At 71.2% G+C, this 455,906-nt stretch carries 412 protein-coding genes, 6 tRNA genes, 1 other RNA gene, 2 pseudogenes and 3 riboswitches (2 of these 424 only partly in view); of the genes and pseudogenes, 224 read left to right on the top strand and 197 right to left on the bottom strand.

Annotation, left to right across the window (positions count from 1 at the left end; genetic code table 11):
* Positions 1-1,442, bottom strand: partial view of a xylulokinase gene (locus tag LQF12_RS00270; RefSeq protein ID WP_231054013.1) — the 5' portion only. The gene continues 34 nt to the left of window position 1, outside the view; 1,442 of the gene's 1,476 nt are visible here — the first part of the coding sequence; it begins with the start codon at positions 1,440-1,442; the stop codon falls past the left edge of the window.
* A 99-nt stretch (positions 1,443-1,541) separates the two neighbouring features.
* Positions 1,542-2,417 carry a hypothetical protein gene (locus tag LQF12_RS00275; RefSeq protein WP_231054014.1) on the bottom strand — a complete coding sequence of 292 codons (876 nt, stop codon included), beginning with the start codon at positions 2,415-2,417 and terminating at the stop codon, positions 1,542-1,544.
* A 188-nt stretch (positions 2,418-2,605) separates the two neighbouring features.
* On the opposite strand from LQF12_RS00275, the gene LQF12_RS00280 reads away from it, so the two are divergent.
* The 10 genes from LQF12_RS00280 (at position 2,606) to LQF12_RS00325 (ending at position 17,085) form a co-directional block, all read left to right on the top strand.
* Positions 2,606-3,130, top strand: a complete 525-nt coding sequence (locus LQF12_RS00280) for a peptidylprolyl isomerase (RefSeq protein WP_231054015.1) — start codon at positions 2,606-2,608, stop codon at positions 3,128-3,130.
* Positions 3,131-3,392: 262 nt separating this feature from the next.
* The gene (locus LQF12_RS00285; protein WP_354004687.1) at positions 3,393-3,989 is read left to right on the top strand and encodes a rhomboid family intramembrane serine protease; all 597 of its coding nucleotides are present in this window, start codon (positions 3,393-3,395) and stop codon (positions 3,987-3,989) included.
* 415 nt (positions 3,990-4,404) lie between these two features.
* The gene (locus LQF12_RS00290) at positions 4,405-5,868 is read left to right on the top strand and encodes a sulfatase-like hydrolase/transferase (protein ID WP_231054017.1); all 1,464 of its coding nucleotides are present in this window, start codon (positions 4,405-4,407) and stop codon (positions 5,866-5,868) included.
* Positions 5,869-5,884: 16 nt separating this feature from the next.
* Positions 5,885-7,369: a sulfatase-like hydrolase/transferase gene (locus LQF12_RS00295; RefSeq protein WP_231054018.1), complete on the top strand. Its 1,485-nt coding sequence runs from the start codon at positions 5,885-5,887 to the stop codon at positions 7,367-7,369.
* A 31-nt stretch (positions 7,370-7,400) separates the two neighbouring features.
* Positions 7,401-8,903, top strand: coding sequence for an ABC transporter substrate-binding protein (locus LQF12_RS00300; protein ID WP_231054019.1), 1,503 nt, complete (start codon positions 7,401-7,403; stop codon positions 8,901-8,903).
* A 30-nt stretch (positions 8,904-8,933) separates the two neighbouring features.
* Entirely contained in the window at positions 8,934-9,899 is a 966-nt protein-coding gene (locus tag LQF12_RS00305) for a carbohydrate ABC transporter permease (RefSeq protein WP_231054020.1), read from the top strand.
* The gene (locus tag LQF12_RS00310) at positions 9,896-10,795 is read left to right on the top strand and encodes a carbohydrate ABC transporter permease (protein ID WP_231054021.1); all 900 of its coding nucleotides are present in this window, start codon (positions 9,896-9,898) and stop codon (positions 10,793-10,795) included. The genes LQF12_RS00305 and LQF12_RS00310 overlap by 4 nt, the downstream gene beginning before the upstream one ends.
* Before the next feature lie 18 nt (positions 10,796-10,813).
* On the top strand, positions 10,814-14,866 hold the full coding sequence (locus LQF12_RS00315) for a glycoside hydrolase family 2 TIM barrel-domain containing protein (RefSeq protein WP_231054022.1): 4,053 nt from the start codon (positions 10,814-10,816) through the stop codon (positions 14,864-14,866).
* Positions 14,867-14,916: 50 nt separating this feature from the next.
* A complete protein-coding gene (locus LQF12_RS00320) occupies positions 14,917-16,002 on the top strand; it encodes an enolase C-terminal domain-like protein (RefSeq protein ID WP_231054023.1) in 1,086 nt (361 codons plus the stop codon).
* Between the two features lie 36 nt (positions 16,003-16,038).
* On the top strand, positions 16,039-17,085 hold the full coding sequence (locus LQF12_RS00325) for a LacI family DNA-binding transcriptional regulator (RefSeq protein WP_231054024.1): 1,047 nt from the start codon (positions 16,039-16,041) through the stop codon (positions 17,083-17,085).
* 319 nt (positions 17,086-17,404) lie between these two features.
* Here LQF12_RS00325 and LQF12_RS00330 read toward each other — a convergent pair whose 3' ends face one another.
* Genes LQF12_RS00330 through LQF12_RS00345 form a run of 4 tightly spaced genes read right to left on the bottom strand, consistent with a single transcriptional unit; the run spans position 17,405 to position 21,183 of the window.
* Positions 17,405-17,815, bottom strand: a complete 411-nt coding sequence (locus LQF12_RS00330) for a TIGR03618 family F420-dependent PPOX class oxidoreductase (protein ID WP_231054025.1) — start codon at positions 17,813-17,815, stop codon at positions 17,405-17,407.
* 1 nt (position 17,816) lies between these two features.
* Positions 17,817-18,062, bottom strand: coding sequence for a cell division protein CrgA (locus tag LQF12_RS00335; protein WP_231054026.1), 246 nt, complete (start codon positions 18,060-18,062; stop codon positions 17,817-17,819).
* Between the two features lie 31 nt (positions 18,063-18,093).
* Positions 18,094-20,508, bottom strand: a complete 2,415-nt coding sequence (locus LQF12_RS00340; protein ID WP_231054027.1) for a hypothetical protein — start codon at positions 20,506-20,508, stop codon at positions 18,094-18,096.
* 3 nt (positions 20,509-20,511) lie between these two features.
* A complete protein-coding gene (locus tag LQF12_RS00345) occupies positions 20,512-21,183 on the bottom strand; it encodes an O-methyltransferase (RefSeq protein WP_231054028.1) in 672 nt (223 codons plus the stop codon).
* Positions 21,184-21,269: 86 nt separating this feature from the next.
* Between LQF12_RS00345 and LQF12_RS00350 the strand changes: the two genes are divergently transcribed.
* The 4 genes from LQF12_RS00350 to LQF12_RS00365 are packed head-to-tail and all read left to right on the top strand — an operon-like array spanning position 21,270 to position 23,648.
* Positions 21,270-22,067 carry a DUF881 domain-containing protein gene (locus LQF12_RS00350; protein ID WP_231054029.1) on the top strand — a complete coding sequence of 266 codons (798 nt, stop codon included), beginning with the start codon at positions 21,270-21,272 and terminating at the stop codon, positions 22,065-22,067.
* Positions 22,064-22,855: a class E sortase gene (locus LQF12_RS00355; RefSeq protein ID WP_231054030.1), complete on the top strand. Its 792-nt coding sequence runs from the start codon at positions 22,064-22,066 to the stop codon at positions 22,853-22,855. The genes LQF12_RS00350 and LQF12_RS00355 overlap by 4 nt, the downstream gene beginning before the upstream one ends.
* Entirely contained in the window at positions 22,855-23,016 is a 162-nt protein-coding gene (locus LQF12_RS00360) for a hypothetical protein (RefSeq protein ID WP_231054031.1), read from the top strand. Before LQF12_RS00355 ends, LQF12_RS00360 begins: the two co-directional genes overlap by 1 nt.
* Positions 23,016-23,648, top strand: a complete 633-nt coding sequence (locus tag LQF12_RS00365) for an aminodeoxychorismate/anthranilate synthase component II (protein WP_231054032.1) — start codon at positions 23,016-23,018, stop codon at positions 23,646-23,648. The genes LQF12_RS00360 and LQF12_RS00365 overlap by 1 nt, the downstream gene beginning before the upstream one ends.
* A 19-nt stretch (positions 23,649-23,667) precedes the next feature.
* Here LQF12_RS00365 and pknB read toward each other — a convergent pair whose 3' ends face one another.
* The 7 genes from pknB to LQF12_RS00400 are packed head-to-tail and all read right to left on the bottom strand — an operon-like array spanning position 23,668 to position 32,692.
* Entirely contained in the window at positions 23,668-25,629 is a 1,962-nt protein-coding gene (gene pknB / locus LQF12_RS00370; protein WP_231054033.1) for a Stk1 family PASTA domain-containing Ser/Thr kinase, read from the bottom strand.
* Entirely contained in the window at positions 25,630-27,165 is a 1,536-nt protein-coding gene (locus tag LQF12_RS00375; protein ID WP_231054034.1) for a serine/threonine-protein kinase, read from the bottom strand.
* The gene (locus LQF12_RS00380; RefSeq protein WP_231054035.1) at positions 27,162-28,619 is read right to left on the bottom strand and encodes a peptidoglycan D,D-transpeptidase FtsI family protein; all 1,458 of its coding nucleotides are present in this window, start codon (positions 28,617-28,619) and stop codon (positions 27,162-27,164) included. The genes LQF12_RS00375 and LQF12_RS00380 overlap by 4 nt, the downstream gene beginning before the upstream one ends.
* Positions 28,616-30,115 carry an FtsW/RodA/SpoVE family cell cycle protein gene (locus tag LQF12_RS00385; protein WP_231054036.1) on the bottom strand — a complete coding sequence of 500 codons (1,500 nt, stop codon included), beginning with the start codon at positions 30,113-30,115 and terminating at the stop codon, positions 28,616-28,618. The genes LQF12_RS00380 and LQF12_RS00385 overlap by 4 nt, the downstream gene beginning before the upstream one ends.
* Positions 30,115-31,497, bottom strand: coding sequence for a PP2C family protein-serine/threonine phosphatase (locus LQF12_RS00390; RefSeq protein WP_231054037.1), 1,383 nt, complete (start codon positions 31,495-31,497; stop codon positions 30,115-30,117). Before LQF12_RS00390 ends, LQF12_RS00385 begins: the two co-directional genes overlap by 1 nt.
* Positions 31,498-31,505: 8 nt before the next feature.
* A complete protein-coding gene (locus LQF12_RS00395; RefSeq protein ID WP_231054038.1) occupies positions 31,506-31,985 on the bottom strand; it encodes an FHA domain-containing protein FhaB/FipA in 480 nt (159 codons plus the stop codon).
* Positions 31,982-32,692 carry an FHA domain-containing protein gene (locus LQF12_RS00400; protein WP_231054039.1) on the bottom strand — a complete coding sequence of 237 codons (711 nt, stop codon included), beginning with the start codon at positions 32,690-32,692 and terminating at the stop codon, positions 31,982-31,984. Before LQF12_RS00400 ends, LQF12_RS00395 begins: the two co-directional genes overlap by 4 nt.
* A gap of 344 nt (positions 32,693-33,036) precedes the next feature.
* Between LQF12_RS00400 and LQF12_RS00405 the strand changes: the two genes are divergently transcribed.
* Positions 33,037-33,120, top strand: a tRNA-Leu gene (locus LQF12_RS00405).
* A gap of 58 nt (positions 33,121-33,178) precedes the next feature.
* Here the strand turns inward: LQF12_RS00405 and LQF12_RS00410 are convergent.
* Positions 33,179-35,554 carry a hypothetical protein gene (locus LQF12_RS00410; protein WP_231054040.1) on the bottom strand — a complete coding sequence of 792 codons (2,376 nt, stop codon included), beginning with the start codon at positions 35,552-35,554 and terminating at the stop codon, positions 33,179-33,181.
* A 397-nt stretch (positions 35,555-35,951) separates the two neighbouring features.
* On the opposite strand from LQF12_RS00410, the gene LQF12_RS00415 reads away from it, so the two are divergent.
* From LQF12_RS00415 to LQF12_RS00435, 5 genes are read left to right on the top strand one after another with little or no spacing between them, the layout of a single operon-like run.
* Entirely contained in the window at positions 35,952-36,998 is a 1,047-nt protein-coding gene (locus LQF12_RS00415) for a phosphate/phosphite/phosphonate ABC transporter substrate-binding protein (RefSeq protein WP_231054041.1), read from the top strand.
* Between the two features lie 14 nt (positions 36,999-37,012).
* A complete protein-coding gene (gene phnC / locus LQF12_RS00420; protein WP_231054042.1) occupies positions 37,013-37,834 on the top strand; it encodes a phosphonate ABC transporter ATP-binding protein in 822 nt (273 codons plus the stop codon).
* A gap of 2 nt (positions 37,835-37,836) precedes the next feature.
* Positions 37,837-38,670: a phosphonate ABC transporter, permease protein PhnE gene (gene phnE / locus LQF12_RS00425; protein ID WP_231054043.1), complete on the top strand. Its 834-nt coding sequence runs from the start codon at positions 37,837-37,839 to the stop codon at positions 38,668-38,670.
* A complete protein-coding gene (gene phnE / locus LQF12_RS00430) occupies positions 38,667-39,551 on the top strand; it encodes a phosphonate ABC transporter, permease protein PhnE (protein ID WP_231054044.1) in 885 nt (294 codons plus the stop codon). The genes phnE (LQF12_RS00425) and phnE (LQF12_RS00430) overlap by 4 nt, the downstream gene beginning before the upstream one ends.
* Positions 39,552-39,558: 7 nt before the next feature.
* Entirely contained in the window at positions 39,559-40,386 is an 828-nt protein-coding gene (locus LQF12_RS00435) for a MurR/RpiR family transcriptional regulator (RefSeq protein ID WP_231054045.1), read from the top strand.
* 9 nt (positions 40,387-40,395) lie between these two features.
* Here LQF12_RS00435 and rlmC read toward each other — a convergent pair whose 3' ends face one another.
* Positions 40,396-41,508, bottom strand: coding sequence for a 23S rRNA (uracil(747)-C(5))-methyltransferase RlmC (gene rlmC / locus LQF12_RS00440; RefSeq protein WP_231054046.1), 1,113 nt, complete (start codon positions 41,506-41,508; stop codon positions 40,396-40,398).
* A 209-nt stretch (positions 41,509-41,717) separates the two neighbouring features.
* Between rlmC and LQF12_RS00445 the strand changes: the two genes are divergently transcribed.
* The 15 genes from LQF12_RS00445 to LQF12_RS00515 all read left to right on the top strand — a co-directional run bounded on the left by LQF12_RS00445 (position 41,718) and on the right by LQF12_RS00515 (position 62,736).
* Positions 41,718-42,740, top strand: a complete 1,023-nt coding sequence (locus tag LQF12_RS00445) for an ABC transporter permease (protein WP_231054047.1) — start codon at positions 41,718-41,720, stop codon at positions 42,738-42,740.
* 19 nt (positions 42,741-42,759) lie between these two features.
* Positions 42,760-43,638: a carbohydrate ABC transporter permease gene (locus LQF12_RS00450; protein WP_231054048.1), complete on the top strand. Its 879-nt coding sequence runs from the start codon at positions 42,760-42,762 to the stop codon at positions 43,636-43,638.
* A 26-nt stretch (positions 43,639-43,664) separates the two neighbouring features.
* Positions 43,665-45,290, top strand: coding sequence for a substrate-binding domain-containing protein (locus LQF12_RS00455; protein WP_231054049.1), 1,626 nt, complete (start codon positions 43,665-43,667; stop codon positions 45,288-45,290).
* 125 nt (positions 45,291-45,415) lie between these two features.
* Positions 45,416-48,043, top strand: coding sequence for a right-handed parallel beta-helix repeat-containing protein (locus LQF12_RS00460; RefSeq protein ID WP_231054050.1), 2,628 nt, complete (start codon positions 45,416-45,418; stop codon positions 48,041-48,043).
* A 56-nt stretch (positions 48,044-48,099) separates the two neighbouring features.
* Positions 48,100-49,137 carry a LacI family DNA-binding transcriptional regulator gene (locus LQF12_RS00465; protein ID WP_231054051.1) on the top strand — a complete coding sequence of 346 codons (1,038 nt, stop codon included), beginning with the start codon at positions 48,100-48,102 and terminating at the stop codon, positions 49,135-49,137.
* A gap of 169 nt (positions 49,138-49,306) precedes the next feature.
* The gene (locus LQF12_RS00470; protein ID WP_231054052.1) at positions 49,307-51,178 is read left to right on the top strand and encodes a DUF8769 domain-containing protein; all 1,872 of its coding nucleotides are present in this window, start codon (positions 49,307-49,309) and stop codon (positions 51,176-51,178) included.
* Positions 51,179-51,388: 210 nt separating this feature from the next.
* Complete coding sequence (locus LQF12_RS00475; protein WP_231054053.1) at positions 51,389-52,348, top strand: LacI family DNA-binding transcriptional regulator; 960 nt, start codon at positions 51,389-51,391, stop codon at positions 52,346-52,348.
* Entirely contained in the window at positions 52,345-53,361 is a 1,017-nt protein-coding gene (locus LQF12_RS00480) for a LacI family DNA-binding transcriptional regulator (protein WP_231054054.1), read from the top strand. The genes LQF12_RS00475 and LQF12_RS00480 overlap by 4 nt, the downstream gene beginning before the upstream one ends.
* Before the next feature lie 174 nt (positions 53,362-53,535).
* A complete protein-coding gene (locus LQF12_RS00485; protein ID WP_231054055.1) occupies positions 53,536-55,437 on the top strand; it encodes a glycoside hydrolase family 127 protein in 1,902 nt (633 codons plus the stop codon).
* Positions 55,438-55,480: 43 nt separating this feature from the next.
* Positions 55,481-57,109 (top strand): extracellular solute-binding protein, encoded by a 1,629-nt coding sequence (locus LQF12_RS00490; protein ID WP_231054056.1) that lies wholly within the window; start codon positions 55,481-55,483, stop codon positions 57,107-57,109.
* 64 nt (positions 57,110-57,173) lie between these two features.
* Positions 57,174-58,160: an ABC transporter permease gene (locus LQF12_RS00495; RefSeq protein ID WP_231054057.1), complete on the top strand. Its 987-nt coding sequence runs from the start codon at positions 57,174-57,176 to the stop codon at positions 58,158-58,160.
* 5 nt (positions 58,161-58,165) lie between these two features.
* Positions 58,166-59,074 carry a carbohydrate ABC transporter permease gene (locus LQF12_RS00500; RefSeq protein WP_231054058.1) on the top strand — a complete coding sequence of 303 codons (909 nt, stop codon included), beginning with the start codon at positions 58,166-58,168 and terminating at the stop codon, positions 59,072-59,074.
* Positions 59,074-59,784 (top strand): YesL family protein, encoded by a 711-nt coding sequence (locus tag LQF12_RS00505; protein ID WP_231054059.1) that lies wholly within the window; start codon positions 59,074-59,076, stop codon positions 59,782-59,784. Before LQF12_RS00500 ends, LQF12_RS00505 begins: the two co-directional genes overlap by 1 nt.
* A 10-nt stretch (positions 59,785-59,794) precedes the next feature.
* Positions 59,795-61,588 carry a beta-L-arabinofuranosidase domain-containing protein gene (locus LQF12_RS00510; protein ID WP_231054060.1) on the top strand — a complete coding sequence of 598 codons (1,794 nt, stop codon included), beginning with the start codon at positions 59,795-59,797 and terminating at the stop codon, positions 61,586-61,588.
* An 8-nt stretch (positions 61,589-61,596) separates the two neighbouring features.
* Positions 61,597-62,736, top strand: coding sequence for a glycoside hydrolase family protein (locus tag LQF12_RS00515; RefSeq protein ID WP_231054061.1), 1,140 nt, complete (start codon positions 61,597-61,599; stop codon positions 62,734-62,736).
* A 6-nt stretch (positions 62,737-62,742) separates the two neighbouring features.
* Here the strand turns inward: LQF12_RS00515 and LQF12_RS00520 are convergent, their stop codons facing one another.
* A complete protein-coding gene (locus LQF12_RS00520; RefSeq protein ID WP_231054062.1) occupies positions 62,743-63,705 on the bottom strand; it encodes a hypothetical protein in 963 nt (320 codons plus the stop codon).
* 134 nt (positions 63,706-63,839) lie between these two features.
* Here LQF12_RS00520 and LQF12_RS00525 point away from each other — a divergent pair, with 134 nt between their 5' ends.
* Positions 63,840-65,447: a threonine/serine exporter family protein gene (locus tag LQF12_RS00525; protein ID WP_231054063.1), complete on the top strand. Its 1,608-nt coding sequence runs from the start codon at positions 63,840-63,842 to the stop codon at positions 65,445-65,447.
* On the opposite strand, the gene LQF12_RS00530 is transcribed toward LQF12_RS00525, so the two are convergent.
* From LQF12_RS00530 to LQF12_RS00580, 11 genes are all read right to left on the bottom strand, one after another.
* Positions 65,436-65,957, bottom strand: coding sequence for a DUF3995 domain-containing protein (locus LQF12_RS00530; protein ID WP_231054064.1), 522 nt, complete (start codon positions 65,955-65,957; stop codon positions 65,436-65,438). The genes LQF12_RS00525 and LQF12_RS00530 overlap by 12 nt on opposite strands.
* Positions 65,958-65,998: 41 nt before the next feature.
* On the bottom strand, positions 65,999-66,925 hold the full coding sequence (locus LQF12_RS00535) for an aminoglycoside phosphotransferase family protein (RefSeq protein ID WP_231054065.1): 927 nt from the start codon (positions 66,923-66,925) through the stop codon (positions 65,999-66,001).
* A complete protein-coding gene (locus LQF12_RS00540) occupies positions 66,925-67,956 on the bottom strand; it encodes a DUF1731 domain-containing protein (protein WP_231054066.1) in 1,032 nt (343 codons plus the stop codon). Before LQF12_RS00540 ends, LQF12_RS00535 begins: the two co-directional genes overlap by 1 nt.
* On the bottom strand, positions 67,893-68,408 hold the full coding sequence (locus tag LQF12_RS00545) for a phosphoribosyltransferase (RefSeq protein WP_231054067.1): 516 nt from the start codon (positions 68,406-68,408) through the stop codon (positions 67,893-67,895). Before LQF12_RS00545 ends, LQF12_RS00540 begins: the two co-directional genes overlap by 64 nt.
* A 100-nt stretch (positions 68,409-68,508) precedes the next feature.
* Positions 68,509-68,685, bottom strand: a complete 177-nt coding sequence (locus LQF12_RS00550) for a CsbD family protein (protein ID WP_231054068.1) — start codon at positions 68,683-68,685, stop codon at positions 68,509-68,511.
* 80 nt (positions 68,686-68,765) lie between these two features.
* The gene (locus tag LQF12_RS00555) at positions 68,766-69,371 is read right to left on the bottom strand and encodes a hypothetical protein (RefSeq protein WP_231054069.1); all 606 of its coding nucleotides are present in this window, start codon (positions 69,369-69,371) and stop codon (positions 68,766-68,768) included.
* Entirely contained in the window at positions 69,368-69,934 is a 567-nt protein-coding gene (locus tag LQF12_RS00560) for a DUF6286 domain-containing protein (protein ID WP_231054070.1), read from the bottom strand. Before LQF12_RS00560 ends, LQF12_RS00555 begins: the two co-directional genes overlap by 4 nt.
* Complete coding sequence (locus LQF12_RS00565; protein ID WP_231054071.1) at positions 69,931-70,254, bottom strand: hypothetical protein; 324 nt, start codon at positions 70,252-70,254, stop codon at positions 69,931-69,933. Before LQF12_RS00565 ends, LQF12_RS00560 begins: the two co-directional genes overlap by 4 nt.
* Complete coding sequence (locus tag LQF12_RS00570; RefSeq protein ID WP_231054072.1) at positions 70,247-70,423, bottom strand: DUF2273 domain-containing protein; 177 nt, start codon at positions 70,421-70,423, stop codon at positions 70,247-70,249. The genes LQF12_RS00565 and LQF12_RS00570 overlap by 8 nt, the downstream gene beginning before the upstream one ends.
* Positions 70,420-70,749, bottom strand: a complete 330-nt coding sequence (locus LQF12_RS00575; protein WP_231054073.1) for a hypothetical protein — start codon at positions 70,747-70,749, stop codon at positions 70,420-70,422. The genes LQF12_RS00570 and LQF12_RS00575 overlap by 4 nt, the downstream gene beginning before the upstream one ends.
* On the bottom strand, positions 70,739-71,203 hold the full coding sequence (locus tag LQF12_RS00580) for an Asp23/Gls24 family envelope stress response protein (protein ID WP_231054074.1): 465 nt from the start codon (positions 71,201-71,203) through the stop codon (positions 70,739-70,741). Before LQF12_RS00580 ends, LQF12_RS00575 begins: the two co-directional genes overlap by 11 nt.
* A gap of 108 nt (positions 71,204-71,311) precedes the next feature.
* Between LQF12_RS00580 and LQF12_RS00585 the strand changes: the two genes are divergently transcribed.
* The 18 genes from LQF12_RS00585 to nrdF all read left to right on the top strand — a co-directional run bounded on the left by LQF12_RS00585 (position 71,312) and on the right by nrdF (position 89,463).
* Positions 71,312-71,854: an RNA polymerase sigma factor gene (locus tag LQF12_RS00585; RefSeq protein WP_231055643.1), complete on the top strand. Its 543-nt coding sequence runs from the start codon at positions 71,312-71,314 to the stop codon at positions 71,852-71,854.
* On the top strand, positions 71,845-72,327 hold the full coding sequence (locus LQF12_RS00590) for a hypothetical protein (RefSeq protein WP_231054075.1): 483 nt from the start codon (positions 71,845-71,847) through the stop codon (positions 72,325-72,327). The genes LQF12_RS00585 and LQF12_RS00590 overlap by 10 nt, the downstream gene beginning before the upstream one ends.
* Positions 72,317-73,387 carry a PHP domain-containing protein gene (locus tag LQF12_RS00595; protein WP_231054076.1) on the top strand — a complete coding sequence of 357 codons (1,071 nt, stop codon included), beginning with the start codon at positions 72,317-72,319 and terminating at the stop codon, positions 73,385-73,387. The genes LQF12_RS00590 and LQF12_RS00595 overlap by 11 nt, the downstream gene beginning before the upstream one ends.
* 80 nt (positions 73,388-73,467) lie before the next feature.
* The gene (locus tag LQF12_RS00600) at positions 73,468-73,734 is read left to right on the top strand and encodes an HPr family phosphocarrier protein (RefSeq protein ID WP_231054077.1); all 267 of its coding nucleotides are present in this window, start codon (positions 73,468-73,470) and stop codon (positions 73,732-73,734) included.
* A gap of 5 nt (positions 73,735-73,739) precedes the next feature.
* A complete protein-coding gene (locus LQF12_RS00605) occupies positions 73,740-74,291 on the top strand; it encodes a TetR-like C-terminal domain-containing protein (protein WP_231054078.1) in 552 nt (183 codons plus the stop codon).
* Positions 74,292-74,434: 143 nt separating this feature from the next.
* Positions 74,435-75,229 carry a ferritin family protein gene (locus tag LQF12_RS00610; RefSeq protein WP_231054079.1) on the top strand — a complete coding sequence of 265 codons (795 nt, stop codon included), beginning with the start codon at positions 74,435-74,437 and terminating at the stop codon, positions 75,227-75,229.
* A gap of 16 nt (positions 75,230-75,245) precedes the next feature.
* Positions 75,246-76,076: a hypothetical protein gene (locus LQF12_RS00615; RefSeq protein ID WP_231054080.1), complete on the top strand. Its 831-nt coding sequence runs from the start codon at positions 75,246-75,248 to the stop codon at positions 76,074-76,076.
* A gap of 5 nt (positions 76,077-76,081) precedes the next feature.
* Positions 76,082-78,373 (top strand): HAD-IB family hydrolase, encoded by a 2,292-nt coding sequence (locus LQF12_RS00620; RefSeq protein WP_231054081.1) that lies wholly within the window; start codon positions 76,082-76,084, stop codon positions 78,371-78,373.
* A complete protein-coding gene (locus LQF12_RS00625) occupies positions 78,370-79,173 on the top strand; it encodes an SDR family NAD(P)-dependent oxidoreductase (protein WP_231054082.1) in 804 nt (267 codons plus the stop codon). The genes LQF12_RS00620 and LQF12_RS00625 overlap by 4 nt, the downstream gene beginning before the upstream one ends.
* A complete protein-coding gene (locus LQF12_RS00630; RefSeq protein WP_231054083.1) occupies positions 79,170-79,931 on the top strand; it encodes a lysophospholipid acyltransferase family protein in 762 nt (253 codons plus the stop codon). The genes LQF12_RS00625 and LQF12_RS00630 overlap by 4 nt, the downstream gene beginning before the upstream one ends.
* The gene (locus LQF12_RS00635) at positions 79,928-81,610 is read left to right on the top strand and encodes an FAD-binding oxidoreductase (RefSeq protein WP_231054084.1); all 1,683 of its coding nucleotides are present in this window, start codon (positions 79,928-79,930) and stop codon (positions 81,608-81,610) included. Before LQF12_RS00630 ends, LQF12_RS00635 begins: the two co-directional genes overlap by 4 nt.
* A gap of 96 nt (positions 81,611-81,706) precedes the next feature.
* Complete coding sequence (locus tag LQF12_RS00640; protein ID WP_231054085.1) at positions 81,707-83,029, top strand: MFS transporter; 1,323 nt, start codon at positions 81,707-81,709, stop codon at positions 83,027-83,029.
* Entirely contained in the window at positions 83,026-83,841 is an 816-nt protein-coding gene (locus LQF12_RS00645; RefSeq protein ID WP_231054086.1) for a ChbG/HpnK family deacetylase, read from the top strand. The genes LQF12_RS00640 and LQF12_RS00645 overlap by 4 nt, the downstream gene beginning before the upstream one ends.
* Before the next feature lie 2 nt (positions 83,842-83,843).
* Positions 83,844-85,073, top strand: coding sequence for a CehA/McbA family metallohydrolase (locus LQF12_RS00650; RefSeq protein ID WP_231054087.1), 1,230 nt, complete (start codon positions 83,844-83,846; stop codon positions 85,071-85,073).
* 463 nt (positions 85,074-85,536) lie between these two features.
* Positions 85,537-85,794 (top strand): glutaredoxin-like protein NrdH, encoded by a 258-nt coding sequence (gene nrdH / locus LQF12_RS00655; protein WP_231054088.1) that lies wholly within the window; start codon positions 85,537-85,539, stop codon positions 85,792-85,794.
* 57 nt (positions 85,795-85,851) lie between these two features.
* Positions 85,852-86,253, top strand: a complete 402-nt coding sequence (gene nrdI, locus LQF12_RS00660; protein ID WP_231054089.1) for a class Ib ribonucleoside-diphosphate reductase assembly flavoprotein NrdI — start codon at positions 85,852-85,854, stop codon at positions 86,251-86,253.
* Positions 86,254-86,294: 41 nt separating this feature from the next.
* On the top strand, positions 86,295-88,400 hold the full coding sequence (gene nrdE, locus LQF12_RS00665) for a class 1b ribonucleoside-diphosphate reductase subunit alpha (protein WP_231055644.1): 2,106 nt from the start codon (positions 86,295-86,297) through the stop codon (positions 88,398-88,400).
* 88 nt (positions 88,401-88,488) lie between these two features.
* Complete coding sequence (gene nrdF, locus LQF12_RS00670; protein WP_231055645.1) at positions 88,489-89,463, top strand: class 1b ribonucleoside-diphosphate reductase subunit beta; 975 nt, start codon at positions 88,489-88,491, stop codon at positions 89,461-89,463.
* A gap of 29 nt (positions 89,464-89,492) precedes the next feature.
* Here the strand turns inward: nrdF and LQF12_RS00675 are convergent, their stop codons facing one another.
* Positions 89,493-90,920, bottom strand: a complete 1,428-nt coding sequence (locus tag LQF12_RS00675) for a class I SAM-dependent methyltransferase (RefSeq protein WP_354004688.1) — start codon at positions 90,918-90,920, stop codon at positions 89,493-89,495.
* A 38-nt stretch (positions 90,921-90,958) separates the two neighbouring features.
* Between LQF12_RS00675 and LQF12_RS00680 the strand changes: the two genes are divergently transcribed.
* Complete coding sequence (locus LQF12_RS00680) at positions 90,959-91,291, top strand: VOC family protein (RefSeq protein WP_231054090.1); 333 nt, start codon at positions 90,959-90,961, stop codon at positions 91,289-91,291.
* A gap of 6 nt (positions 91,292-91,297) precedes the next feature.
* On the opposite strand, the gene LQF12_RS00685 is transcribed toward LQF12_RS00680, so the two are convergent.
* The 5 genes from LQF12_RS00685 to LQF12_RS00705 all read right to left on the bottom strand — a co-directional run bounded on the left by LQF12_RS00685 (position 91,298) and on the right by LQF12_RS00705 (position 96,974).
* Positions 91,298-92,170 carry a carbohydrate ABC transporter permease gene (locus LQF12_RS00685; protein ID WP_231054091.1) on the bottom strand — a complete coding sequence of 291 codons (873 nt, stop codon included), beginning with the start codon at positions 92,168-92,170 and terminating at the stop codon, positions 91,298-91,300.
* Entirely contained in the window at positions 92,163-93,119 is a 957-nt protein-coding gene (locus LQF12_RS00690) for a carbohydrate ABC transporter permease (protein ID WP_231054092.1), read from the bottom strand. Before LQF12_RS00690 ends, LQF12_RS00685 begins: the two co-directional genes overlap by 8 nt.
* Positions 93,119-94,378: an ABC transporter substrate-binding protein gene (locus LQF12_RS00695; RefSeq protein WP_231054093.1), complete on the bottom strand. Its 1,260-nt coding sequence runs from the start codon at positions 94,376-94,378 to the stop codon at positions 93,119-93,121. The genes LQF12_RS00690 and LQF12_RS00695 overlap by 1 nt, the downstream gene beginning before the upstream one ends.
* Before the next feature lie 157 nt (positions 94,379-94,535).
* On the bottom strand, positions 94,536-95,945 hold the full coding sequence (locus LQF12_RS00700; RefSeq protein WP_231054094.1) for an MFS transporter: 1,410 nt from the start codon (positions 95,943-95,945) through the stop codon (positions 94,536-94,538).
* An 18-nt stretch (positions 95,946-95,963) separates the two neighbouring features.
* Positions 95,964-96,974, bottom strand: a complete 1,011-nt coding sequence (locus LQF12_RS00705) for a LacI family DNA-binding transcriptional regulator (RefSeq protein WP_231054095.1) — start codon at positions 96,972-96,974, stop codon at positions 95,964-95,966.
* Positions 96,975-97,165: 191 nt separating this feature from the next.
* On the opposite strand from LQF12_RS00705, the gene LQF12_RS00710 reads away from it, so the two are divergent.
* The 5 genes from LQF12_RS00710 to LQF12_RS00730 are packed head-to-tail and all read left to right on the top strand — an operon-like array spanning position 97,166 to position 101,981.
* Entirely contained in the window at positions 97,166-97,987 is an 822-nt protein-coding gene (locus LQF12_RS00710; RefSeq protein WP_231054096.1) for an ABC transporter permease, read from the top strand.
* Positions 97,984-98,781 (top strand): ABC transporter permease, encoded by a 798-nt coding sequence (locus LQF12_RS00715; RefSeq protein ID WP_231054097.1) that lies wholly within the window; start codon positions 97,984-97,986, stop codon positions 98,779-98,781. Before LQF12_RS00710 ends, LQF12_RS00715 begins: the two co-directional genes overlap by 4 nt.
* Positions 98,778-99,776, top strand: coding sequence for an ABC transporter ATP-binding protein (locus LQF12_RS00720; RefSeq protein ID WP_231054098.1), 999 nt, complete (start codon positions 98,778-98,780; stop codon positions 99,774-99,776). The genes LQF12_RS00715 and LQF12_RS00720 overlap by 4 nt, the downstream gene beginning before the upstream one ends.
* Before the next feature lie 22 nt (positions 99,777-99,798).
* Positions 99,799-100,872 (top strand): ABC transporter substrate-binding protein, encoded by a 1,074-nt coding sequence (locus tag LQF12_RS00725; protein ID WP_231054099.1) that lies wholly within the window; start codon positions 99,799-99,801, stop codon positions 100,870-100,872.
* Entirely contained in the window at positions 100,872-101,981 is a 1,110-nt protein-coding gene (locus tag LQF12_RS00730; protein WP_231054100.1) for an adenosine deaminase family protein, read from the top strand. Before LQF12_RS00725 ends, LQF12_RS00730 begins: the two co-directional genes overlap by 1 nt.
* Positions 101,982-101,991: 10 nt before the next feature.
* On the opposite strand, the gene LQF12_RS00735 is transcribed toward LQF12_RS00730, so the two are convergent.
* Together LQF12_RS00735 and LQF12_RS00740 are read right to left on the bottom strand one after the other, a co-directional pair.
* The gene (locus LQF12_RS00735; RefSeq protein ID WP_231054101.1) at positions 101,992-103,020 is read right to left on the bottom strand and encodes an LLM class F420-dependent oxidoreductase; all 1,029 of its coding nucleotides are present in this window, start codon (positions 103,018-103,020) and stop codon (positions 101,992-101,994) included.
* Between the two features lie 75 nt (positions 103,021-103,095).
* The gene (locus LQF12_RS00740) at positions 103,096-104,493 is read right to left on the bottom strand and encodes an HNH endonuclease (RefSeq protein WP_231054102.1); all 1,398 of its coding nucleotides are present in this window, start codon (positions 104,491-104,493) and stop codon (positions 103,096-103,098) included.
* 299 nt (positions 104,494-104,792) lie between these two features.
* Here LQF12_RS00740 and LQF12_RS00745 point away from each other — a divergent pair, with 299 nt between their 5' ends.
* From LQF12_RS00745 to LQF12_RS00760, 4 genes are read left to right on the top strand one after another with little or no spacing between them, the layout of a single operon-like run.
* Positions 104,793-105,728: a dihydrodipicolinate synthase family protein gene (locus LQF12_RS00745; protein WP_231054103.1), complete on the top strand. Its 936-nt coding sequence runs from the start codon at positions 104,793-104,795 to the stop codon at positions 105,726-105,728.
* A gap of 7 nt (positions 105,729-105,735) precedes the next feature.
* Positions 105,736-106,938 carry an NAD(P)/FAD-dependent oxidoreductase gene (locus tag LQF12_RS00750; RefSeq protein WP_231054104.1) on the top strand — a complete coding sequence of 401 codons (1,203 nt, stop codon included), beginning with the start codon at positions 105,736-105,738 and terminating at the stop codon, positions 106,936-106,938.
* Positions 106,935-107,225: a (2Fe-2S)-binding protein gene (locus tag LQF12_RS00755; protein ID WP_231054105.1), complete on the top strand. Its 291-nt coding sequence runs from the start codon at positions 106,935-106,937 to the stop codon at positions 107,223-107,225. The genes LQF12_RS00750 and LQF12_RS00755 overlap by 4 nt, the downstream gene beginning before the upstream one ends.
* The gene (locus LQF12_RS00760; protein WP_231054106.1) at positions 107,222-108,733 is read left to right on the top strand and encodes an FAD/NAD(P)-dependent oxidoreductase; all 1,512 of its coding nucleotides are present in this window, start codon (positions 107,222-107,224) and stop codon (positions 108,731-108,733) included. The genes LQF12_RS00755 and LQF12_RS00760 overlap by 4 nt, the downstream gene beginning before the upstream one ends.
* Before the next feature lie 17 nt (positions 108,734-108,750).
* On the opposite strand, the gene LQF12_RS00765 is transcribed toward LQF12_RS00760, so the two are convergent.
* On the bottom strand, positions 108,751-109,287 hold the full coding sequence (locus LQF12_RS00765) for a helix-turn-helix domain-containing protein (RefSeq protein WP_231054107.1): 537 nt from the start codon (positions 109,285-109,287) through the stop codon (positions 108,751-108,753).
* A gap of 179 nt (positions 109,288-109,466) precedes the next feature.
* Between LQF12_RS00765 and LQF12_RS00770 the strand changes: the two genes are divergently transcribed.
* The 10 genes from LQF12_RS00770 to LQF12_RS00815 are packed head-to-tail and all read left to right on the top strand — an operon-like array spanning position 109,467 to position 119,798.
* Positions 109,467-111,101, top strand: coding sequence for an ABC transporter substrate-binding protein (locus LQF12_RS00770; protein WP_231054108.1), 1,635 nt, complete (start codon positions 109,467-109,469; stop codon positions 111,099-111,101).
* Positions 111,098-112,171 (top strand): ABC transporter permease, encoded by a 1,074-nt coding sequence (locus LQF12_RS00775; protein WP_231054109.1) that lies wholly within the window; start codon positions 111,098-111,100, stop codon positions 112,169-112,171. The genes LQF12_RS00770 and LQF12_RS00775 overlap by 4 nt, the downstream gene beginning before the upstream one ends.
* A complete protein-coding gene (locus tag LQF12_RS00780; protein WP_231054110.1) occupies positions 112,168-113,094 on the top strand; it encodes an ABC transporter permease in 927 nt (308 codons plus the stop codon). The genes LQF12_RS00775 and LQF12_RS00780 overlap by 4 nt, the downstream gene beginning before the upstream one ends.
* A complete protein-coding gene (locus tag LQF12_RS00785) occupies positions 113,091-114,155 on the top strand; it encodes an ABC transporter ATP-binding protein (RefSeq protein ID WP_231054111.1) in 1,065 nt (354 codons plus the stop codon). The genes LQF12_RS00780 and LQF12_RS00785 overlap by 4 nt, the downstream gene beginning before the upstream one ends.
* Positions 114,152-115,120, top strand: a complete 969-nt coding sequence (locus LQF12_RS00790) for an ABC transporter ATP-binding protein (RefSeq protein WP_231054112.1) — start codon at positions 114,152-114,154, stop codon at positions 115,118-115,120. Before LQF12_RS00785 ends, LQF12_RS00790 begins: the two co-directional genes overlap by 4 nt.
* Entirely contained in the window at positions 115,117-116,364 is a 1,248-nt protein-coding gene (locus tag LQF12_RS00795; protein ID WP_231054113.1) for an amidohydrolase family protein, read from the top strand. The genes LQF12_RS00790 and LQF12_RS00795 overlap by 4 nt, the downstream gene beginning before the upstream one ends.
* Positions 116,364-116,684 carry a TIGR04076 family protein gene (locus LQF12_RS00800; RefSeq protein WP_231054114.1) on the top strand — a complete coding sequence of 107 codons (321 nt, stop codon included), beginning with the start codon at positions 116,364-116,366 and terminating at the stop codon, positions 116,682-116,684. Before LQF12_RS00795 ends, LQF12_RS00800 begins: the two co-directional genes overlap by 1 nt.
* Positions 116,681-117,688 (top strand): LLM class flavin-dependent oxidoreductase, encoded by a 1,008-nt coding sequence (locus LQF12_RS00805; RefSeq protein ID WP_231054115.1) that lies wholly within the window; start codon positions 116,681-116,683, stop codon positions 117,686-117,688. Before LQF12_RS00800 ends, LQF12_RS00805 begins: the two co-directional genes overlap by 4 nt.
* A gap of 11 nt (positions 117,689-117,699) precedes the next feature.
* A complete protein-coding gene (locus LQF12_RS00810; protein ID WP_231054116.1) occupies positions 117,700-119,394 on the top strand; it encodes a DUF885 domain-containing protein in 1,695 nt (564 codons plus the stop codon).
* Positions 119,391-119,798 carry a YybH family protein gene (locus tag LQF12_RS00815; RefSeq protein ID WP_231054117.1) on the top strand — a complete coding sequence of 136 codons (408 nt, stop codon included), beginning with the start codon at positions 119,391-119,393 and terminating at the stop codon, positions 119,796-119,798. The genes LQF12_RS00810 and LQF12_RS00815 overlap by 4 nt, the downstream gene beginning before the upstream one ends.
* Positions 119,799-119,818: 20 nt before the next feature.
* Here LQF12_RS00815 and LQF12_RS00820 read toward each other — a convergent pair whose 3' ends face one another.
* Complete coding sequence (locus LQF12_RS00820; protein WP_231054118.1) at positions 119,819-120,736, bottom strand: LLM class F420-dependent oxidoreductase; 918 nt, start codon at positions 120,734-120,736, stop codon at positions 119,819-119,821.
* A 50-nt stretch (positions 120,737-120,786) separates the two neighbouring features.
* Here LQF12_RS00820 and LQF12_RS00825 point away from each other — a divergent pair, with 50 nt between their 5' ends.
* Positions 120,787-121,080 carry a hypothetical protein gene (locus LQF12_RS00825; RefSeq protein ID WP_231054119.1) on the top strand — a complete coding sequence of 98 codons (294 nt, stop codon included), beginning with the start codon at positions 120,787-120,789 and terminating at the stop codon, positions 121,078-121,080.
* 237 nt (positions 121,081-121,317) lie between these two features.
* On the opposite strand, the gene LQF12_RS00830 is transcribed toward LQF12_RS00825, so the two are convergent.
* Entirely contained in the window at positions 121,318-121,812 is a 495-nt protein-coding gene (locus LQF12_RS00830) for a hypothetical protein (protein ID WP_231054120.1), read from the bottom strand.
* Positions 121,813-121,924: 112 nt separating this feature from the next.
* Here LQF12_RS00830 and LQF12_RS00835 point away from each other — a divergent pair, with 112 nt between their 5' ends.
* The 3 genes from LQF12_RS00835 (at position 121,925) to LQF12_RS00845 (ending at position 124,633) form a co-directional block, all read left to right on the top strand.
* Positions 121,925-122,719: a deoxyribonuclease IV gene (locus tag LQF12_RS00835; RefSeq protein ID WP_231054121.1), complete on the top strand. Its 795-nt coding sequence runs from the start codon at positions 121,925-121,927 to the stop codon at positions 122,717-122,719.
* Positions 122,712-124,052, top strand: coding sequence for a hypothetical protein (locus tag LQF12_RS00840; RefSeq protein ID WP_231054122.1), 1,341 nt, complete (start codon positions 122,712-122,714; stop codon positions 124,050-124,052). The genes LQF12_RS00835 and LQF12_RS00840 overlap by 8 nt, the downstream gene beginning before the upstream one ends.
* 122 nt (positions 124,053-124,174) lie before the next feature.
* Positions 124,175-124,633: a hypothetical protein gene (locus tag LQF12_RS00845; RefSeq protein ID WP_231054123.1), complete on the top strand. Its 459-nt coding sequence runs from the start codon at positions 124,175-124,177 to the stop codon at positions 124,631-124,633.
* Between the two features lie 19 nt (positions 124,634-124,652).
* Here LQF12_RS00845 and LQF12_RS00850 read toward each other — a convergent pair whose 3' ends face one another.
* The 4 genes from LQF12_RS00850 to LQF12_RS00865 form a co-directional block, all read right to left on the bottom strand.
* On the bottom strand, positions 124,653-125,258 hold the full coding sequence (locus LQF12_RS00850) for a 2-dehydro-3-deoxy-6-phosphogalactonate aldolase (protein ID WP_231054124.1): 606 nt from the start codon (positions 125,256-125,258) through the stop codon (positions 124,653-124,655).
* Complete coding sequence (locus LQF12_RS00855; protein WP_231054125.1) at positions 125,255-126,181, bottom strand: 2-dehydro-3-deoxygalactonokinase; 927 nt, start codon at positions 126,179-126,181, stop codon at positions 125,255-125,257. The genes LQF12_RS00850 and LQF12_RS00855 overlap by 4 nt, the downstream gene beginning before the upstream one ends.
* Before the next feature lie 123 nt (positions 126,182-126,304).
* Positions 126,305-127,630, bottom strand: a complete 1,326-nt coding sequence (locus LQF12_RS00860) for an ABC transporter substrate-binding protein (RefSeq protein WP_231054126.1) — start codon at positions 127,628-127,630, stop codon at positions 126,305-126,307.
* Between the two features lie 122 nt (positions 127,631-127,752).
* On the bottom strand, positions 127,753-128,925 hold the full coding sequence (locus LQF12_RS00865; RefSeq protein ID WP_231054127.1) for an MFS transporter: 1,173 nt from the start codon (positions 128,923-128,925) through the stop codon (positions 127,753-127,755).
* A 109-nt stretch (positions 128,926-129,034) separates the two neighbouring features.
* On the opposite strand from LQF12_RS00865, the gene LQF12_RS00870 reads away from it, so the two are divergent.
* Both LQF12_RS00870 and LQF12_RS00875 read left to right on the top strand, forming a co-directional pair.
* Positions 129,035-130,774, top strand: coding sequence for a gamma-glutamyltransferase family protein (locus tag LQF12_RS00870; RefSeq protein WP_231055647.1), 1,740 nt, complete (start codon positions 129,035-129,037; stop codon positions 130,772-130,774).
* A 78-nt stretch (positions 130,775-130,852) separates the two neighbouring features.
* On the top strand, positions 130,853-131,362 hold the full coding sequence (locus LQF12_RS00875; RefSeq protein WP_231054128.1) for a gluconokinase: 510 nt from the start codon (positions 130,853-130,855) through the stop codon (positions 131,360-131,362).
* 50 nt (positions 131,363-131,412) lie between these two features.
* On the opposite strand, the gene LQF12_RS00880 is transcribed toward LQF12_RS00875, so the two are convergent.
* Complete coding sequence (locus tag LQF12_RS00880) at positions 131,413-132,360, bottom strand: NAD(P)/FAD-dependent oxidoreductase (protein ID WP_231054129.1); 948 nt, start codon at positions 132,358-132,360, stop codon at positions 131,413-131,415.
* A gap of 80 nt (positions 132,361-132,440) precedes the next feature.
* Between LQF12_RS00880 and LQF12_RS00885 the strand changes: the two genes are divergently transcribed.
* The 4 genes from LQF12_RS00885 (at position 132,441) to LQF12_RS00900 (ending at position 136,031) form a co-directional block, all read left to right on the top strand.
* Complete coding sequence (locus LQF12_RS00885) at positions 132,441-133,028, top strand: helix-turn-helix domain-containing protein (RefSeq protein ID WP_231054130.1); 588 nt, start codon at positions 132,441-132,443, stop codon at positions 133,026-133,028.
* Between the two features lie 171 nt (positions 133,029-133,199).
* Positions 133,200-133,682: a hypothetical protein gene (locus LQF12_RS00890; protein ID WP_231054131.1), complete on the top strand. Its 483-nt coding sequence runs from the start codon at positions 133,200-133,202 to the stop codon at positions 133,680-133,682.
* A gap of 87 nt (positions 133,683-133,769) precedes the next feature.
* Positions 133,770-134,246, top strand: a complete 477-nt coding sequence (locus LQF12_RS00895; RefSeq protein WP_231054132.1) for a DUF8738 domain-containing protein — start codon at positions 133,770-133,772, stop codon at positions 134,244-134,246.
* Positions 134,247-134,444: 198 nt separating this feature from the next.
* Positions 134,445-136,031: a peptide chain release factor 3 gene (locus LQF12_RS00900; protein ID WP_231054133.1), complete on the top strand. Its 1,587-nt coding sequence runs from the start codon at positions 134,445-134,447 to the stop codon at positions 136,029-136,031.
* An 87-nt stretch (positions 136,032-136,118) separates the two neighbouring features.
* Here the strand turns inward: LQF12_RS00900 and LQF12_RS00905 are convergent, their stop codons facing one another.
* From LQF12_RS00905 to LQF12_RS00930, 6 genes are all read right to left on the bottom strand, one after another.
* Positions 136,119-136,838 carry a DUF624 domain-containing protein gene (locus tag LQF12_RS00905; protein WP_231054134.1) on the bottom strand — a complete coding sequence of 240 codons (720 nt, stop codon included), beginning with the start codon at positions 136,836-136,838 and terminating at the stop codon, positions 136,119-136,121.
* An 11-nt stretch (positions 136,839-136,849) separates the two neighbouring features.
* Positions 136,850-137,740: a carbohydrate ABC transporter permease gene (locus tag LQF12_RS00910; RefSeq protein WP_354004689.1), complete on the bottom strand. Its 891-nt coding sequence runs from the start codon at positions 137,738-137,740 to the stop codon at positions 136,850-136,852.
* The gene (locus tag LQF12_RS00915; RefSeq protein ID WP_231054135.1) at positions 137,740-138,666 is read right to left on the bottom strand and encodes a carbohydrate ABC transporter permease; all 927 of its coding nucleotides are present in this window, start codon (positions 138,664-138,666) and stop codon (positions 137,740-137,742) included. Before LQF12_RS00915 ends, LQF12_RS00910 begins: the two co-directional genes overlap by 1 nt.
* A 68-nt stretch (positions 138,667-138,734) precedes the next feature.
* On the bottom strand, positions 138,735-140,033 hold the full coding sequence (locus LQF12_RS00920) for an ABC transporter substrate-binding protein (protein ID WP_231054136.1): 1,299 nt from the start codon (positions 140,031-140,033) through the stop codon (positions 138,735-138,737).
* Positions 140,030-142,030, bottom strand: coding sequence for a DUF2264 domain-containing protein (locus LQF12_RS00925; protein ID WP_231054137.1), 2,001 nt, complete (start codon positions 142,028-142,030; stop codon positions 140,030-140,032). The genes LQF12_RS00920 and LQF12_RS00925 overlap by 4 nt, the downstream gene beginning before the upstream one ends.
* On the bottom strand, positions 142,027-143,040 hold the full coding sequence (locus LQF12_RS00930; protein WP_231054138.1) for a hydroxyacid dehydrogenase: 1,014 nt from the start codon (positions 143,038-143,040) through the stop codon (positions 142,027-142,029). Before LQF12_RS00930 ends, LQF12_RS00925 begins: the two co-directional genes overlap by 4 nt.
* 189 nt (positions 143,041-143,229) lie before the next feature.
* On the opposite strand from LQF12_RS00930, the gene LQF12_RS00935 reads away from it, so the two are divergent.
* On the top strand, positions 143,230-144,327 hold the full coding sequence (locus tag LQF12_RS00935; protein ID WP_231054139.1) for a LacI family DNA-binding transcriptional regulator: 1,098 nt from the start codon (positions 143,230-143,232) through the stop codon (positions 144,325-144,327).
* Between the two features lie 111 nt (positions 144,328-144,438).
* Here the strand turns inward: LQF12_RS00935 and LQF12_RS00940 are convergent, their stop codons facing one another.
* Positions 144,439-144,927, bottom strand: coding sequence for an AMIN-like domain-containing (lipo)protein (locus LQF12_RS00940; RefSeq protein ID WP_231054140.1), 489 nt, complete (start codon positions 144,925-144,927; stop codon positions 144,439-144,441).
* Positions 144,928-145,279: 352 nt separating this feature from the next.
* Here LQF12_RS00940 and LQF12_RS00945 point away from each other — a divergent pair, with 352 nt between their 5' ends.
* Positions 145,280-145,549 carry a hypothetical protein gene (locus LQF12_RS00945; RefSeq protein ID WP_231054141.1) on the top strand — a complete coding sequence of 90 codons (270 nt, stop codon included), beginning with the start codon at positions 145,280-145,282 and terminating at the stop codon, positions 145,547-145,549.
* Entirely contained in the window at positions 145,546-145,974 is a 429-nt protein-coding gene (locus tag LQF12_RS00950; protein WP_231054142.1) for a type II toxin-antitoxin system VapC family toxin, read from the top strand. The genes LQF12_RS00945 and LQF12_RS00950 overlap by 4 nt, the downstream gene beginning before the upstream one ends.
* Before the next feature lie 198 nt (positions 145,975-146,172).
* Here the strand turns inward: LQF12_RS00950 and LQF12_RS00955 are convergent, their stop codons facing one another.
* Entirely contained in the window at positions 146,173-147,447 is a 1,275-nt protein-coding gene (locus LQF12_RS00955; protein WP_231054143.1) for an alpha-L-fucosidase, read from the bottom strand.
* A gap of 23 nt (positions 147,448-147,470) precedes the next feature.
* Between LQF12_RS00955 and LQF12_RS00960 the strand changes: the two genes are divergently transcribed.
* Positions 147,471-148,625: a serine hydrolase domain-containing protein gene (locus LQF12_RS00960; protein WP_231054144.1), complete on the top strand. Its 1,155-nt coding sequence runs from the start codon at positions 147,471-147,473 to the stop codon at positions 148,623-148,625.
* A gap of 7 nt (positions 148,626-148,632) precedes the next feature.
* Here LQF12_RS00960 and LQF12_RS00965 read toward each other — a convergent pair whose 3' ends face one another.
* On the bottom strand, positions 148,633-149,598 hold the full coding sequence (locus LQF12_RS00965; RefSeq protein WP_231054145.1) for a helix-turn-helix transcriptional regulator: 966 nt from the start codon (positions 149,596-149,598) through the stop codon (positions 148,633-148,635).
* Positions 149,599-149,708: 110 nt separating this feature from the next.
* On the opposite strand from LQF12_RS00965, the gene LQF12_RS00970 reads away from it, so the two are divergent.
* Positions 149,709-150,260, top strand: coding sequence for a DinB family protein (locus LQF12_RS00970; protein ID WP_231054146.1), 552 nt, complete (start codon positions 149,709-149,711; stop codon positions 150,258-150,260).
* Between the two features lie 12 nt (positions 150,261-150,272).
* Here the strand turns inward: LQF12_RS00970 and LQF12_RS00975 are convergent, their stop codons facing one another.
* The 7 genes from LQF12_RS00975 to LQF12_RS01005 form a co-directional block, all read right to left on the bottom strand.
* Positions 150,273-151,163: a carbohydrate ABC transporter permease gene (locus LQF12_RS00975; RefSeq protein ID WP_231054147.1), complete on the bottom strand. Its 891-nt coding sequence runs from the start codon at positions 151,161-151,163 to the stop codon at positions 150,273-150,275.
* Positions 151,160-152,032, bottom strand: a complete 873-nt coding sequence (locus LQF12_RS00980) for a carbohydrate ABC transporter permease (protein ID WP_231054148.1) — start codon at positions 152,030-152,032, stop codon at positions 151,160-151,162. Before LQF12_RS00980 ends, LQF12_RS00975 begins: the two co-directional genes overlap by 4 nt.
* A gap of 323 nt (positions 152,033-152,355) precedes the next feature.
* Complete coding sequence (gene gcvP / locus LQF12_RS00985) at positions 152,356-155,226, bottom strand: aminomethyl-transferring glycine dehydrogenase (RefSeq protein ID WP_231055649.1); 2,871 nt, start codon at positions 155,224-155,226, stop codon at positions 152,356-152,358.
* A gap of 68 nt (positions 155,227-155,294) precedes the next feature.
* Positions 155,295-155,675 (bottom strand): glycine cleavage system protein GcvH, encoded by a 381-nt coding sequence (gcvH, locus tag LQF12_RS00990; protein WP_231054149.1) that lies wholly within the window; start codon positions 155,673-155,675, stop codon positions 155,295-155,297.
* Positions 155,672-157,060, bottom strand: a complete 1,389-nt coding sequence (locus LQF12_RS00995) for a glycine cleavage system aminomethyltransferase GcvT (RefSeq protein WP_231054150.1) — start codon at positions 157,058-157,060, stop codon at positions 155,672-155,674. Before LQF12_RS00995 ends, gcvH begins: the two co-directional genes overlap by 4 nt.
* 2 nt (positions 157,061-157,062) lie before the next feature.
* Entirely contained in the window at positions 157,063-158,484 is a 1,422-nt protein-coding gene (locus LQF12_RS01000; RefSeq protein ID WP_231054151.1) for an L-serine ammonia-lyase, read from the bottom strand.
* 41 nt (positions 158,485-158,525) lie between these two features.
* Positions 158,526-158,628, bottom strand: a riboswitch (glycine riboswitch).
* A riboswitch (glycine riboswitch) is annotated at positions 158,629-158,719 on the bottom strand.
* 46 nt (positions 158,720-158,765) lie between these two features.
* A complete protein-coding gene (locus LQF12_RS01005; RefSeq protein WP_231054152.1) occupies positions 158,766-159,182 on the bottom strand; it encodes a hypothetical protein in 417 nt (138 codons plus the stop codon).
* A gap of 189 nt (positions 159,183-159,371) precedes the next feature.
* On the opposite strand from LQF12_RS01005, the gene LQF12_RS01010 reads away from it, so the two are divergent.
* Positions 159,372-162,857 (top strand): hypothetical protein, encoded by a 3,486-nt coding sequence (locus LQF12_RS01010; RefSeq protein ID WP_231054153.1) that lies wholly within the window; start codon positions 159,372-159,374, stop codon positions 162,855-162,857.
* A gap of 143 nt (positions 162,858-163,000) precedes the next feature.
* Positions 163,001-166,225, top strand: a complete 3,225-nt coding sequence (locus LQF12_RS01015; protein WP_231054154.1) for a hypothetical protein — start codon at positions 163,001-163,003, stop codon at positions 166,223-166,225.
* Positions 166,226-166,279: 54 nt separating this feature from the next.
* Here LQF12_RS01015 and LQF12_RS01020 read toward each other — a convergent pair whose 3' ends face one another.
* The 4 genes from LQF12_RS01020 to LQF12_RS01035 are packed head-to-tail and all read right to left on the bottom strand — an operon-like array spanning position 166,280 to position 171,646.
* Entirely contained in the window at positions 166,280-167,251 is a 972-nt protein-coding gene (locus tag LQF12_RS01020) for an acetylxylan esterase (protein ID WP_231054155.1), read from the bottom strand.
* Positions 167,252-167,256: 5 nt separating this feature from the next.
* The gene (locus LQF12_RS01025) at positions 167,257-169,617 is read right to left on the bottom strand and encodes a glycoside hydrolase family 38 N-terminal domain-containing protein (RefSeq protein WP_231054156.1); all 2,361 of its coding nucleotides are present in this window, start codon (positions 169,615-169,617) and stop codon (positions 167,257-167,259) included.
* 20 nt (positions 169,618-169,637) lie between these two features.
* Positions 169,638-170,807: a Gfo/Idh/MocA family protein gene (locus LQF12_RS01030; protein WP_231054157.1), complete on the bottom strand. Its 1,170-nt coding sequence runs from the start codon at positions 170,805-170,807 to the stop codon at positions 169,638-169,640.
* Positions 170,804-171,646 carry a class I fructose-bisphosphate aldolase gene (locus LQF12_RS01035; protein WP_231054158.1) on the bottom strand — a complete coding sequence of 281 codons (843 nt, stop codon included), beginning with the start codon at positions 171,644-171,646 and terminating at the stop codon, positions 170,804-170,806. The genes LQF12_RS01030 and LQF12_RS01035 overlap by 4 nt, the downstream gene beginning before the upstream one ends.
* A 129-nt stretch (positions 171,647-171,775) precedes the next feature.
* Here LQF12_RS01035 and LQF12_RS01040 point away from each other — a divergent pair, with 129 nt between their 5' ends.
* The 9 genes from LQF12_RS01040 to LQF12_RS01080 all read left to right on the top strand — a co-directional run bounded on the left by LQF12_RS01040 (position 171,776) and on the right by LQF12_RS01080 (position 187,338).
* Positions 171,776-173,767 (top strand): PfkB family carbohydrate kinase, encoded by a 1,992-nt coding sequence (locus tag LQF12_RS01040; RefSeq protein WP_231054159.1) that lies wholly within the window; start codon positions 171,776-171,778, stop codon positions 173,765-173,767.
* Positions 173,768-173,880: 113 nt separating this feature from the next.
* On the top strand, positions 173,881-174,879 hold the full coding sequence (locus LQF12_RS01045; protein ID WP_231054160.1) for a LacI family DNA-binding transcriptional regulator: 999 nt from the start codon (positions 173,881-173,883) through the stop codon (positions 174,877-174,879).
* Positions 174,880-175,079: 200 nt separating this feature from the next.
* Positions 175,080-175,949: an ABC transporter permease gene (locus LQF12_RS01050; RefSeq protein ID WP_231054161.1), complete on the top strand. Its 870-nt coding sequence runs from the start codon at positions 175,080-175,082 to the stop codon at positions 175,947-175,949.
* Between the two features lies 1 nt (position 175,950).
* The gene (locus LQF12_RS01055; RefSeq protein WP_231054162.1) at positions 175,951-176,901 is read left to right on the top strand and encodes a carbohydrate ABC transporter permease; all 951 of its coding nucleotides are present in this window, start codon (positions 175,951-175,953) and stop codon (positions 176,899-176,901) included.
* Between the two features lie 67 nt (positions 176,902-176,968).
* Complete coding sequence (locus LQF12_RS01060; RefSeq protein WP_231054163.1) at positions 176,969-178,471, top strand: ABC transporter substrate-binding protein; 1,503 nt, start codon at positions 176,969-176,971, stop codon at positions 178,469-178,471.
* A 42-nt stretch (positions 178,472-178,513) separates the two neighbouring features.
* Entirely contained in the window at positions 178,514-180,460 is a 1,947-nt protein-coding gene (locus LQF12_RS01065) for a glycosyl hydrolase 2 galactose-binding domain-containing protein (RefSeq protein ID WP_231054164.1), read from the top strand.
* Between the two features lie 60 nt (positions 180,461-180,520).
* Complete coding sequence (locus tag LQF12_RS01070; RefSeq protein ID WP_231054165.1) at positions 180,521-182,956, top strand: hypothetical protein; 2,436 nt, start codon at positions 180,521-180,523, stop codon at positions 182,954-182,956.
* A gap of 12 nt (positions 182,957-182,968) precedes the next feature.
* Positions 182,969-184,417, top strand: coding sequence for a glucosidase family protein (locus LQF12_RS01075; RefSeq protein ID WP_231054166.1), 1,449 nt, complete (start codon positions 182,969-182,971; stop codon positions 184,415-184,417).
* 50 nt (positions 184,418-184,467) lie between these two features.
* Complete coding sequence (locus tag LQF12_RS01080) at positions 184,468-187,338, top strand: FAD-binding and (Fe-S)-binding domain-containing protein (RefSeq protein ID WP_231054167.1); 2,871 nt, start codon at positions 184,468-184,470, stop codon at positions 187,336-187,338.
* A 10-nt stretch (positions 187,339-187,348) separates the two neighbouring features.
* Here LQF12_RS01080 and LQF12_RS01085 read toward each other — a convergent pair whose 3' ends face one another.
* Entirely contained in the window at positions 187,349-188,071 is a 723-nt protein-coding gene (locus LQF12_RS01085) for an ABC transporter permease (RefSeq protein WP_231054168.1), read from the bottom strand.
* Positions 188,072-188,091: 20 nt separating this feature from the next.
* On the bottom strand, positions 188,092-188,979 hold the full coding sequence (locus tag LQF12_RS01090; protein ID WP_231054169.1) for an ABC transporter ATP-binding protein: 888 nt from the start codon (positions 188,977-188,979) through the stop codon (positions 188,092-188,094).
* A 155-nt stretch (positions 188,980-189,134) separates the two neighbouring features.
* Here LQF12_RS01090 and LQF12_RS01095 point away from each other — a divergent pair, with 155 nt between their 5' ends.
* On the top strand, positions 189,135-190,346 hold the full coding sequence (locus LQF12_RS01095; RefSeq protein WP_231054170.1) for a sensor histidine kinase: 1,212 nt from the start codon (positions 189,135-189,137) through the stop codon (positions 190,344-190,346).
* Complete coding sequence (locus LQF12_RS01100; protein WP_231054171.1) at positions 190,343-190,945, top strand: response regulator transcription factor; 603 nt, start codon at positions 190,343-190,345, stop codon at positions 190,943-190,945. Before LQF12_RS01095 ends, LQF12_RS01100 begins: the two co-directional genes overlap by 4 nt.
* Before the next feature lie 39 nt (positions 190,946-190,984).
* Here the strand turns inward: LQF12_RS01100 and LQF12_RS01105 are convergent, their stop codons facing one another.
* Both LQF12_RS01105 and LQF12_RS01110 read right to left on the bottom strand, forming a co-directional pair.
* The gene (locus tag LQF12_RS01105; protein ID WP_231054172.1) at positions 190,985-191,614 is read right to left on the bottom strand and encodes a DUF4064 domain-containing protein; all 630 of its coding nucleotides are present in this window, start codon (positions 191,612-191,614) and stop codon (positions 190,985-190,987) included.
* Positions 191,615-191,726: 112 nt separating this feature from the next.
* Complete coding sequence (locus LQF12_RS01110; RefSeq protein WP_231054173.1) at positions 191,727-192,341, bottom strand: protein-L-isoaspartate O-methyltransferase family protein; 615 nt, start codon at positions 192,339-192,341, stop codon at positions 191,727-191,729.
* 289 nt (positions 192,342-192,630) lie between these two features.
* Here LQF12_RS01110 and LQF12_RS01115 point away from each other — a divergent pair, with 289 nt between their 5' ends.
* On the top strand, positions 192,631-194,127 hold the full coding sequence (locus tag LQF12_RS01115; protein WP_231054174.1) for an Ig-like domain-containing protein: 1,497 nt from the start codon (positions 192,631-192,633) through the stop codon (positions 194,125-194,127).
* 14 nt (positions 194,128-194,141) lie between these two features.
* Positions 194,142-196,712 (top strand): LamG-like jellyroll fold domain-containing protein, encoded by a 2,571-nt coding sequence (locus LQF12_RS01120; protein ID WP_231054175.1) that lies wholly within the window; start codon positions 194,142-194,144, stop codon positions 196,710-196,712.
* A gap of 82 nt (positions 196,713-196,794) precedes the next feature.
* On the opposite strand, the gene LQF12_RS01125 is transcribed toward LQF12_RS01120, so the two are convergent.
* The 3 genes from LQF12_RS01125 to LQF12_RS01135 all read right to left on the bottom strand — a co-directional run bounded on the left by LQF12_RS01125 (position 196,795) and on the right by LQF12_RS01135 (position 202,786).
* Positions 196,795-197,301 (bottom strand): SprT-like domain-containing protein, encoded by a 507-nt coding sequence (locus LQF12_RS01125; RefSeq protein WP_231054176.1) that lies wholly within the window; start codon positions 197,299-197,301, stop codon positions 196,795-196,797.
* Positions 197,302-197,371: 70 nt separating this feature from the next.
* On the bottom strand, positions 197,372-201,589 hold the full coding sequence (gene hrpA / locus LQF12_RS01130) for an ATP-dependent RNA helicase HrpA (RefSeq protein ID WP_231054177.1): 4,218 nt from the start codon (positions 201,587-201,589) through the stop codon (positions 197,372-197,374).
* Positions 201,590-201,664: 75 nt separating this feature from the next.
* Complete coding sequence (locus tag LQF12_RS01135) at positions 201,665-202,786, bottom strand: calcium/sodium antiporter (protein ID WP_231054178.1); 1,122 nt, start codon at positions 202,784-202,786, stop codon at positions 201,665-201,667.
* A gap of 139 nt (positions 202,787-202,925) precedes the next feature.
* Here LQF12_RS01135 and LQF12_RS01140 point away from each other — a divergent pair, with 139 nt between their 5' ends.
* Positions 202,926-204,233, top strand: coding sequence for a multidrug effflux MFS transporter (locus tag LQF12_RS01140; RefSeq protein WP_231054179.1), 1,308 nt, complete (start codon positions 202,926-202,928; stop codon positions 204,231-204,233).
* Between the two features lie 9 nt (positions 204,234-204,242).
* Here the strand turns inward: LQF12_RS01140 and LQF12_RS01145 are convergent, their stop codons facing one another.
* From LQF12_RS01145 to LQF12_RS01180, 8 genes are all read right to left on the bottom strand, one after another.
* On the bottom strand, positions 204,243-205,706 hold the full coding sequence (locus LQF12_RS01145; RefSeq protein ID WP_231054180.1) for a sulfatase family protein: 1,464 nt from the start codon (positions 205,704-205,706) through the stop codon (positions 204,243-204,245).
* A gap of 32 nt (positions 205,707-205,738) precedes the next feature.
* Positions 205,739-206,908 (bottom strand): glycoside hydrolase family 1 protein, encoded by a 1,170-nt coding sequence (locus tag LQF12_RS01150; protein ID WP_231054181.1) that lies wholly within the window; start codon positions 206,906-206,908, stop codon positions 205,739-205,741.
* Positions 206,909-206,946: 38 nt separating this feature from the next.
* Positions 206,947-208,653, bottom strand: a complete 1,707-nt coding sequence (locus LQF12_RS01155; RefSeq protein ID WP_231054182.1) for an ABC transporter ATP-binding protein — start codon at positions 208,651-208,653, stop codon at positions 206,947-206,949.
* Positions 208,650-209,591 carry an ABC transporter permease gene (locus LQF12_RS01160; RefSeq protein ID WP_231054183.1) on the bottom strand — a complete coding sequence of 314 codons (942 nt, stop codon included), beginning with the start codon at positions 209,589-209,591 and terminating at the stop codon, positions 208,650-208,652. The genes LQF12_RS01155 and LQF12_RS01160 overlap by 4 nt, the downstream gene beginning before the upstream one ends.
* Positions 209,588-210,568, bottom strand: coding sequence for an ABC transporter permease (locus tag LQF12_RS01165; protein ID WP_231054184.1), 981 nt, complete (start codon positions 210,566-210,568; stop codon positions 209,588-209,590). The genes LQF12_RS01160 and LQF12_RS01165 overlap by 4 nt, the downstream gene beginning before the upstream one ends.
* Positions 210,565-212,280, bottom strand: coding sequence for an ABC transporter substrate-binding protein (locus LQF12_RS01170; RefSeq protein WP_231054185.1), 1,716 nt, complete (start codon positions 212,278-212,280; stop codon positions 210,565-210,567). Before LQF12_RS01170 ends, LQF12_RS01165 begins: the two co-directional genes overlap by 4 nt.
* A 129-nt stretch (positions 212,281-212,409) precedes the next feature.
* On the bottom strand, positions 212,410-213,489 hold the full coding sequence (locus tag LQF12_RS01175) for a LacI family DNA-binding transcriptional regulator (protein WP_231055477.1): 1,080 nt from the start codon (positions 213,487-213,489) through the stop codon (positions 212,410-212,412).
* Positions 213,490-213,545: 56 nt separating this feature from the next.
* A complete protein-coding gene (locus LQF12_RS01180) occupies positions 213,546-215,150 on the bottom strand; it encodes an FAD-dependent oxidoreductase (protein WP_231054186.1) in 1,605 nt (534 codons plus the stop codon).
* A 192-nt stretch (positions 215,151-215,342) separates the two neighbouring features.
* On the opposite strand from LQF12_RS01180, the gene LQF12_RS01185 reads away from it, so the two are divergent.
* The 6 genes from LQF12_RS01185 to LQF12_RS01210 all read left to right on the top strand — a co-directional run bounded on the left by LQF12_RS01185 (position 215,343) and on the right by LQF12_RS01210 (position 223,259).
* Complete coding sequence (locus LQF12_RS01185; RefSeq protein WP_231054187.1) at positions 215,343-216,365, top strand: LacI family DNA-binding transcriptional regulator; 1,023 nt, start codon at positions 215,343-215,345, stop codon at positions 216,363-216,365.
* A gap of 168 nt (positions 216,366-216,533) precedes the next feature.
* Positions 216,534-217,787, top strand: coding sequence for an ABC transporter substrate-binding protein (locus tag LQF12_RS01190; RefSeq protein WP_231054188.1), 1,254 nt, complete (start codon positions 216,534-216,536; stop codon positions 217,785-217,787).
* Between the two features lie 74 nt (positions 217,788-217,861).
* Complete coding sequence (locus LQF12_RS01195; RefSeq protein WP_231055478.1) at positions 217,862-218,716, top strand: carbohydrate ABC transporter permease; 855 nt, start codon at positions 217,862-217,864, stop codon at positions 218,714-218,716.
* An 88-nt stretch (positions 218,717-218,804) separates the two neighbouring features.
* Positions 218,805-219,617, top strand: a complete 813-nt coding sequence (locus tag LQF12_RS01200; protein WP_231054189.1) for a carbohydrate ABC transporter permease — start codon at positions 218,805-218,807, stop codon at positions 219,615-219,617.
* A gap of 64 nt (positions 219,618-219,681) precedes the next feature.
* A complete protein-coding gene (locus LQF12_RS01205; RefSeq protein ID WP_231054190.1) occupies positions 219,682-221,937 on the top strand; it encodes a hypothetical protein in 2,256 nt (751 codons plus the stop codon).
* A 47-nt stretch (positions 221,938-221,984) separates the two neighbouring features.
* Positions 221,985-223,259, top strand: a complete 1,275-nt coding sequence (locus tag LQF12_RS01210; protein ID WP_231054191.1) for a polysaccharide pyruvyl transferase family protein — start codon at positions 221,985-221,987, stop codon at positions 223,257-223,259.
* A gap of 31 nt (positions 223,260-223,290) precedes the next feature.
* Here LQF12_RS01210 and LQF12_RS01215 read toward each other — a convergent pair whose 3' ends face one another.
* Positions 223,291-224,301 carry a J domain-containing protein gene (locus tag LQF12_RS01215; RefSeq protein ID WP_231054192.1) on the bottom strand — a complete coding sequence of 337 codons (1,011 nt, stop codon included), beginning with the start codon at positions 224,299-224,301 and terminating at the stop codon, positions 223,291-223,293.
* Positions 224,302-224,367: 66 nt separating this feature from the next.
* The gene (locus LQF12_RS01220) at positions 224,368-225,252 is read right to left on the bottom strand and encodes a sugar phosphate isomerase/epimerase family protein (RefSeq protein ID WP_231054193.1); all 885 of its coding nucleotides are present in this window, start codon (positions 225,250-225,252) and stop codon (positions 224,368-224,370) included.
* 195 nt (positions 225,253-225,447) lie between these two features.
* On the opposite strand from LQF12_RS01220, the gene LQF12_RS01225 reads away from it, so the two are divergent.
* The 4 genes from LQF12_RS01225 to LQF12_RS01240 are packed head-to-tail and all read left to right on the top strand — an operon-like array spanning position 225,448 to position 230,574.
* Positions 225,448-227,595 carry an HtaA domain-containing protein gene (locus LQF12_RS01225; RefSeq protein WP_231054194.1) on the top strand — a complete coding sequence of 716 codons (2,148 nt, stop codon included), beginning with the start codon at positions 225,448-225,450 and terminating at the stop codon, positions 227,593-227,595.
* A complete protein-coding gene (locus tag LQF12_RS01230) occupies positions 227,592-228,695 on the top strand; it encodes a heme/hemin ABC transporter substrate-binding protein (protein WP_231054195.1) in 1,104 nt (367 codons plus the stop codon). The genes LQF12_RS01225 and LQF12_RS01230 overlap by 4 nt, the downstream gene beginning before the upstream one ends.
* Positions 228,692-229,789, top strand: a complete 1,098-nt coding sequence (locus LQF12_RS01235) for a FecCD family ABC transporter permease (RefSeq protein ID WP_231054196.1) — start codon at positions 228,692-228,694, stop codon at positions 229,787-229,789. Before LQF12_RS01230 ends, LQF12_RS01235 begins: the two co-directional genes overlap by 4 nt.
* Positions 229,786-230,574 carry an ABC transporter ATP-binding protein gene (locus LQF12_RS01240; RefSeq protein WP_231054197.1) on the top strand — a complete coding sequence of 263 codons (789 nt, stop codon included), beginning with the start codon at positions 229,786-229,788 and terminating at the stop codon, positions 230,572-230,574. The genes LQF12_RS01235 and LQF12_RS01240 overlap by 4 nt, the downstream gene beginning before the upstream one ends.
* Before the next feature lie 48 nt (positions 230,575-230,622).
* Here the strand turns inward: LQF12_RS01240 and LQF12_RS01245 are convergent, their stop codons facing one another.
* Positions 230,623-232,104, bottom strand: coding sequence for an HNH endonuclease signature motif containing protein (locus LQF12_RS01245; RefSeq protein ID WP_231054198.1), 1,482 nt, complete (start codon positions 232,102-232,104; stop codon positions 230,623-230,625).
* 221 nt (positions 232,105-232,325) lie between these two features.
* Positions 232,326-233,420: an MFS transporter gene (locus LQF12_RS01250; RefSeq protein WP_231054199.1), complete on the bottom strand. Its 1,095-nt coding sequence runs from the start codon at positions 233,418-233,420 to the stop codon at positions 232,326-232,328.
* Positions 233,421-233,550: 130 nt separating this feature from the next.
* Between LQF12_RS01250 and LQF12_RS01255 the strand changes: the two genes are divergently transcribed.
* A complete protein-coding gene (locus tag LQF12_RS01255) occupies positions 233,551-233,880 on the top strand; it encodes an L-rhamnose mutarotase (protein WP_231054200.1) in 330 nt (109 codons plus the stop codon).
* Between the two features lie 6 nt (positions 233,881-233,886).
* Here LQF12_RS01255 and LQF12_RS01260 read toward each other — a convergent pair whose 3' ends face one another.
* Complete coding sequence (locus LQF12_RS01260) at positions 233,887-234,945, bottom strand: enoyl-CoA hydratase/isomerase family protein (protein ID WP_231054201.1); 1,059 nt, start codon at positions 234,943-234,945, stop codon at positions 233,887-233,889.
* Between the two features lie 148 nt (positions 234,946-235,093).
* Positions 235,094-235,196, top strand: a riboswitch (SAM riboswitch).
* A gap of 45 nt (positions 235,197-235,241) precedes the next feature.
* Here LQF12_RS01260 and LQF12_RS01265 point away from each other — a divergent pair.
* From LQF12_RS01265 to LQF12_RS01275, 3 genes are all read left to right on the top strand, one after another.
* Complete coding sequence (locus LQF12_RS01265) at positions 235,242-236,156, top strand: methylenetetrahydrofolate reductase (protein WP_231054202.1); 915 nt, start codon at positions 235,242-235,244, stop codon at positions 236,154-236,156.
* 99 nt (positions 236,157-236,255) lie between these two features.
* Positions 236,256-238,580 carry a 5-methyltetrahydropteroyltriglutamate--homocysteine S-methyltransferase gene (metE, locus tag LQF12_RS01270; protein WP_231054203.1) on the top strand — a complete coding sequence of 775 codons (2,325 nt, stop codon included), beginning with the start codon at positions 236,256-236,258 and terminating at the stop codon, positions 238,578-238,580.
* A gap of 58 nt (positions 238,581-238,638) precedes the next feature.
* Entirely contained in the window at positions 238,639-238,986 is a 348-nt protein-coding gene (locus LQF12_RS01275) for a YtxH domain-containing protein (protein ID WP_231054204.1), read from the top strand.
* 12 nt (positions 238,987-238,998) lie between these two features.
* On the opposite strand, the gene LQF12_RS01280 is transcribed toward LQF12_RS01275, so the two are convergent.
* Together LQF12_RS01280 and LQF12_RS01285 are read right to left on the bottom strand one after the other, a co-directional pair.
* Entirely contained in the window at positions 238,999-241,137 is a 2,139-nt protein-coding gene (locus LQF12_RS01280) for a TM0106 family RecB-like putative nuclease (RefSeq protein WP_231055479.1), read from the bottom strand.
* Positions 241,046-242,026, bottom strand: coding sequence for an HNH endonuclease family protein (locus tag LQF12_RS01285; RefSeq protein WP_231054205.1), 981 nt, complete (start codon positions 242,024-242,026; stop codon positions 241,046-241,048). The genes LQF12_RS01280 and LQF12_RS01285 overlap by 92 nt, the downstream gene beginning before the upstream one ends.
* 334 nt (positions 242,027-242,360) lie before the next feature.
* On the opposite strand from LQF12_RS01285, the pseudogene LQF12_RS16525 reads away from it, so the two are divergent.
* Together LQF12_RS16525 and LQF12_RS16530 are read left to right on the top strand one after the other, a co-directional pair.
* Positions 242,361-242,471: pseudogene (locus LQF12_RS16525) on the top strand (VIT1/CCC1 transporter family protein); the annotation flags it as partial.
* A 111-nt stretch (positions 242,472-242,582) separates the two neighbouring features.
* Complete coding sequence (locus LQF12_RS16530; RefSeq protein ID WP_435531231.1) at positions 242,583-243,251, top strand: VIT1/CCC1 transporter family protein; 669 nt, start codon at positions 242,583-242,585, stop codon at positions 243,249-243,251.
* A 24-nt stretch (positions 243,252-243,275) separates the two neighbouring features.
* On the opposite strand, the gene LQF12_RS01295 is transcribed toward LQF12_RS16530, so the two are convergent.
* On the bottom strand, positions 243,276-244,322 hold the full coding sequence (locus tag LQF12_RS01295) for an App1 family protein phosphatidate phosphatase (protein ID WP_231054207.1): 1,047 nt from the start codon (positions 244,320-244,322) through the stop codon (positions 243,276-243,278).
* A 133-nt stretch (positions 244,323-244,455) separates the two neighbouring features.
* Between LQF12_RS01295 and LQF12_RS01300 the strand changes: the two genes are divergently transcribed.
* The 3 genes from LQF12_RS01300 (at position 244,456) to LQF12_RS01310 (ending at position 250,085) form a co-directional block, all read left to right on the top strand.
* The gene (locus LQF12_RS01300; protein WP_231054208.1) at positions 244,456-249,231 is read left to right on the top strand and encodes an NAD-glutamate dehydrogenase; all 4,776 of its coding nucleotides are present in this window, start codon (positions 244,456-244,458) and stop codon (positions 249,229-249,231) included.
* Between the two features lie 64 nt (positions 249,232-249,295).
* The gene (locus LQF12_RS01305; RefSeq protein WP_231054209.1) at positions 249,296-249,751 is read left to right on the top strand and encodes a hypothetical protein; all 456 of its coding nucleotides are present in this window, start codon (positions 249,296-249,298) and stop codon (positions 249,749-249,751) included.
* Between the two features lie 94 nt (positions 249,752-249,845).
* Positions 249,846-250,085: a DUF6458 family protein gene (locus LQF12_RS01310; RefSeq protein WP_231054210.1), complete on the top strand. Its 240-nt coding sequence runs from the start codon at positions 249,846-249,848 to the stop codon at positions 250,083-250,085.
* A 16-nt stretch (positions 250,086-250,101) separates the two neighbouring features.
* On the opposite strand, the gene LQF12_RS01315 is transcribed toward LQF12_RS01310, so the two are convergent.
* Genes LQF12_RS01315 through idi form a run of 7 tightly spaced genes read right to left on the bottom strand, consistent with a single transcriptional unit; the run spans position 250,102 to position 255,669 of the window.
* The gene (locus LQF12_RS01315; RefSeq protein WP_231054211.1) at positions 250,102-250,989 is read right to left on the bottom strand and encodes a prenyltransferase; all 888 of its coding nucleotides are present in this window, start codon (positions 250,987-250,989) and stop codon (positions 250,102-250,104) included.
* Complete coding sequence (locus LQF12_RS01320; RefSeq protein WP_231054212.1) at positions 250,986-251,309, bottom strand: lycopene cyclase domain-containing protein; 324 nt, start codon at positions 251,307-251,309, stop codon at positions 250,986-250,988. Before LQF12_RS01320 ends, LQF12_RS01315 begins: the two co-directional genes overlap by 4 nt.
* Entirely contained in the window at positions 251,306-251,632 is a 327-nt protein-coding gene (locus LQF12_RS01325) for a lycopene cyclase domain-containing protein (RefSeq protein WP_231054213.1), read from the bottom strand. Before LQF12_RS01325 ends, LQF12_RS01320 begins: the two co-directional genes overlap by 4 nt.
* Positions 251,629-253,245, bottom strand: coding sequence for a phytoene desaturase family protein (gene crtI, locus LQF12_RS01330; protein WP_231054214.1), 1,617 nt, complete (start codon positions 253,243-253,245; stop codon positions 251,629-251,631). Before crtI ends, LQF12_RS01325 begins: the two co-directional genes overlap by 4 nt.
* Positions 253,242-254,102, bottom strand: a complete 861-nt coding sequence (locus LQF12_RS01335; protein ID WP_354004690.1) for a phytoene/squalene synthase family protein — start codon at positions 254,100-254,102, stop codon at positions 253,242-253,244. The genes crtI and LQF12_RS01335 overlap by 4 nt, the downstream gene beginning before the upstream one ends.
* Complete coding sequence (locus LQF12_RS01340; protein ID WP_231054215.1) at positions 254,099-255,142, bottom strand: polyprenyl synthetase family protein; 1,044 nt, start codon at positions 255,140-255,142, stop codon at positions 254,099-254,101. The genes LQF12_RS01335 and LQF12_RS01340 overlap by 4 nt, the downstream gene beginning before the upstream one ends.
* Positions 255,139-255,669 carry an isopentenyl-diphosphate Delta-isomerase gene (gene idi, locus LQF12_RS01345; protein WP_231054216.1) on the bottom strand — a complete coding sequence of 177 codons (531 nt, stop codon included), beginning with the start codon at positions 255,667-255,669 and terminating at the stop codon, positions 255,139-255,141. Before idi ends, LQF12_RS01340 begins: the two co-directional genes overlap by 4 nt.
* A 73-nt stretch (positions 255,670-255,742) precedes the next feature.
* Here idi and LQF12_RS01350 point away from each other — a divergent pair, with 73 nt between their 5' ends.
* Positions 255,743-256,270: a MarR family winged helix-turn-helix transcriptional regulator gene (locus LQF12_RS01350; RefSeq protein ID WP_231054217.1), complete on the top strand. Its 528-nt coding sequence runs from the start codon at positions 255,743-255,745 to the stop codon at positions 256,268-256,270.
* Between the two features lie 2 nt (positions 256,271-256,272).
* On the opposite strand, the gene LQF12_RS01355 is transcribed toward LQF12_RS01350, so the two are convergent.
* Complete coding sequence (locus LQF12_RS01355; RefSeq protein ID WP_231054218.1) at positions 256,273-257,007, bottom strand: GAP family protein; 735 nt, start codon at positions 257,005-257,007, stop codon at positions 256,273-256,275.
* Between the two features lie 112 nt (positions 257,008-257,119).
* Between LQF12_RS01355 and LQF12_RS01360 the strand changes: the two genes are divergently transcribed.
* On the top strand, positions 257,120-258,295 hold the full coding sequence (locus tag LQF12_RS01360; protein ID WP_231054219.1) for a sensor histidine kinase: 1,176 nt from the start codon (positions 257,120-257,122) through the stop codon (positions 258,293-258,295).
* Entirely contained in the window at positions 258,292-258,951 is a 660-nt protein-coding gene (locus tag LQF12_RS01365) for a response regulator (RefSeq protein WP_231054220.1), read from the top strand. Before LQF12_RS01360 ends, LQF12_RS01365 begins: the two co-directional genes overlap by 4 nt.
* 12 nt (positions 258,952-258,963) lie before the next feature.
* Here the strand turns inward: LQF12_RS01365 and LQF12_RS01370 are convergent, their stop codons facing one another.
* Complete coding sequence (locus LQF12_RS01370) at positions 258,964-261,114, bottom strand: beta-galactosidase (RefSeq protein ID WP_231054221.1); 2,151 nt, start codon at positions 261,112-261,114, stop codon at positions 258,964-258,966.
* 826 nt (positions 261,115-261,940) lie between these two features.
* On the opposite strand from LQF12_RS01370, the gene LQF12_RS01375 reads away from it, so the two are divergent.
* From LQF12_RS01375 to LQF12_RS01400, 6 genes are all read left to right on the top strand, one after another.
* Positions 261,941-264,160: a vWA domain-containing protein gene (locus tag LQF12_RS01375; protein ID WP_231054222.1), complete on the top strand. Its 2,220-nt coding sequence runs from the start codon at positions 261,941-261,943 to the stop codon at positions 264,158-264,160.
* 84 nt (positions 264,161-264,244) lie between these two features.
* Positions 264,245-264,880 carry an alternate-type signal peptide domain-containing protein gene (locus LQF12_RS01380; RefSeq protein WP_231054223.1) on the top strand — a complete coding sequence of 212 codons (636 nt, stop codon included), beginning with the start codon at positions 264,245-264,247 and terminating at the stop codon, positions 264,878-264,880.
* A 134-nt stretch (positions 264,881-265,014) separates the two neighbouring features.
* Entirely contained in the window at positions 265,015-265,593 is a 579-nt protein-coding gene (locus tag LQF12_RS01385; protein ID WP_231054224.1) for a signal peptidase I, read from the top strand.
* Positions 265,590-266,189, top strand: coding sequence for a hypothetical protein (locus tag LQF12_RS01390; RefSeq protein ID WP_231054225.1), 600 nt, complete (start codon positions 265,590-265,592; stop codon positions 266,187-266,189). The genes LQF12_RS01385 and LQF12_RS01390 overlap by 4 nt, the downstream gene beginning before the upstream one ends.
* Positions 266,186-266,893, top strand: a complete 708-nt coding sequence (locus LQF12_RS01395) for a hypothetical protein (RefSeq protein WP_231054226.1) — start codon at positions 266,186-266,188, stop codon at positions 266,891-266,893. The genes LQF12_RS01390 and LQF12_RS01395 overlap by 4 nt, the downstream gene beginning before the upstream one ends.
* Positions 266,890-267,615 (top strand): hypothetical protein, encoded by a 726-nt coding sequence (locus LQF12_RS01400; RefSeq protein WP_231054227.1) that lies wholly within the window; start codon positions 266,890-266,892, stop codon positions 267,613-267,615. Before LQF12_RS01395 ends, LQF12_RS01400 begins: the two co-directional genes overlap by 4 nt.
* Here the strand turns inward: LQF12_RS01400 and LQF12_RS01405 are convergent.
* Genes LQF12_RS01405 through LQF12_RS01415 form a run of 3 tightly spaced genes read right to left on the bottom strand, consistent with a single transcriptional unit; the run spans position 267,578 to position 270,161 of the window.
* Positions 267,578-268,525: an aldo/keto reductase gene (locus LQF12_RS01405; RefSeq protein ID WP_231054228.1), complete on the bottom strand. Its 948-nt coding sequence runs from the start codon at positions 268,523-268,525 to the stop codon at positions 267,578-267,580. The two genes, LQF12_RS01400 and LQF12_RS01405, sit on opposite strands and share 38 nt — an antisense overlap.
* Before the next feature lie 11 nt (positions 268,526-268,536).
* The gene (locus LQF12_RS01410; RefSeq protein WP_231054229.1) at positions 268,537-269,310 is read right to left on the bottom strand and encodes an SDR family NAD(P)-dependent oxidoreductase; all 774 of its coding nucleotides are present in this window, start codon (positions 269,308-269,310) and stop codon (positions 268,537-268,539) included.
* Complete coding sequence (locus LQF12_RS01415) at positions 269,307-270,161, bottom strand: fumarylacetoacetate hydrolase family protein (protein WP_231054230.1); 855 nt, start codon at positions 270,159-270,161, stop codon at positions 269,307-269,309. The genes LQF12_RS01410 and LQF12_RS01415 overlap by 4 nt, the downstream gene beginning before the upstream one ends.
* An 82-nt stretch (positions 270,162-270,243) precedes the next feature.
* Between LQF12_RS01415 and LQF12_RS01420 the strand changes: the two genes are divergently transcribed.
* Both LQF12_RS01420 and LQF12_RS01425 read left to right on the top strand, forming a co-directional pair.
* Complete coding sequence (locus tag LQF12_RS01420) at positions 270,244-271,533, top strand: enolase C-terminal domain-like protein (RefSeq protein WP_231054231.1); 1,290 nt, start codon at positions 270,244-270,246, stop codon at positions 271,531-271,533.
* A 34-nt stretch (positions 271,534-271,567) separates the two neighbouring features.
* Entirely contained in the window at positions 271,568-272,269 is a 702-nt protein-coding gene (locus LQF12_RS01425) for a FadR/GntR family transcriptional regulator (protein WP_231054232.1), read from the top strand.
* Here the strand turns inward: LQF12_RS01425 and LQF12_RS01430 are convergent, their stop codons facing one another.
* Positions 272,270-273,958, bottom strand: coding sequence for a glycerol-3-phosphate dehydrogenase/oxidase (locus LQF12_RS01430; protein ID WP_231055481.1), 1,689 nt, complete (start codon positions 273,956-273,958; stop codon positions 272,270-272,272). It abuts the gene before it with no gap.
* A 327-nt stretch (positions 273,959-274,285) separates the two neighbouring features.
* Between LQF12_RS01430 and LQF12_RS01435 the strand changes: the two genes are divergently transcribed.
* From LQF12_RS01435 to LQF12_RS01460, 6 genes are all read left to right on the top strand, one after another.
* Entirely contained in the window at positions 274,286-275,116 is an 831-nt protein-coding gene (locus LQF12_RS01435; protein WP_231054233.1) for a DeoR/GlpR family DNA-binding transcription regulator, read from the top strand.
* Between the two features lie 91 nt (positions 275,117-275,207).
* On the top strand, positions 275,208-275,666 hold the full coding sequence (locus LQF12_RS01440; protein ID WP_231054234.1) for a ribose-5-phosphate isomerase: 459 nt from the start codon (positions 275,208-275,210) through the stop codon (positions 275,664-275,666).
* Positions 275,667-275,668: 2 nt separating this feature from the next.
* Positions 275,669-276,505, top strand: coding sequence for an HAD-IIA family hydrolase (locus LQF12_RS01445; protein WP_231054235.1), 837 nt, complete (start codon positions 275,669-275,671; stop codon positions 276,503-276,505).
* 4 nt (positions 276,506-276,509) lie between these two features.
* A complete protein-coding gene (locus LQF12_RS01450) occupies positions 276,510-278,060 on the top strand; it encodes an FGGY-family carbohydrate kinase (RefSeq protein WP_231054236.1) in 1,551 nt (516 codons plus the stop codon).
* The gene (locus LQF12_RS01455; RefSeq protein WP_231054237.1) at positions 278,057-279,406 is read left to right on the top strand and encodes a sn-glycerol-1-phosphate dehydrogenase; all 1,350 of its coding nucleotides are present in this window, start codon (positions 278,057-278,059) and stop codon (positions 279,404-279,406) included. Before LQF12_RS01450 ends, LQF12_RS01455 begins: the two co-directional genes overlap by 4 nt.
* 83 nt (positions 279,407-279,489) lie before the next feature.
* Positions 279,490-280,467 carry an LLM class flavin-dependent oxidoreductase gene (locus LQF12_RS01460; RefSeq protein WP_231054238.1) on the top strand — a complete coding sequence of 326 codons (978 nt, stop codon included), beginning with the start codon at positions 279,490-279,492 and terminating at the stop codon, positions 280,465-280,467.
* 13 nt (positions 280,468-280,480) lie between these two features.
* Here the strand turns inward: LQF12_RS01460 and LQF12_RS01465 are convergent, their stop codons facing one another.
* Complete coding sequence (locus tag LQF12_RS01465) at positions 280,481-281,284, bottom strand: CPBP family intramembrane glutamic endopeptidase (RefSeq protein ID WP_231054239.1); 804 nt, start codon at positions 281,282-281,284, stop codon at positions 280,481-280,483.
* A gap of 120 nt (positions 281,285-281,404) precedes the next feature.
* On the opposite strand from LQF12_RS01465, the gene LQF12_RS01470 reads away from it, so the two are divergent.
* On the top strand, positions 281,405-282,133 hold the full coding sequence (locus tag LQF12_RS01470; protein ID WP_231054240.1) for a GOLPH3/VPS74 family protein: 729 nt from the start codon (positions 281,405-281,407) through the stop codon (positions 282,131-282,133).
* A 4-nt stretch (positions 282,134-282,137) separates the two neighbouring features.
* Here LQF12_RS01470 and LQF12_RS01475 read toward each other — a convergent pair whose 3' ends face one another.
* Positions 282,138-282,851: a YceI family protein gene (locus LQF12_RS01475; RefSeq protein ID WP_231054241.1), complete on the bottom strand. Its 714-nt coding sequence runs from the start codon at positions 282,849-282,851 to the stop codon at positions 282,138-282,140.
* A gap of 80 nt (positions 282,852-282,931) precedes the next feature.
* Here LQF12_RS01475 and LQF12_RS01480 point away from each other — a divergent pair, with 80 nt between their 5' ends.
* The 3 genes from LQF12_RS01480 (at position 282,932) to LQF12_RS01490 (ending at position 285,457) form a co-directional block, all read left to right on the top strand.
* Entirely contained in the window at positions 282,932-283,780 is an 849-nt protein-coding gene (locus LQF12_RS01480) for a CPBP family intramembrane glutamic endopeptidase (protein WP_435531203.1), read from the top strand.
* A 20-nt stretch (positions 283,781-283,800) separates the two neighbouring features.
* Positions 283,801-284,262 carry a hypothetical protein gene (locus tag LQF12_RS01485; RefSeq protein WP_231054242.1) on the top strand — a complete coding sequence of 154 codons (462 nt, stop codon included), beginning with the start codon at positions 283,801-283,803 and terminating at the stop codon, positions 284,260-284,262.
* A 103-nt stretch (positions 284,263-284,365) separates the two neighbouring features.
* Positions 284,366-285,457: a glycoside hydrolase family 172 protein gene (locus LQF12_RS01490; RefSeq protein ID WP_231054243.1), complete on the top strand. Its 1,092-nt coding sequence runs from the start codon at positions 284,366-284,368 to the stop codon at positions 285,455-285,457.
* A gap of 10 nt (positions 285,458-285,467) precedes the next feature.
* On the opposite strand, the gene LQF12_RS01495 is transcribed toward LQF12_RS01490, so the two are convergent.
* On the bottom strand, positions 285,468-285,935 hold the full coding sequence (locus tag LQF12_RS01495; RefSeq protein WP_231054244.1) for a type II toxin-antitoxin system RatA family toxin: 468 nt from the start codon (positions 285,933-285,935) through the stop codon (positions 285,468-285,470).
* Between the two features lie 122 nt (positions 285,936-286,057).
* On the opposite strand from LQF12_RS01495, the gene LQF12_RS01500 reads away from it, so the two are divergent.
* The 5 genes from LQF12_RS01500 to LQF12_RS01520 all read left to right on the top strand — a co-directional run bounded on the left by LQF12_RS01500 (position 286,058) and on the right by LQF12_RS01520 (position 295,560).
* Positions 286,058-287,581 carry an amidohydrolase gene (locus tag LQF12_RS01500; protein ID WP_231054245.1) on the top strand — a complete coding sequence of 508 codons (1,524 nt, stop codon included), beginning with the start codon at positions 286,058-286,060 and terminating at the stop codon, positions 287,579-287,581.
* 51 nt (positions 287,582-287,632) lie between these two features.
* On the top strand, positions 287,633-288,175 hold the full coding sequence (locus tag LQF12_RS01505) for a DUF421 domain-containing protein (RefSeq protein ID WP_231054246.1): 543 nt from the start codon (positions 287,633-287,635) through the stop codon (positions 288,173-288,175).
* A 168-nt stretch (positions 288,176-288,343) separates the two neighbouring features.
* On the top strand, positions 288,344-293,911 hold the full coding sequence (locus tag LQF12_RS01510) for a GH92 family glycosyl hydrolase (protein ID WP_231054247.1): 5,568 nt from the start codon (positions 288,344-288,346) through the stop codon (positions 293,909-293,911).
* 61 nt (positions 293,912-293,972) lie between these two features.
* Entirely contained in the window at positions 293,973-294,794 is an 822-nt protein-coding gene (locus LQF12_RS01515) for a hypothetical protein (RefSeq protein ID WP_231054248.1), read from the top strand.
* Between the two features lie 97 nt (positions 294,795-294,891).
* A complete protein-coding gene (locus LQF12_RS01520) occupies positions 294,892-295,560 on the top strand; it encodes a hypothetical protein (protein ID WP_231054249.1) in 669 nt (222 codons plus the stop codon).
* Here LQF12_RS01520 and LQF12_RS01525 read toward each other — a convergent pair.
* Complete coding sequence (locus tag LQF12_RS01525; RefSeq protein WP_231054250.1) at positions 295,547-296,905, bottom strand: cryptochrome/photolyase family protein; 1,359 nt, start codon at positions 296,903-296,905, stop codon at positions 295,547-295,549. The genes LQF12_RS01520 and LQF12_RS01525 overlap by 14 nt on opposite strands.
* Before the next feature lie 96 nt (positions 296,906-297,001).
* On the opposite strand from LQF12_RS01525, the gene LQF12_RS01530 reads away from it, so the two are divergent.
* Positions 297,002-297,805: a hypothetical protein gene (locus tag LQF12_RS01530; RefSeq protein ID WP_231054251.1), complete on the top strand. Its 804-nt coding sequence runs from the start codon at positions 297,002-297,004 to the stop codon at positions 297,803-297,805.
* Positions 297,806-297,847: 42 nt separating this feature from the next.
* A complete protein-coding gene (locus LQF12_RS01535; protein WP_231054252.1) occupies positions 297,848-298,306 on the top strand; it encodes a nitroreductase family deazaflavin-dependent oxidoreductase in 459 nt (152 codons plus the stop codon).
* A 15-nt stretch (positions 298,307-298,321) separates the two neighbouring features.
* Here LQF12_RS01535 and LQF12_RS01540 read toward each other — a convergent pair whose 3' ends face one another.
* From LQF12_RS01540 to LQF12_RS01560, 5 genes are all read right to left on the bottom strand, one after another.
* Positions 298,322-300,007, bottom strand: coding sequence for a dihydroxyacetone kinase family protein (locus tag LQF12_RS01540; protein ID WP_231054253.1), 1,686 nt, complete (start codon positions 300,005-300,007; stop codon positions 298,322-298,324).
* Positions 300,008-300,207: 200 nt separating this feature from the next.
* Positions 300,208-300,657, bottom strand: coding sequence for a hypothetical protein (locus LQF12_RS01545; RefSeq protein ID WP_231054254.1), 450 nt, complete (start codon positions 300,655-300,657; stop codon positions 300,208-300,210).
* Positions 300,658-300,718: 61 nt separating this feature from the next.
* Entirely contained in the window at positions 300,719-303,142 is a 2,424-nt protein-coding gene (locus tag LQF12_RS01550) for a glycoside hydrolase family 65 protein (RefSeq protein WP_231054255.1), read from the bottom strand.
* The gene (locus LQF12_RS01555; protein ID WP_231054256.1) at positions 303,139-303,948 is read right to left on the bottom strand and encodes an HAD family hydrolase; all 810 of its coding nucleotides are present in this window, start codon (positions 303,946-303,948) and stop codon (positions 303,139-303,141) included. The genes LQF12_RS01550 and LQF12_RS01555 overlap by 4 nt, the downstream gene beginning before the upstream one ends.
* Before the next feature lie 216 nt (positions 303,949-304,164).
* Complete coding sequence (locus LQF12_RS01560; RefSeq protein ID WP_231054257.1) at positions 304,165-305,808, bottom strand: BCCT family transporter; 1,644 nt, start codon at positions 305,806-305,808, stop codon at positions 304,165-304,167.
* 231 nt (positions 305,809-306,039) lie between these two features.
* Between LQF12_RS01560 and LQF12_RS01565 the strand changes: the two genes are divergently transcribed.
* From LQF12_RS01565 to LQF12_RS16390, 4 genes are all read left to right on the top strand, one after another.
* Complete coding sequence (locus LQF12_RS01565) at positions 306,040-309,519, top strand: early set domain-containing protein (protein WP_231054258.1); 3,480 nt, start codon at positions 306,040-306,042, stop codon at positions 309,517-309,519.
* A gap of 31 nt (positions 309,520-309,550) precedes the next feature.
* A complete protein-coding gene (locus LQF12_RS01570; RefSeq protein WP_231054259.1) occupies positions 309,551-310,612 on the top strand; it encodes a substrate-binding domain-containing protein in 1,062 nt (353 codons plus the stop codon).
* A gap of 136 nt (positions 310,613-310,748) precedes the next feature.
* On the top strand, positions 310,749-312,188 hold the full coding sequence (locus LQF12_RS01575; RefSeq protein ID WP_231054260.1) for an HNH endonuclease: 1,440 nt from the start codon (positions 310,749-310,751) through the stop codon (positions 312,186-312,188).
* Positions 312,189-312,274: 86 nt separating this feature from the next.
* Complete coding sequence (locus LQF12_RS16390) at positions 312,275-312,403, top strand: hypothetical protein (RefSeq protein WP_290370715.1); 129 nt, start codon at positions 312,275-312,277, stop codon at positions 312,401-312,403.
* A 7-nt stretch (positions 312,404-312,410) separates the two neighbouring features.
* Here LQF12_RS16390 and LQF12_RS01580 read toward each other — a convergent pair whose 3' ends face one another.
* Together LQF12_RS01580 and LQF12_RS01585 are read right to left on the bottom strand one after the other, a co-directional pair.
* Positions 312,411-313,544: an RNA polymerase sigma factor gene (locus LQF12_RS01580; RefSeq protein WP_231054261.1), complete on the bottom strand. Its 1,134-nt coding sequence runs from the start codon at positions 313,542-313,544 to the stop codon at positions 312,411-312,413.
* Positions 313,544-313,954, bottom strand: a complete 411-nt coding sequence (locus LQF12_RS01585) for a YciI family protein (protein ID WP_231054262.1) — start codon at positions 313,952-313,954, stop codon at positions 313,544-313,546. Before LQF12_RS01585 ends, LQF12_RS01580 begins: the two co-directional genes overlap by 1 nt.
* A gap of 247 nt (positions 313,955-314,201) precedes the next feature.
* Between LQF12_RS01585 and ald the strand changes: the two genes are divergently transcribed.
* Positions 314,202-315,302, top strand: coding sequence for an alanine dehydrogenase (gene ald, locus LQF12_RS01590; protein WP_231054263.1), 1,101 nt, complete (start codon positions 314,202-314,204; stop codon positions 315,300-315,302).
* Positions 315,303-315,310: 8 nt separating this feature from the next.
* Here ald and LQF12_RS01595 read toward each other — a convergent pair whose 3' ends face one another.
* On the bottom strand, positions 315,311-316,204 hold the full coding sequence (locus LQF12_RS01595) for a cation diffusion facilitator family transporter (protein WP_231054264.1): 894 nt from the start codon (positions 316,202-316,204) through the stop codon (positions 315,311-315,313).
* Between the two features lie 149 nt (positions 316,205-316,353).
* Between LQF12_RS01595 and LQF12_RS01600 the strand changes: the two genes are divergently transcribed.
* Positions 316,354-318,639 (top strand): heavy metal translocating P-type ATPase, encoded by a 2,286-nt coding sequence (locus LQF12_RS01600; RefSeq protein ID WP_435531232.1) that lies wholly within the window; start codon positions 316,354-316,356, stop codon positions 318,637-318,639.
* Positions 318,640-318,642: 3 nt separating this feature from the next.
* On the opposite strand, the gene LQF12_RS01605 is transcribed toward LQF12_RS01600, so the two are convergent.
* Positions 318,643-319,611, bottom strand: coding sequence for a diacylglycerol/lipid kinase family protein (locus LQF12_RS01605; RefSeq protein ID WP_231054266.1), 969 nt, complete (start codon positions 319,609-319,611; stop codon positions 318,643-318,645).
* Positions 319,612-319,708: 97 nt separating this feature from the next.
* On the opposite strand from LQF12_RS01605, the gene LQF12_RS01610 reads away from it, so the two are divergent.
* Positions 319,709-320,605, top strand: coding sequence for a ribokinase (locus tag LQF12_RS01610; RefSeq protein WP_231054267.1), 897 nt, complete (start codon positions 319,709-319,711; stop codon positions 320,603-320,605).
* 11 nt (positions 320,606-320,616) lie between these two features.
* Here the strand turns inward: LQF12_RS01610 and LQF12_RS01615 are convergent, their stop codons facing one another.
* The gene (locus LQF12_RS01615; RefSeq protein ID WP_231054268.1) at positions 320,617-322,173 is read right to left on the bottom strand and encodes a patatin-like phospholipase family protein; all 1,557 of its coding nucleotides are present in this window, start codon (positions 322,171-322,173) and stop codon (positions 320,617-320,619) included.
* 228 nt (positions 322,174-322,401) lie between these two features.
* Between LQF12_RS01615 and LQF12_RS01620 the strand changes: the two genes are divergently transcribed.
* The gene (locus tag LQF12_RS01620; RefSeq protein WP_231054269.1) at positions 322,402-322,683 is read left to right on the top strand and encodes a HesB/IscA family protein; all 282 of its coding nucleotides are present in this window, start codon (positions 322,402-322,404) and stop codon (positions 322,681-322,683) included.
* 63 nt (positions 322,684-322,746) lie between these two features.
* On the opposite strand, the gene LQF12_RS01625 is transcribed toward LQF12_RS01620, so the two are convergent.
* The 3 genes from LQF12_RS01625 to pgm all read right to left on the bottom strand — a co-directional run bounded on the left by LQF12_RS01625 (position 322,747) and on the right by pgm (position 327,515).
* Positions 322,747-324,723 carry a thioredoxin domain-containing protein gene (locus LQF12_RS01625; RefSeq protein WP_231054270.1) on the bottom strand — a complete coding sequence of 659 codons (1,977 nt, stop codon included), beginning with the start codon at positions 324,721-324,723 and terminating at the stop codon, positions 322,747-322,749.
* 69 nt (positions 324,724-324,792) lie between these two features.
* On the bottom strand, positions 324,793-325,701 hold the full coding sequence (locus LQF12_RS01630) for a class I SAM-dependent methyltransferase (RefSeq protein WP_231054271.1): 909 nt from the start codon (positions 325,699-325,701) through the stop codon (positions 324,793-324,795).
* Positions 325,702-325,835: 134 nt separating this feature from the next.
* Positions 325,836-327,515: a phosphoglucomutase (alpha-D-glucose-1,6-bisphosphate-dependent) gene (gene pgm, locus LQF12_RS01635; protein WP_231054272.1), complete on the bottom strand. Its 1,680-nt coding sequence runs from the start codon at positions 327,513-327,515 to the stop codon at positions 325,836-325,838.
* Between the two features lie 89 nt (positions 327,516-327,604).
* Here pgm and LQF12_RS01640 point away from each other — a divergent pair, with 89 nt between their 5' ends.
* On the top strand, positions 327,605-328,504 hold the full coding sequence (locus tag LQF12_RS01640; protein WP_290370716.1) for a DUF5926 family protein: 900 nt from the start codon (positions 327,605-327,607) through the stop codon (positions 328,502-328,504).
* Between the two features lie 19 nt (positions 328,505-328,523).
* On the top strand, positions 328,524-329,531 hold the full coding sequence (locus tag LQF12_RS01645; RefSeq protein WP_435531204.1) for a glycosyltransferase family 2 protein: 1,008 nt from the start codon (positions 328,524-328,526) through the stop codon (positions 329,529-329,531).
* Here the strand turns inward: LQF12_RS01645 and LQF12_RS01650 are convergent.
* Positions 329,482-331,842 (bottom strand): hypothetical protein, encoded by a 2,361-nt coding sequence (locus tag LQF12_RS01650; RefSeq protein WP_231054273.1) that lies wholly within the window; start codon positions 331,840-331,842, stop codon positions 329,482-329,484. The genes LQF12_RS01645 and LQF12_RS01650 overlap by 50 nt on opposite strands.
* A gap of 79 nt (positions 331,843-331,921) precedes the next feature.
* On the bottom strand, positions 331,922-333,034 hold the full coding sequence (locus LQF12_RS01655) for a diacylglycerol/lipid kinase family protein (RefSeq protein WP_231054274.1): 1,113 nt from the start codon (positions 333,032-333,034) through the stop codon (positions 331,922-331,924).
* A gap of 49 nt (positions 333,035-333,083) precedes the next feature.
* Between LQF12_RS01655 and serS the strand changes: the two genes are divergently transcribed.
* Entirely contained in the window at positions 333,084-334,358 is a 1,275-nt protein-coding gene (gene serS, locus LQF12_RS01660; protein WP_231054275.1) for a serine--tRNA ligase, read from the top strand.
* Positions 334,355-335,230, top strand: coding sequence for an HAD family hydrolase (locus tag LQF12_RS01665; protein WP_231054276.1), 876 nt, complete (start codon positions 334,355-334,357; stop codon positions 335,228-335,230). The genes serS and LQF12_RS01665 overlap by 4 nt, the downstream gene beginning before the upstream one ends.
* Positions 335,231-335,338: 108 nt before the next feature.
* Here LQF12_RS01665 and LQF12_RS01670 read toward each other — a convergent pair whose 3' ends face one another.
* Positions 335,339-335,941 carry a bacterial proteasome activator family protein gene (locus LQF12_RS01670; protein ID WP_231054277.1) on the bottom strand — a complete coding sequence of 201 codons (603 nt, stop codon included), beginning with the start codon at positions 335,939-335,941 and terminating at the stop codon, positions 335,339-335,341.
* A 171-nt stretch (positions 335,942-336,112) separates the two neighbouring features.
* Here LQF12_RS01670 and LQF12_RS01675 point away from each other — a divergent pair, with 171 nt between their 5' ends.
* On the top strand, positions 336,113-337,348 hold the full coding sequence (locus LQF12_RS01675; protein ID WP_231054278.1) for an AGE family epimerase/isomerase: 1,236 nt from the start codon (positions 336,113-336,115) through the stop codon (positions 337,346-337,348).
* A 13-nt stretch (positions 337,349-337,361) separates the two neighbouring features.
* Here LQF12_RS01675 and LQF12_RS01680 read toward each other — a convergent pair whose 3' ends face one another.
* On the bottom strand, positions 337,362-338,372 hold the full coding sequence (locus tag LQF12_RS01680; protein WP_231054279.1) for an NAD(P)H-quinone oxidoreductase: 1,011 nt from the start codon (positions 338,370-338,372) through the stop codon (positions 337,362-337,364).
* Between the two features lie 106 nt (positions 338,373-338,478).
* Here LQF12_RS01680 and LQF12_RS01685 point away from each other — a divergent pair.
* Positions 338,479-338,564 (top strand) — tRNA-Ser (locus tag LQF12_RS01685).
* A 14-nt stretch (positions 338,565-338,578) separates the two neighbouring features.
* Here LQF12_RS01685 and LQF12_RS01690 read toward each other — a convergent pair.
* Together LQF12_RS01690 and LQF12_RS01695 are read right to left on the bottom strand one after the other, a co-directional pair.
* On the bottom strand, positions 338,579-339,283 hold the full coding sequence (locus LQF12_RS01690) for an esterase/lipase family protein (protein WP_231054280.1): 705 nt from the start codon (positions 339,281-339,283) through the stop codon (positions 338,579-338,581).
* Positions 339,280-340,092 carry an alpha/beta fold hydrolase gene (locus LQF12_RS01695; RefSeq protein ID WP_231054281.1) on the bottom strand — a complete coding sequence of 271 codons (813 nt, stop codon included), beginning with the start codon at positions 340,090-340,092 and terminating at the stop codon, positions 339,280-339,282. Before LQF12_RS01695 ends, LQF12_RS01690 begins: the two co-directional genes overlap by 4 nt.
* 124 nt (positions 340,093-340,216) lie before the next feature.
* Here LQF12_RS01695 and LQF12_RS01700 point away from each other — a divergent pair, with 124 nt between their 5' ends.
* Together LQF12_RS01700 and LQF12_RS01705 are read left to right on the top strand one after the other, a co-directional pair.
* Positions 340,217-340,366 (top strand): hypothetical protein, encoded by a 150-nt coding sequence (locus LQF12_RS01700; RefSeq protein WP_231054282.1) that lies wholly within the window; start codon positions 340,217-340,219, stop codon positions 340,364-340,366.
* 73 nt (positions 340,367-340,439) lie between these two features.
* Positions 340,440-340,528: transfer RNA gene (locus LQF12_RS01705), tRNA-Ser, on the top strand.
* A gap of 57 nt (positions 340,529-340,585) precedes the next feature.
* On the opposite strand, the gene LQF12_RS01710 is transcribed toward LQF12_RS01705, so the two are convergent.
* The 4 genes from LQF12_RS01710 to LQF12_RS01725 form a co-directional block, all read right to left on the bottom strand.
* Positions 340,586-341,797 carry an IS481 family transposase gene (locus tag LQF12_RS01710; RefSeq protein ID WP_231054283.1) on the bottom strand — a complete coding sequence of 404 codons (1,212 nt, stop codon included), beginning with the start codon at positions 341,795-341,797 and terminating at the stop codon, positions 340,586-340,588.
* A 244-nt stretch (positions 341,798-342,041) separates the two neighbouring features.
* The gene (locus tag LQF12_RS01715; RefSeq protein WP_231054284.1) at positions 342,042-342,815 is read right to left on the bottom strand and encodes an SDR family oxidoreductase; all 774 of its coding nucleotides are present in this window, start codon (positions 342,813-342,815) and stop codon (positions 342,042-342,044) included.
* A 159-nt stretch (positions 342,816-342,974) separates the two neighbouring features.
* Entirely contained in the window at positions 342,975-344,321 is a 1,347-nt protein-coding gene (locus LQF12_RS01720) for a sensor histidine kinase (protein ID WP_231054285.1), read from the bottom strand.
* Entirely contained in the window at positions 344,314-344,976 is a 663-nt protein-coding gene (locus LQF12_RS01725) for a response regulator transcription factor (RefSeq protein WP_231054286.1), read from the bottom strand. Before LQF12_RS01725 ends, LQF12_RS01720 begins: the two co-directional genes overlap by 8 nt.
* Before the next feature lie 79 nt (positions 344,977-345,055).
* On the opposite strand from LQF12_RS01725, the gene LQF12_RS01730 reads away from it, so the two are divergent.
* The 3 genes from LQF12_RS01730 to LQF12_RS01740 all read left to right on the top strand — a co-directional run bounded on the left by LQF12_RS01730 (position 345,056) and on the right by LQF12_RS01740 (position 348,226).
* Positions 345,056-346,279: a LolA family protein gene (locus LQF12_RS01730; RefSeq protein ID WP_231054287.1), complete on the top strand. Its 1,224-nt coding sequence runs from the start codon at positions 345,056-345,058 to the stop codon at positions 346,277-346,279.
* Between the two features lie 101 nt (positions 346,280-346,380).
* Positions 346,381-347,367 (top strand): ABC transporter ATP-binding protein, encoded by a 987-nt coding sequence (locus LQF12_RS01735; protein ID WP_231054288.1) that lies wholly within the window; start codon positions 346,381-346,383, stop codon positions 347,365-347,367.
* Positions 347,354-348,226 carry an ABC transporter permease gene (locus LQF12_RS01740; protein WP_231054289.1) on the top strand — a complete coding sequence of 291 codons (873 nt, stop codon included), beginning with the start codon at positions 347,354-347,356 and terminating at the stop codon, positions 348,224-348,226. The genes LQF12_RS01735 and LQF12_RS01740 overlap by 14 nt, the downstream gene beginning before the upstream one ends.
* Positions 348,227-348,232: 6 nt before the next feature.
* Here LQF12_RS01740 and LQF12_RS01745 read toward each other — a convergent pair whose 3' ends face one another.
* A complete protein-coding gene (locus LQF12_RS01745) occupies positions 348,233-349,096 on the bottom strand; it encodes a spermidine synthase (protein WP_231054290.1) in 864 nt (287 codons plus the stop codon).
* Positions 349,097-349,172: 76 nt separating this feature from the next.
* On the opposite strand from LQF12_RS01745, the gene LQF12_RS01750 reads away from it, so the two are divergent.
* The 10 genes from LQF12_RS01750 (at position 349,173) to LQF12_RS01795 (ending at position 361,985) form a co-directional block, all read left to right on the top strand.
* Positions 349,173-350,672 carry an RDD family protein gene (locus tag LQF12_RS01750; RefSeq protein ID WP_231054291.1) on the top strand — a complete coding sequence of 500 codons (1,500 nt, stop codon included), beginning with the start codon at positions 349,173-349,175 and terminating at the stop codon, positions 350,670-350,672.
* 37 nt (positions 350,673-350,709) lie between these two features.
* Complete coding sequence (locus LQF12_RS01755; protein ID WP_231054292.1) at positions 350,710-355,257, top strand: type VII secretion EssC family protein; 4,548 nt, start codon at positions 350,710-350,712, stop codon at positions 355,255-355,257.
* 107 nt (positions 355,258-355,364) lie between these two features.
* On the top strand, positions 355,365-355,652 hold the full coding sequence (locus tag LQF12_RS01760) for a WXG100 family type VII secretion target (protein WP_231054293.1): 288 nt from the start codon (positions 355,365-355,367) through the stop codon (positions 355,650-355,652).
* A 137-nt stretch (positions 355,653-355,789) separates the two neighbouring features.
* Positions 355,790-356,089, top strand: coding sequence for a hypothetical protein (locus tag LQF12_RS01765; RefSeq protein ID WP_231054294.1), 300 nt, complete (start codon positions 355,790-355,792; stop codon positions 356,087-356,089).
* 34 nt (positions 356,090-356,123) lie between these two features.
* A complete protein-coding gene (locus tag LQF12_RS01770) occupies positions 356,124-357,350 on the top strand; it encodes a hypothetical protein (RefSeq protein ID WP_231054295.1) in 1,227 nt (408 codons plus the stop codon).
* Between the two features lie 14 nt (positions 357,351-357,364).
* On the top strand, positions 357,365-358,021 hold the full coding sequence (locus LQF12_RS01775) for a hypothetical protein (RefSeq protein WP_231054296.1): 657 nt from the start codon (positions 357,365-357,367) through the stop codon (positions 358,019-358,021).
* Positions 358,018-358,641 (top strand): hypothetical protein, encoded by a 624-nt coding sequence (locus tag LQF12_RS01780; protein WP_231054297.1) that lies wholly within the window; start codon positions 358,018-358,020, stop codon positions 358,639-358,641. Before LQF12_RS01775 ends, LQF12_RS01780 begins: the two co-directional genes overlap by 4 nt.
* 31 nt (positions 358,642-358,672) lie before the next feature.
* Positions 358,673-359,416: a hypothetical protein gene (locus LQF12_RS01785; protein WP_231054298.1), complete on the top strand. Its 744-nt coding sequence runs from the start codon at positions 358,673-358,675 to the stop codon at positions 359,414-359,416.
* Positions 359,417-359,454: 38 nt separating this feature from the next.
* On the top strand, positions 359,455-361,206 hold the full coding sequence (locus tag LQF12_RS01790) for an ABC transporter substrate-binding protein (protein WP_231054299.1): 1,752 nt from the start codon (positions 359,455-359,457) through the stop codon (positions 361,204-361,206).
* Positions 361,207-361,322: 116 nt separating this feature from the next.
* Entirely contained in the window at positions 361,323-361,985 is a 663-nt protein-coding gene (locus LQF12_RS01795) for a TetR/AcrR family transcriptional regulator (RefSeq protein ID WP_231054300.1), read from the top strand.
* 21 nt (positions 361,986-362,006) lie between these two features.
* On the opposite strand, the gene LQF12_RS01800 is transcribed toward LQF12_RS01795, so the two are convergent.
* The 4 genes from LQF12_RS01800 to LQF12_RS01815 form a co-directional block, all read right to left on the bottom strand.
* A complete protein-coding gene (locus LQF12_RS01800) occupies positions 362,007-362,336 on the bottom strand; it encodes a DUF4190 domain-containing protein (protein ID WP_231054301.1) in 330 nt (109 codons plus the stop codon).
* Positions 362,337-362,338: 2 nt separating this feature from the next.
* Positions 362,339-362,953, bottom strand: coding sequence for a LytR C-terminal domain-containing protein (locus tag LQF12_RS01805; RefSeq protein WP_231054302.1), 615 nt, complete (start codon positions 362,951-362,953; stop codon positions 362,339-362,341).
* A gap of 57 nt (positions 362,954-363,010) precedes the next feature.
* Positions 363,011-363,304, bottom strand: a complete 294-nt coding sequence (locus LQF12_RS01810) for a type II toxin-antitoxin system VapB family antitoxin (protein ID WP_231054303.1) — start codon at positions 363,302-363,304, stop codon at positions 363,011-363,013.
* Between the two features lie 442 nt (positions 363,305-363,746).
* Positions 363,747-363,834 (bottom strand) — tRNA-Ser (locus LQF12_RS01815).
* A 147-nt stretch (positions 363,835-363,981) separates the two neighbouring features.
* Between LQF12_RS01815 and ffs the strand changes: the two genes are divergently transcribed.
* The 7 genes from ffs to LQF12_RS01850 all read left to right on the top strand — a co-directional run bounded on the left by ffs (position 363,982) and on the right by LQF12_RS01850 (position 371,106).
* Positions 363,982-364,078: signal recognition particle sRNA small type (gene ffs / locus LQF12_RS01820), an RNA gene on the top strand.
* A gap of 56 nt (positions 364,079-364,134) precedes the next feature.
* Positions 364,135-366,594 (top strand): DNA polymerase III subunit gamma and tau, encoded by a 2,460-nt coding sequence (locus LQF12_RS01825; RefSeq protein ID WP_231054304.1) that lies wholly within the window; start codon positions 364,135-364,137, stop codon positions 366,592-366,594.
* A complete protein-coding gene (gene recR / locus LQF12_RS01830) occupies positions 366,591-367,196 on the top strand; it encodes a recombination mediator RecR (protein WP_231054305.1) in 606 nt (201 codons plus the stop codon). Before LQF12_RS01825 ends, recR begins: the two co-directional genes overlap by 4 nt.
* On the top strand, positions 367,189-367,800 hold the full coding sequence (locus LQF12_RS01835) for a DUF5063 domain-containing protein (RefSeq protein ID WP_231054306.1): 612 nt from the start codon (positions 367,189-367,191) through the stop codon (positions 367,798-367,800). Before recR ends, LQF12_RS01835 begins: the two co-directional genes overlap by 8 nt.
* Positions 367,801-367,821: 21 nt before the next feature.
* The gene (locus LQF12_RS01840; protein WP_231054307.1) at positions 367,822-368,652 is read left to right on the top strand and encodes a TSUP family transporter; all 831 of its coding nucleotides are present in this window, start codon (positions 367,822-367,824) and stop codon (positions 368,650-368,652) included.
* A gap of 139 nt (positions 368,653-368,791) precedes the next feature.
* The gene (locus LQF12_RS01845; RefSeq protein ID WP_231054308.1) at positions 368,792-370,057 is read left to right on the top strand and encodes an aspartate kinase; all 1,266 of its coding nucleotides are present in this window, start codon (positions 368,792-368,794) and stop codon (positions 370,055-370,057) included.
* Positions 370,057-371,106 carry an aspartate-semialdehyde dehydrogenase gene (locus tag LQF12_RS01850; protein ID WP_231054309.1) on the top strand — a complete coding sequence of 350 codons (1,050 nt, stop codon included), beginning with the start codon at positions 370,057-370,059 and terminating at the stop codon, positions 371,104-371,106. The genes LQF12_RS01845 and LQF12_RS01850 overlap by 1 nt, the downstream gene beginning before the upstream one ends.
* Positions 371,107-371,196: 90 nt before the next feature.
* Here LQF12_RS01850 and LQF12_RS01855 read toward each other — a convergent pair whose 3' ends face one another.
* Positions 371,197-371,826 carry a TetR/AcrR family transcriptional regulator gene (locus tag LQF12_RS01855; protein ID WP_231054310.1) on the bottom strand — a complete coding sequence of 210 codons (630 nt, stop codon included), beginning with the start codon at positions 371,824-371,826 and terminating at the stop codon, positions 371,197-371,199.
* A gap of 61 nt (positions 371,827-371,887) precedes the next feature.
* On the opposite strand from LQF12_RS01855, the gene LQF12_RS01860 reads away from it, so the two are divergent.
* The gene (locus LQF12_RS01860; protein WP_231054311.1) at positions 371,888-372,898 is read left to right on the top strand and encodes an ABC transporter ATP-binding protein; all 1,011 of its coding nucleotides are present in this window, start codon (positions 371,888-371,890) and stop codon (positions 372,896-372,898) included.
* Between the two features lie 31 nt (positions 372,899-372,929).
* Positions 372,930-373,697 carry an ABC transporter permease gene (locus LQF12_RS01865; protein ID WP_231054312.1) on the top strand — a complete coding sequence of 256 codons (768 nt, stop codon included), beginning with the start codon at positions 372,930-372,932 and terminating at the stop codon, positions 373,695-373,697.
* Between the two features lie 17 nt (positions 373,698-373,714).
* Here the strand turns inward: LQF12_RS01865 and LQF12_RS01870 are convergent, their stop codons facing one another.
* On the bottom strand, positions 373,715-374,929 hold the full coding sequence (locus LQF12_RS01870; protein WP_231054313.1) for an ROK family protein: 1,215 nt from the start codon (positions 374,927-374,929) through the stop codon (positions 373,715-373,717).
* A 130-nt stretch (positions 374,930-375,059) separates the two neighbouring features.
* On the opposite strand from LQF12_RS01870, the gene LQF12_RS01875 reads away from it, so the two are divergent.
* On the top strand, positions 375,060-376,730 hold the full coding sequence (locus LQF12_RS01875; protein WP_231054314.1) for a glycoside hydrolase family 13 protein: 1,671 nt from the start codon (positions 375,060-375,062) through the stop codon (positions 376,728-376,730).
* A gap of 14 nt (positions 376,731-376,744) precedes the next feature.
* Here LQF12_RS01875 and LQF12_RS01880 read toward each other — a convergent pair whose 3' ends face one another.
* Both LQF12_RS01880 and LQF12_RS01885 read right to left on the bottom strand, forming a co-directional pair.
* Complete coding sequence (locus LQF12_RS01880) at positions 376,745-378,565, bottom strand: S9 family peptidase (RefSeq protein WP_231054315.1); 1,821 nt, start codon at positions 378,563-378,565, stop codon at positions 376,745-376,747.
* A 2-nt stretch (positions 378,566-378,567) separates the two neighbouring features.
* Positions 378,568-379,251, bottom strand: coding sequence for a copper resistance protein CopC (locus LQF12_RS01885; RefSeq protein WP_231054316.1), 684 nt, complete (start codon positions 379,249-379,251; stop codon positions 378,568-378,570).
* 131 nt (positions 379,252-379,382) lie between these two features.
* On the opposite strand from LQF12_RS01885, the gene LQF12_RS01890 reads away from it, so the two are divergent.
* The 4 genes from LQF12_RS01890 to LQF12_RS01905 all read left to right on the top strand — a co-directional run bounded on the left by LQF12_RS01890 (position 379,383) and on the right by LQF12_RS01905 (position 384,224).
* Positions 379,383-380,900 (top strand): MmgE/PrpD family protein, encoded by a 1,518-nt coding sequence (locus tag LQF12_RS01890; protein WP_231054317.1) that lies wholly within the window; start codon positions 379,383-379,385, stop codon positions 380,898-380,900.
* Positions 380,901-381,791: a methylisocitrate lyase gene (prpB, locus tag LQF12_RS01895; protein WP_231054318.1), complete on the top strand. Its 891-nt coding sequence runs from the start codon at positions 380,901-380,903 to the stop codon at positions 381,789-381,791.
* A 22-nt stretch (positions 381,792-381,813) separates the two neighbouring features.
* Positions 381,814-382,938: a bifunctional 2-methylcitrate synthase/citrate synthase gene (locus LQF12_RS01900; RefSeq protein WP_231054319.1), complete on the top strand. Its 1,125-nt coding sequence runs from the start codon at positions 381,814-381,816 to the stop codon at positions 382,936-382,938.
* Between the two features lie 203 nt (positions 382,939-383,141).
* Positions 383,142-384,224 (top strand): 3-deoxy-7-phosphoheptulonate synthase, encoded by a 1,083-nt coding sequence (locus LQF12_RS01905; protein ID WP_290370717.1) that lies wholly within the window; start codon positions 383,142-383,144, stop codon positions 384,222-384,224.
* On the opposite strand, the gene LQF12_RS01910 is transcribed toward LQF12_RS01905, so the two are convergent.
* Positions 384,214-384,693: an NUDIX hydrolase gene (locus tag LQF12_RS01910; RefSeq protein WP_231054320.1), complete on the bottom strand. Its 480-nt coding sequence runs from the start codon at positions 384,691-384,693 to the stop codon at positions 384,214-384,216. The genes LQF12_RS01905 and LQF12_RS01910 overlap by 11 nt on opposite strands.
* A 103-nt stretch (positions 384,694-384,796) precedes the next feature.
* Between LQF12_RS01910 and LQF12_RS01915 the strand changes: the two genes are divergently transcribed.
* Positions 384,797-386,089: a uracil-xanthine permease family protein gene (locus tag LQF12_RS01915; RefSeq protein ID WP_231054321.1), complete on the top strand. Its 1,293-nt coding sequence runs from the start codon at positions 384,797-384,799 to the stop codon at positions 386,087-386,089.
* A 68-nt stretch (positions 386,090-386,157) separates the two neighbouring features.
* Here the strand turns inward: LQF12_RS01915 and LQF12_RS01920 are convergent.
* The 3 genes from LQF12_RS01920 to LQF12_RS01930 all read right to left on the bottom strand — a co-directional run bounded on the left by LQF12_RS01920 (position 386,158) and on the right by LQF12_RS01930 (position 389,727).
* Positions 386,158-386,231: transfer RNA gene (locus LQF12_RS01920), tRNA-Pro, on the bottom strand.
* 85 nt (positions 386,232-386,316) lie between these two features.
* Positions 386,317-387,267 (bottom strand): metallophosphoesterase, encoded by a 951-nt coding sequence (locus tag LQF12_RS01925; RefSeq protein WP_231055485.1) that lies wholly within the window; start codon positions 387,265-387,267, stop codon positions 386,317-386,319.
* A 9-nt stretch (positions 387,268-387,276) separates the two neighbouring features.
* Positions 387,277-389,727 carry a penicillin-binding protein gene (locus LQF12_RS01930; RefSeq protein WP_231054322.1) on the bottom strand — a complete coding sequence of 817 codons (2,451 nt, stop codon included), beginning with the start codon at positions 389,725-389,727 and terminating at the stop codon, positions 387,277-387,279.
* 258 nt (positions 389,728-389,985) lie between these two features.
* Between LQF12_RS01930 and LQF12_RS01935 the strand changes: the two genes are divergently transcribed.
* Genes LQF12_RS01935 through LQF12_RS01945 form a run of 3 tightly spaced genes read left to right on the top strand, consistent with a single transcriptional unit; the run spans position 389,986 to position 390,997 of the window.
* Positions 389,986-390,327, top strand: a complete 342-nt coding sequence (locus LQF12_RS01935; RefSeq protein ID WP_231054323.1) for a WhiB family transcriptional regulator — start codon at positions 389,986-389,988, stop codon at positions 390,325-390,327.
* Between the two features lie 50 nt (positions 390,328-390,377).
* Entirely contained in the window at positions 390,378-390,530 is a 153-nt protein-coding gene (sp36, locus tag LQF12_RS01940; protein WP_231054324.1) for a Sp36 family protein, read from the top strand.
* On the top strand, positions 390,527-390,997 hold the full coding sequence (locus LQF12_RS01945; RefSeq protein ID WP_231054325.1) for a RidA family protein: 471 nt from the start codon (positions 390,527-390,529) through the stop codon (positions 390,995-390,997). Before sp36 ends, LQF12_RS01945 begins: the two co-directional genes overlap by 4 nt.
* A gap of 9 nt (positions 390,998-391,006) precedes the next feature.
* Here LQF12_RS01945 and LQF12_RS01950 read toward each other — a convergent pair whose 3' ends face one another.
* From LQF12_RS01950 to LQF12_RS01965, 4 genes are all read right to left on the bottom strand, one after another.
* Positions 391,007-391,684: a Crp/Fnr family transcriptional regulator gene (locus LQF12_RS01950; RefSeq protein ID WP_231054326.1), complete on the bottom strand. Its 678-nt coding sequence runs from the start codon at positions 391,682-391,684 to the stop codon at positions 391,007-391,009.
* Positions 391,685-391,793: 109 nt separating this feature from the next.
* A complete protein-coding gene (locus LQF12_RS01955; protein WP_231054327.1) occupies positions 391,794-392,702 on the bottom strand; it encodes an alpha/beta fold hydrolase in 909 nt (302 codons plus the stop codon).
* Between the two features lie 102 nt (positions 392,703-392,804).
* A complete protein-coding gene (gene acs / locus LQF12_RS01960) occupies positions 392,805-394,793 on the bottom strand; it encodes an acetate--CoA ligase (RefSeq protein WP_231054328.1) in 1,989 nt (662 codons plus the stop codon).
* 160 nt (positions 394,794-394,953) lie between these two features.
* Entirely contained in the window at positions 394,954-395,925 is a 972-nt protein-coding gene (locus LQF12_RS01965; protein WP_231054329.1) for a hypothetical protein, read from the bottom strand.
* A 200-nt stretch (positions 395,926-396,125) separates the two neighbouring features.
* On the opposite strand from LQF12_RS01965, the gene ssd reads away from it, so the two are divergent.
* The 10 genes from ssd to LQF12_RS02015 all read left to right on the top strand — a co-directional run bounded on the left by ssd (position 396,126) and on the right by LQF12_RS02015 (position 406,624).
* A complete protein-coding gene (ssd, locus tag LQF12_RS01970; RefSeq protein WP_231054330.1) occupies positions 396,126-397,127 on the top strand; it encodes a septum site-determining protein Ssd in 1,002 nt (333 codons plus the stop codon).
* Positions 397,127-398,299, top strand: a complete 1,173-nt coding sequence (locus LQF12_RS01975; protein ID WP_231054331.1) for a TadA family conjugal transfer-associated ATPase — start codon at positions 397,127-397,129, stop codon at positions 398,297-398,299. Before ssd ends, LQF12_RS01975 begins: the two co-directional genes overlap by 1 nt.
* Positions 398,296-398,991, top strand: coding sequence for a type II secretion system F family protein (locus tag LQF12_RS01980; protein WP_231054332.1), 696 nt, complete (start codon positions 398,296-398,298; stop codon positions 398,989-398,991). The genes LQF12_RS01975 and LQF12_RS01980 overlap by 4 nt, the downstream gene beginning before the upstream one ends.
* A 4-nt stretch (positions 398,992-398,995) precedes the next feature.
* A complete protein-coding gene (locus tag LQF12_RS01985; RefSeq protein ID WP_231054333.1) occupies positions 398,996-399,568 on the top strand; it encodes a type II secretion system F family protein in 573 nt (190 codons plus the stop codon).
* Between the two features lie 161 nt (positions 399,569-399,729).
* Entirely contained in the window at positions 399,730-399,987 is a 258-nt protein-coding gene (locus LQF12_RS01990; protein WP_231054334.1) for a DUF4244 domain-containing protein, read from the top strand.
* A 1-nt stretch (position 399,988) separates the two neighbouring features.
* Positions 399,989-400,360: a TadE family type IV pilus minor pilin gene (locus LQF12_RS01995; protein ID WP_231054335.1), complete on the top strand. Its 372-nt coding sequence runs from the start codon at positions 399,989-399,991 to the stop codon at positions 400,358-400,360.
* On the top strand, positions 400,357-400,728 hold the full coding sequence (locus LQF12_RS02000; protein WP_231054336.1) for an Rv3654c family TadE-like protein: 372 nt from the start codon (positions 400,357-400,359) through the stop codon (positions 400,726-400,728). The genes LQF12_RS01995 and LQF12_RS02000 overlap by 4 nt, the downstream gene beginning before the upstream one ends.
* 48 nt (positions 400,729-400,776) lie before the next feature.
* Positions 400,777-403,269 (top strand): DEAD/DEAH box helicase, encoded by a 2,493-nt coding sequence (locus LQF12_RS02005; protein WP_435531205.1) that lies wholly within the window; start codon positions 400,777-400,779, stop codon positions 403,267-403,269.
* A 113-nt stretch (positions 403,270-403,382) separates the two neighbouring features.
* Positions 403,383-405,692 carry a sodium-translocating pyrophosphatase gene (locus LQF12_RS02010; protein WP_231054337.1) on the top strand — a complete coding sequence of 770 codons (2,310 nt, stop codon included), beginning with the start codon at positions 403,383-403,385 and terminating at the stop codon, positions 405,690-405,692.
* Between the two features lie 107 nt (positions 405,693-405,799).
* A complete protein-coding gene (locus tag LQF12_RS02015; RefSeq protein WP_231054338.1) occupies positions 405,800-406,624 on the top strand; it encodes an SDR family oxidoreductase in 825 nt (274 codons plus the stop codon).
* On the opposite strand, the gene LQF12_RS02020 is transcribed toward LQF12_RS02015, so the two are convergent.
* Entirely contained in the window at positions 406,596-407,981 is a 1,386-nt protein-coding gene (locus LQF12_RS02020; protein ID WP_231054339.1) for an MFS transporter, read from the bottom strand. The two genes, LQF12_RS02015 and LQF12_RS02020, sit on opposite strands and share 29 nt — an antisense overlap.
* 88 nt (positions 407,982-408,069) lie before the next feature.
* On the opposite strand from LQF12_RS02020, the gene LQF12_RS02025 reads away from it, so the two are divergent.
* The 10 genes from LQF12_RS02025 (at position 408,070) to LQF12_RS02070 (ending at position 419,456) form a co-directional block, all read left to right on the top strand.
* On the top strand, positions 408,070-409,587 hold the full coding sequence (locus LQF12_RS02025; protein WP_231054340.1) for a DUF7059 domain-containing protein: 1,518 nt from the start codon (positions 408,070-408,072) through the stop codon (positions 409,585-409,587).
* A 57-nt stretch (positions 409,588-409,644) separates the two neighbouring features.
* Positions 409,645-410,565: a phosphatase PAP2 family protein gene (locus tag LQF12_RS02030; protein ID WP_231054341.1), complete on the top strand. Its 921-nt coding sequence runs from the start codon at positions 409,645-409,647 to the stop codon at positions 410,563-410,565.
* Positions 410,566-410,689: 124 nt separating this feature from the next.
* Positions 410,690-413,413, top strand: coding sequence for a type I DNA topoisomerase (gene topA, locus LQF12_RS02035; RefSeq protein ID WP_231054342.1), 2,724 nt, complete (start codon positions 410,690-410,692; stop codon positions 413,411-413,413).
* Positions 413,414-413,416: 3 nt separating this feature from the next.
* Positions 413,417-414,244 carry a DNA-formamidopyrimidine glycosylase family protein gene (locus tag LQF12_RS02040; protein ID WP_231054343.1) on the top strand — a complete coding sequence of 276 codons (828 nt, stop codon included), beginning with the start codon at positions 413,417-413,419 and terminating at the stop codon, positions 414,242-414,244.
* A gap of 41 nt (positions 414,245-414,285) precedes the next feature.
* Positions 414,286-415,308: a Gfo/Idh/MocA family protein gene (locus LQF12_RS02045; RefSeq protein ID WP_231054344.1), complete on the top strand. Its 1,023-nt coding sequence runs from the start codon at positions 414,286-414,288 to the stop codon at positions 415,306-415,308.
* A gap of 117 nt (positions 415,309-415,425) precedes the next feature.
* Positions 415,426-416,049, top strand: a complete 624-nt coding sequence (tmk, locus tag LQF12_RS02050; protein ID WP_231054345.1) for a dTMP kinase — start codon at positions 415,426-415,428, stop codon at positions 416,047-416,049.
* Positions 416,046-417,182: a DNA polymerase III subunit delta' gene (locus LQF12_RS02055; protein ID WP_231054346.1), complete on the top strand. Its 1,137-nt coding sequence runs from the start codon at positions 416,046-416,048 to the stop codon at positions 417,180-417,182. The genes tmk and LQF12_RS02055 overlap by 4 nt, the downstream gene beginning before the upstream one ends.
* A gap of 41 nt (positions 417,183-417,223) precedes the next feature.
* A complete protein-coding gene (locus LQF12_RS02060; RefSeq protein WP_231054347.1) occupies positions 417,224-418,732 on the top strand; it encodes an alpha/beta hydrolase in 1,509 nt (502 codons plus the stop codon).
* A gap of 87 nt (positions 418,733-418,819) precedes the next feature.
* Positions 418,820-418,895 (top strand) — tRNA-Thr (locus LQF12_RS02065).
* A 159-nt stretch (positions 418,896-419,054) separates the two neighbouring features.
* Entirely contained in the window at positions 419,055-419,456 is a 402-nt protein-coding gene (locus LQF12_RS02070) for a hypothetical protein (RefSeq protein ID WP_231054348.1), read from the top strand.
* Here the strand turns inward: LQF12_RS02070 and LQF12_RS02075 are convergent.
* Positions 419,392-419,694 (bottom strand): hypothetical protein, encoded by a 303-nt coding sequence (locus LQF12_RS02075; protein WP_231054349.1) that lies wholly within the window; start codon positions 419,692-419,694, stop codon positions 419,392-419,394. The two genes, LQF12_RS02070 and LQF12_RS02075, sit on opposite strands and share 65 nt — an antisense overlap.
* Before the next feature lie 191 nt (positions 419,695-419,885).
* Here LQF12_RS02075 and LQF12_RS02080 point away from each other — a divergent pair, with 191 nt between their 5' ends.
* Complete coding sequence (locus tag LQF12_RS02080; protein ID WP_231054350.1) at positions 419,886-420,692, top strand: GAF domain-containing protein; 807 nt, start codon at positions 419,886-419,888, stop codon at positions 420,690-420,692.
* Positions 420,676-421,131 carry a Panacea domain-containing protein gene (locus LQF12_RS02085; protein ID WP_231054351.1) on the top strand — a complete coding sequence of 152 codons (456 nt, stop codon included), beginning with the start codon at positions 420,676-420,678 and terminating at the stop codon, positions 421,129-421,131. The genes LQF12_RS02080 and LQF12_RS02085 overlap by 17 nt, the downstream gene beginning before the upstream one ends.
* A gap of 79 nt (positions 421,132-421,210) precedes the next feature.
* Here LQF12_RS02085 and LQF12_RS02090 read toward each other — a convergent pair whose 3' ends face one another.
* From LQF12_RS02090 to LQF12_RS02170, 17 genes are all read right to left on the bottom strand, one after another.
* Positions 421,211-421,498 carry a hypothetical protein gene (locus LQF12_RS02090; RefSeq protein WP_231054352.1) on the bottom strand — a complete coding sequence of 96 codons (288 nt, stop codon included), beginning with the start codon at positions 421,496-421,498 and terminating at the stop codon, positions 421,211-421,213.
* A gap of 232 nt (positions 421,499-421,730) precedes the next feature.
* The gene (locus LQF12_RS02095; RefSeq protein ID WP_231054353.1) at positions 421,731-421,943 is read right to left on the bottom strand and encodes a hypothetical protein; all 213 of its coding nucleotides are present in this window, start codon (positions 421,941-421,943) and stop codon (positions 421,731-421,733) included.
* Positions 421,944-421,945: 2 nt separating this feature from the next.
* Complete coding sequence (locus tag LQF12_RS02100) at positions 421,946-422,980, bottom strand: hypothetical protein (protein WP_231054354.1); 1,035 nt, start codon at positions 422,978-422,980, stop codon at positions 421,946-421,948.
* Positions 422,980-423,141: a hypothetical protein gene (locus LQF12_RS02105; RefSeq protein ID WP_231054355.1), complete on the bottom strand. Its 162-nt coding sequence runs from the start codon at positions 423,139-423,141 to the stop codon at positions 422,980-422,982. The genes LQF12_RS02100 and LQF12_RS02105 overlap by 1 nt, the downstream gene beginning before the upstream one ends.
* Positions 423,142-423,200: 59 nt before the next feature.
* Positions 423,201-423,488, bottom strand: coding sequence for a hypothetical protein (locus LQF12_RS02110; protein ID WP_231054356.1), 288 nt, complete (start codon positions 423,486-423,488; stop codon positions 423,201-423,203).
* Positions 423,489-423,935 (bottom strand): hypothetical protein, encoded by a 447-nt coding sequence (locus LQF12_RS02115; protein WP_231054357.1) that lies wholly within the window; start codon positions 423,933-423,935, stop codon positions 423,489-423,491. It lies immediately after the preceding gene.
* 34 nt (positions 423,936-423,969) lie between these two features.
* Positions 423,970-424,683, bottom strand: coding sequence for a hypothetical protein (locus LQF12_RS02120; protein ID WP_231054358.1), 714 nt, complete (start codon positions 424,681-424,683; stop codon positions 423,970-423,972).
* 133 nt (positions 424,684-424,816) lie between these two features.
* Positions 424,817-425,536 carry a hypothetical protein gene (locus LQF12_RS02125; protein WP_231054359.1) on the bottom strand — a complete coding sequence of 240 codons (720 nt, stop codon included), beginning with the start codon at positions 425,534-425,536 and terminating at the stop codon, positions 424,817-424,819.
* A gap of 128 nt (positions 425,537-425,664) precedes the next feature.
* Positions 425,665-426,804, bottom strand: a complete 1,140-nt coding sequence (locus LQF12_RS02130; RefSeq protein ID WP_231054360.1) for a DUF5047 domain-containing protein — start codon at positions 426,802-426,804, stop codon at positions 425,665-425,667.
* Positions 426,804-427,595, bottom strand: a complete 792-nt coding sequence (locus LQF12_RS02135; protein WP_231054361.1) for a hypothetical protein — start codon at positions 427,593-427,595, stop codon at positions 426,804-426,806. Before LQF12_RS02135 ends, LQF12_RS02130 begins: the two co-directional genes overlap by 1 nt.
* Complete coding sequence (locus LQF12_RS02140; RefSeq protein ID WP_231054362.1) at positions 427,595-430,453, bottom strand: phage tail tape measure protein; 2,859 nt, start codon at positions 430,451-430,453, stop codon at positions 427,595-427,597. The genes LQF12_RS02135 and LQF12_RS02140 overlap by 1 nt, the downstream gene beginning before the upstream one ends.
* 2 nt (positions 430,454-430,455) lie before the next feature.
* Positions 430,456-430,650, bottom strand: a complete 195-nt coding sequence (locus LQF12_RS02145) for a hypothetical protein (protein ID WP_231054363.1) — start codon at positions 430,648-430,650, stop codon at positions 430,456-430,458.
* 131 nt (positions 430,651-430,781) lie between these two features.
* On the bottom strand, positions 430,782-431,183 hold the full coding sequence (locus tag LQF12_RS02150; protein WP_231054364.1) for a DUF7426 family protein: 402 nt from the start codon (positions 431,181-431,183) through the stop codon (positions 430,782-430,784).
* Positions 431,184-431,186: 3 nt separating this feature from the next.
* Positions 431,187-431,939 carry a phage tail tube protein gene (locus LQF12_RS02155; protein WP_231054365.1) on the bottom strand — a complete coding sequence of 251 codons (753 nt, stop codon included), beginning with the start codon at positions 431,937-431,939 and terminating at the stop codon, positions 431,187-431,189.
* Complete coding sequence (locus LQF12_RS02160; RefSeq protein WP_231054366.1) at positions 431,936-432,190, bottom strand: hypothetical protein; 255 nt, start codon at positions 432,188-432,190, stop codon at positions 431,936-431,938. Before LQF12_RS02160 ends, LQF12_RS02155 begins: the two co-directional genes overlap by 4 nt.
* Entirely contained in the window at positions 432,187-432,600 is a 414-nt protein-coding gene (locus tag LQF12_RS02165; RefSeq protein ID WP_231054367.1) for a minor capsid protein, read from the bottom strand. The genes LQF12_RS02160 and LQF12_RS02165 overlap by 4 nt, the downstream gene beginning before the upstream one ends.
* Positions 432,593-432,916, bottom strand: coding sequence for an HK97 gp10 family phage protein (locus LQF12_RS02170; protein ID WP_231054368.1), 324 nt, complete (start codon positions 432,914-432,916; stop codon positions 432,593-432,595). Before LQF12_RS02170 ends, LQF12_RS02165 begins: the two co-directional genes overlap by 8 nt.
* Before the next feature lie 24 nt (positions 432,917-432,940).
* On the opposite strand from LQF12_RS02170, the gene LQF12_RS02175 reads away from it, so the two are divergent.
* Positions 432,941-433,570, top strand: a complete 630-nt coding sequence (locus LQF12_RS02175) for a PASTA domain-containing protein (RefSeq protein ID WP_231054369.1) — start codon at positions 432,941-432,943, stop codon at positions 433,568-433,570.
* 1 nt (position 433,571) lies between these two features.
* Here the strand turns inward: LQF12_RS02175 and LQF12_RS02180 are convergent, their stop codons facing one another.
* From LQF12_RS02180 to LQF12_RS02320, 30 genes and pseudogenes are all read right to left on the bottom strand, one after another.
* A complete protein-coding gene (locus LQF12_RS02180; RefSeq protein WP_231054370.1) occupies positions 433,572-433,895 on the bottom strand; it encodes a hypothetical protein in 324 nt (107 codons plus the stop codon).
* Positions 433,892-434,254 (bottom strand): hypothetical protein, encoded by a 363-nt coding sequence (locus LQF12_RS02185; RefSeq protein WP_231054371.1) that lies wholly within the window; start codon positions 434,252-434,254, stop codon positions 433,892-433,894. Before LQF12_RS02185 ends, LQF12_RS02180 begins: the two co-directional genes overlap by 4 nt.
* A gap of 16 nt (positions 434,255-434,270) precedes the next feature.
* Complete coding sequence (locus LQF12_RS02190) at positions 434,271-434,618, bottom strand: hypothetical protein (RefSeq protein ID WP_231054372.1); 348 nt, start codon at positions 434,616-434,618, stop codon at positions 434,271-434,273.
* A 2-nt stretch (positions 434,619-434,620) separates the two neighbouring features.
* Positions 434,621-435,532 carry a phage major capsid protein gene (locus LQF12_RS02195; protein ID WP_231054373.1) on the bottom strand — a complete coding sequence of 304 codons (912 nt, stop codon included), beginning with the start codon at positions 435,530-435,532 and terminating at the stop codon, positions 434,621-434,623.
* Between the two features lie 13 nt (positions 435,533-435,545).
* Positions 435,546-435,905 (bottom strand): capsid cement protein, encoded by a 360-nt coding sequence (locus LQF12_RS02200; protein ID WP_231054374.1) that lies wholly within the window; start codon positions 435,903-435,905, stop codon positions 435,546-435,548.
* Between the two features lie 2 nt (positions 435,906-435,907).
* Complete coding sequence (locus LQF12_RS02205) at positions 435,908-437,152, bottom strand: head maturation protease, ClpP-related (protein ID WP_231054375.1); 1,245 nt, start codon at positions 437,150-437,152, stop codon at positions 435,908-435,910.
* Complete coding sequence (locus tag LQF12_RS02210; protein ID WP_231054376.1) at positions 437,149-437,658, bottom strand: hypothetical protein; 510 nt, start codon at positions 437,656-437,658, stop codon at positions 437,149-437,151. The genes LQF12_RS02205 and LQF12_RS02210 overlap by 4 nt, the downstream gene beginning before the upstream one ends.
* The gene (locus LQF12_RS02215) at positions 437,655-439,115 is read right to left on the bottom strand and encodes a phage portal protein family protein (RefSeq protein ID WP_231054377.1); all 1,461 of its coding nucleotides are present in this window, start codon (positions 439,113-439,115) and stop codon (positions 437,655-437,657) included. The genes LQF12_RS02210 and LQF12_RS02215 overlap by 4 nt, the downstream gene beginning before the upstream one ends.
* An 11-nt stretch (positions 439,116-439,126) precedes the next feature.
* The gene (locus tag LQF12_RS02220; RefSeq protein ID WP_231054378.1) at positions 439,127-439,351 is read right to left on the bottom strand and encodes a hypothetical protein; all 225 of its coding nucleotides are present in this window, start codon (positions 439,349-439,351) and stop codon (positions 439,127-439,129) included.
* Between the two features lie 6 nt (positions 439,352-439,357).
* Positions 439,358-439,681, bottom strand: a pseudogene (locus LQF12_RS16475) (NUMOD4 motif-containing HNH endonuclease); the annotation flags it as partial.
* Between the two features lie 11 nt (positions 439,682-439,692).
* Positions 439,693-441,168 (bottom strand): terminase large subunit domain-containing protein, encoded by a 1,476-nt coding sequence (locus tag LQF12_RS02225; protein ID WP_231054379.1) that lies wholly within the window; start codon positions 441,166-441,168, stop codon positions 439,693-439,695.
* 150 nt (positions 441,169-441,318) lie between these two features.
* Positions 441,319-441,681 carry a terminase small subunit gene (locus LQF12_RS02230; RefSeq protein ID WP_231054380.1) on the bottom strand — a complete coding sequence of 121 codons (363 nt, stop codon included), beginning with the start codon at positions 441,679-441,681 and terminating at the stop codon, positions 441,319-441,321.
* A gap of 109 nt (positions 441,682-441,790) precedes the next feature.
* The gene (locus LQF12_RS02235) at positions 441,791-442,105 is read right to left on the bottom strand and encodes a hypothetical protein (protein ID WP_231054381.1); all 315 of its coding nucleotides are present in this window, start codon (positions 442,103-442,105) and stop codon (positions 441,791-441,793) included.
* A 343-nt stretch (positions 442,106-442,448) separates the two neighbouring features.
* Positions 442,449-443,342 carry a hypothetical protein gene (locus LQF12_RS02240; RefSeq protein WP_231054382.1) on the bottom strand — a complete coding sequence of 298 codons (894 nt, stop codon included), beginning with the start codon at positions 443,340-443,342 and terminating at the stop codon, positions 442,449-442,451.
* Between the two features lie 331 nt (positions 443,343-443,673).
* On the bottom strand, positions 443,674-444,075 hold the full coding sequence (locus LQF12_RS02245; protein ID WP_231054383.1) for a hypothetical protein: 402 nt from the start codon (positions 444,073-444,075) through the stop codon (positions 443,674-443,676).
* Positions 444,072-444,386 carry a hypothetical protein gene (locus LQF12_RS02250; RefSeq protein WP_231054384.1) on the bottom strand — a complete coding sequence of 105 codons (315 nt, stop codon included), beginning with the start codon at positions 444,384-444,386 and terminating at the stop codon, positions 444,072-444,074. The genes LQF12_RS02245 and LQF12_RS02250 overlap by 4 nt, the downstream gene beginning before the upstream one ends.
* Complete coding sequence (locus tag LQF12_RS02255; protein ID WP_231054385.1) at positions 444,379-444,564, bottom strand: hypothetical protein; 186 nt, start codon at positions 444,562-444,564, stop codon at positions 444,379-444,381. Before LQF12_RS02255 ends, LQF12_RS02250 begins: the two co-directional genes overlap by 8 nt.
* Before the next feature lies 1 nt (position 444,565).
* Positions 444,566-444,997, bottom strand: a complete 432-nt coding sequence (locus LQF12_RS02260) for a hypothetical protein (RefSeq protein ID WP_231054386.1) — start codon at positions 444,995-444,997, stop codon at positions 444,566-444,568.
* Positions 444,998-445,200: 203 nt separating this feature from the next.
* Positions 445,201-445,566: a hypothetical protein gene (locus LQF12_RS02265; RefSeq protein ID WP_231054387.1), complete on the bottom strand. Its 366-nt coding sequence runs from the start codon at positions 445,564-445,566 to the stop codon at positions 445,201-445,203.
* Positions 445,566-445,856, bottom strand: a complete 291-nt coding sequence (locus LQF12_RS02270) for a hypothetical protein (RefSeq protein WP_231054388.1) — start codon at positions 445,854-445,856, stop codon at positions 445,566-445,568. Before LQF12_RS02270 ends, LQF12_RS02265 begins: the two co-directional genes overlap by 1 nt.
* A 566-nt stretch (positions 445,857-446,422) precedes the next feature.
* Positions 446,423-448,054: a DNA cytosine methyltransferase gene (locus tag LQF12_RS02275; RefSeq protein WP_231054389.1), complete on the bottom strand. Its 1,632-nt coding sequence runs from the start codon at positions 448,052-448,054 to the stop codon at positions 446,423-446,425.
* A gap of 22 nt (positions 448,055-448,076) precedes the next feature.
* Positions 448,077-448,544 carry a hypothetical protein gene (locus LQF12_RS02280; protein ID WP_231054390.1) on the bottom strand — a complete coding sequence of 156 codons (468 nt, stop codon included), beginning with the start codon at positions 448,542-448,544 and terminating at the stop codon, positions 448,077-448,079.
* Complete coding sequence (locus tag LQF12_RS02285; RefSeq protein ID WP_231054391.1) at positions 448,541-449,341, bottom strand: recombinase RecT; 801 nt, start codon at positions 449,339-449,341, stop codon at positions 448,541-448,543. The genes LQF12_RS02280 and LQF12_RS02285 overlap by 4 nt, the downstream gene beginning before the upstream one ends.
* The gene (locus LQF12_RS02290; RefSeq protein ID WP_231054392.1) at positions 449,338-450,195 is read right to left on the bottom strand and encodes a PD-(D/E)XK nuclease-like domain-containing protein; all 858 of its coding nucleotides are present in this window, start codon (positions 450,193-450,195) and stop codon (positions 449,338-449,340) included. Before LQF12_RS02290 ends, LQF12_RS02285 begins: the two co-directional genes overlap by 4 nt.
* Positions 450,196-450,437: 242 nt before the next feature.
* Complete coding sequence (locus LQF12_RS02295) at positions 450,438-450,797, bottom strand: hypothetical protein (RefSeq protein ID WP_231054393.1); 360 nt, start codon at positions 450,795-450,797, stop codon at positions 450,438-450,440.
* The gene (locus LQF12_RS02300) at positions 450,797-450,982 is read right to left on the bottom strand and encodes a hypothetical protein (RefSeq protein WP_231054394.1); all 186 of its coding nucleotides are present in this window, start codon (positions 450,980-450,982) and stop codon (positions 450,797-450,799) included. Before LQF12_RS02300 ends, LQF12_RS02295 begins: the two co-directional genes overlap by 1 nt.
* Positions 450,975-451,361, bottom strand: a complete 387-nt coding sequence (locus LQF12_RS02305; protein ID WP_231054395.1) for a hypothetical protein — start codon at positions 451,359-451,361, stop codon at positions 450,975-450,977. Before LQF12_RS02305 ends, LQF12_RS02300 begins: the two co-directional genes overlap by 8 nt.
* A 171-nt stretch (positions 451,362-451,532) precedes the next feature.
* Positions 451,533-451,928, bottom strand: a complete 396-nt coding sequence (locus tag LQF12_RS02310; protein WP_231054396.1) for a DUF4326 domain-containing protein — start codon at positions 451,926-451,928, stop codon at positions 451,533-451,535.
* A 226-nt stretch (positions 451,929-452,154) separates the two neighbouring features.
* Positions 452,155-452,784 (bottom strand): CHASE3 domain-containing protein, encoded by a 630-nt coding sequence (locus LQF12_RS02315; protein ID WP_231054397.1) that lies wholly within the window; start codon positions 452,782-452,784, stop codon positions 452,155-452,157.
* The gene (locus LQF12_RS02320) at positions 452,781-452,981 is read right to left on the bottom strand and encodes a hypothetical protein (RefSeq protein WP_231054398.1); all 201 of its coding nucleotides are present in this window, start codon (positions 452,979-452,981) and stop codon (positions 452,781-452,783) included. Before LQF12_RS02320 ends, LQF12_RS02315 begins: the two co-directional genes overlap by 4 nt.
* A gap of 33 nt (positions 452,982-453,014) precedes the next feature.
* On the opposite strand from LQF12_RS02320, the gene LQF12_RS02325 reads away from it, so the two are divergent.
* The gene (locus tag LQF12_RS02325; protein ID WP_231054399.1) at positions 453,015-453,632 is read left to right on the top strand and encodes a hypothetical protein; all 618 of its coding nucleotides are present in this window, start codon (positions 453,015-453,017) and stop codon (positions 453,630-453,632) included.
* On the opposite strand, the gene LQF12_RS02330 is transcribed toward LQF12_RS02325, so the two are convergent.
* From LQF12_RS02330 to LQF12_RS02350, 5 genes are all read right to left on the bottom strand, one after another.
* Positions 453,624-453,842 carry a hypothetical protein gene (locus tag LQF12_RS02330; RefSeq protein WP_231054400.1) on the bottom strand — a complete coding sequence of 73 codons (219 nt, stop codon included), beginning with the start codon at positions 453,840-453,842 and terminating at the stop codon, positions 453,624-453,626. The two genes, LQF12_RS02325 and LQF12_RS02330, sit on opposite strands and share 9 nt — an antisense overlap.
* Positions 453,842-454,141: a hypothetical protein gene (locus LQF12_RS02335; RefSeq protein ID WP_231054401.1), complete on the bottom strand. Its 300-nt coding sequence runs from the start codon at positions 454,139-454,141 to the stop codon at positions 453,842-453,844. The genes LQF12_RS02330 and LQF12_RS02335 overlap by 1 nt, the downstream gene beginning before the upstream one ends.
* Positions 454,138-454,944, bottom strand: coding sequence for a phage antirepressor KilAC domain-containing protein (locus LQF12_RS02340; protein ID WP_231054402.1), 807 nt, complete (start codon positions 454,942-454,944; stop codon positions 454,138-454,140). Before LQF12_RS02340 ends, LQF12_RS02335 begins: the two co-directional genes overlap by 4 nt.
* A complete protein-coding gene (locus tag LQF12_RS02345; RefSeq protein ID WP_231054403.1) occupies positions 454,941-455,162 on the bottom strand; it encodes a hypothetical protein in 222 nt (73 codons plus the stop codon). Before LQF12_RS02345 ends, LQF12_RS02340 begins: the two co-directional genes overlap by 4 nt.
* 79 nt (positions 455,163-455,241) lie before the next feature.
* Positions 455,242-455,499: a helix-turn-helix domain-containing protein gene (locus LQF12_RS02350; protein WP_231054404.1), complete on the bottom strand. Its 258-nt coding sequence runs from the start codon at positions 455,497-455,499 to the stop codon at positions 455,242-455,244.
* Between the two features lie 273 nt (positions 455,500-455,772).
* Between LQF12_RS02350 and LQF12_RS02355 the strand changes: the two genes are divergently transcribed.
* Positions 455,773-455,906, top strand: the 5' portion of a protein-coding gene (locus LQF12_RS02355) for a helix-turn-helix domain-containing protein (RefSeq protein WP_231054405.1). It continues 487 nt past the right edge of the window; 134 of the gene's 621 nt are visible here — the first part of the coding sequence; it begins with the start codon at positions 455,773-455,775; the stop codon falls past the right edge of the window.

Consider the following 455,906-nt stretch of genomic DNA (forward strand, 5'->3'; position numbering starts at 1 on the left):
AGCTGGGCGTAGGACGCCGACGCCGGCCCGTAGACCTCCATCAGGGCCGGGTCCGGCTGGATCCGGCGCTCCACCCCCACCATCGCCTCGGCGGCTGCGGCCACACCCCCGGGGACGAGGCCCACGGCGCTCGCGGCCAGGATCGCGGCGCCCAGCGCCGTCGCCTCGGTGGTGACACCGATGGCCAGCTGCCGGCCGAGGACGCCGGCGATGATCGAGAGCCAGGTGTCGGAGGCCGAGCCGCCGCCGATCACGGTGATCTCCTCGATCCGCCCCGCCGGCACCTCCAGCCGGTCCAGCAGCACCTTGGCCTCCAGCGCCAGGCCCTCCAGCACGGCCCGGTAGAACTCGCCGGCGCCGTGGCTCTCGGTGAAGCCGATGAACGTCCCGCGGGCGCGCTCGTCCCAGTACGGCGTGGTCGACCCGCTCAGGTAAGGCAGGTAGCGCAGCCCGCCCGCGCCCGGGGCGGTCGAGTCCAGGAGCTGTTCCAGCTCGGCGGGATCCTCCGGGATCGCGCCGGCGAATGCCTTCCGGAACCAGGCCACCGAGAGGGCGCCGGAGTTGATGTAGCCCTCCACCGTCATCCCGGTGCCGAGCGGGCTGCCGAGGAGGCGGTAGTCCCAGGAGTGCGGGGCGCCGTCGGGAGCGTGAGCACCGAGCGTGACGGAGGTGCCGAGGCTGAGGTAGGCCCGGCCCTGGCGCGAGACGCCGGAGCCGAGCCCACCGCACTGGCCGTCCCCCGCGCCGGCGACCACGGGCAGTCCTGCCGGTAGCCCGGTGCGGGCGGCGACCTCCGGGAGCAGGCCCCCGATCTGCGTGCCGGGCTCGGTCAGGGCCGGGAGCCGGTCGCGATCGAGGCCGACCCGTGCCAGCAACTCGTCGGCCCAGTCCCCGGTGGCCATGTCCACCAGGCCCATCGGGTCGGCGCATGCGCTCGAGGTGACCAGACTCCCGGTGAGCCGGTGGCTCAGGAAGCCGTGCACGTCGGCGACGTAGCGCGCGGCCTGCATCGTGGCGGGTTCATGCTCGGCCAGCCAGGCCAGCTTGTAGAAGCTCGGCGTGGTCGAGGGTGGCTTGCCGGAGATGCGGTGGACGTCCTCGTCACCGAACCGTTCGACCTGCGCACCCGCCCGGGCGTCCAGCCACAGCATCGCCGGCCGGATGGGCCGCACGGCGTCATCGAGGCAGACGAACGACTCCCGCTGGGCAGTCAGCCCGAGCCCGCGCACCGTGTGCCCGGCCGCCTCGAGCTCGGCGGCGGCGCCGGTGAGCACCTCGAGAGTGGAATCCCACCACTCCTGCGCGTCCTGCTCGTGCCAGGTGGGCTCGGGGGAGCGACGCGCGATCGAGGTCCGCGTGATCGCGTGCACCGTGCCGTCAGGACCGAACGCGACGGCCTTGGTCCCGGTGGTGGAGGCGTCGACGCCGATCACCACATCCATGTCTGAGCGCTCCCTCGTCGCAGCCGATCGCCTGCCCCAACGACAGATCCCTCGCCGGTCTGGCGGACCAGACCGGCGAGGGATCTCTCGGTGGTGGTGTCAGGACTTGTTGCCGTGATCCTCCGCGGCGTCCTTGGCCTCGTCAGCCGCGTCCTTGACCTCGTCCGCAGCGTCCTGCGCCGCGTCCTTGGACTCCTTCGCGGCCTCCTGGGCGGCGCCCTTGGCCTCGTCGGCGGCGTCCTTGGCGTCCTCGGAGACGTCGCGCGCGGCGCCGGTGGCGGAGTCCTTGACCTCGCCGGCCTTCTGCGCGACCTTCTCGGCGGCCGCGGTGGCGGACTCCTTGATGGAGGCTGCTGCACCCGAGGCGGCGGCACCGGCCTGGCCGGCGGCGTGCTTGGCCTTCTCGGTCGGCGCGGGAGCGTCGTCCCAGTACTCCTCGGCCCACGGGTCCTCGGTGGGCTGCGTGCGCTTCCAGACCAGTACGCCGGCGCCGACCACGGCGGCGCCCACGAGTACCCATCCCACGGTCTTGCCGACCTTGCTGCGGCCCTTGGCCTTCTTCTCCTGCTTCGCGACGGCGTCACTGGCGGCGTCGATCACCGAGTTCGCCCTGCTCTGCAGGTCGTCCGCACTGGTCCCGGCGGCCTTGGCCGCGTCCTCCATGGCCTGGACCACGCGCGGGAGGATCCGGTCGACCAGGGTGTCGTGCGCGACGTCGACCGCGCCCCTGCTCTTCTCGGCGGCGTCCGCGATCCGGGGAGCGGCGGCCGTGACCCCGGCCTTCCAGGCCTTCTCCACGCGCGGGCTGGCCCACTCGACGGCGGAGTCCACGCGGGGGGAGGCCCATTCCTTGGCCTTGTCCACCTGCGGCCCGGCCCAGTCCTTGCTCTGGTCGGCGAGCTGCCGCGCGACCTTGCCAGCTTCCTCGGCCTGGTTCCGGAGCTGCTTGGTGTTGACCTTCTGCTTGCGCGACATATGACTCCCTAGCTCACGTCCCGCGGGCGCCCACGGATTCTCGGATGTGGTTCGGATGGTCCACCCCTATCGTGCCACCCGCTCGTATGATCTGCACATGTCTGGCCCCGGTGGGCCCCGGCAGACCGTCGGGAGGTGGAGTGCCCGGCTTCTTCGGCGGCGCCGGAAAGAGTGCGAAGATGGCAGGTATGGACGCGATTCTGCACACCTCCGCCGGCGACATCACCGTCGAGCTCTTCCCCTTCCACGCCCCGAAGACGGTGAAGAACTTCACCGAGCTCGCCACCGGCGAGCGGACCTGGACCCACCCCGAGACCGGGGCCGAGAGCAACGACCCCCTCTACAACGGGACGATCTTCCACCGGGTGATCCCGAACTTCATGATCCAGGGCGGGGACCCGCTGGGCACCGGGACCGGCGGCCCCGGCTACCGTTTCGACGACGAGATCCACCCGGAGCTGACGTTCGCCGAGCCGCACGTGCTCGCCATGGCCAACGCCGGTATCCAGATGGGCCGGGGCACCAACGGCTCGCAGTTCTTCATCACCACCGCCCCCACCCCGTGGCTGCGTGGGAAGCACACCATCTTCGGCAAGGTGAAGGACCAGGCCTCGGCCGCCGTCGTGGACCAGATCAACGCGGTCTCCACCGACCCCCGCAACGACCGCCCGGTGGAGGACATCGTGATCACCTCCATCGAGATCATCGACTGACACCCGCATGACCAGTTACCCCGCGGCGCCGGCCCCGGGTGGCGGCGGACAGGCCGGTCCGCCGGTCTGCCCGCGCCATCCGGACCGGGTCTCGTACGTCACCTGCCAACGCTGCTCGCGGCCGACCTGCCCCGAGTGTCAGCGGCCGGCGGCCGTCGGGGTGCACTGTGTCGACTGCGTCCGCGAGGCGCAGCAGTCCGCCCGCCCGACGCGGACCGTGCTGGGCGGACGAGTCAGTCGCAGCGGCCGGCCGGTGGTGACGATGACGCTCATCGGCCTGTGCGTGCTGGCGTTCCTCGCCTCGTATCTCGTGCCCGGGCTGCGCTCGGACTTCTGGCTGGTGCCGGCGTTCGCCTCGGAGGAGCCGTGGCGCCTGATCACCTCGGCGTTCCTGCACGCCGGCTGGCTGCACCTGTTGTTCAACATGTACGCGCTGTGGATCGTCGGGCCCTTCCTCGAGCAGATGCTCGGACGGTGGCGATTCGCAGCGCTCTATCTCGTCAGCGCTCTCGGCGGCTCGGTGGCCGTGGTGCTGCTGACCTCACCCGAGAACGCGGGCATCCCGACCGTCGGCGCCTCCGGTGCGGTGTTCGGGCTCTTCGCCGCGATCGCGGTGGTGCTTCGCCGTACCGGCCGGGATGCGCGTCAGATCCTCGTGGTGATCGCGATCAACGTCGTGCTGACCTTCACCATCGCCGCGATCTCCTGGCAGGCGCACCTGGGTGGGCTGGTCATCGGTGCGGCCCTGGGAACGCTGTTCGCCTATCTGCCCAAGGAGCGCCGGTCGGTCGGCGCCGTGCTGGGCGTGGCCGGGATGACGCTGCTGCTCGGCGTGCTCACCGTCGCGCTGCTGGCGTAGCCGGATTCGCTCCCCAGGTCTGGCCCGCCCGTGACTCGGGGCGAATGACACGGGTGTAGTTCTCCACAGGGTTACCCCCAGCTGGGGAAATCACAAGCCTGTAGTTCTCCACAGGTAGGTGCACAGCCTGTGGGCATCCGCGCGCCCGGAGAGTGCCGTCGGATCTCGCGTGCCGGCCGGCGGCCGGTGACCGGATCGACACGCCTGCGTCGATCTGCGGCAGCATGTGCCCGCACTCCACGCCGCTGTGTCGCTGCGGTCGAGGGACCGTGCCGAGCCCCGGTCGCGATCCGCGGAATCCCGCCGAGGTAAGCGCTGGAAATCGCTGTCGCGAAACGCTGGACATCCGCTTCTACAGCGCTGTAAAGTCTGGATCCGACACCGCAGTCACCTCTGGAAGGGCCGAGCAGCGCTCATGGCATCGAGCACACCCCCGAACATCGTCGTCCTGATGACCGATCAGCAGCGTGCCGGCTGCACGGCTGCCGAGGGCGGCCCGGACACGATGCCTCGGCTCGATGCGCAGCTGGCCGGCGGCGTCCGCTTCGAGCGGGCCTACACCAGCGCCCCCGCCTGCGTGCCGGCGCGCACCAGCCTGCTCACCGGCCGGTTCCCCTCCGCGCACCGGGTCCGCCAGAACAGCACCGCCGAGCACGCCTACTACAGCCAGGACCTGTTGCAGATGCTCAGAGCGGCCGGCTACTCACTGCACTTCAGCGGCAAGCCCCACATGCACCCCGGCCCCGAGGACTTCGACACCTTCCACGGCCCCTTCCTGCACGACGGCGGACCGGACCGGAGCGGAGAGCACGCCGCCTTCGATACCTGGTTGCGCGAGCTCGACCATGCGGTGGCCGCCGAGCCCACCCCCTTCGGTGTGCAGTCCCAGCTGCCGTCGCGGATCGTCGACGGCGCGATCGAGGCGATCGAGGCGAAGCAGCCCGACCCGTACTTCCTCTGGGTCTCCATCCCCGAGCCGCACAATCCCTACCAGGTGCCCGAGCCCTACTTCTCGCTCTTCGACGAAGCCGACGTGCCGGAGCGCCTGGTCGGGCCCGAGGTGCTGGACCGGATGGGATGGCGGTTCCGGTGGCTGCACCGCCTCATCGAGGACAAGCGCCCCGGCTTCGACGACCAGTGGCGCCGCTACCGCGCCAACTACCTGGGCATGCTGCGACTGATCGACGATCAGATCGGCCGGCTCCTGGACCACCTCGAGCAACGCCCGGGCGGGCTCGAGAACACCATCGTGATCTTCCTGTCCGATCACGGTGATTTCACCGGCGACTACGGGCTGCAGCGCAAGGGGGCCGGCGTGCCCGAGGCACTGATGCGGATCCCGCTGGCGATCGCGGGACCGGACGTGCAGGCCCAGCACCGCAGCGAGCTGGTCTCCATCGTGGACCTGCTGCCCACCCTCGCCGAGTGGATCGGCGCCCCCCTCCCCGCCGGCGTGCAGGGGCGCTCGCTGACACCGCTGCTGCGGGGGGAGGAGGCGCCGCCGTCGGAGTTCGCCACCATGTACGGCGAGCACGGCTACGGCGGGGTGTCCTACGGCGAGGACGATCGCCCGCCGCTGCACTTCTCCTACGACGGCGCCACCTTCGACGAGCTCAACAGCGTCACCCAGAGCGGGGAGATGCGGATGGTGGTGGACGGTCGCTACAAGCTCGTCACCGATGACACCGGCGAGGTGGCGCTGTACGACCTGAGCGACGACCCGGCCGAGACCCACGACCTGAGCACCGATCCCGGGCACCGCGAGGTCCGTGAACGTCTGCTCCTCCAGCTCGTGCAGTGGATGCTGCGCGTGGCCGACGACCTGCCCGAGGGCGACTACCGGCCGAGAACCCGTGCCCACAACTGGCGCTGGGCCTGAGCCGGAGGAGGTGACCATGACGCGCGCCACGCCGGAACAGCCGCCGCACATCCTGCTGATCATGACCGACCAGCAGCGCGCCGGGTACACCCGCGGCTCCGGGTTCGCGCTGGACACGATGCCGTTCTGTGACGCCCTGGCGGCCGAGGGCTGCGTCTTCCCCGGCGCCTACACGACGGCGCCTGCGTGCGTGCCGGCGCGCGAGAGCCTGCTCACCGGCCGGTGGCCCTCCGCACACCGGGTGACCCAGAACAGCAACGCCGCGCACGCCTGGTACGACACGGACCTGCTCGAGGTGCTGAGAGAGGCCGGCTATCGGCTCAGCTTCACCGGCAAGCCCCACATGCATCCCGGCGCAAACGACTTCGACCACTTCGCCGGGCCGTACTTCCATGCCGGCGGTCCGGTGCGCGATCGCGCGCACGGCGACTTCGATGCGTGGCTCGACGAGCTCGACTTCGGGGTGGCGACCGAGGCGACGCCCTTCCCGCTCGAGAGCCAGCTGCCGTACCGGATCGTCAGCGATGCGATCGCCGACCTGGATGCGGCCGCTGAGCGCGAGGGCCCGCAGTTCCTCTGGGCCTCGTTCCCGGAGCCCCACAACCCGTTCCAGGTGCCCGAGCCCTATTTCAGCCTGTTCGCCGAGGAGGAGATCCCCCCGCGTGCGCACGGTCCGGAGGCGGCCCGCGCCAAGGGTGGTCACTGGCGGTGGCTGCAGGAGCTCTTCGAGGAGAAGCGACCCGGTTACGACGGGCAGTGGCGGCGCTACCGCGCGAACTACTGCGGGATGCTCCGGCTGCTCGATGACCAGATCCGGCGTCTCGTCGAGCACGCTCGCGCGCGGCTCGACGGGGAGGTGCTGGTGATCGTCGTCAGCGACCACGGCGACTACACCGGTGACTTCGGCCTGCAGCGCAAGGGGGCGGGGCTGCCGGAGTGCCTGGTGCGGGTGCCGCTGTTCTTCTCCGGAGCCGGGGTCGCGCCCGGTCAGGTGCGCGAGGAGCTGGTCTCCATCGCCGACCTGATGCCCACCCTGTGCGCACTGGTGGCCGCGAGCCTTCCCGACGGCGTCCAAGGCCGCGACCTGCTGCCCCTCCTTCGGGGCGGGCCCGCCCCGAAGGAGGAGTTCGACTCCATATACGCCGAGAGCGGCTTCGGAGGGCTGATGTATGAGTCCTCCGAACGGCCGCCCCTGCACTTCCCGTACGAGGGGCCGACCATCGACTCGCTGAACTCGGTGACCCAGAGCGGTCGCTCACGGATGCTCCGGCGAGGCGATCACAAGCTCGTCCTGCACAGCAACAACACCGGTGAGCTGTACGACCTGGCCGCCGATCCCGGCGAGGTGGTCAATCTGATCGACGATCCTGCCTACGCAGAGTTCCGCCACGAGCTGCTGTGGCGATTGGCGCAATGGATGCTCCGTCTCCAGGACGAGCTCCCGCGCGGCATCTACACACCCAAGACGGTCCCCCACAACTGGACGATGAGCCCGAGCTGAGGCTCGCGCACACATGACGAAGGAGTCTGCCATGAGCACAACACGAATCACCGGCCGCGCCACCTCAGGGCGGATGCCGCTGGGCCGCCGTCAGTTCCTCGGGGCCTCGGGCGCCGGAGCCCTGGCCACTGTTCTCGCCAGCTGCACGGGCGGTGGTCAGAGTTCCCAGGAGGAGACCGGCGGGGGCGGTGACGGCACCCTGCAGTGGTGGGACCAGTTCCGTCCGCTGACCCAGATGCTCGAACAGGATCTCTTCGATCCCTACACGCAGGACAACCCCGACATCACGATCGAGCGGCGCGAGCTGGCCGCGGCCGACCTGGGGCAGGCGCTGCAGGTGGCGCGCCGGAGCAATCAGCTGCCGGATGTGCACTCGCTGGCGGGGCTGGACGCGGCGCCGGCGGCGCTGGTGAGCGAGGGCTGGTTCCAGCCGATCAGCGACTTCGCCGATTTCGCCTCCAGTCCGGTGGCCGATCAGATCTTCGACGGCCTGCACCGCTTCAACGGCGACGTCTATGCGGTGCCGCTGTTCTCCTCCCGCCAGCACGCCACGATTCCCTGGTACAACGCCGAGCTGCTCGAACAGGCCGGGGTCGACCCGGAGGACGAGCCGGTGACCTGGGACGACCTGCGCGCGGTCGCACGGCAGGTCCGGGACAACACCGATGCCCACGGCATCTTCCTGCCCGCCCAGAATCCGAACTACCTCAATGCGATCGTGGTTCAGCTGGCGATGACGGCCGGAGCGCCGGGCGAGATCGACTGGCGCACGGGGGAGTACGTGCAGGACTCCGACCCGTTCGTGCAGGCGTTCGAGTTCCTCCTCTCGCTGCAGCAGGACGAGCTCATCCACCCGTCGTCGCCGGCGATGATCCCGCGCGACGCCACCGCCCGGTGGGCCGCCGGTGAGGGGGCCATCTACCCGTGGGGCCCGTGGTTCATCGGCGACCTCGCCTCCGAGTCACCCGACGTGGTCGAGCGCGGCCTCGGATGCTGGTCGATCCCGCGCCCGGACTCGCAGATGCGCTCGGTCCGCTCCGGCCCGGCCGGCGGGGTCTTCTGGGTCTCGACCGACTCCGCCCAACCCGAGGCAGCGGCGGAACTGCTGCTGCGGATGACGCAGGAGGACTTCCAGGCCGCGCTCGCCACCGCGATGGACCAGCCGCCCGCCCTGCTGGATGCCGTGGAGACGGCGGATGTGCACCCGGCCTACCGCGACATGGTGGCCCGATTCGCCGAGGATGTCCGCATCGCACCGGCACCCGAGATCGGCCATCCGGAGGCCTGGCGGGTCCTGGCGGAGATGCGGCCGGTCGAACCCGGCATCGGCACGATCCTGCAGTCGGCGCTCAGCGGTGAGGACCTCGACGTCGCGGCCGAGCTGCGCACCTACCGGGAGGCGATGAGCGCCGAGCGTGAGCGCGCCCTCGAGGTGGTGCAGGGCGAGGGTGCGGAGGTGGACCAGGAGGCGTGGGTCTTCTCCAACTGGGATCCCGAGACGGACTACGCGATTGAGGACTATGACGCTCGCTGAGCATGTCGTGGCGACAGTGAGGGGCGTGTGATGGTGGCCGCTCTGGAAGAACGCCGGGAACTGCGGTCCACGCCCCGTCCGGCCAAGCTCGGCGTGTGGCGTCGGTTGCGTCGGGATTGGTGGATCTACCTGTTTCTGCTGCCGACGGTGGCCGGGTACGGGGCGTACACGGTCTACCCGTTGGTGGCCTCGTGGTGGTTCGCGTTCCTGGACTGGCCGGGGTTTGCTGATGCGGGCACGTTCATCGGGATCGAGAACTTCGAGCGGCTTGCTGCTGACGATCTGTTCTGGAACGCGTTCAAGAACTCGTTCCTCTTCCTGATATTGGCGGTCCCGGCCCGAGTGGGATTGGCGTTGCTCCTGGCGATCCTGCTGAACCGGAAGCGGACCCCGTTCAAGGGGCTGCTGCGCACGCTGTTCTTCCTGCCGGTGGTGACCACCGGGGCGATCATCGGGGTGGTGTTCACCCTGCTGCTCGATGCCGGTGGCCCGATCAGTGTGGCGATGGTGGGGATGGGGTTGCTGGACTCCCCGGCCAACTTCGTCGCCAGCACCGACACCTCGCTGCTGGCAGGGGTGGCGGTGTGGGTGTGGAAGTGGTTGGGGATCACGATGATCTACTGGCTGGCCGCGTTGCAGACCATCCCGCAGGAGGTCCACGAGGCGGCGATGATCGATGGCGCCCGCCCGGTCCAGGAGTTCACCCGGATCACGTTGCCGCTGCTGATCCCGTTCCTGGTGATCATCACCCTCATCGACACCGTCGGTGCGCTGAACGTCTTCGACCTGATGTACACGATGACGGGCGGTGGACCCTCGTTCTCCTCGGAAGTGATCGAGATCTTCATCTTCCGCACCGCCTTCGGGGCCACCGTGCCCCAGCTGGGGTATGCCTCAGCCGCAGCAGTGCTGTTCGGGCTATTGACCATGGGCATCGCCGTCGCCCAGGCAGTAGGCCTGCGGTGGGCCCGCCGAGCCACAGGAGCCATGAAATGACCACCACGCCCGTGTCCACCTCCAAGCTGCGGGGGCTACGTCCCGATCGCCCCGACAGTCTGCGGGTGTTGATCCGCCGGCCCGGGAGCCTGATGGTCTTCGCCGGGTTGGTAGTGCTGGCGTTGATCTGGATCTACCCCTTCATCTGGCTGGTCTCGGCCTCGTTGAAGACCCAACCGGAGATCTTCGGCTCCGGGCTGGGCCTGATCCCCGAGACTCCAGTCTGGGAGAACTATTCCCGCGCCTGGACCGTGGTCGGGTTCGACAGGTATTTCCTGAACTCGGTCATCATCACCGGCGGGACCGTGGCCTTGATCGTGGTCCGCTCGGCATTGGCGGGGTATGTGCTGGGCCGGTATGACTTCATCGGCAAGAAGCTGCTGATCGGGATCTTCCTGATCACGTTCTTCCTGCCCGAGGGCTACACCATCATCCCCGTGGTCCAGCTCACCGACCAGATCGGGCTGCTCAACACCCATCTCGGCGTCATCCTCGGCCTGGGCGCGGGCGGGCAGGTCGCCGCCACCCTCCTCTACGCCGGCTATTTTCGTGGGCTGCCCAAAGAGCTCGAGGAATGCGCCCGCCTGGACGGGGCCGGACATATCCGCATCTTCGCCCAGATCATGCTCCCCCTGGCCTGGCCCATCACCGCCACGGTGATCATCTTGACGTTCCTGTTCGCGTGGAACGTCTACCTGCTGCCCCTGGTATTCACCCTCTCCGAACCGGCCCTGCGCACCCTCGCGGTCGGGATGAGCGCCTTCATCGGCGAATACTCCACCGACTGGTCGGGCCTGGCCGCCGCCGCCATGATCTCCCTGGTCCCGGTCATGGCCATCTTCATCGCTTTGCAACGCAAATTTGTCGACTCCATCGCCGGAGCAGTCAAACAATGACCCGAACGGAGCGCCACCATGCCTGACCGACCCCGCATGCGGATCGGAGCAACGATGCTCACCGCCTGCGCCCTGCTCGTGCCGATGTCGATCGCCACCGCCGTCCCGCACGGCGGGTCCGCGGAGGAGGATCCCATGACCACCACGACGACGACGGTCCGTGGACAGATCGTGGACGCCGACAGTGGCGAGCCCATCGAGTCCGCCTCCGTGCACGCCTCGCGCACGGAGGCCGTCACCAGCTCCGACGCCGACGGCACCTTCGTCCTGCAGGACGTGCCGGCCGACGCGGCCCTGGTGATCGCAGCCAAGGAGGGCTATACGTTCGCCTCCACGACCGTCGGGTCCTCGGTCCGGCTCGAGCTGGCGCGCGAGACCGACCCGGCCCGGGCCGAGTACCCGCGCCCGGATGCCGACCGGCGCCCCTTCACCGAGGACGCGTGGCTCACCCTGAACGGCACCTGGTCCTTCGCGTTCGACCCCGACGACGTGGGGGAGTCCGAGGGCTGGTTCGACCCCGACCACGAGCTGGACCGGGCGATCCGGGTGCCGTTCGCCTACCAGTCCCTGGCCGCCTGGGGCGAGGAGGAGCTCGCCACCAGTGAGACCTTCCTCAGCGCCCACGCCGCCTACCAGGGCACCGTCTGGTACCAGCGCTCCTTCACCGTGCCGGAGGACTTCCCGAACGACGGTGCGGTCAGGCTGCGCATCGGCGCCGCCGACTACGGCGCCGCGGTCTGGCTCGACGGCGAGGCCGTGCTGCCGTACTCCGGCGACGGCTTCACCGAGATCAGCGCCGATCTGGGCAGGCTTCGCCCGGGCTCGACCCACACCCTGGCCATCCGGGTCGAGGCGCCCTCCATCGAGCGCGAGACCCCCTACCCCCAGGGCAAGCAGACCGGCGACCCGCCGATCGAGGGAGCCGGCGAGGGGTGGTTCAGCGACGCCGGCGGCATCTGGCAGTCCGTCTGGATCGAGCCCTACCGCGGAGCACGCCTGACGCAGACGCATGTGACGCCCGAACTGACCTTCGAGGGAGACTCGAGGTCGCCGTCGGAAGCCTTCGTCACGATCGACGTGACCGCCGAGGCCGTCCGTGGGCGCCCACCGGTGATCGTGACCATCACCGATCCGGATGGTGATGTCGTCCTCAACCGGGCGCGCGTGCACCTCGAGGACGGTCGAGGCAGCGTCCGGGTGCCGATCGAGGACCCGCACCTGTGGGACACCGACGATCCCGCGCTCTACACCGCCGACTTCCGGCTGCTGAACCAGGACGGGGTCCGCACCTCCTTCGGGATGCGCAGCATCGAACGCGACTGGGCGCCCGGCCAGGACGGCGAGTACCAGTACATCTACCTCAACAACCGCCCGCTCTACATCCGCGGCGTGCTGGACCAGGGGTACAACCCGTGGGGCCTGTACACCTACACCGGTGAGACGGCCGGCCCGGACCTGCAGACCGGCACCGAGGCCGAACCCGGCCGAGGGTCGATGCTCACGGACCTGCGCAACGCCCGCGATCTCGGGTTCAACGTGGTGCGCCATCACCTCAAGGTCAACGAGCCCGCGTACTACCACTGGGCCGACAGGACCGGCATGCTGATCTGGTACGACATGCCCAACGCCGGCTGGGGCTCCCAGGGCGATCCTCGCTCCGAGGAGCTCTTCGAGGAACTGCTGCGGAATACGCTCAACCGCGATCACAACCACCCCTCGATCGTGATCTGGACGGCGTTCAACGAGTCCTGGGGGCTGAACGAGCAGCCGTTCCAGCAGCCGATCGCCCCGGATGCCGTCGGCTACGTCCGCCGGATGGTCGACCTCACCCGCGAGCTCGACCCCTCCCGGCTCGTGGTCGACAACTCACCGTGCTGCCAGAACGGGCACCTGGAGGGCTCGACCGACCTCAACGACTTCCACTTCTACCTGGACACCTACGACGCGTGGAAGAACCTGCTCGACGGCATAGTCGGCCAGATCGAACCGGGCTCGAGCTGGAACTTCAACGACGGCGTCCAGGAGGGCCAGCCCTGGCTGAACTCCGAGTTCGCCGTCAAGAGCGGGCAGTTCCAGCACAATGCCAGCCTGTTCCGCAGCTATCCCGAGCTGACGGGCTACGTCGGCGTGCAGATCGCCGAGACCGAGCAGGAGGTGCAGAGCCCGTTCCGGTATGACCGGCAGCCGAACTCTCCCGAGTTCCTCGACCACGAGGGCCGGGCCCGCACGATCGGGATGTTCCAGCGCGATGACGCCGTGGCCCTGATGATGCCGACCGCCCGGACCCTCGAGCGCGGCGCCACGGTGGACGTGCCGGTCCGGATCAGCCACTTCAGCGATCTGGACCTCGACGGCGCCCAGCTGCGCTGGCGGGTCGGGGGCTATCGCGACGACGGCACATGGGTGGGTGAGGCCGCGAGCGGGTCGCAGACGATCGACCCCGAGCGGTACACGGTCACCGACGCCGGCACCGTCTCGGTGACCACCCCGCCGGAGCTGCGCGCGGGCTACCTGTGGTTCTGGATCGAGGCCGACGGCGAGACCGCGGCCGAGCAGTACCTCACCTTCGACACCCCGGTGGGCGCCGGCGAGCCGGGATTCTCCCCCTCGCAGGTGCTGGATCAGCAGTGGAGCGGCGGTGCGGCCACCCACGGGAACTCGGACTGGGTGAGCGGCTACGGCCGTGGGTACTTCGAGTACGAGGTGGACGTGCCCGAGGAGGTCCGCACCGGGCAGGCCACGGAGGCGACCCTGGTGATGGAGGTGGCTTCCGCGCAACCGGCCGGACGCTTCGATCGCAACCACATCACCAGTGCCCGCCGCTACCCGGCGACTCTGACCGTCTCGATCGACGGCCAGGAACTGCCGGCGACCCTGCTTCCCGACGATCCGAACGGCCCGCTGGCGCTGGCCGGACGTTCGCGTGGTACGCCGGCCGGTGATTTCGGCAACCGGTACGGCTACCGGATCGCCGTCCCCGTCACCGCCGATCAGCTCGGCGACGGCGACAGCGCCACGATCCGGCTCGCGAGTGACGGCGGGGGCCTGTCGGTCTTCGGCGCCAGGTCCGGCCGGCACGGCCAGCCGCCGAGGCTGGTCAGCGGGGACGTCGGGGTGACCGACGAGCGGCCCGCCCACGAGCCGGTCGACACCCGGCTCTCGGTCTACCAGGCACCTGCGCAGATCTCGCCGGAGACCGGGACCGGGACGGCGATGGTCTCCGTGGTCAACGACACGGCGGAGACGATCGCGAACGTGAGCGTGGAGCTGGCAGCGCCTGCGGGGTGGACCACCGGCGCTGAGGCTGCGGACACCATCGACTCCCTGGCACCGGGGGAAGCGCAGCACCTCGCGTTCACCGTGACGAGCGGGACTGCGTTCTCCCCGGGGGAGTCGGTCGCGCTCACCGCGACAGCGAGCTGGGGCGACCGCGCGATCCAGGACGTCTCGGACTCGATTGTCGCCTTCGACCCGGCGGCCTACCCCGAGGTGGGGGTCAGCGACGACTTCGGCGCCGACACCAGCGCGGAGTACACGCCCTTCCAGCCTGTGGCGAACCGGGGGTTGCCGGAGGTGACCATCGGTTCCGGAGCGCTCCGGACGGAGGCCGACAGCCCGTACTTCGGGCTGCTCGCGCACGAGTCCGGGCCGGTGAGTGACCAGCTGGTGGTCGCCGTCGAGCACGGGCGGTTCGGCGCCAACGGCATCACGCCGGACTCGCAGTTCCTCGGGCTCGTCAAGGACGAGGACAACTACGTGATGGCGTGGACCGGCATCGGTGGCCAGCACGGCGTGGACGTGGTGATCGACGGGGAGCTGACGAACGCCTGCTGCACGCCGGGCCTGCTCTCGTCGGGCGACTCGTGGGCCTTCACCCTGGACGGCAACGCGATCGCCGTCTGGGTCGACCGCGGCTTCGGGTGGACGCGCCTGCTGACCACCACCACCCAGGGCCGGATCGACTTCACCGAGCCCGGCGCGCTCGACGGGTGGCACTACGGTGTCGGCCTACGCAGTGGCGGAGTTCAGGAGCTCGGTCACCTGGAGGGCCGCAGCAGGGTCACCGACTGACAGTCCGTGGGGCCGGGACCCTCCCGGCCCCACGGGAGCGAGGAGCACAGATGCACAGCGACCAGCGGCTGACCGCCGTGGAGATCATCGACATCGAGGTCCGGTACCCGCGCACCATCGGACGCAACGCCCGGCTGGGTAGCCACGGGTCGGGGTTCGGCGCCCGTGCGGTGCGGCTGACCGCCGATGCCGGCGGGAGCGGCTGGGGCGTGGTGGAAGGCAGTGCCCGGGACCTGGAGCAGTGGGCCGGACACCGCCTGGACGAGCTCTTCGACCCGGCGATCGGGTTGCTGGAACCCGCGGCGAAGCCCCTGGACCTCGCGCTGCACGATCTGGCGGCGCGCACTGCCGGTGTGCCGGTCTTCGAGCTGCTGGGCGGCCACGGGGAGCGATCCGTGCCCTGCTACTCCGGGGCGATCTATTTCGACGATCTCGATCCCGAGGAGGTGCCGCGCGGTATCGGCGCGGTGCTGGAGAACTGTGCCGCCGACTGGGCCGCGGGGTTCCGCGCCTTCAAGCTCAAGATCGGCCGGGGCGCGCGCTGGATGGAGCGCGAGGCAGGTTTTGCCCGGGACGTGGAGGTCACGCGGGCGGTGCGCGAGCACTATCCGGGCGCCCGCCTCCTGGTCGACGTGAACAACGGGTACACACCGGCCGAGACGGTCTCCTTCCTGCGCGCGGTCGCCGACTGCAACCTGTACTGGATCGAGGAACCCTTCCACGAGGAAGCTGAGGGGTTGAGCCTGGTGCGCGAGCACCTGCTGACCACGGACTCGCCGGTGCTGATCGCCGACGGCGAGTTCGAGCCGGACGAGGAGCACATGGTCGAGCTCGCCCGGTCCGGGCTGGTGGACGTGATGCTCATGGACGTCCTCTCCTACGGCCTGACGCCATGGCGCCGGCTGATGCCGCTGCTGGCCGAGCTCGGGGTGGCGGCGTCGCCGCACGCCTGGGGCCAGCCGCTGAAGACCGCCTATGCCGCGCAGCTGGCCGCGGGGCTGGGCAATGTGGCCGTGGTCGAGGGCGTTCCCGGGGCCACCACCGGTGTCGATGCCGGGGCCTACCGGATGGAGTCGGGGCGGATCGTCGTCCCCGACCTCCCGGGCTTCGGGTTGGATCTGGTGCCGGTGGCGTGACGGCGGCCTGACCCACGGAGCAAGTAACGTGACGCCATGACCGCGGACCCGAAGGCGCCCAGGCCGCGGCTGACGGACGTCGCCGAGATCGCCGGGGTCTCGATGAAGACGGTCTCGAACGTCATCAACGGCTACGTCCACGTCACCGAGGCCACCCGCACCCGGGTGCAGGCGGCCATCGAGGAGGTCGGCTACCGGCCCAACCTCTCGGCGCGGAATCTGGCGCGGGGTAGGGCCGGGGTGATCGCCCTCGTCGTGCCGCGGCTGGAGATGCCGTACTTCGCCTCGCTGGCGGGCCGGGTGATCGAGAAGGCGGAGGCACGCGGATGGTTCGTCCTCATCCATGAGACCGGCGGTGACCTCGCCGCGGAGCGCGCCGCACTGGAGGGGCACTTCCCGCAGCGCATCGACGGCCTGATCGTCAGCGCCCAGCACCTGACGCCGGCTGACGTGCGGGCGCGCGGCGACCGCACCCCGCTGGTGCTGCTGGGCGAGCAGGACTACGGCCACGTGGCCGATCACGTCGCGATCGACAACGTCGCCGCGGCCCGGACCGCGACGGAGCATCTGCTCGAGCAGGGATGCCGCCGGATCGCGATGATCGGAGCGCGCCCTGGCGAGATCGAGGACCCGCGCGCCGAGGGATACCAGCAGGCGCTGCAGGCCGCGGACATCCCGGTGCTGCCGGAGCTGATGCGCCCGATCCACGGCAACCTGGGTGAGGAGGGTGAACGCGCCACCCAGGCCATGCTGGACGAGGTCGGCGAGCCGCCCGACGGGTTGTTCGCCGTGACCGACTGGGTGGCGCTGGGTGCGATCCGGGCACTGCAGCTGCGGGGACTGCACGTGCCGGAGGACGTCGCCGTGGTCGGCTTCGACGACATCCCCTACGCGCGTGCCGTCACACCCTCCCTGACCACGGTCGCCCCGGACCGCTCGGCCATCGCCGAAATCGCCCTGCGGATGCTGGAGGCGCAGTCGGCCTCGGGGGAGACCGAACCGGTGGACGAGAGCGTGCCCTTCGAACTTCTCGTGCGGGAGTCGAGCGCCCGCCGCACGGGCTCGGGCAGGTCTTCTGCCTGACGGCAACTCGGACCCGCGCTCAGCACGGGTGACGAAAGTCAGGTCCGTGTGGAGGCTTGCTGCGAGATGGCGAAACCACCGGGTCTACTTCCTGGCCTTCTTCGTTGCCGAACCGGAGGGAATCCTTACCGCCAGGTCGGCCACCCCGCTCCGGAGATTAGCAGGGCCCGTCCCGCTCCAGGGCACTGGCCCGACGCGTGCGGAGGCTCTCACTTCTCGGCAACATGCTCAGATGTCGTCGAACACTGCCTCTGCACCCAACTCACAAGCGTTGCCCTCAGAGCCGATGACAAGCCGCGGCAATACGAAGGAAAATGCCTCAGTCGGCCTGCGCCGCGCCCCACCCGTGCCAGCGGTCCAGCTCGACGCGCACGCTCACCCGGGCGCGATCACGCACCGGGTAGGGCTTGCCGCCGTAGAGCATCGAGAGCCGGTCGATGTCCACCAGGCCCTCGTCGTCGCTGATCTCCACCACGCGGCCCTGCACACTGACGTGGGTGTACCAGCTCTCCTCGGACATCGCCGTCAGGGAGACGTGCGGGTTGTCGCGCAGGTGCTTCAGGCGCGCCCGCCCGGCGTCCAGGTTCAGCAGCAGCCGCCCGTCCTCCTCGATGAGGTACCAGGTGGCCACCGAGACGGGGTAACCGTCGGGGTGCACCGTCGCCATCACGGCCGGGTTGGGCCGGCGCAGCAACTCGGCAGCCTTCTCGCTCAGCGGCGTGCGGGGCATGTCAGCGCCAGCGCATGGTCATCACGAACCCGACCATCATCAGCGCGAAGCCGATGGCCAGGTTCCACGAACCGATCCCGGGGATCGGCCCGCCGGACTGCCAGATGTAGGTGACCACCACCCACACCAGCCCGGCGATCATCAGCGTGAGCATCGTGGGCGCCCACCAACTCGGGTTCGCCTTCGGCGCCGCAGGCTCGGGCGGCGGCGTGTAAGCGGTCTTCTTGCGGGACTTCGACTCGGGCATGCTCGATCTCCTCGTGACGTCTGCGGACATCCTACGGGCAGTGCAGGCGCACCGGGCCGAGCAGCCCCGAACGCAGGTGCGCGCCCCGGTAGTACACGTCGGCCGCGTTGCTCACGCGCACCGTCAGCTGGTTGCTTCCCGCGCGTAACAGGCCGGCCGGCACCGTGCACCGGTAGGGGGCCCACCCCAGGGTCGCCACCGGCGTGCCGTTGACCGAGACCGCCGCCACCTCGCCCACCTCGCCGAGGTCCAGCACCGCGCTGCCGGCGGCCTCACCCAGGTCGATCTCGGTGGTGTAGTCCACGGTCCCGACAAATCGGCGCATACCCGCCCGGGTGCACCAGTCCACGCCCTCGGGCAGGCCGTCCACGCCCGGGAGCCCGTGCCCGTGCGGGGCCTGCGACGGCGTCCCCCGCCATCCCCTGACCTCGAGGGTGCGCCCCGCCCCGGCCTCGCCCGGCCAGCGGTCGAGCTCTACCGCGTCACTGTCCGGCCCCAGCCACACGCTCTGCCGGCGTTGCAGGAGCAGGGGAGCTGCGCCGTCGCCGGTCACGGGGACACGGGCGTCCTCGAACGGGAACCACCACGACCAGCCGGGCCCCACGCCGTCGGGCAGGGCCACGGTGGTGCGGAACTCCTGCTCACCCTCGTTGACCAGCAGCCAGCCCCCGGCGGCCTGGGCCACCCGCAGGTCCGGCTGCGGCTCGGCGGTGCGCAGCAGCGCCGCACCGGCCTCCTCGAGCAGACCGGCTACGCGGTCGGCCCAGTCCCGCTCGCCGGCGCTGACCACCGGCACGTCCAGCTCCGGCATGTTCTGCCCAGCAGGCCCGGGGCGGGCGTCCACCACGACGGCGTAGCGCTGCCCGCCGAGAATGAGCCGCCCCTGCTCTGTGGCCCCCTGTCTGCGGGCCGTGGCGAGCTGGCCGACGGTGACGTAGTGCAGATCGATCTGGCGCTGCAGCAGCGTCGCGGCCACGGCGTCGGGGGCGTGGACGTCGTCGGCGAGCACGGCGACCGGGGCCTGCGCAGGCGCGGCGGTGAGCAGGTCCGCCATCCGCGCCAGGTAGCCCACGACGGCGGGCAGGTGCGGCCACCACGGGTGGTGGCGGCCCAGATCGGGTTCGCTCTCGAAGGCGCGGTTGCCGCGCACGGAATCGAAGAAGGCGTGCAGCACGAGGGTGGCGACCCCGCGAGCGAGGTACCAGTCGAGCAGCCACTTCGCCTCGTCCATCGTCAGCTGCCAGCCGTAGGCGCCGAGCACCTCGGCCACCGCCGTGGGCGCACCGGTGGTGGCGGCGGCGCTGCCGGCGACCTTCGCCGCGGTGCTCTCGGGGCCGAGCAGGGCAGTCGGGCCCGGCAGCACCCACCGCCAGACGGTGTCCTGCCCGGGCCAGTCCAGCAGCGTGGTCGTGCCCAGATCGTCGCCCTCGGCGGCGTGACCGGTCAGGGCGATCCCGTGGGCGGCGCACCAGGCCGACTGCGCCCCGTAGTACACCTCGTGCAGCCGCGCGCGGACGGTGGCCTCCCACTGCCGGCGGAACGGAGCGCCGTCCGCAGGGTCCTCACTGTCCTCCCACAGGGCCGGCAGCCCGCGCAGCACGTCGGCCACGTCGGCGCCGGTGCGCTCTGCCACCAGCCGCTCCAGCCCCGGGGTGTACGGCACGGCACCCGGGCGGTGCCCGCGTCCGAGCAACGAGGGCTCGTCGGTGAACATCGCCACCACCGTCGAGCCCACGTGATCGCCGAGCGCGGCGGCGTAGGCGTCGTGCGTCACCTCCAGGAAGGTGGCCACCGCGCGGGGGTTGAGCAGGTCCGCGGCCGGCGGTGCCAGCGCCGAGCCGTCGTCCTGATCGGCGTGCGCACCGCGGATCGTGCCGCCGGAGGGCCCGGCCACGACGGCATGCACCCGCCAGGTGCCCGGCGCCAGATCGAGCTCCACCAGGCCCGGGGGCTGGAGCTCCAGCGTCCTCGCCTCGGCGAGCACGGCCCGCCCCTCGCGCACGGGGGTGGCCACCACCGCCAGCACGACGGCGTCCGGTGCGCGCCCCAGGTCCGGTCGCCAGAACTCCACCTCACCCGAGGCGGCCACGGTGACGTCGGTGCTGAGCCGCACCAGGCACTGCGCCGCGAACGCCGGGTCACGCGCCACCACGGCGCCGTTCGCCGAACCGGAGGGGTAGGACGCCTCGTCATAGAGCATCACCGACAACCCGTGGGCGGCGCACTCCTCGACGCACAGGCGCACCAGGCGCAGGTAGTCCGCCGTCAGGTAGCCGACCTCCCGGCTCAGGCCGATCCGGGCGCTGAGCGTGAGGCCCCGGAAGCCGGCCGCCGCCAGCTCGGCCACCTGGGTGCGGATCCCGGCCTCGGTGAGCTCGTCATTCCAGAAGACGAAGGCGTAGGGGCCGTAGGGGCTGGGTGGCATCACGGCGCCGGTGGGGACCACGGCTCAGGCGATGCGGCGCAGGAGGGCGAAGCCGTCCCAGCCCTTGGAGCCGACCGTCTGCAGGGCGGTCCCGTCCAGACGCGGGTCACGGCCGGCCAGCGCGAGCGCCTCGTGCACGCCGCGCACGTCCGGGTCGTCACCGGCCTCCGGGCCCACCACCCGGCCGCTGCGCACCACGTTGTCGAGCACGATCACACTGCCCGGGCGGGTGAGCTCCAGCGCTGCGCGCAGGTAGGTGGCGTTGCTGGGCTTGTCGGCGTCGATGAACACGAGGTCGAAGGGCTCCTGGCCGGTGTCGATCAGCCGCTGGGCACTCTCGGCCGCCGGCCCGAGCATGAGGTCGACGACGTCCCCCACCCCGGCGTGATCGAGGTTGCGCCGCGCGACCGCGGCGTTCTGCTCCGAGACCTCGAGCGTGACCACCCGCCCCCCGGCCTTGAGAGCGCGAGCGAGCCAGATGGTGCTGTACCCGGCCAGCGTGCCGATCTCCAGCACCCGGCGGGCGCCGACCATCGTGGCGAGCAGCGCGAGCAGCTTGCCCTGGTTGGGGGCGACGGCGGCGCCAGGCATCGTGGTCTCGGTGGCGGACTCCCGCGCGGCGAGAAGCGCCTCGTCCTCGGTCACGAGGGCGCCCACCAGATAGTCGTCGACGGCGATCTGTGCCTCGGTGCTCATGGGCCCATCGTGGCATGCGGGCGCCGGGCCCGCCCGAGTGGACGGCAGGCGTAGGCCGCGGCCACCGCGCAACCTATGCTGGGACCATGAGCGGGCGCAGCACGGACGCTCACCGGACCGGCATGTCGCTGGGGGTGGGCGTCGTCGGCGTGCTCGCGGGCCTGCTGTTCGCCACCAACGCCTCGCTGTTCGCCGGCGAGGACAACCGTCAGCCGGTGGACCTGGAGGATCTGGTCCGCTCCGAGGCCGCCCGACTGGACGAGACGAACGCCCGCTACCAATCCCTCGAGGATGAGGTGAACGAGCTGCTCGCCCGGGATGCCTCCGTCGGCACCGGCGACCCGCTGACGCCGGCCACCGAGATGGCGGCCGGGCGCACCGCCGTCAGCGGCCCGGGGGTCACGGTGTCGTTGTCGGACTCCCCGCTCATCCACGACGCGCCCGAGGGCGTCAGCGCGGACTCCCTGCTCGTCCACCAGCAGGACCTGGAGGGCGTGATCAACGCGCTCTGGTCCGGTGGCGCCGAGGCGATCACCGTGCAGGGGCACCGGCTGGGGCCGCTCACCGACATCCGCTGCGTCGGGAACGTGCTGCTGGTGGACGGCAACGTCTACTCCCCTCCCTACATCATCTCCGGCATCGGCGAGGTGGACGCCCTCCGCGCCGGGCTCGACCAGTCCCCCGCCGTGCGCACGTACCGCGAGTACGTGGACAGGGTGAGCCTGGGATACTCGGTCGAGGACGAGGAGCGGCTCGAGATGCCGCGGATCGAGGGGGGCCTGTCGATGGAGTACGCACGACTGCCGGGCGAGGAGCCCATCAGCTGGCAGCCGGCCGCGGGGCCTGGTCTCGCCGACCTTGACGACCTGGGAGACATCGGATGAGCCGCCTGGACGAGATCGCGCAGGACCAGCGGGACGAGGAGGAGGCGGCGTCCCGCCGGCGTGTCCAGCGGCCGCGGCGCGCGAGCGTCGGAGCCAGCCTCGTCGGGGGGTTCGGCGAACTGCTGATCACCGCCGGCCTGCTGCTGGGCCTGTTCGTGGTGTGGCAGCTGTGGTGGACCGACGTGGAAGGCGCGCGGGAGGCTGACCAGGCCGTCTCGCAGTTCACCGAGGGTCTCGAGGTGGAGATCCCCGAGGTCGCCGGGCAGGAGCGCACCGAGGAGCCCCCGGCCGAACCGGAGCCGGTCGACCTCTCCGGCGAGACGTTCGCCGCGCTGTGGGTCCCCGACTGGGGCACTGACTACCGGTGGCCCGTGGCCGAAGGCGTCTCGCGGCCCGACGTGCTCGACGCCGGGATGGTCGGCCACTACCCCGACACTGCCATGCCCGGGCAGGTCGGCAACTTCTCCGTAGCCGGTCACCGCCAGACCTACGGCCGCCCGTTCTACGACATCGACACCCTCGCCGCCGGCGACTCGGTCATCGTGCAGACCCACACCGCCTGGTACGTCTACAAGGTCACCGACCACCGCATCGTGCTGCCCACCGAGATCGACGTCATCGCACCGGTGCCCGGCGAGCCCGGCGTGGAGGCGAGCGAGGCGATGCTCACCCTGACCACCTGTCACCCGCTGTGGTCCACCGCGGAGCGCTACATCGTGCACGCGCAGCTGGACCACTGGATCCCGCTCGAGGACGGGATGCCCGCCGAGCTGTTGGAGGCTTCCTGATGTATGCCGCGATCTGGCGGATCCTTCCCGGCCCCGCAGCCGTGAAGGCACTGCTGTCCCTGATCCTGCTCGCCGCGGTCGTCGCCGTGCTGTTCACGTGGGTGTTCCCGGCGATCGCCCCCTACATGCCGTTCAACGACCAGACGGTCGGAGGGTCCTGATGGCGCGGGTGCTCGTGGTCGACAACTACGACAGCTTCGTCTACACGATCGTCGGCTACCTGCAGCAGCTGGCGGCCGAGACGGTGGTCCTGCGCAACGACGACCCCGCGCTCGCCGAGCCGGAGGTGCTCGAGGGCTACGACGGCGTGCTCGTCTCGCCCGGGCCTGGCACTCCCAAGGAGGCGGGCGAGTCGCTGCGCATCATCGAACGCTGCGCCGAGGCCGGCCTGCCGATGCTCGGGGTGTGCCTGGGACACCAGGCGCTCGGCGAACTCTTCGGCGGTGTGGTCACCCACTCCCCGGAACTGATGCACGGCAAGACCTCGCAGGTCTCCCACGAGGGAGCCGGCGTCTTCGAGGGGCTGCCCTCCCCGTTCACCGCCACCCGCTACCACTCCCTCGCGGTGACGGCCGAGACGGTGCCGGCCGAGCTCGAGGTCACGGCCACCACCGCGAACGGCATCGTGATGGGGCTGGAGCACCACTCGCTGCCGCTGCACGGGGTGCAGTTCCACCCCGAGTCGGTCCTCACCGAGGGCGGGCACCGGCTGCTCGCGAACTGGCTGGCGGTGACCGGTGACTCCGGCGCCGTGGCCCGCTCGTCCGGGATGGCGCCGCTCGTCACCCGCTGACGCGACTGATCGAGGGCGGTCAGCCGTTCCCGCTGTTGTCACTGTTGGGATTGCCACCACTGTTCGGGTTGCCGCCGCCGTTCCCGCCGTCCGCACCGTCGTCGGTGTCCGCGCCGTCGTTGCCGCCGTCGGCTCCGTCATCATCGGCGCCCTCGTCGGCGGAGTCGCCCGTCGGTTCCTCGGTGGGCTCCTCGGTCGGTTCCTCGGTGGGCTCCGGCGCGGGCACGGAGACCTCCAGATCGACAGTGCTGCCGATCGGGATCACGCCTTCGCGGCTCTGGCTCAGCACCACGCCGATGTCGCCCTCGCTGACCTCGCGCTCGGTGATCGCGACGTTGAGGTTGAGCTCATCGAGGATGTTGCGCACCTCCTCGAGGTCCCGCCCGGTGATGTCCTCGAGCTCGACGTTGCCGGTCCCGAGCACCACCTGGATCTGCTCATCCGGCGCGACCGAGCTCCCGGCCTCCGGATCGGTGCGGATGGCCTCGTCGGCGTCGTACTCGGGGTTGTTCTCGGTGGAGGTGCTGATCCCGGCGGCGTCGAAGCCGGTATCGATGAGCACCTGACGGGCCCGGTCCTGCGAGAGCCCCTCCACGTCAGGGATCTCGATCGCGTCCGGACCGGTCGAGAACCAGACCGTGACCGGGCTCTCCGGCTCCACGGCCGTCTCGGGGCCGGGATCGGATCGGATGGCCTGATCGGCCGGGACCTCGGGATCGGCCTCGGACTCGACCACGAGCTCCAGGCCCTCGTACCCCTCGATCGGGGCGCCGTCCTCATCGAGCGGGATCACCTCGGCCAGCGCGGTGCGTGCCTCGTCCTGGGTCATGCCGGCCACGTCGGGCACGGTGACCTGCGGCGGCTCCTCGGGCTCGCCGGCCGGCCGGTTGAGCAGCAGCAGCACGATGGCGACGGCGGCGATCACCCCGACGGTGGCCAGGATCCAGATGAGTGCCTTGTTCGAGCGCGGCTCGTCCTCCTCGACGGCCTCGGCGCGGGTCTCCCGGCGGCTCGGCGGCGGCTCGGAGCCCATGCCGCCCAGCACCTGGGTGGCACCGGCCGCCGCTCCGGCGGCGCCCGCGGCACCGGCGAGCGCGCCGACGGCGGGCGCCCGGACCACGCCGTCGGAGATCGCGGCGTCCAGGTCGGAGCGGAACTCCGCGGCGGTGGAGTAACGCTGGTCGCGATCCTTGGCGAGGGCCTTCATCACGATCCGGTCCAGCGCCTCGGGCACGTCGGAGGCGCGCGAGCTCGGCGGCTGCGCCTGCTCGCTGACGTGCTGGTAGGCCACCGAGACGGCGGAGTCACCGGTGAACGGCGGCTGCCCGGTGAGCAGTTCGTAGAGCAGGCAGCCGGTGGAGTAGAGGTCGGACCGGGTGTCCACGACCTCCCCGCGGGCCTGCTCGGGGCTGAGGTACTGAGCCGTTCCGACCACGGCCTGGGTCTGGGTCATCGTGGCCGCCGAGTCGGCCATGGCGCGGGCGATGCCGAAGTCCATCACCTTCACCGCGCCGGTGGGGGTGAGCATCACGTTCGCGGGCTTGATGTCGCGGTGCACGATGCCGGCGTGGTGGGAGTACTCCAGCGCGGAGAGCACACCCTGGGTGATCTCGACCGCCTCGTCCAGGGGTAGCGCCGAGCCGTCGCGCAGGAGGTCGCGGACCGTGTGACCCTCGACGTACTCCATCACGATGAAGGGGATCATCGTCTCCGACCCGTCGGGGCCGGTCACGGCCTGCTCGCCGGTGTCGTACACCGAGACGATCGCCGGGTGGTTCAGCGACGCCGCCGATTGCGCCTCGCGCTGGAAGCGGGTGTGGAAACTCGGGTCCCGGGCGAGGTCGGAGCGCAGCACCTTGATGGCCACGGACCGGCCGAGCCGGTTGTCCTTGCCGATGAACACCTCGGCCATACCGCCGCGACCGATCAGCTCACCGATCTCGTAGCGGCCCGCGAGCACCCGGGGAACGTCGTTGGCCACTTAGCGTTCCTTCACTGTCTCGGGGAGGGGCTCAGACCACCGGCCGGGCCGGACCAGGAGGGTCAGGACTGCCACCGACGGCGATGCTGCAGCGCCCAGCCTACTGAACAACGCCACCAGGAGTGTCGTCAGCGCCACGGCGGCGACCGCCAGCACGATCCAGCGGCCCGTCCGGCCGAGCCGCTCCAGCAGGCCGATCGGGCCGTGCCGCGGACCGGTCCGGTCGGCACTGCGGTCGCCACCGCGGGCCCCGGGGCGCAGATCCCGGCGCGTCAGCGGCCCGGGGGAGGGGTCCGAACCGGAGGTGGGGCGGGGGCGCCGCGTCTGTGTGGGGGCCTGGCGTGTCTCAGGTGGCGGCTCAGGGAGCGGCACGCGGTACCGGTGGGCGTGCCCCTCGACCGGTCGCCAGCGCGGTGCCAGGGCGTCCTCGGGCGCGGGGACCGGGGCGTCGCGGTCATCCTCGGCACGGTCGGCATCACCATCGCCGGCCCGGTGGTCCCCGGCCGGCCGTGATGCTCGGGCCGCCACCATCGGGTTGCGCCGCGCCGCCTCGGCCAGGGTGCGCCGATGCCCACCGGCGGGTGACTCCGGGACCGTCGGAGCGGCAGAACTGGCGCCGCGAGCCGGCTCCGGCACGGGGGCCGGCGCGCGGGTGGGTGGCGGCGCCGGTGCGGCGACCGCCGTGGCCGGTGGCTCGTCGACCTCGATCGGCACCCGCAGCGCCTCGGTCAGCGCCTCCAGCGTGCGGGCCAGCGATGCCGCCGAGCGTGGCCGCTGCTCGGGATCCTTGGCCAGCATGTGCCGCACGATCTCCTGCACGCGCTCGTCGACGTCCTCCGGCAGGGCAGGCACCTGCTGGTTCACGTGCGCGAAGGCGATGTCCACCTGGGAGGTGCCGGTGAAGGGGCGCCGCCCGGCGAGCGCCTCATAGGCGACCACCCCGAGTGCGTAGATGTCCCCGGCGCCGGTGGCCGCCCGGCCCATCGCCTGCTCCGGCGGCAGGTACTGGGCAGTCCCCATCACCATCCCGGCGGCGGTCATCGGCGCCTGGTTGGCGCCGAGCGAGATCCCGAAATCGGTGATCTTCACGTACCCGTCCCGGGTGAGCAGGATGTTGGACGGCTTGACGTCGCGGTGGACCACCCCGGCCATGTGCGCGGTGTGCAGGGCGCGCGCGGTCTGGGCCAGGATCGGCAGCACCTGCGCCGGCTCCAAGGTCCGCTCACGGCGCAGCAGGTCCTCCAGCGACTCGCCCAGGACGAGCTCCATGATCAGGTAGCCCGAGCCGCGCTGCTCGCCGTAGTCGTACATGGCGGCGATGTTCTGGTGGGACAGCGCGGCGGAGTTGCGGGCCTCGGCGCGCAGGCGCTCCAGGAAAAGGGTGTCCCCGGCGAACTCCGCGCGCAGCACCTTGGCCGCCACGTGGCGGCGCAGGTGCAGGTCGGTCGCGACCCAGATCTCCCCCATGCCCCCGGTGGCGAGCCGCTCGGTGAGCTCGTACCGTCCCCCGAGCAGTAACCCTGCTGTCGGCGTCATTCGGCGAGCACCGCCTGGATGATCTGGCGCGCGACCGGCGCGGCCACGGAGGCCCCGGTGCCCTCGTCCCCGAAGGCGCCGCCGTCCTCGACCACGACGGCGACGGCGATCTGCGGGTCGTCGGCCGGGGCGAAGGCGGTGAACCACGCGTCGGGGGCGATGTCGTCGTCCAGGCCGGTCTCCGCCGTCCCGGTCTTGCCCGCCACCTGGACGCCGGAGATCTGCCCAGGGGACCCGGTGCCGTTGTCGACCACGTTGACCATCAGGTCCCGCATCGTCGCGGCGGTGCTCGCCGAGATCGGCTCGGCGAACACCTCCGGCTCGGTGCGGGAAGTCACCTGGAGGTCGGGCCCACGCTCGGTGGCGATGAGGTAGGGGCGCATCAGGTCGCCGTCGTTGGCCACGGCCGCCGAGACCATCGCCATCTGCAACGGCGTGACGCGCACGTCGAACTGGCCGATGGCGCTCATCGCGGTCTGGGCCGGGTCCGGGTCGGCCGGGAACTGGCTCGGTGTCACCGACATCGGCACGTCCAGCGACTCCCCGAAGCCGAAGGCCTGGGCCTGCTCGCGCAGGGCGTCGTCGCCGAACTCGACGGCGAGGCTCGCGAACGGCGTATTGCACGAGACCTGCAAGGCGTACTCCAGCGTCACCGTGTCCCCGCCGCAGGTACCGCCGCCGGGGTTGCGTAGCATCGTGTCCTGCGTGCCGGGCAGCAGGTACTCGGTCGGGGCCTCGATCTCGGTGTCGGGCTGGTACTCACCGGACTCGAGCAGCATCGCCAGGTCGATGAGCTTGAAGGTCGAGCCCGGTGCGTACAGGTTGCCGCCGATGGTGCGGTTGAACAGGGGGTCACCCTCGTCCTCGACGAGCTCGGCGTAGGCGGTGTTGACGTCAGCGGTGGAGTGCGCGGCGAGCACGTTCGGGTCGTAGCTCGGGCGCGAGACCATCGCCAGGATGGCGCCGGTGGCGGGGTCGAGGGCCACGGCGGCGCCGGTGCGCCCGTCGAGGGCGTCCCAGGCCGCCTGCTGGGCGGCGGGGTCGATCGTCAGCTCCACCGAGCCGCCGCCCTGCTCTGCGCCGGTGAACAGGGTGCGCACCCGGGAGAGCAGCAGCGAATCGTCGGTGCCGTTGAGCACGGTGTTGGCGGCGCGTTCCATCCCGGTGGCCCGGTACAGGCCGTACCAGCCGGTCACCGGTGCATAGAGCGGACCGTCGGCGTACATGCGCTGGTACCCGAACGGGTCATCGACCGGCTCGGAGGAGGCGACCGGCTCCCCGGCCACCACGATCGGCCCACGGTCCTGACCGTGGTCGCGGTAGAGGGTGCGCACGTTCCGGGAGTCCGCATTCAGGGAGGACGCCTGGAAGTACTGCACGTAGGTGGCCGACCCCATGAGGGCCACGAACATGACGATGACCAGCACCGAGAGGCGCCGTAGCGGAGTGTTCATGGGTGTGGCACCACCTCGGTGTGCTGATCGCCGCCGTCATCCTCGCCTCGCCGGCCCTGGGAGGGGTGGCTGGGCTCGCGGGTGGCGGCGGCCGCCTCGGTCCGGGAACCGAGGGCGATCAGGGCGGTCTCGTTGCCCACGATCTGGCCCCCGCCCTCCGAGGCCGGACGGCGGGAGGAGTCGGAGATGCGCAGCAGCAGGCCGATGATGATCCAGTTCGACACCAGCGAGGACCCGCCGGCGGCCATGAAGGGCATGGTCAGACCGGTCAGCGGGATCAGGCGCGTGACTCCTCCGACCACGACGAAGCACTGGAAGGCGATCGTGAAGGCGAGTCCGGAGGCGAGCAGCTTGCCGAAGCCGTCCCGGACGCCGATCGCCATCCGCAGGCCGCGCTGGGCCAGCACGAGGTAGATGAGCAGGATCGCGACCAGGCCGGTCAGGCCCAGCTCCTCACCGAGGGCGGAGATGATGAAGTCGGAGTTGGCGTGGGTGGTCAGGTGCGGGAACCCCTCGCCCCAGCCGGCGCCCATCAGCCCGCCCAGGGCGAGTCCGAACAACCCGCGGACCAGCTGACCCGAACCGCCGAACTCGCGGTTGTAGATCTCGGGGTCGAGGGCGTTGAGCCAGATGTCGAACCGGTCGGCCACGTGCGGGAACAGGCTGACCGCGAGCAGGGCACCGGCGGCGAACATCAGCAGCCCGATGAGGATCCAGCTGACGCGTTCGGTGGCCACGTAGAGCATCGCCACGAACAGACCGAAGAAGAGCAGCGAGGTGCCCAGGTCCCGCTCGACCACGAGCACGCCGATCGCCACAGCCCACGCCAGCAGCAGCGGGCCGAGATCCCGCAGGCGGGGCAGCTGCAGACCGAGGATCTTCGGCCCGGCGAGCGTCAGCACGTCCCGGTTGGTGACCAGGTACCCGGCGAAGAAGACGGCCAGCAGGATCTTCGCGATCTCGGCCGGCTGGAAGGAGAGCGGGCCCAGCTCGATCCACAGCTGGGCGCCGTTACGGCTCACGCCCAGCCCGGGGGTCATCGGCAGTATCAGCAGCACCAGGCCCGCGACCATCGCGGTGAAGGTGTAGCGGCGCAACGTGCGGTGGTCGCGCAGCGCGATGATCACCGCGGTGGCGAGAACCGCGCCGAGGGCTGTCCACATCAGCTGCCGGGGGCCGGCGGCGAAGGGGATGCCTCGGGCGGTCATGCCGATGTCGATGCGGTGGATCATCGCCAGCCCGATCCCGTTCAGGGCCAGCACCAAGGGCACGAGCAACGGGTCGGCGTAGCGGGCGCGCCAACGCACCGCCAGGTGCAGCACCACGGCGACGGCGACCAGCACCAGGACGTAGGTGAGGAAGCCCTCCGGCAGGGTGCCGCCGGTGTTGAGCCCGACGAGGGCGTAGCCGCCCACGCCCAGGGCGACGGCGAGCAGCAGCAGCCACACCTCGATCGCGCGGCCCGTGCGGATCCTGCTCGGTGCGACGGTGGCCATCAGGTGAGCACCGCCGTCGGGACGTTCGTGGGCCGGCCGTGGGCCGTGCTCGTCGCGGTCGGATCGGGCTCGGGAGTGTCGGTCGGATCGGACGGCTCGGTCGGCTCCGGTGTCGCCGGCTCCTCGGGCGGGAGCTGCTCGCGCAGACCGGCGACGATCTCCTGCGCGTCCGCCAGGCTGGTCGCTGCGATGTGACCGTGCACCCGGCCGCGCGCGAACGTGGGCAACTGGTCGAGCTCGATGTCGGTGACCTCGTGCACGTCCGAGAGGGCGAGCGGACCGAGGCTCTGCGGGATGCCCTGGTAGACCACGACGTGCTCGCCGTCGGTTCCGACGTAGTACTGCGTCTGCGACCAGCGGTAGCCGATCGTGGCGGCGCCTGCCAGCAGCGCCAGGAGGACGACCGCCGTGATCGTCCATCGCAGCACCTTCCGGCCCCTCGGCTCGGGCGGGTCGAGCTCGGCGAGCGCCTCCCGTTCGGTGCGTCCGACGTCGTCGGTGCCGTCCTCGGCCGGGGTGCCCGCCCGGTCACCACCGGCAGCCTGGCGGGCCAGCGCGGCGGCCCGTGCGGCCGCCCCGGTGCCGCCGCGGGTGGGGCGCTCGCGGTCGACGGCGGCCGCTCCGACGATCTGCGGTGCCATCTCGGGCAGGTCGGTGGCGTCGACGACGTCGGCGAGGACGACGGTCACGTTGTCGGGGGCGCCGGCGCGCAGTGCCAGGTCCACGAGATCGTCGGCGCAGCGGCCCGGGTCGGTCTGCGCGCGCAGGGTCTCGGAGATGGTGTCGGTGGAGACGTAGGAGGACAGGCCGTCGGAGCACAGCAGCCAGCGGTCCCCGATGCGGGCTTCGCGCACCGATTCGTCCAGCGTCGGGGAGGTGGGGTCGTCGCCGAGCACGCGCAGCAGCACCGAGCGCTGCGGGTGGTGCTCGGCCTCCTCCTCGGTGAGCTGGCCGGTGCTGACCAGGTGGTGGACGAGGGTGTGGTCCTCGGTGATCTGCGTGAGCTCGTCCTCGCGCAGCAGGTAGGCGCGCGAGTCGCCCACGTGGACCATCGCGAGCTTGCGGCCCGAGCGCAGCAGGGCGATGACGGTCGTTCCGAGGCCGTGGAGCTCTGGCCGGTCGCTGGTGTAGTCCACCAGGTCGGAGTGGGCGGAGGAGATGGCGCGGCGCAGCTGGTCGAGCAGGTCGTCACCGCCGTGGGCCTCGCCGTCGAGGGCAGCCAGGTGGGCCACCGCCACCGAGGAGGCGATGTCGCCACCGGCGGGGCCCCCCATGCCGTCGGCGAGGACGAGCAGCTGCGGGCCGGCGTAGCCGGAGTCCTGGTTGACGGTGCGGACCAGCCCCACGTCGGAGCGGGCCGCGTACCTGAGCGCGACGGACACGGCGGGGCCTACCGTTGCAGCTCGATGATCGTCTGTCCGATCCGCACCGGGGTGCCCATCTCCACCGGCACCGGTTCGTGCACCCGTGTCGACCCCAGGTAGGTGCCGTTGCGTGAGCCGAGATCCTCGACCCACCAGCGCCCCTGGTCAGGGAAGATGCGCGCGTGCCGGGCCGAGCAGTAGTCGTCCTCGAGCACCAGGGTCGAGCCCGGGGCGCGACCGATCAGGATGGCGGAGCTGCTGAGCTGCAGCGTGGTGCCGTTCAGCGGACCGGCCGTGACCCGCAGGCGGGTCGGGGTCTCCCGGCCGCGCGGGCCGGTGGAGCGCTGCTGGGCGCTGGGACGGCGGTTGCCGGTGAGGACCGAGCCGCGTGCGAGCACCCTGGTGCCGAAGACGTCCCGGCGCAGCACGGCGATCGCGGAGAGCACGAGCAGCCAGATCAGCGCCAGGTAGCCCAACCGCAGGAGGGTGACGATCAGTTCGCTCACGCCGTGGCACCGGTGTCCTCGGTGCCGGACCAGTACATGATCCGGGTGCGTCCGATGGTGAGGGTGTTGCCGTCGACGAGGGTGGCGGCGTCGACGTGGTGGCCCTCGACGTAGGTGCCGTTGGTGGACCCGAGATCGGAGGCCACGACGCCCTCGGAGGTGATCCTGATCTCCAGGTGCCGCCGGGAGACGCCGGTGTCATCGACGATGATGTCGGCCTCCGAGCCGCGGCCGACCACGGTGACCGGTCCGGTGAGCAGGTAGCGCTGGCCGTCGATGTCCAGGATCGGGTGGCGGGGACTGGGGCGTTCGGTGGTGGCGGGGGCGGCCGCGCCTCGTCGCGAGGAGGAGCGCACGCGGAACCGGCCGGGTTCGAGGTCCTCGGCCTGGTCGAACTGCACGTCGACCGGACCCACGAAGACGTAGCGCTGGCTGGTGGCGTGATCGGTGGCCGCAGCGATCATCTCCTCGGCCATCGCGTCCTCACCCCAGTCGAGGACCTGGTCGTAGTCCTTGCGGGCGAGCTCGACCGTGAACGTGTTCGGCACCACGGTGCGGCCACGGGAGAGCGCGGCGGTGCGCTCGTCCATGTCCCGCCGGATGGCGCTGGCGATCTCGACGGGCTTGAGGTCGGAGCGGAACGCCTTCGCGAAGGCGTTGTTCACCACGCGCTCGACCCCCTTCTCGAACCGGTCGAGGACTCCCATAGCGCACCTCCCAAGGACCTCGTCGCGTCGGATTCGCCGTAGTCGCCGTGTGGGCCCTCCGGGTCCCACGACGCGCCACGGACGTCGTTCTCCCTGGGAATCGTATGCTCTCGCGCGCGCCGGCGGGGAAACGGCGTGCCGGGGTGGGGTGCTTTGGTGCCTCGGCCGGACCTGTCCTCCCGGTGCCGACCGAGGTTCCCGGCGCAGAAGGAGGTACCAGGCCCGGTCCTCGCCCGGAGGGTGGGTCGGTGCTGGTGGGGTGCCGGCGGGTGGCTGGCGCCGTCGGCGATCGTGTACTCTTGCCCTCGGTGTTCGCGCCGCTCCGGCGGCCGATCCACCGGCTCGCGCGAGTGGCGGAATAGGCAGACGCGCACGGTTCAGGTCCGTGTGCCCGAAAGGGCGTGGGGGTTCAACTCCCCCCTCGCGCACAGCGAGCGTTCCGGCCCCCGACCCTGGTGACACCAGTGGTCAAGGGCCGTTCGTCTGTCAGTGCCGTGGCGGGCGGTCCGGCTGCTGCAGCCGCTCCCGCCAGGAGAGCACCGTCAGCCCGAGCGCGATGAGCAGGGCAGCGGCCGCCGTCAGGCGCCAGCCGGTCGCCGGACCCAGCATCGACCCCGTCTCGGCGAGCTCGGGCACCGTCGCCGTCGCAGGCGCCGCCACAGGTTGTGGCTCGGCCGGCTGCTCGGGCTGCGGTGGGGTGGCCGGTGGGGCGGTGACCACGGTCGTCTCGTTGGGCACGCCGCAGATCCCCTCACCGACGACCTCGCGGCGCTCCTCGTTCTCCCGCACGAGTCGCTCCACCCAGAACACGTGCCCGGGCGTCTCCAGGTCCACCGGCTCGGACTCGACCTGGCCCGCCCCCTCGATCGGTGCCGTCGAGACGGCGATCGGATCGGCCTCGCAGACTGCCGCGACCTCCGCGCGCTCGGCGACGACCTCGCCACCGGCGTCGAGCTCCAACGGTTCCACGTCACCGGCGGCGTAGGCGGCGAACTCGACCGACCAGTCCCAGCCGTCCTCGGCCCCGATCACCCCGTCGGGGTCACTGATGCTCGCGACGTCCACGAACGGCTCCCCAGGGCCCGCCGTCTCCTGAGCCCGCGTGGTGACCGTCGGTGCCCGCGCCACCTGCAGCATCTCCGACTCGTCGTAGGGGGAGGTCCGCCACGGGGCCACCCGGGCGTCGCCGTCGAAGCTGGAGACGATCACGTAGTGACCGGGCGCCGACGGCGCAGCCTCGCCCTCGAACAGCACGCTCACCTCGCCGTTCACGGCGGGGCTGTCCACCTGCGCCGCGACGGGTGCGGTGTCCAGGTCCACCGGGTGGCTCTCCTCGTGCGGGCGTTGCTCGAAGGGCCCGTACAGGCGATGCGTCACCACCGGCGTGTCCGCGGTCCACGACCCGTCCAACCCGGCGAACTCCGGGTGGTCGTGCGGGAACCCGGCGACCGTGACCGTGTCGCGCACGCTGTCCCCGGGCAGGATCAGCCGGTCCGCGGCGTCCACCTGGGACGTGGCCCCACCCGGGTGCCGCACGGTGGTCGTCTCGGGTCGTTCGAAGAACGGGGTGATCACGTCGCCGAGCAGGTAGGGCTGGACCTCGGTGTCCTGGGCCTCCCGCCGCATCTGCCACACCCACGTGTAGAACCCCGGCTCGGTCGCCACGAATGCCTCCGAGGGGTAGGTCCCCGGTGCCGTCACCGTCAGTGACGTCGTCCCCGCCGCGGGCTGGCCCTCGGGCACGCTCGGCTGCTCGGCTCGTGGCTGGGCGTAGGGACCGTAGAGGGTGCCCTCGAAGGTCACCGGGACGCCATCTGCCTCCCGTCCCTCATCAGCCCCGACGGCGGCCCACCCCTGACCGGTCACGGTCACCTCGTCGATGAGTTCGGCCCCGACGGCGAGCACCTCGTCGGCCACGGTGGTGGAGATCCCGGGCTGGAAGGGCACCACGGCCTGCGCCGCCGCGGCGGCCGTGACGCGCTGGGTGCGCCCGGCGGGGAACAGCCGCTGGGAGGAGGCGTCGCCGTCGAGGGGGTCCATCCGGTGCAGGGCGCCGGGCAGGCCGGTCACGCTCAGCTCCACGCTCACCTCGCCGTTGCCGGTGACCGTCAGCGGCTGCGCGAGCGGGCCCGCCTGCGTGGTGCCGGCGGCGTTCCTGGAACCGTCTTCCCATGTGGCCGGGCCGCGCAGGCTCGCCCGCCACTGGTAGCCGGGCACCCAGTCGCCGCCGGCGTCGCGGGCGCCGATCCCTGCCAGCTCGCCCTCCGTGAGGTCCAGCGTCAGCTCGCCGGCGCGGTAGGGCCCGGCGTGCTCGCGAGCCTCGGCGATCATCACGTCCGCCCGGGCGCTCGCTCCCGCGGCGATCCGGTCGGCCTCGTGGGCCTGCCAGGCGAGTTCGGCGCCGGCCAGCCGGATGGTGGCGAGGTCGGCGGCGACGGCCTCGCGCACCTCGCCGGTGTCGGCGAAGGTGGCCATCACGTAGCCGAGTTCGTGCACGACCCGTCCGCTGATCCGCGGAGCGAAGCTCCCGTCGTAGCGCTGTGGTCGCAGCGAGGTGACCGGCTGCGGATCGCTGTAGACCGAGGCGGTCTCACCGTCGGCGTCGGGGTGGCCGGGACCGAACTTGGCGCCGTCGAGCGCGCAGATGGCTCGCTCGCCGCCGGCGGCGGTGAAGGTGCCGAAGTACGAGCCGCCCGGGGTCCACCCGCCGGCGTCACGCTGCCAGCCGGTGCTCTCGGCCAGGGCCGGGACAGCTGCGGCGAGCAGGGTGGAGAGCGCGCAGATCGTGACGGCCACCGTGGCGAGCGCGCGTCGGATTCGGTCCTGGGTGTCTCGGCGGAGGCCGGGGGCTGAGGAGGTCATGTCCGGGATCGTCGCTGCTCGAGGTACTCGCGTTCCCGGAGCCCACCGGGGGCTGTGGACGGGCTGTCGACGGGCGGGAGCTGTGGATGTTCCCGCGGACGTGGTCTGGTCCACAGTGCGGGCGCCGCGGGTCGGGCTCAGGACACTCTCGCTCGCCCAGATCCCCGGCTCGCGCCATCGAACCGGACTCCCGGCACGGAACGAAGATCCCGCCTCGGCCGGTCCCCAAGACCGGCGTCGACGGGAGTGCCCGATGGTGGAGCGGGCCGAGGGGGTAGGGGAGTTCGCCTCCCTTTCGATCGCTGTTCACCTGGGTGTGGGCGATCCGTCCATAGAGCATCTCTAGCGTGGCCGCTACGTCCAGACGGGCGCACCTCTCACCCGAAAGGCATCGGCCATGCGTCAGAACCTGCGTCAGCCCACGCGTCAGACCACGCTCGTCACCGCCCTCGCCGCGGCGAGCGCTCTCGCCCTCGCCGGGTGCAGCGCCGAGGCGTCCGGCTCGGACTCCGGCGGCGGCAGCGACTCGGAGGCAACCGAGTGGCCTGAGGAGATCACCCTCTCCCTGGTCCCCTCCGTCGAGGGCGAGGACCTGGCCGAGGCACTCGACCCTCTCACCGCCTACCTCTCCGACGGGCTCGGGATCTCCGTCGAGGGCGTCGTGGCGACGGACTACGCCGCCACCGTGGAGGCGCTCGGTGCCGACCAGGCGCAGGTGCTCATCACCGACGCGGGCTCCCTCTACACGGCGATGGAGCAGTACGACGCCGAACTGATCCTGCGTGACGTCCGCTTCGGCGCCACCTCGTACGCCTCGATCGCCATGACCAACAACCCCGGCGCCTACTGCACCGACGAGGTCGTCACCGCGACCTATGGCGCCACCGGCGACGAGCTCTCCTACTGCAACGGCACCGAGACCGGGCCCGAAGCCGCCGGCCAGGGCCCCGCCGGGCTGGAGGCGCTCGCGGGCCTCGCCGAAGGCACCCCGGTCGCGCTGCAGGCGGCCACCTCCCCGGCCGGCTACCAGTACCCGGTGGTGGCGATGCGTGAGCAGGGCATCGACACCGACACCGGCATCCAGCAGATCCCGGTCGAGGGCAACAACAACGCCGTGCTGGCCGTCGCGAACGGTGATGCCGAGGTCGGCTTCGCCTACTGGGACGCACGATCCACCGTGACCGAGGAAGTGCCCACGGTCGGTGAGGACGTCGTGGTGTTCGCCTACACCGAGATGATCCCCAACGGCGGCGTGGCGGCCGCCCCGAGCCTGCCCGAGGATCTCGTCACCGAGCTCACCACGTTGATGGATGAGTACGCCGACTCCTCCGAGGAGGCCGCCGCCGTCATGTTCGACCTGGTCGGTCTCTCGGACTGGAGCGCCGACACCGCCGAGGACGAGATCACGCGCTACGGCGAGATCCTCGCCCAGTTCAGTCAGTGAACGCAGCTCAGCCAGTGACGACCCAGCCCACGGCCCAGGGCACGACGGCTTCGGCCGCTGCGCCCTGGGCGTTGTCCCTGACCGATGTCTCGGTGACCTACCCGAACGGGACCCGGGCGCTGAAGAACGTCAGCGTGCAGGTCGAGCCCGGTGAGATCGTCTCGATCGTGGGCCTGTCGGGCTCGGGGAAGTCGACTCTGATCCGCACGATCAACGGCCTGGTTCCGGTCACCTCCGGCACGGTGATCGCCGGCGGCCACGACGTCACCCGCACCCACGGGCGGGCGCTGCGCGAGTTGCGCGGACACATCGGCATGATCTTCCAGGGTTTCAACCTGGCCGACCGGGTCAGCGTGCTCGACAACGTGCTCGTGGGGCGGTTCGCGCACACCTCCAGCGTCCGCACCGTGCTCGGGCTGACCCGTTCCGCCGACCGCGAGCTGGCGCTGCGTGCGCTGGACTCGGTGGGCATGCTGGAGAAGGTCTGGACCCGGGCGGGATCGCTCTCGGGCGGGCAGAAGCAGCGCGTGGCAATCGCCCGGGCCCTCTCGCAGGAACCCTCGGTGATGCTCGCCGACGAGCCGGTGGCCAGCCTTGACCCGCCGACGGCGCACGCCGTCATGCGCGACCTCGCCCGCACGAGTAGCGAACGCGGCCTGACGGTCCTGATCAACATCCACCTCATGGACCTAGCCCGCCAGTACACCCAGCGGATGATCGGGCTGCGCGACGGGGAACTGGTCTTCGACGGCCCCGCGGCGCAGGCCCGCGACGCCGACTTCGAGGCGATCTACGGTCGCCCCGTGCGGGGCCGGGACCGGCTCGGGAACGAGTGAGCGTGCCGGCCACCACCCCGACGGCGAACGCCGGGTCACCGCCCCCGCCGGCCCTCCCGCCACGCCCGCGCAGCACCACCCAACGCGTGCTGATCGTGGCGGCCCTGTGCGCCTTCACGGCGCTCACCTGCTGGCCCGCCATCGGCGGGATCGAGATCGATCTGGCAAGCCTCGCGCGGAACTGGTCCAACGGCGCCGACAAGATCGCCCAGCTGGTGCGCCCCGACCTGACATTCCTGCCACGCACGATCGCGCCGATGCTGGAGACCCTCGCGATGGCCCTCGCCGGTGCAGCGTTCGCCGCGGTCGTCTCCATTCCGCTCACGCTCGCCGCTGCGCGGCCCAGCAACCCCGACCCCCTCACGCGCCAGCTGGTGCGGCTGTGCATCAACGTCAACCGGGCCGTCCCGGACCTGGTCTTCGCCACGGTGCTGGTCGCCATGGTCGGGGTGGGCACCCTGCCCGGGTTCCTCACGCTGTTCCTGTTCGACCTCGGCGTGGTGGTCAAGCTCGTCTCCGAGGCCGTCGACTCCGCCGATCACCCCTACCTGGAGGCCGGCAGAGCCGCAGGCGGCACGCACGCGCAGATCAACCGGGTCACCGTCCTCCCGCAGTCGTGGCCGTTGTTCGCGAACCAGTGGCTGTACTCGTTGGAGCTGAACGTGCGGATCTCGGCGATCCTCGGCATCGTGGGCGCCGGCGGGATCGGCCGGTTGCTGGACGAGCGCCGGGGCTTCTTCGCCTACGACGACGTCTCGGTGATCATCCTGGAGATCCTGGTGGTGGTCGTCCTCATCGAGATCGCCTCCAACGCGCTACGCAGGAGACTGCGATGAGCCGGCGAGAGGTAATGCTCCGCCCCGGTGCGGTGGAGCAGTCCACGGTGACGCCGCTACCACAGAGCACCCCGACCCTCCCGCCCACGCCCTCCCGCGTGACGGCGACCCTCACCGCCGTGGCGACGGGCGCCGTCGTGCTGGCCGCGACGGCCGGGCTGAACATCAGCTGGACCGAACTCGGCGACGTCCCCGGCCGGGTGGTGGAGTACCTGCGGCTGATGTTCGCCGCCCCGAACTGGGAGAAGCTGCCACGGGCGCTGTTCGAGACCTGGCGATCGATCTCGATGGCGTGGCTCGGCGCGATCGGATGCGTCGTCGTCTCCATCCCGCTGGGGATGCTCGCGGCGAGCGGGATGGGGCCAGCCTGGCTGCGCGTGGTCCTGCGGGCGATCTTCGCCGTCGTGCGCGCTGTGCCCGAGGTGATCATTGCGCTGGTGCTGCTGACCGTGACAGGGCTGACGCCGTTCACCGGCGCGCTGGCCCTCGGCATCGCCGGTATCGGGACACAGGCCAAGTGGGTGTACGAGGCGGTCGAGTCGGCCCCGACCGGAGCCACCGAGGCGGTCCGCGCCGCCGGGGGGTCCACCGCCGAGATCGCACGCTGGGCGATCTGGCCCACGGTCGCGCCCGTGCTGATGTCCCTCGCCCTGTACCGGTGTGAGATCAACATCCGCACCTCGGCTGTGCTCGGGCTGGTCGGTGCCGGCGGGATCGGCTCGATGCTGTCCAACTACACCAACTATCGCCAGTGGGACACGGTCGGCATGTTGCTCATCGTGGTCGTGGTGATCACCATGGTCTTCGACCTGATCTCCGGGTCGATCCGCCGGCGCATCATGGAGGGAGCGCGTGGCCGTGACCTGGACCGGACCCGCTGAGGCTCCGGTGTCCGCGCGGATCGCCGCGCTGGCGCCCTCGCTGCAGCCGAGCGAACGGCGCGTGGTCGATGCCATCGCCGCCGACCTCGCCGCTGCGGTGGAGTGCACCGCGCAGGAGATCGCGGACCGGGTCGGGGTGGGCCGGGCCTCGGTCATCCGTACCGCGCAGAGCCTCGGATACGACGGCTACCCCCAGCTCCGGGTGGCGCTGGCTCGCGAGGTGGCCCTCGCCCCGGCCCCCGAGCCCCCCGACGACTCCCCGATGGGGAGTCTGCGCGCCGCGGTCGACCGCTTCGCCCGCACACTGCCCCAGCTGACGGCGGCCCTCACCCCCGCGGACGTGGAACGGTTCGTCGAGGCTGTCGACGAGGCTCCCCGGGCGGTGCTCGTGGCCGCCGGGCTCTCCGCGCCGCTGGGGCTGAGCATGGCGATGCGGCTCAGCGCCGCCGGCCGGCCGGCCGAGTACCTGCCGGACACGCTCTCCCAGCTGATCGCCGCCCGCAGCCTGGAACCAGGCTCGGTGTGTCTGGTGATCTCCGGGTCCGGAGCGAACCAGCCGAGCCTCGATGCCGCCGCTGCCGCGCACGAGGCCGGGGCGCAGGTGCTCGTGCTGACGTCCTTCGCGCGGGCACCGATCGTCGAGCACGCAGACATCGCCCTGGTGATCCCCGCCGTCAGTGAATCCTTCTCCGACGAGCTCGTGCACACCTCCCGTGCCGCGCTCGCGCTCGTGATCGAGGCGCTGGTGGAGCAGGTGGTGACACGGCGGGGCACCCGTGGCCGGGAGGCGCGAGATGCGGCTCTGCGGCTGATCGGTGGACGGCTGCGGGAGTAGGGCCGGCGCTCAGCGTTCGGCCAGCACCAGCGTCTCGAAGTGCTCGGTGTGGGGGAACATGTCCAGCACCTGGGCGCGTACCGGGCGCAGCGAGGGCATCGCCGCCAGGTCTCCGGCGAGGGAGTCGACGTTGCAGCTGGAGTAGAGGACGTGCCGGACTCCGGACGCTTCCAGCCAGCGGGTCAGATCACCGATCCCGCGGCGGGGCGGGTTGACCACGACGAGGTCGGGCGCCTGGGCGGCGTCGCGCGCGAACGCGCCCGCGTCCGCCGTCTCGAACCGCACGTGGGCCAGCCTGGACCGGGCGGCGCTCGCGGTGGCGGCCGCCACCGCCTCAGCGCTGGCTTCGACCCCGATGACGTCCGTTCCCGGCCGGGCCAGGTGCATGGCGAAGCCACCCACCCCGCAGTACAGGTCCCACGCGCTGCGGTAGTCCAGGTCCGCAGTCCACGCGGCTGCGGTCCGGTACAGCGCTGCGGCGATCCCGGTGCTGGTCTGGAAGAAGCCCTGCGGCCGCAGTCCGAGCTCGACCGGCCCGATCCGCATCGGCAGGAACGCCTGGTCGGTGAGCAGGATCTCCTCGGCGCCCTCCACCACGGCGCTGTGGGTGGGGTGGAGGTTGACCGAGGCCACGCGCAGCCCGGGCAGCCGCGCGGTCAACCAGCCCAGGTGCTTGCGGATCCGGGGCACGGACTCGGTCGAGCGCAGCACGAACCGCACCAGCAGTTCGCCGTCCGGGGAGACCGTGGCCAGCACATACTTCAGCTCACCACGGCGGGTGGTGACGTCGTAGGGCACGAGCCGGGCGCGGGTGGCGAACTCTGCGAGCACCGGCAGCGAGGCCTCGAGCGCGGGCTCGTGCAGCGGGCACTCGCGCAGGTCCTGGACCCCGCCGCCGGGCACGAGGATCCCCAGGCGCGGGTCCTCGACCGTCCCGCCGGCCACCATCTTGGCCTTGTTCCGGAACCCGGACTCCGCCGAGGCGAGCGGGGCCTCCCACGCCGGCCCCTCGCCCAGTGCTGCCCGGGCGCGCTCGTGCTTGGCCGCGAGCTGGGCCCGGTACGGAGTCCGGATGATCGTGCAGGAGCGGCATCGCCCGGCGTCGAAGTAGTCGCACTGCACCTCAGTGAGGATACGGGGCCAGAGTCACGCGCCCCGGCGCGGGGTTCCGCGCCGACGCCAGGCAGGGGTTGACCGTGCCCTACGGCTGCCGTACGTTGGCCGGAACACGTTTTCCAGGGCAAGGTAGCTCGCTCCTCATCGGAGTCGGACGTCGAACTATCGGCGCCGAACAATTGCTGCAAAGCCGCAGATCGCGAGGATTGGGACAGATGGGACTTCCGACGATGGCACGGGCGGGCAAACGCAATCCTGCCCGTTCGCCTCACCGGACGCGTCGTCCGAGCTCGGGCACGTCGCCCCGACGCCGGCTGGCGCGTCGGGAGCGGATCGCTGTGGCCGTCCGGCGCGACTGGATGCTCTGGCTCTTCGCGTTGCCCGGCATGACGCTCATCCTGCTGTTCCAGTACATGCCACTGGCGAACAACGTGATCGCCTTCCAGGACTACCTTCCCTTCCTAGGGATCGCCGGTTCACCGTGGGTAGCTTTCGACAACTTCTCGGTGATCACCTCAGGGGACCCGGCGTTCGTGAACGCTCTCACGAACACCCTCCTGATCACCCTGGTGCAGACGGTCTTCGTCTTCCCGGCGCCGATCGCGATGGCCCTGCTGCTCAACTCACTGGTCTCCGAGCGGATCAAACGGTCGATCCAGTCGGTGCTCTACCTGCCGCACTTCCTTTCCTGGGTGATTGTGGTCTCGGTGTTCCAGCAGGTCCTCGGCGGCTCCGGGATGATCAACAACTTCCTGCGTTCGCGGGGCTTCGACGCCCTCGACATCATCGGTAACCCGGACGCCTTCCTAGCGCTGATCACCTCGCAGGTGATCTGGAAGGACACCGGGTGGGCGACGATCCTCTTCCTCGCGGTGCTGGCCGGTATCCCGTCCGAGCTCTATGAGGCATCCTCGCTCGACGGTGCCGGCCGGATGCGGCAGATGTGGCACGTCACGTTGCCCGGTCTGCGAGCGATCATCATCCTGCTGCTGATCCTGCGCCTGGGTGACGCCCTCACGGTGGGATTCGAGCAGATCATCCTGCTGCAGCCGGCCGTGGGCCGGGACGTCTCCGAGGTGCTTGACACCTACGTCTACAACTACGGCGTTCTCGGCGGGAACTGGGGCGTCTCAGCCGCCGTCGGGCTGGTCAAGGGTGTTGTCGGGGTCGTCCTGGTGCTCGGCGCCAACAAGCTCGCCCATATCTTCGGCGAGGAAGGGGTGTACCGCCGTGGCTAGAACCGCTACGCGAGCACGTATGGTCGATGGCCAGTACCGCCCGCACCCCGGCATCCGTGCCCTCAAGGCCGTCGTCCTGACCATCGCCTGTGCCCTCGTCATCGCACCCTTCGTGGCCATCGTCGCCACCTCGTTGGCGGATCAGCAGCAGATCGCCCGCGCCGGCGGGATGGTGCTCTGGCCGGAGACGGCCTCGGTGAGCGCCTACACCGCGATCCTGTCCGGCGGCGTCATCACACGGGCCGCGATGGTCTCGGTCGGTGTGACCGTGGTGGGGACGTCGCTGTCACTGTTCGTGAGCACCCTGCTGGCCTACGCGCTCTCGCGGCCGTACATGGCAGGCCGCGGCGTCATGCTCTGGCTGCTGCTGGCCTCACTGCTGTTCACCCCGGGGATGATCCCGACCTATCTGACCGTCAAACAGCTCGGGCTGATCGACTCCTGGTGGGCGCTGATCCTGCCGATGGCGGTCTCGGCGTTCAACGTCATCGTGATCCGTGCGTTCTTCCAGAACGTGCCGGGCGAATTGATCGACTCCGCCCGGATCGACGGCGCCAACGAATGGATGGTCTTCAGCAAGATCTGCATCCCGCTGTCCAAGGCCGTGCTCGCGGTGGTCGGGCTGTTCTACGCGGTCGGCTACTGGAACAACTTCTTCAACGCGTTGCTCTATCTCAACGACTCCTCGATGTGGCCGCTGCAGCTCGTGCTGCGCACCTACGTCATCAACGGGTCAGCGCTCTCGAGCGACGAGCTCGGCTCTCCGACGGAGATGCCGCCGGGAGATGCCATCCAGATGGCGATCCTCGTCATCTCGATCGTCCCCATCCTCTGCGTCTACCCCTTCCTGCAGAAGCACTTCGCCAAAGGCGTGCTCACCGGCGCGGTCAAAGGCTGACCGCACCACCCCATTGGAGGATCCACATGAACCTGTCCCGTCGAAACCTGTTGCGCTTCGGTGCGCTCACGGGTGCTGCCGTGGCCGCCCCATCGCTTGCCGGCTGCCGCACCCAGGGAACTGCCGGACCCGCCGACCCGGGCGCTGCTGCGGCCGACGTGCTGCCCACCTTTCAGCAGTACACCGGGGTCACCGCGGACGTCCCTGGCGAGCCCGGGCGCTACAGCGACCTGTTCTACCGTTACCCCGAGCCGGTCAAGGCCATCAGTGAGGTCCCGGGGGACGGCGGCGACGTCACCTGTCTCACGGTGGCCTCGGTGGCTCCGCCGCCGCTGGAGTCCAACCCGTTCTGGCAGGCGTTCAACGAGCGACTGGGCATCAACTACGTCCCCACCCTGACGCCCTCGCCGGACTATCCCTCGAAGTTCGCCACCATGACCGCCGGCGACGAGCTGCCGGACCTGTTCACCATCGTCGTGGACCAGACCGCAGCCCTCGATCAACTGCTCGCAGCGAAGGCTGCCGACCTCACCGACCACCTCGCCGGTGACGCGATCCTCGACTACCCCTTCCTCGCGAACCTGCCCACCATCTCCTGGCAGGAGACGATCTTCGGCGGCCGCATCCGGGCGATCCCGATCGTCCGCGGGTACATGACCTCGTTGATGATGTACTCCCGCAAGGATCTTCTGGCCGAGCAGGGCATCACCGAGGAGCCGGGATCGTTCGAGGAGTGGTACGCCGCGCTGGAGGAGATGAATGCTCCCTCGGCCAACACCTGGGCCCTGGCCTCCATCCCGACCGACTTCGTGCGCCAGATGCTGCGACTGCCGAACAAGTGGTACCTGGACGGTGACCGGATCGTCACCGCCTATGCCGCCGAGGGCCAGGAGGAGGCACTGGAGTCGATGCGCCGCATCGTCGAGGCCGGCATGGTCAACCCCGACGCCGCCACGGCCAGCGAGAGCGATCAGCGGGCGTGGTTCCAGAACGGCTCCGCCTCCTACGGGTGGTGGACGATGAGTTCCTATCCGGCGCTGGCCGTGGACCCCACGGGCGAGCAGGACGCCTACATCGGTGACGGCGTCCCCGTTCCCGGCTACGAATCGGGCACCGGGACGCCATTCCTCGGGGAACCGAACGTCACCCTCACCGGCTTCAACGCCGCCTCGGCGGAGCGGATCGAGACGCTGCTGTCCATCGCCAACTATCTCGCTGCGCCGTACGGCACCGAGGAGTACCTCTTCCGCAAGTACGGCCTCGAGGGTGAGCACTTCACGATGACCGACGGCGAGATCACCCAGGACCAGGACCGCGGTGGCGAACGCGGGATCGGTCATAACTACATCTGCGACAGCCCCTGGGTCATCGCCGCCACACCCGAGACCCGGGATGCGATGCAGCGGTGGCAGGACTTCGAGAAGGTCTTCACCGAGGAGTTCGCGCTCGATCCGACCACTGGTCTGTATTCCTCCACGGCTTCGCGGAGCCTCGCCTCGCTCAATCAGACGATGAGGGCGCTCGAGCTCGACATCGTGCTCGGGCGGCAGCCCGTCTCCGCCTGGGCCGAGGGCGTGGAGAAGTTCCGCGCCGACGGCGGCACCCTGATCGAGGACGAGCTCACCCAGTCCTACGCCGAGGCGAACGCCTAGCGAACGCCGGCCCCCGCTGCGGGAGCGGGCGGGGGCCGTGCCGGCCGGCAACAGCCGCCTTCCACCGCCGCACACCGCGGCACCCGCCCCGTCGAAGACCCGGTGACATCAACGAGGAGACACCCATGCCCATCGACTCACGCCTACTGAGCACGCTCACCCGCCGCCACCTCCTGACCGGGATGGCCGCCGTCGGCCTGGGGGTCGGCGCAGGAGTGGCAGCCCCACCCGCCACGGCGACTGCCTCCCCCCTGCGCCGGCCGGAGTTCGGCCGCGACATCTTCGTCGACCCCGTGCGGGGCGACGACAGCTGGTCGGGAACACATCCGCAGCGCCGCGGTCGCAGCCACAACGGTCCGGTCGCGACGCTCGCCGAGGCGTTGAGGCTCGTTCGCACGCGTGACCATGCCGGAGCCGACGCTCTCGTGTGGCTGCGCGGTGGCGAGCACAGGCTCGAGGCGACTCTCGATGTCGACGCGGGCGCCGCCGTCGGGACTCTCACCCTCGCCTCCTACCCGGGCGAGCGGGCCACGATCACCGGATCTCGCGTGCTCTCGGGGTGGGAGGAGGTGCAGCACGAAGGCCGGCGTGCCTGGCGGACCCAGGTGCCGGAGGTCGACGGCGAGCCCTGGTACTTCCGTCAACTCTACGTCGATGGTGCGCGCCGCCGCCGCCCGCGGCTTCCCAAGGCGGTCAACGCGGTGGTCGAGGACCACGAGGCGGTCTCGGATCTGGACACGCAGTTCTACCACTTCGACCCGGCCACCGAGGCGGGCACGGGAGCGCGGACCTTCGTCTATCGCGAGGGCGACATCGACCCGGCGTGGTCGCGTCAGCAGGACATCGACGTCGTCTGCATGCGTGAGTGGTTCGACGAACGCGCACCGCTGGAGTCCGTCGACGGCGCCGCGCGGGAGGCGACGGTGGAGTTCCGGCCGTATCACACCAAGACCTGGCAGGGACGCATCTACTACCTTGAGAACGTCTTCGAGGCACTGACCGAACCCGGGGAGTGGTACCTGGACCGGGGCACCGGCACCGTGACCTACCTGCCCCACGAGCACGAGGAGCTCGCCGAGGTCGAGATCTCGGCACCGTCGGTGCGGCAACTGCTCCGGATCGCCGGTGCGCCGGACGCGCAGATCTCCGGTGTCCGCCTGCGCGACCTCGAGCTGCGACACACCGATTGGGACTACTGGCGGATGACCTCGTGGATGAGCGGCCAGTCGGGTTGTCACACGGTGGGTGCGGTGGATGTGATCCACGCCCGTGACATCGAGATCACCGGCTGCACGGTCAGCACGGTCGGGGAGTTCGGCATCACCATCGGGGAGGACTGCCAGGACGTGACCGTCGCGGGCAACCGTGTCACCGAGACCGGATCCGGGGGCATCAAGATCGCCAGTTGGCTCAGCAGGCCCGAGATCGACGAGCTGGCCACCGGTGGCAACCGCATCGTCGACAACGAGATCGACCACACCGGCAAGGTGTTCCACCTCGGCGCCGGCATCCTCGCGATGGACGTCTTCGACACCGAGATCGCCCACAACCACGTGCACGACACCTTCTACACGGCCGTCTCGGTCGGCTGGCGATGGAGCTTCACCGAGTCCGGTATCGGGGGAAACCTCGTGCAGTACAACTACATCCACGACATCGCCAAGGGCATGCTCTCCGACCTGGCCGGGATCTACACGCTCGGCCGCCAGCCCGGCTCGATGGTGCGCAACAACCTGATCCACGACGTGCGCGCCAAGAGCTACCCGTCCTCGGGGATCTACGCGGACGAGGGCAGTAGCCTGATCACCTACGAGCACAACCTCGTCCACGGCTGCGGCACCGGCTTCTGTGCTCCCAACCAGAGCGCCGGCAACACGGTCCGCAACAACATCTTCGCCGACTACTACCAGTTCGGCGTCGGCGGTGGTTTGAACGAGACCGCGGGCCTGTCCGACGTCACGATCGACGTCAGTCGGAACATCGTGGCCTCCGCCGGTGTACCGGTCTTCTTCGGCGGGCGTGGCTTCGACCCTGACGCCACCAAGGTCCGGAGCGAGAACAACCTGATCTGGGACTACACCACCGATCTCGAGGACACCGGCGTGGCCACCCCGGGCGGCGACGCGGTCTCGATCATCGACGCCGAGGGCGTGCCGGTGCCCGGCGCGCGGGCATGGGTGACCTTGACCGATGTCGAGCCCGACGCCTATGCCTTCAGCTCGCTGGAGCAGCCCGTCACCCTGGCCGCCGAGAGCGTCTACCACCTGGTCATGCACGTGACCTCGCTCGGCAACTACTGGCACAACCCCTCGCCGGTGACCACCACCGACGCCGCCACTGTGCTCGGGGACGTCTACCGGTCGAATGCGGACGGGTCGTATCGCACCGGTGCCACCCCGGGCAGCTTCGGCCCCGTCACGCTGCGCTATCTCAGCAATGGCGTGGAGACCGACCTCGTGACGGCGGCTGAGACCAGCGGGTCGCTGCTGCGCAACGACTATTCCGGCCAGCTGGGAATGACGATTCGCACCGGCCAGGAGCCGATGACCGTCACCGCGCTGGGCCGATGGCGCGCCGGGAAGAACTGGTGGGGCCTGTGGCAGGACGCCGAGCTCGACACCGACTCGGTGATCGCCGATCCGCTCTTCACCGACCGGGCCACGGCCGACTACCGTCTGAGCGCCCAGTCGCCGGCATGGTCCGCTCCGGTGTCGTTCGAGCCGATTGACGTCTCCGGTGTGGGTCCGCGGTGAGAGTCGGACGCACGCGCGCCCTCCGCTGCTGTTGCGAGCCGTCGTAATGTGGGCGCATGACAGGGGTATCGCGGCAGGCTCGGCTCAAGGACGTCGCGCGCGAGGCGGGCGTCTCGGCGGCCACCGCCTCCCGCGTCCTGAACGGGAGCGATCGCGCAGTCGCGGAGGACTTCCGGGCCCGGGTGCTGGCGGCGGCCGAGAAGGTCGGGTATCTACCGAACCTGGCGGCCCAGGCCACGGTGCGTGGGCACTACCCGGCGATCGGGCTGGTGGTCGGCGATCTGCGGGACCAGTACTTCGCGCGTGTCGCCCACGGCGTCATCCTCGAGGCGACGCGGCACGATCTGGTGGTCAATATCCAGTCCACCGAGGGCGACGCGGGCCGGGAGCACAGCCTGATCCGCGACCTGCGGCGCCAACGTCCGCAGTATCTGGTGCTGGTCCGCAAGCGGGACGAGGAGCAGGCGCGTGCGGAGCTGCTGACCGAGCTGCGCCAGTTCGAGGTCGAGGGTGGGCGCGTCGTGGTCGTCGGGGAGTCGACCGACCGGGTGCCGGCAGTGCGGCCGCCGGACTTCGACGGGGGCAAGGCGCTGGCGATCGCCCTGGTCGGGCTGGGCTATCGCTCGTTCGCCGCGATCTGCTCGACCGACAAGGCGTCGTGGCGCGAGCGGCTCGACGGCTTCCGGACGGGACTCTCCGCGGCCGGAATCGCGCTGCCGGACTCCGCGATCGCCACCACCGAGCACTCGTTGCCCGGCGGCGTGGCGGCGATGTCGGATCTGCTGGCGCGCCTGGACCCCCTGCCCGAGCTGATCTTCGCGATCGAGGATGCGATCGCGCTCGGGGCGGTGGCGGAGCTGCGCCGCAACGGGGTGGAGGTCCCGCGCGACATCGCGGTGTCGGGATACGGCGACCGCGAACTCGGGCTGGTCGACCCCACCTCCATCACCCTCTCGACCGTGCGGACCCCGCTGGAGGAGATGGGCGCGGTCGGGGTGCGCAGCTGCGTGGAGCCATGGGCCCCCACCCGGCCCCTCATCCCACAGGTCATCCTGCGCGGGACGACCCCGCGACGGCGTACCCGCGCCGTCTGAGCCCCGGCGCTCCTGCCGACCCTGCCGGCCCCGCGTGGCCAGCGGTGGCACGCGCCGTCGTAGGAATACGTATTCCCACCGAGGCCGTCCGTGCCGGATGGAGCGCGTCTGGCATGCGAGGCCTCGGTAGCGCGCTCATAGCAGTGTCTCGCCGAAGTGATTGGACGTCATGAACACCGTTGTTGCACCCACGGCCGGCAAACGGCATCCCTCAGGCGAGGAGTTCGATCAGCTGCTGATCTCGCTCGCGCGCCAGGCGGGCGACCATACGTTCGACGCTGAGGCCACGCTGATCGTCGAACCAGGCGCCTACAACCCGATTCACACCCGGATGTGGACCGGTGAGCGTCATCCCTACCGGGAGAGCCTCGAATACGCCCTGGCGCTGCTGGAGACCGGACAGGTCGGTCTCGCCGAGGAGGTGCTGCTGCGGGTGGTGGCCGACCAGGACGTCGACGAGACCTCGCCGACCTACGGCATCTGGAGCTACTTCGCCGAGGAGCCGCTCGAGCAGATGGTCCCGCCCGATTGGAACTGGGCCGACTTCCTCGGGATCTCGCTCGCCCTCGTGCTGCTCCGCCACGAGGATGTGCTGCGGCCGGCCGTCGCCGCCGCCGTGCGAGAGGCCCTGCGGCACGCGTCTGAGTCGATCCGCCGCCGGAATGTGTCCATGGCGTACACGAACATCGCGGCCAAAGGGAGTTTTGTCACTCTGACGGCCGGGATCCTGCTCCAGGACGACGAGCTGTTCTCCTACGCGCGGGAGCGGGTGCGGCGCTTGCGGGACCAGATCCGCACCGACGGCAGCTTCGCCGAGTACAACAGCCCGGGCTACTGGGCGATCACTACCGAGGCCATCACGCTGATCACCCAGTACGTGGACGATCCGCAGGTGCATGCCGACGCGCGGGAGATCCTCACCGAGCTCTGGTCCCACCTGATCCAGCGATGGTGGAGCCCGGGCGCGCAGCTGTCCGGTCCGATGGCGCGCGCCTACCGGGACAACCAGGGCGAGAACGCTCCGGTGATGGCCCTGCTGGCCAAGGCGGCGGGGCTGGCGACACCGTTCGACCCGCCACCGCTGCCTACGTGTGCCCCCTACGCAGGTGGCCTCGGGCTCGTGGTCCCCGCGATCGTGCAGGTCGAGGTTCCGCTGTGGGTCACGCAGGGCCTCCTCAACGGGTCGCTGGGCACCGTGCGAGAACGGTTCAGCGTGACGGCGTGGCCGAGCGAGGTCCCGGCCGCTGTGGTCGGCACCACCTGGCGAGGTCAGACCGCGACGCTCGGCTCGGCGAACTGCGGTGACTTCTGGCTCCAGCGCCGCCCGCTGCTGGGCTACTGGCGCGAGCCCGGAGACCGACTCTGGCAGGACGTCCATGTCCTGCGTCTGCGTGGGCTGAAGAACGGTCGCGACTTCGCCTCCGCGCAGTTCCACTCCGTGCAGGACGAGGGCGACGTCGCGTGGATCGCCGGGTGGTGCTCGCCCGGAGGCGACGAGCACATCATCCTCAATCCGATCGAGGACGGGCAGGCGATCCCGGTCGATAGCCTGCAGGTGCGGCTCGACCTCGTCGGCGCGCAGCGGCTGGCGATATACGTCAACGGCGCCGAGGTGACCGCGGATGAGGTCCCCCTCGGCTTCGGGGACCTCATCACGGCCGAGGTGAACGGCTTCAGCCTGGCGGTGCGGATCAAGGCCGCGGCGTTCGGCGACCACACCCCGCGGCTCCGGCTGGTGCGTACCGAGGACGGCTGGCACGTGGTCTGCGACATGATCGGCGATCAGACCCACGTCGTGCTCCGTGACGTGCACCGAGCCTACGTCTGCGGCACGGTGAGCGTCTCGGGAACGGCACGCAACGCCAATGGGGTGATGAGCACGGTGAGCTTCGACGGCGAGTCGGTCTCGCTGACCTGGCCCAGCCGCACCGGCAAGCGCCTGCTCGTCGCCGCACCGCTCGGGGTGGTCACCCACGAGCGTCACCTACAGCTGCACCGCTCCGATATCGACGGCCGCAGTCTCGCCGACGTCCACGCGTGAGTGCCGTGGTCACTGCCGGTCAGCGGTGCCGCGACGAACCCGGCTGCGGCGACGTGGTGGCGCTGTGTCCCTCCATCCCAGCCGCCGGCGTCGGCGGCCACCAGTGCCATGGCGCAGCTCATCTCGTGACGGACCGCATCACGATCCATGACACGGTGTCACTGCCCACGCTCGCGGGTCGCGACCCTCCCCACGTCTAGGCTGCTCCCCATGCGAGTCACGATGCGGGACGTCGCCGAGCGCGCCGGCGTCTCGGTCAAGACCGTCTCGCGCGTGGTCAACGGCGAGCCCCACATCCGGCCCGAGACCCAGGCCCAGGTGCGGGAGGCGATCGCCGCCCTGAGCTGGCGGCCCAACGCCTCGGCCCGCACCCTGCGGACCGGCCGGACCGGCGTCGTGGGGATCATGGTGGCCGAGCTGCGCCGGCCGTTGCTGGCGGCCATGGTGGAAGCGCTCGTGACGGAGGTGGACCGGCACGGGTTGCAGTCCGCCGTCGAACCCATTCACGACGACGCCGCTCGCCTGCGCGAGGTCCTCGCCTCGCGTGGGCGCACCGTCGACGCGCTGATCGTCGTCGACGCCCCCGAACTGCCTGCGACCACCGACGACGACGGCCCGCTCGTGCGGGTCGACCTCACCGCCGCGGTGGCCGGTCAGCTCGGCGATCGCGTCGGCATCGACCGGGAGCAGGCGGCGGACCTGCTCCTGCGCCATCTGCGGTTGATGGGCCGCCACGACATCCTCCGGCTCGGCCCGGGGCCGTTGGACAGCCGGTCGGAGAGCCCAGCGATCCCCCTGCTGGACCTCGACGGCGCGGACCGGCGGGCCGGGTACCGCGCGGCGCAACGGGCGATCGCGGATCAGCCACGGGTGGACGCACTGGTCTGCGGCACGGACGAGATCGCCCTCGGGGCGCTCGCCGGCCTCTACGCCGCGGGGGTGAACGTGCCCGGGCGCATCGCCGTGACCGGCTTCGGCGACCTGGAGGACAGCCGGTTCGCGACGCCGTCGCTGACCACGCTCGACCCGGATCCGGCGGCCGTGGCCCGTGCCGCCGTCGACATGGTGCGCGGCCGGTGGCGCGAGCCCGGGGGCCGCGACGCACGCGAGGTGGAGCTACCGGTCGCCCTGGTCCGGCGCGAGTCGACGATGGGGGCGAGTCCGCGATGACCGATCAGCCCACCCTGGACGATGTGGCCGCCGTCGCCGGGGTCTCGGCGAAGACCGTCTCGAACGTGCTGCTCGAGCGCCCGCATGTCGCGGCCGCCACGCGGGAGCGGGTCCGGGCCGCTGTGGAGTCGGTGGGCTACCGGGTGAACCGGGCCGGGCGCGGGCTGGCCTCGGGGCGAAGCGGCCGGATCGCGGTGGTCGTGCCCAAGCTCTACCAGCCCTACTTCGCCGAGATCGCCGAGCGGTTGATCGTGGCGCTCGGCGCTGCCGGGTTCAGCTGCACCCTGCGCATCGCCCCCGATGCCGCGGCCGAGCGCGACGCCGTGCTGGGGATCACCACGGCGGATGCCGACGGGGTGGTGATCTGCCCCCACGGGCTCAGCGCGGCGTTGCTCCAGGGCCGCCGGCCCGAACGACCGGTCGTCCAGATCGGCGGAGGGCCCACCGGCCTGGTCGACGTGGTGGTGATGGGCGAGCGGGACGGGTTCGAGGCCGTGACGCGACACCTGCTGGACTCCGGGCGCCGGCGTCTGGCGCTGGTGTGGAACTCCACCGGCAGCGGCAGGCCCGAGGGGGCGCGGTACGAGGCGTTCCTCGCGGCGCACCGAGCGCGCGGGCTCGAGCCCGATCCGGCGCTGATGGCCGCCGGTTCGGACTGGGACCGGCGCGTCTCCGGGTACGAGGCGACGACCGGCCTGCTGCGCTCGGGTGCAGTCTTCGACGCGGTGGTCGCGATCAACGACGCGCTCGCGGTCGGGGCGATGCGGGCGCTGCGCAGCCACGGCGTGCGGGTGCCCGAGGACGTGGCGGTCACCGGTTTCGACGACACCGATGAGGCCGGGTTCACGATCCCGCCGCTGACGTCGGTGAGCCCGGAGCAGGAGGAGATGGTCGCCACCGCGGTCCGGATGCTGATCGAGCGGCTGGACGGGCTCGAGGCCCCGGCGCGCGAGCACCTCACCGGGGCCCACCTGGTCCCGCGTGCGTCCTCGGGGGCCCGGCCGCTCGTCTGACCCTCGCCAGTTGCCCCGATCTGTCGCCTGACGGTGCCGGGAGTCGACGGATCGGGGCAACTCGGCGGTGGTCCGGGCCGTCGCGCCTCCTCGCCAGGTCGTCGATGTCTCACTGTTGACAACGCTGAATGCTCGGCCGTACTGTCAACGCAGATCACCCGCGAAGGAGCAGATGTGACGCAGCAGCAGGTGGCATCGACGCCGCCCTCCCAGGCCTCCGGCCGCCCCGTCAAGGTGGCACCGGCCATTCCGCGGGCCACCGCGGCCCCGCACCGTCCGCTCGACCTGCGCGACGTCCGACTCAGCCCGGACGGGCCGCTCGGTGCGTGGCAGCAGCGCAACGCCGAGGCCACCATCGGTCACTGCATCGCGAACCTCGAGACCTCCGGGGTGATCGACAACTTCCGCCGGGTGATCGGGGAGTCCGGCGCCTCCTACCGCGGGTTCGTCTTCGCCGACTCCGACCTGTACAAGACCATCGAGGCCGTCGCCTGGGAGATCGCCCGCACCGGCACCACCGAGTGGGACGCCTGGCTGGACGAGGTCATCGCTCTCGTCGCCCGCGTGCAGGAGCGCACGGGGTTCGTGATGACGTGGATCCAGGGCGTGCACCCGGAGAAGAAGTTCGCCGAGCTCGAGTGGACGCACGAGATGTACGTCGCCGGGCACATGATCCAGGCGGCCGTCGCCCTCTCCCGCGGGGCCGGGCGCGATGACCTGCTGGCCCTGGCGCGGCGGTTCGCCGATCTGCTCGACCGCCGCTTCGGTCCCGGCCGGGACGCCGGCATCTGCGGTCACCCCGAGATCGAGACCGCCCTGGTCGAGCTGTACCGCCACACCGGTGAGCGCCGCTACCTGAGCCTCGCCGAGCGGATGATCGACCTGCGTGGCACCGGCCTGCTCACGGCCGGCGGACTCGGCGCCACCTACTTCCAGGATCACGCTCCTGTGCGCCAGACGCGGGACGCCGTCGGGCACGCCGTGCGCCAGCTGTACCTGAACGCCGGTGCCACCGACGTGCATCTGGAGAGCGGCGAGCAGGCGCTGCTGGAGGCGATGCGCACGCAGTGGGAGAGCGCCCACCACCGCAAGATGTACCTGACCGGCGCGTTCGGCTCGCGCCACCGCGACGAAGCCTTCGGCGACGACTACGAGCTGCCCTCCGACCGTGCCTACGCCGAGACCTGCGCCTCCATCGCCGACGTGCACTGGACCTGGCGGATGATGCTCGCGAGCGCCCAGCTCGTGGCCGAGTACCCCGAGACGATCGAGCGTGAGCTGCACAACGCCCTCGCCGCGGCCGTGGACTCGACCGGCACCCGGTTCTTCTACGCCAACCCGCTGCAGCTGCGGCCGGACCGCTTCAGCGAGGAGAACGCCCCGCGGGATCGCCAGCACTGGTACCGGTGCGCCTGCTGCCCACCGAACCTGGCCCGCCTGGTGGCCCAGCTCAGCTCCTACGTGGCCACTCAGAGCGAGAACGAGCTCGCGCTGCACCTGCTTGCCGCGGCCGAGATCACCGTGCCCGCGCAGCTCGGTGGTGGCACGCTGCGCGTGCGCACCTCCTACCCCGACGACGGCGACCTCACCCTGACCCTGCAGGGTTCACCCGGACTGCGCCTCGCCGTCCGGATCCCGAGCTGGTCGACCCGCGCACTGCTCGACGGCACCGCGGTCACCCCGGACGTGGACGGCTATCTGCGGCTGCACCTGACCGAGCCCGTCGCGCTCTCGCTGGACGTGCGCCCACGCTGGACCCGGGCGCACCACCGCGCCGACGCCCTGCGGGGGGCACGCGCGCTGGAGATGGGCCCGCGGGTCTACTGCGTCGAGCAGGTGGACCTGCCCGCGGGGGTGGCGCTCGACGACGTCCGCGTCGACACCACCGCCGATCCCTCGCCGGTGGAAGGCGGGCTCCACCTGCGCGGCCGGGTGGTGAGCGCCGTCGACGGCCTCTACCCCCCGGCCGAGCACGAGCCCACCCCGCAGCACGAGATCGACCTCACCGCCGTCCCGTTCTCGACCTGGGGCAACCGAGGCGCCACCGCCATGCGCGTGTGGCTGCCGACCATCTGAAACTGACACGACCGAGGGGTCGTGCTGGACTCGAGGAGGAGTCATGAGAAGGAACCGACCGATGCGGCGCACCGCGCCGGCCGTCGCCGCAGTGGCGGCGGGAGCCCTGATGCTGACTGCCTGCAGCGGGGGTGGCGACGGCGATGGCGGCGATGGCGGCGGAGACGGTGCCATCCAGATCCTCGTGCTCAAGCACCCCCTCACCGGGGCGATGGCCGACATGGGCTGGGTGGCCGACATGGAGGAGATGGCCGGCGTCACCATCGAGTGGGAGGAGGTCTCGGCCGACTGGGACCAGAAGAAGTCCACCATGCTCGCCGCCGGTGACATCCCGGACCTGGTGGTGGGCACCAATGCGATCACCAACGCCGACCTGGCCACCTTCACCGGCCTGTTCGAGGACCTCAGCGATGACATGGACGCGCTGCCGAACGTCGCGGCGATGTTCGATGCCGTCCCGGTCACCGAGCAGATGGCGACCATGCCCGACGGCGCCGTCTTCTCCCTGCCGAGCTACCGCCGCTTCTGGCCCGAGACGGGCTCACGGCAGTTCATCAACCAGCAGTGGCTGGACAACCTCGGGCTGGAGCAGCCCACCACCTGGGACGAGCTGCACGAGGTGCTGCTGGCGTTCAAGGAGGAGGACGCCAACGGCAACGGTGACCCCAGCGACGAGATCCCGATGGACTGGGCACCGGCCGGTGACACCGGCTTCGGGCTCTTCCAGCCCACGGTGCTGCTGGGCAGCCTCGGCCTGCCGATCGCCGATGGTGGCGGGCAGGGGTACTTCGTCGAGGACGGGCAGGTCGGCAACTTCCTGGTCGACGAGCGCTACCGCGACCTGATCGCCTTCCTGCACGAGCTCTATGCCGACGGACTGATCAGTCAGGACGTCATGACGCAGGACTACTCGGCCTACCAGTCGGTGGCCCGCGGCGACGGCGACGACGCCCGCGTCGGTTTCACCTGGGGCTGGACCGGTTCGGACCGCGTGGGCGCCCAGCTGGTGGAGCAGTACGCACCACTGGCCCCGCTGCAGGCCGACGCCTCGATCAGCCAGGACGACGTGAGCTGGTCCTTCGACTCCTACCTGCTCAACTACGGCGTCAACTCCATCACGATGTCGGCACAGTCGGACAACCGCGAGGGAGCTCTCGCCGTCATCGACGCCTTCTACGACCAGGACATCTCGATCCAGGCGCTGTGGGGCGGGCTGGGTGAGAACCTCGAGTCCTCCGGTGAGGGCTCCTACGAGGTGCTCCCACCCGCGGACGGCGAGTCCGACCCCTCCACCTGGAAGTGGACCACCACGCTGGCCGACAACAGCCCCGGATGGATCCGCGAGGACATCGAGGTGGTGCTGCCCAGCGACCTGCAGGAGGCTGCGGAGCAGTCGGAGCCGCTGACCGAGGCGATCGAGAACGTGGACCCGGCCACCGACATCTTCCCCTCCCAGCTGATCCGGATGACCGAGGAGGACCTCAACACCCTCTCGCTGAACAACACGGCCGTCTTCGCGATCGCCATGCAGCGGTGGGCCACCTGGATCACCGAGGGGGGCGTGGAGTCCGAGTGGGACGGCTACGTCTCCGAGATCGAGGGCGCCGGCCTGGCGCAGAACGTCGAGATCCACCAGGGCTACTACGACGACTTCGAGGCCCCGCAGGGCTGAGGCCGCAGACCAGGGTGGTGCGGCCGGGAGTCCCCGGCCGCACCACCGATCGAAGGAGATCACCGTGACCGCGACCCTCAGGGGGACCACGCCCGCCCGCGGAGCCGAGCCCCCACGACCACCCACCCGCAGCCGCCCGCGCGGTACGGCGGCGCTGCGCCGGCACGTGCACCGCTACTGGCAGCTGTGGGTGATGGCGCTGCCGGCCATCGGCTTCGTGGCCCTGTTCGCCTACGTGCCGATGTACGGGCTGCAGCTCGCCTTCCGCGAGTTCGACTTCACCGCCGGCCTCACCGGCGGGGAGTGGGTGGGGCTGAAGTACTTCGAGCAGTTCTTCGACAGTCCGCAGTTCTGGACGCTGATGCGCAACACCGTGGTCATCAGCCTCACCACGCTGGTGGTCGGCTTCGTCGCCCCCATCGCGCTCGCGCTGCTGGTCAACCAGGTGGTCGGCCGCCGCCGCAAGCGGTTCATGCAGACGGCCACCTACCTGCCCCACTTCATCTCCATCGTGGTGATCGTGGGCATGCTGCAGGTGTTCCTCTCACCCTCCTCGGGCCTGATCACCCGGGTGGCCGAGATGATCGGCTTCAGCGGCACCAACCTGCTCGGCGACACCAGCGCCTTCGTGCCGGTCTACGTGATCTCCGAGGTCTGGCAGCACGCCGGCTGGAACAGCATCATCTACCTCGCCGCGCTGGCCAGCGTGGACCCCCAGCTCTACGAGGCGGCGCGCATCGACGGGGCCGGCCGGTTCACGATCATCCGGCACATCGACCTTCCGGCCCTGGTGCCCACCATGATCATCCTGTTCATCCTCAACATGGGCACCGTGCTCAGCACCGGCTTCGAGAAGATCTTCCTCATGCAGAACCCCCTGAACCTGGGGGTCTCGGAGGTGCTGGCCACCTACGTCTACAAGATCGGCATCCTGTCGAACCAGTTCAGCTACGGCACGGCGATCGGTCTGTTCAACACCCTGATCAACTTCACGTTCCTGGTGGTCGCCAACCAGATCGCCAAGCGTGTCTCCAACACGAGTCTGTGGTGAGCCGCATGAGACTGTCAGCCCTCAAGCACCGCACCGGCGGGGACATCGCGTTCACCATCGGGCTGGTCGTGACCTGCGTCGTGGTGCTGTTCGTGACCCTGTACCCGATCTACTTCGTGATCATCGCCTCGGTCAGCGACCCGACGATGGTCGCCACCGGGCGGGTGTGGTTCATCCCGCAGGGGATCTCCTGGTTCGGCTACGAGCAGATCCTCGCCGACCAGCGCATCTGGACCGGGTACCGCAACACCATCCTCTACACCGTGGTCGGCACGGCGGTGAACCTGCTCGTCACCCTGCCCGCCGCCTACGCGCTCTCGCGCAAGGAGTTCAGCCCCCGCAAGGTGCTGATGTTCTTCTTCGCCTTCACGATGTTCTTCAACGGCGGGCTCATCCCGATGTACCTGCTGCTGCGCGACCTCAACCTGCTCGACAACTGGCTGGTGTTCATCCTGCCGACGGCCGTCAACGTCTACAACCTGATCATCGCCCGGGCGTTCTTCGAGCACTCCCTGCCCGAGGAGCTGTTCGAGGCGGCCACCATCGACGGATCGAACTACTTCCAGTTCTTCCTCAAGATGGCCGTGCCGCTGTCGATGGCAATCATCTCGGTAATCGGGCTCTACTACCTGGTCCAGCACTGGAACGACTTCTTCACCGGCCTGGTCTTCGTGCGCGACTACGACAAGCAACCGCTGCAGATCGTGCTGCGTGACATCCTCATCTCCAACCAGGCCTTCTCCGGCGGCGCCGGCGGATCCGGTGGATCCGGTGGCGGCAGCTACGCCCAGCAGTACGCCGACCAGATCAAGTACGGCGTGATCGTGGTCTCCACACTGCCGGTGATCGTGCTCTACCCCTTCCTGCAGCGCTACTTCGAGAAGGGCGTGCTGATCGGGTCGGTGAAGGGCTGATGCGGCGCGTGCTGGAGTGGCACCAGCGGCTCGGCCGGCTCGGCCTGCGGCTGCTCGTGCTCCACCTGCTCTGGATCGGATGGACGCTGCGCGGCGCCGTCGTGGCCGGGATCTTCCCCGCCACGGCCGCCCTGCACGGGGCGCTGCGCGACGACATCCGGCACGCCCTGCAGTATCCCGAGGACCCGCTCGCACTGGACCGCGCCGGGCGCCGGGCGCTGCGCACCCGGTTCGCCGAGCTGTGGCGCGCCGAGCGCGGGCCGGCGAACCGGCTGGGCGCCGTGCTCACCGTGGCCTGGGCGCTGGTGATCGTGGACCGGATGGTGGTGGCCGTCCTCGACCTGGGTGGCCTCGGCCCGGTGCTGGCCGGCGGCCTGACCGTCGCCGGCGTCGTCCTCGGCCTGCTGACGGTACTCGTGTGGCCGTTGCAGGCCCACTTCGACGAGGGCGCCTTCGCCCTGCTGCGCCGCAGCGCCGTGCTCGCCGGTGGCCGCCCGGCCGCGGCGGCACTCACCGGGCTCGGCGCCGGGCTGATCCTGTGCGCGTACTACCTGATCCCCGGGCTGATCCCGGTGCTCGGCGTGGCGGCCCCGGCCGCAGTGGCCACCACGTGCCTGTGGCGCACCGGCGTGCTGGCGGCACCACCACCGATGGCCGTGCCTCCCCCCGCACCGGCCGACGACCCCCACCCCGCCCTGCAGCACACCTGAGAGGACACCGATGTCCAGCACCACTGCGGTGGGCAGAGCCGCCGTCCAGCCCGTGCTCGACTCCCTCGGCTACGCCGGGCGCGTTCACCTGACCGGGGCCCTGGGCGAGCGGATCGCCGACGCCGCGCAGACCTACCTCGGCATGGCGCCCGAGGACGTCCTGCACGGGTTCCGGCAGCAGGCCGGCCTGCCGGCACCGGGCCGGCCGATGACCGGCTGGTCGCGCACCACCACCCAGCCCACCTTCGGCCAATGGGTCTCCGGCCTGGCGCGGCTCGGCGCCAGTGCCGGCATCCCCGAGGCGAGCGCGCGGGCGATCGAGCTGGTCGAGGGCTATGCCGAGACCGTCGGACCCGACGGCGACACCCGGATGTCGCTCTACGGCTACGAGAAGCTCGTCTGCGGACTGGTCGACACCGCCCTGTACGCCGGCCACGGCCCGGCGCTGGAGCTGCTCGAGCGCACGGTCGGCTGGGCCGCCCGGACCCTGGAGCGCGACCGCCCGCCCGCCCACGCCGCGAACTTCGCCGGCGGCGCCATCACCCCCACCTCCCACGCCCGCACGATCGAGTGGTACACCCTCGCCGAGAACCTGCACCGCGGCTACCTCGCCGGCGCGGACACCGCCGTGCGCGACTTCGCCGAGGTGTGGCACTACGACTCCTACTGGGACGCCGTCGCCACCCCGCCCGAGCCCGGGCGCGCCTGGGACGTGCCGGTGTGGCTGCACGCCTACTCCCACGTGAACACCTTCGCCTCGGCCGCGGCCGCCTACGAGGTCACCGGCGAGGCGCACTACCTGGACATCCTGCGCGGAGCCCACGAATACGTCACCTCCACCCAGACGTATGCCACCGGCGGGTACGGCCCGAGCGAGTTCACCCTGCCCGAGGACGGGTCACTCGGGCGCAGCCTGGAGTGGCGCACCGACACCGCCGAGATCGTCTGCGGCTCCTGGGCGGCATTCAAACTGAGCACCGCGTTGCTGCGCCACACCGGCGAGGCCCGCTACGCCGACTGGATCGAACAGCTCGTCTTCTCCGGCATCGGCGCCGTCACACCGGTCCGCCCCGGCGGCCGCTCGCCCTACTACCAGGACTACCGCCTCGGCATCGCCACCAAGCTGCCGCACTGGGACGACTGGCCCTGCTGCTCGGGCACCTACCTGCAGTGCGTCTCCCACCTGCCCGACCTGGTCTACCACGGGCGCGAGGACGGGGTCTCGGTGGCCCTGTACGTCCCCTCCACCCTCACCTGGACCCAGGACGGGCGCGAGCTCACCCTCGACCAGCGCACCGACTTCCCGGTCGGCGACGAGACCACACTCACCCTGGCTGTGCCCAGCGGCCCCGCGACCTTCACCCTGCGCCTGCGGGTGCCGCCGTGGAGCGAGCGATTCACGGTGACCGTCAACGGCGAGGCGACCTCCGCCGTCGTGGGGGAGGGGGGCTGGCGGGAGGTGCGCCGGGAGTGGCACGACGGCGACCAGGTGCGGATCCGGCTCGGCGCCGGGCTGCGGGTGCTGCCGGTGGACCGGTGGCACCCGAACCGGGTGGCGTTCGCGCACGGGCCGGTGGTCCTCGCGCAGAATGCCGACTGGACCATGCCGGTCTCCCTGCCCACCCCGTGGCAGATGGTCGACCCGGACGCCGCCTTCACGCGGGAGACCGAAGGCCTCGGCTACCGCCCGGCCGGCGTGGGCACCGCACGGCTCCCGCTGGGCCGGATGGGCCCGCTCGCCGACGTGCCCGACCGCATCCCGTACCGGATCTACCACGACCTCGACGCCCCCCGGATCATCTAGGAGCACGCGTGAACTCACCGGCCACCACCACCATCCATCGCGGCGCCGTCGGGGAGGCGGGCTCGCTGTACACCCGCCTCCTGGCGACCGACCCGCAGGGCCCGAACGCCGGGGCGATGCTGCTCACCTGGGAGCTGCGGCTGCACGTCGCCGACGACGGCGGCCCCTCCTTCCCGATCTGGCGCAGCCTGGACGGGGGCCACAGCTGGGAGCACCTGAGCGACGTCGCCGATGCCCTCGGCCGGGGCAACCGGTACCAGCCGATGATGATCGAGCTGACCGAGGACCTGGCGCACCTACGCCGCGGGGACCTGCTGCTCGCCGGCAACTCCATCCCCACCGACGGCTCCTCCACCACCCTGGCCCTGTACTCCTCCCGCGACGGCGGAGCCTCCTGGGCCTACGAGTCGACCATCGATCAGGGCGGGCCGGCGATCTACTCCCCGCGCAGCGACGCCACCACCACCGCGGTGTGGGAACCGGACCTGCACGTCCTGGACGGGGTGCTGCACTGCTATCTGGCCGATGAGCGGGACAAGGCCGCGGGCATGTTGCAGACCATCACCCGGCGCTCGAGCAGCGACCTGCGCACATGGTCGGAGAAGGACCTGGTCTGCGGGATCGGCGACCGCAAGCACCGGCCGGGCATGTTCGTGGGGACCGGGGCGATGCCCGACGGCCTCCACCGTGCCGTGATCGAGATCGTCGGTCCGCCCGAGGTGCCGGTTCACCTGCTCACCAGCACCGACGGTGTGGACTGGGGCGATCCGGCCGAGATCGGGCTCCCGCTCGTGGCGACCGACGGCACCGCCGTCTCGGGTACTCCGACCATCGCCTGGCGGAGGGTGGACGGCGACCCCGAGAACTCCGAGAACTCTGAGAATGTGGAGATGATCGTCACCGGCCGCCACAGCCTGCGCGACGGTGTCGCCGGGAACCGGGCGCTGCGCAGCCGGGATCTGGGCGCGACGTGGACGTCCTTCGAGCTGCCCACCCCCGCCGTGCGCTCGCTCGTAGGGGACGGGTCCGGGTACAGCCAGTCGGTGCGGTGGAACGCCGCCGGCCAGCTCGTGCACGCCACCACGGTGGCCTCACCGACCGGGGGCCACGACGTGGTGGTCACCGTGGCGGAGTCCGTGCCGTCCTGACGCCGGTCAGCCTGCCTCGCCCATGAGCGCCGGGATGCCGCGGGCGTGCAGGACCCGATGGATGGTGTCCGGCGCCGGCGGGTCCGTGAACCGCACCTGTACCCAGTCGCCGGACTCCTCCACCTCACCGTCCCCCAGGATCTCCTGCCAGGTCTGCATCGAGCGAGGGTCGGTTCCGGAGGCCAGCTGCTCCCGGACGCTCTCGGCCACGGCCGCCGGGTCCCCGGCGCGCAGGCACAGGGTGGCGACGGCCTCCTCGGCCGTTCCGCCGAAGCCGACGGCCAGCGAGGTGGCCGGGGCAGCGGCCTCGCCGGTGTGCAGCTCCGCGGCCACGACGTCACCGACACAGTCGATGACACCGGCGTAGACCTCGGACTCGGCGGCGCTCTCGCCGGTGCCCTCCGCCAGATCGACGACCATCGCCTGCTGGGAGGACCCGATGAACGTCCCCTCTCCGAACCACACGGTGTTCATCTGGTTGATCACCGGCGGCGGCACCAGCTCGTCCTCGAGGTTGGTCTCGCCGTCGCCGCGCCGGACCAGCAGTGTGCCCTCCGCGCGATCGCTGCGCTCGCCGTCGGCCTCGGCGAAGAACTCCTCGACCGCACCGGCGTCGACACCGTCGAACCGGAACGCCACGTGCGGTGGCCGGCCCGTCCACAGGGCGGCCGCGTCGTCGGATCCGGTGGCGGGCAGCAGGGCCGGGTCGAGCACCTCCCGCACGGACGCGAAGGCGCCGTATCCCAGCATGCCCGCCGTGTTGAAGGGGTGCGGGACGGTGTCGTAGCCGCCCAGCTCGGAGACGGCCGAGACGTCCGTCCAGGCAATCATGGCCAGGTTCTCCTCGGTCGCCGGCACCGAGGCCAGCGCCCCGTCGAGGCCGTCGGTGGGGGCGCCGGCCGTGCACGCGGTCAGTGCCGTGGAGGCGAGCGCGGCGAGTCCGGTCGCGAGCAGAAGTCGGGTACGCATGAGGCATCCTCCTCAGTGGACCTCCCCGAGGGCAAGCGGGCGGCGTGGGGCGTCCTCCCCATGGCGTGGCTCGAGCAGCGCCGACCACCCGCCATGGTCGGACGCTGTCAGCCTCAGCCTCTAGGCTCTGCATCGTGAACGAACGCTCCGCCCCTGGCCGCCGGCCACGCCCGGGTCGGCGACCGGTGAACCGCCCCCGGAAGGGGGCCCCGCCCGAGATCACCGTCGACACCGACGGCGTGCCGGAGGTGGCGCCGGTCCCGGCGCTACGCCCCGCCGTCCCGCGCCGCTCACGCGAGCAGACGGGCCCGGTGCCCACGGCCCGGCCGTGGTCGTTGCGCGAGCAGGCCCGGCGGATGGTGGCGGGCCACGGTCCCCCCACGCTTCCCTTCCCCGGCTCCCGGGTGCTGTCCGAGCTGAGCGCCGAGGACGAGCGGTCGGTGCTGGACCTCGTGCTGCGGGCGGGGGAGGCGATGGTCGCCACCGGCGCGCCCGTGGGGGACGCGACCGCCGAGATGTTGCGCATGGCCGATGGGCTCGGGGTGAAGAACCTCAGCGTGGACATCACCTTCATCTCCGTGACGGCGACCATCGACCGCGAGGACGATCCGGTCACCAAGGTGCGCGTCATCAGCACCCGCACCTCCGACTACAGCCGGCTCACCGACATCAGCCGTCTCATCGGCGACATCACCAACCGCAAGCTGACCATCCCCGAGGCGCATGATCGCCTCACGAGGATCCTGACGGCGCCCCACCCCTACCGCCGTGCCGTGGTCACCGGCGCGCTCGGCATGATGGCCGCCTCCGTGGCCCTGCTGCTCGGTGGCACCTGGGCGGTGGCGCTGATCGCTGCCGCGACCACCATGGTGATCGACCGGGTGCTGCGGTTCCTGCGCCACCGCGGCCTGCCCTACCTCTTCCAGCAGGTGGTCGGATCGGGTATCGCCACGATCGTCGCCGTGGTGCTGCTCTGGGGCCAGAACACCTGGGGCTGGGACCGGGCGATGCTTCCCCCCTCCCTCGTGGTGGCCTCCGGCATCGTGGTGCTGCTGGCCGGGCTCGCGCTGGTCGGCTCCGCCGAGGACGCCATCGCGGGTTTCCCGCTCACCGCGGCCGCGCGCACCTTCGAGGTGGCACTGAGCACCGTGGGCATCGTCGCCGGCATCGGTATCGTGCTCGAGCTGGGCCGTCAGCTGGGCGTGCCGCTGAGCATCGGGGAGGTCGGCGAAGGGGTCGCCGTGCATCCGGTGGTGTTCATCGGGGCGGGCGCGGCGATCGCGGCCGCCTGGTCCGTGGCCAGCTACACGCGGCCCCGCACCGTGGTGCTGGTGGCGCTCGTGGCCGCGGCGGCCTCCGGCGCGTACGTGGTGGTCACCGCACTGGGGGTGAGCCCCTCCGGCAACCAGTTCGGGGCCGGCGCGGCGGCGTTCAGCGCGGCCCTGGTGATCGGCCTGCTGGCCGGGGTGCTCAGCGAGCGGGTGCGCGTGCCCACGATGGTGCTCTCGGTGTGCGGCGTGACGCCCTTCCTGCCGGGTCTGTCGATCTACCGGGCGATGTACAACATCGTCGACACCGGGTTCATCCTCGAGGGGCTGGACCTGCTGGTGCGTGCGGGGTCGATCGGGCTGGCTCTCGCCGCAGGGGTCACGCTCGGGGAGTTTCTCGCCACCCCGCTGACGTCCGAGGCGGACAAGTGGCAGCGGCGGATGATGGCTCGCGCCCGCGGCTCACGCATCTGACCGGCCGTCCCGGTCACCGGCGAGCCGGGCTCGCCGTCCGCGGCGCTCACGCGTGAGCCACAAGAACGTGAGCAGTCCTCCGCCCCAGAGCGCGAACAGCGGGTCCCACAACAACACGTGACCCATCAGCGCCTCGCGGTCGCAGCCCCCCGGGCTGGCGAGGAGACCGGCGAGCACCGCCCCGCTGACGACGACGTTGAGGAGGCCGTAGCCCAGCAGCAGCGCTCCGCCGACCCAGCTCAGGGCGCGCCACAGCCCTGGTCGTGGCAGCCGACCGGAATCGTTCAGCACCGGGACGGCGGCCGCGATCGCCTTGACCACGGCGATCAGGCCCAGCCCGAGCCCGGTCCGCAGTGGGTCCTCGGCGGCCATCTGCACCGCCCAGGTCCCGACGGTGGCCAGCAGCCACTGTCCGCCCAGGGCCCAGTAGGCGCTGAATGCCGCGTGGACCAGCCCCGCCGAGGAGGCGATCCACAGCGGTACGCGTCCGGCCGCGGGGCGACGATCCACAGCAGGATCGTATCGACAGCGGCGCACGGCGCTCGAGCGGCTCAGCGCACGTCGGGCGCATCCAGCAGCTGAGCACTCGCGTGCTCGGCGATCGCTGCCATCCGTGGATCGTCGTCGGCGTGCGCGGCGAAGACCGCGGCGAAGTTCGCCGCCCAGGCGCGGGCGCGTGACCACAGCGCGTCGTCGGTGCCGAATCCCTCCGGTAGGCCGGCGCCGGCCCGGTCCGCGCGGGCGTAGGCCACCACGAATGCGGCGCGCCCGCGTGCGGTGAACGTCAGCCACGCCGTCGCCAGATCGGTGGCCGGGTCACCGGCGGTGACATCGCCGAAGTCCAGCACCGCCGTCAGCCGATGGCGATGGGTGAGCAGGTTCAACGGGTGCGGGTCCCCGTGCAGCCAGACCGGCGGGCCGTCGTAGGCGGGCACGGCGGCATGGCCCTCGAAGACGGCCGCCAACTCGGCCCCGCGCCCCAGGGTGGGGTCGGCCAAGCGTGCCCGGATCGCCTCGGCTCGCTGCGCCAGCGGTACCCCGCGCACCGGATTCACCGGCGCGTCCGCGTCGGCGGGCCGGTGCAGCGCGGCGAAGAACTTCCCGAGCTGGGCGGCCCAGGCGTCGCGCGCGCCGGCGGGATCGAGGACCGTCGGGCGGCCCTCGATCCAGCGCAGGACCGACCATGACCACGGGTAGTACGCGGTCGGACGCCCCGCCCGGATCAGAGCGGGCACGGGCACCGGCAGTCGCGGCGCCAGGCGCGGCAGCACCAGCTGTTCGTGCTCGACCAGCCGGGCGGCGGCCTCCCGCCGGGGCAGCCGCACCAGCAGGGTCGAACCCAACCGGACCATGACGTTGTCCCACCCGTGCGCAATGACGCTCAGCGGCCGGGCGGCGAGCTCCGGGTGCTGATCGGTGAGGAGGCGCCGCACCAGGTCCTCGTCGATGTGCACGTCGGCAGCCGGGGTCCCGGCCATCAGTGATGTCCAGCGGGCCTAGCGGGCCCGGCCGGCTCGTGCAGGGCGGCCAACGCGCCGTCCAGGTGCGGGTGGCGGAAGGTGAAGCCGGTCCCCTCGAGCCGCTCGGACGTCGCGTGCCGGCCGGTGCTCGCCAGCGCGGGATCGGTGCGCAGCACGACGGCCGCGGCCCGCAGCAGCGGCGCCGGGGTGGGAGGAGCCCAGGCCGGTCGGCGCAGCGCTCGCCGCATCCCGGCCATCAGCTCCGCATTCGTCACCGGGTGCGGGGCGGCAGCCACCAGGACGCCGTCGGGCAGGGTGACGGTCTCCTCGAGCCCGAGGGCGGCGCAGGCCATCGTGAGCCAGTCGGCGAGATGGATCCAGGAGAACCACTGCCGGCCGCCGGCGATCGGCCCGCCCAGCCCGAGCCGGACCGGCAGCATGAGCCGGCTGAGCACCGGGGAGTGGCCTCCCAGCACGATCGAGGTGCGCAGGATCCGCAGGTGCTCGGCGTGGGCACCGGTGACGGCCGCCTCCCACGGGGCGGCCACACCCGTCATCTGCGGCAGCCCGGGCGGGACGTCCGGCACGGGGGAGGACTCGGTGAGGCGAGCGTGGCCGCCGTCGGACCAGATCGCCGTCGTGGACGCCTGCAGCCAGTGGCGCACGGGCCGGCTCGCCTGCCGGGAGGCGGCCACGAGGGCGGACGTGGCCTCGACCCGGGACGAGCGCAGCTCGGCGATGTTGGCCGCGGTCGGGCGGCAGTCGACCAGCCGCCCGGCGAGGTTGGCCACCCGGACGTCCTCGCCCTCGAGCTCGGCGGTCCAGGGCCCCGGGCTGCGCCCGTCCCAGCCGACCTGCCGGTGAGCGGCGCCCGGGCGGGGTGAGCGGGTGAGCACGACCACCTCGGCCCCCCGTGCCCGGGCCGCGGACGCGAGCGCGCGCCCGAGATAGCCGGAGCCACCGGCGATGACGACGCGCACGGCCATCAGGCCCCGTCCGTGGCGGTGGCTGTCACGGGCGGCAGGGCCGACCACGGGAACGAGATCCATCGCTCCGTGCGGTGCCACGTGTAGTCGGGCTCGATGACCGAGCGCGGCTTGGTGTAGAGCACGGCGCTGCGCGCCTGCGCCGGCGGGCGCTCGCCGGCCCGCAGCCGCTGCATCACGAGCTCCAGCGTGCGGCCCGAATCGGCGACGTCATCGACCACGAGCACCCGCGCACCGGCCAGCGCGGAGGTGTCCAGCAGCGGCGGGAGCACCAGCGGTTCGCCCAGCGTCTGGTCCACGCCGGTGTAGAACTCGACGTTCATCGTGCCCATCGCCTTGACGTCGAGGGCGTAGGCGACCGCCCCGGCGGGCACCAGCCCGCCCCGGGCCACGGCGATGACCAGGTCCGGCATCCAGCCGCTGTCGGCGACGGTCCGCGCCAGCTCGCGGGCAGCCTCCCCGAAGCGGCTCCAGGGCAGCACTTCGCGGGGTGGGGGCGGGGTGGGGCTACTCATGACCCGACTCTAGCGACGACGTTGCCCCGGGTCAGCGGTGGAGCCGCTGGGCCCCTCCCCTCGCGGCCCGGGGTGGGCCGCGAGGGGAGGCGCCTTGGCCTCACTTGTCGGTGAAGGCGTCCTTGACGTTCTCGCCGGCCTGCTTGAGGTTGGCCGCCGACTGGTCCTTGCGGCCCTCGGTGGCGAGCCGCTCGTTGTCGGTCGCCTCGCCCACGGCCTCCTTGGCCTTGCCGGCGGTCTCCTGCGCTGTGTTGCGGATCTTGTCGCCGATTCCCATGGTTCTTCCTTTCGTCGCCCGCTGTCAGCGGGTGGGGCACAGCGCCCCGTGGTGGGTGGCCTCGCCACCCAGTCGTGGGCTCATCCGATCCGGCGAGAGGCCTCGCCGCGGACGAGCGTGATCCGGATGTGGCCGACCGCGTGGGGTGCGCCGAGCAGGTCCCGTGCCTGGCGGGCCACGTGGTCGATGTGAGTGGACACCCGGGCCAGGTCGGCCGTGGCTGCCAGGGTGACGGTGCCCTCCAGGGCGATGGCGCGCCGTCGCCGGACGAGCTGTAGCCGTGCGCGCAGCACCTGGGTGTCGGCGGTGCAGGCGCGGGCGGCGGCGTCGGCGACCGCCTGCGGGAGGACCTCGACGCGGGTCCCTGCGGAGTCGGCCACGGGGTGCGGCGCCCGCCGGGCGAGGCGGACTCGCCGGACCAGCACGCCGAGCAGGATCCCCAGCAGCACGACGGCGATCACCGCTGACAGTGCCGGCGCGAGCGGCGAGTCCAGGGCGGTGAGCAGCGTCGCCGGCAGATCGAGGAGTGGCTCGGGGAGTGCGGGTGGCGCGGTGAGGAGGGGCAGCGTCGTCTCGGGCCAGGACCGCAGGGCCGCCGGAGCGAGGAGCGTGAGGCCGGTCAGGCACAGGGCCAGACCGGTCAGCATGAGAATGGAGCGTGCCGCGACGGTGGCCGGGCGCCTCATGATGCCCCTCCCCGTCCACCCGGGGTGCGCACGTGCGGGCGGACCCGGAACGACCCGTCGAGCAGCGCCAGGGCGGCGCGGACCGCGGACAGGACGTCCTCGGCGACCCGGTCGGTGCCCGTGGCGGTGATCCGGATGTCCACGCGACGCCCGGAGACGGTGGTGGTGGCCGAGAGGACGCCGTCCACGCGGCGGGCAGTGGTGGAGGCGAGCCGGGCGACGTCCACGGGGTGCAGGTGGAGCGCCGGGGCGCTCCGCAGCCGGTGCACGCGCTGACGGCGGGGCCAGGCCGCCGCCATGATCACGAGACCGAGGAGAACCGCGGCGCCGGCCCCGATCAGGGCGCTCGGGTCGTCGCCGGCGACGAACTCGGCACCCGATCGGAGCCAGGAGGTCCCCGCCATCCGCCCCCAGTCCACCAGCGCGTGCTGCCCGAGCAGAGCGGCGATCGCGGCGAGCAGCACGGCGACGACCACGGTGGCCACCCGCAGGCCGGTGCGACCGGTGCGGGCGCGGGCAGCCGCCAGTGCCGACTCTGCCGGAGCCGCGGGGGTGGCGGTCATCGCACCGTCCTCGGCGCGGCCGGTGGCGTGAGCACGGCGACGATCGTGACCTCGACGTGGTCGGCACGGACCCGGGCCAACCGGTCCAGCTCGCTCCGGACGCTGGTGGCGATCCGGTCCCCGGCGGTCGCGACCGGTTCGGGCCAGAAGGTCGAGGTCTCGACCTGCAAGCGGGCACGACGGCCAGCCACCTGCGCCTGGACCCGGGCACGGGGACGGTCCACCACGCGCCCGTGCCGCGCAGCATCCGCTGCCGCACGTTCAGCCAGCCGGACGATCACCCGGTCGGCGATGGTGACGGTGCCAGGCACCTCAGCCACGGCGCCGCCCGAACAGCGCGCGCAGGTCCAGCGTGCCGGCGAGCTGGGCACCGAGGACGGCGCCGAGCGTCCCGAGCACGAGGGCCAGCAGGAATCCGGTGAATCCGCCGGTGATGGCCGCCAGTGCGAGGAGCAGGCCGGCGACGAGTCCGATGGCTGGTGCGTTCATGGGGTGCTCCTCAAGGGGTTGTCGGAGGTGGTCACGTCGTCGACATGGACCACGACGGGCCGTCCGGTCGCTGCCGCGACGGCGTCGTGGACCTCTCCGGCGACGAGGGGTAGGTCGCTGCCGGGCAGGAGGACCGTATGCACGTGCACGGCCCCGGCTTCGACGCGCACACCCGGCACGGTGCTACCGGCCAGGTAGGTGCGGATCTCGGCGAACCGTCCCGAGTGGAGATCGGCCACGCCGGCCACCTGCAGCGCCGCCCGGCGGGCCCGGGTGGCCGCGCGCGCGGTGCTGTCGGCCGGTTCGTGGCCCGGATCAGTGGACACGGGCTTCGGCGGGTTCGGTGGCCGGCTCCTCGTCCTGCTCGCCCTGCAGGTGGACGTCGGTGACTGCCACGTTGACCTCGACGACGTGCAGGCCGGTCATGCGCTGGATCGAGGAGGCGATGTTCTGGCGCACCGCCTCGGCGACATCGGCGATCGCGGCCCCGTACTCGGCGATGAACTCGACGTCCACGGCGCACTCGACCGATCCGACCTCGACCTGCACTCCCTGGCTGTAGTTCGTGGAACCGCCCGGAATGCGCTCCCGGATCGCGCCGAACGCGCGGGCCGCGCCGCCCCCGATCGCATGCACACCGTTGACCTCCCGGGTGGCGATCCCGGCGATCTTGCTCACGACCTGATCGGCGATGGTGGTCGACCCCAGGTCGGAGGCCAGCGGACCCGGGGCGCGCTCGACGTCGGTGGAGACGGATGGGTGAGCGGACTTCTCTGCCATGGGTGGACCTTTCCTCGCTCGGGTGGTGTCGTCCAATGAGACCCGAGAGCACCCGCAACCTCACGGTGGCCCGTATGTGATGTGAGTCACACGTAGACTGGGCGAGTGATGGACCCCTCCGACGCCGAGCTCGTACGGAGAGCGCGCAACGGTGAGAAGGAGGCATTCGAGGGGATCGTGCGCCGTCACGGACCGGCGATGTACCGGTTCGGTCTGCGGATGCTGCGCGATGAGCACGCCGTGCGTGACTGCGTGCAAGACGCGTTCGTCTCCGCGTGGCAGGCGATCGAGGGGTTCCGGGGCGAGTCAGCGGTGAAGACCTGGTTGTTCTCGATCCTGGCGAACAAGATCCGCCGCCACCTGCGCACGCAGGGGCGGACCGTGGCGACCGAGCTCGAGGAGTCCGAGCTGCGCAGCCCGGCCCAGCACGAGCCCGAGCGCCGGGCCCTCGCAGGCACGATGATGGCCGAGCTGGAGCAGGCCCTGGCAGAACTGCCGCTGGCGCAGCGGGCGTGCTGGATCCTCTACGAGGTCGAGGGCCTCAGCTACCGACGGATCGCCGATATCGAGGGCATGACGGTGGACGCCGTGCGCGGAGCGATCTACCGTGCCCGACAAGGCCTGGAACGGAGGCTCGACGCATGGAGATGAGCCCGGAGCGTGATCTCGCTCCGCCGTCGGAGTTGCTCGCCCGCGCCGCGGGAGAGCTGCGCCAGCTCACCGACGACGGCTGGGTGCGCGCCGAGGCGAGCGTCCTGGACCGGGTCTCGCGCGCCCTGCGCACCGTCCGCCCGGTGCGCGGCCGCCACCGCAGCGGCGTCTTCTTCCTCTCCTCGATCGTGCTCAGCGCTCGCGTGGGTGCGCGAGTGGATGTCATCGCGGGAGTCCGGGCTTCCTCGGTACGGATCCTCACCGACGACGCCGACAACCTCGACGCCGTCACACTCACCGTGGGCGTCGCCTACGGACGTGCGATCGCCGAGGTCAGCGCGAGCGCCAGGCGCGCGGCTGCGAGCGCCGCCTCGGAGGCGCTCGGGGTGCGCGTGAGTACCGACCAGATCGCCGTCGACGTGGTCGTCGACGACGTCTACCTGGAGGAGCCGGCCGAAGGTGATGGGGACTGAATCGGCCGGGGAAGGCATTCGGGCTGGCGCCGATGAGGGTGCCGCTCGTGCCGTCGGCGCGCTCGAGCGGGTGGCGTTCCTGCTCGAGCGCAGACTGGGCGAGACTCGGCGGGTGCAGGCGTTCCGGCGCGCAGCCCGGCGGCTCGCGAGCACGGGTGCGGACGAGGTGGCGGGCCGGATCGCGGCCGGGACGCTGACCGAGCTGGCCGATCTCGGGCCCCGGACGGCGCAGGTCGCCACCGCCGCGGCGCGGGGGTCGGCCAACCCGTACCTGGCCGACCTCGAGCAGGGGTCCGGACCGCTCGCCGAGGGCGGCGCTCAGGTGCGCTCGTGGCTGCAGGGTGACCTGCACACCCACTCCGATGCCTCCGACGGCGGCAGCCCGGTGCGGGAGATGGCGCTCACGGCCGCCGCGCTCGGTCACTCCTACCTCGCCGTCACCGATCACTCCCCGAGCCTGACGGTCGCCCGCGGCCTCACCGCGGCTCGCCTCCGGGCGCAGCTCGAGGAGATCGCGGCACTCAACGCCGAGATCGCGCCGTTCCGGATCCTGACCGGTATCGAGGTCGACATCCTCCCCGACGGCTCCCTGGACCAGGAGCCGGAGCTGCTCGAACAGCTGGACGTCGTCGTGGCGAGCGTGCACTCGCGGCTGACCATGCCGGCGGAGGCCATGACGCGGCGGATGGTGCGAGCGATCGCGAACCCGCGGGTGGACGTGCTCGGCCACTGCACCGGGCGCCGCGTCACGGGCCCGAGGCTGCGGCCGCCGTCGGAGTTCGACGCCGAGATCGTGTTCGAGGCCTGTCGCCGTTTCGGCGTCGCGGTGGAGATCAACTCCCGGCCCGAGCGCGTGGACCCGCCCGACGAGCTGCTGGCGCTGGCCCTGGCCACGGGCGTGGATGTGGCCATCGACTCCGATGCCCATGCCCCCGGCCAGCTCGACTTCCTCGACCACGGGTGCGCCCGCGCGGCCGGCCACCGGGTCCCGCGTTCGCGCATCCGCAACGCCGCCGGCTGGGAGGAGCTGCTCGAGCGGACCGGCCGGCGGGCGGGGTGAGCCAGCGGCCGGGCGGGGCGTTCGCGGTCACCGGCACAGGTTAGATTGGGCCTCCTGGCTCATCCCGACGAAGGATCCCCATGGCCACACGTACCGCCACGATCGCCTCACCCGTGGGACTGCACGCGCGACCTGCCGCGGTCTTCACCCGCGCCGTCGAGGACACCGGCCTGACGGTGCGCATCTCCAAGGCCGGATCGGTGCCGCAGGATGCGACGAGCATCCTGGGCGTGATGAGCCTGGGCGTCGAGCACGGGGACGTGGTCACCCTGCATGCCGACGGCCCGGGCGCCGAGGCTGCGCTCGACGAGCTCGCGGCGCTCCTCTCCCGCGATCTGACCGGCTGAACGCCGTGGTGCGCGGTGAAGAGGTGGACCGCCGGATCCATCAGGCGGCGCTGGAGCTGCTGCGCTCGCGTGGGCCGGCCGCGGTCACCGTCGAGGCCGTCGCGGCCGAGTCCGGCGTCGCGCGCACCAGCATCTACCGGCGCCACCGTGATCGGGACGAGGTGCTGGAATCGGCGCTGAAGGAGATCGCGGCGACGAACCTGCTGACCCCGACCGAGGACGTCTGGGCCGACATGCGCCAGGCGATCGAGCTGCTGATCGTCACCTTCCAGCAGAACCAGGGCGTGGGCGTCTTCCTCGGACTGGTCACTGGAGGGGATCCCGAGCTGGTCGAGCTCATCCGCGACAAGTTGCTGCGACCGCGCATCGAGCTCGGCGTCCTGCGCATGCGTGCGGGCGTCGCCGCCGGGCAGATCCGCCCGGACGCGGACGTCGACACCGCCGCGGACCTGGTGCTCGGGGCGGTGGCGGCGCGCTTCGCCCACGACGGCACCTTCCCGCCGGAGTGGATCGACTCGGTCGTCTCGCTGGTCCGGCACGCGCTCGAGGCACGCTGACCCATCCGGATCGGCCGCGGCGACGAAGTATCCACGCGCTGGTCGCAGCCGAGCGAACCGCGCTAGGATTGACCCGATCGCGAACGCTACAGTCTCTGTAGCGTTCATCCGATCACCCGCCCCCGAACGTCGGACGAGGAACCATGGCCTTCAACATCGACCGCTTCACCAAGGACTCTGTCCGGGTGAACTGGGACGACCTCGATCTGGACGTCTTCCGCGAGCAGCCGTTGCCCGCGGAGTCGCTGCGCACCCTGCGCTACATGTGCGACGTGGAGTACCACACCGTCTGCTACCTCCGGGACATGCTGGTGACCCCCTCCCGCGGGGAGGGTGAGGTCAACGCCTTCATGACGATGTGGAATCGCGAGGAGTTCTGGCACGGGGAGGCACTCGCCCACGTGCTGGAGCTGCACGGCATCACCGTCTCCTACGACGAGCTCAAGGCCAAGCGGGTCAAGCTCGGCTGGCGTGACCGGATCGCCCCGGTCAAGCAGGCGATGCTCTCCAACATCGTCGGCAAGGACTTCGTGGCCGTCCACATGATCTGGGGTGCCGTGAACGAGTGGACGGCCTCGGCCGCCTACAAGCGGCTCGCCGCGCTCGAGGGCCACCCGGCGCTGGCGGTGCTGCTCAAGCGCATCGCCGCGCAGGAGGCCAAGCACGTCGCGTTCTACGCCACCCAGGCGCGGGCGCGGCTCGAGGGGAACCGGAAGGCGCAGAAGCTGGCCCGGATGGCGCTCTCCACCGCGTGGCGCCCGGTCGGATCCGGGATCGCCTCCGATGAGGAGGTCACCCACGTGATGGGCCAGCTGTTCGGCGGCACGGACGGGCGCAAGGAGATCCGCGCGATCGACGCCCACATCGCCAAGCTGCCCGGGATGGACGGCCTGACCATCGTCTCGGACTCTCTCGACGCCCGCGGCGTCGCGGCGTGAGCCGAGCGGCGCCGCGATGACCTCCTCCTTCGATGTCCGGGCCTACGTGCGCGAGCCGATCGACCTGCGCCCGGCCTCGCTCGACCTCGAGGCCATGGCGGACCTGCCGGGCCCGGTGCGTGACGCCGTCGTGCACCTGTGGAGCGTGGAACGCTCGATCCTGGACCTGATGCGGGACCTACTGGTCACCCCGACCCACGCGGAGGCGCGGGTGACGGCCTTCCTGAGCACCTGGGCCTACGAGCAGTACTGGATCGCGGAGTCGCTCTCGGCGCTCCTGCAGACGGGTGGCGCACCGGAACCGGCCGACCCGCCGGACTCCGCCCTGGGCACGGTGCGGCGGCACTGGGACGAGCGCGTGCGCCCCACCGTGGACGCCGTGCGCACCAACCTGCTCGGCAGCGACGTGGTGGCCGCTCACATGGTGACCGGGTGGCTGAGTACCGCCACCATGGATCTCGCCTACCGCCGTCTGAGCCTGATCGAGCCCCGCCTGCACCCGCTGACCACGATCGTCACCGCGATCAAGGAGCGCCACCTCGCCTTCTACGCCGACGAGGCGCGCACGCGGCTGCGCGGGTCCGCCGGCGCGGTCCGGCTGGCCCGCCGGGCCGCGGCACACTGGCAGTGGCCAGGGGTGCGCCACGCGGGCCACGACGCGGCCGCCGGCCCGGTCCGCACCCTGCTCGCCGACCCGTCCGCGCGCCCCGGGGTGGAGGCGGTCGACGCCGCGCTCGCGCAGCTGCCCGGTCTCGGCGGGTACGCGCCGCTGCGCCGTGCCCTGGGCGCCTTCGTGCCGCGTTCACCGGCGGATGGCACCGCGAGGGCCGCGACCCGCGTACAGTAACCGGGGTGTCGGACCCACTGAAGAACGCCCACGTCCTCGTGACGGGTGCCACCGGATTCGTCGGCCAGGCCGTCGTGGAGAAGCTGCTCGCGACCTTCCCGACCACGCGGATCACGCTGCTGGTGCGTCCGCGCGGCGCACTCACCGCCGAGGACCGGGTGCGCAAGCTGCTCACCAAACCCGTCTTCGGACCCTGGCGCGAGCGCCTGGGCAGCGAGGCCGCCGACGCCGAGGCCGCCGAGCGGATCACCGTTCTCGCCGGCGACCTGGGCGACGTGCCCGAGCTCCCCACCGATATCACCCACGTGGTGCACTCCGCCTCGACGGTCTCCTTCGACCTGCCGATCGACGAGGCCTTCGCGTCCAACGTCGGCGGCCCGGTCAGCCTGTACCAGGCGCTGGAGGCCACCGGTGCCGACCCGCACGTGGTGCACGTGTCCACCTGCTACGTCGCCGGTCTGCGCAAGGGCCTGGCCGAGGAGCGCAGCCTGGACCACTCGGTGGACCGCGAGGCCGAGACTACCCGGGCGCTGCGCGCACGCGAGTCGGCCGAGGCGGCCTCGCGCCGACCGCTCGTACTCGACAAGATCGTCGCCAAGGCGCGCGCCACCCATCGCCGCGCCGGCGCCCAGGCCGTGGCCCAGGCCGCCGAGGAGGCCCGCCGCAGCTGGGTGACCGACCAGCTCGTCACCGCCGGCCGCACCCGCGCCACCTCGCTCGGCTGGCCCGACGTCTACACCTTCACCAAGGCGCTCGGCGAACGCGTGGCCGAGGACCTCTGGGCCGGGACCGGGCACCGGCTGTCGATCGTGCGCCCCACGATCATCGAGAGCTCGCTGCAGCATCCTTTTCCCGGCTGGATCGACGGCTTCAAGGTGGCCGACCCGCTGATCGCCGCCTACGGCCGCGGCATGCTGCCGGAGTTCCCGGCGCTCGCGGACTCGATCCTCGACGTCATCCCGGTCGATCACGTGGTGAACGCAATCCTGGCCGCGGCCGCGAGCCCACCCGAGCCCACCGCCACCGAGGACGGCGAGCAGCACACGCCCGCCGCCTACTACCAGGTCGCCTCCGGCAGCCGGAACCCGCTGCGGTTCGGCACCATCCTGCGGCTGCTGCGTGGCTACTTCCAGGAGCACCCGCTCACCGACGACGACGGCTCCTTCGTGCAGGTCCCGAACTGGACCTTCCCGAACGGGCCGGCGGTGCAGCGCTCGTTGCGGCGCCGCGAGATGGCGGTCGACCTCGCGGACTCCCTCGTGGGCAGGCTCCCTCCCAACGACACCACCCGCACCTGGATCTCCTCGGTGTACAAGGCCAAGCGCAACCTCGGCACGCTGCGCAAGTTCACCGACCTGTACCAGGCGTACACCCAGACCGAGGTCGTCTTCGACGACACCCACACCCACGCGCTGCACGAGGCCCTGCCGGCGGAGCGACGCGAGGAGCACGGCTTCGACGTCACGGCCATCGACTGGACGTACTACATGCAGGAGGTGCACGTCCCCAAGGTGCCCGGCCTGATGCGTGCCCGCCGCCCGAAGACGAAGCCGAGCACGAGCGCGCGGGACCTGCCCCAGCGCGAGGACGTGCTCGCCGTCTTCGACCTGCACGGAACGGTCGCGGCCGCGAGCCTGATCGAGCACTACGTCTGGGTCGAGCTCGCCGCCAAGGGCGCCGTCCCCGCCCTGCGTGGGCTGGGGGGCATGGTGGCCTCCTCCGGGACCTACCTGCAGGCGGAGTGGCGCGACCGCGGTGACTTCATCCGCTCGTTCATGCGCCGCTACGCCGGGGTGGACGAGGCCGTGCTGCGCGAGGTCATCGCCACGAAGGTGACGCCCTCGTTGCGGGCCCGGTTGCTCGCCGAGGCCACGGAGCGGATCGCCCTGCACCGCGCGGCGGGGCACCGCACCGTACTGGTCAGCGGCCAGATCGACGTCTTCGTCGAGCCCCTCGCCGACATGTTCGACGTGATCATCGCCGGTCAGATGGAGAAGGACGCCGACGGTCGCTGGACCGGGCACCTGGCCACCTCCCCGCTGGTGGACGAGGCGCGCGCGGCGTGGCTGCGCAGGTACGCCCGCGAGGAGGGGATGGACCTCGCCGGTTCCTACGCCTACGGCGACTCCTACGCCGACCGGCCCTGGCTGGAGGTGGCCGGCACCCCGAACGTGGTCAACCCGGACTCGACGCTGTACCGGTTCGCGCGCGAGAAGCGCTGGCCCGTGCACTCCTGGACGACGACGGCCGAAGGTAGGTTCTCGCCGGTCCTGCGCTCGCTGGGGTCGCGTCGATGAGGGGCAGCACCCACACCACCCCGGTGCCGATCGCCGGGACCGCCATGGTCACCGGAGGCACCTCCGGGATCGGGCTGGCGTTCGCGCGGGCGCTCGCCGCGCGCGGGTGCGACCTCGTCCTGGTCGCCCGCAACCGGCAGCGTCTCGACGCCACCGCCGAGGAGCTGCGGTCCGAGCACGGCATCGCGGTCGAGACGCTGGTGGCGGATCTGGCCCGGCGCGCCGACGTCGGCGTCGTGGCCAGGCGGCTCGAGGACGCCGCCGCGCCGGTGGACGTCCTGGTCAACAACGCCGGGATGGGGGTGCACACCCCCCTGACCTCCACCGAGGTCGAGGTGCACGACGAGGCGATCGACGTGATGATCCGGGCGGTGCTGGTCCTCGGGGCCGCCGCGGCGCGGACCATGTCCGAGCGCGGCACCGGCATCATCGTCAACGTGGCCTCGGTGGCGGGGCAGGTGGCGATGGGCTCCTACTCGGCCATCAAGTCCTGGGTGGCGACCTACTCGGAGTCGCTCAGCCTGGAGATGGAGGGCAGCGGGGTGCAGGTGATGACCCTGATGCCCGGCTGGGTGCGCACCGAGTTCCACGAGCGCGCGAAGATCCGCACCAGCTCGATCCCGGACGCACTGTGGCTGGACGCGGACGAGCTGGTGGCCGACTGCCTGGCCGACCTGGAACGAGGGCGGACGCAGTCGATACCATCGAAGCGTTTCAAGGTCGTCTCCTGGTGCGCCAACCACTTCCCGCGGCCGCTGGTGCGCCGTGCGACGGCGCTGATCAAGAAGGGGCGCAGATGACGCAGAGGCACGAGCGCAAGCGCACCGCTCGCTATCACTCCGCCGTCCACCGCTGGGCGCGCTACCTCGCGCAGCGGCTCATCCTGCGTTCGATCGTCTTCTCCAACTTGCGGGTCACCGTCGAGGGGGAGCGGCACGTGGCCGACCTCGACGGTCCGTTCATCGTGGTGGCCAACCACTCCAGCCACCTCGACGCCCCGCTGTGCATCACCGCGCTGCCCTATTCGGTCACCAAGAACGTCGCGACGGCGGTGGCCGCCGACTACTTCTACCGCTCCCGGTGGCGCAGCTCGCTGACGTCGCTGTTCTTCAACTCCTATCCGGTCGAGCGCGGCAAGACCCGGGGCAAGTCGGCCGGGCTGTCGGTCTCGCTGCTGCGACAGGGTGTGCCGCTGCTGATCTTCCCGGAAGGGACCCGCTCGCGCACCGGTGAGATGGCCGACTTCACCGCCGGGGCCTCCGCTCTCGGCCGGGCGCTACGCGTGCCGATCGTGCCGGTCGCCCTGGTCGGGGCGCACGATGCGATGCCGCCGGGCACGTTCTGGCCGAAGTCGGGCCGGATGCCCGTGAAGGTGCTCATCGGCAAGCCGGTGCGGGTGCGCCCGCGGGAGGCGCTCGCCGATCTCAACGCCCGACTGACCGCGAGGGTGCGGGCGATGCACACCATGCAGACCTCGTACGTGCTGGTCACCGAAGACGATCGTCCGGCCGACTCGGGTGAGTCGGGCCTGCCGGACGCACAGGAAGGGATCTCATGAGCGACGTCGTCCACCAGAAGTGGTGGGGCTGGGGTGTCGAGGGCGTGGCCTTCAGCCCGGACAACAAGCCCGGGTTCGCGCCGTTCGTGCGCAACGTCATCGGTATCGACGTCACCGGCCCGGCGGGGAGCGCGCCCTCCTTCGACGAGCTCGACGTCCCTGCCTCCCGCCTCCCCGACGATCTGGGCGCCACGCTGCGCGGCATCGCCGGCGACCACCAGGTCACCACCGAGGACATGGACCGCGTCGTCCACACCTACGGCAAGGGGCTGCGGGACCTGGTGCGGGTGCGGGCCGGGGACCTGCCGCGCGTGCCGGACGTCGTCGTCTACCCCGCCAACGAGGGCGAGGTGCAGCAGATCCTGGACGCGGTGGTCGCCGCGGACGCCGTCCTCATCCCCTTCGGTGGTGGCTCGAACATCTCCGGCTCGCTCACGCCCGAGGCCGGCGAGCAGCGCACCGTCGTCTCGCTCGACCTGGGACGCCTGAACCGGGTGCTGGAGATCGACGCCGACGCCGGGCTGGCGCGGGTGCAGGCCGGCGGCCTCGGTCCCGACCTGGAGGAGCAGCTCACGGCCCGTGGCTGGACCATGGGCCATCAGCCGGACTCCTTCAAGCACTCCACCCTCGGCGGCTGGATCGCGACCCGGTCCTCGGGCATGCAGTCCGACAAGTATGGGGACATCGCGGAGATCGTGCGGGGTATGAGGGTGGTGCTGCCCGGCAAGGTCCTCACGCTGCGCCCGCTGCCGAGCACCTCGACCGGGCCGAGCGTGCGGGAGATGATCCTGGGTTCGGAGGGGCGTCTCGGCGTGATCACCGAGGCGTGGGTGCACGTGCACCGGCTTCCCGAGAACCGCGAGGTGATCGCCTACCTGTACCCGAACTGGGCAGCCGGACTGGCGGCCATGCGGGACATCTCGGTCTCGGACGCGACGCCCTCGATCACCCGTGTCTCGGACGCGAACGAGACGGCGTTCTCCCTCGCCACCCGCAAGGAGTCCAAGAGCCTGTCCTCCAAGGTCGGTGAGGGCCTGTTCGAGCTGCTGCGCCGCCGCGGCTGGGACCTGGAGAAGGTCTGCATCTCCTACATCGGCTACGAGGGCGGCGCGGCCAAGGTGCGCGCCGACAAGGCCGAGGTCGGGAAGATCGTCGGAAAGCACGGCGGCATCAAGCTCGGCAAGGGCCCGGGCGCGATGTACGACCAGAAGAAGTTCGACACCCCCTACCTGCGCGACTTCCTGCTAGACCGGGGCGCCCTGGGGGACGTCTCCGAGACGGCGGCGCCCTGGTCGCGCCTGGGCGAGGTGTACGTCTCCACGGTGCGGGCGGCCACGAAGGCCTACGAGCAGATCGGCGTGCAGGGCTTCATCATGTGCCACCTCTCGCACTCCTACCATTCCGGTGCGTGCCTGTACTTCACGTTCGCCTTCCCGCCCCGGGAGGATTCCCCGGAGCTGGAGCAGTACGACGTCGTGAAGTCGGCGATCCAGCAGTCCTTCATCGACCACGGCGGCACGCTGAGCCACCACCACGGGGTGGGCACCGACCACGCCCCCTGGATGGAGCAGGACATCTCCGAAGCCGGCGTGGACCTCATGGTCGGGCTGCTCTCCGCCGCCGACCCGAGCCGCAACCTCAACCCGGGCACGATCATCCCGCCCGAACGGGAGTGGTGAGCCACCCACACCCGGCCGAACAAGTCAGCGTCAGCGCAGTGGCGCGGGCCCTTGCCTCCGGCCTCCCGGTGCTCTTGACTACGTGAGGTGACCTCCGTGGACCAGACGCCTGCGGCCACGGCCCGTGCCACCCCGCCCTGGCGCTACGCCGTCGGGATGTTCGGGACCTCGATCCCGATCAACCTGATCAAGGGTTCGATGATCCTGTTCTACGTGGACATCCTGGGCCTGGACGTGCGCGCGTACGGGGTGGTGATGGTGATCTACGCGATCATCGACGCCCTCGACAACCCGCTGCTCGGCTTCCTCTCCGATCGCACCCGCACCCGGTTCGGCCGGCGCCGGCCATGGCTGCTCATCGGCGCGCCGATGCTGGCCGCGTGCATGATCGCGTTCTTCTCCGCCCCCACCTCGCTGGAGGGGATGGGGCTGGTGCTGTGGTTTGCGGTCTTCGCGATCCTCTGCGAGGCCTTCGACTCGATGCTCAACGCCAACTACGGCGCCCTGCTGCCGGAGCTTTTCCCGGCCGAGCGCCGCCGGGCGGTGGCGAACTCGCTGCGGCAGGGCTTCCAGCTGGTGGCGCTGGTGATCTCCCTGGCCCTCACCCCGCTGCTGACCACCAGCGTGTTCGGCACCGAGACCACCACCGAGGGGTTCACCACCACCGCGATCATCTACGGCGCGATCGCGGTGGTGGTGATCGCGTTCATGACCCTCTCGGTCCGGGAGAACCCGCGGTACTCCACCCGCGAGCGGCCGCGGTTCCTGCCCTCGATCGGCTCGGTGGTGCGTAACCCGCTGTTCTGGCAGGTGGGCCTGGTGGGCGCCTGCTACGGCATCGCGATGGCGCTGGTGCTCAGCGGCGTGCAGCTGTACGTGCGCTACAGCCTCGGCCTGCCGGTGGCCAACGCGCTGTACCTGCAGGGGGCGGTGATCGGGGTGACGGCGCTGGCGCTTCTGGTCTGGACCCGGCTGGTGGCCCGGTTCGGTGCGCCCCGGATGTGGCGGATCGCGTTCATGGTGCTGGCGGCCGGGTTCGTGGCGCTGTTCTTCGCCTCCAGCCTGATCACCGGCATCCTCGCCGGGGCGGTCCTGGGGCTCGGCTGGTCCGGCATGCTCGCCACCAACGACCTCATCGTCGCCCGCGTGCTCGACGGGGACGCCACCCGCCACGGTGAGCACCGGGAGGGCCTGTTCCTCTCGGCGTTCGGATTCTTCGGGCGCCTCAACGGGGTGGTCACCGGGCTCGCGCTGACCTCGCTGGGGGTGTTCTTCGGCTACAACTCCGGCGACGATCCCGGCAGTGACCCCGGCTTCGCCTTCCGCGTCTATCTCACCGTCTACCCCTTCGCGCTGACCGTGATCGGCGCCGTGGCCTCCCGCTTCGTGCGCGTGCCCGAGGCCGGCGCGCAGGCATGAGGAGGCTGGTCCTCACCGCCGACGACCTCGGCCGGGACGAGGCCACCACTGCGGAGATCCTCGCCCTGGCACGCGAGGAGGCGATCACCGCCACCACGGTGATCCCGCTCGCCCCCGGCTCCGCCGGGGCAGCCGCACAGATCACGACGGCGCACCTCGCCGTCCGGGTGCACCTCACCCTGACGAGTGAGTCCGGTGAGTCCGGTGAGTCGGGGGTGGCAGCGTGGCGGCCGCTCGCCCACGGCCCCAGCCTCGTGGAGGAGGACGGGACGTTGCCGACGGATCCGTATCGGCTCGGTGCCCGCGGGGAGACGGCGGACGTGCTCATCGAGCTCGAGGCCCAGCTGGCGTGGGCTCGCGCCCACGGGGTGGAGCCGGCGGCGGCGGACTCCCACGCCGGCACCCTCTACGGCCTGCACGGGCGGTCCTGGCTGGAACCGGCACTGCGCTGGTGTGCCGGGCACGGGCTCGGCTTCCGACTGCCGCGCGACCTCACCCCCTACCTCGGTGGCCCGGCGCCGGAGCCGCTGCACTCGGCGCACACCGCCGCGGTGGCGCTCGCCGACGAGCTCGGCGTCCCGATCCCGCAGGCGATGGTCACCAACGACCGCACCGCCGCGCAGTGGGGCAGCTACCAGGCGTTCCGGGCCGGGATGCTCGACCGGGTCGCGGCGCTGGGGGAGGGCACGAGCGAGCTGTTCCTGCACCCCTCCCCGGTCTCGCAGATCCGGTCCTGGGAGGCGCGGTTCCTGCGCGACCCGGTGGTCCGGAGCGAGCTCGCCCACGACGTCACCCTCGTGGAAGGGTGGTGACCATGGCCTCGACCGTGCACCGCCTACGCCTCGGCCTCGCCGACCTGCTCGCGACGCCCTATCTCGCCGTGGGCGTCGAGGTGCCGCCCGGGTGCGCCTCGCTCGAGGTGAGGCTGGACTACGACCGCACGGACGCCGTCGTGGATCTGGGGTGCGAGGGGCCGGCGGGCTGGCGCGGCTGGTCGGGCGGAGCGCGGGAGTCCTTCGTGATCCAGGCGGACTCGGCCACGCCCGGCTACGTGCCGGGTGAGCCGGAGCCGGGCCAGTGGTCGGTGCAGCTGGGCCTGTACCGGCTGCCGGCCGAACCGATCGAGGTGACGGTCACCGTGCTCACCCCGGCGGAGTCGGAGGTGGTGGCGGACGCGCCGCCGGTGGCCCCCGCCCAGGCCGCTCCGCGCGGCAGCAGCCGGGGCCTGCCTGCCGAGCCCGGGCTGACCTGGTACGCCGGGGACCTGCACGCGCACAGCACCCACTCCGACGGCGAGCAGTCCCTGGCCGAGCTGGCGGCGCTCGCGGTGACGGCGGGGCTGGACTTCCTGGCGGTCACCGAGCACAACACGGTCTCCCACCACCCGCTGCTCGCCGACGTGGGGCGAGCACTGGGGGTCTCGCTGCTGCCGGGCCAGGAGGTCACCACCGCCCGCGGGCACGCGAACGTCCTGGGCGACATCGGATGGATCGACTTCCGCCGCCCGGTGGCCGAGTGGATCGCCGAGGCGCAGGCGCGCGGGGGGCTGGTGAGCATCAACCATCCGCTCGAGGGTGAGTGGGCCTGGCAGCACCGGCTGAGCGGGCTGCCGGAGGCGGTCGAGCTGTGGCACATCACCTGGTTCCGGGACCTGCGCTCCACCGAGCCGTGGGGGCTGTGGCCGCACTGGCGTCAGGATGCGGTGCTGCTCGGCGGCAGCGACTACCACCACCCCCGCCACGGGTACCTGCCGGGCACCCCGACCACGTGGGTGGCGGCCGAGTCGCCCGAGCCGGAGGCGATCCTGGCGGCCATCCGCGCGGGCCGGACGGCGATCTCGCACCCCGGGCCGCGGGCGGCGGTGCTGCTGCGGGTGGCCGGGGAGCTGGTGGCAATCGGGGCCGAGGGAGCCGTGCTGACCGACGTCGACGGCCGGTCGCAGGTGATCGGCGCGGTGCGGGTGAGTATCCCCCTCGAGCGGGCGGGCCGCGGCCCCTTCCGGCTCACCTCGCCGGGCCGGGAGCTGCTCGCGATCAGCCCGTGAGCAGATTGCCGACGGTGTGTCCTACGCCCCGGGAGCCGGCCGCAGCCACCCGGCTGGAGCGTGTCCGCACCCCCTCCGGTGTGGACAGACCGGGGGATTCGTCACCTCCTGGACACCTGTTCCGACGCGGCAGGTGTGGACCGGCACCGCCGATTCTGTGGACAACTCCGGCCGTGGGCCGGCTACCCACAGGAAGCCCCCGGCTCGTACACAGGGGGCGCCCCGAAGTCCACAGCAACACGCCGCCGGCCTGTGGATGACACGCATGTGACTCGACACGCCAACACAACCTCTTGGGGTCTGACGCACCCGCCACCACTAGGTGTAGTGTCTTTCCTGTTGCTCGTGATCGAGGCCGACGCGGCGGCGCGGGTGAATCACACGGGTGTAGTTACACGGCCGGAAGTTGCGGGGACGGGCCGTGGGGGACGACGAGACGAAGAATCTGAAAGGGACGCGGAACATGACCATCACCGTCTTCAGCAAGCCGGCGTGCGTGCAGTGCGATGCCACCTACCGGGCGCTCAAGAAGCACGGCCTGGAGTACGAGGTGGTGGACATCTCCACCGACGCCGAGGCGCTCGAGTCCGTCAAGGCGCTCGGGTACCAGCAGGCGCCGGTCGTGTTCGCCGGCGGCGACCACTGGTCCGGCTTCCGGCCGGACAAGATCAAGGCGCTCGCCGCGGTGAGCGCCACGCAGTCCTCCGCAGCACTGGCCTGACCGACCGGCCTGATCGGCTCGACCGGGCCGCTCGGCTCGAAAGGGGACCTCGCCACCGTGCCAGGGATCGTGTACTTCTCCTCTGTCTCGGAGAACACACGCCGCTTCGTGGATCGGCTCGATCTGCCGGCGGAACGGATCCCGCTGCGCTCGAGCGAACCCGCGCTGAACGTGCGCGAGCCCTACGTCCTGTTCACCCCCACATACGGGGGTGGGGACGGGCAGGGCGCGGTACCCAAGCAGGTCATCCGGTTCCTCAACGACGAGAAGAACCGCTCCCTCATCCGCGGCGTGGTCGCGGCCGGCAACACCAACTTCGGCAGCGCGTACTGCCTGGCCGGGAGCATCGTGGCACGTAAGTGCAAGGTGCCCCATCTGTACAACTTCGAACTACTAGGAACCGCTGAGGACGTCACGTGCGTCCGTGAGGGATTGGGACAGTTGTGGCTGCAACAGTGACCGAGGACGCCGTCGAGGTGGCCGCACCGGATGAGTCCGGCATGGACTATCACGCGCTCAACGCGATGCTGAACCTCTACGGGCCGAACGGTGAGATCCAGTTCTCCAAGGACCGGGAGGCGGCGCGGCAGTACTTCCTGCAGCACGTCAACCAGAACACCGTCTTCTTCCACAACCTGGCGGAGAAGCTGGACTACCTGGTCGAGCACGGCTACTACGAGACCGAGGTGCTCGAGAAGTACTCGCGCGAGTTCGTCCAGCGCCTCTTCGACCACGCCTACAGCAAGAAGTTCCGGTTCCAGACCTTCCTCGGCGCCTTCAAGTACTACACCTCGTACACGCTGAAGACCTTCGACGGGAAGCGCTACCTGGAGCGGTTCGAGGACCGCGTCGCGATGGTGGCGCTCACCCTGGCCGACGGTGACGAGAACTTCGCCCTCGAGATGGTCGACGAGATCATCTCCGGCCGGTTCCAGCCCGCCACCCCCACGTTCCTGAACTCGGGCAAGAAGCAGCGCGGTGAGCCGGTCTCCTGCTTCCTGCTGCGCATCGAGGACAACATGGAGTCGATCGCCCGGGCGATCAACTCCGCGCTGCAGCTGTCCAAGCGCGGCGGCGGGGTGGCCCTGCTGCTGAGCAACGTGCGCGAGCACGGGGCGCCGATCAAGAAGATCGAGAACCAGTCCTCCGGGGTGATCCCGGTGATGAAGCTGCTCGAGGACTCCTTCTCCTACGCCAACCAGCTCGGGGCCCGGCAGGGGGCCGGCGCGGTCTACCTGCACGCCCACCACCCCGACATCTACCGCTTCCTGGACACCAAGCGGGAGAACGCCGACGAGAAGATCCGCATCAAGACCCTCTCGCTCGGCGTGGTGATCCCGGACATCACCTTCGAGCTGGCGAAGAACAACGAGGACATGTACCTGTTCTCCCCGTACGACGTCGAGCGCGTGTACGGCAAGCCGTTCGCCGAGGTGAACGTGACCGAGCACTACCGCGAGATGGTCGACGACGGGCGGATCAAGAAGAAGAAGATCAACGCTCGCGAGTTCTTCCAGACCCTCGCCGAGATCCAGTTCGAGTCCGGCTACCCGTACGTGATGTTCGAGGACACGGTGAACCGGGCGAACCCGATCGAGGGCAAGATCACGCACTCGAACCTGTGCTCGGAGATCCTGCAGGTCTCCACCGCCTCGACCTACAACGACGATCTGTCGTATGACCACGTGGGCAAGGACATCTCCTGCAACCTGGGCTCGATGAACATCGCGCTCTCGATGGACTCCCCGGACCTGGGCAAGACCGTCGGCACGGCGATCCGGGCGCTGACCGCGGTCTCGGATCAGACCCACATCTGGTCGGTGCCCTCGATCGAGCAGGGCAACAACGACTCCCACGCCATCGGCCTGGGGCAGATGAACCTGCACGGCTACCTCGCCCGGGAGCGGATCCACTATGGGTCCACCGAGGGCGTGGACTTCACCAACATGTACTTCTATACGGTGCTCTTCCACGCGCTGACGGAGTCGAACAAGCTCGCGATCGAGCGCGGTAAGGCATTCAAGGGCTTCGAGAACTCCACCTACGCCTCCGGGGCGTTCTTCGACAAGTACCTGGACCAGACGTGGGAGCCGGCCACCGAGCGGGTGCGTCAGTTGTTCGACGAGGCCGGCGTGCGCCTGCCCACCCAGGCCGACTGGGCGGCACTGAAGGAGTCCGTGCAGGCGCACGGCATCTACAACCAGAACCTGCAGGCCGTCCCGCCGACCGGGTCGATCTCCTACATCAACAACTCCACCTCCTCGATCCACCCGGTGGCCTCGAAGATCGAGATCCGTAAGGAAGGCAAGATCGGGCGGGTCTACTACCCGGCGCCGTTCCTGACGAACGACAACCTCGAGTACTTCGCCGATGCGTACGAGATCGGCTACGAGAAGGTCATCGACACCTACGCCGCGGCCACCCAGCACGTGGACCAGGGCCTGAGCCTGACGCTGTTCTTCAAGGACACCATCACCACGCGCGAGGTGAACAAGGCGCAGATCTACGCCTGGAAGAAGGGCATCAAGACCCTGTACTACATCCGCCTGCGCCAGCTCGCGCTGGAGGGCACCGAGGTGGATGGTTGCGTCAGCTGCATGCTGTAGCTCACGACGGCGGAGCCCCCTCGTCCGCCGCCCGTCCCTGTCGTAGGACTCCCCCTCTCTCGTGAACCAAGGAGCAGCGCCCGTGTCAGTGTCAGAGAAGTTGAAGCTGGTCAGCAGAGTCTCGGCGATCAACTGGAACCGGATCCAGGACGAGAAGGACGTCGAGGTCTGGAACCGACTGGTCAACAACTTCTGGCTGCCCGAGAAGGTGCCGCTGTCCAACGACATCCAGTCCTGGCACACCCTCACCGAGGCCGAGCAGTTGATGACCACGCGGGTGTTCACGGGCCTGACGATGCTGGACACGATCCAGGGCACGGTGGGTGCGGTCTCGCTGATCCCGGACGCGCTCACTCCGCACGAGGAGGCCGTCTACACGAACATCGCGTTCATGGAGTCGGTGCACGCGAAGAGCTACTCCTCGATCTTCTCCACGCTGATCTCCACCGCCGAGATCGACGAGGCCTTCCGCTGGACGGAGGAGAACGAGAACCTGCAGCGCAAGGCCGAGATCGTCCTGAACTACTACCGGGGCGACGACCCGCTCAAGCGCAAGGTCGCCTCCACGATGCTGGAGTCCTTCCTGTTCTACTCGGGGTTCTATGCCCCGATGTACTGGTCCTCACGGGCCAAGCTGACCAACACCGCGGACCTCATCCGGCTGATCATCCGGGACGAGGCGGTGCACGGGTACTACATCGGCTACAAGTACCAGAAGGGCCTGGAGCTGGAGACGCCGCAGCGTCGCGCCGAGCTCAAGGAGTACACCTTCGAGCTGCTCTTCGAGCTCTACGACAACGAAGAGGACTACACCGAGGCCCTGTACGACCCGCTCGGCCTCACCGAGGACGTCAAGGCGTTCTTGCGCTACAACGCGAACAAGGCGCTGATGAACCTCGGCTACGAGGGCATGTTCCCCAAGGACGCCACCGCGGTGAACCCGGCGATCCTGTCCTCGCTGAGCCCGAACGCCGACGAGAACCACGACTTCTTCTCCGGCTCGGGCTCGTCCTACGTGATCGGCAAGGCCGTCAACACCGAGGACGAGGACTGGGACTTCTGAGTCAGTGAGCTCGTGGGGCCGGGCGGCGCCTACGTCCGCACGGAAGCCGTGACGGTAAACTTCGGATCCCGCACGATCTGCCTCGTGGTGCCGACGCTCGCCTCCAGCTGCGGCCGGTAGCGCAGGTGCGAGTTCCACACGCACCACAGCTCGCCACCGGGCCGCAGCACGCGGGCCGCGTCCGCGAACAGGCGCGGTGCGATCCGACCGGTCACCGCAGCGCCGGAGTGGAACGGCGGGTTGAGCAGGATCAGATCGGCCGACGCGTCCGACTGCCCGCCGAGTCCGTCGTCCCGGACCACGACGACGCCGTGCGGGCCGAAGGGCGCATGCGGAGCCGATTCGCACGGGGCGGCGACGTCGTTGGCCATGGCCGTCGCCGATGCCGATGCGACGGCAGCGGCGGACTGGTCGGTGGCGATCACCCGCGCGGCCGGGTGCGCCCGGGCGTAGGACACCGCCAGGACGCCCGTGCCGCACCCCAGGTCGATCACGCGCGACGCCTCGGGCGCCTGGTCGAGCACGCTGAGCAGCAGCCGCGTACCGATGTCGACCCCAGCGCCTGCGAACGCGGCGCCGTGTGCGCAGATCGTCAGCCCGGTCTCCTGGTCGCGTTCTGCACGTGGCCAGGCCCGTGCGGCGGACTCTCCGGTGCCGGCTCGAGGCTCCGATGCGCGCAGCACCCGGGACTTGCCGACGCCCCGGTCAGCGGTGACCGTGGCGAAGTGCCTGGCGAGCACCCCGTTCATCGCGGACGTCATGTGCTTGACGCGACCGCCCGCGACGACGCGAACCGCCGGGTCGGCGTGGCCGGCGATCAGGCCGGCGATCTCGTCGAGCGCGCCTAGCGACCGCGGTAGCTGCATCAGCACCAGCGTCGCGCCCGCGAACAGCTCGGCGTCCAGTGGGTGCCAACTCACCCCGGGCACCGCGATGCTGTCCGCGTCCGACGCCTGCGCCAGCCCGACGGCGACCGCGTTCAAGCGCGCCGCCCGCTCACCCGAGAGCGCGTCCTGATGCACCAGTACGCGCAAGCCCACGGCCGCCAGCGGCAGCGCCAGCGCTCCATACCGATCACCCACCACGACCAGGCTCCCGACCCGCGAGGTTGCCGGGGGCGTGTCAGGGTGCTCCGGTCGCCCGGCTTCTCGAGACGGACTGCCCTCGTGAGCGAACTCGGGCCGATCGAGGCCGGCCGATTCCAGGATCAGCCGATCGCTGACGTCGGCCGCCACCAGATCGTGCGCCTCGACATCCGGCCGTCGCCGCATGTGTGGGGCGAACGCGTCGAACGCTTCGCGGATCGACGCCATGCCGTCCACAGTAGAGCACCTCGGCCTTGCGTCGGCGTGGGTGACGCACGTGCTGAATGGCGCCGGTTGCCGAACATGAGGTCGCGTAGCACGATCAGGCTCCAGCGAACACTGGGCACCTCCACGGCGGCGTCGATCGGACATCCCGAGCGCGGCTCGCAACCCGACGAAAGGCCAGCACCATGACCCGCAGCGTGTACGCCAACTGCACCGTCACCGACCTGGAGCGCGCCGAAGGGTGGTACACACGCCTCTTCGGTCGTGAACCCGACGCCCGCCCCATGGCGGGGCTGCTCGAGTGGCACCTGGGAGAGGCCTCCGGGGTGCAGGTGTGGTCCGAGCCGGAGCGCGCCGGGCACTCGACAGTGGTCCTGCGCGAGAGTGACCTCGACAGCGCCGCCGATCAGATCCGACAGGCGGGCATCGAGCACGACGGTCCGCAGCCCGGCGGCGGGGCGCGGATTCTGCTGCTCCTCGACCCCGACGGCAACCGTGTGGTCCTGACCGGCTCCTGAGTGCGGCTACTTGCCGCCGGTGGTGGCGATGCCCTTGACGAGGAACTTCTGCCCGAAGAGGAAGGCGAGGAACATCGGCACGAGGGAGACGATGGACATGGCGAACATCGCGCCCCAGTTGGAGCCGGAGGTGGCGTCCAGGAACGAGCGCAGGGCGACCGGGACGGTGTACATCTCGGGGCTGGTCAGGTAGATCAGCGGGGTGAAGAAGTCCGACCAGGTCCAGATGAAGGTGAAGATGGCCGTGGTGGCCAACGCCGGGATCATCAGCGGGATCAGGACCTGTCCGAAGATGCGCAGGTGTCCGGCGCCGTCGATGGTGGCGGCCTCGTCGAGCTCGCGGGGGATGCCGCGGATGAACTGGACCATGAGGAACACGAAGAACGCATCCGTGGCCACGAACTTGGGCAGCACCAGCGGCAGGAACGTGTTCACCATGTCGAAGGCGTTGAACAGGATGTACTGCGGGACCACGATGACGTGGATGGGGATCATGATCGACATCAGCATGATCGCGAACCACAGCCCCCGTAGCCGGAACTTCAGCCTCGCGAAGGCGTAGGCGGCCAGGGAGCAGGAGATCAGGTTCCCGATGATCGCCCCGGAGACCACGATCGCGGAGTTGACCAGGTACCAGTCGAAGGCCTGGGACAGGGCGAACCAGCCCTCGGAGTAGTTCTCCACGTACAACTCGTTGAGCCATAGTCCCGGGGCACGGAAGATGACCTCGGTGGGGCGCAGCGAGGAGACGATCATCCACAGCAGCGGATAGACCATCACCAGGCTGACGGCGATCAGCGCGACGTGCTTGACTGCGCTGCGGACGTGGTCCTTGGCGGTGCGGGGAGCGGTGATCTCCCCGGCGATCGTCTCAGTCATCGTAGAACACCCAATACTTGGACAGCAGGAAGTTCACTGCGGTGAACATGGCGATGATGGCCAGGAGCAGCCACGCCATCGCCGAGGCATACCCCATGTCGAACCGGGTGAAGCCCTGCTCGTACAGGTACAGCGTGTAGAAGAGGGTCGAGTCCGAGGGCCCGCCGGTGCCGTTGGAGACCACGAACGCCTGGGTGAAGGCCTGGAAGGCGTTGATGATCTGCAGCACCAGGTTGAAGAAGATGATCGGGCTCAGCAGCGGCAGCGTGATCCGCGCGAACTGCGAGATCCGGCTGGCCCCGTCCAAGGCGGCTGCCTCGTAGTACATGGTGGGGATCTGACGCAGCCCCGCCAGGAAGATCACCATCGGGGACCCGAACGTCCACACGTTCAACAGGATCAGCGTCCACAACGCGTAGTCGGGGTCGGAGACGTACCCGGTGGTCGCCTCGAATCCCAGCAACTGCAGGATCTGGTTCACCAGGCCCGTGGTGCCGAAGATCTGACGCCACAACAGCGCGATCGCGACCGACCCGCCCAGCATCGAGGGCAGGTAGAAGATCGACCGGTAGAACGCCAGCCCGCGCATGCCCTTGTTCAGCAGCACCGCCACGCCCAGGGCCAGCGCCAGCTGCAACGGCACCCCGACCCCGACGTAGGTCAACGTCACCTGCAGTGACTGATGCAACCGGTCATCGGTCAGCATCCGGGCGTAGTTGTCCAGCCCCAGGAAGTTCGGGGACTGGATCAACGAGTAGTCGGTCAACGACAGGTAGAACGAGGCCAGGATCGGGCCCAGCGTGAACACGAACAGCCCCACCAGCCACGGCAGCAGGAACAGGTACCCCGCCTTGTTGTCGTGGGAGGCTTCCTTACGTCGCGCCGCCCGCTGCTCGGCCGTCACCGGCCCCTTCGATTTGAGCTTTGAGAGCTCGGACAGTGCAGACATCAGCCCAGCGCAGCGGTGAGGGCGTCGTGGAAGGCCTGGGCAGCGTCGGCCGGGTTCGAGTCACCGAAGAGCATCGCGTTGCCCTCCCGCTGCATGATCGTGCCCAGCTGACCGCCGCCGGGTGGCGGGGCGATCGGGGTCTCGGCGAGCTCGGGCTCGATGGCCTCGATGAACTCCGCGACGCGCTGCTGTGGGTCGGAGAGCAGGTCGCGGATCGACTCGGAGATCTCACCGTTCGGCGGGATTCCACGCTCGGCGCGCTCGATCTCGGCCGCGGCCTCACTGTTGACCCACCAGTTGATGAGCTCGACGGCCTCATCGGGGTTCGGCGAGGTGGCCGAGACCGACCACAGCATCGAGGCCTTGTACCAGGCCTTGCGCTCCATCGCGTCGCCGTCGATGCTCGGGAAGCGCAGCAGCCGGCGCTCGTTTCCGCCGGAGGCCTCCACCGCCTCCAGCTGGTTGGACCAGACCATCGACATCGCGGTGCGGCCGACGATGAAGTCCTGCTGGTCGAGTGGTTTGCTCGCGTCTTCCTCGATCTGCGACGCGCTCGGGATGGCGCCGTCGTTCGACCACTCCAGCATCATCTCGAACCAGGCCTGGGCATCCTCGACGGAGAACCCGAGCTGGTTTCCCTCGAGGAAGAGCTCCTTGCCCTGCTGACGCAGCCAGGCACTGAACATGGCGTCGTTGCTGACGATCGACGAGCTGCCGGTCGCCTCGCCGCTGGCCGTGATCTCGGCGGCGACGGCGCGCCAGTCGTCCCAGGTCCAGGTCATGTCGTCGGGGATGTCCACTCCGGCGGCCTCGAACACCGCCGGGTTGATCATCACCGTCGGGGTATTGATGCCGGCGTTGATGCCGTAGAGCGATCCCTCGATGATGCCGGACTCGACGGTTCCCTCGATGAACTTCGAGGTGTCGGCCCCGTGTTCGGACATGTCGAGCAGCGCCCCGCGCTGGCCGTATTCGCTGATGTAGGCCATGTCCATCTGGATCACGTCCGGGGCGTTGTCACCCGCCGTCTGCGTCGCGAGGCGATCCCAGTAGCTGGCCCACTCGCCCGGTTGCGGGGAGATCGTGACGTCCGGGAACTCCTCCATGTACGCATCGATCGCGTTCTGGGTGTTCTCGTTGCGGACCTCGTTGCCCCACCACGTGAACTGCAGCGTGGAGCCGTCTCCGGAATCGCTCGAGCCGCCGCCACCGCGGGAGCATCCCGCTGCGGCCGTCCCGACGGCTCCGAGTGAAGCCATGGCCATGAACTGTCGCCGGCTGGGTCGCATCGCCTAGTCCTTTCATCGTCGAAAGCAGTGCCTGACGGCACGCGCCGACTGTAGCGGCGGATCCTGACGATAACCCCGGAGGTTGCCAACTATTGCTTTTGTGCCATAACTGTGACCTTTGTCCGGCTCAGGTCTCCTCCAGCGCCAGCCCGGTGCGATCGGGCAGCAACCATGCGCCCGCGCCCGCGAGCACGAACGCCCCGCCCAGCACCGCGAAGGTCACGCCGAGCCCGGCCGCCTCGTGCAGGTAGCCGACCGCGAGCGGCGCCATGATCGAGGCGATCCGGCCGAAGGCGGCGGCGCTGCCGGCGCCGGTGCCACGCAGCGCCGTCGGGTAGAGCTCGGGCGTCACGGCGTAGAGGGCGCCCCAGGCGCCGAGGTTGAAGGCCGACAGGGCCATCCCCGCGGCCAGGATCGTGGCCACCGACTCCGCCTGGCCGAAGGCCAGCGCCGAGACGGCGGAGCCCGCCAGGAAGACGATCAGCGTGGTGCGCCGGCCCCACACCTCGATCAGGTAGGCGGCCGCCGCGTAGCCCGGCAGCTGAGCGAGGGTGATGATCAGCGTGTACCCGAAGCTGTCCACCAGGTCGAACCCCTGGGACAGCAGCAGGGAGGGCATCCAGATGAACGCCCCGTAGTAGGCGAAGTTGACGCCGAACCACACGATCCACAGCCCCGCCGTCCGACGGCGCAGCCTCGCCTGCCACAGGTCCGTCCACCGTGCCCGGGGCTCGGGATGGGGCTCGGGATGGGGTTCGGTGACGGCGGCCGGCTCGGCCGGGGCGACGCCGTCGCCATCCTCGCGGTAGGTGCGCTCCGGGAGTGGTGCCGGTATCCCGGCTGAGGACTCGTACCGGCGCACCGCCGCCTCGGCCTCGGTGTGCCGCCCGTTCCGCTCGAGGAAGCGCACCGATTCGGGCAACCGCATCCGCACGAACAGGGCGTAGGCGGCGGGGGCCATGCCGATCAGGAACGCCCATCGCCAGCCGTTGTCCAGCGGGACCACCAGATAGCCGATGACCGCGGCCGCGATCCATCCCAGGGCCCAGAACGCCTCCAGGATCACCACGATCCGGCCCCGGATCTTCTTCGGGGCGAACTCGCTCACCAGGGTGGAGGCCACGGGCAGCTCGGCGCCCAGGCCCAGGCCGACCACGAACCGCAGCACCATGAGCACCGCCAGGCCGCCCGCAGCCGCGGAGGCCCCGGTGGCCAGCCCGTAGATGAGGAGCGTCAGCGCGAACACCTGACGGCGTCCGATCCGGTCGGCCAGCAGGCCGCCGAGGCTGGCGCCGATCGCCATCCCGACGAAGCCGATCGAGGCGAGCCAGCCACGCTCGCCGCCGGTCAGGCCCCACTCCTGTGCGAGCGCGGCGAGGATGAAGGAGATCAGCCCCACGTCCATCGCGTCGAGCGCCCACCCGATCCCGGACCCGCCGAGCAGGCGGCGGTGTGCGCGGGTGAAGGGAAGGCGGTCCAGACGCTCGGTGCGGGTGAGGTGCTGGGCCTCACCGGCGGAGCCTGCATCGATGGGCATACGCCCATCCTTCCAGGCTCAGGCGGTGGGCCAGCTGACGGGGACGGGAAGGCGCTCGGCGACGGGCGACCGCCCCGGATCGGGTCCGGGGTCGCCGTCGGTGAGCGAGACCAGGCCGGGCCGGGCCAGGGGGGCGCGGAGCTGGTCGATCACGTGGTGCACGGCCCGGCGTCCGAGCTCGATCCCGTCCACGTCGACCATGGGGGCCTGCGGGCGGCCCACCACCACGATCCCGGCGTCGTCCGGTTCTGGCCGCGCACTCCAGGACGCGCGGCCGTGCTGCTGGAGACCGAACAGCGCGCCGAGGCCCAGATCGCTGGCGAAGGGAAGCACCACGCCCGCCTCGGCGGCCAGGATCTCCGCCACGGCGGCGACACCCGCGTCGAAGGTCGGGGGGTAGGGGCCGAGCACGGTGAGCTCGAGCCCACGGTCGCCGGCGGCCTCCCGGAGCGCGCGGGTGCGCTGGCCGCTCTGCCACGAGCGGTCCGGACCGCCCAGGAACGCCACGCGGGCGTGGCCGGCGTCGGCCAGCGCCGTCAGCAGCTGCACGAAGGCGGCCGCCGTATCGGCCACCACCGAGGCCGTGCCGGCCAGTTCGCGGTCGACGAGCACGGCCGGGCGGGCCGAGACCACCGTGCGCAGCGTCTCGTCGCTGCACCGCGGGGCCACCACCACGGCCCCGTCGACCTGCTGGGCGAGGCGCTGGTACCGCAGCAGGTCCTCGGCGCCGGAGAGCTCGTTGACGGCGACGGTCACCTGCAGACCGTCCCGCGCGGCCCGCTCCTGCGCGCCGCCGATGATCGGGGTGAAGAAGGTGTTCGTGAGCGTGGGGACCACGAGGGCGATCACCCCGGTGCGGCCCCGGGCCAGCTCGCGAGCCGCGCGATTGGGCACGAAGCCGAGCTCCACGGCCGCGGCCAGGACTCGCTCGACCGTGCCGGCGGCGACGAGCTGCGGGTGGCTGAGCGCTCGCGAGGCGGTCGACTTCGAGACGCCGGCCCGCGCCGCGACGTCCAGCAGTGTGGGCACCCGACCTCCCCCGGTCGTGTCGGGCCCGGGCTGCCGGGCCATCGTGTCAGGACTGGACGCACCCCAAGTGCATCTGGTTGCATACCCTAGCGAATGGAACCGGTTGTGGGAGCGGTTGCGGCGTCCGCGTCACCTCCTCACCTCCCGTGCTGTGCCTGAGACCTGGCTCCCCGACCATGCGAGGTGAGACGATGCGCAGACGTGGACTGCTGGTCCTGCTGCTGCCCGGCCTCGCGCTGTTGCTGGCCGGCTTCCTCGTCCCGGCGCTGATCATGGTGCTCGCCCCACCCGGCACGACGACGGCCGAGGTGTTCAGCCGTCTGGTCCGCATGCTCGGCGACCCCTATGACCTGACGATCATCGCCCGGACCGTCGGCCTCGGCCTCGTGGTCACCGTGACGTGCGTGGTGCTCGGCTTCCCGATCGCCTACCTGCTGGCGCGCTCGCAGTCCCGCTGGGCCGGGGTGCTGCTGGCGGTGGCGATCTTCCCGCTGCTGCTGTCCAACGTGGTGCGCACGTTCGGGTGGCTCGTGGTGCTCGGCTCCGAGGGCGCGATCGGGCAGACGCTCGTGGCCCTGGGGATCGTGGACGAGGCGCCGCAGCTGCTCTACACACCGCTGGCGATCGTGCTCGGGCTGGTCCAGCTCTTCCTGCCGCTCGCCGTCGTCTCGTGCTATTCCGCCCTCGCGCAGGTGGACGCCAACCTGGACGAGGCGGCGCGCGGTCTCGGCGCCGGCCGCGCCCGGACCTTCTGGACCATCGTGGTGCCGCTGTCCTGGCCCGGCGTGGTCGTGGCCGCCACCCTGGTGTTCGCCGGCTCCGTCACCGCCTACACCACCCCGTACCTGCTCGGCGGTTCCCGGCAGCGGATGCTCTCCACCCAGCTGTTCCAGTACTCCAGCTCGACCATCGACTGGGCGGCGGCGAGTGCGACCGCCGTGATCATGACCGTGCTGGTGTTCGGGGTCGCTGCGCTCTCCACGGTGATGGGGCGGAGGTCGAGGACCTCATGAACACCCGTCGGCCCGTCGCCGCCTCACTCGCCGTCCTCGGCTACATCGTGATGATCGCGCCGCTGATCTTCGTGGTGATCACGGCCTTCACGGCCGGCTCCACCGTGCGCTTCCCTCCGGACGGGTTCTCCTTCCGGTGGTTCGAGGCCGCCGTCACCTATGAGCCGTTCATGTCGGCCCTGCTGTCCAGTCTGCAGCTCGCGGTGGTGGCATCCGCCGGCTCCCTCGCCCTCGGTGTGCCCGTGGCGCTGGCGATCCACCGGGGCAGGATCCCGGGGAAGGGCCTGCTGGAGGGGCTGTTCCTGTCCCCACTGATCGTTCCCGAGCTGGTGGTGGGCCTGGCGCTGTACCAGCAGTTCATGATCGGGCTGGGCCTGAACAACCTGACCACGCTGGTGATCGGGCACACGGTGCTGATGTTCCCCTACGCCGTGCGCGTCACCGGTGCCTCGCTGGCCCTGATCGACCCGGCGGTCGAGGATGCGGCGCGCGGTCTGGGGGCCTCGCCGATGCGCACCTTCGTCACGATCACGCTGCCGTTGCTGCGGCCGGGCATCTTCTCGGCGGCGCTGTTGAGCTTCGTGACCTCGTTCAACAACGTGCCGCTGTCGTTGCTGCTGCAGAGTCGCGACTTCCGCACCCTGCCGGTGACGATGCTCGACTACGTCCAGCAGAACTACGACCCGATCGTGGCCTCCACCTCGGTGCTGATCCTCGTCGGCACCGTGCTGATCGCGGTGGTGGCCGAGCGCACCGTGGGGTTCGCGAAGATCTTCGGAGGGATCAACCGATGAGTGCTGCTGAGTTCCAGGCCGTCTCCCAGGTGTTCGGCGACTTCACCGCCGTCGACGCGATCGACCTGACGATCCCGGAGGGCAAGCTCACCACGCTGCTCGGCCCGAGTGGGTGTGGGAAGACCACCAGCCTGCGGATGCTGGCCGGCTACCTGCGCCCGAGCGGCGGCCGGATCCTGATCCGCGGTGAGGACAACACCACCGCACCGCCGGAGAAGCGCAACCTCGGCATGGTCTTCCAGTCCTACGCGCTCTTCCCGCACATGAGCGTGGCCGACAACGTCGGCTACGGCCTCAAGCTGCGCCGCGTCCCCGGCCCGGAGCGTACGAAGCGCGTCACCGAGGCGCTGGAGATGGTGGGGCTGGCGCACCTGGCGGGCAGCCGCCCCAAGCAGCTCTCCGGTGGGCAGCAGCAGCGGGTGGCGATGGCGCGCGCCGTCGTGATCGAACCGGACCTGCTGCTCCTGGACGAGCCGCTGTCCAATCTCGACGCCCGGTTGCGGCTGCAGATGCGCGCGGAGATCCGCCGCATCCAGTCCGAGACGGGTCTGAGCGTGGTGCTCGTCACCCACGACCAGGACGAGGCGCTCGAGATGAGCGATCAGATGGTGGTGATGAAGGACGGCCGGATCCAGCAGCAGGGCTCCCCGCAGGAGGTCTTCCCCGCGCCGGCGAACCGCTTCGTCGCCGAGTTCCTCGGCTACGAGAACTTCATCCCGACCGCTGACGCCCAGGTGACGGTCCGCCCCGAGCACCTGCAGGTCAGCCCCGGGCAGTCGGAAGCCGCCGGCGGGCTCGCCCTGCCGGGCCGCGTCACCGACCTCGCCTACCGCGGGGTCGATGTGCTCGTCACCCTCGCCGCCGACGCGCCCGGGAGCACCGAACCCGTGCGCCTGGTCGCCGACCTCCGTGCCACCACCGCGCCCGAGCTGCGCATCGGTGACGAGGTCACCGTGACCGCACCTTCCGGTCACCTCGTCACCCTCCCTGCCTGACCCTTCCCCTGAAAGGACTCCCATGTTCACCTCCCGCAGGTCGCTGAGCGCCCTCGCCGCCGTGGCCGCCACCTCCCTGGCCGTGGCCGGCTGCTCCTCCTCCGACGACGCAGGCTCCGGCGACGACTCGGGCCCCCTGGTCGTGAGCACCTTCCCCTTCGGCGTGGAGGAGTTCACCGAGGCGGTGGTGGAGCCCTTCACCGCCGAGACCGGCATCGAGGTCGAGCTCGACACCGGGTCCAACGCCGACCGGCTCTCCCGGCTCCAGCTCGAGGGTGAGAGCACCGAGATCGACGTGATGCTCATGTCCGACACTTACGTCGCTCTCGCCGAGCAGGACGAGCTCCTCCAGCCGGTCACCGAGGCGGACGTGCCGGCACTGGCGGAGATCGCCGACTTCGCCGTCGACGAGGCCTACACCGGGCCCGCCTACAGCTATCAGCTCAACGGAATGCTCTACAACACCGACGAGCTCAGCGAGGAGGAGGCAGCGGACTGGGAGCTGTTCGCCGACTCCGCGTACGCCGGGCAGGTCGCCCTGCCGGACATCGCCGTCACCGCGGGCCAGCTGACGGTCTCCGGAGTGGCCGACGCCTACGGCTCCGGGCCCTACGACGTCGACTCCGCCTTCGAGACCATGAGCGGCTGGGCGCCGAACGTGCTGCAGTTCTACAGCTCGACCACCGAGTTCACGAACCTGCTCACCCAGGGCGAGATCGTCGGCGGGGTGGCCCTGAACGGGTTCGCCACCAACCTGATCGCCTCCGGTGAGCCGATCGGCTGGGTGCCGCCGGCCGAGGGGCGCTACATGGCCACCAACCGGGCGGTGGTGCCGGCCGGTGCGCCGAATGCCGAGGATGCCTTCACGTTCATCGAGTACCTGCTCTCGGTCGAGGCGCAGCAGTCCTCCGCCGAGATCGTCGGCGACCTGCCGGTGAACCTCACGGTGGAGATCCCCGAGGACCTGACCGCCGTGGTCGGGGACATCGCGCAGGACCCGACCGCCGCGGGCTACGCGACACTCGACCCGGCCGAGACCGTGGACAACCGCAACGAGTGGGTGGACCGTTTCGCGCGCGAGGTCGTGGGCGGCTGATGACAGCGTCCTCGCTCGATCTGGCCCGCCTGCCCAAGGCCGATCTGCACTGTCACCTGCTCGGCACGGTCCGGCCCGGCACCTTCGCCGAGCTGGCCCGCCGCGAGGGCCTGGACCTGCCGGACGCGCCGGAGCAGATCTTCGCCTCGATCAACTCGCGGCCGCCGGATCCGGAGCTGTACCGGCACACCCGGATCCCGATGCCGCAGGGGCGCAGCGGGGACGAGCCGGAGCGCTCCTACTCGCTGTTCCAGGCGTCCGGCTGGGTGCGCGAGGTGCTGCGCGGGGCCGATGACCTCACCCGCATCACCTACGAGGCCTTCGAGGCCGCCCACCGCTCAGGCACCTGGCACCTCGAGGTCTCCTTCGACATGATCCCCGAGCACCTGCGCCACCTGGGATACACCGGCTGGGTGGAGGCGCACGCCGAGGGGATCCGGATGGCCGAGCGGGACTTCGGCATGACCGGGCGGCTACTGGCCGCCATCGACCGCAGCGGCACTGGTGACGAGGCGCTCGCCTGGGTGCGCACCGTGGTCGACCACCCGCACGAGTACGTGGCCGGGATCGGGCTGGACAACCTCGAGACCGCGGGCCCGCCGGAACGCTTCGCCGATGCCTACCGGCTGGCCGGCGATGCCGGACTGAAGCGCACCGCCCACACCTCCGAGCACGTCCCGGCCGCCGTCAACGCCGTGACCTGCCTGGACGTGCTGGGCTGTGACCGCCTCGACCACGGGTACTTCGTGCTCGAGGACGACGCCGTGGTGGCGCGCATGGTGGCCGAGCAGGTGCCGTTCTCGGTGGCCTCGACCACCTCGCGCCGCTCCTGGCGGCCGTGGCGCCGGGCGTCCATCGCGGCCATGATCGAGGCCGGGATGAACGTCTACCCGTGTTCGGACGATCCGGGGATGTTCCCCACCACGGTGCTGGGTGAGTACGAGATCCTCTCCCGCGACGTGGGGGTCCCCGACGAGCGCCTGGTCCAGATGGCCCGGGCGAGCTTCGAGGCGTCCTGGTTGCCGGCGGAGCAGAAGGCGTGGGTGTGTGCTCAGTTCGACGAGACGGTGGGGGCGCTCCTGTCCCAGCAGGCCGTCTCGTCCCACTGATCGGCGACGGTCAGCGCAGGGCGGCGATCAGCGGCGCGAGCATCCGCGGGTCGGTCTGCAGGATGAGGGTGGTCACGCAGCTCGCCTCCCACCGCGCGAGCTGCGCCGCCAGGTCCGACGGCGTCCCCACCAGGGCCACGTCTGTCACCAGCTCCGTGGGGACGGCTGCCGCGGCGCCGGACCTGTCCCCGGCGAGGTACTTCGCGGTCACCTCCTCGCACACCTGCTCGTAGCCGAGCCGCGCGATCGCCTCGCGGTGGAAGTTCGTGCTCTTCGAGCCCATGCCGCCGATGTAGAGGGCCAGATGGGGGCGCACCTGATCGGCCGCCGATTCGAGGTCGGCTCCGAGCACGGCCGGAACGGCGGCGCTCACCTCGAACTCCTCGCGCGGTGAGCGGGCGCCGTCGCGCCGGGCGAACCCGGCATCGAGGTTCTCCCGGTACTCGGCGTCGAGGCGAGGGGAGACGAAGGCGGGCAACCACCCGTCGGCGATCTCGGCCGCCAGGGCCGTGTTCTTCGGGCCCTGGGCGGCCAGGTGGATGGGGAGGTCGGCCCGCAACGGGTGCACGGTGGAGCGCAGCGGCTTGCCCAGGTGTGCGCCGCCGTCGTACGGGAGGGTGACGTGGCGTCCCGACAGCGTGACGGGCGCCTCCCGGGCGAGCACCTGCCGGATGACGTCGACGTACTCGCGGGTGCGCTCCAGCGGTCGCGGATAGGGCTGGCCGTACCAGCCCTCCACCACCTGCGGCCCGGAGGCGCCGAGGCCGAGGATGAAGCGCCCACCGCTGAGGTGGTCGAGCGTGAGGGCGGTCATGGCCGTGGCCGTGGGTGCCCGCGCCGCCATCTGCGCGATTCCGGTGCCGAGCCGGACCCGGCTGGTCTGCGAGCCCCACCACGCCAGTGGCGTGAAGGCATCGGAGCCGTAGGACTCGGCGGTCCAGACCGAGTCCAGGCCGAGCTCGTCGGCGGTGCGGACAGCCTCGGCCGCACCCGCCGGCGGGCCGGCTGACCAGTAACCGGTGTGGAATCCGAAGCGCATCGCCTCATCCTCGCACCCGGCGCCCGCGTGTGCCCGTGACTGCCCGTGACTGCGTGGGGCACCCTCGGCGAGCGGCTACTCCCTGGCGGCGACGAGTCGTTCGCAGGGTGGCGGATGGTGGGACGTCACGGGATGGCCGCCGGGACGAGCGACGTGCCAGTGATCGCGATGTCGGGTGAGGGTGAGCTCGCGTTGATGGACCACCTGGTGGTGGTGCCAGCACAGCAGCACGCCATTGGTGGTGCTGGTGGAGCCACCCCGGGACCACCAGGTGGGGTGGTGGATCTCGCCCCAGCCCGGTGGTGCGGTGCAGGAGGGGAACTGGCAGTGCCGGTCGCGGGCCCAGATCGCCTTGGTCTGGGCGGCGGTGTGCAGCCGGGCGGCCCGTCCCACGTTCAGGGGCTGGTTGTCGGAGCCGAAGACGATGCGGGTGAACTCCGCGTCACAGGCAAGGGTCGCGAGCTGGGCGTGGCTGATCGGGGTGCCGTCGGCGAGGGTGGCGGGTTCGGCGCCGGCCAGGCGGTCGTGGTCCAACCCGGCCGGGATCCGCGGGGTGGTCGGATCGGCCGCTTCAGCCCGCGGGGGTGTCGTCACCAGCTGGTGCAGGGTGTCTCCCGAGACGTGGACGAGCAGGTGCGGGCGCACCCGGGCACCGGGCTGGAAACCGCCACTGTCCAGGGCATACCGCGCGAGGGCGACCAGGGCGTGGGCGTTGCGCTGGGACGGCGTGCGGTCGTCATCGGCAGCGGGGACGCCCGTGACGGCGTCGAAGGCACGGTCGACGATCTGCCCGCTGGCGTGGTCCAGCCAGCCATCGATCCGGTACCCGCCGGTGGTGGCGGAGCGGAACAGGTGCTCCTTGTCGGAGTCCTCCCGCCAGTTCCGGTCGGCGGCGTGCGGATCCGCGCGGACGGCCCAGGTCTTGACGAGCCGGATGAAGGAGTCGGCATCGAGCCGGGCTGCGTGTTCCAGGAGGAACTTCTCGCCGATCTCATCATCGGTGAGACGCTCCCGCAGCACGGGGGAGGTGGTGGCGTGCCGAGCCAGGGCGGCGGCGTGGTCACCGGTGATCGTTCCCGCAGCCCACGCGGCGGAGGTCGCGGGGAGATGATCGCGCAGGGTCCGCGCCAGGTGCACCTGGGTGCGCGCCCTGCCGCCGTGGCCGCCGGTGGTGCCGGCCCACCAGGAGGCCATCGTGCGGGCACCGCTGACCGCCCAGGACCCGTCGGCCTCGGCTGCCGTCATGGTGGTCGCGGTGAGGGCGTCGAGCCGGCGGCGGGCCTGTTCCACGCCGTCGACCACCTCGGGCAGCACCGCTGAGGGCAGCGCGTGGAGATCCATGCCGAGCACGTCGTCCAGCAGGGCGGTGACGACGGCGAGCGTGCCGGGGGCGTCCGTCTCGGCCAGGCGCTCGCGAAGCACGTCCCGCACGGCGTCGACCGGGCGGGTGTCCACGTGGTTCGTGGTCCTCATGACGGCCTCCTCGCGCTGTGGTGCGTCCTTCTCGCTGGCTCCGAGTCTAGAACATGTGTTCGTCGCTGGCAAGACATTTCGTTGGAATAGCAACGAAAAGTCGGCCTAGGGGTTGTGGACAGAGGTGCATCGGGGAGCGTCCTGTGGATACAGAGACATCCCGGCGTCACGTCATGGGCGCCAGGACCGAGATGTTCACTCACACTGACTCTCGTGTGATGGAACTGTAGGCTGCGACAGCAGGCGACCGCGATGACGACATCCGCGCCACGGTCGCGTCGACGTCTCCCTGGAGGGTCATGGACCGCCACAGCATCGAGTGGACCGGCTACATCCCGGCCATCACCACGCCCTTCACCCGCGACGGCGCGCTCGACCTCGAGGCCCTCGGTGCCCAGATCGGCTGGATGCGCGAGCAGCGTCTGCACGGCATCATCCTCGCCGGCACCAGTGGCGAGTGGTTCTCGATGTCCGCCGCCGAGCGCGCCGCGCTGTTCACCGAGGGTGCACGGGCGGCCGACGGCTCCCTGTGGGTGATCGGCGCGTGCAACGCCTTCACTGCCGAGGAGGCGATCACCCACGCCCACGCCGCCGAACGGGCCGGCCTGGACGGCATCCTGCTCACCCCGCCGCCCTATCTGGTGCCGAGCCGAGCCGAGATCGTGCAGTTCTACCGCGACGTCAGTGACGCCACCGACCTCCCGCTGTGCGTCTACAACTGGCCGCGGGGGTGCGTGGTGGACATGGGGACCGACCTCCTCGCTGAGCTCGCCACGATCGAGAACGTGGTGGCGATCAAGAACTCCACCGGGAACGCTGCCCAGTTCCTCGAGAGCATGTACGCCCTCGAGGGCTCGGTCCGGTACTTCGGCCTGCCCACCAGCGAGCTCGGTGCCGACCTGGCGCTGCTGGGCCACGGGGACGGATTGATGGGCTCCGGCGCCCCACTCGGCGCGGACCACTCCGACTACTGGCGCGCGATCGCGGCCGGGGACCGGGAGCGCGCCGTCGCCCTCGGGGCTCGCGACCGGGTGGTGATGCAGCGCTGGTTCCAGCCAGACTACGGCGCCCGGTTCGGCAACCAGCAGGCGATCATGAAGACCGCCCTGCGCCTGCAGGGGGTGCCTGCCGGCTACGTGCGCCGCCCGCTGCTGGAACTGACCGGCGACGAGGTGCAGATCGTCGCCGACACCCTGCGCGACCTCGGCATCGACACCCGCCCACCGGTGGGCTGAGGCGGCGATGAGCGAACGCCACGACGTCGTCGTGATCGGGGGTGGCCTGCTGGGATGCACGCTGGCCTGGATGCTCGCCCGGGACGGCGTCTCGGTGCTGCTGGCCGAGCGCGATCAGCTCAATGCGCACGCCTCCGGCCAGAACGCCGGCAGTCTGCACTTCCAGCTCGAGTACCGCATGATCGCCGACGGCCTCGAGGCAGCGCGCACCGCGGCCGAGGCGATGCCGCTGCACCTGGCCGCCGCCGAGCTGTGGTCGCACCTGAGTGCAGAGCTCGGCGAGGACCTCGGCGTCGCCCAGCACGGCGGTCTGATGCTGGCCGAGAACGCGGAGCAGGCGCGCCTGCTGGAGACCAAGGCGGAGATCGAGCGGTCCTGGGGCCTGGACGTCACACTCCTCGATGCAGCCGAGGTCCGCGAGATGGCGCCCTACCTCTCCGAGGAGGTCGTCGCAGCCTCCTTCTGCCCGATCGAGGGCAAGGCCGACACCCGCATCGCCGCGCCCGCCTTCGCCCGGGGCGCCGCCCGCCACGGCGCGCAGATCCACAGCCGCACCGAGGTGGTCGGCCTGGCGCGCTCCGGCGGCCGATGGTCGGTCGAGCTGGAGGAAGCCCACGCCGGACGGCGCACCGTGCTCGCCGACGCCGTCGTGCTGGCGGCCGGGGTGTGGACCGAGGGCGTCGGTGACCTACTGCAGGCGCGCCTGCCCACCATCCCGATGGCGCTGACCATGACGGCGACCACCGCCCAGCCCGCCCGGATCCCGCACCTGGTCCAGCACGCCGGGCGCCGCCTCTCGCTCAAGCAGGCCACGAGCGGGAACGTGCTCATCGGCGGCGGGTGGCCGGCGCGCCTGCTCACCGACTCCCGCGGCCGCCCCGACTTCACCCGGAGGCCGGAGCTGGTCGGAGCCTCCGTGGCCGGCAACCTGGCCGCCGCGGTGCGGGCCGTCCCGTCGCTGGCGGGCGTCTCGGCGCTGCGCACCTGGGTGGGCACCACCACCGTCACCCCCGACCAGCTGCCGCTGGTCGGGCCCGTCCCGGGTAGCCCCGGCGCCTACGTCGCCACCGGCGGATCGGCCTTCACCCTCGGACCGAGCTTCGCGCGGGTGATCGCCGACCTGGTCCAGCACCGCCGTCCTGCCCACGACCTGAGCCCCTACGACCCGGCTCGTTTCGCGCCGGCCGCCCCGCTGGAGAGGACACGATGAGGTCCGCACGCGCCTTCCGCCGCACCCCCGCCCGCCGGGGGCCGGACGTCGAGATCACCCTCGACGGCGCCCCCGTGACCGCTCACGAGGGGGAGACCCTGGCCGCGGCGCTGCTGGCGGCCGGGGTGACCCAGTTCCGCCGGACGCCCAGCGGGCAGCCGCGCTCGCCGCTGTGCCACATGGGGACCTGCTTCGAATGCGTGCTCACCGTGGACGGGCGGGCACTCACCCGCTCCTGCCTGACGGCGGTGCAGGACGGGATGCGCGCCACCCGGGAGGCCACGTGAGTGCCGCCCCGGTCGCCGTCGTGGGAGCCGGGCCGGCAGGCCTGGCCGCCGCGGATGTGCTCGCCCGGCACAACCTGCCCGTGCTGCTCGTCGACGAGCAGCCGCAGCCCGGCGGGCAGATCTTCCGCCAGCCGCCGGCGGCGTTCACCGGGGCCGAGGCCACCTACACCGCCGGCTACGCCTGGGGCCGCGCCCTGGTGCGGACCCCGGAGCACCCCGCGATCGACTTTGCGGGATCGACCACCGCGCTCGGCGTGCTCCGCGATCCCGACACCGCCAGCCCCGCCGACACCGACGGCCCCGCCACCTCCGGCACCCCCGCCCCTCGACTGCGGCTCGCCCTGCGCGGCCCGGACGGCGTGCGCAGCGAGCCGGTCTCGGCACTGCTGATCGCCACAGGCGCCTATGACATGCCGGTCCCGATGCCGGGCTGGACTCTCCCCGGCGTGCTCATGGCCGGCGCCGCCCAGGCGCTGGCGAAGAGCCAGCGGATGGTCCCGCCCGGGCCGATCGTGCTCTGCGGCGCGCATCCACTGCTCCTGGTGGCGGCCGAACAGCTCCTCCGCGCCGGCGCCGAGATCACCGAGCTGGTGCTCGCCCGCGGCCTCCCGGGGCCGGGGGAGGCGATCCGGGCACTGCCCGCCGTCCCGGGCCACGCGGCCATGCTCGCCGAGCTCGGGGCGAGCCTGGCGCGGCTGGTCCGCGCGGGCGTGCGCGTCAGCCTCGGCCAGGCGGTCACCGCCGCCCACGGCACGGACCACGTCGAGGCGGTGGAGGTGACCCGGCTCGACTCCGCGGGGCGACCCCGCGGGCGCTCGCGGACGGTCCCGGCCACCACCCTCGTGCTCGGCTACGGCTTCCAGCCCTCCACCGAGCTGGCCCGCCAGGCCCGCGCGACGATGCGCTGGGACCGCCGCGGGGGTGGCTGGACCGTCCAGCACGACGGCGACCAGCGCACCACGGCCGCGGGGGTGTACGCGGCGGGCGAGCCGACCGGCGTCACCGGCGCGGAGCAGGCGCGCGCGGAGGGCGCGCTGGCCGGTCTGGCCGTCCTCGCCGATCTCACCGGGCGCGCGGACCCGGCAGCCTGGCGCGACGCTCGCCACAGCCTCGCCCGGGCGCGGCGGTTCTCCGCCGTCGTCCAGCGCATGTTCGCACCGCGCGAGCCGTTGTTGGCGGCGCTGGCCACCGCCGAGACGGTGCTGTGCCGGTGCGAGGAGGTCACCCACGGTGAGCTGGCCGCCACGCTCGCCGCGAATCCGCAGATGTCGACCGTCAGCGCCGTCAAGCTGGAGTGCCGCGCCGGGATGGGCCCGTGTCAGGGCCGCTACTGCGAGGCCGCCGTCACCCGGATGCTGCGGACCGCCCGCGGCGCCTCCGCGCAGGAGGCGGGCTACACCGCGGCGCACCTGCCGATCAAGCCGGTGGCCCTGGGTGAGCTCGCGGCGCTCGCGAGCAGCGAGCCCCCGCCGGCCGAGCCGCCGGCCGCCCCGGGAGCGGGGTCATGAGGCTCCGGCGCTGCCCGTCAGGGTGTGGGAGGGGTGACGGCGAGGATCAGCTGAGCACGCGTCTCGGAGCGATTCGCGAACAGGTGGGGCAGGCGGGAGTCGAAGGTGATCGACTCCCCGGCCCGCACCTCGTGGTCCGAGCCGTCCACGGTCGCCACGATCTGCCCGGCGATCACGTAGACGCACTCCGTGGACACGTGCCCCCACGGCTCGACCGCGCTCACATCCCCCGGCGCGAGGTCGGCGTGCAGCACCTCCAGGTCGCCCCGGCCGGGCGTGAGGCGTTCATAGGTGATACGACCCGCCGGGGCCTGCATCCGGAACCGCTCACCCGGGCGGGAGATGTGCACCGCCGGGGCGTCCGGCTCCCGGAAGAGATCGGCGAGGTCGGAGTCGAACACCTTGGCCAGCCGCCGCAGCGTCTCCACACTGGGGTCGGTCTTGCCGTTCTCGATCTGACTGAGCAACGCGGCGGAGAGCCCCGTCGCCTCCGCGAGGGCGCGCAGGGTCAGCTGGCGGGCGCGGCGCAGCTCGCGCAGCCGGTCACCGATCACGGCACTCCCCTTTGTTTCATTTCGATGAACTTGTTCAATGATGCTATACACAGTGCTGTGACCATGGTCTCATGTTCACTCAGTGGAGCCCATGGTCACCCGACACCCGCCAGGTGACACTGCGCTCGACCCCTCACCCGACCTCGTGGCCCCCGCCACGGCAAGAGATGGAGACCCCCATGGGAGTGCGTTCCTCACGCAGTCGCATCGTCGCGGCCGTGGCCACTGCCGCCGCCCTCACCCTCACCGCCTGCACCGCCGGAGGTAGCGGCAGCGGCGGGGGAGGTGGCGCGGCCACCGACGACGACGGCGGGTCCGCCCAGGGCGGGACGCTCACCGTCAGCACGTCGTTCGTGGTGAACAGCCTGGACCCGGGTCAGGTCTACGAGGCCACCGGCGCGCTGGCCGTGCACGCCATGTACGACACCCTCGTCACCTTCGAGGGCTCGGATGTGTCCACGCCGGTGCCGCTGCTGGCCGAGTCCTGGGAGGTCAACGACGACGCCACCGAGTTCACCTTCACCCTCACCGAGGACGCGGTCTTCTCCGACGGCGAGCCCGTCACCGCCGAGGACGTCGTCTTCAGCATCAACCGGCTGCACAACCTGCAGGGCTCGCCCGCGGTGACGGTCGAGGGCCTGGCCGCCAGCTCCCCCGAGGAGGGGGTCGTGGTGGTGACCAGCGAGGTGCCGAACCCGAACGTGCCGACCATCCTGGCGATGCCCGCCGCCGGCGTCCTGAACTCCGAGCAGGCCTCGGCCGAGGGCGCCACCGATGCCGAGGACGCCGCCAGCGCCGACGCCGCCACCGACTTCCTCAACACCACCTCGCTGGGATCGGGCCCGTACGTGCTGGACTCCTTCGACCCCGCCTCGGAGATCGTGCTCACCGCCAACCCCGAGTACTGGGGCGAGGCGCCCGGGTACGAGCGCATCGTGGTCAGCAACGTCGAGGCCGAGACGCAGAAGCTGACGATGGCGCGCGCCGAGGGCGATCAGGTCGCCCTGGACCTCTCCGGCCGGCTGCTCGAGGACCTGCCCGAGACCCTGCAGGTCTCCGCCAGCCAGGACACCTTCTACTTCCTCACCCTGCACCAGGACCCGGCGATCTCGGAGATCACCTCCAACCCGGACTTCGTCCAGGCCCTGCGCGCCTCGATCGACTACCAGGGCCTCGCGGCGTTGTTCGGCGAGGACGCCCTGCCGGCCGCCGGGATGGTCCCCACCGCGTTCCCGGGTGCGCTGCCCGAGGACGAGGCCCAGCAGCGTGACCTGGACGCCGCGGCCGACTTCCTCGCCGACTCCGGTATCGAGGACCCGACGGTGGAACTGATGTACCCCGCCATCACCTACCGCGGCGTGGACCTGGCCACGATCGCCACCAAGATCCAGTTCGACGCCGGTGAGGCGGGGATCGAGGTCGTGCTGGACCCCCAGCCGATCGCCTCCTTCCTCGAGGCCCAGACTGCGGGCGAGGTGCCCTTCCGGTTCAGCCCGCAGTCGCTGAACTACCCGGTGGCCTCCTCGCTGGTGAACAACTTCGCCCCGGGTCAGGCCAGTGCGCTGCGCTCGGGCTGGACCGAGGAGCGGGCCAGCGAGGAGATGGTCGCGGCCGGCGAGGCTGTCCAGGCCGCCGGTGACGCCGAGAGCCAGGTCGAGGCGATGCGCGAGTGGCAGGAGCTGCTGAACGAGCAGAGCCCGTTCATCACCCTCGCCTACAACTCCGGTGTGGTCGTCGCCACCGAGACCGTCGGCGGAGCCGAGTACTCCCCGGCCGGCTGGCAGGTGGATCTGCGGGCCGTGGCGCCGCAGTGACGACCACCCTCACCGCACAGCCGCAGCGCAGCAGGTGGCGCGTCCAGGGCTACGCCCTGGCCGCCTACCTGCTGCGCCGCCTGGTGATCACCGCGGTGCTGCTGCTCGGGGTCACGCTGGTGACGTTCATCCTGGTCCAGCTCGTCCCCGGCGACTCCATGACCGCGACCCTGTCGGAGGCCGCGCTCGCCGACCCCGAGATCGTGGCCGCCTACCGGCAACGCTGGGGCCTGGACGAACCGCTGTACGTGCAGTACTTCGTCTACCTCGGCAACCTGCTCGGCGGTGACCTGGGCGTCTCGCAGCAGACCGGTCGCTCGGTGCTGCAGGACCTGCTCACCTACGTCCCGGCCACGATGGAGATCGCCCTGCCGGCGATGGCCCTGTCGCTGGTGATCGGGGTGGCGGTCGGCCTGTACGCCGCGGTGCGGCACGGCCGGGCCGGTGACCAGGTGGTGCGGGCCGGCACCCTGCTGGGACTGTCGACCCCGCCGTTCTGGCTCTCGCTGCTGGTGCTCTACGTCTTCTTCTTCGTCCTGGGCGTCTCGCCCTCGGGCGGGCGGCTGAGCACCTACTGGGTGCCGCCGGACCAGGTCACCGGGCTGGTCAGCGTCGATGCGCTGCTCGCGGGGGAGCCGGCGATGGCGTGGGACGCCGTCCAGCACGCGGTCCTGCCCGTGCTCGTGCTCACCGTCCTGACGGTGGCCACCCTGGTGCGGTTCGTGCGCTCGGCGATGCTCGAGGTGCTCGACCAGGACTACATCCGCGCCGCCCGCGCCAAGGGCCTGCCCCGTCGGACCGTGCTGGCCTCGCACGTGCTGCGCGCCGGACTCGTCCCGGTGATCACGGTCAGCGGCCTCGCGTTCGCCGCCCTCCTGTCCGGCACGGTGCTGGTGGAGCAGATCTTCTCCTGGCCGGGCGTGGGCCAGTACGCCTATCGCGCGGCCAGCGCCCTCGACATGCCGGCCATCCTCGGCGTGAGCCTGTTCGTGGCCGTCGTCTACACGGTGGTCAACCTCGTGGTCGACCTGCTCTACGGGTTGATCGACCCCAGGATCCGGGTCGCATGAGCATCGAGTCACGGACCGACGAGAACGCCGTCCGCGCCGATCCACGCGTCGAACGCACCCTGGGCCGGCGCCGCTGGGTGCGCCGCCTGCACCTGAGTCAGGTGCACGCCACCTGGCGCCAGCCCTCGGTGATCGGTGCCGCAGTCATCCTGCTCGCCTGGGTGCTCGCCGCGCTGCTGGCCCCGCTGATCGCCGGCCAGGACCCGGTCGCGCAATCAGCCGACCTGTACGAGCCCCCCTCGGGCGCGCACTGGTTCGGCACCGACGAGCTGGGCCGGGACGTCTTCTCCCGCGTGATCCACGGTGCCCGCCTGTCACTGCCGCTGGCCGTCATTATCGTCGCCTGCGCGCTGGCGATCGGCGGGCTGCTCGGGCTGCTCGCCGGCTATCTGGGCCGCGGCTTCGACGAGGTGATCATGCGCGTGACCGACCTGGTGTTCGCCTTCCCGCAGATCATCCTCGCGATGGCGGTCGCGGCGGCCTTCGGACCGAGCACCCGTAACGCGGTGCTCGCCCTCGTCATCGTCTCCTGGCCGGTCTACGCCCGGGTGATCCGCTCGGCCGTGCTCAGCATCCGTTCCTCGGACTTTCTCTCCGCCTCCCGGCTGCTGGGGGTGGGCCCATGGCAGGCCCTACGCAAGGACGTCATCCCCAACAGCGTCGGCCCCGCCGTCGTGCTGGCCACGCTCGAGCTCGGCAACGCGGTGCTGATGCTGGCCGCGCTCTCCTTCCTCGGGCTCGGCCCGCGCCCGCCTGCGCCCGAGTGGGGCGCGATGATCGCCGCCGGGTCGAAGGACCTGCAGATCTGGTGGGTCAGCGTGTTCCCCGGTCTGGCGATCCTGACCGTGGTGCTCGCGTTCAACATCATCGGCGATGCGCTGCGTGACCGCCTGGACCCGCGCTACGCGAAGGGACTGTCATGACCAGCCTGCTCGAGGTCACCCGACTCGGCGTCCGGCTGCCGGGCGAGGTGCCCGTCATCCACGACGCCACCCTGCGCGTGGACGAGGGGGAGATCGTCGGGGTGGCCGGGGAGAGCGGGTCCGGCAAGTCGATGACTGCCTCCGCGCTGCTCGGGCTGCTCCCCCCGGGAGCGCGGACCTCGGGCCGTGCCGTGCTGCACGGGATGCGCGAGGGCTCCGGCACCCGGGACGTGAACCTCCTCGATCTGGACGAGGCCGGCTGGAACCGGGTGCGCGGCACCGAGATCGCCATGGTCTTCCAGGACGCGACCGCCTCCCTGCACCCGATGCTCAGCATCGGCCGGCAGCTGACCGAGCACATGCGGGTGCACCTGGGCACCGACCGCAAGACTGCCCGCGCACGCGCCGTGGACCTGCTCGACCGGGTGCGCATCCCCGATCCCGAGCGCGCCCTGAAGGCCTACCCGCACCAGTTCTCCGGTGGGATGCGCCAGCGCGTGGCGATCGCCAGCGCGCTCGCCTGCCACCCGCGGCTACTCATCGCGGACGAGCCCACCACGGCCCTGGACGTGACGGTCCAGGCGGGGATCCTGCGGCTGCTGGACGAACTGCGGACCGAGACCGGTCTGTCGGTGCTGTTCGTCACCCACGACCTCGGCGTGCTGGCCGCCCTGACCGCCCGGTCCTACGTGTTCTACGCCGGCCGCGTGATGGAGACCGGTGCCACGCCCGCGCTGGTGACCGCACCCCGCCATCCCTACACCTCGGCGCTGCTGGGCGCCCGCCCGCACGCGGACGACTCCTGGGGCAGCGAGGGCAGCGAGGGCAGCGAGGGCAGCGAGGGCAGCGAGGGCAGCGAGGGCACTGCCCGGCGTGAGCTGCGCTCCATCCCCGGTATCCCGGTCACGCCCGCCACCGCGCCGGCCGGGTGCCCGTTCGCCCCCCGGTGCGTGCACGCCGTCGAGGAGTGCACGACGGCGGTGCCCGCCCTCACCGAGGCCGTGCCCGGCCACGAGGTGGCCTGCGTGGTCCGCCCGGACCTGACGGGAGCGCGCTCATGACGGCGCCGGGAGTGACCCCCAGGGCAGCGGCGCTGGAGGTCACCGACCTGGAGGTGACCTTCCACAGCCGCGGACGCGGCAGGGTGCACGCGGTCGACGGCGTGAGCCTGAGCGTCGCCCGCGGGGAGGTGGTCGGCCTGGTGGGGGAGTCCGGCTGCGGGAAGTCCTCCCTCGCCCGGGCGGTGGTCGGTCTGGAGCGTGTCAGCGGCGGGGCCGTGCGGCTGGACGGCTCCCCGGTACAGCCGGTGGGCTGGCGCACGCGCTCGGACGTGCGCGTGCAGATGGTGTTCCAGAACCCGTACTCCTCGCTGAACCCGCGCCGCACCATCGGCTCCCAGATCCGCGACGGCATCCCGGCGGCCGCGGGCGACCCGGCCGCCGAGGTGGCGGACCTGCTGACGCGGGTGGGCCTGCCGGCCGAGGCGGCCGAACGCTACCCGCACCAGTTCTCCGGCGGGCAGCGTCAGCGGGTGGCCATCGCCCGCGCCCTGGCCCCGCGGCCGGAGATCCTCATCGCCGATGAACCGGTGACGGCGCTGGACGCCTCCGCGCAGGCGCAGATCGTCACCCTGCTCACCTCGCTGGTGCGCGACCTGGACGTGGGCATGCTGTTCATCTCCCACGACCTGGCGCTGGTGCGCCAGATCGCCGACCGGACGGCGGTGATGTATCTCGGCCGGATCGTCGAGGACGGGCCCACCGACGCCGTCTGGCGCTCGCCCGCCCACCCCTACACCGGCGCCCTGGTGGAGGCCATCCCCCGGATCAGCACCGAGGCGACACTGCCGGCTGCGCTCGCCGGGGAGGTGCCCGACGCCGCGCACGTGCCCACCGGGTGCCGGTTCCGGCCCCGGTGCGCGGCCGCGATGGACCTCTGCACCGACGAGCCCCCGGTGGTGCGCCTGGGTGAACGCAGCACCGCCTGCTGGTTGCACGTCGAGACGAACGAGAGGCAGGACGCATGAACGCCACCGCATCCCGGACCGTGCTGACCGGAGCGAGGCTGTGGGACGGCACGTCCCCGGCCACGCTCACCGGCCAGACGATCGTCATCGGCGCCGACGGGCGGATCGAGTCGGTCGGGCCGGACGCCACTGCCCCCGCACCGGGTGAGGACACCGTGGTGGACCTGGGCGGCGCCGTCGTGATCCCCGGCCTGGTGAACATGCACGTGCACCTGGGCCTGGGCCTGCCCGGGCCCATGCAGGACGCCCTGCACGGCGCCGATGACGCCCAGCTGGTGCTGCTGATGGCCGGCAACGCGCGGCAGGTGCTGCACGCCGGGGTGACCACGGTGCGCCTGGTGGGTGAGACGCGCTACGCGGACATGTCGCTGCGCACCGCGATCAACCACCGTGCCGTGGACGGTCCGCGGATCTTCACCGCCGGGCACGCGCTGTGCTGCACCGGCGGGCACGGGCACGACTCCGACGGGATGGAGGCCGACGGCGCGGACGGGTTCACGCGCGCCACCCGCGCCCAGCTGCGGGCCGGCGCGGACCTGATCAAGGTGTGCATCTCCGGCGGCATCGCGGGCGAGCACGAGTCGATCGACACCCCGCAGCTCACCGACGAGGAGATGGCGGCGGTGCTGCGCACCGCGCACGACTGGGGACGCAAGGTCACCGCGCATGCCGGCCCTGCGCCGGTGATCACCCGGGCGGTCGAGCTCGGCCTGGACTGCGTGGAGCACGGTTATGAGCTCACCCCCGAGCTGTGCGCGCTGATGGCCGAGCGGGGCGTCAGCTACGTGCCGACCATCACCGTGAGCCGTTGCGAGGAGTTCTTCCGCGCCAACCAGGTGCCGCAGTGGATGATGGAGCGGGCGCTCGCCGCCGGGCCGCGCCACTGGGAGAGCCTGCAGCACGCGATCGCCGCCGGGGTGGAGATCATCATGGGCTCGGACATGCCGCCGCAGGCCGCCTTCGAGGGCACCACCGCCACCGTGCGGGAGATCGAGTTCATGGTCGAGGCGGGGATGAGCCCGCACGCCGCGATGGTCGCCTCCACCAGCGCCGGTGCGGCGTGGCTGGGGCAGGCCGGGCAGTTCGGCGGGCTCGTCCCCGGCGCGTGGGCGGACCTGCTCGTGCTCGACGACGACCCGCTCACCGACATCTCGGCGCTGCGGTCGATGCACGCGGTGGTCCAGTCCGGCCGGCCGGTGCGCGATGACCGGGGGATGCTGCACCCGTTGACCAGGAGGGTCTGATGGCCGAGCGACGCACCGAGCTGCACGACCTGCGGGTGGTGGTGGACCGGATCGAGGGGCGCTCGGTGTGCGGGATGGCCCCCGGCGATGCCTTCGAGGTGACGTGCTCCAGCCGGCTCTCGCTGCCCGAGGGTGGCCACTTCTGCCTGTACGCCCTCTCGGCGGTGCTGCCGCTCTTGCCCGCGGCCCAGCGTGCGGTGGACCCGGGTGACTGGCTCGCCACCGACAACGAGGTGGCCTGCCCCGATCCGGAGGAGCGGCTGATCATGCGCATCGAGCGCACCGGCCGCACCAGCATTCCCACCGAGGAGCTCACGTGAGCGCGACCCTGACCATCGCCCTGCAGTCCGACAAGCGGGCCACCGAGTACGCCCGGCAGGCGCGGGCGGTCGAGGCGCACGGGTTCGACGGCCTGTCCGTCTACTCCGACCTCGGCTTCCAGCCGCCGATGGCGCCGCTGATGGTGGCGGCCGACGTCACCGAGAAGCTGCGCTTGGGCCCCTCCTGCCTCAACCCGTTCCTGCTGCACCCGGTCGAGATCGCCGGGCAGATCGCGGCCCTGGACGAGGCCTCCGGCGGACGCGCCTATCTCGGCCTGGCGCGCGGCTCCTGGTTGGAGCAGGTCGGCGTGCGCCAGCATCGTCCGCTCGCGCACCTGGAGGACACCATCGAGATCGTGCGCCGGCTGCTCGCCGGGGACGAGAGCGGCTACACCGGCCGGGTCTTCGCACTCGAGCCCGGCTTCCGGCTGCACTACACGCCCGAGCGTGCGGAGGTGGACGTGCTGCTGGGCGTCTGGGGGCCGCGCGGGGCGGCGCTGGCCGGTCGGCTGGCCGACGAGGTCAAGATCGGCGGCTGTGCCAACCCCGACATGGTGGCCCGGATGCGCACCTGGCTGGACGAGGCCTCCGTGGCCGCCGGGCGCGGCGCCGGAACGGTGGACGTGTGCGCCGGGGCCGTGACCGTGGTCGATGACGACGGCGACGTCGCCCGCGGGCTCGCCCGCCGCGAGGTGGCCATGTACGTGGACGTGGTGGCCGCCCTGGACCCGACCGTGCACGTGGAGGAGGAGCTGCTGGCCCGGCTGCGGGTGCTGCTCGCCGAGGGCCGCCCGGACGATGCGGGTGCGCTGCTCAGTGACGACCTGCTCGACGCCTTCGCCTTCGCGGGCACCCCCGCCCAGCTGGTCGAGCACACGCTGCGGCTGGTCGAGGCCGGAGCCGGTCGGGTGGAGTTCGGCACCCCGCACGGCCTGACCGGCACCGGCGGCATCGGCCTGCTCGGCTCGGCCGTGCTGCCGGCCGTCCGGGCGGCCCTGGCATGAACGGCTCCGGCATGAGCGCGCACACGAGCACCGCGCGCGCTGTCCGGGCAGTCGCCGACGACTATCTGCAGGCGCGCTCGGCTGTCGACCCCGAGACCGCCGCCGCCCTCGGCCACGAGCCCGACCTGGTCATCGGGGACCTCTCGCCGGAGGGTTTCGCGCAGCGCCACGCCGCCGATCAGCAGGCGCTGGCGGCGCTCACGCGGCTCACCGGCGAGCACCCCTCCGCCGCCGCCGACCCGCTCGCCGCGGCGCTGGCCGAGCGGCTGCGCAGCGACATCGCCCTCGACGAGGTCGGCTTCACCCGCCGGCTGCTCGCCCCGCTGGCCACACCCGTGCACCAGGTCCGGCAGGCCTTCGACGACCTGCCGCGCACCGGCGAGGCCGACTGGCAGCGCGTGGCGCGCCACCTCGAGCACGTCCCGACGGCGCTGGCCCGGTTCCGCCGGACCCTCACCGAGCAGGCCGAGGCCGGAAATGTCGTCGCCCGCCGGCAGGTCCTCGCGGTGGCCGAGCAGTGCCGGCTCTGGGTCTCCCAGGGCTACTACCCGGGCGTCGTCTCCGGCTATGACGGCGACGGGGCGACGGCGGCCGCCCTCGCCCGCGGTGCGGCCCTGGCCACCGAGGCCACCACCGACTTCGCGCAGTACCTCGGCGCCACCCTCGCCGAACACGCCCCGGCAGCGGACGCCGTCGGGCGGGACGTGTACACCTGCACCAGCCAGGCGTTCCTCGGCGCCCAGGTCGATCCCGACGAGCTCTACGAGTTCGGGTGGGAGCTGATCGAGCAGCTGCGCTCGCGGGCTCGCGAGCTCGCCACCGAGATCACCGGAGCCCCCGACGTGGCGGCCGCCGTGGCCGCCCTCGACGCCGACGCCTCCGGGCGGGTGGCAGTGGGTGAGGAACTGCGCACGTGGCTGCAGGGCCGCATCGACGAGACGATGACCGCGGTCGACGGGGTGCTGGTGGACGTGCCCGCCCGCACGCGGCCGGTGGAGGCGATGCTCACGACGGCGGCCTCCGGGGTCATGTACTACACCGCACCCGACGCCGGCCTCACCCGCCCGGGGCGGGTCTGGTGGACGGTGCCGGCCGGGACCGAGAGCGTGGCCATCTGGCACGAGGTGAGCACGGTCCACCACGAGGGAGTGCCCGGCCATCACCTGCAGCACGCCGTCACCTACGCCCTGACCGACCTGCACCCGTGGCAGCGGCTGCTGTGCCAGGTGCACGGCTACGCCGAGGGATGGGCCCACTACGCCGAGGAGCTGGCCGGTGATCTCGGGCTGCTGCGCACCCCGGGGGAGGAGCTCGGCATGGTCTTCGCCCGGCTGTGGCGCGCCTGCCGGATCGTCATCGACATCGGCCTGCACCTGGACAAGCCCGTGCCCCCCGGGGCGCCCGGTCTGCCGGCGGGGGCGAGGCGGTGGACCCCGGAGCTGGGCGCGCAGATGTTGCAGCAGGTCGCCCAGGTGGATCCGGTCACCGCCGGCTTCGAGGTCGACCGCTACCTCGGCTGGCCCGGGCAGGCGCTCGCGTTCTCCGTGGGCGCGCGGCTGTGGCGCCAGACCCGGCAGGCCGTGGCCGAGCAGGCCGGCGCCGGGTTCGACCTGCTGGACTTCCACACCACCGCGCTGCGGCTGGGCCCGATGGGGCTCGACCCGCTGCGCACCGCCCTGACCACGACCTTCGAGGAGCGACGATGACCGAGCAGACCGCGAGCGGCACCGCAGACCCCGAGGAGGTCGCCGAGACCATCCGGGCGCTCTACCGCGCGCTGGGGGACCGGGCGGCGTTCGACGCGACCCTGGATCCGGCGATCACCATCTGGGAGTCGGATGCGCCGACGCTGATCGAGGGCCTCGCCGGGCTGGATGAGCTACGCGACGCGCGGGCCGAGCGGGGCGGGGCCGGCCCGCGGCCGCTGTGGGTGCGCCCCGAGGACCTCCGGGTGCAGCGATGGGACTCGACGGCGGTGGCGCACTTCGTGCTGCGCGCCCACCACGAGTCCGCCGCGGACGAGACGTTCCGGGTGACCGATGTGCTGCGCCGCGGCGAGGACCGGTGGCGGATCGTGCACCACCACGCCGAGCGCTTCCCGGCCGTCTGAGGGCCGTCTCAGGACCGGCCTCAGAGCTGGGGCGCAACCTCCCGGGCGATGAGGTCCAGGTGGTCCAGATCGGACAGGTCCAGGATCTGCAGGTAGGTGCGCTGCACGCCCATCTCGGCGAGCCGGGCCAGCCGGTCGGCCACCTCGCTGACGGTGCCGGCCACGCCGGTCTCGCGCAGTTCGGCGGGTTCGCGGCCGATGGCGGCTGCTCGCTTGGTGAACTCGGCCTCGTCGGTGCCCACGCAGGCGACCAGGGCTACTGAGTAGGTGATCTCGGCCGGGTCGCGCTCGATGTCCCGGCAGGCGGCGCGCACCCGCTCGAATCCGGACTCGATCTGGTCCAGTGGCGCGAAGCCGAGGTTGAAGTCGGCGGCGTAGCGGGCAGCGAGCGCCGGGGTGCGCCTCTTGCCCTGGCCGCCGACGACGATCGGCACCGGCGACTGCACGGGCTTGGGTAGGGCGGGGGAGTCGGTGAGGCGGTAGTGGTCGCCGTCGTAGGAGAACGTCTCCCCGACCGGGGTCTGCCAGAGGCCGGTGATCACGGCCAGCTGCTCGGTGAGGATCCCGAACCGCTTGTCGGGGAAGGGGATGCCGTAGGCGGCATGCTCCTGGGCGTACCAACCGGTGCCGAGGCCGAGCTCGACCCGCCCGCCGGACATCGCATCGACCTGTGCGACCTGGATCGCCAGCAGCGCGGGATGGCGGAAGGTGGCGGAGGAGACCAGGGTGCCGAGCCGGATCCTCGACGTCTCCCGGGCCAGGCCACCGAGCGTCACCCACGAGTCGGTGGGGCCGGGCAGCCCGTCGGTGCCCATGGCGAGGAAGTGGTCGGAACGGAAGTAGGCGTCGAAGCCGAGATCCTCGGTGGCCTGGGCGACCGCGAGCTGATCGTCGTAGGTGGCGCCCTGCTGGGGTTCGGTGAAGATGCGCAGCTGCATGGGTGCCAGCCTGCCACGTCGCCGGCGCTTGACGGTGGTGGGATCCTTCGATGGTGAGCGAGAGTGGAGCAGGGGTGCCGCGGCCGGCTCGCGTCGACGCCGGCGCGGTGCCCGGCGAGCCTGCCGGGCTGAGGTACTGGTGGGAGGGCGTGAAGCTGCGGCGCTGGGAGTACCTCCTGCGCGGGCTCATCGTCCTCGCCGTGATCATCGCCGTCGTGGCGCTCGACGCCTCGCCCTGGGTGGGCCTGGTCGCCGTCGTGATCGGGGCCCTCGCCGAGACCGCCGTCATGCTCTGGCGACGTCGTCGCAGAAAAACCCTGGCGCCGGGCTCCTCACCGTCGTAGCGTGGTGCGCACACGGGAAAGGAGGTGGTCCAAGAAGTGAATGTTCTTAGGACGCGTGAGGTGACTGTCCGCTAGTCGCCCGTCAATGACACGGACGGACCGCCGTCTCGTGGCGCACGTGCGCTGGCGAGACCACGGCAGTCACCGGGAGCCCGCGGGGCCACAGTTCGTCCATGTGGCACTCGGCACCAGCCGAGACCCGCGGGCTTCGTCATGCCCGGGGAAGGTAGCCCGGCGTCAGAACGCTCCGGCCAGCCCCGCGATCACCGTGGCGATCACGATGACCCCGATCGTCACGGCGAAGGTGATCCCGAAGATCTTCCAGAAGCTCCAGACCTTCGTGGGCACGCCGTAGGTCGCGAGCCGGTCGGTCCACCAGATGTGCGGAGGGATGCCCTCGGCAGCCACCCGCTGGTTGTACTGCTCCACCGACTCGTGCGCCAGCGGTGTGGGGTGGGCGGCGCCCAGGTCCAGCCGCACCTTCGACGTGGCCGTCTTGAGAGTCAGGTAGGACTGCGCGGCGCCGATGTTGGGCATGTACGTCGCCTTGGTGATCTCCTGCGGCCGCACGCTCAGCACCAGGTCCTTGTCCCCGAGCGGGGAGCGGTCGATGACCTGGATCTGGTCGTCGGCAGTCCACACGAGCCGCGCGGGCGTCGTCTGGAAGACGGTGGCGCCGGTGCTGCGGTCGAGGTTCAGGCTGACGGTGCGGGCCGGGCCGGGCATGGACAAGGGAGCCTCCTGGATCGGTGCGACAGCGCTGAGACTAGCGCGTGCGGGCGGTCCGCTGCGTCGCGTGACCTCGGGAGTCGCGGCGTCGGAGGTGAGCGCTAGTCTCGGCACCATGGCAGTACTCGGAGCGCACGTGGACCAGGCCGACCCGATCGCGGCGGCGACAGCGCGCGGGGCGCAGCTCGCGCAGATCTTCATCGGTGACCCGCAGGCGTTCAAGGGGCACGCCGTCGGCTATCCGGACGGCCCGGCGGCGCTCAAGCAGGCGGCGCAGGAGGCCGGTATCACCCTCGTGGTGCACGCCCCCTACGTCATCAACGTCGCCACCACGAACAACCGGATCCGGATCCCGAGCCGGAAGATGCTGCAGCAGCAGGTGAGTCTGGCGGCCGAGATCGGCGCGATCGGGGTGGTCGTGCACGGGGGCCATGTGCTCGCCTCCGACGACGACGCGGCCGGCTTCGACAACTGGCGCAAGTGCGTGGACCGGCTCGAGGCCGAGGTGCCGATCTTCATCGAGAACACCGCCGGCGGGGACAAGGCGATGGCCCGCGGTGTGGAGAAGGTCGCCCGGCTGTGGGACGCCATCGGCGGGGCCGAGGGCGGTGACCAGGTGGGCTTCTGCCTCGACACCTGCCACGCCTATGCCGGCGGGGAAGAGCTCGCCGGCCTCGTGGACCGGGTCAGGGCCGTCACCGGGCGCATCGACCTCGTCCACGCCAACGACAGCCGCGACGCCTTCAACTCCGGGGCCGACCGCCACGCCAACCTGGGCCAGGGGTCACTGCCCGGGGACGACCTCGTGGAGCTCGTCCGCCAGGCCGGTGCGCCCGTGGTGGTCGAGACACCGGGCGGGGCAGCCGAGCACACGGCCGACCTGGACTGGTTGCGCGAACGCCTTGGCTGAGCAGACCCACGGGCAGCCGGCGGGGCAGGACGTCAGGCACGCTGAGGGCAGACCCGCCACGCCGGACTCGCACTGGTACGAGCATCCGCTCGGCGGGGTCGCTCAGCTCGCGACGGCGGTGCGCTCCACCCTGCTCCCGGTGGCTGCCGGGTGCGGGGTGATGTTCCTCGCGATCGTGGTGCTGGGGCTCGCGATGGAGGAGGGCGCGCTCATCGAGGACTACGAGCTCCGCCAGGGGCTGGACGCGTGGGCGCGGATGGCGGTCGGCATCGTGACGGCCGCAGCAGCCGCCGCCGGCCTGCTCGCAGGCGTGGCCGACGCGGCCATGCATCTGGCCGGGGCGCGCGGGCTTGCGCGGGCCGGCGAATCCGAGGACGCCACCGATCGGGTCCCGGTACCGGCGCAGTGGCGCCTGCTCGAGGGCACGGTGGGCAGTGCCCTGGTCGTGTTCCTCGCGTGGACGCTCGGACTCGGCGCCATCGCCGTGGTGATGTTCGTGGTGGTCGCCTTCGAGGATGCCGACGATCCGGTCGGTTGGATCGCCGCCGGCGTGGCCGTCGGGGTCTGCCTGGCGTCGTGGTCGGGCATCGTCCTGGTCCGCCGCGTGCTCCGGCCCGCGCACGCCCGGGCAGCCGAACGAGCCCGTGCCGCCTGGCCGCGCCCGGCGCGCGACCGCGCCTTCGGGCGTGCGGCACGGATCACGGGCGCGGGCGGCACGCAGCAGCAGCGCTCCGGGCCTGAGCGGGTGGGGCACTGGCTCAGCCGGGTCGGCGGGGTCCTGCTGGCCGTGGTGGGCGCGCTCGTCATGCTCGGGATCAGCGTGCGCCAGCCGGGTGGCAGGTTCGGTGAGCCCGTGTCCTATGACGAGGGGGTGGAGTCGGCGATGGACGGCCTCTTCACGGTGATCGTGGTGCTCGGGGTGTGCGGTGGTCTGCTCACCCTCGGCGGACTGCTCGTCGGTGCCCTGGCTCGTACCGCCGAGCGCGCCACGGTGCACGCCGCCGTGGCCGACCCGCTCGCCGATCGGCCCGATCCGGCGCTCCTGGCTCGCCACAGCGCACCGACCTCGCTCGACGTGGCCGAGCTGCTGGCCGGTCTGGGCGGAGCCGGGTTGGTCGCCGCGATCTCGGCGGGCATCGTCGCAGCCGGGGGCTCGGTGCCGTTCGCCGGGACCGAGCCGCTCGTCCGGCTGGTGCTGTGGTGCTCGCTCGCGGCGCTGGGGTTCGCGCTGGTGGCCCAGCTGCTCGAGCGGGTCCTGGGCCGGGGCTCGCGCAACCGGGTGCTCCGGCGCTGGCCGGTACGGGTGCCGGCGAAGCCGAAAGCCGGACGCTGAGAGTTACCGCTCGAGCCTGTCCGCGCTGCGCCAAAGAACTGGCAGGACGGCGCCGCGTCCCCAGCCTGCCCAGCCATGTCGCGACGGTCCCCTAGCCTCGAACGAGCGGGAGAGGGGACGCGATGGCGGCCAGGTACCAGGCCGATGAGTGGACGGTGGAAGGCTGGGATCCACCGCCCGCGCGCCGGCGACCTCGACTGCCCACCGGCGCCGCGGCATGGGCAGCGGCCAGTTGCCTGCTGCTGGCGGCAGGTGTGGTGGCCGGCGTCTGGTTACGGCCCGCCGTCCTGGCAGACGGTGCCGGCGAGCAGTACCACTGGTACTCGGCCGACGAGGATGCCCACGCCAGTTGGACCTGGACCGACACCTCCGACCCGCCCGGCGAGGGGACGATCGCAGCCATCGGAGACGCGCTATGGGTGGCCGAGCTCGCCACGAACTGGGTCTGCCGGTGGGCCACCGACGACGATGTCGTCTCGGGCGGCATGGCACTGGGGGATTCGACAGTGCACTGCAGCAGCGAGGACTGCGCGCACGGCGGCTGCACGAACAGCACGGTGCTGGTGGGAGCTCGGTACTGAGGGTCGGCGAGGGTCCTCACTAGCTCCTGGCCGTGCACTCCTCCCAGGCGTGAGCCAGCGCCCGCGCTCGCGTGCGCAGCTCGCCGAGCTCCACCCCCGGGGTGAACAGCGAGGAGCCGATCCCGAAGCCGGTGGCGCCGGCCTGCACCCACTCGGCCATCTGCTGCGCACCGACGCCGCCCACCGGGATCAGTTCGACCGGCGGCAGCACTGCCAGCCAGGCCTTCATCCCGGCCGACCCCACCTGCTGGGCCGGGAACAGCTTCAGCGCCTGCGCACCGGCCTCAATCGCGGTGAACGCCTCCGAGACGGTAGCCACGCCCGGGTAGCTGGCCAGGCCTGCCGCCACGGTCGCCTCGATCACCGCGGCGTTGGTGTTCGGGGAGACCACGAGCTGACCGCCGGCCTCGCGCACGGAGGCGACCTGCGCCGTCGTGAGCACGGTGCCGGCGCCCACCAGGGCGTCCTGGGGCAGGGCGGATCGCAGGATCTCGATACTGCGCAGCGGCTCCGGCGAGTTCAGCGGCACCTCCAGGGTGCGAAAGCCGCTCTCGTAGAGCACGGCGCCCACCTCGGCCGCGTCAGTGGGCTCGAGCCCGCGCAGGATCGCGATCAGACCGCTCATGAGGTTTCTCCTTCGATCAGGCCGGCGCGCCGGGCCAGGTGCAGCAGGGCGTCCGCCGTCACCTCTGCCGGTGCGGACTCACACGGCAGGTCCGCCACGGCGAGGGCCCGCCGGTAGCGCTCGGTCAGGTCGGCCGAGGCGACCACCGAGACCGACTCGGGGGCGTGTTCGAGCCAGTGCAGCGCCCCGGCGATCTCGCTGCCGATCAGCACGCCCGAGAGCTCCTCGCGCACCTGCTCGGCCGGTACCTGCTCGAGCAGCGCGCGGGCGCGCACCCCGAACGCGAGCGCGGCCGCGCCCAGGCCCGCACCGGCCAGCCCGTGCTCGACACCGGACGCGAACGCCGCCCAGTCCACCGGTTGCGCCGTCGGTGGCCCCACCACCTGGGCGAGGGTGCCGTGGGTGGTCAGCAGCGCGAACAGCTCCCCGGTCATCGCGGTGTGGAAGTCGATGAGCGTACCTCCGGCCAGCGAGGCCCACTTGGTGTGGGTGCCCGGCAGCGCCACCACGCCATCGCGATAGCCCGCCAGCACCAGACCCAGCAGCTGGGTCTCCTCGCCGCGCATCACCCCGCCCCGGGTGGACACCCCGGGCACCAGGTGCACCGGGCCCCACGGGCCCGCGACCTCCGTCAGCGTCGCGCCCTCGAGCAGGTCCACCGGCGTGGGTAGGTAGGGGACCTCCCGCCAGCCCTTCGCGCTGCCGACCATCCCGCAGGCGATCACCGCCGGCCGGGCAGCCGCCCACTCGCCGGCGAGCCGGTCGAGCGTGATCGCGTAGGCGCTCGGTTCCTGGCCGACGGTGAGGATGCCCTCCTGTGAGCTCCGCGAGCCGAGCACGGTCCCGTCCTCGGCCAGTGCGGTCAGGCGGACCGAGCTGGTCCCCCAGTCGAGTGCGAGCAGCGCGGCGTCCACGCCTCCCACTCAACCGCGTCCGGGCGCCGGTGTCGAACCGTGGGCGGGGCAGTCGCCCGGACACAGGTTCCATGCACCGACCTACGCTCTGGGATGGGTCGGCACGTGGAACCTGTGTCCGTGGCGGCCCGGCTACTCCGCGATCGCTTCGTTGGCGGCGTCCTGCGCCTGCTGCAGCGCCTCCTCCACCGGCAACCGCCCGGCGAACATCTCCTCGAAGTACGGGGCGATGGCGTTCGCACCGGCGTTGGCCCGCGGGCCGAGCGGCGCCGCGATGGTCTCTCCCTCGGCGGCGGCGATGAACTCCGAGGTGTCCACGCCCTGCTCGTCCCAGTAGCTGATGAAGGACTCCTGCGCCTCGGTGGAGGCGGGGAACGCGGCCCCGTTCGCGCCGAGAGGCTCCTGCCCCTCCGGGGTGCCGAGCCAGCGCAGCACCTCCAGGGTGGCGTCGTAGTTCTCACTGTCGGCGTTACCGACCGCGGCCACGCTGTGCACCACGCTGACCCGCCCCTCCGGGCCCTCCAGCATCGGCGCCAGTCCCCACTCGAACTCGGCGTCAGCCATGTGCGGCAGCGCGTACTGACCGGACTGGAACAGCGCCATCTTCCCCTGCACGAACAGGTCGCGCGCGAGGTCGCCGTTCTGGTTCGTCTCCGCCGCCGAAGGTGAGACGTGGTGGGTGTTGATCAGCTCCACCAGGTACTCGAAGGACTCCACCCCGGCGGGGGAGTCGAAGGCGTACTGGTCGCCGTCCTGGTACTGGGCGCCGTTGGAACCGAGGAAGTCGATGTAGATCGCCTGCAGGTCGTTCTGGGCGTTGAAGGCGTACTGCTCGATGTTCTCGGCGTCGAAGCCGTCCTCGGCTGCTGTCACGCCGCTGGCATCCACCGTCAGGTCCAGGGCGGCGGGCAGGAAGGTGTCGTTCTCGCCACTGGGGTCCCAGCGCAGCGTGGCCGGGTCCACGCCCGCTTCCTCGACCAGCTCGGTGTTGTAGAACAGCGCGATCGAGTCGGTCAGCTGCGGCACGCCCCACACCGAGCCGTCCCGCGTGTAGAGCTCGACGGCGGAGCTCACCAGGCCGTCGTTCTCGCCCAGTTCCTCGCCCACGTCGATGAGGTTGCCGTTGTCGGCGTAGATGCCGAAGTTGGAGGTGTTGGTCCAGAAGATGTCGGCCATGGTGTTCGAGCCGATGTCCTGCGGGAGGCGGTCCCAGTAGTTCGCCCACGGCACGGTCTCGACGTCGACGGCGATCTCCGGGTTCTCCTCGGTGAAGGCCGCGAAGGACTCCTCGTACGCCTCCGCGGCAGCCTCGTCCCAGAGCCGGAACGTGACCGTGGTGGTGTCCGCGCCCGCGTCGCCACCGTCGTCGTCGGAGCTCCCGGGGGAGCAGGCGGCCAGCGTCAGCGCGGCGACGCCGAGAGTGGCGACCGTGATGGGAATGCGTGCAGGGGTCCTCATGGCTCTTCCGTCCTTCGTCCTCGCGCCGGCCCGGCCCCATGGCCGCGGTGGCATGTCGGAACCGTAACCGCCCCCATGGCCCAGGGCGCGCTGCGGGCCGGGTCGCGACCGAATCGTGATACTCAGGCGTCCGGGTCGGGAGCGGGTGGCGTGCGCCCGAGCCGGTAGGCGACCGGGGCGAGCGCCGCGATCGCGAGCGCCAGCACCACGAAACCCCACGGGTAGCCGGCTCCGGCCACCACCACGCCCAGCACCACCGCGCCGATGCCGACGCCGCCGTCGTAGGCGATGTTCCACACGGTGCTGGCCGTCCCGAGGCCGTTCCGGCCGGCCCGGGTCATCACCGTCACCAGCGAGTCGTTCTGCACCGCCCCGAATCCCAGCCCGAACACCGCGGCCGCCAGCACGGTCAGCGCCCCCGCTTCGGTCCCGGTGGTCAGCGCCACCCCGAGCATCCCGAGAGCGCTCAACCCCGCCGCCGGCAGCAGCAGCCGCCCCGCGCTCACCCGGTCCCCGATCCGCCCGGCCGTCACTCGCCCGAGCACCATCAGCGCCGAGAGCGCGAACAGCGCCGCGGTGGCCGTGCCCGGGTCCGGCACCGCGATCGGCACGAACGTCGTCGCACCGCCGAGCGCCACCGCGGTGGCGGCGAAGACCGCCGTCGGCGCCAGGAACTTCGCCCACGTGCGCATCGGCAGGTGCCCGGTGCTCCCGCGCTCCGGGCGCGTGCGCCCCCCGGAGATCGCGAAGGCCAGTGGCACCGCCAGCAGCGCCAGCACACTCGCGGTGAGGAACATCGGCGCGAACCCCCACGTCTGCGCCAGCCACACCCCGGCGGGCAGCGCCACCACGTTCGGCAGCCCGGCCGCCACGCCGTACACCCCGGTGGCGGTCGCGAGCTTGCCTGCCGGTGCCAGCTCGGCCGCCATCGCCGCACCGGCCACCACCACGAGGGCGAACCCGACCCCGCGCACGGCCGAGATCGCCACCAGTGGCACCACTGCTGCGGAGGCGAGATAGAACGGGGTGGCCATCGCCAGCAGCAGCGATCCCGCCACGATCATCTGCCGCAACGTCACCACCGCGAAGATGCGGCCCATCGCCAGCTGCGTGAGCACCGTGGCTGCCATCATGGCGCCCGTGATCGTGCCGACCAGCGCCTCGCTCGCGCCCCCCTCGGCGGCCCACAGCGGGGCGACCGGCAGCATCAGCGCGTAGTTGGCCAGCCCACCGACGGTCGCCACCAGCAGCAGCACCATGTCCCGGTGCAGGAGCCGGTCAGCGGAAGCGGTCACCACCACTGCCTATCGCATCGCCGGCGGCCCCGTCACCTCGCCGGCCGTCCCTGCGTACGCTGGCACGGTGACGTTCACCACCCGCCCCGAGCTCGTCGGCACCCACGGCATGGTCGCCTCCACCCACTGGCTCGCCTCGGCGAGCGGAATGGCCGTCCTGGAAGCAGGCGGCAACGCGTTCGACGCGGCCGTCGCCTCCGGGCTGGTGCTGCACGTGGTCGAACCGCACCTGAACGGCCTCGGCGGGGACATGCCTGTGCTGTGTCACGAGGCGTCCACGGGCCGCACCTTCACCGTCTGCGGCCAGGGGGTGGCGCCGTCGTCGGCCACGGCGGCGGCCTACGACGCCCTGGGGATCGAGGAGATCCCGGGCACCGGCCTGCTCGCCGCGACCGTCCCGGGCACCTTCGGCGCGTGGGTGCTCATGCTGGAGCGGTACGGCACCATGCGGCTGCGGGACGTGGCCGGCTACGCCATCGGCTACGCCCGCGGCGGGTACCCCTTCCTCGCCCAGGCCGCGGCCGCCGTCGCGAACCTGGAGGACGTCTTCCGTGGGCACTGGCACGCCTCCGCCGAGATCTATCTGCCGGGTGGGCGGCCCCCGGAGGCGGGGGACCGGTTCCGCAACCCGGCGCTCGCGGACACCCTGGAGCGCCTCGTCGCCGAGGGTGAGGCCGCCGGGGACGGCCGCGAGCAGCAGATCGAGGGCGCCCGGCGGGCGTTCTACTCAGGGTTCGTGGCCGAGCAGCTCGCGGCGTTCGCCGCCACCGAGCAGTACGACGGCGTGGGTTCCGGGGCCCATCGCGGCTTCCTCACCGGGGCCGACCTCGCGGCCTGGCACGCCACCGAGGAGGAGCCGGCCACCTTGGACTTCGCCGGGGTGCAGGTGGCCAAGACCCAGGCCTGGGGCCAGGGACCGGTGCTGCTGCAGCAGCTCGCGATGCTGGACACCTTCGACCTCGAGGAGATGCCCACCGCGGACCTCGTGCACACCGTCACCGAGGTGGCCAAGCTCGCCTTCGCTGACCGCGAGGCCTGGTACGGGGATCCTGAGCACAGCGACGTCCCGATCGATGAACTGCTGAGCACGGACTACGCCGCCGAGCGCGCCGGCCTGGTCGGCCGCGAGGCGAGTGGGGAACTGCGTCCGGGCAGCCCGGCCGGCCGCACGCCGCGCCTGCCGGCGCGGGTGGTCGCCGCGATGGCCGACGGCGGAGCCTGGTCCGACGGCCTGGCCACCCCCGGCCAGGGGGAGCCCACGGTCGCCCGGGGTGACACCTGCCACCTGGACGTGGCCGACCGCTGGGGCAACGTGGTGGCGGCCACGCCGTCGGGCGGGTGGTTGCAGTCCTCCCCGACGATCCCCGGCCTCGGGTTCGCCCTGGGCACACGGGCACAGATGTTCTGGCTGGAGCAGGGCCTGCCCTCCTCACTCGTTCCCGGCGCCCGCCCCCGCACCACCCTCAGCCCGGGGCTGGTGCTCGGGGAGGGCAGGACGCTCGGGTTCGGCACGCCGGGCGGGGACCAGCAGGACCAGTGGACCGTGCCCTTCCTCATCAACCACCTGGTGCTCGGGATGGGGCTGCAGGAGGCGATCGACGCGCCCTCCTGGCACTCCACTCACTGGCCCAGTTCGTTCGCCCCACGGGTGGCCCAGCCGCGCGGGATGCGCATCGAGGGCCGTATCGGGGACGAGGTGGTGGCCCAGCTGCGCCGCCGCGGACACGAGGTGGAGGTGGCCGGCGACTGGTCGCTCGGCCGGATCAGCGCCGCCGGCCTGCACACCGACGGGATGCTGCACGCGGCGGCGAACGCCCGGGGGATGCAGGGCTACGCCTCCGGGCGCTGAGGGCTCTGTGGGCGCTGTGGGCCCGGCACCCCGGCGGGCCGATTCGGTGCTCGCCGGTGCCGCTGGGAGAATGAGGACATGACACACACCCCCAGGCACATCGTGGTGATGGGCGTCTCCGGCAACGGCAAGAGCACGATCGGTGCGGCGCTCGCGGCGGATCTCGGCGCCGTCTTCCTCGAGGGAGACGCCTTCCACTCCGAGACCAACGTGGCGAAGATGAGCGCGGGAACGCCTCTGACCGACGAGGATCGGTGGCCATGGCTGGATGCCCTGGCCGCCGAGGTCGAAGCCCGCGACGCGGCGGGCGAGGGCACCGTGCTCGCCTGCTCGGCGCTGCGCCGCAGCTACCGGGACCGGCTCCGCGCCCGGGTGCCTGGCCTGTACTTCGTGCTGCTCTCGGCGTCCTACGAGACGATCCTCACCCGGATGCAGGCGCGCCAGCACTTCATGCCACCGGCCCTGCTGCGCTCGCAGGTCGACACCCTCGAGACGTTGGCTCCCGACGAGGCCGGTGCCGTGGTCGATGCCTCGGTGTCCCCCGAGCAGGTTCTCAGCGCCTCACTGGCGGCGCTGCGCACGAACTGACGTGCAGGGGCGCTGCCGTGCCGGATATGGCACGGCACTGCCCAGGCCCGTCAGTTGCGTCCGGCGACGGCGCGGGCCGCGTCGGCCATCACCATGTCGGCGTTGATCATCGCGCCCGCCTGACCGCCCGCCGCAGCGGCCGGTCCGACCTGGGCGGCCATGTCGGTGACGTTGCCGGCCGCCCAGACCCCCGGCACGTCGGTCCTCCCGGTCATCGCCTCGGCCGGGATGTGCACCCCCATGCCGCTCGGGTGCTCGACCGGCGTGAGTCCCAGGCCGGCCAGGAAGCCCGCCCGGGCCACCATCCGGGTGGCCACGGCGATGGCCTCCCGAGGCACGAGCGTGCCGTCGGCGAGGCGGACGCCGGTGATCAGGCCCGCCGCCTGCTCCACCGCGGCCACCTGGCCCGCCACGACCCGGATGCCGACGGCGGCCAGCTTCTCGCGCTCCTCCTCACCGAGCGCGGCGTCGTGGCTGAAGACCACGACGTCATCGGAGAGCTGGTGAAACAGCAGCGCCTGGTGCGCGGTCATCGGACCGGTGGCGAGCACGCCGATCGCGCGGTCACGCACCTCCCAGCCGTGGCAGTAGGGACAGTGCACCACGCCGCGCCCCCACTGCTCGGCCAGGCCCGGCACCGCCGGCAGCACGTCGACCACCCCCGCGGTGACGAGGATGCGCCGCGCCCGGCTGGTGCGGCCGTCGGCCAGGCGGACCTCGAAGTCGTCCACGCTCCCGGCGACGGCGGCCACCTCCCCGGCGATCACTTCACCGCCGTAGCTGCGCACCTCCTCCTGGCCGCGGGCGATGAGCTCGGCCGGGGGCGTGCCCTCGCGGGCGAAGAGCCCGTGCACCGCCTCGGCCGGTGCGTTGCGCGGCCGACCGGCATCGATCACGGCCACGCTGCGGCGCGAGCGCGCCAGCATCAGCGCCCCGTTGAGTCCCGCGGCGCCGCCGCCGATCACGATCACGTCGTATGAGTCCTGCAGTTCGGTCACGGTGACCACCTCCTGCCGACAGCATCCGGCTCCTTGGCGTTCGGTGGCAAACATGTTTGCTGCTGTGGCAAACTAACCGGATGGATGAGCTCGAGCAGGCCCTGGAAGGCGTCGGACCGCGGCTACGGGGGTTGCGCAGCGAGCGCGAGCTGACGCTCTCCGAGCTGGCCGCCGGCACCGGGATCTCGGTGAGCACGCTCTCGCGCCTGGAGTCCGGCGCGCGTAAGCCGACCCTGGAGTTGCTGCTGCCCCTGGCCCGCGTCTACGGCGTCTCGCTGGATGAGCTGGTGGACGCTCCTCCGACGGGGGACCCGAGAATCCACCTGAAGCCGATGAAGGCGCACGGGATGACGATGCTGCCGCTGACCCGCCGGCCCGGCGGGATCCAGGCGTACAAGCTCGTGATCGCGGCGGGGCCGCTGAAGAAGCCGGAGCCGAAGACGCACGAGGGCTACGAGTGGATGTACGTGCTCAACGGGCGGCTGCGGGTGGTGCTCGGCGAACACGATCTGGTGATGAAGCCCGGCGAGGCGGCCGAGTTCGACACCCGGGTGCCGCACTGGTTCGGATCGGCGGACGGGGAGGCGGTGGAGTTCCTCAGCCTGTTCGGCACACAGGGGGAGCGAGCGCACCTGCGTGCGGCTCCGCGCAAGCGCTCCGGGGACTAGGTTCGCTCGGTTCCGCATCCCTCCGCGCGCAGGCCCCTTCCCGCTAGCGTGTATCAGACCGGCCGCGGTCTGTACCTGAGCGGTAGGTGGCTCCGGCACACGGGGCCTCACTGATCCGGAGGGAATGGCTTCATGAGGCGTCACGGCGGTAGGACGGGCAAGGCATGTGCAGTGGTGGCAGCGATCGCGCTGGCCAGCGTGACCGGCTGCAGCGTCGAGAGCTTGGTGGAGGAGGGGTTCGAGCGCGCCGTCGAGCAGGGCAACGACGGCGAGAACGTCGACATCGACCTCGACTCCGAGAACGGCGGCTTCGTGGTGGAGAGCGATGAGGGCTCGTTCTCGGTGGGCGGTGACCTGCCCGCCGACTTCCCAGCCGACATCCCGCTGATCGAGGGCGAGATCCTCAGCGCCTCCTCGATGCAGTCCGCGGACGCCTCCGGCTGGGCGGTGCAGATCCAGGCCGAGGGCGAGGGCGCCTTCGACCGCGCCGAGCAGGCGTTGCGAGACGCCGGCTTCACCGAGGGCGAGGAGTCACTCTCGGTGGCCGCGGGCGATCTCGTCATGGCGGGTCTGGTCAATGATCGCTGGCAGGTGCTGCTGAGCGCGATCGACACCGAGGGTGTGGTGAGCTACACGGTGACCGAGCTGTCCTAGCCGCCTCCGGGTACACCCAGGGGCCGGCGTCTCCCGCGCGGACCGACCCGGGCAAACCTATGATGGGGGCCTCAGGAGGTGCGGCCCATGCGCCAGATGCTCGCCGGTGTTGCTGCGGCAGCCCTGCTCGTGCTGACCGCGTGCGGCGCGAGCGAAGAGCCCGGCAGTCCGGCCACGACGACGCCGGCGCCGGACGGGAGCGGGCAGGGCGCCGATCCCACGCTCGAGCCCTCGGCTGATCCGGACGAGGACGAGACCGGCTCCGACTCGGATGACCTCTCCGAGGAGCAGACCGCCGCCGTCGCCGACCTTGCGGAGCGGCTCGACGTCGGCACCGAGGAGATCTCGGCGGGTCCGCTCGAGCAGGTCACCTGGCCCGACGGCGCGCTCGGTTGCCCCGCGGCGGGGCAGTCGTACACCCAGGCGCTGGTGGAGGGATACCGGCTGATCCTCACCCACGAGGGTGAGGAGTACGCCTACCACGCGGGCGAGGACGGTGAGCTGGCCTACTGCGCCGACCCGGTCGATCCGGCTGCGCCCGGGACCGAGGTCGAGACCGAGTAGCCGGACGGCGGATCCCGCCGCTGTGGGCGTGAGGTGGAACCAATCTCACACGGGCCCGCTCCGAGGGATCCCTCACGTGTCGGTAGTGTTGTTCTCTGGTGCGTCCGGAAGAGCGGATGACCGAGCGTGGCTGCGGCCGGCGCCCATCAACCCTCGCCGCGAGCTGCGGCGCCGACACCAGGAGGCGGTCTGACCAGCGTGACCACACAGCGGACCGACGATGCGCTGAGCGAGGCGGCCCACCGCCGCACCATCGCCGTCATCTCCCACCCCGACGCAGGAAAGTCCACGCTCACCGAGGCCCTGGCCCTGCATGCCCAGGTGATCGGCGAGGCAGGCGCCGTGCACGGCAAGGGGAACCGGTCCGGCGTCGTCTCGGACTGGTTGGAGATGGAGCGCAAGCGCGGTATCTCCATCACCTCGGCCGCCCTGCAGTTCGCCTGGGGAGACCTGACGATCAACCTGCTCGACACCCCCGGGCACGCCGACTTCTCCGAGGACACCTACCGGGTGCTCACGGCCGTGGACTGCGCGGTGATGCTCATCGACTCCGCGAAGGGCCTGGAACCACAGACCTTCAAGCTGTTCGAGGTGTGCAAGCGCCGGGGCGTCCCGGTGATCGCGTTCATCAACAAGTGGGACCGGCCCGGGCGGGAAGCGCTCGAGCTGATCGACGAGATCACCGAGCGGCTCGATCGGGAGCCGCAGCTGGTGACCTGGCCCGTCGGGATCGGGGGGCCGGAGTTCGGACTGCTCGACGTGGCCACCGGAACGGTGCACGTCTACCGCAAGGCACCCGGCGGCGCACAGCTCGCCGAGGACGACGAACTCGGGCCCGACGCGGCCGCCGACCGGTTCGGGGAGGACGACACCCGCGCTCGGGAAGAGGCGGGCCTCCTCCCGGAGCTGGATCCGCAGGCGCCCAAGACCGAGGTCATGCCGATCCTGTTCGGTGCCGCGCTCAGCAACATCGGAGTCCGCCAGCTCTTCGAGACCATCCATCGGTGGGCGCCCGCCCCCGGGGACCGGGACGCCCGCGACGGAGGCGAGCGGCAGGTCGACTCCCCGTTCTCCGGCTTCGTGTTCAAGATGCAGGCAGGCATGGACCCCAAGCACCGCGACCACGTCGCCTACGTGCGTGTCTGCTCAGGTGTGTTCGAGCGGGGCATGGTCCTCACCCACCAGCCCTCCAAGCGAGCCTTCGCCACCAAGCACGCGCTCTCGATCTTCGGCCGTGACCGGGAGGTGACCGACCGCGCCTACCCGGGGGACGTCGTCGGCCTGGTCAACGCCGCGAACCTCGCGGTCGGAGACACCCTCTACGACCCCGAAGGTCCTGCGGTGGAGTTCCCGCCGATGCCGGTCTTCGAGCCCGAGCACTTCGCCTCCGCGCGGGTGGCCGACCCGAGCGCGTCGAAGAAATTCCGCCGCGGGATGGACAAGCTGGTCCAGGAGGGCGTGGTGCAGCGCCTGGTCTCGGACCTGCGCGGAGACGGCAACCCGATCCTGGCCGCCGTCGGGCCGCTGCAGTTCGAGGTGGCCGCGGACCGGATGGAGCACGAGTTCGGGGCCCGGCTGGTGCTGGACACGCTCCCGTACTCCCTCGCCCGGAAGATCGACGAGGCCGGCGCGGCCCAGATCTCCGGGATGCACGGGGTGGAGATCGTCCGCCGCCACGACGGCGTCCGGTTGGCGCTGCTGCGCGACATCTACCTGGCCCGCTCGATCGGGCGCACCCACCCCGACGTCGTCCTCACGCCGCTGCTCGCCGACGCCTCCGTCTGATCGAGCGGTCGCGCTCCCGGCGACTTGCCGCATTCTGTCGGCTCGCGCCGGGCGCATGCGACAGATCGGGGCAACGCGCGGGCGTGCCTACAGCTGGATCGAGGATCCCTGCGGCAGCACCGGCTTGAGGGTGTAGCGCGAGTTCCCCCACGTCACGTACAGCAGCGGCGTCGCCGCCAGCCCGACGGCGACCGCCGGCTGGGCCACGAACAGGCCCGCCAGCAGCGCCAGCACCACGAACGATCCGATCGTCAGGTACCAGCGCCGTACGCCGAGGTAGAGCGAGGCGCGCAGCACGTCGCGCAGGCGGGCCTCCGGCCGCTCGACGCTGGCCACCAGGGCGAGCAACGCCGTCGCCGCGGCGAGGGCCAGCAGCACCGCCAGCAGCGGCGTCAGGACCGCGCCCCAGCGCGAGCCCCACAGGGCGAGCACGTCCACGACGAGCACCACGGCGGCGCCGGCGAGCATCGCCCCGAGGGCGAGCGAGCGCCGCAGGTGCCGCGCCCAGGAGCGCCAGAAGGTCCGCACCACCTCGGTGCCCTTCGTAGTGGAGTAGTGACTGAAGACGGCGAACGCGGCCGTGAGTGCGGGTGTGGCGAGCACACCCGCACCCAGCAGCGCCGGCCAGGAGGTGCGCGGGTCGGTGCTGACGAGCAGCACCAGCAGCGGGAGGGTGGCGAGCAGGAGCATGGCGTTGGTGCCGAGCACCAGGTACCCGACGCCGATCACCGTCTCCCAGGTGTCGGCCGAGGGCATGCGCAGCAGACGCCTGCGCGCCGGCTGCCCGCCTCGCCCCGTGCCCACCATGGCCGCCATTGTCAGCCCTTGAGGCCGGCGGTGGCGATCCCCTGCACGAAGTAGCGCTGCCCGAGCATGAAGATCAGCGCGATCGGCAGGACCGAGATCACCGAGCCGGTCATGATGAGGGCGTACTCGGCGTTGTACTGGGAGACGAAGGACTTCAGTCCGATCTGGATCGTCCACAGGTCCCGGTCACGCAGGTAGATCAGCGGGCCGAGGTAGTCGTTCCAGGTGTTGACGAAGGTCAGCAGCGTCAGCGTCGCCACGGCCGGGCCGGACAGCGGCAGCACGATCCGGCGCCAGATCGAGTACTCGGACAGCCCGTCGATACGGGCGGCCTCCGAGAGCTCCTCCGGGATGGACTCGTAGTACTGCTTCATCAGGAACACCCCGAAGGCGCTGAAGGTCTGCAGCGCCAGGATGGACCAGAGGGTGTTCGACAGGCCTACCCGCGAGAGCATGATGAACTGCGGGATCATGTACGCCTGCCACGGCACGGCGATGGTGGCCACGTAGGTCAGGAACAGCACGTCCCGGCCCGGGAAGCGCATCTTCGAGAAGCCGTAGGCGGCGAAACTGCCGGTGAGCACCTGCAGGAAGGTCACGCCCACCGAGAGGATCAGGGTGTTCTTGACCCAGGTGAGCATGTCCGCGCGCGCCCAGATGTCGATGTAGTTGCGCCAGACCACCGGATCGGGCAGCCACTGGATCGGCACGGAGAAGACCTGGTTGTTGGTCTTCAGCGAGGAGGTGACCATCCAGAAGAAGGGCAGCATGATCGCCGCAGCGGCCACGATCATCGCCACGTAGAGCAGCACCCGGCCGACGATCTTGCGCCCCTGACGGGGGTCCTTGCGCAGCTGCGGCGGCGCGGTGGCGCTCGGGCGATCGAGGGTCACGGTCGCCATCAGACTTCCTTCCTCTTGTTCAGCAGGAACTGCACGACCGTGAGTCCGAGGCAGATGAAGAACAGCACCACGGCCACGGCGGAGGCGTAACCGAAGTCGTTCTCCTCGAAGCCCTTGCGGTAGATGTACTGGGCGAGGACGAGGGTGGAGGTGCCCGGGCCGCCGTCGGTCATCACCAGGATCAGGTCGAGGACCTTGAAGCTCTGGATCGTCAGGATCACGGTCACGAAGAACGTGGTCGGACGCAGGCTCGGCACGGTGACGTTCCAGAAGCGCTGGACGGCGTTCGCGCCATCCACCCGGGCGGCCTCGTAGAGCTCACGCGGGATGGCCTGCAGGCCGGCGAGGAAGAGCAGCATGTAGTAGCCCATCTCGCGCCACACGCTGGTCAGCACCACGGCCGGCATCGCCCACGTCGAGGAGGTCGTCCACCCCGGCGGGTTGTCGAGGCCCAGCGCCATCAGGAATTGGTTGATCGGCCCGGAGTCGGGCGAGAAGAGCATGTTCCACACCACCGCGATCGCCACGATCGAGGTGATGTAGGGGAAGAAGGCGACCGTGCGGAAGAAGGCGATGCCGCGCATCTTGTGGTTGAGCAGCAGCGCCAGCCCGAGCGAGGCGGCCAGCGTCAGCGGGATGTGCAGGGCGGCGTAGTAGCCGGTGTTGAACAGGGCCGTGTGGAACGTGCCGTCGGTCAGCAGCCGGGAGAAGTTCTCCAGGCCGATCCAGTTCGCCTGCCCGAACGCGTTCCACGAGGTGAACGCGATGTAGAACAGGGCGATCACCGGCACCAGCGTCAGCACGGCGAAGCCGATGAAGTTCGGGAGGATGAAGGTCCACCCGATGAAGGTGTTGCGCAGCGTCAACCGGCTGCGGTTCCGGCGCGGGGGCGTCGGCGCAGCGGGGGCGTCCACGGCTGTCGCCATGGTTCTCCTCCTCGATCAGTGGTGCCGGCCGGCCCATGCGGGCCGGCCGGCACCGGTAACAGGGTGGGTCAGCCGAGAACCTCGGACTGCGCCCGGTCCATCGCGTCGGCGATGGCGTCCTCCGGGGAGGATCCACCGGAGAGGATCTCCGAGTGCGCGTCGTTCAGGATGTTCTGCAGCGTGGCGGTGTCGGCCGAGACCGGGTTCTCCGGGAGCACCTCGTGGGTGGAGAAGGTGAACTGCGAGGTCTCGTCGGTGGGGATGCCCTCGATGGAGAAGAAGGTCTCCGTGACGGCCTCGTTGGTGACGGCCGGGGTGATGCCGATCTCGGCGAGCGCCGTGGCGGCGTCCTCACTGGCCACGAACGCCAGGAAGTCCTTCGCGGCAGCAGCGGTGTCGGCGTCGACGGCCGGGTTGACGCCGATACCGGTCGGGTCGGCGAAGGTGACGGGCGTCTCGGTGGTGCTGGCGTCCATCTGCGGTGCCGGGGCGAAGCCCCAGTCGAACTCCTCCGCGTCGCCGCTCTCCTGCTGGGCGAGCAGCGTGGCCACGTACCAGGAACCCATCGGCATCATCGCGGCCTGCTGGGTGCCGAACTGGGACTGGTAGGTCACCGAGTTGGTGGTGATCGCACCGAAGCTCATCTGCGCGTCGTTCTCCTGCAGCTCGAGCACGCGCTCGTACCAGGGCACCAGGTACTCCCAGTTGCCGGAGAGCACATCGGCCTCGGGGTCCTGCGCGTTGGCGAAGCCCTGGAGCGTGGACTGCCAGCTGTGCTGGTAGGTCCCGAGCGCATCGCCGCCGAGCGCGTCGGAGAGCTCCTCGGCGTTCTCGGCGTAGTCGTCCCACGTCCACGAGCCGTCGGGGTAGTCCACGCCGGCCTCGTCGAAGAGGTCCTTGTTGTAGTACAGGTACCAGGCGTCCTGGCGGTAGGGCACCGCGTAGGTGGTGCCGTCCACGGTGTAGGCGTCGATCCCGGCCAGGTCCCCGTCGATCTCCGAGACCACGTCGCTGACGTCGAGCAGCTGCCCGCCGTCCTCGTAGGTGACGAAGTTCTTGAGGTTCTTCAGCACGTACATGTCCGGGGCCGAGCCCGCAGCCAGGTCCGCCACCATCTGGGTGTCGTACTCGGTGGCGTCGTACTCCTTGAGCTCGACCGTGACGTCCGGGTTCTGCTCGTTGTAGGCGTCGGCCAGCACCTGGAACTCAGGGGTGGTGCTCAGGCTCCAGCCGGCGAGGCTGATGGAGTCGACGTTCGACGCATCCCCCTCACCGCCGCTCCCGGTGTCGTCGCCGCCGCTGCAGGCGGTCAGGGTCAGTGCTGTGGCAGCCAGGGCGGCTGCGCCGGTCAGCATGGTGCGCTTCATTGCGTGATCCTCTCCTTGAGGTCTCGTGCCCGGATGGGCGTGGGGGTGTTTTTCGTGGTGTCCGTGGGTGCCCCGCCGAGATCGACGGTGGTACCGGAGCCGTCCGCCCACTCGATCCGGGCTGTCAGGCTCGGCTCGAGACGGACGGAGGGTGGCGGCGGCAGCTGGTCGCTACCGGCCAGACCGAGCGCGAGGGCGTACCAGCCCGGCGCCGGTGCAGTACTGAGGATGCCGACGCAGGTGTGCGCGCCGAGGGGGGTGACGTCGTCGTGGTGCTCGGTGCGGTGCGCCGTCCAGCCGTGCAGGCCGAGCAGGGCGGCCTCGTGGGCGGTGCTGCGCAGCAGATTCCCGACGGCGGGGGGTGCGTCCGCGCTCTGCCCCGGCGTGGGCAGGGCCTGGGTCTGGACGCCGGAGTCGTCCGAGAGCGCCCAGCCGCCCGCCTCGAGCGCGCTCGCCTCGGGGGCGGGGCTCTCGAGGTGGATCAGGCGCACCTCCCAGGCCCCGTGCAGGACCGAGATGGTGGTGATCGTCCCGGCGTCGGTGGCCTCTCCCTGGGCGCCGGAGCCGTGCAGCTGCTGCTGCTCGGCGGGGCGCAACCAGTGGGCGTTCGCGCGGGAGGCGGCCACGGTGGCCACCGTGCTGTCCGAGGCGTCCACCTCCAGGGCGGTCATGCCGCTGCGGTGGCTGCGACGGCCGGAGCCGTCGGTGAGCACCACGGACTGGTCGGCCGGGTTCTGCCAGGCATCGGCGTGCAGCATCGGGAAGGTCGCGGTGGAGTAGGCCAGGCGCGCGTACAGCGGCGAGTCGCCACCGGTGCTGCCCGGCAGGGCGTGGTCGGTGCCGTGGTTGGCCAGGCGCACCACGCCGTCGGCGGCGGTGGCGCTGACCGCCCAGCCCGGGGCGGCGATGGTGCGCAGGGTGTCCGACTCCTCGTGCGGGAGCGGGTGCTCCGGGGCGCTCCACACCGGGTGATCGGCGGGCAGGGCCAGCCCGAGCAGGCCTTTGCTCGCCCAGTAGGGGGAGCCGGTTCCGGAGTAGGACTGGGCCAGGGCGCGCCACGGGCGGTGCCAGCCCAGGTCGAGCAGGCCGCGTTCGTTCGGCACGTGGGCGGCGAAGTGGTCCACCACCGCGAGGCCGGCGCGGCGCAGGGTGCCCAGCGGCACCGAGGGCACCTGCGCCAGGGCGCCGGCCCAGAACGGCCCGGCCGCGGCGAAGCGGTAGATGAGGCTGCGGCCCTGGATCAGGGGGGCGCCGTCGGTGCCGATCAGGTGCACGGCGTCGGTGAGGAAGCGGTCCAGACGCTCGCGGTCGACCTCGGCGCGGGGTGCGGCCAGGTCCTCGGCGCCGGCCATGCGCGCCCACAGGGTGGGGTACAGGTGCATGGCCCAGCCGATGTAGTGGTCGTAGGAGCGTTCGTCGCCGTCGCGGTACCAGCCCTCGCGCTCGTAGAACTCCTCGTGCAGGGCGAGATCGTCCTGGATGTCGGAGAGCCGGTGGGGCCCGTCGACCGAGCGTAGGAAGGTCTCGACGGCGATGCGGAACCACAGCCAGTTGCAGCGCGGGTAGGTCTCGTCCCCGACCACCTCGGCGAGGTAGTCGACGACCTGCTCCTGGGTGCGCGCGTCGAGGCTGTCCCACAGCCAGGGACGGGTCAGGTCCAGGATCAGGGCGAGCGAGGCGGCCTCGACCTTGGCCTGCGGGTGCTCGGTGGGCCGGACCCAGCGCTGGGGGTGGTGCGGGTCGGTCCCGGCGGCCAGGCCGCGGGCGTACGGCTCGAGCCGGGCGCCGTCGTCGTGACCGTCTCCCGCAGCACGGAAGCCGGCCGCCAGGAGGGTGCGGGCGAAGCCTTCCAGGCCGTCCACGGCGGTGCCGTACCCGCCGGGGGTGCCCGGCAGGGTGATCAGCGAGCCGGCGGGGGAGCGGTACGGCTCGACGGCGGCCAGCAGCCGGTCGGTGAAGGCGACCAGCTCGGCGCGGGTACGGACGCGGTTGCTCATGCGCTCACCGCCGCGGTCTCGCCGGTGACGGCGCCGGGCAGCGGCCGGCCGGCGGCCAGGGCCTCGAGGCCGTCGAGGGCGAACTGGGCCAGCCGGCGGGTCTCGGTACCGAGCGAGCCGGCCAGGTGCGGGGTGACGGTGACGTTGCCCAGTCCCAGCAGGGGGTGCTCGGCGGGCAGGGGCTCGGGGTCGGTCACGTCGAGGATCGCGTCCAGCCGGCCGGCCATGCACTCCACCAGCAGGGCGTCGTGATCGATCAGCGCGCCGCGGGCGGTGTTGATGACGGTCGCGCCGTCGGGGAGCAGGCCCAGCTCGGCGGCGCCGATCATGTGATGGGTCGAGGGCAGCAGCGGGGCGTGCAGCGAGAGGATCTCGGCGCGCGTCAGGACGTCGTGCAGCGGCAGCAGCTCGGCGCCGAGCCGGCGCACCTCGGCGGGGTCGGCGCACGGGTCGGCCACCAGGACCGGGCCGTGGTCGAGCACGCGGAGCAGATCCAGCACGCGGCGGCCGATCTTCGACAGACCCACCAGGCCGATGGTGCGGCCGTAGTTGGAGAGGGAGTCGTCGCCGAAGGAGCTCTCCCAGGTGCCGGGGTGGAGCCGGCCGTGCGCGGCGAGCGGGAGGGCTCGCTTGCCGGCGAGGATGATCGCGGCGAGGGTGTACTCGGCCACCGGCACCGCGTTCATCTCGGCGGCGGAGGTGACGGTGATGCCGCGGGCGTGCACGCTGTCGGGGACCAGTCCGCGGACGCTGCCGGCGGCGTGGATGATCGCGCGCAGGCGCGGGGCGGCGTCGAGCTGGGCGTCGGTGATCGGCGGGCATCCCCAGGAGGTGAGCAGCACCTCGGTCTCGGCGAGGCGCTCGGCGCCGATCGCCTCGATGCTCTCGACGCAGACCGGGTCAGCGAGAATGGCGAGGTCGCTCAGACGCTGCAGCTCGGCTCGTGCGAACTGTCGCCGGAAGGTTGCCGGTGCCATCACCGCAGCGGTGAGGGGGCGGATGGTCGCCACGGCAACTCCTTTGGGTCCGACACGATCGAAATCCGATCAAAACAACCTCGTACGATCGGTTACAGTAAGTTCGATCAACTCGAGATGTCAACCGGACACGGCACGGCGCTCGTGCAGGCAGCCGGACCCGCCGCCGCGGGCTCTACGCTGACGGACCAGAGACGAGGAACGATCGTGGCGAGGGATGTGATGGCGCAGACGTCGAACGAGGGACGACGGCCCCCGATGGGGTCGCGCCAGGCCGAGGTGCTGGCGGCGGTCTCGGACCGGGGAACGGTCCGGGTGACCGAGCTCGCCGAGGAGCTCGGCGTCACTCCGGTGACGGTGCGCCGCGCCGTCTCGGACCTGGCCGATGCCGGGCTGGTTCGCCGCGTGCACGGGGGAGCGACCGCCGTCGGGCCCCGGGTCTCGAACGGATCCGCCGGACCGGTGGGCGCCACCGTCGGGATGCTGGTGCCCTCACTCGATTACTACTGGCCGGACGTGGCGCGCGGCGCCGAGGAGGAGGCCAAGCGTCTCGGCCTGCGGGTGCGCCTGCGCGGCTCGGTCTACCAGGCGGCCGACGAGCGCGGTGATCTGGAGCGACTCGTGGAGGCCGGCGCCGACGGCCTGCTCATCGCGCCGACCCTCGACGGCCCCGGCGGTGAGCTCGTGCGGGAGTGGCTCGCGGACGCGCCGGTGCCGGTGGTGCTGATGGAGCGCACCGCCTCGGTGGGGGCGGTGCAGCGCTCGGTGGAGTCGGTGATCACCGACCACTCCGACGGCATCACGATGGCCGTCCATCACCTGGTGGGCCAGGGGCATCGCACGATCGGGGTGGCGCTGAGCCAGGACTCCCCGCACGCGCCGCGGTTGCGCACGGACTGGCTGGCGGCCTGTGCGGATCACGGGCTGGATGCCCCGGCTGCGGTGGACCGGCGGATCCCCGACCGGCGCGAACCCGACTTCGATTCGACGATCGAGTCGATCGTGGCGGACGTGATCGCCACCGGCACTACGGCGCTGCTCGTGCACTCCGACCCCGAGGCCATCCGGTTGATCCAGTGCGCGCAGGAGCGCGGCCTGAGCGTGCCCGGTGACCTGTCGGTGATCTCCTACGACGACCAGGTGGCCGCGATGTCCGCGCCGGCGCTGACGGCCGTGCGCCCGCCCCGGCGCACGATCGGACGCACGGCGGTGGGTCTGCTCGCGGCGCGGATGGCGGATGCCGGACGGCCGGTGCACCGGGTGCTCGTGAGCCCGACGCTGATGGTGCGGGACTCGAGCGGGCCGCCGAACGAGGCCTGACGCGGGCCGGCCGCCACGGACACAGGTTCCGGGTGCGGAGCCGCTCTCCAGGCGCCGACACGGGCTGGAACCTGGGGTGGTGCCGGGAAGTGGGGTCGGCGCGAGTGGAGTTCAGTCGGGGTGGGCGACGTCGACCACCACGCGGGTCGGATCAGTGAGGGAGAAGACGCGGAAGTCGGCGCGATCGTGGCCGACGCCGAGGTGAAGAACGTGAGAGCCGCCGGTCTGTTCCTGGTAGTCGATGTCGGTGATGGCGGCCCCGGGAGCGTCGATCTCGGGTGTCTCTGCCCAGACTCCGTCGTCCGAGACGCGCGGGGAGGCGCCGATGATGGACACCTGCAGGATGTCGGTACCGGTGATGGGAATCTCCCCAACCGGTCCTTGCGAGCCCGCGCAGTCGACGTAGGCCACGTAGAGGCCCGGGTCGCCGCTGTAGCCATGAGGAAGGACGTACTCGGCGACGAACCGGTCGAACCCGTCGTGCGCCGCGGCCCGGAGGTCGAGTAGTTCGAGGCCACCGCCACTCTGCTCCTGAATCTGACTGGCATAGTCGTAGGGCACGAACGCGCCGGGCTCGGGCCTCGGGAGCGAGTAGTCCATGTCGTCGGCGTAGGTGAGACCGCCTCGACATCCGGAGCCCGAGTCATCGGGAGGCGCTGGTGAAGTCGGGGCGGCTCCTGGGTCTGTGGCTTCCCCCGACGTCCCCGACGCGTCCGGCACGCTCGGCCCCGGCGGCGCGGTGGGTGTAGCGGAGTTCGACGACGATGAAGGCGCAGGCTCGACCGAGCCTGTGCACCCGACGGCCAGCACAGCGACGACAGCCGCGGATGTGATGATCCGGACCCCTCGCATGGCATCCCCCTTCGCCGGCCCCTCGTCCAGCCACGGTAGGTCGCCGCGCTCGGCCTGTCGACCGCAGGATCGTCAAGGATACACATGATACTGTATGTGTATGTCAGGGATGGAGCGCCGTCTGCAGTTGCTGCTCGATCGTGCACGCTATGAGCGGGTCGCCGCCGAGGCAGCGCGCTCACAGCGCAGTGTGGCGGCCGTCATTCGCGAAGCCATCGACCTGCAGTTCCCCGACGATCAGGACGATGAGCGCGCGCGGGCGGCGCAGGCATTCCTTGCCCTGCACACCGATGCTGGACCCGGCGAGGATGCCGCGGAGCTGAAGCAGCGGATGGCCGAAGAGACGGCTGGGAAGATCGACGCCCTGTGACGCCGCTCTTCCTGGACCCGGCGATCCTGTTGCTCGCCATCGGTGGCGAGCACCCGGACCGAGACCCCTGCCGAAGGATCGTCGAGAGTGCTGCGGCCGGCAGGCTGCGGCTGCACATGAGCGTCGAAGGCGGGCAGGAGTTCCTCTTCCACCGGATGAGGCGTGGTGATCGTGGCCAGGCGCTTGCCGCCTTTGATACCATCCGGTCGATGGTGATCTGGCACGACTTCACCTCGGAGGTCCTGCTGGCTGCCCGGGACCTGGTCGCCGCCTCGCCGATACGGGGGCGTGACGCGGTCCACGCCGCCACCGCTGCGAACGCCGGCTTCACCCGCATCGTCTCGACCGATGCGGACTTCGACGCCCTGCCGGCACTGGTGCGGGTCCACCCCGCGGACCTCGAGTCTCCAGCAGCCGGTATGTGACTTACGTGCGGCAGTCCGAACCATCGCGAGGTGGGTCAGGCTGCCGGAGGTGGGTCGGGCGGGTGATCAGTCCGGGTGGGTCCGGTCCGTGAGGGAGGAGACCCGACGCCGCACCCCGCTCGACCCACCGTCCAGGCGTGGACCTGGCTTGCACCTGATGTCGATGCCGGGAAAGTAGGTCCGCGGGCGGGGAGAGCCCTATTCCGGCTCGTCGGTCGGCGCCAGGTACTCGATCTGCGGCACCCCGTGCGTGCCGGCGTGGTGCACCGACACCCCCGCCAACGCCGACCCCTCGCCCACGCAGGTCACGCGCAGCCGCTGCGCCGTCACAGGCGGATGGGCGTGCAGCCGGCGATGCCCGACCGTGCCGGCCTCGGCCAGCAGCACGTCGCCGTCGAGGTCGGCGCCCTCCACGCTCACGCGATGCGCCGTGACGCGCTGGCCCGCGCTCAGCTCCTCCGCGAGATCCAGGTGATCGAAGGTCACGGGAGCCTGGAAGTCGACCTGCCAGACGCCGTCGGCCATCTGCGTCAGCACCCCGGCCACGGGCGAGCCGAAGCGGGAGTCCAGCGCGGCGCGCAACTCCCGCAGCCGCTCGACATCGGCGTCGTCGAGCAACCCGCGCGTATCCGGCGGCACGTTCAGCAGCAGGTTCGCTCCCAGCCCGACCGACCGGTAGTAGACCGCGAGCAGGTGCTCCACGCTCTTCGGGCCATCATCGGCCGCCCAGAACCAGCCGCGCCGGATGGAGACGTCCGCTTCCGGTGGCACATAGCGCGCCTCGCCCAGCCGGATGACGGTCTCGGTGTAGTTGTCCAGGCTGGCGGTGTCGACGGCGTAGCGCACCGGATCGGCGGCCAGTCCGTCCTCGTTCCCGATCCACCGGATTGTCGGCGTGCCCATGTTGAACACCATCGCGTCCGGCTGCAGCTCGGCCACCAGCGCCATGATCGCGTCCCAGTCATAGCTGCGACCCGCCGAGCCGGCGCCGTCGAACCACAGTTCCACCAGATCGCCGTAGCCCGTGCACAGCTCGCGCAGCTGGGCGAGGTAGAGCGCGTCGTAGGCCTGCGGGTCCGGGTACTCCGGGGCGTGCCGGTCCCACGGGGACAGGTACAGCCCGAGCCCGACGCCCTCGGCCCGGCAGGCCTCGGCCACCTCGGCCACCAGGTCGCCCTGCCCGCCCCGCCAGGGAGAGGACGCCACCGAGTAGTCGGTGGTGGCGGTGGGCCAGAGGCAGAACCCGTCGTGGTGCTTGGCGGTGAGCACCACGTACCGGGCCCCGGCTTCCTTGGCGGTGCGCACCCACTGGCCGGCGTCGAGGTCGGTGGGGTCGAAGGAGGAGGCGGGCAGGGTGCCGTCGCTCCATTCCTTGCCCGCGAAGGTGTTGACCCCCACGTGGAAGAAGAGGCCGAGCTCGAGGCGCTGCCAGGCGAGCTGGGCGAGCGAGGGGGAGGGGTGGTGGACTGTCACCGGTCCAGTCCAGCATGGGCGGTATGGATCGCGCACTTCTGGAGCACCGGCTCGCCGCCCACATCGGCCCCGGCGCCATCCCCGGCCTGACCTGGTACGTCCGCGACGGTGACCAGGTGCTCACCGGCGCGCTCGGTCACCGCGACCTCGACGCCGCCGCACCGATCGGCACCGACGAGGCGTTCCGTATCGCCTCGATGACCAAACCGGTGACGGCGGCCCTCGCCCTGGTGCTGGTGGGCGACGGTGCCGTAGGGCTCGCCGAGCCCGTCGACGCCCATCTGCCCGAGCTCGCCGACCGGCGGGTGCTGCGCCATCCGCACGCGCAGATCGAGGACACGGTGCCGGCCGCTCGTCCCATCACCCTCGCCGACCTGCTGACCGGCACCAGCGGTTGGGGGATGGACTTCACCGACTTCAGCCCCACCCCGCTCGACGCCGCCTGGGCCGAGCGCGGCATCGTCCCTGGTCCGCCCGCGCCGGCCGGTGACCTCAGCATCGACGCCTGGCTCACCGCCGCCGCCGATCTCCCGCTGCGGCATCAGCCGGGCGAACGCTGGCTCTACAACACGCCCTCGCTCCTCACCGGCCTGCTGATCGAGCGGGTCACCGGCGCCCGGCTCGGGGAGGTGATGGTCGAGCGCCTCCTCGAGCCCCTCGGCATGACCGACACCGGCTTCTGGGTGCCGCCCGCGCGCCGGGACAGGTTCGGCGCCTGCTTCGGCGCCGGCACCGACGTCTACGACCCCGCCGACGGTCAGTGGGCTGCGATCCCACCCCGCGACGGCGGTGACGCCGGCCTGGTCTCCACGGTCAGCGACTACGGACGCTTCGCCGATCTGATCCGGGCCGGGGGCGCCGTCGGGAAGCGCCGGCTGATCCCGGAGGAGCTCGTGCGGGCGATGATCACGAACCAGCTCCCTGCCCACGTGCTCGCGCGCGGCGGCCCATCCCCCGAGCCGGGCGCGGGCTGGGGCTACGGCTGTGAGGTGCGCACCACCCGGGCAGCCAGCGGCCTGGCGGCCGGCAGCTACGGCTGGAACGGCGGCCTCGGCTCGCGCTGGTTCACCGACCCCTCCCGCGGCCGCACCGGCATCCTGCTGACCAACCGGATGTGGACCTCGCCCGAGCTGCCGCCGGTGTTCGAGGAGTTCGAGGCGATGGTGGCCGCGGCGTGAGCCCACCTCACGACGGCGGCCCTACGGCCTGGGTGAACCGGCCCGCCCAGGTGCGCATCACCTCGCGCACCTCGGCCGGCTCCACCGAGAGGATCTCGCCGCCGGTGTGAGCCAGGGCGAAGGCCATCCACTCCGGGTCCACCCCGTCGGCATGCACCCGGCACCGGCCCGGGCCGGATGCGGTGACCTCGAACCAGCGCCCGATCTGCTCGCGTACGCGATCAGCGTCGGCGACGAGCTCGGCGCTCGCCTGCGGGCCCGGGCTCCCGCGGCGCAGGCCGTCGCGCACATACGCGGCGGCGTCCCCACCGGGGACCTCGCGCGGTCGGAACCAGGACCCGGTGGGTAAGGGTTCGCGCACCCGGTCCAGCCGGAAGCTGCGCCAGTCGGCGCGGTCGAGGTCGTAACCCAGGAGGTAGTAGCGCCGCCCCACCGTGACCAGGCGCACGGGCTCTACGTGCCGGTGGGTGGCCTCGCCGGAGGCGCTGGAGTAGCCGAAACGTACCCGCTCGGCATCCCGGCACGCCTGCGCGAGCACCACGAGCGTGGCGGGGTCGGTCGCCTCGCCCGCGGGGGCGTCCGGGCGGAGGGAGTCCGTGGTGGCCCCGATCGCCTCCACCTGCCGCCGGAGCCGGGTGGGCAGCACCGGGACGACGGTGGCCAGTGCGCGCACCGAGGCCTCCGCCACGTTCGCCAGCCCGGAGTGGGCAGCGGACTGCAGGCCCACCACGAGAGCGACCGCTTCGTCGTCGTCGAGCACCAGCGGCGGCAGCGCCGCCCCGGGCGCCAGTTGATAGCCGCCACCCACGCCGCGGCCGGACTGCACCGGGTAGCCGAGATCGCGCAGCCGGTCGACGTCCCGTCGCAGGGTGCGGAGGGAGACACCCAATCGTTCGGCCAGTTCGTCCCCGGCCCAGTAGCGGTGGGCCTGCAGCAGGGACAGCAGGCGGAGGGTCCGCGAGCTGGTGGTCATGGATGTCACCCTCCCTGCGATAGCGGCCAGAATCTGACACTAATGCCTTCTAGCGTGGAGATACCAACCACGAGCGGCGGCCGCGAGCCGCCGGAGGAAGGACGACGATCATGACCGAGTCCACGATGGCCACCGTCACCACCGCACTGACCGGCGAGCGCGGTGATCTGCTGCATGCCCTGACCAACGCCCGGCACTTCCTGCGCTTCACCGCCCGCGAGCTCACCGACGAGCAGGCCCGCACGCGGACCACGGCGAGTGAGCTGACGATCGGTGGACTGATCAAGCACGTCAGCGCTGCGGAGCTGAACTGGCGCGAGTTCGTGCGGCGCGGCCGGTCGGCGCTGCCGTGGGACGGAATCGACTTCGCCGACCCCGCACCGGGGCTGTACGAGGACTGGGCCGGCGAGTTCCGGCTGTTGCCGGGGGAGAGGCTCGCGGAGGTGCTGGACCGCTACGCCGAGATCGCTGCCGCTACCGACCAGGCGCTCGCCGAGGCAGACCTCGATCTCATCCAGGACCTCCCGCAGGCGCCCTGGTTCAACGACACGGCATGGTCGAACCGGCGAGCGTTCCTGCACATCATCGCCGAGACGGCCCAGCACGCCGGGCACGCCGACATCATCCGCGAGTCCCTGGACGGGGCGAAGAGCATGGGGTGACCAGCCGGCGCGTCAGCGCACCCCCGTCACCCCGAGGGAGGACGTGATCTGCTTCTGGAAGATCACGAACAGCGTCACCAGTGGCGCGATCGCGATCGTGGTGGCGGCCATCACCAGTGTCCAGTTGCCGGCGTACTGGGTCTGCAGCGCCGCCGTCGCCACGGTGATCACGTTCCATTCCTCGGCCGGGGCGATGATCAGCGGCCACATGAAGTTGTTCCACTGCGTCACCACCGTGATCAGCAGCAACGTGGCCAGGATCGGCGTGTTCATCGGCACCATGATCTGCCACAGCCGCCGCCACACGCCGGCGCCGTCGATGATGGCGGCGTCGAGCACGTCGGCCGGGGTGGACCGGAAGTTCTCCCGCAGCAGGAAGATCGCGTACGGGGAGCCGAACATGAAGGGCAGGACGAGCCCGGCGAAGGTGTTCTTCAGGTCCAGCGAGGTCATCATCGAGTACAGCGGGATGATGGTCACCACCGCCGGGATCATCAACGTGGCCACGTAGACCCAGAACAGCGTGTCCCGGCCGGGGAAGCGCAACTGCGCGAAGGCGTAGGCCGCCAGCACCGAGCACAGCATCTGCCCGGCCACCAGCACCAGCACCACCTGCGCCGTCACCGCGATCGGGACGACGAAGTTGTACTGCTCGGAGAACAGCGACGTGAAGTTCTGTGCGGTCACCGGGTCCGGCAGGCTGACCGGCCAGCTGGTGTTGAACTGCTGCGGCGTCTTCAGGGACGTGATCAGCGAGAACAGGAACGGCCCCAGCATCAGGGCCGCTCCGGCGATCAGGAACGCGTAGGTGAGCGTGTTCGCGAGCAGGCGGGAGGCCCGGGCCGACGGCGTCCGGCGGGCTCGGGCGGGGGAGGTGACAGTGGCCACGGGCTGCTCCGTCATGACATGTCGTAGGTGATCCGGCGCCGGAAGTAGCGCTGCTGGATGAGGGTGATCGCCACGAGCACCAGGAAGAGCACCACCGCCATCGCCGCGGCCCGGCCCAGGCGCAGGTTCACGAAGGCCTCGTCGTAGATGCGCGAGGCGATCACGTCGGTGCGGAAGGCCGGGCCGCCGCGGGTCATCGCGTACACGGTGTCGAACACCTGGAACGAGGCGATCACCGAGGTGACGGTGACGAAGAACATCGTCGGTCGCAACAACGGCAGCGTGATGGCGACCAGCGTGCGCACGGCCGCGGCGCCGTCGAGCTTGGCGGCCTCGTAGACCGCCACCGGGATCTGCTGCAGGCCGGCCAGGAAGAACAGCGAGATGTAGCCCACTGTCGACCAGATCTGCACGAAGACCACGGCGGGCAGTGCGAGCTGAGGATCGGTCAGCCACTCCACCCGCTCACCGATCAGCGCGTTCAGCACGCCGTAGGAGGGGTCGAGTATCCACTTCCACACCACGCCCAGGGCCAGCGGGGCACTGACCCACGGCAGCACGTAGAGCACCCGCAGCCAGCTGGTGCCGGGCAGGCCGCGATTGATCGCGATCGCCAGCAGCAGGCCGAGGGCGATCGAGGTCGGGATGGCGAGCAGGGTGAAGACGGCGGTGACCCACAGCGAGTTCGCGAACCGTTCCGAGCTGAGCAGGTAGGCGTAGTTCTCCAGCCCCACCCATTCCGGGGCGGAGATCAGGTCCCACCGCATGAAGGACAGCGCCAGCACCACGATCACCGGCAGGAGGAGGAATCCGCCCACGCCCACGAAGCTGGGCAGCAGCAACGCATAGGCGGCTCTGGCCTCGTGCCGCTCCCGTGCCTTCATCCGCGCCTCCTCCCGGTGCCCTGCGGGTGACCTTAGTCCCGCCTGGCCGTCGGCGCGGGCAGCGGCGGCGAGCGTGCCGCGTCCTGGACGGGAGCCGCGGCGTCGTGTCTAATCGTCATCGGGCCGCACCGGACGCGTCGCTGGCATCCGCTGGACGTCGCGGCCGGCCCACGGGGGCTCGAGGAGGGGTTCGCTCGATCGTCTGCGTGCCTCACAGGCTGACGGCTGCTGCACCTGCCCCTAGTAGCGGTCGTCACACGATCCGGCCCCGGACCAGCTCCCCTGCTTGGTCCGGGGCCGGATCTCTGCCGGCTCAGTGGGGCTCAGGAGCTGAATGCCTCGATCGGCGGGCACGAGCACATGAGGTTGCGGTCCCCGTGCGCCTGGTCGATGCGGCGCACCGGCGGCCAGTACTTGGCCGTGCTACCGGCGGGGAACACGGCCACCTCGCGGGAGTAGGGGTGGGCCCATTCGGTGGCGATCGAGGCCGCCGTGTGCGGGGCGTTGACGAGCGGGTTGTCCTGCGCCGGCCACACCCCGGCGGCCACCCGGTCGGCCTCGGCCTTGATCGAGGCCATGGCGGCCACGAACCGGTCGAGCTCGGCCAGGTCCTCGGACTCGGTCGGCTCCACCATCAGCGTTCCCGCCACCGGGAAGCTCATCGTCGGCGCGTGGAAGCCGTAGTCGATGAGCCGCTTGGCCACGTCGTCCACCGTGATCCCGGTGGCCTCCTTCAGCGGCCGCAGGTCCACGATGCACTCGTGCGCCACGCGCCCGTGCTCTCCGGTGTAGAGGATCGGGAAGTGCTCACCCAGCCTCGTGGCGAGGTAGTTGGCCGCCAGCACCGCGGCGTCGGTGGCCTCGGTCAGGCCTTCCAGGCCGAGCATCCGGATGTAGGCCCAGGAGATCGGCAGGATCCCGGCCGATCCGTACGGCGCCGCTGCGATAGGACCAGCACCAGCACCAGCAGCAGCACTGCCCGATCCGGTCGTGGCCCGTGCCGGCCCCTGCGCGCGCTCGTGCGAGGGCAGGAAGGGTGCCAGGTGCGCCTTCGCGGCCACCGGCCCGACGCCGGGCCCGCCACCGCCGTGCGGGATCGCGAACGTCTTGTGCAGGTTCAGGTGCGAGACGTCCCCGCCGAGATCGCCGAAGCGGGCGTGCCCGAGGAGGGCGTTGAGATTGGCGCCGTCGATGTAGACCTGCCCGCCGGCCTCGTGCACCGCGGCGGTGATGTCGAGGACGTCGTGCTCGTACACCCCGTGGGTGGAGGGGTAGGTGATCATCAGGGCCGAGAGCGTCTCGCGGTGCTCGGCGATCCGGGCCCGCAGGTCACCCAGGTCCACATTGCCCCTCTCGTCGCACGCGACCACCACCACGCGCATCCCGGCCAGCACCGCGGAGGCGGCGTTCGTGCCGTGGGCCGAGCTCGGGATGAGGCACACGTCCCGGCCGAGGTCCCCGCGGGAGCGGTGGTAGCCGCGGATGGCGAGCAGCCCCGCCAGCTCGCCCTGCGAGCCGGCGTTGGGCTGCAGGGAGACGGCGTCGTAGCCGGTCAGGTCGGCCAGCCAGTGCTCCAGCTGCTCGATGAGCTCGAGGTAGCCGCCGACGTCGCCCGCCGGCGCGAACGGGTGGATCCGGGAGAACTCGGGCCAGCTGATCGCGGCCATCGCCGAGGCGGCGTTGAGCTTCATCGTGCACGAGCCGAGCGGGATCATGCCCCGGTCGAGCGCGTAGTCGGAATCGGCCAGGCGCTTGAGGTAGCGCATCATCGCGGTCTCGCTGTGGTGATCGGCGAAGACCGGGTGCTGCAGGTAGTCCACGTCCCGGCGCAGGCCGGCCGGCACCGGCGAGTCCTGCGTGCCGGCGGGCAGGTGCCCGACCGTGGCGAACGCGCGCTCGGTGGGCCCGCCGAAGGCCACGGCCACCCGGTGCAGGTCGGTGTGCGTGGTGGCCTCGCCCACCGAGATCCCGACGGTGTCGCCGTCCACGAGCAACAGCTGCACGCCCAGGTCGTGCGCGGCGGCGACGATCTCGTCAGCCCGGCCCGGGACGCGTACGCGCAGGGTGTCGAAGAAGGCGCCCTCGAGCACCTGCCCGTCGCCGTCTGCCAGCGCCTCGACCAGCCACGAGCACAGCAGTGCCGTCTTGCCCAGCACGTCCTCACCGATGGCCCGCAGCCCTGCGGGGCCGTGGAAGACGGCGTACATCCCCGCCATGACGGCGAGCAGCACCTGCGCGGTGCAGATGTTCGACGTCGCCTTCTCCCGGCGGATGTGCTGTTCGCGGGTCTGCAGGGCGAGCCGGTAGGCGAGGTGGCCGTCGGCGTCCTTGGACACTCCCACCAGGCGGCCGGGGAGCTGACGCTCCAGGCCCTGACGCACCACCATGTAGCCCGCGTGCGGCCCGCCGAAGCCGAGCGGGACGCCGAAGCGCTGCGTGGACCCGATCACCACGTCCGCGCCCATCTCACCGGGCGCGGTGAGCAGCGTCAGGGCGAGCGGGTCGGCAGCCACCACGGCCTGGCCGCCGGCGGCGTGCATGGCGTCGATGGCCCCGCGGGGGTCCCACACCCGGCCGGAGGCGCCCGGGTACTGGATCAGCCCGCCGAAAATCTGCGCGGGCAGCGACTCGCCGCCGGCCAGGTCCACGTCGACGAGCTCGATGCCGACCGCCTCGGCCCGGACCGCGAGCACAGCGCGGGTCTGCGGGAGCACATCGGCATCCACGACGAAGACCTCGCCGCTGCGCTTGACGGCGCGGCGCGCCAGCAGCATCGCCTCCACGGCCGCGGTCGCCTCGTCCAGCAGGGAGGCGTTCGCCGTCGGCAGGCCGGCCAGATCCGCCACCATCGTCTGGAAGTTCAGCAGTGCCTCGAGTCGGCCCTGGGAGATCTCCGGCTGATAGGGCGTGTAGGCGGTGTACCAGGAAGGGTTCTCCAGCACGTTGCGCCCGATGACCGAGGGCGTGAGCGTGTCGGAGTAGCCGAGGCCGATCATCGGGGTCAGCACGCGGTTGCGCGCGGCCAGGTCCCGCAGCTCGGCCAGCGTCTCGGCCTCGCTCGCCCCGGCGGTGGGCACGGTGGTCCCGCGGGTGCCGAGGTTGCGGATGGCCGGCGGCAGGGCGGAGTCCACGACGGCGTCCGCTGCGTCCGCGGTCTCGTCGCGGCCCTCAGCCAGGCCGAGGGCCGCGCCCATCGCGGCCTGGTCGGCCGCCGAGGTGCCGATGTGACGGGCGGCGTATCCGCCGTCCACGACGGAGTGGCTCAAGACTGTGCCCCCGTCATCGCCACGTAGGCATCGCGGTCCAGCAGCCCGGCGGCCACGTCCGTGACGCGGATCCTGAGCAGCCATCCGTCCTCGAACGGGGAGGAGTTGACCAGGTCGGGTCCGGCGTCGACGGCGTCGTTGATCTCGATCACCTCGCCGGAGACCGGCGCGTAGAGCTCGGAGACGGACTTGGTGGACTCGATCTCGCCGATCGCCTCACCGGTCGTGACCGTACTGCCCACGTCCGGCAGGTCCACGAAGACCACGTCACCGAGCTGCTCGGCGGCGTAGTCGGTGATGCCGAGCGTGGCGACGTCGTCGACGATCTCGAGCCACTCGTGCTGACTCGTGTACTGCAGGCTGGACAGGTCGGTCATGACTTCCTCCGGTAGAAGGGCGGGGTGGTGAGGGTCGCGGGCACGGGCGTCCCACGCACGTCGATGGTCAGTGCGGCGTCGGGATCGGCGGCGACGTCGCTGTCCACGTAGGCCAGTGCGATCGGGTGGCCGAGGGTGGGACTGAGGGCACCGCTGGTGATCTCCCCGACGGCGTGCTCGCCGCGGCGCACCGCGTAACCGGCCCGCCCGGCGCGCCGGCCCTCGCTCACGAGGCCGACGAGCACGCGAGCCTCCGGGCGTGGCTCCAGGGCCGCCTTGCCGACGAAGTCACCCTTGTCGGCGGGCACGATCCGGCCGAGCCCGGCCTGCGCCGGGACGACGTCGGTGGAGAGCTCGTGGCCGTACAGCGGCATCCCGGCCTCCAGGCGCAGCGTGTCCCGGGCGGCAAGGCCGGCCGGGACCAGGCCGTGAGGTTCACCGGCGGACAGCAGCAGCCGCCACAGCGCCGCGGCATGCTCGGCCGGGACGTAGAGCTCGAACCCGTCCTCCCCGGTGTAGCCGGTGCGCGCGAGCAGCAGCGGGGTGGTCTCGAACTCGCTGCCGCCGCCGGTCGTGCCGGCACCGGCCTCACCCGTGGCGGGCTGACCGCCGGTGCGGGCGCCGGCAGTGCCCTGGTGGGCGCCCTCGGTGAGGGTGCCGTGGGCGGACTCCGGCTCGCCCACCACCAGCGGGGCCGGGCTGAGCGGTCCGGAGACCTCCGGCGCGTCCTCGGCCTCGCCCTCGGTGGCGGTGAGCACCAGGTCGTTGCGGTGGCCGGCGGTGCCCACGTCCTCACCGGGCAGGAAGTACGCGCTCGTCCAGGCGTAGTTCTTCACCTCCGCGAGCGGCAGGCCCAGGTCGCGGATCGCGCCGGTGGTGATCACGTCCTCGAGGATCGCCACCGCCGCGGGGCCCTGCAGGGCGAGCAGTGCGTAGGTGTCGGAGTCGTCGGTGACGCTCACCTCGAATGCCCCGGCGCGCTCCTGCAGGTGCGCCGCCACCGTCTCGCGATTCGCGGCGTTGGCGATGACCAGGAACTCCTCCTCGCCGAGCCGGTACACCACCAGGTCGTCGAGGATGCCGCCGTCCTCAGCGAGCAGCATCGTGTACTTGGCCCGGCCGATCGTCACCGCCGAGAGCCGGCCGGCGAGCGCGAAGTCGAGGAACTCTCCGGCCTGCCGCCCGGTCACCACGATCTCGCCCATGTGGGAGATGTCGAACAACCCGGCGGCCTCCCGGACGGCGGTGTGCTCGGCCCGGTCGGAGGAGTACCGCACCGGCATCCACCATCCGCCGAAGTCGGTGAAGGTGGCACCCAACGCCTCGTGCTCGGCACGCAACGGGGTGCTCCGGGGGTCTGTCGTCGAGGTCGTCACAGCATCCATAGTCAGCACTCGACCACGTTGACGGCGAGTCCGCCAGTGGCCGTCTCCTTGTACTTGTCGCTCATGTCCCGGCCGGTCTGGCGCATCGTCTCGATCACCTGGTCCAGCGACACCCGGTGGGTGCCGTCTCCCCACATCGCCATCTTCGCGGCGTTGACCGCCTTCCCGGCCGCGATCGCGTTGCGTTCGATGCAGGGGATCTGCACCAGCCCGCCGACCGGATCGCACGTCAGCCCCAGGTTGTGCTCCATCGCGATCTCGGCCGCGTTCTCCACCTGCTCCGGGGTTCCGCCGAGCACGGCGGCCAGGCCCCCGGCCGCCATCGAGGACGCCGATCCCACCTCGCCCTGGCACCCCACCTCCGCACCGGAGATCGAGGCCCGGGCCTTGTACAGCGAACCGATGGCGGCGGCCGTGAGCAGGAAGGTGACGGCGATCCGGTCCAAGGCCGCGGCGTCCTCGGCCGCACGTGCGGCGGGGGAGTAGTGGGTGGCGTACTCCAGCACCGCGGGGATCACCCCGGCCGCACCGTTCGTGGGGGCGGTGACCACCCGCCCGCCGTCGGCGTTCTCCTCGTTCACGGCCAGCGCCACGAGGTTCACCCAGTCCTGGGAGTAGGCCGCATCGCGGTCGGGGTCCTCCTCCCGTAGCCGTGCGGCCCAGGCGGGCGCCCGACGGCGTACACCCAGCCCACCGGGAAGCTCACCCGAGCTCGTGGTCCCGCACGCCACGCACTCGGTCATCGCGTCCCGGATGCCCAGCACCCCGGCGCGCACCTCGGTCTCGGTGCGGGTGGCCAGCTCGTTGCGCAGCGCCACCTCGGCGATGCTCAGGCGCTCGCGGGTGCACACGTCCAGGAGCTCGGCGGCCGTGCCGAACGGGAGGGGCACCTGCCCGGCCGCGTCGCGTTGGTGACGTGCACGCACGGGCTCGTGGCCGCCGTCGACCTCGCGGACGACGAACCCGCCGCCGACGGAGAAGTAGGTCTCCTCGGCCACCGGAGCGCCCGCGCCGTCGTGGGCTGTCAGGCGCAGGCCGTTGGTGTGGTGGGCGAGCACGGTGTGGGGGCTCATGACGATGTCCTCGGCGGTGTAGGCCACCCGGATCGCGTCACCCAGCCGGATGGCTCGCTCGCGTTCCATCCGGTCGGTGCGCTCACGCACCTCAGCGGTGCTGACCTGGTCCGGGGCGCAGCCCTCGAGGCCGAGCAGCACGGCGTGCGGGGTGCCGTGGCCGCGGCCGGTGGCGGCGAGGGAGCCGAACAACTCGACCTCGAGGCCGGCGACGTCGGGAAGGCTCTCACCGATGCGGTCGACGAAGTCGCGGGCCGCTCGCATCGGGCCGACCGTGTGCGAGCTCGATGGCCCGATCCCGACCGTGAACAGGTCGAGCACGCCCACGTAGGTGGTGTGCGGTGACGTCATCGAGGAACTCCTGGTTCGGGGGCGCAGCGGCGCCGAGCTCCTCCCGCTCTGTCTTGTGCCTGAGAGATTGGGCGAGGCCTCGCGGCCGCGCTTGCCCCGTCGGCGGGCGCCCTGGCCGGAACCAGGCGCCGCTCTCCAGAGTGACCTGCCGCCACGGTGCGTGGGCCTGAGAGTTTCCCGGGAGGATTTGCTCCTACGGCAGCCGCGTGCAGCGGCGTTCTCCCATGGCGGGTGGACGGTCGATGATGTTGTGCGGCCAGTCTAGCGGGAGGGTGCGGGCGTCACGATCCCTCGCCCGAGAACCAGGCCCGGTGCTGCCACAGCAGGGCGCTGCCGACGCCGATCCAGAGCACGGCCACGATCACCTGCGGGCCGAGGACCTGATAGACCAGCGCCAGCACGCATCCGAATGTGGTCGCGGCCCCGAGGGCGAGCAGCCCGACCATTGCGCCGCGGCGGCGCCGGAGCGCCCCGATGGCTCCCGCGATCGCGAGGGCCGCGGTGAGCAGGATCGCTGCGCCGGCGGCCGGGACGGCGGTGCGCGAGCCCAGCTCGCCCAGCTCCTCCGGGGCGACGCTGCGCAGAGCCAGCAGTCCGGCGCCCACCAGCGTCATGCCGAACGCGCCCAGGAGGGTCATCACGGCCGCGGCGGTGACGGCACCGGGGCGGGTGGGTCGGCTGGGTCGGCGGGTGGTCATCGCTCCCCTCGAGGATGGTGGAGGCCGAGTGTATCGACGCCCTGCGTCCCCCGGGATCGTCGCCTGCTCGGGACCCGGCGGCGGAACAGGTCTTGTCCTCGACTTCGGGAAGGACTACTGTCGGCGTCAGACAACGTTGTCCCAACGTTGTGCGTGGTCACGAAGAGGTGGCAGAGAGAGGAGATGTTCATGCGGAGGTTATCCGCGGTGGTGTTGCCCGGCGTCTTGGTGCTGGGCGTGATCGGTCCGGTGGCGGGTGCTGCGGCTGCTCCTGGTGTGGTGGATCCGTTGGATCTGGCGTTGAGTGGTCCTGATCAGCAGCGGTCGATGAGTGTGCCGGAGTCGCGGTTGGTGTTGAACCCGCAGAATTTCTATCTTCCGGAGTCGGAGGTGGAGCAGAGTACGGGTCCGTCGATGCCGTTGGGTGCGGGGTATTACGCCAATGATGAGGCGGTGACGATGCCGGCGTTCTTCGAGTTGTTCGAGGGTGTGGCGGGTGAGCCGCCGTTGTCGGCTGATGATCCGAGCGGGATCGAGGTCGGGTTCGCTGATGAGTTCGAGGAGTTCTCGGATGAGTGGGTGCCTGAGCCGGGTCTGGATGTGAGCATCGTTGATGGGGTGGCGCATCTGTCGGTGTTGCCGGATTCGCCGGTTCCGTGGCCTGCGATGGCGCGTGAGGTGACGGTGGACATGGACCTCACGCCGGTGCTGCGGGTGGCGTTGCCGTCGGTGAGTGGGCAGTGGGCGCTCAAGCTCAATGATGGCGCGGATGTGGACATCGAGGTTCAGCCTGGTTCTTCTGCTGGTGGTGTGCACAGTTTCGACTTGGCCTCGATCACGGGGTGGAGTGGTGAGCAGACGTTCACGATCAAGATGTTCGCGGTCGGTGGGGATGCGCAGATCCAGATGGATAGTCTGCGGCTGCAGGGTCAGCAGGCCGGGTTTGTGGATAACTTCACCTCCGAGACGCTGGAGTGGGATGTCGGTGCGGGTATGGGGGCTGAGGTTGCTGATGGTGCGTTGACGTTGTCGGTGCTGGCCGAGAATCAGTACGGCTATGGCGCGATTCAGCGTGGGGTCGATGTGGATCTGGATGAGTTCCCGGTGCTGCGTCTGGCGTTGCCGAGCACGTCCGGGGATTGGGTGCTCAAGGTCAGTGCTGGTGGCGGGGCTGATATCGATCTGGAGCCGGGGTCGAATGAGTCCGGTGTGCACAGTTTCGATGTGGCGGCTGCGACCGGGTGGTCTGGTTCGACCTCGTTCACGATCAAGCTTTTCGCTGTCGGTGGTGGCGCGCAGGTGGTTGTTGACAGTGTGCGGATGGTCTCTGCCGCGCAGGGTCAGCAGTGGGTCCATGGTGCTGAGGAGTTCGAGAACTTCTGGTCCCCGGCCTCGCTGGACTTCACCGCGACCTATCCGGGCGGAACGCTCGTGCAGGGCGCCGACACCATGGTCGGCCACGACGCGATCGTGCGAGAGATCGACATCGAGGAGCCGGCCGGAGATGGCCAGGTACTCCGCGTGGGTGGCTCGTTCGTGGGCTCGGTCGAGGTCGACGCCGAGGCCGAGGTGGTGACCGTGGTGGGTGAACACATGCGTTACGCGGTGGCACTGCCGGGTCTGGGAGAGGTCTTTTTCTTCGAGTCGCGCGAGGAGATGCTCGCCGGTGGTCCCGCCTCGAGTGAGCCCACCTCCCGCATGGGAGTCTGGGCAGCAGCGGTCGAGCCGGGGACGTCGTCCTTGCGGGTCGGTGCCGGCTTCTCGGTGGGGGACACCGCCGAGGCCGTGGCGCGTGCGCAGCAAGCGGCGAACACTCCGGTTGCCGACGCCCGTCAGACCCTGGTCGACTTCTGGGCCGAGGCGCTGGCCGGGGTTCCGCACCCGCAGGACTTCGAGCTGCGCGCGCTGCCCGACGACGGTGGCGTGGGTGAGCAGGAAGTCCACAGTGCGTACTACCGGGCGTTCGTGGCGTTGTATTCGAACGTGTTGCCCCCGCAGCCCGAGACCGGGTACGGGTATCGCACCGTGGCCACCGGTAAGCCGTCGATGTGGAACCACGGGGCTGACGGTGCGCGATCGGCGGCGGCGTGGGAGAGCTTCATCGGCGTGCAGCTGCTGGCCTATATCGATCCCGAGGCCGCGTGGGACTCCTTCAACGGTCTGATGTCGCTGGTCGATGAGGAAGGAACCCTGGGCGGGGAGAGCCTGCCCAGCCGTAAGGCTCAGGCCGCCTGGGTGCTGTATGCGATGACCGGGGATCAGGAGCAGCTGGCCACCAGCTATGACGCGTTGATCCGGTTGCTGCAGTGGCAGGCCGAGAACCCCCGCTGGGTCTACGGTGCCTATGACTATCCGGGTGAGCGGGATGCCGAGTTCGTCACCTCGCTGATCGTCGACGTCGACTTCGGTATCCAGATCGCCGAGGTACTCGATCACAGCGACGACATCCCGATGCTGCAGGACCTCCGCGAGGAGCTCCTCACCGGATACCAGGAGGACTACTGGGACACCCCGAGTCAGAGTCCTCCGAGGCAGTACTACTTCCCGGGTGACCCGGAGTGCGGGTTCCGCAGTGGCTGCTACGGCAACCTGTTCCAGACCGCCATGGCACTGCACGTGGACGGCCTCGACGACGAACGCATCGACGCTCTGAAGGCGTTCGTGAGTGCGTCCTACGACCCGGCCGAGCAGTTCGCCGGATTCGCGGATGTCAAGTACACCAACATGTCCTACACCCTGTACGGCCTGCTGGAGAACGATGAGGCCGAGCAGGCGGAGACGTTGGCCAATGCGGTGCTGCGCGAGATCATCAGCAGCGGTTCCTTCGCGGAGGCCTACAACCCCTCACCCGAGGGCCCGGTACCGGTCGGCGTGCGTCCGTCCATCTTCGGGCTGGCAGCAGTGATCGACTCGGTCTGGATCAACAACGGGTACCGGATGGACCTGGGAGGACCGCACGCGGTCATCACCCCCGGCGTCGACGGCGCGGTGCACGGTATCTCCTACCGAGGTCAGGAGCTGAACGTGGCTGCTGATGCCGCGGCCCAGGACGTGGTCTTCTCCGGTGCCGCCGTCGCGGCGACCGCGGGCTGCAACACGATCACCGGCGTCCAGATCGGTGAGACCGTCGCCCTGCCCACCGAGTGCGAGGGCGGCACCGACCCGGACCCGACGAACCCGACGGATCCGGACCCGACCGATCCTGACCCGACCGACCCCGGGGCCGGGCCTGTGCCCGCCCCGGACGAGGACCTGGGTGAGGACGTGCGTGGTGACGTGAGCGTGCCGGCCTCGGCCGAGCGGGGCGAGACGATCGAGGTCCGCGTCCCGAGCGCGGCCGGAGACGACGTCCACGTCTGGTTGCAGTCGGAACCGGTGCTGCTGGCCTCGGGGCCGGTCTCGGCTGCGGGCATCATCAGCGTCACCATCCCGGCCGATGCCGAGCTCGGTGATCACAGGATCGTCGTCCAGACCGACGACGGGGCGCTGATCGGCTGGGCGCCGCTGGAGATCGTCGAGGCACCCACCACCGGTGGGAGCGCCGATGGTGATCACGACGGGCTGGCCGACACCGGAGCCGGTGGCTTGCCGCTGGCCCTGGTGGCACTGAGCGCACTGATGCTCGGAGGCCTCGTGCTGCTCGCGCGTCGCCGGGCGGTCGCCGCTCGTCACTGAGCAGATCCGGCGTCGACCCGGCCGCGCGGCCGGGTCGACGCCGGAGCCCTGAGGTGATCCGAGAGCACGCTCGCCGTAGTGCTGTACAGGTCGTTCCATCGTCGGTCGAAGCCACGCTGGTGTGGCAGGAAGGAGAGTCCCGCATGCGCAGGCTCTCTGCAGTGGTGTTGCCCGGGGTGCTCGTGACGAGCCTGCTTGCTGCGGGTCCGGTGGCGGGTGCTGCGGCTGCTCCTGGTGTGGTGGATCCGTTGGATCTGGCGTTGAGTGGTCCTGATCAGCAGCGGTCGATGAGTGTGCCGGAGTCGCGGTTGGTGTTGAACCCGCAGAATTTCTATCTTCCGGAGTCGGAGGTGGAGCAGAGTACGGGTCCGTCGATGCCGTTGGGTGCGGGGTATTACGCCAATGATGAGGCGGTGACGATGCCGGCGTTCTTCGAGTTGTTCGAGGGTGTGGCGGGTGAGCCGCCGTTGTCGGCTGATGATCCGAGCGGGATCGAGGTCGGGTTCGCTGATGAGTTCGAGGAGTTCTCGGATGAGTGGGTGCCTGAGCCGGGTCTGGATGTGAGCATCGTTGATGGGGTGGCGCATCTGTCGGTGTTGCCGGATTCGCCGGTTCCGTGGCCTGCGATGGCGCGTGAGGTGACGGTGGACATGGACCTCACGCCGGTGCTGCGGGTGGCGTTGCCGTCGGTGAGTGGGCAGTGGGCGCTCAAGCTCAATGATGGCGCGGATGTGGACATCGAGGTTCAGCCTGGTTCTTCTGCTGGTGGTGTGCACAGTTTCGACTTGGCCTCGATCACGGGGTGGAGTGGTGAGCAGACGTTCACGATCAAGATGTTCGCGGTCGGTGGGGATGCGCAGATCCAGATGGATAGTCTGCGGCTGCAGGGTCAGCAGGCCGGGTTTGTGGATAACTTCACCTCCGAGACGCTGGAGTGGGATGTCGGTGCGGGTATGGGGGCTGAGGTTGCTGATGGTGCGTTGACGTTGTCGGTGCTGGCCGAGAATCAGTACGGCTATGGCGCGATTCAGCGTGGGGTCGATGTGGATCTGGATGAGTTCCCGGTGCTGCGTCTGGCGTTGCCGAGCACGTCCGGGGATTGGGCGCTCAAGGTCAGTGCTGGTGGCGGGGCTGATATCGATCTGGAGCCGGGGTCGAATGAGTCCGGTGTGCACAGTTTCGATGTGGCGGCTGCGACCGGGTGGTCTGGTTCGACCTCGTTCACGATCAAGCTTTTCGCTGTCGGTGGTGGCGCGCAGGTGGTTGTTGACAGTGTGCGGATGGTCTCTGCCGCGCAGGGTCAGCAGTGGGTCCATGGTGCTGAGGAGTTCGAGAACTTCTGGTCCCCGGCCTCGCTGGACTTCACCGCGACCTATCCGGGCGGAACGCTCGTGCAGGGCGCCGACACCATGGTCGGCCACGACGCGATCGTGCGAGAGATCGACATCGAGCGCGACGCTGCTGTGGATGACGTGCTGCGGGTGGCAGGCAGCTTCGTCGGAGAGGTCGGTGTCGATACCGACGCCGGGGTACTCACTGTCGAGGGCGAGTACTTCACCTACGCCGTCGCAGGGCTTGCAGACGTCTTCTTCTTCGAGTCGCGCGAGGAGATGCTCGCCGGTGGTCCCGCCTCGAGTGAGCCCACCTCCCGCATGGGAGTCTGGGCAGCAGCGGTGCCCACATCGGCCACTCAGGTGCGCATCGGCGCCGGCTTCTCCGTCGACGACGGGAACGAGGCGGCGGCCCGCGCGGTGATGGCCGCGGGCACGCCCGTGGCGGATGCCCGCGCCGACCTGATCGACTTCTGGACGGGCGCGCTGGCCGGGGTTCCGCACCCGCGGGACTTCTCCCTGCTCGGGGTCTCCGATGATCGCGGACTCACCGACGAGCAGGTTCGCAGCGCGTACTACCGGGCGTTCGTGGCGTTGTATTCGAACGTGTTGCCCCCGCAGCCCGAGACCGGGTACGGGTATCGCACCGTGGCCACCGGTAAGCCGTCGATGTGGAACCACGGGGCTGACGGTGCGCGATCGGCGGCGGCGTGGGAGAGCTTCATCGGCGTGCAGCTGCTGGCCTATATCGATCCCGAGGCCGCGTGGGACTCCTTCAACGGTCTGATGTCGCTGGTCGATGAGGAAGGAACCCTGGGCGGGGAGAGCCTGCCCAGCCGTAAGGCTCAGGCCGCCTGGGTGCTGTATGCGATGACCGGGGATCAGGAGCAGCTGGCCACCAGCTATGACGCGTTGATCCGGTTGCTGCAGTGGCAGGCCGAGAACCCCCGGTGGATCTACGGTGCCTACGATCACCCCGGCGAGCGGGACTCCGAGTTCGTCACCTCGCTGATCGTCGACGTCGACTTCGGTATCCAGATCGCCGAGGTACTCGATCACAGCGACGACATCCCGATGCTGCAGGACCTCCGCGAGGAGCTCCTCACCGGATACCAGGACGACTTCTGGGCCGCGCCCGGTGAGCACCCGGCACGGTGGTACATCCCGGGTGACCCGCAGTGCACGATCCTCGGGTCCTGCTTCGGCGATGAACTGCACGATCTGCAGACGTTGAGCTCGATGCACCTGGACGGTCTCGACGACGAGCGTCGAGCCACCCTCGAGTCGTTCTTCGACTCGGTCTACCGGCCGCAGGCGCAGCTCGCCGGCTTCGCCGGAGTGAAGTACACGAGTCTGTCGTTCACCGCGTACGCGCTCTTCGACCACGGCCGGGGAGAGGCGGCCCAGACGCTGACGAGCACCCTGCTGCGTGACATCGTCGCCAGCGGGTCCTTCGCGGAGGCCTACAACCTCTCCGACGACGGACCCGTCCCGATGGGGGTGCGACCCTCGATCTTCGGGCTCGCCTCCGTCATCGACGCGGTCTGGCTCAACAACGGGTACCGGATGGACCTGGGAGAGCCCCACGCGTTGCTGGCCCCCGGGGTCGACGGCGGCCTGACCGGCATCTCCTACCGAGGTCAGGAGCTGAACGTGGCTGCGGATGCCGCGGCCCAGGACGTGGTCTTCTCCGGTGCCGCCGTCGCGGCGACCGCGGGCTGCAACACGATCACTGATGTCCAGATCAGTGAGACCGTCGCCCTGCCCACCGCCTGCGAGGGCGACACCGACCCGGACCCGACCAACCCGACGAACCCGGCCGACCCGACCGATCCGGACCCGACCGACCCCGGGACCGGCCCCGCCCCGGAGGAGGACGTGTCCGAGCCACCCGCTCCCGGCGCCGACGGCGATCGCGACGGTCTGGCGGACACGGGAGTGAGTGGTGTCCACCTAATCCTGGTGGCCCTGAGCGCACTGCTCCTCGGGGTCCTGGTACTCCTCGCTCGTCACCGGGCACTCGCCGCTCGCCGCTGACGCAGTTCCGGCGTCGATCCCGCCTCCCGGCCGGATCGACGCCGGAGCGCGAGGTCAGAGTCTGGCGCGCAGCCACTCCACCTGGCGGACCCAGTGGGTGGTGCCGCCACCTTCGTGCCCGTTGTAGGGGTAGACGGCCATCTCCTTGTCGGTGCTGGTCAGCCGGTGGTAGGCGGCGAAGACCGTCGAGGGCAGCGAGATCTCATCCATCAGGGCGACCGACATCAGGACCGGAGCCCGCACGGAGCTCGCGAAGGAGACGCCGTCGAGGTAGGACAGCGTCCGCAGCACCTGGTCGCTGGAGCCGCGGTGGACCGACAGGTACTGGCGTAGCTCGCCGGCTGCGTCGGGAGAGGCCAGCTGCAGATAGCGCTCGAGATGACACAGGAAGGGCACGTCGGGGAGCGCGGCGCGAACCAGGGGCGAGAGCCCCGCCGCGGCGAGGGCGACCCCGCCGCCCTGGCTGGTACCGGTGACGGCGATCCGGTCCGGATCGACGACGTCCAAGTGGGCCGCCGCTTCGACGAGCAGGACGGCGTCGGTGTAGAGCCGCCGGTAATAGCTCGTGCTCGGGTCGGCGATGCCTCGGGACAGGAAGCCACCAGCTGCTGGACCGCTCCCGTGCGGGTCTGCGGTGGCGCCGGGCCCGGCGTTCGGCCACGCACTGCCCTGCCCGCGGGTGTCCATGACGAGGTGGGCGAACCCACTGGCGGACCAGCCCAGCCGATCGCTGGGCAGACCCCGACCGCCTCCGTAGCCGATGAACTCGACCACCAACGGGAACGGTCCGGCCCCGGCCGGGTGGAGCAACCAGGCCTTGATCGAGTCGCCGGCGAACCCCGAGAAGGTGACGTCCCAGGCCCGCAGCTCGGTGAGCGGGGTCTGGGCGGGCGACAGGATCGTGCGGTCGCTGAGCGCTCGTGCTTCCTGCAGCGTCGAGGACCAGAACTGCGTGAAGTCGGTCGGGCGAGTGACCTCGGGACGATACGTCCAGAGCTCGTCCAGTGGCAGGTCGGTGTACGGCACGGTCGCTAACTGCCGATGCGGAAGGTCTCCGCGCCGTCGGCCAGAGCGCTGACGTGCTCCAGCGCGTCGGTGACACTCATCTCGCCCCAGGTGACGTGGAACCGGAACTCGTGGAAGCCGCTGACATCGGCGCGGAAGTTTGTCTCCCAGGTCGTGTTCACGGCCCACGCGGCGAGCTCACGCTGGTTGGCCTCCTGGTCCGGGCCCGTATGCAACCGGATCGCCCGGTGGTCGATGCCACCGAGTGCGATCAACGGGGTGTCCGGTGTGGCGACCGCCACCGCATACCCTCCGGCCTCCTGGACGAAACCCCGCTGGAGGAGCAGGTAGTCCTGGAGCGTGCCGTGGATCTGATCGATCGCCGGGCGCAGCAGCGCACCGGTCTTCTCCACCCACAGCGTCCCCTCGCCCTCCGGTCCGAAGGGTAGGGGCAGGAGAAGGTTCTCGGCCGCCCAGCCGCCTGCGGCCCGGAACCGGACCGAGACGTTCAGCAGCGGCTCGATCATCGAGCACTCCACCTCGATCAGGAAGTGCTCGAAGCCGGGCAGGTCCAGCTGGAGCTCGGCTCTGCCGGCGATCGGGCCGCGGGCGGTCACCCGGGCGCCGATGACGTCGGCCACCGTGACCTGCGCCTGGGCCGGAGTCCTGTTTCGCCCGGATGTCATCCGGGGGCCCACCGGGTCGGATCCGCTCTGCCATCGCGAGTGCACGGCGGCGAACGGTGCCCGGCCGGAGCCACGCAGGATGCTGCGCCCGGTGGCGGGGTCGGTGACCTCGACGATTCCTCGCGCGGGATCGAGGACGAGGCGTGCGCGTGCCCCCTCCAGGATGTGCTCGTCTGCGGTATCGATGCTGACGTCGGCGACCCGGTCCACACCGGCGATCCGGTCGGCGCGCCGGGGCTCTTCCCGCACCTCCACGACCGCCTCACTTCCCGGGCCCAGCTCGAGCTCGACGAGGAGCTCGACCCCGCGGGGGACGGTGCGGCTCTGAGAGCGCAGGACTGCGCCGTCGTGGTAGGCGACGGGCTCCGTTCCGTGCCGGGTGAAGAGCCAGTCGTCGATGTGCAGCCGCAGCATTCGCAGGGTGGACGAGGACGTGTTCACGGCCCGGTAGCGCAGCGGTCGTGCTCGTGGCGGCAGGAACGTCTCGTCCGCTGCCGCGCGAGCACGGGTCAGTGCCGCCGTCGCCGCCGCATGTGCCTGTGCCGCCACGGAGGTCTTCGCCACGTCCTGCGCGACCACGTCCGTCAACCACGGCATGAGCACCGAGTGGGAGTGGCCCCAGGTGTGCTCGGCGTAGAGCGCGAGCTGCTGGCGGGCCTCGGCGGTCTCGCTCGAGATGTCGGCGCCGGTGACGGCGGCCAGAGCCTCGGAGCGTTCCAGACGACGCTGTGCGTCGCGGGCGATCCTCAGCTCGCGGGGCGTGGAGGCGACGCCATCCGCCCACCAGTCGGTCCAGTCGCCACGTTCGGTGGGGAGGTCGCCGAAGGCGGGCTCGCGCCGGAGCGCGTCGAAGAACTCGTCGGCGGTGGAGAGCCGGACCTGCACACCGTCCGGATGCTGTGCGTTCCAGTCCCGGACGGCCTCGGTCAACGCGACGTCCGGGGGAGCGTTGTCGGAGGCGGCACCGGAGATGAGCGCCGGCACGACGGAGTACGGATAGTCGCGGCCGGCGAGCTCCTCGAGGTAGTCGGTCATGCGATCCTGGCGCATCTGTGCCGAGGCGGAGGCGCCGTCCCGGTCGTGGGCGTCCCGGATCGTGTAGCTCATCGCGCCCCGGGGGCAGAACCCGAGGTCGTTGCCGAGCTGGTAGTGCGGCGCCACCCAGGCGAGCACCCGGCCGCCGGTCGGCCCCTCCCACCAGAACGCACGCTGGTCGCGGCCGTCCGGTGCGAGCCCGTGATGGGTGTGGATGCTCGAGAAGAGCTGCCGGACGCCGTGCCGGTCCAGGATATCGGCGTAACCCCACGAGTACCCGTTGATATCGGCCGTCAGAGCGGTGCGCAGCGGCCGCGCGTGCGCGGCGAACCAGTCGGTGGCGCGCGCGGTGACCGTGTCCAGGGTGGTGGCGTCGATGATCTCGGTCAGGTTGAGGTAGCTGGCCGAGCCGCCTACCTGCCCGGTGCGCAGCAGCGCGGCCAGTTCGTCGATCTCCTCGGACCCGGCGGTACCCAGGAACTGTTCCAGCTGCCAGAAGTTCTCCATCTGCCAGCGGTAGGTCGGCGACGACCGGCACGCCCGCACCACCTCCCGCAGGAAGTCCGCATGGGCACGTGCGACCTCCGGTCGAGGAGAGGTGTAGCCCAGATCGGTGTGCGAATGCGGGATCAGGTGAACGGTGAGCGGGCGTGCGGTCGGATGCATCGTCGAAGGCCTCTCGATCGTCAGGCGAGGGCGGGTTCAGCCACCAGGGAGACACCCCGCTGCTCCTGATGGGACTGCAGGGCGGCGGCCGCCAGCCGATGAGTCGTCGCCGCCTCGCTCGGGTGGGCGGTCGCGAACCGCGGCCCGAGCGCGCCTGCACGCTCGGCGAGGAAGCACGCCCACATCTGCAGGATCGCGTCGGAGAAGCCGAACTCGAAGATCCCGCCGGTGACTGTCGGCCAGGCGGACTGGCTCCCGGCGTCGATCTGCTGCCAGGACTGCTCGCTGGTGCCACCAGCGAGCGGAACTCTCGCGAACAGCTCGACCCGCTTGGGGTTCTTCGTGCTGAAACGCACGCCACCGTCCATGCCGACCACCTCGAGGAGCCAGGTGTTCTTCTCGCCCGGGTCGATCCGCTTGGTCTCCACGGTCATCGGGAAGGAGTAGTCGCCGGAGTCGACGCGGCAGTGCAGCACGGCGTTGTCCCAGGTGTCACAGGGGACGGGAGCGCCGTCGGGGCCGGGGCGTTCGGTGACGATGTTCTCCAGGTCGGCGTAGACCGTGCGCGGCGCCCAGCCGAGCCGGAGGGGCACGTGCCAGGCATGCAGCCCGAGATCGTTCATCACCCCGGCCGCACCGCATGTGGCGACCTGGCGCTTCCAGTTGATCGCCTTGTTCACGTCCAGATCGCTCGAGTGCAGGAACGCGCTGCGCACCGAGACGATCCGGCCCAGCTCACCAGAGGCGATCGTCCGGTAGGCGAGCTGCGCACCAGGGAAGTAGGGCATCTCGCTGGAGCAGCGCACGAACACCTCGGGGTGCTCGGCGCAGGTGCGCAGGATGGTCTCGGCGGCCGGAGCGTCGATGCCGAACGGCTTCTCGGCCAGGAGGTCCTTCCCGGCCGAGATGACGTCGGCGTAGATGCTCTCGTGCAGGTCGTGGCGCACGGCCACGTACACGACGTCGATCTCCTCCGAGGCGAGCATCTCGCGGTAGTCGGTGGTGAGCTGGGTGACCGTGTCGATCTGCCGGAACCACTCGAGGGCCTCGGGTCGGATGTCGCACACCGCCGTCAGTCGCGGTCGCACCGGGTGATCGATCAGCGCCGGCCATCGTCCGAGGGCCGCGGCGAGCTCGCGACCCATCAGGCCGCCACCGATGATCCCCACCCGCACGTCGGTGGCGCTCATCGCGCGTGCTCCTCGATGATCGCCAGGGCCTCGTCGACGCCGGCGTCGGCGTGCACCGTGGCCATCAGCGCGGCGGTGATCCCGGCGGGGGTGCGGTGCTGGATGATGTTGCGGCCGTAGACGATGCCGCGTGCGCCGGCACGAAGGACGGCATGAGTCCGCTCCAGCAGCGTGCGGTCGTCGACGCGGCCTCCGCCGCGGACGAGCACCGGAACCTCGCCGGCGACCTCGATGACGCGCCCGTACTCGGTGATGTCATCGGAAGGGTCGGCCTTGATCAGGTCCGCGCCGAGCTCGACGGCCTGGCGCACGAGAGTGGTGATGCGATCGATGTCCCCGTCGACCATGTAGCCGCCGGCCTTCGCGTTGTCCTGCATCACCAGGGGCTCGATCATGAGCGGCATTCCGAGCCGGGTGGCTTCCTCGCGCAGGGCCATGATGGAGCGGATGTTGGCCTCGCGGATGTCGGGCCGTCCGGGCAGCTGCATCAGGTTGACGCACACCGCGACGGCGTCGAGCCGGACGGCGACCTCGATCGCGTTCGGGACATGATGGCTGAAGAGGTGCGCGTCCAACGGGTTGCCGTAGACGTTCGCGACGTCGGTGCGCATCACGAGCGCGGGCTTGTCCCGCTGCGGGATGCGCTGCAGCAGCGGAGCCTGCCCCATCGTCAGCTGGACGGCGTCCGGTGCGGCCTCCACGAGGGTCTTCACGGTCGCCGGCATGTCGGTGATACCGGCCAGGAAGGACGGTTCACCGAAGAACCCATGGTCCACGGCTACGTCGAGCGCGCGGCCGGAGGTCGGGTGGAACAGCCGGTTGAGGCGGTAGGCAGTCACGTGCGGTCCTTGTCCATCGTTGGGGGATCGCGGCTGAACGCCACGATGTCGATAGGTGCGATATGGCCAGCCGTGTGCCAGAGTAGACCTGCGAAACAACGTTGTCTACCTGAACGAAGGAACCGCAGCATGCGCAGAGTTGCCGTCGCTGGGCACGTGTGCCTCGACCTCCTCCCCCGGCAGTTGCCGCATGGCGGACTAGCACCCGGATCGCTGGTCGAGGTCGGGCCGATGGACGTCTCGCTCGGAGGAAGTGTCGCGAACGCGGCCCGGACGCTGCAGCGCCTCGGGCACCCGGTCCAGGCCTGCGCCGTCGTCGGAGATGACGATCTGGCCGACGTTCTGCGACGGCAGATGGTCGGGCCGCTGCTGCAGGCCGACCTCATCCAGGTGCCCGGGACCACGTCCTACAGCCTCGTGCTCGAGCCCGGCGGGCAGGACCGTGCATTCTGGCACCATGTCGGTGCGAACGCCGCTTTTGGGGCGGAAGCACTCGACCTCACCGACGTCGATCTGCTGCATCTGGGGTACCCGTCGCTGCTGCCTGGACTGCTGGCCGGCGATGGTGCGCCACTCCTCGACCTGCTCCGCAGTGCCCGTCGGCAGGGCGTCACCACCTCGGTGGACCTGGCGGTCGTGAGTGCTGCCGACCTCGAGAGCGGACCCGACTGGCAACGACTGCTGCCGGCGCTGGCGGCCGAGTGCGACGTGCTCTCGCCGAGTCTGGCCGATCTGCAGTCGGTCCTGCCCGACGGCGAGGAGTTGGCCTCCTCGTTCGCCAAGCGCCTGGTGGAGTGGGGTGCTGGTGTGGTCGTGATCTCCGACGGTGACGATGGGCTGACGTTGCGGGCGGGTGAGCGTGCCCGGCTGCTGTCGGGAGGTGCCGCCCTCGCGCCGCTGGCCGACCTCTGGGCCGACGCCTCGCTTCATCAGCGGGCGGTCCCCATCGACCGGGTCGTGACCACCAACGGCGCCGGCGACGCCGTCAGCGCCGCGCTGCTCTACGCGCTCTCCGTCGAGCTGGCACCTGCCGAGGCGGCGGAGCTGATGGCGACGGTCGCAGCGGCGGTGGTCTCCGGACTGAGCCCCGACGCCGATGCGACGGCCACGCTGTGCCCGCAGCTGGCGGGCCTGGGACCGATCCCGATCGAGCGCAACCAGCCACCGGCGCGCTTCTACCGCGGCGGCGAGCAGATCGCGCGGTTCCGCGGCCAGCGGCACGTGTGCGCGAATACTCCGGAGGACTGGGTCGCCTCGACGGTCGAGGTGCGCGGCGACGAGCCCGCCGGTCTCACCACACTGCCCGACGGGACGCTGCTGCGCGAGGCAATCGCCGCCCGGCCCGAACGCTGGCTCGGCGCGGACCACGTGTCCCGCTTCGGCGAGGACACGAAGCTCCTGGTCAAGCTGCTCGACGCCGGCCAGCGCCTTCCGGTGCACGCCCACCCCGACGGCGAGTTCGCCCGCCGAGAGGTCGGCACCGCCCATGGGAAGGCGGAGGCCTGGTACATCCTGACTCCTGGCACCGTGCACCTGGGCCTGCGGACCGCCGTGACAGCCGAACAGATGACAGACCTGGTGGTTCGCCAGGACGTCGAGGCCATGCTGGACCTGCTGCACGAGGTGCAGGTGCAGCCGGGGGACTGCGTGTTCGTGCCACCCGGGATGCTGCACGCCATCGGGGAGGGGATCCTCCTGGTCGAGGTGCAGGAGCCCGAGGACCTCTCCATCCTGCTGGAGTGGCGGGACTTCGATCTCGACGGCGCTGCGCACGGTCACCTCGGTCTCGGCTTCGATCGGGCCATGGCGGCGGTGGATCTGACGGCGCTGGAGCAAGGGCGTCTCGCAGAGCTGGTGCGCTCTGCCGGCGCAGGTACGCCTCTACCGCGGGAGGCTGAGCGGTACTTCCGGCTCGAGGTGATCTCGCTCGATGGAGTGGCGCCGCTCGCTCCGGGCTACAGCGTCATCGTGGGTCTTGAGGGCGAGGTGCAGGTCAGCGGGACCGGCGGCACGCCGACCTCGGTGGCGGCGGGCCGGGTGGCCCTGGTGCCGGCGTTCGTGAGTGCTCCATGGCTGGCCGGGACCGGCCGCGTGATCGTGCTGCGCCCACCCGCACCCTGAGGAGCGCTCCGACAACGCCGGCCGCCAGCACCTGAGCGGGAGGGGAGGGCATCGCCGGGCGGAGCGGCTTGTGACTATAGGGTGTTGCCGGACCTGCCCGGAGGAGTCGCCCCATGGATCGTGGCCCCACGATGAACGACGTCGCCGACGCGGCGTCGGTCTCCTTGAAGACCGTGTCGCGGTACGTCAACGGTGCGACGAACATCAACCCCGAGCTGGCCGAGCGGATCCGCGAAGCCGTCGAATCGCTCGGGTACCGGCGCAATCTCGCAGCCGCGAGCATCCGGCCGGGCTGGACCAGCCGGATGCTCGGCTTGATCATCGGCGATCTGGGGAACCCGTACTACTCCACGCTGGCGCGAGGGGTCGAGCGGGAGGTGCACGAGCGCGGGTACATCCTGACCACGGCGAGCTCGGACGAGGATGCCACGCGTAACGACGAGCTCGTCGAGCGCATGCTCGAGCAGCGGGTGGACGGACTGATCATCGTGCCGCCCTACACCGGGGGCCGTTCGTGGGCCGACCTACCGCCCCCGCTGCCGCCGCGCGTGCTCGTCGACCGTCCGGCTCCTGAAGGTGGTGGATATGCCGTCCTCGCCGACAATGCCGCGGGGGCCTCGCGCGCGGTCGAACTGCTCCTGCAGCAGGGCGCCAGGCGCGTGGCCTTCGTCGGTGACTCCCAGCTGATCTCGACGATGGCCGAGCGCCGTCAGGGATATGAGTCAGCGCTGACGGCCGCCGGCCTGCATGCCGATCCCGAGCTCGTCGATCACGGCGTGCACACCGACGAGCAAGCCGAGCAGGCCGTCGCGCGGCTGCTCGCCGATCGTGGCGCCGACGCCGTGTTCGCGGCGAACAACCGAGCCTCGATCGGTGCGTTGAGGGCTTTCCAGGCCCGCGGGACCCGGGTACCGCTCATCGGCTTCGACGACTTCGAGTCGGCCGACCTGACGTCACCGGGGACGACCGTCGTCAGCCATGACATCGCGCACATGGGCGCCATGGCGGCGCGGACGTTGCTCGCGCTGATCGACGGCGACGAGCCGGCTGAACGCACGACCGTGCTGCCCGTCTCGCTGCATCGGCGCGGGTCGGAGGTACCGGCTCGGTAACGTTCCGCCGCCGTTGACGACGAGGTGGTTGTCAAGATGTGGGGAAGCGGGTAACGTACCGCGAAACAACGTTGTTTCGAGAGGGATGGGCGGTACGTCTCACCGTGTTGATCGAAGCCTCGCCGCGAAAGCCGCGGCGGACCCGGGGTCGCCCCCGATCGCGGGCGGTCCGCAGCGACAAGAGCATCCTGATCCTGGCCGTGCCGGCCCTGGCGTTCTTCGCCGTCTTCAGTTACGGACCGATGGTGGGCGTCATCGTCGCCTTCAAGGACTTCAGCATCGTCGACGGGATCATCGGTAGCCCGTGGAACGGCCTCGAGAACTTCCGGTTCTTCTTCGAGTCCGGGAACGCCGCCCGGGTCGTGCGCAATACGTTGATGCTGAACGCGCTCTTCATCGCCGGGACCCTCATCTCCGGTATGGCGCTGGCGATCATGATCAACGAGGTGCGGCTGCGGTTGCTCAAGCGGACCGCGCAGTCGGTGGTCTTCCTGCCGTACTTCATCTCCCCGATCGTGATCAGCGTGATGCTGCAGGCGTTCCTGTCCGGTTTCGGTGGCAGCGGCGGCATGGTCAACGGGCTGCTCGACGGCTTCGGCATCTCCCCCGTCTCCTGGTACACCGAACCCGGTGCCTGGCCGTGGATCCTGACGGTCGTCAAGATCTGGCAGATGGCGGGCTACACCTCGATCATCTATCTCGCTGCCATGACCGCGATACCCACCGATGTCTATGAGGCAGCCGTTCTCGACGGAGCCTCGCGCTGGAAGATCGCGCTGCGCGTCACGATGCCCCTCATCCTGCCGGTGACGGTCATCCTGCTCGTCCTGCAGATCGGGCGGATCTTCATGGGTGACTTCGGCACCATCTACGCGATCATCGGCGACAACGGCACGCTGTTCGAGACCACGGACGTGATCGACACCTTCGTGTTCCGGGCGCTGCGCACCAGCGGCGACCTGGGGATGACGGCAGCCGTCGGTCTCTTCCAATCCGTCGTCGGATTCGTCCTCATCGCCACCACCGCCCTCATCGCCCGTCGAATCGCCCGAAAGTCCGGAGGGTTGTGAGATGACTGCCACCACGACCAGGAATGCCTCCACGCCTGCTGCCGCCGCCCCTGCATCACCGGTGCCGCGCCGTCCCGGACGGCTGCGACGCCTCCTGCGGGGGGACCCCTTCGTCGGGGTCAGTACGGTCGCCGTCACGGTGTACGCCCTGGCCTGCGTGATCCCGCTGTGGATCATCCTGGCCTCCTCGCTGACGGCGGAGCGCACGCTGGTCCAGACCGGATTCAGCCTGTGGCCCTCGGACTTCTCGCTGGAGGCCTACAAGGCCCTGTTCTCCGGGAACGACACCCTCGTCAACGCCTACTTCGCCACGCTGGTCATTACGGTGGTCGGTACGGCGGGCGCAGTGATCGCCACGCTCGGGATGGGATGGGTGATCTCGCGCCGGACGAGCCTGGCCCGGTGGTTAATGGTGGTGGTCTACATCCCCATGCTGTTCAACGGTGGCCTCGTCCCGCTGTACATCCTGGTCACTCAGGTGCTGCAGCTGCGCAACACCTACTGGGCGGTGATCCTGCCCCTCCTGGTCTCACCGTTCCTGGTGTTCGTGGCCATGGCCTTCTTCCGCGACATCCCCGAGGCCGTGCTCGAGTCCGCGCGGATCGACGGCGCCAACGAGCTCCGGGCGTTCTTCTCGATCGTGCTCCCGATCGCGACTCCGATCGTGGCGGTGATCGCGCTCTTCTACGCCGTGGCCTATTGGAATGAATGGTTCTTCCCACTGCTGTTCATCAATGACCCAGATCTACGACCACTTCAACTGCTCCTGCAGAACATGATCGGCAACCTCAATGCAGCACAGGCGCTGCAGCCGACCTCGGGCGTCTCCGCGCCCGTCTACCAACTGAGGATGGCCCTGACCGTGGTCACCATCGGTCCGATCATCCTCGCCTACCCCTTCATCCAGCGCTTCTTCGTCACCGGGCTCACGCTCGGTGCGACCAAGGGCTGATGGTCCTCCCCCAGAGATTGGAACCACCGTGGCACACTTCTCGACCCCGTCCGTCAACCGTCGCCGAATGCTGCAGGGCTCGCTCGCACTGGGCGGTGCCGGTCTGCTGGCTGCGCTGAGCGGCTGCCAGTCCGGCGGCGGCAGCAGCAATGGATCGGCGGCCACCACGCTCAAGTCGCTGCTGCCGGGCGACGTCCCCCAGCGGTGGACCGAGGTGCTGGCGGCCGTCAACACCAAGCTCGAGGCCGACACCGGCCTGCGGCTGGACCCCGAGTTCATCTCGTGGACGAACTACGCCGAGCAGGAGATGCTCAAGTTCACGACCCAGGAGCCGTTCGACTCGGCCCTCGAGGCGACGTGGTTGAACCTGGCCCAGCTCCTGTCCGACGGCGCCCTCGCGGACATGACCGAACTCTGGGAGAGCGGCCGGTTCGAGAACCTGAACGCCACGATCGATGAGCGCATGGTGGAGTACGCGAAGTACCAAGGGAGTCTCTACACGATTCCGCTGGTCGCCAACTTCACCAGCCCGCCCGGGTTCGTGGTCCGTCAGGATCTGGCCGACAAGTACGGCATCGGCGAGATCACCGACTACGAGGCGCTCGAGAAGTTCCTCTACGACGTCAAGCAGAAGGACCCGGACCTCATCCCGTTCGGCCTCGATGCCGGGTATGTCAACAACACGGTGGTCCCGAACCCCGTCGCCTTGTTCAACGCCCAGTCGTGGGACAACCCGACCAAGTGCGTCCAGCTCCTGGGCACGCACTTCGATGGTTCCGATCTGACGCCGGTGCCGTTCTGGGACCAGCCGGACATCCTCGAATCGCTCGACCGGATGCGGCAGTACTACCTCGACGGAATCCTGAACGAGGATGCGCTCACACTCGACATGAGCGCCGTCCGGAGCCTGTTCGCCCAGGGACGCTACGCCTCCACCACCGCCGGCGCGGACGGCCTGACCAGTCCCACCTTCGGCCCCGTCGCCGACAACGTCGAGGGCGCTGCGATCGCGCAGGTGTTCCCGTTCACGGCCGGCCTGGACGCCGTCATCCCGGCCACCTTCCAGGCCGCGAACAACATGGTCGTGCCGGCCTACGCCGAGACGCTGGAGCAGGTCTTCGAGATGATGGACTGGCTCTCCGTCCAGGAGAACCATGACCTGCTCTCCTACGGCATCGAAGGAGAGGACTGGGAGGCGACGGGCGAGCACTCCTACGAGCAGATCAGCGGTTACGCATTCCCCGCCTTCGCGATGTCGTGGCGCACGCCGCTCGAGCGGGGGCTCGCCGGTGCGGTCGAGAGCGACAGCGCGTGGGTGGAGTGGACCCGGGACTTCGAGAACTTCACGGCCGACCACCTCGCGGGCTTCTACTTCGACTCCTCCACGGTGGCCTCGGAGCAGGCACAGGTGGGCGCCGTCTTCGACGAGTACGTCCTTCCGCTCTATGCGGGCGTCAAGGACGTCCAGTCGGGGCTGGACGAGGCACGCAGCGCGATGGAGGACGCCGGCTACGAGACGGTCGTCGAGGAGTACCGCCGGCAGGCGGGCGAGTACCTCGCCGGCTCCTGATCACGGCGGCACCGACCTACGCACCCACCCACACGACAGGACATGATGCACAGCACCATCTGGCTCGACGGCGAGGACTGGACACTCCTCGGCTGGCGTCGCAACGACTGGGAGCTGGCGAGAACGCCGGCTGCGGGCAAGGTGACCAACCCCGACGTGGCTCCGGTGAGGATGCAGGTTCCGGGCTCGGTGCGTGGTGCGCTGGTCGGTGCCGGCGTGATCGCGGATCCGACCGTCGGACTGCAGTCGCGGGACGCGGAGTGGGTCGAGCATCGCGACTGGGAGATCCGCCGCCGGCTCCCCGAGGGCGGGCTCGAGGGCGCCGGTCAGCTGTGGCTGACCTGTGCCGAGCTCGACTACGCCGGTGCGGTCCTCCTCGGCGACAGGGAGGTCGGACGCTTCCGCGGCAGCTTCACCCCGCACGAGTTCGACCTCACCGAGGCCTACCGAGCCGGTGAGCGGACGCTGCGGATCATCCTCACCGCAGCACCGGACGGTCTGGCGCAGAACGGGTGGACCTCCCGGATCCGGGCGTTCAAGCCGCGCTTCAGCTACGGCTGGGACTGGACCCCCCGCATGGTCTCGGCCGGGATCCCCGGCCGGGTCCGGTTGGAGCAACGATCATCCGGCGCTCCCCGGCTGTCCGTCAGCGCCCGGGGCGACGTCGACCTCGAACGCGACACTGCGGTCCTGGAACTGTCGGCCCGTGCCGACGCTCCCGGGAGTCCAGACGACCCCGGTCTCACCGTCGAGGTTCTCCTCGACGGTGAGACCGTCGGGGTGGGACCGGCCCCTGGGCTCGACATCCGGGTCGACGTGCCGGTCGAGTACTGGCACCCGGCCGGCCGCGGTGGGCAACCGCTGTACGAGTGCCGGGTGCGCCTGCTCGGCCAGGACGGGACGCTCCTCGAAGAGGTCGTGCGGCGCCTCGGATTCCGGCACGTCTCCTGGTCCCTGCCGGAGGGTGCCCCGGCCGGGGCCGACACCTGGCTGTGCTCGGTGAACGGCGAACCGGTGTTCCTCGCCGGCGTCAACTGGGTGCCGATCCGCCCCGACTACGCCGACGTCACCGAGGCCGACTACCGGCTCCGGCTCCAGCACTACCGGGACCTGGGCTTCGCGATGATCCGGGTCTGGGGCGGAGCAGGACTCGAGCGTCCGGTCTTCTACGACCTGTGCGACGAGCTGGGGCTGCTGGTCTGGCAGGAGTTCCCGCTGTGCTCCTCCGGTCTCGACAACGAACCTCCGAGCGACCCCGAGTTCGTCACCGAGCTGGTGGCGATCGCCGGCAGCTACGTGCAGCGGCTGGGCCACCACGCGTGCCTGGCATTGTGGGGCGGAGGCAACGAGCTCACCCAGGTCGACGAACCCGCCGTCCCGGGGACGCCGTTGACCAGTGATCACCCCACTCTCGCCGCCCTCCGTCAGGTGGTCGCCGCCGGCGACCCGAGCCGCAGGTTCGTCGCGACCTCACCGACCGGACCACGCTTCGAGGCCGACGCCGCCGAGTTCGGGCTCGGCCTCCACCACGACGTCCACGGACCGTGGGAGTTCGACGGCACCGTCGATCAGTGGCAGCAGTACTGGGACGCCGACGATGCGCTGATGCGCTCCGAGGTGGGCGTCGTCGGTGCCTCCTCGATGGACCTGCTGGACCGGCACGGGCTGCTCGAGGCGAGCTCGGGAGCAGAGCTGCGGCAGCTGTGGACCCACTCCTCGGGGTGGTGGCTGGCCCCCCTCGACACCTGGCTGGCGCGCGGGCACCAGCTCGACGAACTGCCGCAATGGGTCGAGCAGAGCCGGCAGCGCCAGGCGCAGATGCTCGCCTACGCGGCACGGCGCAGCAAGGACCGGTTCCCGGAGTGCACCGGATTCTTCGTCTGGCTCGGCCACGACACCTTCCCCTGCGCGGTCAGCCTGTCGCTGCTCGACCACGACGGGGAACCGAAACCGGCCGCGTTGGCTCTCGGTGAGGTCTTCACCGTCTGAGCGCGCTACCCGCCCGAGGGGCGACGGATTCGGCATGACCGCAACAAGGAGAGATCGTCCATGGACCCCACACCGGCCGGGCCCCCGGCTGCCACTGCGCTGCGCCAGAGCGGGCCCGAGCAGCAACGCTCGCTGAGCCTGCCCAGCAGCCGCATCGTGCTCAATCCGCAGAACTTCTTCGCCCAGTCGAGCGAGGTCGAGCAGAACTGTGCGCCGTCGCTGCCGCTCGGACTCGGCTACTTCGCCCACGATCAGGCGCTGGTGCTCTCGCGCTTCCTGACGCTGTGGGCGCCACCGGTCGCGCCTGCCACGCCGGCACCGGCGCCCGAAAGCCTCGACGTCGGACAGTGGCGAGCAGGCCCCGACATCGGGCTGCGCGCCGAGGGCGGCGCGCTCGAGGCTGCGCTCACGGCCCAGGACGCGCACGCCGGATCGATCCGGCGACGCCTCCGGTTCGATCCCGCGCGCCCGGTCCTGCGGGTGAGTATCGGCTCGGTGCACGGGCAGTGGGCGTTGCGGGTGCGCGATCGTGCGGGCCGGGCCATCACCGTGCAGGACGGCGCCGCCACGGTCGGCCTGCACCGCTACGACCTCGCCTCACTCCTCGGCGACCCGCCGGGCGAGGAACTCGAGCTGTCGTTGGAACTCCTCAGTGCCGGGGCCTCGGTCCGCGTCGAGGAGATGGCCCTGCTCCCAGCCCGCGACGACACGCTCGCGGGGGCGCACCGCTTCACCACGGACTGGTCCCCGGGCGGCCTGGGTTTCACGGCGCAGTACCAGGGCGGGGGAGACCTGCACGGTCACGACGTCTTCGTCGACGAGCACAGCGTCCTGCGGGAGGTGACGATCGATGAGCCGCTGGGTGAGGAGCGCGCCCTGGTGGTCGCCGGGGAGTACGTCGGTGACGTCGAGCTCGATCGGGCGCTCGGCGTGCTGCGGATCCGGGCGCCCTACGCCCACCTGGCGGTGACCGTTCCGGACGGAGCGCAGATCCGCTACCACCCGGACGAGGCCTCGCTGCAGAGCGGCGCCGCCGGCTCGCCCGAACCGCTGTCGCGGACCGGGGTGTGGGCGCTCACCCTCGCACCGGGCACCCGGTCCTTCCGTCTCGGCTGCGGTTTCTCACCGACCGACGCCGAGGCGGCGCAGCGGACGGCCACCGCGGCCGCCGAGCACGGCGCGCAGGAGCGGTCCACGCACTGGCACGCCGTCTGGGACGACGTCCTCGCCCGGGTCCCGCACCCGCGCTCGTTCGAGCTGCTCGGTCTGGCCGACCACGAGGCGGTGACGGCGCCGGACGTGCGGGCGGCCTACTACCGCGCCTTCCTCGGGCTGTACGCGAACGTCCTGCCGCCGCAGCCGGAGAGCGGATACCACTATCCCACCGTGGCCACGGGTAAAGGGTCGATGTGGAACTACGGGGCTCCGGGTGCTCGCACGGCCGCTGCGTGGGAGACCTTCCTGGCGATCCAGTTCCTCGCGTACCTGGATCCGGACATCGCCTGGGCCTCGTTCCACGGTCTGATGGCGCTCGTGGTCGAGGACGGTTCGCTCGCCGGTGAAGGGCTGCCGAGCCGCAAGGCGCAGACGGCGTGGATCCTGTTCTCACTCACCGGCGACCGGGAGGCTCTCGCGGGCGGCTACCCGCAGCTGCGACGACTGGTTCGATGGCAGGCCCAGCATCCGCGCTGGGTCTACGGCGACTACGACCACGCCGGAGAACAGGATGCGGAGTTCCTCACATCGGCGGTGATCGATCTCGGGTTCATCCGTCAGATCGCCGCCGAACTCGGTGAGGACGGCGACCTCGCCATCTACGAGGAGCTGCGTGAGGCGTTGCTCGTCGACTATGCCGCTCGCTTCTTCCGAGGTGACGAGCGTGCGGCGGTCCAGCACTGGTTCCCGGCAGACCCTGGTTGCGGCCCGCGTGGAGGCTGTGAGGGACTCGGGTTGCAGGTCGCGATGGGGCTGGCGGTCCACGGCCTGGCGGACTGGCAGCGGACGGCCCTGCTCGCCCGGTTCGACACCCAGTTCGACGCCCAGGATCAGCTCGGGGGGTTCGATGTGGTCAAGCACTCCAACCTCGGGTACACGGTGGACGGGCTGATGCTCAGCGGCCGATGGGACCAGGCGCAGACGCTGTCGAATCTCGCCCTCCGGGACGTGGTGCGCAGCGGTTCGTTCGCCGAGGTCTACGACCGCGGGCCGCAGGGGCCGCGACCGGGCGGCGTCCGGCCCTCGATCTTCGGTATGACGCAGGTCATCGACTCGGTGTGGCTGAACAACGGGTTCCGCATGGACCGTGGTGTTCCGGAGGTGATCGCAGGTCCGGGCGTGCGCGGCGGGCTCGACGGCGTCCGGTTGCGCTCGCGGACCCTGCAGGTCGAGGTGGACACGCCGCGCGGTACCGCACGGCTCACCGACACCGCCACCGGCCAACGGCAGGAGCTCACCCTCGGCCCGCAGGCCAGTCTTCCCCTGATCGCCGACGAGTAGGACCTGCTGACCATGACACTGACCGAGGCGGAGATCGCCGCGATCGAGACCGCCATGTCCACCGGAGCACCCGCGGGCCCGGCTTCGCCGGCTCGGCGTGCCCTGCCCACCCTGACGAGCTCGGCCCCGGGCATCGACAGTCTGTACGAGGCCGCACTCCTCAACGTCTTCGTGGTGAACACGCTGCGGGGCGAGCGCGGCCCGTTCGTGCGCGCCGGTGGTGGCTACCCCACGCCGTGGACACGGGACGCGGCGATCAACTCGTGGAGCGCGTTGTCGCTGCTCGCCCCCGGGCTCGCGGAATCGACCCTGCGTGCGGTCACCGAGGACGGCGACGCCGGCCCGATCGTGGCCCAGGACGACCAGTGGTGGGACCAGGCCATCTGGGTGGTGGCGGCACGGCGCCACGTCGCGCTGACCGGTGATGTCGACTTCGCCGCGTGGGCACACCAGGTGGGCCGCAACACCCTGGAGGCGTTGGAGGAACGACGCGACCCGCGATGGAACCTGTACACCGGCCCGGCCGTCATGCAGGACGGCGTCGCGGGCTTTCCGATGCCGGACGGCGCCGAGGAGAGCACCGCCTTCGTCCTGGACTATCCGTGGGCAGGATCGCTGATGTGCCTGTCGACGAACCTCGTCTACGCCGCCGCCTTCGATGCGCTCGCCGCACTCGCCGACCGCATCGGAGAGCCGGCGGAGCAGGCGATCGCCCGCGCCGGCACCATCCGTGCAGCCATCGAGGAGCACCTGTGGACCGGCCAGGGGTACGCCTATCTGCGGCACACCGATGGCCGGCTCGAGCACCATCAGGAACTGCTCGGCCTGGCCCTGGCGCTGGAGCACGGCGGCATCGACGACGACCGGGTGCGCAGCGTCGTGGCGGGCCTGCACCGCTCGGCGCACGGGATCGCTCTGGTCTGGCCGCACTTCCCGCGGTACTGCGACGAGCGGCCCGGCCGCCACAACGTGGCTCTCTGGCCGATGGCGATGGGCCAGTGGGCGGTCGCCGCGGCCGGTCGGGGGCAGATCGCCGCGTTCAGTGAGTCCTGGCATGACCTGTGCCGCCTGGTCGAGGGGTCCGGAAGGGAGTACTTCGAGCTCTACTCCGCCACCGACGGCCAGGTGCACGGAGGGTGGCAGACCGGCCGGCTGTGGGCCTCGGAGCCGCACCAGACATGGAGCGCGACCGCGTTCCTGCGGATGGTGCACGAGGGTCTGCTCGGCATCAGGATGAGTGAGGACGGGCTGCGGCTGCGACCGACGCTGCCCGAGGGCGTCGAGGACGTCACCGTGCGCAACCTGCAGATCGGGCGGGCCCGTCTGACGGTCGAGGTGACCGGCCGTGGGAACCGGGTCGAGGAGGTTGTTCTGGACACGCAGACCCGTGCCGACCCGGACCAGCCGATCCCGCTCGCCGAGCTCAGCGGCGATCACACGCTGCGCGTGCGGGTGTGGTGACCACAGCCGGGAGACAGGGAGGCCCGGCGGACGTAGCTAAGGTGGTCAGCATGGCGAACCCGTCCTCAGCCGCAGCCACCCTCGAGCAGGTACGGGCCGCCGTCGCGCCGGACGCCTGGAGCACGGCCCCGGCGGACCTGGCCGGGATGGCGCACGACGCCTCGCACTACCTCCTGCGGCCCCGCGCCATCGTCACCCCGCAGACCTTCCCCGAGCTCGTCGCCGTCCTGACCTCCGCCCACCGCGCCGGGCAGCCGGTCGCCTTCCGCGCCGGCGGCACCTCGCTGTCCGGCCAGGCCGGCACCGACGGGATCCTCATCGACGTGCGGCGGCACTTCGACTCGGTGGAGGTGCTCGACGGCGGCGAACGCGTGCGCTGCGGTCCGGGTGCGGTGCTGCGTCGGGTCAACGCGATGCTGGTGCGGCACGGGCGCAAGCTCGGCCCGGATCCGGCCAGTGAGATCGCCTGCACGATCGGTGGCGTGGTCGCCAACAACTCCTCCGGGATGACCAGCGGGATCGCGGCCACGGCCTACCACACCATGGAGTCGATCCGCTTCGTGCTGCCCGCCGGCACCGTGGTCGACACCGCCGATGCCGGCGCCGATGCCCACCTGCGCGAGCGCGAGCCCGAGCTGCACGCAGGGCTGCTCCGGCTGCGCGAGCAGATCCGCACCGCTCCCGCGCTGCGCCGGGTGATCGAGCACCAGTTCTCGATGAAGAACACCATGGGGTACGCCCTCAACGCCTTCCTCGACCACGACAGCCCGGCCCAGATCCTCGGCCACCTCATGGTCGGCTCGGAGGGCACCCTCGGCTACGTCGCCTCGGTGGTGCTGCGCACCGTCCCGGTGGCCACCGAGCACGCCACCGCCCTGATGGTGCTGGACTCGGTCGATCGCGCCACCGACGCCGTGGCCGACCTGCTCGGTGCCGGGGCGAAGGCCGTGGAGCTGATGGACGCCGCCGCGCTGCGGGTGGCGCAGGCGCTGCCCGCCGCCCCGGCCGTGATCCGCGACATCCAGGTGGCCCGCCACGCCGGCCTGCTGGTGGAGTTCCAGACCACCGACGCCGACGAGCTCGCCCAGCAGGTCGCCGCCGCCGGCCCGGTGATCGAGTCCCACCGGCCCACCACCCCGGCCGCGCTGACGGCCGATCCGGCCCACCGCTCCGCGCTGTGGGTGGTGCGCAAGGGCCTGTACGCGGCGGTCGCCGGGGCACGCCGGCCCGGGACCGTCAACCTGCTCGAGGACGTCGCCGTCCCGCCCGAGGCGCTGACGGGAACCGTGCAGGGCCTGATCGAGCTGTTCGGCCGCTACGACTACGACGACGCCGTCATCTTCGGCCACGCGCGCGACGCCAACCTGCACTTCATGATCACCCCGAACCTCGACGATCCCGGTGAGCTGGCCGGCTACGAGGCGTTCACCGAGGACATGGTCGACCTGGTCCTCGGCGCGGACGGCACCCTCAAGGCCGAGCACGGGACGGGGCGGATCATGTCGGCCTACGTGCGCCGCCAGTACGGGGACGAGCTCTACGCCGTCATGGGCGAGATCAAGCGGCTGTGCGACCCGCGCGGGATCCTCGCCCCGGGGGTGGTCCTCGACGACGACCCACGCGCCCACGTGCGCAACCTCAAGGTGGTGCCCACCGTCAACGGCGCCGTGGACCGGTGCGTGGACTGCGGGTTCTGCGAACCGGCCTGCCCCTCCCGCAACACCACCACCACCCCGCGGCGCCGCATCGCGCTGCTGCGCGAGGCCGAGGTGGCCCGGGCGCGCGGCGACCACGCCACCCAGGGTGCGATCGAGTCGACCTACGGCTACGACGCCGTCGACACCTGCGCCGCGGACTCGCTGTGCGCCGGCGCCTGCCCGGTCGACATCGACACCGGTACCGTCATGAAGTCCTTCCGTGCCGAGCGCCACGGCGCCCTCGCCCAGCGGGCGGGCAGCGCGGTGGCCAGCGCGTGGGCGCCGGTCGGCTCCGCCCTGCGCGTGGGCCTCACGATCGCCGACGCCGTCCCCTCGCCCCTGCTCGCCGGCGTCACCTCCGCCGCGCGGACCGTGCTGCCGCACGAGCTGGTGCCCGCCGTCGGGGAGGACCTGCCGGGGCCTGGGCACCGGCGCAGCGACCTGGGCGTGCCCGAGACGAGCGGGGCCACGACGGCGGACGTCCTCTTCTTCCCCTCGTGCACCGGCGCCCTGTTCGGGCCCGCCGCGGGGGACGTGGGCGCCTCGGCGGCGATGCTCGAGGTGTGCGAGCGCGCCGGGCTGCGGGTCGAGCTCGTGCAGGGCATCGACGGCCTGTGCTGCGGCACGCCGTGGGCGTCGAAAGGCTTCACGCAGGGGCAGAACACGATGGCGGCCCGGGTGGCGGATGCGGTGATCGCGGCCACCGACGGCGGCCGGGTGCCGCTGGTCTGCGATGCCGCCTCCTGTACGCACGGGATCGCCGACCTCGCCGCCCACCTGGATCCGGTGCGGGCCACGCTCTGGGGTGAGATCGAGGTGCTGGACGCCGTCACCTACGTCCGCCGGGACGTGCTGCCGTTGCTGAGCGTGCCCGACGACGCCCGCCTCGACTCCCTGGTGCTGCACCCGACCTGCTCGACCGAGCACCTCGGCACCGGATCGGACCTGGCCGCCGTGGGTGGTGCGGTGGCGCGGGAGGTGACCGTTCCGCCGTCGTGGGGGTGCTGTGGGTTCGCCGGCGACCGGGGGATGCTGCACCCGGAGCTGACCGAGGGCGCCACCGAGGCCGAGGCCGAGGAGATCGCCGGGATGGAGGACCAGCGCGGTGCCTTCGCGGCCTACGCCTCCTGCAACCGCACCTGCGAGATGGGGATGAGCCGGGCCACGGGCCGCACCTACGAGCATGTGCTCGAGGTGCTGGCCCGCGTGACGCGCCCGGCCTGACCTCACTCGGTCAGCGCCGCGGCTCCCAGGCGAACAGCCGGCGGGCCAGCATCACGGACAGGACCGTCCACCCGATCATCGGGCCGAGGAGCGGAAGCGTCTCGGGGAAGGTCGCGGTGCCGTTCCAGGCCGTGACCGCCAGTTCGGTGGCGGCACCACCGGGGAGCAGGCGCTTGAGCAGGCCCAGGCTCTCGGTGCCGGTGATCCCGACCCAGCTGGCGACGGCGACCACCACAAGGCTCAGTGGCAGTGCGGTGACCTGGGCGTGCTCGGGTGAGTTGGTCAGGCCCGCCGTGGCCAGGGCGAGGGCGAGCATCATCAGGAAGGCCCCGGCGACGGCCACCACCACGAGCGGGGCCTGCCCGGGGGTCTGACCGACCACGGCGAAGATCGTCAGGATGGCCACCACCTGGATCACGGCGATGACCGTGACCGGCAACATCAGGCCGATGAGGATCGCGGCATCGCCGGCGGAGGTCGAGCGCAGCCGCTTGAGGAAGAGGGTCTGGCGCCGCGCGGCCAGGGTGGTCACCGCGGTGGAGTACAGGCTGAACGCCGCGATGGTGAACATGATGATCGCGGCGACGTAGCCGAAGCTTCCGATGGCGGCGAACTGATCGCTGAACCTGACGAAGAAGATGCTGGCGGCCACGGGCATGATCAGGCTGGTGATGAGCACGGCGCGGTTGCGCAGGATCTGGGTGAGTTCACTACGGGCGATGGACAGCAACATCGAGAGGGGCCTTTCGGTCATCACGCGGTGGGCTCGATGGCGCGGAACACGTCGTCGAGGCGGGTCGGGGCGGCGGACAGGCCCTCGAGGGCCACGTCGTGAGTGCGTGCCCAGTCCATGAGGGCGGTGAGGTCGCGCTGCAGCTCGTGGGACTCGATCTGGAAGCTGGCCTCACCGATGCGGGCGGCCTGCGCGGGTGGGGAGGGGGCCTCGGTGGGCAGCGAGAACGCGATCACCGCCGGCAGCGAGCGGGTCAGCTCGGCGACGGTCCCCTCGTGCCGGAACGTGCCCTGGTGCATCAGGCCGATCCGGTCGGCGCGCTGCTGCGCCTCCTCGAGGTAGTGCGTGGTCAGGATGACGGTGGAACCGGTCCGGCGCAGATCGTCGACCACCGACCACAACGCGTCACGCGAGGCGATGTCGAGCCCGGTGGTGGGCTCGTCGAGGAAGATCAGTTCCGGCGAGCCGTAGAGCGCGGTGGCGAAGTCCAGACGACGCTTCTCCCCGCCGGAGAGCTGGGAGACCCGGGTGCTCGCCTTATGGCGCAGATCGACCACCTCGAGCACCCGCTCGACCCGGTCCTCGCGCCCGGAGAGCCGGCCGAGCAGGGCCACCGTCTCGGTCACCGTCAGGTCCGGGGCGAAGCCGCTCTCCTGCAGCATGATGCCGGTGCGCGGGCGCAGGGCATGGCGGTCCCCGGGGTTCTCGCCGAGCACCGTGATGGTGCCCGAGGAGGCGGTGCGATGGCCCTCCATCACCTCCAGCGTGGAGGTCTTGCCGGCGCCGTTGGTGCCGAGCAGGGCATAGAGTTCGCCCCGCTCCACCTGGAAGGTCAGGTTCTTCACGGCGTGGAAATCGCCGTACCGGACGTTGAGATCGTGCACGTCGATCGCTGGTGTCGAAGTCATGGCTCCATATGACCCCCCCGCTGTCGTCTTCGGCAGTGCGGGCTGTCACCAGTTCCGATGACGTCGTACCGGAGCCGGTATGACACAGCGTCACTGTCGCGGGGCTCCGGCTTGGTCGATACTGGATCGACCCCCGCCCCCGACGAGAGCGTGCGATGAGTCCACCGGCCCTGCCGGCGCCCGCGGACGCCGTCACCGACCCGGCCAGGCCGAGCCCGGAGACCGCGCGACGGTCCCGGCGCCGGTTCCGGGCCCTGAACCTCGCGACCACGGCCCCGATGCTCGTGGCGGTGGGGTCCCTGCTCGCCGTGCGGGAGGCGCAGACCTGGATCGACGGCGTGGTGCTCGGCCTGGGGGTCCTGGCGGTCCTGGTGGTGTTCGAGCGCTGGACCGCGGGCGAGGTGGGCCGGCTGGCCGTCCTGTGCCTGACGATCACGGCGGCGGTGTGGGCCTACGGCGCCCTGCTCATCGGTGCGGACGTGGTGGGCTCCTTCTACCCGGTGGTCGTGACCGGTCCGCTGGTGATCTCCCGGCTACGAGCACGTCGTCTCCTCGCGGGGGCGATCCTGACCGGCTACGTCGCGGTGGTGGGGGTGCTCGGCCTGCTTCTCTCCGGCGGGACCAGCCCCGGCGCCGTCATCGGCTACGTCATCCTGCCGGTCGGGCTCGCCGCCATCCTGATCGGGCTGATGGTGCCCAACCAGGGCTTCTACGACGTGGTCGCCGATCTGGAGGAGGCCCGCGAGCGGGAGGCCGAGCTCGCCGTGGTGCGCGAGCGTGTGCGGTTCGCCAGCGAGCTGCACGACATCCAGGGTCATACCCTGCACGTGGTGAAGCTGAAGATTGCCCTGGCCGAGCGGCTGCTGGCCACCGACGACGGTCGCGATGCCGCCCTGGCCGAGCTCGCGGAGGTACGGGCGCTGGTCGCCACGACGATCGAGGACACCCGCGATCTGGCCTACGGCCGGCGCCGGCTCAACCTCGTCGCCGAGCTGGAGAACGCCCGGCATCTCTTCGAGGCGACGGGGATCGCCGTCCGCGTCGAGCGCCGCGGCGAGGTCGACACCTCCTCGACCGAGCTGCTCGCGCAGGTGCTGCGCGAAGCCACGACGAACATCCTGCGCCACAGCCGGGCCCGCTCGGTGCGCATCGACCTCTCGGCGCGGGCGATCAGCATCGTCAACGACGGCGCGGTGGTCGCGGATGAAGGATCCCCATCCGGCGACGGCGAGCTCGAGCTGCGCGGCCTGGCCACCTTGGCCGGCCGGGTCGCCGAGCAGGGCGGCCGGCTCGAGGTCGACCGCAGCGGTGACCACTTCCGCGTCGTGGCATCCTTCGCCGGGGTCGCCAGGGGTGGGTCCGCGTGATCCGCGTGGTCCTCGCCGACGACGAGGCGCTGCTGCGTCGGGCGCTGGCCACCCTGCTGCCGCTCGAGGGTGATATCGAGGTGGTGGCCGAGGCCGTCGACGGGGCGGGCGCGGTGGCCGCGACGCTGCAGCATCGCCCCGACGTGCTGGTGATCGACCTGGAGATGCCCGGGGTGGACGGGCTCGGTGCTGTGGCCCGGATCCGCCGCGACCTGCCCGAGCAGGTGGTGCTGATGCTGACACGGCACGCCCGGCCGGGAGTGCTGCGCAGCGCGCTGCGCCTAGGAGTGCAGGGGTTCGCCAGCAAGTCGGCCGAGCCGGGCCAGATTGCCGAGGTGGTCGCCGCGGTGCATGCCGGCCGACGGTGGGTGGACGCCGACGTCTCAGCCGCGGCGCTGCTCGACGACTGCCCCCTGAGCGAGCGCGAGCTCGACGTGCTGCGCGAGACCGGTCAGGGCTATGCGGTGGCCGAGATCGCCGGGCGTCTGCACCTGGCCCAGGGCACGGTGCGCAACTACCTCTCCAGCGCCATGCAGAAGACGCAGACCCGGACCCGTCACGCGGCGGCGCGCTATGCGCGCGAGCACGACTGGCTGTGACAGGCCCGGTGCCTGCGTCCCCTGAGGCGAGGGTGGAGCTCAGACGGCGGTGCGGTCCCTGTCGTACCAGGACTTGGCGCGGAACAGCAGGGCGCACGCCACGACGACCCAGACGATGCCCACCACTCCGGCGCCGCCGGCACCGGAGGCGATGCCGATGATGTTGAGGATCAGGTAGAGGGCGCCCAGCACCAGCAGACCGTAGAGCCCGACCTTGCTGCGCCGGAAGGCGAGCACGCCGAGCACGATCGCAATGATGGCGACGACCATCATGAACCCACCGAACACCGGCAGGATGTCCATGACCTCCGAGGGGACGCCGGCGTCGGCCAGCTCGCTCTCCATACCCGAGGCAGCCAGCAGCAGGAACCCGAGCACGAGCATCAGCGCGCTCCCGACCCAGGTCATGATCGAGGCTGCCGTCACACCACCCGGGCGGGCGCCGGAGGCGCCGGGGCCGCCGTAGGAGGAGGACCCGCCGTAGGGGTCACCCGCGGTCGGCGCGATCGGCGGCTGCGTGCGCTCGGGGCCGGGCACGTGCGGGCCCATGTACGGCGGCGCCGTCGGCGGGGTCTGGTCGGACTGTGGCTGGTTCGGTGCGTACGGCTGATCGGTGCCGTACGGCTGGTGCGGGTCCTGCGGCTGGTTCGGACTCTGCGGATACGACATCTGGGTCATCCTCCTCGTTCGACTCCTGCCACCGTACGGCGGTGCGGGGCCCGCTGCCATCGGCGGCGCGGGGGAGAGGTGCCCATCGGTGCTCCATCGCAAGGAGGAGTCATCACTCGCCCAGCGAGGCCTCGGGGTCCAGCAGCGGGACGAACCGGTACTGCCCGGCATGGCGGGTGCGGATGTGTCCGCCGGTGCGCTCGATGATCGTCATCGTGGTCCCGATGGGCACGACCATCCTGCCGTCATCGGCGAGCTGGTCGATCAGTGACGCCGGGAGCCGGCCGGCGCTGGCGGAGACCAGGATCCGGTCGTACGGAGCGCCGTCCGGGAGACCGAGCGTGGCCGGTGGCGCCTGGTGGATGCGTGCCCAGGGCAGGTGCGCACGCTCGAGGTTCGCCTGGCCCTGGGCCACCAGCGCCGGGCGGACCTCCACGCCGTCGACACGGCCGCCCTCGCCCACCAGCTGCGCGAGCAGCGCGGTGGTCCAGCCGCTGCCGCTGCCGACGTCGAGCACGCGCGCACCGCGCGGGACCGCCAGCAGGGAGAGCATCTGGTGCACCGTCGTCGGCTGGGAGCAGGTCTGGCCCTCGCGCAGGTGCACGGGACGGTCCTCACCCGCCTCGCGCTGCGCCTCCGGGGGCAGGAACCACTCGCGTGGTGTGGCCGCGAATGCGGCGTCCAGCGCCGCCTGCGGCGTGGTCTCGGCATCATCGGTGTCGTCCATGCTCACCCCCTACCGCTCGTCTCCTCCCAGGCTAGTCAGCCCAGCGGCAGCCGCCTCTCGAGGGGATGGCGCCACTAGCCGGGTTGAGGGCGGGAGCACCGGCCGTTCAGCTTCCGGTGCACGTGTGGTCACCGGCCGGCGAGGTCGCGTTCACCCGGCGTCCCTAGCGTGCACTCGGTCGTGATCGGCGCCGTCGTGCCGGTATCGCGGTATCTCCCCTGACCCGGCAGCGCTCGCCCTGTCCGGTCTTGTCTGCTGTCCCCCGAAAGATGCCACATCGAGGAGTGAGATGAAGTTGCCCACTGGTTCCCTTCGCGCGTGGGGAGCGGGCCTCGCCGGCCTCGCCCTCGTCGCGGCGGGACTCGGCGCCGGGATCGGTGGCGAGTCGGCATCGGCCGACACCGCCGCCGACGGCGCAGCCGTCGGAGAACCCCGGCCGGTCCTCATCGAGAGCGCCCACGCGGCCGGGAAGACGGCCGTGATCGGGGCGCAGGGCCTCCCGCTGTTCACCCGCACGATCGCCACCGAGCCGGAGGCCCTGACCGCGCAGGCCGTCGTGATGTACTCCGTCGCGGGTGCCCCGGACACCGTCGTTCTCACGAGCGCAGCGGGGGACGTGCTCGCCCGTGCCGAGGGGTCCCGTGCGCTCGAGCTGCTGGACCTCACCCCGGCGGCTGCGGCGGCCGAGGACCTGGCGACCTGGTCGATCACCACGCGTGGTGACCGCTCGATGCTGATCAACAGCCGGCCACTGAACGGCAACGACGCCGCGCTGAACCTCTACGACTGGAACACCGCGGACGGCGCCCAGGTCGGTACCTGGGACGCCGGCGACTTCGGCGGCAACGAGTCCTGGTATATCCATCCGGTGCAGGCCACCACCGACGGGATCGGTGGGCTCGTCATTCCCGGATCTGTCCCCGACCTGCCCAGCGCCGTCACCGCGGCATACGGGTGGGGTCCCACGGCCGAGGTGTCGGACATCCGCTGGGAGATGCCCGAGGACGAGGTCTGGGAGACCGAGGGCGTCGTGGAGTTCTCGGGCTATGGCGACGGCCTCTTCGGCGACACGGTCCGTGTCGAGGCACGGTTCACCGTGGGCACCGTCGGTGACGCGCTCGAGAGCGAGCTGACGAGCTTCGCCGGGGTGCGCCTGGACGCGCTGCGGTCGCTGGCCCCTCGCACCGTCGAACGGTCCGTCAGCGGATCCGACATGACGGTCGAGGCGCCCGTGCGCTGGGACTGGGACGCGATCGACCCCGAGGCACTCACCGGCGTCGGTGAGTTCACCGTGCCGGCCGTGGCCGACCTCGGCTTCGCGGCCTCGCTGCGTGTCACCCTCACTCCGCCGTCCGAGGTGAATGTCCTGCGTGCCGGTGGGGTGCGCTCCTGGCGCTTCGCGGGCGAGGAGGATCTCAGCGGCCTCACCGACGGCAACCGGGAGGCCGAGGCTTTCGGCGACTGGCGCTCCGGCGGTGCGAGCAACCGGGTGAACCCGAACTGGGTCGCCTACTACTTCGAACGGCCCACCCAGGTCGACGGCGCCGCTCTCTACGAGTTCTCGGGCGCGGACAACATCGGGGCAGTGACCTTCCAATGGCGCAACATGCGCGGCGGCTGGGAGGACGTCTCCGTGGGCACGTTGACCAATGACGGCGGACGCCTGCAGCTGGAGACGGACTTCGACGCCGTCACCGCGACGGGCTTTCGCGCCGTATTCGAGCACAAGTCGGACGCCTCCTGGATGCAGTTGGCGGAGTTCGAGGTCTGGGGACCGGGCCTGTGAGCAAGGAGAGAGTCATGAACACCACGACCAAGCGCTGGGTGGCTCTGCTGGGAGCTGCCGCCACGGCGGCCGCCCTGGCGGCTCCCGTCACGGCGCAGCAGGCACAGGCAGCGGAGGACCCGGGCTCGCGGTTCACCGTCGCGGTCCTGCCGGACACCCAGTTCTACACGCGGTACTCGGCCGACCAGTTCGTGCCGCGCTACGGCACGGACCCGTTCGAGGTGCAGACCAACTGGCTCGTCGACAACGCCGAGGAGCTCAACATCCAGTTCACCACGCACCTCGGTGACGTGGTGGACCAGGAGTGGGTCTCCGGTGAGTGGGAGGCCGGCGACCGTGCGATGGCCGTCCTGGACGAGGCGGGAATGGGCTACTCGGTCCTGCCGGGTAACCACGACGTCGCCGACTGGGGCACCCGGAGCTCGGAAGCCAATGCCTCGAACTACCTCGCGAACTTCCCGGCGAGCAGGCTCTCCGGCGACACCCTCGTCTCCAGCCATCAGAACGGCTACTCGAACGCCCACGTCTTCGAGGCGGAAGGGCAGGAGTTCCTCGTGCTGGCGATCGGCTGGAACGCCGAACCGGGGACTTGGGCGTGGGCGCAGGCGGTGCTCGATGCGCACCCGACGCTCCCGACGATCCTGACCTCGCACGCCATCATCGACATCGACAAGGCGACCGGTGAGGCGACCGACTTCTGGTTCGGGCAGGAGATGTGGGAGGAGCTGATCCGCTCCAACGATCAGATCTTCCTCACCCTGAACGGGCACTTCCACGGGCAGACCCGCCGCGTGCTGGCCAACGACTCCGGCAACGACGTGCACCAGATCCTGCTGGACTCCCAGATGGCCGCCGACGGCGGCAACGGGATCATGGCCGTGATGGAGTTCGACCTGTCCGGTGACCGCATCGACTTCGCCACCATCTCACCGTGGGTGACGTTGAAGGACGAGGAGACGGTGACGCCGTCGGATACCCCGGTCGTGAGCACGCCGGAAGCGGACTTCTCCCTGGAGATCGACTTCTCGGAGCGGTTCTCCTTCGCGGAGGGCTTCGGCCCGGGCGAGGGCGCCTACGGCGACCTGTCCGAGCGGGCGAAGGCGATCGTCAGCGAGGGCTGGGACGGTGACGGCGGCGCCGAGCTGCTCGTCCCGGCCGGGGCGCGGTCGGACTACATCGAGGTGCCGGGCACGCTCGCCCACTGGCGCTTCGGCGACCAGCCGGAGGGCGTCCTCCCCGAGGACGCGCAGATCACCGACGAGACCGGCCGGAACCCGATGTACCGGCTGCCCGTCGATCAGATCAACGCTCCGGCGCGGGTCGAGGACGTCACGGTCACGCAGGCGAACGCGCCGCGCCTGTCCGCCGACTCCGCCGCGGTGTGCTTCGCCGATGCCTCCCGTAGGACCGGGAACCTCAACTATCTGACCACCGAGTACGACGTGCCCGTGACGCACGCCGCCTTCGAGGACGGGTACACGATCGAGTCCTACGTCTACCTCTCCGAGAAGTGGACGGTCGAGGACAACCAGTGGGGTGGATGGTTCTCCCGCACCGGCCGTCGTTCGGCGTTGCCCGTGGCCTGGGAGCAGTACGACTACGACATGGGGCCGGCGTTCTTCTCGGTCTCGAATCTGCGGGAGTTCCAGTGGGCCACCACGAATGGCACACCGTGGGCGAACACCGGGTCACTGTGGTCCGGGGAGATCATGACGGGCAACTGGTATCACGTCGCGGCGGTGAACGATCCGCAGACCAGCCGCACCACGATGTACGTCGACGGGGTGCCGGTGCTTCGCAACGCGACCAACCTGGACGGTATGACCTTCGCCCCTGGCTACCCGTGGGTCATCGGCACCGTGTTCAACTACGACGAGGCCTCGAACGGCTGGAACGGGTGCGTCGGCGAGACCCGCATCGTGGATCACCCGATCGAGACGAGTGAGTTCCTGTACAACCGCATCGACATCGACAGCGACTTCGCCGTGACGCAGGCTCCCTCCGGTGAGCTCGCGGCGGGGACGCAGGTCACCGATCTGCTCGGCACCGGGCGCCCGGGGTCGGTGGTGCGGGTGGCCGACGGCGTCGCCGTGGACGACGTCGAGACGACCGTGGCACAGGACGGTACGTGGAGCCTCGCTCTCGACGCGCCGATCACCGCCTCCGGCAGCCACGAGCTGACGGTGGTGCCCAGCCTCGGCACGCGTGACGGTGAGGCCGCGACGGTCTCGTTCTCGATCGCCGCGGGCGATTCGGGCGAGGCGTCGGGTGACGCGGACGCGGGCGGCGATCCCGGTGTCGATTCCGGAGCCGACGGCGCTGCTGACCCCTCACCCGGTGAGGGCGAGGCGACCGGCGCGGACAGCGCCGGCTCCGCGAGCTCGGATGCGGAGGGAACCGTCGGTGCTGATGATGCCGATGGTGCTGCGGCCGACGATCCGGCCGGCGAGCCGGCTGCCGGGCAGGACGGCGAGATGCCCGCGACGGGTCTGTCCCCGGCGGTCTGGCTCGTGCTGTCGGCGGCCGCGCTGGCGATCGGACTCGGGCTGGTGGTGCGCCGCCTGCGCGGCGCCGGCCCGGCCTGATCGTTCTCCGGCGCTGGGAGGACCCGGCGTCACTGGCCCCCGGCTGCAGAGAGCCGGGGGCCTGCGGGGACCGTGCTGGGACTCAGTGGCTCGCCAGGATGCGCCGCAGCTCGGCGACGTACCGCGGGCCGAGGTCGACCTCGCGCCCGTGATGGCGCCAGGTGATCAGGTGCTCGGGGGAGAACCGGCGGGCGCAGCGGGCGCAGGCCATCGGCCGGGCGGGGCGGCGGAAACGCTGATGGACGTGCCCCGCCCGGCACCGGCCCTCCCAGGGGGCCGGGGGCGCGGGGGCATCCGGGGGTAGGCACCGCTGCCCGCTCGCCCCGATCCGGACGGCGATCTCGCGCCACTTCTGACCGTGTCCGCTGCGTGGTCCCGCCAGCGCGTGGGCGATCTCATGCAGCACCGTCTCGCGCACCGCGGCCTCGTCGTGCAGCGGCACCAGATGGCGGCTGAGGCTGATGGTGCGCCGGTCGTAGCGGCACAGCCCGGCGCGCCGGCGGGCGGAGTCGAACGCCAACCGCCAGTCGGTCAGTCCGTGCTGATCGAGCAGCCCGCGCCCCAGAGTCCACGCCGCCTCGAGCTCCATGATTCTCCCTCTCCGATGTCGATCGCCCACACCATAGAACCGAGCGGTGACATCGGCCCTGCCGGCCCCCTCACACCTCGGCGAGCGCCTTGCGCACGCGCTTGGGCGAGACCGGCTCGGAGGTGCCGAGCTGCTGGGCGAAGAAGCTCACGCGCAGTTCCTCCAGCAGCCAGCGCACCTGCTCCAGCCGGATCAGCCGCGGCAGGTCGTGCTCGGCGCTGCGCGTGGCTGCCCACCACGCCTCCTGCAGCTCACCGAGCTGCCAGGCCAGGGTGGCGTCGCGTCCAGGGTTGTCCGCCGCCTTCTGCAGGCGCACGACGGCGGCCCGCAGGTACCGCGGCAGGTCCACGAGCCGCTCGGGCGGGGTGGTGGAGACGAATCCCTCGCGGACCAGGGCGGCCTGCTGGTCGCGCACATCGGTGAGCACGTCCAGCAGCGCCATCGACGTGCTCGCCTTGATCTGACCGTCCAGCTCGCGGGAGATGGTCAGGGCCTCAGCCACGAATCCGGCGAGCCGGTGCGTCTCGTCCTCGAGCGCGCCTCGCAGCCGGTCGGCGAGGGCGGTGAAGGCGTCCCGGGTGCGGACCGCGGCGAGGTCGGTCGAGGCCGTCAGCGAGGTGATCGCCGCCCGCTGCAGATCGCTCACCAGGGCGTCGGTGCTCGAGTACGGGCTGGCCGCCAGTGCCAGGGAGCGCTTCGCGTCCCACCGGGAGGTCACCCGGCCGGTGGGCAGCGCCAGCCGCTGCAGCAGCAGGGCCCGGATGCCCTCCCGGTGCATCAGCGCCTGCTCGCCGGCATCGGTCAGCACGGTGAGGCGGACGGAACTGACGGTCCTGGGCAATCCCGTGCCGGATATGGCGCGCAGACGCTGTGGGCCGTCGGCTGCGAGCGTCGCCTCGTCCACCAGCGCCGGATACCCGCGTACCTCCAGCCCGCCGGGACCGGTGGAGGTGACCGAGGCGGGAACGGTCTCGACCGAGGGCCAGTCGGTCAGGCCCGGCTCCTCGGCCAGGCCGGGTGTGAGGCCGGCCGAGCCCACGCCCGGACCCACGTCAGCGGCGCCGCCCGGGCCCGTTCCGCCACCCGGAACGCGGCTGGGGCGGCGATCCTTCGGCGCCGCCGCGCCGGCCTCCCGCAGCGCACCCCGTACGGCGGAGCGGACGGCGTCGGAGGACTCCCGGGTCAGCCGCCGTTGCAGGGCCGCCAGATCGCTGCCGGTGCCCAGCACCGCGCCCCGCTCGGACTCCACCTGGAAGGTCACCTGCAGATGGGCCGGGATCCGGGAGGTGTCCACGTCCCCGGGCGCCACCTGCACCTCGCGCACCACGGCAGCCGCGGCGGCGAAGGCCTGCAGGAAGGAGGGGTCGCCGTCGGGGGCGGCCTGGTCCCAGGCGGGAAGGCGGGCGACGATCTGCCTGGCCACATCGGGTGCCGGCACGAGCTCACGGCGGATCGGTTTGGGCAGGGCCCGGATGGTGGCCACGGTGAGCTCCTCGACCAACCCCGGCACGAGCCAGTCGAAGCCCGCGGGCCGGACCTGGTTGAGCACCGCGATCGGGATGTGCACCGTGAGGCCGTCGGTCTCGGTGCCGGGCTCGAACTGGTAGGTCAGCGGCAGCGTGAGGTCGCCCTGGTGCCAGGTGTCGGGGAAGGCGTCCGGGTCGAGCTCGTCGGCCTGGGGCAGCAGCAGCTCGGTGGTGAAGGTGAGCAGGTCAGGGGTCTCGTGGCGGGCCTTCTTCCACCAGGAGTCGAAGTGTGCCGCCGTGGTGACATCGCGCGGGATGCGGGCCGCGTAGAAGTCGTAGATCCCCTGGTCGTCGAGCAGCAGGTCGTGGCGGCGCTCGCGGGCGGCGAGCGACTCCGCCTCGGCGAGGATCCGCGCGTTCTCGGCCACGAAGGCGTGACGCGAGCGCCAGTCGCCCTCCACCAGGGCGCGGCGGATGAACATCTCCCGCGCCACCTCGGCGTCGATGCGGCCCAGCGGCACCATCCGGTCGGCCACGATCGGCACCCCGTACAGCAGCACCTTCTCCTTGACCATCGCCGCACCGCGCTTGGCCGACCAGACGGGCTCGTGGTGCACGCGCTTGACCAGGTGCTCGGCCAGCGGCTCGGCCCACTCGGGCTTGATCCGTGCCACGGTGCGGGCGAACAGGCGGGAGGTCTCCACCAGTTCACCGGCCATCACCCAGGCCGGGTTCTTCTTGGCCAGGTGTGAGCCGGGGAATATCACGAACCGGGTGCCGCGGGCGCCGGCGTACTCGCGGCGGCGCTCGTCCCAGGCGCCGATGTGGGAGAGCAGCCCGGCGAGAAGGGCCTGGTGGATGGCGTCGGACTTCTTCTCAGCCTCCTCCTTGGTGTCGGTGCTCGGGTCGTGCCGCTCGTGTCCCATCGGGAGATTCAGCTGCTTGACCATCTGCCGCAGCTGGGAGTGCACGTCCTGCCACTCCCTGATGCGCAGGAAGTGCAGGAACTCGGCCTTGCACTGGCGGCGGAACGCCGAGGAGGAGAGCTCACGCTGCTGCTCGCTCAGGTAGCGCCACAGGTTCAGGATGGCGAGGAAGTCCGAGGTGGGGTCGGCGAAGCGGCGGTGCTTCTCGTCGGCGGCCTGCTGCGCCTCGGCGGGGCGCTCGCGCACGTCCTGCACGGACATACCGGCCACGATCACCATCACCTCGCGCAGGCAGCCCAGGCGGGCGGCCTCGGTGATCATCCGGCCCATCCGTGGGTCGATGGGCAGGTGGGCGAGCTGGCGGCCGGTGGCGGTGAGGCGGTTCGAGGAAGGATCGATCGCGCCGAGCTCGTGCAGCAGCTGCGTTCCGTCGCGGATCGCGCGTGGGTCGGGGGCGTCGAGGAAGTCGAAGGAGGCGATCTCGCCCAGGCCGGCGGCGGCCATCTGCAGGATCACCGAGGCCAGCGAGGTGCGCAGGATCTCCGGCTCGGTGTACTCGGGGCGGCCCTCGAAGTCACGGGCCGAGTACAGCCGGATGCAGATGCCGTCCGCGACCCGCCCGGACCGCCCGGCGCGCTGGTTGGCGCTGGCCTGGCTGACCGGTTCGATCGGCAGGCGCTGCACCTTGGTGCGGTTGGAGTAGCGGGAGATGCGGGCGGTGCCTGTGTCGATGACGTACCGGATCCCGGGCACGGTCAGGGAGGTCTCGGCCACGTTGGTGGCGATCACGATCCGCCGGGTGGTGTGGGCCTCGAACACCCGGTGCTGCTCGGCGGCGGAGAGCCGGGCGTACATCGGCACCACCTCGACGGCGTTGGCCGCGTGGGCCGACTGCCTCGCCGTACCCGCCTTGACGTAGCGCGGGCCCAGGTGGGAGGCCAGGGCGTCGGTGGCGTCGCGGATCTCGCGCTCGCCGGAGCAGAACACCAGGATGTCGCCCGGGCCCTGGGTCATCAGCTCATCGGCCGCCTGGCAGATCCCGGTGGACTGGTCGATCGCGTCCTCGCGCTCGGCGGCCGCGGGGGTCTCGCCGTCGGGGTCCTCCAGGTCGGGCACCAGCGGGCGGTAGCGCACCTCGACCGGGTAGGTACGCCCGGAGACCTCGATCACCGGGACCTCGCCGGTCACGGCCTTGGCGAAGTACCCGGCGAACCGCTCGGAGTCGATGGTGGCGGAGGTGACGATCACCTTCAGGTCGGGCCGCTGCGGGAGCAGCTGGTGCAGGTAGCCGAGCAGGAAGTCGATGTTGAGGGAGCGCTCGTGCGCCTCGTCCACGATGATCGTGTCGTAGCGGCGCAGCAGCGGGTCGCGCTGGATCTCGGCGAGCAGGATGCCGTCGGTCATCACCTTGATCAGGGTCTGCTCGGAGACCTGGTCGGTGAAGCGGACCTGGTAGCCGACCACCCCGCCGAGCTGGGCGGAGAGTTCTTCGCTGAGCCGCTCGGCCACGGTGCGGGCGGCGATCCGGCGCGGCTGGGTGTGCCCGATGGTGCCCTCGATGCCGCGGCCCAGCTCGAGGCAGATCTTCGGGATCTGCGTGGTCTTGCCCGACCCGGTGGCGCCGGCCACGATGACCACCTGGTGGTCTCGGATGGCCTCCGCGATGTCTTCCACCCGAGCGCTCACCGGCAGCTGGGCGGGGTAGGAGATGGCCGGGCGTGCGGCCTCCCGGGTGGCGATCAGCTCCGGCGACGGCGGCCGGTAGCCCTGGCGTTTCGGGTTCGGCCCGCCCTGCTGCTGGCCGTCCGAGCGGCCGCGCCCCCGGCGGGGTCGACGACGTCGGGGCGCCTCGTGGTGGCGCTCCCGCTGATCTGGGGTGCGGTCGGTCTCGCTCACTCGTTCGGTGGGTCGCTCGGGGGCTGGGCCCTCCTATTGTCGCTGACGGTCGCCAGCTCTTTGGCTCCCGGCCGGCTAGGACCCCGGACTGCGTTCCCGCCGGCCCCGGAGCAGCCCGATCTCGTAGGAGGCGAGCACGATCAGCCAGAGCGCGGTGATCGGGAGCACGAACCACAGCATCGCCGTGCTGAACGGCCCGAGGGCGTCGTGCTCGGCCGAGGCGAGGACGAGGTAGGTCACGTAGGCGAGATAGAGGGCGACCAGCAGCCCGCCCTCCCACCGGGTGATCGACTGCCGGGTGAACGCGATCGGCAGCAGCACCAGCATCGCGGCGATCATCACCGGCAGGTCGAAGTTCAGGGCCGCCCCGCCCACCTGCACACCCTCGGGGGCCAGCACCGCGGTCAGGCCCAGGACGGCGCCGATGTTGAAGATGTTGCTGCCGACGATGTTGCCCACCGCCATCTCCCGCTCCCCGCGGACCACGGCGATCACACTGGTGGCCAGCTCCGGCAGGGACGTGCCGATCGCCACCACCGTCAGGCCGATGACGAGGTCGCTGACGCCGAGGCCGGAGGCGATCTCGCGTGCGCCTCCCACGAGCAGCTGCGCCCCGCCCACGAGCATCGCCACGCCGGCCGCGACGAGCACGAGGTCGGTGACCAGCGACCGTGCCCGGGTGGCGCGCAGCGCGGGCCATCGGCCGGCCTTCTCCGGCTCGTCTGCCACCGGTACGGCGCTGCCGGCCCGGCGCGAGATCGTCACCAGGGCGACCAGGTAGATCATGAGCAGACCCACCAGCAGCAGCCCGTCGATGCGGGTGACGGTGCCGTCCAGGGCGAGCAGGAGCGCCAGGACCGCCAGGGAGATCATCACCGGGATGTCGGCGCGCACCAGCTGCGAGCGCACCACCAGCGGCGCCACCAGCGCCGAGGCCCCGAGGATCAGCAGCACGTTGGCGATGTTGCTGCCCACCACATTGCCGACCGCCAGGCCGGGGGCGCCGCCGAGCGCGGCCTGGGCACTCACGGCGAGCTCGGGGGTGGAGGTGGCGAAGGAGACCACGGTCAGCCCCACCAGCAGCGGGGACATCCCCAGCGTGCGTGCGAGCGAACCGGCGCCACGCACGAGCGCCTCCCCGCCGGCGACCAGCAGGACGAAGCCGCCGGCGAGCAGCAACAGGCTCGTCACAGTCATGGGGTAAGCCTAAGATCGATGCGGCGTGGGCGGTTTCGCGCCGCGGCCCGCTCGGTCTTCGTGCCGCGGCGCCCGGAGACGCTCCGACCAACTTGCGCGGATCGGGAACACTGAGTCATCGCCCGCTGTTGTCGCGTTCATGACCTCCCCTGTCCCAGCCCGCGAACGCCTCGGGGTCGGCTTCGTCCTGTTGCTGGCCGCGCTCACCGCGATCGGCCCGCTGACGATCGACCTGTACCTCGCCGCCTTCCCCGAGATCGTCACCGAGCTGGGGACCACGCAGGCACGGGTCCAGCTGACGATGACGGCGACCCTCGCCGGTCTCGCCGCGGGCCAGCTGGTCATCGGCTCGCTCTCGGACTCCTACGGACGGCGCCGCCCGCTGCTGATCTCCCTGGGCATCTACGTGCTCGCCTCGCTCGCGATCATCGGCGCTCAGAGCATCGAGCTGCTGACCGTGCTGCGGGTGGTGCAGGGGTTCACGGGCGCCGCCGGGATGGTCCTCGCCCTCGCCGTGGTGCGCGACCGCTTCGGCGGGATGGGTATCGGTACCGTCATCTCCCGGCTGATGCTGGTGGTCGGCGTGGCCCCGATCCTCGCCCCGACGATCGGCGCGCAGATCCTGCTGTTCGGCAGCTGGCGCACGATGTTCGCCGTGCTCGCCGGGTTCGGCGCGATGCTGTTCGTCATCGCCTTCGTGTTCCTCAAGGAGTCGCTCCCGCGCGAGCGCCGCCGCAGCGCCGGTATCGGCGCGGCCCTCGGCTCCTATCGTTCCCTGCTCACCGACTGGTCATTCATCGGCGCGGTGCTCATGGGGGCGTTCTTCATGGGCGCGATGTTCACCTACGTCTCCTCCTCGACTTTCGTCTTCCAGGAGGGCTACGGGCTCAGCGCCAGCGAGTTCGGCTACATCTTCGGCGCCGGGGCGCTCGCGGTGACCATCGGTTCCCAGGTCAACGGCGCCCTGGTGCGCCGCATCCGCCCGGAGAAGATCGTCTCGGTCGCGATCGCCGTCGGGTGGGTGCTCGCCCTCGCCCTGTTCGTGGTGGCGCTGGTGACCGCCTCCGGCTCGGGGTTCTGGCCGCTCGTGCTGCTGCTCGTGCCGACGCTGGGGACGGTCGGCTTCGTGCTGCCCTCGGTCCCGGCCATCGTGCTCGAGCACAACGGCCACCGCGCCGGGTCCGCGGCGGCCCTCAACGGTGCGATGGGCTTCACCATGGGAGCCCTGATCTCCCCGGTGAGTGGACTCTTCGGCGGTACCGCCCCCGCGATGGCTGGGGTCATGTTCGGGGTCATCACGGTCTCGGCGATCCTGCTGATTGCGATGCGGCGCCAGTGGCGGCGCACCGAGCAGGGTCTGGACCTGACCCGGACGGCGCAGGAGACCGACCGGCCCGTGCGGCCGGCCGCGGAGCAGGAGCCGAGCACGGACGCCGTCCGCCGCTGACCCTGCTGCCTACCGGACCGGCTGCGGAGGCCGGTTGCGGGGCAGGGGCAAGCCTGCGCCGTCGTGGGTCACGACGTAGGGCTCGTCGCCCACCTTGGCCTGCTCGCGGGCCAGCCGCTCCTTCAGCGCGGCGAGCACCTGCGCGTACTCGGGGTCGAGCACCCGGTTGTGCAGCTCGTCCGGATCGCGCTCGAGATCGTAGAGCTCCCACTCGGGGGCGAACACCGCGGCCCGAGTCCCCGGCAGGCCGAGGCCGTCGTTGTAGAAGTAGATGAGCTTGTAGCGCTCGGTGCGGATGCCGTAATGGGCCAGGGCGTGGTGGATGCCGTCGTCGTTCTCCCAGTAGCGGTAGTAGAACGCCTGGTCCGGCGGGGGCGGCAGCTCCTCGCGCAGATCAGTGAAGAAGCTGGTGCCCTGCATCCCCGGGTCCGGCTCCACCCCGGCCGCCTCCAGGAACGTCCGCGCCAGGTCCACGTTGGTGATGAACCGCTCGCTGCGCTTGCCGGCCGGCAGCGCCGCCGGGTAGCTGAACAGCATCGGCATCCGGATCGACTCGTCGTACATGAACCGCTTGTCGTACCAGCCGTGGTCTCCCAGGAAGAAGCCCTGGTCGGAGGCGTAGGTGAGGAAGGTGTCCTCGAACAGTCCGTGCTCGGTGAGCCGGTCGATCAGCCGGCCGACGTTGTCGTCCACCGAGGCCACGCAGGCCAGGTAGTCCTCCATGTAGCGCTGGTACTTCCACAGCGCGGTCTGCTCATAGGTCAGGCCCTCGGGCGGGTCCTGCTTGAGGTCGTCGCGGGTGAGGTGGTCGGCCACCCGCATCGCGGCCCGGTGCGCGGCCACACCGCGGGTGGCGTAGTCGTCGGTGAAGGTCTCCGGTACCGGGATCGGATCGGTGTACATGCCGGCATGCTTCTCGTCCGGGATCCAGGAGCGGTGCGGGGCCTTGTGGTGCACCAGCAGGCACCACGGCGCGTCCGGGTCCTCGGCCTGCCGGCGATCCAGCCACTCCAGCGCGAGATCGGTGATGACGTCGGTGGCGTACCCCGTGCGCCGGTGCTCACCCTCGGGGGTCAGGAACAGCGGATCGACGTATTCGCCCTGGTCCCGCAGCACCTCCCAGTCGTCGAAGTGGCGCGGCTGGTGGTCCTCGCCCTCGCCCAGGTGCCACTTGCCGAACACCGCCGTCCGATAGCCCTCCTCCTGCAGCCGGGAGACGAAGGTCGGCAGGGTGTTGTCCAGGTGCGTGGACAGCGTGGTCACGCCGTTGACGTGGCTGTAGATGCCGGTGAGGATCGAGGCCCGGCTCGGGGTGCAGATGGAGTTGGTGCAGTACGCGTGCTCCATCACCCAGCCGCTGGCGGCGATGCGGTCGATCTGGGGGGTGGTGTTGACCACCGAGCCGTAGGCTCCGACGGCGTGCGAGGCGTGGTCATCGGTGAGCACCATGAGGATGTTCGGGCGTCGGGGCATGGCGTGGCCTTCCGTCAGGCGGTCGTCACGGGCTACAGCGCGTTGGCGCGGGCCACCTGCCCGAGCCAGTGCGCACTCGGCTTCGGGGTGCGCGCGAACGTCTCCGGATCCCAGGAGATCAGCCCGAACGTGGGCCGGAAGCCGCTGGCCCACTCGTAGTTGTCCAGCAGGCTCCAGTGCAGGTAGCCACGCACGTCGATGCCGTCCGCGATCGCGGCGTGCACGCCCTCCAGGGCGCCCTGGGTGTAGGCCACCCGGCGCTCGTCGTCGGCGGTGGCGATGCCGTTCTCGGTCACCAGGATCGGGATTTCACCGGCCAGCTCGCGGGCGCTGCGGATTCCCAGCTCGGTGGCCGGGGGGAAGAACTCCCAGCCGGTGAGCGTGGTCTCCACGTCCTCGCGCACCGGTACCGGACCGTCGGGTCCGATGAAGGTGCGGGTGTAGGCCTGCACGCCGACGAAGTCGTCACCGGCGGACTGCTCCAGGTACCAGAAGTCGCGGGGGTAGCCGTACTCGTGCAGCTTCTCGGCGCTGCCCTCGGCCGCCAGCGGGTGGAAGGCCTGGGTGGCCACGGTCCAGCCGGAGCGCAGGTGCCCGGCCGAGGCCAGCACCTCCCGGCTGCGATGGTGGGAGGCGAACAGCTGGTCGGCCACGTGCAGATCCGGGTTCGGCAGCCCGTGCGCCACCAGGTTGCGGGCGTCCTCCCCACCGGCCAGCATCGCGGCGATGTTGGGCTCGTTGATCGTGCAGACGTAACGCACGTCGGCGAGGATGCTCAGCACCGTCTCGGTGTAGCGGGCGAACAGCTCCGGGGCGTCGTCGGCCCGCCAGAACCCGTCCCGCTCGAACCACCGCGGCACCGTGAAGTGCATCAGCGTCACCACCGGCTCGATCCCGTGCTCGAGACAGGTGTCGATCATTCGCCGGTAGTGGGCCAGCTCGGCGCGCGAGACGTACCCGCGCTCGGGCTCGATCCGCGACCACTCGATGCTGAAACGGTAGGAGTTCAGCCCGAGCTCGGCGGCGAGGCGGATGTCCTCGGCATAGCGGTGGTAGCTGTCGGCGGCGTCCCCGCTCGGTTCGACGATCTGGGTGCCCTCCTCGTGCTCGTGCACCCACCAGTTGGAGTTGATGTTGTTGCCCTCGATCTGGTGGCCGGCCGTGGCCGCGCCCCAGAGGAAGCCGTCAGGGAAGTGCCGCACGTGCTGCGCTCCGTTCTGTCTGTATCGGCGGTCGGTGCTCATGCGGCGGGGTGGACCCGCGCCGGGTTCGGGATGGAGTCGAGCAGCTTGATCGTGTACTCGTCCTCCGGGTGGCGCATCACCTGCGCCGTCGGGCCACGCTCGACGATCCGGCCCGCGTTGAGCACGATGATGTCGTCGGTGACCATGCGCGCACTGAGCAGGTCGTGGGTGATGTAGAGCAGCGAGACGCCCCACTCGGTCCGCAGGTCACGCACGAGGGAGAGCACACCGGCCCGCAGCGAGACGTCGAGCATCGAGACCGGCTCGTCGGCGATGATCACCCGTGGGTCACTGGCCAGCGCCCGGGCGATCACCACCCGCTGGCGCTGCCCGCCGGAGAGCTGGTGCGGCAGCTTGGCCGCGAACTCCTCCACCGGCGTCAGCCCGACCGTGTCCAGCAGCTCCAGCACCCGACGGCGTGCCTCCCGCTTGTCCCGGCCGGTGAAGTTCACCACCGGCCGGGTGAGCGTGTACTCGACCGTGTGCAGCGGGTTCAGGGCGGCGTAGGGGTCCTGGAAGACCATCTGCACGTCCGAGTGCAGCCGCCGGAGCCCCCGACGGCGCAGGCCGCCGACCGAGACGTCGCCGAAGGTGATGGTGCCCTCGCTCGGGCGCTCCACCCCGGTGAGCATCTTCGCGATGGTGGACTTCCCGCTCCCGCTCTGGCCCACGAGCGCCAGCGAGGCACCGGGCTCGAGCGTGAAGGAGACGTCCCGCACGGCCTCCACCGCCGAGGCGCCGCGGCGCGGCGGGGGATAGGTCTTGCTCACGTTCTCCACGACGAGCCGGGTCTCCGGCCCGCCCGCGCGGCTCGAGCCCGGGCCGCCGGTACCGCGGGAGCCCGTGGCCTGCTCGGGAGCACCATGGCCGACGGCGGAGTCCTCCAGTCCGGGGAGGGTCACCTTCTCTGCCCGTGGGTCGGCGTAGTGGCTGAGCAGCATCTGCGTGTACTCGTGCTCGGCGCGGTGCAGGATCTGCGCGCTGGGGGCGTTCTCGACGATCTCGCCCTCGTGCATCACCAGCACCCGGGAGGTGGACTCCAGCACGGTGCCGAGGTCGTGGCTGATCAGCACCGCGGTGAACCCCTCGGAGGCCTGCAGCTCCCGGATCGTCTCCATCACCGCGTGCTGGACGAGCACGTCGAGCGCGGTGGTGGGCTCGTCGAAGACCATGATCTGCGGCTCCAGCGAGAGGGCGAGGGCGATGGTCACGCGCTGACGCATCCCGCCGGAGAGCTCTCCGGGGTAGCGGTCGAGCACGGTCTCGTCGAGCTCGACCTTCTGCACCAGCTCCCGGGCGCGGGCGAGCCGCTGGGCCGGTGGCACGTGGCCGTGCGCGGCGAAGATGTCGGCGAAGTGGTTGCGGATGGTGCGCACCGGGTTCAGAGCGTTCATGCCCGACTGCAGCACCATCGCGAAACCGCCGCGGCGCTGTGCCCGCAGCTCCTCCTCCGACAGTGGCGCGATGTCCCGGCCGTCCACCAGGATCCGCCCGGCACTGATGCGGGCCGGGTGCTTGATCAGCTTGGTCAGGGCGAAGCCGAGTGTGGACTTGCCCGATCCGGACTCCCCGACCAGGCCCACGAACTCGCCGCGGTCGACGGTGAAGGAGACCTCGCGCACGGCGTGGGTGGTGGGGGCGCCGATCGGTTCGTAGACGACCGAGAGGTTCTCGACGGCGATGATGGGCTGTTCCTCGTTCATCGTCCCGTGCTCCCTTCGCGCAACCGGGGGTTGCTGATTCCGTCGACTCCGAAGTTGATGAGGGTCAGCGAGGTGGCGAACAGGGAGATGCACAGCCCGGGAGCGAACAGCAGTGCCCACTGCCCCACGAGCAGGGCGTTGGAGTTCTGCGCCCAGTAGAGCATCGTCCCCCAGGTCACCAGGGTGCTGTCGCCCAGCCCGAGGAACTCCAGGCCGGCTTCGGCCAGGATCGCCGCGGTGGCCGAGCCGAAGAAGCCACCGGCGATGATCGAGGTCATGTTCGGCAGGATCTCCCGGAACACGATCCGCCCCGGCCTCTCACCCGAGAACCGCGCCGCGGTGACGAAGTCGCGCGAGCGCAGGGACGTCGTCTGGCTGCGCAGCACCCGCGCACCCCAGGCCCAGCCGGTGATGGCGATGACGGCGATGATCACCGAGATGCCGCCGTCGCTGAGGTAGGTGGCGATCACGATCATCAGCGGCAGCCCGGGGATGACCAGGAACAGGTTGACGATGAAGTTGATGACCTCACCGATCCATCCGCTCACGTACCCCCAGCTCAGGCCGACCAGCACGGCGATGACGGTGGCCAGGCCGCCGGCTCCGAAACCGACCAGCACACTGATCCGGCTGCCGTAGATCAGCTGGCTGAGCACGTCCTCCCCGGCGGCCGTGGTCCCCAGCCAGTGGGCAGCCGAGGCATCGGCGTTGCGCTCGAAGCTGTTGTCGGTGGGCGCGTAGGGCGCCAGCAGCGGGGCCAGCGCCGCCACGACGAGGAAGACGCCGAGGATGATCAGGCCGGCACGGGCCTTGCGGTTGCCCCAGATGGTGCGCAGGGCGCGGGCGCCGGAGCGGCGAGCCCCGGGGCCGTCGATGTCGCTACCGGCAGCGGTGCCCACGGAGGTCGAGGTGGGTGCCTGATTGGTGTTCTGGCTCATCGTCGCGTCCTTGGGTCGAGAGCGCCGTAGAGCAGGTCCACGATGAGATTCGCGACCAGCACGCTCACGGTGATCATGAGGAAGAGTGCTTGCATGAGCGGGTAGTCCTGGCCGATCACGGCGTTGAACAGCAGGAATCCGATACCCGGATAGCCGAAGACCTGCTCGACCAGGATCGAGCCGCCGACCACGCCTCCGAGCGCGAGCCCGAACCCGGTCAAGTTCGGCAGGATCGCGTTGCGGGCGGCGTAGCGCAGCGCCACCGTGCGGCCGCGCAGCCCGTTCGCCTCGGCGAACGTCACGTAGTCCTCACCCAGGGTGGTGATCATCGCGTTGCGCATCCCGATGATCCACCCGCCCAGGGAGGTGAGGAACATCGTGACGGCGGGCAGGGCCGCGTGGTAGAGCGCATCGCCCACGAACGCCAGGCTCAGGCTCGGCGTGCCGGTGGGGGAGTAGGCCCCCGACGTCGGGAAGAGGTTGAACACATACCCCAGGAAGAACAGCAGCAGCAACGCCGTCCAGAAATAGGGGAAGGTGTTCATGAAGCTGCCCGAGACCGTGGGCAGGGCGTCCGCCCAGCTGCCCCGCCGCCAGGCGGCCAGTACCCCGAGCAGGGTGCCGACCACGAAGGCCAGCACGGTCACGGCTCCGACCAGGACCAGCGTGTAGGGCAGGGCGCCGGCCACCAGGCCGGAGACCGGCTCGGGGTAGAAGGTGTAGGAGACGCCGAAGTCCAGCCGCAGCACCTGCCCGAGGTAGGCGATGTACTGCTCGAGCAGGTTGCCGTCGGGGATGCCGAGCTGGGCCTCCACGGCGGCCCTGGTGGCCTCGTTCACCGGCCCGTTCTGCGCGAGCCGGGCGATCGCCGCATCGGCCGGGGAGCCGGGCATCATCCGGGGGAGGGCGAAGTTCAGCGTGACGGCGGCCCACAGGGTCAGCAGGAACAGGCCGAGCTTGCGCAGTGCATAGGTCATGACTGGTCCTCGGTGTCCCCGCCGGCCGGCTGCAGCCGGGTGAGCACGAGCAGCGGCGAGGTGTCGTAGGTCTGCGGGGAGGCGTAGGGGTCCTCCTCGCTCGGCCAGCCGGTGAAGCGGCCGTCGCTGTACAGCCCCCACAGGCCACCGTGGTAGAGCGCGATCGCCGGCAGCTCCTCGACCATCAGGTCCTGCAGGCCCGCGACGACCTCGGCCTGGCCCTGCTCGTCGACCTCGGAGCGGTACCGGTCGAGCAGCTCGTCGGCCTCCTGCGACTGGAACCGGATCCGGTTGTTCTGGGAGGACTCCCCGATCGGGACGTAGAAGTCGCTCGCGAGCAGGTTGTTGTAGGCCTGGTAGGCGTCGCCGCCGCCCATGCCTCCCATCGCCATCTGGTAGTCGCCGCTGCTCAGGGACGCCTCGTAGGCGGCGGCCTGCGGAGCGTTGAGGTCGACCTCGATGCCGATGTCGGCGAGCTGGCGCTGCACCTCCTGCACCGCCCGCAGCCAGTCGGTGTACCCGTTCGGGCTGGTGATGGCGAACGTGAAGGGCTCGCCCGAGGGGGTGCGCATGGTGGAGCCGTCGTAGGTGTAGCCAGACTCCTCGAAGGCGGCGATCGCAGCCTCGGTGTCCTGCTGGAGGACGCCGTCGTCGGGGATGTCGGGGTCGAGGAGGTCCTCCTGGTTGGGCAGCAGCAGCCCCGTCTGGCTGGCCGCGTCCATGTACCCCTCGGTGGCGACGTCGGCGATCTCGGCCCGGTCCAGGGCCAGGGCGATGCCACGGCGCACGTTGACGTCGTCGAACGGCTCGACGTCGTGGTTGGGCAGCAGGCTGATGATGCCGCCGGGCGGGAACCACCAGTCGTTGTCCTCGTTCGCCCCGCCCCAGGTGTTCTCGACGTCGCTCATGAACGAGTAGGCCCAGTCGAAGCCACCGGTGACCACGTCCAGCTGCTGGGTGGCCGAGGGCATCACGATGTGTTCGATGGCGACCTCGCCCCAGTAGTCGGCGTTGCGGTCCAGGGTGTACTGCTGCGGCGTGAAGTTGCCGAGCGTGAACGGTCCGGTGCCGACCGGATCGGGGTTGCGCCAGGTGTCGGGCGCGTCCTGGTCGCCCCAGATGTGCTCGGGCACGATCAGTGTGCGGCCCACCACCGGCAGTGCCGGCGCGTCCTCGCCCTGCAGCGTGAAGGTGACCGTGGTGCCGGCGGTCTCCACCGACTCCACCCGGTTCCAGGCCCCGGCGATGTCCAGCGCCGGATACTCCTGCAGCAGATCGAAGGTGAAGGCGACGTCCTCGGCCGTCATGGGTTCGCCGTCGCTCCAGGTCACACCCTCGCGGATGGTCATCTCGATCGTGGACGGATCGGGCTGGTCCCACTCGCTGGCCAGCCACGGCGTCTCCTCGCCGTCGAGCGGGTTGACCATGATCAGCGGCTCGTAGATGTAGGTCGCGGCGGTGCGCTTGTTCGGCAGATACGGGTTGAAGTTGCGCTCGAACATCGGCGTGCCGGCGTCGCCCGCGAGCAGCAGGGTGTCGTCGTCGATGCTCGGGTCGGGTTCGCCGCGTACCTGGATGCTGCACCCGGCGGCCACCAGCGCGATCGCGGCGCCCACGGCGAGCAGGCGGGCGATCGGGCGGGCCGTCCTCGGCAGGCCTCGGTCCGGTCGTGAGCGGGGCCGCATCTCGCGTGCCCTCTGCGTGGTTGCCACAGGCGAGTCCTCACGTCGTCGTCAGTCCTGGCGTCGCATCCGTGCGGCGTCGTGGCTAATGTATGCGCATACATCCCTGAGCGCAAGACCTCCGGTCGCGATCGTCAGCGGGCCCCGATGCGCCGGGGGTCAGCGGCGCGGTGGACAGCTCTCGCGCAAGAGCACGTCCACGGGTAGCTCGATGGCCTGCGGTGGCCGGTCGCGGTGCTCGAGGCGCTGCAGGATCGTCTCCACCGCCGCCTCGCCCAGCTGCGCCATCGGCTGGCGCACGGTGGTCAGGCGGGGGGAGCTGTACCGCCCGGCGTGGATCCCGTCGAATCCGGTCACCACGGTCTTCTCCGGCACTCGCACCCCCGCCTCGCTCAGGGCGGCGAGGGCGCCGAGCGCGCTCTGATCGTTGGCGGCGATGACCGCACCGGGGCGCTCCCGGGTCAGGAACTGCGCCACGGCAGCGCGCCCGCCGGCCTCGGTGAACTCGGCCGGGGCGTGGTGCACGTCCTCGCGCCCGCGGACGGCGTCCTCGAAGCCCCGGGCCCGCGCCGCGGCGTCCGGTGAGGACCGGGGGCCGTCCAGGTAGAGCACGGGCCCGGAAGGCTTGACGGCGAGCACGTGCCGGACGAGCGCCTGCATGCCGCCGCGGTTGTCCACGACCACGCGGTCCACGTCCGTGGGTGTCATCCCCGCGAGGACCACCAGCGGCAGGCGGGTGGCAGCCTTGACCACCAGGGCGTCCTCCAGGGTGGAGGCGAGCACCGCGAGCCCGTCGACGCGCCCGGCGACGTCATCGAGCACCACGCCACGGCTCATCCCACGCCCGGCGGTGATCATCAGCGCGTACCCCGCTCGCCAGGCGGCATCCTCCGCACCGCGGATGATCTCGTCGAAGTAGAGGTTGGCAGGGGTCGGCGCCGGGGTGTCACCGCGGTCGTCGACGAAGGCGACCTCGGAGGAGGTCGAGGCCATCGGGGGGATCGGTTCGCGCTCGGTCTCGCCCGGGAGCAGCAGTCCGAGCACCTTGGTCCGGCGCCCGGCCAGCCCGCGGGCGCTGGCGCTGGGCACGTAGCCGAGCTCACGCACCGCCGAGAGCACCCGTTGGCGCGTCGACTCGCGAACCGTCTGGGGGCCGCGGAGGACACGGGAGACGGTCGCGATGGAGACGTCGGCGAGGGCAGCGACGTCATAGACGGTCGGCTGCTTGCGGATCGTGATCTCCCGTTCGTGCGCGGTAGGCCTACGGACTGGCGATCATCGTACGGCGGCCTGCGCTACCAGCGCTTGGATGGGTCCCAACGGAGCTGGACCCCGCGGCGGGTGAGGTCGTGCTGGAACGCCTCGGTGGCAGCGTCGTCATCGGCCACGGCGTGCGGCTCGGTCCCGTGCTCGAGGCAGTAGGCCGCCAGGGCACCGACCGCCTCGCCCACCGACCATTCGACCGGGTGGAGGCGGTAGGCGCCGTTCGTGATCTGGGTGGTGCCGATGTTCTTCGCCGCCGGGAGGAGGTTGCGCACGCGTCGCGGGATGAGGGCGCCGAGGGGGATCTCGAAGGGGTGTGGCGTGCCGCCGGCACCCCGGCCGTCGCCGGTGGTGTGGTGGCGGTCGATCCAGAAGTAGTGGCCGGTCCCGACGCTGTCGGGGTACCTCGCCGATCCGCTCTCACCCCGGTAGGTGGTGGAGATCTCCTGCTCCACGATCGTCTTGCGGGCCAGGATCCGGCGGGACTCCCGGACGTAGGGGTGCATCGCGAAGCCGTCCGCGGTCCCGGCCACGTCCGGGCGCAGACGGATTCCGGGCCATCCGGTGCCGCCGTCGGGGCGGGGCGCGTCCGTCTGCAGCCAGTACAGCATCGAGCGGCTCAGCGCCTTGGCCGCCTTCCAGTGGTCGGCGGCGTCGTCGACCCCGAAAAGAGGCCCGCCGACGTAGTCGTTCATGGGCCAGTTTACGATCACGACATCGCTGGGGTAGAACCCGGGCGCGAAGTTCTTACGGGCCGCGATCCGCCGGTAGTTCCAGAGCTCGGGATGCAGACCCATGTTCCGGTGATCCAGATCGATGACGTCGCCATCGAGGTTCGGTGTGAACGTGTACACGCGCCCGGGAGTGCCGTCCGCCTTCACCGGCTCGCCGAAACTGAGGATCTTGCGCCCGTCGAGCTGCGGCGGGCGTAGGTCGCGCCAGTAGTCGTAGTCCTCGGGTCGCTCGATGGTGTGGTCCTCGCCGGCCATGTGGTCGATGGCGAAGCACCATGACACGCCCTGCATATCGGTGGGGTCGGCCGTCGGCCACGCGCCCGGCTCGCCGGTCTGTTCCTGGGACTCGCGCCCGCTGACGTGCTCGATCCCGCCCAGCGGCAGTAGATCACCGAGCTCGGTGGCGTCGAGGATGTAGGGGGCGCGCAGTGTGCTCTCGTGGCCGTGCGCCGAGCGCACGCGAACCGTGGTCACCCGATCGCCGTCGGTCTCCACGGCGATGGGCTCGGTCTCCATCAGTACTGTCAGGCGTCCGGAGCTGCGGTACGGGGCGAGCAGCTCCTCGATCACGGCCACGCCGACGCGGGGGTCGAGACACACCGGGCTGACCCAGGCGTCACCCGGGTTCAGGTGGGGCTCGGCTCTGGCCGACTCGGTGAGCGGATAGTGCCGGCGGTAGTAGTCGCGCATTCCGTCGCGCAGCACCCGGTAGGACCTGTTGGCGCCGTCGGTCTCGATGAATCGGTGTTCGTCGAGGGGAACCAGTTGACTGGTGAGCTGGCCACCCAGCCACCGGGTGGGATCGGTCATCACCACGGTCCGGCCTGAGCGAAGTGCGGCGAGCGCGGCGGAGACTCCGCCCAGCCCGCCTCCGATGACGGCGATGTCTGCCTGACGTTCCACGGGGTGCCCCATCCTTGGTGCTGTGCTTTCAGTCGCTACGTTGAGAGATTGTCGTGCGTTCGTGACGAGCCACGAGGCCGGTCGATCCGGGGTCGGCCGCAACTCACTCCGCAACGCTACATGAAATTTCCGAAAGTTTTATAGAGAGGGAGTAGAGTGGTGCCCCAGCGAGGTGTCCGGAGGGAACGGGTGATGGCGGAGCGTGCAGCACGGCGGAAGAAGCCGTCCTTGGCCGAGGTGGCCACGGCGACCGGGGTGTCGATCTCCACGGTCTCGAAGGTGGCCAACGGCAGTGCCGATGTCTCCGACGTCACGCGCGAACGGGTGGAGCGGATCCTCAAGGAACGCGGGTACGTCGCCACTCGGAAGCGGCGCGGGTCGATGACCCCGGTCGCGATGCTCGCCCGTGACGTGCACTCGCCGTACACCTTGGATGTGCTCCGCGGTGCGATCGAGGCCGCGGCACGCGCACAGATCGACCTGAGTGTGTCGATCTATCCCGATGATGCCGGCGATCTCGGCTGGATCGACGAGCTCCATGCGGCCGGTCGCCGCGGGGTGATCGCGATCACGTCCGTGCTGAACGATGCCCAGCGGACACGTTTCGCCGAGCATCGCCTGCCCCTGGTGGTGATCGACCCGCTCAGCAACCCGGACGAGGAGACCTACAGCGTCGGCGCGACGAACTGGGCGGGTGGGATGGCTGCCGCCGAGCATCTGCTCGAGCTCGGCCATCGGCGCATCGCGGTCCTCGGCGGGCTCCCCGAGGCGATGGCCAGCGTCGCTCGTATCTCCGGTTTCCGCGCTGCGATGAACGCCGCCGACGTGCCGCACTCGGCGGGTTCGGTGCTCGATGGCGACTTCACCTACGACTCCGGCCTCGACTTCGGCCTGCGCCTGCTCGAACGGGACGAGCCGCCGACGGCGATCATCGCCTCGTCCGACTTCCAGGCGCTCGGCGTGATCGAGGCCGCGCGCCGGCGGGGCGTGCGCGTGCCGGAGGATCTCAGCGTGATCGGATTCGACGACCTCATCATGGCCCAGATGTCCTCTCCGCCGCTGACCTCCGTACGCCAGCCGCTGGACCAGATGGGCGCCACCGCGGTGGAGACCGTGGCCGCGCTGCTCAGTGGCGTCACGACCCGGCCGCGCCGGACGGAACTGGCCACCAGGCTGGTGGTCCGGGGGTCCACGGGGCCGGTGCGCACCGACTGACGGACGCGCGATGCGAAAATTCTAGAAAAGTTCTCTAGACATTCTCGATATCTCTGCCTATGCTTCGGGAAGAGCAGGCGAACGCCCTGCGCTTGAACACCGAGGTTTGAGGAGATCGACATGCGAGGTCCGAGATCACTGCGGCGCTCGTCCATCTGGATTGCCACCGTGGCCGCTGGATCGCTGGTACTGGCTGCGTGCTCGGGCAGCGAAGGTGACTCATCGGCGGGTCCGGTCGACCTGCGCATGGTGATGTGGAGCGCGAACGACGCCCACCACGAGGTCTTCAACCAGATCGGCGCGGCCTACGTCGAGGAGAACCCCGATGTGGTCAGCTCGATCAGTTTCGAGCCGCTCACGGGCAGCAGCTACGTGAACGCGCTGACCACGCAGATCGCCGGCGGGGACGCACCTGACCTGGCCTGGATCTCCGAGGCCAACGCCGCGCAGTTCGTGCAGAGCGGGGTGCTGCACAACCTGAGCCCCGCCTTCGAGTCGAGCGAGGGCTATGCGGTGGACGACCTGCTCGACGGGGCGTTCGACGTGTGGAGTCAGGACGAGAACATCTACGGCTACCCCTTCTCGAACAGTCCGTTCGGCATCTTCGTCAACCGCGATCTCGTCAGCGCAGCCGGTGAACCGGACCCGCGGGAGCTGATGGCGGACGAGGAGTGGACCTGGGACTCGCTCATGGCCGTGGCCGCGCAGGTCGCCCAGGAGGAGGGACAGGCGGGCTTCGAACCGTCGGCATCGCCCTACGCGGGCTGGAACGACGCGCTCGGCGCCATGTGGCTGTCCTGGGGCGCCTCGCCCTGGAGTGCCGACGGGACCGAGTGCACGATGAACTCCCCGGAGATGGTGGAGTTCTTCGACTGGTTCCACCACCACGTCTTCGAGACCGGCGCGGTCCCGGGCCCTGGCGAGGAGTTCGACTTTGCCTCCGGTCAGGTGGCCTTCAAGCTGGCGCAGCTCAGCTCCTCCGGAGCGCTCGATGACTCCTTCGAGTGGGACTTCCTCCCGCTCCCTGCCGGGCCTGCGGGGTCGGTTCCCGTGGTGGGCCAGGGTGGCGTCGGTGTGGTGGCGCGTGGGGAGAACCCGGAGATCGCCGCGGACTTCCTCGCCTACTTCACCAATCCGCAGAACTCCGAGCTGCTGGCCCAGTTCTTCCCGCCGCCGCGCTCCTCGGTCCTCACGGTGGAGACTCTCTCCGCTGCGGCACCGTCGCTGACCGAGCAGCAGATCGAGGAGACGGTCATCGCACAGAGTGTGGACGCCGTGACCAAGGTGGGACACGTGCGGATGAGTGAGCTCGCCGACCCCGTGCGCGTGGGTCTGGACAGCCTCTGGACGGCCGACGGAGATGCGCAGAGCGTGCTCGACCAGGTGTGCGAGGACATCGCCCCGGTGCTCGAGTCCGAGTGATGTTGCACCCCCAGCGCGCTTCGCCTCCTGCTGTCCGCGTCAGTCCGTCGCGACGACTGCACCGTGTGGACGCGATGATCGGGTACGCCTTCATAGCTCCGGCTGTGCTCGGCGTACTCGGTCTGGGCCTGGTGCCCTTCGGCTTCGTCCTCTGGTATAGCCTGCACGACTGGAACCCGCTGGTGGGCGACTTCACCTGGGTGGGAGGCGAGAACTTCCTCCGCCTGCTCACCGACGAGACGGTCTGGGCCTCGCTGGTCACCACCATCCAGTTCGCCGCGATGCTCATGGTGTTCAACGTGGCGCTCGCGATGGCTCTCGCCCTGTTGCTGAACCAGCGACTGCCCGGGACGACGACCTTCCGGACGTTCTTCTTCTCGCCGGTGATCGTCTCCACGGTGGCCTGGGTGCTCGTCTGGAGCTACCTCGTGGCAGCGAACGGTGGCATCAACGGGGTGCTCGCCATGATCGGCCTGGAAGGACCGAACTGGTTGCGGGAGTCCTCCTGGGCACTCGTCACCGTCGTGGTGATCCAGGTCTTCAAGGGCGTCGGGATGAACATGATCCTGTTCCTCGCCGCTCTGCAGAACGTTCCCGCCGAGCTGAAGGAAGCCGCGCGGATCGACGGCGCTCGACCCACCCGGGTCTTCCGTTCGATCACACTGCCGCTCATGACCCCCACGATCCTGCTGGTGGTGATGGTGACGACCTTCGGTGCCATGGACGTCTTCGTCCCGATCCAGATCCTCACGCAGGGTGGCCCGGGGCGCTCGACGACGGTGATCTCGTACCTGCTGTACCGCACCGCCTTCGAACAGCAGGACTTCGGCTACGCCTCGACCATCGGCGTCCTGATCTTCGTGGTGGCGCTCACGCTGGCCGCCCTTCAGTGGAGCACGCGAAAGAGGTGGGTCCACGATGAAGTCTGACCTTCAGGCAGTTCCCGCTCGTGGCAGGATCCGAACGCGCACCGTTCGCGATTCCTCGTCGGCACGACGACGCCGGGTCCTCACCCGCGTGGTGCTGTACAGCCTGCTGACCATCCTGTCGATCCCGTTCCTGTATCCGATGGTCTGGATGATCTTCGCCGCCTTCAAGCCGGCATCCGAGTTCTTCGCGCTCCCGCCGCGCATCCTCCCGCAGGAATGGACGTTGGAGGGTGTCTCGAGAATCTTCACCGTCACGCCGTTCGCGCAGCAGTATCTCAACTCCCTCTATCTCGCCGCGGTGATCACCATCGGCTCGATCGCGGTCGGGGCACTCGCCGGCTATGGTTTCGCCCGGATCCGGTTCCCTTTCGCGGGCAAACTCTTCCTGGTGCTGATGTCCGGGATGATGATCCCGGGCGAGGTCACCATCATCCCGGTGTTCCGGTGGGTCACCGAACTGGGCCTGATGAACACCCACGTCCCGCTGATCGTGCTCCCGATCTTCGGGCCGGCCACGGTCATCGGTGTCTTCATCTTCCGCCAGTACTTCCTGTCCCTCCCCGCCGAGCTGGAGGAGGCCGCCCGGCTGGACGGACTGGGCCGGCTCGGGATCTTCGCCAGGATCGCGTTCCCCCTGGCGGGCCCGGCGGTGGCCGCGGTGGCCATCATGAAGTTCCTCGCCGCGTTCAACATGTACTTCGAACCGCTCATCTTCCTGCGTAGCGAGGAGCTGTTCCCGGTCGGGCTCGGGTTGACGCGGTATCAGGACGGCTATGGCGAACCGCTGTACAACACGCAGATCGGAGCCACGGCGCTGACCGTGATCCCCGTCCTGATCGTCTTCCTCTTCGCCCAGAGGCAGTTCGTGGAGGGCCTCTCCCGGACCGGCCTGAAGGGCTGAGCGGGTGCTGGCGCCGCCAGGGCCCGACCGACACCGACCCCATCACCATCTGTGCAAAGGAGCCATGATGCAGCACGACTCTGCCCCGAAGGGGTTCCCGCCCCCGCTCATCTCCCGGCGCGGCCTGCTCGGCGCCGGCGGCGCCACGATGGCGGCGCTCGCCCTGGGTGAGATCCCCGCACGCGGAACATCGGACGGAACCGTGCTGCCGCTGGTGGCCCCGCTCCCGGGTCCGCCGGACCGCACCTCCTTCGCACCCGAGGAGCAGGTGTTCGCGCGCTACCTCATGATCCTCGCGCCGCTGGCGAACAGCGTGGTCGACGATCGTCCGCAGGAGTACGGCTGGATGGAGGACGGCTGGTGGCGCACCCCCAACGATCCGGTCAACTCCCGGATCATGGAGCACGTGGCCACCCTGGCCTGGTTCCTCACTCACGATCGGACCTGGAACCCGTACTATCTCGACGCCAACCTGCGCGGTCGTCTCGACGCCGCGATCGGTTACTACCTCGGTCTGCAAGGCCCCAGCGGCGCCTGGCCCGTCACGTACCAGGCCAAGAGCCTGGCCACGACCGGTTTCGGCCTCGTGGCACTCGCCAGCACCTACCGCGACCTGGATCGGGAAGGTCTCCTGCCGGCGCGCGTGACCCAGATCGAGACGGCCATGCGAGCGGCAGCGGCCTGGTTGCTCGACACCGGGGAGTTCCACTGGAACCTGCCGGTGAAGTACACCAACCAGATCGTCGGCGCCCTGGCGGGAGTGGGCCACGCGGCCGAGGCGCTAGCCGACCCGGCCATCGCGAGCACCCTCGACGACCGGATCGAGCTGTTGGCCGATCACGGCCGCGCGCCGGCAGGCTACTTCCACGACCCGCTCGCTTTCGACCACTCCTACAACGCCACGGTGATGCTGCCGGACCTGGCGGACCTGTACCTGCTGACGGGCAATCCCGCCCTGGTGCAGATGGTCGAGGACTGGATGGACTTCGGCCAGTACGTGCTGCTCCGCGAACCGGGGACGACGTCCTTCGCGACCTTCGCCGCCGCCTCGGCGCGCAACTTCGGGGTCTCCCGGGATGACACACCGAACGACGACGACGACCGGTCCGCGCTCTCCCGGGTGTTCGTCCCCGAGGTGCCGATGCTGGCCGCCCTGCACGTCAGCGCGGAGAAGAAGGCCCAGAAGCGTGCCGCGTGGGCCGTCGCCTCCGCTCCGGTCCAGCCCCTGGCCAAGGGCGAGACTTCTCCGCGCCTGTACATGCATGTGCCGGCCGCGCCGCAGAATGCGGATCGCGACGAGCGACTGGCTCAGCTCGCGGCCATGCGCCCGGTGGCCGAGGCCACCTTCACCGAGCATCGCGAGGGGACGATCGATCAGCGGATGCTGTTCGTGCGCCGGCCGGGGTACTACGCCGCAGCGCTCGACGGCGTCATCGAGGACCGTGAACGGACCGGGACCGGACTGTACTGGCATCCCGACGCAGGCGTGGTCGTCTGCTCGTTGAACGGCTACTTCGACGCCTGGTGGACCACGTTTCTCGATGCCCCGGGCCTCGACAGTGCCTTGACCGCGTCGAGCGTGACGTACCACCACGGCACGGATGCGACAGGTGCGACCATCGACCCGGGCGACCTGGCCGCCGTCACCGGCACCTTCACCTCGCGTTCGGTGAGCGCATCGGGTGCGGTGACCACCGATACTGTTCATCACCACGACGGCATCGACCGGATCGTGACCGCAGGCGAACCGGCACAGGAACGGATTCCGCTGTTCGTGCGCGACGGGGACGTGCTCGAGTTCTCCGACGGCACCACGGCCGTCCGGGGCCAGGCGGTCGGCCCCGTGACCGCGCAGTGGTTCGCGCTGACGCGCGGCAACTACCGCTTCCAGTTCTCGTGGGGCACCCCGCTGACCGCGGCGATCGCAGTGCCGGGGAGAAGCTACTTCCCCGGTGGCAGCCACGAGCTGACCAGGCTCACGGTGGACCACCCTGGCACGCTGACCATGGAGATCACCACGGTCGACCTGACCACACTCAGTGGTGAGGTCGCACTCGTCACCTCGGCCACCGTCGTCGAGAGCGCCTCCGGCCGGTACCTGGAGGTGCACGCCGTCAACCTCGAGGAGGTCGAGGTCGACGTGCGGATCTCCGGTACCGGTGGCACCGACACGCGGACGCTCGCACCGGGACGCGGTGTGCGCCGGCGGGTGCGCACCGGTGATCCCGATGCCCAGGCCACCGTGATCGCGCGGCCGAGGCCCTCGACCGGGCGGGACCGGCGGGTGTGGGTCACCCGTCTGCGACCCGCGTCCTCATGACCCGACCCGGGGCGGCGCGCCGCCACGACCCAGGAGAGAGTTGATCTGTGACCGACCGTTCGACCGCCCGCCCTCGCCGCATCATGCTGCGCTCCTCCTGGGCGACCGTCAACATCGGCGACGTGGCCCACTCACCGGGCGCGGCCACCGTCCTGCACGAGGCAGACCCCGGGGCGATCCTCACCCTCTGGGCGTCCCGGCTCGATGACCGCGAGCGGGCCATGTTCGCCGCGCACCAGCCGTGGCTGCGGGTCGTGGAGGGCAGTCTCGATGAGCAGGGCGCACCCAGCACGGCCGAGCTGGCGCAGGCGTGGCGGGAATCGGACCTGCTCGTGCACGGTTCGGGCAGCGGTCTGGTGGCGGCCCGGGACATGTACCGGTGGCAGCGCACCGGCCGCCCGTTCGGGATCTTCGGGATCAGCTACGACCCGTTCGGTCCCCTCACGCCGAGTACGCTCGCGCAGGCCCGCACACAGATCGACGCGCTGCCGGCGGACTACATGGACGAGCGGGACCGGGAGCTCTTCGCGGACTCGGCGTTCCTGTTCTGCAGGGATTCGCTCAGTCGGGCCTACCTGGAGAAGCAGGCCACGGGCGCGCGCTGCCTGGCCTGGGGGCCCGATGCCACCTTCGCGTACGCGCAGGGCGACGTCGAAGCGGCGCGCGCGCTCACCGCTTCGCTGGGCCTGCGACCGGGGTTCCTGGTCGCCGTGCCGCGATCGCGATACGCGCCGTACCACAGCATCTACGGGCGCACCCCGACCAAGCTGGACCACTACAAGCTCGCCGTGAACGCTGCGCACGACGACCAGGACATGGCGGTGCTCGCGGGTGCGATCACCGCATGGGTACGTGAGACCGGCCGGGACGTGCTCGTGGGTCCGGAGATGAGCTACGCGGTCGAGCTGGCAGCCGCTCACTTCCCGCGGATACTCGCCCGGGACGTCGCTGCACGGGTGCGGGTGCTGCCCGAGTACTGGGACCTGCCGACCGCGACGGCCGTGTACGAGCAGGCCGCCGCCGTGGTCTCGATGGATTGCCACTCTCCGATTCTCGCGACGGCGGTGGGAACGCCGTCGCTGTACCTGCGCCAACCCACCGAGACCGTCAAGGGGGCGATGTTCGCCGATCTGGGCATCGGCGAACGAGTGGTGGAGATCGAGTCGGCGGATGCGGCCGACCGCCTCGCCGCAGGTCTCGAGCAGCTGGTGGCCGACGGCGGCCGGCCGGCGCGCGAGACCACGATGCGAGTGCGGGACGAGGCGCGTGATCAGCTGGTGGCGATGGCCGCGCAGGCTGTGTCCTCGGCGGACGGCTCCTGACGGCTGCGGTCTCGACTGCCGATGACGGAGGTCAGACGAAGCGGATCGAGTGCTGCAGCCGGGTGCGCTGATCGAAGAGCTGGTCCTCGGTCAGCAGCTGCACCCCGGGTAGTCCGACGGTCAGGGTGCCCGCCAGCGCGCTGCGGCGGATCGCGAACCGCGGGACCCGGCGACCGGACCCCAGGGGGAGCAGGATCGATTCGAGCTGGGTGTCCTCGACGACCACGAGGATCGCATCGAGGTGGACCCGCCAGCGCCGGGTGACCCGGGCGCGCCGGGCGAGCGCCTTGACCGGCCGTGACTTCTCGGGCAGGCCGGGGCTGGTCAGGTCGCGCCCCTTGCGCCGCACCGGGGCGCCCCAGTCCTCGGACTGCACCACCACGAGGCCGGTCGGGCCGAGCACCACGTGATCGAGCTTGGCGGGATCGGTGGCAGGTGCGCCGGCGTCCGCGCTCCAGCCGCCATGACCGTGAGCGGTGGCGACGTCATGCCAGACCGAGAAGGTCGACGTCAGGGTGGCGAGCTCCTTGGCGGTGGCCTCCTCGGCCAATGCGTCCGCGAGCGCGTGCCGGATCTCGCTCGGTGCGCCGGCCACGAGCTGGGGGTCGTAGGGATCCTCGATCTCCACGCCGCGGCCCACCCACTCGCGCAGCAGCGTCAGATAGCGCTCACGCGACCATCCGCCGGGGTGGCCGTGCGTGCGGGCCTTCGGTCGTGGCCGTGCCTCGCCGGCCCGGCGCCCCGCCGTCCAGACCCTGGCCTCGTCCTCGGAGGAGCGCGAGGCCGTGGCGCCCGAGGGGGTGGGGCGGGGTGCCGGGCCCGTGGGCCGGCTGGTGCTGGCATCGTAGGCGCGCCGGGCGGCGGGTGTGCCCACCTGCTTCCAGGCCTGCTGAACCTGGTGGAAGAGCTCGGCGCTACCCCCGGTGTCGGGATGGGTCTCGCGCAGGCGCTTGCGGTAGGCGCGCCGCAGGTCCTCGGCAGGTGCGTCGCGGGGCACCCCGAGGATCTCGTACGCGGCGCCACCGCGGGACTGCTCGGTCAAGGTGAGGAGGGACCCTTCGGGCCGTGGATGGGGTCGGCGTCAGGCTACCGTCCGGTGGCTCGGGTCCTACCAGGCGTCCAGGTGCCGGTGCTGGGCGCCGGGCGGCGGGGTGTACTCGGTGCGATCGGACTCGTCCAGGTAGGTGCGCGCGAAGGTGAGGGAGGCGCGCAGGTCCTCGATACGTTCGGCGGCCGTCCGGGCGCGCCTGGTCTGGATCTCGATGACGACGTCACCGCGGTAGTCCCGGCGGGTCAGCTCGCGCAACAGCTCCCGGCAGGGCTGGTCCCCGCGGCCGGGGACGAGGTGCTCGTCCATCATCGAGGCCGTTCCGTCCGCCAGGTGCACATGCGCCAGGCGGTCGGCGAAGATGTCGAGCAGGTCGAGGCTGTTCTGCCTGGCCACGGCCGCATGGGAGACGTCGAGGGTCACCTGGTCGTAGTCGTGCTCGGTGGGGTCCCACCCCGGCAGGTAGGCCTTCATCTCGCGGTTCGCCCCGCGCCAGGGGTACATGTTCTCGACGGCGATGGTCAGGTCGTCCTCGGCGTTGACCTCGCGTACGTGCTCGGCGAACCCGCGGGCGTACCGGTACTGCCACCGGAACGGCGGATGGACGACGACGGTCGGCGCGCCCAGTGCGCGGGCCAGCTCGGCGGTCCGGTCCAGCTTCTCGCGCGGGGAGGGACCCCAGACCCGTCGCGAGAGCAGCAGCGTCGGGGCGTGCACGCTGGTGACCGGCAGGTCGTAGCGGTTGCTCAGCCGCTCCAGATGCGCGACATCCTGGCTGGTCGGGTCGGACCAGACCATGAGCTCGAGACCGTCGTAGCCGAGTTCGGAGGCGACCTCGAAAGCGAACGGCGTCTTGCGCGGGTAGACGCTGACGCTGGAGAGGGTGACCGGGATGCGTCTCGTCGGCTCCGCGGCGGACGTGGGGTCCGGTGTGTCGTCAGCCATGACTCTCAGCGTAGACCCGGCACCTGGGAATCGCCTGAGCGTGAACTCGGCGAACGATCGATGTCGACTTTCATGACGTTGGCTTTGCGTATTACGGAGCGGGCTGTATAAGGTGAGCCTGCCCTAACTGAGGCAAACCTTAGTGAGTGCGCGGGCTCTCCGCGTGCTCGTCCCAGCGATCCATCCGGAGACGTCATGCCCCCATCTGCCGTCGCGCGCGGTCGCGGCCTTCTGGCCGCCCTGCTCGCGTTCGTCCTGACTGCGATCGGTGTGGCTGCGGCGACACCCGCCGCCGCAGCCACCACCGGAACCGTCACCGGTGCGTCGATCTCGTGGGGCGTGCGCGCCTCCTTCGTGAACTATGTGACCGGACCCATCGCCCACGGCTCGATCGAGACCGACGGGGTGGACGAGTCCGGCGGTGTCTTCCACTGGAGCGGCGGCTCCGGCGTCGTCGACGTCGACGCCGGGACCGCGTCGGCAGGGGCGACGGGATCCGTGCGCTTCAGCGGCCACGACGGCCAGCTCGACCTGACCGTGGCCGACCTGCGCGTGGAGATCGACGCCGACGGCGCGTTCCTGGTGGCCGACATGACCTCGAAGGAGCTGGGGGCTCAGGAGGCCGAGTTCACGCCCGGCGTCGCGCTGGCTGCCCTCGACACCGCCGCGATCACCGTCGGTGCCGACGAGGTGTCGGCGTCGGGAGCCTCGACGACGTTGACCGCCGAGGGGGCCGCCGCTTTCGCCGGCTTCTACGGGGCCGGCGAGTCACTGGACCCGGTGACGTTCACGCTCCCGTACACGCTCGACCAGCCGACTGAGGAGCCGACGGAGGAGCCGACCGAGGACCCGACGGAGGACCCGACTGAGGAGCCGACCGAGGAGCCGACCGAGGACCCCACTGACCCCGCTGAGCCCACTGAGCCCAGTGAGCCGACCGACCCCGTCGACCCCTCGGACGAGGACCTCGCGCTCGAGGTCAGCGACGGAACCCTCAGCTGGGGGATCAAGGAGTCGTTCCTGTCCTACATCCAGGGGCCGATCGCCGATGGCTCGGTCCGGACCACCGGCGGCGTGACGCGGGACGGCTCCGTGTTCAGCTGGACCGGCGGCACCGGGGTCGCCGACGACGAGGCGCAGACGGCGCTCGTGTCCTACCCCGGCGAGATCCGGTTCACCGGGCACGGCGGACTGCTCGACCTGACGATCTCCGACGTCCGGCTGCGTCTCGACGGACCCGGCGAGGGCACGATCGTCGCGACGCTCGCCTCCAAGGCTCTCGGCTCGGGAGAGTTCGAGACCTACGTCGGCGTCGACCTCGCCGCGCTGACCTTCGACCCCGACGCCCTCACGCTGGACCCCGTCACCGCGCAGCTCTCGGCTGGTGCCACCGGCGGGCTCCGGCTGGACGATGCCGCGAGCGAGCTGACCACCGACGGCGCCGAGGCCTTCGCCGGCTTCTACGAGGCGGGCTCTGCGCTGGACCCGGTGAGCGCCACCGGATCGTTGGCCGCGGCCTCCGAGCCCACGGAGGTGCCTGAGCCGACTGTGCCCAGCGTGCCGACTGTGCCCAGCGAGCCCACGGAGCCGACAGGACCGGCGGCCGGTGGGGGCCCGGGTGGCGACCAGGCACCCGGCGACGACCCCGTGGGTGGCGGCCGAACCGCAGGTCAGGACGAGGTGGAGGAGCAGGTCTGCGTCGCCAACGCAGTCTCCGGCGCCTCGCTCACCTGGGGCCTGAAGTCCAGCTTCCGCAGCTACATCTCCGGTGGCATCGCCAATGGTGGCTGGGACGTGAGCGGCCCGATCTCCGACGTCTCCGGTGGCTGGCACTGGTCCGGCGGGTCCGGCAGCATCAACACCGAGACCCTCACCGGGACCGTCTCCTTCGGTGGCTCGCTGCACTTCACCGGTCACGACGGTGTCCTCGACATGACGGTGAGCAACCTGGTGCTGCGGGTGACCGGACCGACCAGCGCGACCCTCCACGCGGACGTCACCTCCAACGACATGGAGGGCAACACCGACTCCTACCCGGGTATCGCGTTCGCCTCGCTCACCTTCCCGGCCGCTTCGGCGTCGGGCGGATCGGTGGACGTGAGTGGCGCGAGCGCCACGCTGACCACCGCGGGGGCGGAAGGGTTCGCCGGGTTCTACGAGGTCGGTACCGCGCTGGACACGCTGTCCTTCGAGCTGCCGGTCGGCGGCGCGGTGGAGTGCTCCGCAGCCTCCGGCACCCTTGCGGAGACCGGTGTCGATCCGGCCGCGGTGATCGCGGTCGCGGGGGCGATGCTCCTGCTCGGCTCGGTGCTGCTGGTCGGGCGCCGGGAAGCGCGCCGGTGAGACGACGTTCTCGCCTGGCTTCGGCCGTCGTCCTGGCTGCGTTCGCCCTCTCCGGGTGCACCGCAGCCGGGACGGCGGCCGGGCCGTCGGCCGACCCGACGAGTCCGGCGCCCACCACGGCCTCCCCGTCCCCGACCGCCACGGCCGAGGCGAGCACTGATCCCGGCCCCGACCCGCGGTCGCTGCGCGGGCCCGCCACCGCCGCCGAACTTGCGGAGATCGAACCGGTGGCGGGCGCCGCGTCGCCACAGCTGCCCGTGACCTCCACCGGCGTCGACGGCGTCGAGGTCACCATCGAGGACACCTCCCGCCTGCTCGCCCTCGACCTCTACGGCACCCTGACCGAGACCGTCGTCGGACTCGGCTTGGGCGAGAGCCTCGTGGGCCGATCGGTGTCGAACACGGAGAGCTCCCTCGCCGACCTACCTGTCGTCACCCAGAACGGCCACGAGCTCAGCGTCGAGGCGATCCTCGGGCTGGACCCCACCGCCGTCGTCATGGACACCACGCTGGGGCCACCGGAGGTGCCCCAGCAGCTGCGGGCCGCCGGGGTGCCGGTGCTCGTGGTCTCCTCCGAGCGCGGGGTGGACCTGATCGCCGAGCAGATCACGGACGTCGCGGGGGCGCTGGGCGTGCCCTCGGCCGGCGCCGCGCTCGTGGAACGCTTCGAGTCCGACCTGGCCGAGGCCGAGGACTATGTCGAGCGGCTCGCCGGCGAGTGGGACCCGCTGCGGATGGTGTTCCTCTACGTGCGGGGAACCGGCAGCGTGTTCTTCGTGATGGGCGACGGGTCCGGCGGTGACGATCTGATCGAGCACATCGGCGGGACCGATGCCGCCACCGACAGCGGTGTCACCGACATCGCGCCGGCGACCGCGGAGGCGGTCATCGCGCTCGAGCCGGAGGTCATCCTGACGATGACCGGCGGGCTGGAGTCCACCGGTGGTGTGCCGGGCCTGATCGAGCGACCCGGGATCGCGCAGACCACCGCAGGCGAACACGAACGCGTGGTCGACATGTCCGACGGCGACGTGCTCTCGTTCGGGCCGTCCTTCCCGGCCGTGCTCACGGCCCTGGCCGACGCGGTCTACCAGCCGTGACGACGACGGCCCGCCCGCTCGGACGGTGGGATCCCGCGCTCGCCGAGCATGACGGCGAGCGGGCGCCTGAGGAGCTGCCGCGCCGGGACTCCCGGGCGGTGGTGACGGGGGCGGCGCTGCTCCTCGCGCTGCTGGTGCTGTGCGTGCTGTCGCTCCACCTGGGGCAGTACCGCATCCCGCTCGCGGAGGTCGCCGACAGCATGCTCGATGCCGTCGGTCTCGGGGACAGCCTGGCCTCCCCGGCCGACGGCGTGCTCTGGGACGTGCGCCTGCCGCGCATCCTGGCAGGGCTGCTCGTCGGCGCCGGGCTCGGGACGGCGGGGGCGATCACCCAGGGATTGTTCGGCAACCCCCTGGCCGAGCCCAGCGTCGTCGGCATCACCTCGGGCGCCGGGGTGGGCGCGGCAGCGGCGACGGTGCTCGGCTCGGCCGCCACGATGACCGTGGCCGTGCCGGCGGCTGCCTTTGCCGCGGGCATCGCCACCACGATGCTGGTGTGGGCGCTCGCCGGCTCGGTGCGCGGCGGCGGCACGGTGGCGCTCGTGCTCGTGGGTATCGCCGTCAATGCGGTGGCCGGGGCGGCGTCGTCCTTGCTGATCTTCCTGGCCGACAGCACCAGCCGTGAGGCCGTGGTGTTCTGGCAGCTCGGCAGTCTCAACGGGGCGATGTGGTCCGATGTACGCATCGCCGGAGGGCTCGTGGCCGTGGGCCTGGTGTGGGCCTTCTTCCTGGCCTCCGGGCTCGACTCGCTCGCGCTCGGTGAACGTGCCGCCGTCCACACCGGTCTGGACCTGCGGGCCTTCCGCGTGCAGGCCGTGCTCGTGGCGGCGCTGCTGACGGCGGCCGCCGTGGCCGTGGCCGGCATCATCGGCTTCGTGGGCCTGATCGTCCCGCATCTGCTGCGCCTGGTGGTGGGGCCGCGCCAGCGCTACATCCTGCCGCTGTCCGCCCTGGGTGGTGCCGTCCTCATCGCCGGTAGCGACCTGGTGGCCCGGACCGCCGTGCCCTTCGTGGACCTGCCGATCGGAGCCCTGACCGCCGTGGTCGGGGGCCCGGTCTTCTTCCTGCTGCTGCGGGCCCGGATCGCGGCATGAGCAACACCTCAGCTCCGTCCCTCGTGGTGGAGTCCCTCGTGGTGGACCGGGGCTCGCGGCGGGTGCTCGAGGGCGTCGGCTTCCACGCCGCGCCTGGCACGGTCACGGCGGTGATCGGCCCGAACGGCAGCGGCAAGTCGACCCTGGTGGGTGCGATCGCGGGCGACGTGCCCGTGGTGAGCGGCACCGTGCTGCTCGACGGCAGCCCGGTGCCGTCCCTGCGCCCGTCGCAGGCGGCCCGGCGGCGCTCGGTGTACACGCAGGAGACGAGCGTCTCCTTCGACTACCTCGGCGCGGAGATCGTCGCCCTCGGTCGGCGGCCGTGGCGGGCGCAGGAGAGCGCGGCCGGTCGTGAGGCGATCGTGGCCGCGGCGCTCGCGCAGACGCAGATGTCGGCGGCCGCCGGGCGCCGGGTGCTGACGCTCTCCGGAGGCGAGCGGGCCCGCGTGCAGCTGGCGCGCGTGCTGGCCCAGGACACCCCGGTGGTGCTCCTGGACGAGCCGACGGCGGCCCTGGACCTGCGCCATCAGGCGCTGGTGCATGCGCTCTGCCGCGAGGTAGCGGCCGCCGGCGGCACGGTGCTGGTGGTGCTGCACGATGTCGACTCGGCGCTCGCCGTGGCCGACCAGGTGCTGCTGCTCGATCAGGGACGCCTGGCCGTGTGCGGCGCCCCGGAGGAGATCACCGCGGGGCACCTGGAGCGGGTGTACGGGCACCCGGTCGACATCGTCACCCACCCGATCGACGGCCGCCGGCTGGTGCTCCCGCAGCGCGCACCGCGCTGAGCACAGATCAATCACGGCCACTGCGCACCACCAGGTACCTGCCGAGGTTCACGCGAGCTGCGGCGCTCCATCGGGTAAGACAGGTTGGATGGGTGGCGGTTCCCAGTCGGAGTCGGCGCAGGGCGGCGGGTGACGACGGCTCACCGGAGCCCCATCCGGGCCGGTGAAGTGCCAATGGTCGTGATGACGGCTGATCGCGATCTCGCGCTGGTGCACCCGATCATGGTGGAACCAGCACAGCAGGATGCCGTGGTGGGTGTCGGTGGCGCCGCCGCGGCTCCACCAGAGGCTGTGGTGCACCTCGCCCCATCCGGGCGGTGCGGCGCATCCCGGAAAGGCGCAGTGCCTGTCCCGGGCGGTGATCGCGGTCGTCTGGGCTCGGTTGTGCAGGCGCTGGGCACGGCCGACGTCGAGCGGCTGGGAGTCGGACCCGAAGACCACGCGGGTGAACTCCGATCCACACGTGAGGCGAGCGAGCTGGCCGGGGCTGAGGGGGGTGCCGTCCTCGAGGGCCGCGGGTTCGAGGCCGATCATGGCCCGGTGGTCGATCCGGGCGACCAGCGTGGTCCCGTCGGGCACGTCGCCGCTGCGGGCGCCTGGCCGGCGGGCGCCCTGCTCGGCCCCCTCGCCTGGGTCATGCTCGCTGCCCGGTGTCGTGCGCTCAGGTGCACTCGCGCCGGTGTGCTCGGTGTGCTCGGCGTGGTCTGTCGCCAGGCGGTGGAGCGTGTGCGCATCGACGGTGACGGTGGTGTGCGGTCGGATCCGGGCGCCCGGCTGGAGGGAGCCGGAGTCGAGGGCGAGATGGGACAGCGTGATGAGGGCATCGGCCAATCGTGCCGACGGTGTGCGGTCGTCATCGACCACGGGCACCCCCACGATCGCTTCCAGCGCGACCCTCAGGGCAGCGCCGTTCTCGGGCGTGAGCCACCCGTTGATGGCGAATCCGTCGAGGGTCTCGGACACGAACAGGTGCTGCTTGGCGGCGTCCTCGACCCAGTTCCGGTCGGCGGCTTCCGGGTCGGCGCGGATGGCCCAGGCCTGGAGCGCGCGGCGGAAGCGGTCGGCATCGAGGACGGCGGCCTGGGCGACGAGGAAGGCCTCGCCGATCTCCGGATCCGCCAGCGTGTCGATCAGCGTGGAAGTCCTGGTGCAGTGCTGAGCCATCAGGGCGGCGTGATCGGCGCTGATGGCACCGGCGGCGAGCGCCGCTTCGGTGGCAGGAAGGTGCTGGTGCAGGTTCTGAGCGGTGCGGATGCGGGCACGGGTGGGTCCGAGCCGGCGGTCGGTCCGGTCGGCCCACCAGGTGGGCAGGCTGCGGTATCCCGAGGCGGCCCAGGTGCCGTCGGCCTCGACCGCGACGGTCAGGTGATGGGCGAAGGCCTGTAGTCGCCGTTCGATGTTCTCGACGCTCTCGACCAGCCCGGTGAGGCGCCCGGAGGGGAGATCGTGGAGGTCCGCGTCCATCAGCGCTTCCAGCTCGCGACCGACCTGTTCCAGTCGGCCCTCGAGCTGGTCCGCGGTGGCGGTCACGGAGGCCTCCTCGGGTCGACGGCGGGTTCGGGATCGTGCTTCTCAGCGTAGTACGGATGTTCGTATGGATCAAGACTTTTCGTTGCAATCACGGGAAAAAATCCGGATGGGGGTTGTGGACGAAGGTGCATCGGCCACGGGGCTGTGGATAGCCATGGCGCGGCGCTCGCTGTCGTGCGCCGGTGCACCGGTCATGCACCGGCCGGCGCCGACCGGTGTAGTCAGCGCAGCCGCGCGGCGGCGGCGACCGCGGCGGTCGCCATCAAGACGCTCGACCCGGCCAGCGCCACCTCGAGCGAGGTGAGCGTGAGCAGCCCGCTCACCGTGATGATCCCGAGCGATTGCGCCGTGCGCAGCAGCGCGAACACCTCGGCCCGGCGCAGTGGGGGCGCCAGCCGATCGAGCGCGAGCGAGTAGTGGGTCCCCAGTGGAGCGAGAAGCGCTCCGACAAGTACCGCGCCCAGGAGGGTGGACCACAGCGCAGGCCCGAAGGCGATCAGGACGGTACCGATCGTCGTCACCAGCAGCTGGAGCACGACGATGCCCTGGCGGGAGGTCCGGTTCCGGACGCTCACCCAGACGCCTCCCGCCACGGACGCCAGGCAGAGCGTCGTGGCGAAGAGAAAGCCTGCGGCGGGGTCCAGGCCGAAGCGGATAGCCAAGGACACAGCCCCCACCTCGATCCCTGCCACCGCGGCCGACCCGGCCATGGCGCACCAGAGCCAGAGCCCGATCTCCGGAGTGATGAGCCCGGGGCGCCTGCGCGCCGCGGGCCCGGCCGGTTCCGCCGCATGCGGCGCTGCTGCGTCCGTCGACGAACGCGGCGCCGGTGGCAGGAGGGCCAGCGAGCCGGCGCCGAGAATGCCGAGCGCGAGCACGGCCGCGGGCGCCGAGACCGAACCGAGGAGCGAGGCGAGCGCAGGGGCGCTGACGAACACCACCTCGTTCATGGTCGCCGCGATACCGAGGGCGCGCGGCAGCCCCGCGGGCCGGACCACGGTGTTCAGTGCCGTCCGCATATGACCGTAGGCGGCGCCGCTGACCACCCCGGCCAGGGCCGCCGCGGCGATGAGGAGTGCGAACGGCAGCTGCAGATGTGACAGCAGCGCCGTGGCGATGAGGGCGAGCGTGCGGATCGCCACCAGCAGCCGCACAGCTCCGGTGGTGCTGAATCGACGGCTCATACGCGTGACCGGTACGGCGCCGATCACCTGCGCGCCCGTCATGGCCAGTACCATCGCCGCACCGCTGTCCGCCGTACCCGTCAGCGGTAGCGCGAGCAGCGCGAAGGCGATCGGGGCCGCGGCCTGCGGCACGGAGAAGCTGGCGTAGGAGAACAGCCACCGGGCGAGCGCGGTTCGCGAGGTGCCGGGTGATGCAGTGACGATGCTCTCCTCCTCACCGATACACCCGAGCGCTGGTTCCGGAAACGATACGTTGGCTCACATGCAGATCGCTCTCCACTCCCGCATCAAGCCCGGCCACGAAGAAGCCTACGAGCGTGACCACCAGGCCATCCCCGAGGGGATGGTCGAGGAGTTCGCGCGCCTGGGCGTGCACGACTGGAAGATCTGGCGCAGTGGCCGGGATCTCTTCCACCTCGTCGAGTGCGACGACTTCGAGGCGGCCATGCGCGAGCTGGAGCACAGTGAGCCGAACGCGCGCTGGCAGGAGTTCATCAACACCCATCTGGACGGCTTCGCCAGCTTCGGCGAAGGGCCGACGGCCACCAGCGTGCCGCTGGTGTGGACGTTGCAGGACCAGCGGCGGTCCTGACGCCACTCAGAACAGCGCGAGCACCTCGGCCGGGTCGACCTCCTCGAGCGAGGCGTGCCGCCAGCGCGGCTCCTGCCCCCGTTCGATGAGGACTGCCCGCACTCCCTCGATGAAGTCACCGGCCCCGGCGCCCCGCATCAACCCCGTGCCCAACCGCAGGTCCTGGTCGAGCACGTCGGCCACGGTCGGCATCCGGGCGGCACGGCGGATGGCCTCGAGGGTGAGCGCCACCGAGAACGGGCAGCGCGAGGACAACATCGATGCCGCCTCCTGTGCCTCCGGCTCCGGGCGATCACGCAGGCGGGAGGCCACCGCGACCGGGTCGTCGCCGCTGAAGCAGTCGTCGATCCACGCGCGGTGACCGACCGAGCCGCCCGGACGGCGGGCCGGCTCGAAGCCCTCCACCGGCTCCAGGGGCGCGCCCCCGGCCCATCGCGCGCACAGCCGTTCCCAGGCCTCGGCCTCGATGAGCTCATCAGCGAGCCCGGCGGCGATCGCTTCCTGCCCGCCGGCTCGCGCCCCGGTGAGGGCGAGGTAGGTGCCCAGCTCACCCGGAGCCCGGGAGAGCTCGAACAGCGCACCCACGTCCGGGAAGAAGCCGATCGCCGTCTCCGGCATCGCGACGGTCGTGCGAGAGGTCACCAGCCGTAGCGAAGCGTGCCCGGCAAGCCCGATTCCGCCTCCCATGACCACCCCGTCCATGAAGGCGGCGACAGGGATCCGGGCCTGCGCGATCAGCCGGTCGAGGGCGTACTCGGCCTCCCAGAACTGCACCGCGCGATCGACGTCGCCGGCCAGCAGCCAGTCCCGGATCGCGCGCACATCACCGCCCGCGCACAGGCCCCGGTCACCGGCGCCGTCCAGGGCGAGCGCCTGGACCGACCCGTCGTCGGCCCACGCATGCACCTGGTCACTCACCGCGGTGACCATTTCCGTGGTGAGGGCGTTGATGGTCTCGGGCCGGTTCAGCCGGATCCGCCCGAGCGCGCCGTGCCGGGCGACCAGCACGTGCTCGCCGGCGCGAGTCCAGGGGAAGGCGTCGGGGTCGGTGATCGGGTCCGGCACGGGTGCCTCCTACGTGATCAGTCGGGCGGGCCTGCCCTCCTTCCGAGTGTGGCCCCCCGACCCGGTGCGCGCACGGCGTCGCTCCACCGCCGGTCTCATCCAGTGATACGAGCTGGAGGCAGGACATGAGACAGGTAGCATCGGAAACTCACCATCCAGAGCGGCCGAGAGTCCTGGCTCGACGACGCCGCAGCAACCCCTCAACGGAAGCCTCCCGCGGGGAAGGGTGCTACAGCCAGGTCCGATGGAGTTCTGATGCAGGCACAGGTCCACCCACCCGACGGCGGGGGTCCCCCATGACCACCGCCACCCTCTACCGCACCCCCCGGCCGGGGCCGTGCATCTCGTTCGAGCTCTACCCGCCCCGCACGCCGCGAGGCGAGGAGACGATCGGGCGCACCATCGGTGCACTGGCCGATCTCGCCCCCGACTACTTCTCGATCACCTATGGCGCCTCCGGCTCCACGCGTGCCACCTCCCGGGAGCTGATCTGCCGGGTCCGGGACGAGACCCGCATCACGCCACTGGCCCACCTCACCTGCGTCGGAGCCAGCGCCGAGGATCTCGACGGCTACGTCGCCACCCTGCTGCAGGCGGGCGTGCGCGACTTCCTCGCGCTCCGCGGCGATGCGCCGGCCGGCGAACCGGACTGGCGTCCCCACCCTGAGGGTCTCACCCGTGCCAGTGAGCTCGTGGCGCTGCTGCGGCAGACCGCCCGCGACCACCTCGGCGAGGAGGGGGACGCCGTCAGCATCAGCGTGGCCACCTATCCCGGCGGCGCCTACGACGCCCAAGGGCGGCCCCGCATCGAGGACGACGACGTCGCCGCCCTCCTGGAGAAGCAGGCCGCGGGAGCGGACTTCGCCATCACCCAGCTCTTCTACGACGCCGGCCACTACGCCGAGCTCGTCCGTGCCGCGCGCGCGGCGGGCGTGCGCATCCCGATCGTGCCGGGCCTGATCCCGCTGACCGACCCGCGCCGGCTGCGCCGGATGGTCGAGCTCACCGGCGTGCCGGTGCCGCCCGCGCTGCTCGAGGAGCTCGACAGTGCGCCGGACAAGGAGGAGGCGTACCGGCGCGGACTCGCCGCCAGCGTCCGGCTCGTGCACGAGGTGCTCGAGACCGGTGCGCCCGGGATCCACTTCTACACGTTCAACTCCTCGCGCGCCGTGCTGGACCTGCTGCGCGAGTCCGGCCTGCGGCCCACCTGACCCGGCCCGCCGACGTCCACTGACTCCCACTCACACTGCACCGCCCCCTCGTACTCCCACCCCGGCAGGGGACGACCACCCGATCCACCGGAGGACTCGATGACTCAGCACACCCACGACGCCCAGCCCTTCCCCGCCACCACCGTGCTCGGCTACCCCCGCATCGGCCCGCGCCGCGAGCTCAAGCGCGCGCTGGAGTCCTTCTGGTCCGGTGCCACCACCGAGCCCGACCTCGCCGGGGCGGGCTCCGCCCTGCGCCGCCGCACCCGCGAGCACCTGAGTGGCCTCGGCCTCGACCCGCACGCGGCGGCCATCCCCTCCGACTTCAGCTACTACGACCAGGTGCTCAGCACGGCCGTGGCCGTGGGTGCCGTCCCGGAGCGGTTCGGCATCGACGCCGAGGGGCCGGTCGGCCTGGCCGACTACTCCCGCCTGGCTCGCGGCGACGCCGGGACCGCCCCGCTGGAGCTGACCAAGTGGTTCGACACCAACTACCACTACCTCGTGCCCGAGATCGGCGCGCAGACGCCGCTGCGTCACATCCCGGGTTCGGCTCCGGTGGCCGAGTTCCTGGAGGCCAAGGAGCAGGGCACGCTGACCCGGCCCGTCCTCGTCGGGCCGGTGACCTTCCTGGCGCTGGCCAAGGGCGAGGAGGACACCGACCCGCTGGACCGGCTCGACGACCTCGTCGAGGTCTACCGGCAGCTGCTCTCCGAGCTCGCCGCCGCGGGCGCCACCTGGGTGCAGCTGGACGAGCCGGCGCTGGTCAGCGACAACGGCGCCGTTCCCGCGCCGCGGCTCACCGGGGCCGCCGAGCGCGCCTACCGGCAGCTGGCGCAGGCATCCGCCCGCCCGCAGCTGCTCGTGGCCGCACCCTACGGCGACCTGCGCGAACGGTTCGCCGTGCTGGCCGCCACCGGCGTGGAGGCGATCGCGCTGGATCTGGTCAAGGGATCCATACCCGACGACGGCGCCCTCGCCCAGGCCTCCCACCTCACCCTGGTCGCAGGGCTGGTGGACGGCCACAACGTGTGGCGCACCGACCTGGACGCCGCCACCGAGCGGCTGCACCAGCTACGGACGGCCCACCAGGGGCGCGTGTGCGTGGGCACCTCGACCTCGCTGCTGCACGTGCCGCACACGGTTGCTGACGAGCAGGCGCTCCCGGAGCGGCTGCGCTCCTGGCTGGCCTTCGCCGACGAGAAGGTGGCCGAGGTGCTCGCCCTGTCCGCAGGCCCCGACGGCGCAGCCGAGGCCTTCGCCGTGGCGCGCGGCGCCGTCGCGGATCGCGCCGGCGCACCCGGCGTGCGCCGGGACGAGGTGCGCCACCGGACGGGAGCGCTCACGGCCTCCGACACCGAGCGTGCCCAGGTCGACGTCCGGGTGGCTGCGCAGCAGGAACGACTCGGGTTGCCGCTGCTGCCGACCACCACGATCGGGTCCTTCCCGCAGACCGGCGAGCTGCGCCGTGCGCGGGCGCAGCGGCGCACGGGGGAGATCACCCAGGAGGTCTACGACCAGGTGATCCGGGACGAGATCGGCCGGGTGATCGACCTGCAGACCGAGCTCGGGCTGGATGTGCTCGTGCATGGGGAGCCCGAGCGCAACGACATGGTGCAGTACTTCGCGGAGCTGCTCGACGGGTTCGCCGTCACCGAGCACGGGTGGGTGCAGTCCTACGGATCGCGGTGCACGCGGCCCTCGATCCTGTGGGGTGACGTCTCCCGCCCCGCGCCCATGACGGTGGAGTGGACCCGCTACGCCGCCTCGCTCACCGACAAGCCGGTCAAGGGCATGCTCACCGGACCGGTGACGATCCTGGCGTGGTCCTTCGTGCGCGACGACCTGCCGCTGGGCCAGGTGGCCGAGCAGGTGGCACTCGCGCTGCGGGACGAGGTGGCCGATCTGGAGGCCGCCGGCATCGGCGTCATCCAGGTCGACGAGCCGGCGTTGCGCGAGCTGCTGCCGCTGCGGGCCGAGGATCACCAGGCCTATCTGGACTGGTCGGTGCGCTCGTTCCGGCTGGCGACCTCGGGTGCTGCGCCGTACACCCAGGTGCACACCCACCTGTGCTACTCCGAGTTCGGTGAGGTGATCGACGCCATCGACGGTCTCGGAGCAGACGTCACCTCGCTCGAGGCGGCGCGTTCGGCGATGGAGGTGGTGCCCGAGCTGGCCGCCTCGGGCTTCTCCCGCGGGATCGGACCGGGTGTGTGGGACATCCACTCCCCCCGCGTGCCGAGCCAGGAGGAGATCGCCCAGCTGCTGGACCGCGCGCTGGACGCGGTGCCCGCCACCCAGCTCTGGGTCAACCCGGACTGCGGGCTGAAGACGCGTCGCTACGCCGAGACGGAGGAGTCGCTGCGCAACCTGGTGGCTGCCACCCGCGGGGTGCGCGCGGGGTCGTCGCCGCTCAACAGGTGACTCGGCCGGTGCCGGGCTAGGGTGACGTTCACACACGGACCGAAGCTGGGAGACCGCAATGAACGGCAAGATCGCATTCGTCGTCGGGGCGGGGGTCGGGTACGTGCTCGGCACCCGAGCAGGCCGCGAGCAGTACGCGCGGATCAAGGAAGCCACCAAGAACGCGTGGCAGAACCCGAAGGTGCAGGAGCAGGTGAACGCCGCCGAGGAGCGGGTCGGGTCGGTGATGCGCGAGCAGGGCTCGCAGATGGCAGAGCGTGCCACCGGCCTGGTCAAGGACCGCCTCTCCGGGCGGTTCGGGTCCTCGCACTCCAGCACCGAATCCGGTAGTGCCGCCTCGGACACACCCGGTCCCGGGACCAACGCCAACCCCGAGCCCGGTGGCGGCACCGGATCACGCGCGTAGGGCGCTCACCACTCAGCGCAGGCGCCGCCGGCGCATCGACGCCGTTGAGCATCGCCGCAGGAACCGGCCCAGACTCGTCAGGTCAGCCGCGTCGCGCGGCATGGTGCGCTGGAGCGCGGGGGAGTGGACGAGGATCAGGCGCCCCGCCGGCGTGCTGCCGCCCCCGGCGCTCGCCTCGCTCCAGGGATCCAGCACGCCGGCGAGCCCACCGGGCGCCCGGTCCGGTGAACTGAGAGCGAGCGAGCCCACGGTCACCGGAGCGCGTCCATCGAGAGCGCCGGTGGTGTCACCGACCCGCACCAGGGGATGCCCGGCGGCGTCGAGCGCCTCGCGCAATAGCCGTTGCTGGCGCGGCTGCGCGGCCACCACCAGCACGTCGGCGGCCTCGAGCGGTCGCGGACGGCCAGCGTCGACGGCCGGCCGGCCCAGCAGTGCGCCGACCTGGGCGACGACCTCGGCGGCCTCGGCCGCGGACCGTCCGTTCTCCCGGTGGTCGACCGGAACCAGATGCAGTCCGGCTTCGAGCCCGGCCACCTCGGTGACGTCTGTCTCCCGTTCCGCGGCCGGTCCGGTGGCCGGGTCGGGCCGGGCGGCCACGTCGGCTCGCTCACCTGCGTCGGCTCGGTCCGCTGCGCCGGCTCGGTCGATCCGGCCTCCGCTGTCCGCCGGAGCGCCGGCCGTGCCGCCCGCCGCCCTACCCGGCGGCGCGGCGTCGCGCTGAGCGAGCAGCCAGTCCCGCAGCCGCCGGGTGGAGAGGCAGTCGTAGCGGTTGTAGTCGGCCAGCACGTCCAGCTGCCGCCGGTAGGCCTCGTCTTCACCCTGCTCGCGCAAGGCGCAGGCCCGCTCGTACGCGAGCACCGAATCTCCCCCGGTCGTGACGCCGGAGTCGTCGCGCGACGTCGAGCCCATGTAGAGCGGTTCGAGCTTCTTCAGCGAGTACGACGGCTGCGAGATGCGGACCGAGGCCTTCACCGTGGCGTACAGGTCGACGAAGACCCCCGCGGCGAGCAGCTCGCCCACCTCCTCCTCACCGACGCGGTGACGGCGCGTGAGGCTGCGGAGCGTGTCCTGCTCGTACGCGGCGTAGTGGTACACGTGCATCCCCGGGTACTGCGCGCGCCGTCGCCGCAGATACGCCAGGAAGTCGCGCAGCGCCACGGCCTCGGCGGGCCGGTCGTGCGCCCAGAAGGTCACGTAGGTGCCTTCGTCCTCCAGCAGTCCGAACAGGTACTCCAGGCCCCACTCGCTCCGGTCGGAGTCCACCCAGAGCGGGTCTCCCTCGAAGTCGAAGAACACGTCCCCCGCGTCCGGGGGCGGCAACGCGTCGAGTCCGGCGCGGTCGTGCACCTCAGCCAGGACCGCTGCTGGATCCGCTGCCCGCTCCTGCTGCAGCTGCAGGGCAGCCTGGGCATGGATCCGCTCCCAGCTGCGGGCGTCGACCTCCGGTGGCGCGCTGCCGGCCGCGGCCACGTCGTCGATGGTCTCCAGACCCGCCCCGCGCAGGGCGTCGCGGTGCCGGGCACGCACCCCCCAGATCGTCCGCACGTCGCGGGTGCGGGCGATCTCGGCGCGGCAGTACTCACACCACAGGCACGCCGTGTACCACTCCTCACCCCAGCGCACCGGACCGTCGGCCAGCCGGTGGGAGTCGAGCAGGTGCTGTACGTGTCGGCGGTGCTCGCGGTGGACAGCCACGCTCGCCATGCTCTCGTGCTCGCTCGTCTCGCCGGTGCCGAGCACGAGGCGGGTGTGGCCGGCCAACGGAACCTGCAGGCGCAGCAGCTGCGCGGCGTAGGCGGCCACCTGCAGGACGGCCTTCGGCTTGGCCGAGCGGGCGAGCTTGCTGTCCACGACGGCGTAGCGCGCCTGGCCATCGCGCGCCCCCTCGCGTACGAGGAAGTCGGGTCTTCCGTGGAAGCGGCCGTCGAAGAACCCGCCCTGGTAGACCACGTCCGCGCCCGAGCGCAGAGCCGCGGCGGTCCGCTCGTCCTGCTCGGTCAGTGCTGCCGGCGTGTACCCGGTGGGTGGGCCGATCTCGACCACGCCGGCGCCGAACCGCTCACGGAGGCCGGCCAGCACGGCGGCCTCGTGCTCGACCCCCAGGCGTGCGGCGCGCTCGCGGATCGGATCGGTGATCTCCAGAGCCGGCACACGGCCGAGCTTCTCGTCCAGTCGCCGCAGCAGCTGGAACTCGCACTCGTGGGCGGTCGCCAGATCGGTGGCGCTGTACACCAGGGTCTCGTCGGTCAGGAACATCCGTGCTCTCCCTCCCGCCGATGCTCATGTGCTGGTCCGAGGTTATCCGCGTCCGCCGACATCCCGCGCACGCGTCCGCTTGCGCGGCCCCACAGCGCTGCGCCAGCACCTCACGCAGCGCCGCCAGCTCGGTGGCCGAGACACCGAGGCCGTAGGCGGCCTTGATGAGGATCTGCTGAACCACGTACGCGCACCGGAACCCGGTGTTGGGCGGGAGCCAGCCGGCGGCGTCGGCGGCTCCCTTGTCCAGGTTGGCTGCGCCGTCCACCGGGATGAGGTTCGCCGGGTCGTTGGCGAACGCCTGGGCGTACCCGGGCGCCCAGGTGTGGCCGCCCTTGCGCCAGGCGTCGGCGAGCGCCACCACGTGGTCGACCTGGACCGCCGAGCTCGTGGCCGGCCCCCGGCGGAAGTCGATGACGTGCCCCGTGTACGGGTCGTGCAGGCGCCCCGACTCCACCACGCACGCCACCAGTGGGTCGCGCACCTGGTCCGCGAGCCACGTCCCGAGCACGTCGTTACGGGTGTCGCAGCCGTTCCCGTCCACGTCGGCCCACGCCGGCCCGAAGAACTCCCGCTCGTAGTCCTCGAGCTCGAGCGGCTCGACGACGGCGAGCCGGGGAAGTGCGGTCCGAGCCGCCTCCAGCGTGGCCCGCGCCACCGGTGTCGGCGCCGGACCGGCCACCTGGGCCCACCAGTGGGGGGCGACGTACGCCGTCGCGGCCGCCAGGATTACGGCGAGGACCACCGTGGCTGCTCGCGGCCGCCGCGCACGGTGCTCTCCCATGCGCTCACCCTGTCCGGTTCTCCGGCGGCGTTCGCGGCCGGCCGGCCGGGTTGTGGACACCGCCGCATCGCGGCGCCACGGCACGATCCGGTGCCGGTGGCTCGCGGGCATCGTGGGCTGGAAGACTGCAGGCATGAGCGAACAACCCGGCTTCGCGGTGTCGGACCAGCCGCAGCGCGCGCAGGTGCGCCGTTGGCGTCGGTACCTCGCGGAGGAGCGTGCCGAGGCTGCCGTCTACACCCAGCTGGCGGCCCGGCGGGAGGGGGAGGAACGCGAGATCCTGCTGGCCCTGGCCCGCGCGGAGGATCGCCATGCCGCGCACTGGGAGCGCCTGCTCGGCGACCGGGTCGGGCGGCGCCGTCCGCCGTCGCTGCGTTCACGCCTGCTGATCACCCTTGCCCGCCGGTTCGGCTCGGTGTTCGTGCTCGCGCTGGCCCAGCGCGCCGAGTCCCGGTCCGAGTACGCCGGCGACGACCATGCCACCCCGGCCATGGCGGCCGACGAACGCATCCACGAGGAGGTCGTGCGCTCGCTGGCGATGCGGGGACGGGCGCGGATGTCGGGCACGTTCCGCGCGGCCGTCTTCGGTGCGAACGACGGGCTGGTCTCCAACCTGGCGTTGGTGCTGGGGATCGGCGCCTCCGGGGTGGGCACCACAGCGGTCCTGGTGGCTGGTGTCGCCGGACTGCTCGCGGGTGCGTTGTCGATGGGAGCCGGGGAGTACGTCTCGGTCCGTTCCCAGCGCGAGCTGCTCGAGGCCTCCACCCCGAGCCCGCAGGCGCACGCCGCCGTCGGGGACCTGGATGTGGACGCCAACGAGCTGGCGCTGGTCTACCGCGCCCGGGGGATGAGCCCGGACGAGGCGCAGGCCCGAGCCGAGGAGCGGCTCGCGACGTACAACCCGACGGTCCCGCCGCGGCGCGTGTCCCACCACTCGATGGAGGAGATCGGCTCCGCCTGGCACGCGGCGATCTCCAGCTTCGGGTTCTTCGCCTCCGGGGCCGTGATCCCGGTGCTGCCCTATCTCCTCGGGCTCAGCGGCCTGACCGCGGTGATCCTCGCCTCGGCGCTCGTCGGCCTGGCCCTCGTGGTCACGGGCGCTGCCGTCGGCGTGCTCTCGGGTGCCTCGCCCGCACGCCGGGCGCTGCGTCAGCTCGCCATCGGCTGGGGCGCGGCGGGCGCGACCTATCTGCTCGGCCTGGCCTTCGGCACCACGGTCGGCTGAGGTTCGGCCGCGGCGGCACCGGCCTCAGCCGGACTCGCGCCCGAGCAGCTCCGAGAGCTGGGGCGCCAGCGCGAAACCGTCCCCGCCGCTCACCTCGGGTGCCGGGCCTGAGCGCGCCCGCTCGCCCGGCTCCTCGGCCGGCACCGGGGTGCCGTGGGCGAGCACCTGCTCGCCCGGGGTGAGCTGGCGGATCGCGATCGCCGCCACCCGGCCCGGGTAGTCCCAGGCGAACTCCCGGTAGATCGAGGGGTCGTGCTGGCCGTCGTCGCCGACCAGGATCCAGCGAATCTGCGGGAACTCGGCGGCCAGCCGGCGCAGCGCCACCCGCTTGTGCTCCTGCCCGGAGCGGAACCAGCCGGTGTTGGTCGGACCCCAGTCGGTCATCAGCATCGGACCGGCGGGGAAGGCGTGACTGCGCAGGAACTGCACCAGCGTCGGCATGATGTTCCAGGCGCCGGTGGAGAGGTAGAACAGGGGCGTCTGCGGGTGCTCGGCCTGCAGTCTCGTGTACATCTGCGCCATCCCGGGCACCACGTGCCGGGCGCTGCCGTGGCGCACGAAGGTGTTCCACAGGGCGATGAACGGGCGCGGCACCAGCGTCACCAGCGCCGTGTCGTCGAGGTCGCTGACGATCCCGAGCCCGACCGACTCGTCCACGATGTGCACCCGTGCCGTCATCGGCGCGGCGGCCTTCGCCTGGATGTGCACGTCGTGCCAGCCCGGGGGGAGGTCGTGCCCGGCGGCGACGATGTCCAGATACCCGCTGCGATCGGTGACGGTACGGTGCTCGGTCCCGCCGACGCGCACCGTCACCGGGATGTAGGAGACCGGGGCGCTCAGATAGGACCGCCAGCCGCGGCGGTCCAGCAGGTCCTCGACCAGCTGCACCGCACCGCGTCCGGTCATGCGAGGCCGGGAGAGCACGACCCGGGCGAGCACCCGTACCATCTGGCGGTTGCCGTAGCCGATGTAGGAGATCGTGCGGGGTCGCCAGCCCCGCCGTCGTAGGAACGGGATCAGCCGACGATGGAAGTCGTCCTCGAACCGGGCAGCCACATGCGTCGCGGACATAGGTGCCAGGCTACGGCCTCTGCGGATCGGCGCATGGCACGCAGCCGTCCGCCTGGACGGGCCCGGCGGCGACGGCGTGCATAGACTGCGCAGGTACGGCGCCGCAGGACCAGTGGCAACTGTGGAGGGTTTCATGCACGTGCCCGAGCGGGACCAGGTGATGGATGCGGTCACCACCGCAACCGATGACGAACACGGCTGGCTCGCCGGCCGGCTGTTCGAGCACGTCGCGACCGAGGACCTCGCCGAACGCAGCCCGGAGACCCTCGTCGGCATGGTCTCGGCCATGCGCGATCTCGCCCGGACGCGGGCCCCCCGGGAGACGCTCGTGCGCGTCAGTGCCCCTGAGAGCGAGGCCACGCCGTGGTCGCGCACCCACACCGTGGTGCAGGTGTGCACCGACGACATGCCCTTCCTCGTCGACTCGGTCAGCGCCGCGCTCTCCACCGCCGGGCACCTCGTGGATCTGCTGGTCCACCCCACCGTCGCCGTCCGCCGGGACGAGGCAGGGCACCTGACCCAGGTGCGCGAGGAACGGCCACCGACGACGGCCGGCACGGTCGAGTCGTGGATGCTGATCGCCGTCGAGCGAATGTCGGCGCAGCGCCGGGAGGAACTGACAACGCGCCTGCAGGACGTGCTGACCGACGTCCGCGACGCCGTCGCCGACTGGTCCCCCATGCGGTTGCGGTGCGAGGAGATCGCCCGCGAGCTGCAGGCGGGCGCCCCGGCGACCGTGGACCCCGCCGAGGTCGAACCCACCGAGAACTTCCTGACCTGGCTGGCCCGCGATCACTTCACCTTTCTCGGTTACCGTGAGTACCGCCTGGAGACGGTCGACGGCGAAGACGCCCTGCAGCCGATCGAGGGGACCGGACTGGGGATCCTGCGCGACGCGCCGGAGGGTCCCGGCATCTATGCGCGGCTCCGTCCGGAGGCCCAGGCGGGGGCCCGCACCCCGCGGTTGCTGACCATCACCAAGGCCAACTCCCGTGCCACCGTGCACCGGCCGGTCTACCTCGACTACATCGGCGTGCGCACCTTCGACCCCGACGGCAACGTCACCGGCGAACGCCGGTTCCTGGGGATGTTCACCTCCGCCGCCTACGCCGAGTCCGTGCAGCGGCTGCCGATCGTCGCCGAGAAGGTGCGGGCGGTGCTCGCCCGCAGCGGCTTCTCCACGCACAGCCACTCCGGGAAGGATCTGCTGCAGATCCTCGAGGCCTACCCGCGTGACGAGCTGTTCCAGAGCCACCCCGACCAGCTGTGGGCGGTCGCCGAGCAGGTCATGCACCTGGAGCAGCGCCGCCGGGCGCGCCTGTTCCTGCGCCGGGACGAGTTCGGCCGGTTCGTCTCGGTGCTCGTCTACCTGCCCCGGGACCGCTACAACACCACCGTGCGGCTGCGGGTGGAGTCGATCCTGCGGGAGGCGTTCGGCGCCGAGACGGTCGACTTCACCACCCGGGTGAGCGACTCGCCGCTGGCGCAGATGCACGTGGTGGTGCGGCTGCCGCGGGAGGCCAGCATCCCGGACGTGAGCGAGTCCGACCTGCAGCCGCGGCTGGTGGCCGCCACCCGCACCTGGGAGGAGGACCTGCTGGAGTCGTTGCAGGGCCAGCAGGGCTACGACGGCGAGGACGACGCCGTCGGCTATGTGCGCGGGTTCCCCGAGGCCTACAAGGAGGACGTGGACCCGGCTGATGCCGTGCATGACCTGACCCAGCTGGTCGATCTCGCCGGCGACAGCACCCGGGTGCGGTTGTACATCCCGCCGGCCGGCTCGCCGACGCACCGGCGGATGAAGGTCTACCGGGCGGCGCCCATCGTGCTGACCGACATCCTGCCGGCGTTCACCGATCTCGGGGTCGACGTCATCGACGAACGCCCGTACCGCATCGTCGGTGAGGGCGAGGAGGTGCGCTACCTGTACGACTTCGGGCTCCGGGTGCGGGGGCGCCAGGAGTGGCCCGAGGAGATCTCGGAGGCGTTCGAGGAGGCGTTCCTCGCCGTCCGGGACGGCCGGGCCGAGTCCGACGGACTCGGCGCACTCGTCCTGGCGGGCCTGCAGTGGCGCCAGGTCGCGGTGCTGCGGACCGTCGCGCGCTACCTGCGCCAGGTGGGGTCGACGTTCAGCGTGGAGTACATCGAAGAGGCGCTGGTGGCCAACCCCGCCACGGCGACGGCGCTGGTGGGCCTGTTCGAGGCACGCTTCGACCCGGACCGCAGCGGTGACCGGCAGGCCGCGCAGGAGGAGTACCTGACGCGTATCCGCGGCCAGCTGGAGGAGGTCGCCAGCCTCGACTCCGACCGGATCATCCGGGCGTTCATGGGGGTGATCTGTGCGGCCCTGCGCACCAACTACTACATCGATGACGCCGGCCCGCAGATCAGCCTGAAGTTGCGCTGCCGGGACGTCCCGGGCATCCCGGCGCCGGTGCCGATGGCCGAGATCTGGGTCTACGCACCCCGGGTGGAGGGTGTGCACATGCGATTCGGGCTGGTCGCACGCGGGGGGGTGCGCTGGAGCGACCGCCGCGAGGACTTCCGCACCGAGGTGCTCGGCCTGGTGAAGGCCCAGATGGTCAAGAACGCCGTGATCGTGCCGACCGGCTCCAAGGGTGGCTTCGTCGCCAAGCACCTGCCGGATCCGGCGGCTGACCGGGACGCGTGGCTGGCCGAGGGCAAGGCCGCCTACCGGCAGTTCATCCACGGCCTGCTCGACATCACCGACAACCGCGAGGCCGGTGAGGTGGTGCCGCCGGAGCGGGTGGTCCGCCATGACGGCGACGACCCGTACCTGGTGGTCGCCGCCGACAAGGGCACGGCCACCTTCTCCGACATGGCCAACGAGATCGCCGCCGAGCACGGGTTCTGGCTCGACGACGCCTTCGCCTCCGGCGGGTCGGCCGGCTATGACCACAAGGAGATGGGCATCACCGCCCGGGGCGCCTGGGAGTCCACCAAGCGCCACTTCGCCGAGATGGGCCGGGACAGCCAGACCGAGGACTTCACCTGCGTCGGCATCGGCGACATGAGCGGGGACGTCTTCGGCAACGGCATGCTCCTCTCGGAGCACATCCGGCTCGTAGCCGCCTTCGACCACCGGCACATCTTCCTCGACCCCGATCCCGACGCCGCAGCCTCCTTCGCCGAGCGCCGGCGCCTGTTCGACCTGCCCCGCTCCACCTGGGCCGATTACGACTCGGCGTGGATCAGCGAGGGCGGCGGGGTCCATCCGCGCACGGCGAAGTCGATCGAGATCACCCCGCAGGTGCGCGCCGCGCTCGGGCTGGCCGAGGACGTGGGCGAGCTGACGCCGTCGGAACTCATCCACGCGGCGCTGCAGGCGCCGGTGGACCTGCTGTTCAACGGGGGCATCGGCACCTATGTGAAGGCGTCCACCGAGTCCGACGCCGCCATCGGCGACCGCGCGAACGACGCCATCCGCGTCGACGGCGCCGACCTGCGCTGCCGGGTACTGGTCGAGGGCGGCAACCTCGGCGCCAGCCAGCTCGGCCGGATCGAGGCAGCTGCCCACGGGGTGCGGATCAACACCGACGCCATCGACAACTCCGCGGGTGTCGGCACCTCCGACCGCGAGGTCAACATCAAGATCCTGCTCACCGGGGAGGTGAAGGAGGAGCACCTCGCGCTCGCCGAGCGCAACGAGTTGCTGGCCTCGATGACCGAGGAGGTCGCCGCCCAGGTGCTGCGGGACAACTACGTGCAGAACGTGCTGCTGGGCAACAGCCGCGAGCAGGCGCACGCGATGCTCAGCGTCCACCAGCGCCTCATCCACTGGCTGGAGGAGCGCGGTGAGCTCGACCGCGCGCTGGAGTTCCTGCCCAGCGACGCCGAGATCGCCGAACGCGACGCCGACGGCACGGGGTTGACCAGGCCGGAGTTCGCCGTGCTGGTGGCCTACGCCAAGCTCGCTCTCAAGGCGGACCTGAGCGAGACCGACCTGCCCGAGGGCCCCTGGTTCTCCCGAACGGTGCGGGACTACTTCCCGGAGCCGCTGCGCGAGCGCTACGCCGACGCGATCGCCGAGCACCCGCTGCGGCGGGAGATCATCGTCAACGAGGTCGTCAACTCGATGGTCAACCGCGGCGGTATCACCTTCGCCTTCCGCGCCACCGACGAGACCGGCGCCGACAGCGAGCAGGTGGCGCGCGCGTTCGTGGCATGCCGGGAGATCTACGACCTGGACTCCTACGTGGAGGCCGTCGAGGCGCTCGACCACCAGGTGCCCAGCAGCGTCCAGACGCAGATGTACCTCGACTTCCGCCGCCTGCTCGACCGCAGCTCGCGGTGGCTGGTGACCCGTCGCTCGGAGCCGGTGGACGTGGCCGCGGAGGTGGAGCGGTTCGCCGCCCCGGTCCGCGAGCTCGTCGGCCGGCTGCCGCAGCTGTTGCGCGGCAGTCAGGAGCGGCGGTGTGCCGGCACGGCCGAGGAGCTGACCGAGGCGGGGGTACCGGCCGAGCTGGCGCAGCGGGCAGCCACGCTCCTGCCGTCCCTGGCGCTGCTGGACGTCGTCGAGCTCACCGACGGCGGACCGGAGCCGCTCGAGGACGTCGCCGCGCTCTACTTCTCGCTCTCCGAGCGCTTCGGCGTGGACGACCTGCTCACCCAGGTCGCCGCACTCGGCCTGGACGACCGATGGGACGCCCTGGCCCGCGCGAGCCTGCGCGACGATCTGATGGTCACGGTGCGTGACCTCACCCGGACCGTCCAGCAGGCCACCCCCGACGGCGGAGCGCCCGAGGCGCGCATCGACGCCTGGGAGCCGCAGGCCGGGGTCCGGCTGGAACGGGCCGAGCAGTCACTGCCGCAGGTCACCGCGATCGAGGATGCCGGTCTTGCGCCGCTCTCGGTGGCGGTACGGGTGCTGCGCTCGCTGGTGGGGTGAGCGGCGCCGCTCTGGACACGCCCGGTAGGTTGTCGCTGACGGCGTCGACACGCAGGGGGAATCGATGGGGGCCACCAAGCGGGTGCTCCGCCGCCTCGACGGGGTCCGCCTCGACCTCACCGTCGACGGCGTCGACACCATCACCGGCAGGCTTCCGGTGCTCGTGGTGAGCGGGCCCGGTGAGGTGGTGCCGGAGCTGGCCGAGGCGCTCGGGATCGAGGGGACGAGCCGCTTCGACCCGTCCGAGCCGCCGGTCTTCGCGCGCACGGTCAAGGAACGGTTCCGCATCGTCCCGTGCGAGGGGGTGGCCGGCCTCGAGCTCCATCACGCCCGGCGAGGGCCGCTGCAGGTCTGGCCGGCAGACCCGCGGGTGGTGGCCGAAGTGACCTTCAGCGGCCAGGCCCTGCTCGTGCTGCGTGTGGGCGAGGTGTCCGGGGCGGCCGGCGCCGGGGAGGTGGCGGGGACTCAGGTCCACGCGGCATGGATCGACGTGCTCGCCGAGCACCCCGGTCGGGACTGACGGCGTCGCTGCCGCGTGTCCGGGATGCGGCGCTCGGCGACGTGCGGGAGGATCCCCCCGTGGCACCGCTCCGGTGCCCGCGAAGGAGGACATCATGGGTATCGGTGGCGGAATCTTCTTGCTGGTGGTCGGCGCGATCCTCGCGTTCGCCGTCCGGGACAGCATCGACGCGGTCGACCTCACCACGATCGGTTACATCTGCATGGGCGCCGGGGCACTCGCGCTGATCCTCTCCCTCGTGATCAACGCCCAGCGCCGGCGCACCGCTCACACCGCGACCGTGGAGCACCACGAGACCGGCCTGCCGCCGCAGGACCAGCCCCCGCGGTACTGAAAGGCATCCGGGCGGATCACCCCGGGAGCAACGGCGCCGGGGCCACCCACAGCAGGTACTGCGTGAGCACGAACCCGACCACCGGGTTCAGCCACAGGAATCGGCGCCACCCCGCGGTCGCGCGCTCGGCCTCGGCGTCGGTGAGGCGCAGGTAGGGCACGGTCGAGACCAGGTACGGCACCACCAGCAGCGCCATCGGCGCCCACGGCCCGCCCCAGAGGGCGAGCAGGGCCCCGGCCAGGACATACAGCCCGACGGCGACGCGCACCGTGGCCGCCGCGCCGGCCCAGGTGGCGATGGAGGCGATCCCGCCCGCGCGGTCAGCCAGCACATCCTGCACGGCGCCGAAGGCGTGCGAGGCCATCGACCAGGCGAAGAACGCGACCAGCGAGGCCACCACCACCGCGGTGGGCTCGACGCCGGCGAGCGCCGCACCGAACACCGCCGGGCTGACGAAGTGCGTGGCGGAGGTGACCGAGTCGAGGACCGGCCGCTCCTTGAACCTCAGCCTCGGCGCGGAGTAGGCGACCACCGCGAACACGCTCACGGCGAGCACCGCCGTCGAGAGGGGCGAACCGAGCACCACGAGGGCTGCCACGAACGGCACCGAGGAGCCCACGGCCGCGAGCACGGTCGTGCGGTGCAGTGAGCGCTCGAGCACCACGCCGTGCACCCCGCCCTTGCGCGGGTTGTGGATGTCGGAGTCGTAGTCCCAGACGTCGTTGAGCCCGTACATCAGCAGGTTGTAGGGCACGAGGAAGAACACCGTGCCCAGCACCACCGTCAGGGCAGGGACGTCGCCGGCGAGCAGGCATGCCACCAGGAACGGGTAGGCGGTGTTGATCCAGCTGATCGGCCGGGACGAGGCGAGCACATGCCGCCACGGGACCACGGGGCCCGTCATTCGGCCGCCTCCGGTGCCTGGTCCGGCGGTGACCGGCGCGCGAGACGTCCGGTCAGTGACCACAGCGCCGGCACCAGCAGCGCGGCCACCAGTGGCCAGGCGAAGTCCTCGATCGGCGCCAGGCCGACGCTCACCCCGACCGTGTGCTGGTCGGCGTACCCGAACAGGTCGGCCGCGATCATCACGTTGTCGAACACGGCCGTCAGCACCACCAGCACCAGCGCCAGTAGCGCGATCCGCCGCCACGGCCCCCGGTAGGTGAGCACGGCCAGCACGGTCGCGGCGGCGAGCACGATCAGGGCCAGGGTCAGGTAGGTCATGGCGCGTCCTCCGAGCGTCGCATCCTGCCCAGCAACCGGAACACGATGAGGCTGAGGTAGCACAGGAACGTGATGAACACGAGCTCCTCCACCGGGAGCTCGGGCGCCACCTCGATCCCGGTCATCGCCGGGCTCTGGCCGCGGTGGTAGAAGCCGGCGCCGATCGCCACCAGGTCCCAGATGAGGAACACCACCCCAGCGCCGAGCACGGTGACCACGGCCCGCACCGGTGCGTACCAGAACGCCAGCCGCCAGCGCGCATCCATCACCACCAGGCACGCGAGCGGGACGAGCAGGCAGATCAGATAGATCCACGAGGTCATCGGCGCACCGGCTCCTCGTGCGGCTGCAACGGTTCAGCCAGCGGCCCGAGGCTCGTGTCACCACGCAGGCGCTTGAGCACCAGCTCGGCGCTGATCAGACACATCGGAAGACCCACGCCCGGAATCGTGCCAGACCCGGCGTACAGCAGCCCCTCGACACGGCGGGAGGCGTTGCGGGCGCGGAACATCGCGCTCTGACGCAGGGTGTGCGCCGGCCCCAGCATCGTCCCGCGCCAGGCGTTCAGATCGGAGGCGAAGTCCGCCGGGCCCACCGTCCGGCGCAGCACGACGCGCTCGCGGAGATCCTCCACCCCGGCCCGCTCACCGATCTCATCGAGCATCCGGTCCACCAGCTCCTCGACGGCGGGCGAGCCCTGGCCGTCGAGGCCGCCGTGGCCGATGGCCGGGTCCGCGCCGACCGGGATCAGCAGGAACAGGTTCTCGTCCCCGGCCGGTGCGACGTCGGGGTCGGTGGCCGAGGGGCGGCAGACGTAGGCCGAGGGGGTGCCCGGGATGCGGCCGGCGTCGATGTCGGCGAATGTGGTCGTCCAGTCCGCGGCGAAGAACAGCGAGTGGTGGGACAGCTCGGGCAGCTCGCCCCGGATCCCGAGGTAGGCCAGCACGGCGCCCGGGCCCGGGTCCCGCTTGCGCCACCACGCCTCCGGGTAGGTCTGCAGCCGCGGCGGCAGCAGGCGGGTCTCCACGTGGTGCAGGTCCGTGGCCCCCACGACGACGTCCGCCTCCAGGTGACGGCGCAGCCCGCGGCTGACGTAGTCCACGCCCGTGACGCGGGCGCGTGGGCCCAGGTGGCCCTGCCGACCCTTCCCACGCTGCCGGGCGGTGGTGGTGATCGCCGTCGCCTCCGCACCCAGGTGGATCGTCACGCCCTGGTCGATGGCCAGCTCGGCGACCACCTCGATCAGCCGCGCGAAGCCGCCCATCGGGTACTGCACGCCACCGGTGAGGTCCAGCGCGCTCATGAGGTGGTACATGCTCGGCGCCTTGCCGGGGGAGGTGCCGAGGAATACGGCGGGGTAGCCGAGGATCTGGCGTAGGGCGGTGTCGGAGAACCGGCCCGCGACCATCGACTCCAGCGACTGCAGCAGCAGCGGCGCCAGCCGGGGGAGCAGGCGCACCAGGTCCGGCGTGAGCAGGCTGCGCAGGTGCGCGAAGGTCGTGTAGAGGAACTTCTCCCGGGCCATTCTCTCGGTCACCGCGGCGGAGGAGAGGTGGGCGCGCAGCCGCTCGCCGGCTCCGGCCTCCCGGGCCTCGAACAGGGCGATATTGGCCTCGGTGTCCGCGGTGATCTCGACCGGCGCCGGATCGCCCTCCGCGAAGACCCGGTAGGCGGGGTCGAGCGTGCGCAGGTCCAGCTCGGCGTCGATGTCACGTCCGAGGAGGGAGAAGAAGTGCTCGAAGACCTCCGGCATCAGGTACCAGGAGGGCCCGGTGTCGAACCGGAAGCCGTCGCGTTCCCAGGAGCCGGCCCGCCCGCCGAGACTCTCCTGACGCTCGAGCAGGTGGACCTCGTGCCCGTCCGCCGCGAGCAGCGCCGCGGTGGCCAGGCCCGCGATGCCGCCGCCCACGATCGCGACCACCTGGGGCGCGCTCATCGGCGTGCTCCGACCGCGGTCATCACGATGCGAGCCTTAACCCGGTCCGGCACCCGCACACGTCGTCGTCCGATCTCGCTCGCCGGGGTGCGGCGCAGGCGCTGGGAGAGTTCGCCGAAGAGGCCGTGCGCCGCCAGCACCGCGCGCCGGCTGCGCACGGGCAGCGCCGCGATCGCCTCACGTGCGGCAGCCAGATCGGCGTCGATCTCGTCCAGCAGCACGTCGCGCTCGGCATCGGTCAGGTGCTCGGCATCGGTGCCGGGCAGGTAGTTGCGGCCACGATCGTCGCGGTCGGCGGCCAGGTCCCGCAGGAAGTTCACCTTCTGGAAGGCTGCTCCCAGCCGGATCGCCCCCGGGCTCAGGCGCCGGTAGGCGGCGTCGTCGCAGTCGGTGAACACCCGCAGGCACATCAACCCGACCACCTCGGCCGACCCGTGCACGTAGGAGTCCAGGCCCGGCTGGTCGTGGGTGCTGATGTGCAGGTCGGTGCGCATCGAGTCGAAGAACGGGTCGATCAGCTCGGCGGTGATGCCGTACCGGCGCGCGGTGGCGGCGAAGGCGTGCACGATCAGATTGGCACTGCGCCCGCACGCCAGCGCCGCGTGGACCTCCTGCTGCAGCCCGTCGAGCAGGCGGGCGCGGTCGTCGTCGGCGAACGTGGGGTCGGGATCGTCGACGAGCTCGTCCGCCACCCGCACCAGCGCGTAGACGGTGCGCACGTGCGTGCGGTCCGGCTCCCCCAGCAGCGCGGTGGCCCAGCCGAAGGAGGTCGAGTACTGCCGGATCACCACCTCGGCGCTCGCGTGGGCCACGGCGTCGTAGCGTTCGGCGTCGGACTGCGACTTCACAGGCTTCACGCGGCGCTCCAGGAGAGGTCGTGGGCGAGCCAGGCCGCACCGATCAGTTCGGTGCCGGCCTGCCCGAGCAGCACCGCGCGCTCGCGGGCTGCCCGCTCGTGCTGTTCGGCCAACTCTTCCACGCGCGCACGTGCGCCGCACTCGACCAGCAGCTCGCGCACCGTGGCCAGCGCCGCCGGCCCCACCGCGGGGTCGCCGACGTGCGGGCGGACCTGCTCCCACACGCCCGTGGTCGCGGCGTGGGCCAGCAGCGCGGTGCGCTTGCCCTCACGCAGGTCCGAGAGCGGGCTCTTTCCGGTGCTGGCCTCGTCGCCGAACATCCCGCCCAGGTCGTCCCGCAGCTGGTAGGCGATCCCGAGCAGCCGGCCGACCTCGCCGATCTCGTGGACGAGCTCGTCGGCCGCGCCGGCGAGGACTGCACCGGCCCGCAGCGGCAGCGCGAAGGAATACGCGGCGGTCTTGAGTTCCTCCATCCGCAGGATCTCACTGACCTCGGCGGAGTCGTCCAGCACGGCGCGCACATCGGCGAGCTCACCCGCGGCGCTGTCCAGCAGGGCATCGTCCATGAGGGCCAGTAGCCGGGTGACCCGCGCCGGGGTGGCGCCGCACCCGGCCACCAGCCCCATCGCACCGACCAGCGCGAGATCGCCGGCGAGGATCCCCGCGGCCTCGCCGTAGCGGCGCGAGACCTCGCTGCCGGCGCCGGCGGCCTGTGCCGTCCGGGCGAACGAGCCGGAGACGTTCAGCCGGCCGCGCCGGCTCTGGTCGCCGTCGATGACGTCGTCGTGCACCACGAACGCCGTGTGCAGCAGCTCGACCGCGGCCCCGATCGTCGCGGTGTGATCGCCATCGGCGCCGCCGCACGCGTTCGCGCCGGCGCGCACCAGGCGCGGGCGGAGCCGCTTGCCGCCGTCGCTCGCCGCGCGCAGCGCCACCCAGAGGTCCCCGGCGCCGCGGGCGGCCATCCGGGGCGCCCGGGAGGCGAAGTAGGCATCGAGCCGAGCCTGCACGGCGAGGTCGTGCTCGTCGTCGCTGGTCATGGCGCCAGCTCCCGGTCCAGGATCGGCACCTGCTCGGCCATCCACGGGCTCACCGCCCACGGGGTCAGGCGCACCAGGTCGACCACTGCCGACCATTCGACCCAGCGCCAGGAGACGACCTCGGCCGGGTCGGGGACCGGATCGGCCTCGACGGCGGCGGTGTAGACCGGGCAGACCTCGTTCTCGACCACGCCGGAGTCGTCCACGGCGCGGTAGCGGAACTCCGGGATCTTCGGTGTCACGGCGCCCACGCCCAGTCCGAGCTCCTGGCCGGCGCGGCGGCGGACCGCATCCTCGAGGTCCTCTCCGGGGCGTGGGTGCCCGCACCAGGAGTTGGTCCAGACGCCTGGCCACGCGCGCTTGGTCAGCGCCCGCCGCGTGAGGAGCACCCGGCCGGCCGGGTCGAAGGCGTAGCACGAGAAGGCCTGGTGCAGGGGCGTGGCGCGATGATGAGTCGCCTCCCGTGGGGCGGTCCCGCTGGGCCGCCCGGCCTCGTCGAGAAGGATCACGAGGTCCTCGGAATCCATGGGGCTCCTTCCGTCCGTGCTCATCGCTAGGTAATCTAGCAATAAGCCTGCTGAGTAAAAAAGGGATGCGTGCATGAGCCGAGCTGTGATCGACGCCCCGGACGACGGGTACTGGTTCGACCGGAGTACCGAGGGCCGGGAGATCCTGGCCGCGCTCCGGCGCTTCCGCGAGGCCGACGATGCCTTCCGCCGGTCGCTGGTGCGCTCCATGGGAATGAATGTGACGGATGTGCAGGCGATCCGCCACGTGATCGCCGCCGACCGGGACCAGCAGCCGCTCAGCCCGCGCGAGCTCGCCGGCCGGCTGGGCATCTCCACTGCCTCGACCACCACGCTGCTGGACCGGCTCGCCGCGCACGGTCACATCGAGCGGATCCCGCACGCCAGCGACCGTCGGCGCATCGTCGTCCACGCCACGGCCTACGCGCACGAGCAGGTGCGCTCACACCTCGCCACGATGCACGCGGAGATGGCCCGGATCGCGGGCGAGGTGCCTGCCCACTGCCGCGGCGCCGTCGTGGGCTTCCTGCACCGAATGGCCGAGCACGTGGAGGACGTCACCGAGCACGCCGGCGAGGAGGCTGTGCTCGGCGACGGCTGAACTCAGCCGAGCGAGGCCCCGAGCGTCTCCAGCAGCCCGATCCGGGCGGCGGCGTCGCGCAGCAGCAGGAAGCCGGCGATCCCCATCACCCACGCGATCGTCTCCCCGGAGGACCTCGCCATCCATGCGGACAGCCGCCGCAGCGCGGGTTCGACCACCCGGCGGGCGGCGATCCGCGCCCCCAGCAGCACCAGCGCGGGCAGCACCATGATCATGCAATAGCCGGTCAGCAGCAGCACCCGCTGCGCCGGCGCCACCTCGGCCGCGGTGAGCATCCCGACGGCGCCCAGGTAGGGGAGCATCGTGGCCACCTCGAGGGCGGCCGCCGCGAGCGCCAGGCCCACCAGCGCCGGCCAGCCACCGCGCCCCTCGGCCGAGACCGTCCGCTCCCGCCACCGGGCCAGCCGCCCCGGCGGTGCGGGAGCCGCCGAGGCGTCCTTGCGCCCCCGGCCCACGAAGAACGACCCCGCGAAGAGTGCCGCCCCCAGCGCCAGCTGCCCGTAGGTCAGCACCGGGGAGTCCTCCTCCAGTGCGGTCAGCAGCGACTCGGCGCCGGCCAGCAGCAGCAGGCCGACCAGCCAGTAGAACAGGGCCACGGTCAGCAGGAACGCCAGCACCCGCCCGGGGCGCAGCCGGCCGGCGGAGAGCATCAACCAGATCGGGATGAGCAAGGTGCCGAAGCTGGTCGAGTCCACCAACGCCAGCACGGCGAGCGTTCCGAGCAGGGTCGCGGTCATGCCCACCAGGCTGGGCCCTGCCCCTCCCGGGCGGCATCGGCCGGGAGGAGCGTGCCGATCTCATCCTTTCGTCGCATCGGTGCACCGTGCGCGCGGGCGCGAGAATGGAGCGATGCAGCGGTGGATGGAGGTGTGGCGCGGGCGGCTGCGCGGGACGCCGCGCCGGCAGGTGATCACCGAGGCGGTGGCGGTGACCGTGGTGGGCCTCGCGCTGCACGCACTCGGCGTGGGCCCAGTGCTCAGCGACGCCCCGCTCACGGCCGCCCCGCACTGGCACCTGCCCCTGCTGCTCACCGGCGGGCTGATCCTGCTGGCCAAGCGCCAGCGCCCCGTCGCAGCCCTCGGTGCCGGCGCGGCGGTCTTCGTCCTCGACCTGCTGATCGGCGGCAGCCTCGGCGTCACACTCGTGCTCATCGACCTGCTGTACACCCTCGCCCTGCACGGATCGGCGCTCGCCGTGCGCCGGCTCGTGGCCGGCACCGCGATGCTCCTCGCGGCCGTGACGGTGCTCGGCTGGGCGCTGCTGCAAGACCTGCGCGCCGGCCTGCTGCTGGGCCTGCAGGCCTTCGCCGTGCTCGCGACCCCCACCTGGTGGGGGACCTCGGTGCGGCGGCAGGCCGAGTTGGCGGGGCTCGCCTCGGCCCGTGCTACCGACCGCGAACGGCTGGCACGGATGGAGCACGAGGAGGCGCTGCGCGACGAACGCGAGCAGATGGCGCGCGACCTGCACGATGCCGTGGCCGGGAACCTCTCGGCCATCGCCCTGCATGCCGAGGCGGGCCTGGCGCGGCCGGCCGGGGACCCGGCCACCCATCAGGCGCTGGGCGCCGTGCGATCCTCCAGCCGGTCCGCGCTCGCCGAGATGCGGACCATGATCCACCTGCTGCGTGGCGGCAGCCCGGAGCGATCGGCCACCGGTCTCAGCGATCGGCGCGGCGTCGAGGAGCTGGTCGCCGCTCACCGCGGCACGGTGTCCCTTCCCGATCTGCCCCGGCTCCCGACGGCGGTCGACCAGACCGCGTTCCGGCTCCTGCAGGAGGCACTGACGAACGCCACGAAGCACGGCACGGGCTCGCCCGAGGCGCAGGTCGCCCTCGCCCGGGGCTGCCTCGAACTGGTGGTGCGCAACGAGGCCCGCCGGGTCGAGCCGGAGGCGGGCGGTCTGGGGCTGGAGATCATGGCCGAGCGAGCCTGCGCCGTCGGGGGCTCGTGCACGGCTGGGCTCGAGGGGCCCGGCGGCACGGTCTGGACCGTGCGGGCGCGGTTACCGATCGAGGAGGAGACATGACGGTGCGGGTGCTGCTTGCCGATGATCACGCAGCGGTGCGGGCAGGGCTGCGGATGGTGCTCGAGACCGATCCGCAGATCGTGGTGGTCGGGGAGGCAGCCGATGGGGAGAGCGCCGTGACGAACGCTCGCGCCCTCGCCCCGGACGTGGTGCTGATGGACATCCGGATGCCGCGGATGGACGGGGTGGAGGCGACCACCCGCGTCGTGGCAGCGGGGACGGCGCAGGTGCTGGTGCTCACCACCTTCGACCTGGACGAGTACGTGGTGGCGGCCCTGCGGGCCGGTGCGGCCGGCTTCCTGCTCAAGACCGCCGACGGCCCAGCCCTGGTCGACGCGGTGCACCGGGTTGCCGCCGGGGAGGGGGTGGTCGCGCCGGAGGTCACCCGCACGCTGTTGGCGGCCTTCGTCTCCTCACGGCCGGGGCCGGGGGAGGTGCCGGGGCCGTCGGCAGACGAGCCGTTCCCGGGGCTCACCGCGCGTGAGCGGGAGGTGCTCGACTGCCTCGGGCAGGGCCTGTCGAACCAGGAGATCAGCCGCACGCTCCACATCACCGAGGCGACGACGAAGTCGCACGTCTCCCGGGTACTGACCAAGCTGGGGTGCCGTTCGCGGGTGCAGGCGGCGATCCTGGCGCGGGAGGCAGGGAGGTCGTGAAAATCTCGCGGGTCAGCGCTCGGCGACCACCGCGGAGCCGTGCGCGGGCACGCGCAGCTCCCCCTCGACCGTGGCGCCGGTGATCAGCTCGGTGCCGGAGGCGGGGACGGAGGCCTCGCCGTCGGTGTGGTTGAGCACGAACAGGAAGCTCCGTCCTTCGTCGTCGCCCTCACGCACGCGGCGCACCACCTCGACGCCCCGAGGTGCGGGCGCCACGGGCGCCACGCCCGCCTGGCCCAGGACCTGCTCGATCAGCGCCGCGGTGCCGGCCTCGTCCTGACGTGTCGCCACATACCAGGCAGCCCCCTCGCCGACGGCGTTGCGCGTGAGGGCCGGGCCGCCGGGCAGCGGGCCGTCGGTGAAGGTGCGGAGCACCTCGGCCGTGGTGACCTCCAGGCGCTCGGTCCACACGTCCGCCGTCGTGCCGTCGTCCAGGGTGACCTGCTCGTCGGCGAGGAGGGGGAAGAACTCGTCCGTGCGCATGCCGAGCAGCTCCCGGAAGGCGCCGGGGTAGCCGCCCAGGCGGATGTGGTCGCGCTCGTCGACGATGCCGGAGAAGTAGGTGATGACCACGTGTGCGCCGCGCTCGGCGGCCGCGGCGATCGCGGCGGCGTGCTCGTCGGTGACCAGGTAGAGCGAGGGCACCAGGACGACGTCGTAGCCGTCCAGGTCCTCACCCGGGTGGACCACGTCCACGGTGACGTTGCGGTACCAGAGCTCGCGGTAGAGCGCCCGGATGCGGTCGCCGTAGGTCACGTCCACGCTCGGGTGCGAGTCGAGCTCGATCGCCCACCAGGCGTGATAGTCGAAGAGCATCGCCACCCGGGCCGGGACGCGGGCGCCGGCGACGTCGCCGAGGGCTGCCAGCGTTTCGCCCAGGCGCACGCTCTCGCGCCAGCCGCTCGAGTTCCGGCCGGCGTGCGGCACCAGCGCCGAGTGGAACTTCTCCGCGCCCGCCTTGGACTGGCGGAACTGGAAGAACATCACCGAGTCGGCCCCACGGGCCACGTGGGCGAGGGAGTTGCGGATCATCTCGCCCGGCCCCTTGGCGCGGTTGCGCGGCTGCCAGTTGACGGCGCCGCTGGAGTGCTCCATCAGGATCCACGGTTTGCCGCCCGCCACCCCGCGGGTCATGTCGGCGGCCAGGGCCAGATCGATCTCGCGCTCGGGATCGTCGGCGATCGTGTAGTGGTCGGTGGCCACCACATCGACCTCCCGCGCCCAGCGGTGGTAGTCCATCCACTTGGTGCTCAGACTGACCATGAAGTTCGTGGTGGCCGGCACGTGCGGGGTGATCGGCCGGACGGCGTCACGCAGCTTCTTGTAGTACTCCAGCAGGGTGTCGGAGGAGAAGCGCGCGAAGTCGAGCTGCTGGGTGGGGTTGGCGTAGGTCGGCGCCGCCCACGGGGGAAGGACGTCCTTGAAGGCGCTGTAGCGTTGGGACCAGAATGCGGTGCCCCAGGCCTCGTTCAGCTTGTCGATCATCCGGTAGCGGCGCCGCAGCCAGGTACGGAAGGCCCGCTCGGCCGACTCGGAGTAGTCGTGGGGGACGTGACAACCGATCTCGTTGTCGATGTGCCACAGCGCCAGGGCCGGGTGCGTGGCGTAGCGCTCGGCGATCGCGGCGGCCATCTTCACCGCGTAGTCGCGGTAGACGGGGGAGGAGGGTGCGTAGGCCTGGCGGCCACCCTGGTGGAGCACCACGCCCTCGGCGGTGCGCGGCAGGATCTCCGGGTGGTTCGCCGTCAGCCACGGCGGGGGAGAGGCGGTGGCGGTCGCGAGGGCGACCCGTACGCCCGCCGCCTGCAGCCGGTCCATGATGTTGTCCAGCCACGACCAGTCGTAGCGCCCCTCCCGCGGCTCGATGCTGGCCCACGAGAAGATCGCGAGGCTGATGAGGTTCACCCCGGCCTCGCGCATGAGCTCGATGTCCTCGAGGCGCACCTCCATCGGCCACTGCTCGGGGTTGTAGTCACCGCCGTAGCCGAGCGCGTGCAGGCCGATCGGCCAGTCCGGCACGGTCGCCTTCTCGGCGTCGTCCCCGGAGCTGCTGGTCGGCTCGGTCTCGGGCGCGGGCTGCGCCTCATCCTCAGTCGTCGACTCGCGATCGGAGGTCGCCTCGGGGCGGGGCTCGGTCTCGGGGGAGGTGACATCGTCGGCCATGACGAGAGCGTATTGACCAGGTGTGAATCGGTCCAATCGCGCGGATCCCGGTCGGAGATGGGCGACGTTGCTCGCACCGGTGTGGCCGTGACCCAATCGTTGCCGGGTTGTGATCGCGATGCGATCTACGCGGGACCGATCGGGGTCACGATGGAGGCAGGTCCGGGCGCCCGCCGCTCAGACCGGCGCAATGGGGCGTCGCTGGGGTCGAGGTCGGCCCATCCCCTGCCTGACCTCGACCCCGCCTCTCGTGTGGAGGCGGCGGCGGGTGGGCCCGGACCGTAGCCCTCATGGGTGCCGCTCTTCCCGTGCCAAACCTGCCGTGCCGCCTCGAGGACTGTCCCGCGGGTCGTCGTGTGGGCCGACGCGGAGGTGGGCCCGTCGGCAGCGAGCCTCCCCGACGGGTGGGCCCGGGTGAATACGGGTGGCTCTGGACGCCTCTGAGGGCCTCCGACCGGAGGCGATTCCGCCGTGCTGGTCTCGACGGGCGCCCCGATGCGGGTCCGACGACGTCGCCCGTCGAGTTGGGGCGTCGAGCCTGGTCAGCGGGCCGGAGGGTGAGGTCGTCTCACCCTCGATTCACCCGGTAGTTCACCCTTCAATCACCCTTTGTCACCCCGTTCTCACCCCCGATTCGGGCTCGTAGTTCACCCCCTTGATTTCGCATCGGCGCAGGTCAGAGCGCTTTACGCCTGTTAGAAATGCAGTCGTACGTCTGGCCAATGGGTCGGGGGTCGGTCCATTTGTCTGGTCGAGGGAGCGCAGGGTGAGTTACAGCTACCGGCACGGTCGCGCACAGCGTCGTCGCGGTTCGATCGGCACCGGGATGTCCGCTCTCCTGGCCGCAGTGCTCGTCGCCGGGCTGAGCGCGAGCTCGCTTCCCGCGGATGCGGAACCGCTCGAGACGACGTCGGCCACCGAGGGTGCGTCGACCTCGGCGCTGCAGTCGACGGAGCCGGAGCAGCCGGCCGAGACGCCCGAGCCCGAGCAGCCCCCCGCCTCCGAGCCGACGGTCTCCGAGGATGCCGACGATGCCGCCTCCACCGAGGACGTGACCGAGGAGCCGGCCGAGTCTGCCGGCGAGGACACCGAGCAGGGCGAGAGCGACTCCTCCCCGACCGAGCAGGTCGAGTCCGGCGAGGACGAGACCGCGGAGTCGCTCCAGTCCGGTCGTCAAGCCTCACGGCAGGCCACGACGGAGGATGCTCCTATCGGCGTGATGTCCGTGCCATCTCCGACCAACACCACGGCCGTCATCAACGTCAACGTCGGTGGCAGCCGGACCGGCAACACCGCGGTGGCCCCGCTTGCCGGGGTCACGCTGCGGCTATACACGGGTGGGTCCGCTGGACCGAGCGCCCCGGTGACCGCGAGCTGGGCCACCTGCGTCTCGGACTCCGACGGCGACTGCTCGTTCTCGGTGCCGCAAACGCAGCCTCTAGAGCGGTACCGCGATTGCTTCCTCTTCTTCTGCGGTGACTGGATCGTGACCCAGCCGGCCGGAGAGAACAACGGTGCTCAGTTCTGGGTGAAGCAGGAGGGTGCCCCGGCCGGCTGGTACGCGAACACCGCTCTCGTGACCGGATCCGCCGCGAACAACAACGCCCGCGACTACACCTTCCGGGCCCCGGCTCTCACGGCCGGCCAGACGTATGAGTCCGGCGCCCAGTTCATGAACAGCAACAGCAGTTCCCCGCAGAGCCCCTCAACCGGGATCTGGCAGAACGGCCGGGCCAATCCGCAGCTGCCGCAGACCTGCGAGGCCGGCCTCCGGGTCGCGCTGGTCCTGGACCTGTCCGGTTCGGTGAACGACGCCGGCGCGGTGGGCGACCTGCGCAACTCCGCCAAGGGTTTCGTCGACGCACTTGCCGGCACCGGTTCCTCGATCGGCCTCTACACCTTCGCGACCACCGCACCCCGCAACGGCGAGAACAGCGGCCGCAACTATGACCCCCTGCCGATCGACTCCGGTAGCAACCAGCAGACGATCAAGGACCGGATCGACCGGTACGACGCCGGCGGCGGCACGAACTGGGACCGCGGTATCTGGCAGGTCGCCAACGACTCCGACCAGTACGACCTGGCGATCATCGTCACCGACGGCCTGGCCACCTTCTACGGTTCCGGCAGCAACCCCGCCGGTCCCGGCAACAACACCCGCTTCATCGAGACCGAGCAGGCGATCTACTCCGCCAACGCGCTCAAGGCCGAAGGCACCCGGGTTCTCGCCGTCGGCGTCGGCGACGGGATCAGCGGGAACGCAGCCAACCTCGCGGCCGTCTCCGGACCCACGCCCTACCAGCAGGGCAGCTCGGCGAACAACGCCGACTACTTCCAGGCCGGCTGGCAGCAGCTGGGCCCGTTGCTCAGCGAGCTCGCCCGCGGCGCCACCTGTCAGGCGACTGTCTCGGTGACCAAGTTGGCGCAGGAGTACGGGGACCCCACGGCCGACCCGGCCGCGGGATGGACCTTCGCGGCCGCCCGCACCGCGGGCTCGGGCACGATCACCCCGTCCGCCACGCAGACCACGGGCGCCACCGGCACCGTCGACTACCGGATCGCGTTCGCCTCCACCAGCGCGACCGCCACCGTTCGCCTCACCGAGCTGCCCACCGCGGCCCAGCAGGCCGAGGGATGGGCCCTCGAGAACGTGACGTGCACCGTCAACGGCTCCAGCCGCGCGGTCACGCCCACCGGGAACGCCGTCTCACTGACCGGCATCACCCGGGGCGACACGGTGGCCTGCACCTTCGTCAATGTCCAGCAGCTCGTGCCCGACATCGAGATCGTCAAGCGCGCCTGGGACACCCCCAGCGCGCCCGTCCCGGCCGGCACCCCCGAGGTCCAGCCCGGCGCCGATGTCGTCAGCGGCAAGGTCCTGACCTGGACGTACCTGGTCACCAACACCGGTGAGACCCCGTTGACCGGCATCTCGGTCACCGATGACCAGCTGCCCGGCGGCGTCACCTGCCCCGGGACCACGCTCGCGGTCGGGGCCTCCATGACCTGCACCGCGTCCGGGCCTGTCACGGCGCTAGCTCCGTAGGCACCCGAGTCCGTAGACCCCCGACCCCATAGACCTCCAACTTTCCACAACCGCCCACGAGGGCAACCACCAAGGGAGAAAGCAATGAAGAAGACCACCACTGGCCTGCTGGCCGGAGCCGCAGGCGCAGCGCTGTTGCTGGGCGGTACCACCTTCGCACTGTGGAGCGACAGCGAGGACATCGACGGCGGCACCATCACCGCCGGTACCCTCGACGTCGCCCTGCTCGGCGACCCGGTCTGGGAGGACATCTCCGAGGACCGCACCGACGCCGGCCACGAGATCGACCTGTCGACCTTCCGCATCGTCCCCGGTGACGTCATCCAGGGCCGTTACGCCGTGGACGTCGCCCTCCAGGGCGAGAACATGGTGGCCGCCTTCGGCATCACCGGTGACGAGGGCCAGACGGGCACCCTGCTGGACGGCCTCGAGGTCGTCGTCGAGGTCGAGGACGAGACCGGCACCGTCGTGGCCTCCGGCACCGGTGCGGGCGTCGACCTGAACGTCAACCTTGCCTCGGATGACAACGGCAACAACGACCCGGCCCTGCCGACCGTGCCCGTCGCGCTCGACGGCACCGCCAACCACACCGTCGTCGTCACCGTGACCTTCGACGAGGACACCGACGAGCAGGAGCTCGCGCTGGCCACCGCCACGCTCGAGGGCCTCTCCGTCACCCTCGACCAGGTCCGCGACGCGGGCGCCGGCGGCGGTTTCTGATCCCCTCGAGGCGGCGGTAGGGCTCCCCGAACCACCGCCGCCTCGACGGCCTCGTTGTACCCGCACCACCGCCTCAACCGCACCACCCGGGAGGTGTGACTCCCCCGCACATCTCCCACCGAAGGAGCACCACCGTGACCGCCACCGCCGAACCCGCCGTGACCGCGGCAGCACCGCGCGGTGGCGTGTGGCGGTCGGTGGGCACCGGCGTCACCACGGTGCTGCTGCTGGGACTGCTCGTCCTGGCGCTCGCGGTGGCGGTCGTCCCCCGCCTGATGGGCGGGTCGGCACTGACGGTCCTGACCGGATCGATGGAGCCGACCCACGCACCCGGAGACATGGTCGTCGCGGTGCCGCAGGAGAGCTATCAGGTGGGGGACGTGGTCACCTTCCAGCCGGTCTCGGACGATCCGACCCTGATCACCCACCGCATCGTCGGCACCCAGGTCGGCGCGGACGGCACCCGGTATGTCACCCGCGGGGACGCCAACGGCGCCGACGACGACCCCATCCAGGGCGAGCAGATCATGGGCGAGGTCGTCTACGCGGTGCCCTATGTCGGGCACCTGAGCAACGCCGTCGGGAACCACCGGCCGGCGGTCGTCGCGGGCGTCGCGATCATCCTGCTCGGCTACAGCGCCTACGCCATCACCTCCGCCGCCATCGGGCGCCGGCGGAACAGCACATCTCAGTACGAGGGAGTCAGCACGTGAGGAAGACATGGCGAGTACCACTGCTCGCCGGGGCCGCCCTGATGGCGGGCCTGGTATCGGCAGGCGGTACGTTCGCGCTCTGGAACGGATCCGGCACGAGCGCAGCCGGAGCGATCACCTCTGGCAACCTCGACATCGAGATCCTCGGCGAGAGCTGGACCGAGACGTCTCCGGACGTCGACGCCGCACCCCAGGAGATCGATCCCGACACTTTCCTGGTGCGCCAGGGCGATACCTTCCTCGTCAGCTACGAGGTCCGCACCGAGCTGCAGGGTGAGAACATGCTCGGCGAACTCAGCGTCGGCTGGGACCAGGCGGCCGACCTGCCGGCCGGAGTGAGCGGTGAGTACCTGCTCCTCGATGGTGACGACGCCCCGCTGATGACGGCGCCCGCGCCGCTGGGAACGGCCACCACCATCGCCGACGCCCTCGACACCGACGATGCCGGCCGCACCGACACGTTCACGCTCCAGGTCGAGCTCGACACCGCCGGCCTGGACGACCGCTTCGGTCCCGGCAGCACCCAGGTCCTGACCGATCTGGGCCAGATCACCGTCGCCCTCGACCAGGTGCGTACCGGGGAGGGGTTCCAGTGACCGCCACCACCAGCCGGCTGCGCTCCGCGGCCATCGTCGCCGGATCCGGCCTCGTCGGCGCCATGCTCGGCGTCGGAGGAGCCTCGCTCGCCCTCTGGCACGACGAGGTGACCCTCACCGGCGCGATCGGCGACGGCTACGAGTACTTCGCCGCCGGGGACCCCGGCTCGCCCGTTCCGGCGCCCTCGGGCTCGGTGGCCGCGACCGTCGGCTCCGCCGAGGCGACCACGCTCGTGCAGGACGGTGAGCTGGCCGTCGTCTTCCAGACCGACTCCCTCAGCCAGGGCAACAAGGGCCTGGCCTACGAGCTCACCGCACCCGACTGGGGCGCCGGCGTGCTCGGCTCCGCCGATGTCGAGATCTACTGGGTCGACTCCCCGGAGTCCTGCAGCCCGGACCTCGCCGCACCGGCGCCGCCGGCCACCGTGAGTGGTCTCACGTCCACCCCGGTGAGCGCCGGCTACTCCGACACCACCACCCCGGTCACCGAGTTCTGGTGCCTGGTGGCCACCCTCGACGGCCTGCCCGGCGAGGGGGAGTACGAGAACGAGGCGAGCGTCACCGCCCTCGACCCGGACCAGAGCGAGGTCAGCGACTCCGACACCTGGAACGCGGACGTCCTCTCCGACATCGACCCGGCCGACGAGCCCGACCACTCGATCACCTTCAGCTACGAGACGTTCCGTCCGGGGGAGACACCGTGAGCATCAGCCCGACCCCGCGCCGCTATCTGGCTGCCGGAGCCTTGACCCTCGCAGGCGTGGCCGCCATGGCCCTCCCGGCATCCGCGGACACCTACGACGACGCCATCCAGCTCTCCTGGGACGGCACCTCCTACGCCGACTCCACCACCGAGTCCTTCGTCGGCACCCCTGTCACCGTGCCGGGCGACACCGCCGAGCGCACCCTCCTGGTCCGCAACGACGGGCCCACCGACGCCACCCTGCGCGCCAGCATCATCGACATCGAGCTCAACGAGCCGGATGCGGCCGACGTGCACCACAACCCCGACCACGTCGCCCCCGCGGGCGAGTACGCCGGGGCCGGGGACCAGGGCAACTACTACGACGACGTCCACCTGGTCTGGGACGGCGGTGAGGCCTCGTTCACCGATCTCGACGCCGAGGGCACCACGGTCATCCTGGAGATCCCGCTCGCCCAGGGCGAGGAGGTCCCGGTGACGATCGGCTACGACTACCCGGTCGGCGCCACCTCCGGCAACCACGCCAACGTGGCCGAGCGTCTCGCCAGCTTCGACGTGCTGCTGGAGCTGGGCGGGGAACTTCCCGCCGAGCCGACCCCCACCCCCGACCTGCCCGAGACCGGGGCCGATCTCGGCCTCGCCGGGCTCGCCGCGGTCCTGGCGGTCGGGGTCGGTGCGGCGCTCCTCAGAGGCCGAGCTCTGGCAGCTCGGTCCACGCGCTGAATCGCGGGCGCGCCAGCAGTCCCAGGTTCTCGCGCACCTCGGTCTCGGTCTGCATCCCCAGCACCACCGAGGCCACGCACTCCTGCCGCAGCGGTAGCTCCACCGCCAGCTGCGGCAGAGTCGCGCCGTGCCGGGCGGCCATCGCCGCGATCTCGCGCGCCCGGTCCAGCTGTGCCCGTGGCGCCGGCTCGTAGTCGAAGGTGGCCGCCTCCGGGACCTGCGGGCGCGCGAGGATGCCGGAGTTGAACACCCCCGCCAGCACCACCCTCCGGTCACCGGCCGCCGCACGCACCCGGTCGAACCCGTCGTTGCGCAGCAGCGTGTACTGGCCGGCCAGCATCACGGTGTCGATGTCGTAGCGTTCGAGCGCCACCGCTGCGGTGACCGCATCGTTGGTGCCCACCCCCACGGCCCGGACCACACCCTCGGCGCGCAGCGCCAGGAGCGCCTCCAGGCCGCGCTCCAGCGCATCCGGCTCGCCACTGACGTCGGGGTCGTGCACGAGCGCGATGTCCAGGTAGCCCAGGCCGGTCCGCTCCAGGCTCTCCTCGACCGAGCGCCGGACCGCGCCGGGCTCGAAGCCCCACTCGCGCGTCAGGTCCCCGGGCACCTCGAACATCTCGTCGTCACGATCCCGCGGCGGCACCCGCGGCACCAGCAGCCGTCCCACCTTGGTGGAGACGACGAACTCCTCCCGCGGCCGCCCGGCGAGCGCGGCTCCGAGCCGGCGCTCCGACAGCCCCAGCCCGTAGTGCGGCGCCGTGTCGAAGTAGCGGATCCCGCCCTCCCAGGCGGCGTCCACGCACCGCTGGGAGGTCTCGTCGTCGATCGCCCGGTACAGGTTGCCGAGCCCGGCGGCCCCGAACCCGATCTCGGTCAGCGCCAGGCCCGCGAGATCGCGCGTGCGCATCACGTGTGCTGTCACTGCGGCCGCAGCCGCAGCTCGTGCATGCCACCGTCGACGGCCAGGCTCACGCCGACGGTCGAATGACTGCGTGGATGCGCCAGATACGCGACGGCGTCCGCCACCTCCGCCGGGTCCACCAGCCGCCCGTGCGGCTGGCGCGCGCGCAGCGCAGCCCGTTCGCCCTCGGGATCGTCCGCGGCGTCCAGCAACCGCCCGATCCACGGGGTGTCCGCGGTGCCCGGGCTGACGCAGTTCACCCGGATGCCCTCGCGGACGTGGTCGGCGGCCATCGCCCGGGTCAGCGCCAGCACCGCGCCCTTGGAGGCGCTGTACAGCGCGCGCTGCGGGAGCCCTGCGGTGGCAGCGATCGAGCTGGTGTTCACGATCGCCGCATGCTCGGAGGCGCGCAGGTGCGGCAGGCAGGCCCGGCTGACCCGGGCGATCCCGACCACGTTCACGTCCAGCACCCGGGTCCACTCGGCATCGTCGTTGCCGGCCACGTCGCCCTGGGCGCCGATCCCGGCGTTGTTGACCAGGATGTCGATCCCGCCGTGCGTAGCGACCACCTGCTCGACGGCGGAGCTCACCTGTGCGCTGTCCGTCACGTCCGCGCGGACTCCGAGGACGCCGTCGGGAAGCCCCATGACGGGAGCCGGCTCGCCCTCGGGAAGGTCGCGGTCGAGCACGACCACGCGGGCGCCGTCGGCGTGCAGGCGGGTCGCGACAGCGGCGCCGATCCCGGACGCGCCACCGGTGACCACCGCCACCAGGCCGCCGAAGGCGGTCATACGGACGCGCCCATGACCGTGCGCTGACGGCCGAGGCCCTCGATCTCGACCTCGACCACGTCGCCGGCGCTCAGGTACGGGAACCGCCCGGAGACGGCCACGCCCTCGGGGGTGCCGGTGAGGATCACATCGCCCGGGTCGAGCGCGAGGTACTGGCTCAGGTGCCACACGATGTGGTCGACGTCGAAGATCATGTCGGCGGTGGTCGAGTCCTGCCGCGGCTCGCCGTTGACCCAGCTGCGCAGGAAGAGGTTCGTCGGGTCGACCTCGTCGGCGGTGACCAGCCACGGGCCGAGCGGGGAGAAGTCCGGAGCGCACTTGCCCTTGCTCCACTGGCCACCGGACTCCACGAGCTGGAACTCGCGCTCGGAGAGGTCATCGGCGGTGACGAAGCCGGCGATGTGCGCGCGGGCGTCGGCGGGGGAGTCCAGGTAGAGCGCGCGGGAGCCGATCACGATCCCCAGCTCCACCTCCCAGTCGGTCCTTGCGGCCCGGCGCGGGATGGCCACCGGATCGTTCGGGCCGGTGAGGGTGTTGGCGGCCTTGAAGAACAGGATCGGCATCTCCGGCGGCTCCGCCCCGGACTCGGCGGCATGGGCGGCGTAGTTCTGGCCGATGCACAGGATCGAGCCGGCGCGGGCGAGAGGGGAACCCGTCCGCAGCTCGCCGGCGCCCTCGAGCACCGGCAGTGCGCCGTCGTTGGCGGCCTGCTGGATCCGCTCCAGCGAGTCCGGCCCCAGGTGCTCCCCGGTGAGGTCGGGCACCACCGAGCGCAGGTCGAACGCAGTACCGGACTCGTCGAGCAGCACCGGGACCTCCTGGCCGGGCGCTCCGAGGCGTGCGAGCTTCATGGATCCTCCATTGGTGACTGGCGCATTGACCAGGCAAACATCCGATGTCTAGGCTCGGCCACCGTACCTACGGGAGGCAGCCATGAGCAAGATCGTCGCCATCGACGTCACCGACATCCGATTTCCCACGTCCACCCAGCTGGACGGCTCCGACGCGATGAACCCCGATCCGGACTACTCGGCTGCCTACCTGCGCCTCGACACCGACGGCTCCGGTGATGCTGCGGCCCGGTCCGGCTACGGCTTCGTGTTCACCATCGGCCGCGGCAACGACGTGCAGGCCGGTGCGGTACGAGCGCTGGCCGAGCGCCTGATCGGCCGCGACGTCGAGGAGCTGCTCGCCGATCTGGGCGGGGTGTGGCGAGAGCTCGTCTACGACTCCCAGTGGCGCTGGCTCGGCCCGGAGAAGGGCGTCGCGCACATGGCGGTGGGCGCCGTCGTCAATGCGCTCTGGGACCTGCGCGCCAAGCGCGCCGGGATGCCGCTGTGGCAGCTGCTGGCGAGCCTGAGCCCGGAGGAGATCGTCGACCTCGTCGACTTCCGCTACCTCACCGACGCCCTCACCCGCGAGGAGGCGCTGGAGATCCTCGCCGCCGCCCAGGCCGGGCGCGCCGAGCGGGAGGCCACCCTCCTGGCCGAGGGCTACCCCGCCTACACCACCACGCCGGGCTGGCTCGGCTACTCCGACGAGAAGCTCGAGCGGCTCAGCAAGGAGGCCGTGGCGGACGGGTTCACCCAGATCAAGCTCAAGGTCGGCGGCGACCTCACCGATGACGTGCGCCGGCTACGGATCGCACGCGCCGCCGTCGGGCCGGACATCCGGATCGCGATCGATGCCAACCAGCGGTGGGACACCGCCGAGGCGATCGCGTGGGTGAACGCGCTCGCCGAGTTCGACATCGCCTGGATCGAGGAGCCCACCAGCCCCGACGACGTGCTCGCCCACGCGGCCATCGCCCGCGGGGTGGCGCCGATCCCGGTGGCCACCGGCGAGCACGCCGCCAACCGGGTGATGTTCAAGCAGCTGCTGCAGGCCGGCGGCGCGCAGGTGGTGCAGATCGACGCCACCCGGGTGGCCGGCGTCAACGAGAACATCGCCATCCTGCTGCTCGCCGCCAAGTTCGGAGTGCGGGTGTGCCCGCACGCCGGTGGCGTGGGGCTGTGCGAGGCGGTGCAGCACCTGTCGATGTTCGACTACGTGGCGGTCTCGGGCACGCGCGAGGATCGGATGATCGAGTTCGTCGACCACCTGCACGAGCACTTCGTGGACCCGGTGCGGGTGAGCGGCGGGGTGTTCCAGGCGCCGCGGCTGCCCGGTGCGGGGATGCAGATGCACGAGGCCTCGGTGCACCAGTACACCTGGGGCGGCTGAGCAGAGAGAACTGAGCCGAGAGAGAGGATGACTCGTGGCCGTCACCGATACCGCGATCGAGACCATCAAGGCGATGATCGTCTCCGGCGAGCTCGAGCCCGGTCAGCGCCTCCCCCCGGAGAAGGAGCTCAGTGAGCGCCTCGGCCTGTCCCGGAACTCGTTGCGGGAGGCCGTGAAGTCCCTCGCCCTGATCCGGGTGCTCGACGTGCGCCGCGGGGACGGCACCTACGTCACCTCGCTCGAACCTCGTCTGCTGCTGGAGGCGATGAGCTTCGTGGTGGACCTCCACCGGGACGACTCGGTGCTGGAGATCTTCGAGGTGCGGCGACTGCTGGAGCCGCACGCCGCGGCCCGGGCGGCCGTGCGGGTCACCGAGAGCGAGCTCGCGGCGCTGCAGGCCGAGGTCGACGGCGTCTCCCCGGAGGCGAGTGTGGAGGACCTCGTGGCCCACGACATGCGCTTCCACGCCGCGATCACCGAGGCCGGCGGGAACGACTACCTCGCGAGCCTGCTGGAGGCGCTCTCCAGCGCCACCGTGCGGGCACGGGTGTGGCGCGGGATCACCCAGGACCGGGTGGCCGACCGGACCCTGTCGGAGCACCGGGCGATCCTGGCGGCGCTGCGCCGCCGGGACTCGGAGATGGTGCGGGCCGCGCTGACGGTGCACATCGGGGGAGTGGAGACGTGGCTGCGCCAGGCGGCCGAGGAGGCGGCCGGCCCGGCCCAGCCCGGCTGACTACTCCCCCAGTGCGGCGAGCGGCACGACGTCCTCGACCGCGCGGCGGGCGGCGTCGGCCTCGGCGTCGGTCATCGTGCCCAGGGCGGCCTCCTCCGCAGCGGCCATCTCCGCGTAGGCGCTGATCTCGTGGCGGGTGGTCTTCTCGTCCCAGCCCAGCAGCGGCCCGGCGATCTGCGCCATCTCCTCCAGGGCGCTCACGCCCCGGTCACGCTGCTCGAAGAACAGCCGGATCCGGCGCATCAGGATGTCCTCCAGGTGCAGCGCCCCCTCGTACTCGACCGCCATCACCACCTCGGCGCGCAGATAGGCCGGCGCGGACTCGAGCGGCTTGCCGAGCTCGGGGTCCTCGTCCACCAGCGCGAGCAGGGTCTGCAGGTCGGAGCCGTACCGGCCCAGCAGGTGCTCCAGCCGGGCCTTGTCCCAGCCGTAGCGGGCGGCGATCTGTGGCGCCTGCCGGGTGATCGCCTTCAGCCTGGGTGCCCCGATGAGCGGGGTGTCGGGGGTGACCGAGCGGCGCTTGCGGGCCTCGGCCTCGCCGAGGGCGTGGTCGACGGCGTGCTCGGCCATCAGTCGGTACGAGGTGAGCTTGCCCCCGGAGATGATCGTCAGGCCCGGCGCCGACTCGACCACGGTGTGGTCGCGGGAGACCTTCGTGGAGGCCTCCCCGCCGTCCTTGGTGCCGGGCTGGACCAGGGGGCGAAGCCCCGCGTAGACCCCGACGACGTCCTCGAACGTGAGGTTCGAGGAGAGGACGTCGTTGGCGTGGTCGAGGATGTAGTCGATGTCGGCGCGGGTGGCCACGGGGTGCAGGCGGCCCTCGTCCCAGGGCGTGTCGGTGGTGCCGATGATCCAGTACCGGGCCCACGGGATGATGAACAGCACCGACTTCTCCGTACGCAGGAACAGCCCGACGTCACCGGAGATGCGCTCCTTGGGGATGACCACGTGGGCACCCTTGGAGGCCAGCACCTCCAGGCCGCCGTCGGTGCCGCCGAGCGCCTCGGTCTCCTCGGTCCACACCCCCGTGGCGTTGATGACGCGCTTGGCGCGGATCGTGTGGCGGGTGCCGGTCTCCAGGTCGACGACCTCGGCGCCCTCGACCCGGCCGCCCGGCCCCTTGACGTAGTCGACCACCTGGGTGCGGGCGGCGGCGTGGGCCCCGAACGAGGCGGCGGTGCGGATGAGGGTCATGACCAGCCGGGCGTCGTCGACCCGCGCGTCGTAGAAGCGGATGCCGCCCACGAGCTTGTCGCTGCGCACGTCCGGGAAGAGCTTCTCCACCCCGGCGCGGGAGTAGTGCTTCTGCACCGGCACGGCCATGCCGCGGTGCCCGATCACGGCCATCGCGTCGTAGAGGCCGATGCCGAGAGCGCTGTAGGCCCGCTCGATCACCGGCTGCTTCAGCGGCCACAGGAACGGCTGGGCCTTGACCAGGTGCGGGGCCGTCCTGGTCAGCAGCAGCCCCCGCTCCCGCAGGCCCTCGGCGACCAGCTTGAAGTCGAGGTTGTACAGGTAGCGCACGCCGCCGTGCACCAGCTTGGACGACCACGACGACGTCCCCGCGGCCCAGTCCTGCATCTCCACCACGCCGGTGCTCAGGCCGCGCGTGACGGCGTCGAGCGCGACGCCCGCCCCGGTGATCCCGCCGCCGACGACCAGGACGTCGAGCGGCTCGCCGCTGGTCATGGCCTCCAGGGCGGCGGCCCGGCTGTGCTTCGTCAACGCTGAACGTGTCACGACATCTCCTGTGGGCTCCGAGGTCTGGACTGACGCTCCGATCGTGGCGCGGTCCCGCACTGATGTGCAAACGGTTCACACAAACGTGCACGGTGGTCGGAGGTCCGCGCACGAACCGGTGTGCTCGACCCTACGGCGCCACCGGCCCGCCCGGCGACCGGAACGGCACGGCTGCGTCGGTCTGCGGCAGCATCCGTCCGCAGACCGACGTATGCGTGTCCGTGCGGTCAGCGCGTAGGCTCGCGGTGGACGATCGTTCGGCCTTCGGGAGGCGTGGTGGCGGGTGTGCAGCGCAGCGCCGGTGCTCGCAAGGGCCGCGCTCCCGCGGAGGTGAGTGCCCGGCGCCGGAACCGGATCGTCGACCTGGTCCAGCGCGACGGCTCGGTCACCATCGACGAGCTCGGCGCCACCTTCGGCGTCTCCACCGTGACGATCTACCGCGACCTGGCCGACCTGGAGTCCCTCGGCATGATCGTGCGCCAGCGCGGGGTCGTCACGGCGGCCGGCTCGAACCTGCAGGAGGCCCCGGCTCGCTTCCGCCTCGGGCAGCAGGAGCCGGCCAAGCTCGCCATCGCCCGCCATGCCGCGGCCTCGGTGCCGCGCGGCAGCGCGGTGATGCTGGACGACTCCACCACCGGCGTGCTCACCGCCCGCGCCCTGGCCGCTCGCGCCCCGCTGACCGTGGTGACCAACTCGCTCCTGGTGGCCGAGGAGGTCCGGGCCGGCGCCGGCATGCGCCTGGTGCTCACCGGGGGCGAGTACGAGGCCTGGGCGGAGGCGCTGCTGGGCCCGGTCACCGCCACGGTGGTCGCCTCCCTGGCTGCCGATGTGTGCATGGTCTCGGTCTCCGGTATCACCGACGGCGTGACGTACCACCCCTACGCCGAGGTCGCCGCGGTGAAGAAGGCGATGATGCGCGCCTCGGCCCGCAGCGTCGCGCTCGTCGACCACACCAAGTTCCGCCGCCGCGCCCTGCACGAGGTGGCCCCGCTGACGGCATTCGACACCGTGATCACCGACGCCGGCACCGACCCCGAGGTGCTGGAGCGCCTGCGAGGGGCAGGTGTCACCGTGGAGGTGGCGGAGAGCCTCGCCAGCCCGTCGTAGCCCTTCTCACAAACTATGGAGTTTTCTGCACTGCGCTTGATAATCTGGTCACAGTCGACGGCGCCGCCGAGCGCCGGGAAGCAGGGAGATCATGGGACTTCGCATCATCGTCGGCGCTGACAGCGCCGGGTACGACTACAAGGAGAAGATCAAGGCCGACTTCGAGGCCGACGACCGGGTCGACTCGGTCGTCGATGTCGGCGTGGGATCCGGCGAGGACGTCGACTACCCGCATGTCGCGGTCGACGCCGCCCGCAAGGTCGCCGCCGGCGAGGCCGACCGGGCCCTGCTGATCTGCGGCACCGGGATGGGGGTGGCGATCGCGGCCAACAAGGTGCCCGGCATCCGCGCCTCCGTCGCGCACGACAGCTTCTCGGTGGAGCGCCTGGTCAAGTCCAACAACGCCCAGGTCCTCACCTTCGGCCAGCGCGTGATCGGCCTCGAGCTCGCTCGCAAGCTCGCCGGGGAATGGCTGGAGCACGTCTTCGATCCGACCTCACCCTCGAAGCAGAAGGTGGACGCCATCTGCTCCTACGAGCCCGAGGGCTGAGCGTGCCTGACCTGCCCGAGCGGCTCTACGACGCCTACGTCTTCGACCTCGACGGCACGATCTACCTCGGCGAGGAGTTCCTCCCGGGCGCCGAGCGCCTGGTGCGCGAGCTGCGCCGCCGGGAGATCCCGGTCCGGTTCCTGTCCAACAACCCCACCAAGGACCCGGCCCAGTACGCCGAGAAGCTGGACCGCCTCGGCCTGCCCACCCCGGTGGACGAGATCGCCAACACCGTGGTGGTGATGGTGCGCTGGCTGCTCGAGCACCACCCGGGCAAGACGGTCTACCCGATCGCCGAGGAACCGCTGGTCCGGGCCCTCGCCGAGGCCGGTATCGCGATGAGCGAGGATCCGGCCGAGATCGACATCGTCATCGCCAGCTACGACCGGGCCTTCGAGTACCGCAAGTTGCAGATCGCCTTCGACGCCATCTGGTTCCACCAGCGCGCGATCCTCGTCACCACCAACCCGGACCGTTACTGCCCCTTCCCGGGCGGTCGCGGTGAGCCCGACGCCGCCGCCATCGTGGCCGCGATCGAGGCCTGCACGGGCGCCACGCTGGCCAAGAACGTCGGCAAACCCGATCCGGACATGCTCACCGCGGCGCTCGCGGGCGTGGACGTCGACCCCCGCCGGGCCATGATGATCGGCGACCGGCTCGGCACCGACATCCAGATGGCGGTCAACACGCAGATGTCCTCCACGCTCGTGCTCACCGGCGATTCCACCCGCGCCGAGGCCGAGGCGCTGCCGGCGGCGAACCAGCCCACCTTCATCCTCGAGCGCGTCGACCACCTGATCCCGGCGCCGCTGCGCGCCGAGCTCGGCTGGACCGACTGAGCACATGAGCACCTGCCTGCTCGGCATCGACGTCGGCACCGAGAGCGTGCGCGTGGCCGTCGTCGATCCGGACGGCAGCGTGCGCGGCGTGGCGAGCCGGCGGCACGCCACGCGCCACCCGCACCCGGGTTGGGCCACCCAGGATCCCGGCGACTGGTGGACCGGCCTGCGGGCCGCCGTCGGTGAGGTGCTGGCGCAGACCGGGACCAGCGCACAGCAGGTCGCCGGGGTCGGGTACGCCGCCACGACGATGACCGTGGTCCCGATGGCGGCCACCGGCGAGCATCTGGCCGACGCGCTGCTGTGGATGGACGTGCGCGCGGTGGACCAGGCCGCCCGCGCGGCCACCTCCTCCTCGAGCGCCCTGCGCTACATCGGCGACGGCGCAGCCCCCGCCAGCGCCGAGTGGTTCCCCTTCAAGGCGGCCTGGCTCGCCGAGCACGAGCCGGAGCTGTTCGCCCGCACCGACCGGCTGGTGGATGCCGCCGACTGGCTCACCCACCGGCTGACGGGGACCTGGACGCAGAACATCAACACCGCCGCCCTGCGGATGTTCCACAACCGCGACACCGGCGGCTGGCCGGCCGACTTCTACCAGCACGTCGGCGCCGGTGCCGCGCTGGCCAAGGTGCCCGAGCAGGTGCTCGACCTGGGGGCGCCGGTCGGCGGCCTCACCCACGCGGCGGCCACCGAGCTCGGACTGGTCGCAGGCACCCCGGTGGCGCAGGGCTGCGGGGACGCCTGGGCCGGGCAGATCGGCCTCGATGTGCTCGCCCCGGGCCGGATGGCGCTGATCACCGGGTCCTCGCACGTGCTCACCGGGCAGACCCACGCCGCCGTCAGCGGCGCCGGCTTCTTCGGCGCCTACACCGACGCCGTGCTGCCCGGGCAGTACACGGTCGAGGCCGGCCAGGCCTCCACCGGCTCGGTGCTGCGGTGGTTCGTGGAGAACTTCGCCCGCGACGTGGTCGCCGAAGCGGAGAAGCGAACGACCCAGAGCGCATTCGACCTCCTCAACGCACGCTCGGCCCACCTGCCGCCCGGCGCCGACGGCCTGGTGATGAACGAGTACTTCCAGGGCAACCGCACGCCCTACACCGACGCCCGCGCCCGCGGCAGCCTGTGGGGACTGAGTCTGGGCCACACCCGCGAGCACGTGTACCGGGCCATCCAGGAGGCCATCTGCTACGGCACCGCCCACAACCTGCGCGTGCTCTCTGCCGCGGGCTCGCCGGTGGAGCGGATGGTGGCCTGCGGCGGCGCCACCCGGAGCCGGGACTTCATCCAGCGGCACGCCGATGTCACCGGCATCCCGATCGAGCTGACCGAGGTGCCCGACGCCGTCGTGCTCGGCTCGGCGATCCTCGCGGCCACCGGCGCAGGCCTGTACCCGAGCGTGAGCGAGGCCGCCGCTGCCATGGTGCGCACCGCCGTCGTGCTCGACCCCGATCCCGGACGCCACGAGGCCTACCGGCCCTTTGTGGACGCCTACACCCAGACCTACCCGCTGCTGCGCGGCCCGATGCACGCGCTCGCTGACCAAGGAGAACGATGAGCCTGATCGAGACCGCCCTCGCCGACGCCACCGACACCCGCGCCATCGCGATCGGCACGGACGTGCTCACGCGCACCGGCGATGTGTACACCGAGCTGTTCGGCACCCGGATGGCGATCGTGGTCGCCGACGAGAACACCTGGGCCGTGGCGGGTGAGCAGGTGACGGCCTCCCTGACGGTGGCCGGTGTGCCGCTCGCCGAGCCGTTCGTCTTCCCCGGCGTGCCCACCCTGTACGCCAGCTACGAGAACGTGGAGACCCTGCGCGAGCACCTGCGCCCGCTGGACGCGATCGCGGTCTCCATCGCCTCGGGCACCCTGAACGACCTCACCAAGCTGGCTTCGGGTGAGCTGGAGCGCGAGTACCTGAACGTGGCCACCGCTGCCTCGATGGACGGGTACACCGCCTATGGCTCCTCGATCACCAAGGACGGTTTCAAGCAGACCATCTTCTGCCCGGCGCCGGCCGGTCTGGTGGCCGACCACCGCGTCCTCGCCGCGGCGCCGGCGCGACTGACCGCCACCGGGGTGGGCGACCTGATCGAGAAGGTGCCCGCCGGCGCCGACTGGATCATCGCCGACGAGCTGGGGATCGAACCGATCGACACCAGTGTGTGGGACCTCGTCCAAGGACCGCTGCGCGCCTCGCTGAGCAATCCCGAAGGCCTGCGCGACGGCGAACCGGACGCGATCTCCGGCCTCACCGAGGGCCTGATCATGTCCGGGCTGAGCATGCAGGCCTACCAGTCCTCCCGGCCCGCCTCCGGTGCCGGGCACCAGTTCTCCCACCTGTGGGAGATGGAGAAGCTCGGCATGGACGACGAGCCGCCGCTCTCGCACGGGATGAAGGTCGGGCTCGGGACCATCTCCCTGTGCGCCCTGTACGAGGTGGTGCTCCGGCGCGACCTGAGCGCGGTCGACATCGAGGCCGTCGTGGCCGGCTGGCCCAGCTGGGCGGAGCGCGAGGCGCAGATCCGGGCCACCTTCCCCGGCGACCTGGTCGAGGCGACCGTTGCCCAGAGCAAGGCCAAGCACCTGACTCCGGAGCAGCTACGGGAGCGGCTGACCCTGGTGCGGCAGACGTGGCCGCGCATCGCCGAGCGGGTGCGCGAGCAGCTGCTGCCCGCCGCCGAGATCGAGCACATCCTGGAGGTGGTGGGGGCGGTGACGCATCCGGCGCAGATCCGGGTGGACCGGGACCGATTCCGGGCGACCTACCTGCGCGCCCAGGCCATCCGCAGCCGCTACACCCTGCTGGACCTGCTGTTCGAGACCGGGCTGCTGACCGAGTGCGTGGACGAGCTCTTCACCGAGGGCGGTTTCTGGGGTCAGCGCCCCTGGTCCTGACGACGCCGGGAATCTCCCTCCCGGGGTGATGGTTGGCCACGGTGGCGGGTGATCACCCGCCGGTCGTCACAGAAGGGCTACGCATGTCACCGGTTCTGTCGTTGCTGGACCTCGCCGTCGTCGGACGGGAGCAGACCACCCGGGAGAGCCTGGAGGGCACGGTGGCCCTGGCCCGGGCGGCCGAGCAGGCCGGGTACGCGCGCGTCTGGTACGCCGAGCACCACAACAACCCGGCCATCGCCTCCTCGGCCACGAGCGTGCTGATCGCGCACGTGGCGGCCCACACGCGCTCGATCCGGCTCGGCGCGGGCGGGGTGATGCTGCCCAATCACGCGCCGCTGGTGATCGCCGAGCAGTTCGGCACCCTCGCCACCCTGCACCCGGGCCGCATCGACCTGGGCCTGGGGCGAGCACCTGGGACCGACCAGAACACCATGCACGCCCTGCGGCGGGACGCGCGCGCGGCGGAGACGTTCCCGGCGGACGTGGCCGAGCTGAACGGGTACCTGCGCGGGCGCACCACGATCGAGGGCGTGAACGCTTACCCCGGGCACGGCACCGAGGTGCCGCTGTACATCCTCGGTTCGTCGCTGTTCGGGGCCCAGCTCGCGGCCGGTCTCGGTCTGCCGTACGCCTTCGCCTCGCACTTCGCCCCGGCGGCGCTGGAGCAGGCGGTGGCCACCTATCGGGCGGAGTTCACGCCGTCGGAGCAGCTGGCCGAGCCGTATGTGATCGCCGCCGTCGGGGTGGTGGCCGCCGACTCCTCGGCCGAGGCGGCCGATCAGCTCCTGACGGCGCAGCGCCGCCGCGTGGGCCTGCTGCTGCCGCCGGGGCGCACCGTCACCGATGAAGAGGCCGACATGGTGCTCGCCTCACCGCAGGGCCGGCAGCTGCTGGAGATGATGCGCTACACCGCCGTCGGCACGAAGGGCGAGGTGGCCGAGTACCTGCGCTCCTTCGCTTCGCATGCCGACGCGGACGAGCTGATGGTGGCGCTGCACGCCGACGGCGTCAGCGAGCGGGTGCGGGCGGCGGAGATCGTCGCCGAGGCGATGGCCTGATCCGCCGCCGGGCTCATCGCGGCGCCGGGAGCGGCCCGCGATCCACGGCCGCACCGGTGCTCGGGCTCGCCTCCCGCCGTCGCTCCTTCGCCAGTAGGACCACGGTGACCGTCACGCCGGCGATCCCGAGGAACGGGGCCACCAGACCGGCGTAGGGGAGGCTCGAGGAGAACGTCGAGAAGTCCCACAGGCCATGCAGCAGCATCGCCGGGACCAGGGACCCCGTCGAGCGGAACGCCAGGTAGTAGACCGATCCCAGGCCGAACTGGATGACGACCTGGAGGAACGCGAGCGAGCCGATGCCGAAGAAGTAGTTGGGCAGGTGCAGCAGCGAGAACAGCAGCGTGGACAGGAGCCAGACGCCCACCTCGCCGAAGCGGCTGCGCAGCACCACGAAGAGCTGGCCGCGCGCGATCACCTCCTCGTTGAACCCCACCAGGACGCTGCCGAGGACGAGCAGGATCCACATGAGGCCGGTCACCCGGGAGAACTCGCCGAACGCGAGGTTCCCGACGGCGACGGCGGCCATGATCACCGGCACGACGACGCCCGCTCTCGGGAGTCGTCGCCGCTCCGTCAAGGACGCACGCCACCACCCGAAGATCGAGATGAGGACCACCAGGACGACGAGACCACCCGAGAGGGGCGCCACGTACCACCTCAGCAGCGTCTCCTCGCTCTCCCCGACCCGGGCGTAGTCGATTCCGTTGACGATCCAGATGGCGTAGAAGACCGCGAGGTAGGCGATGAATGCGCTCAGGCCCAGCCAGACGCGGGGGCGGACGCGAAAGGCGGTGGCGCCGGAGTTCGTGCTCATGGCGGTAGTGGACACCGTGTGGCCAGGACACGGTCAAGAGGGCGGGCGTCTTGACCCTGTGCCGGGAACAGGGTCTTGACTGGTCTCGACCACGGTCACGTGACGAGAACGGATGCGCAGATGACTGAACGGCATGAGGTTCCAGGTCCTGAGCGCGCGACGTCGGAGGACGCCGCCGCAGGGGAGCCGACGCTGGCGGAGGATCTGCTGCTGCTGTTCCAGCCCGATTCGGGGACTATCGCCGGTGAGGGGACCCTCTACTACGTGCTGGCCGGAGCGGTGCTGGCCGACCTCGGGCTCGCAGGGCAGGTGCGGACCGGCACCGGGCGGTTGGGATCGGTGACCGTGGCGGCCGTGGCCGAGGACCCGCCGACGGACCGCCTCTTTCGCGCGAGCTGGGAGTACGTCGCGGAGCGGGCGCGGGGCGTGCAGACCGTCCTCGCCGCGACCGGACCGACGTTGCGCGAACCACTGCTGGCCCGGCTCGTCGAACGCGGGGATGTCGTCCGCCGCTCGTACAAGGCGCTCGGACTGTTCCCGGCCACGGCGTTGAAAGGCGGCGACAACGGTCGCCGGGACGGACTGCTCGCGCAGGTGCGCGCCGTGCTCGTCGACGGCGTGGAGCCGACGCCGCGCCTCGCTGCGCTCGCGGCGCTGGTCTACGGCAGCGGCACGCTGCCGCAGTTCCACCGCGACATCCCGTGGACCTCCGCGGTGATCGCGCGCGCGGAGGAGCTGAAGGAGGGCAACTGGGGAGCCGGTGCCGCGGCGAAGGCGGTCACGCGAACCATCACCGCGACCATCGTCAACAACGTCGTCGTCGCGGCGGCGGTGCTCCCACGGAGCTGAGCGATCAGGACGGCTCGAGCACGAGACTGAACTCGACCTGTCCCTCGTCCTCGACCGTGACGAACCCGAGGTCCGGCGCGACCACGTCGTAGTCGGAGAAGCTGATCGGGACGATGCCCACCACCTGGAGCTCGTCCTCGGACGTCGCGATCTCGGCGTCCACGGTGACCTCCTGGGTGACGCCGTGGATGGTCATCTCACCCTCAAGGTCGACCTCGGTGGTGTCGGTCAGGGTGACAGGGCTGGTCAGCTCGAAGGTCGCCGTCGGATAGGTGTCGGTCTCGAGCGCGGTTCCGCGGAAGTAGGCGTCCCGCTGGGATTCGTCGGTGGCGATCGAGGCCATGTCCACCTCGAGGCCCGCCTCGGTGAGGTCGTCGCCGTCGATGGTGATCTCGCCGGTGACCGACTCGGTGCGGCCGGTGACCGTGATGTCCTCTCCGCTGAGCACCTCGTCCACCCGGTACCCGGCGTAGGAGCCGTCGGCGACGGTCCAGCGTCCGGACAGAGTGGACTCTGACTCGGCCTCCGCCGTGTTGCCGGTGTCGCTGGTCTCGTTGCCGGAGGTGGTCGGGCTGCTCGGCGCGGCCAGGCTGGGCTCCTCGTCGGCGCCCGCGTTGACCCAGTCCGCGTACAGGCCCGGGCCCACCAGCGCACCGGTACCGCCGAGCACCAGCACCCCCGTGGCCGTCCCGATCAGAACCTTCGTGCGTGTCTTCATCCGGTCTCCATGAGTAGGTGGTGCAGGCGAACAGGCGTCACGTCGTGTTCGTAGCCGGACCGATGGCGGATGGTGATGGCATGCTGGAGCGCGTGACTGCCGCGCCGCCCCTGCCCGACCTGCACCGCCAGGACTCGATGCCCTCGATGGCCACGCTACTGCCCGCCGTCGGCGTCGCCCTCTCGGCGTTCGTGCTGTTCGGACTGATGATTCCCGGCTGGGGGCACGCGCTGCTGGCGGTGAGCCTCGCAGGCGCCTGGTGGGTCTCACGCGAGCTCGGCAAGGACCTGAGCCTCATCGGCGCCGGGATCGCGATCGTCACCCTCACCTCGGTGGAGGCCGACGTGCACTGGGACCGGTTCTTCACGATCGGCATCGTGCTCATCGCGGCGGTCCTGGCGCCCTCGCTGATCGACCGGCTGGTCTACAAGCGCCACACCATCCGCTTCCCCTGGCGCACCGGGCAGAAGTGGACGCCGGTGGAGAAGGGCTACATCGTCGCGGTGCCGGTGCTCGGCTGGTTGATCCTGCCGTTCTACTTCATCACCTCGGGCACCTACCTGAACTGGCCGGAGGTGACCGAGGCCGGTGAGCTGGCGCGGTTCTTCATCGGCGTGAACTTCGTGGGCACGTGGGACGAGCTGTTCTTCATCTGCACCTGCTTCGCGCTGCTGCGCCGGCACTTCCCGGTGTGGCTGGCGAACCTGCTGCAGGCGACGATCTTCGTCTCGTTCCTGTGGGAGCTCGGCTACCGGGAGTGGGGGCCCTTCCTCACCGCCCCGTTCGCGCTGCTGCAGGGGTGGATCTTCACCAAGACCGGCTCGCTGACCTACGTGCTGATCGTGCATCTGCTCTTCGACGTGGTGGTCTTCCTCGCCATCGTGCACGCCCACAACCCCGGGGTGATGGGCTTCTTCCTGGTGGGGTGAGGAGCGTCTACGGTGGGTCCATGGTTCGCCCTGTTCCCACCCTGATCCTGACCGAGCAGGAGGTGCTGCTCGCGCTGAGCGGCGGACTCGCCGAACTCGGAGCGCTCGGCGGATCACTGGCCGGTCCGGCCGGTGCGGTGGGGGGTGCCTCAGGGGCGCGGGCCGGCGCGCGGGTGGCCAAGCTCGACGGGCGCCGCCGCGACTGGTCCTCGCCGCTGCCGGAGACCGTGCTCGACAGGCTCCGGCTGGCCCTCGGCGAGCCGCACGAGTGGAGGACCGAGACCCCGGAGGGTGAGCGGACCGCGCTGGTCGGGGTGGTGGGCTCCGGCGCGATGTCGATGAACCCATGTGTGATCGAGGTGCTGCATCATCCCCTGGGCGTCCAGCTCGCCGCGCATGCGCGCGAGGGCTTGATCAAGCAGCGCACGTGTGAGAAGGCGTTGGAGCGGATCGAGCGGGAAGTCCTCGGGCCCACGCCGTGAGGTGAGGGGCGAGGCCCCCTTGGCGGGCACGCCGGAGGCTGCCTACGATCGAGTAGTCGATCGCGGTGATGTGCCGCTGCCCCGACACGTGAGGATCCGAACCGTGCATCTCCCCGACATCGCGGCACTGGGCACCACCGTCACCCGCTCGATCAGCCCGGAGAACCCCACCGGAGCCAAGGCCGGTGGCGGCCGGGCCACCGAGGGCACCGGGGCACGCTTTGCCACCGATCTCGGCCGGGGGTGGAAGATCTCGCCCAGCGTGGACCTCCCACCCGGTGGCACCCACGTGCTCGCCGACCTCTCGGGCCCCGGCCGGATCACCCACATCTGGCTGACCACCGATCCGGGAAGCTGGCGCCGGCTACTGCTGCGCGCATCCTGGGACGGCAGTGCCGAGCCCGCGATCGAGGTGCCGGTGGGGGACTTCTTCGGCCAGGGCTGGGGGCAGTTCGCCCAGCTCTCCTCGCAGATGGTGGCGGTCAACCCGCACGGTGGGTTCAACTCCTACTGGCCGATGCCGTTCTCGGACGGCGCGCTGCTCACCCTGGAGAACCTCGCCGAGCAGCCGGTCACGGTCTACTACCAGGTGACCTACGACGTCGGGCCGGATGTGGTGGCCGATGGCCGCCTGCACGCGCAGTGGTGCCGCTCCAACCCGCTCGAGACCGGCCGCACGCACGTGCTGCTGGACGAGGTGCGGGGCCGCGGTCACTACGCCGGTACCTACCTGGCCTGGGGCGTGAACGCGCGCGGCTGGTGGGGCGAGGGGGAGATCAAGTTCTACCTCGACGGCGACCGTGACTCCACCGAGCCCGGCGGCCCGTTCGCCACCATCGTGGGCACCGGTACCGAGGACTACCTCGGTGGGGCGTGGGACTTCTCCGTGCCGGGGCAGGGGTACACCTCCTACTCCACCCCCTATCTCGGGCTGCACCAGATCATCCGGCCGGACGGTCAGTACGAGTCCCAGCAACGGTTCGGGATGTACCGCTGGCACGTGCTGGACCCGATCCGGTTCGAGCGCGATCTCACCGCCGACATCCAGGCGCTCGGGTGGCGTAGCGATCGCAAGGACGGCCGCCGCTATCTGCAGCGCCACGACGACATCGCCTCGACGGCCTTCTTCTACCTCGATGCTCCGAGCACCAACCGCCCGGCGACCCCGACCCACGACGAGCTCGAGACGCTCTGAGCGGACCGGCTCAGAGGGCGTCGAGCACCTGCGGGTCCTCGCACCCGGCCGCGAAGCCGGCGAGCCGGCGGCGCACGTCCCGGCCGAGCACCCAGGCCCCGACCCGTTCGGCCACGGGGGCCAGCCACCGCGGCCGGCAGCGGAAGCTGTACTTCCAGGTGGCCAGGGTCCTGCCCTCGCCCATGTCCTCGAACCGCCAGCCGCCGGCCAGCATCTCGAAGAACCACGGCCCGGTGACCATCCGCATCCCGACGTTGCGCGGCGGCGCGTAGGAGACGTACTCGCTCACCATCCGCAGTCCGCTGCGGTGCACGGTGGCGGTGCGTACGCCCTTGCCGGGCTCGGGGGCGCCGTCCAGGAACCACTGACGGCGGATGAACGGGTCCCAGCGCAGCCGCGCCGCTCCCGTGGTCTGGGAGACGGCGAAGGCGGTGGCGGCCGGGACCGGGACCTCGGCCTGCGCCTGGACGATCGGCATGGCAGGAGTCTGCCACCCGCCGCCGGCGCGATCGACACGCCGGCGTGGTCTGCGGCGCCATGATGCCGCAGACCGACGTATTCCGGTCTCTGTGGTCAGCGGGGACCTCGTAAGGTGCCGGGGTGAATGAACCGCCTCCGTTCGTGCTGCACCGGGTCCGCCGGCCCGGGCGCCGCGAGCTCGTGGACGTCTCGGTCCGCGCCGGCCGTATCGACGCCATCGCCCCCGTCGCCGCCACGCCGCCATCCGCCGGGGAGCGGATCGACGCCGACGGCGCCGTCCTGCTGCCGGGCCTGTGGGACTCCCACGTGCACTTCCGGCAGTGGGCGCTGCGCCGTGAACGCCTGGACCTGACCGCGGCGGACTCGGCCGGCGAAGCGCTGCACACGGTACGGGCGGCGATGGCGGGTGCGCCCGGCACCGAGGCGATCGTGGGCTACGGGTTCCGGGACGCGACCTGGCCCGAACCGCCCACGCAGGAGGCCATCGACGACGCGGCCGCCGGCCGCCGGGTCGTCCTCATCGCCTGGGACCTGCACTGCGCGTGGCTGTCCACCCCCGCCGCCCGATGGCTCGAGGTTCATCCCGACCCCGACGGCGTGGTCCGCGAGGCACAGTGGTTCGCCGCCTCCCGGCGCCTGGACGAGCGCACCGACGGCGAGGATGCGGGCGCCCTGCGCCGGGCCGCCGACGCCGCCGCGCGTCAGGGCGTGGTCGGCATCCTCGATCTCGAGATGGCCGACAACCTCGCCACCTGGCCCGGGCGGGTGGCGGCCGGTGTGCGGTCGCTGCGGGTGCGGGCCGGCTTCTACCCCGACCGTCTCGACGCCGTGCTCGCCGCCGGTCTGCGCAGCGGCGACGCCCTGCCCGGGACCGACGGGCTCGTGACGGTCGGGCCGCTGAAGATCATCGCCGACGGCTCCCTCAACACCCGGACGGCGTACTGCCGCCACGCCTACGCCGCCGCCAGCGAGCCCGGGGCCGGCGAGCACGGTCATCAGGAGCACGGTCATCTCGAGTACGACACGGCGACCCTCACCGCGATGCTCGTCCGCGCCCGCCGCGCCGGGCTCGGCACCGCCGTGCACGCGATCGGGGACGCCGCCGTGACCGTGGCGCTGGACGCCTACGCCGGCGCACGGACCGCCGTCGGGGACGTGGGCCTGCCGACGAGCATCGAGCACGCCCAGCTGGTCCACCCGGACGACCTGCCCCGGTTCGCCGGCCTCGGCGTCACCGCCGGCGTGCAGCCGGAGCACGCGATGGACGATCGCGACATCGCCGAGGAGTACTGGCCCGGGCGCACCGGTGAGGCGTTCGCGCTGCGCGGGCTGCTCGACGCCGGTGCGCGGCTACGGCTCGGATCCGACGCCCCCGTCGCGCCACTGGATCCGTGGGCCGCCATCGCCGCGGCGGTCACCCGGAGCCGGGACGGCCGGCAGCCGTGGCATCCCGAGCAAGGCCTCACGGTGGTCGAGGCCCTGGCTGCGAGCGTCGACGGCGCGGCGCTCGAGGTCGGCGCCGGTGACCGGGGCGACCTGGTGCTCGTGGCCGAGGACCCGCTCGCCGTGCCGCCCGGGGCGCTGCGGGGCATGGAGGTCCTGGGCACCGTGCTCGGCGGCCGGTGGACGCACCGCTCGCTCTGATCGCCGCCTTCGCTACCCTCGAGGACGAGCGAGGAACGGGAGAGGACCGACGTGGGCGAGCTGTTGCTGATCACACCGACGGAGGCGCTCGCGGTGGTGGCCGGCACGGTCGGCATGTACCTCGCGATGGTGCTGCTGGTGAAGATCCTCGGCCAGCGCATGCTCGCCACGATGTCCAGCTACGACCTCGCCGCCGTGGTGGCCTTCGGCGCGATCATCGGCCGCGCCAGCCTGGGGGAGGTGCCGCGGCTCGCAGCCGGGATCCTCGCGCTCACCACCCTGATCCTGCTGCAGGCCGTCGCCGGCCGGCTGCGGGTGACGCGTGCGGGCAACCACGCCGTGGCCGTGCCCCCGGTGGTGCTGATGGCGGGCTCGAGCGTCATCGAGGAGAACATGAAGCGTTGCCACGTGGTCCAGCACGAGCTCGCCTCGCGGCTGCGCCAGGCGGGCATCCGTCACCGCGGCGAGGTGGCGGCCGTCATCTTCGAGCCCTCCGGTGCGATCAGTGTGCTGCGCCGCGGGGACGGTATCGAGGCCCAGCTGCTCGAGGGCGTGCGCGGGGCGGAGCTGGTGCCGCGCGAACTGCTCCGCTGATCTGCTCGTCCACGGTCCTTCGGCTCCTGTCGGCCCGGCGTTCGCCCACCGATCACAGGCCGTTCACCTCTCGCTGGTCGGATGTGCAACGTCCCGTTCCGGTCCTCGGGGCCGACGTATGCCAGAAGAACGGCAGTGGCGTCGGCCGGTTGGAGAGCTCGTTCACCCATGTCCTCAGTTCCTGTCCGTCCGCCGCGTCGTCGCGCGCGGCTGCTCGCCTCCGCGCTCGCGGCCACTCTCCTCGCCGGCCTCGGCTCGGCTGCTGTCACAGCGCCGGCGTCCGCCGACACCCGCACGCCGTTCGAGGCGGTCGACCCGTTCATCGGCACCGAGCTCGATCTGAGCGAGAACAAGAGCAACGACGCCTACGGCAACACCTTCCCCAGCGGCGCGCTGCCGTTCGGGATGGTCCAGCCCAGCCCGACGACGTACAACACCGATCCTGACGCCCACCACCTGGTGCGGGAGAAGGGTGGCTACGAGTACACCGCGGACCAGATCCGCGGCTTCGGGATGACCCGCTACTCCGGGACCGGCTGCCACGAACGCTTCGGCGGGTACGAGTTCCCGACGACGCCCTACACCGGCGCCCTGGACGAGGACGTGCTGCCGGTGAGCCCGGCGGTGGATCACCGCAGCTACTTCCTGGACTTCAGCCACGACGCCGAGGTCGCCGAGCCCGGTTACTACGCGGTCGAGACCGACAACGGCGTGCTGACCGAGCTGACCTCCACCACCCGCACCGCGGTCAGCCGGTTCGCCTTCCCGGAGGGCGCCGACAGCGCCACCCTGGTGCTGGACGCCGCGGGTGCGAACAACCGCATCCACGATGTGGTGCTGGACATCGATCCGGAGACCCGGACCGTCAGCGGATGGACCTACGGGGCCGACGTCTGTGACGACGGCACCCACTACCGCGCTCACTTCTCGACCACCTACGACCAGCCGTTCGAGTCGTGGGGGACCTGGGAGGGCGCCACGATGACCGCCGACGGTGTATCCGCCGAACGCCTCAGCGGCGACGAGGGCATCGACTTCCGGCACCAGGTCGGCGGATGGCTGACCTTCGCCGACGGCGCCGAGGTGACCGCGCGCACCGGCTTCAGCTATGTCAGCATCGAGGGCGCCGAGCAGAACCGGCAGAGCGAGACCGCCGATCTGAGCTTCGACCAGACCCGGACCCAGGCGCAATCCGCCTGGGAGGACGCGCTTGGCGTCATCGACGCCGCGGGCGGCACCGCCGACCAGCGGACCCAGTTGTACACCGCGCTCTACCACTCGCTCCTGCACCCCAACGTGCACCAGGACGTCACCGGCGAGTACCGCGGCAAGGACGGCGAGATCCACACCGTCGAGGACGGCCGCGACCACTACAAGATTTTCGCCGGGGGTGGCTGGGACATGGTGCGCAGCCACGCTCAGCTGCTCGCGATGCTCTACCCCGAGGTGGCCGAGGACCTCACCCGGACCATCGTCGACCAGGTCCGACAGCGCGGGTCCTGGGAGGCGTTCCGCGGTGTGGACAGCTACCAGAACCTCATCGCCACGCTGGACGCCTTCGGTGCCACCGATTACGACCGCCAGTGGGTGCTCGACTCCATCGCCTCCACCCAGGGCCTGCCCTCGGGCGACTCCGGACGCTTCCAGGCGTTCCAGTACTTCGCCACCGGGATGATCGAGAACGGCAAGGGCGGGGACGCCACCTCCCGCGTTCTCGATCACGCCGTCACCGACTTCTCCGTGGCCCAGCTGGCGGCCCGGCTGGGTGAGGACGAGGTCCACGACACCTTCATGGCGCGCGCGCAGAACTGGCGGATGGTCTTCGACCCCGAGACGCAGGAGATCCGCCCGCGCTCGCGCAACAGCTTCGACCGCGGCTTCAACCTGGCCGAGCGCGGCAACCAGTTCCACCAGTCCACCGGCCACCAGTGGAACTGGCACGTGCAGCACAACCTCGGATCGCTGATCGAGATGCGTGGCGGAGCACAGGCCTCCGAGGCGGTGCTCGACCGTCTGATGGCCGACCTCGACGCCGGCGCCTACGACCAGACCGGCAACTACCTGTCCAACCAGCCCGCCCTGAGCACGCCGTGGGTCTACCACTGGCTCGGCAAGCCGCACGAGACCACCGACGTGCTGTACCGGGCCATGGATCAGATGTACGGCACCGACCCCGCCGGCCTGCCGGGCAACGACGACCAGGGTTCGCTCAGCTCCTGGGTCGTCTTCTCCCACCTGGGTCTCTACCCGGCCATCTACGGCACCGCGAACCTGCTCGTCACCGCCCCGATGTTCGACGCCATCACGATCTCTAGCGCCGGCTCCGAGCGCGTCTACGAGATCGAGGCACCGGGCGTCTCCGACGGTGCTCGCTACACCACCGGGCTGAGCGTGAACGGGGCCCCGCAGTCCGCCTCCTGGATCGGGGAGGATTTCGCCCGCGACGGCGGAGACCTCACCTTCGAGATGTCCGCCACCCCGGGCGACTGGGGCGCCGGCGAGGCCGACGTGCCGCCCTCGTACACGGAGGGGACGAACGCCCGCAACAACGTCGGCACCGTGCCGCACGGCGCCGCGCTGATGGGGTCGATGGACCTGAGCAACTGGGCGTTCTCCCGGGCGGGTCTGGAGAGTTCCGGTGCCGCTCCGGGAGCCGAGCTGGAGCACCCGGTGCACGAGAGCCTGGTCTTCACCTGGCCCGACGCCGAACCCGGTGAGCCCGACAATTGGATCCCGCACGGTCAGCGGATCGAGGTGGAGCCTCAGCAGGCGGCCACCATCTCCTTCCTGGGCCTGGCCACCAACGGCCCCTCACAGGGTGAGGCGACCGTGGAGTACACCGACGGCTCCACCCAGCAGGTGCCGGTCCACATGACCGACTGGGCGCAGAGCCCGGGCGGCGGTAACTCCACCGTCTTCGAGGTGGGTAACCGGGTCAGCAGCAACGGCGGCATCGGGGGAGGGACCTTCCGGGTCTTCGCCACCCGGCCGGCTGCGCTGGACCCGGACAGGACCGTCGAGGCGGTCACCCTCCCGGGCGCCGACCACGGCGGACTGATGCACCTGTTCGACGTGGCGCTCTCCCCGGAGGGCTGGACGGACCCCGATGCCCCCCTCGGGGACCCCGAGCGCATCGTCCTCAACCCCAGCGAGGATCCGTCCAGCTCGCAGTACGTGACGTGGCGCTCGCGCAGCCAGGGCCCCCTCGCGGGGTCGGTCGAGGTGCGCCCGGCCGCCGGTGGCGAGACCGTGACCGTGGCCGCGGAGCAGAAGCCCGAGCGCTCCGTGGGCGGCTACCCCTCCCGCAGCCACAGCGCGCTGCTGACGGACCTGACGCCGCAGACGGCCTACGAGTACCGGGTGGCCTCCGGGGACCGCTGGAGCGAGTGGCTGAGCTTCACCACCGCTGCCGACGCGTTCGAGCCCTACACCTTCCTCTACTTCGGTGACGCGCAGAACGGGATCCCGACGATCTTCCCGCGTGCCATCGACGCGGCCGTGGCCGATCACCCGGACGCTGAGCTCGGACTGTACGCGGGCGACCTGATCGACCACGCACCGAACGACCAGCAGTGGACCGACTGGTTCGATGCCACCGAGCCGCTGCGCACCGACCGGCAGGTGCTGACCACGCTCGGCAACCACGAGATCGGCGGCCAGCCGTTCATCGAGGCGTTCACCGACAGCTTCGAGTACGCCGCGAACGGGCCGGTGCCCTCGGACGCACGCGAGTACGCCGCCACCCACGGCGAGCACCTCGCGCAGGTGCTGCAGGACACGGCGTACGTGACCGACTACCAGGGTGTGCGGTACATCTCCGTCAACGCCAACCACGACGACATCTGCCCCATCTCCCGGCCGCCGGGCCAGCCCGACGACTGTGAGGTCAACCGCCAGGCGTGGTTCACGGCGCAGGCGCACTGGCTCGAGCGGGTGCTGCAGGAGAACCCGCACGACTGGTCGGTGGTGCTGGCTCACCAGCCGATCTTCTCGGTGGGGGTCTCCGGCGGCGGACTGCGGGATGAGGTCATGTACCGCGAGCACATCGTGCCCGTGCTCGAGCGCAACGACGTGGACCTGGTCCTGCAGGGCCACGACCACACCTACGGCCGGGGTGTGCACAACTCCTCGACCACCGACATCGACGGCGTCAGCGCCGGTCCGGTCTACGTGGTCTCCAACGCCGGGGAGAAGATGTACGACCTTCCCTCGGACGAGGACAACCGCTGGACGCAGAACCACGCCGACCTGCAGGTGCGGGTGCAGGACGTGGCGACGTATCAGTCGATCCGGGTCGAGGAGGACACCCTGACCTACGAGTCGGTCGCGACCTGGGTGGCGCCCCGCGGTGCGGGCGGCCCGGTGGCCGAGGGTGACGTGGTGGACTCCTTCACGGTGACCCGCTACGACGACGGCACCAAGTGGGTGACCGATGACGGCGTGCAGGTCCCGGGTGAGGACGAGCCGGCGCAGAACCTGCCGCTGCCCACGCCCGAGGCCTTCGACGACGACACCTACGGGGAGGTCGCCTGGGAGGACGACTTCTCCGAGGATCTGCTCGAGGAGTACACCGTCCACGGTGCCGGGTCGGAGCCGGCGGCGCAGGTGTCGGTCGACACCGACGCCGGCCTGCTGACGACGTCGGCCGACGGCCGGGCGTGGACGCAGCTCGCGCTTCCGGCGGAGGTGGGCGAGCAGTTCGCCCTCGTCGTCGAGCCCGAGTCGTTCCTCGACTCCGATGTGGAGGAGGACAGCCTGTTCCTGGGGCTGACGGCCGGTCCGGACGAGCGGGTGCACTCCTGGTACAACCACAGCCGCGGGGAGCACGGTATCGACGTGCGACTCGACGGTGGCAACGATGGCCTCGCCGCCGGCCCGGGCCGTCCCTACCCGCTCGGGTGGGAGCCCGGCGACCGGTTCGCCGTCCGGGTCGACCACGGCGAGCTGACCGTCTGGCTCGAGCAGGGCGAGGAGTGGGAGCTGGTCCGGCGCGGGCTGCTCGATCTCACGATCGACGCCGAGGCCTATGCCGACTGGGCGCCGTCGGTGGCCATGCGCCAGGACGGGGGCGAGCTGAGCCTCGATCGGATCACCCTGTTGCGGCCCGCCGACGAGACGGACCCGACGGACCCCACGGACCCGACGGATCCGACGGACCCGACTGATCCGACCGATCCCACGGACCCGACTGATCCCACGGACCCGACGGATCCGACCGATCCCACGGACCCGACCGATCCGACGGACCCGAATGATCCCACGGACCCGACGGATCCGACGGACCCGACCGACCCGGGCGAGCAGCCGGGCGGCGACCCCTCCGAGTCCGATCTGGTCGACTCGCTACGCGGCGCCATCGAGGTGCCGGCCACGATCGTCCGCGGTGACGACGTCACCGTCGGCCTTGGGCAGGACGTCACCGGTGAGGTGAGCGGTTACCTCTTCTCCCACGCGGTCTCGCTCGGCACACAGCCGGTCGCGGATGCCTCGGTCACCTTCGCGGTCCCGGCCGACGTCGCGCTGGGGGAGCACCGCCTAGCGGTGTACGGCGCCGACGGTGAGCTCATCGGGTGGGCCCCGACCACGGTGATCGACGCCGTCGAGGACGAGCCGGGCCTCGACCTCCCGGCCACGGGCGCGAGCCTGGGCCTGGCGGCCGTGGCGCTGCTGTTGCTCGCCCTCGGGGTGCTGCTGGCCCTGCGCCGCCGGACGATGGCGGGAGGCCTCGGACACTGAGGCCGGCTGCCGTGCGCGCACGATGCGCGCACGGCAGCCGATCTGTCCTAGGCTCTCCGATATGCACGGACGGTGGAGGGGCGCTGCGGCCGCAGCCACGGTTCTCGGCTCGGCACTCGCCCTCGGTGGATGCTCGGTGATCGGCGTCGAGCAGCAGGAGCCGCTGGTGTGCGAGGGCGAGTCGCCACCGAGCACCTCGCCCGGTGAGTCCTCCCCCTTGCTGACGCTCGCCGAGGGCGAGAGCCCGTGGGACCTGGTCACCGTCGTCTACGCCGACGGCGTCGTGGTCCACGCCGACGGCGGTTCCACCCTCGCCCCGCCTCGGGGCCCGGGCGTCGAGACCCCGGCCGAGACCGACGGCGCGCAGACCCCGTGGCGCAGTGGCTACGTCTTGCCCTGCGTGGTGACCGAGCTGCGCGAGCGTGCCGAGCAGGCACTGTTCGGCAACCCCGACTTCGGCCGGATCAGTCGCCCCGACCTGGAGACGACCTACCTGCGCTATGACGACGGCGTCTCGACGGCGGCCGCCGAGGCGCACGGGCACGGCACGGGCTACTCCGACGGCCTGACCTGGTCGCAGCGGCGCGCCCGCGACGACCTGCGCGGGCTCACCGACCTGCTGCGCGTGAACCTGGTGGTGACCGGGGAGGAGGTGCCCGTCGAGGCCGTCCAGCTGGACGGTGAGATCCCCGACGGTGCCACTCTTGCGTCCACCTGGCCCGGACCGCCGGCGGCCGAGGTACTCGGCGAGGAGGGCTGCGGGGTCCTGGCCGAGGAGGTCACCGACGAGGCGGTGCAGTACGGACTCGAGCGGGGCCTGGGCAGTGCCGGCGAGGACCTCCGCCTCCGCGCGCTCCCGCCGGCGGTCTCCGGCTGCGGGTAGCACGGGCACGGGTAGCGCTGCCCATCGTCACCGCGCGACGGTCGGCCTAGGTTCGTCCCGAGAGCCGGGGAGGTCCCGGCACCGAGGGAGAAGACCGTTGAAGGCCGTCACCACGATCCGGGTTCGTCAGGCTGCCGCTGCGGCCGCGATGGGCATGCTGCTGACGCTGACCGCGTGCAGCCAGTCCGATGTTGAGGGCGATGCCCCGGCAGCGACCGGGACCGAGGACGTGCAGGAGGAGAGCCCGGCGGCCGAGGAGGTGGCAGAGCCTGCTGAGGAAGAGACCACCGAGGAGGAGGCCCCTGAGGAGGAACCGGCCGCCGCGGGTGATGTCGTCGTGCCGGCCGAGGACTTCGACCCGTGCGGTGCCGTCACCGCCGAACAGGTCGGCGAGGCGGCCGGTTTCGCCGTCGGCGAGGGATCGGCCGAGGAGTTGATGGGCTCCCAGACCTGCACCTTCGCCTCCAGCGAGGGCCTGGCGGCGAGCGTGCTGCTGCAGTGGATCCCGGTGGAGGGCGATCTGGACGCCACCGTCGAGTCCGCCACCAGCGCCTACGAGAACGTCAGCGAGCCCGAGGACGTGACGGTTCCCGGTACCGCCCGGTCGGTGGCCGTCACCGGCGAGACGATGAGCATGCCGGCCGCCGTCGTGATCTCTCAGGTCGAGGGCGGCTTCTTCCAGGTGATGGTGATCGGTGAGGACGGGGACGTGGCCCAGGCCGCTGCCCTGACCGAGGTCACGATCGCCTCGCTCAGGACTGCTTGATCACCTGGTAGGCGTCGAGGGCCGCGCGCCGGCTCTCCTTCACGTCCACCACCGGCTCCGGGTAGTCGTCGGTGCCTGCCTCCGGTACCCACCGCCGGATGTAGGCGCCGTCGGGGTCGAACTTCTTCTCCTGGGTGATCGGGTTGAAGATCCGGAAATAGGGGGCGGCGTCGGCGCCCGAGCCGGCCACCCACTGCCAGTTGCCCGGGTTGTTGGCCTCGTCGGCGTCCACCAGGGTGTCCCAGAACCACCGTTCCCCCACCCGCCAGTCCACGAGCAGGTTCTTGATCAGGAATGAGGCGGTGACCATCCGCACCCGGTTGTGCATGGATCCGGTCTCCCAGAGCTCGCGCATACCCGCGTCCACCATCGGGACGCCGGTGCGGCCGTAGCGCCACTGGTCCAGGACCTCCTCGGGCGGGTCGCCCCAGGGGAACTCGTCGAACTGGCGGCGGATGTTCACCTCCGCCAGATCCTCGGCGTGGAAGGCCACGTGATGGTGGAACTCCCGCCAGCCGACCTCGCTGAGGAACTTGCCCTGGTTCCTGCGGGCATCCTCGGGCAGGTCCCGGTGGAGCCGGTCCCAGATCTGGAACGGGCTGATCTCCCCGAACGCCAGGGACGGGGACAGCAGCGAGGTCACCTGGGCCGCGGGCTCGTCGCGGCGGTGGTACTCGGCCAGGGCCTCGGTGGCGAAGTCCTCGAGCCGGCGCGCGGCGTCCAGCTCCCCCGGTTCCCACGTCTCGCGCAGACCGCCGGCCCAGTCCGGCTTCGTGGGCAGCAGCTCCCAGTCCGCCAGGCGGTCGGAGTCCGGGAGCGAGGAGGGGGCCGGGATCTTCCTCGTCTCCGGCAGCGGACCGCGGGGCTCGGGCCCGGCCAGGAATGCCTTCCAGAACGGCGTGAACACCTGGTACGGGTCGCCCTGACCGGTCCGGAGGGTCCACGGCTCGCTCAGCAGGTTCGCGGCGAAGCTCTCCACCTCCACGCCGTCCTCGCGCAGCCTCTCCTTCAGCTCGGCATCGGCGTGGCGCCCGTGGCTGTAGCGGCGGTTCCACACCACCCGCCCGGCTCCGGTCGCGGCGACGACGTCACGCACCTGCTCCGGGCCGTGCCCGCGCCGCAGCACCAGCGCGCCACCTCGGTCACCGACGCGACCGGCGAGCTGGTCCAGGCTGTGGTGGAGCCACCACCGCGCGGCACCGCCCAGTGGGCGTACCCCGGGCGTGTCCTCCTCCAGCACATACAGGAGGATGACCGGCGCGTCATCGTCGACGGCACTGCGCAGCGCGGGGTTGTCGGTCAGCCGTAGGTCACGGCGCAGCCAGACGAGAGTGGGTGCGGTCATCACCTCAGTCTGCACCGGCGCGCGGGGAGTTGTCTCCACTGACGTCCGGCCCTCGGCGCCCTACGGTGGGGGCAACACAGCCGCCAGGAGGCACCGTTGCGACGCCATGCACCTCTCGCCCTCGCCGTGCTGGTGGCTGTGCTCACGTCGTCCGGGTGCACCGACGGCGGCAGCGGTGGGCCGGTCACGGTCGAGCCCTGTGACCGGGGGACCCCACCACCGACGGAGCCAGGAGAGCGTGACCCCCTGCTGACGATCGCCGTCGGGCAGGGACCCTACGATCTCACCCGGGTGGTGTACGAGGACGGGTGGGTGCTCTCGCTCGCCGATGCCGCTCCCGAGGCACTGGCCGCGATGCAGCTGCCACGCTCTGTGCCCTCCCCCTATGACGACGGTCCGATGGCGTGGCAGATCGGCTACCTGGGGGAGTGCGCCCTGACCCAACTGACCGACCTCGCCGAGCGTGCGGTGAGTGAGGACGTCACTGTCGGCTCCCCGATGATCACCGATCAACCGACGACGTACCTCACCCGATACGGCGAGCCGGAGCCGGTGACGGTGGCGGCGTACGCGCTCGACCGGGGGCAGGACGTCGGCGGGCTCGACCCGGGCCAGCAGGCAGCGCGGGAAGAACTGCGCGCGGTCGAGCGGCTCGCCGGTACTGCGATCGACAGCGGCGAGGTGCTGGCGGTCACCTCCGTGCGGATCTGGGGGCGCGTGGGCGCGGATTTGCCCGCTGACTGGCCGGGGCCGCCACTGGCGGACATCGTCGGTGACGGAGCGTGCGGTGAGCTGACCGGTGAGCAGGCACGCGCCGTGTACGAGTACCTGAGTGCTGAACCGGACGGGTGGGGAGGCCTCTACGGTGCTGTCGTGCCGCCGGGCCTCCCGGCGTGCTGACCGCCCGGGAATGCGGTGGTCCCGCCTGAGGTTGTGCGGGCCATGAGACTTCACGGCGAGTACGAACCCAGTCCCAGCGCGTGGGTACGCGACCAGGTCGAGACCTACGAGGCGAGCGGCGGGCAGGAGGCGAACACGCTGATGGGCCGCCCCGAGTGGCCGATCGTGGTCCTCACCTCGACGGGCGCGCAGTCGGGCAAGCTGCGCAAGAACCCGGTGATGCGGGTGGAGTCCGGCGGTGCCTACGCCGCCGTCGCGTCCAAGGGCGGGGCCCCGGAACACCCGGTCTGGTACTACAACTTCCTCGCCCACCCGGTGGTCCAGCTCCAGGACGGGCCCGAGCCGTCGCTGTACCGGGCACGGCTGGTCGAGGGCGCCGAGCGGGAGGAGTGGTGGCAGCGCTCGGTGCAGGTGTACGCCCCCTACGCCGAGTACCAGGAGAAGACCGACCGGCTCATCCCGGTCTTCGTACTGGAGCCGGTGGAGCAGCAGGACTCCTGAGTCGCGTCGACCCGGTCAGCCGGCTGCGGTGCGCACCACCAGCGCGAGCGAGATCGCCCCGGGGTCCGGGTGCCCGACGCTGCGTTCGGCCAGCGGTCTGGCGCGCCCGATCCGGGGGGTGAGGTCCGCCGTCGCGTCCGCCTCGGTGGTGGCGATCTCGGCCGCGGCCGGCCAGGCCTGCGCGAGGTCACGCGAGTCCTGCTCCAGCGCCTCGGTGAACGGGATGAGCGCGTCGAGCATCGTCTTGTCGCCGCGCTCGGCCTTGCCGTAGGACAGGATGTGGTCCAGTCCGGCGCGCACGGCCGCCCGCACTTGCGCCCCGGTGACGGCGGAGGAGTCCTCGAGCGCACCGGCCGCGGCCCGTAGGCCCGCCCCCCACAGCGCACCGGAGGTGCCGCCCGCACGGTCGCCCCAGGCGTCCCCGGCGGCCGCCAGGGCCGAGGCGACCCCGGCGCCGGCGTTGACGGCCTCCCCCAGGGCGGCCAGCGCCGCGTCGGCTCCGCTGGTCATCCCGCGGCCGTGGTCGCCGTCACCGGCGATCGAGTCGAGCTTGCCCAGCTCGGCCTCGTGCTCGTGCAGTGCCTGGGTGATCCGCTGTCCGATCGCGACCAGCTCCCGGGCGCTCGCCTGCGACTGCGGCGAGGCGGGGCCGTAGGTGGTGGCGACGGCCTCCTCGATCTCGGCCGGGTCGCGGCGGGTGGTGGCGATGGCGCTGCCACGCCGGAAGGCCGGGGTCTGTGCGGGGGCGAGCCAGAGGTCCTCCAGTTCGGCGTCCAGCCAGAACAGGGTGAGGGAAACGCCCGCCATGTCCAGGCTGGTGATGAGCTCGCCGACCTCGGGCGCCACGATCTCCACGCCGGCCTGCTCCAGCAGCGGGGCGATGTCGTTCCAGAGGACGAACATCTCCTCGTACTTGATGCCGCCGAGACCATTCACGAGCACGGCCGCGCGGCTCGCGCCCTCGGGGCGCTCGTCGAGCAGCTTCTCGACCAGCATCCGCGCCAGGTCTGCCGAGGGCAGCACGTCCTGCTCGCCGATGCCCGGCTCGCCATGCACCCCCATGCCCACCGCCATGCGTCCCTTCGGCACGGTGAACAGCGGCTCCGCATCGCCCGGCAGTGTGCACCCGGCGAACGCGACCGCGAAGGAGTAGGTGGCGTCATTGGCCCGCTGGGCCACGTCCACCACGCCGTCGAGGTCGTACCCGGCCTCGGCGGCGGCGCCGGCGATCTTGAACACCACGAGGTCACCGGTGGTACCGCGGCGCTTGTGTCGCTCCTCGGGGGAGGCGGAGGTGACGTCGTCGGCCACCACGACGGTGCGCGTCGGGATACCTTCGGCGTTCAGTCGCTCCTGAGCGAGGTCGAAGTTGAGCACGTCCCCGGCGTAGTTGCCGTACGAGAGGAAGACCCCGCCGCCACGCTGGGCGGACTTGGCCACGGCGTGCACCTGCTGGGCGGAGGGGGAGGCGAAGATGTTCCCGACCACGGCGCCGTCGGCCATCCCCGGTCCCACCCACCCGGCGAAGGCCGGGTAGTGGCCGGAACCGCCGCCGATCACCACGGCCACCTTGCCCTCGGGTGTGTCGGTCGCGCGCACGCACCCGCCGGAGACCGGCTGGACGGCGTCGGCGTGCAGCCGACAGAAGCCGGCGAGCATGTCGTGGGCGAACTGGGTCGGATCGTTGAACACCGTTGTCATCGCAGACTCCTCGAGGTCACGCCGGCTTCGATCGTGGCCGCGTCGGGGTGGCGACGACGCCACGGCTCGGTCGTTCGTGTGAACGCTCTCAATCCTGCCGCGTCCAGGCCCTGATCCGCCAGGTGGTACTCATGCTGAGACAACGGGGGAGGGCGGGCCGGAGAATCGCGACGCCTGCCCCGGCGCGGGCTCCGCCGTCGTCAGATCACGGCGGTGAGCGCGGTCATCAGCAGCGACAGCAGCGTGGTGGCCGCGGCCGAGAGGCCCAGGGCCAGTCCGGCGGCGGCCGCCAGCCGGGGCGCAGCGGCGCGGCGGATACCGATCGCTCCCGCGATCGTCGCTGTCACGGCGAGCAGCCCCAGGACGACGTTCAACGGGCCGTACACCAGGCTCAGCATGCTGGAGACGCTCAGATCCAGCGACACCGCCAGGGTCGGGAGGAAGTAACTCATGCCCTGCTGCACCAGCCCGAGCACCACGATCGCGATGCCTGCGGCGAGCGCGATCCGCCCCGGCGGGTTCGTGGATGCCTGAGGGTGTGGCGAGTACCCGTACGCGCCCGGCCCCGCGGCTCGGGCGGGCGCTCCCGGAGCGGAGTAGCTCCCGCCGTCCGGCGCGTCATAGGGCTGGGGCGAGGGTGGCGTCGACATGGCCATAGTCTGCTCGCCCCGGCGCACCCGGTCGAGGGGCGCGCCGGGGCAGAGGTCCCCGTCAGACCTGCGGCACCCGCCGCGTCGGCTCACGCCCGGCCGGGTGGGTCACCGGGAGCACCCCCGTGGGAGCGGGGATCGAGTGACGGACCGGCTCGGTGCCGACGAGGTCGACCGGTTCCCCGTGGTGGCTGGTATGCATCGACTCGCCCTCGACCAGCCGGTAGGCGGCACTCTCCTCACCGTCCTCGCGGCGTACGTCCACCTCCACCACGCACCCGTCCCAGCGCACGCGGAAGCGCAGCCTCGTCAGTGCCTCGGGCAGGCGCGGAGCGAAGGAGATCTGCCCGCCGTGGTCGCGCATCCCCCCGAAGCCCGAGACGGCGACCTGCCAGGAGCCGCCCATGGAGGCGATGTGCAGGCCGTCGTCGACGTTGCCGTGCAGGTCGCCCAGGTCCACCAGGGCCACCTCGGCCCAGTAGTCGTAGGCGAGCTCCAGGTGACCGGTCTCGGCGGCCAGCACGGCCTGCGTGGCGGCCGAGAGTGAGGAGTCGCGCACCGTTCGCGCCTCGTAGTAGGCGAAGTTACGCGCCTTTTCCTGCGCACTGAACAGATCGCCGCGCAGCTGCATCGCCAGCACCAGGTCCGCCTGCTTGATGACCTGCTTGCGGTAGATCTGGAAGTAGGGGTAGTTCAGCAGCAGCGGGTAGAAGTCGGGTGAGGTGCCCTCGAAGTCCCACTCGTCCCGGCGGGTGAACCCCTCGGACTGGGCGTGCACCTGTAGTTCGTCGTCGTAGGGGATGGCCATCGCGGTGGCGGCCCGGCGCCAGCCGGCGATCTCGTCGGCAGTGACCTGCAGGGCGTTGGCGCTCTCGGGATTGCGCTCGCACGCGGCTGCGGCTGCGGCGAGGTTGGCCTGCGCCATGACGTTCGTGTAGAGGTTGTCGTCCACGATGGCGGTGTACTCGTCGGGCCCGGTGACACCGTCGATGTGGAAGCTACCGTCGGTGTTGAAGTGCCCGAGCGAGGCCCACAGCCGGGCAGTCTCGGTCAGCAGCTCAGTACCCGGTCCACGGTCGAACTCGGTGTCGCCGGTGGCGGCCACGTACCGGGCGGTGGCGTCGGCCACGGCCGAGTTGACGTGGAAGGCGGCGGTCCCGGCCGGCCAGTAGCCCGAGCACTCCTTGCCGGTGATCGTCCGCCAGGGGAAGGCCGCTCCGCGCAGGCCGAGCTCGGTGGCGCGCTCTCGCGCCTGGGGCAGGGTGTCGCGCCGCCAGACCAGATGGTCACGTGCGGCCTGAGGCATCGTGTAGGTGAGCATCGGCAGCGCGAACAGGTCGGCGTCCCAGAACGTGTGTCCGTCGTAGCCGATCCCGCTCAGGCCCTTGGCGCCCAGGCCCTGGCCCTCGGCACGGGCCGAGCACTGCAGCACGTGGAACATGGAGACGCGCACGGCCTGCTGAAGCCCGGGATCGCCGTCGAACTCGACGTCGGAATGCTGCCAGAAATCGTCCAGGTAGGCCCGCTGCTTGGCGGCCAGCTCGTCCCAGCCGATCAGCTTGCCGACGGCCAGTGCGGCTTCGACCTGGTCCCGCAATGCCGGCCCCGAGCGGCGGTGGGACCAGCCGTAGGCGAGATACTTGACCATCGTCAGCTTCGAGCCTTTGGGTAGCTGTGCGGTCACGGTGTAGCGGGCGAGGTCCTTATCGGCCTCGATCGTGGTCTGAGCGCCTTGGGGGACCTCGAGGACGTGATCCATCCCGACCGCCATGCGCAGCTTGCTGCGACGGGTGCGATGGACGAGTACGGCTTGATGATCGCGTGCACCGGAGGCCTCGGCCTTGAGCGGCCGGTCCAGCACGGCCGCGTCGCGCGGGTCCGAGGAGGGCGCGGCGTTCTGCTCGTTGGCGAGCAGGTCCGAGTAGAGCGCCACGTAGACGTTGTCGTCCAGCGCCTCGACCTCATAGTGGATCGCGGCGAGCGAACGGTGCGCGAAGGAGACCAGGCGCCGGGAGGTGACGCGTACCGACTGTCCGTTCGGGGAGGTCCACTCGGTGGAGCGGTCCAGGGTCCCGCTGCGCAGGTCGAGGGTGCGCTCATGGGAACGGGTGGTGCCGTAGCGCAGATCGAACGGGGAGTCGCCGACGAACAACCGGATGAGCTTGCCGTCGGTGACGTTGACGACCGTCTCACCGGACTCGGGGAAGCCGTAGCCGGACTCGGCGTGGGGAAGCGGGCGCTCCTCGTAGAAGCCGTTGATGTAGGTGCCGGGGACGGCGCGTGGCTCGCCTTCCTCGAGGCTGCCGCGCATCCCGAAATGGCCGTTGGACAGGGTAAAGAGCGTTTCACTCGCCGCGACCTCGTCCGGCATCAAGCCACTGCGGGTCAGCCGCCAGGGGTGGATGGCGTAGCCGCGGCGCGACCCCGCGTAGGTGGTGGAGTCGCCGCTCTCGGCGGCGTCGTGCTGGCCGTGTCCGTTGGTCATCGGGTCTCCTCGACGGTCGACGCAGCGGGTGCGGTGGGCGGCTGCTCGAGTGAGGACCGGTCGGGCATCAGCTCGGCCAGGTCGGCCACGACGATGTCGGCCCCGGCCTCGGCGAGGGCGTCGGCATGCCCGAGGCGGTCCACTCCGATGACGTACCCGAACTCGCCGGCGCGGCCGGCCTGGACGCCGGCGATCGCATCCTCGATCACCACGGCGGCGCCGGGGGAGACGTCGAGCGCCTCGGCGCCGGCGAGGAAGGTGTCGGGGGCGGGCTTGCCGGGTAGCGAGCGCTCGGCCGCGACCACGCCGTCGATCCGGTGATCGAACAGGTCGATCAGTCCGGCAGCGGTCAGCACCGCCACGGCGTTGGCGGACGCGGTGACCACGGCAGCCGGGATCCCGGCGGCCCGGACGGCCTCGAGATAGGCCACCGAGCCGGGGAAGGTCTCCACGCCGCGCTCCTCGAGGATGCGGCGCACGTCGGCGTCCTTGCGGTTGCCGATCCCGCAGACGGTCCCGGCCTCGGGCGGGTCCTGCGGGGTGCCCTCCCCGGGGTGGATGTCGCGGGAGGCGAGGAAGGTGCGGACGCCGTCGTAGCGCCGGCGCCCGTCCACGTAGGCGGCGTAGTCGGCCTCGGTGAACTCGGGCAGCCCGCGCTCGGAGAGGATCGCGTCGAAGGTGGTCTTCCACGCGGCGAAGTGCAGGGTGGCGGTCCGGGTGAGGACGCCGTCGAGGTCGAACAGGCACGCGCGCACGTGTGCGGGCAGGCCCAGGTCGGCAAGGGTCTGGGGGGAGGGGGAGGCCATGTCCCCCGACGCTAGTCCGAACAGGTGGGGGGCTGTCGAGCCGGTGGGTGGAGTTTCGCGGATCGTTGCGCTCCCGCAACATGGCGACCACGGAACGCTGGCGGTGGTCCCGCCCGGCCCAGGGGCCGAAAAATTGACCCCTTCGGCGGGTTGACCCGGAGTTTCGGGCCCCCTCGTGCTGGGCCGGGCGCGGGAGCGTCCCTCAGCCGCGCCGGATCACTTCGGGCGCCGCCGCAGCGCGGGCCGTGCCGGCGCGCGAGCCGGTTCGGTGACCCGCTCCGCCTTGGCCGACTCCTGAACCCCCCGGAACAGCGCGAAGGCCATCACGAAGACCAGGATGAAGATGGGCAGGCCCACCACGGTGATGACTTCCTGCAGCGCCGTCAGCCCGGCCTCACCGGCGACGACGATGAGCGAGGCGGCCAGCATGCCCTCGGCCACACCCCAGAAGACCCGCTGGCGGACCGGGCCCGAGCCGGCGTCGCCGGTGCAGAGCATGTCCACCACCAGTGAGGCCGAGTCGGAGGAGGTGGCGAAGAAGATGGCCACGATCACCACGGCCAGGCCCTGGACCAGCGTTGCGGCGGGGAAGTTGGCGAAGAACTCGAACATCGCCCCGGGGATGTTCTCCTCGCCCACCACCAGTTGCGAGAGGTCGCCGCCGCTGCCGCCGATCCCGTCGATGTCCATCGCGGACCAGCCGAAGATCGAGAACCACACCACGGTGAACAGGGTCGGCGCCACCAGCACCCCAACCACGAACTGCCGGATCGTGCGGCCCTTGGAGATGCGGGCCAGGAAGATCCCCATGAACGGCGCCCAGGTCACGGTCCAGGCCCAGTAGAAGACCGTCCAGCTGGCCTGCCAGCCCCACCCCTCGGGGTCGGTGTACTGGGCCATCGCGTCGTTCCAGAAGGACAGCGGGATGATCGAGGTGGCGTAGATGCCGACGGACTCGATGATCTGCCGCAGCAGGAAGACGGTGGACCCGGTCACCAGCACGAACACCATCAGCCCGACTGCGGCTCCGATGTTGATGTTCGACAGGCGCTTGATGCCGTTGTCCAGGCCCGCCACGATCGAGGTGACGGCGACCGCGGTCAGGACCGCGATGATGATCACCTTCACCAGCACCGAGTCCGGGGCTCCGATCAGCTCGGCGAGCCCGGCATTGATCTGCTGGGTTCCCAGGCCCACCGAGACCGCGACCCCGAACAACGTGCCGAGGATGGCGAAGATGTCGATCGTCTTGCCGATCGGGCCGTAGATCCGGTCCCGCAGGATCGGGTAGAACACCGAGCTCACCCGCATCGGGAGCTTGTACCGGTAGACGAAGAACGCGAACGCCAGCCCCGGCAGCGTGAAGATCGTCCAGGTGTGCAGTCCGAAGTGGAAGATCGAGAAGCCCATCGCGTCCTCGGCGGCCTCGGGCGAGTAGGGCACCACGTCCGCCCGCGGCGGCTCGGTGAAGTGCGAGATCGGCTCGGCGACGCCCCAGAACATCAGGATGGTGCCGATGCCGCCGGCGAAGAGCATCGCGAACCAGGAGAGGTTGCGGTACTCGGGCTTGTCGTCGTCACTGCCGAGGCGCATCCTCCCGAATCGGCTGACGGCGAGCCCGACGAGGAAGATCAGCCAGACCGAGACACCGAGGATGAAGAACCAGCCGAGGTTGGTGACCACCCACTCACGCCCGGCGGTGAAGACCCGCCCGGTCTGGTCGGGAAAGGCCAGCAGCAGCGCGAGGAAGAGCACCATGAGCCCGGCCGAGACGAAGAAGATCGTCGGGTTGGTGCGAAGGCCGAGAGCGCGCGCCCAGCGGTCGAGCGTTCCTGAAGATTCGCGGGTCTCCTCGGTCATGGTGCGCCTTCCGTTCGGCCGTTCGCAGCGGCGACGGCTCAGGCGGTGGAGTCGCTGCGCCCACGCACCCCGAGCCGATCGATCGCACCACTGTGGTCCACATCACCCGTCGAGGCAAGCGGCCACCCCGGGCGCGGCACGGGTCGATGTTCAGTTGCGTTCAGTTTCGTGCGCATCGTCTGCCGCGGTGCGAGAGTCGTCCCACCCCGCCCGATCCGGCAAGGAGCTTCCATGACATCGACGTCCATGCGCCCACGGGCGCGTTCCATGGCTGCGGTCCTGGTCGCCGCCCTGATCGCCGCCGCCGCCGTGATCGGCGCGCCCGCTGCGCACGCCGCCGGGACGCCCGCGCTCACCAACCCCACCTTCGCCGAGGTCGGGGCCAACGGGGTCCCAGCGGGCTGGGGGACCTGGGCACCGGCGGGCGCCGCCACGGTCACCGTGGACCAGAGCGCCGGCCCCGAGGGTGGCCCTGCGGTCGCGATCGCCTCGGACTCCGGCCCCGACGCCCGCCTCGCCCTCACCCAGCGGGTCGACGTCGGCCCCTCGCATGCCCGCGAGCTCACCCTGACCGGATGGGTCCGGGGCGAGGGCCTCACCGGCGGCTTCAGCATGCTGCGGATCCAGGCCTACGACGCGGCCGGCAAGGTCGTCGTTCCCGTCAGATCCGGGCCCTACCTGACAGGGACCTTCGACTGGCGCACCTACTCCACCGACATCGTGCTGCCCGAGAACGCGGCCCGGATCTCGGTCGAACCTATCCTCGACCGGGCCGGCGGCACCATCTGGTTCGCCGACCTCTCGATCACCGAGACCGTCGACGAGGGCGCCACCCTCACCGCCTCGCCGAACGAGCGCGGCCCGGTCGAGCTCTCCTGGGCATTCGAGGAGGTCGAGGCCGACCGCTATGCGGTCCACCGCACCGAGGGGACCACCCCGCCGACGGCGTCCCCCGAGACCCGCCTCAAGGTCGCCCTGGCACCGACCACCGCCGACGCCACGGCCGAGCCCGCGACCACCTACACCTACCTCGTGACCGCGCTCGATGCCGAGGGCGAGGTGCTCGCGACCAGCCCGCCCGCCACCACCACCACGGCCGGCACCTTCGCCGACCGGACCGTGCTGAGCCTGGTCACCGCCCTGGCGGGCGAGGACGGCACCCACGTCAGCTGGGCGGTGGCCGACGGTGACCCCACCACTGATCTGACCATCCAGGTCGGCTCGTCCAGCCCGACGGCGGTCTCCGGCTACGAGGGCAGCGCCCAGGTGGCTGCCGCGAGCCCGGGCACCGAGGTGGCACTGCGCTCGGGCGACACCGAGCTGGCGCGCGCCGAGGTGGGCGCCTCCCAGCACCCCCGCTCGCTCGTGGATGCCGACGTCGCCACCCGTATCCAGGCCGATCTCGCGGCCGGGGAGCCGACCGTCACCGGCGCGTGGGAGGCCCTCGCCGCCCGCCTCGACGGCACCGGATCCGCCTACCCGGGCTCGGCCACCGAGCTCTACCGGGCCCGGGACGCGGCCTTCGCCTACGCCGTGACCGGCGAGGAGTCCTACGCGCAGACCGCTTACGACGCCGTCATGGCCGGCGCCGACTGGATCGTGGCCCGGGACCTCAACATGGGCCTCGAGCTCGGACGCGGGGCGCTGAACCTCGCCCCCGCCTACGACCTCGCCCACGCCGGCTGGACCGAGGACCAGCGCGCCGACGTACGCGACCTCATGACCCGCACCACCGACCTGCTCTCGACCTATCACCACGACACCCTCGACGGTGCCGACCGCGCCTCCAACTGGGTGGCCGTGACCCACGGCACCGAGCTCGCGCTGCTGCTCGCCGCCCGTGGCGACGGTGACTTCGGTACCCATGACGAGCGCATCACCTACCTCATCAACCAGGTGGCGCGGCACCTGCAGGACGGCTACACCGAGACGGGCTGGACGCAGGAGGGCTGGGACTACTTCCACTACGCCCAGCTCTACCTCTTCCCCTCGCTGTTCATGGCCCAGGACTCCGGCGTGCACGCCCTGGACCCGGTGCTGGCCGAGGTCGACTTCTGGAACCTCGCCCTGCACACGGTCTCCTCGCGCACCGACGGCGACGTCTCCCAGTTCGGCGTCTCCGGTCCCGCGAACCAGGTCAGCGGCACCTTCCCGCTGCTGTTCCCGACCGCCCCCGAGGGCGTGCTGCCGGGCCTGAAGCACCTGTACGACCACGTGCAAGGGGTGGACGCGGCCGAGCCGCGATTCGACGACGTGCACAGCATGTTCGCCGTCCTGTACTACCCCTCGGAGGTGAGCAGCGACCCGGCCGAGATGAGTGGCGAGGCCGCGCAGCAGGCCCAGCAGGCCCTGCTCGACGACGAGGCGGGCTTCTACGCCTTCCGCTCCGACGTGGCCGGCGTCGAGGACGCGCTCCTTTCGATCTCCAACCGCAACACCCAGCACAAGGGCTGGGCCGCGGCGGAGACCTTCGCCCTCTCCTGGATGGGGCACGACACCACCTGGGCAACCCAGGGCGGCAAGAACCAGGACCCGCTGCTGTGGAGCAAACCGCTCGTCGACGGCGAGCTGGAGCCCTTCGAGAACCAGTACAACACCGTGCGCGGGGAGGGCGTGAGCCTGGCCTCCCGGGCCTTCGAGGAGCAGGGCGGCGGGTACGTCCACCTCGACGGCTCGGCCAACTTCGAGGTCGCCACCGCCGAGCGCGAGCAGGTCGTCGATCTCGCCCCCGGTGAGGAGGCCGACGCGATCGTGGCCATCCGCGACACCTTCGCCGACACCACCTCCCACCGCTGGGACTGGCAGCTGCGCCCGGACGAGTCCGTCACCATCGCCACCTTCCCCGACGGCGCCGCGCACGAACCGCTGTTCACCTTCACCGGTGCTGACGGCGCGACGTTGTCCGGGTTCGTGCCCGACCGGGACGGCCTGACGGTCGAGGTCATCGACCGGACCCTGCGGCTGAGCCGGACGGGCACCGATGCCGAGTTCGGGATCGTGCTCGCCACCTCCGCCGACGGCCCGCTCGAGGCCGAGCTCCTCGACGGCGACCTCATCCTCGACGGGCGCACCGTCGACCTGGACGACCTCGGCTCGGTCGAAGCCGGATTCCCGACGGAGGCCGACGACGCGACGCAAGCCCCCGCCGTCGGGACGCTCAGCTCGGACAACGGCTGGGACACCGGCCTGCGCGACGGCGACTACACGATCACCATGACCCTGTGGTGGGGCAGCAACGCCAGCCGGGTGCACCTGTACGAGAACGGCACTCTCATCGCCTCCGAGCGGGTGCAGGCGGCCAGCCCGGGCGCCCAGGAGGTCGAGTTCGCGATCTCGGGCCGCACCGACGGTGAGTACGTCTACACCGCCGACCTGGTCAACAGCGCCGGCACCACCACGACCGCGCCGCTGACCGTCACCGTGACCGACGCCGCGCCCGGGGTCCCCGTGCTCAGCCACGACAACTGGGACGGCGACGGCTCCTTCACGCTCACCGGCAACCTGTGGTGGGGGACCAACGCCGACCGCTACCGGCTCTACCAGGGTGAGGAACTCCTCGCCGAGGGCGGTCTCGAGGCGGCCACCCCCGGTCACCAGCGGATGACCCACGAGGTCAACGCGCTCGAGCCGGGACGCCACGTCTACCGCGTGGAGTGGATCAATGACGCGGGGTCCACCTCCTCGCGGGAGCTGACCGTGCGCGTGCGCTGACGGGAACTGGCGGCGGGGCACAATGGGCGTCATGCTCCCGACCGAGCGTCGTGCCCAGCTGCTACGGGAGCTGCGTGTGCACGGGGCCGTGCGCACCGAGGAGTTCGCGATGCGGGTCGGCTCCTCCGGGATGACGGTCCGGCGTGATCTCGCCGACCTCGAGCAGGCGGGCCTGCTGCGGCGCGTCCACGGTGGCGCCGAGGCGCCCGGCGAGCCGTCCGCTCCGCGCGGGAGTGCGCCGGTGGCGACGATCGGGATGGTGGTGCCCTCGGCCACGTACTACTTCCCGGACGTGATCCGCGGGGCCCGGGCGGCGGTCGCCGCCGCCGGCAGCCGGATGATCCTCGCCGTCTCGGACTACTCCCAGGCGCGCGAGCGCGAACAGATCGGGCGTCTGCTCGCCCGCGGCGTGGACGGGCTGCTCGTCGCGCCCGCCTCCCACGCCACCGCCGACCCGGAGACCTACGAGCTGCTCGCCGGGGCACCCGCCGCCGTCGTGGTGCTCGAGCGCAGCCTCGAGGCCTCTCCCTGGGAGGGCGAGCTCGACGTGGTCCGCTGCGACCACGACGTCGGCGGTCGGCTGTCGGCCACGCACCTGCTGCAGACCGGCTGCACCCGGCTGCTGGTGGCCACCCGGGCCGGCCCGACGGCACCGCTGGTCCGGGCGGGTGTACGCCGCGTGGTCGAGGAGGCCGGGCTGGGTATGGAGACGGTGACGCTCCCCCCGGCGGATGCCCCCGGGTCGGTGGTGGCCGAGGCGATGGCGGATCTGGTCGGGCGGGCCCGCTCCGGCGCGATCGACGGAGTGGTGGTGGTCCCGGACGAGGTGGCCATCGGCCTGGTGGACCTCGCCGAGGACGCCGGCGTCCGGGTGCCGCAGGACCTGGCCGTGATCGCCTACGACGACGAGGTGGCCGCGCTCTGCGCGACCCCGCTCACGGCCATCGCCCCGCCTCGCCACGACGCCGGGGAGGCCGGTGCCCAGTTGTGCCTGCGCCGGGTGCTCTCCCGGCTGCGCTCCGGCGAGCCCCGGGCCTGGTCGAGCCTGGCGCTCTCGCCGACGTTGCGGGTACGGGCGACGACACGGGGGTAGGGCTCAGGGTTCGGTGTCGTCCGTTCTTCGACGTCGATTGCGAGCGATGGCAACGAAAATGAGCGATGTCGGTGGTCGGGTGCAGGATGTGGTTGTCGGAACGCATCGGAGCAGCGAATCGCGGGGGAGGTGAACCATGGGCACGGAATCGACACCGCTCGACGCGGCTACCGATGATGTGCTCATCCTCGTCCGGCGTGCGCGCACGCAGCTGGCAGAAGCGGCAGTCGGAAGGCATCACGCCGGCGCCCTCGACCATCTCGATGACTCCGCCCGGATAGATCTGCTGCGCGAGCTGGAGCAGCTCGTGGGGGCCGTCAGCGCGACGCAGGCTCGGTTGGCAGCCGACCTGGACGCCTCGGTGCGGGGCGCGCGGGCCGAGCGTGGCGTCCCCGCCGAGGCCCGCGGAGCCGGCGTCGCCGCCCAGGTCGCCCTGGCGCGCCGGGTCTCACCGGTGCGCGGCTCCCAGCTGCTGGGGCTGGGGAAGGTGCTCGTCCACGAGATGCCGCACACGAGGGCCGCCCTGGCGTCGGGCGCGATGAGCGAGTGGCGAGCGACGCTGCTCGCGCGGGAGTCCGCCTGCCTGACCCTGGCGGATCGCAGGGCCTTCGACGTCCGGATGTGCGCGGATCCCGCTCGGTTCGACGGCTGGGGCGATCGCCGGCTTATCGCTGAAGCGCGTGCACTCACCGCCAGGCTGGACCAGGAAGCAGTGGTCCGACGGAACGCCCGGGCAACGGCCGATCGCCGAGTGACGATCCGACCGGTCCCGGACGTGATGACGCAGGTGACGGCACTGCTTCCGGTGGCGCACGGAGTGGCCGTGTACGGGGCGCTCACCCGGCGTGCTGACGAACTCCGCAGCCAGGGCGATGACCGGACCAGGGGCCAGATCATGGCTGACACGCTCGTGGAGCGCGTCACGGGCCGGGCCCGTGCCGAGGAGGTGCCGGTGGGGGTACAGATCATCATGACCGATCGTGCGCTGCTCGACGGGGCTGACGATCCGGCCTGGGTACCCGGTCACGGAGTCGTTCGCGCGCAGTGGGCACGAGAGCTGGTCGCGCGGGCACATCGCCACGGTTCGGTGGTCGGCAATTGGATGCTGCGGTTGTTCACTGGTCCGGACGGCAGCGAGCTGGTCGCCATGGACTCCCGTGCCCGCCGCGCGCCCTCGGGGCTCGCCAGGTTCATCACCGCGCGTGACCGGACATGCCGCACACCGTGGTGCGACGCCCCGATCCGCCACATCGATCACGTCCTCGACCATGCTGCCGGCGGGCCCACCAGTGCGGACAATCTGCAGGGCTTGTGCGAGCGGTGCAACTACGCCAAACAAGCGCCCGGGTGGTCGGCTGCGACGGTGCCGGGTCATGCGTCGGGGGGTGGCGCCCACGCGGTGCGGACGCGGACCCCGAGTGGTCACAGCTACCTCTCCCGCGCCCCACAGCCGATGGGGGTGCCGCCGCCGGACGCCGAGCCTGACCCGCTGCAGCGGTTGCGAGAACAGGGATACTCGGTGGACATCGTGCGCCCGGACCCCGACGATCCGCGCGTGTGGAGGAGAGCCGCGTGAGTGACGGTCGGCGACGCTGACCGGTCGCAGCATTCGCACGATGCCCAGCTTTCGATAGGCGACACGCACATCACGAGGAGGAACCGATGTCATTACCCACCGAGCCCGACGAGCAGCACGAGGACATTCCGCGGTTGGAGGAGGACGAGTCCGTCCCGCCCCGGCCGGAGGAGGAGGCCGCTGATCTGGGCCGGTCCGAGCCGGACCGGCACTGACCCGGGCTCAGCCCTGGAGCCGCGCCGCCCGGGTGAGCAGGTGCATCCGCTCCGCCTGGCTCGTGGCCTCCTCGGCCGCGCCGGCATAGAGCGAAGCCGCGACGACGGCGTCTCCGGCGCGCTCGTGCACCCAGGCGGCGACGGCGGTGCGGCGTGGGACGCCGTCGGGAACCTGATCGAGTGCACCCAGGCCCGCGTGCGGGCCCGCGACATGGGTGAGCGCCACCGCCCGGTTCATCAGCACCACCGGGTTCGAGGGTTGTAGCCCGACCAACTCGTCGTACCAGGACAGGATCTGCGGCCAGTCGGTCTCGGCGGCGCTCGCGGCGTCGTCGTGCAGGGCCGCGATCGCCGCCTGCACCTGGTACTCACCCAGCCGGTCCTGGGCGAGTGCGCCCTGCAGGATGGCGACACCCTCGGCGATCATCACCGTGTCCCAGCGGGTGCGGTCCTGCTCGTCCAGGGGCACCAGCGTGCCGGCATCGGTGAACCGCGCCCGCCGGCGCGCATGGTGCAGCAGCATCAGCGCCAGCAGCCCGTCGATCTCCGGATCCCGATCGGCGGCGGCCAGCTGCCGGGTGAGACGGATCGCCTCCTGCGCCACGTCCACCGGCCCGGTGAAGCCGTGATCGAACATCAGGTAGAGCACGCGCAGCACGGTGCCCATGTCGCCGACGCCGTCCAGGCGCGCTCCCCGCAACGTCCGTTTCGCGCGGCTGATGCGCTGGGCCATCGTCGCCTCCGGCACCAGGTAGGCGCGGGCGATCTGCGCCGTCGTGAGGCCCGCCACCGCCCGCAGTGTCAGGGCGATCGCCGAGGCCGGGCTCAGCTCGGGGTGGCAGCACCGGGTGAGCAGCAGCAGCGTGTCGTCCTCGTTCTCGGTGGCCCCGGCAGCCGGCTCGACGGCGGCCCTCTCCTCCCGCCGGCGTCGCGCCTGCTCCGCACGCACCTGGTCCAGGAACTTGCGCCACGCCACCCGCACCAGCCAGCCGGCCGGATCGCCGGGCATGCGCTCGGGCCAGTGCGCGAGTGCCGCGATCATCGCCTCCTGCACCGCGTCCTCGGCGGCCGTGAGCTCGGCCCCGCGGCGCACCAGCACTGCCAGTGTCCGGGGGCCGAGCTCGCGCAGCAGCTCCTCCATCAGTCGACGGCCGGCGGTTCGGACAGGAACGGCCGCACCTCGATCCACTCCTTGATGGGGCGACCGCCGTGCCCGGGGGCGGCGGAGAGGAATGCCGCCGCTTCATAGGCCCGTTCGGTCGACTCGACGTCGATGATCATCCAGCCCGCGATCAGATCCTTCGACTCCGCGAACGGACCGTCGGTCAACGGCGGCTTCCCGTCGCCGTCGAAGCGGACGAACGTCCCCTCGGGTGAGAGGGCCTGGGCATCGACGAACTCGCCCCGCTCCCGAAGCGTGTCCGCGACGTGGTTCATGAAGGCGATGTGCGCCTCGAGCTCCTCGGGCTTCCACTGGTCCATCGGGACGAAGTCCTCGTCCCCCGGGGCGGGGGCGCCACGGTAGTGCTTGAGCAACAGGTACTTGGCCATGAGTTCCTCTCCTCGCTGTGTGCCGGCCCTCTGCCGGCCTCGACCAGGAGACGGAGCCGATCCGCTCGTCTCGACATCGCGTCGATTCTTGCGCCTCATCCTCTCGCGCGGGGGAGTTCGCGGCCCACCCGGTGGCACCCGGACGGGCCCGGTGCCACGCTGGGGCCGTGTCCGGACCAGGGCACGGCCCAGCCCGGGTCCCACAGGCCCCACGCCCAGGGGTCGGCCACCGAAAGGGCGAGTGCGGATGCGCATCGGCGTCGTCACCGAGGTCAAGAACAACGAGAACCGTGTGGCCGCCACGCCTGCCGGCGTCCACGAGCTGGTGGGTCGAGGTCACCGGGTACGGGTCCAGGCCGGCGCCGGGTCAGGTTCCTCCTTCGAGGACGAGACCTACGCCCGCGCCGGTGGCGAGATCACCGACTCGGCGAGCGAGGTGTGGGACTGGGCCGAGCTCGTGCTCAAGGTGAAGGAGCCCGTGTCCTCGGAGTACGGCCACCTGCGTGAGGGCCTGACGCTGTTCACCTATCTCCACCTTGCCGCTGATGAGGACCTCACCCGCGCACTGCTGAGCTCGGGTGCGACCGCGATCGCCTACGAGACGGTCCAACGACCTGACGGCTCGTTGCCGTTGCTGGCCCCGATGAGTGAGGTCGCCGGCCGGCTCGCCACCCAGGTCGGGGCCCATCATCTGATGCGCCCCTACCGCGGGCGCGGTCAGCTGCTCGGCGGCGTGCCCGGCTCCCCACGCGGGCGGGTGCTGATCATCGGCGGCGGCGTCGCCGGGGAGCAGGCCGCCACGATCGCCGTCGGGATGCAGGCGGAGGTGACCATCCTCGACCTCTCGCTGCCTCGCCTGCGTGAGCTGGACGCGCGCTTCGGCACGCGGATCAGCACCGCCCGCTCCAGCCCGTACGTCATCGCCGAGCAGGTCAGGGAAGCCGACCTCGTCATCGGTGCTGCCCTCGTCCCCGGTGCCCACGCGCCGACGCTGGTCACCGACGCGATGGTCGCCACCATGCGGCCGGGGTCGGTCCTGGTGGACATCGCCATCGACCAGGGTGGTTGCTTCGAGGGCTCGCGCCCGACCACCCACGACGATCCGGTGTTCGCCGTGCACGAGTGCCTCTACTACTGCGTGGCGAACATGCCGGGCGCGGTGCCGGTCACCTCCACGATCGCCCTGACGAACGCCACGCTCCCGTACGTGGCCGCCATCGCGGACGCGGGTTGGGGCGAGGCCGTCCGCGAGGACCCCGCGCTCGCGGCCGGGGTGAACGTGAGCGGCGGCAGGCTCGTCAACGCTGCGGTCGGGCAGGCGCACGACCTGCCGGCCGCACCGCTCTGAGCCGGCCGTCAGTCGTGCACGGCCGCCTCATGGCGAAGGTGGCCGACCGGTTCGATCTGGAACGTGCAGTGCCCGACGTCGAAGTGCCCCTCCAGGCACTCGGCCAGGCCGTCCAGGACCCGGCACTCGAGCTCGCGGTCGAGGTCGCCACCGGCCGCGACCACCACGTGCGCGGACAGCACCGGCACCCCGCTGGTGATCGTCCACGCGTGCAGGTCGTGCACGTCGACCACCTCCTCGACGGACGTGATGTGCTCGCGCACCCGGTCCAGATCGATCCCGCGCGGCGTGGACTCCAGCAGCACGTCGGCCACGTCCTTGAGCAGGGACAGGGCGCGCGGAAGGATCAGCAACCCGATGGCGAACGAGGCGAGCGCGTCGGCTCGGGCCCAGCCGGTGGTCATGATGATCACGCCCGCGACGATGACCGCGATCGAGCCGATCAGGTCGCCGAAGACCTCCAGGTAGGCGCCGCGCAGGTTCAGACTCTCACCCCGCGCCCGCACGAGCAGCAGCAGTGAGACCAGGTTCGCCGCGCCGCCGACGACGGCGGCGATGAGCATGGGGGTGGTCTGGATCTCCGGCGCGCTTCCCCAGCGCAGGAAGGCCTCCCGGATCACCAGCACCCCGACGGCGCACAGCACCATCGCATTGACCATCGCCGCGAGCACCTCCGCCCGCTGCCATCCGAACGTCCGCGCAGGGGTGGCGGGCCGTGCCGCCAGGTGGGCCGCGACGAGCGCGATCCCCACCCCGGCGGAATCGGTGAGCATGTGCCCTGCGTCGGCGAGCAGGGCGAGCGACCCCGAGACCCAGGCCCCGGCCGCCTGGGCGAGCATGGCGGTCAGGGTGATCGCGAGCACCAGCTGCAGGCGCCGCCGGTTCGCGCGGGTCGCGGTCACGCGGTGATCGTGGCTGCGGTGGCCCTCACCGGGCCGGTCTGCCGATGTCACGCGGTCCTCCCACACGGGGTCGATGGCTTGCCCATCATACGGCCCGGGGGTATGGTTTCGATACCCCCTAGAGGTATGGAAGCGGAGCGGTGATGAGCATGACGGACCAGACGCGCAGTGATCTCCAGCGCACCGAGCTGGAGATCGGCGGGATGACCTGCGCCTCCTGCGCGGCCCGGGTGGAGAAGCGCCTCAACAGGCTTGAGGGAGCCACTGCCAGCGTCAACTACGCCACCGAGAAGGCCCGCATCTTCGCGCCGCCGACCCTGAGCGTGCCGGAACTGATCGCCGCGGTCGAGCAGGCCGGTTACAGCGCCCAGGAGCTGCGCCCAGCCGGCAGCCGGCCAGAGAGTGCGGCGCCCGCTTCGGCTGTGCCCGAGTCGCCCGAGGACGCCCGCGACCCCTCAGCAGCCCACGGTCTCGCCGCGATGCGCCAGCGGCTGGTCGTCAGTGCCCTGCTCTCGGCGCCAGTGATCGTGCTGGCGATGGTGCCGGCCCTGCAGTTCACCTTCTGGCAGTGGCTTTCCCTCACCCTGGCAGCGCCGGTGGTGGTGTGGGGCGCGGCTCCCTTCCACCGCGCCGCCTGGACCAACCTCAGGCACGGCGCGGCCACCATGGACACCCTCATCTCCATGGGGACGATCGCGGCGTTCACCTGGTCGCTGTGGGCGCTCTTCCTCGGCAGCGCCGGAAGGCCCGGCATGAGCCACCCGTTCTCCCTCACCCTGGGTTCGGCGGACCCCTCCGGTGCCCTCTACCTCGAGGTCGCCGCCGGCGTCACCACGTTCATCCTCGCCGGCCGGTACTTCGAGCTGCGGGCCCGGCGCAACGCCGGCGCCGCGCTGCGCGCCCTGCTCGACCTCGGGGCCAAGGACGTCACGATCCTGCACGGCGGACAGGAGATCCGCCGCCCCGTCTCCGAGCTGGCTGTGGGCGAGGAGTTCGTGCTGCGCCCCGGCGAGACCGTCGCCACCGACGGTGAGGTGATCGAGGGGCGCTCCGCCGTCGACGTCTCGATGCTCACCGGCGAGCCGGTGCCGGCCGAGGTCGAGGTGGGGGACGCCGTCGTCGGGGGTGCGGTGAACGTCGGCGGACGGCTGGTGGTGCGCGCCACCCGCGTCGGGGCCGACACCCAGCTGGCCAGGATCGCCGCACTGGTGGAGGAGGCGCAGAACGGCAAGGCGGCCGCACAGCGGCTCGCCGACCGTATCTCGGCGGTCTTCGTCCCGATCGTCATCCTCCTCGCGCTGGCCACGCTGATCGCGTGGTGGGCGCTCACCGGCGAACCGGCGAGTGCGTTCACCGCGGCCGTCGCCGTGCTGATCATCGCCTGCCCGTGCGCGCTCGGCCTGGCCACCCCGACGGCGCTGCTCGTCGGCACCGGACGGGGCGCCCAGCTCGGCATCCTCATCCGCGGGCCCGAGGTGCTGGAGTCCACGCGCGCGGTCGACACGGTGGTGCTGGACAAGACCGGCACGGTGACCACCGGCGCCATGTCGGTCCGCGCCGTGCACCCGCTGCACGGGACCGACGAGGCCGAGCTGCTGCGCCTGGCCGGGGCGGTCGAGCACGCCTCCGAGCACCCGATCGGGGCCGCCGTCGCCCGGGCCGCGCGGGAGCGGCTCGACGTGCTGCCGGCCGTCACCGGCTTCGAGAACCTTGCCGGCCGTGGGGTGCGCGGCAGCGTCGAGGGTGTGCCGGTGCTCGTCGGCCGGCCGGACGTGCTGCGTGAGCAGGGGTGGGACGTCACCGGCCTCGAGGACCTGCTCGCGGCCTGCCAGGGTGGCACCGTGATCGCCGTCGGGGCCGAGGGCCGGTTGCTCGGGGCGATCGAGGTCGGCGACACCGTCAAGGCCACCTCCGCCGAGGCCGTGCGGATGCTGCGGGCCCTCGGGCTCACCCCGGTGCTGCTCACGGGCGACTCCCGGCGCGCCGCCGAGCAGGTGGCCCGCGAGGTGGGGATCGAGGAGGTCATCGCCGAGGTGCTGCCGGCCGAGAAGGTGGCCCACGTGCGCCGGCTGCAGGAGTCCGGCCGGGTGGTGGCCATGGTCGGTGACGGCGTGAACGACGCCGCCGCCCTGGCCGCCGCCGATCTGGGCCTGGCCATGGGCACCGGTACCGACGCCGCGATCGAGGCCAGCGACCTCACCCTCGTGCGCGGGGACCTGCGCGCCGCCGCCGACGCGGTGCGCCTGTCCCGCCGCACCCTCGGCACCATCAAGGGCAACCTGTTCTGGGCGTTCGCCTACAACGTGGCCGCGATCCCGGTGGCCGCCCTCGGTCTGCTCAACCCGATGATCGCCGGTGCCGCGATGGCGCTGTCCTCCGTGTTCGTGGTGACCAACAGCCTGCGGCTGCGCCGGTTCCGCTCGGCCCTGCGCTGAGCCTCACGTGGTGCAGATCGTCAGCGACGCCCGCTGCACCTGCGCCCGCAGCGCCACCACCTCACCCAGATATTCGCCGTCGACCTGGAAGTGCTCACCCCGGCGCAGCACCACGCGCACGTCCCGGGTGCGGCGCAGCTGCACCGCCTCCCCGGTGCGCAGCGGCCGGCGGCGGCCGGTGCGGCGCCGGATCTGACGCACCAGCGAGTTCTCCTGCACGAACCACGACGCCACCTCGCTCCAGGTGCGGGCGTCATCGGCATGCAGCATCAGCACGTCCAGCTCGCCGTCGTCGACCTCCGCGTCCGGCAGCAGCACCAGCCCGGCCGGCAGGGCGCCGCCGTTCGCGATCGCCAGCGTGAGCAGGCGGGCCTCTTGCACGGGGGCGCCGTCGAGGGAGTAGGTGACATCCAGGCGGTCCGGTCGGGTGATGCCGCGCGTGACCCCCGCCACGTAGGCGAGCCAGCCGAGATGGTCCTTGGCCTGGGTGGAGGTGTGCACCACCATCTGGGCATCCACCCCGAAACCGGCGAGCACCAGGAACACCTCGCTGCGCCGCGTGCCGTCGGCGAGATCCACACTGACCCGGCCGGTGTCGACCCGCCGCCGTGACCCCGTGAACGCCGCCCGCAGCGCGGCCACCTGGTCCAGCACGGGCAGGCCGACGTTGCGGGCGAACAGATTCGTCGAGCCCACCGGCCACACCCCGAGCGGGCGGTCGGAGCCGATCAGGATCTCGGCGGTGGCCCGCACCGTCCCGTCGCCTCCCGCTGCGATGACCACGTCCGCCTCGTCCGCACCGGCCTCGGTGAGGCGGGCGCTCAGCGCGGCGGCGTCGTCGTCGGCCCGGGTGGGCACCCACACCGATGCGCCCCACCCCGCGCGCCGTTCCTCCCGCGCGACGATCCGCCGCCAGCGCTCGCCGGTCAGCTTCTCCGGGTGGTAGACGACGGCAGCCCTCGGTGACGTCATCGCGTCTGCCTCCCGTGCCCCATGGCTCCAGTATCGCCCCTTCCGGCGGGGTCGTAGGCTGCGGGCACCAACACCTCGCGCACGAGAAGGAGACCGGATGGGCGTCGTCGTGGTCGGTTCGGCCAACATGGACGTGGTGGCGCGGGTGCCACGCATCCCCGGGCCGGGCGAGACCCTGCTGGCGAGCTCCTTCACCCGCGGTGGCGGCGGCAAGGGCGCCAACCAGGCGGTCGCGGCGGCACGGGCCGGCGGTGCCGCCACGGCCTTCGTCGGTGCGCTCGGCCAGGACGCCGACGGCGAGGCGTTGCGGCACTCCCTCACCGGCGCCGGGGTGGACACCGGGGCCGTGCGCACCTCCGGCGAGCCCACGGGCACGGCACTGATCTCGGTGGCCGACGACGGCGAGAACGCGATCGTGGTGGTGGGCGGGGCCAATGCCGACCTCACCGACCTCGACTCCCGTCAGCGCGAGGCGATCGAGGGCGCCGACGTGCTGCTCGCCCAGCTGGAGATCGACCCACAGGTGGTGCTCGCCGCGGCACGGGCTCGCCGGCCCGGAGCGGTATTCGTGCTCAACGCGGCACCCTCGCAGGAGCTCGCCGACGACCTCTGGGCCGAGGTGGACGTCCTGGTCGTGAATGAGCACGAGGCCGCCGACCAGGCCGCCTGGCTCGGCGCACCGGATCGCGGGCTTGAGGGTGCAGTGGAGCTGCTGGCCGCCCGGGTCGGCTCGCTGGTGGTCACCCTCGGCGGGAAGGGCGCCCTGGTGATCGCCGACGGCGCCCGCACCGAGGTGCCGGCCGTGCCCGTGACGCCGGTGGACACCACTGGCGCCGGCGACACCTTCGTCGGGGTGCTCGGCGCCCGTCTGGCCCTGGGGGACGATCTCGTGGAGGCGGCGCGGTGGGGCTCGGTGGCTGCCGCTCTCGCGGTGCAGCGGCCGGGCGCCCAGAGCGGGGTGCCACCGGCCGAGGAGGTGCGCGCCGCGCGCTGACGGCCCTGCCCTCACCCCAGCCAGCTCGGCGCGGGTAGCTCGTAGGGGTGGCCCTCCCAGGCCCGCCACCAGCCGTCCGCCTCCGGCGGCAGCAGGTGCGCGTCGCCGGTCACGACGGCGTCCCGCAGCTCGCGCTTCAACCGCGCGACCAGGTGCAGGTCGGGGGTGAGCGTCTTCCCGGCGTCGGTGCGCAGCGCGTCGGAGTGCCCCTCCGCCGACTCCGGCCGCAGCACTGCGTCCTCGACCGCCCAGATGCGGCGCCGCAGCTCGACGATCGCGCGGGTGCGCTCGCGCTGGGCGCCGGTGGCGCCGGTGCACTCCTCGGCCGCGCGGATCCAGCCGTAGTCCATGGAGATCCGCACCAGCCCCGGATCGACGGTGAGGATGTCGTGGATGTCGAGCTCGGGCTGGATCACCATCGCCCCGGCGGCGCGGGCCCGTCGTACCTCATCGGTCTGGATCTCGTCGGTCATCACCCCGAAGCCGGCGCGCATCACGATCTCCAGCATGTCCTTGCCGGCGAAGCTGGAGGCGGGGCTGAGGCCGGGCGGCGAGGCCACCACCGCGAAACAGCGGGTGACCCCCAGGTGCTCGGTGGCCACCTCCACGGGCAGGGACTCACGGGCTCCGCCGTCGACGTAGTGCTCCGAACCCAGGCGCACCGGGGCGAAGACGCCCGGGATGGCGCACGAGGCGTGGATGGCGGCGACGAGGTCGACCACCGGCGCCTCGAGCACCGGCTGGTCGAGACGGTCGCGCAGCTCGCCGGACTCGGTGACGTAGCGCAGCTCACCGCTCTCCAGCGAGACGGTTGCGATCCGCAGGCGCACGCCCGAGCCGGCGACGCGGGCGGGATCGAACAGCTCGGGATCGGTGAGCCGCTCCACCAGCGGCCCGGGGCGGAACGCGGCCCGCTCGGTCTGGGCGCCCGCCAGGATGAGATCGACATCGGTGCTGGTGCGGCCTGCCTCCCACAGTGTGGCCATGGTGTCGAGCACGTTCGTCACCGACCAGTTCTGCGCCTGGAGCGGGCTCGGGTCGGCGGCGTCCGGCGGACGGCGGCGCCCGCGGTGATCGTTCTCGCGGCGCAGCGGCGACGCCCCGGTGGCGCGGGTGGTGCGTGCTGTGCGCGCACGACTGCCGGCCTGGGCCTCCCGGGCATCCCGGTGGCGCAGCGCCATCACCTTGCGCCAGGTAGGCATGTGTTCGTTCAGCTTGGTGAACCACTCCAGCTCGGTGAACATGTCGGCCGAGCTCTGCATCGTCAGCCACAGGCGCCGCAGATCGGAGACCGCCCGGTGCTGTCCGCTGCGCGTGCGGTGCTGGGCGATGACGGCCGCGAGGATCGCACCGGCGGAGGTGCCGGTGATGACCTCCGGGCTGATGCCCTCGTGGGTGTACAGGTAGTCCAGCGCGCCCAGCTCGAAGCTGGAGCGGGCTCCGCCACCGGCGATCACGAGACCGACGACCTCGGCCCGGGGCGGGTCCGGCGGGGCGGGGACCTGCCCGCCGAGGGCTTCGATGAGACGGTGGCGCAGGTGGGCGAGCGGACCGGACGGGCCTGGCATGGTCACAGCGTAGGCGACGCCGCGGTGGCCCACCCCGGCCGGAAGCACCGCGGGACGAGGGCACGCGCTCGCTCGTCCGGCATGTGAGCAGCATCGTCTTGCAGAGCGGAACCAGCGCTTGCGGCCACCCCCCGGGGAGTGTTTCGGTGGAACGGTCCGAAGGCGCAACGCGTGTAGTGAGCACGACTGCTCGTCAGCGTCTCTGCCGAAGGAACGAGAGGGAGCGTCATGCTCACCCTGACCGAGAACGCCCAGACCGCGATCAAGTCGATCACCGAGCAGGCCGGGCTGCCGGCCGAGGGTGGTGTGCGGATCGCGATGGCCGAGAGCGGCACCGAGCTGCAGCTCTCGCTGGTACCCGAGCCCCAGAACGAGGACCAGATCATCGAGGACGAGGGTGCCCGCGTGTTCGTGGCCACCGAGACCTCCGACCTGCTCGAGACCCAGCAGCTCGACGCCAACCAGAGCGCCGAGGGCACCGGCTTCACCCTCACCAGCAAGGAGGACTGAGGCCGACCAGCCGAACGCCCGCCGGACCCGCTGTGCGCAGCGGGTCGGCGGGCGTTCGTGCGTTCAGGCGGTGGTCAGCGAGCGGCGCAGGTCGGCCACCGAGGTGACCGGCAGGTCGCACACACGTCCGCGGCACACATAGGCCGCGGACTGGCCCGCCACCGTGGGGCGGTCGGCCAGCAGCGGGTGGCCGGGGGTGTACGCGAGGACCAGTCCGGGGGAGGTCGAGGCCCGGGCCTGCGCGATCATCGCCGCGGCGCTCGCATCCTCGCCGGCCACGGCCACCTGCACCGGCCCACCGAGTGCGGCCTCGGCCACCGTGAGGAACCATCCGGCGAACCGCGGGTCGGCGCCGATCGTGGCCGAGCCCGCGGCGATCGCCCGTTCGGCCTCGCCCCGCCGCTCGCCCGTCAGGGCCGAGAACGTCAGCAACGCCCCCGCCAACGACGACGTCCCGCACGGTTCGGCGTTGTCGCTGACTCCTCGCAGTCGCAGCACCAGGCGCTCGGCATCGGCGGCGGTGTCGTAGAAACCCCCGCCCGGGGCGGAGAACTGGTCGACGGCGGAACTCAGGATCTCCCCGGCCACGTCCAACCAGCGCAGGTGGCCGGTCGCCTGGTGCAACGCCAGCAGGCCCTCGGCGAGGTTGCCGTAGTCGTCGGCCACCCCGGCCGGTTCACCCGCCCGGCCGTCGCGGGAGGCGCGCAGTACCCGGATCGGACCCTGCGCCGTCGTGGTGTGGGTGGCGAGCAGCAGGTCGGCGCAGGTGACGGCGACCTCCACCCACTCCGCCTGCTCGAGCACGGCGCCGGCCTCGGCGAGGGCGGCGATCGCCAGGCCGTTCCAGGAGGTGACCACCTTGTCGTCGCGGGCCGGCTGCGGGCGCCGGGACCGGGCGGCGAGGAGATGCTCGCGCCAGACCGGCCACTCCGGCGGCGGATCGCCGAGCATCCGCAGCGTGGAGGCGCCCTCCTCGAACGTGCCGGACTCGGTGACCCCCAGTAGCTCGGCCGCGCGGGCGGCGTCGCCGGCTCCCAGCACCTCCGCCAGCTGCGCCGGGGTCCAGACGTACGTCAGGCCCTCCACACCGTCGGTGTCGGCGTCCAGGGAGGCCGCGAACCCGCCCTCGGGGGTGCGCAGGTCCCGCAGCAGGAATTGCGCCGTCTCGGTCACCACCCGGCGCGCCAGCGGCTCCCCGGTGGCTTTGTACCAGTGCAGGTAGGCGCGCAGCAGCAGGGCGTTGTCGTAGAGCATCTTCTCGAAGTGCGGGACCACCCACGCCTCGTCCACGCTGTAGCGGGCGAACCCGCCGGCGAGCTGGTCGTAGATCCCGCCGCGGGCCATCGCCTCGCAGGTCCGTTCCACCAGGTCCAGGGCTGCGGTGCTCCCGGTGCGGGCGTGGTGGCGCAGCAGGTGCTGCACCGTCATCGAGGGCGGGAACTTCGGCGCCGTACCGAACCCGCCGTGGCGGGTGTCGGCCTGCGCGGCCAGGCGCCCGACGGCGGAGGCCAGCATCGCCTCGTCCGGCACCCGGGCCTCGTCGGGGGACGCAGTCGCGGTGGCCTCGAGCAATCGTCGCGTGATCTGGTCCGCGCCGGTCAGCACCTCCTCACGGCGTTCGTCCCAGACCTCGGTGATGGCCTGCAGCAGGCTGAGGAACTGGGTGCGCGGGAAGTAGGTACCGCAGTAGAAGGGTTGCCCGGTGGGGGTGAGCAGGCAGGTCATCGGCCAGCCGCCGTGACCGGTCATCGCTTGCGTGGCCTGCATGTAGACGGCGTCGACGTCCGGGCGCTCCTCCCGGTCCACCTTCACCGCCACGAAGCCCCGGTTCATCAGGGCGGCCACCTGCTCGTCCTCGAAGGATTCGTGGGCCATCACATGGCACCAGTGGCAGGCGGCGTAGCCGACAGAGAGCAGGATCGGCACGTCCCGTTCGCGCGCTTCGGCGAAGGCCGCCTCACCCCACTCGTACCAGTCGACCGGGTTGTCGGCGTGCTGGAGCAGGTAGGGGCTGGTGGCCTGGGCGAGGCGGTTGGACATGAATCCAGCGTGTCACGCCTGCGTGCCACCGGCGCGGCGGCGCCGCAGCACGTACCGGCGCGGCTTGGCTCAGGCCCTCGGCTTGCGCGCCACGATCGACCACGCCACCGGGACCTGCTCGCGCCACGGCGTCGGCAGGACGAAGGCGTCCGCCTCGGCCACCATCACCGGCAGCGCCTGCCAGGGCAACGTCTCGTGCTCACCGACCGCGACCACGTGCAGCCCCGCATCGAGCAAGGCCTGGAGGGTCTGGGAGACCGGGTGTGGCCACTCGAAGTTGCGGGTGGCGGTGATGCGGGTGTGATCGCCGTCGACGTAGGTGGTGCCCTCGGCGTAGGTGAACGCCCGGCCCGGCGGTAGGGACCAGTACCGGTGGCCCAGCCGGACGTCGTCGGGCACCAGGTCATCCATCGAGGCCAGCATCGGGTGCTGGTCGCGGAAGAAGAAGGTGCCACCGGGGCGCAGCAGCGCGGCGATGGTCTGTGCCCAGGCCTGCAGGTCCTGCACCCAGCAGATCGTCCCGATCGAGGTGTGCACGTGGTCGAAGGCGCCACCGACGGTGATGCTCGCCTGCGTCACCTCGCTCTCCACCCACCGGGCCGGCAGCCCGCACCGGGCGGCGAGGTCGCGGGCCACCTGCAGGGAGGCAGGGGACAGGTCGACGCCGGTGACGCGGGCGCCGAGCCGTGCCATGGACAGGGTGTCGGTGCCGATGTGGCACTGCAGGTGGCACACGTCCAGGCCCTCGAGCAGACGCGCCGGGTCGGTACCGGTATCGCCGAGGTGGGGGGCGAGGAGCGCCATCTCCTCGCTGATCACCGAGGAGATCCGGTGCGGGTCGGCCACGAAGCCGTCCAGGTCGTAGGCGGCGCTGGCGGCGTGCACGGCCGCGCGGTCGTCCCAGTTCTCCCGGTTCGCGGCGTAGGCCTCGGCGGTGGTCGCCTCGGTCTCGAGGATCGGCTCTGAGGGCAGGGTCATGGATCCAGCCTGGCACGGACCGGGCGGGGGCACACCCGGACATTCGCCCGGCGGCGGGACCGAACTGACGCCCTCCGGTCCCTCCATGCCACATCTGGCACGGAGGCGCTCGGGCCCGTCAGTTGCGTCCCGGCCTACTCGCCCAGCGCCCGCGAGACGAGTTCCTTGGCCGCCTCCTGCACCTGCTCCAGGTGGTCGGCGGAGACGAAGGACTCGGCGTAGATCTTGTAGACGTCCTCGGTGCCGGAGGGTCGGGCCGCGAACCACGCGTCCGCGGTGGTGACCTTCAGCCCGCCGATCGCCGCGCCGTTGCCCGGCGCCTCGACCAGCGTGGCGGTGATCGGCTGCCCGGCCAGCTCGGTGCTGGTGACGTCCTCGGGTGAGAGGGCGGCGAGCTTGGCCTTCTGCTCCCGGGACGCCGGGGCGTCCACCCGGGCGTACCAGCTCTCACCGAACTCGGCCACCTGCTCCTCGTGCAGCTGGCTGGGGGAGCGGCCGGTGACCGCGAGGATCTCCGCCGCGAGCAGTGCCAGCACGATGCCGTCCTTGTCCGTGGTCCACACCGACCCGTCCCGGCGCAGCAGCGAGGCCCCGGCCGACTCCTCGCCCCCGAACCCGAGGGAGCCCTCCAGCAGCCCCGGGACGAAGTGCTTGAAGCCCACCGGCACCTCCACCAGCGGCCGGCCGGTGGCACCCACCACGCGGTCGATCAGCGCCGAGGAGACCAGCGTCTTGCCGACCCCGGCCGATGCGGACCACTCGGGTCGGTGCCGCAGGAGGTAGTCGATGGCCACGGCCAGGTAGTGGTTGGGGTTCATCAGCCCGCCGTCACCGGTGACGATCCCGTGCCGGTCGGCGTCGGCATCGTTGCCGGTGGCGATGTCGAACGGCGGGGCGCCCTCGCCCTCGCGCATCGTCTCCACCAGGGAGGCCATCGCCGAGGGCGAGGAGCAGTCCATCCGGATCTTGCCGTCCCAGTCCAGGGTCATGAACGACCAGGTGGGGTCCACCCGCGGGTTCACGACCGTCAGGTCCAGGTTGTGGCGCTCGGCGATCTCGGCCCAGTACTCGACGGCGGCACCACCGAGGGGGTCGGCGCCGATCCGCACCCCCGCCTCGCGGATCGCGTCGAGGTCGAGCACGGACTCCAGATCGTCGACGTAGGTGAGCAGGTAGTCGTGCCGCCGCACGTTCGGCGCCTCGAGCGCCTGCTCGTACGGCAGCCGGGCCACGCCGGAGACCCCGGTGCGCAGCAGCTCGTTGGCCCGTGCCGCGATCGCCGACGTCGCCTCGGACCCGGCCGGACCCCCGTGCGGCGGGTTGTACTTGAAGCCGCCGTCGCGGGGCGGGTTGTGCGAGGGCGTGACGACGATGCCGTCCGCCAGGCCCGGGCCCCGGGTGCGCACGCCCTCGCTCGATCCCGCGCCGTTGTGACGCAGGATCGAGTGGGAGATCGCCGGCGTCGGGGTGAAGGAGTCGCGGGCATCGATGTGGACCTCCACCCCGGCCGCGGCCAGCACCTCCAGCGCGGTGCGCTGCGCCGGGTCGGACAGGGCGTGGGTGTCGCGGCCCAGGTAGAGCGGACCGTCGGTGCCCTGGGAGGTGCGGTACTCCACGATCGCCTGGGTGATCGCCACGATGTGGGCCTCGTTGAAGGCCGAGTCCAGGCTGGAGCCGCGGTGCCCCGAGGTCCCGAACACCACCTGCTGGGCGGGGTCATCCACGTCCGGACTCCGGTCGTAGTAGGCGGAGACGACCGCCTCGACGTCGATCAGGTCCTCGGGGAGGGCCACGTGCCCTGCGCGGGAGTGCATGACGCCATCGTGCCACCCGCGTTGCCGGGAGTCGATTGCGCCCGACGTCGATTGTGCAGGCCACACGCCGGTCTCGATAGGGTGAAGCCATGGCAAAGCGCAAGAAGCAAGGCCCGGTCAACGAGAAGGTCGCCGCCCGGCGTGCCGCCAGCAAGGCGGCCCGGGAGGCAGGTGGCTCCCTCGCCCCCCGGCGCTCCTTCGACGGACTGCCCGGTGAGGCCGACTGGGTGGCGATGCGTGAGGTCGTCCCCGCGGCCAGCGCCACCGCCCGCACCAACGCCGAGTACGGTGCGCGGGAGATCACCGTGGTGACCGTGCTGCCGGGCCTGCTGCCGGCCATGCATCGCGAGGACGGGACAGTGCTCGTCGCGCTGCAGAACGTCACCTCCAGCGGTGACCCGAGCAGGGACGTCGCGGCCGCGCTGCTGGAGGTGCTCGAGACCGAGCCGGGCACCAGCCTGACCCACCTCGACCTGCCCGGCCCGGGGCCACGGCTGCAGGATGTGCTCGATCTGGACGCCCCGTTCGAGGTCACCCTGCACGAGACCTTCGACTTCGTCCTCCCGCCCGACGCCGAGCCGAGCGCTGAGGTGAACGAGGCCATGGAGGAGTTCGCAGGTGCGATCGTGCCCACCGTCAAGCTCTCCTCGGTCGAGGGCGCGTACTGGTGCCGCATGGGAGCCCGGGAGTTCCTGCGCTGGTCGCGCACCGAGGAGGAGGAGGAGCTGCTCGACGCCCTCGCCCGGCTGCACGCCGACCGTCGCTCCGCCGTCGACGAGGGGTCCCGGTTCATTGGGGCGTTCCGCTCGTGCGGGCTGGTGGTTCCGGTGTGGGAGCTCGAGGCGGGCACCGAGGCGGATGAGCTGGAGAAGCCGGCCCCCGGGTTCGAGGCCCGGCTGGCCGAGGCGCTCGCCGTGACCGATCCACTGACCGCACAGGAGCGACGGGCGCGCGCAGGGATCGTGTCGCGCCAGGTCACGCTGCGCTGACGACGTTAGGCTGAAGGGTGTGAGCCGGGTGCCGGGCGAAGGGATCAACCCCCTACGGATCATCCGTCGTCGTGTGCCCGATACCGGCCCGATCCCCGTCCCGGCGGCTGATCCGGACCATCAGCGGGTGGCAGCGGTGATCCCCGCCAAGGACGAGGCCGCCCGCATCGCCTCGACCGTGCGCGCGGTGCGCGCGATCCCCTACGTGGACCTCGTGCTCGTGGTCGACGACGGCAGCGAGGACGACACCCAGCACCTCGCGCGAGCGGCCGGCGCGGTGGTGGTCCGCCACTCCCACAACCGGGGCAAGTCCTCGGCGATGGAGACCGGCGCCGCGGTGGTGGCCATGCGCGACCTGGACGCCGGCCCCGCCCGCCTGTTGCTGTTCGTCGACGCCGATCTCGGCGCCACCGCCGTCAACGCCGCCCCGCTGGTGCCGCCGGTCGTCACCGGCCGCGCGGACCTGTCCATCGCGGTGCTGCCCAAGCAGTCGGGGGCCGGCGGGCGCGGCATCGTCACCGGTCTCGCTCGCCGCGCCATCCAGCGCGGCACGGGGTGGGCCCCGACCCAGCCGCTCTCGGGCCAGCGCTGCATGACGCGCGCCGCGTTCGACTCCGCCACCCCGCTCGCGCACGGGTGGGGGGTCGAGACGGGGATGACCATGGACGTGCTGATGCAGGGTTTCGCCGTGGTCGAGGTGCCGTGCGACCTGCGCCACCGTGCCACCGGCAACGACCTCGCCGGGCAGCTGCACCGCGCGGCGCAGTACCGCGACGTCGCGATGGCGATCGCGGCGCGCCGCTTCCGGCACTACAAGCAGAAGGTCTCCCGGGACGCTGCCGAGGGGGAGGCCGGCGCGGCGGCTGCGCTGCCTCAGCAGGGCGCGCCGGAGGAGGCCTCTCCGGCCGCCCAGGCCGGAGACGTCCCGGCCGGGAGCCGCCCGCCCGCGCCGGAGTCCCAGCGCCGCCGAGGCATGCTCAGGAAGGCGGTCGAGGCGTCCCGGCAGCGGAGGTCACGCCGTCGGTAGCGCGTCCGTCCCGTAGCCCGAGCATCCAGGTGGCGCAGGCGGCGATCAGCAGCGGCACCCCGTGCGCCACTCCGAGCGCAGGGATCGCGATGCCGGAGTCGTTCACTGCCAGACCCAGCCCGAGGGCGATCGCCAGCGCGAGCAGGCCCGGCCGCAGCATCGGCGCCTGCCGGCCCATCAGCGAGATCGGGTTCCCGCCCGAGAGCCAGGCGAAGTCGCCGCCACCGGGCGAGCTGAGGGCCACCCGGATCGGTCGCGCGAGCACGAACAGCACCGTGAGCACCCCGCAGATCGCCAGGATGGTCAGCGGCCGGTTGCCGAACAGGATCGAGATGTTCTGGTCCAGCTTGCGCCAGATCACGTCCCACAGGCCGCCGTCGAGCATGGTCTGGAAGAACCGCCCGAGATGGGTGGGGTCGGGGCGCAGCCAGTCCACGAAGGCGATCGCCATGGTCGCCACGCCCGCGCCGATGAGTACCATCAGCGCGCGCACCCACGTCAGCCGCACCCCGAGCGCCAGCAGCGCCAGCACCGTGAAGGCCGGCAGCAGGGCGGGCGGGCCGCCGAAGTCGGCACCCAGGCCGGGTGCGCCGTCGAGCACCACCACCGCCGCCCCGATGGCGAGGGTCACCACCGCGGCGAGCCGGCGACGGCCGGTGCGTACCAGCGGGTTGGTGAGCGCGATGGTCACCAGCAGGGACGCCGTCGTGAAGAGGGCGAAGGTGGTGTTGTTCATCCCGTAGAACCGGCCGGCCACCAGGGTCGGCACGCCCATGACGGCCGAGAGCTGCAGCGTGGCGCCGGTGGCGACGTCGACGGCGAGCACCAGGGCCGTCAGGCCCGCCACCACGGCGACCGGCCCGAACAGGTGCCGGCGCCACGGCCCGGCCAGTGCGAGCGCCACCACGAGCACCGCGATCGCGGCCGTGATCGCGAGCAGCGCCGGCAGCGGCGCGCCGGCGCGCCACCACGGCGCCAGGTTCGCCAGGTAGGAGGCCACCGGGATGCTCGCGATCGCGAGCGCCACGGCGCGCAGCACACCCAGCGCGGCCTCGGGGTGCGCCAGCACCCGGCGCAGCGCCTGTGACCCCGGCAGGCGAACCAGCCGGTGCGCGGTCCAGGCGCGCAGGCGGGTGACCGCGGGGCGTTTGAGGGCCACGGCCACGACGGCGAAGAGCAGCAGGTTCAGCACCACCAGCCCGGCGTAGAACACCGGGACGATAGGGCGCACGGCGTCGGCGTGGAGGGCGTCGTCGCGGAGCACGTCGCGCCGCTCGGTGGCCGAGTCGCCCCCTGACCCGGGTAGCTGCTGGGCGGCGGCGCCGATGGCCGAGCCGGTCGGCCCCGCGTCCTCGACCCCCAGCAGCCGCAGCAGGGTGGGCAGCAGGTCGGTGGTCAGGACGAATCCGTCCTGACGGGTGGAGGGGGAGGTGAGCAGCCCCGGCTCGGCCTGGGCTCCGCTGAGAGCCAGCACCCGGAGCCCGGGGGCGTAGCCGGAGTCGGCGACGCCGGCGAGCAGCACGGCCGGTTCACCCGGCGCCTGCGCCAGCCCGGCGACGATCTCCTCGACGCGCGCGTCGATCACCTGCAGCTGGTCCTCGCGGTAGGTCTGCCGGCTGGTGGCGAGGGTGTGGCCGTCCTCGCCCTCGCGCAGCGACCCGGCGTCGATCACCAGGAGCTGGGCGTCCGCGGCGGCCTCGGCGGCCCACGACCCGAGGTCGCTGCCGGCGCGTTCGGTGTGGGTGGCGACCTGCCCGGCCTCGTCCGCCAGGGCGATCGCCGCCCCCGGGCCGAGGCCCGCGGTCGTGACGCCGCCCGTCTCGAGCAGCTCGGCCAGCAGGCCCGGCCGGGCCTGGAAGTTCTGGCCGGCGAGCGCGTCGGTGTAGTCCTGCCAGCCGCGGACCTGTGGACCCTCGGGCTCGAGCAGGAACCGGCACCGGCCCTCGTCGTCGGAGGAGGCGGCGGTGTCGGCGGCGCGGGTTCCCGTGCTTAGCGCCAGCCACCCGTCCGCGGGGCAGGTGAAGGAGCGGACGCTGCGCACCACCAGCGAGCCGACGGCCTCCTCGGTGAGGGAGGCGAGGGCCGGGGTGGTCACCGGGTCGATGTCCGACCACGCCAGACCGCTGACGCCGATCATCACGACCGGCCCGTCGGCCCCGGTCACCGGCTCCGGGGCGGCATGGCCGGGTGCGGCCGCGCCCAGCACGGTCAGCGCCGCGGCCAGGAGAGCCAGCACGGCCCGCCGGAACGAGGGGAACAGTCGAGCGCTCCCGGTGGCGCGGGGCTCGTGGAGGGCGGTGGTCCTGGACATCGGTCCTCAGCCTACGGGCGCAGGTGTGGAGGAACCGTGAGGGCCCAGGGGAGAGATCGGCGGGCCCTGGCGCGGACCATCACCGGGTCCGCACGTGCAAACCGCCCGCCTGTAGCCGGGCGCTGGCCCCGGTCGCCTCACCGATGAGGTCGCCGTCGATCTGGATGTGCTCGGGTCGCTCGAAGGAGACCGACGCCTCCCGCCCGCGCCAGAACTGGATCGAGCTCGCCGCGGCGGGCATGTCCCGGCGGAAGCCCAGGCCCTGGGCGATGACCTTGCCGAACAGCGACACCCACCCGAACAGCCCGCCGCGGGTGTCCAGGGCGGCGATGTCGAGCCAGCCGTCGTTGAGCTCGGCGTCGGGCAGCAGCACGATGCCGCCGGGCAGACGCCCGCAGTTGGCGAACAGCAGGCTGCGGACCTTCAGCTGGTGCACCTCGCCCTCGCCGACCCGCATCCGCAGCCTGAGCTTCTTGCCGTGCAGGTGGCGTACCCCGGCGAGGAAGTAGGCGAACCAGCCGACCCGGGACTTGAGCTCGTCGTCGGCCCCGGCCACCATGGCGGCGTCGAAGCCGATCCCGGCGATCACCAGGAACAGGTGTTCGTCCTCCTCGGTGGCCAGATCGGGACCGTCGTCCTCGGCGGGCTCGAGCCGGTGGGGGCGGATCCAGCCGATGTCGATGGGGTGGTCGGTCCCGCCGAGAGCGGTCCGGATCAGCGAGGCCGTCCCGTCCAGCGGGATGTCGAGGTTGCGGGCGAGCAGATTGCCGGTGCCCATCGGCAGCAGCGCCATCGGGGTCTGCGAGCCCGCGAGCGCCGTTGCCACCGCGCGGACGGTGCCGTCCCCGCCGGCCGCGACCACCACGCACGCGCCGGCGGCCAGTGCCTCGCGTGCCTGGCCCAACCCGGGATCCTCCGGGGTGGTCTCGAACCAGAGTGGCTCGGGCAGGGCGAGCTCCTCGGCGATCTCGGTGGCCATGGTGCGCAGCGCCTGCACATCGTGCGCCTTCGCCGGATTGACCACGAACGCCGGTGGCCCCACGGAGGGCTCGCGCTCGGGACCGGGCGGGCTGATCAGCGGGTCCACCCGGGCACCGCGCTGCCGGATCCGCTGCAGCACCCACAGGCCCACCACCAGGGCTGCGATCGCGACGGCCAGCGCCACCAGACTCACCGTCTGCTCCCACGTCATGCCCTGAACCGTAGCCCCTCCCGCTGCCACGGGCCGATAGTCTCGGGGGGTGATCGACCTGAAGAGCCTGCGTGAGGATCCCGACGTCGCCCGAGCCAGCCAGCGGGCACGGGGGGAGGACCCCGGGCTCGTGGACCGGGTGCTGGCAGCGGACGAGCGCCGTCGGAGACTGTTGACGGCGTTCGAGCAGCAGCGCGCCGAGCAGAAGGAGATCTCCCGTTCCGTGGGCAAGGCCTCGCCCGAGGAGCGCCCGCAGATCCTGGCGACGGCGAAGGCACTCGCGGAGGAGGTCAAGGCTGCCGAAGCGCAGGCCCAGGCGGCGCAGACCGAGCTGGACGAGCTACTGACGCAGCTGCCCAACCTCGTCCTCGACGGCGTCCCGCCCGGCGGCGAGGACGACTACGTCGTCCTCAAGGAGGTCGGCACGCCGCGCGACTTCGCGGCCGAGGGCTTCACACCGGCCGACCACCTCGACCTCGGGCAGGGACTGGGCGCGATCGACACCGAGCGAGGGGCGAAGGTCTCCGGTGCCCGGTTCTACTACCTCACCGGGGTCGGCGCGCGGCTGGAGCTGGCGCTGCTCAACGCCGCGATGGACACCGCCCTGGCCGCCGGGTTCACGCCCGTGATCACCCCCACCCTGGTCAAGCCGGAGATCATGGCCGGCACCGGCTTCCTCGGCGCGCACGCGGACGAGATCTACCGGCTCGAGGCCGACGACCTGTACCTGGTGGGCACCTCCGAGGTGGCCCTGGCCGGTTACCACGCCGGGGAGATCCTTGACCTGACCGACGGCCCCAAGCGCTACGCCGGCTGGTCGGCCTGCTACCGGCGCGAGGCCGGCTCCTACGGCAAGGACACCCGCGGCATCATCCGGGTGCACCAGTTCCACAAGGTGGAGATGTTCTCCTACGCGCGCCTCGCCGATGCCGAGGCCGAGCACCAGCGGCTGCTCGGCTGGGAGGAGCAGATGCTCGCCCTGGCCGACCTCCCGTACCGCGTGATCGACACCGCTGCCGGGGACCTGGGCTCCAGTGCCGCCCGCAAGTTCGACTGTGAGGCGTGGCTGCCCACCCAGGAGCGCTACCTGGAGCTGACCTCCACCTCGAACTGCACCAGCTTCCAGGCCCGGCGTCTGGGGGTGCGCGAGCGCGGGGAGAGGGCCACCCACCCGGTGGCCACGCTCAACGGCACCCTCGGCACCACCCGCTGGATCGTCGCGATCCTGGAGAACCACCAGCAGCAGGACGGCTCGGTCCGGGTGCCCGAGGGCCTGCGGCCCTACCTGGGTGGCCTCGAGGTGCTGGCACCGGTCGGCCGATGAGGGGCACCGGCCCGGCGGTGAGCGACCTGCAGCCCGTGACCGAGGCCGCGGGGCTGGCGGCGCTCGCCGACCTGCGCGACGCACCGGAACGCCTGGTGGCGCTCGACATCGACGGCACCATCCTCGGCCACGACCAGAGCCTGACCGCCACGGTGATCGACGCCGTCCGGGGGCTGCGGGACTCGGGTGCACACGTGGTGCTCTCCACGGGCCGCTCCATCCAGGCGGTCCTGCCGGTGGCGCAGGCGCTCGGGATCGCCGACGCGTGGGCGGTGTGCTCCAACGGCGCGGTCACGGTGCGCCTGACCGAGGGCGGGTTCGAGATCGAGGACGTCGTCACCTTCGATCCGGAGCCGACGCTGCGACTGCTGCGCGAGCACCTGCCGGAGGGGATCTTCGCCGTCGAGGACCTGGGCCGCGGCTTCCTACTCTCGGCGCCCTTCCCCGAGGGGGAGCTGACCGGGGAGCTACGGGTGGTCGGCTTCGAGGAGCTGTGCGCCACCCCTGCCTCCCGGGTGACGCTACGCGCTCCCGACCTGGGCGCGGACGACTTCCACGACCTCGTGGACCGTTCGGGCCTGCACGGGGTGAGCTACGCCGTCGGGTGGACGGCCTGGCTGGACATCGCCCCGGACGGGGTCTCCAAGGCCTCTGCGCTGGAGCGGGTGCGCGAGCGTCTGGGCGTGCCGGCGACGGCGACCCTCGCCGCGGGCGATGGCCGCAACGACATCGAGATGCTCACCTGGGCGCAGGTGGGGGTGGCGATGGGTGGCGCGGATGCCGACACCCGGGCCGCGGCGGACTTCGGCGCCGCGGCGGTCAGCGAGGACGGCCTGGTGCCGGTGCTCATCGCGCTGGTGCCCGGGTCCTGAGCCGGCCCGGTCGTCCTCGGCCGGAGGGGTCAGCCGTGGTGACAGTGGTGGCCTCGCCGGCCAGCTGCTCGGACCAGTGGGCCGAGGTGGCCATCGCGCCACGCCGCGTCAGAGATACTGTCCGGTGCCCCGGTGCGGCTGGTCACCGTGCTGCAGCCCGAGCGCCTGGGCGGGATTTGCCGGGTTCGCGCCCGGTGGGAGGGCCTTGCGCATCTGGGCGAGCTGGTTCTGGCTGGCCATCTGCTGGGCCACCAGCGCGGTCTGGATCCCGTGGAAGAGTCCCTCGAGCCAGCCCACCAGCTGGGCCTGGGCGATCCGCAGCTCGCCGTCGGAGGGGGCACGGTCATCGGTGAAGGGCAGCGTGATCCGGCGCAGCTCGGCGATCAGGTCCTCGCTGAGGCCGTCCTCGAGCTCGTGCAGCGACCGCTCGTGGATCTGGGCCATCCGCTCGCGTGCGGCGTCATCGAGGGGAGCGCTGCGGACCTCCTCCAGCAGCTGCTTGACCATGGTGCCGATGCGCATCACCTTGGCCGGCTCCTCGACCATCGCGGAGGGATCGCGCCCCTCTTTCCCGGTGGCCACCCCCAGCCCGGTCGAGGAGGCGAGGACCACCCGTGGGCTCGTCTCCTCGGGCGCGTCCTCGGCCGAGGCCGCGGTCTCGGCTGCGGTGCTCTCGTTCGCTGTGCTCTCGTCCGGACCCGTGGATGCCATGACCCCATCTTGCCCGGCCACCCGGTCACCCGGCATCCCGCCCGCCCCCACCCGCCCGGTCAGTGCCGGGCCGGTCAGGTGCCCGGGCCCCCAGGGGCCGAAGAATTGACCCCTTCTGCCGCTCGACCCCGAGTTTCGGGCCCCTGGTCCGTCAGGGACTAGCCTGCAGGTATGAATTGGCTGATCAATCCTGCTCACACCCGCTGGCTCGAGAGCGAGACCGACGCCCTGCTGGACTTCGCCTCGGGGTCGATGGTGCAGGAGGGGTTCGCCTACCTCAGCAACGAGGGAGACCCGGTCCCGGCGCAGGGGTCGCCGCTGTGGCTGACGTGCCGGATGATCCACTGCTTCGCGCTCGGAGCGCTGCTGGGACGCCCGGGCTCGGCGACGATGGTCGACCACGGGCTGCGGGCGCTGTCCGCGCACTTCCGAGACGAGGTCCACGGCGGCTGGTACGCCCAGGTCGGGCACGACGGGCCGATGGACGAGACCAAGGCCGCGTACGCGCACGCCTTCGTCATCCTCGCCGGCGCCAGTGCGGCGTCGGCGGCGCGCCCTGGCGGCAAGGAACTGCTCGAGGAAGCGCTCACGGTGTCGCTGCAGCGGTTCTGGCGCGAGGACGAGGGCATGGTGGTCGAGTCCTACGACCGCAGCTTCACCGAGCTGGAGGACTACCGCGGCGTCAACGCGAACATGCACACCGTGGAGGCCTACCTCGCCGCCGCCGACGTCACCGGTGACGACGCCTGGCTGGAGCGGGCCACCCGCATCACCCGCCGCGTGGTCAACGACTTCGCCCGCGCCCAGTCCTGGCGGATCCCCGAGCACTTCGACTCCGCCTGGCGCCCGCTGCTGGACTACAACATGGACTCGCCCTCGGACCCGTTCCGGCCCGCCGGCGCGACCATCGGGCACTGGTTCGAGTGGTCCCGGCTGACCCTGCACGTGCGCGCCGCCTGGGCTTCCCGGGGGGTCTCGGCTGAGGACTGGATGCTCGAGGGCGCCCAGGCACTGTTCGACCTCGGCGTCACCGAAGGCTGGGACGTCGACGGCGCGGACGGGTTCGTCTACACCGTCGACTGGGACGGCAAGCCACTGGTGCGCGAGCGCATGCACTGGGTGGTCACCGAGGCGCTCGCGGCGGCCGCCGCGCTGTACCGGGTGACCGGGGATGCCAACCTCGCGGCCTGGTACCAGCTGTGGTGGGAGTACGCCGCGGTGCACCTCATCGACACCGAGCTCGGATCCTGGGTGCACGAGCTGGCCCCCGACAACGGGCTCAGCACGACCGTCTGGGAGGGCAAACCGGACGTCTACCACGCCGTCCAGGCCACGCTCATCCCGCGGTTGCCTCTCACCCCGGTGCTGGCGCCCGCGCTGGCGCAGGGCATGCTCGACACCCGCTGACGGCGCCCTCTCCTCAGGGCAGGAGTAGCACCTTCCCGAACACCTCGCCGTCGGCCATCATGCGGTGCGCCTCGGGCGCCTGGGCGAGCGGCACGCGTGCGTGCACGACCGGACGCACCTCCCCGCGCGCCACCAGCGGCCAGGCGCGCTCGCGCACGTCGGCCAGGATGGCCGCCTTCTGCTCGCGGGGCCGTTGGCGCAGCACCGTGCCGTGGACGGAGAGCCAGCGGGTCAGCAGGCCGGCGAGGTTCATCTCACCGGTCGCGCCCTTCTGCAGGCCGAGGATCACGAGGTGGCCGAAGGGAGCCAGGGCGTCGAGGTTGCGCTGGAGGTACTTGGCCCCGACGACGTCCACCACCACGTCCGCTCCGCGCCCGTCGGTCTCGGCCCGGGTGAGCTCGACGAAGTCCTCGCTGCGATGGTCGATGCCCCGGTGCGCGCCGAGCTCGACGCAGCGTGCGACGCGCTCGGGACCTCCGGCCGTGGTGAGCGCGCGGGCGCCGAGCGCGCTCAGCAGCTGGATGGCGATCGTCCCCACGCCCCCGGAGCCGCCGTGCACGAGCACGGTGGCGCCGGCTATGGCCTCCGGCTCGATCCCGGCGGCCGGCGGCAGCCCGGGCACGTCGATCAGGTTGGACCAGACAGTGGTGAGCGCCTCCGGGAGGGCGGCTGCGTCGACCAGGTCGAGGCCGTCGGGCACGGGCAGCAGATGTTCGGCCCGGGCCAGGGCCTGCTCGGCGTAGCCGCCGCCGTCGATCAGGGCGCAGACCCGGTCCCCGACCTGCGGTCCGGTGACCCCCTCGCCGAGTGCGGCGATGGTGCCCGAGACCTCCAGCCCGGGCCACTCGGGCGCTCCGGCCGGCGGCGGGTGCAGGCCCTTGAGCTGGAGCAAGTCGGCGCGGTTGACGCCGGCGGCGGCCACATCGAGCAGGACCTCCCCGGGCCCGGGGGAGAGATCGGGCACCTCACCGGGGGTGAGGGCGTCGTCGGAGCCGGGATGTGAGGTGAGGACCATCGCGCGCATACCGCCACTGTACGAACGCACGGCCCCGGCCGTCTCGCCAAAGAGTAGATCTCGACGGCGGCCGGTTTGGGCCTGCCCATAGCCGTGGGCCAGAATGTCCTCACCAGGAGGGTTGACAGAGCGGCCGAATGTGACGGTCTTGAAAACCGTTGTGCCTCAACAGCACCAAGGGTTCGAATCCCTTACCCTCCGCTCAACGCCCGGCCTCACTCCGGCCGGGGGTCCCCGGCGAACCGGGCCAGCTCCCGGCGCAACAGCCCGAGCAGCTCGGGGTCGATCAGGGCGCGGAAGTGACCGGGTGTGGCGAGGCGGACGTTGCGCGCGCCCGGCAGTTCGCTGCCCGCAGGGATGTGCGGGTCGAAGCACGTCCCGACCGAGACGATGCGGGAATGATCCGCGCGCTGTGCCGCCAGGGCCGTGATCACCTCGTCGTCGGGGAGGAATGCACGCACGCTGCGCAAGGGGAGCCAACGGGCGTAGGGCGAGCCGGAGAACGGGGTGTTCACCGCGACCATACCGAGCACGCGTCCACCCACGTCGCTGCGGCCCATGAGGCTCTTGCCGATGAGGCCGCCCTTGCTGTGGGCGACGACCACCACCCCGGTGAGGTCGAGGTCGGTCAGGCAGGTGGCCGCGATCTCGGCCATGTCCGGGACGCTGCCGCGGTTCCAGCCCAGCGGGGCCACCACGTGCACCGGATGGCCGTGGTCGTACAGTGCGCGGGCCAGGGGCTCGAGGAAGCGCCAGCTCTCGAAGACCCCCGGCAGCATCAGCACCGGTGGGTTCCGGACGTGGCGAGGGCTGGTGTAGGTCTCGGCAGTGGTGCGGGAGAGGAGCCCGGCGGCCTGGCGCCGGACGGCGTAGGCGTAGTCGGCGGCGCGCCAACGGACCTGGCGCCAGAGGCCGCTCATCGAACCTGGCCATCAGGGACCGCGGCGGGGCCGCTCTCGCGGACCCAGCGCGCCACGACGCCGGGATGAGTGGCCATGGCGGCGTGCGCCGCACCAGCCACCTCTCGCCAGGCGCCGCGAGGGGCGGCACCGGCGAGCTCGCGCGCCCAGGGCCGGGGGCAGACGCGATCGTGCTGCCCGCGGACCACCAGGACCGGTCCTCGCACGCGGGCGGTAGCGGCACGGATGTCGAAGGCGAACATGCGGGGCAGGACGGCGGAGTACCAGCGCGGACCCGCCCGCAGGTAGTCGTGCAGGGCAGCCGCGTTGACGCCCGCCGGTTCGTGCACGGCGGACCGGGCGAGGCGGGCCGCCTGCCGGGCGGCGGAGGCTGCCGCGGGATCCACCACCGGGCCGACCAGCACCGCCGACCGGGCCAGCTGGGGTGCCTGGGTCATCATCGCCACGGCCACCTGTGCGCCCATCGAGTGCCCCACGAGGGTGGCTGACTCGATCCCCCGGGCCTCGAGCAGCCGCAGGAGTGTCTGCGCGGCGTGCTCGACGCTGGGCGGCGAGTCGGGCTGCGGGCTCCGGCCGAACCCTGGTAGGTCCGGCACGATGACGTGGTGGTCCGTTGCGAGCTCGGTGGCCAGCGGGCGCAGGTAGCGCTCGGACATCCCGATCCCGTGCAGCAGGGCGACGGCGGGCGCATCCCGGTCGCCGAACTCGGCCACCGACAGATCGGAGCTAGGGTCCACGGTTCCCCGGCCCTGCCCGGACAGCGAGCTCGCGCGCGGGCCGGGCGTCAGCGGTCGGTCGGTGGTGGCCATGTCCTCCAGTCTGAGGGACGTCGCGGCGCTCGCGACCTGATCCGCTGACAGCTCTGTTCTGCGCCGACGGTCGGGGCGTACGGTGATCTGCGGGGGAAGGAGGGACCATGCCGCAGGGATGGGAATGGCTCAGGGTCGCCGGGCTGCCCGCCGGGCTGCTCGGCGTGACTGGTTCGAGCCGGCACAGGTGGGGTTCGTGGTGATCGCCGTGGCCGGGGCGGGGCTCGTCGGCGGGGTGCGAGTGCGCCTGAGCCGCCTGGAAACGACGGCGTAGCCACCCCGTAGCGTCGCTCGTCACCGAGTGGTTCGCATCATCGCCGTCGCCCCGTTATCCTGGTGGGCGTCCAGGAGACGTCGCATAGTCTGGTCTAGTGCGCATCCCTGCTAAGGATGTGAAGGGGCAACCCTTCCGTGGGTTCAAATCCCACCGTCTCCGCGTTTGTGATGTCGCAAGACATCGGAATAGCCCGAACCCACGGATTGTGGGTTCGGGCTAGTTCTTCGTGGGGGCTGGTCCTGGGGGGCGTCCGGTGGGTTGGTAGCGCTTGGTGGGGTCGAGGGTGAGCTCGCGCAGGATCTCGCCGGTGGCGGCATTGATGATGGTGATGTCGAGGTCGGCGATGAGGAGGATCACGGGGGTTCGGGCGTGGGTTCGTCCGATGCCGATGTGGTGGAGGGTGCCGCCGTGGCGGAGGGTGACTTTGCCGGCGGTATCGACGCGGTCGTGGCGCACGCGGTGGTGAGGTTCGCCGGGTGTGGTGGCGGGGGTGGCCTTGGGGCGGGTGGTGTAGGCGGTGGCCGGGGTTGCCCGGTGGGGTAGGGACCGGTGGGGGCGTCGGTGGTTGTACTCGGTGGTGAACTCATCGAGCAGCGCTTGCAGGGCGGTGATGGTGGTGGGCTGGTCGGGGCGGGCGCGTAGCCACTTCTTGAGGGTCTGCTGGAAGCGCTCGACTTTGCCCTGGGTGGTGGGGTGGCCAGGCTTGCCGTTCTTCTGGATGATGCCGCGTCGGTGCAGGTCGGTCTCCAGTGCGGTGCGTCCACCGCGGCGCTTCTTGCTGGCCAGGCGCACGGTGTAGACCAGGCCGTTGTCGGTCAGGGTGGAGGCGGGGTAGCCGTGTTCGCGGGCGGTCTGGGCGAAGGTGGCGGCCACGATGGTGGAGGTGATCGCTTTGTGGGCGCTCAGGTGCAGCACGGCGCGGGAGTGGTCATCGAGCCAGGTGATGATCTCGGTGTCGGCGCCGGCGCGTCCGCTGGGGCGGGTGAGGCGGTAGTGGGTGAAGTCCGATTGCCAGCACTCGTTCGGCTGCGCGGCTTCGAAACGCACGTAGGAGGACTTCGGTCGCTTCTTCGGCTCGGCGGTGATGAGCCCGGCGCGGGTCAGGATCCGGTGGATCGTGGCCCGGTGGACCTCGATGTGGTGGGTGTGGCCCAGGTGCCAGGCGATCGTTTCGGCGCCGCAGTCCAGGCCAGCACGCGACAGGCGGGCGCGGATGGCCACGATCAGCTCCACGACCTCGGCATCGGTGGCCCTCGGCGTGGTGTGGGGGCGCCGCGAGCGTGGGACGAATGCGGCCTCGCCCTCGAGCCGATAGCGGGCCATCAACTTGGAGATCCAACTCTGGGATACGCCGTAGCGGCGAGCGATGGCGGACTGAGACTGGCCCGAGTTCACCGCGGTCACCACCAGGCGTCGCTTGTTGTCCATAGACCACGAGCCTGGCCACAGCGGCTATACCGATCTCGTGCGACACCCCTATTCCCATGACCCGCGACACCCTATTCCGATGTCCTGCACCAGCACACCACCGCTACCGCCATGTGAGAACGGCCTGGTCCACGTCTGTCGGACGAGGCCGTTCTCACATATCTGGCTTGTGGGATTTGGGAGGAGCTCGCCCTGGCGAGCGACGGTTCCCACCGCTACCGCCGTCTCTCCGTGTGGGGCCCTCTCACCCCTGCAACAGCGACTGCGCGCCGTCGATCCACACCTCGGTCCCGCTGATGTGGGAGGCGGAGTCGCTGGCGAGGAAGGTGACCAGGTCGGCCACCTGCTGTGAGCTGCCCGGGGTGTTGCCGGTGAGCGGGATCGGGCCGTCGGGGAACTCCACCGGGATGATCACGTCCTGGTTCTCGGCATCGGTGTTGTCGTCGATCTCGGTGTCGATCGCACCAGGGCAGATGACGTTGACGCGGATCCCCCGGGGGCCGAGCTCGACGGCCAGCATCTTGGTGAGCGCGATCTGGCCGGCCTTGGACGCCGAGTAGGCCGAGGCGCCGCTGTTGGAGAAGATCCTGCTCCCGTTGACCGAGGAGACCACCACGACCGACCCGCCGCGGCGCAGGTGGGGGACCGCGTGCTTGATCGTCACGAAGGTGCCGACGAGGTTGATGTCCAGCGTCGAGCGGAAGTCCTCGACGGTCAGCTTCTCGATGCCCGCCCAGGTGCCGTTCACGCCGGCGTTGGCGACCACCACGTCGAGTCCTCCGAGATGGTCCAGCGTGGTCTGCACCGCTGCGGCCATCGCCTCACTGTCGCTGACGTCGGCCAGCGCGGTGATCGCCTCGCCGCCGCCGGCACGGATCGCCTCCGCCACCTCGTCGAGTTCGGACTGCGTCCTGCCCACGAGCGCGACCTTGGCTCCACGCTCGGCGAGCAACCGCGCCGACGCCTGCCCGATCCCCGAACCCGCGCCGGTCACCAGCGCCACCTTGCCCTGCATCATCGTCATCTCCTTGAAGGTCGGCCCATCCTGCCGCCTCCAACCTACGCGCGGGCGGGCGGTCGCGCCTGGGCAGCGCAGCCCCTGCCGTGACCGCGGGGACACGCACCCGTGGAGTGCCGCAGCATGCTGCCGCAGACCGACGCAGACGTGTCGTTCCGGTCACGCCGGGACGGTCAGCACTACCCGCGCCCCGCCGAGCGGGGAGTCCTCGATGACGACGTCCCCGCCCTGGGCGCGGGCCACCTCTCTAGCGATCGCCAGGCCCAGCCCGGCACCACCGGCCTCCCGCTCGCGTGCCTCGTCCAGCCGGACGAAGCGTTCGAACACCCGCTCCCGGTCAGCCACGGGAACACCACGGCCGTCGTCCTCCACCAGCACCTCACCGTCGCCGATGAACACCCGAACCCTCGAGTCCGCATGGCGCACCGCGTTCTCCACCAGGTTGCGCAGCACTCTGGTCAGGGCCGCGGGCTCCCCGCGGCCCAACCCGCCGCCCTCGACGACGACCCCGGCGCCGGACCGCGCATCGCGCACGGCCTCGTCCACCAGTGCTCGCAGGTCCACCTCCACCGGCCTCGACGGTGCCGACCCCACCCGGGAGAGCAGCAGCAGATCCTCGACCAGCGCCTGCATCCGAGCGACCTCCCGGCCCAGCTCCGACACCAGTTCGGCCTGGGTGTAGCTGTCCGGGTGAGCGGCGGCGACGTCCAGGCTCGTCCGCAACGAGGCGAGGGGGGAGCGCAGCTCGTGCGCGGCGTCGGCCACGAACGCCCGCTGCCGCGCTGCCGCGGCATCGAGGGCGTCCAGCATCTCGTTCAGGGTCCGGGCCAAGGCGGCGAGCTCGTCGTCGGCTCGGGGCACCGGGAGGGTGCCGCCGCCGCCGTGGCGAGCGACACGCTCGGCTCCGCCGCGCAGCTCCTCCACCGGTCGCAGCGCCCGGCCCAGCACGATCCAGATCGCGATCGCGAGCAGTGCCGTCAGCACCGGCACGATCGCCACCAGCGAGACCGTCAGGGCTCGCAGCAGTCCCCGCACCTCCGCCAGCGGCATCGTGACCACCACTGTCGCCGGTTCCCCGCGGTACTGCGTGCCGAGCACCGCCATCCGGACCTCGTCGTCGTAGGCGGACGCCGTGGTCGCCACCGTCACCTCGGCGCCGGATCGGCCCGCGAGCTCATCCGCAGCGACCAGCGGCAGCGTGCGGCTGGCGTTGGGCGAGGTCGCCAGTACCCGCCCCTGGGCGTCGAGCAGCTGAGCGATCTCGCCCGGCTCACCCACGGGCAAGGTCGCGGCGACCCGATCCTGCTCGGCCAGCGCGGCCACCGTGCGCGCCCGCTCCGTGGTGATCTCGTCCAGCGTTGCCACCCGCCCGGCCGAGAGCACCGTCGTCAGGGCCACAGCGCCGAGCGTCAGCGTCAGGCAGAGCAGACCCGCCGTCAGGACGGTCAGCCGGACGCGGAGCGGTCGCCGGGCCCAACGCCGGCCCGGCTCAGGGCGCTCAGTCACGCGCACCGGTCACCCGGTAGCCGGCGCCGCGCACGGTGACGATCGCCGCCCGGCCCAGCTTGCGCCGCAGGTAGCCGACGTACTGCTCGACCACGTTGAGATCGTCACCGTCGCCGTCCCAGACGTGATCGCGCAGCTCCACCTTGCCGACCGGCCGCTCGGGGTGGCGCATGAGGTACTCCAGCAGCGCCAGCTCCCGGGTCGTCAGCTCCATCTCCGCTCCGGCGAGCATGACCCGGCGCGCCGACGGGTCCAGCTGCAGCTGCCCCACGGTCAGCGTCGGTGGCGCGCTCTGCACCGGCCGCCGCAGCAGCGCCCGCAGCCGGGCCACCAGCACCACGAACGCGAACGGCTTGGTCAGGTAGTCGTCGGCGCCCACGTCCAGCCCGTCGGCCACGTCGTGCTCACCATCCTTGGCCGAGAGCAGCAGCACCGGCGTCCACACCTGCGCCTCACGCAGCGCACTCACCACGTCGTAGCCGTTGCGGCGCGGCAGCATGATGTCGAGCACGATCACGTCGTGATCACCGAAGAGCGCCGCCTGCAGCCCGCTCTCGCCGTCATAGGCGACGTCGACGGCGAATCCCTCCGCCGTCAGGCCGCGTTGCAGTGCGCTCACCAGGGAGCGTTCGTCGTCGACCACCAGCACGCGCACGCCTCCAGTATCCCGTCCGCCCCAGGCGGGACGGGCCGCTCTCAGCCACGTCTCAGGGACCGCGGCGCACAGTGGAGCCATGACCACACGACGCACGCTCTCCCCCCGCGCCCGGTGGGCGGTGCCCGCCGTCGCCGCCCTCGCCGTGGCGGCCGCGCTCGGTGCCCCGCCGTTGCTCGCCTCCGCCGACGATGCCGACCTGCCCGAGACCTCCGCACAGGAGCTGCTCACCCGGATGGCCGAGGCCGAGCCGCAGGCGCTGTCCGGCACCGTGGTGCACACCGCACGCCTCGGCCTGCCGATGGCTGCGATGCAGGAGCTCACCGGCGCCGACCCCATCGGCCTGCTCGACGGCAGCTCGACCCTGCGCGTGTGGACCGATGGCGAGGAGCGCTCGCGCGTGTCCCTGCTCGGCTCCACCTCCGAGTACTCGATGGTCCACGACGGCGCCGAGGCCTGGTCCTACTCCAGCACCGACGACGCCGTCACCCACTACACCCTCGACCCGGCCGACCAGGCCCGCTACGACGAGCTGGCTGCCGACGCGCGCGCCGGGGAGCTGCCCGAAGGCGCGCCCGAGATGCCCACCCCCGAGGCTGCGGCCGAGCAGGCGCTCGCCCACGTCGAGGAGTTCTCCAGCGTGCAGGTGCTCGAGGACGTCACGGTGGCCGGCCGCGATGCCTACGCGTTGCAGATCACCCCCGACACCGAGGGCACGCTCGTGGAGCGGATCGAGATCGCGGTCGACGGCGAGACCGCCACCCCGCTGCAGGTGCAGGTCTGGAGCAGTAGTGACGGTGAGACCACGCCGGCGCTCGACGTCGGCTTCACCGACATCTCCTTCACCGCCCCGGCCGAGGACGTGCTCACCTTCAGCGCACCCGCCGGTGCCGAGGTCGTCGAGGAGGTCGTCCCGCTGCCCGAGCACCCGGGCGAGCACCCCGACGGTGACACCGCACCCGAGGTGCTGGGCGAGGGCTGGGAGTCTGTCGCCGTCCTGGACGAGGTCGACATCGACGGGCTCCTCGCCGGCGATCCGCAGGCGATGGCCGACATGGCCGATGCTGCGCCGATGCCCGGTTCGGACACCGGACAGCAGCTGATGGAGGAGTTCATGGCCACCGACTCCGACGGCCGCCCCGGCCCGCCGAGCCTGGACGCCGCCGCCCTGTTCGAGCAGTTCACCACCGAGGTCCCCGAGGGCCGGGTGCTCAGTACGACCCTGCTGACCGTCCTCATCACCGACGATGGGCGCATCCTGGCAGGGTCCGTGCCGCTCGAGACGCTGCAAGCGATGGCGTGACCGAGCAGCACGCGGCGCCACCGGTCTCGCCCGACTTCCCTCCGGCGGGCGAGGCCGGTGCCGTTGATCGCCCGGAAGGGCGGCCGGTCGAGGATCGGGCCGTGACGCAGGACGAGAGCACCGACCTCGCGATCCGGACCCAGGGCCTGACCAAACGCTTCCGCTCGGGGCAGGTCGCCGTCGACGGCGTGGACCTGCAGGTGCCACGCGGCGCCGTCTACGGCTTCCTGGGCCCGAACGGGTCCGGCAAGACCACCACGATCCGGATGCTGCTCGGCCTGGTCTCCCCGAGCGAGGGTCAGGCCTGGCTGCTCGGGGAACGCATGCCCGACGCCGGCCCGCAGGTCCTGGCACGGGTGGGTGCCCTCGTGGAGGGCCCGGCCTTCCAGCCCTACCTCAGCGGGCGGGCGAACCTCGTGCGCCTGGACGCCTGCGACTCCACCGCCCCGACTGGCCGGGACCGGCGCATCGACGCAGCGCTGGAGCGCGTGGGCCTGGGCGCGGCCGCCGGCAAGCGCTACCGGCAGTACAGCCTCGGCATGAAGCAGCGACTCGGGCTGGCGGCCGCACTGTTGCGCCCTCGGGATCTGCTCGTGCTCGATGAGCCCACCAACGGGCTGGACCCGCAGGGCACGCGGGAGGTGCGCCGGCTCATCGGCGAGCTCGCCGAGGCCGGCACCACCGTACTGGTGTCCTCGCACCTGCTGGCCGAGATCGAGAACGTCTGCAGTCATATCGGGATCATGAGCGCCGGCCGCCTGGTCCTGCAGGGCGAGCGCACAAGGCTGACGGGCATGGCCGATCGCGGCCTGTGGGTCCGTACCGAGAGTGAGCACCTCGCGGCCGCGCAGCGCGTGCTGGCCGGGCTCGGTCTGGACGATGGGCAGATCAGCACCGATCCCGGCCCCGGGGCCTCGCCCGGCGACGCCGTAGAGCTGGTGGCCCCCTTGGGCGCGGTCCGGCTGCCGGAGGTCGTGCGGGCCCTCGTCGCCGCCCAGGTGCCGGTACTGGGTATCGCCGAGCGCACACCGACGCTGGAGGACGTGTTCGTCCAGCTCACCGGGGAGGGCTTCGATGTCGCACGCTGAGACCGCCGCCGCGCCCGCACCGGAGCAGGCCGCCGCCGGCGGCGCCTGGCGGCGCCTGCTCGGCAGCGAGCTGCGGCTGACCTTCGGGCGCCGGCGTAACCTCGTGCTGCTGCTCGGCCTGGCCGCCGTCCCGATCCTGCTGGGTGTGGTGCTGTTCGTCACCCAGGACACCGCCGTCGGCTCGCAGGGGCCCGGCTTCATCGGGAGGGTGACCGGGAACGGGCTGTTCCTGGTGGTGGCGGCCCTGTTCACCTGCCTGCCGTTCCTGCTGCCGCTGACCATCGGCATCGTCGCGGGCGACACCATCGCCGGCGAGGCCGCGACCGGCACGCTGCGCTACCTGATCACGCTGCCGGTGGCCCGCACCCGGTTGCTGCTGGCCAAAGCCGTGGTGGCGCTGTGCTTCGCCGCCGCGGCGGTGGCCACGATCGCCGTCGTGGGACTGCTCACGGGGTGGGTGCTGTTCGGCCTCTCGGACCTCGTGCTGCTCTCCGGTGACACCATCGGCCAGGGCCCGGCGCTGCTGCGGATGCTGGGCGTGGCCGGCTACGTGGCGATGTCGATGAGCGGGCTGGTGATGGTGGGTGTGCTGCTGTCCACCCTCACCGAGACGCCGGTGGCGGCGATGGCGGGCACCGTGACCGTGGCGGTGGTCTCGGCCGTGCTGGACAGCCTGCCGCAGCTGTCGGCGATCCATCCGGGGCTGCTGACCCACCACTGGTTCGACTTCGCGGAGCTGTTGCGTCTGGAGGTCTCCCCGGAGGCCCTGGTGCCCGGGCTGATCGTGCAGGCGGTGTGGGTGCTGCTGGCGGGCACGCTCGCCTGGAGCCGGTTCACGTCGGCCGACGTCACCTCCTGAGGGCGTTCAACCCGGCGGCTTCACCGCGCGCACCGCGGTGCTGACCGCCTCGATCATCGCCAGCGCCTCGTCGTAGCGGGGGAGGTCCGGCGCCGGTGACCACAGCGCATCGGCGTCGGTGACCGGTTGCGCCTGCCCGGCGATCTCGTCCAGCTCGGTCAGCAGCACGCCCTTGGAGGGGTCACCCGCCAGCTGGGACCTGATCCCCTCGGCGTCGAGCGGGGCGTCGGAGGCGATGAGCGTGGCGTTGCCGAAGCGGGCACCGTGCAGCACCGATCCCTGGATGATCATCGCGACGTGGGCGAACGTCTCCCGGAGCGTGGCGAGCTCGCGCCGCGTGAACTCCAGCTGCGGGCCGGCCACCGAGTTGATCACCAGCACCCCCGCCGGTCCGAGCGTGCGCCGGATCGCGGTGAAGCACTCGCGGGAGGTGAAGGCGGGCGGGATCCGGTTCCCCGCGAAGATGTCGAGCACGACGGCGTCCAGCTCGCCCGTCGTGGGCGCCTCCAGCCAGGCCCTGGCGTCGCCCAGGATCACCTGGATGCCCGGGGGCGGCGGGAAACGGGACTCCACCAGGTCCACCAGCGCGGGCTCGAGCTCGACCACCACCTGCTCGCTGCCAGGGCGTCGCGCAGCGATCGCCCGCGGCAACGTCAGCAGGCTGCCGCCCAGGTGCGCCGACCGGGCCGGGAGTGCGCGGCCGAGGGCGGCCAGCATCCACCGCACGGACGCCAGCGCCGGCGGTTCGCCGTCGGGCCCGATGTGGGCCTGGCGGACGTCATCGATACGCAGCGACCACCCGGTGCCGTCGTTCGCGAGGTCGGCCCGGGTGCCGTCGGAGAACGTGACCTGCTCACCCGATGGGGACATGTCCCCGATCCTGCCAGACCCGGATGTCCTCGCCTGTCGGTACGGTGTGGGCTGAGCAGCGAGTGGGAGGAGCCCGGTGGCGATCTGGGAGGTCGGGGACGACGACCGGCGTGTGGAGGGTCTGGACGAGAACGGCCGGCCGGATCCGCACTATGCCGCTGCCCTCGGGCTGGTGCCGGCACCGCTTCCACGTCGGGCGGCGGGGGCCGTCATCGATGCTGCCTTCTACCTGCTGCTGCAGGTGCCGTACTGGATCTTCACCCTCCCGTTGCTGCTGAAGTTCCTCGACGCCCGCATCAGTTGGTACGGGCTGGTCAACCACCCGCAGTTCCTGCTGGCGGTGGTGATCCTCGGTGTCTCGTTCGTGCTCAGCCTGGCCTACTGCATCGTCCAGCTGGTCTTCCACGGCCGCAAGGGGATCACCATCGGCAAGGCGATGACGGGCCTGCGCTCGATCAACGTCGCGACCCTGGAGCGCCCCGGTGTCTTCCGGGTGCTGCTGCGGGTGCTCGTGCTCTGGGCGTCCGGACTGGTGCTGATCGGGCCGATCCTGTTCCTCCTCTCACCGCTGGTCGATCCGGAGAAGCGGGGCCGCGGCTGGCACGACCGGGTGGGCCGGCTGTGGCTGGTCGACATCCGGCACGGCCTGCAGCCCTACGACGGCAAGCGGATGCGGATCGCACGCAAGACCGTCACGGCCGAGCCGGTCGCGCAGTCGCGACCGCTGCCCTCGCTGGCCACCCCGGTCGACCCGGGCGCCGAGCAGGCCTATCGCCCTGGCGCCCGGGTCAGCGCGGGTGTGCTCGGGGTCGCCCGCCCGCACGGCGACGGCCCTCGGCCGGTCGTCGGCCTCTCCGGCACCGAGCGCCCCGACCAGGGCCACGGGCCGGCTCCCGCCGTCCCGGGCCGCCCGGTGCTCGGCGCCTACCGGCGCCCCACCGACGAGGAGCACGACGGCGCCCCCGCCGAGGGGCCGTCGTCCCAGGCCGAGGTGAGTGGGCCCGCGGGTCCACCGAGCCCTGCGGGGCCGGCGAGCCCTGCGGGGCCGGCAGGCCCGGGCGCCGCAGCGCGGGAGCACGACGGCGCAGCTCCCGCCCCCGGTCCGGTCGTGACCGGGACGCCGTGGTCCGCCTCGCCACCTCCCGGCCCGGCCCCTGCGCCGGACTCGCAGCCGCAGCCGCAGCACAGCGGGCAGGCGCACGCTCCGGTGCCCTCTCGTCCGGCGACGGACGCCCCGGGCGGGGCCGCGGCGGTACTGGCGCTCCGACTGGACTCCGGAGAGCTCGTCGAGGTGGCCGGCCCGGTCGTGATCGGGCGCAACCCCGTTCCCCCGCACACGGCACCGGAAGCGCGGCGCCAGCCGTTGCCGGACGACACCCGCTCGGTGTCCAAGACGCATCTGCTGGTGCGGCCCGCGCCGCACGGCCTGGAGGTCATCGATCAGGGATCGACGAACGGGACCGCGATCGTGCACGCCGGCGCGGAGCGCGAGCTCGCGCCCGGGGCCCCGGCGGTCGCCGCCGCGGGTGACATGCTGAGGATCGGGGAGCGGACCGCCGTGGTGGTGTCCGGATGAGCGGCCCCGCCACCGTGCCGCCGAGAGGGGCCCACACATGAAGGTCAAGCTGACGTTGCACCGCGAGGGTCTGGCCCCGGCGGACATCGTGGTCACCGCCGACTCCACCGCGACCGCGGCCGACGTCGCGCGCTACATCGCCGACTCCGACCCGGCGCGCTCGATCATCGCCGGGGAGCACGACCTGCTCACGCTCGCGGTTGCGCCGCCGACGGCGGACCGGCTCGAACCGCTCCAGCCCGACGTCCCCATCGGCGAGGCCTCGATCGGCTCGGGCTTCGCCGCCGCGGTGCTCAACCTGGGCGAGCGCGCAGTGCCGTCGGCGCCCACCGGTGCCCGCAGCGTCGGCGTGCTGCGCGCCACCGACGGGCCGTTGCGTGGCCAGGAGTTCCCACTCGCGATGGGGCACACCTCGATCGGTCGCGATCCCGGCAACGGGCTCGTGCTCGCCGACCCGTTGGTGTCCAAGCGGCACGCCCGGATCGAGGTCAGCGGCTACGTCGAGCTGGTCGACCTCAACTCCGCCAACGGCGTTCTCGTCGACGGCGAGCTGGTGCAGCGGGTGCGGCTCGTGCCCGGCAAACCGTTCGTCATCGGGGGCACCACCCTCGTGCTCTACCTCGCCAGCGACTTCGACGGCACCGGCGAGGACCCGGTGCTCGAGCGCGGCGGCGGACTGCTGTTCAACCGCAGCCCTCGGGTGGAGGTGCGCTACCCGGGCACCGAGTTCCCCCCGCCACGCCTGCCCACCGAGGCGGTACAGAAGCTCTTCCCGTGGGTGATGCTGGTCGCACCGGTGATCATGGCGCTGTCGATCTACTTCATCACCGACCGCCCCCGGGCATTGCTGCTGGTGGTGATGACACCGCTGATGGCCCTCGGCAACTTCATCAACCAGCGCAACCAGACCGGCAACAAGCGCAACCACGAACTGTTGCTGTTCGAGCGGCAGTTCGAGGAGCTGGAGGAGAAGTTCTACCGGTCCAAGCCCGAGGAGGAGCGCGCACGCAACGACGAGGTCCCGCCGGTGGCCGAGGTCTTCGAGCACGCGATGCGCCTGGGCCCGTTGCTGTGGACCCGGCGACCCGAGCACTGGAACTTCCTGGCGCTGCGCCTGGGGATCGGCCGTGCGCCCTCGCGCAACTCGATCGCCCCGCGCGACTCCCAGGACGGTCTACCGGAGTACATCGAACGTCTCGAGCGGCTCAAGGAGCGCTATCGCTTCGTCGACGGCGTCCCGGTGATGGACACCCTGCGGGACCTGGGCTCGATCGGCGTGGCCGGGCCCACCGGCCCGGCCTCGGACGCGATGCGTGGGCTCGCCGTGCAGATCTTCGGCCTGCACGCCCCCAACGAGGTGGTCTCGGTCGCGTTCACCGACGCCGAGTGGGCGGGCGAGCTGGAATGGATCAAGTGGCTCCCGCACACGACCAGCGAGACCAGCCCATTCAAGAGCCTGCCGTTGGCCGACTCCGCCCCCGCCGCCAACTCACTGCTGAACGCGCTCGAGGAGTACGTGCTCCGCGGCGGTTCCCGGCCCGACCCCCGGGGCCCGTTCGCCGAGCGCTGGACGCCGATGAACTACGGCACCGATGTCAACCGTGCCTCGGAACAGATGAAACGCCCGCACCCGATCAACGTGGTCGTCTTCGTCACCAACGACGCTCCCGTGGACCGCGCGCGCCTGGTGCAGGTCCTCGAACGCGGGGCCGATGTCGGCGTCCATGCGGTGTTCGTCTCCCCGACCGTGGAATCGCTGCCGGCCGCCTGCCGCGGCTACCTCGACGTGGCCGGGGGTCTCGACGACGTCACGGTCGGCCTGGTGCGCAGCGGCGCCGCCTACGACGGCGTCAAGGTCGAGGGCGTCTCCAACTCCTACATGCACACCTTCACCAAGCGGCTGGCGCCGGTGGTGGACGCCAGCACCGTGGTGCACGACTCCTCCGACATCCCGAACTCGGTGATGTTCCTGTCCCTCGTGGGCGAGGAGGTGGCGCGCGAGCCGCAGGCCGTGGTGGACCGGTGGCAGCAGAACAACACCATCATCGATCGCTCCGACTCGCCGCGCCCGCGGTTGAAGAAGGCGGGGAACCTGCGCGCGATCATCGGCCAGGGTGCCAGCGACGCGATGACCCTGGACCTGCGTACGCAGGGGCCGCACGCGCTGGTGGGTGGCACCACCGGTGCCGGCAAGTCCGAGTTCCTGCAGGCATGGGTGCTCGGCATCGCCTCGGCGCACAGTCCCGACCGGGTCACGTTCCTGTTCGTCGACTACAAGGGTGGGTCGGCGTTCGCCGACTGTGTGGAGCTGCCGCACTGCGTGGGCCTGGTGACCGACCTCAGTCAGCACCTGGTGCGCCGTGCCCTGACCAGCCTCCGGGCCGAGCTGCACTACCGCGAGCACCTGTTCAACCGGAAGAAGGCCAAGGACCTCCTCGAGCTGGAGAAGCGGCAGGATCCGGAGTGTCCGCCGGCGTTGGTGCTGGTGATCGACGAGTTCGCGGCGCTGGCCGGTGAGGTGCCGGAGTTCGTGGACGGTGTGGTCGACATCGCCCAGCGGGGTCGCTCGCTGGGCATCCACCTCATCATGGCGACCCAGCGACCCGCCGGCGTCATCAAGGACAACCTCCGCGCCAACACCAATCTGCGGGTGGCGCTGCGGATGGCCGACGAGGCCGACTCCAAGGACGTGGTGGACGATCCGATCGCCGCCACCTTCCCGCCCTCGATCCCCGGGCGCGGGATCGCGAAGACCGGACCCGGCCGCCTCATCCCCTTCCAGTCCGCCTATGCGGGCGGCTGGACCTCTGAGAATGAGGTGGTCTCGGCGGAGGTGCGGGTGGCGGAGCTGCGGTTCGGGTCCATGGCCGAGTGGGAGCCGGACCGGCCGCCGGAATCGGACTCCCACGAGAAGGATCTCGGGCCCAACGACCAGCGCCGGGTGGTCAACACCCTCATCCGTGCCGCGGACCTGGCGAACCTGCCCATCCCACGCCGGCCCTGGCTCGACGACCTCGCGCCGGTGGTCGACCTGCGTGATCTTCCCGCCGAGGGCGACTCGCGTGTGCTGCTCGGCCGCGCCGACCTGCCGGCGCACCAGCGGCAGGATCCGGTGTACTTCACCCCGGACCGCGATGGCTCGCTGCTGATCTTCGGCACCTCCGGATCCGGCAAGTCCACGGTGCTCAAAACCATCGCCACCGCCGCCGGGATGCGCCCGGACCTGGGACGGACCGAGGTGTACGGGCTCGACTTCGCCTCGGGTGCGCTCGGTGTGCTCGAACGGCTGCCGCACGTGGGATCGATCATCGACGGTGACGACGCCGAACGGCTGCAGCGGCTGCTGCGCACTCTCGACGGCGAGCTGAGCCGGCGATCGGAGGCGTTCTCGGCCGCCAACGCCGCGAACCTGACCGAGTACCGCGACCTCGTCGACCCCTCGATGCCGCGGATCCTCCTGCTCATCGACAACTACCCGGAGTTCAAGAAGGAGTGGGAGATCTCCTCCGCGCGCGCTCCCTTCTACCGGATGTTCATGCGCATCCTCGGCGAAGGGCGGCCGCTGGGGGTCCACGCGGTGCTCACCGCCGACCGGGGCGGCGCCGTCCCGACAGCGGTGGTCTCCAACATCTCCCGCCGGGTCATCCTGCGCCTGGCCGACCCGAACCAGTACTTCATGCTCGGAGCGCCGAAGGACATCCTCGACGACCAGTCGCCCCCCGGACGGGCCGTGGTGGACAAGAACGAGGTCCAGACGGCCGTGCTCGGCGGTTCGACCAACGTGGCCGAGCAGTCCAAGGTGCTGGCGGAGCTGGCGCATCAGCTGCGCCAGCACGGTGCGCCCGAGGCACCACAGATCCGGTCCCTGCCGGTGCGCCTGAGCGTGGCCGACCTGCCCGACCACGTGGACGGTCTGCCCGTGATCGGTATCGCCGACGACACGCTGGCTCCCCGTGGATTCGACCCGGTCGGATCCTTCACGATCACCGGTCCGCCCCAGTCGGGCAAGACGAACGCCCTGCGTGCCTTCGTCACGGCGATCGAGCGGATCGATCCCGAGGTGAAGCTGTTCCACTTCGGCAGCCGCCGGGCCCAGTTGACCGAGTTCCGGGAGTGGGTGCGCAGTGCGACCCGCCCCGAGGACGAGAAGGAGCTCGCGAGCGAGCTGGCCGAGATCCTCGCCGACGAGACGGTGCCGGGGCGGATCATGGTGGTGATCGAGGACATCCCCCACCTGGCCGACGGACCGGCGGACCGCGCCGTGCGCGGGATGCTGCAGGCGTTGAACAACAGCGACCACCTGCTCGTCGGGGAGGCGGACGTGACCCGTGCCGGCGGCGGATCCGGTGTACTCGGCGAGTGGAAGTCCGCGCGCCAGGGGATCGCCCTGAAGCCGGACACCTACGACGGCGACACGTTGTTCAAGGTGCCGTTCGGGCGCGTCAAGCGCACCGATTTCCCGGACGGACGGGGGATCTTCGTCCAGGCGGGGCGGGCGGTGACCATGCACCTGCCGCTCGTGGACGGCGAGGGGGAGGGCCGCCGTCGTGAACCCCGCGCGGAGCGGTCCCGCGCCGGCGGGTGAAGCCATGGGGAGCGGTCCCCATTGAGCGGGTGGGGCGCTGACCCTACAGTCACACCTGGGTGATCCAAGCAGGGGCCCGAATCCGATACGTAGGAAGGTTGGGATCGATGACCGACTTCGGTGCAACGTACGACGAGATGGACTCGTGCGCCGACAAGCTGGACGACGGCAAGGACAGCATCGACACGGCGCTCGAGGAGTGCCAGGGGTATGTCGACGAGCTCGTCGAGGACGGTTTCAAGACCGAGAAGGCGTCCGGCAAGTTCAAGGACGGCTACGACGAGATGACCTCGGGCCTCAAGGACGCGTCCGAAGGTGTGAGCGAGATGGCGCAGGCGCTGCGCGACATGGCTCAGGCGATCCGCGACCTGGACGACCAGCTCGCCGGCGGCTGAGGCGGCCAGGCTGTGGGACCGGCGATCGCGCCGGTCCCACAGCCTTCTCGTCACCCTGCGGGGTTGGACGACCAGACGGAAGCGGTGGCGTGACATGGCGCCACCGGAGGCGGATCGAGGCGTGAGGAACCGGGGCCGTGGCTGACATCTACATCTCACTGGACGAGTTGCGCGAGGTGAGTACCCAGCTGGGCGACATCGTCGCGGAGTTCGAGAACGCCACCAGCAACTCCGAGGCGCTGGAGGCCGCGATCGGGACCCCGTTCGATGAGGGGAAGCTGCGATCCGAGGCGCGGGAGTTCGAGGAGCGCTGGGATGACAAGCGCAACGACCTCAAGGACGCGCTCGCGAAGGTCCAGGAGCACGTCGACGGGGTGATCGAGGGTGTCGAGCAGTGGGACACCGAGACCGCGATCGCCCTCGAGGCGGAAGAGTGAGACCCATGACCAGGGGAAACGAAGGTAGACGTCGATGACACAGTCGCCACGCGGCCGGACGATCATGCATGTGCAGGGGCAGCCGCAGGAGATCATCGACCGGGGGACCGCGATCGAGACCCTCGGCGGGCAGATGCGCGAGAGCGCGGCCGTGCTCGGCAGCATCAAGGACCGTGCTGCGGACCAGCAGGGGCAGGCGATCGACGCGCTGCGGGAATCGATCGGCGAGTCCCACGAGGTCCTGGCCGAGGCTGCCGACCTCTACGAACCGGTCGGCCCGGTGATCCGTTCCTACGGCGAGGCCCTCTCCGACGTCAAGCCGAAGCTGGACGCGCACGCGGACGAGTGCGAGACGCTCTGGAGCACCTTCGTGGCGCTGCCTCCGCACGGGACCTACGTGGCCGAGCGCGGCACCGGCGGCTTGTTCCAGCCCGAGGAGGGGAGCCCCGAGGCGGACCAGCAGGCCGAGGAGGACCAGGCCAAGCGGGACGCCTACGAGGCGTGGGAGGCGGAGGCGGTCGCCTTCGACAACGACTACGACACCTGGGAGAGCGCCTACGACGAAGCCGTCCAGAGCATCGGCGAGGAGATGGCCGGCTCCATCAAGGACGGCTTCTGGGACAACTGGGGCGACATCATCAAGGGGGTCCTGAGCTGGGCCTCACTCATCCTCGGGATCGCCGCACTCATCATCGGCGGTCCGCTCCTCGCGGCTCTGGCGCTGATCGCCGGGCTCGCCTATCTCGCGGTCACGGTCTACGAGTACTCGGAGGGGGACGCCAGCCTGCTGGACGTGGGCTTGGCGGCACTGGGCGTGCTGCCCGTGGGCAAGCTCGCCAACCTCACCAAGGGCTTGCACCTGAACAAGCTCGGCTTCAAGGCCATGGGCAAGGGCATGCTGGGCAACTTCGGCAAGCTCAAGGGGCTGACGACCAAGCCGTTCGGCGGTGGCCTCTACTCGACGTTCAAGAACAAGGGCACGGCAGCCGGACTGAATCAGCTGTTCCTGGGCTCGCCCTCCTTCCGCAGCGTCCACCGCACCCACAAGAGCATGTGGGAGGGCTCGGGGCGCTGGCTCGCCTCGATGCGGTCGTCCACCACGGTGCGCAACATCGCGATCGTCGACTATGGGCTCGGCGTCGCCTCGAACGGCCTCGGGCACTACGGTCGCGTCGCCTCGGCCACCGGGGTGCCGCTGCCCTTCGGTCTGGACATCCCCGACCTGCCGAAGGCGCCCGGCGGCGTCGGCGTGGTCCTGTAGTGCGGGCGGGGACGATGAGCGCGGCCGCGGAGCCGGTGGCCTGGACTCTCGACGTCGTCGAGGACGTGCAGGTACCGGGCTGGTTCTTCGTGCCGGCCGGGCTGGCCGCCGCCGAGCAGGAGCAATGGCTCGCCGAGTGCCGCGAGGCACTCGTGGAGATCACCGAGGCTCAGGGCCTCGACGCCGGCGAGCTCGACAGCCAGCGCCTGCGCTCGGAGCTGCTGGGCGGTCTCGAGGCGCGGGCCGCCTCGCCCTCGCTCGCGCTGTTCCAGGTGTGGCCGGCCGGGGCGCTCGGCTCTGTCCTGTGTCACGTCAGTGTCCTGGCCAGTTCCGACCTGCCCGACTGGACCGGGATCGGCGCGGCCGTCCATCCGATCGAGGCCGCCCACCTCGGTCCGGGCCTGCAGTGCTCGATCCGCCGGACCGTCGAGGTGGACAAGGAGCCGGTCGAGCTGGCGTCGGTGCACCTCGTCTTCGACGACGGCGAGACCACCCTGATGCTGAGCCTGACCGAGGCGCTGGCGCCCGTCGTGGCCTACGCCCTCCCGGGTTTCCTCACGCTGATGGAGTCGATCCGGATGGTGGCCGACGACGGACGACCGTTCCGGTCGCTGCCCCCGTCCGGCCTGGTGGCAGAGGAGCCGTGGCAGCTGGAGGAGGAGCAGCGATGAGCACAGCGAGCCTGCGCGAGGACCTCGGTGTCCAGCCCGATCCCGAGTTCGAACTGGACCTGCCTGCCGGCTGGGCCCGCCATGAACCGGACGACGCCACGCTGGCGAGCATGCTCGCCTCGATGAGGCAGCGGTTGATGGAGGCGCACCGCCCGGACCTGTACGCCCAGATGCGACCGATGCTCGAGCAGGCCTTCGCCGACATGCGCAGCGGTGGGGTGTTCGCCTTCTTCTCGGCCACCGACCCCGGTCCGCACACGCTCTTCCTGCCCACGTCCCTGAACGCCTCCATCATGCGGCCCGAGGCCGGCCGGTCGCTGGACGACGTGGCCAGGACACTGTTCCGCGACCATGGGGCGACGCCGCTGTTCGAGGACAAGCGGATGCTGCGGGCGGAGAAGGAGAAGACCCTCCGCATCGGGTCCGACACCCTGGTCAACCACTCCGTGGTCTACCTCACCCCGGTGCCGGGCTCGAAGCGTCGGCGTGCACTCCAGCTGGTGGCCGGCTTCGCGCGCCGGCCGGAGACGCCGGCGGAGGACCCGTGGGTGGAATCGATGCGCGCGCTGTTCGACTCGCTCGTCACCACGCTACGTTGGCGGCGCCCGACACCTTCGTGATGTCATGGCCGCGAAAGGTGAGGGATGCACGTTGAAGACGCCGGAACAGTCGCTGGAGCGCTGGGCGAGGACTGAGGACTTCCCCGTCCCGCCGTCGTGGGGGGAGATCGAGTCGGTCATCCTGGCCGAGCCGATCGGGCAGGACGAACTCGACCAGGCCGCCCGCACGGCCGGGCCGGGCGCCCGCATCCTCGGTGGGCTGGTCCGGCTCCTCGTCGGTGTCCTCGCCGCCGTCATGTACCTCTCCTCGCTCATCGGCCTGGCGATCGTGCTGGTGCGGGCGGGCGAGGGCGACGTGCTCGCCGAACCCGCCTGGGTGCAGGTGGCGCGGATCGCGTTCGGGCTGGCGGTCGCCGTCTCGGGCACCACGCTCGGGATCTGGTTCGACACCAGGCGGCGCGGTGTCCTGGGGCCGATCGCGACGGCGATCACCGGCCTGGCCTGCCTGGCAGCCGTCGGCGTGATGGTCGCCCGGCCGGAGGCGCTGGGCGATGTCGTCGCGCTCGTGCTGGCGGGACTGGCCGCCCTGCTCGGGCTGGTGGCGTGCCTGGTGCTGCTCCTCGCCTCCAAGCCGGGGGTGGCGCGGCGGCCGATGTTCACTCGCACCACCGTCACCCCGCAGGAGCAGATCCAGCGTGGCATGCGCGCACAGGTGCTGGAGATCCTCGTGCGCCGGGGTGTGGTCAGCGAGAAGGAGATCGACATCCCGGACATGGTCGAGCTGCCGATCGGGTCCTGGCACGAGCTCGATCCGCCGCGGGACGCGCGCCTGTGAACAGCGCCGCCGGCCGCCGGCGCGCAGGTGGTGTCGCCATGGTCGTGGCCGCACTCGCGGTCACCGCCTGTGGCGGGCCCACGCTGCCGAACAGCGTGATTGCCGGGACCACGGTGACCGTCGGCTGGTCCGGTGGGTTGGTCAGCACCAATGCCGCCACGACCGCGGCGACCTCCGGCGACCATGACGTCGCGGCGATGACCCGGTCACAGTTCGCCCGGACCGTCGAGGGTGTGCCCGTCATCGACGAGAGCTTCGGATCGGTCGAGATCGTCGACCCGGAAGGTTTCACCGTCCGCTACGACCTGGCCGAGCCGGAGTGGTCGGACGGCATCCCGGTGGACGCCGCCGATCTAATGCTGGCCTGGGCCGCCGGGTCGAACGCGCTGCTGCCGGACGACGTCGATCCCGCGAGCCTGGTGGCCGAGGACGGCAGCCTCGACGTGCCCGCGGGGGTGCCCTGGTTCGAGTCGATGCCCACGGGATTGACCGAGAGCCGGGAGGTGCCCGAGTACGACGAGTTCGGCCGCAGCATCGCGGTCACCTATCCCGAGCCGGTGGTGGACTGGCAGACGGCCCTGGACGTCGCCGTGCCCGCGCACGTCGTCGGGCGGCTCGCCTTCGATCTCGCCGATCCGATGGAGGCCAAGCAGGCCGTCATCGAGGCGATCGTGGGGGAGCAGACGAGCCGGCTGGCCACCATCGCGCGGACCTGGAACGAGGGGTTCGCACTCGGGGACGGGGACGGCAGCACGATCGCCCCCGAGCTGCTGCTCTCCTCCGGCCCGTTCCGGATCGAGGCGGTCGATCAGGCACGCCTCGATGCCCAGCAGGTCACGCTGGTCGCCAATCCGCGCTACGTCGGTAGTCCGACCCCGGAGTACGAGCGCGTCGAGCTGACCCGGACCACGGTCTCGGACCCGCTGACCTACATCGGCGAGACGCTCGACGTCGTCCAGGTCCCCCCGACCGCGCCCCACCGCGAGACCACCAGAGAGATGGAGCGTCTCGACTACCAGGTCTCGACCAGCGGCACCGGCGCCGTCTGGGCTCTGGTGCTGCGCACCGGCCGGGGAGAACTGGCCTGGCAGAGTGCGCGGGAGGCCTTCCTCGGCGCCGTGCCGCAGCGAGACATCGCCGAGGCAGGGGCCGGCCCGTGGGCGAACGAGCACGAGAACACCGACGTCACGCTGTTCCCGCCGGGTACCGACGGTCACCAGATCGTACGCGAGGACATCGACCCGGCCTCGCGCTTCGGCCTCTCGGAGGAGGAGGCGATCGCCGCCCGTGCCGAGGCCGGAGTCGAGGCGGGTGCCCGCGTCTGCGTGCTCTACGACACCGGCGAGCGCTTCGCCACCGACGCTTTCGCCGAGCTGCGCAGCGGGCTCGAACCTGCCGGCTGGGACGTCCGCGACTGTGGCACCGACAACCTGGCGGAGGGCCTGTCCGACGACGGGTGGCACGCCGTCCTCACCCGGGTGGACATCCCCGGCACGCCGGCTGAGATCGCGGCGCAGTGGGCGCTCGCCGGACCGGAGAACCTCAGCGGCAGCGAGGACGAGGAGCGCGCGGAGCTCATCGACAGCCTCGCCCACACGGCCGACCACTACGAGGCTCGCGACCTGCGCGTCGCGATCGAACGATCGATCGTCGAGGAGGCAGTGATCATGCCGCTCGTGGTGGACATCGTGGTGACGGTCTCCGACCGGGACGTCGAGGTGCCCGTTCCGCGGGCCGGATCTCGAGCGGCACTGACGTCGGAGATCGTGGAGTGGCACCTGGCCGACTGACGGGCGATTTCGCCTGCGACGAGCGGGCCGCGAGGAATATCATCATCTTTCACCGGTGTGCATCCGGGCGCGGGCAGGCGCATGGATGCACACCCATTCAGCAGGGGAGCAGTGACGTGGCACAGCACAACGAGCCAGATCCGCGCGACCGGGCAGCGATGACCCGGGCGCGGATCCTGCATGCGGCGATCGAGGTGTTCGCCGAGGAAGGGTTCGACGCCGGCCTGCGCTCCATCGCCTCCCGCGCCGGCGTGACAGCGGGCCTGATCACGCACTACTTCGGGTCCAAGACGCGGCTGCGGAGCGAGGGTGACGACTTCGTCATCGCGGCCCTCGCAGCCGGCCTCCCGGATCTGTTCGACAGCGGCAAGCTGGACGCCCACCTGGCCAACGACGCCGAAGCGGTGCTGCGCAGCATGCGTTACAGCATGCGCGGCCTGTCCGAAGGTGGCCCGCTGGCCGACCGGATCCTGGCAGTCACCATGGACCATGTGCACGCGACGATCCTGGACGGGATCGAGAAGGGGATCGTCGAACCGAGCGAGGACGAGAGGGAGCGGGCCCGGGTGGTGGTGCGCTACGCCGTCGGCGCCGCGATGCTGGACTTCGCGCTGGACCCCCCGACGAAACCGGACGAGGCGCGCGACGGACTTGTGCACTACGGGCGTGAGGTGGTGGTGCCCTTGATCCGCGTGACCGGGAAACGCCACTTCATCAGTTCGGCCGAGCACGGCGGGATGCTGGGTCGATCGGCGTTCGAGGCCCCGCGGGAGACGTAGCCGGCCGGCGGCGCCCGACCGTCAGGCGCCGGTCACCCAGAAGGAGACCAGCAGCGTCGTCCACCCGAGGGCCGCGATGCTGGAGATCACCAGGCCGGAGGTCGCCACACCGACACCCCCGGCGTTCGTGCGGCGGATGTGACGCAGGGCGAGCACCCCGCAGATGACGCCTGCGACGGCGGGCACGTAGGTCAGCACCCCGAGGCAGCCCAGCAGCAGCGCGGCGATCGCGAGCCCGGAGGTCCCGGGAGGAGAGGCGGCATAGCCGGGGCCCGCGAAGGTGTGCGCGGGGTCGGGCATCGGCAGCGTGTAGGAGTTGACGAACGGCGACGGGTCGTGGCCGGCTGCCATGCTCACTCCTCGGATGAGTCGGACTCGGAGGTGGGCTCCGCCGTCGAGAGGGGGGTGCAGCCCTGCGGAACGGGGATCTCCACCTCGGGGTCCACGTCGACCTCGTCCGCCGGCCGCAGCGAGTCGTAGGACGCGCCCAGGACGATGTCGATGGTCTGGTCGGCCCGGTCGTCGACGACGATCGCCGCATCGGGGATGAGCACCGCGGTGGTGAACGCCGCGGCGAGGCCGTCCTGGCCGCTGGTGATCTGCGCGGTACCGGCGAACTGGGAGGGCGCGTTGGCCGTCCGGCTCACGGCGATGCCGCGCTCGCCGAGCTCGTTCCCGACCTCGGAGGCCAGCCCGGAGGTGCTCGTGCCGTTGAGGACGCTCGCCGAGACCTCGGTCAGGGGCACGTAGGTGGCATCGGCGGGCGGGCACGGGCCGGCATCGGTCGTGGCCGTCGGCTCCGGGGCGTTGATCGCCACGTTCACCGGGGAGGGGAGTACCCCGACCCACACGGCACCGGCGCCCAGACCCACCAGCAGCATCGCCAGGATGAGCGCGCCGAAGATCACCGTCTGGCGCTGCTGCATGTGGCGCCGTCGGGCTGCTCGAGCCTTGGCGGGGGTGGTCACAGACAGAACCTAACGGAGATCGGCGGACCCGGGGCGCACGTGGCCGGGTCCGGAGGGTCACAGTTCGAGCACGCGGGCGTGCAGGATGTTGCGCTGCTGCAGGGCAGTGCGCAGGGCGCGATGGAGGCCGTCCTCGAGGTAGAGCACCCCGCGCCACTGCACCACATGGGCGAACAGGTCGCCGTAGAAGGTGGAGTCCTCCGCGAGCAGGCTGTGCAGGTCCAGCGTCGCCTTGGTGGTCACCAGCTCGTCCAGGTGCACCTGCCGAGGAGGGATCTCGGCCCAGTCCTTGGGTGTGCGCAGACCATGGTCCGGATAGGGCCGGTCATCACCGACGGACTTGAAGATCACGACATCGATCGTAGGTGAGGGCCAAGCGGCGGTCTTCAGCCCTGGGGCGGATCTCGGGAATCGGTCTGGGGGATGAGGGCGGCGGCCGGCGATGACCGCAGCGACACAGCGACGTCGGAGTGCGGGAGCATCCTGCCGCAGATCTGCGCAGCCGTGTCGTTCCGGTCACGTAGAGCAGGCCGCATGGATGCCACAGCGTCGAAGACATCTGGCGGAGGATGGGGGAGCCGTCGTCGCTCGTCCCTCGCTCCTCCTCCCGAATCCCACAGTGTCCAATACGGCGAAGAGCCCCCAGCCGACATGCGTGGCTGAGGGCTCTGCGCCGTGGCGGAGGATGGGGGAGCCGGCCTTCCTCGCTCCGCTGCGGAGGCCTCCCGAATCCGCAGTGTCCGATACATGTCTGAAGCCCCGACCGAAAAGCGTGGTCGGGGCTTCAGACATCTGGCGGAGGATGGGGGATTCGAACCCCCGAGGGCTTGCACCCAACACGCTTTCCAAGCGTGCGCCATAGGCCACTAGGCGAATCCTCCAAGGCGACCTCCAGGGTAGCGGTTCGGCAGCGGCAAGACGAACTCGCCCGGTGTGACGGGTACCACCGGCGAGCAGCGGCCGCTCCGGGCCCCCATTGCTCCGGCGTACGGGTGCTCCGGCACCGGCGCGTGGACGGTACAGTGGTGGCCGACCCCTCGTGCGGCGTCATCTCGCTGAACTCCCCCAGGGCCGGAAGGCAGCAAGGGCAGGTGAGCTCTGGCGGGTGTGCGGGGGGTCCTTTCATGCTCCGATCCACCCTGGTGGACGCGATGTCGGTGCCGCGGCCTATTGTGAGTCGGGTGAGCACTGCGTTGTACCGCCGGTACCGGCCCGAGACGTTCGCTGACGTGATCGGTCAGGAACACGTCACCGAGCCGCTGATGGCTGCGCTCGGCTCCGATCGCATCAACCACGCCTATCTGTTCTCCGGGCCCCGCGGGTGCGGAAAGACGACATCGGCCAGGATCCTGGCGCGGTGCCTCAACTGTGCGGAGGGGCCCACTCCCACGCCGTGCGGGCGGTGTGACAGCTGCACCGAGCTCGCCCGCGGAGGACCGGGCTCGCTGGACGTGGTGGAGATGGACGCTGCCTCCCACGGCGGCGTCGACGATGCGCGCGAGCTGCGGGAGCGGGCAGCGTTCGCCCCCGCCCGGGACCGTTTCAAGGTCTTCATCATCGACGAGGCGCACATGGTCACACCGCAGGGCTTCAACGCGCTGCTCAAGCTGGTGGAGGAACCGCCGCCGCACGTCATCTTCGTCTTCGCCACCACCGAACCGGAGAAGGTGATCGGGACGATCCGGTCCCGCACGCACCACTACCCCTTCCGGCTGGTCCCGCCCGACCGCCTCACCGCCTACCTGGAGAGCCTCGCCACTGCCGAGCACGTGCAGATCGACTCCGGCGTGCTCCCGCTCGTGGTGCGGGCCGGCGGCGGATCGGTGCGCGACTCTCTCTCGGTGCTCGACCAGTTGATCGCCGGGGCCGCCGACGGCGTCGTGGGCTACGAGCGCGCCGTCGCCCTGCTCGGATTCACCCACGGCACCCTCCTGGATGACACCGTGGAGGCGCTCGCCGCCCGGGACGGCGGGAGCCTGTTCCGTGTGATCGACCGCGTCATCGGGACCGGTCACGCGCCTCGACGCTTCGTCGAGGACCTGCTGGAGCGGCTGCGCGACCTGATCGTGGTCAGGGCGGCCGGTGAGCACGCCGCGTCCGTGCTGCGGGCCGTCCCGCAGGACCAGCTGCAGCGGATGCAGGCGCAGGCCGGCCATCTCGGCGCGGCCACCCTCTCCCGGAGCGCTGACCTGGTCAACGAGGCCCTGACGGAGATGACCGGCGCCACCTCCCCGCAGCTGCAGCTCGAACTGCTCTGCGCGCGGCTGCTGCTCCCGGCGGCCGACGACGGCACCGAGGGTTTCGGCGCCAGGCTCGACCGGGTCGAAGGTGCACTCGCGGGCGGAGTCGCTGCCGCGCCGGCCTCCCCGCCGGCCTCCCCGCCGGCCTCCGCGACGCCCCCCGCACGCGCCCCGGCTGAGGAGCAGCCTCGCCCACCGGTGCCCACGGCTTCGAGCACCCCACCCCCGGCGAACGGGGACGACTCGAGCCCGCAGACCCCTACCGATGAGCCCCCCGCCGACGCACCCGTCGCCGCGATTCCTGCTCCGGAGCAGCCTGCGACCCTCGCGCCCGCTCCCGTGAGCGAGGAGAAGACGCCCCTGACGACGCCCGGGGGCCAGGACGAGGAGCAGGCGGCTCGAACGGTCACCGCACCGGCCGAGGAGTCGACCGCGGCCGGGATGACGGCGGATGGGGTCCGCCGCCGGTGGCCGGAGGTCCTCGAGACACTGGCACGTCTCAAGCGCATCAGCTGGGCGCTGATCTCGCAGGACGCCCAGGTGGTCGACCTCACGTCGAGCACCCTGACCCTCGGGTTCTCGACCTCCGGGCTGGCCTCGACCTTCCGCAACGGTCCCCACGCGGACTTCGTGGCCCGGTCCCTGCAGGAGACCCTCGGACTCGAGGTGCGCATCGACGCGGTGGTCACGGACAGTGCTGCGCCCGCCGCCGGCGGCGGAGCATCGACCCCGCCCGCCCCGACCTCCAGCGACTGGGGCACGCCCGCAGCGGAGCAGGCACCGACCGGGCAGGGACCGACAGGGCAGGCACCGACCGGGCCGCCCGCCGAGCGGCAGCCCCGTGCGGGCGTGACGCCACCCGCCGGCGCCTCCCGCGCCGACGATGCGCCCCCCTGGGACGTGCCCGAGCAGAGCGGGCGTGAACCGCGGGCCGGGCATGGCTCCTCGTCTGAGTCCGACGATGCCGCCGATGCGGAGGCCGACCCAGGGCCTGCACCGGCCGACGGCTGGCCCGACCTCCCGCCTGCTCCGCCGAGCTGGGACGAGGAACCGCCGCCACCGGAGGAGGAGCCGCCCAGCCAGTACGCCGGCCCTCGGCCCACGCCGGAGGCGGCCGGAACGTCCTCGCCCGCCCCCTCACCGGTGGACGCCGGGGCGTCACCGCGCGACCAGGCGTTCGCCGCGGCGCGCCAGGCAGCCACGACCGGCGCGCACCCGCCGGGAGCCGATGCCCTCGCCGGGGCGCACAGTCCACCCTCGGAACTCGAGGAGGACTCCCCGAGCCCGGATGATCCCGACATCGAGTCCACCGGTCTCGTGGGAGCGCCGCTCGTGGCGCGACTGCTGGGCGGTACTGTCATCGACGAGATCGTCGAACACCCGGATGGGAGTGAGCAGTGAGCGCGTACGACGGTGTCGTCCAGGAGCTGATCGACGAGCTCGGCCAGCTCCCCGGGGTCGGCCCCAAGAGCGCACAACGCATCGCCTTCCACATCCTCGCCGCCGACACCGAACGCGTCCACCGCCTGGCCACTGCCCTCACCGAGGTCAAGGCCCGGGTGCGGTTCTGCGAGATCTGCGGCAATGTCTCCGAGGAGGACCGCTGCCGCATCTGCCGCGACCCGCGCCGCAACGGTGCGCTGCTGTGTGTGGTGGAGGAGGCCAAGGACGTGGTGGCGATCGAGCGCACGCGCGAGTACCGGGGTCGCTATCACGTGCTCGGGGGCGCCATCAATCCGATCGACGGCGTCGGCCCGGACGACCTGCGCATCCGCGAGCTGATGACACGCCTCGCCGACGGGGAGGTGACCGAGGTCATCATCGCCACCGACCCCAACGTCGAGGGTGAGGCCACCGCCACCTACCTCACGCGGATGCTGCGGCCGATGGGTATCGTGGTCTCCCGGCTCGCCTCCGGACTGCCTGTCGGAGGAGACCTGGAGTATGCCGACGAGATCACGCTCGGCCGGGCGTTCGAGGGCCGGAGGAGTATCGATGTCTGATCAGCTGGAGCTCGACTCCGACCTGCAGGCCCTCGGTGGGGCCACGGCCGCCGCCGCGGAGCGGTACATCGAGACGGTGCGCCAGGTGGCCTCCGGCGCCACCCCCGATGCGGCCATCCCGTTGCTGCTGCTGGCCACCTCCGACCTCACCGCCGCCGGGGCGCGCCTCGGCGCGATCGTCGATGTGGTCCCGGCCAGCAGATTCGAGCCCGACGACGGCCCGGATCCCGACGTCGAGCCGTTGCGGCTGTCCCTGGTGAACCTGCTCGAGGGGATCGACGACTACCACGAGGTCTCCGACCCGCTGGTCAGCGGTGAGGTGAGCGAGGGAAGTCTGAGCAACGACCTCACCGACATCGCCCAGGCCCTCCTGGTCGGCCTCAACCACCAGCGGGCCGGGAACCTCTCCGAGGCGCTGTGGTGGTGGCAGTTCTCTTATCTCTCCGACTGGGGCGAGCGCGCCGCGGCCGCGACCCGGGTGTTGCTCGGGCTGATCTCCCACCTGCGCCTGGACGTCGACCCCGACGTCGCCGGCGAGGCCAAGTTCGAGGCCCTGCACGCGGCCGACGACGCTGCCGGCACGGTCGACCCCTCCCGCGGATGACCGGTTGACCCGGATGACCCGATGAGTGGTCTGGCCGAGCTGGCCGATGCGACGATCTCGCTGCCGGGGTCGGGTGGGCTGGAGATCACCGTCTGGGTGCTGTTCCTGCTGGTCCTCGCCGGCCTCGCCGCCGGATTCGTCGACGCCGTCGTGGGTGGCGGTGGCCTGATCCAGCTGCCGGCGCTGTTGCTGGTCCCCGGGATCAGCCCGGTCCAGGCGCTCGCGACGAACAAGGTCGGCTCCATCATGGGCACCTCCACCAGTTCGATCACCTACTACCGGCGGGTCCATCCGGACATGCGGACCGCGGCTCCGACGGCCCTGGCGGCACTGCTCGCCGCCATCGGGGGAGCGGCGTTGGCGGCGAACATCCCGGCGGAGGCGTTCAAACCCATCATCATCGTCGTGCTGGTCGCCGTCGCGGTCTACACGGTGCTGCGGCCCCAGGTGGGGGTGTCCACCGAGCTGCGCTGGAGCGGCAACCACCACTACGGCGCGGCGATGCTGCTCGGAGCAGGAATCGGCGCCTACGACGGTCTGCTCGGTCCCGGTACCGGCTCGTTCCTGGTCATCGGGCTGGTCAGCGTGCTCGGGTACGCGTTCCTGCCTGCCACCGCGCTGGCGAAGATCGTGAACTTCGCCACGAACCTCGGCGCACTGATCTTCTTCGTCCCCCACGGCGCCGTGCTGTGGGGGATCGGGCTCGCCCTCGGGCTGGCGAACATGCTCGGTGCCTACGTCGGCGCCCGCACGGCTGTGGCACGAGGAAGCCGATTCATCCGGATCGCCTTCGTGCTCGTCGTGAGCGTGCTGATCGTCAAACTCGGGTGGGACGTGGCGCACGGGCGATGACCTCCGTCGGGCGCCCGGCCGGGCCCGACCTGGGTCGGGCGAGGTATCGGGATCCGGACGAGCACGGAGCCGGCCGGTGCGGCCCGGGTATCATGAACCGTTTGCTTTTGCCTCTGATCCCAACCCCCCGGAGCGCCCAGTGGCACTCATCGTCCAGAAGTTCGGTGGTTCATCCGTCTCGGATGCCGACAGCATCAAGCGCGTGGCGAGACGGATCACCGAGACGAAGCAGGCCGGGAACGACGTAGTGGTGGTGGTCTCCGCCATGGGCGACACCACCGATGAGCTGCTCGACCTGGCCGATCAGGTTTCCTCTGCGCCCCCCTCTCGGGAGATGGACATCCTGCTCACCGCGGGTGAGCGGATCTCGATGGCCCTGCTCTCGATGGCCATCCACGAGCTGGGCGTCGACGCGCAGGCGTTCACCGGCCAGCAGGCCGGGATGATCACCGACACCTCGCACGGCAACGCGCGCATCGTCACAGTCAACCCGAGCCGTATCCTCGAGACGCTCGACTCCGGCGCCGTCGCCATCGTGGCCGGCTTCCAAGGGGTCACCGAGGAGACGAACGACGTCACCACGCTGGGGCGTGGCGGCTCGGACACGACCGCCGTGGCCCTGGCCGCCGCGATGAACGCCTCGGTCTGCGAGATCTTCACCGATGTGGACGGCCTGTTCACGGCCGATCCGCGGATCGTGCCCTCCGCACGGCGCATCGACCGCATCAGCATGGAGGAGACGCTCGAGATGGCCGCGCACGGTGCCAAGATCCTGCACCTACGCGCCGTGGAGTTCGCCCGCCGCCACGGCGTGCCGATCCATGTCCGCTCCTCGTTCTCCCAGCACAACGGGACGCTCGTCACCGACCAGGAAGAAGGATCCATGGAACAACCGCTCATCTCCGGCGTCGCTCACGACCGTTCCCAGGCCAAGATCACGGTCCTGGGCGTGCCCGACGTGCTCGGCAGCGCCGCTCAGCTGTTCGAGGCCGTCGCGGCTGCCGGCGTGAACATCGACATGATCGTGCAGAACGTCTCGGCGCACCGCTCCGGCGTCACCGACATCTCCTTCACCCTCCCGCACGAGCAGGGCGAGCAGGCCCGCGCCGCGCTGCAGGCGCTCGCCGCAGAGTACGGCTACCAGGAGGTCCAGTACGACGAGGGCGTGGGCAAGATCTCGCTCGTCGGCGCCGGCATGCGCTCCCACCCGGGCGTCTCCGCCAAGCTCTTCGGCGCGCTGCGTGACGCCGGGATCAACATCGAGATGATCTCCACCTCCGAGATCCGGATCTCCGTGGTCACCCGGAGCGAGCACGTCGACGAGGCGGTGCGCGCGGTGCACACCGCGTTCGGGCTGGACGCGGACAAGGTCGAGGCCGTGGTCTACGGCGGGTCGGGCCGCTGATGGGCGTCAACGTCGCCGTCGTCGGCGCCACCGGTCAGGTCGGGGCAGTCATGCGCCGGCTCCTCGACGAGCGCGACTTCCCCGTCGACTCGCTCCGGTTCTTCGCCTCCGCGCGCTCGGCCGGCACCACCCTGGAGTGGCGTGGCCGGCAGATCGTCGTCGAGGACACCGCCACCGCGGACCTGAGCGGCATCGACATCGCGCTCTTCTCCGCGGGCGGATCCACTTCCAAGGCGCAGGCCCCCCGCTTCGCCGAGGCGGGTGCCGTCGTGGTGGACAACTCCTCCGCCTGGCGGATGGATCCGGACGTGCCGCTCGTGGTCTCGGAGGTCAACCCCGAGGCCATCGATGAGGCCCGCAAGGGCATCATCGCCAACCCGAACTGCACCACCATGGCCGCGATGCCGGCGCTGAAGGTGCTGCACGCCGAAGCCGGGCTGCAACGGCTGATCGTCTCCACCTATCAGGCAGTCTCGGGGAGCGGGCTCGCCGGGGTGGAGGAGCTCGACAGCCAGGTGCGTGGCACCGCCGACCAGGACACCACCGCCCTGACCTACGACGGGTCGGCCGTCAGCTTCCCCGATCCGGTCAAGTACGTCGCCCCCATCGCCTACAACGTGGTCGCCCTCGCCGGCAGCCTCGTCGACGACGGGTCCGGCGAGACCGACGAGGACCAGAAGCTGCGCAACGAGTCCCGCAAGATCCTCGGTCTGCCCGAGCTGCTGGTCTCCGGCACCTGTGTGCGGGTTCCGGTCTTCACCGGTCACGCTCTCTCGGTCAACGCCGAGTTCGAGCGCCCGCTCAGCCCGCAGCGCGCCGAGGAGCTATTGGCCGGCGCACCGGGGGTGCAGCTGGCCGACGTCCCGACGCCGCTGCTCGCCGCGGGTCAGGACGACACCTTCGTGGGACGCCTGCGCCAGGATCCGGGCGTGCCGGACGGACGTGGTCTCGCCCTGTTCATCGCCGGGGACAACCTGCGCAAGGGCGCCGCGCTGAACGCGATCCAGGTGGCCGAGCTGGTGGCCGCCAAGCAGGGCGCTCCCGCCTGAGCACACGCGGAACCCGCATCTCCACGCGATGAACGCTCGTCGATCGAGTCGCTGACAGCGGCCCGATCGGCGGGCGTTCTGCGTTGCAGCTCACGCCTCCGGTGCGCGCTCGGTCAGGGCTCGCGCCGGGTCGACCAGGCGACGCATCCCCGCGTTGAACAGGTCGGGATCCGGCGCGATGTCGCCGGCCAGCAGGATCAGGCCGGCACCCTGATCCAGCGCCGCCAGGAGCGTGCCCACCTCCGAGACAGTCAGCGTCTCGTCATCGGCGCGGCCCTTCTGCGCGATCGCACTGTAGTAGGCGAGAACCGCCGCGAGGCGCTCATGCAACTGCGCTGCGACCGTCTCGTCGCGCGCTGCGCTGGCGATGAACTCCAGCGTGGCCAGCGCGAAGCCCTGGGTGGCCCCTGGTGGGTAGCCCTCGCGCTCCGCGACGTCCTTTCCGGTGGAGGCCGGGTTCGACGTCCGCTCGAACGGATCGTCCAGATCGGCTTCCGCGAGTTCGAGATTCGCGTCCATGACGGCCAGGAACAGGCCGGACTTCCCCTCGAAGTTCGAGTACACGGCCCCCTTCGAGAAGCCGGCCTCGCGCGCGATCCGGTCCAGACTCGCCGCATGAAATCCGTCCTCGGCGAACACGCTGCGGGCCGCGAAGATCAATGCCTCGCGCGTCTGCCGCTGCCGGTCCCGGCGGGAGAGAGGATCCGGAAGCTGGGTCATGTTTCCAGGGTAGAGGAGCCACGATCTTGATGTACCGACAGTATCCAGATACTGTCGGTACATGAATACCAACGGTATCCGGGATGGTGGTTCGGGTCGCGACGTGCTGAGCGTCGCCGGCCTGACCCGCCGCTACGGAGATGTTCTCGCCAATGACGGCATCTCGCTGCGCGTCCGTGCCGGCGAGGTCGTCGGGCTGCTGGGTCACAACGGGGCAGGAAAGACCACGCTGGTCTCCCAGGTGGTGGGCCTGCTGAAGCCTGACGCCGGTGAGATCCGGGTGGGGCGCGCCGACGCCGTGCGGTATCCGGCCACGGCGCGTCGCCACGTCGCCCTTCAGCCGCAGGCACAAGCCCCCATCGACGGACTCACCCCGCGTGCAGCCATCGAGATCGCCGGCCGTCTGCGCGGGCTCTCCTCCCGCGATGCTCGTGCGGCGGCCGCGAACGTGGCCGACGAGCTCGACATCGGCCCCTGGCTGGACCGGCGCGCTCTGCCGGAGGGCGGAGGCCTCTCCGGTGGGATCCGACGGCTCACGGGTTTCGCCATGGCCGTGGCGGCTCCCACCCCGTTGCTCATCCTGGACGAGCCCACCAACGACATCGATGCCTCCCGGCGCCGCCTGCTCTGGGATGCCGTGCGCCGCCGCGGGGATCGGGGTAGTGGCGTGCTGCTCGTCACCCACAACGTCGCCGAGGCTGAGCGGATCGTGGACGAGCTGGTCATTCTCGATCGGGGCCGGCTCCTCGCCCACGGATCGCCTGCCCGGCTGCGAGGGACCCAGGACAGCGACCTGCGCCTGGAACTCCAGCTTCCGCCTGATGGTGTGGACCCGTCCGAGGATGGTCTGGGCCCTGCGGTGCTGCGCCGCGTCAGAACCGGACGGCGCACCCTGCTGACGGTCGCGGCCGGCGAGGCCGCAGCCGCCGTGTCCTGGGCCACCGCCGAGCACGCCGAGGACCGGATCGAGGGCTTCTCGCTCGCGCCGGCGACGCTCGAGGACGCCTACCTGGCTCTCACCGAGGACGCTGCCCCCGCCCCATCGACCAGTCAGGAGAGTACCGATGCCTGAATCCCCAGCTACCGCGCCCGTATCCCCCGACGTGAGACTCGAGCCGATCGCGCCGGTCCAGGTGGGCCTGTGGAGCAGCTTCGCCACCCTGCTGCGCTGGTCGCTGGCGACGATCGGCGCGATGCTGCCGCTCATCGTCGTCGTCCAGGCCATGCTGGCCGCCGGGGTGATCCTCGGGTTCGGATTCCTGATCCCGGACATCACGCCGGACAGTGCCCTCCTGCTGTCCTCCGGCACGCCGACCATCCTGCTCCTGACCATCGGTCTTGTCATCGTCCCCCAGGGGGTCTCCCGCGCCCGGGCGTCCGGTGCGCTGGACTACCAGCGCGCACTGCCCGTGTCGCGGCCGTTACTGCTGCTGGTGGACCTCGTGGTGTGGACGCTCATCGCGCTGCCGGGGGTGGCCATCGGCCTCCTCGTGGCGTGGCTGCGCTACGGCCTGACGTTCTCCTTCGACTGGCCGCTGCTCATCCTCGCCTCGCTGCTGGTGACGACGATGGCGACCAGCGTCGGATACGCGATCGCAGTGACCCTGCCGGCGATGGTGGCCCAACTGGTCTCGCAGGTCCTGGTGTTCCTCGTGCTGTTGTTCTCGCCGATCACCTTCCCGGCGAGTGAGCTGCCGGACTGGTTCCAGACCCTGCACGCGATCCTGCCCATCCAGCCCGCGGGGGATCTCATACGTGCGAGCATCGCGTCCGACGTCTTCACCGCCGACGGGCGCGATCTGCTGGTGCTGGCGCTCTGGACTGCGCTGGGCCTGCTGATTACCACCCGTGCGCTGGTCCATCGGAAGTGACCCGAGCACCGGGGCCGCTATCCATCGCCCTGGCGCGCCAGACTCCCAGGTAGCCCGAGCGGGTCGGCGCGCACGAGCGCGATCGCTCGCTGGAGTGCACCCGTCCGAACGACGTCCGCCCCGAGCGTGGACGCGGTGATCGTGGGGTGCGGCGGATGGGTGTACTCCCGTAGCAGCTCCGTGGCCTGGGCGACCACCGGCTCTGCCGCCGGTGCGATCGCGCCGGCCACCACCACGCGGTCGAGGTCGAGCATGGTCGCCATCACGGCGCACACCCGCGCCAGCCGGTCCGCGAGGCGGGCCACGATGGCGGTGGCGAGCGGGTCGCCGTTCAGTGCGGCCGCGAACACGTGCTCGGCGTCGGGGCCCTGGGAACCGGCCCTCAGCAACGCCGAATCGACCGGGACCGTGCCGGCCGCGATGGCGTCTCGCGCCATCTCCCGAGCGACGTGTGCCAGCCCTTCCGGTCCGCCGACTCCCTCCACCAGGCTGAGCAGGCGCAGCTCTCCGGCGCCACCGCCGCGTCCGCGCAGGAGCTCGCCGTCCACGATGAGGCCGGCGCCGAACCGCTCGCCGGAGAGAAGCACGGCGAAGGAGTCCAGGCCGGAACCGGCCCCGATCGCTCCCTCGGCGACGGCCGCCAGGTTGGCATCGTTCTCGATGACCATCGAGCGTCCGGGACGGGCGAGCGCGTCGGCGAGCCCGGGGTTCATCCGGTGCCAGAAGTCGTGGCCGGCGGGCGTGGCGCCGTGGGAGTCGATCGGGGCGGGAACCCCGGTGACGACGATGAGCACCTGGTCCTGGCCGATGCCGGCACGCTCCAGTGCCTGGTCCAACGCCGCCACCACTGCCTCGCGGCGCGGCGCCGCCGCGGTCTCGTCCATCTGGATCTCGGCGTCGCCGCAGTGCGTTCCCCCGAGATCGGCCACTGCCGCCGTGATCCGGTGCACCCCGGCATCCACCCCGACGACGTAGCCGGCGCGAGGGGCGAACGCGTAGCGTCGTGCCGGCCGCCCCTTGCGGTAGGTGCCTGCGCTGCGGGCGTCCTCGAGCTCGGTGATCCAGCCACGCTCGACCAGCTCGTCGCACAGACCCAGGACAGTCGATCTCGTCAACCCGGTGGTGGCGATGACGTCGCTCGCGGTGAACGCGGTTCCGTGCCAGACGCTGCGCAGCACCGTGGCCGCATTGCTGCGGCGCCAGTGCTGCGAGGCCGAGACCGGAGGGAGCATTCTGCGACTGTAGTGGACCTCCGGGCCATGATCCGCTGGATAAATCTAGGTGCTAGATTTTCTCGTACGGCGACTCTCGGCCATGCCAGGCGACCCAGCCGAACCGACTAGAAGGTAGAGCACCACCCTCATGACGCACACCCAGTCCAGCGACCTCACCCCCTCGGCCCTGTCCGCCGATGCCACGTGGTGGCGGCAGGCCGCGGTCTACCAGATCTACCCACGGGCCTTCGCCGACTCCGACGGCAGCGGCCTGGGCGATCTGCGCGGGGTGACCGAGAAGGTCGGCTACCTCAGTGCGCTGGGGATCGACGCCGTCTGGCTGAGCCCGTTCTACCCCTCGGCGCTGGCCGATGGTGGCTATGACGTGGACGACTATCGCGACGTCGACCCGAAGCTGGGCACGCTGGCGGACTTCGACGAGATGGTCGCTGCCCTCCACGGTGCCGGGATCCGGCTGATCGTGGACCTGGTGCCCAATCACACCTCCGACCGGCACGAGTGGTTCAAGGCCGCCCTGGCCGCCCCGAAGGGCTCGCCCGAGCGCGACCGCTACATCTTCCGGGACGGCACGGGCCCCGACGGCGCAGAGCCGCCCTCGGACTGGGGCTCCACCTTCGGTGGGCCCGCCTGGCACCAGGTGGCCGACGGGCAGTGGTACCACCACTTCTTCGCCAAGGAGCAGCCGGACCTGAACTGGGACAACCCGCAGGTACGCGCCGACTTCCTGCACACGCTGCGGTTCTGGTCCGAACGCGGGGTGGACGGCTTCCGCGTGGACGTCGCGCACGGGCTCGCCAAGGACCTGCCCGCCGAGCTGCCGAGCCAGCAGGCACTGGATGCGATGCCGCAGGACGGCACCCACCCGATGTGGGACCGCGACGAGGTGCACGAGATCTACGCCGAGTGGCGCGAGGTGTTCAACTCCTACGACCCGCCCCGCATCGCGGTGGCCGAGGCGTGGGTGCCGGCCGACCGGCGCTGGCGGTACGCGAGCGCGCACGGCTTGGGCCAGGCCTTCAACTTCGACCTGCTCGAGGCCGACTTCGACGCCGCGCAGTTCCGCGAGATCATCACCTTCAACCTCGAGCTCGCCACCGAGTCCGGCTCCTCGACCACCTGGGTCTTCTCCAACCACGACGTCGTCCGTCACGCCACTCGGTACGGTCTGCCGCCGCGGGCGGGGGACGAGCGCAAGGCCGGCTCGGCCTGGTTGCGCACCGGCGGGACCGATCCGGTGCTCGACCACGAGCTCGGGCTACGCCGCGCCCGCGCGGCCACCCTGCTCGAGCTGGCGCTCCCCGGATCGGCCTACCTCTACCAGGGGGAGGAGCTCGGGCTGCACGAGGTGCCCGACATCCCCGCGGGCCGCCGTCAGGACCCGACGTTCTTCCGCACCGAGGGCGCGGAGATCGGCCGCGACGGATGCCGGGTGCCGCTGCCCTGGACCACCGACGGCGTCTCTTTCGGCTTCGGCTCCGCCGAGCCCGACCTGCCGCAGCCGCAGTGGTTCGGCAGCTACTCCGTGCAGGCGCAGGACGGTGTGCCCGGATCCACCCTGACGATGTACCGGGAGGCGCTCGCACTGCGCAGCCGGCTACAGTCCGAGGAGACCCTGGAGTGGCTGGACACGGGTGAGGACCAGGTGCTCGCCTTCACCCGGCCCAACGGCTGGATGAGCGTGACGAACTTCGGAGCGGACGCCGTCGTGCTCCCGGCCGGTGAGGTGCTGCTGACCAGCAGCCCGCTGACGGCGGAGGGCCATCTCCCCGGCTCCACCACCGCCTGGCTCCGCCGCTAGCAGCCGCGCCGGGATCAGGCGAGGCGCCGCAGCACGAACTCCAGCTCGGCCCGCATCTGACGGACCCGCTCGTCGTCGACGACCGACCCGTGCCCGGCGTCGTAGAGGTAGGTCTCCACCTCGCCGCCGTGCGAGCGGAGCATCTCGACGTAGTTCTCGATCTGCCGGAACGGGCAGCGCGGGTCGTTCCGGCCCGCCAGGATCAGCACCGGCGCGCGAACCTTGCCCACGTACGAGATCGGCGAGGCATCCGCGTAGGCCTGGGGGACCTCGGTGGGCGAGCCGCCGAACAGTGACCGGTCGAACGCCTGCAGCCCATCCATCTCGTCCTCGTAGGCGGCGACGTAGTCGGCCACCGGCACACCCGCCACCCCGAGCGCCCACCGCTCGGGCTGAGTGCCCAGGCCAAGCAGCGTCAGGTACCCGCCCCACGAGGCGCCCGCGAGCACCGACCGCTGCGGGTCCACCACCCCGGCCTGCACCAGCGCCTCGTGCACCGCTGCGACGTCCTCGAGCTCGGTGTGCCCGACGCGGCCCTCCAGCGCGTCCCGCCAGGCGTTGCCGTATCCGGTCGAGCCGCGGTAGTTCACGCTCAGCACCGCGAACCCGTGATCGATCCAGGCGGCCGCGTACGGGCTGAACGAGTCGGACTCGTGCCACGTCGGCCCGCCGTGCACCTCCACCACCACCGGATAGGGCTCCTCGACGCCCTCGGGCCGCCGCAGCAGGGCGTGCACGAGCCCACCCGGTCCGTCGGCCCAGACGTCCTCCACCGGTACCGACCCCGGGACGTGCTTGCCGCCCAGATCCACCAGGCTCGCGCCCGTCGAGGCCGCGATCACGTCCCTGGGCTCCGCAGCCGAGGACCGGGCCAGCCACACCTCACCGTCCGGACGCGCCGTGGCGCCCGAGACCGTCCCGACGGCGGCCCCCACCTGCCGTACGGTCCCGTCCACCACGTCGTAGCGGTAGGTGAGCGTCCTGGCCTCGTGGTCGACGGCCACCAGCAACCCGCGCGCGTCCGGGTACCACTGCGCATCCGCCACCTCCCCGGGCAGGCCCAGGTCGATCGGGCGCACCACGGACGTGGCGACGTCCCAGACCAGCAGCTGGCCCAGGTCGGTGCGCTCGTGCCGCACGAGCAGCCGCGTGTCGCCGGCCAGCGGGGCGAACCCGAGCGCGGACAGCCCGTGGCCGGGGCCGTCGTCGAGGTCGGCCACCGCGCCGCCGGTGTCCACCCGCAGCACGCGCAGGGCCGGGTGGCGGGCGTCGCCGCGCTCGGAGTGCTCGATCGCCACCAGGTTCCCGTCCCGGCTCAGCGCCGCGGCCTCGGCGGACTCCGGATGGGCGTACAGCAACCGGGGGTCGGTGCCGGCGGCGGCCGGTCCGACGTAGAGGGTGTGGATCTGGGTGCCGAAGTCACCGCTGCGCCCGATGACGACGGTCCCGTCCTCGGCGAGCAGCAGGCCGGCGTCGTAGCCGTCCGGCAGCGGGATCGGTCGTTCGGCGTCGCGGGTGGGGGTGGTCCCGAATCGCTGCCGCCGCCACCGGCCGAACTCGTCGCCGTCGGAGTCGTCGAACCACCAGATCCACCGCCCGGCCGGATCGATGGTGGCATCGGTGGTGCCGTTGCGACGCTCGGTGGCGCGCACCAGCGAGCCGGTCGAGGGTGTCCAGGAGTGCACCTCGAGCGTGCCACCGACACTGGCGACCACCACCGCCCGATCGGGGGCGAGCATCGCCCACTCGGGCAACCCGAAGCGGCGGGACCGGAACCGGCGCTCCCAGTCCGGGCGCGGCCATTGTTCGGCCTGGCCGATCGGGGCGGTGCGCATGCTCAGCCCTGGCGCCGGAAGCGGATCAGCAGAATCGCGACGCCGCCGATCACGGCGAGCGCGATCACCACGAAGAGCGCGATCTGCCCGGCGCCGGGGCCCTCGTCCTGCTCACCCTCCGCGCCGTCCGCGCCCGCAACGGCCGGGTCCTCATCCGGGGCCGCGGTCGTGGTCGCCGACTCCTCACCGGAGGGGTCGCCGTCGGCGCCGGTGGGGTCCTCGGTGGGCGTGGCGGCTTCGGACGTCTGCTCGCCGTCGGCCGGTTCGGTCTCGCCGTCGCTGCCCTCGGGCGGCTCCTCGCCTGCCCCGGCGGTGGCGGTGAAGGTGAGTTCGCCGTCGATCGGGTGCCCGTCGGCGGAGACCACCCGCCAGACCACCGAGTACTCTCCGGCCGGCAGGTCCGAGGTGAGCGGCTGGGTGACCGCGGGCCCGTCCAGCTGGGGGTCGCCGTCGGAGGCCTCCGCCCCGTCGGGACCGGTGACCTCGATGCTGGTGCCCATCTCGAGCACGTCCTCGTTGAACGTGAGCACCAGCTCGGCCGGCGGGCTCTCCAGGGTGGTGCCGTCCTCCGGGTCGGAGGAGATCAGCGCGCTGTGCGCGGCGGCCGGAGCCGCCGGGAGGGCCAGGGCGGCGATCACGGTGACGAGAACAGCCAGGACCGGAAGACGGTCGAGCGGTGAGCGCATGCCCTCAGGGTAAGCCCGCGCAAGGGCGGGGTGGCGTCGGCGATCACCGGGCGGGCAGGCGTCCGATGTGGATACATTGCAGGGGGTGCGTGCCGCGCGCCAGGCCGAGCCCGCCGTCGGAAGGACCATCGATGCCGATCACCCACGAGGTGGGGGTCCACCCCAGCAGCGAGAACCTGCCGCGACGCGAGCAGCTCGCCTGGAAGATGGCCGAGGTGGCCACCGACCCGGCCGACGTGCCCGGCGAGGTGGTGGACATGGTGATCAACCGCATCATCGACAACGCTGCCGTCGCGGCCGCCTCGCTGTTGCGTGAACCGGTGGTCGCCGCCCGCGGGCAGGCGCTCGCCCACCCCTACCACCCGGGGGCGTGCGTGTTCGGCCGCAGCTCCGAGCTGCGCGTCAGCCCGGAGTGGGCCGCGTGGGCGAACGGCGTCGCGGTGCGCGAGCTCGACTTCCACGACACCTATCTCGCGGCCGACTACTCCCACCCGGGGGACAACATCCCTCCGATCCTCGCCGTGGCCCAGCACACCGGAGCCGACGGTGCAGCGCTGGTGCGTGGGATCGCGACCGGGTACCAGATCCAGGTCGACCTGGTCACCGGCATCAGCCTGCACCGGCACAAGATCGACCACATCGCCCATCTCGGTCCGAGCGCCGCCGCGGGGATCGGCACCCTGCTGGGCCTGGACACCACCACGATCTTCCACGCGATCGGGCAGGCGCTGCACACCACCACCGCCACCCGGCAGTCCCGCAAGGGCGAGATCTCCACCTGGAAGGCCTACGCCCCCGCCTTCGCCGGGAAGGTCGCGGTGGAGGCCGTCGACCGGGCGATGCGCGGGCAGAGCTCGCCCGTGCCGATCTACGAGGGCGAGGACGGCGTCATCGCCTGGCTGCTGGACGGCGCCGAGGCCCGCTACCGGGTCAGCCTGCCGGCGCCGGGAGAGCCGAAGAACGGCATCCTGCGCACCTACACCAAGGAGCACTCGGCCGAGTACCAGTCGCAGGCGCTCATCGACCTCGCCCGCCGCCTGCACCGCACCCACCCCGAGCTGGCCGATCCAGCCAATGTCGAGCGGATCGTCATCCACACCAGCCACCACACCCATCACGTGATCGGCTCGGGGGCGAACGACCCGCAGAAGTACGACCCGCATGCCTCCCGCGAGACCCTCGACCACTCGATCCCCTACATCGTGGCCGTGGCGCTGCAGGACGGGGACTGGCACCACGAGCGCTCCTACGCCCCCGAGCGCGCCGCCCGCCCGGACACCGTGCAGCTCTGGCACCGGATCACCACCGCCGAGGATCCGCAGTGGACCCGCCGCTACCACAGCGAGGATCCCGCCGAGAAGGCGTTCGGTGGCCGCATGGAGATCACCCTGACCGACGGGCGTCATCTCACCGAGGAGATCGCCATGGCCGACGCCCACCCCCTGGGGGCGCGGCCGTTCGCCCGCGCCCAGTACATCGAGAAGTTCCGCACGCTCTCCGACGGCGTCCTGGAGCCGGCCGAGTCCGCGCGCTTCCTCGAGCTGGTCCAGCGGTTGCCGGACCTGACCGCCGAGGAAGTCGTCGGGCTCACGGTGGCCGCGAGCCCCGGCCTGCTCGGCACCGTCCGTACCCCGAAGGGGTTGTTCTAGGTGCTGTACTCGACGCTGACCCCGACGGCGAAGCGCACCCGCCTGCGGGAGGCACTCGCCAGCGGAGAGCTGTTGCGCTTCCCGGGCGCGATGAACCCGCTCTCGGCTCGGCTGATCGCCGAGAAGGGGTTCGAGGGGGTCTACGTCTCCGGGGCGGTGATCGCCGCCGATCTCGGCCTGCCGGACATCGGCCTGACCACCCAGTCGGAGGTGGCCACGCGGGCCGGGCAGGTGGCCCGGATGACCGATCTGCCCACCCTGGTCGATGCCGACACCGGCTTCGGGGAGGTGCTCAACCTCGCCCGCACCGTCCAGGCCCTCGAGGACGCCGGGGTGGCGGGCTGTCACATCGAGGATCAGGTCAACCCCAAGCGTTGTGGGCACCTGGACGGCAAGTCGGTCGTCGACCTCGCCACCGCGACCCAGCGGATCACCGCCGCCGCCGACGCCCGCCGCGACCCCGCCTTCCTCGTGATGGCCCGGACGGACGTGCGGGCGCTGGAGGGGGTGGGGGCCGCCGTCGCGCGTGCGAAGGCACTGGTGGACGCGGGAGCGGACGCCATCTTCCCCGAGGCCATGCGCGACCTGGCCGAGTTCGAGACCATCGCGAGCGCCGTGGACGTGCCGGTGCTGGCCAATATGACCGAGTTCGGCAAGTCCGAGCTGTTCACCACCGGTCAGCTCGCCGACGCCGGTGTGCAGATCGTCATCTACCCCGTGACGTTGCTGCGGCTGGCGATGGGCGCGGTGGAGGACGGGCTGGACCGGATCGCGTCCGACGGCACCCAGGAGGCGCTCGTGGAACGCATGCAGACCCGCTCACGGCTGTACGAGCTGGTCGACTACGACGGGTATGAGGAGTTCGACGCGACCGTCTACCGCGGCCGCTGAGCATCGACGTCAAGGAGGACCGATGAGCGACATCCACAAGGGTCTGGCCGGAGTGGTGGTCGACACCACCGCGATCTCCAAGGTCAATCCCGAGACTAACTCACTGCTCTACCGGGGCTACCCGGTGCAGGATCTTGCCGCGCGCTGCTCCTTCGAGGAGGTGGCGCACCTACTCCTTCACGGCGAGCTGCCGACGGCGGACGAGCTCGCCCAGGCGCAGCGCCTGGAGCGGTCGCTGCGGCCGCTGGACGAGCGCACCAAGGTGCTGATCGACTCCCTGCCCGCTACGGCGCACCCGATGGACGTGGTGCGCACTGCCGTCAGTCAGCTGGGCACGTTCGACGGCACCCTGGCCGGGCCGGACGGCCTCACCGACCGCCGGCTGGAGGAGGGCCGGGCGATGTACCTGTTCGCCCAGCTGCCCGCGATCGTCGCCTACGACCAGCGGCGCCGCCGCGGCGAGGAGCTCGTCGAACCGCGCGAGGAGCTGAGCTACGCCGCGAACTTCCTGTGGATGACATTCGGGACCGAGCCCGAGGCGGTGCTCGAGCGCGCCTTCAACGTCTCGATGATCCTCTACGCCGAGCACTCCTTCAACGCCTCCACCTTCACCGCCCGGGTGATCGCCTCCACGCTCGCGGACATGTACTCGGCGGTGACCGGGGCGATCGGTGCGCTGAAAGGGCCCCTGCACGGAGGTGCGAACGAGGCCGTGATGGCCGTCCTGGCGGAGATCGGGACCGCCGACCGCGCCGAGGCATGGCTGGAGGAGGCCCTCGGCCAGAAGCGCAAGGTCATGGGCTTCGGCCACCGGGTCTACAAGCACGGCGACTCCCGCGTGCCGACGATGAAGGCGGTGCTGGACGAGCTGGTCGAGCACTACGACCGCCGCGACCTCGGGGCGTTGTACGAGGCGCTCGAGTCCGCCATGACCGAGCGCAAGAACATCCTGCCCAACCTCGACTACCCGGCCGGGCCCGCCTACCACCTGATGGGGTTCGACACCGAGATCTTCACACCGCTGTTCGTCGCCTCCCGGGTGACGGGCTGGGCCGCGCACATCATGGAGCAGCGGGAGGCCAATGCGCTGATCCGGCCGCTGGGCGAGTACGTGGGCCCGGACCAGCGGGAGGTGCCGGGGGCCTGAGCACCGGCGGTCCCTGCTAGTCTCGGATCATGCACACGGTTCGTTGGTATTGGTTTGTGTCGGCTCCGGCCGCCGCATCCTGCTGACGCGCGCGACCGGAGCCGACCAAGGCGTGGACCACAAGGTCCGCGCCTTCGCCATATCAGGCGGGCGCTCCGGGACCAGCGGTGGGTCCGCCCCTGATCACGAGGGATGAGGACCAGATGACCGCTTCCGCCACCACCGCCGAACGCACCCACGACCTCCGGGTGCTGCGGATGGACCCGCTGCCCACCCCCGGCGAGGTACTCGCCGCACTGCCCCTGCCGGACGCCTCCGCCGCGCTGGTGGCCCGGACCCGCGCCGAGACTGCGCAGGTGCTGCGCGGTGAGGACGACCGCCTGCTGGTGGTCGTCGGCCCGTGCAGCGTGCACGACCCGGCCGCTGCGATCGAGTACGCCCACCGGCTCGCCGGCGCGGCTCAGCGGCACGCCGAGGACCTGCTGATCGTCATGCGGGTCTACTTCGAGAAGCCGCGCACCACCACTGGCTGGAAAGGTCTGATCAATGACCCGGGCCTGGACGGCAGCTACGACATCCCGCGCGGCCTGCGGCTGGCCCGGCAGGTGCTGCTGGACGTGCTCGCCGCCGGGGTGCCGGCGGGGTGTGAGTTCCTCGAGACCACCTCCCCGCAGTACATCTCCGACACCGTCAGCTACGGCGCGATCGGCGCGCGCACGGTCGAGTCCCAGGTGCACCGCCAGCTCGCCTCCGGGCTGTCGATGCCGGTGGGCTTCAAGAACTCCTCCGACGGCGACCTCCAGGTGGCCGTGGACGCATCCGTGGCCGCGGCCTCACCCCAGGCATTCCTGGGCGTGGACGCGCAGGGGCGGGCCGCCCTGGTGGAGACCGCCGGCAACCCGGAGTCGCACGTGATCCTGCGGGGCGGGCGGCGCGGTCCGAACTACGGCGCGGAGCACGTGCGCGACGCGGCCGGCCGGTTGGGGCGCGTCGGGCGCTCGGGTGTGGTGGTCGACGCCAGCCACGGCAACTCCGGCAAGGACCACGTGCGCCAGGCGCAGGTGGCCACGGAGATCGCGGGTGCCGTCGCGGCGGGGGAGCGTGACGTGGCCGGGGTGATGCTGGAGAGCTTCCTCGTCGAAGGGCGCCAGGAGCCAGCGCCGTCGGGGCTGACCTACGGGCAGTCGGTGACCGATGCCTGCATGTCCTGGGAGGTGACCGAGGGTGTGCTGGCCGAGCTCGCGGCGGCCGCTCGGGCGCGCCGGGCGGGCTCGATCAGCGGATGAACCGTGGCCCGGTCGCCGGGTCGTGGGCGAGCGCGTCGGCGATGCGCTCACGGGAGGTCTGCTGCAGATCCGCGGGTAGGGCCTCCGGTGCGAACCAGCCGACCTCGAGGGACTCGTCGTCGCCCACGTGCGCGGCGCCGTCGAGGTAGCGGCAACGGAACGTCAGGTCGAGGTAGCTCGCGCGGTCACCGTTGGGATAGGTGAGCTCCTGCCCGCTGATCACCGAGACCAGCGCCTCCACCTCGGCGCGCACGCCGGTCTCCTCGGCCACCTCGCGGATCGCGGCGACCGCGGGCTGCTCACCGGGGTCGAGGATGCCGCTGATCACCGCCCACCGCCCGGTGTCGGCGCGCCGGCCCAGCAGGACGCGGCCGGCGGGATCGAGCACCACGGCGCTGACGCCGGAGAGCCACAGGGGTGCCGTGCCCACATGGCGCCGCAGCTCGAGCACGAAGTCGGGGACCGGCATAGAGCGATCCTCGCACGCCCGTGGCGGGATTCCAGCGTGAGGGCAGCCGGCTACTACGCTCTGGCGTGGCCACGAGCGTGGCGCGACGACACGAGGGAGAACCGTGGGCAGCTGGACCCTGTACCGGGACGGAAAGACCATCGCACCGGGGGAGGTGGTGGCGCCGGGACAACGACTGAGCTGGCCGCGCACCCTCGGCATCGGTGCCCAGCACGTGGTGGCGATGTTCGGCGCCACCTTCCTGGTGCCGTTGCTCACCGGCTTCCCCCCGGCGACCACGCTGTTCTTCTCCGCGATCGGTACGGTCGGTTTCCTGCTTATCACCCGCGGCCGGGTGCCCAGCTATCTGGGCTCCTCGTTCGCCTTCATCGCCCCGATCGGCGCGGCGACCGCCTCGCAGGGCATGGCCTCGGCCCTCGGCGGCGTGCTGGTGGTGGGTCTGCTGCTCGCCGCGGTCGGCCTGGTGGTGCACCTGGCCGGGGCGCGATGGATCGACGTGGTGATGCCGCCGATCGTCACCGGAACGATCGTGGCGCTGATCGGGCTGAACCTGGCGCCGGCGGCGTGGGACAACGTCCAGCAGGCGCCCGTGACCGCGGTGGTCACCATCGCCGCGATCGTGCTGATCACCGTGCTCTTCCGAGGGCTGCTGGGCCGGTTGGCGATCCTGCTGGGTGTGGCGGTGGGCTACGCCGTCGCCGTCCTGCGCGGGGAGGTCGTGTTCGAGCAGGTCGCCGACGCCGGCTGGCTCGGCCTGCCGCAGTTCACCGCTCCCCAGTTCGACCTCGCGGTCATGGGGTTGTTCGTTCCGGTGGTGCTGGTGCTGATCGCGGAGAACGTCGGGCATGTGAAGTCGGTGGCCGCGATGACCGGGGAGAATCTGGACGACGTCATGGGCCGCGCGCTGCTGGCCGACGGTGTCGCGACCACGCTGGCCGGCGCCGGCGGCGGATCGGGGACGACCACCTACGCCGAGAACATCGGGGTGATGGCCGCGACGAAGGTCTACTCGACGGCTGCCTACTGGGTGGCGGCCGGTTTCGCGCTGCTGCTGAGCCTGTCGCCGAAGTTCGGTGAGCTGGTGGCCACCGTGCCGGTCGGTGTGCTCGGCGGGGCCGGCACCGTGCTCTACGGCATGATCGGGATCCTGGGTGCGCGCATCTGGGTGCAGAACAAGGTGGACTTCTCCGACCCGGTGAACCTGACGACCGCGGGGATCGCGCTCGTGGTCGGTATCGCGAACTTCACCTGGGTGGCCGGGCAGATGACTTTCGAAGGCATCGCCCTGGGGACCGCCGCCGCGCTCGGGATCTACCACCTGATGCGCGTGATCTCCCGGTGGCGGGGCACCAGCGCGGAGCCGGCCAGCCCGGCCTCGGTCACGACGCAGAAGTAGCGACGGGTCCGCACAGACAAAGAACGCTGGTAGTGGCCCCAGGCGGGGCCCTACCAGCGTTCCACGTGTCGGGGTGGCGGGATTCGAACCCACGACCTCTTCGTCCCGAACGAAGCGCGCTACCAAGCTGCGCCACACCCCGTGTGCGCCCGGCAAGCATAGCCGAGCGAGGGCGCCGGAGAGAAACTGGCGTTGTGTGCGCAGTCACACCGGCGGGCTGGGCTCGCTCAGTTCGCGGTGAGCGTCAGCACGGTCACGCTGGGCCGGCAGGCGAACCGCACCGGGGTGTACGGGCTGGTCCCGATGCCGTTGCTCACGTGGAGGGATGAGGACCCGACAGAGCCGGCGGCACCCGGCCAGCCACTCAGGCCGCTTGCCCTGCTCGTGTCGAGGTCGCAGTTCGTCACCAGGGCGCCGTAGCCGGGGATGCACAACTGGCCGCCGTGGGTGTGGCCGGCCAGGATCAGATCGCAGCCGTCGGCGTGCATGGCATCGAGGACGCGCCGATAGGGCGCGTGGGCGACGCCGAGTCGGAGGGTGGGGGAGCGGTCTGCGCCACCGGACGGGCCGTGTGGGTCGGGCATGCGGTCGCGGTCCAGGTGCGGGTCGTCCACGCCCACCAGCGCGATGCGGTGGCTGCCGAGGTCGATGCCGTCCCTGCGGTTGGTCAGGTCCCGCCATCCGGCCGCCGCGAAGGCGAGGCTGAGCTCGCGTGCCGGGAGATCCTCGGGCGAGGGCGCGTCGTCCTGGCGCCGCGGATCGGGGAGCAGGTAACGAGCGGGGTTCTTGGGCGTGGGGGCGTAGTAGTCGTTGGACCCCAGCACGAACGCCCCGGGGCGTTCCAGCAGCGGCTCCAGCGCCCGCAGTACCGTCGGTAGTGCATCACGGTGGGCCATGTTGTCACCGGTGTTGATGACCAGGTCCGGCTCCCAGGCCGCCAGGCCGCGCAGCCAGCTGACCGTGCGCCGCTGCCGGGGCAGCAGGTGCAGATCGGAGATGTGCAGGATGCGCAGGTCCGGTGAGCCCGCGGCAAGGACGGGCGCGGTGACCTCACGCACGGTGTAGGCCTTGGCCTCGAGGAGAGACCAGGCGAGTGCACCGGCGCCCAGGGCGGTGAGGCCGCCCGCCCATCGCCCGACGGTCGACAGGCCCGGACGGGCGTGCCCGGAACTCAGCATCCGCACGGACTAGTCGTCGTCGTCGTCGGAGTTGTCGTCCGATCCGCCGCCGTTGTCGTCATCGTCCTGGTCCGGCTCCGGCTCTGGCTCGGGTTGACGGCCCTCGCTGATCAGCAGCCCGACGGACGAACCGGGTCGCAACTGCGAACCGGCGCCGGGGCTGGTCCCGGCGACGTTGCCGGCGGGGACACTATCGCTGTAGATGGTCGCGCTGGTGCGCGCCCTGAAGCCCGCATCCTCCAGCGCGTCGGCTGCTGCGCCGGCATTCATGCCCACCACGTTCGGCACGGAACGCCGCTCGCCGAGGATCTCGCGGTCGTCGGCTTCCTCGAAGGTCTCGACGGGCATGCCGTTGACGGCCTGAGACATGTAGTCCTGCCAGATGGGCGCCGCGATATTGCCGCCGTACCAGTACTGGCGCTGCACGCCGTTGATGGTCTCGTTGAACAGCGACTCGCTGCCCTCGGAGTGGCCGACCCAGACGGCGGTGGCGAGCTGGGGGATGTAGCCCACGAACCAGGCGGCCGTGTCCTCATTCGCGGTCCCGGTCTTGCCCGCGATCGGTCGATCCGAGAGTCGCGCGTTCGCACCCGTCCCGCCCGGGCCGGCAACTTCCTGCAGGGCGTAGTTCATCGCGTTGGCGATCCGCGGTTCGAGCACCTGATCGCACTCGGCCTCGGGGACCTCCAGCTCCTCACCATCGGCGTTCACGACGCTTTCGATCGCGACCGGCGTGCAGTACTCCCCGCCGGAGGCGTAGGTGGCGAACGCCGCGGCCATCGTCAGGGGGGCCACCTCGTTGACGCCGAGCGCCATCGACGGCCTGATCGCCATCGAGTAGTCGCCGAACGGCTCGCCGGTTTCGGGATCGATGTACGGCTCGCCCGGGTCGACGGTGGCGTGATGGAAGCCCATCCGCTGCACGGTGTCGGCGATGTCGCACTGGTTGAGCTGGCTCGACATGTTGACATAAGCAGTGTTGACCGACTGCCGTGTCGCCTCCAGGACTGTCATCGGCCCGGTGCCGACGCCTTCGAGGTTCTGCGGCTCGTAGGGGTCGCTGGGTAACGGCAGGAATTGCGGCAGGCAGGAGTTCCAATCCGAGCGCGGGAAGGACTGGTTGCGGGAGCCGTCGACCCGTTCGCTGAGGGAATTCCCGTCGATCAGCCACTGCGTGAGCACGAACGCCTTGAACGCCGACCCGGTCTGGAAGCCGTTCGAGCCACCGTGGGAGTTGTCGGCGTTGTAGTTGACCTGCGTCGCCCGTGGATTCTCGTCCGAGGGCGCTCCGTACGGGGTGTTCTGTGCCATGGCCAGGATCCGGCCGGTGCCGGGCTCCACGGTTGAGGTGGCGGTGGCCACGCCCGAGGAGTCGTCCACCGGGATGTTCGCCACGAGCGCGTCGTAGGCCTGCTGCTGCATGTCCGGGTCGAGGGTGGTGCGGATGGTGAGTCCGCCGCGCACCAGCAGCTGGTAGCGGTCGGCCTGCGTCTCGCCGAATTCGGGGCTGGAGAGGATCTCGGAGCGGACGTAGTCGCAGAAGTAGGTGCTGATACCGGCGTCGCAGCCGTTGGGCGTCGGCGTCGGGTCGAGCATCTCCTCGACCGGGACCGCGACTGCTTCGTCGTGCTCCTCCTGGGTGATCTCGCCCTGCCGCAGCATCAGGCCCAGCACCGTGTCGCGACGGTTCTGACCGTTCTCCGGGTTGACCACCGGGTTGTGCGCGGCCGGGCTCTGTGTCTGACCCGCCAGCAGCGCCGCCTCCCCGATCGTCAGCTCGGCGGCGCTGTGTCCGAAGAAGTAGCGCGAGGCCGCCTCCACCCCGTACTGCGACGGTCCGAACTGGGCGATATTGAGGTAGCCCTCGAGGATCTGATCCTTGCTGCGGTGCTGTTCCAGCGAGATCGCCAGCTTCGCCTCGCGCAGCTTGCGGCCCAGCGTCGCGGCGGTCGCCGCCGTGATGGCGTCGGCGTCCTCGGCGCGCCGTCCGGCCTCGATCAGCACGTTCTTCACGTACTGCTGCGTGAGGGTGGAGCCGCCCTGGGTGTCCGGGCTGACCAGGTTCTGCACCGCCGCGCGCATCAGACCCTCGGGGTCGACGCCGCTGTGCTCGTAGAACCGGCGGTCCTCCACCGCGATCACGGCTGTCTGCATGTTCTCCGAGATCTGGTCCAGCGGCCGCACGATCCGGTTCTCCAGGTAGAACCGGGCCAGCACCGAGCCGTCGCTGGCCTGGATGACCGTCTGCTCGGAGAGCTCCTCGCTGCCGAGCTCGGTGGGCAGTTCGTCGAACATCTGGGAGGCCGCATCCGTCGTCGCGCCCACGGTCGCCACCGCGGGCATGATGAAGCCGGCCGAGAGCACGCCACCGACGCCGGCCACCATGAGGAAGGCCAGGAACATCGAGACCAGCTGCGCCACGTTGACGGTGCGGGAGGTCGACCCGGAGGGAGAAGCCATGGCCCAAGGGTACGATGCCGGGCTGACAGCGCCTACAGTCCACCCCCTGGAGTGGCCGGTCTCACGTGGCGTCGCCAGCGTTTCCCCGAGTGAGACACCCGAGCGGAGGGCTTCCGTCTATACCACATTCGGGTGTATAACTCACAGCAGTGGCTCCGTGCCACGAGCGATGACATCAGGTAGATCTCGGGGGAGATCTCCGCGGCCCGCCCGAGGCCGTCGGTGATGGATCCGCCACTCACAGTGGAGAGGTGGGCAATGAGTACCAACGTCGACGAAGACTGGACACTCCGGGCAGCGTGCGCGACCCGCTCACCGGATGAGCTGTTCGTCCAGGGCGCCGCGCAACGACAGGCGCGTGAGATCTGCTTCCGCTGTCCGGTGCGGCTGGAGTGCCTCGTGGACGCGCTGGACAACCGGATCCAGTTCGGGGTCTGGGGTGGCATGACTGAGCGCGAGCGCCGTGCGCTGCTGCGCAACGAACCGGACGTGCAGTCCTGGTGGGCGACCCTGGGTGAGCTCGACGCCGCCGAACTCGACGAGTTCGTCGGCGTCCGCCGCATCCGCCGCAGCTCACGAGCGGTGGGTGCACGCCCCTGAGCGAGTCCAGCCGGCGGCGCGAGGGAGGTCCGGATGCGTAGGATCGCCCCATGACACGCTGGGAGTACGCGACCGTTCCATTGATCATCCACGCCACCAAGCAGATCCTCGACCAGTGGGGCGAGGACGGCTGGGAGCTCGTCCAGGTCATCCAGGGCCCGGACAGCGGCCTGGTGGCCTACCTCAAGCGCGAGAAGCAGTGACGCCCTCGCAACGCCTCGCCGCGCTCGGCATCGAGCTGCCCGACGTCGTCCCGCCGGTGGCCTCCTACACCCCGGCGGTCCGCCAGGGGCAGGTCGTCTACACCGCCGGCCAGCTGCCGCTGGTGGAGGGCGAGCTACTGCACACCGGCAAGGTCGGCGAGGGTGAGGGCCTGGTCAGCGAGGCCGACGCGAAGGCCGCCGCGCGGGCGGCGGCCCTGAACGCCGTCGCCGCCGCTGCCTCCGTGGCCGGCGGCATCGACCACATCTCCGGAGTGGTCAAGGTCGTCGGCTTCGTGGCCTCCGAGGCGACCTTCACCGGCCAGCCGCGCGTCATCAACGGCGCCTCGGACCTGCTGCAGGAGATCTTTGGCGACGCGGGCGTGCACGCACGCTCCGCCGTCGGGGTCGCCGTGCTCCCGATGGACGCCCCGGTCGAGGTGGAACTGATCGTGGAGGTGGGTGCCTGAGGCTGAGCCTCAGCGTGCCCGGTGGGTGAGCCGGTCCAGGTCGACGAGGATCACGGTGCGGCCCTGCAGCTGGATCCAGCCACGGTTGGAGAACTCCGCCAGTGCCTTGTTCACCGTCTCGCGGGTGGCGCCCACCAGCTGGGCGAGCTCCTCCTGGGTGAGGTCGTGGGTGACGCGCAGACCGCCGTCGATCCGTTCGCCGAAGCGGCGGCCCAGGTCCAGCAGCGCCTTGGACACCCGGCCCGGCACGTCGGAGAAGATGAGGTCGGAGACTTTGTCGTTGGTCTGGCGCAGCCGCAGCGCGAGCGAGCGCAGCAGGTGCTGGGAGACCTCGGGACGCTGATCCAGGATCTGCAGCAGCCCCTGGTGGCTCAGCTCGACCAGCTCGGTGGTGGCTAGGGCGGTCGCGGTGGCGGTGCGCTTGCCGGGGTCGTACAGCGAGACCTCACCGAGGATCTCCCCGGGGCCGAGGATGGCGAGCAGGTGCTCGCGCCCGTCGGGAGCCATGTGCCCGAGCTTGACCTTCCCCGAGCCGAGGACGAACAGCCGGTCGCCGGCGGACCCCTCATGGAAGATCTCCTCGCCGCGGCGGAACGTGAGCTCGGCGGTGCGCTCGCGGACCGCGCGGTAGCTCTCGTCGCTCAGTTCGGCGAAGAGTGGGGCGGATCGGACCACGGCCTCGTCCATCAGAAGATTCCCTTCGTCTCGCTGTGAGGTCAGCCACAGTCTGCCACTGTCGTGGTCGCTGGTGCGCCACCGACCCAGCCTACGGCGGGATCGTTATCGGGTCGCGTCCTCACTTCAGCCGGTGCAGCCACTCGATCAGCAGCTCACCGACCTGCTCCGGTGCCTCCTCCGGCAGCCAGTGCCCGGCCCCGGTCACGCTCACCCGGGAGTATGCGCCGCGGACGTAGTCGCCGTCCCGCCGGAAGGACGACTCCGAGAACACCGGGTCGGCGGTGCCGCTCAGGGAGAGCACCGGCACGTCGATCGATGTGTTCACGGCCGAGCGGTAGCGCTGCCCGTCCATCCTCGGGGTCGAGCGCAGCGACCAGCGCAACTGCTCCATCGCGCTGTGCGCCACGAACGGCAGCCGCATCGCCTGGGTGTACAGGTCCACGCCGTCGGGCTCCCAGCCGGGGGCGCCCCAAGCGCGCAGGAGGCGGGCGACGCCGTCGGCGTGGGTGAAGGAGCGCTCGGGGAACCAGGGCACCTGGAACTTCGCCAGCGACTTCAGCGTGGACGCCGGCGCCACCCGTGCCATCGGGGTGTGCAGGGGTACGGGATGCGGGGCTGCGAGCACCCCGACGGCGCGGGTCACGTCCGGCGCGAGTGCCGGCATCGACCAGGCCACCTGCCCGCCCAGGCCGTGCCCGATCACGACGGCGGAGCTCGCCCCGAGCGAGCCGATCACCCCGCGTACGTCCGCCACCATCGAGGGGGTGTCGTGCCGCGAGGGCGGCTTGTCGGAGCCGCCGTAGCCTCGCAGGTCCATCGCCGCCACCCGGTAGCCGGCTTCGGCGAGCGCCGGGATCTGCGAGCGCCATGCCCACCACAGCTGCGGGAACGCGTGCAGCAACACCACCAGCGGCGCCCGGCCGTCGTCGGCGCCGGCCTGGGCCACGTGGAAGCGGCCGCCGTTCGCGGCCACCATCCGGTGGGTCCAGGGGCCGGGCTGCTGCACGAGGGCCGGGTCGGGTGTCACGAGAGGCGAGGCTACCCGCCTCCGACACAAGTTCCAGGCACCGACCGGGGGTGCACCACGGGTCGATGCCTGGAACCTGTGTCCGGGAGGTCTGGCGCGGGATCAGTCCTGGGCGGACGAACCCTGCATGCCCCCGCTGATCTGGTCCATCACCGAGCTGTCCGCCAGCGTGGTCACGTCCCCCACCTCGCGGTGCTCGGCCACGTCGCGCAGCAGCCGGCGCATGATCTTGCCGGAGCGGGTCTTCGGCAGCTCGGCCACCACCAGGATCGAGCGCGGCTTGGCGATCGGGCCGATCTCGGAGGCCACGTGGGCCCGCAGCGCAGCCACCACGTCCGCTCCCTCGCCGGCCTCGTCGGTCTTCTCCTTGGCGTCCCCGCGCAGGATGACGAACGCGACCACGGCCTGGCCGGTGGTGTCGTCACTGGCGCCGACCACCGCCGCCTCGGCGACCCACTCGTGGGAGACCAGGGCCGACTCGATCTCGGTGGTCGAGAGCCGGTGGCCGGAGATGTTCATGACGTCATCGACCCGGCCGAGCAGCCAGATGTCGCCGTCGGCGTCGTACTTGGCGCCGTCGCCGGCGAAGTAGGTGCCGGGGAAGCGGGACCAGTAGGTCTCGGAGAACCGCTTCTCATCACCCCAGATGCCGCGCAGCATGGACGGCCAGGGCTCGTCGAGCACCAGGTACCCGCCGCCCCCGGGGCCGACCGCCTCCCCGGCGTCGTCCCAGATGCCCACCGAGATCCCCGGCAGCGGCACCTGCGCGGACCCGGGCTTGGCGGCGGTGACCCCCGGCAGCGGGGAGATCATGATCGCGCCGGTCTCGGTCTGCCACCAGGTGTCCACGATCGGGGCCTTGTCCCCGCCGATCACGCGGCGGTACCACATCCACGCCTCGGGGTTGATGGGCTCGCCGACGCTGCCCAGCACCCGGAGCGTCGACAGGTCGAACTTGCCCGGGACCTCCTCGCCCCACTTCATGCAGGTGCGGATCGCCGTCGGGGCGGTGTAGAGCAGGGTGACGCCGTACTTCTCGACGATCTCCCACCAGCGGCCCTGGTGCGGGGTGTCCGGGGTGCCCTCGTAGAGCACCTGGGTGGCGCCGTTGATGAGCGGGCCGTAGGTGACGTAGGAGTGGCCGGTGACCCAGCCGACGTCGGCGGTGCACCAGTAGACGTCGGTCTCGGGCTTGAGGTCGAAGACGTTCCAGTGCGTGTAGGCGGTCTGGGTGAGGTAGCCGCCGGTGGTGTGCAGGATGCCCTTGGGCTTTCCGGTGGTGCCGGAGGTGTAGAGGATGAACAGCGGGTGCTCGGCCTCGACGGCGACCGGCGTGTGCTCCTCGGAGGCCTCGGCCAGCGCGTCGTGCCACCACACGTCGCGCCCCTGCGTCCAGGCCACGTCCTGCTCGGTGCGCCGCACCACGAGCACGTGCTTGACGCTGGTCTCGCCCTTGGCGAGCGCGTCGTCGACGGCGGGCTTGAGGGTGCTCGGCTTGCCCCGGCGGTAGCCACCGTCCGCGGTGATCACCGCGGTGGCATCGGCGTCGATGATGCGCGAGTACAGCGCCTCGGCGGAGAAACCGCCGAAGACGACCGAGTGCGCGGCGCCGATCCGGGCGCAGGCCAGCATCGCGATGACGGCCTCGGGGATCATCGGCAGGTAGATGGCCACCCTGTCACCCGTACGAACCCCCAGCGACTCCAGCGCGTTCGCGGCCTTGGACACCTCGCGCTTGAGGTCGGCGTAGGTGAGGGTGCGGGTGTCACCGGGCTCGCCCTCGAACAGGATGGCGGCCCGGTCCCCGTGACCGGCCTCGACGTGGCGGTCCACGGCGTTGTAGGCGGCGTTGAGGCGGCCGTCGGCGAACCAACGGGCCGTGGGGGCACCGGAGAAGTCGAGCACCTCGGTGAACGGGGTATCCCAGGTGAGGTGGTGGCGGGCCTGCTCGGCCCAGAACTCGAGCCGGTCGGCCTCGGCCTGGGCGTACAGGTCGCCCGTGGCGTTGGCGGCAGCGGCGAACTCCTCCGACGGCGCGAAGGCGCGCGTCTCGGTGAGGAGGTTCTCCAGGGCGGGATTGTGGTCGGTCACGATTCCTCCGGGCAACGGCGGTGGTGCATGGCTACGCGGGCCAGCCTATGCCCAACCGGCCCTGCCGTTGCAGGGGACCGGGCCCTACGCACAGCCCCCGACGACGGACGGCGGCCGGCCCGCAGGTGCAGGCCGGCCGCCGTCGGCAGCGGTGGGTGGGTCAGACCTCGGTGGCGATCTTGCGCCGCTCCTCGCGCCGCCCCTGCCGGCGCGCCCCGTGGGAGATCACGCCGAGGAAGATCAACACCACGCCGTAGAGCAGCAGCCGGCCGGCGTGCCCCTCGGCGACCAGGTGGTCGGAGACGTTCCGCCCGAACTGGCCGAGCCGGTCGAAGTTGCCCGCCTGATCGGTGAGGAAGTCGTTGACGATCGCCGGGACGGCGAGGAAGGCGGCGCCGATGAGCGCGCCGATCGATCCGACGATGATCGATCCGACGGAGGACCAGCGTGCGGCCAGCAGCAGCACGATCACGCAGATCAGGCCCCCGGCCAGCTCCACCAGGCCGGCCACGTTCACGGCGTCGAGGTTGTTCTCCAGCGAGAAGGCGATCCGCTCACCACCATCGGTGAGCAGGTACCAGGAGACCGGCGCGAAGATCAGGGCGATGAGGATGCCCCACCAGTGGGCCGCCGCACGGGAGCGAGGGCCGTCGTCCCAGTCGCTGAACGGATCGTCCTGAGCGGGCTCGGTCCGGACCGGCTCGGCGGCCACCGGCGCGGTGGCCGGCGCCGGGCCCGGGCCGGTGCCCGGCTCGTCCGCGGGTCGGCCGAACCGGCGCGCGCGCTCGTCCCGCAGAGCCGCATCCTCATCCTCGGTCGGAAGCTGGCGGGTGGCCGGCTGCCGGCCGGGGCCAGCGACCGGGGTGGTCGGTGGGGTGTGCGTGCTCGCCGGGGGAGTGGCAGGGGCCGGATCGGCCACGGGCTCACGATGGTCGGCGCCGGCCACGTGCTCGCCGTACGTGGTGCCGGTGCCGGCCGGCGTGCTCGTGTGGTCGGTGGTGCTGGGCTCGCTCAGGGTACCCGGTTCGCGCGGGCCGCCGGCGGTCTCGGGGGTGGTCCCGGTGGCCGTCGCCTCGTCGGGCGCGGCGGTCGGGTCGCGGTCGTCGCGGTCGTTCGGTGGGACGGTGCTCACGTGGTCCTCCAGTTGGCTGGTGCGCACACCGTATCGACGTCGCGGCCGCGCCGCGCGGTGGCACGCCGGGCGCGCCGGAGGGCTCGACGCCGGATCTGTCCACAGGGCGCTGCTCACTGCCACCCCGTCCACAGGCTGTCCTGCCCGGCGGTCGGGTGAGACGGCGTCCGGGGAGGCTGAGGTCGGCGAAGGGAGCAGCCATGAGTCAGGACGCGCCGATGGTGGCGTTGCGGTCGGCACGGGCCGATGTGATCGAGGCGGTCCGCGAGATCGTCGCCCTGGCCGGCCAGCCCGTCGTGGTGCACCCGCCGGGCGCCCCGGCCCCGTCGGTCCGGCTGCTCGTGGACAGCCTCGAGGAGTGCGCTCACGAGGACCCACCCTGGAGCCGGACCGGGTCGCGGTCGGTCACGGTCAGCACCCGTGCGCCGGCGGACCCGCCCGCCGCCGGTGCGCCGGGTCCGCTGCACCTGCCGATCGACGGTCAGGGTCTGCTCTCGCTGGTCCGCTCGGCCACACGCCGGCGTCGTGCCCGCACGATCGGCGTGCTCGGCGCTCGTGGGGGTGCCGGCGCCTCCTGTCTGTCCGCGGCGCTGGCACGGGTGGCCGCCGACCGCGGCTGGGGTGTGGCACTCGCCGATGTCGACGATCCCGGCGGGATGGACCTGTTGCTGGGCATCGAGCACGCGGGCGGGCTCCGCTGGGCGGACGTCGCCACCGGGGGGTCGCTGCCGCACGAACAGCTCTCGGCCGCGCTGCCCTCCTGGGACGGCGTCCGGGTGCTCACTGCGGACTGGCGTGGGGGTCCGCCGGTCGCGGAGGGTGGCGAGGCGCTCGCGGCCCTGGCGGCGGCACACGACGTGCTGGTACTCGACCTCCCGCGTGCCGGCAGCGCCTGGGCGCAGGTGTGCGACGTCGTCTACGTGGTGACCACGTGTGACGTGAGGAGCGCCGCGGCCACCCGGTCGGTCGCCGGCGGGTGGACCGGCTCCGACCTGCGCCTGGTGGTGCGGGGGCCGGCTCCGGGCGGTCTGACCGCCCGCGAGGTCGCCGAGGCCTGCGGGTTGCCGCTGGCGGTGAGCATGCGCGAGGAGCGCAGCCTCGCGCCCGCCCTCGAACGTGGCCTGGCCCCGGGGCAGAACCGCCGCGGCCCGCTGCGCCGGGGCGCTCTCGCGGTGCTGCGCGACCTGAATCTGGCCGACTGATGACCTCCGGTGTGTCGGCGGTCCGGCGCGCACTGCTCGACGGCGGTGCAGAGGTGGGGCCGGATCAGGTCAGCCGTGCCGTGCGCCGCTCTGCCGGGCTGCGGCCCGACGACCAGCTGCTGGCGCTGGATCGCGAGGCGCGCGCGGAGCTGCTCGGCGCCGGCCCCACCCTGCAGCCGCTGCTCGAGGACGAGGCGGTCAGCGACGTCATCGTCAACGGGGACGGGTCGGTGTGGGTGGACCGCGGCACCGGCCTCATCCGCCAGCCTGCTTTGGTGCGCGAACCGCGGGTGCTCGCCACCCGCCTGGCAGCGGCGGCCGGGCAGCGACTCGACGACGCCGCCCCCATCGCGGAGGGGAGACTGCCGGACGGGACGCGCCTGCACGCGATGCTCCCGCCACTGTGTGCGGAGGGAGCCGCGATCTCGTTGCGGACCATGCGCACCCGCGCCTTCGACCTGACACAGCTGCAGGCCTCCGGGATGCTGGGGCCTCGCGGCGCGCAGGTGCTGCAGCGGCTGATCCAGGTGCGGGCGAACGTGCTCGTCAGTGGCGCCACCGGCGCGGGCAAGACCACGCTCGTGGCCAGCGCCCTGTCGCTGGTTCCCCCGGGTGAGCGGATCGTGTGCATCGAGGAAGCCGCCGAGCTCGTCCCGGATCACCCGCACGTGATCCATCTGCAGGTGCGGCGTGCGAACGTGCAGGGTGCGGGCGAGGTGAGCCTGCCGGATCTGGTGCGCACCGCCATGCGGATGCGACCGGACCGCCTGGTGCTGGGGGAGTGCCGTGGGGCGGAGGTACGGGAGGTGCTGGGTGCGCTCAACACCGGCCACGACGGCGGATGGGCCACCATCCATGCCAACACCGCCCGCGATGTCCCGGCCCGGTTGGCCGCCCTCGGTGCGCTCGCCGGGATGAGCCCGTCGACCGTGGCGCTGCAGTCCAGGAGCGCGATCCACGCGGTGCTGCACGTGGTGCGGCGCGAGGGCCGGCGGATGCTGGCGGAGGTGGGGGTCCTGACGTCCGGCGGGAACGACCCGAGCGGTGGGCCCTGGAACGGCGCCGGTCTCACCTGTGAGCTGGCGCTGACGCTCGCGGCCGACGGCGATCTGACGGAGGCGGCTGCCTGGCCCGGATTGGCCCGGACCCTTGATGCGGGAGAGCTGCGATGATGCTCGCGGCCGGCGCCCTGATCGTGCTGGCGACGGCGGTGCTCACCGTGCCGGGGCGTCGCCTCCCACGGGAGTGTCGAGCGGCGGAGCCGGCGGCGGCTGCGGCGTCCGGGCACCGACGAGGCGCCGGTGTGCTCCGGGCCTGGCGGAGCGGGCGTCGGACGCCGACCCCGGTCGGGGCGATTCTGGTCGAGGTGGCGGCACGGCTGCGCACCGGCGCCGCCGTGCAGACCGCCTGGCAGGAGACGTCCCGTCGTCACGGTGACCTGCCCGGAGCGTTGCGGGAGCTGGCCGGGCCCTCCGGCGGTCGTCCGGAGCGCGAGCCCAGGGGTGAGGGTGGGCCGCGCGCGGACGCCGCTGCGGGTGCCCTGGCTGCCGTCCGGATGGCCGAACGCCTCGGGGCGCCACTGGCTGACGTGCTGGAGTCCTGTGCCCGCGGGGTGGCCGAGTCCGAGGAAGCGGCCGCCGGTCGCCGGACGGCCCTGGCCGCCCCGCGGGCCACGGCGCGGCTGCTGGGATGGCTCCCGCTGGCGGGGGTGCTGCTGGGCGTGGCCCTGGGTGTCGACCCGCTCCCGATCCTGCTCGACGGCGGGTGGGGGACCGCCTGCCTGCTGGGTGGCGTCGTGCTGATGGTGGTGGGCCACCGGTGGACCAAGGCATTGGTGGGCATCGCCGAGCGGACGGGGAGCTGAGGCCGTGCAGGCGGCGCTCGCGGTGGTCCTGGTGGCGCTGGCCGCTGTTCCCTGGGCACTGGTCCGGCCACCTCCGGTGGTGGATCAGTCGGGGTCGGCCCAGCGGAGGGCCCAGCGCACGGCCCAGGTCGACCCTGCCGTGCAGCTGGATCTGCTGCAGTGCGCCCTCGCCGCCGGAGCCTCGGTCCCGGCCGCGCTCGATGCCCTCGCCGCCGCGCTCGGGACGGCCCAGGGCGAGCCGTTGCGCCGGGTGGTCACGGCGTTGCGGCTCGGGGCGGACTGGGAGGAGGCCTGGACGCCTCGGGCCGCCGGCGTTCCCGCGTCTCAACGTCCGGGAACGGAGCAGCTCCGCGACTGCCTCGGACCGGCCTGGCAGGACGGGGTCGACCCGGAACCGCTGCTGCGGCAGGCGGCACTGACGATCCGGACCGGCCGCGCCACCCGGGCACGGGAGGCCGCCGCCCGGCTCGGTGTGCGCCTGGTCCTGCCGCTCGGTTGCTGCCTCCTCCCGGCCTTCGCGCTGCTGGGGCTGGTACCGGTGCTGCTGTCCACCGGCACGAGTCTGCTCGGATCCTGACCGAGGCCTGGAGCAGGAGCAGGACGCTCGGACGGGCCGACCCAACCGGGGGCGATGCGTGTGCGTCCACAGCCCGCCACCGGCCACCGGCAGGCGTGACCGGGATCGCAGCACCCTGATGCTCCCGGGGTCGATCGACCCCCGACACGAAGGAGAGCACCATGGGAGCAACCACGATTCACCGGACCCGGCCGGGCGGGCGGCGCAGGCAGGACCGCCAGGGCGCACAGGGGCGTCTCGCCCGTCGATGGGCCCTCGTGCGCGGGCGGGCCGAGGCGGGAATGGCGACGGCGGAGTACGCGATCGCCACCCTCGCGGCGGTAGCCTTCGCCGGTCTGCTGCTGACCATCATGGGCAGCGACCAGGTCCGCGGGATGCTGCTGGGCATCATCCAGCAGGCCCTCTCGATCGGCGGCTGAGGTGGCCGGCGTCCGTGCACCGCGCGAGCGCGGATCGGTGACGGCCGAGCTGGCCGTGCTGCTGCCGGCCGTGGTGCTCGTGCTCGTGATCGTGCTGACGGCGGCGGCCGCCGGGGCCGCCCACGTGCGGTGCGCGGACGCTGCCCGCGCCGGTGCCCGCGCCGCCGCACTCGGGGAATCCCCCGCGGAGGTGGAGGCGATTGCCGAGCGGCTCGCCGGCGGCCGGGCGCAGGTGCAGGTCTCGCACCAGGGGCAGTGGGTGCGGGTCGAGGTCCGCGCCACCCTGCCGCTGGGGCCGCTCGCCGGCTTGATCCCCATCTCCGCCCAGCTCAGCACCCCGGTCGAGCCCGGGCTGACCGGGGCGCTGCCATGACCTCGGTGATGGCGCCCGCCGCCCGGGACCGGGGATCGGCCACCGTGCTCGTGCTGGCGATCCTGGCGGCCGGACTCGTGCTGATGGTTCTTCTCGGCGCTCTCGTGCACGCGAGCGTGGCCCGCGGTACGGCACAGGCGGCTGCCGATCTCGCCGCGATCGCGGCCGCCGGGGAGGCCGCCTCCGGTGGGCCGGACCCGTGCGCGCTCGCCGAACGGGTCGCCGAGCGCAACGGCGGGCAGCTGAGCTCGTGCGCCGTGGGCGATGGTGCCCTGACCGACGTCGAGGTGCGGGTACCGGCCACGCCGCTGCCGGGCTGGGACCAGGTGGCGGTCGCGGCCGCCCGTGCCGGGCCCGTCGGGCTGTGACGGTGCCGGCCGTGCTCAGGGAGCACGGGTGCTTGAGAGACTGGGACCGTGACCGATCCGGAGGCCCAGTCGTCGATCCAGGCGGCGACCCAGGTCCCCGCCGCGCTGACCTCACTGCTCATCGCGCGGCGCCACCGGGCCGGTCTCGTGCATGTGGAGACGGTGCCGGCGCGCGCGGCCCGTCACGCCGCGTGGCCGGCATGGGCAGACCCGGACCTGGTCGCCGGATACGCCGCCCGTGGCGTCGAAGGTCCCTGGGAGCACCAGGTGGTGGCCGCCGACGCCGCCTGGTCGGGCCGGCATCTCGTGCTCGCCACCTCGACCGGATCGGGCAAGTCGCTCGCGGCGTGGCTGCCCGCCATCACGGCGGTCCGCCGCAGCGCCCGTGAGCAGGGCAGCAGCATCGCGGCCCTGAGCCGGCGGCCCACCACCCTCTACCTCAGCCCCACGAAGGCGCTCGCAGCTGACCAGCTGCACGGCCTGGAGACGCTGCTGCGCACCGCCGGCATCCGGGACGTGCGCGCCGCCACCTGCGACGGCGACACGGCGCTCAGCGAACGGGACTGGGTGCGCGACCACGCCGACCTGGTCCTGACCAACCCTGACTTCCTGCACTTCTCGCTGCTGCCTCGCCACCAGCGGTGGCAGCGGCTGCTGCGCGGGCTGCGCTACATCGTCGTGGACGAGTGCCATGCCTACCGCGGGGTGCTCGGCGCGCACGTCGCCCTCGTGCTGCGCCGGCTGCTGCGGCTCGCGGCGCACTACGGCGCCCGTCCGACGGCGATCCTCGCCTCCGCGACCACCGGGGACCCCGCCGCCTCGGCCGCGCGGCTGCTGGGCGCGCCCGCCGAGGAGATGACCGCGGTGGTCGAGGATGCCTCCCCGGCCGGGCGGCGCACGGTGGCCCTGTGGCAGCCACCGGAGTTGGAGGAGGGTGCGCCGCTCGAGGTGGAGGACGAGGGCGCGCAGGACCCCGGTGGGTCGCCGTGGCGGGCCAGCGGGATACCCAGCGGGACTCCGGCCGAGGCGCCTCGGAGATCCACCCTCGCCGAGACCGCCGACCTGCTCGCCGACCTGGTCCGCGACGGGCGTCGCAGCCTCGCCTTCGTTCGCTCACGTGTCGGCGCCGAGGCCATCGCCGACCAGACCCGGTCGATGCTGCGCGACCGTCCGGGGGCAGCCCTGGAGGCTGGAACTGGGTCTGCCGACCCTGCCGCACTCGTCGCGGCCTACCGCGGCGGCTACCTGCCGGAGGAGCGCCGCGAGCTGGAACGGGCGCTGCGCACCGGCGAGCTGCGGGCCCTGGCCACCACGAACGCGCTCGAGCTGGGTGTCGACATCTCCGGCCTGGACGCCGTGCTCATCGCCGGCTGGCCCGGTACCCGCGTGTCCTTCTGGCAGCAGGTCGGCCGCTCCGGGCGTGCCGGCGCGGAGGGGCTGGCCGTGCTCGTGGCCAGCGACAACCCGCTCGACACCTATCTGCTGCACCACCCCGAGGCCATCTTCGCCGCCGCCGTCGAGGCGACCGCCTTCGATCCCGGCAACCCGTACGTGCTGGCCCCGCACCTGTGTGCCGCGGCCGCCGAGACCCCGTTGACCGACGCGGACCTGGCGGTGTTCGGCCCGGCCGCGCCGGCCCTGATGGGTGAGCTGGTCGCCCGGGGGATGCTGCGCCGTCGCCGGGAGGGGTGGTACTGGAACTACTCCCGCCCCGAGGATCCGGCCACGCTGACCGACCTGCGAGGCGGTGGCGGTCCGCCGGTGCAGGTGATCGAGGCGGGCACCGGCCGGGTGCTGGGCACCGTGGACGCCGGGCGGGCCGACGCCACCGTGCACGCCGGGGCGATCTACGTCCACCAGGGCCGCACGCATCTGGTGCGCGAGTACGCCGACGACGTCGCGATCGTCACCGAGGCCGACGTCGGCTACCGCACCCGCAGCCGCAGCGAGAAGCACATCAGCGTGCTCGAGACCCGGGCCGAGCAGGACTGGGGGCCTGTGCGCTGGTGCTACGGCGCGCTCGAGGTCACCGAACAGGTGGTGGGCTACGACCGGCGCCGGCTGCCGTCCCTCGAGCTCGTCGGTTCCTACCCGCTCGACCTCCCTGAGCACACGCTGCGCACCACCGGCTGCTGGTGGACGGCGCCGCCGGAGGTCTTCACCGACCTCGGTCTCACCCTCGCCGATCTGCCCGGGGCGCTGCACGCGGCCGAGCACGCCGCGATCGGGTTGCTCGGTCTTGTAGCGACCTGCGATCGCTGGGACATCGGCGGACTGTCGGCCGCCGTGCACGCCGACACCTACCAGCCCACGGTGTTCGTCTATGACGGCTACCCCGGCGGGGCGGGTTTTGCCGAACGTGGTTTCGCCGTGGCACGGCAATGGCTCACCGCCACCCGCGACGCGGTCGCCGGCTGCGCCTGCGAGACCGGCTGCCCGGCCTGCATCCAGTCCCCCAAGTGCGGCAACAACAACTCCCCGCTGGACAAGGCCGGTGCGCTCGCGGTGCTCGGGCTGCTGACCGAGCTCGCGCCCGAGTGAGACGGGGGCTCCGACGGCCACCGATGCGGTGAGCCACGTCATGTTTCGCGGCTACACTCACCGGACACCCGCACCAACCTGCGGGACTTCGGTTTGTTCGTCGAGGAGGACGGATGCTGCAGCTCGGAACATCGAGCCTCGTGATCGTGTCGGTGATCGCTGTCGTCGCCGTGGCCGCACTGGTGATCGCCGTGTTCCTGCGGCGGCAGGTGCTGGCCGCCGGTGAGGGCACGCCGGCGATGCAGACGATCGCCACCGCCATCCAGGAAGGCGCGCAGGCGTACCTGAACCGGCAGTTCCGGACGCTGGCGATCTTCGTCGTCGTGGTCTTCGCCCTGCTGTTCCTGTTGCCGGGGGACGGGGGCGTCAAGCTCGGCCGCTCGATCGCCTTCCTCGTGGGGGCGGCGTTCTCGGCGGCGATCGGCTACCTCGGGATGTGGCTGGCCACCCGCGCGAACCTGCGCGTGGCCGCCGCCGCGACCGGCCCGAACGGTCGCCAGGAAGGGGCCCGGATCGCGTTCCGCACCGGCGGCGTCGTCGGCATGAGCGTGGTGGGCCTGGGCCTGCTGGGCGCGGCCGCCGTCGTGCTGGTCTACCGCGGCGACGCCCCGGCCGTGTTGGAGGGCTTCGGCTTCGGCGCCGCGCTGCTGGCGATGTTCATGCGGGTGGGTGGTGGCATCTTCACCAAGGCCGCCGACGTCGGCGCCGACCTGGTGGGCAAGGTCGAGCAGGGCATCCCCGAGGACGACCCGCGCAACGCCGCCACGATCGCCGACAACGTGGGCGACAACGTCGGTGACTGCGCCGGCATGGCGGCCGACCTGTTCGAGTCCTACGCCGTGACCCTCGTGGCCGCCCTCATCCTCGGCAAGGCCACCATGGGTGAGGCCGGCCTGGTGTTCCCGCTCATCGTCACCGCCATCGGTGCGCTGGTCGCGGTGCTCGGCGTGGTGGTCACCAAGGTGCGCGGCAGCGAGTCCGGGTTGCGCGCCATCTACCGCGGCTTCTATGTCTCCGCGCTCATCGGCGCAGCCCTGGCGGCGGTGGCCGCGTTCGTCTACCTGCCCTCCTCCTTCGCCGATCTCACCGGCGTCAGCGAGGCCCTCGCCGACCACACCGGTGACCCCCGCCTGGTGTCCGCGCTCGCCGTGCTGGTGGGCGTGGTGCTCGCCGGTGTCATCCTCGCCATCACCGGCTACTTCACCGGCACGACGGCGAAGCCCACCCGCACCGTGGCCGCCGCCTCCCGTACGGGGGCAGCCACCGTGGTCCTGTCCGGTATCGGCGTCGGCTTCGAGTCGGCCGTGTGGACCGCCGGGATCATCGCCGCCGCGCTGTGCGGGCTGTTCCTGCTCGCCGGCGGATCGATCTGGCTGGCGCTGTTCCTCATCGCCCTCGCCGGCTGCGGCCTGCTGACCACGGTCGGGGTGATCGTGGCCATGGACACCTTCGGACCGGTCAGCGACAACGCCCAGGGCATCGCGGAGATGTCCGGCGAGGTGGACGAGGAGGGGGCTCAGATCCTCACCGACCTCGACGCCGTCGGCAACACCACCAAGGCCATCACCAAGGGCATCGCGATCGCCACCGCCGTGCTGGCCGCCACGGCCCTGTTCGGCTCCTACGGTGACGCCGTCAACATGGCTCTCGCCGAGCTCGGCGAGGGGGCCGCGGCGGCAACCGACGGCACGGTCGCGGCGATGCTGAGCTACGAGATCATCAACCCGATCACCCTGGTCGGGGTGATCCTCGGCGGGTCGACCGTCTTCCTGTTCTCCGGGCTGGCGATCGACGCGGTCACCAGGGCCGCCGGGGCGATCGTGTTCGAGGTGCGCCGCCAGTTCCGCGACTACCCCGGCATCATGACCCGCGAGACCCGCCCCGACTACGCCCGCGTGGTCGACATCTGCACCAAGGACTCCCTGCGCGAGCTCGCCACCCCCGGGCTGCTGGCGGCCTTTGCGCCGATCGCGGTCGGATTCGGGCTCGGGGTCGGCCCGCTCGCCGGATTCCTCGGCGGCGCGATCGGGACCGGCGTGCTGATGGCGGTCTTCCTCGCCAACTCCGGCGGCGCGTGGGACAACGCGAAGAAGATCGTCGAGGACGGGCAGTTCGGGGGGAAGAACTCCGAGGCGCACGCCGCCACCGTCATCGGGGACACGATCGGCGACCCGTTCAAGGACACCGCCGGCCCGGCGATCAACCCGCTGCTGAAGGTGATGAACCTGGTCTCGGTGCTGATCGCACCCGCGGTGGTGATGCTCAGCGTCCCCGAGGACGCCAACCACATGCTGCGGATCGGGATCGCGCTCGGGGCAGCACTGATCGCGCTGGGCGCGATCGTGGCCGCGAAGCTGCGGGCCGGCAAGCTCGACATCACCGACGGGATCGACGAGAAGGAGTCCGTCCGCACCGGCTCCTGACCCGCTGCGTGACGGGAGCGACACGGATGCGTAGGTCTGCGGCAGCATGGGCCCGCAGACCACGTACTCGTGTCGCCACCGTCAGGCGCTCGGCTTAGCATCGTCAGATGGCTACCGCCCGCACCTACCCCGGCCCCGCCCGCACCGCACTGGTCACCGGCGCCTCCCGCGGCATCGGCCGCCACCTGGCTGTCGGCCTGGCCGCCGCGGGCCTGGACGTGGCCCTGCTCGCCCGCGACTCCGCCCTGCTGCAGGAGGTCGCCGGGGAGGTCACCGGCCACGGCCGCCGGGCGGTCGTCCTGACGGCGGACGTCACCGACGCCGAGGCTGTCACCGAGGCGGTCGCCACGGCCGAGCGTGAGCTCGGCTCGATCGACCTGCTCGTCAACAACGCCGGCCTGGCCGACGCCGAGGTGCCGCTGTGGGAGGCCGATCCCGAGCAGGTCAAGCAGGTCATCGACGTCAACGTCTACGGCGCGTTCCTGCTCGCCCGCGCCGTGGCCTCCGGGATGCTGGCCCGCGGCGGCGGCCGGGTCGTCGACATCAGTTCCGGGGCGGGAGTGCGCGACAAGGACGTGATGGCGGGCTACAACATCGCCAAGACGGCGCTGTTCCGCATCGGCGGCGGCCTGCACGAGGCCGGGTACGAGCGCGGACTGCGCGCCTTCGAGGTGGCCCCCGGAGTGGTCGCCACCGATATGACCGCCGGGATGGCCGCCCACGCCGACCGCACCGACTGGACGCCCCCGGAGGCCGTGACCGAGATCGTCGCCGAGGTGGCCACCGGCGGACTCGACCCCCTCTCCGGCTGCTACCTGCGCGCCGGCACCGACACCATCGAGGACCTGCGTGCCCGCGCCGCCGCGGCCGGTGACAGTGCCTCCACCGGCCGCCGGCTCATCGTCAGCGAGTGGGAGGTTCCGGCGCGCTGACCTGCTCCGCTGCGCCGCCGAGCACCGAATCGGCGTGGTCGTGCGGCTTCACCCGCCACAGCAGCGCCAGCCCCACCAGCAGCACCAGCACGATGCCGAGGATGCCCCAATACTGGGCCTGCGCCGCGGTGGCCACCCCGGTGACCGCCAGCCCCAGGGAGATGGCGAGGGTCCACATGCCGGGGGCGAGGAAGCTCACGGCCCGTCCGGTCGTGGCGTAGAGGCCGAACACCTCACCCTCGCGGCCGGCCGGGATGAGCCGGGCGAGGAAGGTGCGCGAGGCCGTCTGCGCCGGTCCGACGAAAGCGGCCAGCGCCAGGCCGCACGTCCAGAACACGGTGCGGCCGCCGTCGTGCAGGAAGAAGATGAGCAGGCCCATGATCACCATCGCGATCAGCGAGGCCATGATCACCCGCTTGGGGCCGACGGCATCGTCGATGCGGCCGGCGATGATCGTGGCGATCCCGGCGACCACGTTGGCGACCACCCCGAAGATGATCACGTCGCCGGCGGAGAAGCCGAAGGTGCCCGCCGCGATCACGCCCCCGAAGGTGAACACCCCGGCCAGGCCGTCCCGGAACACCGCCGAGGCCAGCAGGAAGTAGACCGTGTTGTGGTCGGCGCGCCACAGGTCGCGGATCGTGCCGAGGAGGAGCCGGTAGGACTCGATGAGCCCGGCGCGTGCTCCCTTCTGCTCACGCCGGGGCCCGTCCCGGACCGTCAGCAGCAGGGGGATCGAGAACAGCAGCGTCCAGCCTGCGCACAGCAACATGCTCACCCGGACGTCCATGCCGTTCTCGCCGGTGATCCCGAACAGGCCGACATCGGGCTGGATGAAACCGAGGTAGACCACGAGCAGCAGGACGATGCCGCCGAGGTAGCCCATGCCCCAGCCGATCCCGGAGACCCGGCCGACGGTGCGCGGCGTCGAGACGTCGGCGAGCATGGCGTTGTAGTTCACGCCGGCGAACTCGAAGGCGATGTTCCCGGCGGCGAGCAGCACCAGGCCCAGCCACAGGTACTCCGCGGAGGGCTGGACGAAGAACAGCGACGCCGAGGCGGCGATCACCAGGGCGGTGTTCACCCCGAGCCAGAGGGTGCGCCGACCGGAGCGGTCTGCGCGCTGGCCGGTCACCGGTGCCAGCACGGCGATCAGGAAGCCGGCGATCGCCAGCGCCGTGCCGAGGCTGCGGTCGGCCTCCGGCCCGAACGCGTCCGAGGTGAGATAGACGGTGAACACGAAGGTGGTGATCACCGCGTTGAACGCCGCCGACCCCCAGTCCCACAGCGACCACGCCAGCACCGGCCAGGTGAGGGTGCGGTCCGTCGTGGCCCGCGGCGAGGGAATGTTCGTCATGGCGGACACTCTGGCACTCCTGGGTGGCCAGTGGGTGGACAGACACTGAACCGATGATCGCGCCCGCCCACCGATAGGGTCGGCGACCATGCCCGATCACGCCCTCGCCGCACCCCTGCGGTTCGACCTGGACGCCGCCGACTACTCGGTGGACAGGCTGGCCGAGCTCCTCGGGCCGGTCCCGCTGGCGGCGCTGGCCCGGGGGCAGGTGGTGCCCGCGGTCCGTGCGGCGCGCGCGGCCGGCGCCGATCCCGCCGCACTGCTCGCCCGCCTGTTCATCCTGGGCGACGCCCTCTCGCCGGCGGAGGCGGACGCGGCGCTGCCACGGGTCGGCGTCGATCGCGGGCAGCGGGCCGGTCTCCTGCACGCCGGGGCGGGCGGTGTGCGCGGTGCCCTCGACCTGCGGCCCATCGACACCGCGGCGGGCGAGTTCCACCTGGCCGCCGACCTGGGGGAGTCGACCACCGGGCAGGCGGTCGAGGCCGGGCACGTGCTCGGGCTGGGCGGTGCCTCCCGCACGCTGGCCGAGCTCACCGTGCGCCGGCCGGTCGGCCGCGCGCTCGACCTGGGGACCGGGTGCGGGATCCAGGCGCTGAACGTCGCCCCGTTCGCCGATCGCGTCGTGGCCACCGATGTCTCCGCCCGCGCGCTGCAGTTCGCGCGGTTCAACGCGGCCCTGGGCGGCGTCGAGCTCGACCTGCGCGAGGGCTCGATGCTCGAACCGGTGGCCGGGGAGCGCTTCGACCTCGTGGTCTCCAACCCGCCGTTCGTCATCACCCCGCGCGGGGCCGGCCTGACCGAGTACACCTACCGCGACGGCGGGCGCCGCGGCGACGATCTGGTGCGCGAGCTGGTCACCGGGGTGGCAGACGTGCTGGCCCCCGGCGGGATCGCCCAGCTGCTCGGCAACTGGGAGGTCCACACCGGCGAGGAGCCGTTCGACCGGATCCAGCAGTGGCTCGCCGACTCCGGGCTGGACGGATGGGTGGTCCAGCGCGAGAGCGCCGACCCGGCCGAGTACGCCGAGACCTGGCTGCGCGACGGCGGCCTCACCCCCGACCGCGACCGTGCGGCCTGGGAGCGTGGGTACGCCGCCTGGCTGGCGGACTTCGAGGCCAGGGGGGTGGCCGCCGTCGGGTTCGGCTACCTCACCCTGCACCGCCCGCACGAGCCGGGCGAGCGGGCCTGGCACCGGGTGGAGGAGATCACCGGCACCCTGCCCGGGGCGAGCACCGGCGGGCTGTGGCCGGCGATCGCGGCCACGCTGGCAGCCAAGGACCGGCTCGCCGCGATGCCGGACGCCGACCTCGCCCACCAGGCGCTCACCGTGGCCGCCGACGTCACCGAGGAGCGGCACTACCGCCCCGGATCGGCCGACCCGCAGGTGATCGTGCTGCGCCAGGGCGGCGGGTTCGGACGGACCGTCCGCGCCGACACCGCGCTGGCCGCGATGGTGGGCACCAGCGACGGCGACCTCACCGTGGCCCAGATCGCAGCGGGTGTCGCAGCACTCACCGGCACCGACCGCGATGCGGTGCTGGACTCGGTGCTGCCGGACGTGCGTGGTCTGCTCACCGACGGCCTGCTGAGCCTGCCCGGGGTCTGACCGCTCCGGCGTGGCCTGCCAGCGATCTCCCAGCATCGCGGCCTACCGTGCACCATCATGACCACGATGACTCCCGCGCACCCGCCCCGGGCGGTGCCCCCGGCGCCGCGCCCCGGTCGTGCTCGCCTGCGTGGAGCCGCGGCGCCCCTGCTGGGCGCGGCGGTCAGCGCGGCGGCCGTGATCGCGTTGTGGCGGATCTTCGTGACGACCGCGCGCGGGCAGCAGCTCGATGACGTGGCCGCCCTCGGTGCGGCATTCGGGCGGGACACCCTCGAACCGCTGCTGACTCCGGTGCTGACCATCGTCTCGGTGCCCTTCGTCGCGCTGGCGGTGCTCGCCGCCGCGACCGGCGCGGTCCTGCAGCGACGGCCGGCGATCGCCGTCGGGGCGGCGGCCGTGCTGGGCGGGTCCAACCTCACCACCCAGGTGCTCAAGGAGCTGCTCGAGCGGCCCGACCTGGGCGTGACCTACGCCCTCGGCAACTCGCTGCCCTCGGGGCACACCACGGTCGCGGCGTCCGTGGCGGCAGCAGCCCTGCTGATCGCGCCGCGCCGCTGGCGGGGGCCGGTCGCCGTCGCGGGGGTGGGCTACGCCGCGTTGACGGGCCTGGCCACCCTGGTGGGTGGGTGGCACCGCCCCTCGGACGTGGTCGCCGCCTACCTGGTCGTGGCGCTCTGGTACTTCCTGGTGGAAGCCGCACGCCAGCTGCCCGCCCGGGCGGCGCTGCCGCGCGGCTACCGCCCCGCCCCGCGGGTGAATGCCGCGACCGTCCTTCTCGCACTGGCGGCGGCCGCCACGGTGCTGGCCCTCGTGCTCGGCGCCTGGGTGGCCAGCACGCTGCCGCCCGTGGGCACCGAGGTCGCATCGACGAGCCCGACGACCACCGCGGCCTACGCCGCGGGTAGTCTCGTGGTGATCTCGACCGCCTGCTTGACCACGGCTGGCATGCTCGTGATGCGTCCCTACCGCCGCGACTGACCGCTCCGGAAGGGCGCCCGTGCACCGCGCGGTGCGGCATCACGTCGGTGCACGTTGTACCGTCGCACCTCGAGAGCACCTGTGACCAGGGTGCGCACTCCGCCCCGAACGAAGGAAGGTCCGCGTGACCGCAACGGCCCGCAAGCTTGTGATCGTGGAGTCCCCGGCGAAGGCCCGCACGATCGCCGGGTACCTGGGGTCCGGCTTCGACGTCGAGGCCAGCGTGGGTCACATCCGCGATCTCGCCCAGCCCTCCGAGCTGCCGGCCGAGATGAAGAAGGGGCCGTACAAGAAGTTCGCCATCGACGTCGAGAACGGCTTCGACCCCTACTACGTGGTGGACGCGGACAAGAAGAAGAAGGTCACCGAGCTCAAGAAGCTGCTCAAGGAGGCCGACGAGCTCTATCTGGCCACCGATGAGGACCGCGAGGGCGAGGCGATCGCCTGGCACCTGCTGGAGGTCCTGCAGCCGAAGGTGCCGGTCAAGCGGATGGTCTTCCACGAGATCACGCGGGAGGCGATCCAGCGGGCGCTGGAGGCCACGCGGGATCTGGACACCCGGCTTGTCGACGCACAGGAGACGCGCCGGCTGCTGGACCGCCTCTACGGCTACGAGGTCTCGCCGGTGCTGTGGCGCAAGGTGCGCCAGGGACTGAGCGCCGGGCGCGTGCAGTCGGTGGCCACCCGCATGGTGGTCGACCGTGAGCGCGAGCGGATGGCGTTCCGATCCGCTGAGTACTGGGACGTCAAGGGCAGCTTCACCGGCGGTCGCGGGGCCACCGAGGGCACCACCTTCGGGGCCCGGCTGGTCGCCGTGGACGGCGCCCGCGTGGCCACCGGCAAGGACTTCCGCGACGACGCCACCTTGAAGTCCGCGAAGACCCTGCACCTGGACGAGGCTGCTGCGCACGGTCTGGTCTCTGCGCTGGAGGGAGCCGACGTCACGGTCTCCTCGGTGGAGGAGAAGCCCTACACCCGCCGTCCGGCGGCCCCGTTCACCACCTCCACCCTGCAGCAGGAAGCCTCCCGCAAGCTGCGGATGAACGCCCGGGCTGCGATGCGCACGGCCCAGACGCTGTACGAGAACGGCTACATCACGTACATGCGGACCGACTCGGTCGCCCTGTCCGGCCAGGCGATCGACGCCGCCCGCCGGCAGGCCACCGAGCTGTACGGCGCCGACTTCATCCCGGCCAAGCCGCGCGTCTACGCCGGCAAGTCCAAGGGCGCGCAGGAGGCGCACGAGGCCATCCGGCCCTCCGGGGACTCCTTCCGTACCCCGGCACAGGTCTCCGGCGCGCTCAGCGGGGACGAGTTCCGCCTGTACGAGCTGATCTGGAAGCGCACCGTCGCCTCGCAGATGGCCGATGCGAAGGGCTCGACGGCGTCCGTGCGGCTGCAGGGGACCGCCTCCGACGGCCGCGTGGCCGAGTTCGCGGCCTCCGGCACGGTGATCACCTTCCGCGGATTCCTCGCCGCGTACGAGGAGGGGCGCGACGTCGACCGGTACGGCGAGAGCGAGGGCGGCTCCGGCAAGGAGGCGCGCCTGCCGGATCTGCAGACCGGTGACGACGTGGCCACCGAGGAGCTCGTGGCCGAGGGGCACGAGACCTCCCCGCCGCCGCGGTTCACCGAGGCGAGCCTGGTCAAGGCGCTGGAGGAGCGCGGCATCGGCCGCCCCTCGACCTACGCCGCCACGATCTCGGTGATCACCGATCGCGGGTACGTGCTGCGCCGCGGCCAGGCGCTGGTGCCCAGCTGGTTGGCGTTCTCGGTGATCCGGCTGCTGGAGGAGCACTTCCCGAAGCTGATCGACTATGACTTCACCGCCGAGATGGAGTCCGACCTGGACCGCATCGCCGCCGGGGACGCGGACCGGGTGGACTGGCTCGCCGGGTTCTACTTCGGACGGGACGGTGCCGAAGGCCTGAAGAACCTGGTAGAGGACCTCGGCGACATCGACGCCCGGGAGATCAACTCGATCGCCATCGCCGAGGGCATCACCCTGCGGGTGGGGCGCTACGGCCCCTACCTGGAGGGAGCGCCGTCGGAGGAGGGCGGCCAGGCACGGCGGGCCTCGGTGCCCGACGACATCGCGCCCGACGAGCTGACCGCGGCGAAGGCGGAGGAGCTGTTCGCCGCGAGCGCCGAGGACGGGCGCGAGCTCGGGACCGACCCCGAGACCGGGCACACCATCATCGTCAAGAACGGCCGCTACGGGCCGTACGTGACCGAGGTGCTGCCCGAGCCGGAGAGCTCCGAGGAGCCGGCGAAGGGCAAGAAGAAGCCCGCCAAGCCCAAGCCGCGCACGGCCTCGCTGTTCAAGGACATGGACCTGTCCACCGTCGAGCTGCAGTCCGCGCTCACGCTGCTCTCGCTGCCACGCGTGGTGGGCACCGACCCCGAGTCCGGGGACGAGATCACCGCGCAGAACGGGCGCTACGGGCCGTACCTGAAGAAGGGCACCGACTCCCGGTCGCTGACCACCGAGGACCAGATCTTCACCATCACCCTGGCCGAGGCGCTGGAGATCTACGCCCAGCCCAAGCGCGGCCGGGGTGCCACGGCGGCCAAGCCGCTGAAGGAGCTCGGCGAGGATCCGGCCACCAAGAAAGAGGTCGTGGTCAAGGACGGGCGGTTCGGCCCGTACGTGACCGACGGCGAGACGAACGCCACGCTGCGCGCGGCCGACTCGGTGGACACGATCACCGCTGACCGGGCCTTCGAGCTGCTGGCCGAGAAGCGGGCCAAGGGCCCGGCCAAGAAGAAGGCACCGGCACGTAAGCCGGCCGCGAAGAAGGCACCGGCCAAGAAGGCACCCGCGAAGAAGGCCGCGACCAAGAAGTAGCGCATGCCCGAGCTGCCGGAGGTCGAGAGGGCCCGCGCCACCATCGCTCGGGCGGCGCTCGGGCGGCGGATCACCGCCGTCGACGACGCCGACACCTGGGTGTGCCGTCCGCACGCCCCGGGGGATCTCGCCTCTGCGCTGGTCGGGCGCGAACTGACGGTTGCCCATCGTCGCGGCAAGCTCATGTGGTGTGAGACCTCCGCCCTGCGAGGTGAGGACGACCCGGGGCCGCTGCTGGGCATCCACCTCGGGATGAGCGGCCGGGTTGTTGTCACAGCGGCTGACGGTGAGGCCGATGAGGGCGGTGACCGCGTCCGGGGGACCGGCGCCACCTCGCCCTCCCGGAAACGTGAGTGGGACCGGTTCACCCTCACGTTCGCCGACGGCGGTGAGCTGCGGCTCTTCGACAAGCGTCGCCTCGGGCGGGTCCGCCTCGACCCCGACATGGATGCGCTCGGGCCTGATGCCGAACAGGTCGGCCTCGCCGAGTTCCGGCAGCGGGTGGGGCGCGGGCATGCGCCGGTCAAGGCCCGGTTGCTGGATCAGTCGGTGCTGGCGGGCGTCGGGAACCTGCTCGCCGACGAGACCCTGTGGCAGGCGCGCATCGACCCGGCCCGGCCGGTCGACACGCTGGACGAGCAGGACCTCGCGGCGCTGCGCCGTGCCCTCCGGCGTGCGATCAGGTCCGCCGTCGCGAAGGGCGGAGTCCACACCGGGCGGGTGATCGAGCACCGCCGGCCCGGTGGGGTGTGCCCGCGCTGCGGGGCGACGATGACGCGCGGGACCGTGGGCTCTCGGACGACCTGGTGGTGCCCGCAGGAGCAGCGCTGACGGTGGGCCCTGAGGCACGTCCCGCGGCTAGGGTGAGCGACATGACTAGCCACGATGCTGCCTACGGTCCCGATCCCGCCGACGCACCGCCGCTGCGGTGGGGAATCCTCGCCGCCGGAGGGATCGCGGCGAAGTTCGCCACCGACATCCCCGCGCACACCGCCAGTTCGGTGGTGGCCGTGGGGTCGCGCAGCACCGAGAAGGCTCAGGCCTTCGCGGACAAGCACCGGATCCCGACGGCGTACGGCAGCTACGCCGAGCTGGTGGCCGACCCGCAGGTGGAGGCGGTCTATGTCGCCTCCCCGCACTCCGGGCACCTGGAGCACGCGCTGCTGGCGATCGAGGCCGGCAAGCCGGTGCTGATCGAGAAGTCGCTCACCCGCAACGCCGCCGAGGCGCGCGAGCTGTTCGCGGCGGCGAAGGCACGTGGCGTGTTCGTGATGGAGGCGATGTGGGCGCGGTTCCTGCCGCACATGGTGGCGATGCGACAGATCATCGCCGCCGGCGAGATCGGTGAGGTGCACATGCTCACCGCTGAGCACGGTCAGGGCCTGGATCACCTTGAGGACGAGCACCGCCTGAAGAACCCGGACCTGGCGGGCGGTGCGGTCCTCGACCTCGGCGTCTACCCCATCTCCTTCGCCCAAGCCGTGCTCGGCACCCCGGACCAGGTGAACGCCGTCGGCACGCTGACCACGACCGGGGTGGACGAGAGCGAGGCGATCACGTTGCGGTACGGCACTCGAGCGCTCGCTCTGCTGAGCGCCAGCCTCAAGGGCGCCACGCGCAATGCCGCCACGATCACGGGCACGAAGGGGCGGATCGAGATCGAGCCGACGTTCTACGCCCCCACCACGCTCACCGTGGTCCCGCGCGAGGGCGAACCCCGCTCGATCACCCCCGCCGTCGGGGGTGGATTCGAGTACCAGGCCGCCGAGGTGGCCCGCTGCGTGGCCGAGGGCCGCATCGAGTCCGGGGTCCACTCCTGGGCCGACACCCTCGCCGTGATGGAGACCATGGACGAGGTGCGGCGCCAGCTCGGCGTGGTGCTGCCGGGGGAGTAGGTGCACGCCTGGCCGCCACCGACCTACTTTCCAGGCGCTGACCGCGGTTGCCGATGAGGTCCCTGCCGGGAGGGTGGGTCCGTCCGCGATGTCGGCCGGCGCCGATACGCTGAACGGGTGACATCGGGACTGTTCATCTCCTTCGAAGGTGGCGACGGCGCGGGCAAGACGACCCAGCTGAACCGGCTCGCCGACTGGATCGGGCAGGAGACCGGCCGCGAGGTGGTGCGCACCCGCGAGCCCGGCGGCACCGACGTCGGGCAGACGCTGCGGCAGGTGCTGCTGCACGGCAGCGACCTGGACCCGCGCACCGAGGCGTTGCTGTTCGCAGCCGACCGGGCCCACCACGTCGCTTCACTGATCCGGCCGGCCCTCGAACGTGGAGCCGTGGTCCTCACCGATCGCTATCTCGACTCCTCGGTCGCCTATCAGGCGGGCGGACGCGCCCTGCCGCCGCAGGAGATCGAGCACCTCTCCCTGTGGGCGACCGAGCGCCTGCTGCCCGACCTGACCGTGCTGCTCGACCTCGACCCACGACATCTCGCCGCCCGTATCGGTGACCAACCCGACCGGCTCGAGCGGGCAGGCGGCGACTTCCACCGCCGCACCCGGCAGGCCTTCCTCGACCGCGCCGCCGCGGCACCGCAGCGCTGGCTCGTGGTCGACGCCGCCGGCGAGCGCGACGAGATCGCCGCCGTGGTCCGCCGTCGGGCCCTGGCCCTGTTGGAGGCGAGGGCATGAGCGTCTGGACCGAGCTCGTCGGACAGGAGCACGCCGTCGAGGTGCTCTCCGCCGCGGCCGCCGAGGCGACGTCGATGACCCATGCCTGGCTCATCACCGGCCCGCCCGGCTCAGGCCGATCCGTCGCCGCCCGCGCCTTCGCCGCCGCACTGCAGGACCCCCACGACGGCGAGGGCACCGGCCACGAGGTCCGCACCGCCCTCGCGGGCACGCACGCCGACGTGACCGTCTTCGCCACCGAGAAGGTGCAGATCAGCATCGCCGAGGCACGCGAACTGGTCGGACTGGCCCAGCGTTCCCCCTCCCAGGGCCGCTGGCGCGTGATCATCGTCGAGGACGCCGACCGGATGATCGAGCGCACCGCCAACGTGCTGCTCAAGGCCATCGAGGAGCCACCCCCGCGCACGGTGTGGATCCTCTGCGCTCCCAGCCCGATGGACGTGCTCGTCACGATCCGTTCCCGGTGCCGCCCGGTGAACCTGCGGGTCCCGCCGGCCGAGGCGGTCGCCGAGCTGCTGACCCGGCGTGACGGCGTCGACCCGGAATTGGCGCTCACGTGTGCCCGCGCAGCCCAGAGCCACATCGGGATGGCTCGCCGCCTCGCCACCCACCCGGATGCCCGCGCCCACCGGGACAAGGTGCTCGCGGTTCCCACCGCCATCCGCGGCGTCGGCGACGCCGTCCTCGCCGCCCAGACCCTCGTCGAGGACGCCACCGAGCAGTCCAAGGCTGCCACCACCGAGCGCGACGCCGCCGAGAAGGCCGAACTGCTGCGCACCCTCGGGGCCGAGGAGGGTGCGCGGATCCCACCGGCCCTGCGTGCCCAGATCCGCCAGCTGGAGGAGGAGCAGAAGCGCCGCTCCCGGCGTTCCCTGATCGACCTGCTGGATCGCGCGATGGTGGACCTGCTCTCCTTCTACCGGGACGTGCTCGTGACCCAGCTCGCCAGCGACGTACCGCTCGTCAACCAGGCCCAGGCCGGTCAGGTGCGCACGATGGCGGAGGCCTCCACGCCGGAGCAGTCCGTGCACCGCATGCAGGCGGTCGGACTGGCCCGCACCCGGATCGCCGCCGGCGCGGCACCGCTGCTCGCCGTGGAAGCGTTGACGATCGCCCTGCGCCCGCAGGGCTGACGGCGACCGTGGCTGTCAGGGCGCGCCCGTAGACTTCGGCCGTGGTCTCCCTTGCTGCGCGTGCGCGCCTCGTTGCCTCCGCCGTCGGCGTCGCGATGCTCGCGGCATGCACGAGCGCCGCACCGATGGTGCAGCCGACCGCCGTGAGCGCCCCGGCCCCGGACGGACTCGAGGAGTACTACACGCAGGAGATATCCTGGAGCGAGTGCGGGAACAACCTCGAGTGCGCCGAGGTGACCGTCCCCATGGACTACGACGAGCCCGACGGCGAGACCATCACGCTCGCGGTGAAGGTCTTCCGGGCCACCGGCACGGCTCAGGGGTCGCTGTTCGTCAACCCGGGCGGGCCCGGTGGGTCCGGTACCGAGATGGTCGAGAGCATCAGTTCCTACTTCGGCGCCGAGCTCCTGCGCAGTATGGATGTGGTCGGATTCGACCCCCGCGGGGTGGGGGATTCCAGCGCCGTGCGCTGCTATGACAGCGAGCAGCTGGAGGAGTACTACTCCCTGGAGTTCGACCTCGAGACCGATGACGGTTGGGAGGCCTACGTGCAGGCCCTGACCGAGTACGGCGAGGCGTGCGCAGCGAACACCGGCGATCTGCTCGGCCACGTCGACACCGTCAGCACCGCGCGCGATCTCGACGTGCTCCGCGCCGTCATGGGGGAGTCGCAGCTGACGTACCTGGGTTACTCCTACGGCACCTTCCTCGGTGCCACCTACGCCGACCTGTTTGCCCAGAACGTGGGCCGGCTGGTGCTCGACGGCGCGATCGACCCCTCCCTGAGCTACACCGAGGTCAGCACCGGGCAGGTGCGAGGCTTCGAGCGTGCCTACCGCTCCTATCTCGAGGACTGCCTCGCCGGTGCCGACTGCCCCTTCAGCGGCACAGTCGATGAGGCGATGGCGCAGACCGTCGACATCGTCGAGCAGCTGCGCGACACCCCGGTGCCCAGCGGAGATCCGGAACGGCCCGCCACCGACGCCGACCTGTTCAACGCGATCACGGTGACCATGTACAGCCCTGCCTCCTGGCCCTCGCTGACCAGCGCCGTCGAGACGTTGCTCGACGACGACGGGTCCCAGGTGCGCTTCCTCTCCGACTACGCACTCGAGCGTGAGGACGACGGCACCTACCCCGAGGACCAGGGCGCCTTCCGGGCGATCGACTGCCTCGACTACCCCGTCGAGCTGGACCGGCAGGCCAGCCTCGGCCACGCCGAGGCGAACGAGGAGATCTCTGAGCTGTTCGGGCAGGCACTGAGCTATGGCGAGGTCGGCTGCGCCACCATGCCCGTGGGCTCCGACGCCGTCCGCGAGGAGATCGCCGCCCCGGGAACGCCCCCGATCGTCGTCATCGGCACCACCGGCGACCCGGCGACGCCGTACGAGTGGGCGCAGTCGCTCGCCGACCAGCTCGAGTCCGGGGTGCTGATCAGCTACGAGGGCGACGGGCACACCGCCTACGGGATGGGCAGTGCCTGCGTCGACGACGCCGTCGAGACCTACCTGCTCGAGGGGACGCCGCCCGAGGACGGCCTGAGCTGCTGAGTGAGGTCGCCCACAGGCGGGGCGCGGTTTTGGCGGACCCCGACGGCGGCGGGTACAGTGGACGACGCCTCATCGCTGATGAAGCCCGCCGCCTTAGCTCAGTCGGCAGAGCGATTCACTCGTAATGAATAGGTCATCGGTTCGATTCCGATAGGCGGCTCCACCAGGCGATCGGCCCGGTTCCAACGGAAAGTTGGGATCGGGTCGAAGTCGTATCCGGGCCCGATCTGCCCGAAAGTCGGCCATTGGGTCGGCCATTTGGGCTCGGTACGCAGGGCTTACGCACCGCGCACTGGATAGCACATCGGCCATGATGGGGCCGATGGGTTTGCAGCGGGAGTGTGCGGTGATCGGGTGCCAGAAGCCGGTCAAGCACCGCGGCCTGTGCACCAACCACTACTCCCGCACCTGGCGCGGCCTGCCGCTCCTCGGCCCGCCGAGGATGAGGGTGCGATCATGCCCGATGTGCGGCGCCTCCTGGGGCGTCCTGCCCGGCCGGAAGGCCACGGTGTACTGCGGGCCGCGTTGCCGGCGCCTGCACCTGATCGCCACGCACCGCGCGAGCAATCGAGAGCGAGACGAGCAGATCGTCGCCGGCGTGCAGGCCGGCGAGCTGCACAGGGTGATCGCGGAGCGGCTCGGCGTGACCACCTCGACGGTCAGCCGGGTGGCCGCCCGGTACGGGCTGCGCCGGGTTCCCTACGCACCACGTCGCCGCGCCTGAGCCACACGCCCAGCGTCGCCCGGCGTAGGTCGTTGATCTCCACGAGGACGTCCCCGGCCGACGTCCACCGAGTCGCCACCGTGTGCAGCTGCTCGGGCCCGTCGATCTCCCACTCGATCGTGGCCACTACCGGCACGGGCGGGGTGAGCCGGCGCTGTGCCCGCCGCGGCGGTACCCGGCGGGCGTTGAGGATGGGCTGGGTGCGGTCCGCGAGCTGCCACCACGACTGCACGGTCATGGGACGGAGTGTCGCGCCAGGGGGTGACGCTCGCGGATGCCGACTGGCGCGCCGATACGGGTAGAGTGTGACCGGTGCGAAGGGGGCAACGTAGTCCGAAGGTCAACCGCGACCGCGCGCCAGGGGATCGGTTTCATGCTTGGCTACTGCCCTCCGGGGCGGTCGGCTTTGCCTTTATCGCTCCACTCTTCTTGGACCTGTCGTCGGCAAGTGAGACGGCGACGACGCGAGGCACCTACTTCGCCCTCTTCTTGCTGTTCGGATTGGGAGCGCTCGCGCTAACGATCTGGCAAGGCCTGACATCTTCGAACCGGTCTAAGCGCGAACGTCAGGGCCTCGCAGACTTCAATCACAACCTGAGCGACACTCTGCGTGCTGTCGAGAAGTTGATCGACTCAGAGAAGGGGGCCAACGACCGGGCGGACTTCTTCAACTCCGTCATCTCTCAAGCAAAGGCGCTGATGCCGCTCGCGTCGCCGAGGATCTGTGTCTACGACCTCGAAGGTGCTGACAAGGGTCAGAGCAGTGCAGTGTATCTGCGGTTGGCCGAGTACGGTGGCAGGGCGGACCCCCCGCGATCAGAGTTCACCAATGACGAAGATTGGGGACGTGCAGCCATCGCTGCCGCCCAGGGCTCTACGATCTGGTGCGTAGACGACCCTGCCCGGGAGGGGAGGAGGGTTCAGCGTAATGACGAGGCGATGTGGAAGTCCTTCCTCGCAGTCCCGCTTCGCTTCGATGGCACGTCTCGTGGCCTCGTGACGATCGACACGGCTCGGAAAACGACGTTCACCAACGACCACAAGGCGGTGGCCAGTACGATAGCGATGTTCCTGACATTCGGGATGCGCAACGTCGCCGAGGCGGCTGCAGACGTTCGGCCCGAGATGCGCAGTCTGGAACGAGATGCGCGCCTCGCCGCCCTCGTGCGTCGATTGTCAGAGGGAAGGGCTAGCATGCCTCAGAGGGAGGGAGAGACCGATGGCAACGATCGATGATGTCGCAGCCCACGTCCTCGACCACTTCGAGGGCTCCATCTCCACCATGAAGCTCCAGAAGCTCTGCTACATCGCGCAGGGGTGGTCTCTGGCGCTCCTCGAGGAGGCGATGTTCGACGAAGACTTCCAGGCATGGAAGAACGGTCCCGTCGCGAGGCATCTCTTCAACCACCACCGTCGCCAGTTCGGAGTCGCGTCCTGGCCATGGGGGGAGAGTGCCAACCTGACCGAGATGCAGTCGTTGGTTGTCGATGCCGTGCTGCACAACTACGGCGCACTGAGCGGCCTGCAACTGAGCGAACTGACTCACCGCCCGGGCACTCCGTGGAGCAAGACGCGATTGGTAGCCGGCGTCGCCGACGGCCAGTCGTGCGAAGAGGTGATCGACAAGCGGCAGATGGAAGGCCACTTCAAGGAGTTGCTTCGGCGCCCGAGCTGATCCAAGCAACTCAGTACTGCATAAGGCCCCCCGACCGACCGTCCACAACGACAGTCATGTGGGGGCGGTGTGGTGTGGGTCAGTCGCGCGGCGGCAACTCCTCAGGATCCCCACCTGCGTCGAGGTACTCGCGGGTGAGTGTGTCGATTTGGGCGGGGATGGATTTGATGCGTGCGCGGCGCTCCTGCTCGGTGAGTACGTCGCGGCGGAGGGTGTCCAGGTCGTCGTCGGTGAGGTCGCGGAGTTCGGTGGGCGAGGGGCGCTCACCGTATACCTCACGGCGAGCGCTGAGTTGGAAGGACCGGCCCTCCTCGCTGGTGTAGTGGACCTGGATCAGGACTAGGGATCTCGGGCTCTCGGGTGCCATGCGGTGAACTTGGCATTCCGGAGCCCCTACCGTCTCGCCCTGATTTGCGCCTGCCCCGGACGCACGAAAACCGCCCCGCCCAACCCCCACGCAGGGGCCGGACGGGGCGGTGTGGTGGTGCGTGTCAGTCTGAGTAGAGGTCGTCGTAGTCGGAGCAGCGCTTGGCGGCCTCGGCCGAGTCGTAACGCTCAGTGCAGTATGAGCACTCGTACCGCCCCTCGGTGGGCATGGGTCAGACGCCAGGCTCGCGGTCGATCTTCGGCGCCGGGCTGACCTTGCCGCGAATGAGCAGACCCACGACGATGGGCCCGACAGCGGCGACGACTCCGAGGATGGCGGTCTGCTGCTCCTCGGTCACGTCGATACCGAACGCAACGAGTAGGGCGAGGATGGCACCAACTGCGGTACCGATGGCGCCGATGATGGCGGCGGGCTCGCGGGTCATGGTCAGTTCTCCTTCGCGGTGGTGAGGGTGATCTCGAGGTCGGCCAGCGCGGCCTTCACGGCCTTGTTGATCGCGGCGTCGATGGCGTCAGGGTCGGCGCCCTGCCCCTTGGCCAGCTCGCGCACGGTCGCCTGGAGTGCGGACACCTTCGCGAGCGCCTCGCCGGACCGGATGGCAGCGAGGCGGGAGTACTCGTGGGCCTTGGCGAGCTTGTGCTGCTGGGTGGCGGGGGAGTCGTTCACGTAGTCGATCCCGCGCTCGGCCCACACGTCTCGGCTGGCCGCCTGGTGCGCGTACTCGTGGGCCTTGGCGAGCTTGTGCTGCTGGGTGGCGGGATCCTTCTCGTTCACGTAGTCGAGGCCGCGGTAGCCCCAGACCTCCTCGCGCACGATCTCGCGCAACTGTTCGATCGTTGCCATGTCGAACTCATCTCCTGTGGTGGTGGGGTTGTCGAGGATCGCCTTGATCGCTCGGATGGATGAGGCGCGGGTGTAGCCGATGCGGTCGACCTTGCGGGTCGTCCAGGTGGCGTGCTCGAGGTTCATCTCCAGCTGGTGGGCGACGCTGCGCCCGCGACGCTGCGCCCAGTACTCGGTGATCCCCGCGTTGGCCCGGTCCATGAAGTCGCGCATCTCGGGCGTGTACTGCTCGTAGCCGCCCTCGAACTCGGTGCCCCAGATGTAGGGGCGGCCGTTGTTGTACGGCACGGTGATGCCGCCGAGGGTGACCGGCCCGCCGGCGCCGGGGTGGTTGGCCCGCCCGAACGTGAGGATCCGGTAGATGCGGTCGTACCCGCCGTACCCGTTGGCCAACGGGCCGGGGACGTCGGAGCGGCCGCGCTTGACGATGCCGAGCGCCGGCGTGAGGCCCTGTGACGGGCGGGTGGCGGTGTGGTGGCTCATGTTGAACTGGTGCGCGGTGTGCTCGCCCCAGGAGCCGCCGGCGCCGGCCTGCAGCTCGATGGAGACGCGCACGCCGTGGCGCTCCAAGCACGCCTTCATCTTGCGGGCCTCGGCGAGGTCTGCGGCGTACCCCATCAGGAGCCCCCGTCCTCGTCGTCGTCGGGGTCGATCGCCTCACCGAGGGCGTTGCCGGCGGCGATCTCCTCCTCGGTGAGTTCGAGCTCGAGCAGCTCGGGTGCGTAGGTGCCGTCCTTCGGCTCATCGTCGATGGGTGGCAGCACGACAGGGTCGGTCACGGTGTGCCTCCTGGGCATGAGAAAGCCCCGCTCTCTGGCGGGGCTCGGGGGTGGGTTGGTCAGGCTTCGTCGGTCATCGGATCGGGCCACGGATCGGGCACGATGCCCGCCGCGGCGAGTTGGCCACGGAGCCGGTGGGCGTAGTCGTCGAGGACTCTGACGCGGGCCTCGGCACGGATCCGGCGGGTGCGTTCGTCCGCCTCCTCCTGCTGGGCGGCCTCGCGCTCGTCGGCGGCGAGGTCAGCGTTTCTGGCCTGCCTGGTCTTGTAGTAGCCGAACGCGCCCTGGGTGAGCCACCAGCCGGCCGTGGTGATCGCGCCGCCTGCGATGAGTGCTTGCCATTCCATTCAGTGCCCCCCGTGTGCCGCGAGCCTCCGGGCAGCGAACTTCGCGCGGATCCGCTCCTCGACCTTCGATGCGAGCACCACCCCCCGACCGGCGAGCGAGGACAGGATGGTGACGATCAGGCCGAGGACGAGCAGGGACCAGCGTTGCGGGCCGATGTAGACCAGCAGCACGTAGCCGTAGGCGGTCAGGCCCAGGCCAACGAGGGGGATGACGTCGAGCTCGAGCAGCCAGCGGCGCCGGATCGCAGCGACTGCGGCGACGAGGGAAGCGGTGATGAGGAGTCCGCCGCCGATGCGGGTCACGATCAGCGCCCACTCTGCGAGCACGCCGCCGGGTGGCCAGGTCAGGCCGATGACGCCGACGCCCGTCAATGCCAGGTAGGAGGCGACATGGAAGGCGCGGCCGAGGGTGCGTGCCCAGCGGGGGAGCGGTTCGAAGGTCGGCATCAGATCACCAGGCCCAGGGAGTGGCGGGAGGTGGTCATCGGTAGCCCCACAGCCTGGCCCTCGGGCTGTTCGCGAAGAATGCCGAGCCGACGTTGGTCAGCAGCTCGAAGGTGGAGATGACCTCGTTGGTGGGGGAGTTCCAGCGCCCGCCGGTGGTGAAGGTGCGGTCGGTGGTGCCGCCGGAGTTGACGTACCCGTACCCTCGCCATGCCATGTATCCGGTGGGGCCGATCGCGCGGGGCGTGAACGTCACTTCGAGACTGCCGGCGAATCGGCCGAGGTATGCCGTCCAGGGAGCGCTCGTGTCGGACTGGTTGGCGCCGCCGATGATGGTGCCGCCCTCGAAGAGGATCGAGTTGGTGCGGTAGTTGGCGCCGGTGTCGGCGTTTGGGCGGATGCACAGGGGGCGTGTCTCGTTGGAGAGGACTGTCGCGGCGCCGGCCTCGACCTCGACGACGTACTTGCGCAGGGTCCCGCGGAGCGACACGGGAACGGTGAGGGTGGCGTATCGGTCGTTCGTGGGCAGACTGATCTCGTCCAGGAGCAGCGACCCGAACCCGATACCGCCGGAGGTGAGGACGTACCTCTCCCACGCGCCGTTGTAGTACACCCACTTGGTGGCGCTGGGCCCGGTGCCGGTGAAGGCCTCCATGCCCTCGGTGGGGTTCGGGAGCGCGGCGTCGCGGGCAGCTTCGGACGCGAACCGCATGTTCAGCCGGTTCGCCGCCCACGTGGTGATCGCGCCCATCTGGTTTGGCCCATCGGGGGAGTCTGTGGGGCTCGGGTACGGCCCCTGCTGAATCGGCTCGTTCGGCATGCGTTCCTCCTGGGCATGGCTGGGACCCCGACTACGCGTGGCGTCGGGGTGGAGAAGGGTGGGGTCAGGCGTTCGGCCCGGCGGGCGGGGTGTAGGTCAGGAGTAGCTGGACCTCGAAGTTCGCCACGTCGGACTCGCTCGCGGAGTAGAAGCCCAGGCCCTTGAGTGCGCCAGACAGCAGGGCGCTCGACCAGGCGGCCGGTAGCGGTGACGTCGTGGACTCGCCGGGCGTCACAGCCACAGGTCGCCACTGGTCGTAGGTGGCACTCCATGTCGGCTCGACCTCGAACGGCGGTGCGGTCGTGTAGTTGTGGCCGCGGACGAACGGTGACACTAGGGACTGCTGCGTGCCCTCTTGCCAGTCGAACAGGGCGGGGCGGGTGGACCTGAGCAACAGGCGCGCGTTCGTGGCGCCAGCGGGGATGTTGATGGTGTAGCCCATGACGTACGCCCACGACGTCAGCTCGGGCACATACGAGGGGTCGTCCGTGTCGCCAGACTGTGGCTGCGGACCCTGGACCACCTCGAGCGGATCCGTGCCCGGGCTGGGGGAGAATCCGAAGTTTCGCCAGCCTGCGCCGGCCCCACCGCCCGGCGCGCGGGTCTCGTTGTAGCGCACCCAGCCGGACGACGGCACGACGACCGTCACATCCTGGACCTCCTTGACCAGCACGGCCGAGTTGGTGCCCGTGACCAGCAGCCCGGACGAACGATCCCAGATGACGTTCACGAGATCGCCCACGACGGGCGAGTACCCGGAAGCGTTCCAGGTGACACCTGACACCGGCTCCTCGCCTAGGAGGAGCGTGAGAGTCCCCGTGGCCGCGTCGACGGCATCAACCGTCCCTACACGCCACCCAGAGTTCGTCATCCTGGCGAGCATGTCCGCCGTCGCCCTACCCAGATCAGGGATCATGCGCCCACCTGCCTGATATCACGAGTGCCCATCCCGAAATCGCCCCCCGCTGCCAGGTCGAAACTGAAACTGTCCACGACGTGCCGCCGGATCGTGTTCACGTCAGACGGGTCCGTCCACAGGTCGATCACGTCCAGTGCCTCGAGAGCGATGTTCGGGACCGCGCCAATGTCCACCGACGACGCGGCCCCGGTGGAGCGTGCAAGCTCGGCCGCTGCAGCGCTCCTCGCCTGCAGTGATGTCGTGATCGTGGGGATGCTCATGAACTTGATCACGCGCCCGTACGCCCCTTCGCTTGGGGAGCCGTAGCGGGTCGGCGAAGTGGGGTCCGTGTCCCGCGCCTGCCCTGACACCGGCCGCGCGCCCGACGCCGGGTTCTCGCCACGGCACACGACACGGTTGTAGACGCGGTCCCTAGAGGAGGACTGGTCGGCAGAGATCAGCACGCCGCCCGAAGCAACCTTCCACACTGGCGGCGAGTCCAGGGTGGGGGCGTCACGTATCACGAACCGACCGGCGGCGTCCGCGTACACCACGGCGCCGATCGACCGCGCGATCTGCGTGATCGCATCCCACCGATCCTCGTCAAACGTCGTCCGCCGAATCCGCCTGTCCTGAGTCGCAGAAGGCACCACCACGAACGCCGGATCCGTCTCATGAATCAGGTCCGCGATCAACTGCTGCGCAGACGGGCCAGACACCGTGCGCGGGAACGGGAAGCGGTGATCGGCGATCCACGCCTCACGCGAGCGGCCAGTGATCTGCACGCCCGACTGGTCCAGCAGCGAGCCGTCCACCGCGTCAATCCGGTACACCCCGATCGGCACCCACTCAGTCACGCCGTTCGGGTACACCAGGCCATGACGGAGTGTGATCTCCTGCCCGTAATGACCCAAAGGCGCGCCCGGCGACTCAGGCAGCGACGGGCGATCCCCGTACACCCCGTCCCGCAACCGGGGCGCGACCAGCAGGTCGCACTCCCGGCGCGTGATCCGGTTCGAGTCAACCGACACCGACCCGCCCACCACAGGCAGATCCGAGTACAGCCGAACCCCGCCCTTGTCCACGTCAGCGCGGATGACAATCTCGTGCGGAGACTGGATCGCCTCCAGGTAGGCGCCAGTGACAGGCCACATCACGCCCCCTGCAGCAGGTCGAACCAGGTCGAGTTCCCGTCGATGACGTCCTGCCACGTGTCGCACTCAGCCAGCACGCCGCCCCACGTCGTGCCGGTGGACTGCACGCCGTAGCCGGCGGGCATGTCGGTTCCCGAGAGGGTCAGCTGATGCCACACCGGCACGCCATCCTGGAAGCCCGCCATGCCCGGCTGACCGAACTCGACGTTCACGAAATACCAGCCCGCGCGCAGCGAGGACGGCACGTCCGCCTCGCCCTGCACGAGGATCACTCCCGCGGCCATCGCCGAATACAGCGCACCCCAGGCGCCCTCAGTCAGCGTGCCCACGGTCACCGTCAGCGAGTCGGTGTTGCGGCCGGCAGTCTGCGCCACCGCTCGACCACCGTGCACCTGATACAGGCCACCGCGAGTCGTCGGAGTGACGTTGCCGACCGCCCGCAGCAACACGCGCTGCGAGAAGTCGGGCTGGCCGGCAACCTTCAACCACACCCGACGCCCCGGCGCCGCGGTGGAGACGTTCGCCGACTCCTGCGCCACGGGCTCGCCGTACTCGTTGAAGCCGAACACGGTGTACTGCACGGACGTGTTCAGCGGCATCTCGTGATCAGTGCCGACCCAGAAGCCGCCAACGCGCCACAGATCCTCAGCGCCACGCACAGGGATCGTCGCCGCCCCCGGTGCCGATCGCTCGATCCGTAGCTGCGCCACCGGAGACGGCCACATGCCCCCATCCACCACCAGCCGCACCGCAGCCCACGACGGGTCGTACGTAGCCTCGAGAATCGGCATCAGACGCTCCTCGCCGCGTAGAGGGTCGATGAGTTCTGCTGAGCGATCCGGCGGGTCGTCACCCGATCCGCACCAGCCAAGATCTCCCCGGCCAGCTCACGAATGCTCCGCGTCGAAAGGTCCACCGGGCCGCGGGGTACGTTGACGATGGGGGCGGGCCCGCGATCCACTACTCCGCCGTCTGCCATGGGCAGCACGCCGAATCGACGCATCGTCTCCAGCAGGATCGACATCGAACGCGCCGATCCGTCGTGCGGGATGTAGGACTCGGCCACGTCGGACCGGTCGCCCACAACGCGCCAGGTGTTCGGTGGCACGGTCTGCGCGACGGGCGCCATCGGGCGCAGGCCACCGGCTGCCATGAACTCCAGCACGCCACCTGCGTGCATGCCGACCATGTTCCCGCGGCCGGTGCTGAAGCTCTGCCCGCCCTGGGAGTCGACGTAGATGGTCATGCGGCGACCGTTGTTGTTGACGATGAAGCGGTCGACCGCGTTCTGCGCATCACGAGTGCTGGCCACGATCTGCGTCGACCCATCCGGCAGTGTGCGAATCGAGTAGGCGAGATCGTCGACGTTCTCCGTCTGCTCAGGTGCGTTCGAGTCGATCACCGTGTCGACGCGACCAGGGACCGCGCCATACTGGTCGGCCAGGTCAGATGCCTGACGCTCCGTGAGGCCCATCGCCTGCAACTGCTCGATCAGCGCAGCACGACCCTGCCGGTAGCGGTCAGAGAGCTGCGCCTGCCCCTCGCCAGCGTTCGCCGCCGCGGCGGTCTCGCTGTCGAGCGCGGAAACCGCAGCGAGCACCTGGCCCTCGAGCTCGGAGCTCGCCTGAATGGACCCGTCCTGCGACTCGGTCCACGCATCCACCAGCCGGGTGGTCCCGTCTGCCGCGTACCCGACCTGGTCGACGGCGCCGGCCAGGCGAAGTGTCGCGTCGCTGAGGAAGCCGGCGTCGATCTGCGGATCCATGAACTCGTTGAAGCGGTTGCGTGCATCGTCGAGCCCAGGCGACAGATCGCGGATCGAGTCGGCCGCCTCGTCGGTGGTCTCCGAGAATCCGCGCATATCGTCCGCGAGCGCCTGCAGGTCGGTGTCGCCGACCTCGATGCCGACTGCACCAAGCAGGGCGCGGAGCGGATCCAGGCCCTCGAGGAGGTTGGCGATGCCGTCGACCGCCTCCGCCAGCGGGCCTGAGACGAACTCCCCGAACCCCTCCGTCGCGACAGCGGTGCCTTCGATGGCCGCCTCGCCGAAGTCCAGCGCGCCGTTGACCAGACCGGAGAAGAACTCCAGCATCGGCCCACGGTTGCGCGAGACCCAGTCAGCAGCCTCCGACAGCGGATCGGCGAACGCCGCAGCCAGGGCACCCTTGATGCCATCCGCAGCGACTTCGATGTTGCGTCCGGCCTCCTCGATCGCCGTGGCGTCGTTGTCGGCCAGGGTGTCGAACATCCGCTGCGCAGCACCCTCGACCTCGCCAAGCGAATCCGCTGCAGTGTCGAGGTTGAGCGCGAACAGGGCGGCACCAAGGTCCTCACCTGGTCCGCCGAACAGGTCTGCGATGACCTGCTGGACGTTGCCACCCTCGTCCTTGACTGTGCCCAGCGCCTCGAAGACAGTCTGCATCGCCTCGCGCGCAGCCGGTCCGCCCTCGTTGAACCCGTCGCGCACCGCGGCGATGTCCACTCCGAGGATCTCCATGGCCTCGATCGCGGGGTCTGTGCCCTCGCGGATCCGCAGGCCCATCTCCTTGACGGCGTCGGCGACCTTGTCCGAGTCTCGTGCGCCGGCGTCGAGCCCCTGGCGCATCAGCCCCAGTGCATCTTCGGCCGAGAGTCCCGCCTGCTGGAACAGGGCCGGGTACTCAGTGAGGGTGTCGAGCAGGTCCTCCTGCGCGTTCACGCCCTCACGTGCGCCGACCGCGAGGATGTCGAACGCCTCGTCCGCAGACTTCACCAGGCCCGTCTGCAGCAGCCGTGTCACGGCGAAGGCGATCGGCTGCACTTCCTCGCCCAGGACGTCGGAGATCCCGGCCAGAGACTGGATCACCGACTGCGACTCACGAGCCGTCGCGTCCTCATCGAGGAGGTCGAACTGCAGCGCGAGGCGAGCGGTGTCCATGTTCGACTCGATCGACTCGCCGAAGACGTTGGCATACGCCTCGCCGGCCGCCGAAGCGAAACGGCGCGCGTCGTCCTCCGTGATCCCGGTGAGGGCCTGGAGTCGGTCCTGGCGGACCTCCACCTGCAGGCCCTCGTTGATGCCGTCGAGGACGCTCTTGCCGATCGCGACACCGGCGAGGAGGATGCCGCCGGCCACCGGGATGGCCTTCAGTGCGTCGACGATCCCATCGCCGAGACCTTCGCCTGCCGCGGCGCCGCCCTCGTCGCCAGCCTCGTCAGCCTTGTCGGCGACGTCGTCCAGCGCGGCCTCTGCTGGCGCGGTGTCGGCGTCGATGACCATGGACTCGCGTGCCGACGTCAGAGCGTCGCGGCGGCGGGTGATCTGCTTGATCGCCGCCTCGGCCTTCTTGATGTCGGCCGTGACCTCCATCGTCGACTCGACCGAGCGCAGGTAGTCCAGTCGCTCTTGAACCTTGCCGAGGCTCGTCTCGGCGCGCTCGATGTTCGCGTCGACCGTGGCCATCGTCTTGGCCGAGACGATCTTCTTCGCCTCTTCCTCGACGCGGTCCATGCCGTCGAGTGCGCCCTTGACGTCCCCATCGACCTTCTGCTCGACGGGGTTCTTCTCGATCTTCTGCGCCCGGTCCTGAACGTCCTTCGCCGCCTTCTCCACCGGCTGGGTGTTGGCAGTGAAGAGGACCTCGAGTTCGGTCACGGTCGCAGTCGTCACGGTCACTCCTCCCGGATGGTGAGCACCCGCCGCAGTCGCGACTCGGGCTTGTCGAAGAGGGCGAAGAGCATCGTGCGAACCCCTGGCCAGGGGCGGTCGAGTACGGCCGGGTCGTACAGGTCGACGCCGAAGAACTCGGCCAGGTCTGCGACCACGCACCGCCAGTTGCTGACGATAGCCAGCAGTGACCCATCCACCTCAGGCGCCTTGCTCGCCGCCGCGGTCGGGGCCTCTGGTCGCAGCTCCTCGGGCACGGGGCGGTAGTCGGGATACCAGCCATCTGCGTCAGGTTCACCGATGCCGTAGGGCGCCCAGTCCTCGGCGGTGACTAGCCTTTTCCCGGCGCCTCACCATCGCTCTCGGAGGCCTCGGTCGGCGTCCATATCACTCGGGCAAGCGAGTCGGCGTAGGCCTTGCCCCGGGCCCAGTAGAAGACCGCGTAGTAGCCCATGCGATCCACCACGGGTTGCGGCACATCGTCCTTGACCAGCCGGTCGTAGGCGGGGCCGAGGGCGGGGTGCTCGTCGGGACCGATGGTGTCGAGCACCTTCTGTACCTCGTCAGGGACTGGCCCCTTGACGAAGCCGAGATTGACCTCGCCGCGCACGGCGGCCGCCAGCACCTTCCGCATCGCCCGAACGCTCGGGGGAGGCGCCGTGTAGGTGCGTCCCCCGAGCGTCAGGGTCAGGCCGTCGACGTCTGCCCACTCGCTGAAATCGACAGCGGGCATCGATCAGCCTCGGGTGTAGGTGAGGATGTTGGACGTGCCGCCGGGGGTGGTGACGGTGACGTCCACCGAACCGGCGGTGCCGGTGGGCAGAGAGGCGATGATCGTGGCCGCGTTGGCCACCACGAACTCATCCGCCGGGGTGCCGCCGAAGTCGACGTCGGTCGCCCCCAGGAAGCCGGTGCCGGTCAGGGTCACCAGCTCACCCTCGACAGCCTCGTCCGGGCTCACGGCGGCCAGTACCGGCTCGGTCACGTCCCACCCGGCGAACGGGTTGGTGATCGACTCGAACGGACCCTGCCCGGTGAGGGTCACGTTGAAGACCTCGATCTCGGAGTTGCCCGAGTTCTGCCGGGTGACCTCCACGCGGCAGGAGGCCCGGCCAGCGTCGTTCGGGTTCGGGGTCCCGAACTCCGGCTTGTGGTACCAGCGGATGTCCACGGTGGCGCCATCCAGCGTGGCCTTGGCGGCCGCGAGCAGCGCCTCCACCTCGGGCAGGAACAGGCCCGTGGTCACCGACCGGTTGCCCTGCACGGTGAACGACGTCGCGAACGAGCGCGCCGTCACGGCCTCGTTGGCCGCACCCAGGTCGTCGTAGGTCGCCTGGTCCTGCGTGGTGGGCGGGTAGGTCGGAGTCCACGCGCTGATGCGGCGGACGGGCTGCCAGGACTCCGAGGCAGTGCTGCCCAGGTTGATGTCCAGCCCATACTCGAAGGACTTGCCGAGCGTAGTGCCGGCGGGAAGGGGAACGACACTCATGAGATCTCCTCGGTTTGGTTGGCGTCTGGAAGCGGCACCGAATCCGGGCCGTAGGTCGCCGGGTCGATCTCCGGCAGTACCGGCCCATCGGCGGCCGGGTCATGCACCCGCTCAACGAGCGGGGACTCCTGAGCCACGGCTGCGCGCGAACGCGCTCGTCGCAGCAGGTGGCGGGCGTCAGGCGCGGGCGCCTCGCCCTTCGGCGTGGGCATCCCTGCCTCGCGGTAGCGGTCAGTGGTGCTCTTGCTCATGTGCCTACTCCCGGGTTGTCGACGTACACCAGGTAGTTCTCTGAGCGCTCCTCGCGCCCATTCGCGTCCGCGCCGAGGGGCCCGAACGACGTCCGCTCGATCTGCGACAGACCCTTCGTTCGGGAGCGGCCCTGCAGCACGAGGAAGGCGAACCCGGCGATCTGGTCGGCGTCGTCGACGTCCCCGCGTGCGCCACGAATGAGCAGCTGCACTCGGCGCCGCGGGGAGTAGACGTGCGGGTCGCTGCCGCCGTACACGCGCGCACCGATCGCCCGGTCAGGCTCGTCCGGTATTGCGCCGTAGAAGATGCCCACCTCGCCGGCGGGAGGCGGCGTCGTCGTGGACCAGTGCCAGCCCGGAACCCCGCCCAGCAGCTCGCAGATGGCGAGCGTGACTTCGGCGTCATCCACCGCGCAGCCTCGCTCCCACGTTATGGACGATCTCGGCCTCGAAGTTCGACTCATCCACCGCGCGTTCGAGGTACTTCGCCTCGCCCACGTCGTGCTTGTAGTCGAGGTTCTCGTGCTGGATCCAGGCGTGGGGTGCTCGGAATCGGACGGTGACGTTCACGTCGTTGACGAGGACGCGGCCCGATCGCCGCAGCACGCCGTCGTCCTTCGGTGCGAGCTCTTTCGCGCGCTTCAGGATCTTCTTCGCCTCGTCCTGCAGGGCGTCGCGGCCGGCCTTCTCGATCTCGGTCAGCTTGGCGTTGTTCTGCTTGACCATGGCCACCTCCGGTACGTTGTGCCGATGCGAATGCGTCTTGCCGCGGTCGTCGCTGCCGTCGCCCTGCTGGCCGGTTGCTCCGGACCTTCGGACGGGGCCGAATCGCCTCAGCCCGTAGCCACCACTCAGGAGCCGTCGCCGACACCGAGTGAGGATCCGACGACCGTCGAGCCTGTCGATCAGGTCGAAGTTCCCGACGTAGTCGGCATGGACGGGCTCGCAGCGCAGCGCGAGATTGAAGGCGCAGGGTTGGCCCTCGACGGGAGCGCCGAGGGCGAGCCGACCGATGTCGCCTCGCAGGATCCGGAGGCCGGGACCATGGTTGACGACGGCTCAGAGGTGAGCCTCGAACTCGTCCCGCCAGCGGTCATCGATCACGAGATCGAAATCGAGGACGAGAACATCTACGTCTGGGTCGAGTCGACCATGAGCAGCCGCGACGCCTGGCTCATCACCCGAGACCTGGCCATGAACGAAGATCTCGACGAGGGCGGGTACTTCGTGCAGTTCAACTGCACCGAGGGCGGAACTGCCGGCGCCTGGAACAGGCAGGCCAACGGAAAGATCGCGATCGGCAATCGCGGAGCGGCCTTGACCGGGCTGAACGACGGTGCGTTCCAGAGCGAGTTGCTCGACGGGGCGACATGCCCTTGACCTACTCCAGCCGCAGCAGCAAGTAGGCATCCAGCGGCGGGTCGTTGCGGTTCATCGCCGCCGTGAGCACCTTCGCCTCTCGCTCGTAAGGCTCGCCCGGCCACACGGTGATCAGCGACCCGACCGGTACGTGCTCCGGCAGCGGGAGTGTGACGCGAGTCGACGAGATGACCTCATTGCCGGCCACGTCGCGCACCAGCTGTTGCTCATCCAGGACCTCGGCGGACAGAGTGCGAGCGGGCCCGTAGGTGGCGCCCATGCCGCCGGCGCCGGTCTTGTTCCGGACGCTGACGCTGTGCGGGTACCAGAACGCGCCCCAGCTCACGCCGTCGCCTCCGGCGGCCAGATGCTGCGCGTCATGGTGGATGGCGGGAACGAGCCCACCGGCCCGCCGCCGGCGCGCGCGCCACAGAGCGCCAGGAGGCCAGTCCGGTCGTCAGGGCCGAACGCGGAACGGTAGTCGGCCCAGGAGACGGAGGTGCCGTTGCGGGACTGCTGGCGCATGCGCCCAGTGCCCGGTGCGGGCAGTTCGGCCGCGACGCCCTGCAGGATCGCGATCGCGTCCAGTCTGGCCTCGCCCTCCAGGGTGTCGAGACAGGGGGCGATGGAGCGCGCTACGACGATCAGGCGCCGCGCCACAGCGTCATCTACGCCCGACAGATCGGCCGGAACGATCATCTCCACCGCCCCCTCTCGACTACTACTGCTCGTCGTCCGCGATCAGCGCGGCGACGATCTGCGGACGGTTGCCGGGCTCGGCAGGGACGACCTTCATCTCGTCCTCGCGGCCATCGTTCCGCTTCTCGATCTCGGCCTTGAGGTGAGCGACGCTGACGCCCTTGTAGGCACCCTCGTCGACGGCCTCGGCCTTCGGCTCGGCCGCCTTGACGGCCTCGATCAGGCCGCGCTTGACGAGACCGTCCAGCGCACCCTGCTCGACACCCTCGGGGATGACGCCGCCGGCGCGCACGATGTGCGCCACTCGGTGGCCTCTGGACGAGCCGACGGCCACCTTCACGGCCTTCGCCTTCGCGATGTACTGGCTCACGATCAGGCCCCCGTTCCGGTGACGGTCACGCCCGCGAGCGGGTTGGTCACGACCGGCACGTGCGGGTTGCGCGCCTGCAGGCGGGTCTTGTCCGCCTTCGGCTCACGGATCGGAGCGATCTGCACGCCCGTGTCGGTGCCGACGTCGCGGTACTCGGGTGAGGGGATCGACTCGCGGGCGATGCCACCGAGGCGCCGACGGTCCACGAACATCGGGTCGGTGAACCCGTCGTCGTCGGCCGAGATCCAGGTGATGCCGCCGATCGTGGGGAACGAGTCCCCCAGCGCCATGCGGTCGTCCTTGGGCAGGACGTCGAGCAGCTCGGGCATCACCTCGGCGTACAGCTCACCGTTCAGCACGGCGGTGTCGATCGAGTAGCCGAGCTTGAGCTTGCGCACCGCGGCCTGCACTCGATAGGCGTCCCGGAGCACGTCCTTGCCGGTGGTCCAGGCGGCGCTGGCCGCGATCGACTGCGTGATCGAGGAGTTGATGACCCCGAGTGCGATGTCGTTCGCGTCGAACACCAGCTCCGTCTGCAGCAGCAGGAAGGCGTCGTCGATCGGCTGGCGCAGGCTGCGCCCGATCTCCTCGTCCGTCACCTCGGTGGCGATGCCCTGCTTCTGCGAGGTGTACAGCTCGTACTCCTCGGCGCTCAGCGGGGTGAGCTTGTACTCGGCGCCGGCGTTGACTGTCTCGGCCGTCCGATCCGTGCGGATCTTCTCGTTGGCCGGGACGGCGATCGCGCCGCCCTGGACGCGGTAGCGCCCCTGGAGCAGGAAGTTCCCGAGGAACTGCTGCGCGTTGAGGATCTCACCGAAGCGCCGAGCAACCAGCGCCGGCGACTTGATGAAGGCCAGCAGTTCGTCGACGGATGCCGAGGCGAGCTGGCTCGGGGTGAAGGGGTATGTCTGCACGATGCTCCCTTTCTCAGAGCTGGAGCGCCTCGACGGCTTCGCCGTCGGCCGCGGAGGTGAGTGCGAGGTATACGGCCTCGCCTGCCGAGAGGGTGCTCACGGCACCGGAGTCGGCGATCTCGAGGCGGTCGCCCCGGGTGACCGCGCCAGAGGCGGTGAGCAGGTGGATCGGCTTGCCGACCTCCACGGTCACCTTCTCGCCGACGGCGGCGTCGTGACCGGGCACGCCGACCACCTTCGCCGACGCGGCGGCCGCAGGGGCGACGGAGCGGTCGATGGTGCCGACCTCGACGGGCTGGCCACCAACGACGGCGGTCGTGACGGAGAACGTCACGGTGTCGCCGGGCCGGAAGAGGGGAAGGTACTGAGCCATGATCAGGACTCCTTCGCGGTCGGGAAGACGTTGGCGTAGGTCGAGTCCTCGACCGACTGGTCCTCGGCGTGCCCGATCTCGTTGACCGGGACGGTGTTCTTCGGCATGGACTCGATCAGCGCCTTGGTGCCGTCCTCGTCCCTGTCGAGCTGTGCGCGCCACGCCTCGCGGGAGGCGGGGGCGATGCGGCCGTCGTTGACGGCGGCGGAGATGATGCCGTCGCGCCGCTGGGCGTCGATCGTCTCCATCGCCTTGCGGCCCTTCGCAGCGTCCGCGATGAGCTGCTCGTGCACGCCCTTGTCGAGCACGATCGCGCCCTCGGGCAGGGTGGCGGCCGGAGCCGCCTCGTCGTCGGCCTGCTCCGCGAGAGTCTCGTCGAGCGCCGCGAGCAGCGCCTCGTCCGAGGCGTCGGCATCGGTCACGCCGAGCCGCTCACGAAGGCCAGCCTTGAAGTCGCCACTCATGGCAGACCCCTTTCGGTTGGGTTCACCCGGCTCGGACGAGCTCGGGGGATTGGGGTCGCGGCCGAACGCCGCGATCTGGGTGATGAAGGCGGAATCCTCGTCGTCATCGGCGAGCGGGACCACGACGATCTCCGGCTCCTCCTCGCCGACCGTCTCGGCTTCGCCGACGTCGGGGATCACGGCCACCCGGTCAGCGAGACCGGCCGCGACCGTCTCGGCCGCGTTGAACCACGTCTCCTCGGCGAGCATCGCCGCCCAGTCGGCGTCGCCAGCCTTGCCCTGGTAGATCTCCACCAGCGAGGACTCGATGCCGTCCAGGCGGTCGGCGTCCTTGCGCAGTTCGGCCGCGTTCCCGAGGGTGAACGTCCACGGCGAGTGGATCATCATCTGGGTGCCGGGCGACATCACGGTCTCGTCGCAGCCTGCGGCGATGACCGACGCAGCCGATGCGGCCAGGCCGTCGACCACGGCAGTCACGCTCGCCTTGTGGGCCCGCAGCATGTTCAGGATCGAGACGCCCTCGAACACCTCGCCGCCGGGGGAGTTGATGCGCAGGATCACCTGCGACACCGAATCGGGTAGCGCGTCGAGGACCTGGCCCACATCCTTGGTGGAGATCCCCCAGAAGCCGCCGTAGGAGTCGATCGGGCCGTACATCCGGATCGTTGCCACCGTCCCCTCGCCAGAGGGCGCCGGGGTGGTGATCGCGTCGAAGAACTCTCGCTTCGACTTCGGGAGAGGCCTCTCGCCCCAGAAGCGGTTCACCTTCTTGGCCTGCTTCATTTCGCCACCCTCCTTGGGCGCCGGTTCAGCGCCTGCTCGGACGGCGTGGCCCAGCGGCAATTGCCCGGCTCGTAGTTGCCGTCGTTGTCGATCCGGTCGATGGTTCGTCCCTCTGGACGCTCACCCATATCGGCGAGGAAGTTCTCGAACCGTCGCCACCGGTCACAGACCGCGATGCCGCGCCCGCCGTAGTCGTCCCATCTGGAGGCATTGGGGTTCGTCGTGCGCTTGATCATGTCCGCCCACGTGCCGTAGGTCGGCGTCACGCCGACTGTCGTCGCCCGAGCATGTCCGTGCGTCGCGTTCCTGACCTTGGTCCGGTCGACCTTGAGGCATCCGCAACTCGCTGTCGCCCCAGACCGCAGATGGTCCTGCCGCACCGTGACGCGCGCGCCGCAGTCGCAGACGCAGTTCCACGTCGGCCGGCGCCGGCCCCCCTGAGGTGCGCCCGGCGCCAAGACCGTCAGCCGTCCGAACCGAACCGCGAAGCCGATGACGCCCTTCATGCAGCCTCCTCAGGCTCGTCGGACCCGAGGTCCGCACCGGAGCGGCGCACGATGTCGCGCGCCTCGTCCTTGTCGATCACGGTCCCGACCCCGAGGTAGACCTTCTGCACCACCTCTGCGGCGAACCGGGCGCGCTCGGCGTCGGTCATGTCGACGGCAACGCCCTCGGTGGCACGACGGGCCGCCTCGGCCGCCGCGCCCTCGAGCGCCCCGCGCCGGGTGCCGACGTCCTTGACGGGCAGCTTGTAGCGCTGCCGCACGTACGCCTCGAGCTCGTCGTCAGGCTCGATCGCGCCGGAGTCGATGAGCGACTTGATCGCCTCGGCCGTGGCCGGCTGCTCCTCGCCGATGGTCGCCGGCACCAGTCGCGGCGCCGGCTCGTCCGGCCCGAAGTTGAGGTCCACGAGGTCCTCGACAACGTGAGCCTGGCAGGTGTTCGCGATGTGCAGCGCGACGGCGTTCAGCGAGCCGACGAAGAACTCCGCGAACGTGGACCCCAGTGCCCAGGAGCCGGTCTCGGTGCCGAGGTTCAGGAAGTGCGCGAGCACCGCCCGGGCGATCTGCTCGTCGTGGTAGCGGATCGGCTTGTCGGTGTCGGCCCGGTTGCCCGTCACGCCGGTGAGGGTGAACTTGGCCCCGTTCGGGATCGAGGCACCCGCCTCCTGGCCCGCGCGAGCGGACTTCGCCAGGGTCAGGCCGTCGTCCTTCTGCGACTGGACCCAGGCCTGGAACTGCTCCTCGGTCATCTCGACGCCCTCGGGAATCGGCGCACCCTCGTAGACCGGGATGCCGAGACTGTTGCGCTCGACGCCGACCGCCTGGGCCCGCAGGGTGCGGTCCTTCAGGAGCCAGTTCTTGTAGGCCGTGCGCAGCAGCGAGGTGCCTACCCAGTTCGCACCCTCGCGCTCGTTGACGTACACCACGAGCTTGTCGACCGGGATGCGCGGGTTCTTCACCGTGCCGACGCCGTACTGCTCCACGGCGACCAGGCCGCCGTCGCTCGCGATGTCCCACTTCGCGATCGTGCGCGGCGGTCGCCATGCGAGCTTGCGCAGACGCACCATGCCCGACTCGTCCACGCGGTAGACCTGCTCGAACACGCTGTGGCCGAACACCAGCTCCAGCAGCGCCAGGCGCAGGTGCTCGTCGAAGTCGAACCGGTCACGGGTGCGGATCGGCGCCTTGCGCTGCTTGCCCTTCACCGGCAGCCCGAACGAGTCCGCGACCAGGTTCACCACGCTCGGGCGAGCGTCGGCCGGGTCGATCATCCAGGTGGTTCGACGGATCGGGAACGTCACCGCGCGTAGCACGGACCCGACCTGCGCATCCTCGCGACGCATCTTGTCGAACACGTCGATCGAGGCCGGCCAGAGCAGCGCCGGGTTCGTCTCGTGCGAGTCTTCGGCCAGCGATCCCCAGCCTGGCAGCGACTCCCTCTGGTAGCCCATCTCGGACATGCGGGCTCCCTTCAGAACGACGCGGCGATCGCCCGTAGGCGCTCATCCGCCCTAGCGGGGTCGAACGGTCGGTTCTGCACTCGGGCGAGCGCATATTCGCGGGCGCACGCCAGACACGAGCGCCCGCCCTTGGCCGCCTGGGCGGGCTTGAGATTCGGCGCCTGGAGCGGGTGGCCCAGCTTGCAGTGCGTCTTGCCGGAGTTCCGGTTGGTGCCATGGCGCTTCATGTCACGCATGTTCGACAGGTGGGTATCCCATCGAAGGTTGGTGACGCGGTTGTTGCTGGGGTCTCCATCGCCATGACAGCACTCAGTGCCCTCAGGTCGAGGGCCTACGAACGCCTCCAGAACGAGGCCGTGAACCTGCCTGACCGAAGCGTTGCCATCCCGACTCAAGCTCACGACGAATCTGCCATACCGGTTCTCGGTCGCAGTGAGAACCTGGCCGCGAATCCAGCGACTGCCGTATCGGTGGTCCACCTCTCGAGGAAGAGATCGGACGCGCCCTCGGTCACTGACCTCGTACAGGCCCTCGTAACCGACAACATCCCGCCACTCTTCGGTCACGATGCACTCCCCTAGAACGCGGTCGAAAGCAGCGACTCTTCGGATGGCCCGTCGTGGGCACTGGACTGCAGGACGGCCGCGCGCGGCGGTGGCGGCGGATCTGCTTTCGCTTCGGGCTCGAGGTTCACCAGCGCGTACAGCGCCCACGTCTCAGCGCACACCCCGGCGATGTCCACGGGCTTGGACTTCTCGCGCGACCACAGGCGGTTCTCGGCGTACTGCGTCGCCAGGCCGCCCTCGATCGCGAGGTCTACATCCGGCTGCTCGGTCAGCACCAGGGCTCGGTCGCGCATGACCCGGTCATGCAGCTGGCCCGTAGCGATGGCGCAGGTCGGACGATCCATCTCGTGCACCGTCAGGCCCGCATCCTTCAGCAGCGGGATCAGCTCGATCACCGGGCAGCCCTGAGCCTGCAGCGCCACCTCACGATGTCCAGACTCCTCAGCCAGGGCCTTGAGGTACTCGACTGCCCACACGATCCCAGCGCGCTTCGTGCGCACCGTCACCAGCGGCTTGCCATCCTCGGTCTCCACCGCCGCGGCCACCCACGTCGTCGACCGATCGGCGGAGGTGTCCACCGCCCACACTGTGCGAGCACCCTTCGGAACCTTCACCTTGGACGGCGCGACCTGCAGGTCCTTCCAGTCCACCGGCTCGATGTAGGGCTCGACGTTCTGCGTCACCCACTGGCACAAGACCTCGATGCGCTCAAGGCTCTTGTTCTTCGCGTTGCGAGCCGTCCGCATCAGGCCCTCGATCGTCATGCCCGGCAGGTAGCCGGCGGACGGGTTCGCCTGCGCGAACGCTCGCGGATCATCCAGGGGCGCATCAGGCTCCGCCGACCACTCGGCCAGGAACCACTCGGCGTCCGGATCCTCGACCGACTCGTGCGCGATCTCGCGAACGTCCTTGAGCACCACCGAGCGGTACGTGCCAGCGTTGGAGAAGGCCAGCAGCATCGAGTCGAACATCGCCGTCGCCGACTTCTCGATCGCCGACCAGCCCTCGTAGTCGTACTGCTGCCGGAGCTCATCCAGGATCAGCCGCGCCGATGAGTACCCGCGCGCGCCCTCGAACGTCCGCGGCCGGTAGACCGAGCCCTCGAGCGTGACCAACTCCGTCTCGCCGTTGACCATGCGCGGCATCCGCGTGCCGGCCTGCAGCAGCGCCACACGGTCGTAGGCGATCCCGACCTTCAGATCGTCCGGGCCGCCCCACTGGCGCACCTGCGTCCACGGCTTCATCGCGATGTCGAGCTTCTGAGCCGCGCCGACGATCACGAAGTCCCGCGGGTTAACGATCTGCGCCCAGCGGACCGAGTCCACGTACAGGAAGAACGCGGCCAGGATCGCGGCCACGAGCGTCTTGCCGTTCTGGCGAGCGACGATCACCAGTGCCTTGCGGAACCGCAGTGTGCCATCCGGGTTGAGCTCACCGAGGTGAAGGAAGAGCCAGCGCTCCCACGGGATGAGCTGCACCTTGAGCACGTTCCCCGCGAACGCGACGATCTCGAACCCGCGGGAAGTCTCCGGCGTCAGCGCACAGCCACACCCGCACGGACCGGAAGGACCTTCGACATTCGGCCGAGTGAAGACGCGAGGAGTGGTGAAGCCCTGAGTGATGACCGACAACGCCGATCACCCCACCCCCGGCACCGAGTGCAACCCCTGCCGCATCGCGTTCATTGCCTGCTGCGCATCTGACGCCGTAGCCGCCGGCCCCGGCTTCGCCTTCTCCGCCGGCGGCACCAGCTGCAGCGCGTCGAGGAACTTCAGGAACGTCGGCAGCGACGTGTTGTCGTTCGCCGGCACTCGCGGTCGAGAGCCGCTCTCCGCCGCATCGTCCAGCGCCCACTGGACGATCTCGTCCCAGGCGTCGATCTTGTCCGCGAGGGCGCGAGCCGCAGCGATCGCGCCGGCGTCTCGATCCGTCAGGTGGTCGGCGGCGGCGATCGCGCGATCCAAGGCCGCGGCGACCGACTGGCGCTCGAACTGCGTCATGGGTCAGCGCTCCTTTCCGCGCGACCCCCGGTCGACATCCCCGGGGAGAGAGGCCCGGCCCCCCCAACGCTCGGCCGCCCCCTCATGCCGGTCTGGATTTTCTGGCGGGTCACCACCATGCGGCCACCTCTTCGCCGAGTCCGATCGACGGTGCTCGGTTGCCTCGGCTGGAGTTACAGCCTGCATGTGAGTGTCGCCAGTTCGTGCGGTCGTACTGCAGGTCTGGGCGCTCGTCCACGGTGTGGAAGTGGTCGAGGTTGTGGCTGTCGGGCGTGGTGTTCGGCTCGACGTCGTAGGCGATCCGCTGCTTGCACAGCCAGCAGTTGGCGAGGTGGCGCGTGGCGGGGTCGGCATCGAGGCGGGCCCCCTCCTCGAAGAACGCCGCCCGGCCGGCCTTCATTGCCCTGCTGTCGACTCTGGCCATGGGCTCTACCTCCCGGGTCGGGCTCGACCCACCCGGGGGATCGGGCCGCCGGACGGGGAGGGTGGATGGGCGCCCGGTGGGGGGTGCCGGATGTTGCTCACCCCGCCACCTGGGTTAGCGCCCTACGCAGTCCTTGCGGGCGTGTCCAGCAGGTCAGGACGGGGGAGTGAGGTGGTGAGCAGGGCCGACATGCGCCGGCCCCGCTCACTGGAAAGATCCCCCGATTTGCGCATCGCGGAGAGGCGTGGGGGATGTGGGTACGAAGAAGGCCCGCCACCTGTGGTGGTGGTCGGGCCTGGGCATGCTGATAACCGGTCAGCGTGACAATTCCAACTCTAGCACCTCACCCGGCCGCTTCAACCTTCCTCCCGCGCCGCGTGTCGTCGGTGCGTCGCTTGACCAGTGCGTCCAGGTCGCTGAGCCGATATAGCGCCGCCCCTCGCTCGTCGTAGCCGCACTCGGGAAGTCGTCGCGGAATGCCAGCCTCGGCCCGCTCGTGGTCCCGCTGCAACCACTTCCGCCAGGTGGCCGAGGGGATGCCGTGCGTCCGGAACACATGAGCCCGGGCGTCCTCCAGCGTCACCAGTCGCTCAGGGTGGGTGTCCGGCAGGAGTCCGACCGTGGTGCGATTCACCCAGTCGATGTGCGGCCGGTTTCGCCAGGTCATGTCGCAGCCGGTGCATCGGACCTGATCAGAGAGCCCAGCATCCTCGGGTCGCGGCCCCATGCGGGGTTGCCAGTTCTCGTCGGCCCAGTCCTGCACGAGGGCTCCCGGCTCGGCTCCACAGTGCGGGCATGGACCGGCGAGCCGCTGGGGCAGTAGGGCTGCGAACCTCCGGGCTGCATGACGGAGCTTGCGCACCTCGGTGCGGTAGTCGTCCCAGCCGGACTGGCCGCGGTTGTGCGCCGCCCACATCAGGCCCGATCGAAGCAGGTCGATGACGTGCCCGCTCTGCTCGATGCCGACTCCCTCAGCGAAGGCCTCAGCCCACGACGTGAGCACGTCCTGCACGTCGTAGATCGAGTTGATCTTGGACGGGTCGAGCTCACCCCTGCCCGTGTCGGAGCGGTCGCGGTCGTAGCGGATCGCGGGCACGATCGAGCGCGGCTCGTAGTGCCAGTGACCGACGGCATCTGCGATCTGCGCCAGCACGCGACGCTCGTAGTCCAGGCAGTCATTGCAGATCAGCAGCGAGGTCCCGGTGGGATGCTCGCCGCGGTTGACGTCGGTGACCACGCACGTCGCGGACGTCGCCCGGCATTCAGCGCACGTCCACCCGTGCTCGGTTGGCTGCCAGTCGTGTGGGTGTTCACCCATCGTTGCTCCCCTCTCGTTCGGCTTGCGGTCGGTGCTCGAGTGGGTCACGGCGCCCCCTCTCGTGAGCTCTGGTCGATAAAGGGCGAGCCCTTGGCCGCGATGGAGTACCTAGGGACGTCCCGGAATAGGCGACCTCTCGGCACGCGAACCCAGGACTCGTGCCGAAGAACCAACCTCCGCTTCGCCTCGCGCTCAGCCCTGGCGGTTAGATGCCTCGCCTGGCGGAGGATGTCCTGACTCAGCGTGCGCTTCATGGCCTCACTCCGATCTCGTCCATCCAGGGCAGCGCCTGGTCGATGAGGACCAGCCGCAGCGTGTGGTAACCCTTCGGCGCCTTCTGGGCCTCCCGGGCGAAACTGTGGGCGTAGACCACGTCGCTGTTGTCGTCGGCGAGCAGGCCGGCGTCGACGATGCCGTCGATGGCAGCCTTCGCGGTGGGCCAGGCATTGGGCGGGTCGGCCTTCCGCCTGGTGGGGTAGCCGACGAAGATCCCGATGTGCACCTGCGGCGGGAGCGTGAGTCCTGAGTTCGCGGCTTCGATGGCCGCGTACCGACGCACGCAGTGGGTCCGGCGCGCGACGTCGTGACGGTGGCGGCGGTCGTTGGATGAGAGCCACCAGGCGTCGGGGATCTGGAGCAGGAGCTCACTCATCGTCGGCCCCCGTTCACGGCCCAGGATCCGTCCGGCCCGTAGTCGAGCGGGTCGAGGTCCCAGGTGGTGTCGCCGTTCAGGTCGGTGACCTGGTCGTGGCCGCAGTTCGTGCAGCGGGCCGCCGAGAGCGGGCCGTGCCACTGGGTTGGCTTGCGGGTGCCGTGAGCCGTGGCCTTGGGTGCGATCCGGCCGCACTCAGGGCACGGGTCGGGGCGCGGTGGCGGGCAGATGATGATCGGGGTGTAGTCCCAGTCCTCCCACGCGATCGGTACACCGTCCCAGGCGACGGGGAGCGGCCGGGGGTCACTCATCGCGCCCACCTCCGAACGTGAGCTCGAAGCCCGTCGTCCACTTGCTGATGTCGGTCATGACCTGCACGCCCTCGTCACCAGCGAGCACGGGACGACCCGCCCACTCGCCGACGATCTCGGCGCCGGACGCCCGCTCGCCGATGAAGATGCGGCTGCCTGCTCGATCGCTCGTGCCCATCTCAGGGCTCCTCTCGGTCGTTAGCCGCCCTGGTGCGGGCGTCGTCGCTGTCGGTGCCGCGATGCACGGCTTCCTGGTGCTTGGTCCCCGCCGGCCATCGCCCCTCGACTAGGTATTCGCCTCGGCAAGATCGGCAGGTTCGGGCGGTGTCGCTGTGGCCGTAGACCTTGCACCGGTCCTCTCGGATCGGTTGCGAGGCGGTGGCCTCGGGCGGTGTGCGCCAGTGCGGACCTTGGCTGGCGATGATCCCCGGCGTCTTGGCCTCGGGGTCCAGTGCCGCCTTGATGGCGGCCGTGGCGATCTCGGGGAGTGTGCCCATGTCGCGGGCTTTCCCGAGGGCGGCGTAGATGCCCTGCTCGTCCCAGGCTGGTCGGATCTCGTGGATGAGGACGGTGAGGGCTTGTGCTGACCGTTGTTGGAGTTTCGTCATCATGTGCGCGCCTCCTCGTGCGCGCTGGTGAGCGGGTTACGGGCCGAAAATGATGACCCGGAGACCAAGGTGAGAGACCTACGAGAGGCGAGTTCACGCACTCCCTTCCCTTCCATTCCCTTCCCTTCCATTCCCCCAGTGAATTGGTCACGACTCGATGCGTGAACGGCTCACGGAGTGATTCATGGAGTGATTCAGTGAATGGCTCACGCCTCGAACAGTGCGCCGTCGGGTGGTGGCGGGAGCGAGCTGGGCTGTGGCCGGTTGATCTTCTGGTGGCGGTGATAGTTCGGGAAGTAGCCGTACGGAGCGCCGTTGACCTGGTACAACGTGACCAGAGCGCTATCTCCGGGACGGGGTGTGGCGACCTCCGTCAGCCACCGGTCGAGCTTCTTGGCGGTGACGTCGGTGTCGAGCGGGAAGACGTACCCGAGGATCGCTTGGGTGGTCGCGATGAAGCGCCCTTTGTCGTCCGCAAACGAGATCAAACCGACCGCCAACAAGCGCGCCTCGCGGCTCATATGGCCCGTCGCCACCCAAAAACTGGGCTTGATCGTGCGAATTCTTGCCATCAGACGGCCTCCTTGCGTGCCGTCGCGAGCTCGTGGCACACGTGCCGCACGCCGGTGGAGAGGATCCGCTCGAGCGCGATCATGTTGGCGTGGGCGACGTCCTGCCACGCGTCGAACTTGACCGGCCGGGCCGGCGACGGCGGCGCGAAAACCGCAGGCGGCCGGATGGGCTCCGGCGGCTCAGGGTCGGAGATCTCGCGCGCCTCGGCATACCCCAGCTCTCGGAGCCTGTCGTTCAGTCGGTCGCGCGCCGCAAGCGTTTCGGCGATGCGCTGGTCTCGTGGGCTCACGGGCCCTCCCTTCTGTGCACGGTGTCGGCAGGGCGGGATGCGCGATTCCGAGCCGCGTCGGCCGCCATGTCGGCGAGGGTCCGCTCTCGCCCGCCCTTGAGTACGACGCGCGCGGCTGTGCGAAGGCCCTGGGAGCGGCCAGTGCTGGTCGCTGATGGCGGCTGGTGGTCCTCTTCGCCGGCCAGTTCGTAGATGATCTCGGCGAGCCGTTCACGGTCCCTGCGGATCTCCTCGGACGCTCTCATCGCGCCACCCGGTCCCGGTCATCCACCCGCACGAGCTCGGACGCTCGATAGGCGCCAGAGTGGTTGCGCAGGTAGTGAGTCGGGACGTGCCCGCCGTGGCGTGCTCGGACGACGTCGCGGACGCCACGGCTTGGCACGTAGACCGGGGTGCCGGGTGGGAACTGGTCTGCTGCGTCGATGTCGTGCCTCATGCCGCGACCGCCTTCGTGAGACGGATCTGGGTGAGTGGGGCGCAGTAGCGCCAGTCGTGCGTGGTCATGGGTGCTCCAGGTATGCGAAAGCCCCGCCCCCTCTCGTGAGGGCGGGGCTGGTCGGAATGGATCAGGCGGCGCCGGCGATGGACTCCACGGCGGCGGTGATGAGATCGCGCGCGGCCGGCGGCGTGACGGCGTTGCCGGACTGCTTGACCTGCTCGCGGCGGTTCCCGAGCAGCCGGTAGTCGGCTGGGAAGGCCATGGCTCGCTTGATCTCGTCGGGCTCGAGCATGCGGAAGTGGACGTCCTCGAGGTCGACCGTGGGTCGCTCAGCCTGCAGCACGGACTGGTGGCCCGCGGTGGTGATCGTGCGCACGGGCTGGCCACTGGGCGTGGTCATTGCGGACTGGTCGCCTCGGTTGTTGTTGTGCCGGTGGATCAGGGCGTGACGCTCGACCGTAGTGACCGTCGACAGGGCTTCATCCGTCGGCCCCGTCCGGCCGTTGCCGTAGTACGGCATCACGAGGCCGTGGTGATTCCCGGACGCGGTGACCGTGGACAGCGACTCCGCCGCCGGGCGCGCCGTCGACCCGCCGCCCCGCAGCTCGGCGAGGAACGGCGGGAACGCCAGGCCGGTCTCGCTGCGGGTGGTCTGGGTGCGCAGCGAGCGGTCCATCGGTTGCGGCTCCTTCCCGTCCCTGCCCTCCACGGGCACGGCCAGCGGGTGCCAGGCCAGCGCCTTGGACTCGCGGGTGTGCATGGTCTGGATGGCTTCCTCGGTCGGCCAGGCGCGGTAGTAGGAGTCGGGGTCCATGAACCGGGGGTGCTTGGGGTCGGCTGCGTCGTAGGGGTTGCCGCCGTGCTCGACGAGCAGCGGCGACCAGTAGCGGTCGATGCCGACCCGGATCCGGCGCATGGTCTTCTCGGCGAGCGGCTTGTCCCGATCGCCGATCCGCTGGCCCGGGTTGGTCCAGTCGATGATGGAGCTCGCCGGCAGCCACGCGGGCTCGACGACCTGGTTGCGGCAGGTGGCGTTGGGGCACCGGTAGAGGTACTGGGACCGGTAGCGGCCGGGGCGGTCCTGCCCGTTGCCCTTCTTCCACCACTGCATGGCGTCCACGACGCGCTCGCACCCGGGGCACCACGCCTTCGGGCGCTGCATGCGCTCGAAATCGGGGGCCCGCTCGCCGCGCCAGAAGGCGACGTATACGCGGTCGCGTGACTGCGGCGCCGGGAGCCCGCCGGCCTGGGCGTGCATCGAGTTGAGCGAGATGATCCGGTGTCTGTAGCCCATGGAGTGCATGGCGGTCAGCCACGCCTGGAACAGGCCGCCGCGCACACCCCAGTCGCTGGACCAGTCCACCACCTCGACGACGTTCTCCACGAGGACGACGCGGTAGCCGTGCGCCTCGGTGAAGCGCACGACGTCCCACATGGTCGCCCGGGACCGGTCGGCCGCGGCGTCGGGCAGGACGTCGCCGAACAGGTCCGGTTGCTGGTGCACCTTCCGGCCCTTGGCGCGCGAGTGGTTGGTGCACTCCGGCGACGCCCACAGGATGTCGGTCGAGCGCAGGCGCCGCGGGTCGTATTGGCTGATGTTGGCGCAGATGTGGTCGGTGTTCGGGTGGTTGATGTTGTGGGACTCGATGGCGAGATCCCAGTGGTTGGCCGCGTACTGCACGGCCACGCCTGGCACCTGCGTCGCCCCGGTGGACGATCCGCCGGCGCCGGCGAATAGGTCGGTGACGGTCAGCGTCACGGTTGGGTCCTTTCAGAGATGATCACGACGATCCGCCGGCGATCTGCAGCTGGCGGACGCTGCCAGAGGAGTAGGCCTCCTCGACTGCAGGGAGGACGTCTTCGGCGACCGTTCGGCCGGACGGGAGGACGGTGTGGGGAAGGAACTCGACCTCGAACGTCACGATCCCGGCGGCGACGGCCTCGAGCTTGGCCTTGACCATGAGCGCGAGGGCGCGCCAGCGCTGCCGCACGGCCTGCTCGTACGCCGTCTCGCTCGCGCTGGCCGTCCGCTGCTTGCCCGTAGGGGTGAGACGGAATTCGTCGGCCTGCCGGTCGGGCAGCGGGAGGACGAACCGGACCTGCCGGCCCTCCATGACGAAGCCGATTGCGGCGCGGGTGTCGTCCCACCCGTAGGTGAAGGAGCTCGCGCCGTACCGGGTCAGGGTGCGCTCGATCTCGGCGCGGGAGCGGTCGGAGGAGACCTGGGTGCTCTCGGCGTAGCGGCTCACGGTGCCGGCTCCTCGGGCGGCGGGGCGACGTCGGCGGACTGCTCGGCGTCGGGGTACTCCAGCTCGGGCAGCGAGGACCCCGAGGCGATGGCCTTGCCGACCGCCATGGATCCGACCGTCTCATCGGTGCGGATCGCGGTGGCGAGTTCCACGGACTTGGGCAGCAGCTTGAGCACCTGCTTGAGCGCGGTCTTGCGCTCCATCCACCGCTCAGGGTCGGCGATGTCACCGGAGGTGCCGACCTTGCCGTTACGCAGGCGCTGGATCTGGTCGGGGGTGAAGAAGTCGAACGCCATGCCGCCGGAGTTCAGCTCGACGATGGCGTAGTAGCCGATCACCTTGCCGCGGTCGCCCTGGGCGGGGGTGTGCTCGAGCTTGAGGGTGAGGCCCTTGTCGTAGGCGAAGTGGTCGTGCTCGCACACGTACTCGGCGCTCAGGCGCTTGGCGAGCGGGTGCTGCCAGAACAGCTTCGCGACGCCCTGGTAGCCGACGATGAGCTGGCACTCGACCTGGCCGGCGAGTCGGCCGCGACGGTGCTCGTACGGCACGAGGTAGGCCTCGCCATTCACTCCGGGCTCCAGGCCGAGTGCGGCGGCGGTGAGCAGTGAGCCGAAGAACGAGTCCGGGGTGGACTGCGCGAGCTTCGGGTTCTTGCGGATCTCTGTCAGCACGATGCGGGCGATGCGGTCCCCGGACATGTGGCGGGGGAGTGCCCGCTCCAGCTCCGGCTTCATCGACTGCAGTGCGACGACGAGCTTGGGCTGGGCTGGCTGCTGGGTGGCGACGTCGGTGGTCATGCTGCTCCTTCGATGAGTTCTTCGAGTGCGGTGATGGTGTCTGCGGCGATGTCGTCGCGGACCCATGGCGGCGGGCCGAGCCGCTGTGTGCGGTCGGGGTGGCCGGGCCAGTGGCCGGTCTCGACGCAGGTGAGGTAGGTGGCGATCGCGTCGTCCATGTGGGCCTCGCCGACGGCGAGGTAGTCGTCGGTGAGCTCGACGGCGCGGGTCAGGTACGGCGCGGTCTTCTCGATGCCGACGATGAGGTACGGCAGCCGCTCCCCGGTGATGGCTTCGACGCCGCGGCGATACCAGGCGGCCTGCATGTAGTAGCGCAGGTTCCAGACGGCTCGGGAGAGGCCGCGGTTGCTGGTGTCGTTCATCGTCTTGAGGTCCACGATCCGGCCGCCGGCGACGTAGTAGTCCATCTGGCCGCGCAGCCATAGCCCGGAGGTGTGGCGCCAGAACATGCTCACTTCGGCCTCGCCACCGGTGAACAGCTGCCGGATGTGGTCGGGGATCGAGTCGGCGACCTTCTGGGCGCGGGCCATGTCCTTGGTGAGCAGCGGGGTGAGGCCCTTGGCGTAGGCGGCGTCCCGCGCCTCCCTCGCGGCCTTGGTCGTGTAGTTCGGGAAGTCGAGCACCTCGATACGCTCCATGCCCTTGCCGAGGATGAGCGCGTGGATGACGGTGCCCTCGTCGAACTCCTTCTTCTCGACGCGGGGTGAGTTCTCCTTGTGGTGGAAGATCGCCGGCCCGCCTTCGTCCAGCAGCACCTTGGCGCGCGACTGTGAGAGTGAGCCCTCGGGGACTGGGTCGGAGTGGTAGTCGGCGGCCTCGAGGTCGTAGAGCCCCGGCTTAGTGATGGTCGTCATGATCGGGCTCCTGGTCTGGTGGTCGGTCACGCCACGGCCTGTGCGCGGCCCAGGCGTCGAGTGCGGGCAGTCCGCGTCCGAACGTGCGCCCGCAGGTGCAGGAGACGCCGGCGTCGGCGTGGATTTGGAGTTCGTGGGCGGTCATGGGTTCCTCCCGATGGGCAGGTGGCAGAGTTCGATCCACCACCTGATCCCCGCCCCGATGACCCAGGCGAGGATGGCGACGGGGATGAGTAGGCGGGTCATGGGGTGGCCCGTTCGTCTCGGCGCCAGCCCTGGATCTCGTCCAGGCTCATCACGGGGATGGACCCGCACCCAGGTTCGTGGTGGCCGTAGTGCCCGTCCGGTCCGGTGCCGCAGGTGTGCTTGTTGACGTACCGGACCAGCCAGTCGCCCTCGACACCGAGCTTCACCTCCTCGCCGGCGTGAAGGCGCTTCCGTTCGGCGTGGCGCACTCGCTCGTCATGGGCGGCGAGCCAATGGCGGAACTCGGCGCGCGCGTTGGCCTGCATCTGGCGAACGTGCGGATCTTCCGGCTCCGACTCCCAGGCGGTCGCGTACGAGTACAGGTCCTCGATGCGCTCCGTAGTCGGCTCGCTCATCACCCCCACCTCCTGTCCGCCACCCACGCCCCGACGCACGCGCCCACGAACACCCCCGCGAGCGCCCACCCGGGCAGCACGGGGATGGTGGCCACGAGGGTGACCACGGCGATGGTGCCCAGGAAGCAGAAAACCCCGGCGAGAGGGCCGGGGTTGGTGGTTGGGGTGCGCTGGCGGTCAGCCATCGGAGGCTCCCTGCTCAGCGATCTGGGCACAGCCCTCGACCGTCTTGCGGATCAGGTTCGGCCGCGTGCACCCGTTGAGCAGTGCAGAGCAGTCGGGGATGCCGTGCACCGGGCAGACGATCCGTTGCGCTCGGAGCGCCTTGCCAACGTCCTGCCGCACCTGCTCGACGGTCGGGGCGGTGGCGAGGAGGGCGAGGATAGCGCGGGCGATATTGGCATAGAGGTCAGGGCGACTAGGGTCATGGAGCGCAGTCGCCAGCACCTGCGCCACCTCCTCCTCGATCTGTGCGTCACGTTCAGCCCGCCAGGCTCGGTACGCCTCGGGTGTGCGGACCTCGGGCGGGATGATGCTGTCCGGGGTGGTGGTCTGGTCAGTCACGGTCTGCTCCTATTGCGAAGTCGATCATCCGGTCCTCGGCGAGGTCGGACATGTACTCCCCACCCGGCTCCCACGTGTCCCGCCCGTGCTCGTACGCGGGGTCGGAGTCGTCGGGGAGGGTTCGGACTGGGGGCGGTGGTGGCCAGTGCTCGGCGGCGAGGTAGGGGGCGGTCATGGGGCGGCTCCGTTCGCGAGCTCGAGCAACACGTCCCCATGGCAGGGCAGATCGAGCGGGCACCAGCAGGCGAGATCGCGGCCAGCGAGTTCGTCCCGGATCTCGCGAGGCGTTGGCCGCGTCGTGTGTCGGGAGTGCATCTTCCAGACCCGCCCGTGACGGTCCACCAGCGGCATGGCGTCCGCGATCTCGTCGAAGCGCTCCCCGCTAGTGATCCATCGCCGGTACATCGCAACCAGGTGAGCGCGAGTCTCTGCCGGTTGCAGCGCCTCCCCGTGCGGGATCTGCGCCGCGAACGGGTTACCCCACTTGCTCGGCCTGGCCACGATCACCGCGTCCGGGTACTCGTGCCGCCACGGTCGCTGACGGGTCATCTGGATTCGCTTCGGCATCAGTCCCACCTCTCATCAGGGTCGGGCCCATGCCGGCCGCAGTCCTCTGAGCCCTCGGGCGCCGGGTAGCCGCACGCCATCGCGCGCCCGTGATCCCACAGCGGCACCGCGCACAACGGCTCCTCGTCGGACGGCTCATGGATCGTCGGGGTGACGCGGGACGGGCCGACATGAGAAGAGCCCCGCCACACGGTGGCGAGGCCCTGCTGATCGAACGCGGGGGCGCTCACGACTCCCCACCCCCATCGGGTCCGGGGGTCGGGTCGGCCAGGGCGGCGGTGGTGGCGCAGGGCCACATCGTGAAGGACATGCCGCTCTCGGAGTAGTAGGCGTTGGCCGCTTCCGCGATCCGGTCGCACTGGACGCACTGTTGCACCGAGGTGGTCGGGCACTTGTTCTCGTGGTCGCACGTCTCGGAGGCGCAGTCGCCTGTGATGACGTCTACGCGGCGAGGGGTGTGCAACTCCTCGACCCGCCGCACCTTCTCGGCCAGGCGGCGTCTCTCATCCTCAGCGCTCCGGGCGTAGACGATCCACTGGTCACGGGACGCTCGCACCATGGTCAGGTGCTCCTGGTTGTGCTCATTCTCGGCGGTCAGGGTGCGCACCTGGTCCAGGAGGTAGGGCACGTCCGAGCGGGCGTGGGCGATGAAGTCGCCATCGTCGGCGGAGAGGGCTACTGAAGCAAGGTCGGCGATCTTCTCGCCGCACGCTGGACAATCGCCCTCGAAGTAGCCGTGGATCACGGAGTGCGGGCCAGAGGTGACCGCTCCGTGCCGTGCGTCCGCCTCCCACGGCCCATCTGTCGCCGCGTTCACCCGGGCCTCGATCTCAGCCAGTCGGTCGGTGTCGCTCATGACTCCTCCAGTTGCTCGTAGCGGTACTCGTAGGAATCGGCCAGGCGCTGCAACTCCACAGCGCTCGCGCCACGAGACAGCAGGAGCACGGTCGAGCCGGCCATCTGCTCGTGCATCTCCTCCAGCGTGCGCGCCCGCATGATCAGCTGGGCCCGGGCCTCGGTGAGGTCGTCGAGGGGGGTGAGGGTCGGGGTCATCGTTGCTCCGATCGGGGTCGGTAGGGTTCGGGGATGGATGGCGCGCACATCGGCTGGCCAGCCACGCTCGGGATCGCCGGCGTCGCAACAGCCGTCGCTACGGTCGCCTCGCTCGGCATGTCCGTGATCTGGCGGATCGCCGACCGCGAGCGCGTTGAATGGGCGCCGTTCCTCATGACGACGCAAGGGGGTGACGTCGACGGCCAGCCGGTGCTTGTCGGCTACCTGGCCAACGTCGGGCACGGCACAGCGCTCGCCGTGAAGGTGCATGGCTTCGGATGCTCGGCCCTGCTGACATGGCACGACGAGCAGGGCGACGGAGGTGCTGCGGAGATGTTCCCGGCACTGAAGACCGGAGACAGGTTCATGGTCTCTATCTGGTGCGAGCCGCAGGAGTGGGGCCGGGCACGTCTTGCGGTCGCGTGGACGGCGGCTCCCCGCTTGATCCGGAAGCGTCGGGTGCGCCTAATTGCTCTTCGCGATCTCGCCGCACATCCCGCCGATATAGCTGCTAAGCCGGCAGATCGAACGAGATCGCGAACACGGCAGCCGCACCAACAAGGGCACCCGCCAGGCTCCCCGCCGCTTCCGAGCTATTGGTCGCCGGCGTCCAGGTGGCGAGCGCTGCGGAAGTTTCGGCGATCACGCTGACCGTCGCTGCGCCTGCGTCACGATGTCCTGCAGCCACTGCTCGGCGGCGGCGCGCAGGATGATGTAGCCCTTCGTGTCCCGCTCGGCCTCGAGTGGCGGTGGGAAGAGGTCTGGGTCGGCGCCGGTGGCGTGGATCGCCCGCCGGATCGTGTCCGGGGAGTAGGGCGTCACGTCCGCCAGCTCCTTGATTCGGTATGCAAGCCGGTCCATCAGGCACCTCTCATCACGTTGGTCACGGCACGTTCGCCGGTCGGGTCGGAGTACTGCAGGCGCCAGAACGCGTCAGCGTCCAGGGCCATGAGGTCGCGGAAGTGACGGACGATCCAGTGCCGGGAGAGCCGGGGGAACAGGCCCTCGAGGTGGTCGCAGGCGTCGCGCTTCGTCATGCCGGCGACAGCGGTCTGCAGGAGGCCGAAGTCGCGGCGCGCGCAGGCGTCTGCGAAGTCGTCAGCGTCCTCTCGTGGAGAGGTCCGCGGGGGAGTGGGGGCGAGGCCGGGTGGTGCAGTCACGAGCCGACCGCCGCGAGCGTGGGGGTGTCGGTCTCCAGCTCAGCCACGCCGCCGAGGTGCTGGTGCAACCAGGCGAGCCCCTTGAGGGTGATGCGCACCTGCGGGTCGCAGGTGACGCGCTCACCGGTGCGGTGCGAGATCCGCGTCTGCGGCTTGGCCATCAGCCGTCCGCTGTCGACGTGCGCCTGATACGGGATCCCGCGAGCGTCGATCCAGCGGAGTTTGCGCAGCAGCTTCGCCAGCCGGTTCTGCCCGATCTGGATCTGCGGGTCACGGGCGAGGATCTGTGCCGCATCGCGCATCGACCAGTCGCCGGCGGTGTCGGCCACGAGCGTGTCCCAGGAGTGCGCGGACGGCTCGAGCTCCTTCACGCGCCTCTCGGCCGCCTCGATGACGCTCTGCGCCTCGACCAGCGCGTGAGCCATGAGCTCTCGGCCGGTCAACTGCGGTGCGCCGTAGGAGCCGGTCTTGCGGACGGAGGGCAGGACCTCGCCGGTCACCCAGCGACGGAACGCGCGCACGCGATCGCGCACGCTCTCGTCGGCGATGCGGCCGGTCTGGCGCTGCACCATGGCGGAGTAGAGGCCTGACTCGGTGATGACGGTCATCGACTGCATGCCGGAAGGGGTACGCACGGGACGCGTACCCACCTCCTCGGGCTCGAGGTGGCGGGTCAGGTCGGAGGCCATCCGGTAGCTGAGGATCGCGGCGACGTCGGCGGCGACGAACCATGGCTCATCGAACTCGCCCACGATGACGCGCACGCCCTCGCCGTGGAAGTTGAACTGCGTCAGGCCGATCATCGGGCCACCTCGATCTCGATGAGGTCGTTGCGGCGGGCGCTGACGACGCCGTTGCGCATGATGCGGGAGTAGCCGACGTACCGGCCGCCGTGCATGCGCTTCATCGGCGCCCCGTTGCGGCGGTACGCCGGGCCGAGGTATTCGACCTCGGCGCCCCGGCGGGGGTAGCCGAGGTTCGTGAACTCGGGTGGGTTGATCTTGTAGACCCTGGTGATCATGGGATGATTCCTCTCGGTACGTGGCCCTCGCCCGGTTCTGGTCGGATCGGCGGGGGCCATTGCTGTGCCGTGGCGGTGGTCAGGCTGCGACCGTCGCCCGCCTCTTGACCTGCGGTCGTGCGGTAGGCGACTCGTTGGGCACGAAAAGAGTGCCCGGAAGCACGCGCAGCGCCTCCTCGATGCGCTCGCCCACCGGCCTGGTGCAGGTGGACTTTTCGCCGTTGACGAGCATGTGGATGAACTGGCGGGAACACCCCGCGTACCGCCCGAGCCGGGCCTGAGTGAAGTCGTTCGCCTCCATGTACTTCGCGAGGAGGCCTGCGTCACGGAGCTTCATCCAACGTCCCTTCGATGCTCGGCGTCTGCGCTGTGGTCCCATCTTCATCCTCCGATTGACTAGTTGTCAAGCACTGGTGGACCAACGGTCCCATACCGGTTGACGGGAAGTCAACCTGCCCAAGCGCGGATATAGCGCAGCCGCAGGCCACAAAGCGTTGCTGCCGGTCACGCCCTGGTTGACACGAAATCACCCGGTGCGGCGCTAGCCTGGTTGACAAGCGATGCAGCGACCGCTTGCCACGATCAGCCAGCCACCCGGAGAGTCCTCCTCATGCACGCATACCGGAAGTTCGTCCAGCAACAGATGGACGAGCGCGGCTGGACGGCCACGGAGCTGGCGGTTGCCGGCGGGCTGACCAAGCAGACGATCCACAACATCGTCACCGACGATCGGGACCAGCTCAG

It is taken from the genome of Ruania suaedae, from assembly GCF_021049265.1.
GTDB lineage: Bacteria > Actinomycetota > Actinomycetes > Actinomycetales > Beutenbergiaceae > Ruania > Ruania suaedae.

Excerpts from the sequence above, each read along its gene's own strand:
- LQF12_RS00275 (WP_231054014.1), bottom strand. The coding sequence starts at position 2,417 with ATGTCGCGCAAGCAGAAGGTCAACACCAAGCAGCTCCGGAACCAGGCC.
- LQF12_RS00280 (WP_231054015.1), top strand. The coding sequence starts at position 2,606 with ATGGACGCGATTCTGCACACCTCCGCCGGCGACATCACCGTCGAGCTC.
- LQF12_RS00285 (WP_354004687.1), top strand. The coding sequence starts at position 3,393 with ATGACGCTCATCGGCCTGTGCGTGCTGGCGTTCCTCGCCTCGTATCTC.
- LQF12_RS00290 (WP_231054017.1), top strand. The coding sequence starts at position 4,405 with ATGGCATCGAGCACACCCCCGAACATCGTCGTCCTGATGACCGATCAG.
- LQF12_RS00295 (WP_231054018.1), top strand. The coding sequence starts at position 5,885 with ATGACGCGCGCCACGCCGGAACAGCCGCCGCACATCCTGCTGATCATG.
- LQF12_RS00300 (WP_231054019.1), top strand. The coding sequence starts at position 7,401 with ATGAGCACAACACGAATCACCGGCCGCGCCACCTCAGGGCGGATGCCG.
- LQF12_RS00305 (WP_231054020.1), top strand. The coding sequence starts at position 8,934 with ATGGTGGCCGCTCTGGAAGAACGCCGGGAACTGCGGTCCACGCCCCGT.
- LQF12_RS00310 (WP_231054021.1), top strand. The coding sequence starts at position 9,896 with ATGACCACCACGCCCGTGTCCACCTCCAAGCTGCGGGGGCTACGTCCC.
- LQF12_RS00315 (WP_231054022.1), top strand. The coding sequence starts at position 10,814 with ATGCCTGACCGACCCCGCATGCGGATCGGAGCAACGATGCTCACCGCC.
- LQF12_RS00320 (WP_231054023.1), top strand. The coding sequence starts at position 14,917 with ATGCACAGCGACCAGCGGCTGACCGCCGTGGAGATCATCGACATCGAG.
- LQF12_RS00325 (WP_231054024.1), top strand. The coding sequence starts at position 16,039 with ATGACCGCGGACCCGAAGGCGCCCAGGCCGCGGCTGACGGACGTCGCC.
- LQF12_RS00330 (WP_231054025.1), bottom strand. The coding sequence starts at position 17,815 with ATGCCCCGCACGCCGCTGAGCGAGAAGGCTGCCGAGTTGCTGCGCCGG.
- LQF12_RS00335 (WP_231054026.1), bottom strand. The coding sequence starts at position 18,062 with ATGCCCGAGTCGAAGTCCCGCAAGAAGACCGCTTACACGCCGCCGCCC.
- LQF12_RS00345 (WP_231054028.1), bottom strand. The coding sequence starts at position 21,183 with ATGAGCACCGAGGCACAGATCGCCGTCGACGACTATCTGGTGGGCGCC.
- LQF12_RS00350 (WP_231054029.1), top strand. The coding sequence starts at position 21,270 with ATGAGCGGGCGCAGCACGGACGCTCACCGGACCGGCATGTCGCTGGGG.
- LQF12_RS00355 (WP_231054030.1), top strand. The coding sequence starts at position 22,064 with ATGAGCCGCCTGGACGAGATCGCGCAGGACCAGCGGGACGAGGAGGAG.
- LQF12_RS00360 (WP_231054031.1), top strand. The coding sequence starts at position 22,855 with ATGTATGCCGCGATCTGGCGGATCCTTCCCGGCCCCGCAGCCGTGAAG.
- LQF12_RS00365 (WP_231054032.1), top strand. The coding sequence starts at position 23,016 with ATGGCGCGGGTGCTCGTGGTCGACAACTACGACAGCTTCGTCTACACG.
- LQF12_RS00375 (WP_231054034.1), bottom strand. The coding sequence starts at position 27,165 with ATGACGCCGACAGCAGGGTTACTGCTCGGGGGACGGTACGAGCTCACC.
- LQF12_RS00380 (WP_231054035.1), bottom strand. The coding sequence starts at position 28,619 with ATGAACACTCCGCTACGGCGCCTCTCGGTGCTGGTCATCGTCATGTTC.
- LQF12_RS00385 (WP_231054036.1), bottom strand. The coding sequence starts at position 30,115 with ATGGCCACCGTCGCACCGAGCAGGATCCGCACGGGCCGCGCGATCGAG.
- LQF12_RS00400 (WP_231054039.1), bottom strand. The coding sequence starts at position 32,692 with ATGGGAGTCCTCGACCGGTTCGAGAAGGGGGTCGAGCGCGTGGTGAAC.
- LQF12_RS00410 (WP_231054040.1), bottom strand. The coding sequence starts at position 35,554 with ATGACCTCCTCAGCCCCCGGCCTCCGCCGAGACACCCAGGACCGAATC.
- LQF12_RS00415 (WP_231054041.1), top strand. The coding sequence starts at position 35,952 with ATGCGTCAGAACCTGCGTCAGCCCACGCGTCAGACCACGCTCGTCACC.
- phnE (WP_231054044.1), top strand. The coding sequence starts at position 38,667 with ATGAGCCGGCGAGAGGTAATGCTCCGCCCCGGTGCGGTGGAGCAGTCC.
- LQF12_RS00445 (WP_231054047.1), top strand. The coding sequence starts at position 41,718 with ATGGGACTTCCGACGATGGCACGGGCGGGCAAACGCAATCCTGCCCGT.
- LQF12_RS00450 (WP_231054048.1), top strand. The coding sequence starts at position 42,760 with ATGGTCGATGGCCAGTACCGCCCGCACCCCGGCATCCGTGCCCTCAAG.
- LQF12_RS00455 (WP_231054049.1), top strand. The coding sequence starts at position 43,665 with ATGAACCTGTCCCGTCGAAACCTGTTGCGCTTCGGTGCGCTCACGGGT.
- LQF12_RS00460 (WP_231054050.1), top strand. The coding sequence starts at position 45,416 with ATGCCCATCGACTCACGCCTACTGAGCACGCTCACCCGCCGCCACCTC.
- LQF12_RS00465 (WP_231054051.1), top strand. The coding sequence starts at position 48,100 with ATGACAGGGGTATCGCGGCAGGCTCGGCTCAAGGACGTCGCGCGCGAG.
- LQF12_RS00470 (WP_231054052.1), top strand. The coding sequence starts at position 49,307 with ATGAACACCGTTGTTGCACCCACGGCCGGCAAACGGCATCCCTCAGGC.
- LQF12_RS00475 (WP_231054053.1), top strand. The coding sequence starts at position 51,389 with ATGCGAGTCACGATGCGGGACGTCGCCGAGCGCGCCGGCGTCTCGGTC.
- LQF12_RS00480 (WP_231054054.1), top strand. The coding sequence starts at position 52,345 with ATGACCGATCAGCCCACCCTGGACGATGTGGCCGCCGTCGCCGGGGTC.
- LQF12_RS00490 (WP_231054056.1), top strand. The coding sequence starts at position 55,481 with ATGAGAAGGAACCGACCGATGCGGCGCACCGCGCCGGCCGTCGCCGCA.
- LQF12_RS00500 (WP_231054058.1), top strand. The coding sequence starts at position 58,166 with ATGAGACTGTCAGCCCTCAAGCACCGCACCGGCGGGGACATCGCGTTC.
- LQF12_RS00505 (WP_231054059.1), top strand. The coding sequence starts at position 59,074 with ATGCGGCGCGTGCTGGAGTGGCACCAGCGGCTCGGCCGGCTCGGCCTG.
- LQF12_RS00510 (WP_231054060.1), top strand. The coding sequence starts at position 59,795 with ATGTCCAGCACCACTGCGGTGGGCAGAGCCGCCGTCCAGCCCGTGCTC.
- LQF12_RS00520 (WP_231054062.1), bottom strand. The coding sequence starts at position 63,705 with ATGCGTACCCGACTTCTGCTCGCGACCGGACTCGCCGCGCTCGCCTCC.
- LQF12_RS00535 (WP_231054065.1), bottom strand. The coding sequence starts at position 66,925 with ATGGCCGGGACCCCGGCTGCCGACGTGCACATCGACGAGGACCTGGTG.
- LQF12_RS00540 (WP_231054066.1), bottom strand. The coding sequence starts at position 67,956 with ATGGATCTCGTTCCCGTGGTCGGCCCTGCCGCCCGTGACAGCCACCGC.
- LQF12_RS00545 (WP_231054067.1), bottom strand. The coding sequence starts at position 68,408 with ATGAGTAGCCCCACCCCGCCCCCACCCCGCGAAGTGCTGCCCTGGAGC.
- LQF12_RS00550 (WP_231054068.1), bottom strand. The coding sequence starts at position 68,685 with ATGGGAATCGGCGACAAGATCCGCAACACAGCGCAGGAGACCGCCGGC.
- LQF12_RS00555 (WP_231054069.1), bottom strand. The coding sequence starts at position 69,371 with ATGAGGCGCCCGGCCACCGTCGCGGCACGCTCCATTCTCATGCTGACC.
- LQF12_RS00560 (WP_231054070.1), bottom strand. The coding sequence starts at position 69,934 with ATGACCGCCACCCCCGCGGCTCCGGCAGAGTCGGCACTGGCGGCTGCC.
- LQF12_RS00570 (WP_231054072.1), bottom strand. The coding sequence starts at position 70,423 with ATGAACGCACCAGCCATCGGACTCGTCGCCGGCCTGCTCCTCGCACTG.
- LQF12_RS00580 (WP_231054074.1), bottom strand. The coding sequence starts at position 71,203 with ATGGCAGAGAAGTCCGCTCACCCATCCGTCTCCACCGACGTCGAGCGC.
- LQF12_RS00585 (WP_231055643.1), top strand. The coding sequence starts at position 71,312 with ATGGACCCCTCCGACGCCGAGCTCGTACGGAGAGCGCGCAACGGTGAG.
- LQF12_RS00590 (WP_231054075.1), top strand. The coding sequence starts at position 71,845 with ATGGAGATGAGCCCGGAGCGTGATCTCGCTCCGCCGTCGGAGTTGCTC.
- LQF12_RS00595 (WP_231054076.1), top strand. The coding sequence starts at position 72,317 with ATGGGGACTGAATCGGCCGGGGAAGGCATTCGGGCTGGCGCCGATGAG.
- LQF12_RS00600 (WP_231054077.1), top strand. The coding sequence starts at position 73,468 with ATGGCCACACGTACCGCCACGATCGCCTCACCCGTGGGACTGCACGCG.
- LQF12_RS00610 (WP_231054079.1), top strand. The coding sequence starts at position 74,435 with ATGGCCTTCAACATCGACCGCTTCACCAAGGACTCTGTCCGGGTGAAC.
- LQF12_RS00615 (WP_231054080.1), top strand. The coding sequence starts at position 75,246 with ATGACCTCCTCCTTCGATGTCCGGGCCTACGTGCGCGAGCCGATCGAC.
- LQF12_RS00625 (WP_231054082.1), top strand. The coding sequence starts at position 78,370 with ATGAGGGGCAGCACCCACACCACCCCGGTGCCGATCGCCGGGACCGCC.
- LQF12_RS00630 (WP_231054083.1), top strand. The coding sequence starts at position 79,170 with ATGACGCAGAGGCACGAGCGCAAGCGCACCGCTCGCTATCACTCCGCC.
- LQF12_RS00635 (WP_231054084.1), top strand. The coding sequence starts at position 79,928 with ATGAGCGACGTCGTCCACCAGAAGTGGTGGGGCTGGGGTGTCGAGGGC.
- LQF12_RS00645 (WP_231054086.1), top strand. The coding sequence starts at position 83,026 with ATGAGGAGGCTGGTCCTCACCGCCGACGACCTCGGCCGGGACGAGGCC.
- LQF12_RS00650 (WP_231054087.1), top strand. The coding sequence starts at position 83,844 with ATGGCCTCGACCGTGCACCGCCTACGCCTCGGCCTCGCCGACCTGCTC.
- nrdH (WP_231054088.1), top strand. The coding sequence starts at position 85,537 with ATGACCATCACCGTCTTCAGCAAGCCGGCGTGCGTGCAGTGCGATGCC.
- nrdE (WP_231055644.1), top strand. The coding sequence starts at position 86,295 with ATGGACTATCACGCGCTCAACGCGATGCTGAACCTCTACGGGCCGAAC.
- LQF12_RS00675 (WP_354004688.1), bottom strand. The coding sequence starts at position 90,920 with ATGTCCGATCGACGCCGCCGTGGAGGTGCCCAGTGTTCGCTGGAGCCT.
- LQF12_RS00680 (WP_231054090.1), top strand. The coding sequence starts at position 90,959 with ATGACCCGCAGCGTGTACGCCAACTGCACCGTCACCGACCTGGAGCGC.
- LQF12_RS00685 (WP_231054091.1), bottom strand. The coding sequence starts at position 92,170 with ATGACTGAGACGATCGCCGGGGAGATCACCGCTCCCCGCACCGCCAAG.
- LQF12_RS00690 (WP_231054092.1), bottom strand. The coding sequence starts at position 93,119 with ATGTCTGCACTGTCCGAGCTCTCAAAGCTCAAATCGAAGGGGCCGGTG.
- LQF12_RS00695 (WP_231054093.1), bottom strand. The coding sequence starts at position 94,378 with ATGGCTTCACTCGGAGCCGTCGGGACGGCCGCAGCGGGATGCTCCCGC.
- LQF12_RS00700 (WP_231054094.1), bottom strand. The coding sequence starts at position 95,945 with ATGCCCATCGATGCAGGCTCCGCCGGTGAGGCCCAGCACCTCACCCGC.
- LQF12_RS00710 (WP_231054096.1), top strand. The coding sequence starts at position 97,166 with ATGCGCAGACGTGGACTGCTGGTCCTGCTGCTGCCCGGCCTCGCGCTG.
- LQF12_RS00715 (WP_231054097.1), top strand. The coding sequence starts at position 97,984 with ATGAACACCCGTCGGCCCGTCGCCGCCTCACTCGCCGTCCTCGGCTAC.
- LQF12_RS00720 (WP_231054098.1), top strand. The coding sequence starts at position 98,778 with ATGAGTGCTGCTGAGTTCCAGGCCGTCTCCCAGGTGTTCGGCGACTTC.
- LQF12_RS00725 (WP_231054099.1), top strand. The coding sequence starts at position 99,799 with ATGTTCACCTCCCGCAGGTCGCTGAGCGCCCTCGCCGCCGTGGCCGCC.
- LQF12_RS00730 (WP_231054100.1), top strand. The coding sequence starts at position 100,872 with ATGACAGCGTCCTCGCTCGATCTGGCCCGCCTGCCCAAGGCCGATCTG.
- LQF12_RS00735 (WP_231054101.1), bottom strand. The coding sequence starts at position 103,020 with ATGCGCTTCGGATTCCACACCGGTTACTGGTCAGCCGGCCCGCCGGCG.
- LQF12_RS00740 (WP_231054102.1), bottom strand. The coding sequence starts at position 104,493 with ATGAGGACCACGAACCACGTGGACACCCGCCCGGTCGACGCCGTGCGG.
- LQF12_RS00745 (WP_231054103.1), top strand. The coding sequence starts at position 104,793 with ATGGACCGCCACAGCATCGAGTGGACCGGCTACATCCCGGCCATCACC.
- LQF12_RS00750 (WP_231054104.1), top strand. The coding sequence starts at position 105,736 with ATGAGCGAACGCCACGACGTCGTCGTGATCGGGGGTGGCCTGCTGGGA.
- LQF12_RS00755 (WP_231054105.1), top strand. The coding sequence starts at position 106,935 with ATGAGGTCCGCACGCGCCTTCCGCCGCACCCCCGCCCGCCGGGGGCCG.
- LQF12_RS00770 (WP_231054108.1), top strand. The coding sequence starts at position 109,467 with ATGGGAGTGCGTTCCTCACGCAGTCGCATCGTCGCGGCCGTGGCCACT.
- LQF12_RS00780 (WP_231054110.1), top strand. The coding sequence starts at position 112,168 with ATGAGCATCGAGTCACGGACCGACGAGAACGCCGTCCGCGCCGATCCA.
- LQF12_RS00785 (WP_231054111.1), top strand. The coding sequence starts at position 113,091 with ATGACCAGCCTGCTCGAGGTCACCCGACTCGGCGTCCGGCTGCCGGGC.
- LQF12_RS00790 (WP_231054112.1), top strand. The coding sequence starts at position 114,152 with ATGACGGCGCCGGGAGTGACCCCCAGGGCAGCGGCGCTGGAGGTCACC.
- LQF12_RS00795 (WP_231054113.1), top strand. The coding sequence starts at position 115,117 with ATGAACGCCACCGCATCCCGGACCGTGCTGACCGGAGCGAGGCTGTGG.
- LQF12_RS00800 (WP_231054114.1), top strand. The coding sequence starts at position 116,364 with ATGGCCGAGCGACGCACCGAGCTGCACGACCTGCGGGTGGTGGTGGAC.
- LQF12_RS00810 (WP_231054116.1), top strand. The coding sequence starts at position 117,700 with ATGAGCGCGCACACGAGCACCGCGCGCGCTGTCCGGGCAGTCGCCGAC.
- LQF12_RS00815 (WP_231054117.1), top strand. The coding sequence starts at position 119,391 with ATGACCGAGCAGACCGCGAGCGGCACCGCAGACCCCGAGGAGGTCGCC.
- LQF12_RS00820 (WP_231054118.1), bottom strand. The coding sequence starts at position 120,736 with ATGCAGCTGCGCATCTTCACCGAACCCCAGCAGGGCGCCACCTACGAC.
- LQF12_RS00825 (WP_231054119.1), top strand. The coding sequence starts at position 120,787 with ATGGTGAGCGAGAGTGGAGCAGGGGTGCCGCGGCCGGCTCGCGTCGAC.
- LQF12_RS00835 (WP_231054121.1), top strand. The coding sequence starts at position 121,925 with ATGGCAGTACTCGGAGCGCACGTGGACCAGGCCGACCCGATCGCGGCG.
- LQF12_RS00845 (WP_231054123.1), top strand. The coding sequence starts at position 124,175 with ATGGCGGCCAGGTACCAGGCCGATGAGTGGACGGTGGAAGGCTGGGAT.
- LQF12_RS00850 (WP_231054124.1), bottom strand. The coding sequence starts at position 125,258 with ATGAGCGGTCTGATCGCGATCCTGCGCGGGCTCGAGCCCACTGACGCG.
- LQF12_RS00860 (WP_231054126.1), bottom strand. The coding sequence starts at position 127,630 with ATGAGGACCCCTGCACGCATTCCCATCACGGTCGCCACTCTCGGCGTC.
- LQF12_RS00870 (WP_231055647.1), top strand. The coding sequence starts at position 129,035 with ATGGTCGCCTCCACCCACTGGCTCGCCTCGGCGAGCGGAATGGCCGTC.
- LQF12_RS00875 (WP_231054128.1), top strand. The coding sequence starts at position 130,853 with ATGACACACACCCCCAGGCACATCGTGGTGATGGGCGTCTCCGGCAAC.
- LQF12_RS00885 (WP_231054130.1), top strand. The coding sequence starts at position 132,441 with ATGGATGAGCTCGAGCAGGCCCTGGAAGGCGTCGGACCGCGGCTACGG.
- LQF12_RS00895 (WP_231054132.1), top strand. The coding sequence starts at position 133,770 with ATGCGCCAGATGCTCGCCGGTGTTGCTGCGGCAGCCCTGCTCGTGCTG.
- LQF12_RS00905 (WP_231054134.1), bottom strand. The coding sequence starts at position 136,838 with ATGGTGGGCACGGGGCGAGGCGGGCAGCCGGCGCGCAGGCGTCTGCTG.
- LQF12_RS00910 (WP_354004689.1), bottom strand. The coding sequence starts at position 137,740 with ATGGCGACCGTGACCCTCGATCGCCCGAGCGCCACCGCGCCGCCGCAG.
- LQF12_RS00915 (WP_231054135.1), bottom strand. The coding sequence starts at position 138,666 with ATGGCGACAGCCGTGGACGCCCCCGCTGCGCCGACGCCCCCGCGCCGG.
- LQF12_RS00920 (WP_231054136.1), bottom strand. The coding sequence starts at position 140,033 with ATGAAGCGCACCATGCTGACCGGCGCAGCCGCCCTGGCTGCCACAGCA.
- LQF12_RS00925 (WP_231054137.1), bottom strand. The coding sequence starts at position 142,030 with ATGAGCAACCGCGTCCGTACCCGCGCCGAGCTGGTCGCCTTCACCGAC.
- LQF12_RS00935 (WP_231054139.1), top strand. The coding sequence starts at position 143,230 with ATGGCGCAGACGTCGAACGAGGGACGACGGCCCCCGATGGGGTCGCGC.
- LQF12_RS00940 (WP_231054140.1), bottom strand. The coding sequence starts at position 144,927 with ATGGACTACTCGCTCCCGAGGCCCGAGCCCGGCGCGTTCGTGCCCTAC.
- LQF12_RS00945 (WP_231054141.1), top strand. The coding sequence starts at position 145,280 with ATGTCAGGGATGGAGCGCCGTCTGCAGTTGCTGCTCGATCGTGCACGC.
- LQF12_RS00960 (WP_231054144.1), top strand. The coding sequence starts at position 147,471 with ATGGATCGCGCACTTCTGGAGCACCGGCTCGCCGCCCACATCGGCCCC.
- LQF12_RS00965 (WP_231054145.1), bottom strand. The coding sequence starts at position 149,598 with ATGACCACCAGCTCGCGGACCCTCCGCCTGCTGTCCCTGCTGCAGGCC.
- LQF12_RS00970 (WP_231054146.1), top strand. The coding sequence starts at position 149,709 with ATGACCGAGTCCACGATGGCCACCGTCACCACCGCACTGACCGGCGAG.
- LQF12_RS00975 (WP_231054147.1), bottom strand. The coding sequence starts at position 151,163 with ATGACGGAGCAGCCCGTGGCCACTGTCACCTCCCCCGCCCGAGCCCGC.
- LQF12_RS00980 (WP_231054148.1), bottom strand. The coding sequence starts at position 152,032 with ATGAAGGCACGGGAGCGGCACGAGGCCAGAGCCGCCTATGCGTTGCTG.
- gcvP (WP_231055649.1), bottom strand. The coding sequence starts at position 155,226 with ATGGGCGCGGCCCTCGGCCTGGCTGAGGGCCGCGACGAGACCGCGGAC.
- gcvH (WP_231054149.1), bottom strand. The coding sequence starts at position 155,675 with ATGACCGACCTGTCCAGCCTGCAGTACACGAGTCAGCACGAGTGGCTC.
- LQF12_RS00995 (WP_231054150.1), bottom strand. The coding sequence starts at position 157,060 with ATGGATGCTGTGACGACCTCGACGACAGACCCCCGGAGCACCCCGTTG.
- LQF12_RS01000 (WP_231054151.1), bottom strand. The coding sequence starts at position 158,484 with ATGACGTCACCGCACACCACCTACGTGGGCGTGCTCGACCTGTTCACG.
- LQF12_RS01005 (WP_231054152.1), bottom strand. The coding sequence starts at position 159,182 with ATGACCACCCGCCGACCCAGCCGACCCACCCGCCCCGGTGCCGTCACC.
- LQF12_RS01010 (WP_231054153.1), top strand. The coding sequence starts at position 159,372 with ATGCGGAGGTTATCCGCGGTGGTGTTGCCCGGCGTCTTGGTGCTGGGC.
- LQF12_RS01015 (WP_231054154.1), top strand. The coding sequence starts at position 163,001 with ATGCGCAGGCTCTCTGCAGTGGTGTTGCCCGGGGTGCTCGTGACGAGC.
- LQF12_RS01025 (WP_231054156.1), bottom strand. The coding sequence starts at position 169,617 with ATGCATCCGACCGCACGCCCGCTCACCGTTCACCTGATCCCGCATTCG.
- LQF12_RS01030 (WP_231054157.1), bottom strand. The coding sequence starts at position 170,807 with ATGAGCGCCACCGACGTGCGGGTGGGGATCATCGGTGGCGGCCTGATG.
- LQF12_RS01040 (WP_231054159.1), top strand. The coding sequence starts at position 171,776 with ATGCGCAGAGTTGCCGTCGCTGGGCACGTGTGCCTCGACCTCCTCCCC.
- LQF12_RS01045 (WP_231054160.1), top strand. The coding sequence starts at position 173,881 with ATGGATCGTGGCCCCACGATGAACGACGTCGCCGACGCGGCGTCGGTC.
- LQF12_RS01055 (WP_231054162.1), top strand. The coding sequence starts at position 175,951 with ATGACTGCCACCACGACCAGGAATGCCTCCACGCCTGCTGCCGCCGCC.
- LQF12_RS01060 (WP_231054163.1), top strand. The coding sequence starts at position 176,969 with ATGCTGCAGGGCTCGCTCGCACTGGGCGGTGCCGGTCTGCTGGCTGCG.
- LQF12_RS01065 (WP_231054164.1), top strand. The coding sequence starts at position 178,514 with ATGATGCACAGCACCATCTGGCTCGACGGCGAGGACTGGACACTCCTC.
- LQF12_RS01070 (WP_231054165.1), top strand. The coding sequence starts at position 180,521 with ATGGACCCCACACCGGCCGGGCCCCCGGCTGCCACTGCGCTGCGCCAG.
- LQF12_RS01075 (WP_231054166.1), top strand. The coding sequence starts at position 182,969 with ATGACACTGACCGAGGCGGAGATCGCCGCGATCGAGACCGCCATGTCC.
- LQF12_RS01080 (WP_231054167.1), top strand. The coding sequence starts at position 184,468 with ATGGCGAACCCGTCCTCAGCCGCAGCCACCCTCGAGCAGGTACGGGCC.
- LQF12_RS01085 (WP_231054168.1), bottom strand. The coding sequence starts at position 188,071 with ATGTTGCTGTCCATCGCCCGTAGTGAACTCACCCAGATCCTGCGCAAC.
- LQF12_RS01090 (WP_231054169.1), bottom strand. The coding sequence starts at position 188,979 with ATGACTTCGACACCAGCGATCGACGTGCACGATCTCAACGTCCGGTAC.
- LQF12_RS01095 (WP_231054170.1), top strand. The coding sequence starts at position 189,135 with ATGAGTCCACCGGCCCTGCCGGCGCCCGCGGACGCCGTCACCGACCCG.
- LQF12_RS01105 (WP_231054172.1), bottom strand. The coding sequence starts at position 191,614 with ATGTCGTATCCGCAGAGTCCGAACCAGCCGCAGGACCCGCACCAGCCG.
- LQF12_RS01110 (WP_231054173.1), bottom strand. The coding sequence starts at position 192,341 with ATGGACGACACCGATGATGCCGAGACCACGCCGCAGGCGGCGCTGGAC.
- LQF12_RS01115 (WP_231054174.1), top strand. The coding sequence starts at position 192,631 with ATGAAGTTGCCCACTGGTTCCCTTCGCGCGTGGGGAGCGGGCCTCGCC.
- LQF12_RS01120 (WP_231054175.1), top strand. The coding sequence starts at position 194,142 with ATGAACACCACGACCAAGCGCTGGGTGGCTCTGCTGGGAGCTGCCGCC.
- LQF12_RS01125 (WP_231054176.1), bottom strand. The coding sequence starts at position 197,301 with ATGGAGCTCGAGGCGGCGTGGACTCTGGGGCGCGGGCTGCTCGATCAG.
- LQF12_RS01135 (WP_231054178.1), bottom strand. The coding sequence starts at position 202,786 with ATGACTGTGACGAGCCTGTTGCTGCTCGCCGGCGGCTTCGTCCTGCTG.
- LQF12_RS01140 (WP_231054179.1), top strand. The coding sequence starts at position 202,926 with ATGACCTCCCCTGTCCCAGCCCGCGAACGCCTCGGGGTCGGCTTCGTC.
- LQF12_RS01145 (WP_231054180.1), bottom strand. The coding sequence starts at position 205,706 with ATGCCCCGACGCCCGAACATCCTCATGGTGCTCACCGATGACCACGCC.
- LQF12_RS01155 (WP_231054182.1), bottom strand. The coding sequence starts at position 208,653 with ATGAACGAGGAACAGCCCATCATCGCCGTCGAGAACCTCTCGGTCGTC.
- LQF12_RS01160 (WP_231054183.1), bottom strand. The coding sequence starts at position 209,591 with ATGAGCCAGAACACCAATCAGGCACCCACCTCGACCTCCGTGGGCACC.
- LQF12_RS01165 (WP_231054184.1), bottom strand. The coding sequence starts at position 210,568 with ATGACCTATGCACTGCGCAAGCTCGGCCTGTTCCTGCTGACCCTGTGG.
- LQF12_RS01185 (WP_231054187.1), top strand. The coding sequence starts at position 215,343 with ATGGCGGAGCGTGCAGCACGGCGGAAGAAGCCGTCCTTGGCCGAGGTG.
- LQF12_RS01195 (WP_231055478.1), top strand. The coding sequence starts at position 217,862 with ATGATCGGGTACGCCTTCATAGCTCCGGCTGTGCTCGGCGTACTCGGT.
- LQF12_RS01205 (WP_231054190.1), top strand. The coding sequence starts at position 219,682 with ATGATGCAGCACGACTCTGCCCCGAAGGGGTTCCCGCCCCCGCTCATC.
- LQF12_RS01220 (WP_231054193.1), bottom strand. The coding sequence starts at position 225,252 with ATGGCTGACGACACACCGGACCCCACGTCCGCCGCGGAGCCGACGAGA.
- LQF12_RS01225 (WP_231054194.1), top strand. The coding sequence starts at position 225,448 with ATGCCCCCATCTGCCGTCGCGCGCGGTCGCGGCCTTCTGGCCGCCCTG.
- LQF12_RS01240 (WP_231054197.1), top strand. The coding sequence starts at position 229,786 with ATGAGCAACACCTCAGCTCCGTCCCTCGTGGTGGAGTCCCTCGTGGTG.
- LQF12_RS01255 (WP_231054200.1), top strand. The coding sequence starts at position 233,551 with ATGCAGATCGCTCTCCACTCCCGCATCAAGCCCGGCCACGAAGAAGCC.
- LQF12_RS01265 (WP_231054202.1), top strand. The coding sequence starts at position 235,242 with ATGACCACCGCCACCCTCTACCGCACCCCCCGGCCGGGGCCGTGCATC.
- metE (WP_231054203.1), top strand. The coding sequence starts at position 236,256 with ATGACTCAGCACACCCACGACGCCCAGCCCTTCCCCGCCACCACCGTG.
- LQF12_RS01275 (WP_231054204.1), top strand. The coding sequence starts at position 238,639 with ATGAACGGCAAGATCGCATTCGTCGTCGGGGCGGGGGTCGGGTACGTG.
- LQF12_RS01285 (WP_231054205.1), bottom strand. The coding sequence starts at position 242,026 with ATGGGAGAGCACCGTGCGCGGCGGCCGCGAGCAGCCACGGTGGTCCTC.
- LQF12_RS16530 (WP_435531231.1), top strand. The coding sequence starts at position 242,583 with ATGTCGGGCACGTTCCGCGCGGCCGTCTTCGGTGCGAACGACGGGCTG.
- LQF12_RS01295 (WP_231054207.1), bottom strand. The coding sequence starts at position 244,322 with ATGTCCGCGACGCATGTGGCTGCCCGGTTCGAGGACGACTTCCATCGT.
- LQF12_RS01300 (WP_231054208.1), top strand. The coding sequence starts at position 244,456 with ATGCACGTGCCCGAGCGGGACCAGGTGATGGATGCGGTCACCACCGCA.
- LQF12_RS01305 (WP_231054209.1), top strand. The coding sequence starts at position 249,296 with ATGGGGGCCACCAAGCGGGTGCTCCGCCGCCTCGACGGGGTCCGCCTC.
- LQF12_RS01310 (WP_231054210.1), top strand. The coding sequence starts at position 249,846 with ATGGGTATCGGTGGCGGAATCTTCTTGCTGGTGGTCGGCGCGATCCTC.
- LQF12_RS01315 (WP_231054211.1), bottom strand. The coding sequence starts at position 250,989 with ATGACGGGCCCCGTGGTCCCGTGGCGGCATGTGCTCGCCTCGTCCCGG.
- LQF12_RS01320 (WP_231054212.1), bottom strand. The coding sequence starts at position 251,309 with ATGACCTACCTGACCCTGGCCCTGATCGTGCTCGCCGCCGCGACCGTG.
- LQF12_RS01325 (WP_231054213.1), bottom strand. The coding sequence starts at position 251,632 with ATGACCTCGTGGATCTATCTGATCTGCCTGCTCGTCCCGCTCGCGTGC.
- crtI (WP_231054214.1), bottom strand. The coding sequence starts at position 253,245 with ATGAGCGCGCCCCAGGTGGTCGCGATCGTGGGCGGCGGCATCGCGGGC.
- LQF12_RS01340 (WP_231054215.1), bottom strand. The coding sequence starts at position 255,142 with ATGACCAGCGACGACGAGCACGACCTCGCCGTGCAGGCTCGGCTCGAT.
- idi (WP_231054216.1), bottom strand. The coding sequence starts at position 255,669 with ATGGATTCCGAGGACCTCGTGATCCTTCTCGACGAGGCCGGGCGGCCC.
- LQF12_RS01350 (WP_231054217.1), top strand. The coding sequence starts at position 255,743 with ATGAGCCGAGCTGTGATCGACGCCCCGGACGACGGGTACTGGTTCGAC.
- LQF12_RS01355 (WP_231054218.1), bottom strand. The coding sequence starts at position 257,007 with ATGACCGCGACCCTGCTCGGAACGCTCGCCGTGCTGGCGTTGGTGGAC.
- LQF12_RS01360 (WP_231054219.1), top strand. The coding sequence starts at position 257,120 with ATGCAGCGGTGGATGGAGGTGTGGCGCGGGCGGCTGCGCGGGACGCCG.
- LQF12_RS01365 (WP_231054220.1), top strand. The coding sequence starts at position 258,292 with ATGACGGTGCGGGTGCTGCTTGCCGATGATCACGCAGCGGTGCGGGCA.
- LQF12_RS01370 (WP_231054221.1), bottom strand. The coding sequence starts at position 261,114 with ATGGCCGACGATGTCACCTCCCCCGAGACCGAGCCCCGCCCCGAGGCG.
- LQF12_RS01375 (WP_231054222.1), top strand. The coding sequence starts at position 261,941 with ATGTCCGCTCTCCTGGCCGCAGTGCTCGTCGCCGGGCTGAGCGCGAGC.
- LQF12_RS01380 (WP_231054223.1), top strand. The coding sequence starts at position 264,245 with ATGAAGAAGACCACCACTGGCCTGCTGGCCGGAGCCGCAGGCGCAGCG.
- LQF12_RS01405 (WP_231054228.1), bottom strand. The coding sequence starts at position 268,525 with ATGCGCACGCGCGATCTCGCGGGCCTGGCGCTGACCGAGATCGGGTTC.
- LQF12_RS01410 (WP_231054229.1), bottom strand. The coding sequence starts at position 269,310 with ATGACCGCCTTCGGCGGCCTGGTGGCGGTGGTCACCGGTGGCGCGTCC.
- LQF12_RS01415 (WP_231054230.1), bottom strand. The coding sequence starts at position 270,161 with ATGAAGCTCGCACGCCTCGGAGCGCCCGGCCAGGAGGTCCCGGTGCTG.
- LQF12_RS01420 (WP_231054231.1), top strand. The coding sequence starts at position 270,244 with ATGAGCAAGATCGTCGCCATCGACGTCACCGACATCCGATTTCCCACG.
- LQF12_RS01430 (WP_231055481.1), bottom strand. The coding sequence starts at position 273,958 with ATGACCAGCGGCGAGCCGCTCGACGTCCTGGTCGTCGGCGGCGGGATC.
- LQF12_RS01440 (WP_231054234.1), top strand. The coding sequence starts at position 275,208 with ATGGGACTTCGCATCATCGTCGGCGCTGACAGCGCCGGGTACGACTAC.
- LQF12_RS01450 (WP_231054236.1), top strand. The coding sequence starts at position 276,510 with ATGAGCACCTGCCTGCTCGGCATCGACGTCGGCACCGAGAGCGTGCGC.
- LQF12_RS01455 (WP_231054237.1), top strand. The coding sequence starts at position 278,057 with ATGAGCCTGATCGAGACCGCCCTCGCCGACGCCACCGACACCCGCGCC.
- LQF12_RS01460 (WP_231054238.1), top strand. The coding sequence starts at position 279,490 with ATGTCACCGGTTCTGTCGTTGCTGGACCTCGCCGTCGTCGGACGGGAG.
- LQF12_RS01465 (WP_231054239.1), bottom strand. The coding sequence starts at position 281,284 with ATGAGCACGAACTCCGGCGCCACCGCCTTTCGCGTCCGCCCCCGCGTC.
- LQF12_RS01470 (WP_231054240.1), top strand. The coding sequence starts at position 281,405 with ATGACTGAACGGCATGAGGTTCCAGGTCCTGAGCGCGCGACGTCGGAG.
- LQF12_RS01475 (WP_231054241.1), bottom strand. The coding sequence starts at position 282,851 with ATGAAGACACGCACGAAGGTTCTGATCGGGACGGCCACGGGGGTGCTG.
- LQF12_RS01480 (WP_435531203.1), top strand. The coding sequence starts at position 282,932 with ATGCTGGAGCGCGTGACTGCCGCGCCGCCCCTGCCCGACCTGCACCGC.
- LQF12_RS01485 (WP_231054242.1), top strand. The coding sequence starts at position 283,801 with ATGGTTCGCCCTGTTCCCACCCTGATCCTGACCGAGCAGGAGGTGCTG.
- LQF12_RS01495 (WP_231054244.1), bottom strand. The coding sequence starts at position 285,935 with ATGCCGATCGTCCAGGCGCAGGCCGAGGTCCCGGTCCCGGCCGCCACC.
- LQF12_RS01510 (WP_231054247.1), top strand. The coding sequence starts at position 288,344 with ATGTCCTCAGTTCCTGTCCGTCCGCCGCGTCGTCGCGCGCGGCTGCTC.
- LQF12_RS01515 (WP_231054248.1), top strand. The coding sequence starts at position 293,973 with ATGCACGGACGGTGGAGGGGCGCTGCGGCCGCAGCCACGGTTCTCGGC.
- LQF12_RS01525 (WP_231054250.1), bottom strand. The coding sequence starts at position 296,905 with ATGACCGCACCCACTCTCGTCTGGCTGCGCCGTGACCTACGGCTGACC.
- LQF12_RS01535 (WP_231054252.1), top strand. The coding sequence starts at position 297,848 with ATGAGACTTCACGGCGAGTACGAACCCAGTCCCAGCGCGTGGGTACGC.
- LQF12_RS01540 (WP_231054253.1), bottom strand. The coding sequence starts at position 300,007 with ATGACAACGGTGTTCAACGATCCGACCCAGTTCGCCCACGACATGCTC.
- LQF12_RS01545 (WP_231054254.1), bottom strand. The coding sequence starts at position 300,657 with ATGTCGACGCCACCCTCGCCCCAGCCCTATGACGCGCCGGACGGCGGG.
- LQF12_RS01550 (WP_231054255.1), bottom strand. The coding sequence starts at position 303,142 with ATGACCAACGGACACGGCCAGCACGACGCCGCCGAGAGCGGCGACTCC.
- LQF12_RS01555 (WP_231054256.1), bottom strand. The coding sequence starts at position 303,948 with ATGGCCTCCCCCTCCCCCCAGACCCTTGCCGACCTGGGCCTGCCCGCA.
- LQF12_RS01560 (WP_231054257.1), bottom strand. The coding sequence starts at position 305,808 with ATGACCGAGGAGACCCGCGAATCTTCAGGAACGCTCGACCGCTGGGCG.
- LQF12_RS01565 (WP_231054258.1), top strand. The coding sequence starts at position 306,040 with ATGACATCGACGTCCATGCGCCCACGGGCGCGTTCCATGGCTGCGGTC.
- LQF12_RS01570 (WP_231054259.1), top strand. The coding sequence starts at position 309,551 with ATGCTCCCGACCGAGCGTCGTGCCCAGCTGCTACGGGAGCTGCGTGTG.
- LQF12_RS01575 (WP_231054260.1), top strand. The coding sequence starts at position 310,749 with ATGGGCACGGAATCGACACCGCTCGACGCGGCTACCGATGATGTGCTC.
- LQF12_RS16390 (WP_290370715.1), top strand. The coding sequence starts at position 312,275 with ATGTCATTACCCACCGAGCCCGACGAGCAGCACGAGGACATTCCGCGG.
- LQF12_RS01580 (WP_231054261.1), bottom strand. The coding sequence starts at position 313,544 with ATGGAGGAGCTGCTGCGCGAGCTCGGCCCCCGGACACTGGCAGTGCTG.
- LQF12_RS01585 (WP_231054262.1), bottom strand. The coding sequence starts at position 313,954 with ATGGCCAAGTACCTGTTGCTCAAGCACTACCGTGGCGCCCCCGCCCCG.
- ald (WP_231054263.1), top strand. The coding sequence starts at position 314,202 with ATGCGCATCGGCGTCGTCACCGAGGTCAAGAACAACGAGAACCGTGTG.
- LQF12_RS01600 (WP_435531232.1), top strand. The coding sequence starts at position 316,354 with ATGACGGACCAGACGCGCAGTGATCTCCAGCGCACCGAGCTGGAGATC.
- LQF12_RS01605 (WP_231054266.1), bottom strand. The coding sequence starts at position 319,611 with ATGACGTCACCGAGGGCTGCCGTCGTCTACCACCCGGAGAAGCTGACC.
- LQF12_RS01610 (WP_231054267.1), top strand. The coding sequence starts at position 319,709 with ATGGGCGTCGTCGTGGTCGGTTCGGCCAACATGGACGTGGTGGCGCGG.
- LQF12_RS01615 (WP_231054268.1), bottom strand. The coding sequence starts at position 322,173 with ATGCCAGGCCCGTCCGGTCCGCTCGCCCACCTGCGCCACCGTCTCATC.
- LQF12_RS01620 (WP_231054269.1), top strand. The coding sequence starts at position 322,402 with ATGCTCACCCTGACCGAGAACGCCCAGACCGCGATCAAGTCGATCACC.
- LQF12_RS01625 (WP_231054270.1), bottom strand. The coding sequence starts at position 324,723 with ATGTCCAACCGCCTCGCCCAGGCCACCAGCCCCTACCTGCTCCAGCAC.
- LQF12_RS01630 (WP_231054271.1), bottom strand. The coding sequence starts at position 325,701 with ATGACCCTGCCCTCAGAGCCGATCCTCGAGACCGAGGCGACCACCGCC.
- pgm (WP_231054272.1), bottom strand. The coding sequence starts at position 327,515 with ATGCACTCCCGCGCAGGGCACGTGGCCCTCCCCGAGGACCTGATCGAC.
- LQF12_RS01640 (WP_290370716.1), top strand. The coding sequence starts at position 327,605 with ATGGCAAAGCGCAAGAAGCAAGGCCCGGTCAACGAGAAGGTCGCCGCC.
- LQF12_RS01650 (WP_231054273.1), bottom strand. The coding sequence starts at position 331,842 with ATGTCCAGGACCACCGCCCTCCACGAGCCCCGCGCCACCGGGAGCGCT.
- LQF12_RS01655 (WP_231054274.1), bottom strand. The coding sequence starts at position 333,034 with ATGACGTGGGAGCAGACGGTGAGTCTGGTGGCGCTGGCCGTCGCGATC.
- LQF12_RS01665 (WP_231054276.1), top strand. The coding sequence starts at position 334,355 with ATGAGGGGCACCGGCCCGGCGGTGAGCGACCTGCAGCCCGTGACCGAG.
- LQF12_RS01670 (WP_231054277.1), bottom strand. The coding sequence starts at position 335,941 with ATGGCATCCACGGGTCCGGACGAGAGCACAGCGAACGAGAGCACCGCA.
- LQF12_RS01675 (WP_231054278.1), top strand. The coding sequence starts at position 336,113 with ATGAATTGGCTGATCAATCCTGCTCACACCCGCTGGCTCGAGAGCGAG.
- LQF12_RS01680 (WP_231054279.1), bottom strand. The coding sequence starts at position 338,372 with ATGCGCGCGATGGTCCTCACCTCACATCCCGGCTCCGACGACGCCCTC.
- LQF12_RS01690 (WP_231054280.1), bottom strand. The coding sequence starts at position 339,283 with ATGAGCGGCCTCTGGCGCCAGGTCCGTTGGCGCGCCGCCGACTACGCC.
- LQF12_RS01695 (WP_231054281.1), bottom strand. The coding sequence starts at position 340,092 with ATGGCCACCACCGACCGACCGCTGACGCCCGGCCCGCGCGCGAGCTCG.
- LQF12_RS01700 (WP_231054282.1), top strand. The coding sequence starts at position 340,217 with ATGGCTCAGGGTCGCCGGGCTGCCCGCCGGGCTGCTCGGCGTGACTGG.
- LQF12_RS01710 (WP_231054283.1), bottom strand. The coding sequence starts at position 341,797 with ATGGACAACAAGCGACGCCTGGTGGTGACCGCGGTGAACTCGGGCCAG.
- LQF12_RS01715 (WP_231054284.1), bottom strand. The coding sequence starts at position 342,815 with ATGATGCAGGGCAAGGTGGCGCTGGTGACCGGCGCGGGTTCGGGGATC.
- LQF12_RS01730 (WP_231054287.1), top strand. The coding sequence starts at position 345,056 with ATGACCACACGACGCACGCTCTCCCCCCGCGCCCGGTGGGCGGTGCCC.
- LQF12_RS01740 (WP_231054289.1), top strand. The coding sequence starts at position 347,354 with ATGTCGCACGCTGAGACCGCCGCCGCGCCCGCACCGGAGCAGGCCGCC.
- LQF12_RS01745 (WP_231054290.1), bottom strand. The coding sequence starts at position 349,096 with ATGTCCCCATCGGGTGAGCAGGTCACGTTCTCCGACGGCACCCGGGCC.
- LQF12_RS01755 (WP_231054292.1), top strand. The coding sequence starts at position 350,710 with ATGAAGGTCAAGCTGACGTTGCACCGCGAGGGTCTGGCCCCGGCGGAC.
- LQF12_RS01760 (WP_231054293.1), top strand. The coding sequence starts at position 355,365 with ATGACCGACTTCGGTGCAACGTACGACGAGATGGACTCGTGCGCCGAC.
- LQF12_RS01770 (WP_231054295.1), top strand. The coding sequence starts at position 356,124 with ATGACACAGTCGCCACGCGGCCGGACGATCATGCATGTGCAGGGGCAG.
- LQF12_RS01775 (WP_231054296.1), top strand. The coding sequence starts at position 357,365 with ATGAGCGCGGCCGCGGAGCCGGTGGCCTGGACTCTCGACGTCGTCGAG.
- LQF12_RS01780 (WP_231054297.1), top strand. The coding sequence starts at position 358,018 with ATGAGCACAGCGAGCCTGCGCGAGGACCTCGGTGTCCAGCCCGATCCC.
- LQF12_RS01790 (WP_231054299.1), top strand. The coding sequence starts at position 359,455 with ATGGTCGTGGCCGCACTCGCGGTCACCGCCTGTGGCGGGCCCACGCTG.
- LQF12_RS01800 (WP_231054301.1), bottom strand. The coding sequence starts at position 362,336 with ATGGCAGCCGGCCACGACCCGTCGCCGTTCGTCAACTCCTACACGCTG.
- LQF12_RS01835 (WP_231054306.1), top strand. The coding sequence starts at position 367,189 with ATGTCTGATCAGCTGGAGCTCGACTCCGACCTGCAGGCCCTCGGTGGG.
- LQF12_RS01840 (WP_231054307.1), top strand. The coding sequence starts at position 367,822 with ATGAGTGGTCTGGCCGAGCTGGCCGATGCGACGATCTCGCTGCCGGGG.
- LQF12_RS01850 (WP_231054309.1), top strand. The coding sequence starts at position 370,057 with ATGGGCGTCAACGTCGCCGTCGTCGGCGCCACCGGTCAGGTCGGGGCA.
- LQF12_RS01855 (WP_231054310.1), bottom strand. The coding sequence starts at position 371,826 with ATGACCCAGCTTCCGGATCCTCTCTCCCGCCGGGACCGGCAGCGGCAG.
- LQF12_RS01860 (WP_231054311.1), top strand. The coding sequence starts at position 371,888 with ATGAATACCAACGGTATCCGGGATGGTGGTTCGGGTCGCGACGTGCTG.
- LQF12_RS01870 (WP_231054313.1), bottom strand. The coding sequence starts at position 374,929 with ATGCTCCCTCCGGTCTCGGCCTCGCAGCACTGGCGCCGCAGCAATGCG.
- LQF12_RS01875 (WP_231054314.1), top strand. The coding sequence starts at position 375,060 with ATGACGCACACCCAGTCCAGCGACCTCACCCCCTCGGCCCTGTCCGCC.
- LQF12_RS01880 (WP_231054315.1), bottom strand. The coding sequence starts at position 378,565 with ATGCGCACCGCCCCGATCGGCCAGGCCGAACAATGGCCGCGCCCGGAC.
- LQF12_RS01885 (WP_231054316.1), bottom strand. The coding sequence starts at position 379,251 with ATGCGCTCACCGCTCGACCGTCTTCCGGTCCTGGCTGTTCTCGTCACC.
- LQF12_RS01890 (WP_231054317.1), top strand. The coding sequence starts at position 379,383 with ATGCCGATCACCCACGAGGTGGGGGTCCACCCCAGCAGCGAGAACCTG.
- LQF12_RS01900 (WP_231054319.1), top strand. The coding sequence starts at position 381,814 with ATGAGCGACATCCACAAGGGTCTGGCCGGAGTGGTGGTCGACACCACC.
- LQF12_RS01905 (WP_290370717.1), top strand. The coding sequence starts at position 383,142 with ATGACCGCTTCCGCCACCACCGCCGAACGCACCCACGACCTCCGGGTG.
- LQF12_RS01910 (WP_231054320.1), bottom strand. The coding sequence starts at position 384,693 with ATGCCGGTCCCCGACTTCGTGCTCGAGCTGCGGCGCCATGTGGGCACG.
- LQF12_RS01925 (WP_231055485.1), bottom strand. The coding sequence starts at position 387,267 with ATGCTGAGTTCCGGGCACGCCCGTCCGGGCCTGTCGACCGTCGGGCGA.
- LQF12_RS01930 (WP_231054322.1), bottom strand. The coding sequence starts at position 389,727 with ATGGCTTCTCCCTCCGGGTCGACCTCCCGCACCGTCAACGTGGCGCAG.
- LQF12_RS01935 (WP_231054323.1), top strand. The coding sequence starts at position 389,986 with ATGAGTACCAACGTCGACGAAGACTGGACACTCCGGGCAGCGTGCGCG.
- sp36 (WP_231054324.1), top strand. The coding sequence starts at position 390,378 with ATGACACGCTGGGAGTACGCGACCGTTCCATTGATCATCCACGCCACC.
- LQF12_RS01950 (WP_231054326.1), bottom strand. The coding sequence starts at position 391,684 with ATGGACGAGGCCGTGGTCCGATCCGCCCCACTCTTCGCCGAACTGAGC.
- ssd (WP_231054330.1), top strand. The coding sequence starts at position 396,126 with ATGAGTCAGGACGCGCCGATGGTGGCGTTGCGGTCGGCACGGGCCGAT.
- LQF12_RS01975 (WP_231054331.1), top strand. The coding sequence starts at position 397,127 with ATGACCTCCGGTGTGTCGGCGGTCCGGCGCGCACTGCTCGACGGCGGT.
- LQF12_RS01980 (WP_231054332.1), top strand. The coding sequence starts at position 398,296 with ATGATGCTCGCGGCCGGCGCCCTGATCGTGCTGGCGACGGCGGTGCTC.
- LQF12_RS01990 (WP_231054334.1), top strand. The coding sequence starts at position 399,730 with ATGGGAGCAACCACGATTCACCGGACCCGGCCGGGCGGGCGGCGCAGG.
- LQF12_RS02000 (WP_231054336.1), top strand. The coding sequence starts at position 400,357 with ATGACCTCGGTGATGGCGCCCGCCGCCCGGGACCGGGGATCGGCCACC.
- LQF12_RS02010 (WP_231054337.1), top strand. The coding sequence starts at position 403,383 with ATGCTGCAGCTCGGAACATCGAGCCTCGTGATCGTGTCGGTGATCGCT.
- LQF12_RS02015 (WP_231054338.1), top strand. The coding sequence starts at position 405,800 with ATGGCTACCGCCCGCACCTACCCCGGCCCCGCCCGCACCGCACTGGTC.
- LQF12_RS02020 (WP_231054339.1), bottom strand. The coding sequence starts at position 407,981 with ATGACGAACATTCCCTCGCCGCGGGCCACGACGGACCGCACCCTCACC.
- LQF12_RS02025 (WP_231054340.1), top strand. The coding sequence starts at position 408,070 with ATGCCCGATCACGCCCTCGCCGCACCCCTGCGGTTCGACCTGGACGCC.
- LQF12_RS02030 (WP_231054341.1), top strand. The coding sequence starts at position 409,645 with ATGACCACGATGACTCCCGCGCACCCGCCCCGGGCGGTGCCCCCGGCG.
- LQF12_RS02040 (WP_231054343.1), top strand. The coding sequence starts at position 413,417 with ATGCCCGAGCTGCCGGAGGTCGAGAGGGCCCGCGCCACCATCGCTCGG.
- LQF12_RS02045 (WP_231054344.1), top strand. The coding sequence starts at position 414,286 with ATGACTAGCCACGATGCTGCCTACGGTCCCGATCCCGCCGACGCACCG.
- LQF12_RS02055 (WP_231054346.1), top strand. The coding sequence starts at position 416,046 with ATGAGCGTCTGGACCGAGCTCGTCGGACAGGAGCACGCCGTCGAGGTG.
- LQF12_RS02070 (WP_231054348.1), top strand. The coding sequence starts at position 419,055 with ATGGGTTTGCAGCGGGAGTGTGCGGTGATCGGGTGCCAGAAGCCGGTC.
- LQF12_RS02075 (WP_231054349.1), bottom strand. The coding sequence starts at position 419,694 with ATGACCGTGCAGTCGTGGTGGCAGCTCGCGGACCGCACCCAGCCCATC.
- LQF12_RS02085 (WP_231054351.1), top strand. The coding sequence starts at position 420,676 with ATGGCAACGATCGATGATGTCGCAGCCCACGTCCTCGACCACTTCGAG.
- LQF12_RS02090 (WP_231054352.1), bottom strand. The coding sequence starts at position 421,498 with ATGGCACCCGAGAGCCCGAGATCCCTAGTCCTGATCCAGGTCCACTAC.
- LQF12_RS02095 (WP_231054353.1), bottom strand. The coding sequence starts at position 421,943 with ATGACCCGCGAGCCCGCCGCCATCATCGGCGCCATCGGTACCGCAGTT.
- LQF12_RS02100 (WP_231054354.1), bottom strand. The coding sequence starts at position 422,980 with ATGGGGTACGCCGCAGACCTCGCCGAGGCCCGCAAGATGAAGGCGTGC.
- LQF12_RS02110 (WP_231054356.1), bottom strand. The coding sequence starts at position 423,488 with ATGGAATGGCAAGCACTCATCGCAGGCGGCGCGATCACCACGGCCGGC.
- LQF12_RS02115 (WP_231054357.1), bottom strand. The coding sequence starts at position 423,935 with ATGCCGACCTTCGAACCGCTCCCCCGCTGGGCACGCACCCTCGGCCGC.
- LQF12_RS02120 (WP_231054358.1), bottom strand. The coding sequence starts at position 424,683 with ATGGGCGCGATCACCACGTGGGCGGCGAACCGGCTGAACATGCGGTTC.
- LQF12_RS02130 (WP_231054360.1), bottom strand. The coding sequence starts at position 426,804 with ATGTGGCCTGTCACTGGCGCCTACCTGGAGGCGATCCAGTCTCCGCAC.
- LQF12_RS02135 (WP_231054361.1), bottom strand. The coding sequence starts at position 427,595 with ATGCCGATTCTCGAGGCTACGTACGACCCGTCGTGGGCTGCGGTGCGG.
- LQF12_RS02150 (WP_231054364.1), bottom strand. The coding sequence starts at position 431,183 with ATGCCCGCTGTCGATTTCAGCGAGTGGGCAGACGTCGACGGCCTGACC.
- LQF12_RS02155 (WP_231054365.1), bottom strand. The coding sequence starts at position 431,939 with ATGAGTGTCGTTCCCCTTCCCGCCGGCACTACGCTCGGCAAGTCCTTC.
- LQF12_RS02160 (WP_231054366.1), bottom strand. The coding sequence starts at position 432,190 with ATGAGCAAGAGCACCACTGACCGCTACCGCGAGGCAGGGATGCCCACG.
- LQF12_RS02170 (WP_231054368.1), bottom strand. The coding sequence starts at position 432,916 with ATGGTCAAGCAGAACAACGCCAAGCTGACCGAGATCGAGAAGGCCGGC.
- LQF12_RS02175 (WP_231054369.1), top strand. The coding sequence starts at position 432,941 with ATGCGAATGCGTCTTGCCGCGGTCGTCGCTGCCGTCGCCCTGCTGGCC.
- LQF12_RS02200 (WP_231054374.1), bottom strand. The coding sequence starts at position 435,905 with ATGGCTCAGTACCTTCCCCTCTTCCGGCCCGGCGACACCGTGACGTTC.
- LQF12_RS02205 (WP_231054375.1), bottom strand. The coding sequence starts at position 437,152 with ATGAAGCAGGCCAAGAAGGTGAACCGCTTCTGGGGCGAGAGGCCTCTC.
- LQF12_RS02210 (WP_231054376.1), bottom strand. The coding sequence starts at position 437,658 with ATGAAGGGCGTCATCGGCTTCGCGGTTCGGTTCGGACGGCTGACGGTC.
- LQF12_RS02215 (WP_231054377.1), bottom strand. The coding sequence starts at position 439,115 with ATGTCCGAGATGGGCTACCAGAGGGAGTCGCTGCCAGGCTGGGGATCG.
- LQF12_RS02220 (WP_231054378.1), bottom strand. The coding sequence starts at position 439,351 with ATGCGTGACATGAAGCGCCATGGCACCAACCGGAACTCCGGCAAGACG.
- LQF12_RS02230 (WP_231054380.1), bottom strand. The coding sequence starts at position 441,681 with ATGACGCAGTTCGAGCGCCAGTCGGTCGCCGCGGCCTTGGATCGCGCG.
- LQF12_RS02235 (WP_231054381.1), bottom strand. The coding sequence starts at position 442,105 with ATGGCCAGAGTCGACAGCAGGGCAATGAAGGCCGGCCGGGCGGCGTTC.
- LQF12_RS02245 (WP_231054383.1), bottom strand. The coding sequence starts at position 444,075 with ATGAGTGAGCTCCTGCTCCAGATCCCCGACGCCTGGTGGCTCTCATCC.
- LQF12_RS02250 (WP_231054384.1), bottom strand. The coding sequence starts at position 444,386 with ATGAGTGACCCCCGGCCGCTCCCCGTCGCCTGGGACGGTGTACCGATC.
- LQF12_RS02255 (WP_231054385.1), bottom strand. The coding sequence starts at position 444,564 with ATGGGCACGAGCGATCGAGCAGGCAGCCGCATCTTCATCGGCGAGCGG.
- LQF12_RS02260 (WP_231054386.1), bottom strand. The coding sequence starts at position 444,997 with ATGATGACGAAACTCCAACAACGGTCAGCACAAGCCCTCACCGTCCTC.
- LQF12_RS02265 (WP_231054387.1), bottom strand. The coding sequence starts at position 445,566 with ATGGCAAGAATTCGCACGATCAAGCCCAGTTTTTGGGTGGCGACGGGC.
- LQF12_RS02285 (WP_231054391.1), bottom strand. The coding sequence starts at position 449,341 with ATGACCACCGACGTCGCCACCCAGCAGCCAGCCCAGCCCAAGCTCGTC.
- LQF12_RS02290 (WP_231054392.1), bottom strand. The coding sequence starts at position 450,195 with ATGACGACCATCACTAAGCCGGGGCTCTACGACCTCGAGGCCGCCGAC.
- LQF12_RS02295 (WP_231054393.1), bottom strand. The coding sequence starts at position 450,797 with ATGAGCGAGCCGACTACGGAGCGCATCGAGGACCTGTACTCGTACGCG.
- LQF12_RS02300 (WP_231054394.1), bottom strand. The coding sequence starts at position 450,982 with ATGGCTGACCGCCAGCGCACCCCAACCACCAACCCCGGCCCTCTCGCC.
- LQF12_RS02310 (WP_231054396.1), bottom strand. The coding sequence starts at position 451,928 with ATGCCGAAGCGAATCCAGATGACCCGTCAGCGACCGTGGCGGCACGAG.
- LQF12_RS02315 (WP_231054397.1), bottom strand. The coding sequence starts at position 452,784 with ATGAGCGACACCGACCGACTGGCTGAGATCGAGGCCCGGGTGAACGCG.
- LQF12_RS02320 (WP_231054398.1), bottom strand. The coding sequence starts at position 452,981 with ATGACCCCGACCCTCACCCCCCTCGACGACCTCACCGAGGCCCGGGCC.
- LQF12_RS02325 (WP_231054399.1), top strand. The coding sequence starts at position 453,015 with ATGGATGGCGCGCACATCGGCTGGCCAGCCACGCTCGGGATCGCCGGC.
- LQF12_RS02330 (WP_231054400.1), bottom strand. The coding sequence starts at position 453,842 with ATGGACCGGCTTGCATACCGAATCAAGGAGCTGGCGGACGTGACGCCC.
- LQF12_RS02340 (WP_231054402.1), bottom strand. The coding sequence starts at position 454,944 with ATGATCGGCCTGACGCAGTTCAACTTCCACGGCGAGGGCGTGCGCGTC.
- LQF12_RS02345 (WP_231054403.1), bottom strand. The coding sequence starts at position 455,162 with ATGATCACCAGGGTCTACAAGATCAACCCACCCGAGTTCACGAACCTC.
- LQF12_RS02350 (WP_231054404.1), bottom strand. The coding sequence starts at position 455,499 with ATGAAGCTCCGTGACGCAGGCCTCCTCGCGAAGTACATGGAGGCGAAC.